Source organism: Fischerella sp. JS2 (assembly GCF_032393985.1).
Lineage (GTDB): Bacteria > Cyanobacteriota > Cyanobacteriia > Cyanobacteriales > Nostocaceae > Fischerella.
This window is the reverse complement of record NZ_CP135918.1, coordinates 5,882,500-6,343,872: the sequence shown is the minus strand read 5'-3', so window position 1 is coordinate 6,343,872 and position 461,373 is coordinate 5,882,500. Positions and strand designations below refer to the sequence as shown.

367 protein-coding genes, 6 tRNA genes and 13 pseudogenes (2 of these 386 cut by a window edge) are annotated in these 461,373 nt (G+C 40.8%); 191 read left to right on the top strand and 195 right to left on the bottom strand.

The window, feature by feature from the left end; genetic code table 11:
- The 6 genes from RS893_RS27185 to RS893_RS27160 all read right to left on the bottom strand — a co-directional run.
- Positions 1 to 2,502: the 5' portion of a sigma 54-interacting transcriptional regulator gene (locus RS893_RS27185; RefSeq protein ID WP_315788701.1), read on the bottom strand. Its footprint begins 75 nt before the window's first position; only the first 2,502 of its 2,577 coding nucleotides appear in the window; the start codon lies at positions 2,500 to 2,502; the stop codon falls past the left edge of the window.
- Positions 2,503 to 2,579: 77 nt separating this feature from the next.
- Positions 2,580 to 3,905 carry a sensor histidine kinase gene (locus tag RS893_RS27180; protein WP_315792116.1) on the bottom strand — a complete coding sequence of 442 codons (1,326 nt, stop codon included), beginning with the start codon at positions 3,903 to 3,905 and terminating at the stop codon, positions 2,580 to 2,582.
- Positions 3,906 to 4,111: 206 nt separating this feature from the next.
- Positions 4,112 to 4,345 carry a PAS domain-containing protein gene (locus tag RS893_RS27175; protein WP_315788700.1) on the bottom strand — a complete coding sequence of 78 codons (234 nt, stop codon included), beginning with the start codon at positions 4,343 to 4,345 and terminating at the stop codon, positions 4,112 to 4,114.
- A gap of 23 nt (positions 4,346 to 4,368) precedes the next feature.
- Positions 4,369 to 4,800, bottom strand: coding sequence for an arsenate reductase ArsC (locus tag RS893_RS27170; protein WP_315788699.1), 432 nt, complete (start codon positions 4,798 to 4,800; stop codon positions 4,369 to 4,371).
- 230 nt (positions 4,801 to 5,030) lie between these two features.
- Positions 5,031 to 6,122, bottom strand: a complete 1,092-nt coding sequence (locus RS893_RS27165) for a glycosyltransferase family 4 protein (protein ID WP_315788698.1) — start codon at positions 6,120 to 6,122, stop codon at positions 5,031 to 5,033.
- Positions 6,123 to 6,726: 604 nt separating this feature from the next.
- Positions 6,727 to 7,542, bottom strand: a complete 816-nt coding sequence (locus RS893_RS27160; protein ID WP_315788697.1) for an SPOR domain-containing protein — start codon at positions 7,540 to 7,542, stop codon at positions 6,727 to 6,729.
- 195 nt (positions 7,543 to 7,737) lie between these two features.
- Between RS893_RS27160 and mnmA the strand changes: the two genes are divergently transcribed.
- Positions 7,738 to 8,799 carry a tRNA 2-thiouridine(34) synthase MnmA gene (gene mnmA, locus RS893_RS27155; protein WP_315788696.1) on the top strand — a complete coding sequence of 354 codons (1,062 nt, stop codon included), beginning with the start codon at positions 7,738 to 7,740 and terminating at the stop codon, positions 8,797 to 8,799.
- A gap of 269 nt (positions 8,800 to 9,068) precedes the next feature.
- On the opposite strand, the gene RS893_RS27150 is transcribed toward mnmA, so the two are convergent.
- The 8 genes from RS893_RS27150 to folK form a co-directional block, all read right to left on the bottom strand.
- A complete protein-coding gene (locus RS893_RS27150; protein WP_315792115.1) occupies positions 9,069 to 9,770 on the bottom strand; it encodes a J domain-containing protein in 702 nt (233 codons plus the stop codon).
- A gap of 110 nt (positions 9,771 to 9,880) precedes the next feature.
- Complete coding sequence (gene cysK / locus RS893_RS27145; RefSeq protein ID WP_315792114.1) at positions 9,881 to 10,840, bottom strand: cysteine synthase A; 960 nt, start codon at positions 10,838 to 10,840, stop codon at positions 9,881 to 9,883.
- A 106-nt stretch (positions 10,841 to 10,946) separates the two neighbouring features.
- Positions 10,947 to 11,384, bottom strand: coding sequence for an RrF2 family transcriptional regulator (locus RS893_RS27140; RefSeq protein WP_102207358.1), 438 nt, complete (start codon positions 11,382 to 11,384; stop codon positions 10,947 to 10,949).
- Positions 11,385 to 11,570: 186 nt separating this feature from the next.
- Positions 11,571 to 13,397, bottom strand: a complete 1,827-nt coding sequence (locus tag RS893_RS27135; RefSeq protein WP_315788695.1) for an iron uptake porin — start codon at positions 13,395 to 13,397, stop codon at positions 11,571 to 11,573.
- A gap of 416 nt (positions 13,398 to 13,813) precedes the next feature.
- Entirely contained in the window at positions 13,814 to 14,095 is a 282-nt protein-coding gene (locus RS893_RS27130; RefSeq protein ID WP_315788694.1) for a 4a-hydroxytetrahydrobiopterin dehydratase, read from the bottom strand.
- A 1,291-nt stretch (positions 14,096 to 15,386) separates the two neighbouring features.
- A complete protein-coding gene (locus RS893_RS27125; RefSeq protein ID WP_315788693.1) occupies positions 15,387 to 16,151 on the bottom strand; it encodes an ADP-ribosylglycohydrolase family protein in 765 nt (254 codons plus the stop codon).
- 192 nt (positions 16,152 to 16,343) lie between these two features.
- The gene (locus tag RS893_RS27120; protein WP_315788692.1) at positions 16,344 to 16,910 is read right to left on the bottom strand and encodes an NUDIX hydrolase; all 567 of its coding nucleotides are present in this window, start codon (positions 16,908 to 16,910) and stop codon (positions 16,344 to 16,346) included.
- 133 nt (positions 16,911 to 17,043) lie between these two features.
- On the bottom strand, positions 17,044 to 17,592 hold the full coding sequence (gene folK / locus RS893_RS27115; RefSeq protein ID WP_315788691.1) for a 2-amino-4-hydroxy-6-hydroxymethyldihydropteridine diphosphokinase: 549 nt from the start codon (positions 17,590 to 17,592) through the stop codon (positions 17,044 to 17,046).
- 201 nt (positions 17,593 to 17,793) lie between these two features.
- Here folK and RS893_RS27110 point away from each other — a divergent pair, with 201 nt between their 5' ends.
- Both RS893_RS27110 and psb35 read left to right on the top strand, forming a co-directional pair.
- Positions 17,794 to 20,283, top strand: a complete 2,490-nt coding sequence (locus tag RS893_RS27110) for a penicillin-binding protein 1A (RefSeq protein ID WP_315788690.1) — start codon at positions 17,794 to 17,796, stop codon at positions 20,281 to 20,283.
- A gap of 261 nt (positions 20,284 to 20,544) precedes the next feature.
- The gene (gene psb35, locus RS893_RS27105; RefSeq protein ID WP_102149758.1) at positions 20,545 to 20,766 is read left to right on the top strand and encodes a photosystem II assembly protein Psb35; all 222 of its coding nucleotides are present in this window, start codon (positions 20,545 to 20,547) and stop codon (positions 20,764 to 20,766) included.
- Between the two features lie 84 nt (positions 20,767 to 20,850).
- Here the strand turns inward: psb35 and RS893_RS27100 are convergent, their stop codons facing one another.
- Together RS893_RS27100 and RS893_RS27095 are read right to left on the bottom strand one after the other, a co-directional pair.
- Positions 20,851 to 21,276, bottom strand: coding sequence for a TerB family tellurite resistance protein (locus RS893_RS27100; RefSeq protein WP_315788689.1), 426 nt, complete (start codon positions 21,274 to 21,276; stop codon positions 20,851 to 20,853).
- A 59-nt stretch (positions 21,277 to 21,335) separates the two neighbouring features.
- Positions 21,336 to 22,847, bottom strand: a complete 1,512-nt coding sequence (locus RS893_RS27095; RefSeq protein WP_315788688.1) for a 16S rRNA (cytosine(967)-C(5))-methyltransferase — start codon at positions 22,845 to 22,847, stop codon at positions 21,336 to 21,338.
- Positions 22,848 to 23,467: 620 nt separating this feature from the next.
- Here RS893_RS27095 and RS893_RS27090 point away from each other — a divergent pair.
- The gene (locus RS893_RS27090) at positions 23,468 to 26,062 is read left to right on the top strand and encodes a M1 family metallopeptidase (RefSeq protein WP_315788687.1); all 2,595 of its coding nucleotides are present in this window, start codon (positions 23,468 to 23,470) and stop codon (positions 26,060 to 26,062) included.
- Positions 26,063 to 26,110: 48 nt separating this feature from the next.
- Here the strand turns inward: RS893_RS27090 and RS893_RS27085 are convergent, their stop codons facing one another.
- Positions 26,111 to 27,175, bottom strand: a complete 1,065-nt coding sequence (locus RS893_RS27085) for a mannose-1-phosphate guanylyltransferase (RefSeq protein WP_315788686.1) — start codon at positions 27,173 to 27,175, stop codon at positions 26,111 to 26,113.
- A 118-nt stretch (positions 27,176 to 27,293) separates the two neighbouring features.
- Between RS893_RS27085 and RS893_RS27080 the strand changes: the two genes are divergently transcribed.
- From RS893_RS27080 to murJ, 3 genes are all read left to right on the top strand, one after another.
- On the top strand, positions 27,294 to 28,733 hold the full coding sequence (locus RS893_RS27080; RefSeq protein ID WP_315788685.1) for an LCP family protein: 1,440 nt from the start codon (positions 27,294 to 27,296) through the stop codon (positions 28,731 to 28,733).
- 476 nt (positions 28,734 to 29,209) lie between these two features.
- The gene (locus tag RS893_RS27075; protein ID WP_315788684.1) at positions 29,210 to 29,584 is read left to right on the top strand and encodes a hypothetical protein; all 375 of its coding nucleotides are present in this window, start codon (positions 29,210 to 29,212) and stop codon (positions 29,582 to 29,584) included.
- 289 nt (positions 29,585 to 29,873) lie between these two features.
- Complete coding sequence (gene murJ / locus RS893_RS27070) at positions 29,874 to 31,493, top strand: murein biosynthesis integral membrane protein MurJ (RefSeq protein WP_315788683.1); 1,620 nt, start codon at positions 29,874 to 29,876, stop codon at positions 31,491 to 31,493.
- Positions 31,494 to 31,513: 20 nt separating this feature from the next.
- On the opposite strand, the gene RS893_RS27065 is transcribed toward murJ, so the two are convergent.
- Positions 31,514 to 31,681 carry a hypothetical protein gene (locus RS893_RS27065; RefSeq protein ID WP_315788682.1) on the bottom strand — a complete coding sequence of 56 codons (168 nt, stop codon included), beginning with the start codon at positions 31,679 to 31,681 and terminating at the stop codon, positions 31,514 to 31,516.
- Positions 31,682 to 32,012: 331 nt separating this feature from the next.
- Between RS893_RS27065 and RS893_RS27060 the strand changes: the two genes are divergently transcribed.
- The 4 genes from RS893_RS27060 to RS893_RS27045 all read left to right on the top strand — a co-directional run bounded on the left by RS893_RS27060 (position 32,013) and on the right by RS893_RS27045 (position 34,052).
- Complete coding sequence (locus RS893_RS27060; RefSeq protein WP_315788681.1) at positions 32,013 to 32,375, top strand: Lin0512 family protein; 363 nt, start codon at positions 32,013 to 32,015, stop codon at positions 32,373 to 32,375.
- A 26-nt stretch (positions 32,376 to 32,401) separates the two neighbouring features.
- Positions 32,402 to 33,163 carry a DUF3598 family protein gene (locus RS893_RS27055; protein WP_315788680.1) on the top strand — a complete coding sequence of 254 codons (762 nt, stop codon included), beginning with the start codon at positions 32,402 to 32,404 and terminating at the stop codon, positions 33,161 to 33,163.
- A 51-nt stretch (positions 33,164 to 33,214) separates the two neighbouring features.
- Entirely contained in the window at positions 33,215 to 33,604 is a 390-nt protein-coding gene (locus tag RS893_RS27050; protein ID WP_315788679.1) for a nuclear transport factor 2 family protein, read from the top strand.
- 109 nt (positions 33,605 to 33,713) lie between these two features.
- Positions 33,714 to 34,052, top strand: a complete 339-nt coding sequence (locus RS893_RS27045; RefSeq protein ID WP_315788678.1) for a hypothetical protein — start codon at positions 33,714 to 33,716, stop codon at positions 34,050 to 34,052.
- 570 nt (positions 34,053 to 34,622) lie between these two features.
- Here RS893_RS27045 and RS893_RS27040 read toward each other — a convergent pair.
- Positions 34,623 to 34,695: transfer RNA gene (locus RS893_RS27040), tRNA-His, on the bottom strand.
- A gap of 111 nt (positions 34,696 to 34,806) precedes the next feature.
- On the opposite strand from RS893_RS27040, the gene RS893_RS27035 reads away from it, so the two are divergent.
- The 4 genes from RS893_RS27035 to cobA all read left to right on the top strand — a co-directional run bounded on the left by RS893_RS27035 (position 34,807) and on the right by cobA (position 38,204).
- Positions 34,807 to 35,223 (top strand): DUF4359 domain-containing protein, encoded by a 417-nt coding sequence (locus RS893_RS27035; RefSeq protein ID WP_315788677.1) that lies wholly within the window; start codon positions 34,807 to 34,809, stop codon positions 35,221 to 35,223.
- A gap of 521 nt (positions 35,224 to 35,744) precedes the next feature.
- Complete coding sequence (locus RS893_RS27030) at positions 35,745 to 36,434, top strand: manganese catalase family protein (protein ID WP_315788676.1); 690 nt, start codon at positions 35,745 to 35,747, stop codon at positions 36,432 to 36,434.
- Positions 36,435 to 36,693: 259 nt separating this feature from the next.
- Positions 36,694 to 37,413: a sirohydrochlorin chelatase gene (locus RS893_RS27025; protein ID WP_315788675.1), complete on the top strand. Its 720-nt coding sequence runs from the start codon at positions 36,694 to 36,696 to the stop codon at positions 37,411 to 37,413.
- A complete protein-coding gene (gene cobA, locus RS893_RS27020; protein WP_315788674.1) occupies positions 37,410 to 38,204 on the top strand; it encodes a uroporphyrinogen-III C-methyltransferase in 795 nt (264 codons plus the stop codon). Before RS893_RS27025 ends, cobA begins: the two co-directional genes overlap by 4 nt.
- A 142-nt stretch (positions 38,205 to 38,346) precedes the next feature.
- Here the strand turns inward: cobA and RS893_RS27015 are convergent, their stop codons facing one another.
- The 3 genes from RS893_RS27015 to RS893_RS27005 all read right to left on the bottom strand — a co-directional run bounded on the left by RS893_RS27015 (position 38,347) and on the right by RS893_RS27005 (position 45,342).
- The gene (locus RS893_RS27015; protein WP_315788673.1) at positions 38,347 to 40,119 is read right to left on the bottom strand and encodes a chemotaxis protein CheW; all 1,773 of its coding nucleotides are present in this window, start codon (positions 40,117 to 40,119) and stop codon (positions 38,347 to 38,349) included.
- Positions 40,120 to 40,514: 395 nt separating this feature from the next.
- Positions 40,515 to 43,778 carry a GAF domain-containing protein gene (locus RS893_RS27010; RefSeq protein WP_315788672.1) on the bottom strand — a complete coding sequence of 1,088 codons (3,264 nt, stop codon included), beginning with the start codon at positions 43,776 to 43,778 and terminating at the stop codon, positions 40,515 to 40,517.
- A 358-nt stretch (positions 43,779 to 44,136) separates the two neighbouring features.
- A complete protein-coding gene (locus RS893_RS27005; RefSeq protein ID WP_315788671.1) occupies positions 44,137 to 45,342 on the bottom strand; it encodes a response regulator in 1,206 nt (401 codons plus the stop codon).
- A 1,908-nt stretch (positions 45,343 to 47,250) separates the two neighbouring features.
- Here RS893_RS27005 and RS893_RS27000 point away from each other — a divergent pair.
- From RS893_RS27000 to RS893_RS26925, 16 genes are all read left to right on the top strand, one after another.
- Positions 47,251 to 48,198 (top strand): RluA family pseudouridine synthase, encoded by a 948-nt coding sequence (locus RS893_RS27000; RefSeq protein ID WP_315788670.1) that lies wholly within the window; start codon positions 47,251 to 47,253, stop codon positions 48,196 to 48,198.
- Between the two features lie 660 nt (positions 48,199 to 48,858).
- On the top strand, positions 48,859 to 49,377 hold the full coding sequence (locus RS893_RS26995; RefSeq protein WP_315788669.1) for a phycocyanin/phycoerythrocyanin subunit beta: 519 nt from the start codon (positions 48,859 to 48,861) through the stop codon (positions 49,375 to 49,377).
- Positions 49,378 to 49,550: 173 nt separating this feature from the next.
- Entirely contained in the window at positions 49,551 to 50,042 is a 492-nt protein-coding gene (locus RS893_RS26990; RefSeq protein WP_315792113.1) for a phycocyanin subunit alpha, read from the top strand.
- A 258-nt stretch (positions 50,043 to 50,300) separates the two neighbouring features.
- Positions 50,301 to 51,140: a phycobilisome linker polypeptide gene (locus tag RS893_RS26985; protein ID WP_016866777.1), complete on the top strand. Its 840-nt coding sequence runs from the start codon at positions 50,301 to 50,303 to the stop codon at positions 51,138 to 51,140.
- Positions 51,141 to 51,225: 85 nt separating this feature from the next.
- Positions 51,226 to 51,996: a HEAT repeat domain-containing protein gene (locus RS893_RS26980; protein ID WP_315788668.1), complete on the top strand. Its 771-nt coding sequence runs from the start codon at positions 51,226 to 51,228 to the stop codon at positions 51,994 to 51,996.
- Positions 51,997 to 52,095: 99 nt separating this feature from the next.
- On the top strand, positions 52,096 to 52,725 hold the full coding sequence (locus RS893_RS26975; RefSeq protein ID WP_315788667.1) for a HEAT repeat domain-containing protein: 630 nt from the start codon (positions 52,096 to 52,098) through the stop codon (positions 52,723 to 52,725).
- 690 nt (positions 52,726 to 53,415) lie between these two features.
- Positions 53,416 to 53,934 carry a phycocyanin subunit beta gene (locus tag RS893_RS26970; protein WP_315788666.1) on the top strand — a complete coding sequence of 173 codons (519 nt, stop codon included), beginning with the start codon at positions 53,416 to 53,418 and terminating at the stop codon, positions 53,932 to 53,934.
- A gap of 78 nt (positions 53,935 to 54,012) precedes the next feature.
- The gene (cpcA, locus tag RS893_RS26965) at positions 54,013 to 54,504 is read left to right on the top strand and encodes a phycocyanin subunit alpha (protein WP_315792112.1); all 492 of its coding nucleotides are present in this window, start codon (positions 54,013 to 54,015) and stop codon (positions 54,502 to 54,504) included.
- Positions 54,505 to 54,649: 145 nt separating this feature from the next.
- A complete protein-coding gene (locus tag RS893_RS26960; protein WP_315788665.1) occupies positions 54,650 to 55,516 on the top strand; it encodes a phycobilisome linker polypeptide in 867 nt (288 codons plus the stop codon).
- Between the two features lie 276 nt (positions 55,517 to 55,792).
- On the top strand, positions 55,793 to 56,038 hold the full coding sequence (locus RS893_RS26955) for a phycobilisome linker polypeptide (protein ID WP_315788664.1): 246 nt from the start codon (positions 55,793 to 55,795) through the stop codon (positions 56,036 to 56,038).
- A gap of 10 nt (positions 56,039 to 56,048) precedes the next feature.
- Positions 56,049 to 56,879 carry a HEAT repeat domain-containing protein gene (locus RS893_RS26950; RefSeq protein ID WP_315788663.1) on the top strand — a complete coding sequence of 277 codons (831 nt, stop codon included), beginning with the start codon at positions 56,049 to 56,051 and terminating at the stop codon, positions 56,877 to 56,879.
- A 77-nt stretch (positions 56,880 to 56,956) separates the two neighbouring features.
- Positions 56,957 to 57,580, top strand: coding sequence for a HEAT repeat domain-containing protein (locus tag RS893_RS26945; RefSeq protein WP_315788662.1), 624 nt, complete (start codon positions 56,957 to 56,959; stop codon positions 57,578 to 57,580).
- 91 nt (positions 57,581 to 57,671) lie between these two features.
- Positions 57,672 to 58,511 carry a phycobilisome rod-core linker polypeptide gene (locus RS893_RS26940; protein ID WP_315788661.1) on the top strand — a complete coding sequence of 280 codons (840 nt, stop codon included), beginning with the start codon at positions 57,672 to 57,674 and terminating at the stop codon, positions 58,509 to 58,511.
- A gap of 108 nt (positions 58,512 to 58,619) precedes the next feature.
- Positions 58,620 to 59,363: a phycobilisome rod-core linker polypeptide gene (locus RS893_RS26935; RefSeq protein WP_315788660.1), complete on the top strand. Its 744-nt coding sequence runs from the start codon at positions 58,620 to 58,622 to the stop codon at positions 59,361 to 59,363.
- Between the two features lie 220 nt (positions 59,364 to 59,583).
- Positions 59,584 to 60,318: a phycobilisome rod-core linker polypeptide gene (locus RS893_RS26930; protein WP_315788659.1), complete on the top strand. Its 735-nt coding sequence runs from the start codon at positions 59,584 to 59,586 to the stop codon at positions 60,316 to 60,318.
- A 118-nt stretch (positions 60,319 to 60,436) separates the two neighbouring features.
- Positions 60,437 to 61,198: a phycobilisome rod-core linker polypeptide gene (locus RS893_RS26925; protein ID WP_315788658.1), complete on the top strand. Its 762-nt coding sequence runs from the start codon at positions 60,437 to 60,439 to the stop codon at positions 61,196 to 61,198.
- 337 nt (positions 61,199 to 61,535) lie between these two features.
- On the opposite strand, the gene psbA is transcribed toward RS893_RS26925, so the two are convergent.
- Together psbA and RS893_RS26915 are read right to left on the bottom strand one after the other, a co-directional pair.
- A complete protein-coding gene (psbA, locus tag RS893_RS26920; RefSeq protein ID WP_315788657.1) occupies positions 61,536 to 62,618 on the bottom strand; it encodes a photosystem II q(b) protein in 1,083 nt (360 codons plus the stop codon).
- A gap of 180 nt (positions 62,619 to 62,798) precedes the next feature.
- On the bottom strand, positions 62,799 to 63,830 hold the full coding sequence (locus RS893_RS26915; RefSeq protein ID WP_315788656.1) for a hypothetical protein: 1,032 nt from the start codon (positions 63,828 to 63,830) through the stop codon (positions 62,799 to 62,801).
- A gap of 350 nt (positions 63,831 to 64,180) precedes the next feature.
- Here RS893_RS26915 and RS893_RS26910 point away from each other — a divergent pair, with 350 nt between their 5' ends.
- The 4 genes from RS893_RS26910 to RS893_RS26895 all read left to right on the top strand — a co-directional run bounded on the left by RS893_RS26910 (position 64,181) and on the right by RS893_RS26895 (position 67,013).
- Positions 64,181 to 64,801, top strand: coding sequence for a helix-turn-helix transcriptional regulator (locus RS893_RS26910; protein ID WP_315788655.1), 621 nt, complete (start codon positions 64,181 to 64,183; stop codon positions 64,799 to 64,801).
- A 161-nt stretch (positions 64,802 to 64,962) separates the two neighbouring features.
- The gene (cofG, locus tag RS893_RS26905; RefSeq protein WP_315788654.1) at positions 64,963 to 65,928 is read left to right on the top strand and encodes a 7,8-didemethyl-8-hydroxy-5-deazariboflavin synthase subunit CofG; all 966 of its coding nucleotides are present in this window, start codon (positions 64,963 to 64,965) and stop codon (positions 65,926 to 65,928) included.
- 633 nt (positions 65,929 to 66,561) lie between these two features.
- A complete protein-coding gene (locus RS893_RS26900; RefSeq protein ID WP_315788653.1) occupies positions 66,562 to 66,813 on the top strand; it encodes a TPR end-of-group domain-containing protein in 252 nt (83 codons plus the stop codon).
- Positions 66,814 to 66,821: 8 nt separating this feature from the next.
- Positions 66,822 to 67,013: a DUF2281 domain-containing protein gene (locus RS893_RS26895; protein ID WP_315788652.1), complete on the top strand. Its 192-nt coding sequence runs from the start codon at positions 66,822 to 66,824 to the stop codon at positions 67,011 to 67,013.
- A gap of 310 nt (positions 67,014 to 67,323) precedes the next feature.
- Here the strand turns inward: RS893_RS26895 and RS893_RS26890 are convergent, their stop codons facing one another.
- A complete protein-coding gene (locus tag RS893_RS26890) occupies positions 67,324 to 69,396 on the bottom strand; it encodes a di-heme oxidoredictase family protein (protein ID WP_315788651.1) in 2,073 nt (690 codons plus the stop codon).
- Positions 69,397 to 70,029: 633 nt separating this feature from the next.
- On the opposite strand from RS893_RS26890, the gene RS893_RS26885 reads away from it, so the two are divergent.
- Both RS893_RS26885 and RS893_RS26880 read left to right on the top strand, forming a co-directional pair.
- Positions 70,030 to 70,422: a response regulator gene (locus RS893_RS26885; RefSeq protein WP_315788650.1), complete on the top strand. Its 393-nt coding sequence runs from the start codon at positions 70,030 to 70,032 to the stop codon at positions 70,420 to 70,422.
- 67 nt (positions 70,423 to 70,489) lie between these two features.
- The gene (locus RS893_RS26880) at positions 70,490 to 71,101 is read left to right on the top strand and encodes a class I SAM-dependent methyltransferase (protein WP_315788649.1); all 612 of its coding nucleotides are present in this window, start codon (positions 70,490 to 70,492) and stop codon (positions 71,099 to 71,101) included.
- Between the two features lie 232 nt (positions 71,102 to 71,333).
- Here RS893_RS26880 and RS893_RS26875 read toward each other — a convergent pair whose 3' ends face one another.
- From RS893_RS26875 to psaA, 4 genes are all read right to left on the bottom strand, one after another.
- A complete protein-coding gene (locus RS893_RS26875) occupies positions 71,334 to 72,239 on the bottom strand; it encodes a site-specific DNA-methyltransferase (protein WP_315788648.1) in 906 nt (301 codons plus the stop codon).
- Between the two features lie 94 nt (positions 72,240 to 72,333).
- Positions 72,334 to 72,774 (bottom strand): cyanase, encoded by a 441-nt coding sequence (gene cynS / locus RS893_RS26870; protein WP_315788647.1) that lies wholly within the window; start codon positions 72,772 to 72,774, stop codon positions 72,334 to 72,336.
- Between the two features lie 477 nt (positions 72,775 to 73,251).
- Complete coding sequence (gene psaB / locus RS893_RS26865; RefSeq protein ID WP_315788646.1) at positions 73,252 to 75,477, bottom strand: photosystem I core protein PsaB; 2,226 nt, start codon at positions 75,475 to 75,477, stop codon at positions 73,252 to 73,254.
- A 167-nt stretch (positions 75,478 to 75,644) separates the two neighbouring features.
- Complete coding sequence (gene psaA / locus RS893_RS26860; RefSeq protein ID WP_315788645.1) at positions 75,645 to 77,903, bottom strand: photosystem I core protein PsaA; 2,259 nt, start codon at positions 77,901 to 77,903, stop codon at positions 75,645 to 75,647.
- Between the two features lie 573 nt (positions 77,904 to 78,476).
- Between psaA and RS893_RS26855 the strand changes: the two genes are divergently transcribed.
- Complete coding sequence (locus RS893_RS26855) at positions 78,477 to 80,078, top strand: hypothetical protein (protein WP_315792111.1); 1,602 nt, start codon at positions 78,477 to 78,479, stop codon at positions 80,076 to 80,078.
- 127 nt (positions 80,079 to 80,205) lie between these two features.
- On the opposite strand, the gene RS893_RS26850 is transcribed toward RS893_RS26855, so the two are convergent.
- Positions 80,206 to 81,120 carry a glutaminase gene (locus RS893_RS26850; protein WP_315788644.1) on the bottom strand — a complete coding sequence of 305 codons (915 nt, stop codon included), beginning with the start codon at positions 81,118 to 81,120 and terminating at the stop codon, positions 80,206 to 80,208.
- 386 nt (positions 81,121 to 81,506) lie between these two features.
- Between RS893_RS26850 and RS893_RS26845 the strand changes: the two genes are divergently transcribed.
- Both RS893_RS26845 and RS893_RS26840 read left to right on the top strand, forming a co-directional pair.
- Entirely contained in the window at positions 81,507 to 81,806 is a 300-nt protein-coding gene (locus RS893_RS26845) for an RNA-binding protein (RefSeq protein ID WP_315788643.1), read from the top strand.
- A 996-nt stretch (positions 81,807 to 82,802) separates the two neighbouring features.
- Positions 82,803 to 83,120 (top strand): hypothetical protein, encoded by a 318-nt coding sequence (locus RS893_RS26840; RefSeq protein WP_016867252.1) that lies wholly within the window; start codon positions 82,803 to 82,805, stop codon positions 83,118 to 83,120.
- 261 nt (positions 83,121 to 83,381) lie between these two features.
- Here the strand turns inward: RS893_RS26840 and RS893_RS26835 are convergent.
- From RS893_RS26835 to RS893_RS30420, 5 genes and pseudogenes are all read right to left on the bottom strand, one after another.
- Positions 83,382 to 83,498, bottom strand: a pseudogene (locus RS893_RS26835) (DUF2993 domain-containing protein); the annotation flags it as partial.
- Positions 83,499 to 83,613: 115 nt separating this feature from the next.
- The gene (gene psb34 / locus RS893_RS26830) at positions 83,614 to 83,727 is read right to left on the bottom strand and encodes a photosystem II assembly protein Psb34 (RefSeq protein WP_315788642.1); all 114 of its coding nucleotides are present in this window, start codon (positions 83,725 to 83,727) and stop codon (positions 83,614 to 83,616) included.
- Positions 83,700 to 83,972: a hypothetical protein gene (locus RS893_RS26825; protein WP_315792152.1), complete on the bottom strand. Its 273-nt coding sequence runs from the start codon at positions 83,970 to 83,972 to the stop codon at positions 83,700 to 83,702. Before RS893_RS26825 ends, psb34 begins: the two co-directional genes overlap by 28 nt.
- Positions 83,973 to 84,095: 123 nt before the next feature.
- Positions 84,096 to 84,611: pseudogene (locus tag RS893_RS26820) on the bottom strand (orange carotenoid protein N-terminal domain-containing protein).
- Between the two features lie 266 nt (positions 84,612 to 84,877).
- A pseudogene (locus RS893_RS30420) lies at positions 84,878 to 84,961 on the bottom strand (pentapeptide repeat-containing protein); the annotation flags it as partial.
- A 543-nt stretch (positions 84,962 to 85,504) separates the two neighbouring features.
- Here RS893_RS30420 and RS893_RS26815 point away from each other — a divergent pair.
- On the top strand, positions 85,505 to 85,921 hold the full coding sequence (locus RS893_RS26815) for a KGK domain-containing protein (RefSeq protein ID WP_315788641.1): 417 nt from the start codon (positions 85,505 to 85,507) through the stop codon (positions 85,919 to 85,921).
- Here RS893_RS26815 and RS893_RS26810 read toward each other — a convergent pair.
- The gene (locus RS893_RS26810) at positions 85,905 to 86,126 is read right to left on the bottom strand and encodes a hypothetical protein (protein ID WP_315788640.1); all 222 of its coding nucleotides are present in this window, start codon (positions 86,124 to 86,126) and stop codon (positions 85,905 to 85,907) included. The two genes, RS893_RS26815 and RS893_RS26810, sit on opposite strands and share 17 nt — an antisense overlap.
- 92 nt (positions 86,127 to 86,218) lie before the next feature.
- Between RS893_RS26810 and RS893_RS26805 the strand changes: the two genes are divergently transcribed.
- Positions 86,219 to 87,061: a carbohydrate ABC transporter permease gene (locus tag RS893_RS26805; RefSeq protein ID WP_396336476.1), complete on the top strand. Its 843-nt coding sequence runs from the start codon at positions 86,219 to 86,221 to the stop codon at positions 87,059 to 87,061.
- Positions 87,062 to 87,255: 194 nt separating this feature from the next.
- Here RS893_RS26805 and RS893_RS26800 read toward each other — a convergent pair whose 3' ends face one another.
- Together RS893_RS26800 and RS893_RS26795 are read right to left on the bottom strand one after the other, a co-directional pair.
- Entirely contained in the window at positions 87,256 to 89,073 is a 1,818-nt protein-coding gene (locus RS893_RS26800; protein WP_315788638.1) for an autotransporter domain-containing protein, read from the bottom strand.
- A gap of 173 nt (positions 89,074 to 89,246) precedes the next feature.
- On the bottom strand, positions 89,247 to 90,074 hold the full coding sequence (locus RS893_RS26795) for an ABC transporter permease (protein ID WP_315788637.1): 828 nt from the start codon (positions 90,072 to 90,074) through the stop codon (positions 89,247 to 89,249).
- 438 nt (positions 90,075 to 90,512) lie between these two features.
- On the opposite strand from RS893_RS26795, the gene RS893_RS26790 reads away from it, so the two are divergent.
- On the top strand, positions 90,513 to 91,049 hold the full coding sequence (locus tag RS893_RS26790) for a DUF3172 domain-containing protein (protein ID WP_315788636.1): 537 nt from the start codon (positions 90,513 to 90,515) through the stop codon (positions 91,047 to 91,049).
- Here the strand turns inward: RS893_RS26790 and RS893_RS26785 are convergent, their stop codons facing one another.
- The 6 genes from RS893_RS26785 to RS893_RS26760 form a co-directional block, all read right to left on the bottom strand.
- On the bottom strand, positions 91,050 to 91,946 hold the full coding sequence (locus tag RS893_RS26785; RefSeq protein ID WP_315788635.1) for an AMIN domain-containing protein: 897 nt from the start codon (positions 91,944 to 91,946) through the stop codon (positions 91,050 to 91,052).
- A 212-nt stretch (positions 91,947 to 92,158) separates the two neighbouring features.
- On the bottom strand, positions 92,159 to 92,740 hold the full coding sequence (locus tag RS893_RS26780) for a hypothetical protein (protein WP_315788634.1): 582 nt from the start codon (positions 92,738 to 92,740) through the stop codon (positions 92,159 to 92,161).
- Positions 92,712 to 93,287 (bottom strand): IS630 family transposase, encoded by a 576-nt coding sequence (locus RS893_RS26775; RefSeq protein ID WP_315785248.1) that lies wholly within the window; start codon positions 93,285 to 93,287, stop codon positions 92,712 to 92,714. Before RS893_RS26775 ends, RS893_RS26780 begins: the two co-directional genes overlap by 29 nt.
- Positions 93,278 to 93,784, bottom strand: a complete 507-nt coding sequence (locus RS893_RS26770) for a helix-turn-helix domain-containing protein (RefSeq protein WP_315785251.1) — start codon at positions 93,782 to 93,784, stop codon at positions 93,278 to 93,280. The genes RS893_RS26775 and RS893_RS26770 overlap by 10 nt, the downstream gene beginning before the upstream one ends.
- A 252-nt stretch (positions 93,785 to 94,036) precedes the next feature.
- Positions 94,037 to 96,208: a cation:proton antiporter gene (locus RS893_RS26765; protein WP_315788633.1), complete on the bottom strand. Its 2,172-nt coding sequence runs from the start codon at positions 96,206 to 96,208 to the stop codon at positions 94,037 to 94,039.
- Positions 96,209 to 96,463: 255 nt separating this feature from the next.
- Positions 96,464 to 97,771 carry a cation:proton antiporter gene (locus RS893_RS26760; protein ID WP_315788632.1) on the bottom strand — a complete coding sequence of 436 codons (1,308 nt, stop codon included), beginning with the start codon at positions 97,769 to 97,771 and terminating at the stop codon, positions 96,464 to 96,466.
- Positions 97,772 to 98,341: 570 nt separating this feature from the next.
- Between RS893_RS26760 and RS893_RS26755 the strand changes: the two genes are divergently transcribed.
- From RS893_RS26755 to RS893_RS26745, 3 genes are all read left to right on the top strand, one after another.
- Complete coding sequence (locus tag RS893_RS26755) at positions 98,342 to 100,948, top strand: PAS domain-containing protein (protein WP_315788631.1); 2,607 nt, start codon at positions 98,342 to 98,344, stop codon at positions 100,946 to 100,948.
- 23 nt (positions 100,949 to 100,971) lie between these two features.
- On the top strand, positions 100,972 to 101,397 hold the full coding sequence (locus tag RS893_RS26750; RefSeq protein WP_315792110.1) for a response regulator: 426 nt from the start codon (positions 100,972 to 100,974) through the stop codon (positions 101,395 to 101,397).
- 189 nt (positions 101,398 to 101,586) lie between these two features.
- Positions 101,587 to 103,851 carry a hybrid sensor histidine kinase/response regulator gene (locus RS893_RS26745; protein WP_315788630.1) on the top strand — a complete coding sequence of 755 codons (2,265 nt, stop codon included), beginning with the start codon at positions 101,587 to 101,589 and terminating at the stop codon, positions 103,849 to 103,851.
- 60 nt (positions 103,852 to 103,911) lie between these two features.
- On the opposite strand, the gene RS893_RS26740 is transcribed toward RS893_RS26745, so the two are convergent.
- The 4 genes from RS893_RS26740 to RS893_RS26725 all read right to left on the bottom strand — a co-directional run bounded on the left by RS893_RS26740 (position 103,912) and on the right by RS893_RS26725 (position 108,850).
- Complete coding sequence (locus RS893_RS26740) at positions 103,912 to 106,161, bottom strand: TolC family protein (protein ID WP_315788629.1); 2,250 nt, start codon at positions 106,159 to 106,161, stop codon at positions 103,912 to 103,914.
- A 65-nt stretch (positions 106,162 to 106,226) separates the two neighbouring features.
- A complete protein-coding gene (gene kaiC, locus RS893_RS26735) occupies positions 106,227 to 107,795 on the bottom strand; it encodes a circadian clock protein KaiC (protein WP_315788628.1) in 1,569 nt (522 codons plus the stop codon).
- Positions 107,796 to 107,878: 83 nt separating this feature from the next.
- Positions 107,879 to 108,199 carry a circadian clock protein KaiB gene (gene kaiB / locus RS893_RS26730; protein ID WP_026086155.1) on the bottom strand — a complete coding sequence of 107 codons (321 nt, stop codon included), beginning with the start codon at positions 108,197 to 108,199 and terminating at the stop codon, positions 107,879 to 107,881.
- 300 nt (positions 108,200 to 108,499) lie between these two features.
- Positions 108,500 to 108,850, bottom strand: coding sequence for a circadian clock protein KaiA (locus RS893_RS26725; protein WP_315788627.1), 351 nt, complete (start codon positions 108,848 to 108,850; stop codon positions 108,500 to 108,502).
- 1,589 nt (positions 108,851 to 110,439) lie between these two features.
- On the opposite strand from RS893_RS26725, the gene RS893_RS26720 reads away from it, so the two are divergent.
- On the top strand, positions 110,440 to 113,829 hold the full coding sequence (locus RS893_RS26720; RefSeq protein ID WP_315788626.1) for an ATP-binding response regulator: 3,390 nt from the start codon (positions 110,440 to 110,442) through the stop codon (positions 113,827 to 113,829).
- A 1-nt stretch (position 113,830) separates the two neighbouring features.
- On the opposite strand, the gene RS893_RS26715 is transcribed toward RS893_RS26720, so the two are convergent.
- Positions 113,831 to 114,736: a glycerate kinase gene (locus tag RS893_RS26715; protein ID WP_315788625.1), complete on the bottom strand. Its 906-nt coding sequence runs from the start codon at positions 114,734 to 114,736 to the stop codon at positions 113,831 to 113,833.
- A 259-nt stretch (positions 114,737 to 114,995) separates the two neighbouring features.
- Positions 114,996 to 115,328, bottom strand: a complete 333-nt coding sequence (locus tag RS893_RS26710; protein ID WP_315788624.1) for a DUF565 domain-containing protein — start codon at positions 115,326 to 115,328, stop codon at positions 114,996 to 114,998.
- Positions 115,329 to 115,834: 506 nt separating this feature from the next.
- On the opposite strand from RS893_RS26710, the gene RS893_RS26705 reads away from it, so the two are divergent.
- Together RS893_RS26705 and RS893_RS26700 are read left to right on the top strand one after the other, a co-directional pair.
- Entirely contained in the window at positions 115,835 to 116,389 is a 555-nt protein-coding gene (locus tag RS893_RS26705; protein WP_315788623.1) for a hypothetical protein, read from the top strand.
- Between the two features lie 242 nt (positions 116,390 to 116,631).
- On the top strand, positions 116,632 to 118,587 hold the full coding sequence (locus RS893_RS26700) for a glycosyltransferase family 39 protein (protein ID WP_315788622.1): 1,956 nt from the start codon (positions 116,632 to 116,634) through the stop codon (positions 118,585 to 118,587).
- A 201-nt stretch (positions 118,588 to 118,788) separates the two neighbouring features.
- On the opposite strand, the gene RS893_RS26695 is transcribed toward RS893_RS26700, so the two are convergent.
- Positions 118,789 to 119,352 carry a hypothetical protein gene (locus RS893_RS26695; RefSeq protein WP_315788621.1) on the bottom strand — a complete coding sequence of 188 codons (564 nt, stop codon included), beginning with the start codon at positions 119,350 to 119,352 and terminating at the stop codon, positions 118,789 to 118,791.
- Between the two features lie 442 nt (positions 119,353 to 119,794).
- Between RS893_RS26695 and RS893_RS26690 the strand changes: the two genes are divergently transcribed.
- The 4 genes from RS893_RS26690 (at position 119,795) to RS893_RS26675 (ending at position 123,608) form a co-directional block, all read left to right on the top strand.
- Positions 119,795 to 120,691 (top strand): sensor histidine kinase, encoded by an 897-nt coding sequence (locus tag RS893_RS26690; protein WP_315788620.1) that lies wholly within the window; start codon positions 119,795 to 119,797, stop codon positions 120,689 to 120,691.
- A complete protein-coding gene (locus tag RS893_RS26685) occupies positions 120,688 to 121,323 on the top strand; it encodes a response regulator transcription factor (protein ID WP_315788619.1) in 636 nt (211 codons plus the stop codon). The genes RS893_RS26690 and RS893_RS26685 overlap by 4 nt, the downstream gene beginning before the upstream one ends.
- A gap of 77 nt (positions 121,324 to 121,400) precedes the next feature.
- On the top strand, positions 121,401 to 122,519 hold the full coding sequence (locus tag RS893_RS26680) for an alpha-hydroxy acid oxidase (protein WP_315788618.1): 1,119 nt from the start codon (positions 121,401 to 121,403) through the stop codon (positions 122,517 to 122,519).
- 228 nt (positions 122,520 to 122,747) lie between these two features.
- The gene (locus tag RS893_RS26675; protein WP_315788617.1) at positions 122,748 to 123,608 is read left to right on the top strand and encodes a hypothetical protein; all 861 of its coding nucleotides are present in this window, start codon (positions 122,748 to 122,750) and stop codon (positions 123,606 to 123,608) included.
- 252 nt (positions 123,609 to 123,860) lie between these two features.
- On the opposite strand, the gene RS893_RS26670 is transcribed toward RS893_RS26675, so the two are convergent.
- The 6 genes from RS893_RS26670 to RS893_RS26645 form a co-directional block, all read right to left on the bottom strand.
- Positions 123,861 to 124,085, bottom strand: a complete 225-nt coding sequence (locus RS893_RS26670; RefSeq protein WP_315788616.1) for a DUF433 domain-containing protein — start codon at positions 124,083 to 124,085, stop codon at positions 123,861 to 123,863.
- A gap of 80 nt (positions 124,086 to 124,165) precedes the next feature.
- Positions 124,166 to 125,140 (bottom strand): quinolinate synthase NadA, encoded by a 975-nt coding sequence (gene nadA / locus RS893_RS26665; protein WP_315788615.1) that lies wholly within the window; start codon positions 125,138 to 125,140, stop codon positions 124,166 to 124,168.
- Between the two features lie 235 nt (positions 125,141 to 125,375).
- Positions 125,376 to 126,677: a dihydroorotase gene (locus tag RS893_RS26660; protein ID WP_315788614.1), complete on the bottom strand. Its 1,302-nt coding sequence runs from the start codon at positions 126,675 to 126,677 to the stop codon at positions 125,376 to 125,378.
- A 10-nt stretch (positions 126,678 to 126,687) separates the two neighbouring features.
- Positions 126,688 to 128,043: a histidine phosphatase family protein gene (locus tag RS893_RS26655; protein ID WP_315788613.1), complete on the bottom strand. Its 1,356-nt coding sequence runs from the start codon at positions 128,041 to 128,043 to the stop codon at positions 126,688 to 126,690.
- 278 nt (positions 128,044 to 128,321) lie between these two features.
- Positions 128,322 to 128,885 carry a GNAT family protein gene (locus RS893_RS26650; RefSeq protein ID WP_315788612.1) on the bottom strand — a complete coding sequence of 188 codons (564 nt, stop codon included), beginning with the start codon at positions 128,883 to 128,885 and terminating at the stop codon, positions 128,322 to 128,324.
- Positions 128,886 to 128,980: 95 nt separating this feature from the next.
- Positions 128,981 to 129,586 (bottom strand): class I SAM-dependent methyltransferase, encoded by a 606-nt coding sequence (locus tag RS893_RS26645; RefSeq protein WP_315788611.1) that lies wholly within the window; start codon positions 129,584 to 129,586, stop codon positions 128,981 to 128,983.
- A 324-nt stretch (positions 129,587 to 129,910) separates the two neighbouring features.
- Between RS893_RS26645 and der the strand changes: the two genes are divergently transcribed.
- The 3 genes from der (at position 129,911) to hppD (ending at position 133,765) form a co-directional block, all read left to right on the top strand.
- A complete protein-coding gene (der, locus tag RS893_RS26640; RefSeq protein WP_315788610.1) occupies positions 129,911 to 131,272 on the top strand; it encodes a ribosome biogenesis GTPase Der in 1,362 nt (453 codons plus the stop codon).
- Positions 131,273 to 131,391: 119 nt separating this feature from the next.
- The gene (locus RS893_RS26635; protein WP_315788609.1) at positions 131,392 to 132,333 is read left to right on the top strand and encodes an energy-coupling factor transporter transmembrane protein EcfT; all 942 of its coding nucleotides are present in this window, start codon (positions 131,392 to 131,394) and stop codon (positions 132,331 to 132,333) included.
- 334 nt (positions 132,334 to 132,667) lie between these two features.
- The gene (gene hppD / locus RS893_RS26630) at positions 132,668 to 133,765 is read left to right on the top strand and encodes a 4-hydroxyphenylpyruvate dioxygenase (RefSeq protein WP_315788608.1); all 1,098 of its coding nucleotides are present in this window, start codon (positions 132,668 to 132,670) and stop codon (positions 133,763 to 133,765) included.
- 597 nt (positions 133,766 to 134,362) lie between these two features.
- Here hppD and RS893_RS26625 read toward each other — a convergent pair.
- On the bottom strand, positions 134,363 to 134,521 hold the full coding sequence (locus RS893_RS26625; RefSeq protein WP_315788607.1) for a hypothetical protein: 159 nt from the start codon (positions 134,519 to 134,521) through the stop codon (positions 134,363 to 134,365).
- A gap of 227 nt (positions 134,522 to 134,748) precedes the next feature.
- Between RS893_RS26625 and RS893_RS26620 the strand changes: the two genes are divergently transcribed.
- Complete coding sequence (locus RS893_RS26620) at positions 134,749 to 135,453, top strand: HAD family hydrolase (protein ID WP_315788606.1); 705 nt, start codon at positions 134,749 to 134,751, stop codon at positions 135,451 to 135,453.
- A gap of 132 nt (positions 135,454 to 135,585) precedes the next feature.
- Here the strand turns inward: RS893_RS26620 and RS893_RS26615 are convergent, their stop codons facing one another.
- A complete protein-coding gene (locus tag RS893_RS26615) occupies positions 135,586 to 136,215 on the bottom strand; it encodes a CPP1-like family protein (RefSeq protein ID WP_315788605.1) in 630 nt (209 codons plus the stop codon).
- Positions 136,216 to 136,903: 688 nt separating this feature from the next.
- Between RS893_RS26615 and RS893_RS26610 the strand changes: the two genes are divergently transcribed.
- Entirely contained in the window at positions 136,904 to 137,623 is a 720-nt protein-coding gene (locus tag RS893_RS26610) for a response regulator transcription factor (protein WP_039990638.1), read from the top strand.
- A gap of 471 nt (positions 137,624 to 138,094) precedes the next feature.
- Here the strand turns inward: RS893_RS26610 and RS893_RS26605 are convergent, their stop codons facing one another.
- The 3 genes from RS893_RS26605 to RS893_RS26595 form a co-directional block, all read right to left on the bottom strand.
- Complete coding sequence (locus RS893_RS26605) at positions 138,095 to 138,292, bottom strand: DUF2811 domain-containing protein (RefSeq protein WP_009454132.1); 198 nt, start codon at positions 138,290 to 138,292, stop codon at positions 138,095 to 138,097.
- 629 nt (positions 138,293 to 138,921) lie between these two features.
- On the bottom strand, positions 138,922 to 139,572 hold the full coding sequence (gene hisIE / locus RS893_RS26600) for a bifunctional phosphoribosyl-AMP cyclohydrolase/phosphoribosyl-ATP diphosphatase HisIE (RefSeq protein WP_315788603.1): 651 nt from the start codon (positions 139,570 to 139,572) through the stop codon (positions 138,922 to 138,924).
- 101 nt (positions 139,573 to 139,673) lie between these two features.
- Entirely contained in the window at positions 139,674 to 139,862 is a 189-nt protein-coding gene (locus RS893_RS26595) for a ChaB family protein (protein WP_016865537.1), read from the bottom strand.
- A 108-nt stretch (positions 139,863 to 139,970) separates the two neighbouring features.
- Here RS893_RS26595 and hemL point away from each other — a divergent pair, with 108 nt between their 5' ends.
- Complete coding sequence (hemL, locus tag RS893_RS26590; protein WP_315788602.1) at positions 139,971 to 141,269, top strand: glutamate-1-semialdehyde 2,1-aminomutase; 1,299 nt, start codon at positions 139,971 to 139,973, stop codon at positions 141,267 to 141,269.
- Between the two features lie 65 nt (positions 141,270 to 141,334).
- Here hemL and RS893_RS26585 read toward each other — a convergent pair whose 3' ends face one another.
- Positions 141,335 to 141,496: a metallothionein gene (locus RS893_RS26585; protein ID WP_315788601.1), complete on the bottom strand. Its 162-nt coding sequence runs from the start codon at positions 141,494 to 141,496 to the stop codon at positions 141,335 to 141,337.
- Between the two features lie 367 nt (positions 141,497 to 141,863).
- Between RS893_RS26585 and RS893_RS26580 the strand changes: the two genes are divergently transcribed.
- The gene (locus tag RS893_RS26580; RefSeq protein ID WP_315788600.1) at positions 141,864 to 143,480 is read left to right on the top strand and encodes a serine/threonine-protein kinase; all 1,617 of its coding nucleotides are present in this window, start codon (positions 141,864 to 141,866) and stop codon (positions 143,478 to 143,480) included.
- A 607-nt stretch (positions 143,481 to 144,087) separates the two neighbouring features.
- The gene (locus tag RS893_RS26575; protein WP_315788599.1) at positions 144,088 to 144,831 is read left to right on the top strand and encodes an FHA domain-containing protein; all 744 of its coding nucleotides are present in this window, start codon (positions 144,088 to 144,090) and stop codon (positions 144,829 to 144,831) included.
- 195 nt (positions 144,832 to 145,026) lie between these two features.
- On the opposite strand, the gene recA is transcribed toward RS893_RS26575, so the two are convergent.
- Positions 145,027 to 146,106 carry a recombinase RecA gene (gene recA / locus RS893_RS26570; protein WP_315788598.1) on the bottom strand — a complete coding sequence of 360 codons (1,080 nt, stop codon included), beginning with the start codon at positions 146,104 to 146,106 and terminating at the stop codon, positions 145,027 to 145,029.
- 396 nt (positions 146,107 to 146,502) lie between these two features.
- On the opposite strand from recA, the gene xseA reads away from it, so the two are divergent.
- Both xseA and xseB read left to right on the top strand, forming a co-directional pair.
- Entirely contained in the window at positions 146,503 to 147,735 is a 1,233-nt protein-coding gene (gene xseA, locus RS893_RS26565; protein WP_315788597.1) for an exodeoxyribonuclease VII large subunit, read from the top strand.
- A 40-nt stretch (positions 147,736 to 147,775) separates the two neighbouring features.
- Entirely contained in the window at positions 147,776 to 148,015 is a 240-nt protein-coding gene (gene xseB / locus RS893_RS26560; protein WP_315788596.1) for an exodeoxyribonuclease VII small subunit, read from the top strand.
- A 13-nt stretch (positions 148,016 to 148,028) separates the two neighbouring features.
- On the opposite strand, the gene RS893_RS26555 is transcribed toward xseB, so the two are convergent.
- From RS893_RS26555 to RS893_RS26525, 7 genes are all read right to left on the bottom strand, one after another.
- Positions 148,029 to 148,211 (bottom strand): hypothetical protein, encoded by a 183-nt coding sequence (locus RS893_RS26555; RefSeq protein ID WP_315788595.1) that lies wholly within the window; start codon positions 148,209 to 148,211, stop codon positions 148,029 to 148,031.
- Between the two features lie 63 nt (positions 148,212 to 148,274).
- Positions 148,275 to 149,276, bottom strand: coding sequence for a glycosyltransferase family 2 protein (locus tag RS893_RS26550; protein ID WP_315788594.1), 1,002 nt, complete (start codon positions 149,274 to 149,276; stop codon positions 148,275 to 148,277).
- Positions 149,277 to 149,760: 484 nt separating this feature from the next.
- Entirely contained in the window at positions 149,761 to 151,038 is a 1,278-nt protein-coding gene (locus RS893_RS26545) for an ABC transporter ATP-binding protein (RefSeq protein ID WP_315792109.1), read from the bottom strand.
- Between the two features lie 87 nt (positions 151,039 to 151,125).
- Positions 151,126 to 151,986: an ABC transporter permease gene (locus RS893_RS26540; protein WP_315788593.1), complete on the bottom strand. Its 861-nt coding sequence runs from the start codon at positions 151,984 to 151,986 to the stop codon at positions 151,126 to 151,128.
- Positions 151,987 to 152,135: 149 nt separating this feature from the next.
- Positions 152,136 to 153,626 (bottom strand): hypothetical protein, encoded by a 1,491-nt coding sequence (locus RS893_RS26535; protein ID WP_315788592.1) that lies wholly within the window; start codon positions 153,624 to 153,626, stop codon positions 152,136 to 152,138.
- A 36-nt stretch (positions 153,627 to 153,662) separates the two neighbouring features.
- Entirely contained in the window at positions 153,663 to 154,736 is a 1,074-nt protein-coding gene (locus tag RS893_RS26530; protein ID WP_315788591.1) for a glycosyltransferase family 2 protein, read from the bottom strand.
- Positions 154,737 to 154,817: 81 nt separating this feature from the next.
- Positions 154,818 to 156,107: a glycosyltransferase gene (locus tag RS893_RS26525; RefSeq protein WP_315788590.1), complete on the bottom strand. Its 1,290-nt coding sequence runs from the start codon at positions 156,105 to 156,107 to the stop codon at positions 154,818 to 154,820.
- A gap of 331 nt (positions 156,108 to 156,438) precedes the next feature.
- On the opposite strand from RS893_RS26525, the gene RS893_RS26520 reads away from it, so the two are divergent.
- Positions 156,439 to 157,983 (top strand): FAD-dependent oxidoreductase, encoded by a 1,545-nt coding sequence (locus RS893_RS26520; RefSeq protein ID WP_315788589.1) that lies wholly within the window; start codon positions 156,439 to 156,441, stop codon positions 157,981 to 157,983.
- Here the strand turns inward: RS893_RS26520 and RS893_RS26515 are convergent.
- The 3 genes from RS893_RS26515 to RS893_RS26505 all read right to left on the bottom strand — a co-directional run bounded on the left by RS893_RS26515 (position 157,968) and on the right by RS893_RS26505 (position 161,486).
- The gene (locus RS893_RS26515; RefSeq protein ID WP_315788588.1) at positions 157,968 to 158,714 is read right to left on the bottom strand and encodes a phytochelatin synthase family protein; all 747 of its coding nucleotides are present in this window, start codon (positions 158,712 to 158,714) and stop codon (positions 157,968 to 157,970) included. The two genes, RS893_RS26520 and RS893_RS26515, sit on opposite strands and share 16 nt — an antisense overlap.
- A 238-nt stretch (positions 158,715 to 158,952) precedes the next feature.
- A complete protein-coding gene (locus RS893_RS26510) occupies positions 158,953 to 159,849 on the bottom strand; it encodes a glycine betaine ABC transporter substrate-binding protein (protein WP_315788587.1) in 897 nt (298 codons plus the stop codon).
- A 350-nt stretch (positions 159,850 to 160,199) separates the two neighbouring features.
- The gene (locus tag RS893_RS26505; RefSeq protein WP_315788586.1) at positions 160,200 to 161,486 is read right to left on the bottom strand and encodes an aspartate aminotransferase family protein; all 1,287 of its coding nucleotides are present in this window, start codon (positions 161,484 to 161,486) and stop codon (positions 160,200 to 160,202) included.
- Between the two features lie 141 nt (positions 161,487 to 161,627).
- Between RS893_RS26505 and RS893_RS26500 the strand changes: the two genes are divergently transcribed.
- The 4 genes from RS893_RS26500 (at position 161,628) to RS893_RS26485 (ending at position 167,062) form a co-directional block, all read left to right on the top strand.
- A complete protein-coding gene (locus RS893_RS26500) occupies positions 161,628 to 162,692 on the top strand; it encodes a potassium channel protein (protein ID WP_315788585.1) in 1,065 nt (354 codons plus the stop codon).
- Between the two features lie 702 nt (positions 162,693 to 163,394).
- Complete coding sequence (locus RS893_RS26495) at positions 163,395 to 164,612, top strand: transaldolase (RefSeq protein WP_315788584.1); 1,218 nt, start codon at positions 163,395 to 163,397, stop codon at positions 164,610 to 164,612.
- A gap of 21 nt (positions 164,613 to 164,633) precedes the next feature.
- Positions 164,634 to 165,272 (top strand): histidine phosphatase family protein, encoded by a 639-nt coding sequence (locus RS893_RS26490; RefSeq protein ID WP_315788583.1) that lies wholly within the window; start codon positions 164,634 to 164,636, stop codon positions 165,270 to 165,272.
- Between the two features lie 554 nt (positions 165,273 to 165,826).
- A complete protein-coding gene (locus tag RS893_RS26485) occupies positions 165,827 to 167,062 on the top strand; it encodes an acetate kinase (RefSeq protein WP_315788582.1) in 1,236 nt (411 codons plus the stop codon).
- 1,640 nt (positions 167,063 to 168,702) lie between these two features.
- Here RS893_RS26485 and RS893_RS26480 read toward each other — a convergent pair.
- Entirely contained in the window at positions 168,703 to 169,587 is an 885-nt protein-coding gene (locus tag RS893_RS26480; RefSeq protein ID WP_315788581.1) for a YihY/virulence factor BrkB family protein, read from the bottom strand.
- 164 nt (positions 169,588 to 169,751) lie between these two features.
- Here RS893_RS26480 and RS893_RS26475 point away from each other — a divergent pair, with 164 nt between their 5' ends.
- Complete coding sequence (locus tag RS893_RS26475; RefSeq protein WP_315788580.1) at positions 169,752 to 171,668, top strand: transketolase C-terminal domain-containing protein; 1,917 nt, start codon at positions 169,752 to 169,754, stop codon at positions 171,666 to 171,668.
- 399 nt (positions 171,669 to 172,067) lie between these two features.
- Positions 172,068 to 173,387, top strand: coding sequence for a serine/threonine-protein kinase (locus tag RS893_RS26470; RefSeq protein WP_315788579.1), 1,320 nt, complete (start codon positions 172,068 to 172,070; stop codon positions 173,385 to 173,387).
- 101 nt (positions 173,388 to 173,488) lie between these two features.
- Here RS893_RS26470 and RS893_RS26465 read toward each other — a convergent pair whose 3' ends face one another.
- Positions 173,489 to 175,138, bottom strand: a complete 1,650-nt coding sequence (locus tag RS893_RS26465; protein WP_315788578.1) for a Ppx/GppA phosphatase family protein — start codon at positions 175,136 to 175,138, stop codon at positions 173,489 to 173,491.
- A gap of 366 nt (positions 175,139 to 175,504) precedes the next feature.
- Between RS893_RS26465 and RS893_RS26460 the strand changes: the two genes are divergently transcribed.
- The 16 genes and pseudogenes from RS893_RS26460 (at position 175,505) to RS893_RS26390 (ending at position 196,190) form a co-directional block, all read left to right on the top strand.
- Positions 175,505 to 176,386 (top strand): 4-hydroxybenzoate solanesyltransferase, encoded by an 882-nt coding sequence (locus tag RS893_RS26460; RefSeq protein ID WP_315788577.1) that lies wholly within the window; start codon positions 175,505 to 175,507, stop codon positions 176,384 to 176,386.
- A 207-nt stretch (positions 176,387 to 176,593) separates the two neighbouring features.
- Complete coding sequence (locus RS893_RS26455) at positions 176,594 to 177,205, top strand: hypothetical protein (RefSeq protein WP_315788576.1); 612 nt, start codon at positions 176,594 to 176,596, stop codon at positions 177,203 to 177,205.
- A 1,707-nt stretch (positions 177,206 to 178,912) separates the two neighbouring features.
- Positions 178,913 to 180,076 carry an endo-1,4-beta-xylanase gene (locus RS893_RS26450; RefSeq protein ID WP_315788575.1) on the top strand — a complete coding sequence of 388 codons (1,164 nt, stop codon included), beginning with the start codon at positions 178,913 to 178,915 and terminating at the stop codon, positions 180,074 to 180,076.
- A gap of 80 nt (positions 180,077 to 180,156) precedes the next feature.
- The gene (locus RS893_RS26445) at positions 180,157 to 180,915 is read left to right on the top strand and encodes a WecB/TagA/CpsF family glycosyltransferase (protein ID WP_315788574.1); all 759 of its coding nucleotides are present in this window, start codon (positions 180,157 to 180,159) and stop codon (positions 180,913 to 180,915) included.
- Positions 180,916 to 180,988: 73 nt separating this feature from the next.
- Positions 180,989 to 182,416, top strand: coding sequence for a sugar transferase (locus tag RS893_RS26440; protein ID WP_315788573.1), 1,428 nt, complete (start codon positions 180,989 to 180,991; stop codon positions 182,414 to 182,416).
- A gap of 425 nt (positions 182,417 to 182,841) precedes the next feature.
- Positions 182,842 to 184,122: pseudogene (locus tag RS893_RS30415) on the top strand (GumC family protein); the annotation flags it as partial.
- A gap of 252 nt (positions 184,123 to 184,374) precedes the next feature.
- Positions 184,375 to 185,028, top strand: coding sequence for a CpsD/CapB family tyrosine-protein kinase (locus tag RS893_RS30410; RefSeq protein WP_396336475.1), 654 nt, complete (start codon positions 184,375 to 184,377; stop codon positions 185,026 to 185,028).
- Positions 185,029 to 185,113: 85 nt separating this feature from the next.
- Entirely contained in the window at positions 185,114 to 186,070 is a 957-nt protein-coding gene (locus RS893_RS26430) for a class I SAM-dependent methyltransferase (protein WP_315788571.1), read from the top strand.
- 31 nt (positions 186,071 to 186,101) lie between these two features.
- Positions 186,102 to 186,659 carry a serine O-acetyltransferase gene (locus tag RS893_RS26425; RefSeq protein ID WP_315788570.1) on the top strand — a complete coding sequence of 186 codons (558 nt, stop codon included), beginning with the start codon at positions 186,102 to 186,104 and terminating at the stop codon, positions 186,657 to 186,659.
- A gap of 218 nt (positions 186,660 to 186,877) precedes the next feature.
- A complete protein-coding gene (locus RS893_RS26420) occupies positions 186,878 to 188,092 on the top strand; it encodes a glycosyltransferase family 2 protein (protein ID WP_315788569.1) in 1,215 nt (404 codons plus the stop codon).
- A 323-nt stretch (positions 188,093 to 188,415) separates the two neighbouring features.
- A complete protein-coding gene (locus RS893_RS26415) occupies positions 188,416 to 189,720 on the top strand; it encodes an O-antigen ligase family protein (protein ID WP_396336390.1) in 1,305 nt (434 codons plus the stop codon).
- 122 nt (positions 189,721 to 189,842) lie between these two features.
- Positions 189,843 to 190,838 carry a glycosyltransferase family A protein gene (locus RS893_RS26410; RefSeq protein ID WP_315792107.1) on the top strand — a complete coding sequence of 332 codons (996 nt, stop codon included), beginning with the start codon at positions 189,843 to 189,845 and terminating at the stop codon, positions 190,836 to 190,838.
- Positions 190,838 to 192,064: a Gfo/Idh/MocA family oxidoreductase gene (locus tag RS893_RS26405; RefSeq protein WP_315788568.1), complete on the top strand. Its 1,227-nt coding sequence runs from the start codon at positions 190,838 to 190,840 to the stop codon at positions 192,062 to 192,064. The genes RS893_RS26410 and RS893_RS26405 overlap by 1 nt, the downstream gene beginning before the upstream one ends.
- 341 nt (positions 192,065 to 192,405) lie before the next feature.
- The gene (locus RS893_RS26400) at positions 192,406 to 193,419 is read left to right on the top strand and encodes an NAD(P)-dependent oxidoreductase (protein WP_315788567.1); all 1,014 of its coding nucleotides are present in this window, start codon (positions 192,406 to 192,408) and stop codon (positions 193,417 to 193,419) included.
- 84 nt (positions 193,420 to 193,503) lie between these two features.
- The gene (locus RS893_RS26395; protein ID WP_315788566.1) at positions 193,504 to 194,769 is read left to right on the top strand and encodes a glycosyltransferase; all 1,266 of its coding nucleotides are present in this window, start codon (positions 193,504 to 193,506) and stop codon (positions 194,767 to 194,769) included.
- 80 nt (positions 194,770 to 194,849) lie between these two features.
- Positions 194,850 to 196,190, top strand: a complete 1,341-nt coding sequence (locus tag RS893_RS26390; protein WP_315788565.1) for an oligosaccharide flippase family protein — start codon at positions 194,850 to 194,852, stop codon at positions 196,188 to 196,190.
- A 96-nt stretch (positions 196,191 to 196,286) separates the two neighbouring features.
- Here the strand turns inward: RS893_RS26390 and RS893_RS26385 are convergent, their stop codons facing one another.
- On the bottom strand, positions 196,287 to 197,729 hold the full coding sequence (locus tag RS893_RS26385) for a deoxyribodipyrimidine photo-lyase, 8-HDF type (RefSeq protein WP_315788564.1): 1,443 nt from the start codon (positions 197,727 to 197,729) through the stop codon (positions 196,287 to 196,289).
- A gap of 171 nt (positions 197,730 to 197,900) precedes the next feature.
- On the opposite strand from RS893_RS26385, the gene RS893_RS26380 reads away from it, so the two are divergent.
- Together RS893_RS26380 and RS893_RS26375 are read left to right on the top strand one after the other, a co-directional pair.
- On the top strand, positions 197,901 to 198,389 hold the full coding sequence (locus RS893_RS26380) for a YbjN domain-containing protein (RefSeq protein ID WP_315788563.1): 489 nt from the start codon (positions 197,901 to 197,903) through the stop codon (positions 198,387 to 198,389).
- A gap of 27 nt (positions 198,390 to 198,416) precedes the next feature.
- Positions 198,417 to 199,160 (top strand): biotin/lipoate A/B protein ligase family protein, encoded by a 744-nt coding sequence (locus RS893_RS26375; RefSeq protein ID WP_315788562.1) that lies wholly within the window; start codon positions 198,417 to 198,419, stop codon positions 199,158 to 199,160.
- A 178-nt stretch (positions 199,161 to 199,338) separates the two neighbouring features.
- Here the strand turns inward: RS893_RS26375 and RS893_RS26370 are convergent, their stop codons facing one another.
- The 4 genes from RS893_RS26370 to RS893_RS26355 all read right to left on the bottom strand — a co-directional run bounded on the left by RS893_RS26370 (position 199,339) and on the right by RS893_RS26355 (position 203,156).
- Positions 199,339 to 200,346, bottom strand: a complete 1,008-nt coding sequence (locus RS893_RS26370) for an aldo/keto reductase (RefSeq protein WP_315788561.1) — start codon at positions 200,344 to 200,346, stop codon at positions 199,339 to 199,341.
- A 347-nt stretch (positions 200,347 to 200,693) separates the two neighbouring features.
- Positions 200,694 to 201,731: a zinc-dependent alcohol dehydrogenase family protein gene (locus tag RS893_RS26365; RefSeq protein ID WP_315788560.1), complete on the bottom strand. Its 1,038-nt coding sequence runs from the start codon at positions 201,729 to 201,731 to the stop codon at positions 200,694 to 200,696.
- Positions 201,732 to 201,879: 148 nt separating this feature from the next.
- The gene (locus RS893_RS26360; RefSeq protein ID WP_315788559.1) at positions 201,880 to 202,650 is read right to left on the bottom strand and encodes an SDR family oxidoreductase; all 771 of its coding nucleotides are present in this window, start codon (positions 202,648 to 202,650) and stop codon (positions 201,880 to 201,882) included.
- A gap of 110 nt (positions 202,651 to 202,760) precedes the next feature.
- Complete coding sequence (locus tag RS893_RS26355; RefSeq protein ID WP_315788558.1) at positions 202,761 to 203,156, bottom strand: (R)-mandelonitrile lyase; 396 nt, start codon at positions 203,154 to 203,156, stop codon at positions 202,761 to 202,763.
- A 302-nt stretch (positions 203,157 to 203,458) separates the two neighbouring features.
- Here RS893_RS26355 and RS893_RS26350 point away from each other — a divergent pair, with 302 nt between their 5' ends.
- Entirely contained in the window at positions 203,459 to 204,442 is a 984-nt protein-coding gene (locus tag RS893_RS26350) for an AraC family transcriptional regulator (RefSeq protein ID WP_315788557.1), read from the top strand.
- 142 nt (positions 204,443 to 204,584) lie between these two features.
- On the opposite strand, the gene RS893_RS26345 is transcribed toward RS893_RS26350, so the two are convergent.
- From RS893_RS26345 to kdpA, 5 genes are all read right to left on the bottom strand, one after another.
- On the bottom strand, positions 204,585 to 204,926 hold the full coding sequence (locus RS893_RS26345) for a hypothetical protein (protein ID WP_315788556.1): 342 nt from the start codon (positions 204,924 to 204,926) through the stop codon (positions 204,585 to 204,587).
- A 103-nt stretch (positions 204,927 to 205,029) separates the two neighbouring features.
- Positions 205,030 to 205,674 carry a K(+)-transporting ATPase subunit C gene (gene kdpC, locus RS893_RS26340; RefSeq protein ID WP_315788555.1) on the bottom strand — a complete coding sequence of 215 codons (645 nt, stop codon included), beginning with the start codon at positions 205,672 to 205,674 and terminating at the stop codon, positions 205,030 to 205,032.
- On the bottom strand, positions 205,674 to 205,937 hold the full coding sequence (locus RS893_RS26335; RefSeq protein ID WP_315788554.1) for a potassium-transporting ATPase subunit F: 264 nt from the start codon (positions 205,935 to 205,937) through the stop codon (positions 205,674 to 205,676). The genes kdpC and RS893_RS26335 overlap by 1 nt, the downstream gene beginning before the upstream one ends.
- A gap of 509 nt (positions 205,938 to 206,446) precedes the next feature.
- Positions 206,447 to 208,597, bottom strand: a complete 2,151-nt coding sequence (kdpB, locus tag RS893_RS26330; RefSeq protein WP_315788553.1) for a potassium-transporting ATPase subunit KdpB — start codon at positions 208,595 to 208,597, stop codon at positions 206,447 to 206,449.
- A gap of 150 nt (positions 208,598 to 208,747) precedes the next feature.
- The gene (kdpA, locus tag RS893_RS26325) at positions 208,748 to 210,487 is read right to left on the bottom strand and encodes a potassium-transporting ATPase subunit KdpA (protein WP_315788552.1); all 1,740 of its coding nucleotides are present in this window, start codon (positions 210,485 to 210,487) and stop codon (positions 208,748 to 208,750) included.
- A gap of 564 nt (positions 210,488 to 211,051) precedes the next feature.
- Between kdpA and RS893_RS26320 the strand changes: the two genes are divergently transcribed.
- The 3 genes from RS893_RS26320 (at position 211,052) to RS893_RS26310 (ending at position 214,232) form a co-directional block, all read left to right on the top strand.
- Positions 211,052 to 212,197 (top strand): HAMP domain-containing sensor histidine kinase, encoded by a 1,146-nt coding sequence (locus RS893_RS26320; RefSeq protein WP_315788551.1) that lies wholly within the window; start codon positions 211,052 to 211,054, stop codon positions 212,195 to 212,197.
- A 13-nt stretch (positions 212,198 to 212,210) separates the two neighbouring features.
- A complete protein-coding gene (locus RS893_RS26315; RefSeq protein ID WP_315788550.1) occupies positions 212,211 to 212,876 on the top strand; it encodes a response regulator transcription factor in 666 nt (221 codons plus the stop codon).
- A 267-nt stretch (positions 212,877 to 213,143) separates the two neighbouring features.
- On the top strand, positions 213,144 to 214,232 hold the full coding sequence (locus tag RS893_RS26310; protein ID WP_315788549.1) for a DMT family transporter: 1,089 nt from the start codon (positions 213,144 to 213,146) through the stop codon (positions 214,230 to 214,232).
- Between the two features lie 100 nt (positions 214,233 to 214,332).
- Here RS893_RS26310 and patD read toward each other — a convergent pair whose 3' ends face one another.
- Together patD and RS893_RS26300 are read right to left on the bottom strand one after the other, a co-directional pair.
- Positions 214,333 to 214,683, bottom strand: a complete 351-nt coding sequence (gene patD, locus RS893_RS26305; RefSeq protein WP_315788548.1) for a heterocyst frequency control protein PatD — start codon at positions 214,681 to 214,683, stop codon at positions 214,333 to 214,335.
- Positions 214,684 to 214,758: 75 nt separating this feature from the next.
- Entirely contained in the window at positions 214,759 to 214,950 is a 192-nt protein-coding gene (locus RS893_RS26300) for a hypothetical protein (protein ID WP_315788547.1), read from the bottom strand.
- Positions 214,951 to 214,997: 47 nt separating this feature from the next.
- Here RS893_RS26300 and RS893_RS26295 point away from each other — a divergent pair, with 47 nt between their 5' ends.
- Entirely contained in the window at positions 214,998 to 217,274 is a 2,277-nt protein-coding gene (locus tag RS893_RS26295; protein ID WP_315792106.1) for a bifunctional (p)ppGpp synthetase/guanosine-3',5'-bis(diphosphate) 3'-pyrophosphohydrolase, read from the top strand.
- Between the two features lie 329 nt (positions 217,275 to 217,603).
- On the opposite strand, the gene RS893_RS26290 is transcribed toward RS893_RS26295, so the two are convergent.
- Positions 217,604 to 217,930 carry a hypothetical protein gene (locus tag RS893_RS26290; RefSeq protein ID WP_315788546.1) on the bottom strand — a complete coding sequence of 109 codons (327 nt, stop codon included), beginning with the start codon at positions 217,928 to 217,930 and terminating at the stop codon, positions 217,604 to 217,606.
- Positions 217,931 to 217,939: 9 nt separating this feature from the next.
- Positions 217,940 to 219,370: a radical SAM protein gene (locus RS893_RS26285; RefSeq protein ID WP_315788545.1), complete on the bottom strand. Its 1,431-nt coding sequence runs from the start codon at positions 219,368 to 219,370 to the stop codon at positions 217,940 to 217,942.
- A gap of 167 nt (positions 219,371 to 219,537) precedes the next feature.
- Here RS893_RS26285 and RS893_RS26280 point away from each other — a divergent pair.
- Positions 219,538 to 220,229 (top strand): IS1 family transposase gene (locus tag RS893_RS26280; RefSeq protein ID WP_315784082.1). Its coding sequence is split into 2 segments (ribosomal slippage): positions 219,538 to 219,862 and positions 219,862 to 220,229, totalling 693 coding nucleotides; the frame shifts between segments, so codons are not numbered across the junction.
- A gap of 50 nt (positions 220,230 to 220,279) precedes the next feature.
- Here the strand turns inward: RS893_RS26280 and RS893_RS26275 are convergent.
- The 5 genes from RS893_RS26275 to RS893_RS26255 form a co-directional block, all read right to left on the bottom strand.
- Positions 220,280 to 221,497 carry an aminotransferase class V-fold PLP-dependent enzyme gene (locus RS893_RS26275; RefSeq protein ID WP_315788544.1) on the bottom strand — a complete coding sequence of 406 codons (1,218 nt, stop codon included), beginning with the start codon at positions 221,495 to 221,497 and terminating at the stop codon, positions 220,280 to 220,282.
- 27 nt (positions 221,498 to 221,524) lie between these two features.
- Positions 221,525 to 221,596 (bottom strand) — tRNA-Asn (locus tag RS893_RS26270).
- Between the two features lie 179 nt (positions 221,597 to 221,775).
- The gene (locus RS893_RS26265) at positions 221,776 to 222,327 is read right to left on the bottom strand and encodes an NYN domain-containing protein (protein WP_315788543.1); all 552 of its coding nucleotides are present in this window, start codon (positions 222,325 to 222,327) and stop codon (positions 221,776 to 221,778) included.
- A 381-nt stretch (positions 222,328 to 222,708) separates the two neighbouring features.
- Positions 222,709 to 223,380, bottom strand: a complete 672-nt coding sequence (locus tag RS893_RS26260; RefSeq protein WP_315788542.1) for an energy-coupling factor ABC transporter ATP-binding protein — start codon at positions 223,378 to 223,380, stop codon at positions 222,709 to 222,711.
- A gap of 16 nt (positions 223,381 to 223,396) precedes the next feature.
- Entirely contained in the window at positions 223,397 to 223,669 is a 273-nt protein-coding gene (locus RS893_RS26255; RefSeq protein WP_315788541.1) for a hypothetical protein, read from the bottom strand.
- A 469-nt stretch (positions 223,670 to 224,138) separates the two neighbouring features.
- Here RS893_RS26255 and psbD point away from each other — a divergent pair, with 469 nt between their 5' ends.
- Positions 224,139 to 225,194, top strand: a complete 1,056-nt coding sequence (psbD, locus tag RS893_RS26250; RefSeq protein ID WP_009458955.1) for a photosystem II D2 protein (photosystem q(a) protein) — start codon at positions 224,139 to 224,141, stop codon at positions 225,192 to 225,194.
- Positions 225,195 to 225,283: 89 nt separating this feature from the next.
- Here psbD and RS893_RS26245 read toward each other — a convergent pair whose 3' ends face one another.
- Positions 225,284 to 225,859, bottom strand: coding sequence for an IS630 family transposase (locus tag RS893_RS26245; protein ID WP_315785248.1), 576 nt, complete (start codon positions 225,857 to 225,859; stop codon positions 225,284 to 225,286).
- On the bottom strand, positions 225,850 to 226,356 hold the full coding sequence (locus RS893_RS26240) for a helix-turn-helix domain-containing protein (RefSeq protein WP_315785251.1): 507 nt from the start codon (positions 226,354 to 226,356) through the stop codon (positions 225,850 to 225,852). Before RS893_RS26240 ends, RS893_RS26245 begins: the two co-directional genes overlap by 10 nt.
- Positions 226,357 to 226,922: 566 nt before the next feature.
- Between RS893_RS26240 and crtO the strand changes: the two genes are divergently transcribed.
- Both crtO and RS893_RS26230 read left to right on the top strand, forming a co-directional pair.
- Positions 226,923 to 228,641, top strand: a complete 1,719-nt coding sequence (crtO, locus tag RS893_RS26235; RefSeq protein ID WP_315792105.1) for a beta-carotene ketolase CrtO — start codon at positions 226,923 to 226,925, stop codon at positions 228,639 to 228,641.
- 285 nt (positions 228,642 to 228,926) lie between these two features.
- A complete protein-coding gene (locus RS893_RS26230) occupies positions 228,927 to 230,018 on the top strand; it encodes a saccharopine dehydrogenase family protein (RefSeq protein WP_315788540.1) in 1,092 nt (363 codons plus the stop codon).
- A gap of 4 nt (positions 230,019 to 230,022) precedes the next feature.
- Here the strand turns inward: RS893_RS26230 and RS893_RS26225 are convergent, their stop codons facing one another.
- Together RS893_RS26225 and bcp are read right to left on the bottom strand one after the other, a co-directional pair.
- Entirely contained in the window at positions 230,023 to 230,325 is a 303-nt protein-coding gene (locus RS893_RS26225) for a hypothetical protein (protein WP_315788539.1), read from the bottom strand.
- 60 nt (positions 230,326 to 230,385) lie between these two features.
- A complete protein-coding gene (gene bcp / locus RS893_RS26220) occupies positions 230,386 to 230,874 on the bottom strand; it encodes a thioredoxin-dependent thiol peroxidase (RefSeq protein ID WP_315788538.1) in 489 nt (162 codons plus the stop codon).
- Between the two features lie 6 nt (positions 230,875 to 230,880).
- On the opposite strand from bcp, the gene RS893_RS26215 reads away from it, so the two are divergent.
- Positions 230,881 to 232,284, top strand: coding sequence for a monooxygenase (locus RS893_RS26215; protein WP_315788537.1), 1,404 nt, complete (start codon positions 230,881 to 230,883; stop codon positions 232,282 to 232,284).
- Between the two features lie 112 nt (positions 232,285 to 232,396).
- Positions 232,397 to 234,814 carry a hypothetical protein gene (locus RS893_RS26210; RefSeq protein WP_315788536.1) on the top strand — a complete coding sequence of 806 codons (2,418 nt, stop codon included), beginning with the start codon at positions 232,397 to 232,399 and terminating at the stop codon, positions 234,812 to 234,814.
- Here the strand turns inward: RS893_RS26210 and RS893_RS26205 are convergent.
- Complete coding sequence (locus RS893_RS26205) at positions 234,811 to 235,239, bottom strand: Fur family transcriptional regulator (protein WP_315788535.1); 429 nt, start codon at positions 235,237 to 235,239, stop codon at positions 234,811 to 234,813. The genes RS893_RS26210 and RS893_RS26205 overlap by 4 nt on opposite strands.
- 377 nt (positions 235,240 to 235,616) lie before the next feature.
- Here RS893_RS26205 and RS893_RS26200 point away from each other — a divergent pair, with 377 nt between their 5' ends.
- From RS893_RS26200 to RS893_RS26190, 3 genes are all read left to right on the top strand, one after another.
- Entirely contained in the window at positions 235,617 to 236,294 is a 678-nt protein-coding gene (locus RS893_RS26200) for a Dps family protein (protein ID WP_315788534.1), read from the top strand.
- Between the two features lie 124 nt (positions 236,295 to 236,418).
- Positions 236,419 to 236,796 carry a Rieske (2Fe-2S) protein gene (locus tag RS893_RS26195; protein ID WP_315788533.1) on the top strand — a complete coding sequence of 126 codons (378 nt, stop codon included), beginning with the start codon at positions 236,419 to 236,421 and terminating at the stop codon, positions 236,794 to 236,796.
- Between the two features lie 144 nt (positions 236,797 to 236,940).
- Complete coding sequence (locus RS893_RS26190; protein WP_315788532.1) at positions 236,941 to 237,885, top strand: pentapeptide repeat-containing protein; 945 nt, start codon at positions 236,941 to 236,943, stop codon at positions 237,883 to 237,885.
- Positions 237,886 to 238,091: 206 nt separating this feature from the next.
- Here RS893_RS26190 and RS893_RS26185 read toward each other — a convergent pair.
- A pseudogene (locus RS893_RS26185) lies at positions 238,092 to 238,437 on the bottom strand (ketopantoate reductase C-terminal domain-containing protein); the annotation flags it as partial.
- Between the two features lie 95 nt (positions 238,438 to 238,532).
- On the opposite strand from RS893_RS26185, the gene RS893_RS26180 reads away from it, so the two are divergent.
- Together RS893_RS26180 and RS893_RS26175 are read left to right on the top strand one after the other, a co-directional pair.
- Positions 238,533 to 238,934 carry a fasciclin domain-containing protein gene (locus RS893_RS26180; RefSeq protein WP_315788531.1) on the top strand — a complete coding sequence of 134 codons (402 nt, stop codon included), beginning with the start codon at positions 238,533 to 238,535 and terminating at the stop codon, positions 238,932 to 238,934.
- A gap of 257 nt (positions 238,935 to 239,191) precedes the next feature.
- The gene (locus tag RS893_RS26175; protein ID WP_315788530.1) at positions 239,192 to 240,352 is read left to right on the top strand and encodes an acyltransferase family protein; all 1,161 of its coding nucleotides are present in this window, start codon (positions 239,192 to 239,194) and stop codon (positions 240,350 to 240,352) included.
- Between the two features lie 23 nt (positions 240,353 to 240,375).
- On the opposite strand, the gene RS893_RS26170 is transcribed toward RS893_RS26175, so the two are convergent.
- Positions 240,376 to 241,119 carry a tetratricopeptide repeat protein gene (locus RS893_RS26170; protein WP_315788529.1) on the bottom strand — a complete coding sequence of 248 codons (744 nt, stop codon included), beginning with the start codon at positions 241,117 to 241,119 and terminating at the stop codon, positions 240,376 to 240,378.
- 744 nt (positions 241,120 to 241,863) lie between these two features.
- Here RS893_RS26170 and RS893_RS26165 point away from each other — a divergent pair.
- On the top strand, positions 241,864 to 243,213 hold the full coding sequence (locus tag RS893_RS26165) for a pentapeptide repeat-containing protein (protein ID WP_315788528.1): 1,350 nt from the start codon (positions 241,864 to 241,866) through the stop codon (positions 243,211 to 243,213).
- A 73-nt stretch (positions 243,214 to 243,286) separates the two neighbouring features.
- Here RS893_RS26165 and RS893_RS26160 read toward each other — a convergent pair whose 3' ends face one another.
- Complete coding sequence (locus RS893_RS26160; protein ID WP_315788527.1) at positions 243,287 to 244,117, bottom strand: acyl-CoA desaturase; 831 nt, start codon at positions 244,115 to 244,117, stop codon at positions 243,287 to 243,289.
- Positions 244,118 to 244,299: 182 nt separating this feature from the next.
- Here RS893_RS26160 and RS893_RS26155 point away from each other — a divergent pair, with 182 nt between their 5' ends.
- Positions 244,300 to 245,511 carry a TetR family transcriptional regulator gene (locus RS893_RS26155; protein ID WP_315788526.1) on the top strand — a complete coding sequence of 404 codons (1,212 nt, stop codon included), beginning with the start codon at positions 244,300 to 244,302 and terminating at the stop codon, positions 245,509 to 245,511.
- A 211-nt stretch (positions 245,512 to 245,722) separates the two neighbouring features.
- Here the strand turns inward: RS893_RS26155 and RS893_RS26150 are convergent, their stop codons facing one another.
- From RS893_RS26150 to RS893_RS26105, 10 genes are all read right to left on the bottom strand, one after another.
- A complete protein-coding gene (locus RS893_RS26150) occupies positions 245,723 to 246,841 on the bottom strand; it encodes an amidohydrolase family protein (RefSeq protein ID WP_315788525.1) in 1,119 nt (372 codons plus the stop codon).
- Positions 246,842 to 246,873: 32 nt separating this feature from the next.
- Entirely contained in the window at positions 246,874 to 247,476 is a 603-nt protein-coding gene (locus tag RS893_RS26145; RefSeq protein WP_315788524.1) for a hypothetical protein, read from the bottom strand.
- Positions 247,477 to 248,120: 644 nt separating this feature from the next.
- Positions 248,121 to 248,885, bottom strand: coding sequence for an SDR family NAD(P)-dependent oxidoreductase (locus tag RS893_RS26140; protein WP_315788523.1), 765 nt, complete (start codon positions 248,883 to 248,885; stop codon positions 248,121 to 248,123).
- Between the two features lie 130 nt (positions 248,886 to 249,015).
- Complete coding sequence (locus tag RS893_RS26135; RefSeq protein WP_315788522.1) at positions 249,016 to 250,215, bottom strand: Coenzyme F420 hydrogenase/dehydrogenase, beta subunit C-terminal domain; 1,200 nt, start codon at positions 250,213 to 250,215, stop codon at positions 249,016 to 249,018.
- 265 nt (positions 250,216 to 250,480) lie between these two features.
- Complete coding sequence (locus RS893_RS26130; RefSeq protein WP_315788521.1) at positions 250,481 to 251,584, bottom strand: WD40 repeat domain-containing protein; 1,104 nt, start codon at positions 251,582 to 251,584, stop codon at positions 250,481 to 250,483.
- Between the two features lie 257 nt (positions 251,585 to 251,841).
- Positions 251,842 to 252,663, bottom strand: a complete 822-nt coding sequence (locus tag RS893_RS26125) for a uroporphyrinogen-III synthase (RefSeq protein WP_315792104.1) — start codon at positions 252,661 to 252,663, stop codon at positions 251,842 to 251,844.
- A 695-nt stretch (positions 252,664 to 253,358) separates the two neighbouring features.
- Positions 253,359 to 254,147, bottom strand: coding sequence for a phosphonate ABC transporter, permease protein PhnE (gene phnE, locus RS893_RS26120; protein WP_315788520.1), 789 nt, complete (start codon positions 254,145 to 254,147; stop codon positions 253,359 to 253,361).
- 167 nt (positions 254,148 to 254,314) lie between these two features.
- Positions 254,315 to 255,046 (bottom strand): phosphonate ABC transporter ATP-binding protein, encoded by a 732-nt coding sequence (locus RS893_RS26115; RefSeq protein WP_315788519.1) that lies wholly within the window; start codon positions 255,044 to 255,046, stop codon positions 254,315 to 254,317.
- A 114-nt stretch (positions 255,047 to 255,160) separates the two neighbouring features.
- Positions 255,161 to 256,135, bottom strand: a complete 975-nt coding sequence (locus tag RS893_RS26110; protein WP_315788518.1) for a phosphate/phosphite/phosphonate ABC transporter substrate-binding protein — start codon at positions 256,133 to 256,135, stop codon at positions 255,161 to 255,163.
- 320 nt (positions 256,136 to 256,455) lie between these two features.
- Positions 256,456 to 256,529, bottom strand: a tRNA-Val gene (locus tag RS893_RS26105).
- A 202-nt stretch (positions 256,530 to 256,731) separates the two neighbouring features.
- Here RS893_RS26105 and yqeK point away from each other — a divergent pair.
- From yqeK to RS893_RS26080, 5 genes are all read left to right on the top strand, one after another.
- The gene (gene yqeK / locus RS893_RS26100) at positions 256,732 to 257,328 is read left to right on the top strand and encodes a bis(5'-nucleosyl)-tetraphosphatase (symmetrical) YqeK (protein ID WP_315788517.1); all 597 of its coding nucleotides are present in this window, start codon (positions 256,732 to 256,734) and stop codon (positions 257,326 to 257,328) included.
- 114 nt (positions 257,329 to 257,442) lie between these two features.
- Positions 257,443 to 257,904: a ribosome silencing factor gene (rsfS, locus tag RS893_RS26095; RefSeq protein ID WP_315788516.1), complete on the top strand. Its 462-nt coding sequence runs from the start codon at positions 257,443 to 257,445 to the stop codon at positions 257,902 to 257,904.
- A complete protein-coding gene (locus RS893_RS26090; protein ID WP_315788515.1) occupies positions 257,901 to 258,401 on the top strand; it encodes a CGLD27 family protein in 501 nt (166 codons plus the stop codon). Before rsfS ends, RS893_RS26090 begins: the two co-directional genes overlap by 4 nt.
- A 106-nt stretch (positions 258,402 to 258,507) precedes the next feature.
- A complete protein-coding gene (locus RS893_RS26085; protein WP_315792103.1) occupies positions 258,508 to 259,461 on the top strand; it encodes an asparaginase in 954 nt (317 codons plus the stop codon).
- A gap of 46 nt (positions 259,462 to 259,507) precedes the next feature.
- Positions 259,508 to 259,584, top strand: a tRNA-Met gene (locus tag RS893_RS26080).
- Positions 259,585 to 259,698: 114 nt separating this feature from the next.
- Here the strand turns inward: RS893_RS26080 and ccmS are convergent.
- Complete coding sequence (gene ccmS, locus RS893_RS26075; RefSeq protein WP_315788514.1) at positions 259,699 to 260,136, bottom strand: beta-carboxysome assembly chaperone CcmS; 438 nt, start codon at positions 260,134 to 260,136, stop codon at positions 259,699 to 259,701.
- A gap of 176 nt (positions 260,137 to 260,312) precedes the next feature.
- Positions 260,313 to 262,121, bottom strand: coding sequence for an ABC transporter ATP-binding protein (locus tag RS893_RS26070; RefSeq protein ID WP_315788513.1), 1,809 nt, complete (start codon positions 262,119 to 262,121; stop codon positions 260,313 to 260,315).
- Positions 262,122 to 262,225: 104 nt separating this feature from the next.
- Here RS893_RS26070 and RS893_RS26065 point away from each other — a divergent pair, with 104 nt between their 5' ends.
- The 4 genes from RS893_RS26065 to RS893_RS26050 all read left to right on the top strand — a co-directional run bounded on the left by RS893_RS26065 (position 262,226) and on the right by RS893_RS26050 (position 266,260).
- The gene (locus RS893_RS26065; RefSeq protein WP_315788512.1) at positions 262,226 to 263,068 is read left to right on the top strand and encodes a prohibitin family protein; all 843 of its coding nucleotides are present in this window, start codon (positions 262,226 to 262,228) and stop codon (positions 263,066 to 263,068) included.
- Between the two features lie 74 nt (positions 263,069 to 263,142).
- Complete coding sequence (locus tag RS893_RS26060; protein ID WP_315788511.1) at positions 263,143 to 263,559, top strand: DUF1824 family protein; 417 nt, start codon at positions 263,143 to 263,145, stop codon at positions 263,557 to 263,559.
- A gap of 423 nt (positions 263,560 to 263,982) precedes the next feature.
- Positions 263,983 to 265,932: an ABC-F family ATP-binding cassette domain-containing protein gene (locus RS893_RS26055; RefSeq protein ID WP_315788510.1), complete on the top strand. Its 1,950-nt coding sequence runs from the start codon at positions 263,983 to 263,985 to the stop codon at positions 265,930 to 265,932.
- A gap of 118 nt (positions 265,933 to 266,050) precedes the next feature.
- Positions 266,051 to 266,260 (top strand): hypothetical protein, encoded by a 210-nt coding sequence (locus RS893_RS26050; protein ID WP_315788509.1) that lies wholly within the window; start codon positions 266,051 to 266,053, stop codon positions 266,258 to 266,260.
- A gap of 6 nt (positions 266,261 to 266,266) precedes the next feature.
- Here RS893_RS26050 and RS893_RS26045 read toward each other — a convergent pair whose 3' ends face one another.
- Positions 266,267 to 267,145, bottom strand: coding sequence for a hypothetical protein (locus RS893_RS26045; protein ID WP_315788508.1), 879 nt, complete (start codon positions 267,143 to 267,145; stop codon positions 266,267 to 266,269).
- 391 nt (positions 267,146 to 267,536) lie between these two features.
- Between RS893_RS26045 and RS893_RS26040 the strand changes: the two genes are divergently transcribed.
- The gene (locus tag RS893_RS26040) at positions 267,537 to 268,160 is read left to right on the top strand and encodes a TenA family transcriptional regulator (protein ID WP_315788507.1); all 624 of its coding nucleotides are present in this window, start codon (positions 267,537 to 267,539) and stop codon (positions 268,158 to 268,160) included.
- A gap of 174 nt (positions 268,161 to 268,334) precedes the next feature.
- On the opposite strand, the gene RS893_RS26035 is transcribed toward RS893_RS26040, so the two are convergent.
- Positions 268,335 to 269,087 (bottom strand): class I SAM-dependent methyltransferase, encoded by a 753-nt coding sequence (locus tag RS893_RS26035; RefSeq protein ID WP_315788506.1) that lies wholly within the window; start codon positions 269,085 to 269,087, stop codon positions 268,335 to 268,337.
- 785 nt (positions 269,088 to 269,872) lie between these two features.
- On the opposite strand from RS893_RS26035, the gene RS893_RS26030 reads away from it, so the two are divergent.
- The gene (locus RS893_RS26030) at positions 269,873 to 271,447 is read left to right on the top strand and encodes a mechanosensitive ion channel family protein (RefSeq protein WP_315788505.1); all 1,575 of its coding nucleotides are present in this window, start codon (positions 269,873 to 269,875) and stop codon (positions 271,445 to 271,447) included.
- A 90-nt stretch (positions 271,448 to 271,537) separates the two neighbouring features.
- Here RS893_RS26030 and RS893_RS26025 read toward each other — a convergent pair whose 3' ends face one another.
- Both RS893_RS26025 and RS893_RS26020 read right to left on the bottom strand, forming a co-directional pair.
- A complete protein-coding gene (locus RS893_RS26025) occupies positions 271,538 to 275,104 on the bottom strand; it encodes an AAA-like domain-containing protein (RefSeq protein WP_315788504.1) in 3,567 nt (1,188 codons plus the stop codon).
- Between the two features lie 23 nt (positions 275,105 to 275,127).
- On the bottom strand, positions 275,128 to 276,537 hold the full coding sequence (locus RS893_RS26020; RefSeq protein WP_315788503.1) for an AAA-like domain-containing protein: 1,410 nt from the start codon (positions 276,535 to 276,537) through the stop codon (positions 275,128 to 275,130).
- A 1,043-nt stretch (positions 276,538 to 277,580) separates the two neighbouring features.
- On the opposite strand from RS893_RS26020, the gene RS893_RS26015 reads away from it, so the two are divergent.
- Positions 277,581 to 278,747: an RICIN domain-containing protein gene (locus tag RS893_RS26015; RefSeq protein WP_315788502.1), complete on the top strand. Its 1,167-nt coding sequence runs from the start codon at positions 277,581 to 277,583 to the stop codon at positions 278,745 to 278,747.
- 182 nt (positions 278,748 to 278,929) lie between these two features.
- Positions 278,930 to 279,622 (top strand): hypothetical protein, encoded by a 693-nt coding sequence (locus RS893_RS26010; protein ID WP_315788501.1) that lies wholly within the window; start codon positions 278,930 to 278,932, stop codon positions 279,620 to 279,622.
- Positions 279,623 to 279,814: 192 nt separating this feature from the next.
- Here RS893_RS26010 and RS893_RS26005 read toward each other — a convergent pair whose 3' ends face one another.
- The 4 genes from RS893_RS26005 to RS893_RS25990 all read right to left on the bottom strand — a co-directional run bounded on the left by RS893_RS26005 (position 279,815) and on the right by RS893_RS25990 (position 285,866).
- The gene (locus RS893_RS26005; RefSeq protein ID WP_315788500.1) at positions 279,815 to 281,386 is read right to left on the bottom strand and encodes a metallophosphoesterase; all 1,572 of its coding nucleotides are present in this window, start codon (positions 281,384 to 281,386) and stop codon (positions 279,815 to 279,817) included.
- Positions 281,387 to 281,572: 186 nt separating this feature from the next.
- Positions 281,573 to 282,529 (bottom strand): hypothetical protein, encoded by a 957-nt coding sequence (locus RS893_RS26000; protein WP_315788499.1) that lies wholly within the window; start codon positions 282,527 to 282,529, stop codon positions 281,573 to 281,575.
- 590 nt (positions 282,530 to 283,119) lie between these two features.
- On the bottom strand, positions 283,120 to 284,952 hold the full coding sequence (locus RS893_RS25995) for an ABC transporter ATP-binding protein (protein WP_315788498.1): 1,833 nt from the start codon (positions 284,950 to 284,952) through the stop codon (positions 283,120 to 283,122).
- Between the two features lie 179 nt (positions 284,953 to 285,131).
- Positions 285,132 to 285,866, bottom strand: a complete 735-nt coding sequence (locus RS893_RS25990) for a class I SAM-dependent methyltransferase (protein WP_315788497.1) — start codon at positions 285,864 to 285,866, stop codon at positions 285,132 to 285,134.
- Positions 285,867 to 286,347: 481 nt separating this feature from the next.
- Here RS893_RS25990 and RS893_RS25985 point away from each other — a divergent pair, with 481 nt between their 5' ends.
- From RS893_RS25985 to RS893_RS25970, 4 genes are all read left to right on the top strand, one after another.
- Positions 286,348 to 287,568, top strand: coding sequence for a TPM domain-containing protein (locus tag RS893_RS25985; RefSeq protein WP_315788496.1), 1,221 nt, complete (start codon positions 286,348 to 286,350; stop codon positions 287,566 to 287,568).
- 90 nt (positions 287,569 to 287,658) lie between these two features.
- Entirely contained in the window at positions 287,659 to 288,432 is a 774-nt protein-coding gene (locus RS893_RS25980; RefSeq protein WP_315788495.1) for a LemA family protein, read from the top strand.
- A gap of 291 nt (positions 288,433 to 288,723) precedes the next feature.
- Positions 288,724 to 289,218: a hypothetical protein gene (locus RS893_RS25975; RefSeq protein WP_315788494.1), complete on the top strand. Its 495-nt coding sequence runs from the start codon at positions 288,724 to 288,726 to the stop codon at positions 289,216 to 289,218.
- 15 nt (positions 289,219 to 289,233) lie between these two features.
- Positions 289,234 to 289,623 carry a translation initiation factor gene (locus RS893_RS25970; RefSeq protein WP_315788493.1) on the top strand — a complete coding sequence of 130 codons (390 nt, stop codon included), beginning with the start codon at positions 289,234 to 289,236 and terminating at the stop codon, positions 289,621 to 289,623.
- A 254-nt stretch (positions 289,624 to 289,877) separates the two neighbouring features.
- On the opposite strand, the gene mdh is transcribed toward RS893_RS25970, so the two are convergent.
- The 5 genes from mdh to RS893_RS25945 all read right to left on the bottom strand — a co-directional run bounded on the left by mdh (position 289,878) and on the right by RS893_RS25945 (position 293,574).
- Entirely contained in the window at positions 289,878 to 290,867 is a 990-nt protein-coding gene (gene mdh, locus RS893_RS25965) for a malate dehydrogenase (protein ID WP_315788492.1), read from the bottom strand.
- 18 nt (positions 290,868 to 290,885) lie between these two features.
- On the bottom strand, positions 290,886 to 291,101 hold the full coding sequence (locus tag RS893_RS25960) for an NAD(P)H-quinone oxidoreductase subunit O (protein ID WP_009455621.1): 216 nt from the start codon (positions 291,099 to 291,101) through the stop codon (positions 290,886 to 290,888).
- A gap of 116 nt (positions 291,102 to 291,217) precedes the next feature.
- Positions 291,218 to 292,183, bottom strand: a complete 966-nt coding sequence (locus tag RS893_RS25955; protein ID WP_315788491.1) for a DNA-formamidopyrimidine glycosylase — start codon at positions 292,181 to 292,183, stop codon at positions 291,218 to 291,220.
- Between the two features lie 171 nt (positions 292,184 to 292,354).
- Complete coding sequence (locus RS893_RS25950) at positions 292,355 to 292,573, bottom strand: photosystem I reaction center subunit IV (RefSeq protein ID WP_026733112.1); 219 nt, start codon at positions 292,571 to 292,573, stop codon at positions 292,355 to 292,357.
- A 416-nt stretch (positions 292,574 to 292,989) separates the two neighbouring features.
- Complete coding sequence (locus RS893_RS25945; RefSeq protein WP_315788490.1) at positions 292,990 to 293,574, bottom strand: PAP/fibrillin family protein; 585 nt, start codon at positions 293,572 to 293,574, stop codon at positions 292,990 to 292,992.
- A 370-nt stretch (positions 293,575 to 293,944) separates the two neighbouring features.
- Here RS893_RS25945 and RS893_RS25940 point away from each other — a divergent pair, with 370 nt between their 5' ends.
- The 3 genes from RS893_RS25940 (at position 293,945) to RS893_RS25930 (ending at position 296,159) form a co-directional block, all read left to right on the top strand.
- Positions 293,945 to 294,187, top strand: coding sequence for a DUF3134 domain-containing protein (locus tag RS893_RS25940; RefSeq protein WP_315788489.1), 243 nt, complete (start codon positions 293,945 to 293,947; stop codon positions 294,185 to 294,187).
- A gap of 82 nt (positions 294,188 to 294,269) precedes the next feature.
- Entirely contained in the window at positions 294,270 to 295,370 is a 1,101-nt protein-coding gene (gene mraY, locus RS893_RS25935; RefSeq protein WP_315788488.1) for a phospho-N-acetylmuramoyl-pentapeptide-transferase, read from the top strand.
- A 97-nt stretch (positions 295,371 to 295,467) separates the two neighbouring features.
- A protein-coding gene (locus RS893_RS25930) for an IS1 family transposase (RefSeq protein WP_315784082.1) occupies positions 295,468 to 296,159 on the top strand; the annotation gives its coding sequence in 2 pieces (ribosomal slippage) (positions 295,468 to 295,792 and positions 295,792 to 296,159; 693 coding nt in all).
- A gap of 264 nt (positions 296,160 to 296,423) precedes the next feature.
- Here the strand turns inward: RS893_RS25930 and RS893_RS25925 are convergent.
- The gene (locus tag RS893_RS25925) at positions 296,424 to 297,713 is read right to left on the bottom strand and encodes a serine hydrolase (protein ID WP_315788487.1); all 1,290 of its coding nucleotides are present in this window, start codon (positions 297,711 to 297,713) and stop codon (positions 296,424 to 296,426) included.
- Positions 297,714 to 298,509: 796 nt separating this feature from the next.
- Here RS893_RS25925 and remA point away from each other — a divergent pair.
- Positions 298,510 to 298,776 (top strand): extracellular matrix/biofilm regulator RemA, encoded by a 267-nt coding sequence (gene remA, locus RS893_RS25920; protein WP_009459091.1) that lies wholly within the window; start codon positions 298,510 to 298,512, stop codon positions 298,774 to 298,776.
- A gap of 208 nt (positions 298,777 to 298,984) precedes the next feature.
- Positions 298,985 to 299,584 (top strand): guanylate kinase, encoded by a 600-nt coding sequence (gene gmk / locus RS893_RS25915; protein ID WP_315788486.1) that lies wholly within the window; start codon positions 298,985 to 298,987, stop codon positions 299,582 to 299,584.
- Positions 299,585 to 299,792: 208 nt separating this feature from the next.
- Here gmk and RS893_RS25910 read toward each other — a convergent pair whose 3' ends face one another.
- The 3 genes from RS893_RS25910 to RS893_RS25900 form a co-directional block, all read right to left on the bottom strand.
- Positions 299,793 to 300,311 carry a photosystem I reaction center protein subunit XI gene (locus RS893_RS25910; protein WP_315788485.1) on the bottom strand — a complete coding sequence of 173 codons (519 nt, stop codon included), beginning with the start codon at positions 300,309 to 300,311 and terminating at the stop codon, positions 299,793 to 299,795.
- A 444-nt stretch (positions 300,312 to 300,755) separates the two neighbouring features.
- On the bottom strand, positions 300,756 to 300,893 hold the full coding sequence (gene psaJ / locus RS893_RS25905; RefSeq protein WP_315788484.1) for a photosystem I reaction center subunit IX: 138 nt from the start codon (positions 300,891 to 300,893) through the stop codon (positions 300,756 to 300,758).
- 37 nt (positions 300,894 to 300,930) lie between these two features.
- Complete coding sequence (locus RS893_RS25900; protein WP_009459081.1) at positions 300,931 to 301,428, bottom strand: photosystem I reaction center protein PsaF subunit III; 498 nt, start codon at positions 301,426 to 301,428, stop codon at positions 300,931 to 300,933.
- 489 nt (positions 301,429 to 301,917) lie between these two features.
- On the opposite strand from RS893_RS25900, the gene tsaD reads away from it, so the two are divergent.
- Positions 301,918 to 302,961, top strand: a complete 1,044-nt coding sequence (tsaD, locus tag RS893_RS25895) for a tRNA (adenosine(37)-N6)-threonylcarbamoyltransferase complex transferase subunit TsaD (protein ID WP_315788483.1) — start codon at positions 301,918 to 301,920, stop codon at positions 302,959 to 302,961.
- A gap of 121 nt (positions 302,962 to 303,082) precedes the next feature.
- Here tsaD and RS893_RS25890 read toward each other — a convergent pair whose 3' ends face one another.
- Together RS893_RS25890 and RS893_RS25885 are read right to left on the bottom strand one after the other, a co-directional pair.
- Positions 303,083 to 304,015, bottom strand: coding sequence for an alpha/beta hydrolase (locus RS893_RS25890; protein WP_315788482.1), 933 nt, complete (start codon positions 304,013 to 304,015; stop codon positions 303,083 to 303,085).
- 241 nt (positions 304,016 to 304,256) lie between these two features.
- Complete coding sequence (locus RS893_RS25885; RefSeq protein WP_315788481.1) at positions 304,257 to 304,976, bottom strand: hypothetical protein; 720 nt, start codon at positions 304,974 to 304,976, stop codon at positions 304,257 to 304,259.
- 296 nt (positions 304,977 to 305,272) lie between these two features.
- Here RS893_RS25885 and RS893_RS25880 point away from each other — a divergent pair, with 296 nt between their 5' ends.
- From RS893_RS25880 to RS893_RS25855, 6 genes are all read left to right on the top strand, one after another.
- Positions 305,273 to 305,818 (top strand): GNAT family N-acetyltransferase, encoded by a 546-nt coding sequence (locus RS893_RS25880; RefSeq protein WP_315788480.1) that lies wholly within the window; start codon positions 305,273 to 305,275, stop codon positions 305,816 to 305,818.
- Positions 305,819 to 306,096: 278 nt separating this feature from the next.
- Positions 306,097 to 306,170 (top strand) — tRNA-Pro (locus tag RS893_RS25875).
- A 1,052-nt stretch (positions 306,171 to 307,222) separates the two neighbouring features.
- A complete protein-coding gene (locus RS893_RS25870) occupies positions 307,223 to 308,050 on the top strand; it encodes a Tic22 family protein (protein ID WP_315788479.1) in 828 nt (275 codons plus the stop codon).
- Positions 308,051 to 308,202: 152 nt separating this feature from the next.
- Positions 308,203 to 309,114: a peptide chain release factor N(5)-glutamine methyltransferase gene (gene prmC / locus RS893_RS25865; RefSeq protein ID WP_315788478.1), complete on the top strand. Its 912-nt coding sequence runs from the start codon at positions 308,203 to 308,205 to the stop codon at positions 309,112 to 309,114.
- A gap of 369 nt (positions 309,115 to 309,483) precedes the next feature.
- On the top strand, positions 309,484 to 310,071 hold the full coding sequence (locus RS893_RS25860) for an L-threonylcarbamoyladenylate synthase (RefSeq protein ID WP_315788477.1): 588 nt from the start codon (positions 309,484 to 309,486) through the stop codon (positions 310,069 to 310,071).
- 90 nt (positions 310,072 to 310,161) lie between these two features.
- Positions 310,162 to 311,058 (top strand): HAMP domain-containing sensor histidine kinase, encoded by an 897-nt coding sequence (locus RS893_RS25855; RefSeq protein WP_315788476.1) that lies wholly within the window; start codon positions 310,162 to 310,164, stop codon positions 311,056 to 311,058.
- A 6-nt stretch (positions 311,059 to 311,064) separates the two neighbouring features.
- On the opposite strand, the gene RS893_RS25850 is transcribed toward RS893_RS25855, so the two are convergent.
- From RS893_RS25850 to RS893_RS25825, 6 genes are all read right to left on the bottom strand, one after another.
- Positions 311,065 to 311,523 carry a GNAT family N-acetyltransferase gene (locus tag RS893_RS25850; RefSeq protein WP_315792102.1) on the bottom strand — a complete coding sequence of 153 codons (459 nt, stop codon included), beginning with the start codon at positions 311,521 to 311,523 and terminating at the stop codon, positions 311,065 to 311,067.
- A gap of 102 nt (positions 311,524 to 311,625) precedes the next feature.
- The gene (locus RS893_RS25845) at positions 311,626 to 312,027 is read right to left on the bottom strand and encodes a hypothetical protein (protein WP_315788475.1); all 402 of its coding nucleotides are present in this window, start codon (positions 312,025 to 312,027) and stop codon (positions 311,626 to 311,628) included.
- A gap of 97 nt (positions 312,028 to 312,124) precedes the next feature.
- The gene (gene secF / locus RS893_RS25840) at positions 312,125 to 313,093 is read right to left on the bottom strand and encodes a protein translocase subunit SecF (protein WP_315788474.1); all 969 of its coding nucleotides are present in this window, start codon (positions 313,091 to 313,093) and stop codon (positions 312,125 to 312,127) included.
- Positions 313,090 to 314,502: a protein translocase subunit SecD gene (gene secD, locus RS893_RS25835; protein WP_315788473.1), complete on the bottom strand. Its 1,413-nt coding sequence runs from the start codon at positions 314,500 to 314,502 to the stop codon at positions 313,090 to 313,092. The genes secF and secD overlap by 4 nt, the downstream gene beginning before the upstream one ends.
- Before the next feature lie 129 nt (positions 314,503 to 314,631).
- Complete coding sequence (locus RS893_RS25830) at positions 314,632 to 315,615, bottom strand: alpha-ketoacid dehydrogenase subunit beta (RefSeq protein ID WP_315788472.1); 984 nt, start codon at positions 315,613 to 315,615, stop codon at positions 314,632 to 314,634.
- Between the two features lie 730 nt (positions 315,616 to 316,345).
- Entirely contained in the window at positions 316,346 to 316,654 is a 309-nt protein-coding gene (locus tag RS893_RS25825) for a helix-turn-helix transcriptional regulator (RefSeq protein WP_315788471.1), read from the bottom strand.
- Between the two features lie 435 nt (positions 316,655 to 317,089).
- On the opposite strand from RS893_RS25825, the gene RS893_RS25820 reads away from it, so the two are divergent.
- Positions 317,090 to 319,090, top strand: a complete 2,001-nt coding sequence (locus tag RS893_RS25820; RefSeq protein ID WP_315788470.1) for a cation:proton antiporter — start codon at positions 317,090 to 317,092, stop codon at positions 319,088 to 319,090.
- Positions 319,091 to 319,257: 167 nt separating this feature from the next.
- Here RS893_RS25820 and RS893_RS25815 read toward each other — a convergent pair whose 3' ends face one another.
- On the bottom strand, positions 319,258 to 319,578 hold the full coding sequence (locus RS893_RS25815; protein WP_315788469.1) for a hypothetical protein: 321 nt from the start codon (positions 319,576 to 319,578) through the stop codon (positions 319,258 to 319,260).
- Positions 319,579 to 319,621: 43 nt separating this feature from the next.
- Positions 319,622 to 320,050: a thioesterase family protein gene (locus tag RS893_RS25810; RefSeq protein WP_315788468.1), complete on the bottom strand. Its 429-nt coding sequence runs from the start codon at positions 320,048 to 320,050 to the stop codon at positions 319,622 to 319,624.
- A gap of 102 nt (positions 320,051 to 320,152) precedes the next feature.
- On the opposite strand from RS893_RS25810, the gene RS893_RS25805 reads away from it, so the two are divergent.
- Positions 320,153 to 320,767, top strand: a complete 615-nt coding sequence (locus RS893_RS25805) for a helix-turn-helix domain-containing protein (RefSeq protein ID WP_315788467.1) — start codon at positions 320,153 to 320,155, stop codon at positions 320,765 to 320,767.
- A 149-nt stretch (positions 320,768 to 320,916) separates the two neighbouring features.
- Here the strand turns inward: RS893_RS25805 and hemB are convergent, their stop codons facing one another.
- Both hemB and RS893_RS25795 read right to left on the bottom strand, forming a co-directional pair.
- The gene (gene hemB / locus RS893_RS25800) at positions 320,917 to 321,897 is read right to left on the bottom strand and encodes a porphobilinogen synthase (RefSeq protein WP_315788466.1); all 981 of its coding nucleotides are present in this window, start codon (positions 321,895 to 321,897) and stop codon (positions 320,917 to 320,919) included.
- Between the two features lie 482 nt (positions 321,898 to 322,379).
- Positions 322,380 to 322,721, bottom strand: a complete 342-nt coding sequence (locus RS893_RS25795; RefSeq protein ID WP_315788465.1) for a DUF4870 domain-containing protein — start codon at positions 322,719 to 322,721, stop codon at positions 322,380 to 322,382.
- A 265-nt stretch (positions 322,722 to 322,986) separates the two neighbouring features.
- Between RS893_RS25795 and prfC the strand changes: the two genes are divergently transcribed.
- From prfC to RS893_RS25780, 3 genes are all read left to right on the top strand, one after another.
- Positions 322,987 to 324,618: a peptide chain release factor 3 gene (prfC, locus tag RS893_RS25790; protein ID WP_315788464.1), complete on the top strand. Its 1,632-nt coding sequence runs from the start codon at positions 322,987 to 322,989 to the stop codon at positions 324,616 to 324,618.
- Between the two features lie 135 nt (positions 324,619 to 324,753).
- Complete coding sequence (locus RS893_RS25785; RefSeq protein ID WP_315788463.1) at positions 324,754 to 327,063, top strand: zinc metalloprotease HtpX; 2,310 nt, start codon at positions 324,754 to 324,756, stop codon at positions 327,061 to 327,063.
- A gap of 677 nt (positions 327,064 to 327,740) precedes the next feature.
- A complete protein-coding gene (locus RS893_RS25780) occupies positions 327,741 to 328,226 on the top strand; it encodes an RNA-binding protein (RefSeq protein WP_315788462.1) in 486 nt (161 codons plus the stop codon).
- A gap of 126 nt (positions 328,227 to 328,352) precedes the next feature.
- Here RS893_RS25780 and RS893_RS25775 read toward each other — a convergent pair whose 3' ends face one another.
- Positions 328,353 to 328,742, bottom strand: coding sequence for a hypothetical protein (locus tag RS893_RS25775; protein WP_315788461.1), 390 nt, complete (start codon positions 328,740 to 328,742; stop codon positions 328,353 to 328,355).
- 932 nt (positions 328,743 to 329,674) lie between these two features.
- Between RS893_RS25775 and RS893_RS25770 the strand changes: the two genes are divergently transcribed.
- From RS893_RS25770 to RS893_RS25750, 5 genes are all read left to right on the top strand, one after another.
- A complete protein-coding gene (locus RS893_RS25770) occupies positions 329,675 to 330,949 on the top strand; it encodes a glycosyltransferase family 1 protein (RefSeq protein ID WP_315788460.1) in 1,275 nt (424 codons plus the stop codon).
- A 682-nt stretch (positions 330,950 to 331,631) separates the two neighbouring features.
- On the top strand, positions 331,632 to 332,441 hold the full coding sequence (locus RS893_RS25765; protein ID WP_315788459.1) for a choice-of-anchor W domain-containing protein: 810 nt from the start codon (positions 331,632 to 331,634) through the stop codon (positions 332,439 to 332,441).
- A gap of 244 nt (positions 332,442 to 332,685) precedes the next feature.
- The gene (locus RS893_RS25760; protein ID WP_315788458.1) at positions 332,686 to 334,404 is read left to right on the top strand and encodes an NFACT family protein; all 1,719 of its coding nucleotides are present in this window, start codon (positions 332,686 to 332,688) and stop codon (positions 334,402 to 334,404) included.
- Positions 334,405 to 334,431: 27 nt separating this feature from the next.
- Positions 334,432 to 334,647, top strand: coding sequence for a hypothetical protein (locus RS893_RS25755; RefSeq protein ID WP_315788457.1), 216 nt, complete (start codon positions 334,432 to 334,434; stop codon positions 334,645 to 334,647).
- A 544-nt stretch (positions 334,648 to 335,191) separates the two neighbouring features.
- Entirely contained in the window at positions 335,192 to 335,911 is a 720-nt protein-coding gene (locus tag RS893_RS25750) for a PEP-CTERM sorting domain-containing protein (RefSeq protein ID WP_315788456.1), read from the top strand.
- A gap of 301 nt (positions 335,912 to 336,212) precedes the next feature.
- On the opposite strand, the gene RS893_RS25745 is transcribed toward RS893_RS25750, so the two are convergent.
- On the bottom strand, positions 336,213 to 337,868 hold the full coding sequence (locus RS893_RS25745) for an iron uptake porin (protein ID WP_315788455.1): 1,656 nt from the start codon (positions 337,866 to 337,868) through the stop codon (positions 336,213 to 336,215).
- A 383-nt stretch (positions 337,869 to 338,251) separates the two neighbouring features.
- Between RS893_RS25745 and RS893_RS25740 the strand changes: the two genes are divergently transcribed.
- A complete protein-coding gene (locus RS893_RS25740) occupies positions 338,252 to 339,256 on the top strand; it encodes a metal ABC transporter solute-binding protein, Zn/Mn family (protein ID WP_315788454.1) in 1,005 nt (334 codons plus the stop codon).
- Positions 339,257 to 339,347: 91 nt separating this feature from the next.
- A complete protein-coding gene (locus RS893_RS25735; protein ID WP_315788453.1) occupies positions 339,348 to 340,124 on the top strand; it encodes a metal ABC transporter ATP-binding protein in 777 nt (258 codons plus the stop codon).
- A gap of 89 nt (positions 340,125 to 340,213) precedes the next feature.
- Here the strand turns inward: RS893_RS25735 and RS893_RS25730 are convergent, their stop codons facing one another.
- Complete coding sequence (locus tag RS893_RS25730; RefSeq protein WP_315788452.1) at positions 340,214 to 340,546, bottom strand: metalloregulator ArsR/SmtB family transcription factor; 333 nt, start codon at positions 340,544 to 340,546, stop codon at positions 340,214 to 340,216.
- Between the two features lie 86 nt (positions 340,547 to 340,632).
- On the opposite strand from RS893_RS25730, the gene RS893_RS25725 reads away from it, so the two are divergent.
- The 4 genes from RS893_RS25725 to RS893_RS25710 all read left to right on the top strand — a co-directional run bounded on the left by RS893_RS25725 (position 340,633) and on the right by RS893_RS25710 (position 343,028).
- Positions 340,633 to 341,502, top strand: coding sequence for a metal ABC transporter permease (locus RS893_RS25725; RefSeq protein WP_315788451.1), 870 nt, complete (start codon positions 340,633 to 340,635; stop codon positions 341,500 to 341,502).
- Positions 341,503 to 341,574: 72 nt separating this feature from the next.
- Positions 341,575 to 341,647, top strand: a tRNA-Phe gene (locus RS893_RS25720).
- Positions 341,648 to 341,847: 200 nt separating this feature from the next.
- Positions 341,848 to 342,384 (top strand): Arm DNA-binding domain-containing protein, encoded by a 537-nt coding sequence (locus RS893_RS25715; protein WP_315788450.1) that lies wholly within the window; start codon positions 341,848 to 341,850, stop codon positions 342,382 to 342,384.
- A gap of 23 nt (positions 342,385 to 342,407) precedes the next feature.
- Entirely contained in the window at positions 342,408 to 343,028 is a 621-nt protein-coding gene (locus tag RS893_RS25710; protein WP_315788449.1) for a site-specific integrase, read from the top strand.
- A gap of 172 nt (positions 343,029 to 343,200) precedes the next feature.
- Here the strand turns inward: RS893_RS25710 and RS893_RS25705 are convergent, their stop codons facing one another.
- Both RS893_RS25705 and RS893_RS25700 read right to left on the bottom strand, forming a co-directional pair.
- On the bottom strand, positions 343,201 to 344,574 hold the full coding sequence (locus RS893_RS25705) for a cytochrome P450 (RefSeq protein WP_315788448.1): 1,374 nt from the start codon (positions 344,572 to 344,574) through the stop codon (positions 343,201 to 343,203).
- Positions 344,575 to 344,636: 62 nt separating this feature from the next.
- The gene (locus tag RS893_RS25700) at positions 344,637 to 345,590 is read right to left on the bottom strand and encodes a cytochrome P450 (protein WP_315788447.1); all 954 of its coding nucleotides are present in this window, start codon (positions 345,588 to 345,590) and stop codon (positions 344,637 to 344,639) included.
- Positions 345,591 to 345,685: 95 nt separating this feature from the next.
- On the opposite strand from RS893_RS25700, the gene RS893_RS25695 reads away from it, so the two are divergent.
- Both RS893_RS25695 and RS893_RS25690 read left to right on the top strand, forming a co-directional pair.
- Positions 345,686 to 346,192: a helix-turn-helix domain-containing protein gene (locus RS893_RS25695; RefSeq protein WP_315785251.1), complete on the top strand. Its 507-nt coding sequence runs from the start codon at positions 345,686 to 345,688 to the stop codon at positions 346,190 to 346,192.
- Positions 346,183 to 346,758: an IS630 family transposase gene (locus tag RS893_RS25690; RefSeq protein WP_315785248.1), complete on the top strand. Its 576-nt coding sequence runs from the start codon at positions 346,183 to 346,185 to the stop codon at positions 346,756 to 346,758. The genes RS893_RS25695 and RS893_RS25690 overlap by 10 nt, the downstream gene beginning before the upstream one ends.
- Here the strand turns inward: RS893_RS25690 and RS893_RS25685 are convergent.
- The 3 genes and pseudogenes from RS893_RS25685 to RS893_RS25675 form a co-directional block, all read right to left on the bottom strand.
- Complete coding sequence (locus RS893_RS25685) at positions 346,727 to 347,161, bottom strand: cytochrome P450 (protein WP_315788446.1); 435 nt, start codon at positions 347,159 to 347,161, stop codon at positions 346,727 to 346,729. The two genes, RS893_RS25690 and RS893_RS25685, sit on opposite strands and share 32 nt — an antisense overlap.
- A 29-nt stretch (positions 347,162 to 347,190) precedes the next feature.
- Positions 347,191 to 351,468: a condensation domain-containing protein gene (locus tag RS893_RS25680; RefSeq protein WP_315788445.1), complete on the bottom strand. Its 4,278-nt coding sequence runs from the start codon at positions 351,466 to 351,468 to the stop codon at positions 347,191 to 347,193.
- A gap of 143 nt (positions 351,469 to 351,611) precedes the next feature.
- Positions 351,612 to 353,579, bottom strand: a pseudogene (locus RS893_RS25675) (acyltransferase domain-containing protein); the annotation flags it as partial.
- 37 nt (positions 353,580 to 353,616) lie between these two features.
- On the opposite strand from RS893_RS25675, the gene RS893_RS25670 reads away from it, so the two are divergent.
- Positions 353,617 to 354,308, top strand: a protein-coding gene (locus tag RS893_RS25670) for an IS1 family transposase (RefSeq protein WP_315784082.1) whose coding sequence is annotated in 2 segments (ribosomal slippage) — positions 353,617 to 353,941 and positions 353,941 to 354,308 — 693 coding nt in all. Because the reading frame shifts where the segments join, the coding sequence is not laid out codon by codon here.
- 26 nt (positions 354,309 to 354,334) lie between these two features.
- Here RS893_RS25670 and RS893_RS25665 read toward each other — a convergent pair.
- From RS893_RS25665 to RS893_RS25615, 10 genes and pseudogenes are all read right to left on the bottom strand, one after another.
- Positions 354,335 to 355,483 (bottom strand): annotated as a pseudogene (locus RS893_RS25665) (beta-ketoacyl synthase N-terminal-like domain-containing protein); the annotation flags it as partial.
- A 232-nt stretch (positions 355,484 to 355,715) separates the two neighbouring features.
- Positions 355,716 to 357,359: a pyridoxal-dependent aspartate 1-decarboxylase PanP gene (gene panP, locus RS893_RS25660; RefSeq protein ID WP_315788443.1), complete on the bottom strand. Its 1,644-nt coding sequence runs from the start codon at positions 357,357 to 357,359 to the stop codon at positions 355,716 to 355,718.
- A 178-nt stretch (positions 357,360 to 357,537) separates the two neighbouring features.
- Positions 357,538 to 364,221: pseudogene (locus RS893_RS30585) on the bottom strand (amino acid adenylation domain-containing protein); the annotation flags it as partial.
- A gap of 60 nt (positions 364,222 to 364,281) precedes the next feature.
- Positions 364,282 to 364,434: pseudogene (locus RS893_RS30580) on the bottom strand (hypothetical protein); the annotation flags it as partial.
- On the bottom strand, positions 364,431 to 365,123 hold the full coding sequence (locus tag RS893_RS25640) for a phosphopantetheine-binding protein (RefSeq protein ID WP_315788441.1): 693 nt from the start codon (positions 365,121 to 365,123) through the stop codon (positions 364,431 to 364,433). The pseudogene RS893_RS30580 and the gene RS893_RS25640, both read right to left, overlap by 4 nt.
- A 12-nt stretch (positions 365,124 to 365,135) precedes the next feature.
- Entirely contained in the window at positions 365,136 to 369,041 is a 3,906-nt protein-coding gene (locus tag RS893_RS25635; RefSeq protein ID WP_315788440.1) for an amino acid adenylation domain-containing protein, read from the bottom strand.
- Complete coding sequence (locus tag RS893_RS25630) at positions 369,038 to 373,078, bottom strand: beta-ketoacyl synthase N-terminal-like domain-containing protein (protein ID WP_315788439.1); 4,041 nt, start codon at positions 373,076 to 373,078, stop codon at positions 369,038 to 369,040. Before RS893_RS25630 ends, RS893_RS25635 begins: the two co-directional genes overlap by 4 nt.
- A 1-nt stretch (position 373,079) precedes the next feature.
- Positions 373,080 to 377,810, bottom strand: coding sequence for a type I polyketide synthase (locus RS893_RS25625; protein ID WP_315788438.1), 4,731 nt, complete (start codon positions 377,808 to 377,810; stop codon positions 373,080 to 373,082).
- 232 nt (positions 377,811 to 378,042) lie between these two features.
- Positions 378,043 to 379,089, bottom strand: coding sequence for a methyltransferase (locus RS893_RS25620; RefSeq protein WP_315788437.1), 1,047 nt, complete (start codon positions 379,087 to 379,089; stop codon positions 378,043 to 378,045).
- Between the two features lie 14 nt (positions 379,090 to 379,103).
- Positions 379,104 to 380,465, bottom strand: a complete 1,362-nt coding sequence (locus RS893_RS25615; protein WP_315788436.1) for an acyltransferase domain-containing protein — start codon at positions 380,463 to 380,465, stop codon at positions 379,104 to 379,106.
- 59 nt (positions 380,466 to 380,524) lie between these two features.
- Between RS893_RS25615 and RS893_RS25610 the strand changes: the two genes are divergently transcribed.
- Positions 380,525 to 381,216 (top strand): IS1 family transposase gene (locus RS893_RS25610; RefSeq protein ID WP_315784082.1). Its coding sequence is split into 2 segments (ribosomal slippage): positions 380,525 to 380,849 and positions 380,849 to 381,216, totalling 693 coding nucleotides; the frame shifts between segments, so codons are not numbered across the junction.
- Positions 381,217 to 381,229: 13 nt separating this feature from the next.
- Here the strand turns inward: RS893_RS25610 and RS893_RS25605 are convergent.
- Positions 381,230 to 384,301: a type I polyketide synthase gene (locus RS893_RS25605; RefSeq protein ID WP_315788435.1), complete on the bottom strand. Its 3,072-nt coding sequence runs from the start codon at positions 384,299 to 384,301 to the stop codon at positions 381,230 to 381,232.
- Between the two features lie 1,227 nt (positions 384,302 to 385,528).
- Between RS893_RS25605 and RS893_RS25600 the strand changes: the two genes are divergently transcribed.
- The 4 genes and pseudogenes from RS893_RS25600 (at position 385,529) to RS893_RS25585 (ending at position 391,739) form a co-directional block, all read left to right on the top strand.
- The gene (locus tag RS893_RS25600; protein ID WP_315788434.1) at positions 385,529 to 386,467 is read left to right on the top strand and encodes an AMIN domain-containing protein; all 939 of its coding nucleotides are present in this window, start codon (positions 385,529 to 385,531) and stop codon (positions 386,465 to 386,467) included.
- Between the two features lie 12 nt (positions 386,468 to 386,479).
- A pseudogene (locus RS893_RS25595) lies at positions 386,480 to 388,336 on the top strand (TonB-dependent siderophore receptor); the annotation flags it as partial.
- Positions 388,337 to 388,391: 55 nt separating this feature from the next.
- Positions 388,392 to 389,708 carry an MFS transporter gene (locus RS893_RS25590; RefSeq protein WP_315788433.1) on the top strand — a complete coding sequence of 439 codons (1,317 nt, stop codon included), beginning with the start codon at positions 388,392 to 388,394 and terminating at the stop codon, positions 389,706 to 389,708.
- A gap of 201 nt (positions 389,709 to 389,909) precedes the next feature.
- The gene (locus RS893_RS25585; RefSeq protein ID WP_315788432.1) at positions 389,910 to 391,739 is read left to right on the top strand and encodes an ABC transporter ATP-binding protein; all 1,830 of its coding nucleotides are present in this window, start codon (positions 389,910 to 389,912) and stop codon (positions 391,737 to 391,739) included.
- Between the two features lie 424 nt (positions 391,740 to 392,163).
- Here the strand turns inward: RS893_RS25585 and RS893_RS25580 are convergent.
- A pseudogene (locus RS893_RS25580) lies at positions 392,164 to 392,340 on the bottom strand (c-type cytochrome); the annotation flags it as partial.
- Positions 392,341 to 392,342: 2 nt separating this feature from the next.
- Between RS893_RS25580 and RS893_RS25575 the strand changes: the two are divergent.
- Together RS893_RS25575 and RS893_RS25570 are read left to right on the top strand one after the other, a co-directional pair.
- Positions 392,343 to 392,554: pseudogene (locus RS893_RS25575) on the top strand (thioredoxin family protein); the annotation flags it as partial.
- Complete coding sequence (locus RS893_RS25570; RefSeq protein ID WP_315792100.1) at positions 392,537 to 392,908, top strand: NAD-dependent epimerase/dehydratase family protein; 372 nt, start codon at positions 392,537 to 392,539, stop codon at positions 392,906 to 392,908. The pseudogene RS893_RS25575 and the gene RS893_RS25570, both read left to right, overlap by 18 nt.
- On the opposite strand, the gene RS893_RS25565 is transcribed toward RS893_RS25570, so the two are convergent.
- The 3 genes from RS893_RS25565 to RS893_RS25555 all read right to left on the bottom strand — a co-directional run bounded on the left by RS893_RS25565 (position 392,905) and on the right by RS893_RS25555 (position 394,156).
- On the bottom strand, positions 392,905 to 393,456 hold the full coding sequence (locus RS893_RS25565; RefSeq protein ID WP_315788431.1) for an RNA-guided endonuclease TnpB family protein: 552 nt from the start codon (positions 393,454 to 393,456) through the stop codon (positions 392,905 to 392,907). The two genes, RS893_RS25570 and RS893_RS25565, sit on opposite strands and share 4 nt — an antisense overlap.
- Positions 393,410 to 393,604 (bottom strand): transposase, encoded by a 195-nt coding sequence (locus RS893_RS25560; RefSeq protein WP_315788430.1) that lies wholly within the window; start codon positions 393,602 to 393,604, stop codon positions 393,410 to 393,412. Before RS893_RS25560 ends, RS893_RS25565 begins: the two co-directional genes overlap by 47 nt.
- A 228-nt stretch (positions 393,605 to 393,832) precedes the next feature.
- Positions 393,833 to 394,156 carry a helix-turn-helix domain-containing protein gene (locus RS893_RS25555; protein WP_315788429.1) on the bottom strand — a complete coding sequence of 108 codons (324 nt, stop codon included), beginning with the start codon at positions 394,154 to 394,156 and terminating at the stop codon, positions 393,833 to 393,835.
- A gap of 29 nt (positions 394,157 to 394,185) precedes the next feature.
- Between RS893_RS25555 and tnpA the strand changes: the two genes are divergently transcribed.
- Together tnpA and RS893_RS25545 are read left to right on the top strand one after the other, a co-directional pair.
- Positions 394,186 to 394,608, top strand: coding sequence for an IS200/IS605 family transposase (gene tnpA, locus RS893_RS25550; RefSeq protein WP_315792099.1), 423 nt, complete (start codon positions 394,186 to 394,188; stop codon positions 394,606 to 394,608).
- The gene (locus RS893_RS25545) at positions 394,595 to 394,942 is read left to right on the top strand and encodes a hypothetical protein (RefSeq protein WP_315788428.1); all 348 of its coding nucleotides are present in this window, start codon (positions 394,595 to 394,597) and stop codon (positions 394,940 to 394,942) included. Before tnpA ends, RS893_RS25545 begins: the two co-directional genes overlap by 14 nt.
- Before the next feature lie 44 nt (positions 394,943 to 394,986).
- Here RS893_RS25545 and RS893_RS25540 read toward each other — a convergent pair whose 3' ends face one another.
- From RS893_RS25540 to RS893_RS25515, 6 genes are all read right to left on the bottom strand, one after another.
- The gene (locus tag RS893_RS25540; protein WP_315788427.1) at positions 394,987 to 396,177 is read right to left on the bottom strand and encodes a pyridoxal phosphate-dependent aminotransferase; all 1,191 of its coding nucleotides are present in this window, start codon (positions 396,175 to 396,177) and stop codon (positions 394,987 to 394,989) included.
- A gap of 189 nt (positions 396,178 to 396,366) precedes the next feature.
- Positions 396,367 to 397,638 carry an MFS transporter gene (locus tag RS893_RS25535; protein ID WP_315788426.1) on the bottom strand — a complete coding sequence of 424 codons (1,272 nt, stop codon included), beginning with the start codon at positions 397,636 to 397,638 and terminating at the stop codon, positions 396,367 to 396,369.
- Positions 397,601 to 398,062: a MarR family transcriptional regulator gene (locus RS893_RS25530; RefSeq protein ID WP_315788425.1), complete on the bottom strand. Its 462-nt coding sequence runs from the start codon at positions 398,060 to 398,062 to the stop codon at positions 397,601 to 397,603. Before RS893_RS25530 ends, RS893_RS25535 begins: the two co-directional genes overlap by 38 nt.
- A 19-nt stretch (positions 398,063 to 398,081) precedes the next feature.
- Positions 398,082 to 398,936 carry an ABC transporter permease gene (locus RS893_RS25525; protein ID WP_315788424.1) on the bottom strand — a complete coding sequence of 285 codons (855 nt, stop codon included), beginning with the start codon at positions 398,934 to 398,936 and terminating at the stop codon, positions 398,082 to 398,084.
- Positions 398,893 to 399,744 carry an ABC transporter ATP-binding protein gene (locus RS893_RS25520; RefSeq protein WP_315788423.1) on the bottom strand — a complete coding sequence of 284 codons (852 nt, stop codon included), beginning with the start codon at positions 399,742 to 399,744 and terminating at the stop codon, positions 398,893 to 398,895. The genes RS893_RS25525 and RS893_RS25520 overlap by 44 nt, the downstream gene beginning before the upstream one ends.
- Positions 399,745 to 400,066: 322 nt before the next feature.
- On the bottom strand, positions 400,067 to 400,579 hold the full coding sequence (locus tag RS893_RS25515) for a GNAT family N-acetyltransferase (protein WP_315788422.1): 513 nt from the start codon (positions 400,577 to 400,579) through the stop codon (positions 400,067 to 400,069).
- Between the two features lie 565 nt (positions 400,580 to 401,144).
- On the opposite strand from RS893_RS25515, the gene cysE reads away from it, so the two are divergent.
- From cysE to RS893_RS25480, 7 genes are all read left to right on the top strand, one after another.
- A complete protein-coding gene (gene cysE / locus RS893_RS25510; protein ID WP_315788421.1) occupies positions 401,145 to 401,870 on the top strand; it encodes a serine O-acetyltransferase in 726 nt (241 codons plus the stop codon).
- 95 nt (positions 401,871 to 401,965) lie between these two features.
- Positions 401,966 to 402,217: an Asr1405/Asl0597 family protein gene (locus RS893_RS25505; RefSeq protein ID WP_315788420.1), complete on the top strand. Its 252-nt coding sequence runs from the start codon at positions 401,966 to 401,968 to the stop codon at positions 402,215 to 402,217.
- Positions 402,218 to 402,264: 47 nt separating this feature from the next.
- A complete protein-coding gene (locus RS893_RS25500; protein WP_315792098.1) occupies positions 402,265 to 402,465 on the top strand; it encodes a DUF2949 domain-containing protein in 201 nt (66 codons plus the stop codon).
- Between the two features lie 439 nt (positions 402,466 to 402,904).
- A complete protein-coding gene (gene nifV, locus RS893_RS25495) occupies positions 402,905 to 404,038 on the top strand; it encodes a homocitrate synthase (RefSeq protein ID WP_315788419.1) in 1,134 nt (377 codons plus the stop codon).
- On the top strand, positions 404,025 to 404,303 hold the full coding sequence (locus RS893_RS25490; protein ID WP_009456969.1) for a nitrogen fixation protein NifZ: 279 nt from the start codon (positions 404,025 to 404,027) through the stop codon (positions 404,301 to 404,303). Before nifV ends, RS893_RS25490 begins: the two co-directional genes overlap by 14 nt.
- A 12-nt stretch (positions 404,304 to 404,315) precedes the next feature.
- Positions 404,316 to 404,519: a putative nitrogen fixation protein NifT gene (gene nifT / locus RS893_RS25485; RefSeq protein ID WP_009456970.1), complete on the top strand. Its 204-nt coding sequence runs from the start codon at positions 404,316 to 404,318 to the stop codon at positions 404,517 to 404,519.
- A 133-nt stretch (positions 404,520 to 404,652) separates the two neighbouring features.
- Positions 404,653 to 405,189: a (2Fe-2S) ferredoxin domain-containing protein gene (locus tag RS893_RS25480; RefSeq protein WP_315788418.1), complete on the top strand. Its 537-nt coding sequence runs from the start codon at positions 404,653 to 404,655 to the stop codon at positions 405,187 to 405,189.
- 21 nt (positions 405,190 to 405,210) lie between these two features.
- On the opposite strand, the gene RS893_RS25475 is transcribed toward RS893_RS25480, so the two are convergent.
- Positions 405,211 to 406,248 carry an aldo/keto reductase gene (locus RS893_RS25475; RefSeq protein ID WP_315788417.1) on the bottom strand — a complete coding sequence of 346 codons (1,038 nt, stop codon included), beginning with the start codon at positions 406,246 to 406,248 and terminating at the stop codon, positions 405,211 to 405,213.
- A 321-nt stretch (positions 406,249 to 406,569) separates the two neighbouring features.
- Here RS893_RS25475 and RS893_RS25470 point away from each other — a divergent pair.
- The 4 genes from RS893_RS25470 to RS893_RS25455 all read left to right on the top strand — a co-directional run bounded on the left by RS893_RS25470 (position 406,570) and on the right by RS893_RS25455 (position 411,895).
- A protein-coding gene (locus RS893_RS25470; protein ID WP_315784082.1) for an IS1 family transposase occupies positions 406,570 to 407,261 on the top strand; the annotation gives its coding sequence in 2 pieces (ribosomal slippage) (positions 406,570 to 406,894 and positions 406,894 to 407,261; 693 coding nt in all).
- A gap of 433 nt (positions 407,262 to 407,694) precedes the next feature.
- Positions 407,695 to 408,438, top strand: a complete 744-nt coding sequence (locus RS893_RS25465) for a hypothetical protein (protein ID WP_315788416.1) — start codon at positions 407,695 to 407,697, stop codon at positions 408,436 to 408,438.
- Between the two features lie 1,137 nt (positions 408,439 to 409,575).
- Positions 409,576 to 410,364, top strand: coding sequence for a DUF1350 family protein (locus RS893_RS25460; protein WP_315788415.1), 789 nt, complete (start codon positions 409,576 to 409,578; stop codon positions 410,362 to 410,364).
- Positions 410,365 to 410,758: 394 nt separating this feature from the next.
- Complete coding sequence (locus tag RS893_RS25455) at positions 410,759 to 411,895, top strand: PP2C family protein-serine/threonine phosphatase (RefSeq protein ID WP_315788414.1); 1,137 nt, start codon at positions 410,759 to 410,761, stop codon at positions 411,893 to 411,895.
- Positions 411,896 to 411,979: 84 nt separating this feature from the next.
- Here the strand turns inward: RS893_RS25455 and RS893_RS25450 are convergent, their stop codons facing one another.
- The 4 genes from RS893_RS25450 to RS893_RS25435 all read right to left on the bottom strand — a co-directional run bounded on the left by RS893_RS25450 (position 411,980) and on the right by RS893_RS25435 (position 414,299).
- Entirely contained in the window at positions 411,980 to 412,333 is a 354-nt protein-coding gene (locus RS893_RS25450; protein WP_315792097.1) for an STAS domain-containing protein, read from the bottom strand.
- Positions 412,334 to 412,708: 375 nt separating this feature from the next.
- Positions 412,709 to 413,362 (bottom strand): nucleotide exchange factor GrpE, encoded by a 654-nt coding sequence (gene grpE, locus RS893_RS25445; protein WP_315788413.1) that lies wholly within the window; start codon positions 413,360 to 413,362, stop codon positions 412,709 to 412,711.
- Positions 413,363 to 413,470: 108 nt separating this feature from the next.
- Positions 413,471 to 413,950 (bottom strand): Dps family protein, encoded by a 480-nt coding sequence (locus RS893_RS25440; protein ID WP_062245724.1) that lies wholly within the window; start codon positions 413,948 to 413,950, stop codon positions 413,471 to 413,473.
- 85 nt (positions 413,951 to 414,035) lie between these two features.
- Positions 414,036 to 414,299, bottom strand: a complete 264-nt coding sequence (locus RS893_RS25435) for a sulfiredoxin (protein ID WP_315792096.1) — start codon at positions 414,297 to 414,299, stop codon at positions 414,036 to 414,038.
- A 182-nt stretch (positions 414,300 to 414,481) separates the two neighbouring features.
- Here RS893_RS25435 and RS893_RS25430 point away from each other — a divergent pair, with 182 nt between their 5' ends.
- A complete protein-coding gene (locus RS893_RS25430) occupies positions 414,482 to 416,113 on the top strand; it encodes a SpoIID/LytB domain-containing protein (protein ID WP_315788412.1) in 1,632 nt (543 codons plus the stop codon).
- Positions 416,114 to 416,139: 26 nt separating this feature from the next.
- Here RS893_RS25430 and RS893_RS25425 read toward each other — a convergent pair whose 3' ends face one another.
- Positions 416,140 to 416,304 carry an amidohydrolase family protein gene (locus tag RS893_RS25425; protein WP_315788411.1) on the bottom strand — a complete coding sequence of 55 codons (165 nt, stop codon included), beginning with the start codon at positions 416,302 to 416,304 and terminating at the stop codon, positions 416,140 to 416,142.
- A 6-nt stretch (positions 416,305 to 416,310) separates the two neighbouring features.
- Here RS893_RS25425 and RS893_RS25420 point away from each other — a divergent pair, with 6 nt between their 5' ends.
- Positions 416,311 to 416,490 carry a hypothetical protein gene (locus RS893_RS25420; RefSeq protein WP_315788410.1) on the top strand — a complete coding sequence of 60 codons (180 nt, stop codon included), beginning with the start codon at positions 416,311 to 416,313 and terminating at the stop codon, positions 416,488 to 416,490.
- A gap of 284 nt (positions 416,491 to 416,774) precedes the next feature.
- On the opposite strand, the gene RS893_RS25415 is transcribed toward RS893_RS25420, so the two are convergent.
- Complete coding sequence (locus RS893_RS25415; protein ID WP_315788409.1) at positions 416,775 to 417,077, bottom strand: ferredoxin; 303 nt, start codon at positions 417,075 to 417,077, stop codon at positions 416,775 to 416,777.
- 420 nt (positions 417,078 to 417,497) lie between these two features.
- Between RS893_RS25415 and RS893_RS25410 the strand changes: the two genes are divergently transcribed.
- The gene (locus tag RS893_RS25410; RefSeq protein ID WP_315788408.1) at positions 417,498 to 418,478 is read left to right on the top strand and encodes a Gfo/Idh/MocA family oxidoreductase; all 981 of its coding nucleotides are present in this window, start codon (positions 417,498 to 417,500) and stop codon (positions 418,476 to 418,478) included.
- A gap of 16 nt (positions 418,479 to 418,494) precedes the next feature.
- Positions 418,495 to 419,256: a type I methionyl aminopeptidase gene (gene map, locus RS893_RS25405; RefSeq protein WP_315788407.1), complete on the top strand. Its 762-nt coding sequence runs from the start codon at positions 418,495 to 418,497 to the stop codon at positions 419,254 to 419,256.
- Between the two features lie 155 nt (positions 419,257 to 419,411).
- Here the strand turns inward: map and RS893_RS25400 are convergent, their stop codons facing one another.
- From RS893_RS25400 to RS893_RS25385, 4 genes are all read right to left on the bottom strand, one after another.
- Complete coding sequence (locus RS893_RS25400) at positions 419,412 to 421,769, bottom strand: glycoside hydrolase family 31 protein (RefSeq protein WP_315792095.1); 2,358 nt, start codon at positions 421,767 to 421,769, stop codon at positions 419,412 to 419,414.
- 142 nt (positions 421,770 to 421,911) lie between these two features.
- Entirely contained in the window at positions 421,912 to 423,474 is a 1,563-nt protein-coding gene (locus RS893_RS25395) for a Na+/H+ antiporter (protein WP_315788406.1), read from the bottom strand.
- A gap of 370 nt (positions 423,475 to 423,844) precedes the next feature.
- Entirely contained in the window at positions 423,845 to 426,058 is a 2,214-nt protein-coding gene (locus RS893_RS25390) for a phosphoketolase (RefSeq protein ID WP_315788405.1), read from the bottom strand.
- A 441-nt stretch (positions 426,059 to 426,499) separates the two neighbouring features.
- The gene (locus tag RS893_RS25385) at positions 426,500 to 427,033 is read right to left on the bottom strand and encodes a YdcF family protein (RefSeq protein WP_315792094.1); all 534 of its coding nucleotides are present in this window, start codon (positions 427,031 to 427,033) and stop codon (positions 426,500 to 426,502) included.
- 636 nt (positions 427,034 to 427,669) lie between these two features.
- Between RS893_RS25385 and RS893_RS30400 the strand changes: the two genes are divergently transcribed.
- Entirely contained in the window at positions 427,670 to 427,921 is a 252-nt protein-coding gene (locus tag RS893_RS30400) for an HNH endonuclease (protein ID WP_396336389.1), read from the top strand.
- A gap of 161 nt (positions 427,922 to 428,082) precedes the next feature.
- Here RS893_RS30400 and RS893_RS25380 read toward each other — a convergent pair whose 3' ends face one another.
- Positions 428,083 to 429,255, bottom strand: coding sequence for a tocopherol cyclase family protein (locus RS893_RS25380; RefSeq protein ID WP_315788404.1), 1,173 nt, complete (start codon positions 429,253 to 429,255; stop codon positions 428,083 to 428,085).
- A 255-nt stretch (positions 429,256 to 429,510) separates the two neighbouring features.
- Between RS893_RS25380 and RS893_RS25375 the strand changes: the two genes are divergently transcribed.
- Positions 429,511 to 431,595, top strand: a complete 2,085-nt coding sequence (locus RS893_RS25375) for a hypothetical protein (protein WP_315788403.1) — start codon at positions 429,511 to 429,513, stop codon at positions 431,593 to 431,595.
- A gap of 127 nt (positions 431,596 to 431,722) precedes the next feature.
- Here the strand turns inward: RS893_RS25375 and RS893_RS25370 are convergent, their stop codons facing one another.
- From RS893_RS25370 to RS893_RS25355, 4 genes are all read right to left on the bottom strand, one after another.
- The gene (locus RS893_RS25370; protein WP_315788402.1) at positions 431,723 to 432,025 is read right to left on the bottom strand and encodes a DUF2288 domain-containing protein; all 303 of its coding nucleotides are present in this window, start codon (positions 432,023 to 432,025) and stop codon (positions 431,723 to 431,725) included.
- 139 nt (positions 432,026 to 432,164) lie between these two features.
- Positions 432,165 to 433,202 (bottom strand): AI-2E family transporter, encoded by a 1,038-nt coding sequence (locus RS893_RS25365; RefSeq protein ID WP_315788401.1) that lies wholly within the window; start codon positions 433,200 to 433,202, stop codon positions 432,165 to 432,167.
- A 476-nt stretch (positions 433,203 to 433,678) separates the two neighbouring features.
- Complete coding sequence (gene polA / locus RS893_RS25360) at positions 433,679 to 436,645, bottom strand: DNA polymerase I (RefSeq protein WP_315788400.1); 2,967 nt, start codon at positions 436,643 to 436,645, stop codon at positions 433,679 to 433,681.
- 49 nt (positions 436,646 to 436,694) lie between these two features.
- Positions 436,695 to 437,531 (bottom strand): DUF4114 domain-containing protein, encoded by an 837-nt coding sequence (locus RS893_RS25355; RefSeq protein ID WP_315788399.1) that lies wholly within the window; start codon positions 437,529 to 437,531, stop codon positions 436,695 to 436,697.
- A gap of 699 nt (positions 437,532 to 438,230) precedes the next feature.
- Between RS893_RS25355 and RS893_RS25350 the strand changes: the two genes are divergently transcribed.
- Complete coding sequence (locus tag RS893_RS25350; protein ID WP_315792093.1) at positions 438,231 to 439,109, top strand: Cof-type HAD-IIB family hydrolase; 879 nt, start codon at positions 438,231 to 438,233, stop codon at positions 439,107 to 439,109.
- Between the two features lie 230 nt (positions 439,110 to 439,339).
- Here RS893_RS25350 and RS893_RS25345 read toward each other — a convergent pair whose 3' ends face one another.
- The gene (locus RS893_RS25345; protein WP_315788398.1) at positions 439,340 to 440,257 is read right to left on the bottom strand and encodes a DALR anticodon-binding domain-containing protein; all 918 of its coding nucleotides are present in this window, start codon (positions 440,255 to 440,257) and stop codon (positions 439,340 to 439,342) included.
- Between the two features lie 265 nt (positions 440,258 to 440,522).
- Between RS893_RS25345 and RS893_RS25340 the strand changes: the two genes are divergently transcribed.
- Positions 440,523 to 441,281, top strand: a complete 759-nt coding sequence (locus tag RS893_RS25340; protein WP_009455792.1) for a Crp/Fnr family transcriptional regulator — start codon at positions 440,523 to 440,525, stop codon at positions 441,279 to 441,281.
- 187 nt (positions 441,282 to 441,468) lie between these two features.
- Here the strand turns inward: RS893_RS25340 and RS893_RS25335 are convergent, their stop codons facing one another.
- From RS893_RS25335 to RS893_RS25315, 5 genes are all read right to left on the bottom strand, one after another.
- On the bottom strand, positions 441,469 to 442,524 hold the full coding sequence (locus RS893_RS25335; RefSeq protein ID WP_315788397.1) for a PstS family phosphate ABC transporter substrate-binding protein: 1,056 nt from the start codon (positions 442,522 to 442,524) through the stop codon (positions 441,469 to 441,471).
- A gap of 162 nt (positions 442,525 to 442,686) precedes the next feature.
- Complete coding sequence (locus RS893_RS25330; protein ID WP_315788396.1) at positions 442,687 to 443,721, bottom strand: PstS family phosphate ABC transporter substrate-binding protein; 1,035 nt, start codon at positions 443,719 to 443,721, stop codon at positions 442,687 to 442,689.
- A gap of 219 nt (positions 443,722 to 443,940) precedes the next feature.
- Positions 443,941 to 445,356, bottom strand: coding sequence for an ABC transporter substrate-binding protein (locus RS893_RS25325; RefSeq protein WP_315788395.1), 1,416 nt, complete (start codon positions 445,354 to 445,356; stop codon positions 443,941 to 443,943).
- Between the two features lie 107 nt (positions 445,357 to 445,463).
- Positions 445,464 to 446,909 carry a serine/threonine-protein kinase gene (locus RS893_RS25320; protein ID WP_315788394.1) on the bottom strand — a complete coding sequence of 482 codons (1,446 nt, stop codon included), beginning with the start codon at positions 446,907 to 446,909 and terminating at the stop codon, positions 445,464 to 445,466.
- Positions 446,910 to 447,020: 111 nt separating this feature from the next.
- Positions 447,021 to 448,040 (bottom strand): LysR family transcriptional regulator, encoded by a 1,020-nt coding sequence (locus tag RS893_RS25315; RefSeq protein WP_315788393.1) that lies wholly within the window; start codon positions 448,038 to 448,040, stop codon positions 447,021 to 447,023.
- Positions 448,041 to 448,252: 212 nt separating this feature from the next.
- Between RS893_RS25315 and RS893_RS25310 the strand changes: the two genes are divergently transcribed.
- From RS893_RS25310 to RS893_RS25270, 9 genes and pseudogenes are all read left to right on the top strand, one after another.
- On the top strand, positions 448,253 to 448,969 hold the full coding sequence (locus tag RS893_RS25310; RefSeq protein WP_315788392.1) for an NnrU family protein: 717 nt from the start codon (positions 448,253 to 448,255) through the stop codon (positions 448,967 to 448,969).
- A 632-nt stretch (positions 448,970 to 449,601) separates the two neighbouring features.
- Positions 449,602 to 449,988 (top strand): thioredoxin family protein, encoded by a 387-nt coding sequence (locus RS893_RS25305; protein ID WP_315788391.1) that lies wholly within the window; start codon positions 449,602 to 449,604, stop codon positions 449,986 to 449,988.
- Positions 449,989 to 450,489: 501 nt separating this feature from the next.
- Positions 450,490 to 452,586 carry an NAD(P)H-quinone oxidoreductase subunit 5 gene (locus tag RS893_RS25300; RefSeq protein WP_315788390.1) on the top strand — a complete coding sequence of 699 codons (2,097 nt, stop codon included), beginning with the start codon at positions 450,490 to 450,492 and terminating at the stop codon, positions 452,584 to 452,586.
- A 251-nt stretch (positions 452,587 to 452,837) separates the two neighbouring features.
- Entirely contained in the window at positions 452,838 to 454,406 is a 1,569-nt protein-coding gene (gene ndhD1, locus RS893_RS25295; RefSeq protein ID WP_315788389.1) for a photosynthetic/respiratory NAD(P)H-quinone oxidoreductase subunit D1, read from the top strand.
- 550 nt (positions 454,407 to 454,956) lie between these two features.
- Positions 454,957 to 455,645, top strand: a pseudogene (locus RS893_RS25290) (Uma2 family endonuclease).
- Positions 455,646 to 456,184: 539 nt separating this feature from the next.
- Positions 456,185 to 457,231 carry a permease gene (locus RS893_RS25285; protein ID WP_315788388.1) on the top strand — a complete coding sequence of 349 codons (1,047 nt, stop codon included), beginning with the start codon at positions 456,185 to 456,187 and terminating at the stop codon, positions 457,229 to 457,231.
- Positions 457,232 to 457,283: 52 nt separating this feature from the next.
- Positions 457,284 to 458,057 (top strand): TIGR03943 family putative permease subunit, encoded by a 774-nt coding sequence (locus RS893_RS25280; protein ID WP_315788387.1) that lies wholly within the window; start codon positions 457,284 to 457,286, stop codon positions 458,055 to 458,057.
- Between the two features lie 59 nt (positions 458,058 to 458,116).
- On the top strand, positions 458,117 to 459,670 hold the full coding sequence (locus tag RS893_RS25275; protein WP_315788386.1) for a hypothetical protein: 1,554 nt from the start codon (positions 458,117 to 458,119) through the stop codon (positions 459,668 to 459,670).
- A 284-nt stretch (positions 459,671 to 459,954) separates the two neighbouring features.
- On the top strand, positions 459,955 to 461,373 hold the 5' portion of the coding sequence (locus tag RS893_RS25270; RefSeq protein ID WP_315788385.1) for a hypothetical protein. Its footprint extends 111 nt past the window's final position; only the first 1,419 of its 1,530 coding nucleotides appear in the window; the start codon lies at positions 459,955 to 459,957; its stop codon lies beyond the right edge, outside the window.

Here is a 461,373-nt window from a genome sequence, read left to right as displayed (position 1 = left end):
TAATGGTTGCCGAGCAATTTTTTGTGTAAGTATTATCGATAACAGTACTGAAAAAATGAGAGTTGTTCCCTGTAAAAAGGCTATTACAGCTGGATGTGCAACCACAACTGGCAATTGTCCGCCATCCAAACCAAAAGTTGCAAAAAAGACTGGTAAAATTCGTCCTCCTTCACCCAAGCCTAAGCGCAGATAATGAGCTAAGTTACCTCCTAATACCAACGGTAAATAGCCATAGGCAAGTTCTGTAAATGATCGCACCTTAATTCGGTTGGGGATTTTAACCGCAGAGGACGCAGAGGAGATATAGTTATTCAACCAGCAATAAATTTTGATTAACCTGTATGCTACGAAGATGACGGCTGCTGGAATCAGCAAAGCTAGTAGGGATAAGCCTAAGTGGGGAAAAAATTGATTTAAATCTATTTGCAATCCTAGCCAGGATTGCAACTCCGGTAGGCGATGCAAATATACTCCACCCAAAAGTAAACACAATAAGGCGACTTCATATTTACGGGGTACATGAGTTGTCCACAATTCAATTCCAGGGGGACGCAAATTAAACTCAACTGAACGATGAGGACAGGCTTTCAGACAAGTCATGCATAGTACACAATCTCTGTTGTCTTCTAGTTGGGCGGGGTGAGAGTATAAAGGACAACCGTTAGTTTCCATTCCTTCGCCTTTTTGTGGCCCGCCTTTGTAGCATTGATAGGTAGTGCAAGTAGCAGAACAAATCCCCTGTTGGGCACGGAGTTCTGTCATTGAAAGTTTGGCGAATAAACCATTCATCCCACCGATGGGACAAAGATAGCGACACCAAAACCGCCTCTCAAAAATGGCGGAAAAAATCATCGCGCCAGCAGTAATTAGTAGAAGTAAACAGGCACAGAGGTAAGCAGTATTTTCCAAGTGCCAAAGTTCTTCCCACAGGAAAATTAGGGTAAATAAGCCAAACAAAAACCAACCGCCCCATTTCTCGGCTTCTTCTCGTGGCCAGCGCTTAAGTTGTTTAGGAAACAAGTGAGTTGAAATTTTCTGGGTAATTTCACCGTAAATCATAAACGGACAAACAGCGCACCAAATCCGCCCAAGAAAGGGAAATAAGAAAAGAAAGACAGGCCACCACCAAGCCCAGAATAGATTTAAAGCAAAATTGCGATCGCGTGTCTGTGGCCCGACAAATAATACTGCAACGATGAACGCAAAAGCAGCAACGGTAAAGCCATAATTAATCCGATCTGGCCACCACGGACTGCGAAGAAACTTCCGCAAATGGGGATAAGCATTCAACAGATTTAGCCGAAATCGCTTTTTCTTAGTTTCTGCTGACCAGAAAATCTCTTCTGTTAACTCCCTTGCTTCTCCTGCTTGCACAATTGCTCGTTCTACCAAGTTTTGTAACTCTTTTAAATTGCCAGGGAAGTCATAGGACTGCAAGCGGCGTAAAGCTTCTGGTGTAATATGCGGTTTAGGAATTCCTCTAGCACGAGTGTAGAGACTGATATAGTATTCGATCTGGGCATTAATATCAGCTTTGCGTACCCGTAGGGGTGGGATTTTGATAATGCGACCAACACAGCGTTCGATTTGTGACTGAGTTTTTTCCGCAACTATCATAATCCGGGCTTGATTAGTCCGGGATTCGGCCTCTGGTTCTCCAACTCGGCTTATGGGAATATACGTATTGTCTTGTAGTAATTGTTTAATTTTTGGGAGTAACTCTGGTGGAGTTTCTTGAATATTGTTGAGGATGAGAGTACCTTCTCCCAGCCATTCTAATAGTCCGGGTTTACCACCAGCACGCCCAAATAATTCTGCACCACTAGTTTGCAGGATACCACAGTTAACTTTGATAATCGGTTCGCGGCGATACTTAGAACCAAAATGAATTAAGGCTGCAACATTATCTTTTTCTAACCCTGGTTCACCGAAAATCAATACAGATTTGCGATCGCTTGCAGCTTGGCGAATTTCTTCTCGTAGACGCACGGCATAGCGGCTCGTCCCCACAATACCACGTCGGGCTTTGGTAACTAAATATGGGCGTAATGCTAAAGAGCGTTCCTGTTCGTAGTTGAAAGCAGATGCTAACTGTGCTACTTCTTGAGCCAGCATTCGGGAGACAACCTGAGCGATCTCCGGGTATTTGCCAATTATTTCTTTAAATACTGTCGCAGATACAACCCAAAAATGACATTCTGTAACAGTAGTGATGGTGCGCTGGGCTAGCTCATCTAAAAGTATTTCTTGTAAATGAATGATCGATCCAGGTAGAAAACCAACTGTTAAACTCGGGTTATTTTTGTTACTACTCTCACTTTCGAGCTTACCTTCCAAGAGAATATAAAGCGCTTCTGGAGAAGTCGCTTCGGTAGCTATTTGATGGTTCGCTGGAAAAACTTTTTCTTCGAGGACTTGCGCGATCGCACTCAAGGATTCAGGTGATAGAATTCCTAAAGCTGTGCGTTCTCGTAGCCAGATCACTGTTTCTGGTGATGTCATAGTGGCTGTTCCCCTCTCAGCACTGCTCTGTTAAAGGAATTATCCCTGAAAACTGGCTCAAGCAACTCAGCTAAAAGCTATGTTTTTTGTCGCTGGGGAATAGAAATTAAAAATTCTGTACCTTCTCCAAGAATTGAGTGGCATTCTAGTTTACCTTGATGCTTCTCAACTACTATTTGGTAACTTATTGACAATCCTAAACCTGTACCTTTACCAACAGGCTTTGTAGTAAAGAAGGGATCAAATAGGCGATCTTTTATTTCCTCACTAATACCAGTACCATTATCTCTGATACGAATCACAATTGATGGGATAACGGCAGGTGTTTCCCTATGATCTATTTCTGTATAAATAGTGATGGTGCTGGGGTGACTTTTGCAGTCTGAAAAAGAACGCTTGTGATCCCGTTCCTCCAAGACATCAATAGCATTAACAATAATATTCATAAATACTTGGTTAAGCTGTCCAGGAAAGCACTCTACTAGTGGAAGATTGCCGTATTTTTTGATGACCTTAATCTCTGAAGCATTAGGCTTGGCTCTGAGGCGATTTTGTAAAATCATTAGGGTGCTATCAATACCATCATGGATATTAACCTCTTTCACTTCCGCTTCATCCAAGCGAGAAAAATTACGCAAAGATAAAACAATTTCACGCATTCTTTTAGTACCAACCTGCATCGAAGATAGTAACTTTGGTAAGTCTTCTATAATAAAGTCGAGTTCCGCAGCCTCAAATTTTTCTTGTAGTTCCAAAGAGGAATTTGGGTATTCTTGTTGATAGAATTGCAGTAGATGTAGCAATGTGTTTACATACTCGACAACATGAGAGAGGTTGCCGTGAATGAAGTTTACAGGGTTATTGATTTCATGGGCAATACCTGCAACAAGTTGACCGAGACTAGACATTTTTTCACTCTGAATTAGTTGCGTTTGAGTTTTCTGCAATTTGTGCAAAGTTTGTTCTAGTTTTTCTTTCTCTTGACTCAAAGCAATAGTGCGTTGTTCTACCCTCGTTTCTAGTTCTTGATTAACTTGTTCTAGCCTTTTTAAGGCTGCTTGCAAAGAAATTTCTGCTTGTTTGCGATCGCTAATATCTATGAAAAAACCAAGTAATTTTGTAACTTCGCCTTGATGTCGCACAACTGTTACAATATCTTTTACCCAGAGCCATTTTCCCTCAGCTGTCAAAAACCGATACTCAGCTATGTAATTATCTTGTTCTAGTTGAATAGTTTGCTCATAATTATGAACCTGTAATACATCTTCTGGATAAATGTGTTCTTGCCAAAAGTTTAATTCATAACACTGCTCAGGCTCATAACCAAATAAATCTTTTACCTGTGGTCCTACATAGGTAAACTGGCGATTCACAGCTTCAGCTTCCCAAGGTACTAACTTAATATTTTCTACAAGTCGTTTCAGTCTTTGTCGAGTTTGCTCTAAATTTTGTTCTGTCTTCTTCCGTAAAGTAATGTCAGTTGCGATTACGGCATATTTAATAGCTATACCTTCTTCATCGTAAATAGGTTGTCCATCTATTAATAACCAACGCTCATCATTCTGGTGATGTAAAATGTAGGAAAGCTCAAACTTAAAACTTTCTCCTTTTAGTAGTTGTTCTCGGATATAAGTTTGTTGAATATGCAGCTTATAATCACGTCCAAATACAAAAAAAACTTTTTGCCAACTAACTGCTCAGTTGTTAAAGATATATGTTTGGCAAATGCTTGATTTACCCACTCAATACGTCCTGTTCTATCTGTTAATACCATTAATAAATCTGTACGAGTTGTTAAGGCAACAACCATTGTTAAAGGCAAACTGACTGAGTCAGCTAACATGCCCGTCACTCCTGTAAAAACCTTTAGAGAGCATCTCGTCTCCCAGCTATGTACGCCAAAAATAGCTTACCTATATCATCACGAACTTGACGGAATACTTGCAATTTTTCTGTTTCTGTTCCCATTGCTTCGGCTGGATCAGGAAAGCTGAAGTGATGGCGTTTAATAGCTTTGGGCAAAGCTGGACAACTTTGGTCAGCATTATCACATACTGTGATGACCGTATCAATTTTATGATCAAGGAACAAATGAATGTGTTTGCAATTATTTTTAGAGATATCTATACCTATTTCTTTCATTACTTTTACAGCTAAAGGATGGACTTCCTTAGCTGGATTCATCCCTGCACTCTCTACTAATAAAAAATCATCAGCTAGTTCCTTAATGAATCCTTCAGCCATTTGACTACGACAGGAATTACCAGTACAAAGAATTAAAATTAGTGGTTGTTCCATATTTCGTAGTTAGTCATACAATACATTTAAATGGTAACTACAATTAAATCATGATTGGCTTCAGTACAATTACAGAAAATTCTCTTCGCGCAACAGGTTTATTACTTTCCAATAAAAAGTAAAAGCTCCCTTGATGTAGGAGCTTTGTTTTTATAAAACCATGTTTTGAATGAATATTCTCAAAACAGCCAACCATTTACAGCATATTTCAGCTTAATGAAGCATCAACATCAGCGAGCCCTAGATGTAATTGATTCTAAAGAGTTTCTCAGGATAGTATTGAACCAATTTCTGAAATTACGTTCTCCAACGATTTTTTCGTAGACTGCTTCATAACCATCGACCATTTGAGCGACGCTAAATTTATTTTCTACGTGTTCTCGGCATTTTTGACGATTTAGTTCCAAAGCTTTGGGTATCATCGTCGCCATTTCTTCGTAGCTTTGGCAGACATAACCAGTCTCGCCATGAGCAATTACTTCGGGTACAGAACCCATATTCATGGCAATTACTGGTGTACCAGTCGCCATAGATTCAGCCATCACCAAACCAAAAGGTTCACACCAAGTAATTGGGAAGAGAGTAATCGCCGCATTCCCTAATAATTCAGCTTTTTGAGCGTGATTGACTTCACCCAAAAATTCGATTTGCTTACCATCAATCTGGGGAGCAATTTCTTGTTCAAAGAATTTCTGGTCTACAACATCTACCTTACCAGCCATCTTTAAGCGCCAACCCGTTTGTTTGGCGATCGCAATGGCGTGTTGTGGCCCCTTTTCTGGTGATAAGCGCCCTAAAAATGCCAGGTAGGGTGGTTCTTGGGGTTGAGCAAAAAACGGAAACTTTTCAATGCTGATACCGTTATAAACTGTGGCAACGTAGTTAATGTTTAACAGTCGTTGTGCGTCACTAATGCTGATGTATGGTTGCGTATGGTGTTGCCTAAATACTTTATTGTTATCGCGAGTAAAGATACCATGTAGAGTATGCACCGTTGGTGTTGACACCATACTAGCCAAAGGCAGTGCCCAAGCTCCAACGTGGGAGTGGATAATATCAAACTCCGCAGCATGTTGATAAACTTCGCTAACATGCATGAGTTCGTACATTACGGGTTCTTTAATGCTTTTATCCAAGCGCAATGCACGCGCACTACCCGCTTCTAAACGAGCAAGAGTTTGGGAATCACCGGAAGCGAATAATGTGACTTCGTGACCTCTGCGTACCAATTCATCGGTCAAACGACTCACAACCAATTCAGTTCCACCGTAGGTAATAGGTGGAACTTGTTCCCATAATGGAGCTATTTGTGCGATTTTCATAATATTTAGAGTTCAGTTGTCAGAAGCCTTGTCACTGAGACTTCATTTTGAGATATCCAACGTAGATAATTTCCCCTGATATCTGCAATTGACTTCACGTCATTGGCTGCAAATTATGCAACTTTGGCGAACTGAACTGAAAACTCATCTCCAGTGAGTGTGTAGATGGATTTACATTTTTTACGGTAAAAGTAAAATCACATAGCTGACATCTATCTAAAGATAGGTATTTATATCTATAGATAGGCATATTCATATATTAGAGTTAAGCGATTTGGGAGCTTAAACTCACAAATCAGCTTTTAACTTGGCTGTTGAAGTGTCAAAATAGGAAGACTTTCGTTTGAATTGAGAAGTTCCAATCTTGAGACGAATTCCCCTGCTTGTCTGGTAGCCAAATGTGTAAGACTTATAGTGAAACGGTATAAACCCTATCACCTATCCCTTTGGTGGTGTAATATATTTTTTTTAGTGTCATAGTGTCTTTGTGGTGAAAAAAATAACTTTTGAACCACCAAGGCTCTAAGACACAAATGTGAAAAGAGCAAAATCGCGGAAATTTTTGAGGATTTTTACCCACCCTGAAAGGACTGCGCCTATCAGCCTATCTTGCATAGTAAACTCTGGCATTTTTAAATCCGAGCGATCGCAGATAATTATTCCATTGTTCTGCTTGTGACCTTTCGGCAAATGGCCCAACTGCTACGTATGAACCTCGTGGCTGATTTTTTATACTGACACCTATTTGTTGTTCAATATTAGTTCTAATTTGGTTAGCAATTGTGTTAATTTCTGTGGTTTTGGCAGGGACAGCTACATAGTAAGGTCTAGATATTTCTAAGTGAGAATTTCGCTGAGGATAGTAAGTATTATTATTGTTGAAATTTTGAGAGTAAGTCGGGATTTGTTGTCCGTTAGTAAAGCTAATAATTTGCGCCCCGTAAATTCCATAGGCTGCTAGTTGTTGGATGCGCTGTTGGGCATTAGCTGGTTTACTAAAGATTCCGGCTTGAATGACAGAACGTCCTTGAAATTGTCTGATGTAAGCTGTGGGTTCAATTAAACGTACTTGTTGAAGGATTTGGGAATTGTTACTATCAACATAAACTAGGTAACGTTTAAAGTTTTGGTTATTTTGATTCAAAGGTGTGGCTTGATATTGAATTGCATCCTGATTGTGAAGATACTGTTGAGGAGTTTTATTTACCTGAGGAATTGTAAATTCTTGATTATTGGTTGGTACGGGTGGTAGGAGATTGTTGTCACTGGGCGGAATTGGTAGGGGTATTTGTACTAAAAGACTGTTGTTGCTAGTATTGATTTGTGCTGGTGTGGGAGTGGAGTGACAAATCAAAATTAAGCATCCTCCCAATAGACCACGTAAAATAAAAGATGGTTGGGTAAAGTGCTGAAATATCATAAGTAAAATTGACCATGCAATCGACTATGGTAACAAAAGAAAATTAAAATAATATTTTCTACGGAAACTAAATTTTTACAGAAGAAAGGCAGAGGGCAGAGGGCAGCTATACTGAAGGAAAGATAGGTAACTGTAGAAAATCGCTATAATTTTTGAAAGGTTTAGAAAGAACAACCTAGCAATATATTTACGGATATGAAAAAAGTCGTAGTAGGACTTTCTGGCGGTGTTGATAGTTCTACCGCCGCCGCCATTTTGCACAATCAGGGCTATGAAGTAATTGGTTTAACCCTTTGGCTGATGAAAGGAAAGGGTCAATGTTGCTCTGAAGGTATGATTGATGCGGCTTCTATCTGTGAACAGCTGGGTGTTCCCCATCACGTTGTTGATATTCGGGACGTTTTTCAGACAAACATTGTCGATTATCTTGTAGCTGGTTACAGTAGCGGTATCACACCTCTGCCTTGTTCTCAGTGCAATAAAACAGTGAAATTCGGCCCGATGTTGCAGTATGCTCGCGAAAATTTGGGGTGCGATCGCATTGCCACAGGTCATTATGCCCGGATCGATTATAACGAAGCAACTGGACGTTACGAACTCCTACGGGCGATTGATCGCAACAAAGATCAAAGTTATTTTCTCTATGACTTGTCTCAAGATTTACTAGCAGGTACAGTATTTCCTCTAGGTGAAATGCAAAAGAGCGATACGCGCCGGATTGCCAATGAGTATAATCTCAAAACAGCTGACAAACCGGAAAGCCAGGATTTATGCTTGGTAGAAGCCAACGGTTCTATGCGGGCATTCTTAGATAAGTATCTTGCCCCCAAACAAGGCGACATTGTTGATATAGATGGCAAGGTACTAGGTCAGCATGATGGTGTCCATCATTACACGATTGGGCAACGCAAAGGCTTGAGGATCGCTGCTGCTGAACCATTATATGTGATTGCTTTAGATGCAGTTAACAATAAAGTGATTGTAGGCGATCGCACTAAGGCAACTCAACCAGAATGTACCGTGACTCGAGTAAATTGGGTTTCCATCGCCGAACCTGCAAGTCCCATTCGTGCAGAAGTGCAAATCCGCTATCGTTCTCACCCCGTACCAGTCACGGTCATTCCCTTGGAAAACTCCCGTGTACGGATTGTCTTCGATGAACCCCAATTCAGTATTACGCCTGGACAAGCGGCGGTTTGGTACGAAGGAGAAAAAGTTTTGGGTGGGGGAATAATTGAGCAGTTTAGTGATTCTTGAGTTGGGTGTCTACTTTTAGTGGACTAAATCTCTCGCAAAAATCTGGATAGTTCTTTATTACGAACACAGATGCACACAGATGAACACAGATTTTTTGATCGATGTTTACCTGTGTTCATCTGCGAAAAGTTTGTAGACACGGAGTGGCTTCCCGCTTGGGTGCGGAGGTTTCCTCCGATCAAAGCTTTTCAAGAGAGTGTTCGTTTTTTGAAATAGACTTTTGCAAGAAGTCTACTGAATGCCACATATGAATCCACGGGGTTTTCAATCTATCCCTTATAATCTGCGACCGACTCTTGGGCCTCACGGTACAATCCCTTGGCAATACGAAACATTTCTTGACCTGTATGCAAATAACTTTCGTCGTAATTCAAGGGAAAATATTCCAATTCATCTAGTCCATCACTAATTTGGTTGAGGCAGTAATAAAGATGAGCCGCTACTCTTGCTAAACTAGGGGGATTAGGTAGGGAACTAAAAGAAGTTTGTGCCTGTTTTAGGTCTTCTCGGCAATTTTCTAAGTATTTCTGAAAATCTTCTAAAAGGTTATCATCAAAGGGATCTGCTGCTAGTTTTTCAATTTGTGTTTTCAAAGAATAAAGAATAACATAAGCTAAGCGACTAACCGGTTGATAAACTTGACGTAGCCATTCTTCAATCTGCTCATCAATATCTCGTCCTGTTTGTCTTTTTGTTTGGTATTGCTGCCCAGCAGCAGTGCTACGCTGTTGTCTGCTGCTAGATTTTTGCTTTAGTTTGTGATAAATTCGTCGGTCATAACTTTTGCGATTCTCAGCATCACCCAAGACTTCATACGCTGCATTAATACGGATAATTTGCTCACTATCTGCCGTTTGTTGATTACTATCAGGATGATATTGTTTGACCAAACGGCGATAGGCTTGCTTAATCTCTGCTTGGCTAGCGTCCGGATTTACTTTAAGAGTTTCGTAGTGGTTATTACTTACCATTGTAGAGAACATCCTCAAACCCCCGTCACTAGACAGCGCAGGGATGAAAGGTAGGTGAAAACTTGAGTTTACCTGCCTTCAAAATTTTAACAGTTTGAGCAAGTTCTCATTTAACTGTTGCCGACTCTGGCGTCTACCAAGTCTTGAAACAAGGGTGTACTTAGATACCTTTCCCCAAAACTGGGCTGAATCATCACAATTAAGCGTCCCTCATTTTCCGGACGCTGGGCGACACGAATTGCAGCACACAAAGCAGCCCCACTGGAAATGCCACAGAGTAATCCTTCTTCTCTTGCCAAACGCCGACCATAGGCGATCGCTTCATCATCGCTAACAGTGATGATTTCGTCAATTAATTTTACCTTCAGTACTTGAGGAATAAACCCTGCCCCAATTCCCTGAATTTTGTGTGGACCGGGTTTTCCTCCCGATAAAACTGGACTGTTGGCTGGTTCGACTGCGATCGCCTTCATACTTGGTTTGCGTGCTTTTATGACCTCCGCCACACCCGTAATAGTACCACCAGTACCTATACCTGCTACAACTATGTCTACTTTACCTTCAGTATCTTCCCAGATTTCTTCTGCTGTTGTTTCCCGGTGAATTTGCGGGTTAGCAGGGTTACGAAATTGTTGCAACATATAAGCATTGGGTAGTTTATCAACAATCTCTTGGGCCTGCCGAATCGCGCCACTCATACCTTCAATTCCTGGTGTGAGTTCAAGTTCTGCACCGTAAGCCCGCAACATCGCCCGTCGTTCAGCACTCATTGTTTCTGGCATTGTTAAAATCAATCGATAACCTTTAGCTGCTGCCACCATTGCTAAGGCTATCCCTGTATTGCCAGAAGTAGGTTCTACTAATACAGTTTTGCCCGGGGTAATCAATCCCTCCTCCTCAGCAGCATTAATCATGCTGATCCCAATGCGATCTTTGACTGATGCTGCTGGATTCATACTTTCCAACTTCACGACAATCTCAGCTACACAGCCTTCTGCTTGGGGAATACGGTTGAGCTGTACTAAGGGTGTACGCCCAATGAGTTCTGTAATGTTACGAGCAATTCGCATTCTTTTGTCCTTGGTCAATTGTCAATTGTCAATTGTCAAGCGTCAAGCGTCAATGGTCAATTGTGAAAAAACTCTTGACTTTAAACACTTGACTCTGGACACTTGACTAAATGTAGTACATGATATCTAACTGCCGTCGGGAATCTCGTTTTTCACAAAGTTCAGCAAGTGTGTATTTTTGTAAAACTGAGTTTGCTGCTTGACGTGCTTCTTGCCAAATTTCTTCTACAACAGCACCATCGACAGTTTTAGGCTGATCTTCTTCAGACGTCTGCACCCTATCTAAGCCTTCCACACATCCCAAAACTTCAAAAAGCGTGATTTTCCAAGGTTCTCGTGCCAACAAGTAACCACCTTTTGATCCTCGTTGACTCTTGATTAGACCCCCACGCCGCAAGATTGCTAGTAGTTGTTCTAGATAGCGGTCAGGTATATTTTGTTGTGCTGCAATTTGACGAATTTGCAGAGGTTCTCCACTTTGGTAGTGGACTGCCAATTCTAACATGGCTAAAATTGCGTATTCCGATTTACACGATAGTTCCACGGCCGAGAATGGGAAAGAAATGATTCTTTTACTTTTTTAGTATACTCCGGTTCTCCACTGGGGTTTGTTATTTTTACGATTAAAAACATAAAAAACCCCGCTTTGAGGCGGGGAAAAGATTTTTGCTGTTGTTAGTTGTTTATTGAGTATTGGAAAAAACTACCAATTAACTACCAACTAACCAAATTAGAATGTAAAGGTTGTTCTGAGTGTGCCGATGATGGCATCGTCGTTATTGCTACTTTGACCAGGAGCAGTTAACCAAATTACGCCAGGAGTAATAGAGATATTGTCGCTGACTTGATATTTGTAGAAGCCTTCAAAGTGGTATGGTACATCACCATCATCTACACCTACGAATCTGTTGCGAGAATAGGGTTCAGCACCAGCGAAAATACCCAATACGTTACCTTGTTTCCCGAAGTTAGGCAAAGCAACTCCTAAACCGTAGCTCCAAGCTTGAAAGTCATCACCAGAGCCGAAGCCGGTGACATCATGGTAAGAAACGAAGCCACTTACAGATAAATTATCGCTGGGTCTAAAAGCAGCCGATATACCGTAGGAATTACTAGAAGATGCGTCTGTAACACTCAGATTATTGGATTGAGCAGTACCTACTACAGAGTTATCCACAGTACCTGCGTCAAATAGAGAACTGCCTGCACCATGATAACCGTGAACATAAGTTGCTGCTAATGCTAAGCGATCGCTTAAATTAAAGTTCAGTTGTCCTAGAGCAGCATAGTTACCGTTGAATATACCTGAACCTATACCAGGATTATTCGGTTCAGACCCCAAGTAACCCACTGTGATTGAACTTGGTAGAAGGAAACTACGTCTTTCGCCAAAGCCGAAGTTAACTGCTGCACCAGCGCCACCACCAATACGGAAGATGGGGTTTTCAGAGGCAAAGGTAGACAAAGCACCATTACCACCGTCGTAATCTTCAAAGTAAGGGTTAACGGTAGCAGCAACGTCGCTCCAAATACCACCAGTAGCAGCAACATAAACTCTGGCATTATCACCCAACGGGAAGTAGTATGCCAACCAGTCTATAAATACATTGTTGCTGTTATCAGGATCACCAGTAATGTTAAAAGTTTGCAGACCTTCAGCACTACCGTCAGCACCAATGTCTAATCTCTGGGCATTCCCAGTTGCAAGACGGGTGTGTAAAAGATCTCTACCTGTAAAGCTAGTTTGCAAATCTAGACGAACCCTGTCTTGGAAAACAGTATTGTTGTCAGCATTATCTTCATTACCAAAAGTATCAGTGAGAGCAAAGATAGCTTCACCAACTAGTTTTGTGGTAGTTGAGAACTGGTTAGCTTCCAACTCAGCTGTCCGTGCTTCTAAGGCATCTACACGACCACGTAAGGTTGCTAGTTCTGCGGAAAATTCTTCTTGTAATCGCTGCAAAGTCGCCAAATCTTCTTTGGTGACTAATTCAGCTGTGGCTGTAGCAATTAATTCATTGACCCGATCCAAACAAGCATTCAAACCTGCGGCAAATTCATAACGGGTCAAAGGACGATTACCACGATAAGTGCCGTTGGGATAACCTGCAATACAGCCATAGCGCTCAACTAAAGACTGAAGTGCTTGGAATGCCCAGTCAGTTGGTTGTACGTCGGAGAACTGAGAAACCGATGTCACTTGCGCTTGGGAATTAGTAGTTTTCCCTTCGCTGCCATATTGGTTAACTTGCTCTAGGACGTTAACTTCTGTTTGCTGTTGTACTTGTGGTTGCTGTACTTGAGCTAGCTGTTGTACCTGTGTTTGCTGTTGTAACTGAGCCAGGATATCTGACTGCTGTGGTATTTCTGTTGCGCCAACAGAAGCTGTAAATCCTGTTTGTGTGGAATCACTTTGTTGCTGGCTTGTTGATAAATCTGCTTTGATGACTTCAGGGGTGGCGCCATTAGGAGCTGCGATCGCAGTTGCTGAAACCAACAGTGTGGCTCCTAAAACTGCTGGACTGACCACCAATGATTTCCACAAGATATTAGACATCGTTCCTGTTCTCCTCACACCTCGTTCTATACATTATGGTTTGCTGCAACTATTGCCGAATCTGCGACTTCTTGTTGAAACCTGTGGATGAGGCATATTGCCCTTAAAGACAATTTTAGTTTTTGCCAAGCTAAACAGTAAATTAAATTCTACAAAGTTAAGCTTTATGTGATTAACTTACGCAAAAACATACCCTTATAGCTTGTCATTATAAAACATCTGAGTCAGATGGCAACACGTGAGAGTTCGCATATACAACTGTCACATTTCCCTTGGTTAATCATGAAATTTCAAGCATAGTTAGTGATTTAAATCATAAGAGTGATCACCTCTTAAAAAATCATACCCACTCTTTACTTGTTAAAACTTAGACAGGTAAGTTGTAATTTTTGATTTCAGCTACTAAGAGTTATTACTTAACTGATCTGAGAAATCTTCTTGGCTAACTCAAAATCTTTCTGGGTTAAACCACCTGCATCATGGGTTGTCAGTGTAATTCTAACTTTGTTATAAGAAATCTCTATATCTGGATGATGTCCTGCTGATTCTGCGGGTTCAACAAGTTTATTTACAAACTCCATTGCCTGTAAAAAATCTTTAAACTTACGCTGACAGGACAATTTTGATCCCTCTACTGTCCAGCCTGAGAGGTTGTTTACTAAATCCTGAATTTCTATTTCTGTAAGTAACTGTGCCATATCATCAACTCCTAATTTAATTAGTTAGCAAGATTTTGTATCTGAGGAGGTTGATAATGGAAATCACTACTCTATATTTTCTGCTTTTATCTAGCCCGAAAGACTCATATTATGTCCGTTTAAATACTTATACTGTCTATCTGTGTCGGTAATAAGTAATTGGAGCATTACCTAATAGTTGTGAGCGCAGTGGGAATATAGAGTAGTAATGTGGGTTTGTAAATTATTTATGATGAACTGGCAAAATAAAAAATAGTGGATTTTACCTAAAATGAATTTTTGACTTTTTTGTTACCTCTGCTGAAAGTAGGATTTTTTGACTTTTCCGTTGAACTATATAGCTTTATTTACCCTATGCCAAGACGCAGTTTATTACATAAGGTTCCCATAATTTGATATATAATTTAGAGTTTTTTTATAATTTTTTTAAACTTCAATCAAGCAATAGTTATGCCCATCGAGGAATAGATTGACCATTGAAGAAGGCAGGAGCCAGAAGGATATCAGACAAATAGATCCAGTAACGCTTTTAAAGACGCAAAAGGGAGAGTATTTCATCTTAATTTATCTATCCCCATGTCTATCTTCTTCGTTCGCTGAACTATAAAATATCTATCTATAGATATAACTATCCGCTCTTACTTTAGATCAGGTGATCTAGGTAAGAGCGGTCTAGTTGGGTCTTCAGGTTGCAACCTAACTGCCGGAAGGAACTCCTTATCAGCTTAGCTGCTTGAGGTAACTTAGTCTCTCAATAAGACTAAAGCTGACTTTTAGAGAACAGCCCCGGCACACAGCCGGCTTACTGCAACCTGATGACCCATGCATTTACTACTATCTGTCATGGGCATCACCTCCTTGTTACCTAAGCGGTCGTAGTCTCAAAAAGGCAGAGTTGATTAGCTCTGGGTTGTTTACAACAACAAATACAATATAGCACAAGGTTTAATGATTGCTGCAATTATCATTATTTAAGAAGGCAGAAGGCAGAAGGCAGAAAGAGAATACCCATAAATAAATTTAGGGGATTTAACAAGAATAGCTAATTCTAAAGCACTATGTGTCTCGAGAAAAATCTTTTTACTTTGGTTCATAAATAAATTTAGAGGCACAAGACCCTTTTGGCAGAGGGAGAAACCAATTCTTTCCTTCTGCTTCTAACTTGAAAGTAACCTCACCCCCAACCCCCTCTCCGCGGGTTCAAAGAGGGGTATGCGATAGGACGAGGTGAGGTTTTTTCATGCTTGATGGTGAAATTTTTTCATTGGGACTGCCCTCTGCGTTTCTTCGGTCATGGAATTAGTTGCAATAATTGCTTGTCTAACTCAATTAGATAATCCCTACCATAGGAACCATTTTCTAAATCTAGAATCAAATGATCTGGCAAGTCTTGCTTAATTTCCTGGCTACAGGAACCAGCAGCGAGAGCGATCGCGGCTACAGTATCTACATCGCCTGTGAAGGAGATACAATCTTTAAGCAGCGCACTCATTGAATCATTTCGTAGGAGTGCAGTAATTGCTGCGCTCACACTCATCCATCCTTTTGATTTGACTTTTCCTTGCCAAGGCTTTGTCCATTCACCCGGTACGTAGCCTTCAATAAACTGCCCTAATTTGCTTTTTGCTCCAAGCTGATAAATAAAGTAGTGAGACATCAAGGCAGCTGCGATGGCAGCATTGATTCCTGCTGCTGTATTGTGGGTAATCTGAGCTTGAATTGTTGCTGCCTCAATGACTTTTTCTGGTGTCGCTAAAATACCAATGGGTGCTGCACGCATTGCTGCACCACTTTTATCACTCATGGGACGAATTTTTGTTAAAAATTCCTCACCATTTTGAATTTCTATCAAGAAATGGTAGAAATTGCCAGAGTAACCTTCTCTAGGATCTCGTTTAAAGGCTGTAACAAAACTATTGGCTAGAACTTCTGGTGTCCACGGTTGGTTAGCTACGAGAGTCTCTGCGATCGCTATGCTCATTTGTGTGTCGTCAGTATAGCAACCTGGCTGAATATTATGGCGCGGATGCTTGAGATATCTACTTAAACATTGCAAGCGCTCATTTCATTCGCATACTCAAAGCCTGCACCATAAGCATCACCGACCGCTAATTCTAACAACATATATTCCACAATACACTACATTTGTAGTATATTGTGGAATTTTAGAAATGCAAAGGTTGTGTAATCAACATACTTCTTATGGGAAGAGGTAAGCTTTTACCCTTTACCCTACAAGATGCATTGCTCAAATATCTTTTTTGTCTCCTAAAAGAAAATTGCGAACTAGGAAAAAGCTAGAAATCGATTTAGCATCTATAGGTTCACCTTGTAGAATTGCTTTCTCCAAATCTTGTGGAGTCAGTAAAACTGTTTCTATATCCTCGTCTTCTTCTTGTGCTGGTGGTGTTTCGAGCTTTTCTAAATCTTGAGCCAAAAAAGCATAAATAATTTCATCAGAATATCCAGGGGCAATAAAAAATTCTCCCAAGGTTTGCCACTTATGAGCGCGATAACCAGTTTCCTCTTCTATTTCCCGCTTCACTGTATCCAAGGGATCTTCATTTGCTTCCACAGTTCCTGCGGGAAACTCTAATAACCTTCCCCCAACTGCAAAACGATACTGACGTACGAGAACGAGTTTACCTTCTGGCGTTATCGGTACAGCTAAAGCACCTCCAGGGTGACGAATGCACTCCCATTCTCCTTCTGATTTGTTAGGCAAACGTAAGCGGTTGACCTCAAAATCAAACTTACGTCCTCTGTAGAATAGACGTTGTTTTAGTAGCTGGGGTAATTCTCTACCTAATGGCATAGTTAAGTTTTTTAGTCTAAAAAGTCGCAAGAAAAAAGGTGGATGGGTTTAAGGGTGTTAGGGAAATCTTCAACTTAATTACTACACCTATATACCCTAATTCCCTTACACGCCTAATTGTATTGCTGTAAAATCATATATTCGTTAACAAATGCACTTCAGAACAGTCTACAACTTTGGCTAGTTCTTGAATTGAGCGTCCTGTGACTGGCTCTACCCAATTTGGGGCTATTTCTGCTAACGGCACTAAGACAAAAGCACGTTCTTGCATTCTCGGATGGGGAATTTGCAAGTTTGGCGTATGTAAAATTAAGTCATCATATAACAACAAATCTAAATCTAATGTGCGAGGACCCCAACGCTCTTTCCGGACGCGCCCAAATTTTTTTTCTATTTCTAGCAAGCTTGCCAATAATAAATTTGGTGTCATATTGACTTGCATAATTACACAACCATTCAAATAATCTGGTTGTGCTGGGCCTACAGCTTTAGTTTTGTACCAATTGGATCTCGCTTCTAAGATAATACCTGGTATTTGAGCCAGATTTTTGATAGCTGTCTCTAAAATTGTATAGGAATCTCCTATATTACTACCTAAAGCTACTGCAACAGGCTTCCACTCATCTTTGCTGGCATCGTTTGTTGTCTGTAGCTGGAGTTTGCTGTTTGCAAATATTTTCAATTATTTTCTGACTCCAAAATATTACTCAAGAACAGGTATAAATCTCGTAAATATCTTTAAGACTAATCTTAAGAAATCTTATTTGTTATATAGTGAATTAAGTGAATAATTTATTAGGATACTGTACAAACACAAACGTTGTGTACCAATCTGAAAATTTCATGGTGGTTAGGTTGGAACTACTGAAAGTGAGGAGCTGACGTGGGGAAGTTTACCTCCTGGTTTAAAGAAAGAACTACAAAATCGAGTGATTCTCAAACAGAAAAATTGGGGTCGGCAATAGGTGATACCCAAGCAAAAGAGGAATCCACAAATGAACAAAACCATGATGAGAACCGGCCACCAACAAAACTGAAGCAAGCTAAGCAGATAGTAACTCAGGTAGTTGCCAAGCTTCCTGGCAGTCATAAACCACTATACCGTCGTTATTGGTTTTGGGCAGGCTTGGGTGTAAGCGGCGGTGTCGCTGCTGTTTGTTATGGAGTTTGGTCTATTGACCAAACATTACCAAATAAAACTGAACTCAGTGCTGTTGTTAGAGAGCAAACATTAACCATCAAAGCTGCCGATGGGACGATTTTGCAACAGCAGGGAGAAGCAACTAGAGAACAGTTGAAATTAGAGGAAATACCAGAGAAATTCAAAAAAGCTTTTATTGCCTCAGAAGACAGAAGATTTTACAAACACGATGGTGTTGATGCCCAAGGAATTGTGAGAGCAGTTTTAAATAATTTGCGATCGCAAAACGTCGTCGAAGGTGGTAGCACCATCACGCAACAGCTAGCACGAATTCTCTTTCTCAAACAAGAGCGGACAATTTGGCGTAAGCTCAAAGAAGCTCGTCTAGCACAGAAAATCGAAGACCAATTGTCTAAAGACCAGATTTTAGAGCGTTATCTCAATTTAGTGTATTTGGGTTCAGGAGCCTACGGAATTGCAGATGCGGCATGGGTGTATTTTAGTAAACCAGTCCATGAACTCACCTTGGGGGAAATGGCAGCGATCGCAGCCTTACCTCCAGCCCCCAACCGTTTTTCACCGCAAGTGAATCTAGAATCTGCCCAACAACGGCGGAATTTAGTTTTGCAACGGATGTATGAAGACGGATACATCACCAAAATTGAGAGAGACATCGCAGTTAGCGAAAAATTAGCCGTTAGGCCTAGTCAACCCAAACGCTGGCAAGTTGAAGCTCCTTACTTTATCAGTTATGTCCAGAAAGAATTGCCTAAATATGTTTCCCCAGAGGTTTTGAATGCAGGCGGTTTAACGGTGGAAACCTCCTTAAACTTGTCTTGGCAGAAGATGGCAGAAGAAGCAGTGGATAAAACTTTACGTAATCAGGGTCGCTGGGAAAACTTTAAGCAAGGAGCTTTGGTGGCGATTGATCCCCGGACTGGTGCGATCAAAGCAATGGTTGGGGGAAAAGACTTTAGCAAAAACCAATTTAATCGTGTTACCCAGGCACAACGACAGCCAGGGTCGACTTTTAAAGGATTTGTGTATGCAACAGCGATCGCTACTGGTAAAAATCCCTATGATGGTTATGAAGATGCACCCCTGATTGTGGATGGTTACGAGCCGAAAAACTTCAGCGAGAATTTCTACGGCTGGATGAATATGAGAGATGCTCTCACCAAGTCAATAAATATTATTGCGGTGAAAGTGTTGATGGATATAGGATTTGAGCCAACAATTAAGCTTGCTCATGATATGGGAATTAGATCGGAACTCAAACCGATGTATTCTTTAGCTCTCGGCTCAAATGAAGTGAATTTGCTGGAGTTAACAAGTGCTTATGGTTCCTTTGCCACTCAAGGATTACACGTAGAACCCCACGGCATCACCCGCATTCTCAACCGCCAAGGTCAGGTAATTTGGAGAGATAATTTTCAGCCAAAGCGCGCTTTAGATACAGAAAGTGCCGCGATTATGACCTGGATGTTGCGTAATGTGGTAAATGCAGGTACAGGCGGTGCTGCTAACTTGAATGATAGACCTGTTGCAGGTAAGACTGGTACTACCGATGAGGCTCGAGATTTGTGGTTTATTGGCTTCATACCCCAGTTAGTAACAGGCGTATGGCTAGGTAACGACGACAACAAACCAACTGCGGGTAGTAGCAGTACTGCTGCTTATACCTGGCACGAATTCATGGAAAAAGCAACAGAAGGAATGCCAGTCGAGAAGTTTCCGGAACGACCGAAGCTAGAAGGTCGTAAAGGTACTATTAAAGCACAACGCATCAAAGCTAAACGAATTGTTAATCCTCCTGCTCCTTCTAATAACGAGAATTCTGATGGACAAAATCAACAGGTAGATTCTAATAATAGCCAAGGGCGATCGTCTCGCAGAAGAAGATACAGAAGAACTAATTATCAACAGCAAGAACAACAGCAAGAACAAACCCCAAGGCGGCGACGCAGACGCCGCTATCGAGAACAGCAAGCAGCTGACGACTCTAGTTCCCAAAGAAGCTATCGGCGTCGATATCGTAATGACGAATCGGCTTCTAATAGTGATTATTCGTCATCTCCATCACGACGAAGATATAGACAATATTCAAATTCTTCTACACCTATAATTCCTCGAGTCAGGTATACACCGTCTGCTAGCTCTAGTAGTGGTTCTTCTAGTTCCGCATCCACACCCTCTTGGCGAGAGAGACTGAAGCCAAGTTCTTCACAGTGAAATGGGGAGGTGGGGTGTAGACGCGCTCATAGGCTTAAGGCAGGGTGGGGGGAGTGTGTGGAGTGGGCGTTGGGCATTGGAAATAACCAACAACTAACCACTAACCACTATTGTACAGACGCGATTAATCGCGTCTGTACTAACCACCTACTAACTACTGTACTAATTTCCTCCCCTTCCCTCTGACTTGTGGGGGATGTAGGTGGTATGCTCTTTTTATAAGTTTTTAAGTAGTGTTACTTATTTTAGGAGATTATACTCATGAATTTATTAATGCAAGCAGCAGCACAAGCAGCTAATGAACCTCATTTTCCTTTCGCTTTTACTGCGGTTTATGTAATTGGCTTTATTGCTGCTGTCACAATTGGTTCAATTGCTTGGTACAATTCCAAGCGTCCCGTAGGTTGGGAAGATAAAGAACGCCCCGACTTTGTCCCCAAAGTTGACAAAGATGAAACACCTGGTGTAGGTGAACCTAAATAGTCAATGGTCAATGGTCAATGGTCAATGGTCAATAGTAAAAAAACTTTTGACAATGGACACTTGACAATGGATTTTTGACAATGATTAATTTTGAATTTCAACCCAACGACGGTAAAGCTTTTGAATTTGTTTGAGAAGGGCATTTAATCCGGCTTGGGTTGATTGCTCTTGGGTAGATAATTGTTGTAACTTCATCAGCAGTTTTGCTTCTTCTACTGCTACTTCATCATCACTGTAAATTAAACCACTGATGGCTTGAATTAGATTTTGGTAATCTTCCATACTCGGATGCTCACCTAAATATTCCTTGACCCAGTCATAGCATTCGATTGGCTTCACGGGAACTAGTTCGTATAATAAAGGCTTAATATCTGGATCGCTAGCTATCCCTTTCTCTTGAGCTATTTGACGCAGATACTGCCTTTCTTCTGCTTGGATTGTGCCATCTATCCAAGCTGCTCCAATCAGAATTTTAACTAAGTTTTTGACGTTACTGGAGTTTACTGACATCACAGCCTCCTATAGTTTGACTCTGCCCTCCTTGAAATCTTACAACTGCTACACAGTATTCACCCTGAATTATTGGTTTTTCTTAAACGAACCATAAAAAAGCCATCCATGTCATGTTGATGGGGTAAAACTTTTAGGCAGCCTAGTGACGTGGAATACTTATGAAAAGCTACATTTTGAAAAGAAGTCTCTATTTTCCAATCACAGTTTTCTGTGATAAATGATTCTATGACGCTTTCATTTTCAGTTGGATGCAACGTACAGGTAGCATAAACTAGTAACCCTCCTTGTTTTACAAAAGTGCTTGTATGTGATATTAATTCTTTTTGCAGGATGGAAAGTTCTTTGACTGAGTCTGGTGTTTGTCGCCAGCGCGCATCAGCATGGCGATGTAACGTCCCTAAACCAGAACAAGGTGCATCCAGTAAGACACGGTCAGCAGAGTTACGAAATTGGGATAAATTCCGAGTGTCATCAATGCAAATTTTTATAGATTTCAGATCAAGCCGTTGGATATTTTCTTGAAGTTTCCGCATCCGAGAAGCAGTGCGATCGCACGCCCAAATTTTCCCCGTATCCTGCATTAACTCAGCCATGTGAGTGGTTTTACCACCGGGTGCAGCACAGGCATCAATCACTACTTCTTTTGGTTGGGGATCAAGGAAATGACCAACTAGTTGGGCACTACTATCTTGGATACTCCACCAACCCTGACTAAAACCAGGCAGATTTTGAATTTGACCTGGGTGAGTCAGTAATCGTAAAGCTTGCGGGAGGTGGGGAAGACGTTGACAGGAAATACCAGCCGCCTGCAATGCTGCTTCTACTGTTTCTAAATCAGCGCGAAGTGGATTTACCCGTAGATCAATTGCTGGGGTTTGGTTCATCCAGATACATAGTTTTTCTGTCTCGATTACACCAAATTGGTCTATCCAAACTTGAATTATCCAGTCAGGAAAACTGTGTAGAATACCCAAACGTTCAACTTGGTTTTCTGGTAGCTGTAAGAAAGATGTGAGGAAAAAAAGACGCGGTGACACACAGAGTATTTCATCTATATTCCCCGTGTTCCTCCCTTGTTCCCCTTGTCTGGTTTGTCCCCCATCTCCACCATCTCCCCACCTCCCCATCTCTTCCATGAGGCGAAGAAACTGCCGCAATAAACCATTCACAAAACCAGCCAATCCAGCAAAACCATTTTCCTTGGATAATTGTACGGTGGTATTCACAGCCGCACTAGGAGGAATTCGTTCTTGATATAGCAACTGGTAGAAGCCTAAATGCAGGATCGTGCGGAGGTCTTTGGGTTGCTGATGGGATTGCTTTTTGGCAAGTTGATCAATAATAGCGTCGAGAGTACGCTGTCTTCTGGTGCAGCCATAAACTAATTCTGTGACTAAACGGCGATCGCTGAGCATCTTTGCACCAACTTCACCATCTGCTATGTCTGCTTTTGCTAACACTCGGTCTAGTGCCACATCAGCATAAGCTCCCTTGTGGACTTCTCGCAAGGCAATAAAAGCTAGTTGCCGGGATGAAATATTTTGATTTCTGGATTTTTGATGTTGCAATGTATTTCTGAGTTCTTTTATACCAATTCTAAGATTTTTAAATGATTAAATAATCTTTAAATTAAGTCTTTTTTACACTCTAACACCCATATACCCTTATACTCATCAATTTCTACTACAATTGCGGCTATGAATTTATCACGAATTCAAAACATCATGTTTTTGTTTTAGGTATTTTTATTCTATTATTGTATTTTTATAAATTTGTCATCAAGACAAAGATTTTGTTTTGGGTGCTTAGTCTTATTGCTTTTATCTACTCTCTTAGTTGAATTTACTGATTAACCAGTAAATAAACAAACTTAAATTGTCAATAAATCTGAATCTCCCACACAAGTATGAAGATAAAATTTAAGAAATTTTCTGTTATTCATCGAAAAAAAATTAATATTAACAATAGCAACAAGCTATCCTAAAGCTATGTAAATGCTTTGGAGTATTTTTACTCAATGAAAACCGAATAGAGCGTAGGACACTCTCGACTAAATGACAACGGGGAGCATCAAGAGTCGATTTGGGAAAAGTGTACTATGTAGCAATTTTTCATTCTTTTACTTCGTTTTCTTTTTGTTAACTAAATCCATTTAGAGTTATCAGGATTAAAAGGTCAGTAGGCATCAATGTCTTATTATTTTTTTGATACAGAAAATTACCGTTACAAATCTTTTGAGTTGCCAGGGGCAAAACCACACTATAACCCTGACCGCCCCGGACAGGTTGAACATATTTTTCTAGATCTCGATTTAGATATTCCCAACCAGAGCGTTCAAGGAAAGTGCAATATTACTTTATTGCCCATCCGTAATGGTATTGACCGTTTAAGCTTGGATGCTGTTAATTTGAACATTGAATCTGTCTTTGTGGATGAAGTACAGCAGAAGTTTGATTACGACGGTGAAAAACTCTCGATCCAACTACATTCACCCACCCTTGTTAATCAACGACTTGCGATCGCGATCGCCTACTCTGTCCAAAAGCCCCAACGGGGGATCTACTTCATCCAACCCAATAAACATTATCCCCACAAACCCACTCAAGTTTGGACACAGGGTGAAGATGAAGACTCACGCTTCTGGTTTCCTTGTTTTGACTACCCGGGACAGTTGTCTACTTCCGAAATTCGTGTCCGTGTTCCCAAACCACTGATTGCCATATCTAATGGTGAACTAATTGCTACAGAAGCAGACGGTGAGGACAAAATTTATCACTGGTTGCAGCAGCAAATTCATCCTACCTATTTAATGACACTGGCGGTAGGTGACTTTGCAGAAATTCGCGATGATTGGAACGGAAAACCTGTTACATACTATGTGGAAAAAGGACGGGAAGCAGATGCCAAACGTAGTATGGGCAAAACTCCCCGAATGATGGAGTTTCTCAGCGAAAAATATGGCTATGTTTATCCCTATCCAAAGTATGCCCAAGTCTGCGTTGATGATTTCATCTTTGGTGGCATGGAAAACACTTCCACCACACTGTTAACAGATAGATGTTTGCTGGATGCTAAAGCAGCATTAGATAACCGCAATACAGAAAGTTTAGTAGTCCACGAACTGGCACACCAATGGTTTGGTGATTTAGTTGTCATCAAACACTGGTCACATGCTTGGGTAAAAGAAGGCATGGCTTCTTATTCTGAAGTAATGTGGACAGAGCATGAGTACGGTGCAGATGAAGCAGCCTATTATCGCTTAGGAGAAGCCCGCAGCTATCTAGCAGAAGATAGCAGTCGCTACCGCCGTCCGATGGTGACACACGTCTATCGAGAAGCGATCGAACTCTATGATCGCCACATCTATGAAAAAGGGTCTTGTGTATATCACATGATCCGTACGGAGTTGGGCGACGAAATGTTTTGGCAAGCAATGCAGACATTTGTCCAGGATAATGCCCATAAAACCGTAGAAACAATAGATTTACTTCGGGCGATCGAAAAGGCAACTGGACGTAATCTATTATTTCTGTTTGACCAGTATGTATTTCGAGGGGGGCATCCAGATTTCAAAGTCGCATACTCTTGGGATGGCGATGCTAACTTAGCTAAGGTGACGGTAACTCAAACCCAAGCATCATCTGATAAAAATGGCAGTAACAGTGATTTATTTGACCTACGAATTCCCATTGGTTTTGGTTATGCTAAAAATGGTGCTACTGCGGAATTAAAAATTTTCAAGGTACGGGTTCACGAACGTGAACAAACTTTCTATTTCCCACTAGAAGAGAAACCACTGTTTGTCAGCTTTGATGTGGGGAATAATTTCTTGAAAACTGTTTCCTTGGAGTACTCAGTACCAGAGTTAAAAGCACAGTTAGAATTTGATCCCAATCCAATTTCGCGTATTTACGCAGCTGAAGCCTTAGCGAAAAAAGGAGGACTAGAAGTCCTTAAAGCACTATTGTCAGCACTGCAAAAAGATCCTTTTTGGGGTGTGCGTGCAGAAGTAGCTGCCCAAATAGCAGAAATCAAGTTAGACCAAAGCTTTGATGCTTTAGTGCTAGGGTTAAAAGATGATAATCCCAATGTACGTCGAGCTGTAGTAGAAGCACTGGCAACAATCAAAACCTACGCTAGTTATAAGGCTATCAAAGAAGTAGTTGAGAATGGAGATGCCAGCTACTATGTAGAAGCAGCCGCAGCCCGCGCAGTTGGTACAATTGCAGCTGCCAGTTTGGAAGAAAAACCCAAAGAAGAAAAAGTTTTGAAACTGCTAAAAACAGTTTTAGAAGCAAAAGCAGGTTGGAATGAAGTAGTACGCAGTGGGGCGATCGCTGGTTTAGCCAAACTTAAAACTTCCGAAGCAGCCTTAAATCTGATTTTGGAATACACCAAAATAGGCATTCCCCAGCCTTTGCGCTTGACAGCAATTCGGGCATTGGGTATAGTCTCTGTCGGTCAAACTCCTGCCAATGTAGAGCGAATCTTAGATCATTTGGCAGAACTTGCTAAAGAAAGATTCTTCTTAACTCAAGTCGCAGTAGTGACAGCCTTGGGAAATATGGAAACTCCCAAAGCCATCAGTATCTTGCAATCCCTTGGCGATCAAACAGCAGATGGACGGGTACGCCGCTATGCAGAAGAAGAGATTGCCAAAGTGCAAAAGAATATTGGTACAGACAGTGCAGTTAAACTACTGCGCGAGGAACTTGATCAACTCAAACAACAAAATCAGGAACTGAGAAGTCGTTTGGAAAACTTAGAAGCGAAGGCGAAGTAGTTGGTAGTTAGTAGTTGATTGTTGATTCTTAACCACTAACTACTAACTTCACAACAATTCCGTAAATCGGGGATCACTTTGTAAAGTTTTCAAAATTTGCTTGATTTCTTGAGTACGGTCTTTTTTGACAACAAGAGTCACATTGCGATCGCGCACAATTACGACATCTTCTAGACCAATGGTGACAACAACCTCATCAGGATTGTTAGTGTAAACAATAGCACCCTGTGTATCTAACCCTACATGAGTACCTAGTTCTACATTTGGGGAATCTTCTTTTTTTAATAAACGTTCGATCGCATTCCAATCACCTAAGTCATCCCAGCCAAAATCCACTGGTAAGACATGTGTCAAATTCGTTTTTTCCATGAGCGCATAGTCTATACTCTTCTTAGGTAACTGGGGATAGATATCAGGGCCGTGCTGTATCAACGGTTCAATAATTTCTGGGGCGTGGATATGCAGTTCCTTGAGAACAACACCCGCCCGGAAAATAAACATCCCGCTATTCCAGCTAAAACGTCCCGTCGCCAGAAAATTTTCTGCCGTTTGACGGTCGGGCTTTTCAGTAAAGCGGTTGACATGATAAGCTGGCAAGTCATCAAAGCAACCAATCTTTTCGCCTTGTTCTATGTAACCGTAGCCAGTTGATGGAAAGGTGGGCTTGATCCCCAGTGTGACAATTGCTGCTGTGTTTGCTGCTAGTTCAATTGCTGCATTTATTGTGTGTGCAAAAACATCTTGGTTAGCAATCCAATGATCAGCAGGGAAAAAGCCGATAATAGCGTCATCTCCGTGACGCTTTTTGATTTCCAAGCTTGTCCAAGCAACTGCTGCGGCTGTGTCCCTTCCTTGAGACTCGACTAGCAAGTTATTCGATGGTAGTTCGGGCAGTTGTTCCTTAACTCCTTGGGCTATCTGACTAGAAGTAATCACCAACAAGCGATCCCAACCGTCTGCTAATGGTAGCAGTCGATCAGCCGTTGCTTGTAGAAGACTTCTAGAGCTACCATCTAGGTTTAAAAATTGTTTGGGTCGATTTTGGCGACTTAAGGGCCAAAAGCGTTCACCTTTACCACCAGCAAGAATTACAGGGAACAATGCTCTAGTCATGTTGTCATAGAAACTTACTCAAGAACACTACTAAGTGTACTGTGGTCTTCATCACTGGCAAGATTGGTTGCTTAGATTAACATTAGGTTTAGGGAGTGGATGAGTGGGGAGATAGTTTGTGGTTAAACAAGTAGCACAGATCAAAAATCAGGGTAAATCTCAACAAGCGCAAAAATCTACTGATGAGGCAAACCCACAACAACAAGCGAATGTATCATCTCAGTTTGTAGAGTCTGTAGGTTCTATACCCAGCCAACTTTATCAAAGGTTGGGTTTGGCAATGCCTCGGTGGCTATTTTGGCTGTTGACAATAGTTGTAGGGATCACACTTTCAGGGTTATTAGTATCGACTTTAGCGCTTTGGACTCCCCTCTGGAGCGATATAGATCGAACAGATGAAGAGTTGGGTATGGGTGGCCCAGACGCAGAAAAAACGCCATTACCAGGGGAGATTTGGAGCAATATTTCTCAATATAAGCTCACACGCCCAATGAATGTTCTGATCATGGGCATCGAACCAGTCCGTGGTAGCGTTGATGGTTCTCCAGAAAGTTATGCTGGTAAGAGCGATACGATGTTGTTGGTAAGACTAAACCCAGAAAATCATACCATACGCGTGCTTTCGATTCCCAGGGATACTATGATTGCGATCCCAGAATCAAAGGGATTAACTAAAGTATCCCAAGCTAACGCCCAAGGGGGTCCGGTGTTGGCAGCGCGGGTTGTGAGTCGGACTTTGAGTAATGCACCCATTGATCGCTACATCCGTATTTCTACTAGCGGCTTACGGCAGTTAGTAGATCAGTTGGGTGGCGTAGAAGTGTTTGTTCCCAAACCGATGGAATACAAAGACTCGGCTGGTAAGTTTTCAATTAATTTAGTCAGTGGTTGGCAAACTCTTAACGGTGAACAGGCTGAACAGTTTGTGCGTTACCGTGAAGCTAACACAGGGGATCTTCCAAGAGTACAGCGACAGCAAGCATTGCTGATGGGGTTACGCGAACGCTTGTTTAGTCCCACTGTTTTACCCAGGTTGCCACAGCTAGTCCACATTATGGGCAAGTACTTTGACACAAACCTGAAAGTTGAAGAGATGATGGCACTAGTCAACTTCTCTTTGAACATGGAGCGGGATAATTTTCAAATGACCTTGCTACCAGGTATTTTTAGTCGTTTAAGTGCAGATCCTGATAGTTATTGGTTGAATCTAACTGGAAAAGTTGACTTGCTCAATAATTATACTGGAGTTAGTATAGGTGGTCTGAAACCAGATAGGCGATCGCTACCTAGTCTCAAAATTGCTATTCAAAATGCCTCCAATCAACCCCAGCTAACTGCCAAGGTAATCAACTCTCTCAAAAGCAAAGGCTTTAAAAAAGTCTATGCTATTTCAGATTGGCCCGATGGGCGTAGTGAAACTAAGATTATTGCCCAAAAAGGCAACCGCCAAGCCGCAGAACAACTGCAAAAAATCTTGGGTTTGGGAACTATTGAAGTCTCAGCAATGGGTGACTTAGAATCTGATCTCACTATTAGAATTGGGAAAGATTGGAAGTAGTCATTTGTTAGTAGTTAGTAGTTGGTGGTTGTTTGGAATCACCACCAATCAACAAATAACACTGCTATTATGTCAAAAATTCTGCTGCGCTTGTTAGGCATAATTTTTATTTTGGCTCTTGCCTTTTTATGGGTAATGCTAAATGCTAAACCCGCTATTCTTTTAAGAAGAAGTGAAACAAAGGTAAATAATTAATATTATTTGCTGATGGTGAAAAGTACGTTTTAAGTCTCACTTCTTCACTTTTTATTTTTTCTGAGAATTAGGCACAAGTTAAGACATTTATTCAGGTGATTTTATTTGTTATGTTCCTGATATTGTTCTTACTGGCCTTCGTTGGTTTTTTTGCCAGCCTGATACGGCATATTAAAGTAATATTTTGTATTTTTTCTGAAGCTGAAGTTGAGCAGATCACAACCCTAAATTTTCCCAGATGGTCACTAGTATTACATTTCGGATTAATGCTGGGAAATGGCTTGCTTTTTATTTGGGAACAGTTATGGAATGCAGCCCACTTTGTTGAATTTTTTCGGGATTTTTACAAATTCTTACCAGTATGGACAAAATTAGCGATCGCATTTTTTCTTATCTACTCGCTGATCATTGCGCTGTTGCAAATAAATGAGTTTCGTCCTCAGCCTGGTAAACGGCGGATTTATAAACAAAATGGCAAATACTGGATTCAACAAGTTTACTTTACAGAAATGCTAGAGGAAATAAACCTCCCACCTGTAGAGATTACCAGAACTCAATATGTGTCTCGATTTACTTCAGGCGAAATTTTCTTTAATATTCTTTGGATGTTGAATTACCTCATTCTGGCATTATACTTTTGGTACAAGACCTGGTAATAGTAAGTAAAATGCGATCAAGGCATTAAGCTTTTTAGAGACAACTGATGTAAGTGATTTCCACAATTAAGTGTAATTGATATTCTTACAGTCATATGGGAGAATTCTTGGCGAGGAAGACGAGGAAGAAAAGCTTTACATTACCACTCTTCTTGTAGATATTATGAGTGATGCTTGAGGAGCATCAAGTCAAATTTACTCCCTTTAATCAAAAATACCCTGACAAAGTACCGAATTTTCGGTTAAATGTTTTCAAGTATGGGCCATTTTTGCTTATTGGGTACTGTTTGTGACAGAAGAACAAAAGGTTTCTCGTTCCCTTGCTGGAATTGCTGGTATTATTGCCGCCGCTACTTTAATCAGTAAAGTATTTGGTTTAGTCCGGCAGCAAGTTATTGCTGCCGCTTTTGGTTTGGGACCCGCTGCTGATGCTTTTAATTATGCCTACACGATTCCTGGTTTTCTGCTGATTTTGCTAGGAGGAATTAATGGGCCCTTTTACAGCGCTGTTGTCAGTGTTTTAGCTAAGCGTAAGAAAGAAGAAGCCGCCCCTTTGGTAGAAACTATTACAACGCTAGTGGGTGGGATACTGTTATTAGTATCGATTTTTTTGGTGATTTTTGCACCTACTTTCATAGATATGTTTGCACCTGGTTTAAAAGTGCCAGGAAAAGAATTAGTGAGAGCGATCGCCATCAACCAACTCCAAATTATGGCCCCGATGGCAGTCTTGGCAGGTTTGATAGGGATTGGTTTTGGCGTTCTTAATGCTGCCAATCAATTTTGGTTGCCCTCAATTAGTCCTTTATTTTCCAGTGTTACTGTTATTATTGGTCTTGGTGTCCTGGCTTTGCAACTTGGTAGTAAAATTAGCACACCTGACTATGCCATATTAGGTGGAAAGGTGTTAGCAGGAAGTGTTTTGCTAGGTGCATTTTTACAGTGGTTAGTACAGGTGATCGCCCAAGCAAAAGCAGGTATGGGTAAATTCCGGCTACGCTTTGATTTTCATCAGCCTGGAGTCGGCGATGTGATGAAAATCATGCTACCAGCGACCTTTTCCTCAGGAATGTTGCAAATTAACCTTTACACAGATTTGTTTTTTGCTTCTTTGATTCCCTTTACAGGGGTTGCTGCTGCTTTGTCTAATGCCGGCTTACTTGTGCAGACACCTTTGGGTATTATTTCCAACGTAATTTTGGTTCCCCTGTTACCCATTTTTGCCCGCCTTGCCGCTCCTGAACATTGGCATGAGTTAAAATTACGCATTCGTCAAGGACTATTACTTTCTGCTTTGACAATGCTGCCCTTGGGGGCATTAATGATAACTTTAGCCGTACCAATTGTACGAGTGGTATACGAACGCGGTGCTTTTAAAGGCACAGACTCAGAACTGGTAGCCTCTTTGTTGATTGCGAATGGGATCGGAATGTTTGTCTATTTAGGGCGTGACGTTCTGGTACGGGTGTTTTATGCTTTGGGTGACGGTGCAACACCCTTTCGGATCAGCGTGATTAATATTTTTCTCAACGCTTTGTTAGATTTCCTTTTAATTAAATCTTTTGGTGCTGCCGGTTTGGTATTAGCAACAGTGGGAGTAAATTGCTGTTCTGTGTTGATGCTGTTGTTTTTGCTAAATCGCAGGTTAAATGGCTTGCCCTTAGGACAATGGAGTTTACCTATTTTCGGTTTAACAGCTAGTAGCATTGTCGCTGGTGTAGCTAGTTTTGCTACTCTTCAAATTTTGCAGCAATTTTTGGGTGGAAATGGTTTGCTAATTCAACTGTTGCAATTAGTTATATGTGGCTTAGTTGGTTTGGTTGTTTTTGGTGCGATCGTTGCTGCTATGAAATTACAAGAGGTGAATATTTTTGTTTTTCGTCTACGTCAACGGTTTTTGAAGAGATAATATTATGTCCACTTGAACAGTTATATTATCCGTTGGGGTCGGTAATGGGTAATTGGTAATAAAGATACTGACTCATCATTTTGCCATGCCCAATGCCCAACTAATACCAATTCAATTAATGATTGCAACACATCCTTGGATAAAGACGCGATGAATCGCGTCTCTACAAGATGGCCTATCTGTCGCATTCTTTTGGCGAATTGGTATAACTTATTTGTTCCTTCTGGCCTCTTGCCCTCTGCTTTTTGCTCCCTGCCTTTTTATAAACAAAAAGCCTCGGTACAAAACACCGAGGCGACCATGAGGAATCCAAATGTCGATGGGAGATATTAATATTTAAAAAAATTAACTTATGTAAATAAATATAAAGTTTTTTGTTGCAAAAGGTCAACTAGACTTGACAAAGAATAATCAATAGCCTGTATAAGCTTTTCTTATGATTTGTAGATTTGTGGGCTAGCATCTTTCCCACTCAGTTGGATGAGCTTCTGTAATTCAAAAACAGTATCAGAGGTAACTATGGCACGTAAACGGTTAATTATCGAAATGGGAATGGGGATAGATCAGCATGGACAAGATCCAACAATAGCAGCAGCCAGGGCTGTGAGAAATGCGATCGCCAACAATGCTTTACCTGGTGTTTGGGAGGTAGCGGGCTTGAGTCACCCCAATGAAATGATTGTAGAAGTGCAAGTTGCAGTACCCTACCCCTCACAAGTTCGTCAACAAGAGGTACTAGCTGTACTACCTTTTGGTCGCAAATCCTTAACAGTTGAACTGGGGGGAATGGTTGTGCAAGGTAGAGCCATCCCTGAACTCAATGATAAAAATGACGAAATGTTGATAGCTGTGGCTGCGGTTACAGTCCTAGTTGAAAATTAGTAACTAAAGTACTCAAAACAAAATTGATGAATACAGATAATACAGCAGCACAACTACAAAATTGGGATAATTTTTGTCGATATCATGCCAATAGAGATTGGTATGGCACTTGGACGAGATACTCTGCTGACGGAGAAATAATCGAAAGTTTTAATTGTATTAGAAGTTTTAAAATCAGTGCCGATGGTAGTGAAATATATCACCAAAATCACTATACATATGCTGATGGCACAAAGGAGACAAAGATCTTTGGACCTTATCAAAAACCAATTACCAGGGCTTTATTTTTAGATAATAGTTTTTCTTGGGGTTCTCAAAAAATTGAACTAGGTACAAATTTTGGTTTTGAAACAGGTTTGAGCTACGAAGATAGACGCGCTAGCGTTGTCATCATGTATGATGAGTCTGGCAACTTAGAAAGAATTGTAGTTATTCCTGAAAATTTAACTTCATTTCCAGAAACACCTACTCCTCCCTCAACCAAAAAGTCTATAGAGTTTCATCAGAACTGGAAAGGAACAGCTAAAACTATCACACCCGATTGGATAGTGTCATCGCCTGTAGATATTTCTTGCAATCAATTAGAAAACTTAGGCGATAATTTCATAACTTTACATTTGTGTGATGGTATTTCTGTTACTTTTCCTCCAAAAATAGTAACTGCACAAGAGTTTTGTGCAGTACTTGAGTGGCAGGTTAATCCCAATTTATTGATACGTGCTAGTCGTAATTATAACAGTCATATTTTTACTAATCTTACACTACAAACATTTATTACTCAAAGCTAAAAGGCATTAGTAATATTTAGTAAAATTTTGAACTAAAAATATATAAAAAATATGTTAACAAAAGAAGAAATCACAAATTTAATTGCTAACTATTTTAGCAATATTGCCGCTATGAATGCTGAAGATTGGATTGAAAATTTCACAGAAGATGCTATCAGTTATAACCCAGTTGGAGAACCACCCACAAAAATTCATGAAAATTTTCGTGCATTTATCAACCAGTTAAAAACAGTATTTAATAAATTAGAAGCAACAACAGAGCATATTTTTATTGCAGGTAATGAAGCAGCTGTTAAATGGACTATGCAGGGAATTAGTAAAACTGATAAATCAGTGACATTTGAAGGAATAACAGTGTTTGAAATTAACAATTTTGGCAAGATTCAAACAACACGTGCTTATTGGAATCCGGCGCTAATGCTTGCACAGTTGCGTTCTTAGAGATGAGCAATGCTCACATTTGCTGCTATGCGCTAAACTAGAGGCATCGGGGTGGGAGTCTCACTAAAGTAAATCCAACAGATAATTACTATTCACCACTCTAGTTACGATGTCTCCCGAAAATAACGAATCAATTGAAATTCAAGCAATCAACAAACTCAAGCCAGTACACTTTGCGGACTTAATTAGAGCTGCACAATTAATTTTTGATCCTGCTAGAGGTGTGTCTGGAATATATAGAAAAGTTGATTGGCAAGAATTTGGTATCCCTGATGATGTTACAGAAAATCTCCAAGCCCTTGGTAAAGAATATCAATATGCATCTCCTCATATCTCCCCTGAAATTATTTGGAGTAAATTAACTCCAGCAACTCGGACTTGGTTTTTTGAAAATAGAAATGAGTTGTGGCAATTTGAGGAATATTTCCCTGCTCTTGATGAGGATTAAAAGTAAGCAAGTCGGTACAAATAAAGCTAACTCGTTAGAGTCGTCATTTGTCCTTTGTCATTGGGAAACAGTGCGTTGCGGTAGTTCCCCTCGTTGTAGCACTACCATTCATTGGTAATGCTTTTAGACATGTTTACTTTTCGGAACTCGCTTTATGTTTATTCCTACCGACTTACTTAAATGCTTCATACTATTTTACTTTTTGGATGATACAAATACATCATTCCTACAAGAAATCCAATCTGTAGAACGGTATCACCCGTATATCGCAAGCTTCATCAGAATATTGCCAAAAATTGTCTCTTCACTCTGTAGATTCAACAATTATCTTTTGAGGTAAATGATCACTAATGCTAGAACGTGGATCAGGTAGAATCAATTCGGCTAAGAGTAGTAAATTAAATGATTTTGGCTCTTCATTATGCCTTATAGTTAGAAAACTTTGATTTGGAGACAATTACACACAGACGCCTAGAGGGCAACCATAAATATCTGATAACTGAGATAATTTTTGCTAGCAAACCATAAAGATTTGCCATCACTGGGCATATACTTTAGTTGAAAACTGAGGGCGAACGATGGGACTCGAACCCACGAATGGAGGAACCACAATCCTCTGCCTTAACCACTTGGCTACGCTCGCCATTGCGTTTCTCATTATAGCACTTCCCTGGGAAATTGATCCAAATTTTTTCCAAGGAACGGACTCAGCTAATCTGGAGTCTAGAAACTACAGCAAATCACTGTTCAGATAATGAAAGCCTTAAATATTATGGCATATGTGGGAGTCTTAGGTCTAGCTGCTTTGGGAGTGGCTATGACTAAGACAAATCCCAGTCAGGTTGAATATGAAAACTACGCAGCACAACGGTTAACAGAATATCTGAATACAAATGTCTGCAAAAAAACCCCTAAATTTTTAGAAAATATTATACAGTTTAATTGCAGGCAAGTTGTAGATTCTGCCCAGCCGCAACTACGAGAGATCATTGCTGACAGTACCGTACGTCAAGATTTTATTGTTTTTAGTATTTACCATACAGACTTAAATGTAAATTCGTTGATACCTGCACTCAGAGTTGATTCTATTTTGCCTTCTACACCTGGTTATCAATTTGAGACAATAGGAGCTTTTAACCAGTTTTACACTTATAAGGCTGAACAGCAATAGATATATCTCCCTTTGTCTGTGGCTTTTTCACGAGATTAGCTGTGAGCGATCGCACTTTACTATCTATTTTAACTGGAGGATAAGAATCTAATTTTAGTTAAATCTTTCTGATAAGCAAATAAAGCTTTGGTTAGAAATAATCAAACAGTAAGTCTTTCTTTAGGTGAAGGTAAAGATTTGCTGTTATGTTTAGCATTTTTAAATAGAGTAACCTCAATTTATATCTTGCACCACCTGCAACAGCCAGGAGTCTCAGCCTCCAAATCCTTGTTCCCAGGTTGAATCTGATAACAAGAAATAAAGCCTCTAGCTCTTGTTGCTCTTGGTGTAAGGTATCAGATCAACAAACATCATTTTTTCTGGTGACTACAGTTAGTTGTGAAACTTTAACAACTAACAATTATCTAGTGCTTAGAGAAAAGTATTGTCAAAAAAATTTCCAGAGATATGAAATTTTGAACAATGCTTTATCCTTAATAGTTTGTGACCAAAGTAGATATCTTAAGAGAGGAAAATAACTGATGTTCTTTCACAAAAAAGAGACTATTCATGTCGTTGATGTTAAAGAAGCTAACCCACGCTTTGCTCAATTACTTTTAGAGCAGTTTGGTGGTGCAACAGGTGAATTAACAGCAGCTTTGCAATACTGGACTCAATCATTTCACTGTGAGAATCCTGGAATTCGAGATATGCTGCAAGATATTGCCATTGAAGAGTTTGGTCATTTAGAAATGGTGGGTAAACTCATCGAAGCGCATACCAAAAATGTTGATCAAACTGAAGCTTATAAAAGTACTTTGTTCGCTGTACGTGGTATGGGACCACACTTACTAGATAGCCAAGGTGTTGCTTGGAATGCTAATTACGTAAATGAAGGTGGTGATGTCGTACGCGATTTAAGAGCAGATATTGCTGCTGAAGCTGGCGCACGTCAAACTTACGAAGCATTAATTAAATTAGCACCAGATGAAGGTACTAAAAATACTCTTGTTCATCTTTTGACAAGAGAAATATCCCACACCCAAATGTTTATGAAAGCATTAGATTCTTTGGGTAAATTAACAGATCCGTTCTTTGGTAATATCCAACCTGATAGCACTGTTGATATTTACTACAACTTGTCCACAGATGGCAAAGATGAACGTGGACCTTGGAATTCAGAGCCAACTTTCCGTTACATTGCTGATCCTTTAGCAGAAAAGCAATCATAATTAGTTAGTTGGTCTTAAATGTTAGTTGTTGGTTGGTTGGAAAAACAATTTTTCTACCAACAATCAACTATGAGTGTCCTATTTCATTAGTTCTAAAGGGTTGCGAGAGATGAGAACCCTGACTTTTTAAAAAAGTCGGGGTTCTCGCTGCCCATGATAATTAATGCGATCAATGAAATACAACTGTGTCAAAGTAATAAAAATAATATTAAAAATTTGCTAAGATTATTGACTATATATTTTAAATTTTCCCTTGCTAATGGTGTCTGCATGTTTACTAGTATCCCACGGTAGCCGAGATCCACGTCCAGAAGTTGCCATGCAGGAGTTGGCAAAGCTTGTAATTGAGCAAGCGCGAAGTCTTGAAGTTGGAATTAGAGTTGGTACAGCGTGTTTAGAACTTAAGCCAGAACCTTTACATAAGCAAATCATCAAGTTCGTCAGAAATTCTGTTGGTTGGCAGAAGGTTTATCTCAAAGTTGTGCCACTGTTTTTGCTATCAGGGGTACATGTGATGGATGATATTCCTAATGAAGTCAGGCTGGCAAGAGCGGCTCTTGGTGAAGATATTTTAATAGAATTACAACCACATTTGGGTAGTCACTCTGGGTTAGAGAACTTTTTAGCCAAGCAATTCACTGCGACAAAAGCGACGGCGAGGATTCTTGTAGCGCATGGTAGCCGTCGTCCGGGTTCACAAATACGAGTAGAAGCAATAGCGAAAAATTTAGATGCAGTGACTGCTTACTGGTCTGTACCTCCTAGTTTAGAAGTGCAAGTCAAAGAGTTGATTGATGTTGGCCACAGGCAAATTGCAATTCTGCCATACTTTTTATTCGCAGGTGGAATAACTGATGCGATCGCTCAGGTAACAGAAAAGTTACAATTACAGTTTCCTGGGGTGGATTTGCAGTTGGCAGAACCTTTAGGAGCAAGTGCACAGTTAGCTGATTTAGTTTGGGATTTAATTCAAGAATGAACCGCGAAGACGCTAAGGACGCGAAGGAAGAGGGGAAGAATAGTTTGGGAAAGGTTTATTTGGTGGGTGCTGGGCCAGGAGATCCGGGGTTGATGACACTCAAGGGTAAAGGGTTGTTGGAGTGTGCAGACGTTGTGATTTATGATGCTTTGGTAAGTCCAGCAATTCTAGAAATGATTAATCATCAAGCGGAAAAAATTAATGCTGGGAAGCGGCGGGGACGTCATTCACTAGTGCAGGAAGAAACAACCCAGTTAATGATTGAGAAAGCGCAAGAACACGCGGTTGTCGTCCGGTTGAAGGGGGGTGATCCGTTTATTTTTGGTCGCGGTGGCGAAGAGATGGAAGAATTATTGCAAGCGGGAGTAGCTGTGGAGGTTGTGCCGGGCATTACATCGGGGATAGCGGCTCCAGCCTACGCGGATATTCCTTTGACACATCGATTGTATAGTTCCTCAGTAACATTTGTTACAGGTCATGAGGCGGCAGGTAAGTATCGACCGACTGTGAATTGGAGTGCGATCGCTCACGGTTCCGAAACTATAGTGATATATATGGGAATTCACAATTTGCCTTATATTGTCGAGGAGTTAATGAAGGCGGGGTTGAGTCTGGAAACTCCTATTGCTTTGGTACGTTGGGGTACAAGACCAGATCAGGAAGAGTTGATTGGTGAGTTAGGAACAATTGTAGAGCAGGTTGAGCAAACTGGATTTGAAGCACCTGCAATTGTGGTGATTGGTGCGGTGGTAAATATGCACAAAATTTTATCTAGTTGTCGTCCATTATGAGCAACCTTATAAGTTATGAGGGATCAGATCCCCGACTTTTTTAAAAAGTTGGGGGATCTCACAGGCGATGAAAATTCATGCGATCGCTAATGGGTAAATCAAAGCTAGGGTAGGTAATTCCCATCTAAAATTCATATGTATATCAAGTAGCTGTTGAGAATTGACTAGTAGTAATCCAATTCAGCAAATCACTAGTACTCAGCACAGGCACTATTTGCTCATCATTTACAATTGTATAGTTACTAATGCCAGTAGGTAGAGTTGTGTTAGCTTCAACTTGATGAAGAGAAACTTCTATTTCACCCCAACAACGATCTATTTGTACTGCAACTTGTTGATTGTTATCTCTAATGATTAATACATTCGCAGTATCGATTTGTGGCAGAGTATCTGAAGATGATATTGCGGGATGTAAGTTATAAAATTGTAAGTATTGCTCAAGCCTAATTAAGCGAATTGTTGAACCTTGCCAGTGCAAAAACTCACTATCAAGTTGTTCTAACAAACATGTTTCTACAATTATATTTGTTGGTAATGCCACGAGCATACCATGACATTCTACTAGCATGACTCGCTGTCTAGAGTGAAGCAATGGTGTTTGTACAAAAGATTCTCTAAGATTTTGAGCTGTTTTTTCTAAAAGGAAATTAACTTGATTGGCATCAGTTATATTGCTCTCAATATCTTTTGTGATTGCTTGAATTTTAGCAATGGTTTCGATGACTGTTTGTGACAGATAATTTAATTCTTGACTGTTGTCTGTGAGATGATGAGCGGCAACAATGTGATATGGATTTTCATTTTGTGCATGTATTTTCGTCAATGTACATACATTAGTAGATAATTTATTATAAGCAAGATGTAGTTCATAATTTTTTAATTCCAGCTTTTTGACGCGAAGGCTAAGATTGTGAATGAGCTTGTGTAATCTATCTATATGCATTTTTAGGTTTTGTTGCTGGATAGTAACTTCCTGAAATAAAAAATTGATTTTCTCGTTTTTATTGACAGGAATTCGTACTGTTATTTCTTGACATTCTCTCTGGTAATTAGAAAACAGTACATCTGGTAACAGTTCTATACATGTGAATTCTTGCTCTGGAAAATTTTGAATAAATTTACCTTTTATATCCCAGTTCACACCAATTTCAGTCGGCAATTTTGCAAGTTGCTTTGTCAGTATCAATGTTTGCGATCGCTGCCATGTCAATAATGCTAATTTAGCAATATCTATGACATCTGTATTAGATACAGCTACTTCTAAATGTTGTATAACTGACTGACAAAGCTGGGTAAAAGCCTTTAAATAAAGTAGCTCACCTAAATCACCCAACTGAGTAGCTATCATGATGACTTCTGATTTTAAAGCAGACTTATCCGTTTGAGCTAATAAAGATTTTAGGTGTTGTAAATATTCTTCTACTTCAGTTTTGAAAATTAATAAGATGATGTCTTCCAGTTCTTGAGGTGGTGAGTACTGCGTTGGGTTATTTGCCCAAATTTGCTGAGTCAAACGCTTTTTTAGCTCTTCAAATACTGGAAAACAAAAACTTGTTAACCATTGCTCATCTATGACATAGCCAACAGAAAGTAATTTCACTATCTGTCGTAACCATTCAATGCTAGATAAGAGCAAACTGTGTAACTCGGTGTCAATTTCTAAAAAGTTTGTCTGTTTTTTGAAATCTTGTAGCGCATCTGCTAGACGGTGAGCAAAATCACTCAGTAAAGGAAAACCTACAATATCTGCACCAGCTTTGATCGAATGAATCACTTTGAGAGCCATATCAATATTTTGTAAATAGCTTTGATGGTTAGATTTGAGTTCCAAGAATATAGATTCTAGGGTATTCAAATTACCGTTGGCTTCTTCCAGAAAGTTTATCTGGTTCTCTAGTTCCCTATCTTTTAACATAGTTGGAATTATTTTTGATACCAAATAAAAGGGAATAAGTAGCCCAACATAGATATTTGTCGTTGGGTTATGGTAGAAAGCAGAAAGAAGAGGCTTTTGAGTCCTTAATATCCTTAATATAAGTTCAGATACTTCTGTTTTTCTAATCAGAAATTATTCAATTATAAATTAGTAATCAGCAATGAAACTGTCAAATAATTTGCAAAATTCATTATTTATATAATTTATTTTTCTTAATTAAAAGTTTATCTAATTTATTTAATTAGTAAAATAAAATTGAATACCAAAAAAAATATTATAGTTAGTTGCTCTAGTGCTTGCAATTGGACTTTTGAGCGACTAGAGCCATTAACTACAATCTTTGATGGTAAAAATATATCCTCTTAGCTATTTACTTAAACTTTGAAACTACCAACACTTGCTTGTAAATGCTGGTAAATCTCTAATGTTCTTTGGAGAGATGCGGATACTTTACGATAGGAACCACCAGTCATTTCAGATACTTTCGCAATCTCTCTCATTAAATTAATGACTTCTTTAGAAGTTTGCACTTGAGATACTGAAGCGAGAGAAATTGATTGTACTAATTCGTCAATTTGGCAACAAACATTCAGCATTTGATTTAAGATGTGTTTGCTATCTTCAATCAGACGAGTGACTTCTATTAGCTGGGCGTTTCCTAATTCTATTGTCTTGACTACTTCGCTAACTTCCAAGTTAATATTGGTGGCGATTCCTTCGATTTCACCTGTGACTGTGGCACTTTCGGTAGCCAGTGCGGCTACTTCTTCAGAGAAAGAGATTAAACTGTCACTATCTCCACCCATACGTGCTGTTTCGATACCAGCGTTGATCGCTAATAAGTTAGTTTGTAAGGAGATTTGTTTAATTAAGGAAGCCAGACGAGTAATATGTTGCGAGTAATCCCCTAGACGCTTGATTTTTATTGCTGTTTCTCCCATCGACTCCCGCAGGCTAAAGATATTTTCGACGGTGAGATCCATCGCTGTGTCACCAATTTCAGCGGTAGGGGAGGCTGTACGAACAACTGCTGTAGCTAATCTGGCATTTTTGGCTACGCCTTTGATGGAAAGCCGAATTTGATCAACAACATCAAGGGAACGATCTATTTCCTGTGTTTGTTTGAATGTGTCAATAGCTAGTTGGCTGATGATTCCAGAATTTTCAGCGATCGCTATATTTAATTGGGTAGCGGCTGCTTTCACTTGTACGACAACCTCCCGCAAGCTTTCGATAATGAAGTTGCAAAAGTCTGCGATCGCTCCGATTTCGCCTTTGTTAACTTCGATGTGTACTGTTAAATCGCCTCTTTTAACTCCTACTACATCATCTAAGAGTCTGTTTAGCTGTTGCTGTAGTTGTTCTGCTTGTTGACGTTGCTGTTCGGAAGCTTTTTCACTTTGTTCTAGCAGATTAGCTCTTTCTAAAGCTAGTCCCACCAATCTAGCAAATTGCTCGAATAACTCAATCTCTGCTTGTTGCCAGACACGAGTTCTGGTACATTGATGAGCAATTAACAAGCCTAGTAGATTACTCCCCAACAAAATTGGTGCTTGGAGGTGAGCTTTTACAGCAAAAGATTCTAGCTGTTTGACGTAGACTTCTGAAAAACCTGCTTGATAAATATTGTTAGCAGCCAGTACACCACCTTGGCGATACTTTTCTACGTAATCTTGCACAACAGCTTCATGAAATCTTGTTTCTACACCAGGTAAACCCTCAACTACCGACTCAGCTAAAATACTACCTTGTGATTTCTCATCAAATTTACAGATGACAACACGCTCCACCTTTAAGGCTTTACGGATATCTTGAACTGCCAAGTTGTAGATTTCCTGAGAATTAAGAGTTCCAGATAAGTGAATCGCAAAGTCCTTGAGTACCTGGCTGACTTCCAGCAAATGGACTCGTTCTAAAGCCAATCCGACTTGAACTGCTAACTGTCGCAAGAAATTAATTTCAAAAGGTTGCCAAACATGGGGCGCCCAGCAATAATGAGCAATTAAAAAGCCAAAAATCTGATTATCTTTGAGAATCGGTGTCGCTAATATTGCTTTGACTTGCAGTCTTTCCATCAATCTCAGATGTTCGGGAACCAAGTCTGTCTCAAAGACGTTATTGGCGATGAGAATGCCATTGGTTGTGTAGGTTTCTACTAATTGCCTAGCAATGGAAGTGTCTTCAATTGTGTCGCCCAAAGTTACGGGTAATTCAGGCGCGACAGACTCGGCGATGACTTGTCCCCTACCGTGAGCATTAAAGTGATAGACAACTACTCGATGGGCTCCTAGTGCTTGTCTAGCTTCGGCAACTGTAGTGTTAAATAAATCCTCACAATTAAGTGATTGCCGAATCGCCGTTAAAATGTTTGTAAACATCTTGAGGCGTTCAGCCTCAATTTTTTGTTTATTGAGTAAGTCTTGCAGTTGGTCAGCCATACGGTTTATACTGGCTCCCAAAGTAGCAAATTCATCTTCCCCTTTAACAGTAATACGTGTGTCAAAATTACCTCTAGCCAGTTTTTTCACTACCATCGTGGCAGTTTGAATGGGTAGAGTAAGACGATTGGCTAAAATAGCAGCGATCGCACCCACCAATAACGCTGTCACAATCGTTCCAATTGCCAATGTCAATAATAATTGTCTTTGTGTACCCAAGGCGATCGCTTTGTCTGTACTCAAAACTAATTGCCAATTTAAATCCGGTAAACCTGCTGTTTTTTCCCAAGGAACAAAGGTAGTTAAATCTTCAGCTTTACCTTTTCGATCTCGCAGTATACGTGTTACTACTTGTTTTGATGTTTGTAATTCTTGCCATTTAGGAATAATTTTTTGAGCATCTCTACCCAGGTGATTCTGATCTGTTGCCAAAAAAATCTTGCCCCCAGAATCTATTAACTGGTACTCATCCTTGATTCCGGAGAGCTTATTAAGTGTTTGTGCTAAGGATTGTATAGGTATAACTGCTTGGATAATATAAATAGTTTTATTCGTTACACTATCTTTAACTGGTGCAGCCAAGTAAATTTTCGACTGTTCTAAATTTACACTTACCAATGGCTGACTAATATATGGTTGATTTGTTTTCAGAACTGCTTGAAAATATTTCTGATTTTTTTGGTTAGGAATTGCTTCGCCTGGAGTTTGTAAAACAACTTTACCATTAAGATCCACAACAGCAATACTTTCATAGACTTGATAAATATCCTGCCAATTATTGAGCCGTGCTGTTTGATCTTGAGCATTTAAACTATCTCGCAGTGTGGACTCAGTGAGAAATTTTTGGTTGGCGAATAGCTGAACTTCTTTATATCGTTTCAGCATAAAACGCTCAACATTGTCTGCTAAATTGCGAGCGCTGGCTTGTTTAATATTACTAATCTCTTTAGTGAGAGACTGATTTACTAAGTAATATGTCATAGCTCCCACTCCCAATGTTGGTAATGTGGAAATAGCAATAGCAAAAGCGATCGCTTTGGTGCGGAAACTAATTTGTTTTGCCCATGCTATAACACTATTGATCGGAGAATAGAGAGAATAAGTTCTGCGCTGAAGTACAGTTTCGGTTTCGGAAGTAACTCTAAATGTGCGCCGATGATAATTATTATTTTTCGGTTCTGAATTAATTCTGTTAACCATTAAGTTATCTCTATACTCAGAGGGTGAAGCGATTTTGGATTTTGGATTTTAGATTTTGGATGACTTCTACAGATAAACTTGAGGGCTTAAAAATCAATTGTGAGAGTTACTAGTCGTAGCGAATTCTATGTAGAAAAACTCAGCGTCCCTCCGCGCTGACTCTGCGTTCCTCCGCGTTTAAAAACATTACCATTTCACGCAAAGCTGTATCAGTAGAGTATGGCAAAAAGCAACGACACAGGCATAATTTATTTTCTTATGCCTCCTATCTCCTTATAATCACTATATTTATGTTGCAGAAAATAGAAGATGACACAAGAGTCTGTGCATCTACAATTAAAACTTAAAATTTTTACAGCTACTTAATGTGTTGAAATACTTCTTTAAGTAAATCTGCCTGTGTAAAAGGTTTACTCAAATAGCCTGATGCCCTCACAAGTTTGGCTCTAGCTTTATCGATAAAACCTGTTCTACCTGTAATCATGATTATGGGTGTATCTTTAAAATGAGAATGTTTCCGTACCAATGAACACAATTCATAACCATCTAAGTTTGGCATTTCAATATCTAATAAAATCAAATCTGGTTTGAGGCGAATAATTTGCATTAAAGCCTTGAGTGGATCGTTGATGCCCACAACAGAAAACATTTGATCATCCAAAAATTTACTGATGGCATTTACGACAGCAGGACTGTCATCAATACAAAAAACCGTGTAGAGTTTTTTATCAACGTTTGGTTGAGAAATTTGTGGACGATTACTGTTATTAGTATTAACAGGATGAGGTAAGACATTATTCAATCTTGGTTTAGGCAAGGGTTGCTGGCTTGGGGGAACAACATGGAGATGCTGTTGCTGTCCAGAATTTGGTGTGCTTTTCCCCTTAGATGTCCTCTGGGGAGTTTGTTGTGGGGAGGTAGCTGCAATTTCCGAAGCTGACTGATGATTGAGATGTCGTCTTTCCAAGGAAGCTGGCTGCGGTGGCGCTACATCAGCAGTGGAATTTTCTGATTTACTACTGGGGCTGGATGCATAGCCAGGCGATCGCTTTTGGCAACGTTCGACTAGCAAACGCACATCTAAATGGCAGAACTTTGGCATCTCATCCAAAAAGCTTTCAGGAGTAAATTCGTAACTTCCCTCTTTTAACAATAAAAACGACTCTAAAACTTCTAATGCCAATTGTTCCACCAATATTCCAGCTTGAGCTGGAGTGATATATTTCTGATTAACTAACCAGCAAATAGCTAGATAGTCTGGATTGGGTATTGCTTGATTCTCAATCCCAGTTTCAAAAATTGCCCGCAATTGCTCTTTGATGCCATTGTGGAGAGTAGGTATTTTTTGGCTTAAACGCTGCAAGTGCTTGTAAAGCAACTCAAACATTTTTTCTGTACAGCACGCATAAACTAATTTACCCTCCTCCACATAGATTGACCAAGAACCAGAAGCGGTAAAAACTTGTAAACAACCAGTAGTAGATTTACTAGTTATTTTCTTCAGTAGAAATAACGGTTGTAACGATTGATAAAACCTGTATCTATTAATAGGGAGTATCTTCATGGCTACGGCTCTCAAATAAACTCAAAATTGACAAATGCAAATGGCTCTACTTGTTGCCATGAAACAGCGCCTGTATATTGCACTTACTTAACATTAGCTTATGGCGTGGGTGCATATACCCATATAAAAAGATAAAAAATGCGGAAAGTAGATAATTCGTCTCAAAAAGCAATAGCAAAACTCACTAACAGAGCCATCTTAAGGAGATTTAGTGCTTTGTACAAACTCTGTTGTTGGTTTTTAGAGCAAAATGGAATAGCAGGTAGCCTACAAGCAGGCTGTTAAAGATTTAATCCATAAATTTGATAAGTAATGTGACTTAGTAATTGACTAACCCAAAATTGATCATTTTTGAGTAGGATGTGGGGCATTTTGTCAATACTGAGATTTCATTGTCATTAATTTTGCGATCGCATTAATCAGAAATGGGTAAAGGCTATAGATGACAGGGATAAGGTAAAAATTTATGCCTTTCACCCTGTCCTTGAAACACCAGTTGTACTGAATAAGGAAACCTTTAAGGGTACACTGACTTACCTTTTCCCCAGATTTTGCATGAATTTTAATGGTGGAGTAAAAGATGCAGCAGTGGTTGGCTCCCAAGAAGGCAATTTATTTCTGCATTTGTTATGAAAACACCCTCTCAAGTATTGTCTTAAAGAATTAGAAGTTTGCCCTGATGATCTCGATGAGTAGCTACCGTAGTGAATTACAACTATTAAATCGATGATTTTGGTGTAACTCGAACAATTTACTCCATACTTAAAAACAAAATTATCTCCTTACTTTTAGATTACTCTAATTTCACGAAAATAAATAAAAGAAGCATGAAATATCCTATTAAGAAGTAAAGATATTGTGAAATAGAATTTATTGTCATAATTTACAACAAATTTATCTATAAAGTTTCTTGTTGCAAGTATTGATACTTAAGTGTACAAAAATGTACAACTTAATGTTAGAGTCTCTATTTATTTAATTCATAATTTTAGTAGCTTTTTAGCAACTAATCCTTTATCATTTTGTTTTTACTGATACATTTCTATATTTAGAAAATTCGTTCTGAGCAGCAATTACAACTAAATAAATACTCTTGATAATTCATGTTGATAAATAGAGAAATACTAGAGTAATTGTAATTATGTATGCATTATAAACCTAGTGATAGGATTTTATTTAGCCAAAATGGCATTATCTTGACTATGTCAATTTTAATTTTTTGCACCACTTGTTAGTCCTTACAAAGCTAAGGCTGAAGTTAGTGTGTTCACAAGCATCTGTAGTAAATAAAGAACAAATCACAAACTCAAGCTTCCTAATCAAGTCATCAAATCTACAGAGAAAACTTGGATAGTTGATTTAGCTAGCTTTGATACAAATAGAAGGTTTGTTTGAAATCAACAAAGATAAAACTCAGAACTATTACGTAAATTTGAAAATTAAAGTTTATCCGGATAGCATCATAAAAATAGTGTATTTTTAATAGCAAGTTTTTTGACTGTCCATATAGTAATAGTGCAGCGCAGTCAAAATAACGACGCAGCAAATCAAGAGCTAAATCAGCTCAAATATGGACATGAAATATTTTGCCTTTTGAGAAGCAGTTTCTTATACAAAAGAGAGCCAAGAAATATGTAAGATGTGAAACTCAGTCATTCGACATTATTCACATCCAAAATAACTGCATATATTTTCTCTTGTCCAACAAGAATAAACTTGAAATTAGAGTATGGCAATGGGTGCAAAACCAGCATTGCTGTCACCCCCCACTATGAAAATCGAGCAAAGTGTAAAGCGTAAGGGAGACAAGAAGAATGATAAAGTTACCGATTAACCACCTCACAAAACTTTCTGCTATTCTCCAGAAAAGCTAAACTACAAAAACTGGATCTGAGACTAAATACAACTGTGACCGAAATTAGTTTACAAGTAGAAGAACAGGGAGAACGTCTAGACCGCTACCTTACTGAACAATTAACAGACCTATCTCGTTCCCGCATCCAGCAGTTAATTGAACAGGGTCAGGTTCAACTCAACGGTAAAGTTTGCACATCTAAAAAGACTACCGTGAAACTAGGCGATCGCATTTCCTTAGAAATTCCCCCAGCAGAACCTCTCGAACTCACAGCAGAAGATATCCCCATAGACATCCTCTACGAAGATAATCAACTATTAATTCTCAATAAACCTGCGGGGTTAGTTGTCCATCCTGCACCCGGCCATCCTGATGGCACATTGGTTAACGCCATTTTAGCTCATTGTCCCAACTTACCCGGCATCGGTGGTGTGCAGCGTCCGGGAATTGTACATCGATTAGATAAAGATACAACAGGGGCGATCGCAATTGCTAAAACTGAATTTGCTCACCAACATCTCCAAGCACAACTCAAGGCTAAAACCGCACAACGAGAATATCTAGGTGTTGTCTACGGTGTACCAAAAACTGAAAACGGTACAGTTGACTTACCCATCGGTCGTCATCCAGTAGATCGAAAAAAAATGGCTGTTGTCTCACTAGAAAAAGGTGGTAGATCTGCAACTACGCATTGGCGAATACTTGAACGTCTGGGCAACTATACATTAATACACTTTCAATTGGAAACCGGACGTACCCATCAAATTCGTGTCCATAGCAGCCACATAGGTCATCCTATTGTTGGCGATCCTGTTTATAGTTCTGGCCGTTCAGTAGGTGTCAATTTACCGGGTCAAGCACTCCACGCTTGGCGACTCAGGTTACAACATCCGGTTTCTGAACAATGGATCGAAGTCACTGCACCTATTCCTCAAACGTTCAAGACTCTCCTAGAAGTATTGAGAAGACGAGTTGCCACTTCCGATAAAAATAACAAATGAGAAATCTTTACGAATCTTCTTTACCCATCTTTACAGAAATTTACACATTTATCATTTATCAAAGCTTCAGTAAATTTGCGAGATGTTTACTTTTAGCCACAATTTTTTGAAAAAATTTCAGATTTGGATTTTAAGTATTTTGGCTGAAGTCAAAAATCCATAAAACCGTTAATTACAATACAGTTTTTTTAATTGCATCTTCTTCAAGAAGGATAGGAAAACTTTATTTTTTTCAGAGCAAAATAACATTCAATGTAACTTTTACTACTGTTAATCTTATAGGACAGAAAGTATGAAGTTAGATTAACAAAGGTTTCATAATGTAAAACAAAGATTTAAGTAATAAGTAAATAAGCCTGACGATTCATAGGTTTCACTCATTCATCCAGAGTTTTACACTTGTTAAATAAAGTTTATAAAAAAAGGCTGCAAGCCAAATATAAAATACGAACTAGGTCAAAAAGCAATTTCACAATATCAAGACAATAAAGGTTTTTTCGGGCTAAATATTTGCACGTATCAATTATATTGATTTGATTTTTTGTGTGCAATATTTGCTAAATTTATAATTGCCTATTTGTCTTACTCATGTGATTGCTTATACCAAAAAAAGCTGAATTAATGGCTTGAATTTGCTGCTGTGAATACTAGGAGAAAAAAATGCTTGATGCTTTTTCCAGAGTAGTTGAACAGGCTGATAAGAAAGGTGCTTATTTAAGCGGTGATGAAATCAACGCTCTGCAAGGAATGGTTGCTGATAGCAACAAGCGCTTAGATGTTGTTAATAGACTCACCAGCAATGCTTCCTCTATTGTTGCTAATGCTTATCGTGCTTTGGTAGCAGAACGTCCCCAAGTCTTCAATCCTGGTGGTGCTTGCTTCCACCATCGTAATCAGGCTGCATGTATCCGCGATTTAGGATTTATTCTGCGCTATGTTACCTACTCTGTACTAGCAGGTGATTCCAGCGTTATGGATGATCGCTGCTTGAATGGTTTACGTGAAACTTATCAAGCTCTTGGTACTCCTGGTGATGCTGTAGCTTCTGGAATTCAAAAAATGAAAGAAGCTGCCATCAATATTGCTAACGATCCTAATGGAATTACCAGAGGTGATTGCAGTCAGTTAATGTCTGAAGTTGCCAGCTATTTTGACCGCGCTGCTTCGGCGGTTGCTTAAAAATTTTTCTGGTTGTAGATTGCACTTTTTGTAAGTATCCTTTGTCATTATGCCTGGGTCATTTGTAATTGCAAAGGATATGGATATAAAAGTTGCAAGTACAACTTGTTTTCATAAATTTTTGGCAAGACTTTTTTGAGTTTTTTAGTTAGCAATTTTTGGAGATTAATTAAATCATGAAAACCCCATTAACTGAAGCGATCGCCGCTGCTGATGTTCGCGGTTCTTACTTAAGCAACACTGAAATCCAAGCAGTATTTGGTCGTTTTAACCGCGCTCGTGCTGGCTTAGAAGCAGCTAAAGCATTTGCTAACAATGGCCAAAGATGGGCGGAAGCAGCAGCCAATCACGTTTATCAAAAATTCCCCTACACCACCCAAATGCAAGGGCCCCAGTATGCTTCTACCCCAGAAGGTAAATCTAAGTGCGTACGTGATATTGACCATTACTTACGTACTATCAGCTATTGCTGCGTAGTTGGTGGTACTGGCCCCTTGGATGAATACGTAGTTGCAGGCTTAAAAGAATTCAACAGCGCTCTTGGCTTGTCTCCCAGTTGGTATGTAGCGGCTCTAGAATTTGTCCGTGACAATCATGGTTTGACTGGTGATGTTGCTGGTGAAGCCAACACCTATATCAACTATGCAATTAATGCATTGAGCTAAGTTTACACAGCAAGTGTCCTTTGTCCCTCTTTGATGGCTAATGGCTAATCGAGACTGGTTAGTAGTTAGTAGTTAGTGGTTAGTGGTTAGTAGTTAATGGTTAGTGGTTGGTCAGAAAAAATCAACAACTATTTATTAACAGCTAACTACTAAAAATCAACAACTAACAGCTAGCACTAGTGCAATTAGCAATTAGCCATTCGTTGTATTTGAGAAAAGAAACAATAAAAAATTCGCAAATATGGAGCGATTGTCAAGATGACTACTTCAGTCGCAGAACGTCTAGCAATTAGAGATGAGATCGGCAAAAAAATAGAGCTACGCCAAAATTGGACTGAAGATGAATTGCAGCTAGTATTTCGCGCTGCTTACGAGCAAATTTTTGGTCGCCAAGGTGTGTATGCTAGCCAAAGATTTACTAGCGCTGAAGCAATGCTACGTAACGGCAAAATCAGCGTTAAACAATTTGTGGAAATTCTCGCAAAATCTGAATTTTATAGAGAATGTTTCTTTTACAAAAACTCCCAAGTGCGGTTCATTGAATTGAACTATAAGCATTTGTTGGGACGCGCACCCTACGATCAATCAGAAATTGCATATCACACTGATCTGTATGCTTCTAGTGGTTACGACGCTGAAATAGAATCGTACATTTACAGTTCCGAATATGACAATGCCTTTGGTAACTATGTTGTTCCTTATTACCGGGGATTTCAGTCGATTCCTGGTATGAAGACGGTAGGATACAACCGTATCTTCGAGCTTTACCGTGGCAGAGGTAACAGCGACAACGCTCAATTTGGTGGTAAAAGTTCGCGCTTACGCTCGAAAATTGCGATGAACATGTCCAACATGATTTCGCCACCATCATCTCCAGGCCTTGGCTTTACATCAATTGCACCAACTTTGATTAGTTCTCCTGTATTGGGAGATAATCGCATGTTCATCATCGAAGCGATCGCTGGTGGAGTGAACACCAAAGTTGCAGTGCGTCGTAGCAGACAAGTTTACACCGTACCCTATGAGCGGTTGTCAGCTACCTACCAAGAAATTCACAAGCGTGGGGGTAAGATAGTCAAGATTACGCCAGCCTCATAGAACAAGATGGGAGATGGGGGGATAAATATATTCTCCCTACCTCCCTACCTCCCCACATCTCTCACTTTTAACTTTTGACTTACTTATGACTGCTGCATATTCTGCCGAACCAATTCTTTCAAAAGAAGCAGCGATCGCAGCACTAAAGGGCGAAGATAACCAAATTCGTTATTACGCTGCTTGGTGGTTGGGAAAACATCAAGTACAATCTGCTTGTACAGCGTTGTGTGAAGCCCTATTTGATGAACGCTATCGCATTCCATCAGGAGGCTATCCCCTACGTCGTCAAGCTGCACGTGCTTTAGGACAATTAAAGAATCCACAAGCAGTACCAGCGTTAATTGCTGCACTTGCATGTGATGATCTGCACCTACGGGAAGCAGTTATTCAAGCTTTAGCAGCTATTGGCGACCAGCAGGCTGTTGAGCCTTTGCTGAAACTGTTGCAATCTCACCAACAGCAACCATTAGAAGCCTTGATAGAAGCCCTAGCGACTTTACAAGTATGGTCTGCTCGTCCCCAAATAGAACCCTTTCTCAATCACACTTCCGAGCGAGTACAATGTGCTGCGGCACGATATTTGTTTCTTTTAACCCAAGAACCCCAGTACATTGAACGTATTATTAATAATTTGAATCATGACAATATGTATTTGCGCTGGGCAGCCATATTTGATTTAGGAGCTGTTGGTCATCGTCAAGCAATAAATGCGATTTTAGCTGCTCGGGTTCCTAACAGTTTAAAGTTATTAAATTTGAAACGCATTTTGGAAGCCTTGTTAGATAACGAACGAACTGATCAGGAAACAACTGAGTTAATTTTTCAGGCAATTGATGATTTGTTAATTCAGCTTTGAGATTGGGATTGTTAGTAGTTATTAGTTAGTAATTAGTAGTTAGTTTTTTACCACTAACCACTAACCCGGTCTTTTTTATGTCTGCAATCTTTAACAATCATGAATATACAGAATGTAAATACCGAGCAACTAATTTTACAATTAAGTAATGCCCGGCTACCAACTGATGCGATATCTGCAATTGCTACTCTATCTGCTAGGGAAACTACGGAAACTAAGGCGATTTCAGCTTTAATTCAAGCTTTTAGCCATCATCACCTTTCTGTAGGCAAAGCGGCAGTTGAAGCTTTAGTAAAGCTAGCACCTGCAAGCGTAGAACCACTGATTTTTGCTTTCCGTAATTCTTCTGATCAGGGCGTGCAGGCTTATATTATTCAAGCTTTAGCACTAATTGGGGACAAGCGAGCAGTTGATTTGTTGGCAGAAGTTGTTGGTACAGAAGTAGCTAACCACTGTCAAGGAAATGTCCGTCGGATTGCCGCACGGGGACTAGGAAAAATAGGGAGGACTACTGAGCAACCAGAAGTAATCCGCTATGCTGTCGAAAAACTAACTTGGGCTTTACTGACTCCAGAAGATTGGGGGCTACGTTACGCTGCTGCGGTTGCTCTACAAGAAATTGCCACACCAGCAGCTCATGCTGCCTTACAGGCTTCACTAAATCAAGAAGCAGACAAAGTGGTGCGATCGCGTATTACAATGGCTGCAACAAAAAATCTGCCAGATTAACTACAAACTGGAAATATATAAATCAGCAGGATGAGAGGAATTTATTTTTCTAGCCACCCCTTCCTCTCCTCCTGTTTGTTCTGCTTTCAAAGCTCAGTCAATCCTAGGGCTTCGAGTTCCCTATCTCCATCTGTTGTGACAAATTTCTGCAACTAATAGCAACATTTGGAATTTTTTTGTTAAAAATTCTTAACATAGATGGGTATGTCTATAAAAGTCATGTAGAACTCGAATAGATTGTACTGTATGAGTATTGAACAAAAATTAAGAAAATCTAAGCAAAGAAAAGTTGCGTCTTATCTTACCCTTTTGTAAAGTAATGTTAAGAAAAAAAGCACTAATTCTCAGTTAAAGTCCTTGCATGTAAAGGTTTTGAGGCTTTTCTTATTGGTCGAAATCATTTATTCATAATTTGTAACAAATAATGCCCCTGTAGCGTTGTATAAACATAAGCTGGAGGGGTTAATTAACAGGCAAAAGTTAAAGATGGCAATCAATTTGTAAAGTTTGCCAGTTTCTCATAAAATCACCCCAGTTTCTCATTTTTCTGATTCTGTTCGCAGAACACAAAAGTGAAGATCAAAAGAGAAACACTCTTGTTTAACGTCTGTTATAGACCAATCCAAATTGATAAAACAATTCCAGTTTTAATCAACACAGCACTCAACTAAGGAATTAGGAGAATCTTCCATGTTAGACGCATTTGCCAAGGTGGTTTCTCAAGCTGACTCCAGAGGCGAATTTCTCAGCAGCGAACAACTTGATGGTCTGAGCAACTTAGTTAAGGACGGCAACAAGCGCCTGGATGTAGTCAACCGCATCACCAGCAATGCTTCCACCATCGTTACCAACGCTGCTCGTGCTTTGTTTGAAGAGCAACCTCAATTGATTTCTCCTGGTGGAAACGCTTACACCAACCGTCGCATGGCTGCTTGCCTCCGCGATATGGAAATCATCTTGCGTTATGTTACCTACGCTATCCTCGCAGGTGACGCTAGCGTTCTTGATGATCGTTGCTTAAATGGCTTGCGCGAAACCTACCAAGCTCTGGGAACTCCCGGTTCTTCTGTAGCAACTGGTGTTCAGAAAATGAAAGAAGCTGCGGTCAACATTGCTAACGACCCCAATGGTATCACTAAGGGTGATTGCAGTCAGTTGATGTCTGAAGTAGCTAGCTACTTTGATCGCGCTGCTGCTGCTGTTGCGTAATAAACATAAAAAAGAAAGCCCAGAACCAAAAAGCTTGGTATCCAGGCAAAAAATTACGAAACGTTAAGGAGATTTAACATCATGAAAACACCCATTACCGAAGCAATCGCAGCTGCTGATACCCAAGGACGTTTTCTGAGCAACACCGAACTGCAAGCTGTTCGTGGTCGTTTAGAGCGTGCTACCGCTAGCATGGAAGCTGCTCGTGCTTTGACCTCTAACGCTCAGCGCTTGATTGATGGTGCAGCTCAAGCTGTATATCAGAAGTTCCCCTACACCACCCAAATGAGCGGTCCTCAGTACGCTGCTGATTCCCGTGGTAAATCAAAGTGCGCTCGTGACATCGGCCACTACCTGCGGATGGTAACCTACTGCCTAGTTGCTGGTGGTACTGGTCCAATGGATGAATACCTAATTGCTGGTTTGGATGAAATCAACAGCGCTTTTGAATTGTCTCCCAGCTGGTATGTAGAAGCTCTCAAGTACATCAAAGGCAACCACGGTTTGAGTGGTCAAGCTGCTAACGAAGCCAACACCTACATTGATTACGCAATCAACGCTCTTAGCTAGATAGCGTAATGCCCGGAGAGGGATGCAGCTGTATGGAATCACCAAGCAGTTGGATCTAGCTCCGGGCATAGTTTTATCTGGGGATTGATAAAAATATTTATTCAGACACGCAAAAGTTAAGCGTGTAAATAAATAGGGGGAAAAAATGCCGATTACAGCAGCAGCATCCAGGCTAGGAACAGAAGCCTTTAGTAGCACAAGCGCAGCTAAAGTTGAGTTACGCCCCAATGCAAGCAGAGATGATGTAGAAGCAGTAATTAGAGCCGTATATCGGCAAATCTTGGGTAATGACTACATCATGGCATCAGAACGCTTGAAGAGTGCAGAATCACTCCTGCGGGATGGGAACCTGACAGTGCGGGAGTTTGTGCGTAGCGTTGCCAAGTCAGAACTCTACAAGAAGAAATTTTTCTACAACAGCTTCCAAACTCGGTTTATCGAACTCAACTACAAGCATTTATTGGGTCGCGCTCCCTACGATGAGTCTGAGGTGATTTTCCACTTAGACTTGTACCAAAACCAAGGGTACGATACTGAAATCGACTCCTACATAGATTCAATTGAATATCTGAATAACTTCGGCGACAACATTGTCCCCTACTATCGCGGTTTTGAGATTCAAACAGGACAAAAAACCGCTGGCTTTACCCGGATGTTCCGTTTATATCGGGGTTATGCTAATAGCGATCGCGCCCAAGTAGAAGGCACTAAAACTCGTCTTGCTCGTGAACTAGCAACCAATAGCACTTCCTCAATTGTTGGGCCTTCTGGTAGTAATGCTAGCTGGAGTTATCGTGCAAGCACGGATGTGACTCCCAGAAAAAATATGGGAAATGCTGTTGGACAGAGCGATCGCGTTTATCGCATCGAAGTTACCGGACAGCGCAATCCCGGGTTCCCGAGCGTACGTCGTAGCAGTTATGCCGTGGTTGTACCTTACGAGCGTCTTTCGGACAAAATTCAGCAAATTGTACGTCAAGGCGGCAAAATCGTTAGTGTCACCCCAGCGTAATAGCAAGAGCGAAGCATTTGGGTGGTAATTTATCGATTTAGCAAGTACTTCTGTTTCAACGCCATTTCTCTCAAGGGAAAGGCTGCGCGAACACCCGTATAAAAGTTAGTAGTGAGGAGCTATGGGTTAAGAATTATGAGTCATGAGTTACGAGTTATGGGTTGAAGAAAATATAAACTTCAAAACTCCTAATTCTTAACTCCTAATTCTTAACTCCTAGCTCCTAACTCCTTAACAATTGCCCAAAAGCTAATTTTACAGGAGAGGTTAACAAAAATGTTCGGTCAAACCACAGTTGGTGCTAATGGCATTTCTAGTGCAAACAGCCGGATGTTTCGTTATGAAGTCGTAGGCTTGCGGCAAAACGAAGAAAACGACAAAAATAACTACGACATCCGCAATAGCGGCAGCGTATTCATGACTGTGCCATACAACCGTATGAATGAAGAAATGCAGAGGATCACTCGTATGGGCGGTAAAATCGTTAAAATCGAGCCTTTAACTACAGCAGAAGCAAACTAACGCTTTGGCAATGATTGAACCAAGTGCAGAAGAATATTCTGCCGAAAACGCTCCGCCCTTAACAAAAGAGCAAGCGATCGCTAACCTGCAATCTCCAGATTTAAGTCTCCGCTATTATGCTGCTTGGTGGCTAGGTAAAAACCGCGTCCGGGATCAAGCTGTTGTAGATGCTCTGGTCGTGGCATTAGAGGATGAAGCCGACAGAACAGAAATGGGAGGCTATCCTCTACGCCGTAATGCTGCAAGAGCATTAGGAAAGTTGGGCGACATGCGAGCCGTACCAAGCTTAATTAAGTGCTTGGAATGCTCTGATTTTTATGTGCGCGAAGCCGCTGCCCAATCCTTAGCACAACTAAAAGGCATAGCTGCTGCCCCAGCACTGATGCAATTGCTCAATGGTGGAGTAGCAGCAGCAGTGCCAGTACCAGGACGCCCCCACTTGATCCAGCCCTATGAAGCAGTATTAGAAGCCTTGGGAGCTATTAGTGCAACTGAGGCTATTTCCCTAATAGAACCTTTCCTTGAGCATCCATTACCACGAGTGCAGTGTGCAGCAGCAAGAGCAATGTACCAGCTGACCCAAGACGCCAAATATGGAGAGCGTTTAGTGCAAGTTTTGGACAGCAACGACTTAAAATTGCGCCGCGTTGCCTTAGGGGATTTGGGTGCCATAGGTTATTTACCAGCAGCAGATGCGATCGCGAATGCCAAAGTCGAAAATAGCTTCAAACTGATAGCCCTCAAAGGTTTACTGGAACATCAACTTCAAAAGGAGTTAGATGTTTCCTCTCTTTGTGAGGATGCTATTCGGGTAATGAACTTGATGGATTCACTTTTGTAGTGATTAGTTAGTGGTTAGTGGTTGTTGGTCAAAGAACCACTACTAACTACTAACTACTAACTACTAACTCTTGACCAATGACTAACACCCAACAATTAATTCGTGCCGTAGCAGAGGCAGACTCGCCAGCGCGAATGATAGCGACAGTACAAAAATTAGCAGCAGCGCAAGATGAAGCGGCAATTCCCACATTAATTGCCGTGTTTGGTTATAACAATCCAACCGCAGCAGTAGCAGCAGTGAGTGGATTAACTCAGTTAGGAGAAGTAGCAGTACCACAATTACTACAGCAAATTGACGACTACAACTATGGCGCACGGGCTTATTCAATTCGTGCTTTAGCAGCGATCGCAGATCCCCGCGCCCTGGATGTGTTATTAGCATCAGCTGCTACCGATTTTGCTCCTAGCGTTCGTCGCGCCGCAGCCAAAGGATTGGGAAACTTGCGTTTTCACAAGCTGGACAACCCAGAACGCCAACAAGCGCAAGTAAAAGCATTAGAAACCCTAATGTTTATTTCTCAAGACCCTGACTGGTCAATTCGTTATGCCGCTGTTGTTGGTTTGCAAAATTTAGCAAAAATACCCGAATTGCAACAGCAAATTCTCGCAAAATTTGCAGAAATCTTAGCTAATGATAGCGAACACTCACTTAGAGCCCGCGTGCAGTTAGCTCAAAAACAAGTATTGGTTAGTAGTTAGTAGTTAGTAGTAGTTTTTTGACCACTAACCAATAACCACTAACCATTAATCAGTCTCTGTGAAACCCTAAAACAAGGTCACAATCTCAAAAATGCCGATACCATTACTTGAATTTACTCCAACAACCCAAAATCAGCGTGTTGAAGGCTACGAAGTAGCTGGCGAAGACACACCTACTATGTATCGGTTAGCAAACGCTACCTCCGATGCTGATCTTGATGCCATCATCTGGGCAGCCTATCGGCAAATATTTAGCGAACACTTAATATTAGAAAAATATCGTCAACCCTTCCTAGAATCGCAGTTAAGAAATCGGGCTATTAACGTCCGAGATTTTATTCGGGGATTGGGTAAATCCGATGTTTATCGTGATGAAGTAGCAGAAACCAATTCTAATTATCGTTTAGTAGACATCAGCTTCAAGCGGTTTTTGGGACGGGCTACCTACGGTAAAGATGAGCAAATTTCTTGGTCAATTGTGATTGCGACCAAAGGATTGCATGGTTTTATCGACGCCATTGTAGATTCTGAAGAGTATCGTCAAAACTTTGGTGATGACATCGTACCCTTCCAACGCCGCCGCTTCAAAGACAGACCCTTTAACTTAGTAAACCCTCGCTACACCGATTACTGGCGCGGTCGCTTGGTCGAGCAGTATATCGGTGGACGTTCCTTCTATCAAGTCGTTCGCTCAGGACAAGCTGTGCAACGAGGAGTTCGTCAAGCCATTCCAGCCAACTTCCTGTCAATGGCTGCTAGTGTTACACCAGGTGGGGCAGAATATCAACGCTCAAGCGATCGCGCGAGAAATATTGCCTCTAGTGTACAGATTCCTGACACCAGCCGCGAATCTACTACCCCACCTCCAACCGTAAAACCCACACAAGTTGCTTTACCTTATCGTTACATTCCTGGTAACAAAACAACTTAATTAGTTCATAGTTAGTGGTTAGTTGTTAGTGGTTTGCAATACTTTTTGACAACCAACAACCAACAACCAACAACCAACAACTAACATAACAAAGGACAAATATTAACAATGTCAATACCACTACTCCAATACAAACCTAGTTCTCAAAACCAGCGTGTTCCTGGTTACGAAGTACCAAACGAAGATACTCCCAGAACTTATCGTTTAGAAGATTCTCCCACTGAAAGCGAAATCAAAGAATTAATTTGGGCTGGGTATCGACAAATATTTAGCGAACACGAAAATCTCCAGTTTCACCGCCAAAAAAATTTAGAATCCCAGTTGAAAAATCGGGCAATTACTGTGCGTGACTTCATCCGGGGTTTGGCAAAATCAGAAGCTTACCGTCGTCTAGTAGTAGAGACAAACTCTAATTACCGCGTTGTAGAAATTACTCTCAAACGTATTTTAGGTCGTGCGCCTTACAATAAAGACGAAGAAATAGCTTGGTCAATTAAAATTGCCACCAAAGGTTTTAGCGGTTTTGTTGATGCTTTAGTAGATTCTGAAGAGTATCAAATCAATTTTGGTGATAACACTGTTCCTTACCAACGCCGTCGTTTTAAAGACAGACCATTTAATTTGGTAACACCTCGCTACGGCAATTACTGGCGTGATAAACAAGAAACTGAGCGCTATAAATGGGGTGATATTAATAACTTCTTGGATATGGCGAAGTCTATTGAGATCAAAACAGTTTCTTACACACCAGTTAGCACCGACAACATTCAAATTCCTGATACAACAAAGAAGGAAAAACCGCAAGGTATCCCTATTTCTATCAGTCCTAGTGCCAGTTTTCCTGTGCGTTAAGCTAAAGTAAATAGTTAGTAGTTCATGGTTAGTAGATAGTGGTTAACAACTAACAACTAACAATAAACAACTAACAACAAAAAATAAAGAGTGGGTCTGCTAAATCCAGTCATTGTTTCACACAGTTTAGAAGGTTGCAAGATTTGCTTTTGGGAATTTTCTAAAGTGTAAATCTCACAACCTTCTAATGTGGCAAGTTATGTAAAAGGTGAATGGAAAGATGGCACTACCTATACATACCTACAAACCCACTACTCAAAATCAACGAGTTTGTAGTTTTGGAACGGCAGATTTAAATGAAGATAGTCCTTATATCTACCGTCTTGAAGATACAAATTCTAGTGGTGAAATTGCAGAACTGATTTGGGCAGCCTATCGTCAAGTCTTTAACGAACAGGAAATCCTACAATTTAATCGTCAGATTGCTTTAGAAACACAACTAAAAAATCGCTCAATTACGGTACGTGATTTTATTCGTGGTTTGGCAAAATCTGGACGATTTTATCAGCTAGTAGTCGCAGCTAATAATAACTATCGGCTGGTAGAAATCTGTTTAAAGCGATTGTTGGGTCGCGCTCCCTACAATCAAGAAGAAGAAATTGCTTGGTCTATTCAAATCGCTACTTGCGGTTGGTCAGGATTCGTAGATGCCTTAATTGATAGTGAAGAGTACACCGAGGCTTTTGGTGATTATAGCGTACCCTATCAACGCAAACGAATGTCAACAGATAGACCATTCAGCTTTACCCCGCGTTACGGAGAAGATTATCGCGATCGCGCGGGTATTGTTCAGACCAGTTGGATACATCATACTGAATGGTATGGGTTTTTGGCTTCATCGCCATACCCCAAGCAAGTGGATTGGAGGACAATATCAGCCGTCATTATCGGCCTGTCTGGAATAATCGCTTTCTTGCTCATACTAAACTGGTTTGTAAACAGTTCTGCTTTTTAACAAAATGCAGAAACTTAACTAAACAATGAAAGAGGATTGATTAAATCAATCAAACCTCATTCAGTTTTCAACAGCAAGCTCTGTTTAATCTCTTAATAATTAAAGGGGAAAATTGCAAATGGCACTGCCATTACTTGAATACAAACCCAGCAGCCAAAATCATCGAGTCAAAAGCTTTGGAAAGGCTGACCTAAACGAAGATACACCGTATATTTACCGCCTAGAAGATGTCAGTTCTTTTTCTGACATGCAAGACATCATTTGGGCAGCTTATCGCCAAGTTTTCAGCGAACACGAGATTCTTAAGTTCAACCGCCAAAAGCACATCGAATCTCAACTGAAAAACGGCTCATTGACTGTACGCGACTTCATTCGTGGTTTGGCGAAGTCTGAAGCTTTCTACCGCTTAGTTGTTTCAGTTAACAATAACTACCGTCTTGTAGACATTTGCCTCAAGCGCTTTTTAGGTCGTTCTGCTTACAACAAAGAAGAAGAAATTGCTTGGTCTATTGTGATCGCAACTAAAGGTTTTGGCGGTTTCATTGATGCCTTATTAGATAGCGATGAGTACACCGAAGCATTTGGTGATAATACCGTACCCTACCAACGTAAGCGTTTGGTAGATCGTCCCTACAACTTGGTAACACCTCGCTACGGCGAAGATTTCCAAGAAAGTGCTGGTACTGTTTCCACAGATTGGCGCTTTACCCTAGAGAAATTCTACAGCCGCAAGTTCCAAGAACGGCGACTGGCAGAAGGTGATCCACGGAAGTACGCCGATATGGCAGCCTCAATTAATGCTAAGGGCAACTACGCTCAAAATATTCGTGCGGCTGAGCTTGATTACATGAGCTTAGTACCAAATCGTAGTAGACGCTAAAATCCCTACTGCGATCGCTTAGAGTAATACATCAACTTTATACTGGGTCTTGTTTCCCTGTTAATGTAGTGCCTGAGCATTGCGTAAGATGGAAATAAGACCCAGTAATTTTATATCTGGGTTGAAGTGGTGACAAAATAATTTTTTTATAAATCGAACACAGATGAACACAGATAAACACCGATGCACACGGAGATAGAGCGTTTCATCAATTAATAGCGAATTCTCTGTAGAAAAACTCCGCGTTTGCGTTTACTCTGTGTCCCTCTGCGTTTAAAACAAAAGCCCCCTCCAAAGTGGAGGGAGATTTTTTATCTATCTGAAAGACTACTTGATATTAACCGTTGATCGCAGGAGCGGTTAGAGCGACAGGAGCAGATTCAGCAGCAGCCAAGTCGAGGGGGAAGTTGTGAGCGTTACGCTCGTGCATAACTTCCATACCCAGGTTAGCGCGGTTGATGATGTCTGCCCAGGTGTTAATGACGCGACCTTGAGAGTCAATCACTGACTGGTTGAAGTTGAAACCATTCAGATTGAACGCCATTGTGCTGATACCCAGCGCAGTGAACCAGATTCCGACTACAGGCCAAGCAGCCAAGAAGAAGTGCAAGCTGCGAGAGTTGTTGAAGGAAGCGTATTGGAAGATAAGCCTTCCGAAGTAACCGTGAGCAGCTACGATGTTGTAGGTTTCTTCCTCTTGACCGAACTTGTAACCGTAGTTTTGAGATTCGGTTTCGGTTGTTTCACGAACTAAGGAAGATGTAACCAGAGAACCGTGCATTGCACTGAACAAACTTCCACCGAATACACCTGCTACACCTAACTGGTGGAAGGGGTGCATTAAGATGTTGTGTTCGGCTTGGAACACCAACATGAAGTTGAAGGTTCCCGAGATACCCAAGGGCATACCGTCAGAGAAGGAACCTTGACCCAAGGGGTAGATCAAGAAGACTGCGCTTGCTGCTGCTACAGGTGCAGAGTATGCTACGGCAATCCAAGGACGCATCCCTAAGCGGTAGGACAATTCCCACTCACGACCCATGTAGCAGAATACGCCGATTAAGAAGTGGAAAATTACCAACTGGTAAGGACCACCGTTGTACAACCACTCATCTAAGGATGCTGCTTCCCAAATTGGGTAGAAGTGTAAACCGATGGCGTTAGAAGAAGGTACTACTGCACCAGAGATGATGTTGTTGCCGTATAGTAACGAACCTGCTACTGGCTCACGGATTCCATCGATGTCTACAGGAGGTGCGGCGATGAAGGCGATGATGAAGCAGGTGGTTGCGGCTAGCAGCGTCGGGATCATCAATACCCCGAACCAACCGATGTATAGACGGTTGTTGGTGCTGGTGATCCAGTTGCAGAACCGCTCCCATACGTTAGCGCTTTGGGCGCGTTGTAAAGTTGCTGTCATTGTTCTTATGATTGCGAAGATGTTACTTATGATGTTCAGGTAGTTTTTCTACCCTTGTTACATATCTTAAAGTGTGTATTGCGGTTTGTAAAGACTTTTCAGAAATATCTACTTCTGGTATGATATTTACCCCTAATTCATATCCAGATTTATGCGTGGAACCAATCCAAAATCCAAAATCTAAAATCTAAAATCGAATGACACTGCTTGTTCAATATCAAGAGCCAAGAATTTATCTAATGCTAGATACATCCAGTAGAGAGATAATTGTGGATCTGGACTTGTTTTGCGAAAGCCCACTATTGTTGCTAAGTTTTCTGAAGTTGGATGGATGGCGAGTGTATACATGTCGCAAAGATTTGGAAAATCCGCTTGCATCTGGATCAGAGTTTTTTGGACATCTTTTAATAATTGACACAAAAGATGATGTTGCTGGTGGGACAAATCTAGTTGGAAGCTACGGATAAACACAGAAGTACAATCCTTATCCCCTGGTGTTGCCATTTTGATGGGATCGGTTTCTGTAGCAGCACTGAGATGAAGACTTCTGCTAGGGGGGAGAAAGAATTTTTCTTCAGATTCTTTAGCTGTAGGATATACAACATAAAAACCAACTGGATCTTGAGTTTCGCAGCAACGTAATACTCTCATAGATGTTGGATATTGGGCTGCCCAACCACGCAGTATTCTAGCTATTCTCTGGGGGACAGCTGTAGTTTTTTTGTTCATCCAGTTGTAATTCTGAGCCAAAAAACTGGCAACGGGGATGGCATCGGTGCGGGGATTGAAGTTATCAGGTACAAAATCTATTGATTTTTGAGTATTTTCAGAATTGTAAAGATTAGGCGATAAGTACTTAATACGAATACAAGTAGTGTTACCGTCAAACTCTTTCTCAATTAATCCCAAGGCTACGAGTTTATCAATCATCATACCCGCCGCGCGATCGCTTCCTCGTTCTTGCTGACTATAAAAGAGTTCATGGGCTTCGCGATGAGTACAAGCAACAAAGTCTTCTGGTAAAGATAATTCAGTTAAAGGTAGCTGTAACTGCTTACCTAATTCTTGCTGCTGTTTTAGGAATAAGTAAGCCCATAATTTAACGAAGCACTCTGCCCGACGACGCGTTATCCCTACTCGCCCTTTTACCTGCGATACATATTTGCGCTGTTGTTCAATCGGGAACCACTCGTCGATGTTGGCAGGATTCATATAACAAAACTCTTTAGCAAACTTCTCTCAAGCTTGGCAACACAACTAACTACAAAACATCAGAACTCGTGGCTAATGCTTCTCAAAAAGCTAACTAGACACAGCTATCCTTATTATTTCGCGGTTAATGGGCTACACACGTTAGTTTTAGAAAAACTTCACCCTACTTCAGTTTGATTCCGTTAACTAGTAGCTACAAAGTTTCCTTACATCCCTTTTGGGGTGCTTACAACTCAGTCATTGCAGATACATCATCTCCCCCATCAAAATTCAGCTAAGCATCGGAATTGTTTGTTTACAGTTGAATTTTTTGTTTTTGGGCTGAGCCTACAGGGAGATTGATTATGTTTATGAGTAGTAATGAACAAAATCATAACATTGCATCTAGTAAATTCCAGTATATTAAAGTAGACAATTCTTCCATAGATAAATTCCAACCAGCCTTACAAATTTATTTAATGCAAGCTGTTCTTGATAGTTTTGTCGATGGAGTTTTAATACTTACAACTCAACGCCAATTAATTTATGCTAATGAATACGCTCTTGATATTTGTCACCAGTTGAGACAAAACACCCAAAATAAAAATATTATTCCAGATGAAATTTGGTGTTTTTGTGAGTCTATGATTGAAGGTCGCAAATTATTTCCAAAGGGGAATGTATCTATAGAAATAGATGCTAAGAATCAAGTAAAATTACGTGTTAGAGCTAGATGGTTAGACTGGAATAGAAGCAATCAGAGGTTTTTGTTATTAACTTTGGAAGATTGTCAGCAAACTAGCCACAGTATAGCGATCGCTGATGCGAAAAAGTATGGTCTAACTGAACGTGAAGCACAGGTTTGGATGTTACGCCGAGCTAATTTTACTTACAGAGAAATAGCAGATAGGCTGTATATTACTATCAATACTGTTAAAAAGCATCTGAAAAATATATATGCGAAGCAACAGGAAATGATGTATTTGGTATAGTGTGGGAAATTATGAGTTATATCTAATGTGAATTGAAACTGTGACAAAATTTATGTTTTAAATTCGACCACCGATGCACACAGATGCACACAGATAGATACAGTCAGTAAATCTTAAGTAGGGTGCGTTATGGCTTTGCTATCACGCACTGCCAAATACATATGAACATAATTACCTACAGTCCTGCTTACACTATTGTTCCTACTTATGAATGTTTTAATCGCTGTGCCTATTGTAATTTTCGTACAGACCCGGGTAAAAGTCCTTGGCTAAGGATAGCAGCGGCAGCAAATATTTTGCAACAACTTCAAACTCAAAATGTCTGTGAAATTCTCATACTTAGTGGCGAAGTTCACCCCCAATCCTCACGACGTTTAGAATGGTTTGAACACATTTATGATTTGTGTGAATTAGCCTTGACAATGGGTTTTTTGCCGCATACAAATGCTGGGCCGTTGAGTTTTGCGGAAATGCAAAAACTCAAGCAGGTAAACGTTTCTATGGGGTTGATGTTAGAACAGTTAACCCCAGAATTACTGAAAACTGTACATAAACATGCACCGAGTAAATTACCAGCTCTCAGGCTGCAACAATTAGAATGGGCTGGAGAATTAAAAATTCCGTTTACAACAGGTTTATTGTTGGGAATTGGAGAAACGGAAAATGATTGGTGGGAAACTTTGGAAGCAATAGCCAATTTGCATCAGCGTTATCATCACATTCAAGAAGTGATTCTGCAACCCCACAGTCCTGGAAATCAGCAAAGCTTTGATGCGCCACCCTTTGACCCGAATCAGCTACCAGAAGTCATTTTTAAAGCACGTCAAATTTTACCGTCAGATATTACTATTCAAATTCCACCGAATTTAGTTAAAGATGAGAAGTGGTTACTCACATGTTTAGCAGCTGGCGCGAGAGATTTAGGTGGAATTGGCCCTGTAGATGAAGTTAATCCTGATTATCCTCATATGCAAGAGCAGGAGCTAAGAGAAATTTTACAGCCTGTGGGGTGGGAGTTAGTGCCGAGGTTGCCAGTTTATCCGCAGTTTGATAGTTGGTTGTCACAGGAGTTGCAAGTAGCAGTGAAGCGGTGGCGGAACCTCACCCCCAGCCCCTCTCCTTGGTAAGGAGAGGGGAGTAGAAATTAGATATTTTGCAACAGAGTCTCCAAAGCCTCGTTACCAGGTTCAACTTGCTAACGAGAATTAGAGCCTCTGGCTCTTAATTTATCAGTAAACGAGTATCACAACTGCGTCGATGAGTCTTGGAAACAGATGAACGAGTATTAGAACTGCGTCGGCGAGTCTTTGAACTAGAATGAACGAGTATCACAACTGCGTCGATGAGTCTTGGAAACAGATGAACGAGTATTAGAACTGCGTCGGCGAGTCTTTGAACTCAATAAATGAGTAATATAACTCCGTCATTGAGTCTTTGAAATAAATAAACGAGTATTAAAACTTCATTCGCGAGTATTAAAGCTTCGTTGAACACGAATTAAAATTCTTGCTGGGTTAGCTTTACCCAGTAGTTGTCAAGATTTAATTCAGGGTTTGTATTTAGTGCTGAAAAAATAAGGACTAAAGTCCTTACTACAAACTTTCTTCGCCAGCATTTAACCCTTTATAATCTCGAAGGAGATATTTACGAGCCAGGATTGCAAAAATTTAAAGAAGTGATTTACAAGCGAATTCGACAAATCACACCGGAATTATCAATAGAAAACGAAATTTTTGATAGTCAACAAACTTTAGATAAACTTGCTGTATTCAGCAAAAGAATACGAAGATGCGATCGCATCCTACAACAAAGCCGTTGCAATTAAAGTTGACGACCACGAAGCTTGGTACAACAAAGCTTGTTGTTATGCACTACAAAGAAATATTGAACAAGCAATTGCAAACTTGCAAAAAGCAATTATTCTTAATCCCGAATGTCGAGAAATGGCAAAAACCGACTCTGATTTTGATGCTATTCGAGAAAATGAGAGATTTCAGACGTTAATACAATAGGAGGAAGTATGAATATTGAACAAGCAGTATTAGATAATCTGCGGATACTCCCTTATGAAAAACAACAGGAAGTACTAGATTTTGTAGAATTTCTCGTGCAAAAATCACGACAGCTAAAGCAAGTAACCAACAAAGCATCAGATGCTACTGTTTCATCAATAAATCCAAGAAAAACAATTATCTTTGCAAGAAATTGCTAGGCTTCCTGTCGAGGAAAGGCATAAATTACTAGCACCTTATATAGACTCAACAGTTGAAGATTTTTTCAAACATCCAGAATTAACAGAGTTTTCTGTTCTAGATGGGGAAGAACCGCAAAGGACACAAAGAACACAAAGGAAAGACGTTTATAAAGAGTTTTTGTCACAATCCTATATATTTTGGCAAAATTGAGATGCTCATCAGATCGCTCAGATCCGCGACTTTTTAGAAAAGTCGCGGATCTTGTTTTTCACAAATGATGTATGTAGGATGGCTATAGTTGCAATGTCCGGTGCAAACCACCCCAACCTAAAATCGACTAGGGTCATCATCCAGTGCTAACAAGAAGTTAATCAAGTCAGTTTGCTTCTCACGACCCACATAAAATTCATGACCAGTACCATCAAGATTACTCCTCACCAAAGCAGGGTTAGCTTGGTTGGCTGCTATAACTTGGGTGCGGAGTTCCTCATCTAGCAAGGCGCGCAAGCTGCTAGCAGGATCGGCGGGTATGCTTTGACTGAGAGTACCAGTTAATCCCAAGCCTGTGGGGTCAACTACATTAAAGTTGCCATCTGAGTTAACTTGCAAACTTCCAACCCTGACTGCTGCACCACCATCGTGCAAATATGGGGCGCTGAAGTAAAGACCCCGTAAGGAAGTAGTTTTATAACCTCCCTCTGGCAATATACCTGTAGGTAAAGTTGTCGGGTTAACAGAAATGCCTTCTGTTGGTACATCCAGAACTGTAGCATTGGCAGGTACAGGCACAGGTGTATCGAAGCTGTATATTTTTGGTGGCACTAACAAATCATTGAGTTTCAGGCGAGATTTACCACGTTCAGGGTTAGTACCAATTTCACTAACTGGATGAATTTTGTTATCGGTAAAGAAAGGTGGAATGTGACAAGTTGCACATCCGGCTTCCTGAAATATTTTTGCCCCCCGCACAACAGAACCGCTTTTTAGTGCTTGCCAATTTTCGCGAGTGCGGTTAGCAGGTGGCAATAAATTATTTTGGAAAGCTGACATCGCATTGCTGGCAAATAAGAAATTACCACTGGCGATATCATCTGACTTATTAGTGTCGGGACTGAAAACCAAACCGTTGTATGTAAACAAACTAGGACTTAAGTTGGGATAAGTACCTGTTCCAGGTGCAGGGATTTGATCTTCTAACTCTGCTTGGATAACATCTGGTGCAACCTGTCGCAGCCACTCTGAAGGTTTCACTGGTTGTCCTGGTGGTAAACGCAGACGTGGGTCAGCAGCATTCTGGAGAAATGTGCCAATGTAGACTTCTGAGTCAATACCAAGAGTTTTTTGACTTAGTTGGGCAGCTGCTAACAGGTTAATTTCTGAAGAGTGGACTGCATTGTTAATAGCGCTGAGTCCAGCAAACGGCCCAACAGCAAACTGTCCATCAGCTAAATAAGGATGTGTCTGAAAAGTGAAGACACTGGGAATTTGGGTAGTATTGTCGATGCCATCTGGGGAACTCTCGAAGTGACCAAAAGGCACATCTAATACAGCATCGTCGAAGGCTTGTTCAAATTTATCAGGGTCGGGTAATGTAACCAAATTACCTTGACTATCAATAATAGTTTTACCTTTACCTTGGTACTGTGGGTCTAGAGGATTAAAGTTTAACCTGGCAAATCCGGCGGCTGAATTTGGTGCTAAAGCAACTAATAGAGGTATCGCAAGTTCACCATTGGGTACTCCAGCTAAGCGTTTACCTTGACCAGAAACAACTGCGTGGCAGGCTGCACAGCTAATATCGCCGTTTTGTTTGATTCCCAAAGGAAAAAGTGTTCCTCTTTCCACTTTTAAACCTGTGTTGATCACAGTTCCTTGAGGAAATGTCCGACTACCCAGTGTTATGTCTTTTTGCAGGGTAATTTGTAAGTTGTTTGTCGCCTGTCCGCCTAATTGAGCGATCGCTGTAGTTAATTCTGGCAAAATGCGAATTAAGCCCCTTCTAAAACCAAACACATCTTGCAAACCAAAGTCATCGCCTATTTTCCTGTTAAAAAATATATCTTCGCCTTTGTCAATTAATTCTTGTGTAATTTCGACTGCGCCTATTTTTTGATAAGAAATAGGGTCACTCGGATCAAGTTGCTTTTCTTGTACTAACTTTGCCGCATCTTGGGGACTCAGGAGTTTACCGAAGTAGTCGTAATAGCCAAGCGGCTGAGTGGGTGCAGCTTGTAAAAGACTAATTCTGGCTAAGGTTGGCTGACTTGCCAGCAACCAATTTGATAGCAGAATGCCAAAAAAACTAATAATGAAAACGAAGACTAAAAAGAAAATTCGGGTTCTAAATGCAAACAGTCCCCTAAATACACTTTTTTTAGGGATTGTTTTTCTATTTTTCATAGTGATGGGCTTTTGATTTATGTAGTTAGGTAAAGTGTGCAAATACGTATATGCACACAAACTTGAGGTTTTGTATGACGGAATATTATACTTGTGTAATTCAGTATTTGCTGAGCAATCAACAGATTTTGCAACTCAAATTAATATTGTGAAAATACTTGAAATATTCGCTGCTATCTTTACTAGGGAAAATATGTAGAGACCTTCACACTACTAGGATGCCCGTATCAAACTCAAATACCTCTATTCTAACTATTACACAAAATTAGTCAGGTTCCACCTGTAGTAAAAGTTAGTAGAAAATTGCTATAAGTTACACTAGGATACCCAGGCGATCGCATTTTTTCAGTTTTTAGATTTCTCCAATAACAGTTAATTTGTACTACAAATCAAAAGTAATTTAACTTACATCAATAACCTCTACCTCAACTAAGTAGAGTTTTCTATTAATCATGTATTATTTTTCTTATTATTTTTAATATTTCTTTAGATATTTTTATATTATGCCTACAGTAAGAGGCAGATAACACCAAAGTAAGAGGAAATATAGAATAAAAACCGTTTTCTTTTGGAAGAGCCTAATTTTTGGAGTCTCTTCTTATAAAATGACACATTTAATAAATCTCTTGTTGTATGAGTTGTTTGGTTACGGAAGAAAATTTGAATAAAAAGCAAATTCTTGTTGTTGATGATGTCATCGATAATTCTTTGCTACTAGCAACAATACTAGAGTCTGAAGGCTATCAAGTTGACATTGCTTCTTGTGGATATACAGCAATTGCTAAAATTGAAGCCAATCCACCAAGCTTAGTATTGTTGGATTTAATGATGCCTGAATTAGATGGTTACGAGGTAGCGAAATGGATTCGACAAAACCAGCCTTCTGTTGCAATCATGATAGTGACCGCCTATGACGAATTACCAACATTCGATCAGCAGCAACTACGTGTAGATGGATTTCTTCACAAACCCATCAATATTGATGAATTATTGATGCAAGTGGAGGCTATTCTAGAAAAAAAATGAAGGAAAAAACTACAATAGAAACTATCTTACTAAAAGTAGTCAGATAGTTTCTGACTTAAGTTAAATAATGACTAATAATTATCTCATTAACAAAAAGCTATTTTTTGATATTTGGGCGCTAAGTTACGACTGGTTATTTCCTTCAGTATTTTACCAAGCTATCCATAAACGACTACTAGATTACGTTAACTTACCACCTCATTCAAATATACTTGACCTTGGCTGTGGTACTGGACGCTTGCTTGACCGTCTAGCAAATCAGTTTCTTGATATGTCTGCTACTGGATTGGATTTATCGCCTCAGATGCTACGAGTAGCAAGACAAAACAATCGTCATCATCCTCGTCTAATATATGTTGAAGGCAAAGCCGAATCTCTTGCGTTTGCAGATAGCCAATTTGATGCCGTTTTCAATACTTTTAGTTTTTTACATTATTTACAACCTGAAAAAGTTTTGACAGAAGTTGCAAGAGTACTGAAAAAAGGTGGATACTTTTACTTAGTTGATAGTACTGTTAAAATTCAGACAAAATCTCAGGTGATACCTCTAACTCCTGGTGGAGTGAGATTTTATAACCAAAAGCAGCGTGAAAAACTTGGTCACAATGTTGGTCTGGAATGTGTCAGTCATCACTATTTATTTGGTCCAGTTTTGTTGACAATTTTCGTGAAAAAATAGGGATTGAATCAGTGAACAGTTATCAGGTATATGGTGAGGTATTTAAACGCAGTAATGAAACTGATAACTGTTAAAAGATAGGTCAAACATTAGACCTTTTACATTAATTATAAAAACCCCTCAATTCCCCCGTGAACTGGGGAAGAAAAGGAAAAACTTTTACTTTTAATATCGGAGGGTAGGGGAGGAGTCTAATATTATTCATGTGTTGCATTGTTTTTTCAAATTGGTATTACTCCTCAAACCGATAACGACTCCCGATAATATAATCTTCACTCATTTCAAACGAAATCCATCGCCTCTGCCAACTCTCTGCCACAAAACCCGTTGTATTAGAACCTGCAAAAGGATCTAAAACTAAATCGCCTTGATCTGTTAAAAATTTGATAAAAAACTCTGCGAAACCTTGGGGAAAACGTGCGGGATGGGGTTGTATGCTTGCTGCTTTGCAGCGACGCAGGTATCCACTGTTGGATTCTGTATTGGCAATTTCTAGTAAGTTAGGTGGTATTGCACCTTGATTATCTTTTTGGAAACGATCAGAAATATCATGTCCACTAGGACGCATTTTCGCTTTATAACCATTTTTAAGTAACTGCTTCATACTCTCGCTGTATGGCTTTAAAACTTTTCTATTATCTGCTTTTGGGTGAGGTGTTTTCGATAACCACCAAACTACATTTACTGAATCTTTCACACGAATTCGTCTAATTGTTACCCACTCAGCTGGGGTAGGCAATCGCGCTGGATTATAGTGATAAAATTCTTGGGCAAGAAAAAAGCCGACTTCTTTGCAAAGCCTGATTAATAATTCATATTGGTAGATACTGCGTACTGGATTACCAGGTAGGTAAGCACCGCCTAAATCCAATATAAATGAGCCATCATCTGCAAGTACCCGTTTAAATTCGTAGGCGAAAGGTAGAAACCACTCGATATATTTTTCAGCACTTTGATTGCCGTATTCTTTTTGACGGGTAAGTGCAAATGGTGGTGAAGTCAAGATTAAATTTATGCTGTTATCTTGAATAGATTTAATTAGTTCTTGGCTATCACCTAAATATGCTGAGCCGTATTTTTGAGTATAGTAAGGGGTTAAATTTATTGTTATTTGTGGTGTTATTTGTTCTTGGGTCAAGAGGATTTATATTTATAACTTGTGGTCAATTCTTATTGAATTCCCCTCTTGACAAAGAGGGGTACTTATCAGGAAAATCCAGCAGAAATTAAACCTACCACTTTTTATAGGGAAGAAATTTCCCAGACATAATTACTTTGACGCGATCGCCTTTGGGGTCTTCTTCTTTTTCAATATCCAAAGTAAAATCAATTGCGCTCATGATTCCATCGCCAAACTTTTCGTGAATCACCGCTTTCATTGGCATTCCATACACCTGCATAATTTCGTAGAAACGGTAAATCAGAGGATCTGTTGGTACAACAGGGCCTAATCCTTTTACAGGACATTGTGTTAATTCTTTCACATAACTTTCATCAAGTCCTAATGCTTCAACTAATTGTTTTGCCTCTTCCTCGGAAGCACTAGCTTGACGATAGATTACAGCCGCAATCCAGACTTCATCACGTCCCAAAATCTTTTCTAAATCTGTAAAGCTTAGTCCCTTGTCTTTTTTCGCCGCCAACAGTTTTTGAGTTATTTCGGGAATAGACACTTTTAGACTCCTTGTGCTAAGCAACTGCTGGTCTCAGATTATATATTGCGATCGCTTGTTTATTAATCTCAAAATTAGATTAGCGTTCAATTTATGAGCTTATATATTTTTGGTTTTTCAAAATGTTTTTATCGCATTATTGCTCTTTTCATAATACAGGCAATCTCACCATATCCAGGCTGTCCCGTTAGTCCTTATCCAAAAATTATTACCTATCACTTATAGCCCTTTCTCCTACCCCACTCAAGCCAAGCTTTAGTCATCTGTTTTGTGTTTCCTTTATACTGTGGAGGTACAGGATCTTCTCTGCTAATAGATTTTAGTGCCCAGAACCATTGTCCAGATTTTTTTTCAAGCTCTCTTAGTAGTAGTGGTATCGCTTTGTAAGCAAGCAATAGTTAATTTGATTATTCAAACAAAATCCCCCACCTTGCGGCAGGGGACTTTACTAATTATCTATCAAAACTAGCAGCCAGGTTAACCGAACTTACCAGCTGTCGAGGCAATGAGGAATGCTGCGTAGGTGAGGACGTAGCCCACAGCGAAGTGAGTTAAACCAACCAAACGAGCTTGAACGATAGACAAAGCAACGGGCTTGTCTTTCCAGCGAACCAGGTTCGCAATTGGAGTACGTTCGTGGGCCCAAACAAGAGTTTCGATCAACTCTTGCCAGTAACCTCTCCAGGAGATAAGGAACATGAAGCCGGTTGCCCAAACTAGGTGTCCGAAGAGGAACATCCAAGCCCAAACAGACAGGTTGTTCATGCCGTAGGGGTTGTAACCATTGATCAACTGAGCGGAGTTAGCCCACAGATAATCACGGAACCAGCCCATTAAGTAAGTAGAAGATTCGTTGAACTGAGCAACGTTACCTTGCCAAATACCTAGATGCTTCCAGTGCCAGTAGAAAGTTACCCAACCTACTGTGTTCAATGCCCAGAAGGTAGCGAGGTAGAAGGAGTCCCAACCGGAGATATCGCAAGTACCGCCACGACCAGGACCGTCACAAGGGAAGGCATAGCCGAAGTCCTTTTTATCGGGCATCAGCTTAGAACCACGAGCATCCAAAGCACCTTTAACTAATACCAAGGTGGTGGTGTGGATAGCTAGCGCGAAGGCATGGTGTACTAGGAAGTCACCAGGGCCAATAGTTAAGAAGAGGGAGTTAGTACCAGAGTTGATAGCATCCAACCAACCAGACAACCAAACGTTGCCGTAGTTGGGATAAGCTGTGTAAGCAACGCTATCTGGGTTGGACAACAGAACGTTGAGTCCGTACAGCACTTTACCGTGAGAAGCTTGGATAAATTGAGCAAACACAGGCTCAATCAAAATTTGCTTTTCTGGTGTGCCAAAAGCAACTACTACGTCGTTGTGAACATACAAACCCAAGGTGTGGAAGCCCAAGAAGAGGGATACCCAGCTGAGGTGAGAGATGATCGCTTCTTTGTGCTTCAGCACGCGCTCAAGTACGTTGCCCTTGTTTTGTTCGGGATCGTAGTCACGTACCCAGAAGATGGCACCGTGAGCGAAAGCACCGAGCATCAAGAATATAGCAATGTACTGGTGGTGAGTGTACAGCGCTGCCTGAGTTGTGTAGTCCTTAGCAATAAATGCGTAAGGAGGCAGAGAGTACATGTGCTGCGCTACCAAGGAGGTGATTACACCCAAGCAAGCTAGGTGCCAACCCAACTGGAAGTGCAAAGAGTTGTTGTAGGTTTCATAAATGCCTTGGTGAGGCATGTTGAAGGGGCCTTCAACGGGCTTACCGAAGAAGGTTTTGGCATCCATCATTTCTTTGATGCTGTGACCGATGCCAAAGTTGGTGCGGTACATGTGACCAGCAACGATAAACAGAACTGCGATCGCTAAGTGGTGGTGAGCCATATCAGTCAACCACAGCGATTCAGTCTGGGGATGGAAACCACCCAAGAAGGTGAGAATCGCAGTACCAGCACCTTGGGAAGTACCAAACACGTGGCTAGCAGTGTCTGGGTTTTCTGCATAAACACCCCAGTTACCAGTGAAGAAGGGCTGTAAGCCAGCCGGGTGGGGTAAGGTGCTGAGGAAGTTATCCCAGCCTACGTGCTGTCCGCGAGATTCTGGGATTGCAACGTGAACCAAGTGACCAGTCCAAGCCAATGAACTTACACCAAACAGACCTGCCAAATGGTGGTTAAGACGAGACTCAGCCATCTTGAACCAAGCCAGGCTAGGACGGAACTTGGGTTGTAAGTGCAGCCAACCTGCAAACAGGAACAAGGATGCCAACACTAGGAGGAAGATGGAACCCATATAGAGGTCGCCATTTGTCCGCATACCGATGGTGTACCACCAATGGTAGATACCAGAGTATGTAATGTTGACTGGGTTGCTAGCACCACCTTGAGTAAAAGCTTCTATTGCGGGTTTACCAAAGTGAGGGTCCCAAATCGCGTGAGCAATAGGACGGATATGAAGGGGATCTTTAATCCACTGTTCAAAGTTACCTTGCCAGGCTACATGGAAGAGAAGGCTGGAAGCCCACAGGAAAATGATTGCCAGGTGACCGAAGTGAGTAGCGAAAATCTTTTGGTAAAGATTTTCTTCAGTCATGCCATCATGGCTTTCAAAATCATTTCCCATAGCCATCGCATACCAGATCCGACGTGTAGTCGGGTCTTGTGCGAGATCCTGGCTAAATTTTGGAAATTTTGTTGCCATAGGTTTCGATAAGTCCTCTGACTTTTAGCCATCACGTATCAGCTTTGTTAGTTGTTAGTTGTTAGTTGTTAGTTGTTAGTTGCTTGTTGTTTGTTGTTTAACGATACAACCACCAACAAAATCCTACTAACCACCAACTACTAACTACTAACTCTTCTGGCTGATTGCTAGCCTATTGAAAGGATGTGTGCGTGGAAGAATGCCCAGGTTGTGGCAATTCCTCCTAATAGGTAGTGAGCTACACCTACAGCCCGACCTTGAATAATACTCAGAGCGCGGGGCTGAATTGAGGGTGCTACTTTCAGTTTATTATGCGCCCAAACAATGGACTCAATCAGTTCTTGCCAGTAACCACGACCACTGAACAGGAACATTAAGCTGAATGCCCAAACGAAGTGTGCGCCCAAGAACATCAATCCATAAGCTGACAGTGCGCTGCCATAGGAATTGATGACTTGTGTAGCTTGTGCCCATAAGAAATCACGCAACCAGCCATTAATGGTGATGGCACTCTGGGCAAAGTTACCACCAGTGACATGAGACACGTTACCAGCTGCGTCTACTGTTCCCCAGACGTCAGATTGCATTTTCCAGCTGAAGTGGAAAATAGCGATCGAAATGGTGTTGTACATCCAGAACAGTCCGAGGAATACATGGTCCCAACCAGATACTTGGCAGGTGCCGCCACGACCAGGACCATCGCAGGGGAAGCGGAAGCCCAGGTTTGCTTTGTCTGGAATCAGACGAGAACTACGAGCAAACAGGAATCCTTTTAAAAGAATGAGCGTGGTGACATGAATTTGGAATGCGTGAATATGGTGGATCATGAAGTCCGCCGTACCCAACGCGATCGGCATCATTGCCACTTTGCCACCTACAGCGAGGATACCACCGCCGAAGGCATAACTGACAGGTTCAAGTGCATTAGGTGCGGTTGCACCAGGAGCTAGGGTGTGGAGGTTTTGTACCCACTGAGCAAATACTGGCTGCAACTGAATTGCTGTGTCAGAGAACATGTCTTGGGGACGGCCCAAGGCACGCATTGTATCGTTGTGAACGTATAGTCCAAAGCTATGGAAGCCAAGGAATATACATACCCAGTTCAGGTGAGAGATGATTGCATCTCGGTGGCGAATTACGCGATCCAAAACGTTGTTTTGGTTCACTACTGGGTCGTAATCGCGCACCATAAAGATGGCAGCGTGGGCTGCACCACCAACAATTAAGAAGCCGCCAATCCACATGTGATGAGTGAAAATACACAGTTGGGTGGCGTAGTCTGTTGCCAAGTACGGATACGGAGGCATCGCGTACATGTGGTGTGCCACGATAATGGTCAATGAACCCAGCATGGCAAGGTTAGTGCCTAACTGCGCGTGCCAGGATGTGGTCATATTTTCATAGAGACCCTTGTGACCATCACCAGTGAAGGGACCTTTGTGGTTTTCGAGGATCTCTTTGATGCTGTGACCGATACCCCAGTTGGTACGGTATTGGTGACCAGCAATGATAAACAATACCGCGATCGCCAAGTGGTGATGAGCAATGTCTGTCATCCACAAGCCGCCTGTAACTGGGTTAAGACCTCCCTTGAAGGTGAGGAAGTCTGAATATACACCCCAGTTCAGGGTGAAAAATGGTGCTAGACCCTTGGCAAAGCTGGGATACAGATCGATTAAATTCGCTGAGTTCAAGATGAACTCGTGGGGCAAGGGGATATCCTTGACAGCGACTCCTGCATCCAAGAGCTTGTTAGTTGGCGCGGATACGTGGATGATGTGACCAGCCCAGCCCAAGGAACCACAACCTAGCAGCACTTGCAAGTGGTGATTCAGCATGGACTCAGCGTTCTGGAACCATTCCAACTTGGGAGCGCGCTTATGGTAGTGGAACCAGCCAGCAAACAAGAGCAAGCCTGCTAATACTAGACCACCGATCGCAGTGCAATAAAGTTGGAACGAATTGGTAATACCCCAACCACGCCAAACTTGGAACAAGCCAGAAGTAATTTGAATACCGTGGAAGCCGCCACCGACATCCCCATTCAAAATATCTTGACCAACGATTGGCCAAACGACTTGAGCACTAGGTCTAACGTTGAGAGGGTCGCTTAACCAAGCTTCGTAATTGGAAAAACGAGCGCCGTGGAAAATCATCCCGCTCAGCCACAGAGTCACTACGGCTAAGTGACCGAAGTGTGCTGCAAATATCTTGCGGGAAATGTCTTCTAAATCGCTTGTATGTGTATCAAAATCGTGGGCGAGTGCGTGCAGGTTCCAAATCCACGTGGTGGTTTTGGGGCCTTTGGCTAGAGTTCTGTCGAAGTGTCCTGGCTTAGCCCACCGCTCAAATGAAGTGGGAACCGGGTCGTTATCGACGATCACTCTTGCCTTTTTTTCCTCTCGCTCCGGAGGACTTATTGTCATTCGACCTCCTCTCTTAAAAAGGACTGAGGAATTATGGTTACCACAGGACGTCTTCTTTAGGCTTTTGTAAAGCTTAGTCGCCTTCTCCATTAATTTTTTGGAGCTGCGATGAAGACCTTGTGTGGAGAGTGGTTTCTGTTGAATTATAAAGTCTTCTCTCGCACATTGTTGGAGACATTTTAACAATAATTCAAAATCCTTGGAGTAACTGCGTAATCTGCTTTTTGAGTTCAAAGCACTTGTCAAAAAGTCAATAGTTTCTCCATATATTTTACAAAGGTAAACAATTCGCAAACTTTATAGTTCAATTTGAAGCAACTTACTCTATCTTTTAGTTACAACCTTATTGCCAGATTGGGATATTTCTGTTATGAGGGCTACTAAAATATCGTTAAATTACTATTAAGAAAAATAGTTATTTTTATTACATAAGATTAATTTATGCTGTCATCAGTAAATTAAAATTCAGATTTTCTACTAGGGGTAAGGGAGATTTCACCTTTTAGCTCATGTTTTTGAGTAGGTACTTTGAGCCAAAATAATCTGTCAGTTGTTAATGAGTAAATGAAAAACATGAACTCGCGGCGGACGACAGCTGTAACTCTCCTAAAGTCACTAATCGCTTTAGTACTGGTATTTAGTCTGACAAGTTGTGGTGAAAAAGCTGTTAGTCAAGAACCATCTGCTAGCTTCCAGCAAAACCCCGAAATTTCCACAAAGCAATTCTCAGAAGTTGCCCCACCTATTGCGATCCAAGAACTACGACAAACTACGGATTTATACAGACCACAAGTATTAATTATTTCCCCAAAACCCGATGAAATCCTCCAAGATAACATAGTCACAGTCCGTTTTCAGGTCAAGGATCTTCCTATTTATAAAGACTCGAAATTGAACTTAGGCCCCCATCTCCAGGTCATTCTGGATAATCAACCCGCCATAGCAGTTTATGACCTGAATCAACCCTTAGTTTTATCTGACTTATCTCCAGGTACTCATACTCTACGTGTTTTTGCCTCTCGTCCTTGGCACGAAAGCTATAAGAATGAAGGTGCTTACGCCCAAACAACATTTCACGTTTTCACTAAGAGTGATAGTAATAACCCTGATCCAGCATTGCCTTTATTAACCTACAACCGTCCTGATGGTAACTATGGGGCAGAACCGATTTTACTGGACTTTTATTTAACCAATGCGCCGTTACATCTGCTAGCCAAAGACAATCCTGATAATCCGTTCGCAGATTGGCGCATTCGCTGCACAATTAATGGTGAAAGCTTTGTACTTGATCGTTGGCAAGCAGTTTACCTTAAAGGTTTTAAACCAGGTAAAAACTGGGTAAAACTGGAATTTCTCGACAACCAGGGTAATCCTGTCAAAAATGAATTTAACAGTACGGTTCGGCTACTAACCTACGAACCCAAGGGTAAAGACACCCTTTCTAAGATAGTTAGAGGAGAACTCTCAGCAGATCAAGTTCGCACAATCGTAGATCCAAACTACACAACTAAGCTACCAACTGTTGAACCTACACCCGTCCCTACCGCAACACCGACTGTTGAACCTATACCAGAAATACAGCCCAAGGAAGAAAAACAACCTGTTCCTGAAATAGAACCCAAACCCATCCCTACCGCAACACCAACGGTTGAACCTATACCAGAAATACAGCCCAAGGAAGAAAAACAACCTGTTCCTGAAATAGAACCCACACCCATCCCCACCGTAATACCGACGGTTGAACCTACCTTAGAACCACAACCTCAGGAAGAAAAACAGGCTGTTCCTGAAACAGAACCTCAACCAGTACCGCAAACTCAGCCAAAAAAATCAAGATTTGGCGGATTTTTTAATCGCCGGGCAGGCAAGAAGCCCACACCACAACCAACAGTGGAAGCATCGCCTAGCTTACCTCCCACTCTACCGGAGATGATTGAGACTCCAGCGTCAGAAAAAACAGAAGAACCACAGCTAGATATTTTGCCAGAAGCCGATCCACAATTATTACCTCAAAAAGTTGCTCCCCAACCAGAACACCCAGAGTTAGGACGATATTTCAATCGTCGCCAGTACCCTAATGCTGCACCATCTCCAAGTTTGCCGTATGCTCAACCAAAGATGATTCAACCTTCTGTACCAGAACAACCAAGCAGCGAAACCCAAAATCAATCGTGACTGTAGTTGTTGAATTGGTACAAGCAGAGTAGAGTATCTACTCTGCCATTTTTTTACAGATCAAGTAGCTAAATTTTTTACCAAGACTCCACGTTACTTTCAATATGCTCTACCGTGTATGAATTTTTTATATACAAATACTCAACTGCAAATGTTGGGATAGTACTTCAACAAAAGCGATCGCTCCCATAGGATTACCTACACGATCTAATGGAGGGCTGTAACAAGCGATCGCACCTGCACCTGGCACTATCGCCACAAGTGTACCACTAATACCTGATTTCATCGGCAGACCGATCTTTACAGCATATTGAAAAGAAGCTTCGTACAGCCCACAAGTTAACATCAAAGCATTGACAATCTGACGATGTTTTGATGAAACTAATTCACTTGCAAAAGCGAGAATTTTTCCTAGATAGGCTAAGTCTGTGACTGTCCCAGATAAACAGCATATTTGTTCATAGGTGTCAAGAGCTATTTCTAAGTTATTTACATAACCAGCCTCGGCTAAATAGCGGGTAAGATTTCGGTTAGTTTGAGAACCAGCTGAACGTACCGAAGCGAGTGTAAATTCATCTAACTTAAGTTGAGAACCTGCAATTTGATTCAGCCATTGACAGAATTTTTGAGTGCGATCGCTAGCGTTGTTTCCTGGTAGTTTATCAGCAATGGTAATTGCTCCACTGTTGATCATCGGGTTACGAGGATATCCACCATCCGCAACTAGTTGTTCTATGGAATTAAAGGTATCAAGGGAAGGTTCAACCCCAACCCAGCTAAACACTGTTTCTACTCCTAAACATTCCAATAGATACAGTAGTGAAAACGGCTTAATAGCACTCATGAAGGGAAAAAAACAAGCCGTATCGCCTACACCGACACTTTCTCCTGATGCACAACACATTTGCACAGCAAACCAACAGGAATTAGCTACAGCCAAACTAGGAATACGTTCAGCAACTTGTCCTTGAGATGCTTGGACTTTGGCTTGTTGTATCCAAGTTAGTAACTCGCTGGTAGTGAGTGTTTCTAGTTTTCTCAAAGCTACCTAGTTTTTGATCTGAAAGATGTACCTTAAAGAATAAGCGATCGCGCCAAGTGCTGTTTCATCTGTTGGCTGTTGTCTTCATACTCCCATCGCAAGTGTGGCAGTTTGGAAACACTGACTTATCATTTTTGTGAGTTAGACTTGTATGCACCTGCGTATTCTCTCGTACTTCTGTTCAAAATTCACATGCTTTACATAACTTTATATAAAGATTTTTAAAACTATTCTGTAATAATAGCTGGCTATGTCATACTATATAGGTGAGAGTTAATTCGGCGACCGCGTTTGTTTTTAGTATTGATAGGCTTTTTCCTTTTGGTATTTACAGACTTTTCTCCGAAACTTAAATCTCTACACCCTTATGATTTCGGAGAAAATCTATGTCAGTTTATGTAGGCAATCTTTCTTATGAAGTTACAGAAGATAGTCTGAATGCTGTTTTTGCAGAATATGGTTCTGTGAAGCGGGTTCAGCTACCTACTGACCGTGAAACAGGTCGTGTGCGCGGTTTTGGTTTTGTGGAAATGGGTACAGATGCAGAAGAAACCGCTGCAATTGAAGCACTTGATGGTGCTGAGTGGATGGGACGTGACCTTAAAGTTAATAAGGCTAAACCCAAAGAAAATAGAGGTTCATTTGCTGGTGGTCGCCGAAGCTACGGCGGACGTAACGGCTACTAAGCTTTATCCATTTAGCTTTTGAAGCTGACTCAATATGTAGCACATTAATTGTATTCAGTACCGGCTTAGGCAGAAATGCTTGAGCCTTTTTAATACAGAAGCTGGACTGGGCAGCGAAAAGTTTAAGCTTTCTCAGCCAAACCCTAATCTCTGGAGTTCTCCATATCAGACTCAGGCACTCCCCTAGAACCTGCTGTTTTAATCACCATCATTGGTGAAACGGTGCTTAAAGACCGTATTGTTAAGCTGCTAAAAAGCTATACAGATCAACTGGCAATCATATTTGCGAACTTAGCCCGAAGAGCTAGAAATATAATAATGGGTAATAATGCCAGGATACGCTTATTAGAGATCTCACCAACTCAATTTAAGTTTTGATATTTTGGTCAATGCGATCGCAGAATTTACATTCCAAAAATTTAGGGCTATCTAACAGTTATTGACCTATAGTGTCATGTCTATTTGGGTCTTTTTTCTCCTTTTTTTCTGAGGATCTTTTTTGTTTTTTTTGGCTTCTCTATTGCCATTTTTTTTCTTTGACATTATTACTCTCAAATATTGGTGCTTAATTAGTGGGATGAAATAAACGTACTAATTAAACTTTCAGTTTATGTAGTTCTTTGATGCTGACGAGTACAAAAAATAATTCACTTGTTGGTTAAGCTACGGATTGTTATCATCATTCCTCCGATTTATTTTAGTTAGACTGATTCTGAGCAAATCTGCCTACCTAAAATTGTGAGGCATAGACAGCGTAAGAAAAATTTCCACAAATAAGTCCAAGCGTCTACACCATCTATCTATTTTTAGAACTACTCCAGAAGCAGATTAGAAATTGCAACATTAAGTAGGTTGGCACAGATCCCTCACACCACCACTGTGGGCGGAGGTTAAAAAATTTAATCTGTACATATAGACACTAATTAATATTGAGGATATAAGTACAAAAATCTATAAAAATTTATATACAATTTGACACTTAACCCAGGAAAATTCATGTTAGATTTCAACACCTTAATGGCATTCTCAAGCACTTATTGCATTGGCATTTGTGCCTTTCTCATTCCAGCCAATTTAGTTGCTACCTCATCAACAATAATTTTTACACTGTTGGGTCGTCCGGCTATTCATATCTGGCTAACTGCTCTTATTGCGAGTTTCTTTGCTCTATTGATGATACTGCACGTATTTGCTTGGTTTATGATGGGAGTAGTTATGGCTCCCACATACATTTTATTAGGACTAGGAAGCATTTGTTGGTTGGCCAATTTAATAGCAATTCTCCCACACAGACGCTTTGTTTTTCGCACATAAATAAATTTCGTATGCGATTGCCATCTATAACGTATTAGAGCGCAATCCATCCTCCTAGCCGACTTTGACTTATGTCTCGGCTGTTACGAAACAGCGCACCAAACGCTGAATGCCGGAGTTGAGGAAGCACAAAGGAGAGCTTGACAGCACAATAATTTATAGTATGAGCGCTTAAAATCCAACAGTTCTATTTTTTGCCTTTAAACTATTAGTAACTATATCAAAGCCTGATTGCTGCGTTGATTAAAGACATATTTTTGGTTAGTAAATCGCTGTTCTAGTAGGGATGCGATCAATCTGGGGGTAGCCACTGAAAATCAACTTTTTACCTCGGGTTTCTAATCGGTTGAGCCGCATCATAATGCCATCAAGATCAAAATGCTTAGAAAATAAGGACTAAAGTCCTTACTACGAACTTTCTCATCCCTCAATTCAAACTTGACAGAGTACTAGATATCTTGGTTTGATCCTCAATATCTAGCTATTGTTACGCTTAGCTGACAGTAAATGCAGTCATCAGTGTTAGGGTAACGAACAGGATAGCTATTGCCCCCTGGAAGATATAACGCTGTTGCTGTTCTAGTGAGGGATACTCTGCCAACGACATACCAGGCTCAATTGCGAGTTATTCATGATTCCCTTATCATCTACTACGTAGCCAAGTACGAGAGGTAGATTAAGTAATTGACTACCCTGCCTGTGTGTAGGCGCTTCGACCTCAGCGGGGATCAACTTACTACCATCACTACGAAGATGTGCTATTGCTTTGTTCAATTTCTTTCCTGCTTTTAGCTCTCCTTGTTGGTTGAAATGCATCTCCAATGGTTCACAGATATATACCTCTGCCTCCATAAAGAAACTGTCGGCATTCTTACATTCATCTAGATTGAGGGTTGTTCCTTTTTTATTGGTGTAGCGCATGGGTGTCACCTTGTGTGAAATTATTCGCGTAGAAATTAATGTCGCTTCGTTCTATTAGTCAGCTAACGGGTCAACTCCCATATCGACAACAGCATTTCGCAGCACCGTTATTTGTTGACCAAATTCAAGCTGCTTGATGGCTTCTAGTACTTGCACTACATCGCGGGATGGCTGGTAACTTGGGGGCATTGGAACTACTAAACCTTTGACCATCAATTCCGATAATTCATATCAGAAAGCTAACTTAGTGTTAGCGCTCCAAATCCCATAAGAACGGCTAATCTGGGTGTTTCTGTTGGCAGCTAGGTCTCGCATTACTTCTAACTGTTGAGTATGAGGCATTTGCTTGATTTGATTGAGTATAGCTTCAGCTAATTGCAAACGAGCTGCTACAGGAGCAGCTGGCGTGATAGAACGACCCATCTCAGTGTAGACGTACCAAAGCATTGCTAGTTAGTCATCCACACTAAGGTGCTTGAATAAAGCGGTGGTAGTAAGTACACCATTAACCAGATGGTTGCTGGAATCAAAAGCGAATAGGTTGGAAGTCGACTCTGTTGTAAAGCTCATATTTTTACCAAAGATGTTTGATGACTGTTCATGCAACTACTCAATACCTTGTCGTCTCGACCTCCAGTAAAAAATAATGACTAGGCTTGGTTGGTATTGATTTTTGCAAAGTTATTGATTTGGCGCTTATCGGTGCAAAAAAAGAATCCATTTTTCGTCTACTCTATGGATTCTTGTCAACTGTTCACCAAATTAATTGGCAGACTTCAAATAGTAGTTGCACCTTCTCTCATTAAACTTTTTTGCCCTCTCAGCTTGGATTAACTTTAGAATGTCTTGCTTAGAACTGAGTCACTCAAGTTTAATTTGCTCAAATTTGCCCTAATAAAATGTATTTCCCTCAAATTGCTTGAGTTAAGCTTATTCCTCTCAAATCACCAGCCTAAAATTTATTTCCCCGGCTATATATTGCTTCAAAACCTTGTTGGCATCCATATTGTCTGCCTCGCAACGATTAGTGTTGCCGCTTGTTACATCTTCTTAAGTAGAGTTCACAATTTTCAGATTTTACGAAATTGCAAATAATAAATCTCAAATAATTCTTTACAACTATACTATTTTTGGTCTATCGAAGTGTTACTTTGTTGACAGGGAGACAAAAATAGATAAAAGCTGATAACCAATGGGATTTTTTAAATCTGTTAGCGTACAGTTTTCCCAATTTGGGTGCGACACGATGATCTCTAGTTCAATTAATTTTATTTCTAATAATAACATTATAATAACAACAACTCACTGATTGTTCACAATTCAAATAGAATTGCTATAAAAGACTCATTTGTAGATATTTTAACCAAATTGATGTCAAATAATTAGCAGAATATCCTGTGGATTTAATTTAACGTATGGTGTGGTTATTGCCCACTATACCTTGAATTTATCTAATTATTGATATGAACGACAAAATTATACCTTTAGATTGTGATGATGTTATACTTTTAGGAAGAGATACATTTAAAGTCAGTAGATTAAAAGAATTAGTAGAGAAATTAATTAGACATAGATTACAGCGACGTGTATATGAGTCCAATAGTCTGGAACCTGGTGTTTCCATGCTGGAGTTATTTAATTTAATATCTTTAGGTGAACATCACATCAAGCTGAGTGAAATTCAATTTAATTATGTTATTAATTGCCAGGTACTAAGAATTGGCAGCGAGGGTTGGCGGAAAGGCAAGCTTAATATTGAAGTATGTATATTATCTCTTAATCCAAATCTCAATCAAATTTACTTAGAATTTCATCCAGAAGAGTTTATTGAATATGACTCACTTTTAGATGAAATTTGTAAAATCATCGCAGAAAACTAATTACATCCATCTGTAATTTTTTTAAGATTCGCTTTTTATTCACCTTCGTATCTTCGCGTCTTTGCGGTTCAAAAATAATTATTAAACCACGAAGACGTAAAGAACGCGAAGAAGGAAATATTAATATAGTCTTACCCTGCACTACACTCAAAGTAGTAGTATAGATAATTATGCACCAGCGATCGCTACATTTAACTAGGTGCAAGATTTGGTGGAGGTTTTCTCGTGTTGCAAACCAGAAAGCGGCGGCGTAAAACCAGAGGGAAAATTGCAGAAGACTTAGCTGGGTATCTATTTATGATGCCTGCTATTTTAGTTTTAATCACTTTTGTCATCTTGCCAATTGTTTGGGCTATTTTTCTATCGCTGCAAAAAGTCCAACTTCTTGGTGGTATTAAGTACGAGTTCATCGGTTTTCGGAACTTTGCGCGCCTAGTAGAAGATGAACGAGTTTGGATTGCCCTTAAAAATACAGTGGAATATGTTGCCATAGTCGTGCCAATACAAACTATTTTGGCATTAGTTTTGGCTGTGACTCTCAATTCTGGCATTCGCGGGAAAAACTGGTGGCGTATCCTTTACTTTTTACCCACAGTTACTTCTTCTGCTGTGTTGACGCTAATCTTCATGTGGATTTACAACACTAATGGATTACTCAATGATTTCCTTGCTTTTGTGGGACTACCCACCTATAACTGGTTAGGTGATCCAGCAGTAGCACTCAAAGGCATTATGATCATGAATATCTGGTCAACAGCACCTTTTTACATGGTGATTTATTTAGCGGCGTTGCAGGATATCCCCCAATCACTCTACGAAGCGGCGGAGTTGGATGGTGCTAATGACTGGCAAAAGCTTATCCACGTAACAATTCCCATGCTTAAACCTGTTACCTTCTTTGTAGTGGCGATGGGGATCATTGGGACATTCCAGCTTTTTGATCAATCTTATATATTCTCAAATGGTAATGGTGGCCCCAACAATGCTACTTTGACCGTAGTATTACTGATATATCAGGCTGTATTTCGTAACTTACAAATGGGGTATGGAGCTGCGATCGCTTTTTTGCTAGCAATGGTAATTATTATAATGACGTTGGTACAGAGGCGGATTTTTGGTGGTAATGAGATGGGAAGATAGGGTGATGATGGGGAGACAAGGAGGACAAGGAAGACAAGGGAGAATAAATTGTATTTGGATAATTTATTTTTTAGACTTCACTAAGTTTAAATTGTGGAAGATTGAATTATTCATCTGTGTTTATCGGTGTGCATCGGTGTTCGTTTATTCTAAATAACTTTTTGCCACCGCTTTAATTCATATCAAATCTTAATCTAAAATTGATAGCGAATTTCTCCCTTAATTACATTGTTGCTAACATCTTCTCTCCCGATCATCATTTCGTAGTTGATTGCACCTGCAAAATTTTGAGAAAACAGTATCTGTGTTCCCGCACTCAATTTAAAATAATCACGATCAGGTTCGCTGGTTTGGGTACGCATGGGTATACCTGGTTGAGTCACAAGTTGTGTAGTAATGGTGCGGTGTGTTGGTGCAAATTGATATTCGTAACTTGCGTGGATATTTGGTATGACTGAACCAAAACTGGTTTTCAATTCCACAGCAGCTTGCGTGCCTACACTCACAATAAATGATTCTGCTTGTTGATCATCTACTTTTATATTTAGACTACCTGCACCTGTTTCGGCGTAGCCATGAATGTTGATGCGATCGTATTTCAAACCCAAGATAGGACCATAGGAAATATTACCCGATCTAGCAATGTAACCACTGTTTAGGTTTATGGAAAACTGTGTTCCATCAGTTTTAGCTGTAGCTGTGCGGTGATCAAAATCAATTTGACGTTGGATATCAAAGTCATTATTACCATAGCTGATTACAGCATTGCTGTAGAAGTTGTTCTGGACATAGTTGCTATAGACTGAAACAGCATAGCCATCAATTTCGATGTCACCTTGATTTTGATGCAACTCAGTTTTATTGTTCACAACACCTAATGCTACTCCCACAGCCAGTTTATCGGTGACGCTATAATCAACGCCTACAGTAGCACCACCTGTTTTATAGTCATAATCTGGATGATGTTCACTATCATCTTGACTACCAAAATTTACATCGCCATTAACAAATACACCCCATTTTTCTTTTGATTGCGTTTGTGAAGTATTTTGCAGCGCTGACAAACGATCATCGATTAGCTGCACTTGTCTTTGGGCTAGATGCAAAGCAATTTCTGCTTGTGGGACGATCGCAACTGGAGCATCCAATACAGCTTCGGTGTATTCTGCAATAAACTGGTGTCCGCGATCTGTAGGATGAACGTTATCCCAAAATAAAAACTCATCAGGATTAGGACAAATTGTACCTGCTTGTTGATTAAAGCAAGGGTCATTTATATTTGTTAAACCATATCGATCAGGCTGGTCAATAACTTCGTTAAATAAAGCATGAATATCGAGAGGAATAATATTAACGTTACGGTTTTTGGCTATTTCTTGCAGGGCAGAATTTAAGTTAGAATTGTGACTTTTAATTGCAGCAGTGGTGCTGTCGGCTGTCTCTAGCGATCGCTCTTGCGGAGTTTTGCCTAAATCTGGTAGGTTAGGCACAATAATATTACGCGCGCCTTTATTAATCAGTGTAGTGATTGCCTGAGAGAGATTATTAACTACTACTTGTGTATTTGTTGCTCTTTTTTCTATTGGCTGAATTAGGTAATCATTAGCACCAGCCCATAAAATAAATAGGGCATTTGAATTAGGTGTTACTGGTGCAGAAGCAAAATTATTGATTTGAGATGACAAAGATGGCAGGGATATTATTAGTGATTCACTCAGGACGTTAGTATTTCCAGATGTGGAACCACCAACAGCGTAGTTAGTAGTTTCATTGGCATCAATATTTAAGTAAGAACCCAGTACTTCCACCCAAACTGGTCCATTAGAAAATCGTCCTTGAAAGTAAGGTGGACTGAGGGGAATTGTACCTCCTGTAATTCGATACAAGTTGCCATTGTCAGATAAACTGTCACCAAAAATAAAAAGTTGATCGTAATCCCCTGCTAAAGCTTTGAAAGGCAATAAGTTAGATACAACAGAAAAGGCGATCGCTACTTGGATTTGCTTGCTCACACCATTTTTTGATCAAAATATTTGGCAAATTCTACTAAATTTTCCAGCAGTAGCGCTCTAGTAAATGCTTAAATTTTATTTGAAGTAATGCAAAGATTAAGTATTAGTTATTAGTTGTGAGTTGTTCAGTGTTAGTGGTTGATAGTTTTAAGCAACAACCAACCATCAACTATTTAATCCTGTTGACGAGAAAATAAATTAGCACCCCACAAAGAAAGAGCGATCGCGATGACTAGTAAAATTGGCACACTATACCAAGGAAACTGTGACAAGGGTAAATAAGCAGCTGCACGTAGTCCGATACTGGCGTAAGTAAGGGGCAAGAGGTAAACTACAACTTTGAGAATTCCTGGTAATGTAGCTGGATCAAAAAATGTCGCCCCTAAGAAAGACATAGGAATAATAATAAAGTTATTGTAGAGTCCTACTGCTTCAAGTGATCGCACCGTCAAACCCACAATTACACCCAACCCTGCAAAAACGGCACAATTAAGTATTAGTAACAACAAAAACAGAGGATGAAGAAACCTCCAATTTCCAGTAAACAGTAAAGCAACCAAAATTACAGAACTAGAAGTCATCAATCCTCGCACAACTCCCGCTAGCATTTTACCTATGTGCAACGCTAGGGGATGTACGGGAACTAGTAACAATTCCTCAAAGTTTTTGGTAAACAGTCTGTCTCCACAAATAGAAAATGTTGTTCCACCAAAACTAATTGTCATTGAAGACAAAGCCACCATACCCGGCAAAATAAATTCTAGGTAGTTACCATAGCTACCGCTAATTCCTGAACCTGACCGGATAGAACTTCCCAAACCCAAACCAAATGCCAAAATATATATCAGTGGAGATATTAACCCTGATGCGGCTACTTGGGCAATTCTGACACGTAACTCTAACCAATCTCCCCAAAAGATAGTGAGAATATCTGCCAAAAGAGTTTGAAATTGCGAAGTTTTAAAGCCCTTATGTGAAAATAGCGATCGCTGGTAAATCACTTTCTTGCTGTCATGTATAAAGATATTCTTAATTAATTATTTAACATTTGTTGATATTCTTCCGCCAGAAGTAGCAAATGTGGCGTGATGGGGGGTGAGGAGATGGGGAGTGTGAGGAGTGTGTAGACGAGGCAGTGCGGTGGACTCTTTCCCCGGCATAAAGGAACCAGTGCGGTGGTGAAGCAACGCGGTCTTGGGGGCTCGGGGTCCCCTTTGGGGTTGGGGGAGGGACCCCCTGCGTAAGAGTCGCTGACTCACCACTAACTACTAATGTACAGACGCGATGTTCCTCGCGTCTCTACCCACTAACTACTAAACTATTGACCAAAAAACTAAAGTTACAGACAACTATAGGCAAGAATCGGCATACTGATATATATAAGGAGAGGAACTCAAGCCACTCCCGACCGTCCAAAATGTAAAGAGAATAAAGCGAAAATGAGACGTAAATCTGTTGGTAGAACCACTACACCTCCTAAACCCTCTCTTTTCCAATCCCCATTGTTTAATTTCACCACCATAGCGATATTGGGAGGGGTGTTTGTTTTGGGTATAGGAATTGGTATCGCTTTTAGTTCTACAGCGACATTTACCCCAAGTAACGTGGCTTCCCGTGAATTCATTGATACTAAAGCACCAAACCCTGAGTTGTGTGTGCAGTATGGAGCCAGTGCTATGGTCATGGATACTAGGCTATTTGTGACACTCAACCCCTTTAATGTTTATGTTTCTCAACCGAGTATGCGTCCTGGATGCGTTCTACGTACCAATAACTGGGCAATTTTAGAACAGCGTAAACTGGTAACAAACGAACAGGTTCGAGATTGTAAAAACCGTCTAAATACCTTTGGCTATACAGGTGATTTGGGTGAAAAACCTGATATTAGTTGTATTTACCAAAATGAAGCAGCGAAAAACTTCTTTGTTACCGAACCAGGAGCAGTTGCACCACCTATAGAAACAGACAGGTTTTAGTTATTTGTCATTATTAATAGGTAGAGGTTGACCAAACTCAATTGCTTCTGAATTGGGATTGCTATGTTGATTATTAGAGGAGTTTGGGAGTGGGTAATTTGGTAAGTTTGGTGTGGGGAAAAAAGGCATACTGTTGAGATTACTAGATTGGTTTTGGTTAGGAAAAATAGCCGGAGGAAGAGTAGAATTTGGCGGTTGAGAAGGGTTATTAGGAAGTAGGGGGGGTACAGTGACCAAAGGTTGTTGGTTGTTGATTGTGGTTGGTAATTGTTGATTATTAATTGTTGATTGTTGATTGTTGATTGTTGGTTGTTGATTGTAGTAAGTTGTGGCTGGTGATTGTTGATTGTAGTATGTTGTAGCAGGGAAAGGCTGATTTTGAGAAGGTGGAGGTGGGTTGTATAAACCTGGATTTGGTGTCTGTTGATATGAGGGAAAAATGTTTGTGGGTGTTGAATCTGTATTGTTACCAACCGTAACAGGACGTAGAACCCAATGTGTAGGATTTTGAGGAGAAATAGGTTGTAGTTGTACCTGGTTAGGGTTTATAAAAGTACCTGGCATCAAGTCCATAACAATACGAGTTACATCTGCATTTAATTGCGAGACACGAATGCTTTTGATCGCCCCAGAGAAATTTTGTTGAGTGGAAACATAACCCAATTTAGTACTTGGTAAATCTACAACAATGCGAGAAGGTTGCGAGAGAAAGAAGTAGTGTGGTTGTGAGGGTGCAGATAGAGTAATTTCTAGCTGTAATGCTTCTGGGTCAAAACGCCAATCTTCTAATTTTGATACTGGTACAGCATTACTGATACCAGCTTCAAGAGCAAATGCTGTATATAAGCTAAATAAGCTAATTTTAAATAACACCTTGTTTTTGAATTTTGCTTTCATTGTTTTATCCCAAAAATTTAAAGAAATACTATAGTGAGGGTGACTACAGTTTAAAATATTTTATTCCTTCTACCTTCTGCCTTAAAAGTAATCTCACCCCGTCAAGAGAGGACACCCCTCTCCTTATCAAGGAGAGGGGAAGGGGGGTGAGGTTTTTTCATGCTTAGTGGTGAAATTTGTTTCATAAGGATTGCCTTCTTCTTAGTAAAATTTTAATGATGATTTGATTTGATTGAAGAGTTTTGTTCTTGTTCTGGTATTGCACTAAATTTAATTAATTTGTTCATACCAATTACTGTCATTTGACCGCTTAAATTATCTTGCTTTTCTGCTTGCATTTGTAGATTGACTGTTTTATAACCCTTTTGATTTTCTGAATTACCATTACTGCAAAGGACAGAGTTAGGAACTTGTCCTGATAGAGTAATATTTTTGTTTTTGTACTTACCACTGAGAGTAGGGTGTTGTTCTTCAATAGATGTTTGTTGAGAATTAATATTTGTGGGTACTAAAAATCCATTTAAGTAAACTCCTGATTGATTAATATTCAAGATTATTTTGTCTGGTTGATTACAGTCAGGCAATTTTTCTCCAAATATCAAACGATAGCTTTTCTTTAGAGGGAGAGGGGCATTTAATTTATTTTCTCCATAATTTGTTACGATTTTAAACAATAGTAAGACTGAACATATCATTACACCATAAAAAGATAGGGATTTAAAATTAAAATGTTTCATACAAATAATAATGTGGGGTAATACCAATTCAAAAAATGTTTGCGACAGATAAGGCATTGAGGATGAAGTCATAACCAGTCAAAGAAGCAGCAATTTGAGGAGTGAGGAGAGCTAGGAGTTGAGCAACCTTGGTTTGCAGATGCTCCAGGTGATCAAATAGCTCCCATTTCAAGTCTTGCTTGAGATATTCCCAAACGCGCTCTATGGGATTCAGTTCAGGAGAATGAGCAGGCTGGAACAAAAGAACAATATTCTCTGGAATTTGTAAACGTTTAGCTTTATGAAATAAGCCGTTATCAACTTGGAGAATGTTAAGTGATTTGGGATAACAGGCAGCGAACTCGTTCAAAAATTGTTGGTAGCATTCGGTATCAACATGAGAAAACTGCCAAAATAAACTTTCCCCAGTAAGTGGTTCAACTGCTCCATATAGCCAGAACGCTTTAAATTGCCACTGCCAATCACCAATAGGCTTAACTCCGGGAAGAGTAATTTTACGTCCTTCAATGGTTTTGAGTCCAAATCGACTCTCATCTTGTACAAAATAACGAATATTTTCGTACTGGGGCAAGATAATGGCACTGTATTGAGCAATTAATTGCAAGTCATCACCGAGTTTTTTTTAAAAGACTCTAGTTTTTCTTCGTCCTGTTTTCGGTTACGCGGACGTGGGACTTTCAGCTTGGCTTTGAGCCTGTAACGTGCCAGATGATGTACAGTTGCGTACTCAGCTTGCACACCCAAGGTTTTTTCTAACCAATGTTGTATTTGTGTGTACCGTTGAAACCCACCTTCTGGTTGTTCGAGTTGTTTTTTCAAACTCGATACAGCCCAATCTGGTATTGCTCTTTTTCGACCTGAACTCGTTCCAAATTCAACAACCGCCTCAATTCCTCCTTCTCGATAATCTGCCAACCATCGATGTACTGTAGCTCGATGTTTTCCCAAGATTTTAGCAATCTCACTTACACTCATTTCTTGCCCTTTAATCAGATATAGGGCTTGTATACGTTCTTTGCTCCGAGACTGTTTTTGATGTCTGAGCAACTTCTCTAGTTCCTCGACACTATCAACTATCTCGATCTGTGTTACCCCTACCATCACATACCCTGAATGCTACTTCTGTCTATTTTTACCATCTGTCGCATTCTTTTTTCAAATTGGTATAAGTTATGAATTATGAATTATGAAAAGCTTCATAATTTATCATTCATTATTAGACTTCTTGCAAAAGTCGAATTATCTCCCCTCAATCCCCCCAAAGCGGGGGGAAGAAAACTTAACTCCCTCCCCGTTTCATTTAGGGTTGGGAAGGGGTTCTTTTTATTTTTGTAAGAGGTCTATTCATTATTTCTAAGTTGTAACTTCTGACTTAACCTCAGCAAGGACAGAGGTGAGATGAGAAATAACTTTACTGTAACGACGGGTAATGAGTAGCGAAGAACGACACTTGATCGCGAGTTCATCTGTGTATCTTCCCAATGTTTGGCGTTCTATCCCCCAGGTACGGCTTGCGCCTACAATTGTGAGGTCAACGCCTTGGGAGGCTGTAACTACGGCTTGGATAGGTTCTGCGACTGAGATTGTGTTGATGGTAACGCGATCGCTCACACTAGAAGGCAATTGTTCCATTAAAGTTTGCAGTTCATAACTTAATTCGTCTTTGACCTGATGAGCTGATAGCACCTGTAACACTTGCAAATAGCAAGTGTCACGATTTACCAGTAGTCTCAAAGCCAGGATGAGTGCCAAATCATCATGGATATTACCAGAATAGGGTACTAACAAACTTTCTAAGCGTTCTTCACCTCGATCAATAAATACTGCAACATCAACGGTCGCAGTTGTGAGAATTTGACCAACTCGCCCACCCAAGCGATTATTACTAAAAGCTGGACGATGCCATCCGACAATTACTAAATCAGCTTGTTCGAGTGTAGCTATCTGTATAGTTTCTCGTGCAACATTATTGGAGACACGAACTATCGGATGAACATAAGAACGCGCTGCTGGTGGTTCTAAACGTTGAATCAATTCATCTAAGAGTTGACGTCGCTCTTTAATTAACCTATTTGCCTCAACTGGTGTACTCTCATAGGCATAGTCTTCTTGTAATTCAATGAGGCTGAGGGGATTAACAACAGCAGGTTGTTGGTAATTAACTGCGATCGCTACTGCTAATTGTACTAAACCTTTTTGGGTATCTGGGTTTGCTACTGGTACTAAAACTCTGTAAGGACGACCAGGAATTTCACCACCAATAACTGTTTCGCTTTCTGGTTCTGATTCTACTACATTTAACTTGATGAGTTTTTTCGGGTAAGTCCACTCTAATAGTGGTGAGGTCATAAATGTAGTCACTAAGGCCATGATCACCAACATGGTAAAGAGCAAAGGTGAAATTACTCCCAACTCTAAACCAATATTGAGTACTATTAGCTCGGTTAAACCACGAGTGTTCATTAACCAACCAAGTGCGGAAGCTTCTCGCTTGTTAATGCCGCTAACTCTAGCTGCTACATATGTACCTAGATATTTACCTGCGATCGCAACTATTAACACCAGTACACATAATAACCATAACTCCGGACTGTTGAGCAGACCAATTTGCGTCCTCAAACCACTGTAGGCAAAAAACACTGGCAAGAGAAAAATCAAGACAAAATCTTCTGTTTTCAGCGCTAATTCTCTGACCAAACCCGCATTCTTAGGCATAATTGTCCCTAGTAAAAATGCCCCAAATATCAAGTGAATGCCAATTAATTCGGTAATCAGTGCGGAAGCAACTACTCCAGCATAAATTAACGCTAAAACTAATTGATTGAGGCGTCCAGTACGGCGATAGTAGGTAGCAAGGCGAGAGAGAAAATTTCGCCCTAATGTCACCATTACGCCTATATAAATCAAGCTTTCAATGATCGTAGGAAAAGCACTAGCAATGCTACCTGTGCGTGCTACTGCGATCGCTACTGCTAACACGCACCAGGCCGTCACATCATCTACAGCAGCACAAGTCAATGCCAGTGTTCCCAAGCGTGTTCCTTGGAGGTTATTTTCTGTAATAATCCGCGCCAGTACCGGAAAAGCAGTAATTGACATTGCTGCTCCTAAAAATAAGGCAAAGGCGGTAAAAGAAACACTAGCGTTAGAAATCAATGGATAAAGGAGTAACGCTAACAGGGTTCCTAAGGAAAACGGTACTAAAATACTGACATGTGAGGTCAAAACCGCGATTTCCAAATTACCACTGAGATATTTGGGATTTAACTCCAGCCCGATGAGAAACATGAAAAATATTAAGCCGACCTGAGACAGAACATTTAAAAAAGGAACTGTTTCAGGAGGAAACAAGGTAGCTGATAGCCCTGGAGCAACCAAACCAAATAGAGAAGGGCCGAGCATAATTCCTCCGACAATCTCTCCGATTACTAATGGTTGGTTAATCCACCGGAATGCCAATCCTACTAGCCGAGACAGTCCAATTACAATCAGCACCTCAATTAAAACGAGAACTACTGTGTGCATAGTTTCCTCACAAGCTACTATCCGGTGTCCCTTAGATGATTCTTTAAATCGCTTGAAGATGTCAACCTTTATAGATCACACAACTGCAATGATTATTCAGTTTTGATGTTAATTGTTATTACAACGAAAGGCAGAGGGCAGACAGCAGAAGGAATATATTTCTTTTTACAAAGAAACGTGAAAGTGTTGTTTGTTAGTAATTGTTTGTTAATTCTGCCAAACAACAAACAACAACCAACAAACAACAATATTTAGTTATACATTTGGTACTTGTTGAGGTGACGATTGTTCGTATACTGTACCTTGCAACAACATGTTGACTAATGGTGATGCCATCAAGGTAGTAATGATCGCCATAATGACCATGATAGTAAATAAAGTTGGAGTAATAATACCTTGTTCTAAACCAATATTGAGAATAATTAACTCCATTAGACCACGCGCATTCATCAAAGCGCCGATTGTTGCAGACTCACGCCAAGTTTCCCCTGCCAACTTAGCTGCAAGCATACAGGCAATCCCTTTACCAAAAATAGCGATCGCCACAATTAAACTTGTAATTAGCCATAAATATGGTGTATTTACCAATCCAATTTGAGTGTTTAATCCAGAAAACACAAAGAAGATAGGTAATAAAAACGCAGTGGTCAAATATTCTAAGCGATCGCGAAGTTGTTCGGCAAATTCACCTCTTGGCATTGCTGTACCCAATATAAACGCACCAAAAACTGCATATAGCTTGATTGCATCTGTTAACCAAGCACAAAACATCAAAACTATCAACACTAAGATCAAGGTTTGGATCGTCAAGCCACCATCACGCCTTGTCATCCGGGTGAATATTTTCAGTGTAGGTCGCCCAATAAAAATAGTAAGTAATACATAAGCTAAACCACCACCAATGGCAAAAGCTGCAATACTCGCATTAGCTTGCAAACTTGCCAGTACAATGGCTAACAAGCACCATGCGGTCGCATCATCAATTGAACCTGCTGCCAGTGCTAATGTCCCAAAGCGGGTTTTAGCGATACCACGTTCATACAACATCCGCGCTAACATCGGAAAAGCGGTGATAGACATAGAAGCGCCTAAATATAAGGCTGCTGCCCAAGGTGTCACCCCTTCTTTAAAAAGTTCAGGTTGACCGTATAAAAAGAAAGCTGCTATTGCACCTAAGCCAAAGGGTACAAGTATGCCTGCCCCAGAAACTAAACCTGCACTTTTGATACGTTGCTTAATCAGATCAGTGTTGAATTCTACACCAATCAGGAACATATATAGCACTAGCCCAATTTGACTAACAGCAAAGAGAATTGACATTGAAGGGTTGGGAATCTTCTCTCCGGTTGCTAGTATCAGTGGTGCATTAGGAAACAGCCATTGCTGTAATTCAGGTGCGATCACCCCAAATAGTGATGGCCCTAACATTACACCTGCAATCATTTCGCATACTACATCTGTTTGTCCTAGAAAGCGCTTTCCCAGAATAGTGACGATGCGACAAGTAGCTAAAATGACTGTTAATTGCAGCAGTAGCTTCAAAACGAGTTCAAAATTCGACATCGGATTCCTTTGTGGAGGAGTAGCTTATTTATCTACAAGCCAAATTTGGCAAAATCCATACACAAGCCAATAAATCAGCTATTTTTCTTTTGATAAATACATTTGTATACTTGGAGACAAGTTAATGTATAGTAGGTAGAAGATAATTTTTTTTACACATTGTTAACATGAGTTTGATAAGTATTATCAAACTAAGCAATTAGTTCGCTCGCAAGTAAACTGCGCTAAATACTCTTGCGAACTTAAGTTGTTCAATTTCCTCTAAAACTTTCAGTTCTCACAAATTATGGGCTTTACATAATGCGTGATTAGCACAAAAACCCTGGCTCATGCATGAACACTACTATAGTTCTTCCCTGATTGGAATTATCCTTACAATCCTACCTGGGCAGAGACCAAAAATCTTAAAAAACTCCTGTGAAAAATGAGTTTTACAGAAAAAATTTACTATTTTAAAAATTAATAAATTTATAGTGCATTTAATTTGCAAATATTAAGTAGTCAAGATATTTACTAATTTTGGGTTTTACGATTCTGAAGCTGGAATAATAATTTGCTTCACCCATATTCATGAAAGCTCTACCAAATATTCAGGAAAGGGCAAGATTAGCAGCCCTGCATCACTACCAAACACTTGATACTGTCAGCGAAACTGCTTTTGATCATCTTGTGCAGTTAGCAGTCCTTATTTGTGGTACGCCGATCGCCTGTATCAATTTTGTTGATGAGAATCGGCAGTGGATCAAAGCAAAAGTAGGTTGGGAAATCACTGAACTACCATACGATGTCGGGATGTGTCCTATCTGCATTCAGCAAAGAAATGTTTTCCTTGTTTCTGATAGCTTGGCAGATCAAGTATGGGCAGAAAACCCAATTACAACAGCGCCTTACCATGTGAGATTTTATGCTGGTATACCCTTGGTGACACCGGAAGGATATGCGATCGCCACCCTATGCGTGATGGATCGTCAACCCCGACAACTTAACACCGAACAGGTAAAGGCTTTGGAAATTTTGGCCCAGCAAGCAATGCTTTTACTGCACAAGCAATTTACCAACACAATAATAAGGGATTGCCAACATGTAGAAGCAGCACTACGGGAAAATGAACAACGCCTCAAGCTGGCATTACAAGCTGGGAAACTAGGTTCTTGGCAAGTGGATTTAAAAACTGGGGAGTTGTTTACATCTAATCAGTGCAAAGCCAACTTTGGTTTAACCCCCAAAATAGATTTTTCCTATAAAATGCTGTTTGACTGTATCCACCCAGATGATCGCGACTATGTGCGAGATTCTGTCAAGCAATCTCTAGAACAGCAAATTGATTATGAAGCAGAGTACCGATGTATTTGGCCAGATCGCAGTGTCCATTGGATATTAGCGCGGGGGCGTGGCATCTATGAAACTGATGGTACACCGATGCGGATGATTGGTGTCACCTTGGACATCACCGAACGTAAGCAAGCAGAAGAAGCCTTGCGCCAAAGTGAAGAACGATTACAGTTGGTGATCGATGCGACTAATGATGCAATTTGGGATTGGGATATTATCCACAACACATGCTTTTGGTCAAAGCGATTCTATGAATTCTTGGGTTTAGCAAACACAGACAAAAGACACTTCTATGAATCGCTTTATCAATTAGTACACCCCGAAGATCGAGAGCAATTTGCTGAGTTACTCTACCAACATCTAGAACTCAACCAGCCTTACCAAATAGAATTGCGATTGCGTCGCGTGGATGGTAGCTACAACTGGTTTTTAATCAGAGGTAAAGTCATTCGAGATCACAATGGTCGTTCGCTGCGGATGGTAGGAGTACTCAGTGATATCTCGGAACGTAAACGCACAGAAGAAGAATTAAAACAACAACATCAGCGATCGCAACTTTTAGCTGAAATTGCCCTGAAAATTCGCCAACCTCTACAAACAGAAGAAATTCTGCAAACCACTGTTACAGAAATCCAAAAACTATTACACACTGACCGAGTCATTATCTTTCGATTGTGGAATGATGGTTCCGGAACAGTGGTGCAAGAAGCACTAATCAATAGTTGTAGCTCGATTTTAGGGAGAAAACTTTTTGATCCGTGTTTTCAGCAAAATTACCAAGAAGCTTATCGCCAAGGCAGGATTAATATCATCCCTGATGTCAAAACAGAAAGTATCCATCCTTGCCACCGAGAATTTCTAGAAAATATAGGTGTTAAAGGTCACATACTTGTACCAATTATAGTCAGAGATACACTTTGGGGCTTACTAATTGCTCAGCAATGTATCCGTCCTAGAAATTGGAGTAGTTGGGAAATCGAACTATTACAACAGCTGGCAACTCAGATTGGTATTGCCTTAGCCAAAGCGCAATTATTGGAACAAGAAAGACACCGACGTGAAGAATTAGCTCGTTCCAACGCGGAATTAGAACAGTTTGCCTATGTTGCTTCCCATGATTTACAAGAACCATTGCGAATGGTAACAAGTTATTTGCAACTTTTAGAGAAAAAGTATAAAAGCAAACTTGACAGCAAAGCTGATGAATTTATTACCTACGCCGTCGACGGTGCTAGACGGATGCAAACCTTAATTAATGATTTGTTGAGTTTCTCTCGTGTCAGCACCCGTGGACAGCCTTTTGGCGTGGTTGATTGTCATACTGTTTTGCAACAGGCGCTTGCCAATCTCAAAGTTGCTATTGCCGAAACCCATGCAGTTATTACCCACGACAAACCTCTACCCCAACTCATCGCCGATAGTACCCAACTGGTACAAGTATTCCAGAACCTGATTAGTAATGCCATCAAATTCCGCAGTGAACAGCCGCCACAGATTCATATTGGCGTAGCGAAGGGACAAGGAGGACATGAGGGACGACAAGGAAGCAATTTTTCTCCCTTGTCTGTTCAGTCTTCCCAGTCTCCCTATTCCCCTACAGAAAATGAATGGCTCTTCTGGGTGCGTGATAATGGAATTGGTATCGAAGCTCAGTACTGCGATCGCATTTTTATCATCTTTCAACGTTTGCACACGCGTGGCAAGTATCCTGGTACTGGTATCGGTTTGGCAATTTGTAAAAAAATTGTGGAACGCCACGGTGGACGTATCTGGGTTGAATCACAGCTAGGTCAAGGCAGCACCTTTTACTTTACAATTCCAGATAGGATAGGTGGAGCATCGTGAATGTAAATACTTTAATAGATGTTATGCCTATTGAGATTTTGTTAATAGAAGACAATCCCGGTGATGTAGAGTTGACCAAAATTGCCTTAGAAGACAGCAAAATCTCTGTAAACTTAAATATAGTTGAAGATGGGGTAGAAGCGATCACGTTTCTACGTAGAGAAGGCAAATATGCCAATGTTCCCCACCCAGATATTGTTTTACTAGATTTAAATTTACCGAAAAAAGATGGCAGAGAAGTACTAGCAGAAATTAAAGCAGATGAAAAACTGAAGCGAATTCCTGTAGTTGTGCTAACAACTTCTCAAGCAGAAGAAGACATTCTTAAAGTCTATAATCTCTCTGCCAATTGCTATATTACCAAGCCAGTTGACTTCGACCAATTTGTCAAAATTGTACAATCTATAGAAAACTTCTGGTTTACCATTGTCAAGTTGCCGCCGGAGTAGGGGGAGGTGGGGTGATGGGGAGATAGGTGTGAGGAGTGTGAGAGGTGTGTAGACACGCAAGTGGCTTCCCGTAGGGTGGAGTAAGTATTAAACAAATAACAACCAACCACTAACTACTCACCACTAACCACTAACCACTAACCACCAACAACTAACAATCAACAAACAACCAATGACAAATGACTAAGAATGCCAGAACAACCAATCAAAGTTTTGTTGGTAGAAGACAATCCCGGTGATGTCCGTCTATTACAAGAATTCTTGTGGGATGTCACTACTGCACAGTTTCAATTAATACCTGTTGAGCGATTAGACCAGACACTGAAATTGCTCAACCAAGAGAGCTTTGATGTAATTTTACTAGATCTTTCTTTGCCAGATAGTCAGGGTTTGGAAACTTTTATTACTTTACACCACCAAGCACCAGCTATTCCGATCATTGTGCTGACTGGTTTAGATGATGAAAATTTGGCTCTGCGAGCTATGCAGGAGGGAGCGCAGGATTATCTGGTTAAAGGACAGGTGAGTGGTGATTTGTTAGTGCGCTGTATGCGCTACGCTATCGAAAGACAAAGAATTGAAGAAGCATTGCGTCAAAGTGAGGAAAGATTTCGAGTCGCGCTCAAAAACTCTCCCATTGTTGTTTTCAACCAAGATAAAGAGTTACGTTATACCTGGGTTTACAATACTTCTGCGGGTTTTATTAACGAAGAAATTTTAGGCAAACAAGATTTAGATCTGATTGCTGCTGCTGATGCCCAACTACTTTTTGATATTAAACAATGTGTCCTGTCAACGGGAATAGGAATAAGAAAAGAAGTATCAATAACTACTGCACAGGGAATACGATATTTTGATTTGACAGTAGAACCATTGCGAAATGAAGCGCAAGAAGTAGTAGGGGTGACATGTGCCAGTATTGACATTAGCGATCGCAAACTTGCTGAAGAAAAAATCCGCGAACAAGCTGCACTGTTGGATGTCACTACAGATGCAATTTTTGTCCGAGATTTAGACAATCGCGTTATTTTTTGGAACAAAGGCGCAGAAAATCTTTACGGCTGGCAAATACAGGAAGCTTACGGCAAAAAAGTTGTGGAACTTTTATATGATGATGAACCCGCAGAGGAACTAGAAATAGCACTTTTGACAGTGATTAATCAAGGTAAGTGGCAAGGGGAACTACCTAGAATTACCAAAAGTGGTAAGAAGGTTTTAGTTTCTAGTCGTTGGAGTTTAGTTTGTCAAGAAGACGGTACACCAAAATCTATTCTCACTGTTGATACAGACATTACTGAGAAAAAACAGCTAGAAACGCAATTATTTCGCGCCCAACGTCTAGAAAGTATCGGTACTTTAGCCAGTGGCATTGCCCACGACCTCAACAATATTCTCACACCGATTCTGGCTGTATCTCAACTATTACCACTGAAATTCCCTGAGATTGATTCTGGACATGAACATCTGCTAGAAATACTCGAAGATAGTGCTAGACGTGGTGCTGATTTAGTCAAGCAAGTTTTGTCTTTTGCCCGAGGTGTGGAAGGCAAGCGTATGACTTTGCAAGTCAAGCACTTAATCCGAGAAGTTGTCAAGATTGTCAAACAAACTTTCCCCAGATCTATTGAAGTGTGTATAGATGTAGCGCTAGATTTGTGGACAGTTTATGGAGACAGCACACAACTACATCAAGTGCTGATGAATCTGTGTGTCAACGCTCGTGATGCTATGCCAGATGGTGGGAGTTTGACGATTTCAGCAGACAATCTCTTGATTGATGAAAACTATGCTCGTATGAACTTGGAAGCCAAAGTCGGCCCTTACACTGTGATTACTGTAGCAGACGCTGGTGTTGGTATTCCCAGAGAAATCGTCGAGAGAATTTTTGAACCATTCTTCACTACCAAAGAATTAGGCAAAGGTACTGGTTTAGGACTTTCTACAGTTATTGGTATTGTCAAAAGCCACGGTGGTTTTGTCAATGTCTATAGTGAAGTAGGGCATGGTACTCAATTTAAGGTTTACTTGCCAGCAGCACAGGGAATAGAAATAGAGTCAACACCACACTTAGAACCGCTAGCAGGTAAAGGAGAATTGATTTTAGTAGTAGATGATGAACCTGCTATTCAAGAGATTACAAGAGCATCGCTAGAAACTCATAACTACAAAACCCTAGTGGCTAGTGATGGTATTGAAGCGATCGTATTATATGCCCAGAATCGGGACAAAATTAGTGCTGTCCTCATGGATATCATGCTACCGTCTCTAGACGGTTTAACAGCTATTCGTACTTTGCAAAAAATCAATCCAGCAGTCAAAATTGTTGCCACTAGCGGACTAGCCTCCAGCAGCAAGTTAGCGGAAGCATCAACTACCAATATCAGTGGTTTTCTGTCAAAACCTTACACTGTCAAAGAATTATTACTGGCTTTACAGAAGGTTCTGAATGGTTAGTGTTGATGGTTGATGGGTGGTTGGTGCTGTTCCAACCAACAACCAACCAACAAACCTTGACTACTGAGCAACCCTACTTAACCCTCTGGCAGTTACAGATCTTTGCAAACTAGCCAGAGCGCGATTGTAAGACAAAATCGCGCTGACAACGTTGCCTTCTGCTTCTGTTAGATCATCCTCAGCAGCAATTACATCTGTTTGAGTTCCCACACCTGCTTGGAATCGCAAACGCGCCAAGCGCAAAGATTCTCTGGCTTGTTCTAAAGCAATATTAGCGGTGTTGACTCGGTCTAAATTGGCTCTTAATTCGGAATAGGCTTGCTCTACCTGGAAGCGGATTTGATTGCGTGTATCGTTAAACTGAGTTTCAGCAATCCTAATATTAGCTCTTTGCTGATCCGCTCTGGCTCTGGCTGCTCCCCCATCAAATAAATTGAGACTGGCTTGCACTCCTAAGGAATAACCATCGGTAACGCTAATATTATCATCAAACTGATCTAATAGGTTATAACTAGCAACTAAGCTGATTTGTGGGCCCAAATCTGCCAGTGCTAAACGTCTTTGCTGTTCGCTAATATTGCGTTGTGCTAACTGTTGTTGCAGTTCCGGGCGATTTTGATAGGCTAGTACAATAGTATCTTCCAGTGGTAAATTCCAAAGACCCGCCAATCTTACAGGGTCTGCGGCATTGACACTCAGTGCATCTGGAATGTTTAATGTAGTGGCTAACTGACTGCGGGCGATTCTTTGTTGAGACAATGCCTGACTCAGTTGTTGTTGAGCATTTGCTAAAGTTACCTGCGCTCGCAGTACGTCGAATTGAGTACCCACACCCGCCCTTTCTAGAGCTTGAGCATCGCGCAAAGTCACCTCAGCGTTTCTCACAGCCGATTGTCTAATGCGGACATTTTCATCTGCTTCTTGGAGATTGTAGTAATTTTGGGCAACGTTGAGGCGAATTTCTTCAGATTGACGGGCAACATCCAATTCTTGAAAGCGTAACTGCTCCTCAGCAGCGCCGATGTTGGCTGAGCGTCTGCCTGATGTATAAATATTATAAATAAGTTGTGCCTGACCACTGAAGGATGTGCTCGGTTCATCACCGGTGGATTGACTACGAAGTTCTGGTGGTAAACCCTCTTCTTGCCGTTGTCGTACTTCTGAGGAGAGTTGGCTTTGAGCAGATTGGCTGCGGGTAATACCAGCACTCAAGTCAACAGTGGGAAATAAAGCTGCTTGAGCCTCTCGTAAAGCGGCTCTAGCTCTTTCTAATTCCAATAAAGCTATTTGTAGTTGGGTATTGTTGCGCTGTGCTAGTTCTACAGCTTGTTCTAAGGTAATTGGCTGGGTTCCCCTTTGTCTGACTTCATCTGGTCTGGTAGGAAAGAGCAAGGGGTTGCTTTTGTCAGGGTTGAGGTAATTAGGTGGAGGAGTTGTTGGCTGAGAAATAGGTGAAACAACAGGAACTTGGGGAGTTTTTGGTTGTTGGTTGTTGATGGTTGGTGCTGTAGGAGCCGGAGAAACTGCTTGCGATACTAGTTGTGGAGGGAAAGTTTGTGGAGAACAACTGATCGTATCTGGTGAGCAATTCTCGATTTCCAATAGCTTTGCAGAACCTGAACCTCTAGCGACATTTTTTAAATAAGCTGAGGCTTGGACATCGGGATTTTGTTTTAATGGTACTGGTGTGACTGAAGATTTAGGTGATTGCTGAGTCGCGATCGCATCACCTACCTCTATTGGCAATGTTTCCAGAGTAGAGTTTCTGCTAATCATGACTTCCCGCAGCTTTTGTCTGACTTGAGACGATGATGTGGTCTGCTGCACAGAGTTTTTCTCTGATCCAGCTTCAATCTCAGTAGGACTTTGCCACCCGTGCTGAGTGCCATGTTCAAAGGGAGCGATTTGCATAATTTCCGGCTGCAAGTTCGCATCAAAGATCGCAGAGGCAAGTTGATTGCTATCTATTGGCTGGGTTTGGTATGGAGTTGCTGCTAAGCTGAAAACACTTGGTACACCCTGAAAAGAAATTTCTCCTATTGGTACACCAACTGTTTTAGTAGCTATTTTGCCAACATCTTGAGTTCCAAACCGTTGCATGTTAATTGTCTTCGGTTCCCCTGGTTCTACTGATTTGATTGTGGTTGGCAAACTAGTTGCAAAACTAGTATTTTCTGCTACTAAATCTCCACCCTCTACAGGAGTAGAAATACTGGGGTTAACAACCTGCTGCGCCCAAGTTGGTTGAGTGGTTAATACTGCTGCTGTTACACCAGGTAAGAAACTATAGAATATAATCTGTCCTTTCACCGCATCCCCTCACACAAAAATAAGGCGGCTTCATACCGTTTTTTCACACAGAATATAACACGAGGCTAACTGGAAGCATCACTGCTGTCTTTGTCTTGAAAACTCTTGACAATGCGAGACAGTTCAGCTTTTTCATCGATACTAACGCGAGTCGGCGCTCCGCTGACAATTCTTTCATAATTGCGGAAAGAATCTTTAATTTCCGGGCCATCTGCTGTGATATTGTATTCGCGAATACCCTTGTCGTGCCAAGAGCCGCGCATTTTAAATACATTGATTGCCCGTGCCATTTCTCCACGAATTTCTACATACTGCAACATCAAAATGGTGTCAGTAATTGTGGAGATATGGGAGTCGGTAATCGAATGCGAACCCATAAATTGATCGGTTGTATTAGTAAAAAAGCCTGTGATTTCTTCTTGTTTGGCGTAACCCGTGACACCAATTACAAATTGTCGGAATGCATTATTACTCACACCTCGTGCTAACGCCGAGAGCGAATCAATGGCAATTCGAGAAGGTTTAAAATCAGCAATTTCTGACTTAATAATTTGTAAGTGGTCTTCTAAGCCAGTTGATTCCGGATAGGTACAAATTATTTTCAGCAATCCTTGACGTTCTAAATCCTCAAACTCTATCCCCCAAGATGAGGCGTTACGTGAGAGTTGAGCGCGCGATTCTTCGTAGGCAAATAGTATTGCCCGTTCGCCGTTTTGGCAGCCATTTTGCAAAAATTTACTGACTAATAATGTCTTACCTGTTCCTGTAGCTCCTGTTGTCAAAATGATTGAATCTTTAAAGAAACCACCACCACACATATCATCTAAGGTTTTAACTCCAGAAGATACACGTATGTTGGAAGACCTTTGAGTTAAGCGCATTGCCCCAAGTGGGAAAATATTGACTCCTTCATTTGTAATTGTGAAAGGATATTCGCCTTTCATGTGTGTTGTGCCACGCAATTTCAAAATTTCGGCGGTACGACGACGACGCTCCCCTTCCAAGACGTTGCGGACAATTACTACGTTGTCGGAAACAAATTCTTCTACCCCAAAACAAGCAACTGGGCCATACTCCTCGGTACGTTCTGTGGTGATGATAGTTGTAACATTAAGTTGTTTGAGTCGGGCTACCAAACGGAAAATTTCGCGTCGTACTACTCCAATAGCCTCGTATTGCTGAAATACGGCTGTGATGGAGTCGATCGCTACTCTTTTAGCTTTATATTTGCGAATGGCATATTGCAAACGTTCGATTAAGGCTGAGAGGTCAAAGTTACCAACAATATCTTGTCCTTCTGGGTCAGGAGAAGCATCCAAGATAAATAATTTCCCATCGTTGATTAGACCTTGCAAATCCCAACCAAAAATATACGCGTTTTTTATGATGTCATAGGGCGATTCTTCAAAAGTGACGAACACCCCTGGTTCTTCAAAATAGCTAATACCGTTGAAAAGAAACTGGAGAGAAAATAAAGTTTTGCCAGTTCCAGAGGTACCACTGACCAGAGTAGTTCTACCTACAGGTAATCCACCATGACTAATGTCGTCAAACCCCTCTATCATCGTACGAATTTTTTCTACACCACCAAATAGAGGTGCATTGTTTTTCTCTTGTTGGTCTTTTTCTCTCATCTTTTTTATACTTAACAAATGGGAATTCAACCCAGTTATTATATTAATAAATGTTGAGACTTAGTTTTATCTATTTATATAATCTATTCTGCTTGGAATTGTTCGTCTTCTGTTAACTCTTCATAAAGTAAGTCTAAACCAATCAATACTCTTTCTCTGTCTGATAAATCACCAATAATTTTCCGAACTGGTGGAGGCAATATTTTAGATAATGTTGGTGTGGCTAATATTTTATCTTCTTCTGCCAATTGTGGATTTTTGAGTACGTCTATGACTTTGAGAGTATAAACTCCTTTAAATTCTTGTTCTAATATGTTTTTAAGTGTTCTTAGTGCCATGACTGAATTGGCAGTATTCCCTGCTACGTACAACTTGAGAACATAAGTCTTTTTTATTTTCTTCATAAAGCTAGAGTTAGGGATAATAAAGTAAAGACAGCAGCTTTCGGTGCTAGCTGCTCACGACGGCAAACCTACGGCTTAAAGACAAAAAGCTTAACTTTGACTTAATTTAGGCTTCGTGCCTTCTGCTTCCCTATACTAGTACAACGCGACGGAGATCGAGATCTCACCCCAAACTTCGTTAGAAACACACCAAACTTGGTTGTTTAAATTTTTTACTTTTAATTCTGTGTAGCGATACTGGTCGAGTGTGCGCTTCAACTCTTTTATGTCAACCATCTGCAAGTCTTGATCAATCTGAATTTACTTCGGAAGCGATCGCCGATAAAGTTCACACAAGTGAGCAAGGATATCAATCAAGGTCAAGCGATAGTCTAGTAACGTTTCGTCGCTCCGTCCTTCTAATTTTAGCTGTTTGGAAAATTCATCAATTAGTTCCATATGAATTTCTATAATTTGCGGCACAGGAATATTAGCACAAAATACTGCATTGATAAATTTATCAATTTTTTCCTTCAGTGTTTTGTCTGTGGTAAAGTAATCTATAAGAATCTGGCGGTAATCTGATTTGAGTTCCTGTAAAAATGCCTGTTGTTCGGCTTTTGTCATTTGGTGAAAAAAACTCTGCTGTTCTGGCTGCTGACATCTATTCACATGTGAAATATTCGCTTGGGTTTTGATTTTTTTCTTCAGTCAAAGATGATATTTTTCAATATTGTATTAGTGGTAGTTGCTGAATAACAATCTTTCTTATTTGTCAAGTCAAACAATTTTAAATTTTGAATTGGTTCCACATATAAATCTAGGAGCTTGTACCATTGAGGAATCATTGGTCACTAGTGTTGCATATTTTCACTTAAATAATAGTGAGTTATAGTTTATTTGAGTTGTTTTACCCAAATTTTTCTGGTGGATTAAAGCATAAATTGACCTTACAACTAAATTTCTAGTTCAAAAATATAGATTATAGATATGTTTTTTACCTTGATCTAATGTTTAACTTTCCTCATAGCGTTACTAGCATCTGATTCAAGAAAATTCCGAGCAATAAACAGCATAATCAGTTTCCTATATATACACCTCCTAAACTTACCGAATTAAGAACAGTAAATAAGGATGATTGGTAATTTAGCGAACAATCTTACAGTCGCATCAGCTGCATGGTTATTTTGTAAAGTTACCTAAAGTTTGGTTCTTAACAAATTGTACAGTCTTATTAACAACTGTTACAAATGCTATTTCAAGCAAGCAGTTGAACTGTATTTTGAGGAGGGGATTAGTGCAGAGGAAATGTTAAGTCATTAATGCTTGCGATTAAACATTTCTATTTATAGACGCAGCAGATATAAAATTGACACAGATTTAGTCTCATGCTAAATCGACTGGCTTTTGCCCTTGTCCTTCATCTCTAACCAAATACAGATTCTCTAGTTTTACTCCTTAGATAAGATACTTAAACTAAGTTAAATGTTTGTCGCGTTCTAAATCATTATAATTCCTAAAGGTTTATTAGCGAATCTTTGGAGCCATAATTGTTTTAGTTGTTGCTATCTAAAGAGGCTTTTTAACACCAGCAGCACAACTGGCAACAGGAGGCTAAATTCTGAGCAGTGGTTATCGCTCATACAAACTGCTTAGCAGCAAAAGTGGAGATATGGGGTCGGTAGCTAGGCTAAAAGAAATAACACTAATGCCAGAAGCTTTTGTATTATTTCTTTCCACGCTGCACACACAGTTCCCCAAATTCCTTTGTTGGTAGGCAAAAAGTCAAGCGTCTAGGAAAAAATTTTATGATTTACCTTTTCCTAACACAAAGAACTAAATAGCCATCTTGCAACTGCATAAACCAGAACGAATGAAAAAACTTTCTTTTCTTCTGCCTACTGCATAGCTGCCTTTCTCTCAGGTTTAGGGAACTACGAAGAAACAAAACTCGGATTACGACCCCTGTAAATGTACTTAAGCTTACTGATTAGTAGGCTAGGTTAGTATCAAACCGAAAAAGAGCAAAGTTAAACGCCATCGCTCACGTAAACACTTGGAAGGTTGAATTTCTGGTTTCCAAAGCTCTTTGAGAAGCAGGTGTAAGGGTGAGTTTTTCAACCCACTTGTAACCTGAATCGCCTAATAACCGCGAATGGCAAAGTGAGGATATGGCTGGGAGCGCAAACAGCACCAGGTTAGCTACTTGGTGATGTTAGATGTTTCCGCACCGAGAGAATTATACTCGAAAGCTTATGTCAATGTTAAAGTACCCGCTCTACGAATTTATCAGTACTGTGCCCATCTGCTCAAAAACAGCAACTCTCAAGGTTGTGTTGGAAAGTTTTGAGACAGAGCAGTGCGATCGCTTGGTAGTTTTGAATGAGCAGCAAAACCCTGTCGGGGTGATTTACTCTGCCCATTTGCTACCAGAAATTTTGGCAGCAAATCAAGCAAATAGTAATAAAGCAGGGTCTTTTGATTTAGAACAAACATTGACAAGCTGGGGAGCAAGTTTGATACAACCAATACAAAATTTGCCCTCAGACTGGGGTGTTGAGGAATTTAGTTATTTGTTGCGATCGCAACAGATCAAAAATAATAATAACCGAGATTGGGCATTAATTGACTCTGAAGGTAAATTTTTAGGGTTAATAGATAGTTTACGGTTACTGCAATTTGTGGCTCGGCAAAGAACACAAATTCAACCACAAATCGAAAATACTACCAACAAAGCCAAAACCCGTCGCCGCAAAACACCCGTGGTTGCTAAGCCTACCAAGGAAGAAAAACAGGCAACGCTCGGATCTTCACCATTGCCGAATCATCCTTTAATTCAACTCTTAGAGAGACTACCCTGGCCTTTAATGCTGCAAACTAACACAGGCAAGGTTGTAACTCAAAACCCAGCATGGTGGCAGCAATTAGGAGTTTTAAAAGATCCAGAAGGAGTTAGACAGCAAGTAGAAGCAATGCTGACTCCCGCAACTCTCAAAAGCCTAGAAGATAATACTCACAAAAGGTCAGTTGATAACAGCACTACTAATCAGACCCATCATTATCAAGCTCAGCCCGTAGCCGCGAAAACTCTAATTCGAGACGATATGTCAACTAGCAGTGAAGTACTGCTACCAACAGCTACAAGCCAGTATTTAGAATTACCTACATCATTAGAACAACCGACACAATTATCTTCTAAGGTCAATCGCTGCTTTTTAGATAGCCAACATGGAACTTGTACCTGCGTTGTAGAAGTACAAAATGGTCAAGAAAGAGTCTGGCAATTTGCCAAAATTCCTTTAGACAGTCCAGAACTAAAAGTTAAAAATCCCGATTCAGACACAGCTGTTAACCCCGACTTGTGGTTAATGTTAGCCACAGATGTCACCGAACAGCAGCAGCTTTGTAAAGAACTAGCAGCAAAAAATGCTGATTTGATGCAACTAAATCGGTTAAAAGATGAATTTTTAGCCTGTATTAGTCATGAGTTAAAAACTCCTCTAACTGCGGTTTTGGGATTATCGCGGTTGTTAGTAGATCAACAATTAGGAGAACTCAACGAGCGGCAAGCCCGTTATGCTGGACTAATTCATCAAAGTGGACGGCATTTGATGAGTGTGGTCAATAACATTTTGGATTTGACCCGTATGGAAACCGGGCAAATGGAACTGATGTTAGCAATTGTTAATATTCGTACAGTGTGCGATCGCGCTGTCGGTGAGGCAAAAGCTATCCATGCCCAAAGTCGCAAAACCATCGTCTCTTCTCATCCTGAAACTGGTGGAGAAGAACACAAATTCAGTCTTTTTATAGAACCAGGTTTAGAAGAAATTGTCGCAGATGAGTTTCGCCTGCGGCAAATGCTAGTACACCTGCTATCCAATGCCTTCAAATTCACCGAAACAGGAGGAGAAATCGGGCTGCGAGTCAGTCGCTGGGAAGGTTGGATTACATTTACTGTATGGGACACAGGTATCGGTATCCCTGAACATCAACAGTATCTGATATTTCAAAAATTCCAACAATTAGAACATCCCCTGACCCGCCAGTTTGAAGGTACAGGACTGGGGTTAGTCTTAACTAGGGCCCTTGCTCGTCTCCACGGTGGTGATGTTAGCTTTTTATCTGGTGAAGGTAAAGGCAGTCAGTTTACTTTGTTATTACCGCCGAGTCCTCCGAAAGAAGTGGGAAGATTACCAGACGAGGAGATGGGAAGCAAGACGATGGGAAAATGGGAGATGGGAAGAAAGATTTCACCCCACCCCACCACCCCACCACCTCACTACAACCTCACCCCAAGCTTGCGGGAACAACAGAGGCGAAGACAGACATCCACAGTCCATCACTCTAGTTCTTCTCAACAACTAGTATTGGTTGTAGAAGCAGTTGCCCGGTATATTGAAGATTTAACCGAACAACTCACAGGTTTGGGTTATCGAGTAGTAATTGCGCGTTCAGGATGTGAAGCTGTAGAAAAAGCCCGTCGTTTGCAACCCAAAGCTGTATTTCTTAATCCCTTATTACCTCTGCTTTCCGGTTGGGATGTGCTAACTTTACTCAAATCTGATGCTACAACTCGTCACATTCCTGTAATTGTGACAGCAACGGCAGCTGAGAAAGAACAAGCATTTGCTAATCGTGCTGATGGTTTTTTGAGTTTACCTGTGGAACCTCAATTTTTAGCACCGCTATTAGAAAGTTTGTATACAATTTCCCAAAAAAAGCAGCACAACAAAGAAGCTAAAGCAACTCTACTTCATACCCCACTGCGAATTCTCAGATTAGTTCATCCTGAAAGAGACACTCTTGATTTATATCCCCTACTACTACAACATCGGATCATCGAAGTAGATGATATTGAACAGGCAGAATTGCTAGCGAGAGTCTGGCAGTTTGATGTGGTTTTATTAGATGCAGAAGTACCAGCAGCAGCAGCTTATCTACAAAAACTAAGTAAGTTTCCTCGCTTGGCAACTCTACCGTTGGTTACTTGTGATGTGAAAACCACACAGATAGCTTCTCAAATAGCTGGTTTGTCCGTGTTTCCTTGTTTAATGCGATCGCCCACAAACAACAGCGATAATAATAAAAAAATAGATGCTTTATTATCAGTGTTGCAAATCGCAGTTGGTATTTCTTGTCCTCCCAGTATCTTAGTAGTAGAATTGGCAGCACTGCCAGATTTGCCAGATGCCAAACGCAAGCACTCTAGTAGGAAAACGGAAAAAGACTTTCAAGCCACAGATTTTCCCCAGCAAGGCTTTAAACCTCTGACTATCTCTCGTGGTTCCGAGTGGTTCCAAGCATTAATTCAGTATTTGCATACAGCCGGACTGAAAGCGACGATAGGTCGGTCTTGGGAAGAATTGCTCCAACAACTCCGCCACGAAAGTGTTGATTTGTTGCTAATTTGTTTAGAAGAATCTAGGTTGAAAAAAGAAGTATACTCAGCCCTGAAAGTACTAGGAGAGTTACCTGTAAAATTGCCACCCGTTTTGGTGCTAGATCAACAATTAAATCCTGATCTTGCTCAGGAACAGTCCTTAGAAAATGCTGTGGGTGCGATCGCAACCCAAGTTTTGCCTCGCTCAATATCAATGGAAAATTTGCTCAGTCATATTAATCAAGCTTTGGCAAGTAATGAATTATGAATTATGAATTGTTTGGTGTATAGATATTACCAAAACTATGATCGGAGTTGATTTCAATTACTAAATCAACTAGTGTTGGAGATTCAACTAAGGGTTTGATAAATAATTCTGGGTGAAGAGAACACCAAAAATACTTGACAAATTTCTCAATTTCTGTATCTGTCATACCTGGCTTACCAAGAGCAATCATTTGCTGTTCGGCTTGTTGGCGCCACTTTAGAGAAAGTCGGTAATCTTTGGGATACAGCACAATTAAGCTATCTAATCTTTCCCACAGTGGCAGATAATCACGCAGTTTATGATTGATATCACGGGCAAAAGCTTGATCTTCGGGAGTCAGAATCGGCGACGGTGGGTGATCAAATGCACTGGGAGCAATTGGGCGTACACCAACAAACCAACCTTCAAATAATACAATGTCTGCATTTGTCACAATTTCTGGGGTAGTTCTATCACCTGCACCGTTGTATGCTGACTTATCAAAGCGAGGCACTGACACTGGCAGTTCACAGCTACGAATTTTGTCTAGTACAGTTAAGCCTAACTCAACATCATGAGTTCCTGGTGGACCACGCCAAATTAAGCGGGGATCATACTGTTTGAGAATTTGGCGATCGCGATAGGTTTTGTAGAGGTCATCCAAAGACAAACTCAGGCTATCATATCCCAACTGTTCAAGAATCAAAGCTAATACCCGACACAAAGTAGTCTTACCTGTTCCTTGTCCTCCCAAAATACCTTGAATCAGTGGACGATTTAGTTGCTGTCGATGGGATACTAACTTTGTAGCCAAAGGTAGCCACACATTACGCAACACCTCGGATACAACTTGGGGCTGCATCTGAAGATGAGTTTGGCAAAATTCCAGCACATCAGGATAGACAGATTTGAATAAGTCATTTGTCATTTGTTAGTGGTTAGTAGTTAGTAGTTAGTAGGTACAGAGGCGAGGAACATCGCGTCTGTACAATAGTAGTTAGTTGTTCTTTTACATGACTTACTCCCCACACTCCCCCCACTCCACCCTTACCTTAAGCCGCTACGCGTCTACACACTCCCCCCACTCCACCTTGCGGGAAGACGCTTGCGCGTCTACACACTCCCCACAGCCCCTAATCCCCTCCAGGAGACCCCGAGTTCCCCATCACCCCATCTCTCCACACTCCTCACGATCCCAGCTTAAATGCTTCCAAAAATAAACTGTAGGTGAGACCAACTTTCAGGTAGTTAAGTGCTTGCGACCAGAAGACTTGTCGTGCCAAGACGCTACGATGGTAAAATATCCTACTGGCAATTTCTGTTGCTAACACTAAAGTTCCAGCCACTACAATATCCCATTCTGCTGTTTGTCCAGCTGTAGTTGCTACTGCGCTTCCAAGAAAAAAACCGAATAAGAAACTGATTATTAATATAGATATGCGTCGCCAAGGATTGAGAACCCATTGTGCTAACTGCCTAGTAAGTACATTGAATAAGTTGTTGAGACGAGTATTTTGCATGATAGAGATACTACTTAAAACAGTAGAAATGTCAGTGTTTAAGAGGATAGGTATGTAAAAAAGTGTTTTTCCTCAATATTTACACTGCTATACTCTTATACTCCCATACCCAGCCTGAGAAGGACTTTGAGCAAAATTTGATCAGATATTCCCATCTTAAAGATATTAGGTTTAGCATAAAGTTATGTGGATATGATTTGAAGTTGTTTTGGATTTAGGGTGAACACAAAAATTAATGCATAATATCATCATTTTGAGCTAAAGCGAAGAAATGAAGCGTCAAGGAATTTTTTCCTAACTTCCTTCGATATTGATGCTTATGATGACACAGATTATACATATTGCCCTTAATTCTCAAAAAGCTAGTATCGGCAATTAAACCAGTTACTAGTTATTTGTGATTGGTGACATAGTTTTAATGTTCACTGAATCAATGATCGCTGTAGACAGTGGGCTAGTATCTTGAACGAGCCTAGAAAAAATACTTATTTGTAATAATTATCAATATGAAATTGCCAATCTACCGTCATGCTGTTCTCGCAGCTGCCTGCTTGGGATTGCTATTGCTGTCTGTAGGGTGCTATGAAGTTAAAGTATCCTTTGAGGCGGATCAACCCTCTGAATCTCCTACAAACACTCACTCAGAAACTGCGATCGCTTCTACTTTAAATTCTTCTGTACCGACACCGTCAAAATCTTTATTTACATATCATCAAGGCTCAACGGTCAAAGCAACAGGCCAGGGAATTTTACGCATGAGTAATCAAACCGAACAGCCAGTCCGCCTTGCTTTACTAGCACGGAAAGCGGGAGTTAAAAGTAATTCTAAACAAAGCTATGCAGTTCCAGCACATTGGGATTTTGCCCCAGGAGAAGGTAGTGAAAAGGGTCTGATTTTATCGCTACCTAACAGTAGCATCAAAATTGAAAAGGGAGATATTTTAGTTGCCTTTGCACAGGATGGTTCCCGTCGCTACTGGGGACCTTACGTGGTTGGCGAAACTCCTGCCCCTGTGTGGAACCCACAAAAGCAAGAATGGGAGTTGATTCTCAGTCAATAGTTGATGGGTATGACTTGAAAGTAACCTCACTCCGTCCTGTCGGAACCCCTCTCCTTACCAAGGAGAGGGGGAAGAGGTGAGGTTTTTCATTAATTTTGATGTACCCAGTTCATGACGGCTACTTATTTAGCATTTTTAGCATTGCTTCTGAAAACAAAGAACAAAAAATTACAGTTAAACGACTATTGACTAGTGACCCTTGACCATTGACTATTGACTATTGACTATTGACTTGTGACTCAATGACAATTCGCGCTCTTGACCAGTTGTTAACTAGGATTGGCAAACGTCCAGCCTTTGCGATCGCACTTTCAGCTTTATGGTTGATTTTAGTTGGTGGGATCGCATTTTTTTGGCATTTGGGCAGTATTGGGCTAATAGATGAAACCGAACCTTTGTTTGCCGAAGCTTCCCGCCAGATGTATGTAACAGGCGATTGGATCACGCCGTTTTTCAATGGTAAAACTCGCTTTGATAAGCCTGCTTTGATTTACTGGTGTCAGGCGATCGCATACAGTATTTTTGGTGTAAATGAGTGGGCTGTACGTCTACCAAGTGCGATCGCGGCAATGGCTGTAATTAGCTTGGCTTTTTACACTGTGCAATGGCAACTGGCAAAACAAGATGCCTTAGAACAAGTTTTTCGTCCTTCCAGGCGCTGGTTAACTGCTGGCATAGTAGCAGCTGTAATGGCACTTAATCCCGAAATGATTGTTTGGGGAAGAACAGGTGTCTCGGATATGCTGCTCACTGGCTGCATAGGATCAGCATTGTTGTGCTTTTTTTTGGGATATGCCAGTCAGGAGGAATCGGGGATCGGGGACAGGGGACAAGGAGGACACGGAGAATATCACACTCCTCACACTCCTTACACTCCCCATACTCCCCCCACTGCCCCTAATCCCCACCTCCCCAATAAATGGTATCTAGCTTGTTACGTACTAATTGCTGGTGCAATTTTGACTAAAGGCCCGGTGGGCATTGTTTTGCCAGGGCTGATTATCGGCGCGTTTTTGCTTTATCTAGGCAAATTACGAGAGGTTGTGCAACAAATGCGCCTTTTGCTAGGTATGGTGATTATTTTGGGCTTATCACTGCCTTGGTACGTGCTAGTGATTTGGCGCAATGGCTGGAATTACATTAACTCGTTTTTTGGCTATCACAATATTGAACGCTTTACAGAAGTAGTCAATGGTCATAGAGCTCCCTGGTATTTTTATTTTTTGGTAGTATTACTGGGTTTTGCTCCATACTCAGTGTACTTGCCGTTATCAATGGCAAGGTTGAAATTTTGGCAGCGCAAGTATTGGTGTTCTCAAGAGCGATCGCAACAACTTGGTTTATTTGCCTTTTTCTGGTTTGTAAGCATTTTCGGCTTTTTTACCATTGCCGTCACCAAACTTCCTAGCTACGTCTTACCCTTAATGCCAGCAGCAGCCATCCTAGTAGGACTTTTGTGGAGTGATTTGCTCAAAGATAACAGAATAAAAGAACAAACAGATGTCTTTACTTCCCCCACTCCACCCTTACGGGAAGCCGCTACGCGTCTACACACTCCCCCCACCCCTCCCCCTCCCTCACCCTCCCCCTCCTCCTTCCTCTGGACTGGCTGGGTCAATGTAGTATTTGTATCAGCGATCGCAGTAGCACTGTTCTACGTACCCCGGTTAATAGGTGCTGATCCGGCTGCACCACAATTTCGCCAAATGCTGCAACAGTCAGGTTTGACAACATTGGGAGGCGTAATCTGGTTAGCGTGTGCAGTGGTATTGGCAGTGGTAATACTGCGTTGCCGTTGGCGTCATTTGATTGGTGTGAATTTGTTGGCGTTTGCGCTGTCTTTAATTTTTGTCCTGACTCCAGCTTTGTTTTTGATAGATCAACAGCGTCAGTTACCTTTAAGAGAATTAGCAGCGATCGCAGTCCAAGCCGAAAAACCAGGTGAAGAATTAGTCATGGTTGGCTTTCAAAAACCCACCGTTGTTTTTTACAGCCAACGTCCTGTAAATTACATCAAAATGAGTGCAGCCGCAGGAGATTATGTGAAAAATCAGGCTGGGAATAAAACACAATCTGATTCAATTTTAGTTTTAGCTCAACCGAAAAAGTTTCCAGAAATGGGTTTGCAACCAAACAGTTATCAAAGTTTAGGAAAAAGTGGCGCATATCAATTAATTAGAGTACCTTTCAATCGATAAATTATTGATAATTGATTGTGTTGATTATTGTTTGGAATTGAAATTGCAAAAATTGAGATATTCAGATCCCCAATTTCTTAAAGAAATAGGGGATCTAATTGTTAACTCATGATTTAGGAATACTATATATCAAGATGTGTTGAATAACATCTCAATATATATTGTAAACTACACAGATTTTATGTTTTACTAATCGCTGCATCATTGTTCACTAGTAATCGCAGGTTCATTTACCATTGAAATAGCCATATCTATCATCTGCTGCTGAGACACATCCCGAGTTGAACCTCCTCCCAATCCTACTACGTATTCCAGTCCTTCTTGTTTCCAAAAAACGTATTGGCTGATGCTATTTCCTTGACCTCTGGTAATATAAAAGCCACTAATACCATGTCCCAAATCTACTGGAGTGATACTGTCTCCTTTAGGAGGCCAATTTTTAGATACCTCTGGAGTGAAAACGCCAAACCCTCCAGCAGTACAAGCAGAAGGGTTGTTGGAAGCAGAACAATCTGGTGTATTTGCCAGGCGAACTTCAAAGACTTTATTATCAGAAGCAATGTAGGGATAAAGCTTGACCTTGGAGGCTGCGGGAGGCAGAGAGTCAGGCAAACGCATTTTCAATCCCTTTGGTAACTGAGTGCGAATATCATTAATTAAAGGTCTAAAGACAGATGCTGGTTCAGCTCCAGATTTAGAAGAAATAACTAAACTAGTTACAAGAACTGATATAGCAAAAGAGTTGAAAATAATCTTGCGCTTCATTTGCTTTTTCCTAAGAAACGATCATCTCCCCATCAGAGTATCGAAGTAAACTTCGCGATCGCTTTATCGAAAGTCATCTAAAATTCATGACGAAAGTCATGTTTTAAATTCAACAGAATCTTGCATGATGTGAACCGTGAAGATATTTCGCTGCCTCTAGTTCAATGAAGCTGTTCGCAAACCGTGTTTTCTCTTTTTGTTGGATATTGCGATGGGTAGAATGGGTGATCTTGCTAGCAAATCTCTTTTCTGGCTTGATCAGCAATTATTTTCAAGAACACCCGCATTCACTGCCCTTATTTATTGCTTTTAATATTGCGTTCTTTTTCCTCAGTTTGATTTTTCCGCTTCAGCGTCCACTTTGGCAAAGAAGAGCTTTCATTGCTGTAGAAATAATATTAATTGTCTCTGCTGTCTGGCTGCGTTTTTGGTTTACAATCTTATGTATTTTGTTCTTGCCAAGAGTTGCTTTTTTCTCAGCCGCAGAGATGTCATCCTGACAGTGATTTTTACGGGAATTGGCTACTTGTCTGGTGAAGCTTGGTATCTTCCACAACGCATAACAGAAACTGTTGCTCAACTTCAATCTCATGGCTCAGAGCATGTATATGACGCTAAGGCGATTTTGTTGACTAGTTTGCTAGATTACATAGGAGCTAGCCTGTTTGTAATTTTACTGGGCTTTGTGATTGTTGCGGAGCGCAAAAGCCGACACAGAGCAGAAATTTTAGCCAAGGAAGTGGAAACTTTAGCAGCAGACTTAGAACGTACTCGTATAGCTCGTGAAATACATGATTCTCTTGGTCATACCCTCACTACTCTTGATGTTCAGCTAGAACTAGCCCAGAAATTACACCAACGTAATTCTGCTCAAACTCTACAAATACTGGACACTGCCAAACATCTTTCTAGTCAATGCCTTCAAGATGTGCGTCGCGCTGTACAAACAATGCGCCGCTCAGATTTTGATCTCAATCAAGCACTCAGGAACCTAGTCAAGCAAATCCAGCAAAACCAATCCTTAATAGTGCAGGCGGATATAAATTTACCACCATTACCTCTGCAAACTAGTCATCAACTTTACTGCATTATTCAGGAAGGGCTGACCAATATTCAAAAACACGCTCATGCCTCTAGTGTCATTCTCCGAGGACAGTCTACTATCAATGCCATCATTCTGGAGTTAGAAGACGACGGACAAGGCTTTGATCCTGATTTCCCCCATTCTGGTTTTGGACTACGGGGAATGCAAGAGCGGGTACAAATACTGGATGGTAAGCTGAATATTAAAAGTGTCCCTGGTCAAGGTACTCATATTTTGATCACAGTCCCTCGATGATTCGGCTTTTGCTTGTAGATGATCAACATTTATTTCGGCAAGGATTAGCATCCTTGTTGTCACTAGAAGAAGATTTAGAAATTGTCGGTGAAGCCAATGATGGTAATGAAGCGATCGCCCTAACTGAAAAACTCCAGCCAGATGTGATTTTGATGGATGTACGGATGGCTGTTTGTGATGGGGTAGTTGCCACTCGTGAAATTCACCAACGCTATCCCTGGATCAGAATTTTGGTACTAACAACCTTTGATGAAGATGAATACATTTGGCAGTCACTACAAGCAGGTGCTTTGGGTTATCTACTCAAGAGTACTCCCTCTGGGCAACTAGCAGCAGCAATCCGTACCCTAAATCAGGGATATAGCCAACTAGGCCCAACCATCGCCCCTAAAGTCTTTGCTCAAATCAACCCTCCTGCGCCCAAACCAACAAGCTACCAACACTTATTCAGTGAACGTGAATTAGAAGTGTTAATGTTGTTGGGTCAAGGGAAAAACAATCGAGAAATAGCTCAGACACTCTATCTCACTGAAGGTACGGTAAAAAACTACATCACTCAAATTCTTTGCCAGCTTGGAGTACAAAATCGCACTCAAGCAGCATTATGGGCGCAACAGTATTTGAGATATTGATTTGTGCCTGTTCTGTTCCTTCTCTTCACAAAAGAATTTAATTTTGTCCAATTACTTAATTTGATCCTGGAGTTGTAGTGGAAGAATCAGAAAAGTACTTCACCAAACCACTGAACTTATTCGAGTATGAACAGCAAGCCCAGAAGTGCTTGTCTCCTATGGCTTGGGACTACTATGCTAGTGGGGCTTGGGATGAAATCACATTGCGCGATAATCACGCTGCTTTCGACAGAATCAAACTTCGTCCCCGTGTGCTAGTCGATGTGAGTAGCCGCAACTGCACAACCAAGATTTTAGATCAACCTCTGCAAATGCCTCTGTTAATTGCACCGATGGCATTTCAATGTCTTGCTGATCCTGATGGAGAATTAGCAACAGCCAAAGCTGCATCGAGTGCAGGTGTGGGTATGGTGTTGAGTACGATGTCTACCAAAACTCTTGAAGAAGTCGCCCAAGTTTATCATTCGCAAACTCCAGATGCACCTTTGTGGTTTCAGTTATATATCCATCGCGATCGCAATCTCACCCGTACTTTAGTAGAACGTGCTGATGCAGCAGGTTATCAAGCGCTGTGCGTCACTGTCGATGCACCTGTGCTTGGGAGACGGGAGAGAGATACACGTAATCAATTCACCCTACCACCAGGTTTGCAACTCGCGAATCTTACCACCCTTTCCGGACTCAACATCCCTGATCAACAGGGAGAATCTGGGTTATTTACTTATTTTGCCCAGCAACTCGATCCTTCAGTCACTTGGCGGGATTTAGAATGGTTACAATCTATATCTCCCTTGCCCTTGGCAATTAAAGGAATTTTACGCGGTGATGATGCTGTGCGTGCTGTTGAATGTGGCGCGAAGGTGATCATTGTTTCTAATCATGGTGGACGACAACTAGATGGTGCGATCGCTTCCTTGGATGCTTTAGCTGAAGTAGTCAAAGCTGTAGATGGACGTGCTGAAGTGATTGTAGACGGTGGTATCCGCAGAGGTACTGATATTCTTAAAGCTCTAGCCTTGGGGGCAAAAGCTGTACTTGTCGGGCGTCCTGTGTTGTGGGGATTAGCTGTAGACAGACAAGCTGGCGTGGATCACGTTCTCGAAATTTTACGCAATGAACTTGATTTGGCAATGGCATTAAGCGGTTGCACCAAGTTGGAAGATATTGATTCTAGTTTGTTGGTGGTTAGTAGGTAGAGACGCGATGTTCCTCGCGTCTGTACATTGGTTAGTTGTTTTACTTCTCACACCCCTCACACCCCTACACCCTTACTCCCCACACCCATTTTCAAGCTACATTTGGCAAGCTAGTGTTTTTACTTATACAATCGAGTACAGGCTTTGTTGTATCCAACACAAGTCTAAATATATTCCACTGATTTTTCGATTAATAATTAGGCTGAAAAGCGATCGTACTTTCCACACATGACGGTAAACAGAACCAATGATATCGCTTGGCAAGCACGTCAGGGTAGCGTTGCTGCGATTATTCAAGTGTTAAATGAAAGACTAGCAAATTCTGGTGTTAGAACCAGAGCCATTTATCATGATGGTATATTACAAATTTTATGCGAGGCTTCCACTCTAGATAAACTAGAGCAATCAACTTTAGTGAAGCAAATTCAGCAAATACTGGAGTTAATCAAACCCCGTAACATTCGTAAAGTCAATATCAACAGTCGCATAGTCCAGGAACAGCAATTGTTATGGTTAGAAGAAATTATGCGTGATCCAGAAAACCAATTGCTGTGGTCGGAAGAAATCATATTAGAACAGCCTAGCATTTTCCAACAATTAATTAAGAATTACCAAGAGCAAAAATCGGAATCAGGAAAAATATATTTAAGTAAAACTCAATTATCTCAACCAATACCAATTAATAATAAATCCAAGAATTCTGCTTGGGGCTGGAGATTCTTTTATTTAAGTTTAAGCTTACTGTTAGTCTTATTAAGCTCGGTTATTTATGCCGTGTTAAATGGTAAGTTACAAAATCCCTTAATACCAGAAACCGCAAGTTCTCTAGTCACAACAAAAAAATCTTCAAACTCAGAAGATTCATTTACAATTGCAGTACGAATTGCTAACCAAGCTTCCGATACAGGAAAAACAGCTAAAACCTCAACCCAATGGTTAGAAATAGCAGCTAACTGGCAAAGAGCTTCTGATTTAATGGGTAATGTCCCACCTAGTCACAGTCGTTATCAAGAAGCACAAATTCGGACTAAATTGTATAAGAAATATAGTGAAGCGGCGCAGAAAGAAGCCGAGAAAAGTAAATTTTAAATTATTTTTGATTATTAGGTTATTTCCCAGATTTATCTTATTATTAAACGCAAAGGTTCGCAGAGGTTGACGCAAAGAAACGCAGAGTGTTAATCAGAGCTATTTCGTTGTGTATTTTGAAAAATTTGGGATGCTCCCCTTTGTCTATAGATTACAATGAATTGCATTTCTGACGCTACTTTCAAAAAGCATTTACCCCAAGTAATCAACATTTAAAGTTGGTAAATCAGCTAGAGCAAAGCAAAACCAAGTTTATCTTATTTGGAAAACCTGTTCACGTGCTAACCATGCAGCATACATTAATGATTCCTGAATATCTTCTGCTTCTAAATAGGGATAGTCTTCTAAAATTTCTGCTACAGTTTTTCCATTCGCCACTAAATTCAAAATTAATGAAATAGGGAATTGCATTCCGCGTATGCAAGCCTGTCCAGCCATAATATGCGGGTCAAATGTAATTCGCTCAAAACCTAACATGATTTTACTCTTTTAACCTAAATTGATAAAAATGTGTAGAGACGCGACAAAATCGCATCTCCACTACTAATTAAATTTACCTAAACACTCATCTCCAACATCCGTTGAATTGGACGCAACGCCGCTAGGCGTATCTCTTCAGACATGGTGATTTCTGGCGCACGATTTTTCATTGCCAAATACAATTTTTCCAAAGTATTTAACCGCATAAACGGACATTCATTACAGTTGCAATTATTAATTGGTGGCGCAGGAATAAAATGCTTGGATGGTGCAGCTTTCTGCATCTGGTGAATAATTCCTGGTTCCGTAGCCACAATAAATTCTTGAGTCGGACTTTGTTGACAATATTTCAATAAAGCAGCTGTAGAACCGATGAAACTAGCGTGACGCAAAACAGCAGGTTCACATTCTGGATGTGCGATCGCTTCTGCTTCTGGATGTGCTATTTTCAGCTGGACGATTTTCTTTTCCGAAAAAGTCTCATGGACGATACAGCTACCTTGCCATAACACCATATCTCGCCCAGTCTGTTCCATCACATACCGTCCCAAATTCCGATCAGGGGCAAAAATGATCGGTTGATCTTTGGGTAACTGCTGCACAATTTTGACAGCGTTGGAACTGGTACAAATAATATCGCTCATTGCCTTAATTTCAGCAGAGCAATTGATGTAAGAAACTACTAAATGTCCGGGATGCGCTGCTTTAAATTCTGCAAACTCTTTTGGTGGACAGGTATCTGCTAAAGAACAACCAGCATTCACATCTGGTAACAGCACCATTTTATCGGGATTGAGAATCTTGGCTGTTTCAGCCATGAAGTGAACGCCAGCAAAGACGATTACATCAGCATTAGTATCAGCTGCTGCTTTAGAAAGTTGTAGAGAATCGCCAATAAAGTCTGCAATATCTTGAATATCTGGCTCTTGATAATAATGAGCCAGGATAACCGCATTCAATTCTTTTTTTAAACTCTCGATCGCCGCAAATAAATCTAGTGGTAATGCACCCGGTTGGGTTTGATCTCGTTGAATAAGTGCAGTTGTAAACACAGTTAGGCGTAGCTTGATTTTACGAATTTTTGTCTTGTCTAAGTAATTATAGTAGTTTTTACCAAAAATGGAAGGAGGATAACCGCCGCTACCCTCCAATGAAAAAGGTAGTGTTTACTAGTTACAACATCACCAAAATTCGCCACTAATAAAACTTAAAAACGCTCTGCGCTCCTCTGCGCTACCTTTGCGCTCCTCTGCGTTTCAAAACACATGATTTTATGCCAAGCTACAACTAAGGTATCCAAATTTTCACTACCCTACCTGTCAACTGTTGTCCTAACCAAGGTGTATTCTGTGAGAGGGTACAAAGATTTTGTCTGTCAACTTTCCAGCTTTGCTGCGGATCAAATAATGTTAATTCTGCCTTTTGTCCAGGAGCGATCGCACTCAAATTCTGTTTTAAACACTCTGCTGGACGGCTACTCAATGCTTGCCACAATTGTAGGGCGCTAAATTCCCCAGTTTCTACCAAATGTTGCCATAACAAAGGTAGCGCTAACTCTAAACCTATTGCCCCCGGTGGTGCTTCGGCAAATGCAACAGTTTTTTCTTCGTAGGTATAGGGGGCGTGGTCAATGGCGATCGCATCTACAATACCTGTACGTACTGCTTGCCGCAATGCTAACAAATCACTGGGATTACCCAAGGGCGGCTCTAAATGCAAGTTTGGATTATAGCTCTTAAGTGATTCTGTGTCAAGTAAAACATGCATCCAAGTCGTGCTAGCGGTGATTGGTAAGCCTTGGTTTTTTGCCGATGCGATTAATTCGACGCTACGGGCAGTAGAAACGCGCATAATGTGTACTGGTGTCCCCGTCGCAGCTACCAATTCTATCAAAGCAGCGATTGCCGAGGTTTCAGAAGCAGCAGGATTTCCTGGCAAACCAAAGCGCAGAGAGTCTGGACCTTCGCGCATGACTCCATTAGACCTGAGTTGGCGATCGCAACACCAAAGTGCCACAGGCTTTCCCAAGGGCTGGAGATACTCTAACACTCGCCGTACCAGTGCCGTATTTTCCAAAGGCTGACCATCGGCAAAACCGACTACCCCCGCCGCCGCTAAATCTGCTAACTCCGTCATTTGCTTACCAGCAACATCAAGAGTGATCGCACCCCAGATGTTGAGATAGGGTTTTTGTGATGGGGTGGTGGGGTGACGGGGTGGTGGGGTGCTTTTTTCTCCCCATCTCCCCAATTCCAACAACTGCGCTACCACTGCCGGGTTATCTATAGCCGGGGATGTGTCGGGTAAGATGCTAATTCTTGTGAAGCCACCAGCCGTCGCTGCTTGTAGTAGAGAACAAAGGGTTTCCCGTTCTTCCAATCCCGGTTCTCCAGAATGGCTATACAAATCTATCAACCCTGTTCCTAAGACTAACCCATGACAGTCTTGGACGTAAGTGTCTTCTGGCACATTAGAAATACTATTTGCTACTGACTGGATATAACCATTATCAATCAGCACATTAGCTACTTGGTCAGTGCCAGAAACCGGGTCAATAATCCGTACTTGTTGTAATAATTCACTTGTCATAGCATAACTCTTACAACGCCCCTGCTGCGGTCTGATCTAGCACCCCTCCACCCAAATGAGTGGTAATATTCATTGCTTGCAACACTGGTAAACCATTTAATCCTGAAGGGTAGTCTATAACACTGACTGCACCATTACCCTGACGGAAATTCCAGAAATTATCTGGTGATAAACCTAGAATATGGCAAAGCAGGGTTTTGTTAGTAGCATCATGAGCAACGACTATCCCGGTTTGGAGTTGGTTTGCCAATGCTGCTTCTACAACTGATTGCCAAGTTGCGACGCTGCGTTGCCATACCTGTTGCAAATTTTCCCCTGCGGGCATTTGTACTTGGGCTGGTGTTGTTCGCCAGCGCTGCAACTCCCCTGGAAATTCTTGTTCAATTTCTGATTCTAATTTTCCTTCCCAAAGTCCGTGGCTAATTTCTCTAAAACCATTTTGCAATTCTAACTTGATACTGTTGTGGTTCTGTAAGATGATTTGGGCGGTTTCTTTCGGACGTAACATCGGGCTGCTGATGGCAAAATCAAGTTCCACATCTTTGAGAAATGTGGCGGCTTTTTGTGCCTGTAGCCTACCATTGTCATTGAGAGGAACATCAATTTGACCTTGAAACTTACCTTGGCGATTCCACTCAGTTTCGCCGTGGCGGATCAGCAATAAACGCACACCTTGATGGTTTGGTCGCAAAGAGGGGAGAATATCTCCCAAGTGTTGCGTTTGGTTCATAGATTCTAGCTGCACTGTATCTCCTAAATCACCTGCAAAATTCAGGACGCTAACGCCGCAGTTAGATTGCTGGATGGAATGGTAGCGAGATGGAGAAATTGCTAGTGCTGTGCTGATTAAAGCTCGATTAATGCCGTTATGCCCTACTATTAAGATAGTTTGCCCTTGATGACGGGACAGAATTTCTTGCCAAAATTGCTGTGCTTGTTCGTATAAAGCTAAAACAGGATAATGTTCTCGGCTATTTCCCTCACTGTCTGGAACAAGCATCTGTAGTTGATGGGGTGATTCCTTCCAGATGCGGTAATCTTCCGCAAACTTCTGTTTAACTTCCGCTACCAGCATTTTCTCCCACAAAGGCAAGTCAATTTCTAGCAGCAGATTGGAAGTTTGAGGAACAACAGACTGCCCAGAGTTATTTTCTAAAGCTTGCCAGATGATATCTGCTGTTTGTTTGGCTCGCTGTAGGGGACTACTATAAATAGCATTGAATGAAATATTACTGAGGGCTTTGCCAACTAAGCTGGCATCGTTACAACCTTTTTCAGTTAATTTAGACGCATCGGTGCGCCCTTGAATACGCTTTTCAGTGTTATATGTGCTTTGACCGTGGCGCACGATGATGACCCGAGTCACTTTTTGCCCTCCTCTCTCTAAAGGTCTCATTCTACTGCAAAGTGTTCCAGAATATTCTCTTTGAGAGATTTTGGCAGTTATGGTTACTTCAAAGCGATCGCACTTTTATACATTTCAGTCAAGATAGAAACTATCGGCAGAAAAAAATTACTATGACCTTACCTACCAAAGAAATTGTATCAGCGCCAGGAGAGGGAAATCACCTTTGATCCTTGGAGAAAAGCACGTCCCTTTGGTAAAATTAAGGGCGATCGCATCACTTTGACTCCAAGTTTAGGTTAACCTATATTACTCTCAACTTTGATTAGTATAAACCGCTCCAAGTCATGATACTGCCCCTTCCAAAATCCGTGCTGAAACAGCACACCCTGACTTTGAAATCCTAACTTTTCCAACAGTTTCTTAGAAGCAATGTTATTCAACATGACTTCGGCAACAACAAACTGCAAGCCCATCTCCTCAAACCCAAATTGCAGAATAGCTTGTAAAGCCTCTGTCATAATGCCTTGTCTCCAATAGATGCTAGCAAGTTCATAACCTATATCAGCACCACATGCTTGTTTATCCCAAGTAAAACCACAGGAACCAATTAAGGTGTTGTCTTGCTTAAGCGTAATTCCCCACCGTATTCCACACCCAATTTCCAATCGTTTTGCCCGTCGCTTAATAAGACCGAATGCCTCCTCAATTTCCCAGAAGGTGGCAAGGTTATGAAATTGAGTTACTTTTGGGTCAGAAAACACTGCAAATACAGCTTCAGCATCTGCTAAGTTTTCTTGACGCAAAAGGAGGCGTTTAGTCTCCAGTATGGGGAAAGAAGTCAATGAGAAATTTGTATTCATTATAGATTTTGCTCTCTTTGCTTTTAGCTTCAAGGATACCGCCCTACCAATTAAACAAAAACGTAATTTTCCTTGTACAGCAAGCATTGAGAGATTTAAATTTTTTGCAAAATACTAAATAACGCCTTGGGCAATGGGTCGAGAGTACCTTGATAAACCGTTTCATGAATAGATCTTACATGGAAGCGATCGCCAAAAATTTGCTTGATTTCTTCCGGTGTAAATCGATAAGGGCCTCCTTCCCTTGTTTCCAAATGGCTAAAGCATTTCAGAAACAAATAACCTTTGGGCTTAATCAAACTGTGCACAATCCGAACATAATCCTGTCTTAAATCAGGATGAAATACATGAAAACAGCCCCGATCAAACACAAAATCAAACTCTTGATTCAAATGACTATTAAAAATATCATCCTGTATAAAACTAACATCTAAACCTTCTTCTTTAGCCTTACTATTAGCCTGAGTGATCGCAGCTTCAGAAATATCACTCCCAGTCACCCGAAAACCTTTTTTCGCTAATGCGATCGCCTGTGTACCCGGCCCAGTTCCGAGATCCAATACTATTCCAGAAACAATCTTGAACTCAATTAAAGCTTGCTCCAGATCAGCATCTATATCTGGATTATACCAAGGCATAGTTTCCACTTGCCGTTCTTGATACAAATTATTCCAATCAGGAAATTCCCGTTGTTGAGTCATCTTTCTTAATAGGAAGAAAAACTTTTTTAGCAGTTGGTATTGAATTAAAAATGAGGAAGTATAAATTAGGAAACCTTTAACTGATGAACAATTAATTATTAAAAATATAATTTAAGTCGAATGTAAATTGAAAAGCAAAATTAGATTTTTAGCAATTGTCCAATTATTTTTGGTTAACATAGATATCCCCAAGGGGGCTTCCCAGAGGGTACACAGATATATTATCGCTTTGCAGACTGTTATTTCTACTAATTAAATAGTAAACAGACAAAAAGCTCAGCTCTAATCGCTACAATAAAGATTTGCAGTATTCTGCATCAGCTTATGAGACTTCCTATCGTAGCTATTATTGGTCGCCCAAATGTGGGCAAATCTACTCTTGTCAATCGTTTGGCAGGGGAGCAATCTGCTATTGTTTATGACCAACCAGGAGTAACACGCGATCGCACATATTTAAACGCCTTTTGGCGCGATCGTGAATTTATGGTTGTCGATACTGGTGGTTTAGTCTTTAATGATGATACTGAATTTTTACCACTAATTCGCCAACAGGCTATGGCCGCCCTTGGAGAAGCTAGTGCGGCTATTTTTGTAGTTGACGGCTTGACTGGCCCGACAGCCGCTGACGAAGAAATCGCTACATGGTTACGACAACAACCTGTACCCGTACTGTTGGCTGTGAATAAATGTGAATCTCCAGAACAAGGTTTAATCCAAGCTGCCGAATTTTGGAATTTAGGGTTAGGTGAACCTTTTCCTGTCTCTGCTATTCATGGTAGTGGTACGGGAGATTTACTAGATGCACTGGTAAATTATTTACAGCCAGTCCAGGATCTTCCAGATATAGATGAAATCAAAATCGCAATTGTCGGACGTCCAAATGTAGGCAAATCAAGCTTGTTGAATGCTTTGGTTGGTGAAGAAAGAGCGATTGTGAGCCCAATTTCCGGTACAACTCGTGATGCAATTGATACTGAAATTGAACGTAATGGACAAACCTATCGTTTGATTGACACCGCCGGAATTCGCAAAAAGAAAAACGTAGAATACGGCCCGGAATTTTTTAGTATCAATCGCGCTTTTAAAGCAATTCGTCGCGCTGATGTCGTTTTATTGGTAATCGATGCTATTGATGGTGTCACAGAACAAGACCAAAAGTTAGCCGGACGGGTAATCGAAGAAGGACGGGCCTGTGTTGTTGTGGTGAATAAGTGGGATGCGGTAGACAAAGACTCTTACACCATCTACGATTACGAAAAACATTTACAAGAAAGGTTGCATTTTACTGAGTGGTCAGAAACCATCTTTGTCAGCGCTTTGACTGGACAAAGGGTAGAGAAGATTTTGGAATTGGTAAATCAGGCAGCTGCGGAACACAAGCGCCGCGTCAGCACCTCAGTAATCAACGAAGTTCTCGAAGAAGCTGTTCGCTGGCATTCCCCACCAGTCAGTCGCAGTGGCAAACAGGGCAAAATTTATTACGGTACGCAAGTTAGCACTCAGCCACCTACAATAGCATTGTTTGTCAATGATGCTAAACGTTTTAATGATAACTACCGTCGCTATATCGAGCGACAATTCCGGCAACAACTAGGATTCAAGGGTACTCCAATCCGATTGATCTGGCGGAGTAAAAAAGCTCGAGATGTGGAAAATGCTAATAATAACAGAGCTGCCCGCGTCTAGAATTTTGGATTTTGGATTTTGGATTTTAGATTGGGTAAACCTGTCTAAAATCATAAATCTTGGAAATTACAAGTAGTTCAATAATCCAAAATCTAAAATCTAAAATCTAAAATTGAGAAATGGATTTACTGCGATCGCTACCAATAGGTCTTTATTTAGAACAACCACAAACTTGGTTACACAAACTCGATCCGCGTATCAAGTTTATCTGGTTGATGAGCTTTCTGACTACTTACATTTTTGCTAACAACTTATGGCGGGTATTACTGGTTATATTGTTGATTCTTGCTACCTTAATCGCTAGAATTCCCAAGCGAGTTTGGCAGCAGCAGATGGGTTGGTTATTAATGCTATGCTTTTTTGTGTTAGTGATTGCTGCTATTAGCCCTGATGGTTTGGGTATAAGCTATCAACCCCGCCTGCCAGAAAACGATTTTATCCTAACCGAGCAATCAAATCTTACTACTTCTACTACTCCTGCTCCAACTATTGAAACTTTACCCACTCACAATCAGCAAAAATATAGTTACGTACTATTTGAAAAAGGGGTAATAAAAGTAACTCGTCGTTCTTTAGATTTAGCAATCAGCCTGAGTACTATTTTATTTACTGTGATTTATAGTACTAATTTATACTTGTTGACCACTGCTCCAGAAGAAATCACAGCTGCGCTCGAAAGCTTAATGCAACCACTACAAAGGTTTAATATACCTGTGACTGAAATCACCTTAATGTTGACTTTGTCATTACGTTTTATACCTTTGGTTTTAGAAGAAGTACAGAATTTAGTTCGCTCGATCATGACAAGAGCAATCAATTGGAAAAAATTAGGATTAAAAGGAGCAGTTAAAGTTTGGATGCTTGTAGCAGAAAGACTTTTGCAGAACCTGCTACTGAGAGCAGAACAAATGGCAAACGCCATGATGGTCAGAGGTTTTACCAGTCCTAATGAACATCGGGTTCAATGGCACGACTTACGCCTCAAAAAACGCGACTGGCTAGCGATCGCAACTTTAATTCTGTTTTGGGGAGTGCGGTTGGCAATAGGTACTGAAGTTTAGTGGAAGTAGTGGAGATGGGGTGGTGGGGTGATGGGGAGTGTGAGGAGTGTGTAGACGAGGCAGTGCGGTGGACTCTTCTCCCGGCATAAAGCACGTGGCGTCATCTGCCATGCGCTCATAGGCTTAAGGTAAGGGTGGAGTGTGTAGACACGCTCATAGGCTTCCCGTAGGGTGGAGTGGGGAATAACTACTAACTACTAACCACTAACCAATGACAATTGAGAATTGACAATTGACTAATAACAAATAATCTTGCTTAGGAATGACCAGAAAATCCAGCAAAAAAGGCAAAATAACGAGACAGATAGGCTGTCGTGCTGGATTCTCCTAGCTTATGAAAATTAATTGGGTTCACTTTTACGTGGAAGATGCCAAAGCTTGGCGTGATTGGTTTGTCAGTCATCTTGGTTTTCAGGCGGTTGAAAGTTCGACACTTTTAACCCCCTTTATATATACAAACAACGAGAGTTGTTTTCACACTTGTACAGAAGCAATTAAAAGTGGTTCTGTTTGCTTTTTGTTGTCTTCACCACTTTCACCTACAAGTCCAGTCGCAGATTTTCTGCGCCAGCATCCCCCCGGTGTGGCAGATGTTGCTTTTGTCATTGAAGATGTAGAAGCAGCGATCGCTCGCGCTCAAGCATACGGTGCTAAAGTCTTACAACCCATCCAACACTATCAATATGGAGACAGATACATTAAGTGGAGCAAAATAGCTGCTTGGGGTTCTCTGACACATACGTTGATAGAAAAAAGGGAAGATAAGAAGATTTCACCCCACCACCCCACCACCCGATCACCCCACCACTCGATCACCGCCATAGATCACATTGTCCTCAATGTTGCAGTGGGTGATCTAAAACGTGCAGTGACTTGGTATGAAAAAATCCTTGATTTTCAACCCCAGCAGACATTTCAAATTCAAACCGATTACTCGTCTTTGTACAGCCAAGTGATGGTTTCTCGCTACGGCGATGTCCAATTGCCAATTAATGAACCCGCTTCAGCTAATTCTCAAATTCAGGAATTTCTAAATGTTAATCAAGGTCCAGGAATTCAACATATTGCTTTACAAACTGCGAACATTGTAAGTGCGATCGCTAAATTTCGTGCTTGTGGTTTATCCTTGCTCCCAGTTCCCCAAAGCTATTATTTGCAGCTCAAAGAACGTCCAGAATTTCCCCTTTCTAGTGCAGAACTAGAAGCGATCACTCAACAAGAAATTTTGGTGGACTGGAACCAAAAGACTCCCCATGCTTTGCTACTGCAAATTTTCACCCAGCCTATTTTTGGACAGCCCACTTTTTTCTTTGAATTTATAGAACGCCGTTGCCAAGCTCAAGGTTTCGGTGAAGGCAATTTTCAAGCTTTATTTGAAGCGATCGAACGAGAACAAATTAAACGCGGTAGCTTGTTAGAGATTAGGGAGTAGAGGGTAGTAGGTGGTGATTTTACTTTGGTACTAGGTATCTTTATGGGTTAATAAATACTTTAATAGAGGCAAGAAACCGGAATTGGGGCTATGTTTGATACAAGCCCCAAAAAAGGCACTACACATGATTCTAAGCAGCTGGTGAATTTAAATTCTCAGTTTCACTATGTTTTTCCGTTGCAGAATCTTTAGATTTCGCTGATTTATTTTTATCCTTAGTACGCTTTCTCTTAAAACCTGTAACTCTTTCTCGAATTGCTTCTAAATCTTCTGGCTTCGCCCATTCACGGCTGTGATTTATTCTCTTTACGCTTTTCCTGAATTAAAAAACCTGCTTCGCAAAGAAACTTCAGTGCGTACTGGGCTTTACGAACACTCATCTGGCAAATTTCTGCTGTTACGGATATCTAAGAGGTAAACGGGGTCTTTATGTTTATGCAGAGTTAGGAGAGGAGAAAGAATACATTCCATCACCAAATGACGAGAAAATGACGGAATACAGAATTTTTATAGGTTGTAATGTTTACTTTGCTAGAACTAAAGACCAACTTGCTAATGGAGAGTTTGAAGCAGAATATTTGCCTAACGTAACAGTAATTATTTATTGCTAGTAAAAGTTGTAGCACTGTTGGTTAGAGGTCTACGCAGTTTCTTACGCCGAGTTTCAATATGCTTCTGATTTTCGTATAGATAATCTTCTAATTCTTCTAGGTTGACTTCTACAGTTTCTCCACCTTTTAAATAAACAGTAGGCATAGTATATCTCCAATCCCCTTTTCCCTATTATTCTATTCATCTTTTGGTGTTGCCGCAAGAAAGTACTTAACTGCGGTAACGCTTGTAGTTAGTCTGTAGCTCACAATATTGATCGCAAACTCATATCTGATTAGTAATTCTAAACACATTCATCAAATATTTAAAACTCAGACACCACTACATCTGGGCTAGTCTAAAGATAAATTTTAATGTTATTTTTCAAAAAAATGTTAAGACTTATTACAGACTTTGATGGCCCAATTATCGATGTCTCAGAACGATATTATCGCGTATATCAGTTCTGCTTAGAGGAAATCCGCCGTCCTGGGCAAAAAGTGCAAGAACTTTCTAAAGCAGAATTTTGGCAAATGAAGCGCGAACGCGTGCCAGAAACACAAATTGGTATGGTTTCTGGTTTGGATGAGTTACAAGCAAAAGACTTTTCTAGCCTGCGCCGTAAAACAGTACATACGGAACCTTATTTCCAGCATGATCGCCTAGCAGTTGGTGCAGTGGATGCGTTGTTAAAAATTCAACAGGCTGGTGTTGATTTAGCGGTTATGACTATGCGCCGAGTCTGGGAGCTAGATTATGCTTTCAAACAGTATGATTTAGGTAAATTTTTCCCTAAAAATCGCTGTTATTGTCTGAGTAATGATTATGTAAAAACCCGTGACATTGATGATAAACCCTTATTAATGGCACGAGCATTAAAAGAACTACCAATCGCTACAGATACATGGATGGTAGGAGACACAGAAGCAGATATTACTGCTGCTAAAAAGCACGGTATAAAAGCAATTGCTGTGGAAAGTGGTATTCGCGATCGCGCACAATTAAAACTTTATCAGCCAGATCTTATTGTCAAGGATTTCGGTGTAGCTGTTGATTTAGTTTTAGAGCGAGCGTTACAACTAACTGGAACTTGGTAATTGGGTCATTCATTACTATTGCCTATTACCAAAAGGCGGCTCTTAAGAGCCACCTTTGTGTGAAGGCGTAAGGGTATTTATTCTTTCCCTTGCCCTTTTTTCCATTAACCGAGAAGTATTACCTATTACCTATTACTTAAAGAAACTACTAATCAACCACAACAAGACAAAAGTCAATACCGTAGAAAACTGATTTGGTGTCAGAGTAACAAACTGCTGTATTTGTGGGATTACCCAACTAGCAATCATTCCTCCGGCAATTAAACCTGTAATTAAACCAAATAGGATAAATAAAACTGCTCGACCAAACTTACCTTGCTTACGATTAATGAAGTAAATACTAATACCTACACCAACCACTAACGCCATCGATAAAATTTGATCGCCACCACCTGGATAAAATACGCTTATAGCACTTAAACCTAGATACCAAATACTAGGTAAAAGCACATCTGCTAGTGTTGGTTTATCTATAAACTTTTGCAGCCAGGCAGGTGACTGTTCGCGAGGGACGGGAGTTTCTTTAGGTGGTGCTTGTACAAGGCGTTCTGGAAATCGGATACGTTCAGGTACTTTAATCTTTCCTTCTTGGCGCATCCGCAAGCGATCCATCAAAATCGCATCGTAAGCTGCTTCGATGACTTCTACACGCTTGCTATCGCCGCTATATTGCTGCAAGAGGCGATTACGAACATCTTGAATTTCATCGAAGCTAGCTTCTTCAGATACCCCAAGTTTTTCGTAGGGACTTTGCTCGCTCATGGTGAGTTTATTACTTTAGCCTTACTCGGCAGCAGTCTTTAAATTTGCAGAAAAAATAACTCGAGATTTTGTGTCAGTCGAAACCAATGTTTCGGTCGATTTATATATCATACCTGGATAGTAGCATGGGTAAGCAGAATCGACCTGGTAGTTTTAACTATAGACACTTTAACATATTGCCATAACTCCGTGTATCCCCTCATGTCGTTCATAATTTCAAGCTCTACTCTAGAATTTGAGTTAAAAATACCTAAAAGCCTTTCTTTTATGAAAGAAATACCTTTTATATTTCAAATTTGGTTATTGACTGTACCTTGATTCAGTTTTAATTAGGAAGTCTTACATTCCCTTGTGCCATAAAGTCGCATATAGATTTAAAATTGATAGCGTTGAAAATACTAAGTAAGTAAGATACAAAAGTATTTTACTTGACTTAGCTTTGCGGCTGAAGTGAGAGCATCTACTTACTATAAACCAAGGTTAACAACTATTACCCTAAAACACTTTAGGGTAGCATTATGATAATATTCGCACTCTAGTTGTCGAAAATCCTGATTAAACTAATATTTGGATTATCAGGAAATTTATGCCTTAACCTTGTAGATTTTATTTTCTCCTAAGCAGGTAATGCGTTTTTAACGCAACCTGTATGTTTATCCTAATTAAATTTTTGTGCAAAGTGATGGTCATGGCTCCCGCCAAGATTCTTGTAGTTGATGACGACCCTGCGGTTCGGAATTTAATCCAACGCTTTTTGATGAAGCAGAACTATCAGGTGGAGGCTGCTGAAGATGGTAAAACTGCTCTAGCTCTGTTTGAGCAATTTAATCCAGATTTGGTCATTTTGGATGTTAATTTACCAGACGTAATCGGCTTTAACCTCTGCCAAGAAATGCAAAGCCGCAATGGTGTTTTTGTTCTGATGTTAACTAGCCGTGCAGATGAAGCTGACAAGATTCGCGGCTTTTCTAAAGGTGCTGATGACTATCTCACCAAGCCATTTGGTCTGGGAGAACTGGAAGTCAGAGTTGCAGCTATTTTGCGGCGTCAGCGGGTTGTAACCACAGCAGAACAAAAACGCCTTATCTTTGAAAAGTTGATGATTGACCCGGTGCGGCGAGAGGTAACGCTCAATCATGAACCAGTACCTTTAACTGCCTTAGAATTTGACTTGTTGCATTTTTTAGCTAGCCATCCAGGCCGAGTTTGGCGAAGAGCTGAACTAATCCAGGAAGTTTGGGATTATGAATACGTCGGCGACCAACGGGTTGTGGATGTACACATAGGTCAAATTCGCAAGAAAATAGAAGCTGATGCTAGCCAGCCAGCATTAATTCAGACTGTACGTGGTGTTGGCTACAAATTTGAATGTCCTCCTCAATCTCAACAGCCTGACAAACCACAATAGTCAATCGTCGTTAGTTGGTAGTTGGTAGTTGGTAGTTGTTTGTCAACATAACCAACAATCAACAAACAACAATTAACAAAGTATAAACTGGGAGCGGCGGAAGCCGCCGCTCAATTATCAAATTTGTCTTTTTGGTGGATAGCTACATCTAAGCAATCTTGACGACATTTTGGTGATTGGCACTTGAATTTTACGGATATTTACACAGGTGCAATTAAAGAGTCAGTAGTTTTGCTACCTAAAGCAAGTACTTAAAATTTTACACAGCTTTGCTTGACTTTTTGGTTTTGATGCTTATCCTAAACCAATGGCCGCTTCTATTCACGAAAACTTGGCTCTTTTAGGATACTAAGTTTTAAATGTTACCTAAAGAGCATTATCTATACTATAGCACTACTTAATTGAAGCACCTATGACCAAGCTGTCTCCTAAATTAGCTTCTAGGCATAATTTAGTCAAAAATATTTATACTTAGCAGTGATGGAATAAAGTTTCCAAGTATACACGAGCAGCACGGCGATCGCTATCCCCATTTTGGAGTAAAAACAACGACAGCGCAGCTGTTAAAACTCGATTTTGATCCCAATCAGGATGCTTTTCTAAGTAAATTTTGAGAGATTCGTGTAGTGTTTCAGGAATTTCTGTAAAAATGCTGACAGTTGTATTCATGAGGTTTTTCTCCTTGGCAGTATCCATTGACTAGGAAATCTTGCTTTGAGTTAGAGCCACAGCATGAGAGTGTGTAGTCCTTTGCCTATCCAATATATTCTGTAGTCAGGTCAATCGATTTTGGATTTAAGATATGCGATTTTAGATTGAGTAATCCAAAATCCAAAATCTAAAATTGGCACGGTCAATGGTCATTTCACACAGACATCAGAGCAGACTAAAAAGGTAAGCCGCATCATTTTGCGGCAAAAGGGGGTAGGGTTGTCAATGCTGCGAAATGTTAATAACAAGTTTATGAAAAATATATACTTACGAAAGTATAAGGCTTTTACGTATTTTTTTTTAAACTTCTTAACATAAACTCAGTCTAATATATCTTCAGCAGTTGTGAATAAACAATCCCCAGCCAAGAGTTAGGAAGCCGACACCATCGTCAAGTCTCTGTGGAAAAATAGGAAAAAGCCTGTGGAAACTCTGTGGAATCAATGAGGAAAATTTCACAGAATAATAAGAATTACAAAAAGATTAGATTTATTTATTTAGGTGATTAGTTTTTAGTAATTGTTCTCTGACAAAACGTGAACCACGCAATCAGTAATCAGTTCTCAGTATCTGTTATTGTTCACTGATTAGCGACGACGCTCCTGTAACTTGCGATACACTGATTTCAAGTCCACCTGATGGTGAGCAAGAGCAACCAGGGTATGGTAAAACAAATCTGCAACCTCTGCTGCGATCGCATCGTCATCATTATCCTTAAACGCCATGACGACCTCTGCGCTTTCCTCGCCAATTTTTTTTAAAATCTTGTTATCACCACCTGCCAATAGTTTGCAAGTGTATGAACTTTCCTGAGGATGATCACGGCGATCGCAAATCACAGCAAATAATTGTGACAAAATATCAGCAGGTGGTGGAGTGATTTTCCCTTCTACCTGATGAAAACAACTGCGTTCACCAGTATGGCAGGCAATATCTCCCACCTGCTCAACTCCTATTAGCAGTGCATCACTGTCACAGTCGTAACGAAGACTTTGCACCTTCTGAATATGTCCAGAAGTTTCTCCCTTGTGCCATAACTCCTGACGGGAACGACTCCAAAACCAAGTTTCTCCTGTTTCTAAGGTCTTTTGTAATGACTCCCGATTCATCCACGCCATCATCAAAACAGTACCATCTAGATAGTCTTGGACAATTGCCGGGACAAGACCGCGCGAATCGTAGCGAATTTGATCAACAGGGATAACTTGGTGTTGGGGATTGCTCGCAGAAAAAAACATACCAGCTGCTTGAAAAAAAGCGAGAATGATTCATGGGTTCACGATACCATTCTAAAGAGAGCAACTGGCATTTTTCGCCTGAAAATATTTTCTAGTCAGCCTTAGACAACATAACTTTTATGCATAGCAGACTGCATTTTAACAGCACTTAAAGCTACTTGATGAGCCTTTGTAGCTTCACCATACCAATGAATAGCCGAGTTATAAGCCGCCCGGTAAATATCCTGGTATGCCTCGGATAAGCGAGTGCGAATCTCCACAGGCAAGTCTTGATTGGACTTATATAACATATTGTTATTTTCTTGGTTCGGGTAATTTTATACGATATAAGTTCTGAGAATACTTGACCCCTATCCCAAGACAGACCTTTATTATTTCCCACCGTTTAGGAGAGAACCTTGGTAAATACAACAATTAAAACAACAAAATCACAAGAAATCTTCGCTGCTGCTCAAAACCTTATGCCAGGAGGGGTAAACTCTCCAGTTCGCGCCTTCAAATCTGTGGGAGGACAACCAATTGTCTTTGATCATGTTAAAGGCGCATACATTTGGGATGTAGATGGCAATCAATACATCGACTATGTAGGTACTTGGGGACCAGCTATTTGTGGTCATGCCCATCCGGAAGTGATTGCAGCGCTGCATGAAGCCCTAGAAAAAGGCACTAGTTTTGGTGCGCCTTGCGTGCTGGAAAACGTCTTAGCAGAAATGGTGATTGATGCTGTTCCTAGCATTGAAATGGTAAGATTTGTTAACTCCGGCACTGAGGCTTGTATGGCCGTACTGCGATTAATGCGGGCTTTCACCGGACGTGAAAAAGTCATTAAATTTGAGGGTTGCTACCACGGTCATGCTGATATGTTTCTGGTAAAAGCAGGTTCCGGTGTTGCTACCCTGGGTTTACCAGACTCTCCCGGCGTTCCCAAATCAGTAACAAGTAATACTCTAACTGCGCCTTTCAATGATTTGGAAGCCGTCAAAGCTTTGTTTGAAGAAAACCGTGACCAAATCGCTGGAATAATTCTAGAACCAGTAGTAGGTAATGCTGGGTTCATTCCTCCTGACGCTGGATTTTTAGAAGGGTTACGGGAACTTACTCAGGAACACGGTGCTTTATTGGTATTTGACGAGGTAATGACGGGCTTCCGTATCGCCTACGGTGGCGCTCAAGAAAAGTTTGGTATTACCCCTGATCTGACTACCTTAGGTAAAGTTATCGGTGGTGGTTTACCTGTAGGAGCCTATGGTGGTCGTCGGGATATCATGTCAATGGTGGCTCCTGCTGGCCCGATGTATCAAGCTGGGACTCTTTCTGGTAATCCCCTAGCCATGACTGCGGGTATTAAGACCTTGGAATTACTACAAAAATCTGGGACTTACGAGTACTTAGATAAAATCACCAAGAAGTTGGCAAACGGTTTGTTGCAAATTGCTCAAGAAACTGGTCATGCAGCTTGCGGCGGTGCTATCAGTGCTATGTTTGGTTTATTCTTTACTGCTGGCCCTGTTCATAACTACGAAGATGCTAAGAAATCAGATTTGGCTAAGTTTGCTCGTTTTCATCGCGGTATGTTAGAGCATGGTATTTACTTGGCACCATCGCAATTTGAAGCTGGATTTACTTCTTTTGCTCACACAGAGGAAGATATTGATAGAACGCTAGAAGCAGCTAGGGATGTAATGTCTCAACTGTAAAAAATAGCAACCCCGCCCATTAGTTAGCGGGGTTGAAAGTTTATATAGGTAGGAATAACAGTTAACTAACAGCTACAACCAGTGTGACCACAGCCTTTCGTGGTTTTATGACCTTCAGCGCAGGCTTCAGAACAGTAGTATTTATCATCTTTTTGAATCGCATCTCCAATAGAAACAATGCATAGGCAAGATTCACAGGCACATTTCATTTGGGTTACGGTAGTCATTGCTTTCTCCTTTATGTCCTCTCGTCAATTATAGTACGATTATTGAACAAATATTCATATATTGACTGAATACAAAGTTTAATTGGTTACATAATCTATCTGGAGTAATAGGCAAATTACCCATTACTAATTACCAAAGCGGCGGGACAGTTTTCCTACCCACCTACGAGGGGATAGTGTTTACTGCCGCTCTTAATAAAATTACGTAAGTCTACTATTGCTTCACGTCAGCTTAGCCTGGCTTTAGCAACTCTTCAAAGGATTTCCAGCAAAAATTACCTGGTAAAAGTAGCTTTTGATCTAAATAATTGAGATCGGAGTGAGTGTAACACTCCCCGTGAATCTTCGTGCAGCGAGTTGACAGTGCATGAGCTACTGCGTAAATCCTAACTGTCCCAATCCAGAAAACTTGGCGTATTGCCAGAGGTGTCAGTCTTGTGGCTCGCGATTGCTGTTGCGCTCGCGCTACCGGGTAGTGAAAGCTTTAGGTCAAGGTGGTTTTGGAGCAACCTTTTTAGCCAATGATGAAGCCTTGCCAGGCGAACCGAGTTGCGTAATCAAGCAATTACGTCCATCAGGAACTGCACCCCACGTTCTACAAATGGCACGGGAGTTGTTTGAAAGAGAAGCTATGACTTTAGGCAAGATTGGCAATCATCCGCAAGTACCACGCCTGTTAGACTACTTTGAAGAGCGCGAACAATTCTATTTGGTTCAGGAATACATTAGCGGCTCCACCATACAGCAAGAGGTTAAACATACAGGAGTATTCACTGAAGCAGGAGTGAAGCAATTTTTGAGCGAGATCCTGCCATTACTGGAATATATACACGAACGTAAGGTAATACATCGTGATATCAAACCTGCCAATATAATTCGTCGCGCTCAAGATAGTAGATTAGTCCTTATAGACTTTGGTGCTGTTACCAATCAAGTCAGACAAGCTGTGATGAACCACTCAGAACACACAGCATTAACTGCATATGCAATTGGCACTCCTGGTTTTGCACCTCCCGAGCAAATGGCAATGCGTCCAGTCTACGCTAGTGATATCTATGCTTTGGGAATTACATGCATTTATCTACTAACCAGCAAATCTCCTAAAGATTTGGAATATAAACCCACAACAGGCGAAATGATATGGGAACATCACGTACATGTGAGTGATCATCTAGCAGACGTGTTGCGGAAAATGCTGGAAGTCTCTGTACGTAATCGCTACCAAACAGCTGAAGAAGTACTCAGAGCATTAGAACTAGAACCGTATTTAGAGAGTTTGTCGAAAAGTTTGGTTTCTCAACCAAGCGGCGGTGTTAAAGAACGAACAGTTCACCATTTAGAAGATTCTGGTATTTATAGCAGCAATCCTTCCGGTGTCTCTGGTATGAGTGTGGCGCAGGTAGCAGCAGCAATTCGAGCAAGACGGGCTAAAATCACAGAAGGTGCTGGTGTTACCCATGCAGGGGGAACACGACAACGAACGCTAACCACAAAATCAACAACTTTGGCTAGCAGTTGTAGTAGTTCTCAAGGTCAAAAAGCTCAGGCTATGCGCCAATTAGATAGCCAAAATTTGATTGCAGCTTATCTGAAAGGGAGACGGGATTTTGCCCTACACAATTTAAATCTGCTCAACTTGCAAGGTGCCAATTTATCAGAAACAAATTTTCATTCTTCTCAACTGCAAAGAGTTAACTTCCAAGGAGCTAATCTCCAAAGTAGTGACTTTGGCAGAGCTAGTCTGAATCGAGCGAATCTTAGAGATAGTAATTTAACCAAAGCTTACCTGAATAATGCTGATTTAGAGGGAGCAGACTTACGAGGTGCGGATCTCAGCTATGCTTATCTGCAAAACGCCAACCTACGGGGAGCTAATTTGTGTGGTGCTAATTTGACTGGTGCAAAAATTTCTGAAGAACAACTAGCACTAGCCAAAACGAATTGGATGACGGTACGTCCCAATGGTAGACGAGGGTTGTTGTAAAGACTAAACAATTGAATCATCCGCAAGTAAACTGCTTCAATCAGTTATCAGTTAACAGTGATCAGTAATCAATAACTGATCACTGAATCACTGTGAAAATGGGTTTTTGCCTCACGCCCCAATTTATTTGAGGGCAGGATGTTAGGCTAATAAAATTCATCTAACTTATATAATTTTTACGTCTGTTTTCAACGCTAGAGACGCACAACTATATGTCCCTATAAAGGGTTGCATATTAAAGGGTAAAACAGCCCCAAGCAAGCCGATTACCCTCATTACTAGGTTGAACTTGGTAACAAGTTGGAAATTGCTTTGTGTAAGTTCAATTGTTTGATCAATATTGTTTCAATAAACAGTTATATATTATTGTTAAGCTAACTAAAGCAATTATTCTAAATCTTTTCTCAATATTAAGTAGTATTGCGGTTACTTTAAACTGAAGAGAAACTTTAATCTGGGAAAGGGAAAACTTCATGATGTCTATTGCTTGATGCTCAAAGTCACAGCATCAAGTACACCAGAAACTGTTCCAGATTATAAGCTTGAGAATAATTGTTCACAACTGGCTTCAAAAATAGATATTTGTTAGCAATATAAAGGCTAAGCTATGATTGCTGAATTTTCAGAAAAGGAATTAGAAAAGCGGCTAAGTTTATATCAAGTATTTCTTAAGTTGTATGAACATCATAGTAGTTTTTTAGATGAAATCCTTCAATTAGAAAATTTACCTCAGCCGTTGTCTACTATAGTGCAAGGGTGTTATCTACAAGGCGTAATCGATGGTTCTGCTGTTTATGTCACTACCAATTTATGTGAGGGTAAGACGCAAACATTATTACAACCACAGTATATTTGGACTATAGGGCGCGATCGCACTTGTGGTATTTGTGTTTGTGACAGACGCGTGTCTCGCCGACATGCATCTATTCAGTATATTGAAAATGCTGAGTATTCAGGCTTTTACCTAGTTGACTTTAGTAGTACCAATGGTTCTTTTGTGAATGGTGAACCTGTTTATCGTCCAATCAAACTACAAGATGGCGATCATATTCGGCTAGGTAGCATGACTTTTTCTTTTTACATGAATTTGACACCACCCCAAGTATTGCCTAGAGTTGCAGTTGAGTTATTGATGCAACTAGTTACACGCAAAAGTAGTGATGAGGCACAAATAAATAGTTGCCCTTTTGGTAGAAAAATATCTCTGGAGAACTTAGATCATACTTTAGAAGCTTTTAGAAAGGTTCCAATACTCAGTAGTGAAGAAATTGCAGCATCGCTAAGTCAAAAACAGCAATCAGATATTTTAGATAATTTCTTTAGCAAGCAAATACCTAGTAATTCTATTTAATAGCTGTTTTTACAGATTTGATGAGTATTTTATTAACCTTGATTTGTGAAAATTGCAAGACACAAACCCCGACTTCTTAAAGAAGTTGGGGTTTGTGTTTTCCTCATAGAAAACGGTTAGCAGTTAGCAGTTATCGAATTTTATTACTCACTGTTCACTGATTTTTAACTACTAAGCACTAATCACTAACCGATACTATTCTTCTTCAGAAGCATCATCCATATCTTCGTCTTCGTCTTCGTTTGTCTTCCTAACAGAGGTAGCGGAAACAACAGCTCCTTTTTCTAATTTTTCTCTTACTAGTTGCTTAATTTGTTCAGCAAATTCCGATTTTTCTTCTAAGTACTTAATGGCGTTATCTCGACCTTGGGAAATATTGTCGCCATTGTAACTATACCATGCTCCCTTACGGTTGAGTACGCCAGTTTCTTCTGCTAAATCTACAAGACAACCCAAGGTAGAAATACCTCTACCAAAAATAATGTCAAATTCTGCAACTCTAAAAGGTGGCGCGACTTTATTTTTAGCAACTTTGACTTTGACGCGATTACCAAATTCCTCGGTTCCTTTTTTCAGGGTTTGAATCCGGCGGATATCCAAGCGTACCGAAGCGTAATATTTGAGAGCATTACCACCAGTTGTAGTCTCTGGATTACCGTAGCTGATACCAATTTTTTGTCGTAACTGGTTGAGGAAGATTACTGTGCAGCCAGATTTACCAATGTTACCAGTTATTTTACGCAGAGCTTGGCTCATCAATCTTGCCTGAAGACCAACGTGGGCATCGCCCATATCACCTTCAATTTCCGCACGGGGGACTAGGGCTGCTACCGAGTCAATAACAACTATATCTACTGCTGCTGAACGAACGAGTTGATCGACAATTTCTAATGCTGCTTCTCCTGTATCTGGTTGAGAAACCAATAAGTTCTCTGTATCTACGCCTAAAGCCGCAGCATAGGTGGGGTCGAGGGCGTGTTCTGCATCAACATAGGCAGCAATACCGCCATTTTTTTGTACTTCTGCAACGGCGTGTAGTGCTAAAGTCGTCTTACCAGAACTTTCTGGGCCATAAATCTCTATCACCCGACCTTTAGGTAAACCACCGCCTAACGCCAAATCCAATGTCAGCGCCCCACTGGAGATGGTTTCTACCCGCATCCGGGTAGCGTCGCCCAAGCGCATGATTGTTCCTTTGCCAAAAGTACGCTCAATTTGGTTGAGTACCATGTTGAGCGCTTTTTGCTTGCCAGCATTATCAGTATTAACAGCCATTCCTACCTCTATATATATGGATTTAGGGAGTGTTGCTTGGGAAGATTTAATAGAACAGATATACTATTTTGACATTTTCCTGCGGCTAATCGCTACATAGTTTAACGCGGGCTGCTCAATAATTGCTAGGACTGGGAATTATACCATTTTAGATTTTGGATGGGGACACCTTATCTGGGTATAGGTTCTGTAAATCTATCTGTTGCAATCATTTTGAAAATTGGTATTTGGTATTAAATTTTGTATTGTCTATCTTGGTTATTATGCAACATGTAGTAGCTATATGCCTGCTCAAGTGCTACTACAAGCATATTTTTACTTTTATTTACAGAACTCTGTTGACAATAATTTATCCCAGGATACAAGTCCCGGAACCAATCTAAAATCCAAAATCGAATGACTGCTGATTTTACTGACTTTTTAATTCCTGATACAGCTGTTAGCGTCGCTGGTTTGACTGACTATATCCGCTTGTTACTAGAACAAGATGAACAATTGCGACAAATTTGGGTAATTGGAGAAGTTTCTAGTGCTAACAACCACCGCAGTGGCTTATTTTTTACATTGCAAGACCCCGATAGTCCAGCAGCAATTAAATGTGTGGTATGGAATGGGCAATTAACACAACTGATGCAAAGACCAACTGTAGGGGAGCAGTTGATTGTGTTAGGCAGTATAAGATTATACTCAGCACGGAGTGAATATCAACTTTCTGTTTGGCAAGCTTTACCTGCTGGTGTGGGTTTGCAGGCGCTACGTTACCAACAACTGCGAAACCGTCTAGAAGCAGAAGGATTATTTGATCCACAAAGGAAGCGATCGCTTCCTTCTCATCCCCAAACGATTGCTGTTGTCACTTCACCTACTGCTGCTGCTTGGGGGGATATCCAAAAGACTCTCAAACAAAGATACCCTGGTTTACGTGTTTTATTTTCTCCTGCTACAGTTCAGGGTGAGCAAGCACCAGAGTCTATTGTGAAGGCAATTCAAAGGGTAGAAAGAGATAGACGGGCCGAGGTGATAATTTTATCGCGGGGAGGAGGTGCGGTTGAGGAATTAGCTTGTTTTAATGATGAGCGGGTAGTGCGAGCTGTGGCTAATTGTACAATTCCTATCATTACTGGAATTGGGCATCAAAGGGATGAGTCTTTGGTAGATTTAGCTGCAGATGAGAATGTGCATACTCCCACTGCGGCGGCAGAACGAGTTGTTCCGGCACTGGCGGATCTATATAATCAGCATCAACAGAGAGTTGTGAGTTTGCAGCAAGTTGTGCAACGGGAGTTAGAAACTGCTGATGATCAGCTGCAAGGACTACGAGAACGTTTGCAGCGTTTACGCTTGGATAAGCAGGTACAGCAACAAATGCAGGCGCTGATTTGGCAACGTCAGAAATTGGTGCAAATCACGTCTGGTAAATTACAACAAGCAACTCAGCATTTGGAGATGTTACGACAGAAGTTAACAACTCTTGACCCCAGAGCTGTGTTACAACGTGGTTATGCGGTGGTTAGGCAAGAAGATGGGATAATTGTTCGCAGTGCGACTGAGTTAGCTATGGGGCAAGAACTGGTGATACAGTTGGGGCAGGGTGAGGTGAAAGTCAGGGTTACGGGTAAAAAAGAGTAAGAAGTTTAAACTACACAGACGCAGAGGACGCAGAGGTTTGATGGCTAGACGTGTTAATTCTTCTAATTCTAAGTCTGTAGAGGTCGAGGTCTGGAATTATGAGGCGAAGGTTGCTGAGATAGAAGGTATGATTGATCGAATTGAGGGGGGTGAGTTGGAGTTGGCTGATGTGTTTGAGCAATTTGCTCAAGCTGTTGAGTATTTGCGTGAGTGTGAAAGTTTTTTACGTCAGCGACAACAGCAGGTAGATTTGTTGATTGAAACTTTGGATGATCAGTAGTTGGGGATTAAGTTTAAGAAATTAGTATGTTTGTCGAAGAAGGCGTAACTATTGATACTGGCTGTTCCATTTCACTGATAGGAGCAGGTTTCATTTCTCCACGAAAGTCTAATATTTGCACAAGCAGCAGGTAGGCGATCGCTAAAATCAAAGAAAAAACACCTGTAATAATTGCGACAATTTTTGAACGATTCATTTGTATTTCCTATATGAAAGTTAGAACTAGAGAGTAACCTCATTGTGTTGTGTTTTCTACTCACTATGATATTACACTTAATTTTCCTTTTGTGTTGAGCAAGTATTGATTAAGGGAATTGATAATTTTTTTGAGAAACAACATCATAAAAAATATTCTTTCTGTATGTCTAAATCCAAAAATATTTTGAATTAAATTATATGCTGTTCGTTGACTGTTGTGCTTAAAATCAGGAGATAATATTAAAGTTTTTTCTAGGAATTGCAGGTACATTCCATAGTCAATTTTTAATGATTCTCGTGCTAGTTCAAAGTAAGATAACGCTAAGGCACAACGATACTTAACGGTCAATTTGTTTGATTGGATTAGCTTGTTTTGTGCTTTTTGTAATACTAAACTTTGGCACTCTATCCAACGAGATTTGCTATAAGTCGAAACTGTTACATTGCCGTATCTTCTATACACTGAATAGCAACCTGGTTGATATACTACTTTGGCACCATTCATGACTACTGTTAAGAAAAAATCTCGATCTTGTGCAGCTGACAAGTTTTCATCCCATCCACCACTATTTTCGATGGTGCTTCTTCTGTAGAGTAAAGAAGCAACCGCAGTCCACCAATTTGCTAGTAATGACTCAAGAATATCAGCTTGTGTTTCAGCAATTTCTATGCGACCTAAAAAACTTGTTCCATCTGAATTGTGATATCGATGTCTCCAATCGCCATAAACAACATCTGCTCCTGTCGCTTCTAAAAAACTTACTTGTCTGGCAATTTTTTCAGGTAAAATATAATCGTCTGCATCTAGGTACTGGATATACTCTCCTTTTGATATCTTAAAACCATAGTTTCTGACATGATTCCCACCTTGATGTGGCAAAGATTTCCAAGTAATCTTATCACCATAACTTTTAATAATTTCTAGGGAATTATCATTTGAGCCATCATCAATAACAATAATTTCAATATGGGAATATGTCTGCTGTAAGCAACTATCAATTGCTTCCTGCAACCATTTTTCTGCATTAAAACAAGGAATGATTATTGAGACAAGTTTTGACATTTGTATTTGAGTGGATATGTTGGAATATATTCATCAATAATTAGAACCACAGAAATAATATGGTTTTGAGATTATACAAAATACAGTTAATATTTTGAATATAGCAATGGTTCAACTAAGAAATATAAATTTATCCTTAAAATATTTTTAGACTGCAATATTTAATGGAAATCATATTAATATAATTGCTTATGTCCAGAGTTAGTTTTTCATGAAAAGTTGTTCGCGGACAGACCTAATATCAAGTTCGCATGATTACTGATAATTTCCGTTAAACCTCACCTCGCCTTCGATACCTTTCTCCTTGGTAAGGAGAGGGGCTATTCTTGTGAGGTTTTTTGTTATAAGCGATTAACCGAACTCGATATAATATTATGTTTGCTTGAATGCTTATACTGTCTCATAAGCTGGTAATAGGTAATGAGAAAAATCAATGACCAACAATAAAGCATGATTTTGACAAAAGTTTTGGTTACAGTAGTATTTAGTTCATGACTTTCCATTCTCGAGGTTGATAAAACAAAGATTGACTAGTAATCTTATTTGATTTCACTGTAAATCTAAAAGATTCAACAGCATCGAAAGAGTAAGCACCTTCTTTAATAAAAACTTTGGCATTGTAGACACCAGGATTCAAGCAACAAAAAGGCATATACATTTGTAATTCATTTTTGCCTGGTAAGACATTTAAATATTTATTATCACTAGCAGCAGTTAGATATAAAATTCGTCCATTTTCTCCACCAATATCTGTAATGGTGACACATAGATTAGCTTTAGTTACTCTCCGATGTGCTTTGCATTCTACGCACAAAGAAACAGAGTCACCACTTATAGGTGTTGTGACAATATTTCCTTGTGTATCTTTAAAATATACAGAAGTAATATCTATACCTGTGCTTTCACTCTTAGATTTCTCTGGCAAAACCAAATAACCTGGAGATTTTTCTGTACCAGCTAGACACAAATCTTCTTCATATTTACGCACTACAGTATCTATATCGCCGATAGTAATTAATTTTCCTTTTGATATGTACACTGCTGAAGTACAAACATTTAAAATTGCTGGCGGATTATGAGAAACTAAGATAAAGGCAGTGCCGTTATCTCGAAGTTTAGCTAGTCTGCGATGGCATTTCATTCTAAACTTAATATCCCCAACTGCTAAGACTTCATCAATAAGTAAAATGTCTGGTTCGATATGGACGGCACAAGCAAATCCTAGTCGTGCTGCCATGCCAGAACTATAGGTTTGTACAGGTGCATCAATCGCATCGGCAATTTCAGCGAAATCTATAACATCCTGAAATCTTTCTGCAATTTCTCTTGTAGATAGACCCAAAATTGACATATTGGCATAAATATTTTCTCGTCCTGTCAAAATTGGATTAAATCCTGCTCCTAAGGCAATTAATGGTGCTATTCTACCTCTGACTCTGACTCTGCCAGTATCAGGCTTAATCAAGCCACTAATAATGCGTAGTATGGTACTTTTACCAGCGCCATTTGAGCCTATTAACGCTAGTGCTTCTCCACGTCTGAGTTGAAAGCTAATATCTTTCAACGCCCAAAATTCTTTTGGTCTTAAGACATTACTTTTTCTATTGATGCCTAATAACTCTGTGGTGATATCTTGCACACCATATAATAAAGATTGTTTTAAATTTCTACAAAATTTTTTAGAAACATTCTCTACTGAAATTACTACCTCAGGATCGTCTTGAGGCTGAATAGAAAATTTTTTTTCGATTAAATCAGTCATGCGATTTTGGATTTTAGATTTTGGATTGACACCACGGTCTATACTGATTTCTTGTATCATCAAGAAATTATTGGTCATAAATTATGATTAAGAACTTACTCTTTCAACTACGAAAGGCATGGCAAGACGAAATGCGATCCAAGTCAGTATTAAACCGATAATAGTAATTCCACTGACTACCCAAAATCCTAAAGGTTCTGATACTACTCCTGTGGTTGCTAATTCTCGAGTTGTGACTAATAGAGGAGTTACAGGATTAAGCTTCACTAAATATCCAAATGTTCCTTCGTTAGGAACTGCATAGACTACTGGAGTTAAAAATAGCCAAAATCCTGTGATTAAACTTAGCCCTTTGGATATATCTTGATATAAAACTCCAAAAGGGGCTAATAAAATACCGATGAATGTTCCTAGTAAAACCAAGTGAATTAATGCTACTGGCACTAGAATCACCGTCCAACTGACAGAAACACGAAAGAATATAAATAGTGCCACTATCAATATTGTTTTAATGCCAAAGTTAAAAAACACTTCGCCTAGCTTGGCTAAAATTAGTGCTTCTCGGGGGAAATTAACTCTGGCTAACATCGGCTTGGCGACTGTCACTGCTTGCACTGGGCCGTTTAATGCTTCTACAAATGTTTGCCACAGAGCAGTGCTGAACATGACGTAAGCTGGGTAGGGTATATCTGTCACCCCGACATTAATAACTTGGGCACCCTTGGCAAGGGTAAAGCTAGCTGCCATGACAATCGGGGGTAAGAAGGCCCAGACTATTCCTAAAAATGATTGACGGTACTGGGCACTAATATCACGTACCATTAGTCGCCAGGCGAGTTCACGAGAAGCGAGTAAGTCTCGCCACATTTGTTGGAGTAATCGGAGGGGATGTTTCAGGCTACTTTCTGGTGTATGAATTACCTCAGGTAGCTGATGTTTTGAATGCATGTTTGGCTTCAAAGTTTTTCACCCTACTACACTGTATTAATTGCCAATCACAGGTGGGTGTTATCCACTTTTCTATTGACTGAGATTATGCTCAATTTAGACTGTGATATGGCAAGATTTGGATTTTTATTTATTGACAATAAAAAAGACTACCGCGATCGCAGTTTTCTGGCAACGCTTCGAGGTAGATATAAAGGGTCGTATGAAGATTTGATGATGATTGCCCGTAGTTTGCCAAAATATTTGTCACTGGGATTGCAAGGGTAACAAGATAGTTGAGGGACAGCTTGAGAAATCAAATCAAGCTGATACTTGGCATTGAGGCGGTGATTTTCGGCAATGCTAAGCATTAAGGCATAGGTGCGAGCAGCGTTTACAATGGGGATTCTCTGGATATTACTGAGGTCATACAATTGTTCTTTGGAACTTTGCCAGCCGGCTAGGCGTTGCTCGATGTAAAATCTATCTCGCCAGTCCATGTGTGCTTGGGGAGTTTGCTTCACCCATTCTAACCACTGACGTATACCTGCGATCGCGCTTGAGTTTAATGCTTCCCCATAGGTTCGGGCAATTTGTTGAACACAGATTTCGGTGTCGTCTATAGTATGAGGTAGGGAATTACGCCACAGCGCTTTACCCACTTCCATGCACCAACCACCAACAGAAATTCCCTCTAGAGAATCTCGTACACTTTGCAGAAAAGGCAAGGCGTCGCCCTCTGAGACATGACCTGCGCTATGTTCAGTAACGAGATGCTGACGGTTGGCTTGACTATTGCGTCCATGCAAAAAGATGTGCTTGTATCCAAGTTTGTCTGCTAGGGTAGCTGGGAGAATGCGATCAGCTACTGACATTCTGGCAGCAATGCGGGTAAAGGGTGTGATGTTGACACCGCCACGGTATGCCATTGCTAGTACTAATCGTGAGTCAACACCCGCCGAAAGTCCTAGCCACACTTGGCTCTGTTTTTGATAAAGCCGCCGAAGTGCTGTGATCATACTTTGGCTCAACAATTCCAAAGCCTCTTTATAGTCAAGATCAGGATTGATTGGCGGTAGCAAAGGTCGGGGTTGAATGCTACCGTCTTTAAGTTCAATAACTTGACTCGGTAAAAGCCGACTTATTTCTCCAAAGCGCGAAAGTGGTGGTGTAAACCATGACAGCCCCCTTTGGTAATATAACTGTCGAGAATCAGCCTTGGGTGAAAGTATATCAGCAAGTAAAGCTGGACTACTTGATACCCACACTTGACCGTCGCGTGTTGTTCCATAAAAGCAACCGAGAAGTCCAGAGGCATCGATGTGTATCTGCCCATTACCGATCAACACCCAACGACCTGCCCAACTGGCGTAGAGGTTAGGTACATCGGCGCTGGCTGTCTGAGCAATCTTTGCTAGTGGTTCCGAACGGGACTCTAGCGTTTCCACAGCCACTCCCAAAATTACCCAAGTAGTTCCGTCAGCGTCAGTTGTCCAGCTAGCACGGAGTTCGGGACAATAGGAAATCCATGTGGAAGCGTCAAACTGGCGATAGTGCCAATCTTCGTACACACGATAAATTTCTGGTCCAATCACAAACTGGCGACGGTGAGGCCGCATCATTAATGGGGAATTAGTAGTAAGCACAGATTCTTTTTGCATGGAGGTTGTGTCCTTGGTTTGGCAGGCACACCCTGATTAATTCTGGGATGAGGCTGTCATCGTAGATGTTGGCGGCTGTTGTGGAGGGATTTGATTTGGCAGTCCTTGCAAGTATTTTTTTGCATAGCGAGAGGTAAGATAATGGTTTAACGCCTTATCCATTTGTCGGAGAACTTTCCCTACTACGCGAGAGCCAAATTTGCCAAGGGGAAATTTACGGACGAGGGGATTGACAATTGTCATATCTCGCCGCCATCCTAAGCGTTTGTACTTGTTTTGGAAGTACTCATCTTCGCTTAGATTCCACTTATCACGTAAACGTTTCAAGCTTGCTAGTTCCCAAGCATCACTCCACCGCAGCATATAAAAGTGTAGGTCTGTCCATTTTAAGGGCGGGCCTGGTACATAAGTTACTAAAGATTCAGGTTCCAAGTAGACTGTACCACCAGCCTCGTTAACCATAATACACAAATCTACGTGTTCTTTCGTATTTAATAATCCTTCATCTAAAAGACCAATCTTATCAAATATTTCTGTGCGTACTATCATGCAGTGAAACTCTGCTAACCCGGTTTGTTGCCGTTGCAGTTGGGGATGTACATTTGCTACTTGCTGTCCTTGTTTATAGATTTTTTCAATTATTCGCCGTCTGGTAGTCTCGCCTTTGGTTTCTACTTTCACACCAGATTCTCCACCTGCACAATGCACTTCTGTATGTAGTGGCAGGTATTGACAGATGAGGGGACTAACTATAGTGGCTCCAGTTGCTTCAGCACAATCTACCAATGGTTGCAACCAACCAGGCGTAACTACAACATCGTTATCCATAAAGACAACATATTTACTGTTGACTTGACGTAAACCGATGTTTCTAGCGTGATTGGGAGAAAGGTAGTGGTCAGTGCGAATTAGTTGAAATTGCTTCTCAACTGCTTGAGTTGCGAGGTAATTTTTGATGTGAGTAGGTGAACCACCATCGACGTAGATTAACTTGAAGGGATAACTTGTATTTTCGTAAATACTTTCCAAGGATTCACGAGTGTAGCTAAAACGCTCACGAGGAACAACGACAATAGTCACTTCTGGTTCGAGAAATTCAGATTTATTCATGGTTTAATCCCTTTTGAAATATGCAGAAAAAAAGTTAAGTGAACTGTTATGAAGAATTTTGACTAGCCTCTATCTCCTTTTTTAAGTGTATTTAGGACTAGCAATAGAATCTATACTTTGCTCTGAGCATGGTTGTAAATTATCTATGATTACTTGCTGATAAATTTTTACTAGTTCATCATTGAGGCGCTCTGTATCATAATGTTTTTCTACATAAGCACGGCCAGCTTTACCCATTTGTTCCCATAATTCTGGATGCTCAATTAAATAAGTTAGTTGCAGAGCGATCGCATCTGCATCTCGCTCTGGAACTAATAAACCAGAAATACCATCTTGAACAAGCTCCGGAATACCACCGTGCCGAGTAGCAATGACTGGTAAACCCATAGCCATTGCTTCTTTGAGGGTATTCACAGGAGCATCTTGATTACCATCTTTAGCTGTGACACTGGCAGCAATAAAAATGTGAGTATTATCGATAATTTGAATAATCTCTTCTTGATTTTTCCAACCTAAGAGTTTGATTTTATCTGCCACACCCAGTTCTGTAATTACTTGCTGTAAATGTGCTTTTAAGTGTCCATCACCGATGATATTACATTCTAGATTGGGATAGGTTTTTAAAACTTTGGCAACGGCACGAATGGCATACTCTATTCCTTTCTTTTCAATTAAACGACCAATTGTAGCAATATAGATTTTGCCATCTACTAGAGGCTTGCGTACCCGAAAATTAAACCGACTACAATCTATGCCAGAACCGTGAACAGTTATCTTCTTTTGATCACAACCTAATTGAATTGCTCTCTGACGAAAAAACTCACAATTTGCTAGAAAAAAATCTCCTTTAATAAACAACTGATTGTAAACTCTCTCTCCATACTCTTTGACATACCAGCTGATATCATATCCCCGAAAAGAAGTCACTAACTTACCTTTGATTGCACCAATGTCACGATAAATTATTCCCTCGTTGCCCAGGATGCCAAATTGACAGTGAATTATATCGTATGGTTCTGCACCTAACAAAGGAATAATTGAGTATAAAATTCTCAGAGCTGGTGCATCTTTGTCGGACTGTAAAAATTTGAGCGATCGCAATATTACTAGTGGGGCTTTATAAAAATTGGTAATAACTAACCATAGTGCTTTGAGCAGCCGCAAAAGTTTATTATGAGGCATCTGAGGAGCATAAAAAGTGCGTTTTAGCAAGTCATATTTTTCTACATCTGGATGAAATTTCACAGTATCGTCAGGTCTATAACCGTAAATATGAACTTCATGCCCTCGGCAAATTAAGCCTGTAATCTGGTTCAAAATAAATGTTTCTGATATGACTGGAAATTTATTAACTATGAAAGCTATTTTCATTTGTTGATGTCACCACTCACTAGCTATTTATCATCAACTAAACAATGTAATTGCGCTATAATTACATGTACTTTTAAAACTAATTCTTTTTTGCTATTTAGAAATACTATTAGAGACATCTTCATTATTTTTTTACAAAAAAGCAGAATAATTAATTTTTTTTGAAATGATAAAAATCATGCTGATAAAATACCGAGATGTGATAACTGCAATGCTCAAAATCGATATTTTTTAACCGCGAAGATACGAAGTTCACGAAGGTAATAGTCACCATCCTATGCTTGTGGAGTCGCTACGATAAAGATTAGTGACTTTGCTGGAATTAAGTTCTATGTCTTTAACTGAGGAAATTCTTTCGCAATTAGCAGGGGATATTTTAGGGGGATTGCGTCGTAGCGATCGCACCTTATCATCCATTAGAGAAGGTAAACTACCAGTACCAACAGTAGTCAGAGAAAATCAACAACTGTTGGGTGCTGTCGATTGGGATGTTTTAATTTGCGGTGGCACTTTGGGGATTTTAATCGGCTGTGCCTTAGCAGTGCAAGGATTACGGGTAGCATTGATAGAACGGGGTAGATTACGCGGCAGAGATCAAGAATGGAATATTTCTCGTAAAGAATTGCAAGTCTTCTTAGAATTATCTTTATTAACAGATGCAGAATTAGAAAAAGCGATCGCTACAGAATACAACCCAGCCAGAGTCGGCTTTGATAACGGTGTCGAAATGTGGGTAGAGAATGTATTAAATATTGGTATAGATCCAGTGTATTTACTGGAAACTTTAAAACAAAAATTTCTGGCAGCTGGTGGTAAATTATTTGAAAACACACCTTTTGGAGAAGCGGTAGTTCACCCAGATGGAGTGATAGTCAACAATCAATACAAAGCTAGGTTGTTAATTGATGCGATGGGACACTTTTCTCCCATTACCCAACAAGCGCGACAAGGACAAAAACCAGATGCGGTGTGTTTGGTAGTTGGTAGTTGTGCCCAAGGATTTCCAGAAAATCACACTGGTGATTTAATTTTATCTTTTACACCGATTCAAAAGCAGTGCCAATACTTTTGGGAAGCTTTTCCTGCTAGGGATGGCAGAACTACTTACATGTTTACCTATATGGATGCAAACCCACAACATATAGGATTAGAAGCTTTGTTTGAAGAATATCTGCGCTTAATGCCAAAATATCAAAGTGTGGAATTGTCACAATTAACATTCCAACGGGCGCTATTTGGCTTCTTTCCCTCCTATCGTCAAAATCCACTGCACACACCTTGGAGTCGTATTCTCTTCATAGGAGATAGTAGTGGGAATCAATCTCCTTTAAGTTTTGGTGGTTTTGGCGCAATGGTGCGTCACTTGCACAGACTAACTCAAGGTATTTATGAAGCGCTGCAAACCGATCAACTATCTGCTAATGCCCTAACACTACTGCAACCATACCAACCTAGCTTGAGTGTAACTTGGCTATTTCAAAAAGCTATGAGTGTTGGTGTCGATCAAAAAATTGCCCCAGAACAAATTAACGAGTTGCTATCAGCAGTATTTCGACAAATGCAACAGTCGGGTGACATGGTTTTAAAACCATTTTTACAAGATGTGGTACAGTTTCCTGCCCTAACACAAACCCTATTAAAAACAAGTGTTGCCCATCCAGGTATTGTTGCTAAAGTCATTCCCCAAGTAGGTTTACTTTCCTTATTAGATTGGATGGTACATTACGGAAATTTAGGCAAATATTCGGTGTTATTTTGGCTAAGCCAAAGATTAGAACCCTGGGAAAAATATTTACCCAGCACTTCTAAATACTATTGGCATCGCTGGGTTGATGCTTGGAAGTATGGTTCTGGTGGTGATTATTTGGATGAGTAACCTTTACTAACAAATACAAATCCCCGTGTTTTACCTGAAACTGTATCAACAGTATTCATTGCCTTCCACAAATCTGTTGTCTTTACCCAAACAGGCGGATATTTGTAACGGGATACATCCATAATTAAAAATCTATCTGTTTGTTCATTGTAAGCAGCTAAGGGGGAAATATGTCCACCTTTTTCTTGTCCAATTTCTTTACGTAAATAGTTCACTAAAATAAAATTTCCAGGTTGTTTTAAATTTTCTGCTGCTTGTTTACGAAACTGTTCTAAACTAGTATCAGCAGCGTGATAGACTTGTGCTTTCACGCCGTAACTTGCTAGTAGTTGCCCCATTTGATCTAACGTCATTCCCATACGAGCAACAACTTCAGGACTAATAACTTTTCGTGTTGCTTCGTTGTTAAAAAAGTTTGTCTGAGTAAATACATGATATGGTTTATATTCGGGTGCTTCCGGCGCAGAAACTCCCAAACTATTCAACACCATAACAATACTGGCAACTCCACAGTAAGCTTGATTATTTTGAGTAACAAATTGTGTGCTGAGAGGAAAGAAATCTTGGCGAGAACGACTATTAATTAATAATTTTTCACCTTCAGGTGTAGTAAAGCCAATTAAATTTGGTGTCAAAGTAAGAGTTTGGGCAATAGCACTGCCACTAGTAGCGTATATTCCGAAAATTAAAGCGTTTATGGTTGTTGGAAGAATATGGAGTTTAGAAAACATAAATTAAGCTTGCTGTAAATAGTATGATTTTGAGTCTCATGTAAGCTAGTGGTGTGGAAGAAAATAATTTTAAATATCGTAGACGCGCCTAAGCGCGGCTTCCCGTAGGGTACATAGATGCACACGGATAAACACAGATAGTTTATCCGTGTGCATCTGTGTTCATCTGTGTTCGTTTCTTCAAAGATACTTTGTCATCGCTGTGAAGTCACATTAGACGTATTTCAGTTAAAAATCATCATAATCCTTTCGATTTTCGAAACTCACTCACAACTTCTTGAATATCACGCAATTCTCCTTCGACTAAATAATTCATTTGCTGCATTTCGTCAGCTGAAATCTTACCAGCAAGTTGGGATATAGCAGTTCTTAACTTAGGATACTTTTGTAAAGTTTGTTGACGTGCGATCGCTACTGCTTGGTAAGGCGGAAAATACTGTTTATCATCCTTTAGCACAACCAACCCTAAACGAGATATTTGACCATCAGTAGAATTACCATTAATCATATCAACTTGTTTTTGCAATAGCGCCCGATATATTAATCCTAAATCCATAATCCGGGGAGATTGAGCAAAACGTAAATCATAGGTTTTGGCTAAACCTGGAAAACCATCTTCTCTTTCCATAAATTCATAACCAAAACCACCCCGCCATTTAGGTGTATACTCAGCAGCTTCCGAGAGAGTTTTTAGATTATAGCGCTTTGCATCTTCGCCACGTATCACCATTGCAAAAGTATTTTCAAAACCCAAAGGTGGCATCACTGCCAATTTAAATTTCTGGGCGTAGGCTTGTTTTAACTTTTCATAAACAAGTTTTGGATCTTTAATATCTTTTTGTTTTAATATCGTCACAAATGCTGTACCTGTATACTCTACATAAGCATCAACTTTGCCAGCAACCAAAGCATTATGAGTCACCAAAGCACTAGTAAAACGACGTTGCTCAACTTTTAAATTAGTTGTAGCTGCTATTTGTTGTGCTAAAAGTTCGCTTAAAATATCTTGTTCAGTAAAACCTTTAGAAGCAACAACAATATCCCCTCCGCCACTACTTATTTTCCCTGTTTGGCAACTAGCTAGCGTAACTATTAAAGCAAAACTTAAAAAGCATAACGTTAAAAATCTTTTCATACATCTGTGTTCATCTGTGTGTATCGGTGGTCGATATTTTAAAATCTAATTTTTTTTCAAAGCATCATGAAGTAATTACACCAGAACACATGGAAATAATTTTATTTACTTTTACCTGGAAAAAAGCTGTAGGGGTGTAAGAATGTAGAGTATTCCTGTCAATGTCTAGCTTCTTGAAGAAAATTTTCTTGGTGTCTTAGTGTCTTTGTGTTTCAAAATTAATTCTTTTCACCACCAAGATACTAAAACACTAAGAAGAAAACTTTTTGTAGTAAGCGCTACTCTGCGAGAAGCCGCTGAGTCGCAAAGCGAAACGCTGCGCCAACGCGTCTACAGCGCCTACTACGAATTTATAAAGCAGTTACACTCGCCATTACCCGATCAACAATCTGTAACGCCGTCTCTACTTCTTTTTCACTGACAATTAAGGGTGGCACAAATCGGATGACTTTAGGTCCGGCTGGTACAAGTAACAAACCTTCGTTAATAGCTGCTTTGACGACATCGCCTGCGGTCAATTCAATGTCTGCTTTTAATTCCATACCACTGATTAAACCCCAACCGCGTACATCAACGATGTGATTTGGATATTTGCTAGCCAGCACTTTTAAACCAGTTCGCAGTTGTTCACCCCGTTGTTGGACATTCTGTAAAATATTCTCTGTTTCTAATGTTTGGCAGACAGTCAAAGCCACACCACAGGCTAAAGAATTGCCACCAAAGGTGCTAGCATGTTCTCCTGGTTGGAAGACATCGCAGAATTTTTTGCTTATCATTGCCCCAATAGGAACACCGCCACCCAAACCTTTGGCACTGGTAAAGATATCTGGTTCTACGCCAAGATATTCATAACCCCATAACTTACCACTACGTCCCATCCCGACTTGTACTTCATCAAAAATCAGTAAGACGCCCGTTACATCGCAAATTTGCCGCAATTTCTGGAAGTAGTCCACATCTCCCGGACGAACTCCGCCTTCTCCTTGTAATGGTTCAATCAGAATCGCAGCAACACGGTAATCACCTTCATCCAATTCGCTAATTGCTGCTTCTACTGCTGCAATATCGTTGTAAGGTACATAGTGGAATCCCGGTACTAGGGGATCAAAATTCTTTTGATACTTCGGCTGTCCTGTGGCAGTAATAGTTGCTAGTGTTCGTCCGTGGAAGCTGGAGTGAGTGGTGAGAATAATGGGACGTTCTATTTGCAACACGCTATGTGCGTATTTCCGCGCCAGTTTAATTGCAGCTTCGTTAGCTTCTGCCCCTGAATTGCAGAAAAACACGCGATCGCCACAGGAATGCTCAACTATCCATTTTGCCAATTCTCCCTGTTCGGGGATGTAGTATAAGTTAGAAACGTGATGCAATTTTTGCATCTGCCGTGTTACCGCTTCTACCATCGCTGGATGAGCATGTCCCAAGGTACAAGTAGCGATTCCTGCAACAAAATCAAGATATTCCCGTCCTTGGGTATCCCAAACGCGGCAGCCTGCACCCCGTGCCAAAGCGAGGGGAAACCGCCCATAGGTAGACATAACAACTGCATCAAAACTATCAGCATCAAAGGTGCTAGATAATGCAGAACCTGACTCTGAAGTAATGGGGTGTTGTTGAACAAGAGTTTCTAGGCTCACCTGCTTAGCTCCCTAAATTCTTTATTGTAGGGTGATTCACTTGTCTGGTAGAAATCTGTCAAAATTTCTTATCCTTACCTAATACTTCATCTTAAGCTGTCACTCAGTTATCCTCAAAACGAGTGGCGATGGTGAATAATTATGTACTCAACTCTGGAACAGAAATATCAACGCATCCAAAAAGATTTAATGGCAGGGGCAATTGCTCTTGGTGGTGTCTTTCTGATTGGTACTATATGGTACGCCCTAGTAGAGGGTTGGTCATGGCAAGATGCAGCATATATGACAATCATCACCCTAGCTACTGTCGGCTACAGTGAAACAAGACCACTAGGCGATCGAGGACGACTATTTACCATCGCCCTCATTTTAATGGGGGTAGTCACTATCGGTTACATCGTCAACCGATTTACAGAAGCAGTCATTCAAGGCTACTTTCAAGAAGGAATTCGACTTCGACAAGTGCGACGGGCAATGGAATCTTTATCAGGGCATTACATCATTTGTGGATTTAGTCGGACTGGTCGACAAATTGCCACAGAATTTCAAGCAGAAGGCGTCTCTTTTGTGGTTATTGACTCTGATGTTGAATCTGTACGGAAAGCACAGGATCAGGGTTATACTATATACCAAGGTGATGCCACATTAGATGAAACCCTCCTTAGAGTAGGCATTGAAAGAGCAACTTGTATAGTTGCAGCCCTTCCTTCTGACGCAGAAAATTTATACATAGTTCTTTCCGCAAAATATCTGAACCCAGGCATTCGAGCGATCGCCCGCGCTAGTACAGAAGAAGCTTTGCAAAAGTTGCAACGCGCTGGTGCAGATGCTGTTATTTCTCCTTATATCACCGGTGGAAAGCGCATGGCGGCGGCGGCTCTCAGACCCCAAGTTATGGACTTTGTGGATGGAATTATCTCAGGTACAGACCGACAGTTATACATGGAAGAATTTTTGCTTGACCCAAAAGTTTGTCCGGTGGTAGGGATGACTTTAGGACAAGCCAGGTTACGAGGGCAAACAGGTGCATTGATACTTGCTGTGCGACGCAACGATGGCACTCTCATCGGCGGTCCTACTCCTGATACAGTATTTATGCCCGCAGATGTGTTAATTGCGATGGGTACACCAGAACAGCTGCGCGCCCTCAATCAACTTCTAGGGCCAATTGGTTCTAAGCAGTTACGGAGACCAAAAAAGATTTAGGTTGCTAGAGGGTAATACCAATTTTGGATTTTAGATTTTGGATTAAAACTATTGATTAATAGGCTTTCTAGATTTTGATGAAACTAGACTCAGGGCAATTTAGTATAGTTGTGAAGGTTAGTTATTGATAAAGTTTCATCTTGAGATGTTGATATTCAATAGCAGATAAGTCAGTTAACTCAATTAAGGAAAAATCATTAAATCTTTACATTATGAAAATATTTTACCATACTACCTTAGTAGTTACTAACTAATCGCATTGATTTTATTCTGATGCCAAATAAACTAAATTTATTTAGAAATAATTATTTATTGGTTTATTCTCAAAGCTCCGAATTTCATAATCATTAACTTTTTATTTATCTTTGAACGATAAAAAGTAAATTGCTTAAGTGGCTTATCTGTTCTTGCATCCAGTTTCAGTATCAATCAAAAATTACAATATCCATCAAATAGATGATTATCAAAAATCAGCAATGCTAGTAGGCTGTTTGATAACAGTCACGCAAGCTTGTAAGTTTAGTTTTTTAACATTCGTCTACTAGATATTTATTCCTAACCTACTATATTAATATCTTATGACAACTATAAATATATTCAACGAATAATTAGTGAAAAGCTCAAAATAAAAGGATTTCTAACTTTTGTAGAGATGCAATAAGTTGCGTTTCTACAAACTTTTGACTTTAGGATATAGAAAGTATGTCTCAAACTTGGCTAGAGCAACTACAGCAAATAACCATTGTGGTTGCAGATGCGGGGGATATCAGAGCAATTGAAAATTTGAAACCACAAGATGCCATAACAAGTCCGGCTTTGATAACTGCTGCTGCTCAAATGCCTGAATACGAAGATATATTTCATCAAACTTTATTGCAAGCAAAGCAAGATGCAGGTGCAGGAGGAACAATAGATCAGATTGTGTCTTTGGCACTAGATCGTTTGCTTGTGTGGTTTGGACAGAAAATTCTCCAAACAATCACAGGTCGAGTATCAATAGAAATTGATGCACGGTTATGCTACGATACCGAAGCAATCATTGCCAAAGCACGTTCTCTTATTTCTCTGTACGAAGCAAATAATATTTCCAGAGAACGAATTTTAATGAAAATTGCCTCTACTTGGGAGGGTATCCGTGCAGCTGAAGTTTTAGAAAAACAAGGAATTCATTGTCATTTAAACTTACTATTTGGTATTCATCAAGCGATCGCCTGTGCGGAAGCTGGTGTGACTCTAGTTTCTACTTTGGTAGGGCGAATTGGAGATTGGTTCAAAAAAGAATCAGGACGTGAGTTTTATCCAGCCGCAAGAGATCCGGGAGTCTTATTAGTCAGTCAATTCTATAACTACTATAAAAAATTTGGCTATCCAACCCAAATTATGGTGGCTTGCTTTCGTAACATTGACCAAATTGGAGAGTTAGCAGGTTGTGACTTACTAGCAATTTCACCTGTGCTGCTGAAAAAATTGCAATCTACAACAGGTGAATTGCCGCGTCAACTTGTTCCGGCTCATGCTGCCGAAGCTCATTTCAGAAAAATACATGTTGATAAATACACTTTTTACAATATGCATGAAGCCGATCGCATGGCATACCAAAAACTAGAAGAAGGAATTGTTGGTATGTCAAAAACACTGGTTGCTCTAGAAAAACTTTTAGCACAATGGTTGGAATGTTTAGAAAACAAGTATATAAATAGCTGTAGCTGTCTAAGTTTAGGAAACATCTTTCGAGTCTACGACTTCGACGGTGATGGCTTCATCAGTCGTGAAGAGTGGACAGGAATCGATGCAGTATTTGATGCTCTAGATGTAAACCATGATGGGATCATCACTCCTGAAGAAATGGCAAGTGGATTAGGAGTAGCCTTTCACTTGTCATTCAATTCACTTCAGGTCTCCGACAAAAGTGTGAGATAAAAAATTTATAGAGGAGATTCTGTGGCTTTAAAACTATATTTGCTGCGGCACGGCGAAACAATTTACAGCCAGACCGGGGGATACTGTGGAGAGTTAGACCCAGAGTTAACACCAGAAGGAACACTCATGGCTAAAGCATTCGCCGAAGCATACAGTTGTATACCTTGGACAGCAGTTTATGCCAGTCCCAAAAAGCGTACCGTTGCTACAGCCAAACCATTGTGTGATGCCATAGGGATGAAAATGGAACTGCGGGATGGGCTAAAAGAAATTAATTATGGCAAATGGGAAGGTCAAAATGTCGATTTTGTCAAGCAGTACTACCTAGATGATTACCTGCGTTGGTTAGCCGAACCAGCTTGGAACCCACCTACAGGAGGAGAAACAGCAGTACAGATTGCTAGTCGTGCTTCCCTTGTGATTGCAGAAATTCAGGAAAAATATCCAGAAGGTAATGTTTTAGTAGTTTCTCATAAAGCAACTATCCGAATTGTACTTTGCAACTTATTAGGTATTGATTTAGGACGCTATCGCGATCGCATCGATATGCCAGCTACCTCGGTCAGCATCGTTAAATTTGATATTCATGGCCCGATGCTGCAAGTATTAGGCGATCGTAATTACATGCCAGAAGAATTGCGCTTACGACCAGGAACTTAGGAGATGGGGAGGTGGGGCAGTGGGGAGGTGGGGGGAGTGGGAGGAGTGTGTAGACGCGCTCATAGGCTTCCCGTAAGGGTGGAGTGTGAGAAGTAAGTAGTTTAAAGAACAAGTAACTACTAACCACTAATCACTATTGTACAGACGCGATGTTCCTCGCGTCTCTACTAACCACTAACTACTAACCCTACTCTTTTGAGAAGACGCTTGCGCGTCTACGGGTTCGTAGTCGCTCATGGGGGACTCACCGGCCCCCACTCCCCCAAGGGAGGAGCCAGTGCGGTGGTGAGGCAACGACGGGAACGCAGGGGTTTTCCCCATGAGCGATTGCCGTAGACGCGCTTTACTCGGCTTCTGTAAAGTAAGGGTCCCCCGGCATAAAGGAGCCAGTGCGGTGGACGGGTTTCCCGGCATAAAGCACCTGGCGTCACCTGGCGTTGGGGATTGGGGGAGGGACCCCCTGCGTAAGAGTCGCTGACTCACCACTAACTAATAACTACTAATGTACAGACGCGAGGAACATCGCTTCTCTACCCACTAACAAATGACTAATTATGAAAATTTTAGTACTCAATTCTGGGTCAAGTAGCCAGAAAAGTTGTTTATATGAAATAGTTGGGGATCAGTTACCAGGGCATCCACCAAAACCTGTTTGGCAAGCTATTGTAGACTGGACTCATCATCAAGGATTTGCTGAACTCGAAGTTAAAACTGCTGAGAACGCAGTTTTCAAAGAAAAAATTCAGGCTGATTCCTATGCATCCGCAACTGAACGTGTGTTGGCAACTCTGCTTGAGGGTGAAACACAGGTAATCAAAGAAGCTAAGGAAATTGATGCTGTTGGTCATCGGGTAGTACATGGTGGTCAAGAATATAATCAGGCAACTTTAGTGACAGAAGAAGTCAAAGCAGCCATCAGACGTTTAGCAAGTTTTGCCCCACTTCACAATCCAACCAATTTGGAGGGAATAGAAGCAACTGAGAAGGTATTTCCTGAGGCTGCTCAAGTGGCAGTATTTGATACAAGCTTTCACAGCTACATTCCTTTAAGCGCGGCTGTTTACCCCGGTCCCTATGCATGGTATGAAAAAGAAGGTATCCGTCGTTACGGTTTTCACGGTATTAGTCACCAGTACTGTTCCCAACGGGCAGCACAATTATTAGGCAAAGACTTAAATTCTTTACGCCTGATTACATGTCATTTAGGCAATGGTTGCTCTTTGACAGCAATTAAAGATGGCAAGAGTATCGATACAACAATGGGATTTACTCCCTTAGATGGGTTGATGATGGGGACTCGCTGTGGTTCTCTCGATCCTGGTATTTTAATTTACCTTCTACGCCACCAAGGGATAGATGCTGACAAATTAGATGATATTCTCAATCACGACTCTGGGTTGAAAGGTATTTCAGGTATATCTGGTGATATGCGTGCTATCCAAACTGCTATTAGTGAAGGTAATACCCGCGCCCAGTTAGCTTTTGACATGTACATTCATAGATTGCGATCGCACATTGGTTCGATGTTGGCTGTACTGGGAGGATTAGACGCAATTGTGTTTACTGGTGGAATCGGGGAAAATCATTCCTTAACGCGATCAGCTGCCTGTGAAGCCTTTGCCTTTTTAGGGCTAAAACTTGATGAAACTAAAAATCAAGCTGCACCCAAAGATCAAGATATTGCAGCAGTAGATTCTAATATTCGCGTTTTAGTCATCCAAACTCAAGAAGATTGGGCGATCGCTCAGGAATGCTGGCATTTATTGCATTTGTCAAAAGTTAATGGTTAGTAATTAGTGGTTAGGTGTTAGTTATTAACTACACAACGAGGAAATGAAAATTTAGCTCCTCCTACACCCTTATACCTTTACCAAACAAAGCAAAAGTTAAGAGGCAAAAGAAAAATACTTTCTTTTTACTTTTTACTTGGTTATTTTGATTTATTAATCTCCCACACCCATTTTCAAGACAGATATGAATTATGAAAGCATACAAGGTGCGATCGCTCATTTCGCAAATCGATAATAGGTAGTCTGAATTTTTGCCACAATAGAGCTAAATAGAAAAAAACGCAGATTTACTGCGCTCTGGTAAAAAATGATTCAATTCACTCAGTCGTTGGAAAGTTTTGCTCAAAAACGTATACTTACTGTCATTGATAGTGATCACAAAACTCACATAATATTCGCATGTTTCTATAATTTTTCCAGAGCAGATAAGCCAGTTAACTTAGACAGTTAAGCCAGATATAGGACTACTATTTGATTTTTGAAAAGATACGTAGGGTGCGTTAGCCCTTGGCGTAACGCACCATTCTATGTTTTTGGTGCGTTACGCTAGGCGATAACACACCTTACGTGTACTTAGATTTTTTCAATAATCAAACCGGATTCCTATAGTTCTTATACTATATTTTCTATAGCAATCCTATTTAATTTGTAAACAATTACATCGCCCAGCTCCCCAACTTTTCTCAAAAGTTGGGGAGCTTGTTTTAGGATTGCTATAAAGTTATACCAATTTGGAAAAAGAATGCAACACACCAATAGTATCAGACCCCTCCCCAACCTTAAGCGATATCGCTTAGGGTGTCGTTAGGTGGGTGGGGTTATCTACCCTTAAACATTTTTTGAATTGGTACTAAAACTTTTCTCTTCCCCTCTGGCTTGCCCGAAGGACAAATAAATACTATCTAACGCATTTTCTTTTCATACAATTTGAAAAATGTCTACGATAGATAAATAACAAAACGCAAGTAGAGTAAAAAGATTACAGTCTCAATATAAAAACAAATCCTAAATACGGTCACTGCTGTGGCAGAGAACAATACATACGAAATGTTTCGCGTCTTAAAACAATACATGAGGTTTCGGAGCTATATCCATAAGTATCATTATTAGTAGCTTTATTCTTGATTAATGCTGTGGTTGAAATAGCAGCACATGCTAACAAAAAAGTCCCAATCAATACTGTTTTTGGAGTAAGGTTTGGATTTATTTTTCTCTTGTAATTCGATACTTTCGATTGACAACAAACTTGTTGTGGAGACCAAAAATGGTTGTCAAAGTCGTAGTAACTCATCTATTTAATTAGCTCCTTAGCTATCTACAAGTAAGAATTCAGTAGTCATCTTGCCAAGAGTTATGAATTATTTTAGATGTTGGCGTTCAGTCAATGATATACCATCTCACTAAAAAGTATTTATCTAAATATTAAGTAATTATTAGTTTTTGTCATAAAATTTTTCTATGAATAATCAATATATAAGTTATAAAAATTTATAATTTTTTCTTATTTAAATAGAGAAAGAAATTTTCTTGCTTATATAGAAAAATGTACAGATAAACTTAGCTAATTGATTCAATCTGAAGATTTTATTCGATAAACAGTCGAAATAATCACAATTCCACTATTTCTGCAATTCACTAGCTTAAACATTCTTGTGATTATTAGCTCTCATTACTTTCCCCACCGTGACATTTAACTGTGCCCCAATTAGTAGAACCAAAGAACTGAGATTAAGCCACAACAGCAACACAATTCCTGCACTCAAAGCTCCATAGGTCAAATTATAGTTTCCGAAATTGCTGACATAGACTCGAAATAATTTAGAAACACCTGCCCACAGCAAAGCTCCAATAATTGCTCCAGGCATAATAGGAGTACCGTTGAACCATTTACTTGGACCATGACGATAAATAATACTAAACGCATAAGCGATAATCATCAAGGTTAAAAGCCAACGGAACCAAGACCAAGCAGATAAAAATATTGCTCCAAATATTTGTGTACTATCTAACACAAATTGCACAATTAGGTCACTGATAAATACTAACAAAGAAGCAGTTAAAACTAAACCAATGGTAGCAATTGTTAGGAGCAAAGAAATTAACTTCGCTTTCCAAAAAGGTTGTTTGAGATTTGGTGGAATCTGATAAATTTCATCCATCGCATTCATTGCCGCACTAATTGCTCCAGAAGCAAGCCAGAGGGCAACGAGAAAGCTAATATAAACTACTTCTCTACTTTGAGGTAGTTTTATCTGTCTAGTAAATTCTTTCAGTAGGAGTGGAACTTGTTCTGGAGCAAAATTAAGTACTTGGTGAGCTAAAGTATCAACTTGATATTGAGAAATATTCAACATTCCAATCGTTGTGAGAACAGCCGCTAAGGTTGGAAATAAAGCTAGCAAGTTGTTATAAGCCATTTCCGCAGCTAAACCAGGTAATCTGTGTTCGCCACTTTCTTTGACAACTTGTTGAAGAACCTGAAAGTTGAGATGGCGAAAGAAACGGATAAAGCGAGTGGAGAACATAGGATGGGGTGATGGGGTGATGGGGTGATGGGGTGATGGGGTGATGGGGAGAAAACATAAAATATATTTCTTCAGACTTCAGACTTCATCCTTCATCCTTCAGACTTCACCCTTCATCCTTTACAAATGTATGATGGCAATGAGTGAATCAAGGAAAATCAGTCATGACTAATGTTGTAGAACGTAGCTTTCCGATTGATTTAGGAGCCTACAAGCCCCTGGCATTAGACCCAAGCAATCCTACCCTCACCGATGAGCAGCGCCAAACCCTCAAAGCTAATATTCAGCTATGCCGTGATGCAATTGTTTTCTTCACAGCAACGGGAGCAGCTAGGGGTGTTGGTGGGCATACTGGTGGCCCTTACGACACAGTGCCAGAGGTGGTCATTCTGGATGCACTATTTAGAGGCGCACCAGATAAATTTGTACCGATTTTCTTTGATGAAGCAGGACACCGAGTTGCTACCCAGTATCTCATGGCTGCCCTGCATGGTGATCTACCTTTTGAGCAACTTGCTCACTATCGTGAAGCCCATTCTCAATTACCTGGACACCCGGAGTTGGGATTGACGCCAGGCGTCAAATTTAGTTCTGGGCGTTTGGGACATGTGTGGCCCTATATTAATGGGGTGGCAATGGCTAATCCAGACAAAGTGGTGATTTGCCTTGGTTCTGATGGTTCACAGCAAGAAGGCAATGATGCGGAAGCAGCACGCTTGGCAGTTGCGAAGAATCTTAATGTCAAGATCATAATTGATGACAACGATGTCACCATTGCTGGACATCCCTCTGAGTATCTACCAGGTTTTAGTGTTGCTAAAACCCTCACAGGTCACGGAGTTAATGTTAGTGTAGGAGATCCGGAAGATATAGATGATTTATACCGTCGTATTTGCGAAGCAGTAACCACCGATGGCCCAATTGCTGTAGTGAACAAGCGCAAAATGGCTGTAGGGATCGATGGTATTGAAGGATCAACCCACGGTCATGATGTGATTCCAGTGGATAAAGCGATCGCCTACTTAGAAAAGCACGGACAAACCGCAGCTGTCGAATACCTCAAAAACATCCAAAAACCTAAACTACCCTACACTTTTCTGGGTGTAAGTGAAAAATGGGATTCTAACCGCAATGTCTTCGGTGATGCTGTGGTATCTGTCCTCAGCCGCATGAGTCCTGAGGAACGCAAAGAAAAGATCATGTGTATCGATAGTGACCTCGAAGGTTCCTGCGGTTTGAAGAAAATTCATGATGCCTATCCAGATATTTTTGTCGCTTCTGGCATTATGGAACGGGGTAACTTCTCCGCCGCCGCCGGCTTCGGTATGGAAAAAGGCAAGCAAGGCATCTTTGGTACTTTTAGCGCCTTCTTGGAAATGTGTATTTCCGAAATCACTATGGCGCGGTTGAACTACTCCAACGTCCTGTGTCACTTTTCTCACTGCGGTGTAGACGATATGGCAGACAACACCTGCCATTTTGGTCTCAATAATATGTTTGCTGACAATGGGTTAGACGACGGTTACGAAACGCGGTTGTACTTCCCAGCTGATGCTGGTCAAATGAAAGCCTGCGTGGAAGCAGTATTTTTTGACCCTGGGTTAAGATTTATCTACTCCACCCGCTCAAAAGTTCCCCAGATTTTGGATGAAAATGGTAACAACTTCTATGGCGAAGGTTATACCTTTGTTCCTGGCAAAGATGAAGTTGTGCGGGAAGGAACTGCTGGTTATATTATCAGCTTTGGTGATGGTTTGTATCGCGCCCTCGATGCTGTCGAAAAACTCAAACAGCAAGGAATTGACGTTGGTTTAATCAATAAGCCGACACTCAACGTTATTGATGAACAGATGCTAACTAAAGTTGGTAAAGCACCTTTTGTTTTGGTTGTGGAAGCACTCAACCGTCGCACAGGGTTAGGTAGCCGCTTTGGTTCTTGGTTACTAGAACGCAGACTGACACCAAAATTTGCTCACCTGGGCATTCATAAAGAAGGTTGTGGTGGATTGTGGGAACAGTTCCCCTATCAGGGACTAGATCCTGAAAGCATTATCAAGAAAGTCAAGGAACTAGTTAGCTAGTCTATAGATGAGGAATTAGAGGGATTGAATTCAATCCCTCTTTCAATAATTTAATTAGTTATTAATATCTGCAAAAATACTTTCTTAAAAGCGCCCCAAGGTCGGCGTACCGCCCGTTATGAATGAAAGAAACTGTTTTGAATAAACTGATTAACAGATAAATTTATAAGTGTCCTGGATATCAAACTGGTAAATGCTTACCATTGGAAAACAGTGGCAGGACGCAAAAGGCTCCATCCTCTCAACTCTTACTAAATAAACTTTACGCAAAGTGTTTCTTCAGAGATGAAACAGGGAGTGATGGTGGTTCTCACTCGCTTAGTTATTCAGTGAATTTACCATTTATTTTCTAAAAACTTGTTACATTGATATTAAATAGCTTGACTGGAGTATTTATCCATGCTTGAGGCGGGGCAAGTATTGCGTGACCGCTACCAACTCAAACAAAAGTTGGGACAAAATGCAGGTCGTCAAACCTGGTTAGCTGAAGATCTCGCAACTCAACCAGCAGAATCAGTGATAGTCAAGTTCTTGGGGTTTGGTGATCAGGTACAGTGGGATGATCTGAAACTGTTTGAGCGGGAAGCTGATGTACTCAAACAACTAAGTCATCCCCAGATTCCCAAGTATCGCGATTATTTTTCTATTGATGATCGTATTCTCTGGTTTGCTTTAGTTCAACAATATATTCCTGGTTTATCTCTTAAAGAATTACTTAATCAAAGACAGAAGTTTTCTGAAGAACAAGTCCAAAAAATAGCCTCTGATGTCCTAAAAATTTTGATTTATTTACACTCTTTAATTCCCCATGTTTTACATCGTGATATCAAACCAAGTAATTTAATTTTGGGTGAAGATCAACAAGTATATTTGGTTGATTTTGGTGCGGTACAAGACCGAGCTACAGCCCAAGGAGCTACTTTTACAGTAGTAGGTACTTATGGATATGCACCTATCGAGCAATTTGGTGGTCGAGCAGTTCCTGCTTCTGATCTTTATGCCTTGGGAGGAACATTAATTCATTTAGTCACAGGTATTTCTCCCGCAGATTTACCCCAGCGAAATATGCGGATTCAATTTAGCGATCGCACTAATTTAAGCCCTCATTTTACACGGTGGCTAGAAACTCTTACGCAACCAGATGTAGAACAAAGATTTCAAACAGCGCATCAAGCTTTAGAACTTCTCAACAATCGCCTAACTACTCACTCTTGTGGGATAGTTTCTCAACCTCATGGTAGCCGGATTCATCTCAAAAAAACGGCTAGTTATCTAGCAATTAAAATTCCAGCACGAGGGATACAATCTTCTGATAGTTTTTTATTATTTTTTGTGAGTCTATGGTACGGAATTCTTCTTTTGTTCACAAGAGGCGTTTTCCATCCTTTTCTCTTAATTCATTGGATGGCTGGTTTATTACCACTGAGTATGTTGTTATTTCCTGCTTTTGGAGAAGTATATATTCGTTTTGATCATAGATATTTTTTCATGGAGTGGGAATTATTTGGTCAATGCTATCGTAGAAAGCGAGGAAATACTTCAGCTATTCACGATGTTTGTGTCAGCCGTGAAACAATTTCTGTAAATAATAAACCCTTGATGGCGGTTAGTATTGAAGCTGGAGTTCAAAAATACAAATTTGGTGCATTTAGTCCGGAAATAGCTGATGTAGAACAGCAATGGTTGGTGAAAGAAATCAAAGATTGGTTAGGACTGTAATCAATATGACTTCTTGCAGAAGTTGGGCAAACATGAAAGGGTGTTCACCACGTGAGAAGGTGAGGAGAATATATAACTAGGATCACCCCGTCACCCAAAGGCTAACCAACTACAACAGCAGACTCTTCCAAATTTACTACTACTTTCACACCGAATTCTGACTCAAATACTCCTTTTTTGTAATCCAAACTCCAGAGTTCTAAGGAGCATTCATCGTCAGGGCGAGATGGGAAAATTTGCATTTTTAATTCTCGTGTAGCTGGAATAAACTCACATTGCAATTGTTGAATGGCTCCTATGTGTCGCCTATCTAAAGCAACTGCTAATCTGAGCATTGCACTCAACTGGCTAACTATTTGTCGATGTTCTTTATGTACCAAATTGCGAAAATTTTCATGCTTTTTCTTAGGTGGAGATTTGCGATGATAACGGGCTATATTGGCGATGATTTCCATCTCAGTTTCGGTATAGCCGAGTAATTCACCATTACGAATTAAATAGTATGAATGTTTGTGGTGAGAATCATGGCTGACAAAATGTCCACAATTGTGTAAGATCGCCGCAGCCCACAGAAGTTGTCTTTCTTCGGTTCCCCAATTATGGAGTATACCTTGGGTTTGATCAAATATACTTAGGGCAAAGATAGCGACGCGATCGCTATGTTCTAAGTTGACATGATATTTCTTTGCAGTTTTTAGAACACTGCGCTCACGCACCGAACTTTGGTAGCGCAGGCGATCTTCAATTAATCCGTGGGTGAGCATCCAGTCTACAATCACGCCTTCACGCAGGGCGCGTTCACAGACTGTAATCGACTCTAGCCCTAATAGATTCATGGCTTCCTGTAAGATTATGGCCCCAGCCAGTATCACTTCTGAGCGCTTCTCTGGCATTCCGGGAATTGTCGCCCTTTCAACGTTACTCATTTTCCGCAAGCGATTTACCCATTCCCGTAAGTCTTTCAGGCTGAACTGATATCCATTCAGCGTCGAGGGAACAAAACCCAATTTTTCACGGGCGTTGATCATTCCCAGAGTTTCAATAGTACCGGAAGTTCCTACTAAGCGGGGGTGTTCACCAAACTCTAGATTTGCCAGTACCTCTTCAACGGAACGTTCTAACATCCCTCGTGCATAAGCTTGCAGGTATTGAAACTCAGCGTTGCTAATCGGATCAGTGTTAATTAATTCATTGGTGAGGCGAACTGCACCTATTTTGGTACTGGTAAGAGTTCGTGCTTGGTGAGTGTCTCCCAAAATAATTTCTGTGGAACCGCCACCAATATCAACAATTACGTGGGGCTGGTTATTAAATTCCATCCCCGACAGTACACCCAGATAAATCCGTCGTGCTTCTTCTTGGCCGGAAATTAAATCAATGCTCAAACCCAATTCAGCTTCTACCTTGTGTAGAAACTCCTTACCATTCGGAGCTTCTCGTACGGCGCTAGTTGCTACAGCAATGATTGTTTCGGCGTTGAGAGTTTTAGCAACTTCTTGGAAACGTCGCAAGCAAGTGATCGCTCTTTCTATCACTTCTGCTTTTAAGCATCCTGTGACTAAATCGCGATCGCCCAATCTCACGGTTTCCTTTTCTCTACCAATAATGCTGAATGCTGGTAGTGTTGTTTCAATCCGCACAATCACCATGTGCAGAGAATTGGTTCCTAAATCGATTGCAGCGATGATTCGCTGTTGCTTGTCTGTTTGAGTTAGTGTACTCCCCCAGCTAGCAGAAACCAAATTGACCATTTAGCGTTCTCTCAGTAAATGAAGTAAAAGAAGGTAAAAGCTGACTTGCGGACGTTAACAAAGTAGTTTCTGTTCACCAATTAATTTTCAGATTGACTCTGAGGCTTGAGTTGAGTTTTGAACTCACTCTGTAAGGTCAACAAAATTGACTATTCCTCTTGAGTCAAAGTTGCCACTTTAGCAGTTGCTTCTATAAATATCAAATAAAGTTATTCTATATATGTGAAGATGTGTGAATTAGTTGATGGTTAGTTGTTGGTGGTTAGTGGTTATTTCCCCACTCCACCCTTACCTTAAGCCTATGAGCGCGTCTACACACTCCCCCCACCCCTCACACTTCCTCCGATTCTTTATCCCCCATCCTCTATGCTCAGTACACCAGAACGCAACCAGGAACCTACTTGGCTTGTGATCATCCGATTACTGCGGTGGCATAAACCAGAAGGACGACTTATTTTGATGATTCCTGCCCTGTGGGCTGTATTTTTAGCAGCTGGTGGAAAGCCGCCTTTACCATTGGTTGGCGTAATCATTTTGGGAACGCTTGCCACAAGCGCTGCTGGCTGTGTTGTCAATGATTTGTGGGATAGAGATATAGACCCAGAAGTAGAAAGAACGCGCGATCGCCCCCTCGCTTCCCGTGCGCTTTCTGTAAAAGTTGGTATTGCGATCGCAATAGTGGCTTTTTTCTGTGCAGCGGTTCTTGCTTTTTATCTTAACCCTATTTCCTTTTGGCTGTCTGTGGCAGCAGTTCCAGTGATTTTGCTATATCCAGCCGCCAAACGAGTGTTTCCCGTTCCGCAATTAGTGCTGTCAATTGCCTGGGGTTTTGCAGTGTTAATTAGCTGGAGTGCTGTAACACAGAATCTTTCTCAAGCGACTTGGCTACTTTGGGGAGCGACTGTACTTTGGACACTAGGATTTGATACTGTTTACGCTATGAGCGATCGCTCTGACGACAAGCGTATTGGTATAAATTCCAGTGCTTTATTTTTTGGTGATTATGCACCAATTGCTATTGGAATTTTCTTTGCTGGCACTATATTGTGTCTTGCTTGGTTGGGAATCGTTATTCAGCTTCACCTAGCCTTCTGGCTCAGTCTTGTAGTTGCCACTGTTAGCTGGGTTTGGCAGTCTGTTCGCATAAATCAAAATGATATACCTAATTCTGCATACGGTGAAATGTTTCGGCAAAATGTTTGGATTGGTTTTATCCTGCTGGCTGGAATGATTTTTGGTAGCTTTTAGGAAGGCAGAAGGCAGAACACAGGAGGCAGAAGGATTAAAATTAATACTTCATACTTCATCCTTCTCGTTTCCCTCTTATTTGCCGTGTTCTTACAGTGCTATAGTAAACTTTCTGTAAATTTTGCGTAAATGCACTTAGAATCTATTCCGAAATTCTACGAATTTCGATAAAAGTTGGGTATACAACCATAGTTAACACCCAACGCAATGAAACGAAGTTTGCCAACAAGACGCTATGCGTCTGCACAACTTGTACAAATTGCCATTATTGCTTTCATTTCCCTTGGCAGTGTTGGTATTGTTGGGGTAGGTTTCGTTTTCAGACAAGCTTTTAACAGTAACAATCAAGTTAAAACCATACAAAATGCCTCACGTTACCAAGAAATTCGCCATAAACTTTGGTTAAATCAAAATCAAGTCAAACATTTTCCTAATTATATTCCGCCTAATAGCTCGGAAGTTCGTCTTGCTTACTCTCGTGGTTTTTTACAAGGACAAAAAAATAATTTTTTTCAACTTAGGTTGAAACTTCCAGCACAACAAGTAAAGGAATTAAATAATCAATACAAAGCTATAGCTAAGCATAGGTATATAGGTGGTAACACTAATGAACACGCCAACCTACCTAACGGTGTGCCTACAACTTTTTTTTATACTAGTAACTCTCAAGAAGATTCTTTTCCTAACTCCTATGAAATATTAGTACTGGGTGCAAACGATAGAAGTGGTTCTAATTTTAAGTGGAATCATGGTGATAGTTATGGTGTCGCTATAGATCTATCGGCTTCAGAGATTATCTATTGGGCTGAAGAATGGTAAGTCAGCACAAATAAAGCTAACTCGTTAGGCTCGTCATTTGTCCAAAGTCATTGATCATTGGTAAGGGTTCTAGGTGTATTTACTTTTCGTAATATAGTTATGTTTATTCCCACCGACTTACTTAATAAAATTAACAATACTTTCCTAAATCATTCATGAACAACAAGATACCCAATTTCTTTAAAAAGAAGTCAGGTATCTTGTTCTCTTCATTTTCATCAATCAGATAGGATTGTGATTTACAGTCAGTATGGTGGATAGTCATGAGATTGCACACCAATAAACCCAGTTTGACGAGAAGCGATCGCTTCACAAAGTAGTCAATAGACCTGCCTCTATTTTCAAGGCAGGTTTAATCTTAAATCTGTCTTTCTTAATTAGCCAATTATTGACTGCATAAAACCTGCTTCTAAAGGCAAAAAATATTTAAGACATCCTGTAATAATCATTATTTTTTTACGTGAAACCTCAGAGTTTTGTGTAACAGGAGCATTGCACTATCAACTAACAAATATAAATATAACTGCTGAATATTATAGGGAGCTTTTGTGTAATGACTGCAATGAACTAGGGATAAAGAGGGAAGAAAGCTTGGAAAGAAGCTTTAGTAAGCAAATTATCTAACTCATTGGCTCCTGTAGGTTATATTTTCCAGATAAACTTTAATTTTTAGCATATATTGTTGATAGTTAGTTTGAATTGTGTTTGTCTATATTTATTCATATGCAGACATTGATGAAAGCTACTTAAATTACTTCTCGTTGTTGATTATTTTTAATCTTTTTATTATCAAACTTATACTTGATGCATGTATCAATATTTATCTTGATAATACTTTTAATGGTTTATAGTAAATATAATTCGCAAAGTAAAAATTATTCAATGGAATCATCATTATCAGCAACATTTAATCAATCAAAGCAAATTTTCGCTAGTTATGATGAAAAATGACTACTTGAAATAAATAAGAACATTACTGTAATATTGTTGCATGATATGGATAGCTTTTAGAAAACCCTCGGAAAAGCAAAAATGCTTTGTAGCAGCAACTAAATCACAGCATTTTTGGCTTTGAAAGCTAGTCAATAACTAAGTTTTAGTTTTACCTTATTGTGACAACTGCAAATTCAAGATAGGTTCCAAATATCTCATCTATGAAGCACAAAATCATACAGTATTTGCTTGGATAGCTGATAGCAAACTTGATTAGTTCGCTAATCTATCGATAGATACATTGATGCATTTATAGTGTAATACACTATAACAATCATTCCTTTTTACTTTTAAGGATATAGTTCACAGTGACTTAATTATTTGTATAGTCTGAAAATGGTCATATCAGAAATGAAGTGCCATATTGATTACCTAATTTTACATTAATTACAAATTCATAAATATGTGGCAATAGCAATTGATTTGGACTTAGACGGTCTTATTGATCTCAGTTCAGTCAACATAACCTACTTATTAGCTATTTACTAATAAGTAGATTGCTTCATAAAATAAAAATATTTAATTATAAAACACAATATTAATGAGTATCTATCTAAAGTTTAATTGACTCCATTAGAAGAATTTTTAATATTGAAGAAGCTAGAAAGAAACTGCGAAATTAAACTCATGGAAATATATTAGGCATGTTAACTGATTATATGGATTGCCTAAATTAATGCATTTTTCTATAAAAGCCCTTTGTCTAGTCTATATATGTTCAAAAAAACTTCATTAGGCAGACGTTCTTTTTTGTACGCTAGTCTATCCATTTTGACAGGAGCAAGCGCAGTTAGTATAGGAGAAAATAGAAATTTCTTGTACAGTCAAGCGCTTGATAATTCAAGCAAGGACTTTAAAGTAGCTGGAAAAAATTCTTTGAAAGCTCGTGCCGCAGCAAAGGGATTAATTTATGGAGCTGCTGCTGTCAAAGATTATTTGTTGTCAAATACAATTTTAAAGACCAGCTTTATTAGAGAGTGCAATATGCTGGTTCCAGATTATCAACTTAAGTGGGATAGTATACGACCTCATCCCAAAAAATTTGATTTTACTAAATCAGATTGGTTAGCTCAGTTTGCACGGTGTCATGGCATGTTTTTCCGTGGACATACTTTAGTTTGGCATCAAGCTTTACCTGTGTGGTTTAAGGAAGTAGTTAACCGCAAAAATGCAGAAAGTTTGTTGTTGGAACATATTAAAACTGTGACCAAACATTATGGAGAACAAATACATTCTTGGGATGTGGTGAACGAAGCAATAGAAATAGATGATGGACGAACTGACGGGTTACGAAAAACGCCTTGGCTAGAGTTTTTAGGTACAGATTACATTGAGCTTGCTTTTCGAACGGCGGCAGCTTGTGACCCTAAAGCCATGTTAGTCTATAACGACTATGGACTAGAGTATGACAGTTACCAAGATGGAGCCAAAAGAACTGCTGTTCTCAAACTGCTAGAACGATTGAAATCTAGAGGAACACCAATTCATGCATTGGGTATGCAATCTCATTTGATGGGTCATATACCAAGCTTTAATGCTAAAAAATTGCGGAGTTTTCTTGCAGATGTAGCTAGTCTTGGTCTCAAAATTCTGATTACTGAACTAGATGTGGTAGATCAGAAATTAACTTCAGATCTGATCGCACGCGATCGCATTATCGCAGGTCTTTATGAAGACTATTTGAACATTGTCTTAGATGAGCGAGCAGTTATTGCAGTTTTAACTTGGGGATTGAGCGATAAATACACTTGGGTATCAAGTTTTTATCCCCGTTCAGATCAATCACCAGTCCGTCCTTTACCTTTGGACTCAAACATGAAATACAAACTGGCTTGGAATGCTATAGCTAGAGCATTTGATCACGCTCCAAAACGATAGCCAATCTGTAATTCCAAAACCTAATTCCCATCTACGCAAGTATGCTTTGCATACTTGACAATCTTAATCCAGGGTGAACCATGAAGATCAATATTTGTGGCGTAGAAATTGACCAACTTTGTTTTAATGAAGTTGTTGAAAAGATAATCGAACATGTACTAGTAGGCAAAGAACCAAAATATGTTGTCACCCCTAACGCACAACATGTTGTACTACTACAAAATAATTCTCGTTTTCGTGAATACTATCGTCAAGCTTTTTTGGTAGTACCAGATGGGGTTTCCCTCTTATGGGCAGCGAAATTTTTAAAATCATCACTCAAGGGTCGAGTGAATGGCACAGATTTATTTGAGAAATTATGTGCGATCGCAGCTCAAAAACAGTTAAAAATCTTCTTATTAGGAGGACGTCCTGGTGCATCTATCAAAGCAAAAGAAGTTCTAGAAAAAAAATATCCAAATTTACAAATAGTCGGTACATATTGTCCACCCTATGGATTTGAATCAAAACCAAAAGAACTAGCAGTTATTAACTCTAAAATTAGAGAAGCAAAACCAGATATTCTTTTTGTTGGTTTAGGTTCTCCTAAGCAGGAATATTGGATTTATAACAATTACAAGACTTTAAATATACCAATTTCAATTGGTATTGGAGTTAGTTTTGAACTAGTCAGTAGTATGGTGAAACGAGCGCCGTTATGGATGCAAAAATCTGGCTTAGAATGGTTCTTCCGCTTACTCGTCGAACCTAGACGCTTATGGAAACGCTATATCCTGGGTAATCCTTTGTTTGTTTGGTTAGTACTAAAACAACGCATAGGAGTTTCAAAATTTGAATAAAGTTTTAACGTGGCATGGCTCTGTTTTAGTTAGGAATTTCTAAAGTTACCAAAACATCGAGGTTGTCAAATTTATGACTACTAATACTCTCACAGTTACAACTTTTAAACCGGATTTGAGGTCAGCTAAAGGTACTACCATACAACGAGGATTAAAAATTAGGATACTGCGAGTAATGACCTTAATTTTGTTAGATGTCATTGCTTTGACTTCGGCATGGACATTAGCAGCATATTACGGAACAAGTCTAGAATCTCTGTGGGCAGAACAAATATCTTTACTCATGTTCATGTTATTAACTGCAATCAGTGTCATAGCAGTTAAAGGACTTTATAAACCTGGAAAAGAGCGCCGTAATTATTTTGGTTTAATTCAAGCAGTATCATTAGCAGATATTTTACTATTATTTATAGCCTTTCTTTACGAACCAGATAGTTATGTTTCACGCTCTACTTTTTTAATATTTTGGTTTTGTTCTGTGGTGTTTGTTTGTTGCGATCGCTTCATGTTTGATGTTGCTACAAAACAACTTCGTTGTCAGGGAGCAATTCGTCATTCAGTTTTTCTCATTACTGACAGCCAAGACCAAAAAAATCATATTAAGTTAATTGAAAAAGAAAATTGCTATACAGTGCAGGGAATTGCTGATCCTAGCTGTCTAGATTTAGTTAACCGAGAAGCAACTTTTGAGTATCTTCGCAAACAGGGTATAACTGAAGCCTTTGTTTCTTGGAATGCCATCAAAAATCGTTTATATGTTTGTTGGCACTTCCAGACTGCTGGCATTATTTTAAGAATCCTACCAATGGAAACTGATGTTTGCTGTCCTAAATCAGTATTTTGGATGCTGGGTGAAGTACCTTGTATGACCATTCCAGCACCAATTATCGCTGGTAGTGATTTTTGGCTCAAAAGGTGTTTTGACCTTATTTGTTCAATCTCACTGTTATTATTGTTATCTCCTGTCTACCTGGCAATAGCCATACTAATTAAATTAGACTCCCCAGGGCCAGTGTTCTTCCGCCAAAATCGAGTGGGATTGCACGGAAAGAACTTTAAAATTTGGAAATTCCGGACAATGGTTAATAATGCAGAAAAACTGCAAGCATCTCTTGAAACCAACAATGAAATCAAAGACGGTGTTCTCTTTAAGATCAAAAATGATCCTCGGATTACACAGATAGGTAAGTTTTTGCGGCTTTACAGTTTAGATGAACTGCCGCAATTATTAAATGTTTTAGTTGGGGAAATGAGCTTGGTTGGCCCTCGTCCTCTTCCTAGTAGGGATGTCGAAAGGTTTAAAACAAAGCACTTTATTCGCCAAGAAGTTTTGCCTGGTATCACCGGATTATGGCAAGTTTCTGGTCGATCAGATATTGATAACTTTGAAGATGGGGTGAAATTAGATATCACTTACATTGAGAATTGGTCACTCTGGCTTGATTTGAAAATTTTGCTAGAAACTGTTAGAGTCGTACTGCGAAAAACGGGTGCTTATTAAAGAAGAAAGGCAAAGAGCAGAAGGCAGAGGGCAGAAGATTTCAAAAATTGATACTAATAATTAATCCTCTGCTTTCTGTTACTTACTTTCAAGAATATCATCAAATATTCTTTTAATTTCCTACTTGAAATAAATATCAAATAAAGATAAACTCTAATTTAATATTGTGCAATCTCAAATATTATTTATTGGTAGCAAATAACTTGATAATTAAATGGAATTGCCAACAATATTATTTAATAAGTTTTTCTTAGTTTTTGGCTGTCAATCATGTAATTAATCAAAAAAACGCCCAGCCAAATACTAGAATGAATGATAATTTTTTGGTTTTGAAACCCAGTTAGATGATGGTATGTAAATAACCCAATAATACCAATCTTCAACTTTCCGCATGTGTATACAACCACCACAAGGAAACTTGTTGTATGGAGACCAATAGCTACACACAAGCAACAGAAATTCAACAATACTTGCTTATTCTCAAACGCCGTTGGCGATTGATAGCAGCAATCATTCTTGCTTCCATTGGCTTATCAGGTTCAGCTTTATTCATGCAAAAACCTGAATATCAAGCAGATGGTATATTACTTTTCAAATCAGACCGTACATCATCACTCACCAAAGTAGGAGAAAAAATAGGGGATTTAGAAGCTTTGATGCGCGAGGGTAATCCTCTAGAAACTCAAGCCGTAATTGTAAATTCCCATCCAATGTTGCAAGAGGTTATTACTGCTTTACAGTTAAAAGATGACCAAGGAAAATTAATTGATCCGGAATTACTCAAAGTCAACGTCAAACCAATTGTAGGCACAGATGTTCTTAGAGTTTCTTACGCCTCAAATGATCCTGATTTAGCAGCAGCAGTAGTCAATCAGTTAATGAAGTCTTATGTAGAGAACAACATTCAAACTAACCGTGCCCAAGTTTCTGCTGCTGGTGAATTTATTAAAGAGCAACTACCTGCTTCTCGCCAAGAATTAGAACGGGCAGCTGAAGCATTACGTCAGTTTAAAATCCAAAACAAAGTGATTCAGCTTGCAGAAGAATCAACCGCAGCTATTGATATTATTTCCAAGCTTGATCAAGAAATTAATCAAGTTAAAGCTGCCTTAGCCGATGTGAGTGCCCAAGAAGCACAGATAGCCAGTCAACTAAATGTAAGTGAAAATCAAGCAGTAGCAGTTACTTCCTTAAGTCAAATACCTGGTGTTCAAGAAGTTTTGACTGAGTTGCAAAAAGTTCAAACCCAGTTAGCAAATGCACGAGCAATTTATACTGAGGTACATCCAACGATTACTGACTTAAAAAATCAACAAGCAACTCTCAATTCTCTATTACAACAACGGACTCAGGAATATTCAGGAATCCCAATAGTTTCTCCAGGTAAATTACAAATAGGTAAAATTCGGGAAGAACTGACTGATAAATATGTGGAATTCAAGGCAGAACGACAGGGATTAGAGAAAAAAATCCGAACCTTGTCTAATATCCGAGCAAATTATCAACAACAATTGGCTATGATGCCAAGTTTAGAGAAAAAGCAACAAGCTTTAGAGCGTAGATTAGAAGCTGCGAAAACTGGCTATGAAAATCTTGTTACCAGACTACAGGAAATTCAGGTAGCAGAAAAGCAGACTATTGGGAATGCTAGAATTGTCCAACCGGCACAGATTCCGAAAAAGCCAGTTATCTCCAAAACGAAAATACTCTTAGCAGGTGGCAGTATATTTGCGGGTGTATTACTTAGTATTGCTGCTGCGTTTTTTGTAGACTTAATCGATAGGTCATTGAAAACAGTCAAGGAAACCGAAACATTTTTTGGTTACATTTTGTTGGGTTTAATTCCCAAATATAAACCGAATAATTCTGTTAGTGGTGTCCAAGAGATAGAAGATGGTGTTTATCCCCAAGTTATCGCCACTACTTCACCTCGTACAGTAGTTCATGAAGCTTACCAAATGCTTCAGGCAAACCTGAAATTTATTAGCCATCGGAAAGTTCGCAAAATTGTAGTTACAAGTTCTGTAACTGCCGAAGGGAAATCAGAAGTTTCTGCCAATTTAGCTGCGGTTATCGCTCAATCAGGTAAGCGAGTTCTACTAGTTGATGCAGATATGCGTAAACCAACGCAACATCATCTATGGGGTTTAATCAACTCAGTGGGTTTAAGCCATCTCCTTGTTGGTCAAGGAATCTTTTCCCAGGCTGTGCAAAAAGTTACAGAGTTTTTAGCTGTGCTGACTGCTGGAGTTGTACCCCCTAATCCCCTGGCTCTAATTGACTCTGAAGGCATGACCTCTTTAGTAGATATTTTTTCCGAAAACTATGATTACGTTATATTTGATACTCCTCCGCTTGCAGGGATTGCGGATGCCGCAGTTTTAGGAAAAATGGCAGATGGGATTTTGCTGGTAACTCGCCCTGGTGTTTTAGATGCACCTAGTGCTGCTGCTGCTAAGTTTCTGCTAGAACGTTCTGAGGCAAATGTTTTGGGAATAGTTGCTAATGCTGTTAACGCCAAGCAGGAACCTAGCAGTTACTTTTATTATTCCAACCTTCGGGATAGAAATAGTACCGCAGATTTAGAGAGAGTACCGCAAAAACTGAAATAGGAATTTGATTGGAGATAAAAAGACTAGACAAAGGGTGGCTTCCGAGAGAAACAAACTATATTTTTCAAATCGGAACTTTATTGACATGACCACAAACAAGAACCGTTTAGAACAATTCTCTAACGAAAAGCTTGTATTTAGGGAGCGATCGCATTGTATCAGCTGTGGTTCCTCTAATCTTCATCCCTTGTGGCAAGGAAAATTTACTGATGAACCTACTCGTTCTTTTCTTAACAGATGTCACTACAGTAAAGATGTAGTGTCGTTGCTGGCAGAGGAAACCTTTTCTTTAGTGCGTTGTGAAACCTGTGGCATGATTTTCCATCAACGGATTCTCACACCACAAGGATTAAACAAGCTGTATGACGAGTGGATTAATGATGCCCAAATTGAACATATGGAAGCACACTATCAAACAGGTAACAAGCGAGATACTCTGTTTGAACGTGGACGGCAATGTATCAAGCATCTGTTGCGTGTCAAGAAACTGGTAGAACCACACACCACTGAACAATTTCGCATTCTAGATTATGGTTGTGGTGATGGATACTTCCTTTGTTTAGCAAGGTTTTTTGGTTTTGATGTCTATGGAATAGATTTCAGTAGAAAGCGTAGCGAACGAGCAGCAAAAATGGGTATCTCTGTTTTCAACAATTTGGAAGCTCTAGAATCTGCTCAGGTCGACAAAGTACATGCTGTGGCACTGTTTCAAGTATTAGAACATCTCGAAGACCCACTGGCAACCTTACGCAAAATAGCAACCACAATTGCTGACAAAGGAATTTTAATCGTTGAAGTTCCTGACTGTCGAGGAATTAGTCAACCTCAAAATTTTGCACAATTTCATGCTGTTCACCCACTTGAACATATCAATGCTTTTACCCCTGTGACATTAAAAAAAATGTGTGAACAAGCTGGATTTATTGCTACGCAACGTATCCCCGCTCATGTCACAACTAGTTTCTTACATATCCTCCGCACAGAAATTAGTCGCTTTATACAGCCCAATCGAACAGCCCTCTATTTTCAACTTCCAGATTGAGAACATTTACCAATTAACAATTACCGAAACCATGAGTGTTCAAGTAGACTGGATAGCCAATAAACAACCAGCAGAAGACACGAGTTTAAGTCTCTGGCAACAAATCAAAGAAGACTGGATAGCCCACGGGCGTGATTGGACTCTACCTGGGTTCCGCAGTGTTGCTGTTCACCGCTTTGGAGTTTGGCGTAAGAAAATCAAACCCAAACTCTTACAAATACCTTTTAGCATTCTCTATCTAATGCTATATCGCAGAATTCGCAATCACTACGGAATTGAACTACTTTACACAGTAAAGCTTGGTCGTCGTGTTGTTATTCACCATCAAGGAACAATCATCATCAACGCCTACGCCTCTATTGATGATGACTGCCAAATTTGTCAAGGAGTTACTCTAGGAAGTCGTTACCCAGATCGTCCCTATGATGCGCCTAGATTGGGTAAAGGAGTTGAAGTTGGCGCTGGTGCGAAAATATTAGGCAATGTTACCATTGGTGACTATGCCAGAATTGGTGCTAATGCCGTGGTTTTATGCGATGTCCCAGCAGGAGCAACGGCAGTTGGTATTCCGGCAAAGATTATTAAGTAGAAGGCAGAGAGGGCAGAAGGGAAAAGGGTAAAGGGTAAAGGATTTTTTAATTCCTTTAATCCTGATTTGAGGCTTACTGACATTGGTGCAAGACCTCCACGGGCAATTATGCCCACAACGAAGGAATGAAAATTTGACTCGTCCTACACCCCCACACCCTTACATTCCTATACCCATTTTCAAGACAGATATCACTCACTCATAGAGGTAGCAGTGTCATGTCAATTAGTCAGCTTTTGGCTGTGTCTAGTAGTGTTGTTCTGTTAATCAGCACTTCAATTTTATTGATTATCTGCCTATTTTTTCTAGTTGAATGTACTGCTGCTTTGTTACCAATCGCTTCTTGGCATCGCACCCATCAATGGCAAGATACTCAAGTTACTGTGTTAGTGCCAGCACATAATGAAGAAGTTGTGATTCGTTCGACGCTGGAAAAACTCATGCCTGCGTTAAAAGCACAAGACCGTTTGATTGTGATTGCCGACAATTGTAGTGATGCGACAGCTGAGATTGCGCGTAGTCTAGGTGCTACAGTGATTGAACGCCATGACTCCATCTGTAAAGGTAAAGGATACGCTCTAGACTACGGCTTACGGTTTATAGAGTTTGAACCACCAGACGTAGTTGTGATTATCGATGCCGATTGTACAGTGTATCCGGGTGCGATCGCTCAACTGAGTGAATGTGCGATCGCCACAAACCGACCAGTGCAAGCTACTTATTTAATGCTGAGACAGAAAAACTCTCACTCATCAAAAGACCTTGTTTCTCAATTTTCGATCATCATCAAAAACTTAGTTCGTCCTTTAGGTTCAACTCGCTTAGGAATGCCTTGCTTGTTGTATGGTACAGGCATGGCTTTCCCCTGGTCAGTCATTTGCTCAGTCAATCTCGCAAGCGGTCACATTGTCGAAGACTTAAAACTAGGCTTGGATTTGACGATTGCAGGACACAAACCACTATTTTGTCTAGAAGCAAAAGTTACTGGCTATTTACCACAGCAGTTACAAGCTGCCAAGACCCAAAAGACTCGCTGGGAACACGGTCATTTGCAAATTATGCAGACTTACGTTCCCCTGTTGCTGAAAGAAGCAATCTCTCAAAAAAGGCTGGATTTGTTGGTCAGCGCTCTAGATTTATGCATACCACCTCTATCTTTGTTAGTAATGATTTGGTCAGTATTGATGAACTTTTCTCTACTTTATGGAGTACTAGCAGGAACATGGATACCAGTAATCATAATTATCTTCTCTGGATTGTGTTTCTTGATATCAATCTTTATAGCTTGGAGTAAGTTCGCCTATCAAGACTTACCTTTACACGAGCTTTTAACAATTCCTTTCTATATTTTTTGGAAGCTTCCTGTGTATTTTAATTTTCTAGTTCAGCCTCAACGCCTATGGATTCGTACCGAAAGAGACAAAATATCATAATTAAGTTTAAAAAAACCTCACCCCCTACCCCTCTCCTTAGTAAGGAGAGGGGTGCCGAAGGCGGGGTGAGGTTAAACAGGAATTAAAATTAATCATACGAACTCAATGTTGTAAATATACATATAACCAAATTTATCTTTCTTTAGATAAAACTAAATGATATCAAGTCCGGCTAATTGCCTACTAGATAAAGCTTGGGCATTAGGCATTGGAAAATTATTAGTATCTTAATTACCCATTACCAATTACCAATTACCAATTACCAATTACCCATTATCAATTACCGATCTCGACGAATAATACCAGTTTTCAAGCAAAATGATATGAATCATCAAAAAATTATCGAAAAATATCTAAAAGTTGCTGAGAAAGGGTTGTTTATTTTAGGCTTAAGTTTTTTCTCAGGAATATTTAGCCCTGAATCAATGGGTACAGTTCTACCTGAAATCTTTGTCACATTTATCAGATTCTCACTTTGGGGAATATTTACCTTTCTTGTTTTTCTGGTTTGGCAAGATGCGATCGCGATCATTAATCGTAACAAAATACTTTTTATATTATCGGTATTAGCTTATTTTTCATTTATCTGGTCAGAGTTTCCAGACTATACCTTACTTAATGCTAGAGATATCTGGATGATGACCACTTTTAGTTTATATTTTGCTATCAGATTTAGCTTTAAAGAGCAAATTAAAATTATTACCTATACTCTATTAATAGGTATGTTTCTGAGCTTCATTTTTGTATACGCATTTCCTGGTATTGGTAGGCATTGGGTAGATCACCCAGGAGCTTGGAAAGGTGTATATGGACATAAAAATTATCTTGGTAGCTTGATGGTTTTAAGTTCATTAGCTTTTTTATCTTTATCAAAAGATAGCTTAATGATATACAGATGGGGTGGTTTTGCTTTATCATTAATTTTTATATTATTGTCAACTTCTAGAACTTCTTTAGTTCTCTCTTTCCTACTCTTATTAATCATTAGTTTCTATAAAAATTTTCGTTGGCGAGGAAAAGTCAGTGTTATTTTCCTCGATATTACAATTCTATTTGTAGGATGCATTTCTTTACTCATTTTTACTTATTGGGTAGAACTAATTACAGGTTTAGGCAGAGATCCAACTATCACAGGCAGGACAATTATTTGGGAAATAGCATTAAATCGATTAATGGAAAGACCATTCTTAGGCTATGGACGTGGTGCATTTTGGGCTCCTAAAAGTAATTACGCATTTGAAGTAACTCAAGCAATTGGTACTGGCTGGGTTCCACCTCATGCTCATAATGGCTTTATTGATACCGCACTTGATGTCGGGTTAGTTGGTTTGTTGTTATTTTTTATTTGTTATTTCATGACTTTTGCTAAAGCTTTAAAATTCGGATATGCTAGTAATAAACCTGAAGAGATTTGGCCTTTAGCATATCTAATATTTTTGATTATCAATAATATTACAGAAAGTTGTTTATTGTATCAACCTAATATTTATTGGGTTTTGTTTATTACGATCGCTTTTACTCTTAGTAAAAAAACTCAGTATGACATATTAGTGTTTCACCCTCCGCAATCGGCTTTATTGAAACAGCCACAAAAGAAACGAACATTTGGCAGCTTCCAAAATATTTGATTAAACGCAGAGGTTTGCAGAGGTTTCCGCATTAGGCACTTCGGCTTCCCGCAGGGTAGGAACGCAGAGTGTGTGTTTTGACTCTTGGCGTCTTGGTGGTTCATGAAATAGGAGATACAAATTTGCACTTAATTGGAGTTGTTGTCATTGGACGTAACGAAGGAAAACGTCTTCACCAATGCTTGCTATCAGCGATTGGAAAAGGAATAACTGTTGTCTATGTTGATTCTGGATCAACAGATACAAGTGTAGCGTTGGCTCGTTTTCTTGGCGTTCATGTTGTGGAACTCGATTTATCTATTCCCTTTACCGCAGGTCGTGCTAGAAATGCTGGATTTGAGTATCTATTGCAAGTCAAGCCAGAAGTTGAATATGTGCAGTTTGTAGATGGAGACTGTTGGATTGTCGAGGGATGGTTAGAAAGAGCAGCATCTGAATTAGATACTTCTCCTGAAGTTGTGGTAGTCTGTGGTCGTCGTCGGGAGGAATTTGCAGAAGACTCTATCTACAACTGCCTGTTAGATATTGAATGGAATACTCCTGTAGGTGAGGCTAAAGCCTGCGGAGGTGATTCCATGATCAGGGTAGAAGCTTTTAAAAATGTAGGAGGTTTCAACTCATCATTGATTGCAGGCGAGGAACCAGAACTGTGTGTGCGCCTACGCCAAGCTGGTGGCAAGATTCTACGTGTTGATGCAGACATGACATGGCATGATGGGCAAATGACTCGTTTTGGTCAGTGGTGGAAACGCTCAGTTCGCAGTGGTTATGGTTATGCAGAAGGTGCTTGGCTACACGGTCGAAGTCCCGAACGACATTGGCTAAAAGAAAGTTTGCGAATTTGGGTATGGAGTTTGGTTTTGCCTTTGTTGGCGATCGCTACTTTCTTCCCAACTCATGGATTAAGCATACTGTTGCTACTAGTAGCTTATCTTTTTTCTGGCTACCGAGCCTACAAGTATACAAGGTGTAGAGGTTTTGCTCCAAAAGATGCGATCGCCTACGGCTTATTTTGTATTTTAGGTAAGTACCCTCAATTAGTTGGTCAGAGCCAATTTTACTTACTCAAGCTATTAAAACGACAGTCAAAAATTGTGGAATACAAAGGAGCATTTTAATGTTGGTTAAGACTTTGACCAAAGCTGCTAATTTTGTCAGCAAACCGAGGGAAGCCAAGCTCAAATCCAACTCTATGAGTGTTGATGGGCAATATAGAAAATCCATTGCGATTGTTGGCTGTGGCTATGTAGCAGATTACTACCTGAAAACACTTTCACTGCATCCACAATTACAGATAGTAGGGGTAATGGATCGAATCAGCGAGCGTGCATACAAGTTGGCTGCATATTATGCTATTCCTCGTGTATACAGTTCCCTCACAGAACTTCTGGATGATGAAGAAGTTGATATTGTCTTAAATTTAACTAATCCTAGCAGTCACTACTGTGTTTCTCAAGCTTGTTTAGCAGCTGGTAAACATGTTTATTCAGAGAAACCTCTAGCAATGCAGATGTGGCAAGCTGAGGAATTAGTCAAATTAGCCCAACAGCAGGGTTTATATCTTTCCTCAGCACCATGCAGTTTGTTAAGTGAAACAGCTCAGACAATTTGGAAAGCACTGCGAGAAAATCAGATTGGTACAGTTCGACTTGTCTATGCTGAAATGGACGACGGACTAGTCCACCTTATGCCTTACAAAAAATGGGTGAGTGAATCTGGTACTCCTTGGCCTTATAAAGATGAGTTTGAAGTTGGCTGTACTTTAGAACATGCTGGCTACTATGTGACATGGCTGACTGCATTCTTTGGGCCTGCACAATTAGTTAGTGCTTTTTCATCCTGTCTGATTCCAGATAAACAAACTGATATACCATTAGATGTGAAAGCTCCAGACTTTTCTGTAGCTTGCATTCAGTTCGCCTCTGGTGTAGTTGCCAGACTAACTTGCAGTATTGTTGCACCCCATGACCACTCTTTAAGAATTATTGGTGATACAGGTATACTCGGCATTCATGATTCTTGGTATTATGGAGCGCCAGTATATATCCGACGCAGTATTAATATTCGCCGCAAGAGACTAGAAGGCGTTTGGAAGCAAAATTATCCCTTAGTCAAGCCTGCTCCCTACCTTGGGCATAAAGGCGCTCAGCGTATGGATTTTTGTCGAGGTGTGGCAGATATGGCAGCTGCAATGGTTGAAAAGCGACCTTGCCGATTATCGCCTGAGTTTTGTTTGCACAACAATGAAATTGTACTAGCAATTCAAAATTCCCTAGATACAGGCTCTCCTTATAAATTAACTACTACATTTGAGTCTATTGAACCAATGCCTTGGGCAAAATAAGTTTTTAAGTATCTGATGTGAATTAGAACTGCGCTAAAGTTTACGTTTTAGAAATCGACCACCAATGAACACAGATACACACCGATAATCTATCTGTGTTCATCTGCGAAAAGTTTGTAGACACGGAGTGGCTTAAGGCTAGGGTGCGGAGGTTTCCTCCGTACTCTTACGAGAAGTCGCTTACGCGCCTACGCGCAGCGTCCCGGAGGGAACCTCAAAGCTTTTCAAGACAGTGTTCGCTAATCAAAATCAAACTTTGGACAATTGCCAAAAAACCCTTATATTGCTTCTTCAATTCACATTAAACATAAGTTTGTAAATAGTACTGAGACTATGTGTATATGAAACTACTGATAACAGGGGCATCTGGTTTCCTTGGGCAGTATACTGTTGCTGAGGCACTGCGACGTGGGTTGCAGGTGCGCGCTGTCGTAAGACAAACAAGTAATAAAAATCTGCCCTGGTGCAATCATCCAGGATTGGAATTAGTGCGTATAGATTTACAGGAACAAAAGTTAGATCACCTAGTTAATGCATTGCAGGGTGTAGATGTGGTATTACACATAGCGGGAGCTACAAAGGGCGACTTTGCTACTCAGTATGCCAGTAATGTGGTGGTGACAGAGAAATTACTGAAGGCAATGGTTGTATCAGGGGTGTTGCGACTAGTAGCTGTTAGTTCCTTTTCAGTATTTGATTACCTGCGAATAAAGTCTGGTGCAACCATCACTGAAGATTCGCCGATTGAGTGCGAACCTCTAGTACGGGATGTCTACGCCCAAACGAAGCTGATGCAAGAACAGATTGTGCGTGACTTTGAGGCTAAACATGGCGCAAAGGTGACAATTCTCCGCCCTGGGATGATTTACGGGCGAGGACATTTGTGGAATGCCCTTGTTGGTGCTAAAGTCAGCGATCGCTTTTGGATTCGCATCGGTGCTAACGCCGAAATGCCTCTGGTTTATGTAGAAAACTGTGCAGAAGCGATTGTTACAGCTGCCCAATGTGATGAAGCGATTGGTCAAACTCTGAATATTGTTGATGACGATTTGCCAACACAGAGTATATATGCAGAAAAGTTAGTAAAATTTATGTCATATGCACCTAGTACTATTACCATTAACTGGACGGTAATGCGTGCGCTGGCTCATTCAATTTGGCTGTGTAATCAATTACTTTTAGTCGGTAAGATGCAGCTACCTCACATTCTTATACCAGCAAGATTACACGCCCGCTTCAAGCCTTTACACTATAGCAACACTCGCGCCCAGCAAGTATTGCACTGGAAACCAAAGTATTCATTTGTTAGTGCTTTAGAACGTAGTTGTAGCGATGCCGATCTGTTGCATGTCTAATACCCATTAGAAACATGATTTAAATATAGGGTTTCCTTTCCCCTTTACCCTTTCCCTATCTTCCTTTATCATGAGGTCGATTTTATGCGTATTGCTTACTTAACTGGAGAATATCCTAGAGCAACAGATACATATATCCAGAGAGAAGTTATAACCCTGCGAGAAATGGGTGTGGATGTACACACATTCTCCGTTCGCCGCACACATGATAGACATATGGTTGGGCCAGAACAGAAACAAGAACGCGATCGCACTTTCTACATTCTCCCCCCAAACCCCATTTATTTGCTTTTGGCACATCTGAGTTTACTGCTGGCTTCCCCCAAAAGATATCTCAAGGCAATCAAACTTGCATTCACAACCAGTCAGCCAGGGTTTCGGGGTGGCTTATATCAATTTTTCTACTTCTTAGAAGCAGGTACTCTGGCTCAAGAAATTAAAAAAAGACAAATTAATCATCTACATAACCACATTGCCGAAGCGAGTGGTACTGTTGCCATGTTGGCTGCCCAAATAGGTGGTTTTACGTACAGTTTTACACTTCATGGGCCGTATATTTTCTTGCGTGCCTATCAATGGCGGTTGGACGAAAAAATCAAGCGATCGCTATTTGTATGTTGCATAAGTTACTATGCTCGTAGTCAAGGAATGATTTTTGCACCTATTGAAAAGTGGAAGCAAATGCATATCATTCATTGTGGTATAGACCCAGCATTGTTTGATGTGGTTTCTCACAACGAATCAGGAAAACACCTACTGTTTGTGGGGCGGTTGGCGGAGGCGAAAGGATTACCAATATTACTGGAAAGCTTAACTTTATTAAAACAAACTCATGCAAATATCATTTTAACAATCGTCGGCGATGGCCCAGACCGTCAAAAGTTAGAACAATTGACCGTCGAGTTGGGATTAACTCCAAACGTCAATTTTGTTGGTTATAAATCTCAGGCTGAGGTACGCACCTATTTCCAGCAAACAGATATTTTTGTAATGTCTAGCTTTGCTGAAGGAATACCAGTAGTATTAATGGAAGCAATGGCAGCTGGTGTGCCTGTGGTGGCTACCCAGATAGCAGGCATCAGTGAATTAGTAGAAAATGGCGTAAATGGCTACCTTGTTCCACCTGGTGAACCCAATATACTAGCGGAGCGGATAGGGAAATTACTGAGTAATCATCTGCTTCGAGCAAAATTTAGCACAGCAGGTAGAGCTAAAGTAGAGACAGATTTTAACATCCACAATGAAGTTGCACGATTGCATCGCCTCATGACAAGTGCTTTGAAAGGACATGTAGAACCAATTCGCCCCAATCTTCCAGAAAATCAAGTTTCCTTGATGGCATCTGTTTAATCTCTGGACGTACGCACAGCAGTTTCTCCTAGAGTAGGGCTTTTACAGATATTCCAACTTGTGTATTTCCTTTTGAAAATATGACCTCTATAAAAAAACTTGCCATTCGTGGAGCAATCTGGACTATTATTGGTTTCGGAAGTATTCAAATTCTACGATTTGGCAATAATCTAATTTTGACTCGCCTGCTACAACCAGAATTTTTTGGTTTGATGGCTTTAGTAAATACCCTAAGGATGGGTTTAGAACTTTTTTCAGATATAGGTGTTGCACAAAATATAGTTAATAGCAAAAGAGGTGATGATCCTACTTTTTTAAATACTATTTGGACTCTGCAAGTAATTCGTGGTGCAGTCATTTGGTTTTTTGGTCTAATTCTTGCGTTTCCAATAGCCCATTTTTACAACGACCAACGTTTACTATGGTTAATTCCGATTGTTGTATTTACTTCATTTATTGAAGGCTTTAACTCTACCAGTTTACATACTCTGCATCGTCAGATGAAACTGGGTAAACTTTCTATTTATGAGCTTCTTTTTCAGGCATGTTATTTCTCTACGCTTATAGGCTTAGTTTGGTTATATCCAACTGTCTGGTCTTTGGGAATTGCAATAGTAATTTCAGGAATATATAAATTGATTAGTAGCTATTGGTTAATTCCGAATTATTCTAATCGTTTTGCATGGGAACCAAAAGCAGTTAAAGAAATTCTTTCTTTTAGTAAGTGGATGTTTATCGCATCAACATTAATGTTTGCTGCTGAACAAACTGACCGCCTTGTTTTGGCTAAGTTATTATCATTTGAAATCTTAGGTATATACACAGTAGCGTATACTCTAGCCAGTATTCCTCGAGATGTAATCAGACAACTTAGCTTTAGAGTTATTTTTCCTGCAATCTCCCAACAATCTCACTTACCAAGGGCTACTTTGCGGCAAAAAATTCTGCCTCAACGGCGATTAATTCTATTAGGGTCTGCAATTATATTGGCAACGTTAATAACTATTGGAGATTTAGTAGTTGCATTTTTATATGACCGAAGATACGCAACAGCTACTTGGATGATGCCTGTTTTATGTAGTGGCATTTGGTTTTCTTTACTATTTTATACTAGTAGTCCTGCTTTGTTAGCTATTGGGAAGCCCCTGTATTCAGCCCAGAGTAATTTTGCGAGATTCGGCATCATAGCTTTGGGTGTACCTTTAGCATATCAAAGCTTCAGCGTATTAGGAGCAATTATTGTTATTGCATTTAGTGATTTACCTTTATATGTAGTTAATCTATATGGACTCTGGCGGGAAAAACTTTCTTGTTTTATTCAAGATATGCAAACTACTGCTTTTTTTCTCGGTGTACTAGCTTTATTTTTAATAATTAGGAATTCTTGGGGATTTGGTCTGCCAATTCAATCATTATTCTAAATAAGAATTCTGATGCGATCGCCTGCAAGCCCAAATTTATTTGGTTACATGCCCGCAGTTTACTAGCGGGCAGTGATTAGTTTAGTCTAACAATATTTATCCTAAAGGCTGAACTTTTTGCTGTTGGTAACGTTCTTTAAACATCTTTTGCTGTAGTTTATGATCCACAATTGGAACAGGATAATCAACAGCCTGACGTTCTAAAGGCGTAATTTTACCAGTAACTAAATACTCGGTATCAAACGAACGCAACTCAGGAACCCATTGCCGAATGTATTCACCTTCTGGATCAAACTTTTGTGCTTGACTAGCCGGGTTAAAAATACGTACTGGCTTAGGGTCCATGCCACTAGAAGCACTCCATTGCCAACCGCCATTATTTGCAGATAAATCACCATCAATTAGTTTCTGCATGAAGTATTTTTCCCCCATTTGGGGATTAATGAGCAAATCTTTAGTCAAGAAATTGGCAACAATCATCCGACAACGGTTGTGCATCCAGCCAATTTCATTCATCTGACGCATCGCTGCATCAACGATAGGATAACCAGTTCTACCCTCACACCAAGCTTGGAAATATTCTTGGTTAATCTCCCAAGGAAAATTTTTGAAGGCTTCGCGGTAAGCACCTTCTGCTAATTCGGGAAAATTATACATAGCGTGTTGATAAAATTCCCGCCATGCTAATTCCTGTTGCCAAGCGCGGATATTGGTTTGTGTTTCTTCGCTGCGACTGTTTTGGCAAGCTTCTTGTGTAGCTTGCCAAACTTTGCGAATGCCGATCGCACCAAATTTTAATGCTGCACTCAAGCGAGATGTACCGTCAACTGCTGGGAAATTTCGCTGTTCTTGATATTCGTTAATAGCGCGATCACAAAATTCTTCTAAGCGTTCTTGTGCTGCTTCTTCTCCTGGGGCAATAATCAATTCTCCATCCCAGACGAATCCTAAATCTTTAGCTGAGGGTAGTGCAATAGCTCCAACACTTTTGGCAATTTCTGTTTCTTTTTCTGTTAAACCCTCAGCATTTTCTAGAGTTTCTAGTGGTTCTGCCTTTGGTTTGCTAATCCAATTTTTCCAAAAAGGTGTGTAAACAGTGTAGGGTTGATTGGAACCAGTACGAATATCTTCTGGTGCGTGCAAAATCTGATCCCAGTTGTTTTCCAGGAACTCAATACCTTTTTCTTTGAGTGCAGATATTATGGTGCGATCGCGTTCTTGAGAGTAGGGTTCCACATCCCAATTCCAGAACACAGCCTTTGCATCTAATGCTGCTGCTAGCGCTGGAATTGCTTGTGTCGGATCAGCGTGGAGTATCAATAACTGGCTACCAGCTTGTGCATATCGTTGTTGTAGTGCTTGCAAACAACCAACCATGTAAGTCACTCGCACAGGTGCGACATCATCCCGTTCTAGAATATTTGGATCAAGGCAAAATACACCGACAACTTTTGCACTACGTTGTCGTGCGGTGGCAAGTCCAGTATTATCAGAAATGCGTAAATCGCGACGATGCCAAAACAAAATTAAGTCAGACATTCACTCATCTAAATAGTTCGCTTGTACTAGATTAGACCTAATAGTGCTAATTAGCATCAGTCTGCGGAAAAGTTCTGCTGTTTAGGGAAGGGTGGGGTAAATTTTCTATCCTCTGTGCTGCCAAGGTATAAAGTAGGGGTGGGTGAGTCATAAACTTGAGGAGAAAACTGTATGGCAACTTACCAACCAAAACCGGAAGCGATCGCTACTGAAGAACTGATCAATGAACTGGTGACAGATACCGCAACTATCAACCATGTAGAAGTGATTGAAAACGTGATTGATTCTCTGGAACAAAATGACAGTGCTATGGTTAGCCAGTCTCCAGAGGGTAATTACCTCTGGAAATTTACTTATGGCAGTGTAGAAGTTTTTGTCCAGCTTACAGGCACAACAGATGAAGATACGATCACAGTGTGGTCTCCAGTACTAAAGTTACCTGCTAAAGATGAACCTAAACTAATGCGACAATTATTAGAGATGAACTGCTCTAGCACTTTTGAATCTCGTTTTGGCATTATTGAAAATCAAGTAGTTGTACTAGCTACGCGCACCTTAGCAGAGTTGTCTGCTAGCGAAGTCTCACGCCTGATAACAGTTGTGGCAACAATCGCCGATAATAACGACGAAACTTTACACTCAGAATTTGGTATAGCATAAGTAATTTTGTGGGGATTTGCTGTATAAATGCATAGCAACCAGATTTGGCGACTAATTCCTTTACTAGAAGCTTCTGGCAATATCCAGATGGCTATAGATCATTGGTTATTAGAACAGCACTTATCGGGACAGCATCCCCCTTCTTTGCGATTTTACACTTGGTCGCCAGTCACTATTTCCCTTGGCTATCATCAACACAAATATCCTCAACACTGGCAGAATTTAACTTGGCAAGGTCAAAAAGTAGACTTGGTACGGCGTTCCACTGGGGGACGGGCAGTTTTGCACCAAGGTGATTTAACTTACGCCGTCGTCACATCTGGACTCAGTGGTAGTCGCATAGAGGCGTACCAAAAAATCTGTGAGTTTTTAATTCAAGGATGGCGGCAGCTTGGCATAGATTTACACTATGGTAGCGCTGGTCGGGGTTACATTCACAACCCAGACTGTTTCAGTACTGCTACTAGTGCAGATCTAATTACACAAGATGGTTATAAACTCATCGGTAGCGCCCAGTTGCGACGTGGTGGGGCAATCTTGCAACATGGTTCAATGCGTTTGCAACCAGATATAGATTTATTTACCAAAGTATTTGGCGCTAAGTCATTTAGTTCAGTGCAAATTCTGCACAATTTGAGCATAGACAAGATTATTGCAGTTTTACTTGCTACTGCTAGTGATTGCTTTGATATCCAGTTTGCTGTGCAACCATTCTCTGAAGATGAGTGGCAAGCAATTTTGGCATTAAATACTAAACTGTATAGTCCATAATAACTTTAACTTGCTTAGCAATAATGATATTCATTATGAAGGGGCTAGCCCCTTCAGCTTCCTTGCTGGCCTTTTCCATGCAGTCGGCGGTATTGTATTGCCGCAGCAGTCGTTTGTCTTGTGTATGTACTCTGCTACGGCGACCAAAATGTAAACGAGAGAATATATTTTTTGCTGCTTAGCGATCGGTCATTTGCTCCAGTTTTTCAGGATACCGAGCGCCTTGTACCGTTATCCTTGAGGCCGCATCATCAATGTCACGCAGATCGTCGGGCGTGAGTTCGACTGAGACTGCCCCGATATTTTCGTCCAAGCGATGCTGTTTCGTGGTACCCGGAATCGGCACGATCCACGGCTTTTGGGCAAGCAGCCAGGCAAGCGCGATCTGAGCGGGTGTCGCCTGCTTCCGTTGGGCGATGCTGCCGAGCAGATTAATCAGGGCTTGATTCGCCTTGAGCGCCTCCTTAGTGAAGCGAGGCAAGGTGCTACGGAAGTCGGAGCTATCGAAGTTCGCGTTTTCGTCGATCTTGCCCGTGAGAAAGCCCCTACCCAACGGGCTGTAGGGGACAAAGCCGATGCCAAGTTCCTCAAGGGTCGGTATCACTTCCGCTTCAGGCTTTCTCCACCACAGTGAGTATTCGCTCTGGAGTGCCGTTACGGGTTGAACGGCATGTGCGCGGCGAATCGTTTGCACGCCTGCTTCAGAAAGCCCGAAATGCTTCACCTTACCTTCCTGAATTAACTCCTTGACTGCTCCCGCCACATCTTCAATTGGTGCGTTCGGGTCAACTCGGTGCTGATAGAGCAGGTCGATCACCTCCACCTTAAGTCGCTTGAGTGAACCCTCCACGGCTTCCCTAATATGCTCCGGTCGGCTATTCAGTCCGGGTGAACCCTTCATACCACGAGGATCGGATTTTGGACTGATGTCGAACCCAAATTTGGTGGCGATGACCACTTGCCCACGGAAAGGAGCGAGGGCTTTGCCAACAAGTTCTTCGTTGGTGAATGGACCGTAGACCTCAGCAGTGTCAAAGAATGTAATGCCACGATCAACAGCGGCTCCCAGAAGAGCGGTCATCTCCTGCGTGTCTTTGGGTGGGCCATAAGAAAAGCTCATTCCCATGCAGCCAAGTCCAATCGCCGAGACTTCTAAGTTGCTTTTTCCAAGTTTACGTTTTTGCATTGTTACTCCTTCAAGGTTTTACCTAGGTTTATTCAGATTTAAGTGATGCTATATTGATACAGAAGCGGTACTTCACATCGGACTTGAGCAGTCGCTCGTAGGCTTCGTTGACCTTCTGGATGGGGATGACTTCGACATCGGCAGTGATGTTGTGCTTGCCGCAAAAGTCGAGCATCTCCTGGGTTTCGGCGATGTCACCGATATTTGAGCCACAGAGACTTATGATGTCTCAATAAACTTCTGCTGCGTGGTGTGTAAAAATGCCTGCTCAAAAGATCTTGGGCTGATGGCGATTGCCTCAGTCTTCGTCATTACTTTCTCCTGCCGGAGTTGGTGAGTCAGCTTCTTTAAGGGCGTACCATGACTTTGATTGCTTCCCGACTATCCATTGCAGCGTACCCTCTGGGAACACCATCGAGATCGACGGTTAAATCGAGGACAGCAGAGGCGTTGAGTTTGCCTGCCACTGTATCGGCTAACAATTGTGGAATGTAAGCACGGACGGGTGCAACACCGCCTCGCAAGGTGATGTTATTCATAAATAAACGGTTCAGATTGAAATTCTGGCCGCTGCCGTGCGGCACACCGACATACCCGATCGCTCCACCGGGACGCGCAATGCCGATCGCTGTTGCCATTGCAGACTGGTTGCCCACACACTCCAGTACCGACTCTGCACCACCTTGGGTCATCTCTTTCACCGCCGCGATCGCTTCTTCCCCTCGACTGCTGACAACATCCGTTGCACCAAACCGTCGTGCAATCTCCAGCCGCGATGTGTGCCGCCCCAGGATAATGATGCGTTCAGCACCGAGACGTTTGGCAGCAAGCACGCCACACAAACCTACTGCCCCATCACCAACGACTGCAACCGTTCTGCCTGTGCGGACTCCTGCTGAGACAGCAGCATGATGACCGGTAGACATCACATCGGTAAGCGGTAGAATGGCGGTGAGGAGGTCATCATCATTCTCAACATCCTTGGGAATGACGACTAATGTGCCATCGGCCAAGGGCGAACGGATGGCTTCTGCTTGTCCACCATCGTTTGTGGTTCCCCAAAAACCACCATGTACGCAAGAAGTTTGAATTCCTTTGTGGCAGAATTCACAGGTGCCATCGGAAAACGCAAAGGGAGCGAGGACGCGATCGCCTTTTTTCAGAGTGCGAACAAGAGAACCAACCTCTTCCACAATTCCCATCCATTCGTGTCCTGTTCGCCAACCGGGTTGCCACTCTTCCTCACCCCGATAGAACCACAGGTCAGATCCGCAGATGCAGGCGTGAGTAATCCGGACAATGGCATCTGTGGGCTGTTGAATTGTGGGATCGGGAACATTTTCAACCCGGACATCACCAGGGGCATAGTAAACGGTTGCTTTCATTGAACAATCTCCGAAGTAAAAAACTAATGCTTACTTTTGTTCGTCAATTACGAGTCTTTAAGGCACTTGGCTCGTGGGTCGGAACAGAATCTCGTTCACATCCACATCCTCCGGCTGGCTCATGGCGAAGGCGACTGCCCCGAACACACTACACCGTTTGACCGCCATCGACGACCAGGGCGTGTCCGACGACGAAGGCAGCCGCGTCCGAACACAGCCAGACAACGGCATTGGCTATTTCTTCGGGCTGGCCCATCCGTCCGATCGGCTCCTGTGCGATTACCTGTTCGCGTCCTTCAGCAGTGCCGCCAGTGAAGCGATCCATCATCGGTGTGTCAATGTAACCGGGGGCAACGGCGTTGACGCGGATGTTCTGCGAGGCGTAGTCGAGAGCCGCCGACTTGGTGAGTCCGATCACGCCGTGTTTTGCGGCGGTATATGCGGCTCCGCCCTTGATGCCTATGACGCCGGCACCCGATGATGTGTTCACGATTGCGCCGCTGCCTTGCTTGAGCATCAGGGGGATTTCATACTTCATGCACAGAAAAACGCCGCGCAGGTCGGTGTCTACGATCCGATCCCACTCTTCCTCTTCGATTTCCGCTGTTACTGCCTTCTTCTGCTCCACACCAGCGTTGTTGAATGCAAAGTCCAGCCGCCCGAAGGTCTCGATAGTCTTGTCCAGAGCCGCCTTCACGTTCTCGGCCCGCGTCACGTCGCACCTAACGACGAGCGCCCGCCCGCCGAGTTCCTCGATCATATGGGCCGTTTCTTGATTGCCCTGTTCTAAAATGTCAGCGACCACCACATTAGCGCCTTCACGTGCAAACGCCAGCGCTGTAGCTCGACCGATGCCGTTCGCTGCTCCGGTCACAAACGCAACCTTTTCTGTATAATTTCCCTTCTCGTTCATTGCCATTTTTTACTCCTTGCGTTGCTTATTCGGGAAGCCTTGATTTCTACAATTTATTGCCGTGTAATTGAGCTAAGGATGTGCATCTCGACTCCCAAAAATTTCAGATACGCAGATCACTGGCGATATTGGTCGTCGCTGACCTTTTCCAGCCAGTCCACGGGCTTGCCGTCGAGTGCCTCCTGAATGGCAATGTGCGTCATGGCCGTAGTTGCTGTAGCGCCGTGCCAATGCTTCTCACCGGGCGAGAACCAGATCACGTCCCCCGGCCGAATTTGCTCGATCGCACCACCCCAGCGTTGTGCAAGACCGCAGCCAGCAGTCACGATTAGGGTCTGGCCCAACGGGTGGGTGTGCCATGCTGTCCGAGCGCCCGGCTCGAATGTAACACTGGCTCCAGACGTGCGTGCTGGATCGGGTGCCTCGAACAGAGGGTCAATGCGAACGGTGCCGGTAAAATACTCAGCCGATCCTTTGGTGGAAGGCTGTGAGCCACTTCTTTTGATGTCCATTTTTTTAATTCCTTCACTTGATGCCCTGCATAATTGCTAGCCCAATCTCTGCGATTGGACACTGATCGCCTATAGGTAGAGATGGAAATTTTTTAAGCAGCAAGGTTAGCCTTGATACCGTTTTGGTTGTCAGTAGGCGAGTCTCTTGCCTGTCAAAACTGAGTTTTTTCTTGAATAAAAGTCCAGACGCTTATCAGAAGCCGGAATCGTTTTTCATTGCTTTAGTTTTATTCTAGGAATCCTAGAGGGCAAGCAATAGAACAATCGTCTAAGATAGTTGTACAATCCTGCAAAACTTAGAAATGAACGCTGCAAAAACGAGTGAAACGTCTGATAGGGATTTGATGAACGACCAGCAGGCAAAGCGCCAGGCAGACAGAGCGCAAGCCAACAGAGACGAACTGAAAGAGCGGATTGCACGGGCTATCCGTGATGATGGGACGATTGAGCCGCTCAAAGGATTGCACTTCAACCGCACCTCCTCGCCTGCGGAATGCCTTCATAGTGTCTCTGTCCCTGCCTTTTGTGTGATTGCTCAAGGCAGCAAAGAAGTGCTTCTGGGCAGCGATCGCTATCAGTATGACCCTTTGCATTATCTGCTTGCTACGGTCGAACTGCCGATTGTCAGTCAAATTCTCCAAGCGTCCAAGGCGCAACCGTTCCTTAGCCTTCGCCTCGATCTTGACCCCACCCTGGTCGGTTCAGTCATGATCGAGGCAGGGTATCCCTCATCACGTAACCGTGCTGATGTGAAAGCGATTGACGTAAGTTCGTTGGATGCAAATCTATTGGATGCTGTGGTGCGGCTCGTCAGGCTTCTAGATTCCCCTGCTGAAGCTCATGTTCTCGCACCACTGATTAAGCGGGAAATCATTTACCGACTCCTGATCGGAGAGCAAGGAAGTCGGCTCCGTCAGATTGCAGTTCTAGGTGGCTACACTCACCACATTGCTCTTGCCGTCGAGCGACTTCGTAAAGACTTTAACCAACCGCTTCGCATTGAAAGCATCGCCCGAGAGCTTGGAATGAGTGTCTCGGGCTTCCACCATCACTTCAAGTCTGTTACTGCAATGAGTCCCTTGCAATTCCAGAAGCAACTGCGCCTCCAAGAGGCCCGCCGTCTAATGCTGGGGGAAAACCTTGACGCTACTAGTGCTGCCTATCGAGTGGGGTACGACGATGCCTCGCACTTCAACCGGGAGTACAAGCGGCTGTTTGGTGCGCCACCGATGCGCGATGTGGAGCGGCTACGAGAAACTGCTAGGCAGACTGCTAGTTCAACATGAGGACTAACTAAGAGCGATCGTTACAGAAGTAAAAAGGCGTATAAAGGGAATCATAAAAAGATTTAAATTCAATAATTAAATTTTACTCTTCCATATCCTCTCTAAGATTTTAATTTGCTTTTCATTTAAATAAAAATCTATTCTAAGGCTTGATTTTCCATATCCTCTCTAACATTTCAATTTTCTTTCTCCTTTCAAGACTCATCTGTTCCTCAGTATTAGATATTATCTTTTGTTGATGTTTCAAGTTTTCAAATTCTTTGAGGATCTGAGCCATTTGCTTGTCACGCTGCTTTTTGTATCTATTAGACTGATATTTTCCCAAAATAAAGCCAATTATCAAAGAAGTAATGAAAACTAATGTAAACAAGCCGATATGATCATTTCTTTGCCCTGTCGAATTTGGTTGACTGGGCTGAACTGTTTGAGAAGGGAGTGCAACAGAAACAGTTTGCATATTCTTAGCGGTTTTTGCAATCAGCATAATCACTTTCAGTTATCAGTTGTCAGTAAACAGTTATCAGTTATCAGTTTTCAAATTTTATTACTTACTGTTAACTGTTAACTGTCTTACTCACCTCTTAATTTTAGATTGTAGGCTTCAATGCGTCTAAAGTCAGATTCAACTTCAAGACATTAACTCCTGGTTCACCAAAAATACTCAAAAAACGACCATCAATATTTTGGTTTATCAAAGTTTCCAACTGCTGGGGCTGCACTCCTCGCGCCTTGGCGACTCGTGCAATTTGCGCTTTAGCAGCCTCCGGAGTAATGTGGGGATCAAGACTGGAACCAGAGGTGTATACTAAATCGGCTGTAGGCTGCACACCTGCATTCTTGAGACGATTAAAATCTCCTTCAACCCGTTTACTGGGGTCTGGATCATTGTTACCTTTAATACGTTCTAACAAAGCTGGATTACTAGGAGCCAAGTTGCTAGCACCGGAAACTCCAGTTTTTAATACCCCGGCTTCATCCTTGTTCGGGTCAGCAGTACTATAGCTAGTGGTACTGGGGCGACTGTTAAAATAGCGATCGCTTGTGAAAGGTTGACCAACAAGAGCAGAACCAACTATTTCACCTTGGGTATTTCTGATTAGACTACCATTCACCTGAGTTGGAAACACAACTTGTCCAAACCCAATCATTACGAAAGGATAAATAATAGCTGTAATGATCCAAAGTACTAAAGTAGAACGAATTGCTCTACTTGCTTCGCGTGTAAAACTCATTAGAATTTCTCCGGTATAAACATCACAAAAAATAAATATATAGAAAGAGCAACCGTGACTATTCCTAATAGTCCCAACGCCCAAGCTTGAGTGCGAGAAAACTGTTGATCAGCAGCTAACACCAAAGGTGCAACCACCAAGTTCAAGCACATGGCTATGAACAAGTACAATGGCAGCTTTTGTTTTTTGCTAGCAGACCAAATTTCAGTCAGAGTTTCTAATAGTTGGTCAGATAAAATCGGGTAGCGTTGAATAGGTTTCATAAATAAATAGTTGGTAGTTGGTGGTTGATAGTTGATTGTTAGTTGTTAACTAATCTCCAATTCTGGAATTTCAAGTTTTGCACTAAAACATTGAAATTGTGGACACACCAATAACCTATCTGTGTCTATCGGTGTGCATCCGTGTGCATCGGTGTTCGATTTATAAAATACGATTTTGGTCACAGCTTTAACTCTTAAAAGGCAGCTATGCTGAGGGCAGAAGGGAAGAGGATTTGACTGAATTTCACACTTAAAACCAGAACATTCAGGTTTAAAACTCCAAATTTCACACTTCAAACAGGAACATTCAAGTTTAAAACTCCAAATTTCACACTTAAAACCAGAACATTCAGGTTTAAAACTCCAAATTTCACACTTAAAACCAGAACATTCAGGTTTAAAACTCCAAATTTCACACTTAAAACCAGAACATTCAGGTTTAAAACTCGAAACTTCACGCTTTGAACTAAAACACTGAGGTTTTGATGCCCAATCCCCAACCCCCATTTTCAAGACAACGGCAAAATAACATCAATCAACTTGATAGCAATAAAAGGTGCAATGATACCGCCAACACCATATATAAAGATGTTGCGGCGTAGCAGTTGATCTGCTGTCAAAGGGCGAAACTTTACACCTTTGAGTGCCAAAGGAATAAGAACTGGGATAATTAGGGCATTGTAAATCAAAGCTGAAATAATGGCAGATTGAGCGCTTTTTAGCCCCATGATATTCAATGCGCCAATACCAGCTGCTGCAAAGATAGTAGGAATAATAGCGAAATACTTGGCAATATCATTAGCAATAGAAAACGTCGTCAACGCCCCACGGGTAATTAATAATTGTTTACCGATAGTCACCAAGTCAATGAGCTTTGTAGGGTCAGAGTCCAAGTCCACCATATTGGCGGCTTCTTTGGCAGCTTGTGTACCAGAGTTCATTGCTAAACCCACGTTTGCTTGAGCCAATGCTGGTGCATCGTTAGTACCGTCTCCGGTCATGGCTACTAACTTACCTTGAGACTGTTCGGAACGAATTACTTCTATTTTGTCTTCTGGAGTCGCTTCAGCAATAAAATCATCAACCCCTGCTTCTTGGGCAATTACCGAGGCTGTGATCCGATTGTCACCTGTGAGCATAATAGTACGCACACCCATACGGCGGAGTTGGTCAAATCGTTCTTTTATACCAGGCTTGACGATATCTTTAAGGTAAATCACACCAAAAATCTCATCGTTTTGGCAAACTGCTAGGGGAGTACCACCTAAATGGGAAACTCGCTCAAACGCTGCATCCAGTTCAGAAGTACTATTTCCCCCACGAGAACGCACAAACCCCTTGATTGCATCTACTGCCCCTTTACGGATTTGTTTACCATCAGGTAAGTTAGTACCACTCATGCGGGTTTTGGCAGAAAACTCAACGCCTTCAGCTATGCTAGTATCAAAATCCGCCTTTGCACCCAAGTTTTGGGCAAGTTTGACAATTGACCTACCCTCTGGCGTATTGTCAAATACGCTAGCAACTAAGGATACTTGGGCAATGTCTTCTACAGAGTGGCCGTTTACGGGGATAAATTCATCGGCCATACGATTGCCAAAGGTGATTGTACCTGTTTTATCTAATACCAAACTGTTAATATCACCACAGGCTTCTACGGCTCGACCAGAGGTAGCAATGACGTTAAATTGGGCAACTCTATCCATCCCAGCAATACCGATCGCACTCAGCAAACCGCCAATTGTAGTCGGAATTAATGCTACTAATAGTGAAATCAAAATAGCAATGCTAGCACCAGCACGCAGATTGTTCCCTGCCTCTACTCCGTACAATGTACTGACAAAGTTAGCAACATAAGCAGCAAAGGGAGGAATTGTTGCCACGACAATTAGGAAAACCTGGGTCAGGACTGCTAAAAGTACTGTTAAGGCGATTTCGTTAGGAGTTTTGCTACGTTCCGCCCCTTCTACTAAAGAAATCATGCGGTCAATAAACCCTTGACCAGGGTCAGCGGTGATCCGGATCTTCAATTCATCAGATAGTAGCCGCGTACCACCAGTAACAGAACTAGCAATATCTGTACCTGGTTGCTTGAGTACAGGGGCAGATTCCCCGGTAATCGCAGACTCATCCACCGAGCCAATACCTTCGATTACTTCCCCATCGGCGGGTATCATGTCATTGGCAATGATTTTTACTAAATCACCCCGCCGCAGTTCTGTAGAATTCACTTCTTGGATAGAACCATCGGGCAGAATTTTACGAGCAATTGTATCTGATCGCGTCGCCCTCAAAGTATCTGCTTGTGCCTTTCCCCGCCCTTCAGCCACAGCTTCGGCAAAGTTAGCAAACAAAACTGTGAAAAATAAAATCAGAGTAATCAACCCGTTTAACAAACGTTGCTGGTTTACAGGAAGTTGTATAGTTCCAAATAAATTCGGGTCAAGGGTGACGAGAAAAGTGACAATGGTTCCTACCCAGACAATAAACATAACTGGATTTTTCACAGCTATGCGTGGATTGAGTTTCACAAATGACTCTTTAATTGCCCTTTGATATAGTCCCCGCATATCTGCTTTAGGAGTGTACTTGCGCGAATCACGAGTTCCCTGCGGCACACGGGGCAGACGAGGAGGGAATGAATTGGTCTTTGTTCCCATATATTTTAGTTATTGAAGTGAGGGAGTGGGGTGGTGGAGAGGTGGGGGGCTAGGGGTCCCCACTTTGTGGGGTTGGGGGGAGATGGGGGAGTGTGAGGAGTGTAGAATTTACTCCTCCTTGTCTTGTCTCCCTTGTCCCCTAATCCTCGATTACCCATTACGAATTTGAAAAAACTCACCAATTGGGCCAAATGCCAGTACGGGAAAGAAGGTGAGTGCACCTAAGATCAAAATTACGCCTGCGGTTACGCCCGTAAATAATCTAGTATCGGTTCGCAGTGTACCAGTTGTTAAAGGCACTGGCTGCTTGCGGGAAATACTATCTGCGAGTAAGAGCAAACCGACAATTGGAATATAACGTCCTGCTAGGAGACTAAAACAAGTACTAAGGTTCCACCACAGGGCGGTTGTAGTTGGTGCTGTACCTGTGGCGATCGCTAATGGAGAGGGTTGAGAATCAGCTAAGCCTTCAAATCCGGAACCGTTGTTGGCAGCAGCTGAAGCGTATTCGTAAACGACTTGGGCAAAGCCGTGAAAACCAGGATTACTAGTTCCCGCCAGTTGATCAGGAAATGCCAAAGCAATAGCTGCTGGGATCATAATGGCGATAGGATGAACCAGCAAAATTAGGAAACTGGCTAGCACTACTTCTCGCTTTTCAATTTTGCGTCCCAAGAATTCTGGTGTGCGTCCCACCATCAAGCCTGTAGCAAATACTGCCAAGATTAAATAAGCAAATAAATAAGCTGTTCCTGTACCTTGTCCACCAAATACAATTTGCAGAAACATGTTGGCAAGGGTGACGAAACCACCACTAGGCATATACGAATCATGCATGCTATTGACAGCACCACACATTGTGGCTGTGGTGATGGCTGCATATAAAGCAGATTGCGCCCAGCCAAATCTGACTTCTTTACCTTCAAGGTTTGGTTGGTTGCTACCCAACAAAGTATTCACAGCCGGATTTCCGTTGTATTCGCCAATGGCTGTAATGATGATGAAACCAATAAGGATTGCCAAGGGAATACAATAAACTAACCAGGCTTGTTTGATGTTGTTGGCGAAGATACCATAGGTGTAAATCAGCGAGGTTGGGATCGAAAGAATTGCTACCAACTGAATCAAATTAGTAAACCCATTGGGATTTTCAAATGGATGAGCAGAGTTGATAGCAAAAAAACCACCACCGTTTTCGCCTAGTTCTTTGATAATTTCATAGTGAGCCACAGGGCCACGAGCGATCGCTTGACTAATATTAGGATCTTCTAAAGTAGGAACAATTACAGGACCTGCTAATGTTTCCGGAACGCCAGCAGCCATAAAAGCGATCGCACCGACAATACTAATTGGCAGTAATACCCGCGTAATTGAGCGAATTAAATCTACATAGAAATTACCCAGTGGTCTACCTGTTAATCCGCGAATAAAGGCGATCGCTACTGCTATTCCTGTCGCTGCTGAGGTAAACATGTGATATCCTAGTCCCCACATTTGACTAGCGTAACTCATGTAAGTTTCACCAGAATAATGCTGCTGGTTGGTGTTAGTAATAAAGGAAATTGTGGTATGCAGTGCTGTGTCCCAAGTCGGCGCGCCAATTTTCGTTGGGTTTAGGGGTAGCCATTCCTGATTCATTATGATGAAAAAAATTAGCAACCCCATCACTATATTGCTGTAGATAATGGCTCGTGCATATTGCCAGCCTGTCATATTGTCTTTAGCCTTAACACCAATTAGAGAGTAAAGCACTTGCTCAATTGGGTTCACAATTGGGTCGAGAAAAGTCCGTTGTTCTTGGAAAACAAGCGCCATATAGCGCCCAAAAAAGGGCGTGATTACTACTACAATTAGTAGCGTTAATGCTATTTGTATCCATTCTTGTAGCATAAGCTAGGTAAACTCCAATATAAATAAAATCAGACTTTTCTTGATTTTCAAATCTTTTTTTAGAAAATCACAAGTCTGAAAAGTCTTTTTACTAATCACCAATTCACTAAGGACCAAAGCAAATTTTTAGGAGATAAAAAGAGATTTTTAACGCTTACTTTACGAACTATTTTTATCAACTTACATCATCGGATGTTTTACATAGTAAAACAAGAATTAGGGGTAATAAAAATATGTTTATTTTTTGATATCTAGTATTTATCAATAGATATATATATAAATTGAATTTGTTTAGATAATTAGTAAACACTAGATATATACAGAACTAAACACAAAATTAAACACACAATTAAAAGTCTCTAATTATAATAGAATTTACTCTGAATATTCTTTCTTTCATATAGTCGATCCTTGCATTAATCCCAAAATCCCCCCTTTCACAGGGGGAAGATTTAGTTTCCTAAGCGAATTCGCTTAGAGTTAGGGTGGGATCAAAAAATATTTGTGCAAGAAGTCTAGTTACATATATTTTTAATAAAAATGAGTGGCAGGATAATTTTGTGAATGGCATCTTTAAAAACGAAATTGCAGTCTCAGAACTGGCGCTTGGGTAAAACTTTTCTGATATTGGGAGTATTTCTTATTATTGGAACTCTTGAATATACCACCCCAACTGACTATGTGTTTGGATATCTCTACAGTGGGGCGATTTTGTTGGTAAATTCTTGGTTTGGTGAAAGAGCAACTTTGCGGGCAACGTTTCTTGCTATTTGCTTGACTATGCTAAATTTATGGATACCAGGACGGGAAGCAATCACAACTTCTACAGTTGCAAGTCGAGTGATTGCCTCGATGGCTTTGATGGTGACGGGTTTTTTGAGTATACGCCTGCGACGTTCGCAACAAGCAATTGCCTTGACCCAAGCTAAGTTAGAATCACAGGAACAATTGGTACGACTGCGAGAAGATTTTGCTTCCACTCTGACCCATGATCTCAAAACACCGTTGTTGGGAGCGATCGAAACTATCAAAGCATTTCAGCAAGAAAAATTTGGTGTTGTTTCGCCAATTCAACAGAAAGTTCTGGCTACAATGATCCGTAGTCATCAGACTTCTCTACAATTCGTAGAAACTTTGTTGGATGTTTATCGTAATGATACTGAGGGTCTAAAACTAAATTTAGCACCAGTAGATTTAGTTGCGATCGCAGAAGATGTTGCTAGTAACCTTGCAGCTTTAGCTTCTAACCGTCGCATTTATATAACTTTTGACTATGGTGACTCAGATTTACGGCAATCTTTATGGGTGTTAGGTGATACACTGCAACTAGAACGAGTCTTTACTAATCTTTTGGTAAATGCCATTAACCACTCCCGGCGCGGAGGTCATGTAGAAGTGGTGCTAGAATCGCAGGCATCCCACCAAATTGTCAAAATACTAGACACAGGTGCAGGTATTTTGCCTAATGAATTTTCCCACCTATTTGAAAGATTTTACCAAGGTCATAGCGATCGCCAAGCAAAAGGTTCTGGGCTAGGACTTTATCTGTCTCGCCAAATTATTGAAGCGCACGGTGGTACAATTTGGGCAGAGAATCGGGTTTGTGCTAAATATACTTTATCATCTGATACCATCACAACTGGAGCTATCTTTGGTTTTAGACTTCCAGTTTATCCTCATTCAGTCAACAGTTACAAAACTGATAACTGATCATTGTTTAGTAATGGCTTCTACTGCACTTAAAATTCTCCTAGTTGAAGATGATGAACTGTTCCGCTTGGGATTGCACGTGAGATTGCAACAAGAACCAGGGTTAGAAATTATTGCTGAGACGGAAGATGGTGAAACTGCGGTTGAATTAGTCAAGGAACATTCTCTTGATATTGTACTTTTGGATGTGGGATTGCCAGGTATTGGAGGCATTGAGACGTGTCGGCGAATTAAGCAACTACACCCCCAATTACCAGTATTAGTTTTGACTTCTCATTCTCAAGCATCCTTGATTGCACGGTTAATAGCAGCAGGCGCACAAGGCTACTGCTTAAAAGGAATTGCAGCCGAAAAATTGGTACTGGCGTTGCGTTCTGTGGCTGCGGGTGCGTCTTGGTGGGATGAAACTGCAACCCAAGAAATTCGTTCTAAATTCGAGTTTAATTATACCGAAGATTACACCAAAAATCTATCTATAACCGTAAATTCACTGACGCAACGAGAACAAGAAATTCTCTCACTCATAGCACAAGGCAAAACAAATCAAGAAATAGCTGAAGTACTATATATTACCACAGGTACAGTCAGAGTTCATGTCCATACCATTTTACATAAACTAGAAGTCCGCGATCGCACTCAAGCAGTCATCGTCGCTATGCAAGCAGGTTTGATCAAGTGACCCTTTTGGCAAAGGGAAGAATTATTGTCTATAACCCTCTGCCTTCTGCCTTGAAAGTAACCTCACCCCGTCAAGCAGAGGACACCCCTCTCCTTAGTAAGGAGAGGGGCTAGGGGTGAGGTTTTTTCATGCTTGGCGGTGAAACTTGTTTCATTAGGACTGCCTTTCTTGGGTCAGTAAGTATTCTTTCCTTCACAAAAAGTCATAATTCGGTAAAATTAGGTAAAGCAATTTATGCAGTTGTAAAGCAAAGGCGTCAGCAATCTCATGCAGCTGAAATTCAGTGCATCTCGGTTTCCCCTAACTCCCCTACTCCTAATCGCACCCTTTTTTCTCTGGGGTACGGCGATGGTGGCGATGAAAGGAGTGATTTCCCACACCACACCATTGTTTATGTCCGGGGTGCGGATAATCCCAGCCGGGTTGCTGATTTTAATCGCAGCTGCTTTCATGGGTAGACCCCAGCCTAAGGGTTGGGCTGCTTGGCTGTGGATTGCTTTATTTGCCTTGGTAGATGGGGCATTATTTCAAGGCTTTTTAGCTGAGGGATTAGTGAGAACTGGTGCTGGGTTGGGATCAGTGATGATTGACTCCCAACCTTTGGCGGTGGCTTTGATGTCTTCTTGGTTGTTTCAAGAAATAATTGGTTTGTGGGGATGGTTAGGACTTTTGTTGGGTGTGACGGGGATCAGTTTAATTGGCTTACCTGATGAGTTGATCTTAGGTCTTTTGTCTGACAACACTCCCGAAATTTTGCTTTCTCCCACTCTCCCATTCCTCAATTCTCTGTTTGCTAGTGGCGAATGGCTAATGCTGTTAGCAGCTTTGAGTATGGCGGTGGGAACTGTAATGATCCGCTTTGTCAGCCGTCATGCTGATCCCGTTACAGCTACGGGATGGCATATGGTTATCGGTGGTTTACCCTTGTGGGGGATTTCATCGGTTGTTGAATCCCAACAATGGCAGAATCTCGTACCATCTGACTGGGCAGCTTTGGGGTATGCTACGGTCTTTGGCAGCGCAATTTCCTACGCCTTGTTTTTCTATTTTGCTTCTAGCGAAAATTTGACTAGTCTGAGTTCTCTGACTTTTCTCACGCCTGTATTTGCCTTACTATTCGGCAATTTGTTGCTGCAAGAAGTTCTCAGCCCTTTACAGTGGATAGGAGTTGGTTTGACTTTAATTAGTATTTACCTGATTAATCAACGCGATGTTTTAGCTGGTCGGGGATCGGGGACAAGGGAAGAGGGACGACTTGGGGGACAAGGGGGACAAACAGGACAAGAGGAATTCTTAACGACCAACCAGCAACCAACAACCAGCAACCAGCAATCACTAATGTACAGACGCGATTAATCATGATGTACAGACGCGAGGAACATCGCGTCTCTACCTACTAACAACCAACAACTACTAACCACTAACTTTGACAATTGACGATTGACCATTGACCACATCACTTTTCTGGTGCTTCTGATTGCAGAATGGTTTGACAGTATTCGATGATAATTGTCAGGCGATCGCTAATTGTTTTAAGTCGATTAACAGCAGTTGCGGCTTGTCGCGCGCCTTGAAGAAACATTAGGTCGATTTCCAACAGTTGCAGTTGCTTACTCATCTCTGTCCGATAGGATAGTTCCCGTGTTTTTTCCTCTGCTAAAGGTAAAATATGCTGCCGAAAAAATTCTTGTAAAGACAAAAGATGCTGTCGCAGTTGCTGTGCATCTGTTTGGTGAGTTGCTGCTTGCAAGCGGAGTTGCTCTAATAGTATTACGAAGGTGTGATATCTCTCTTGATTGACAGACATTCAGTGCTAATTGAGATACTATTAATGTCAAGTAATTTTTCTTATACAATATTCTTTTCTAACCTTTTGTTAAGGTTATGGACTCCAAAATCTTAAATTTGGGGTCTGATTTGCCATCATTAGATTCTGATAACTATTATGCTTGACACCCAGTACAGGATAATTTGCCCAAGCTTTTTGTTCAAGCAATGATCCTGCGATCGCTTTTTCCTCCCTCGTGTCGGCAGCAAATAGTTTTTCGACGACATTCTCGTCAAGTGTGTTCACTCCTCCCTCTAACCACCAAATCATCTCCAGCCCCGCTATATTTTATGATGAGCAGCACAATTGTCAACCACCCTATTGATATAACTCTTCCAGAATGGCTAGAAAGTTGCTTACGTACACCGCCTACAGACGGTACTGCAACGGAAGAAGATCAGAAATATTATGATATAAGTTTGATTTGTCGAGCCTTTGAGTTTGCTTATCAGCTGCATCAGGGTCAGTACCGCAAATCAGGAGAACCATACATCTGTCATCCGATTGCTGTAGCTGGAATGCTGCGTGATTTAGGTGGTAGTGCAGCTATGATAGCAGCTGGATTTCTTCATGATGTAGTGGAAGATACAGATGTTACAATTGAAGAAATAGAACAGCGTTTTGGTGCAGAAGTTAGATGCTTAGTTGAAGGCGTCACCAAGTTATCTAAAATCAATTTCAAAAGCAAAACTGAAAGTCAAGCCGAAAATTTTCGACGGATGTTTTTGGCTATGGCGCAAGACATCCGCGTGATTGTAGTGAAGTTAGCAGATCGCTTACACAACATGCGGACATTAGAATATATGCCAGACGAAAAACGCCGTCGTACCGCTACAGAAACACGAGAAATTTTTGCTCCCCTAGCAAATCGCTTGGGGATTTGGCGTTTTAAATGGGAATTGGAAGACTTAGCATTTAAGTATTTGGAACCAGAAGCTTTTCGGCAAATTCAACAGCTGATTTCGGAAAAACGCACAGCGCGAGAAGAGAGATTGACAAAAATCTCAGAAACATTGAGAACTCGACTTGCAGAAGCAGGAATTCGCTGTCTTGATATTAGTGGACGTCCCAAGCATCTTTATAGCATCTACCAAAAGATGCAACGGCAAAATAAAGAATTTCATGAAATTTATGATTTAGCAGCACTGCGAATTATTGTACAAACCAACGAGGAATGCTATCGCGCATTGGCGGTTGTTCACGATGTCTTCCGTCCGATTCCTGGTAGATTTAAAGATTATATTGGATTGCCTAAGCCCAACCGTTACCAATCATTACATACTGGAGTAATAGGGCCTTGGGGACGACCTTTAGAAGTGCAAATTCGGACAATGGAAATGCACCATGTGGCAGAATATGGTATCGCTGCTCATTGGAAGTATAAAGAAACTGGCGGTTCTAACGCTACTTTAACTGCGGCGGATGAAAAATTTACTTGGTTGCGGCAGTTATTAGAATGGCAAAGTGATTTAAAAGATGCTCAAGAATATTTGGAAAGCATCAAAGATAATCTATTTGAAGAAGACATTTATGTCTTTACTCCCAAAGGGGATTTAGTTGCTTTAAAACCTGGTTCTACAACAGTGGATTTTGCCTATCGCATTCACACAGAAGTAGGGAATCGCTGTGCGGGAGTGCGGGTAAATGGTAGGATGGTACCACTTTCGACGCGCTTGCAAAACGGCGATATAGTCGAGATTATTACTCAAAAAAATGGTCATCCTAGTCTGGATTGGTTGAACTTTGTTCGGACTAGTGCAGCAAAAAACCGGATTAAGCAATGGTACAAGCGATCGCGCCGGGAAGAAAATATTGCGCGTGGACGCGAATTATTAGAAAAAGAACTTGGGAGAACAGGTTTTGATAATGTGCTGAAGTCAGAAGCAATGCAGGCGGTAGCAGAAAGATGTAATTACCACTCCACAGAAGATTTACTCGCAGCTTTGGGTTACGGGGAAATTACACTCAACTTAGTGCTGAACCGTTGGCGAGAAATCGTAAAAGCACAGCAGCCTGCTACTAACGAGCCGGATAATACCACACACCTACCCACTACAGCTAAGGCAGCGGCCTTATTACGAGAAGCAACTCCCACAACTTCCCGCACTAGTGACTCGCCTATCGTCGGTGTAGAAGGGTTGTTGTATCACTTAGCTGGGTGTTGTACCCCTATTCCTGGCGAAGCAATTATTGGTGTGGTGACACGGGGCAAAGGAATTTCTATTCATCGTCAAGGGTGTCATAATCTGGAAAAAGTAGAATGCGATCGCCTTGTTCCGGTGAGTTGGAACCAAGCAGTAGAACACAGTGGTCGTCCTGTAACTTACGCGGTGAATTTACAAATTGAAGCACTAGACCGAGTAGGAGTATTAAAAGATATTTTGTCACGGCTAAGCGACCAAGGGATCAACGTCCGCCATGCAAATGTAAAAACATCCTTTGGTCAACCAGCATTGATCGATTTGGGAGTTGAAATTCGTGATCGCCCTCAATTAGAACAGATATTTACTCAAATTAAGAAAATGAGTGATATTCTTAATATCCGTCGCCTTGGTCAAATTGACGAATAAAATCATGTTTGATTGGATATCTTAGTCATGGGAAATAGGTAATAACAACGCGGTTTACCTATTTCCCATGATTAATTATTAATTGCTGATAGTACTAAGTGCAGCTTGGCATTATATCGTAGTATATTTAAACGCAAAGGAACGCGGAGTCAGCGCAAAGGAACGCAAAGTATTTTTATAAAGAATTCACTACGAATTAATAAAATCTTCTATTAAAAATTAATCACCTAAACGCCCACCCATAATCCATCTGTGTGTATCTGTGTGCATCTGTGTTCGTTTTATAAAAAATATATTCCTCCTTACCAAAATCCCAATCAAACATAAACTTATGATGTTAAATTTATAAACCCAATCCAGCAACGACCATTTAGTAAAGCAGTGAAAATCGCACTAATTATAATCCCCTTCATCAAGGCAAACTTTTCTTGCTTTCTTAGTCTCAAAAGGACAGGTATGATATATACAAATTGTGTTATCCCAATCCCAAAAAAATAGACTACAAAAATTAACTGAAAAAATCTGATGTTATATTGAGAGGCAATTATTAATTCTATATAAGCAAGAATGCCCAAAATCAAAGTTGCGATGATATGCATTCCCATGACTAGAAAAATTCCGCCGATTATATAATAAAATTCGTTTCTTCTTGACATGCAACATCCTTAATTAGCAAAATTTAATCTTTGATTATTAACCAAATCGTACCCTGTACTACCCTCGCGATAAAACATATTGAAAGTATCAAAGGGAATGATTCTGCCATCTGGGTGGACGATATGAATACATGATCGCTTCACCGAACGCACATCAAAATTAAACGGATCAAGAAACTGGACAATCATCACTCGAAAAATATTGGCATAGGTAATTCCTTCGGGAACGGGAAGCATTGGTAAACAACACAAAAGCTGCCTTAATGATGTAGCCACAGAACTAGGTGAATGACTGGTAGAAAATAACTCAAAAATGTGGCGTTTGAGTTCTGGGTTTTGTTCGTAAAGTACACTGTTGGGCATAATTTCCACAAACTTTTCAGGATTGATTAACCCAGTTAGGGGTATGACTTTACCATTTAGTTTGAGTGCATAAGCCATTGCCAAACAGTCGGGATGACAAGGAACAGGTAGAATATCTTCTGGTTGAAAGTAAGGACTTTGTTGTAAAATTGACCTACGGACTTCGGTAAGGGTGTACCTATCACGTTTGGGATCAAAGCCTTGTAAACGTCCAGCCGCTTGGATTGGTTGAAACGTCACGCCGCGTACACAAGGCTGTTGCAAAGCATACTCAATTATTTTGCCGATTTCGTGGTCATTCAGTCCTTTTTTGAGGGTGACAACTAAAGTTGTAGAGATATTATACTCATTAAGGTGAGCGATCGCTATTTCCCTGATACTACGCAAATCTGCGCCTCGCAAGTCTTTTAGCGCTTCTGCTTCAAAGCTATCAAATTGCAGATATACTTCTATACCAGGCATGTATTGACTCAGGCGACTGCAAAAAGTTTTATCTTTCGCAATTCTTACGCCATTGGTGTTAATCATTAAATGTTTAATTGGCTTGCTTTTGGCAAGATCCATAATTGCAAAAAACTCTGGGTGAAGCGTTGGTTCACCACCACTCAACTGCACAATTTGCGGTTCTCCTTCATTCGCCACCACCGCATCAATCATCTTAGCAATTTCTGCTAAACTGCGGTGTCGTCTGGGTTGATGAGAAATATCAGAAAATTCTTCCGCACCGGAATCAGCATAGCAAATTGGACAAGACAGATTGCATCTGTCTGTGACTTCTATTAAAGTTAAACAACTATGCTGTTCATGATCTGGGCATAGTCCACAATCATAAGGACAACCATATTTGATTGGTGTATTAAACTTGAGTGGCATATCTCCTGGTTTGATAAACTCCAGGGATTTTTTGTAATATTCAACATCGTCAGCGATTAAAACTTCTTCTCGTCCGTGAGTAGGACAATGTTTAATTAAGTAAACGTGATCATCTTGAAATATAATTTTTGCTTCGACTTTGGTGAGACACTTGGAACAAACACTATTTGTCAAAGCATAAAATAGGTAATTGCGAGTAGGCATGGTGCAGAAGTTTGTTTTTAATCTTACACCAGTAAACAATAGCAAGCACTATTTAGAATAGTGTTGGTGCTTTACTGATTGCAGTTATAGCAATTCCCCATGAAGATGACTTAATATAAAAAAATGTGGCGTTGCATAATAGCGGTATGAATTGAGGTCAATTAATCATGGAATGTCCACGCTGTGGATCTTGTCATAACCGTAAGAATGGAAAGAAAAGAGGTAAACAGAATCACATTTGCTGTGATTGTGGTCGTCAATTCATTGATGTCTATAAACCACCCAGGGGCTACTCGGATGAAATCAAACAAGAATGCCTAAAAATGTACGTCAATGGTATGGGATTTCGTGGAATTGAAAGGGTGAAAAACGTTCATCATACTACCATTATTCATTGGGTTAAACGAGTGGGTACACAATTGGCGGATACACCAAATTCAAAGGAAATTCCGCAGGTGGGAGAACTAGATGAATTAGAAACATTTATTGGTTCAAAAAAAATAAAATCTGGTTGTGGACGGCGGTAAATCACTTTACTCAAGGTATTCTTGCTTGGGTTTTAGGTGATCGTAGTTCGACTACTTTCCAACAGTTATGGAACATTGTCCAGTGTTGGCAGAGTTATTTTTACGTCACAGATGGATACCCTGTTTACCCTTGTTTTGTTCCTGATGGTGACCAAATTGTGAGTAAGACCTACATGACACGAGTCGAAAATGAAAACACAAGGCTTAGACATTATTTGGCTCGTCTTCATCGTAAAACTTTATGTTATTCCAAAACCGAGGAAATGCTGAGATACTCTGTTCGATTGTTATTGCACTACCTCAAATATCGTTCTGTTCCCTTACCTGCCTAAAACATACCTTTATTCAGCAACGCCAAAAATGTAGACATATCCTAATGGTGCTAACCACCACTTTCAGCAATCAATTCTCTCAGCGTTTTCCCTAAATACTCATACTCCTCTATCGTGTTGTAAATTTGTGCGGAAATCCTCAGTAGTAATTTCGGTGTCTCCTGCCAAGGAAGCACTTGCACCTGAATAGAAAACCGATCAAATAACTCATCACGTATAGATAAAAAATTGCGGTTTTCTAAAGCGATAGGCATTGGTACAATAGCCATTGAACCAATCATCTCTTCTGGGCAGGGTGGCAAAACTTCCAGTGTTTCACAAAGTAGCTGTCTGGCTTGTAATGCTAATTGGTGATTGCGCTGTCTCAATTCATCCCAACCACCAGGTAACAGCGAACCCAAAAATGCGATCGCTTCTGGTACGCACATATACGCGGTGGGATCATCTGTCCCCATCCAATCAAACTCCAATTGAAAGCGACTTTTATCAGTGCGTGGGGAGTTCGCACCGTGGCTAATTGTCAAGGGACGAATTTCTGGTTGTTTATCCCGTTGCACATATAAAAAGGCTGCTCCTTTGGGCGCACACAGCCATTTGTGGCAATTTCCTGTGTAATAAGTTGCGCCAATTTCTCGCAAATTTAAGGGTATCATTCCTGGCGCATGAGCGCCATCTACAAGTGTGTCCACACCCCTGGTTTGCAATTGTTGCACCAACTCCTGTAGAGGAAAGATTAATGCTGTTTGACTTGTGACATGATCTAGCAGTGCTAATTGTGTTTTGGATGAAACTCGCTCTATTACTGCTTCTACAACTTGCTGAGGCGAATCGAGGGGAAAAGGAATCTGAGCAACTACCACCTTTGCCCCTGTACGACTGGCGATAAAATCAAGTGCATTACGACAGGCGTTGTATTCGTGGTTGGTTGTGAGTATTTCATCTCCAGGATGAAAAATTAGGGAACGCAATACGGAATTTATACCAGTAGTTGCATTGGGGACAAATACCACATCTTCTACATCAGTACCGACAAATGCCGCTAATTTGCTTTTAGCTCCATCTAACAGTGGTTCCCACTCCCTGGTGAAAAATCGTAATGGTTCCTGTTCGAGTTGCGATCGCAACTGTTGCTGAAATGATAAAACTGCGATCGGACAAGCACCAAAGGAGCCATGATTGAGAAAAGTTACTTTTGGATCAAACGACCATAAATCTTTGAAGCATGAAGTACTAAAGCTGAAGTATGAAACTCTCTCTTTATCCTTCATCCTTTAACTTTTATCCTTTATTTTTAACTCCCCAGGCAGGATTCGAACCTGCGACCAATCGGTTAACAGCCGACCGCTCTACCACTGAGCTACTGAGGAACGTCACGATTAATAATAGTAATACCAAGTTATAAGAATTGGCAAGTACTTTCGGAAAAATTTTTCCAAAAATTTTGTGAGTGTGTTTAATGGCAACTTGAATTTAAATTTTTGCCAACACTCAATCAACTCAGACTCCCAGCCAGAGAAAAGGTTAAGATTTGATTTGTGTGAACAATCTACTTTAATCCCATTCGCAGTTCAGCTAGGCGCTGTCTTGCTTTGGCATCAATAGAATTAGCTAAAAATCTACTATTGGATTTTTTGCGTGGTTGATACCTTTGCCGCACCCGACAAACTGTGGCTTGCACTTCGTAACATAACTGCTGTGCTGATAACCATTCTGCCCCGTACCCCTGTACCATCAGTTGCTGGGCGCGGTCTGAGGTGGCAACAATCATGCGAGAAATTAAAGATTGAGCTATGGCAGGACGCAAAGATGCACAGGCTTTTTCAATATACGTGTCTGCTGTTTGACCGAAATCAGTATAATAGACAGATACAAGTTCTGTAATAACTTCTTTGTTACTACTAGCATTTTGATACTGAGCATCAAACACTATTTGTGTCTCATAGCCTTGAAATGCGCTGTAATCGGTCAAAGCTTCTATCAATTCCCAGCGCGCCGCTTCTAGTCCGGCTTGGTCACGGGTTCTTTTTAGACAAGACCAAGTGCCTATAATGTTGTAGCCGTCTACTAAGAAAACGGCTTGGGGTAAGGAACGGGACATGGTTTTTAATCACAATTATCTAGAGTTAACAAAATTCATTCATAACTTTTATAGTAATTCAATGATCCCTTGTAACACTATGTTACAAAATTAAAAAACGCAATAGCTTCACAAAAATTGCCTATATCAGGGCATAGGAACAAGAGGCAAGGAGCTAAAGTTAACTTAAAAGTCAAATTAACAACTAAACGAAGAGAAATTTCTACTTTTGTCTTTTAACCTTTATTCCTATTTCCCTATCCCTAGCAATACTTCTCGGTTAAAGGGCAAAGGGAAAAGGGCAAGGGGTGAAATGAACACCCCTTACCCCTTCACCTTTTACCTTTTCCAGACACAGATGAAAGTAAAATATATGTATCCGAGAAGTACTGCTCCCTATCCCTAATCTGTGTGTAACTGCATCAGACGCTGTTTGAGACGTTGAACTTCTCCCTTGTCTATCAAGGAACCTCTTTCTAGCAAAAAAGCGCCGTCACAGTAATTTAATTCATCTAAGCGATGAGTAACCCATAAGGCTGTAATACCCCGAGTTTTAACCAGTTTGCGGACACTAGCCACCAATTCTAGTTGACTATCTGGATCAAGTAAGGCAGTGGGTTCATCTAGTAGTAAAACTGCACAGTGACGAGCTAAAGCACCTGCGATCGCCACTCGCTGTTTTTGTCCTCCACTCAAAGCATAGATCGGACGTCTTTGCAGTCCTAATAAATTTACTGCTGCTAATGCTTCCTCAACCCTAGCTCTGATAGCAGGTAGTGTTAATTTTTCTTCCACTAGCCCAAAAGCAATATCAGCACCGACAGTAGGCATTACCAATTGATGGTCAGGATTTTGGAAAACAAAGCCCACCGGATGCAAAACCCCAATCTCACCAGATTGGGGTGCTAACAACCCTGCTAAAAGTCTCAGCAGTGTTGATTTTCCGCTACCATTTGTACCCAAAAGCATCCAAAATTCTCCTTTGGGTACTTCGATAGAGCAAGATTTAATTACTTTCTCTCCAGAAGGCCAGCTGAAGTTTAAGTCTTTTACCTTAATACCTAGTTCCGCCATTGTTTAAATCATCTCTTTATTCAGAGGTAAGGGCAAAGAAACCAGGTGGTCTACCACTAGCAGTAGTTGCACTGTCTTTCTGTGTTACCTGCACTCCGGAGATTTCACTAGCACGAACGGCGATTTTTCTCTCTGTTTTACCTTCACATTTGAGTTCTACGATCTCAGGCTTACCAGAAGACATTGCTGCCAAAATTAACTGATAAACAGCCTCTGCGTCTTCAGCTGTCTTACGCTGTACCGAAATGGGGAAGGGAGTATTTCTTACGGTTAAATCGATGGTAAACATTTAGCTTTAATTTATTTAACTGTAGGTCTAATTCTAGCTTGAAGAAGGTGGGGGATTGAGGAGTGTGGGGAACTCACCGGCCCCCACTCCCCCAAGGGAGTGGGGATTAGGGGCAGTGGGGAGTGTGGGGAGATGGGGAGATAGGGGGAGTAGGCATTGGAAATTACTAACAACTCACTACTAACTATTAACTACTAACTAAACAATACAAAATAGAGATTAATCAATATTTAAAATTTAAATTAATTTATATTTTTATTTTAGTAAATTAGTTAGCAAAGATTAAGTTCAGTTAAAAAACCCCTGGAAAAATTAGCGAAGAACACATAATATGATTAGAGAGAGTAAAAATTTGTAAACTAGATTGACAACCTAGTTTACATTCTGTTTTATAGTCAGCCAAAAATTTGGCAGTCTATAATACAGAGGTTAAAAACCTGTACTTATAAAGTTTTGGAGATTTGATCTAATGACCATCGCAATTGGACGTAGTACTACCAGAGGGTGGTTTGACGTTCTCGACGACTGGTTGAAGCGCGATCGCTTCGTATTCGTAGGATGGTCTGGTTTATTGCTATTCCCTTGTGCGTACCTAGCACTGGGGGGATGGCTGACCGGTACAACCTTCGTCACCAGTTGGTACACCCACGGCTTAGCATCTTCTTACTTAGAAGGCTGTAACTTCTTAACAGTAGCAGTATCAACACCAGCAGACGCAATGGGACACTCATTGCTGCTGTTGTGGGGTCCAGAAGCGCAAGGAGACTTCACGCGTTGGTGTCAATTGGGTGGATTGTGGACATTCGTAGCGCTGCACGGAGCATTTGGATTGATAGGCTTTATGCTGCGTCAATTTGAAATTGCTCGGTTAGTGGGAATTCGTCCTTACAACGCCATAGCCTTTTCTGCTCCCATCGCGGTATTCGTATCTGTATTCTTGATGTACCCATTGGGACAGTCGAGTTGGTTCTTTGCACCCAGCTTTGGAGTCGCAGCAATCTTCCGTTTCTTACTGTTCTTACAAGGATTCCACAACTGGACACTCAACCCGTTCCACATGATGGGAGTAGCGGGTGTATTGGGTGGTGCGCTGTTGTGTGCAATTCACGGTGCAACAGTAGAAAACACGCTGTTTGAAGATGGTGAAGGGGCAAACACCTTCCGTGCTTTCAACCCCACCCAAGCAGAAGAAACCTACTCAATGGTGACAGCAAACCGTTTCTGGTCTCAGATTTTCGGGATTGCTTTCTCCAACAAGCGCTGGTTACACTTCTTCATGTTGTTTGTGCCAGTGACTGGTTTATGGATGAGTGCGATCGGCATCGTTGGCTTGGCGTTGAACCTGCGGGCTTACGACTTCGTTTCTCAAGAACTACGGGCTGCTGAAGACCCCGAATTTGAAACCTTCTATACCAAAAACATTTTGCTGAACGAGGGTATCCGTGCTTGGATGGCTCCTCAAGATCAGCCACACGAGAAATTTGTGTTCCCTGAGGAGGTATTACCTCGTGGTAACGCTCTGTAATCGACGTGTGTTTTTCAATCTTTCATAACTAAAAGTATCTCCCCACCTTAAAGGTGGGGTTTTATTTTGAGTGAGATTATTATACCAATTCAAAAAATGTTTGCGACAGATAAGGCATTGAGGATGAAGTCATAACCAGTCAAAGAAGCAGCAATTTGAGGAGTGAGGAGAGCTAGGAGTTGAGCAACCTTGGTTTGCAGATGCTCCAGGTGATCAAATAGCTCCCATTTCAAGTCTTGCTTGAGATATTCCCAAACGCGCTCTATGGGATTCAGTTCAGGAGAATGAGCAGGCTGGAACAAAAGAACAATATTCTCTGGAATTTGTAAACGTTTAGCTTTATGAAATAAGCCGTTATCAACTTGGAGAATGTTAAGTGATTTGGGATAACAGGCAGCGAACTCGTTCAAAAATTGTTGGTAGCATTCGGTATCAACATGAGAAAACTGCCAAAATAAACTTTCCCCAGTAAGTGGTTCAACTGCTCCATATAGCCAGAACGCTTTAAATTGCCACTGCCAATCACCAATAGGCTTAACTCCGGGAAGAGTAATTTTACGTCCTTCAATGGTTTTGAGTCCAAATCGACTCTCATCTTGTACAAAATAACGAATATTTTCGTACTGGGGCAAGATAATGGCACTGTATTGAGCAATTAATTGCAAGTCATCACCGAGTTTTTTTTAAAAGACTCTAGTTTTTCTTCGTCCTGTTTTCGGTTACGCGGACGTGGGACTTTCAGCTTGGCTTTGAGCCTGTAACGTGCCAGATGATGTACAGTTGCGTACTCAGCTTGCACACCCAAGGTTTTTTCTAACCAATGTTGTATTTGTGTGTACCGTTGAAACCCACCTTCTGGTTGTTCGAGTTGTTTTTTCAAACTCGATACAGCCCAATCTGGTATTGCTCTTTTTCGACCTGAACTCGTTCCAAATTCAACAACCGCCTCAATTCCTCCTTCTCGATAATCTGCCAACCATCGATGTACTGTAGCTCGATGTTTTCCCAAGATTTTAGCAATCTCACTTACACTCATTTCTTGCCCTTTAATCAGATATAGGGCTTGTATACGTTCTTTGCTCCGAGACTGTTTTTGATGTCTGAGCAACTTCTCTAGTTCCTCGACACTATCAACTATCTCGATCTGTGTTACCCCTACCATCACATACCCTGAATGCTACTTCTGTCTATTTTTACCATCTGTCGCATTCTTTTTTCAAATTGGTATTAGTAGAGGCTTTAACCCTTTAAACTAGAATTTTGATTTTTGATATTAGACCTCTTGCACAAATATTTTTACCCACCCTAACCCCAAGTGCTAACAGGGGGACTAAGGGGGGTTTTATAATTCATGCAAGAGGTCTACTAGCTAAATAATTGCGATGGTCAAAGATTTTTTGTTTAGAGCATCGCAGTAGAAATATAAAGTGATTATCCGAACTTGATATTACACATAATCAAAAATAATTGTTTGTGCGTTGAAAAAGTATTTAATTATCTAATGTTTATGGATAATATATATCGAAAAATTAATTATTATAGACTGTTATCAGCTTCTCTAGAGAACACAAAGAACTGAAATTAGGTTTTGAAGCTAAAAAAAGTAATCATTATTTTTTTATCACTATCAAAAATCATCTGTCTAAAGATTTTTAATCAACTCTGAATTTTTATAACTGTTGAGTGATGTAAGATTTGTAACGTGTTTCTAACATTGAAAAGATATTCATATCTAAAACTCTCACTATGCAAGAGTACGATGTTGTAATTATTGGTGCAGGACACAATGGACTAGTTTGTGCTGCCTATTTATTGAAAGCAGGGTATAGTGTTCTATTACTAGAAAAACGCTCTGTTCCAGGAGGCGCAGCAACTACAGAAGAATGCTTACCACAAGAAGCACCAGGATTTAAATTTAACCTATGTGCGATTGACCACGAGTTTATTCATCTTGGACCAGTAGTTGAAGAACTAGAACTAGAAAAATATGGTTTGGAGTACCTTAAATGTGATCCAGTCGTATTTTGTCCTCATCCAGATGGTAAATATTTTTTAGGTCATAGGTCTTTGGATAAGACTTGTGCAGAAATCGCCCGTTACAACGAACGTGACGCTAAAAAGTACAGAGAATTTACAGAGTATTGGCAACGGGCATTAGGTGCAATGATTCCGATGTTTAACGCACCACCCAAGTCGATTTTAGATATTCTTGGTAACTACGACGTCACCAAAATCAAAGATTTATTCTCAGTAATTGGTTCTCCTAATAAAACGCTAGATTTTATTCGCAACATGTTAACCAGCGCTGAGGATCTGCTTAATGAGTGGTTTGATGAGGAATTTCTCAAAGCACCCTTAGCTAGACTTGCTTCTGAACTGGGTGCGCCACCTTCGCAAAAAACCATTGCAATTGGGGCAATTATGATGGCAATGCGTCATGATCCCGGCATGGCCAGACCTCGTGGTGGTACAGGTGCTTTGGTACAAGCTTTGGTAAACTTAGTCAGAAGCTTAGGTGGTGTAATTCTAACCGATCAGCATGTTAATAAAGTGTTGATTGATGACGGTCGTGCTGTAGGTGTGGAAGTAGCAAATGGGACAGTGTATCGCGCTAAACACGGGGTAATTTCTAACATTGATGCCAAAAGACTATTTTTACAATTGATGGATGAAAGTGATGTAGATGCTGCTGATGCGGATTTACGAGAAAGATTAGAACGGCGCATAGTTAACAATAACGAAACCATCCTCAAGATTGACTTGGCATTAAACGAACCACTGCGCTTTGAACACCACGAACATAAAGACAAATATCTAATTGGTTCTGTATTAATTGCAGATTCAGTTTCTCACGTGGAACAAGCCCACAGTAAATGTACCTTGGGAGAAATTCCCGACTCTGATCCATCAATGTACTTAGTAGTGCCAACAATGTTAGATCCATCAATGGCACCACCAGGTAAACATACTGCATGGATTGAGTTTTTTGCCCCCTATCAAATCGCTGGTGCAGAAGGTACAGGTTTAAATGGCACAGGTTGGACAGATGAATTGAAAAACAAAGTTGCTGATCGGGTAATAGATAAATTGGCAGACTATGCACCGAATGTGAAAAATGCCACTATTGCCCGTCGTGTGGAAAGCCCAGCAGAATTGGGTGAAAGATTGGGTGCATATAAAGGAAATTATTACCATGTTGATATGACACTTGATCAAATGGTATTTTTCCGTCCTTTACCGGAAATAGCAAACTATAAAACACCAATCGAAAATTTATTCTTGACTGGTGCGGGAACTCACCCTGGTGGTTCTATTTCAGGAATGCCTGGACGCAACTGTGCACGGGTATTCTTGCAGACTAAGCATCCGATCGCTCAAACTGTCAAAGATAGCTGGGGTTCGATTAAGTCTACAGTTGGATCAGTGTTTGGGATTAATACTAAGTAATCGATAAATTGATTATTACTTCCCCTCAAATTTTTTCAAAGTGAGGGGATTTTTCTCTGATTCGACTTGGTGTCTTTGTGTCTTTGTGATGAAAAAATAAATTTCATTGAACCACGAACACACCAAGATACAAAGAAAACTTATTGTTTAGGATTGCACCACCAAAGGGCTTATTAAAATTTCACAAAAATTCTACCTTTTAGATCATCATTTTCATACTTGCTAATGATGACAATCATAACTAAAAATTGATGTAATAAAGCTGCTGTTGCCAATATTGGAGCAATGACAGATCGGGTTTTAATTCTTGGCGGAAGAGGACGAATCGGTGGTAGTGTTGCCCAGGATCTACTCACCCACACACAGGCAGAAATTATCATCACTGGGCGCACACCTGCACAGATGCAAGATAATACGTCTTTGCAATATATGGTGTTGGACTTGGCAGAGGTAGAAAAATTGCGGCAGGCGATCGCTTCTGTAAATGTGGTAGTTCATTGTGCAGGCCCGTTTCACTATCGAGATGCCAATGTTTTGCAAATATGTATTGAACAGGGTGTTAATTATGTAGATGTCAGTGACCACCGTTCTTTTACTAGTAAGGCTTTACAATATCATGAAACAGCTATTGCTGCGGGTGTAACAGCAGTAATTAATACTGGTATTTTTCCAGGTATTTCTAATAGTATGGTGCGTCATGACATCGAACAATTTGATCTTCCAGAAAAAATACATTTGAGTTATTTAGTATCTGGTTCTGGTGGTGCTGGCATTACTGTAATGCGAACCACATTTCTAGGTTTACAAAATCCTTTTGCAGCTTGGATAAATGGTAGATGGCAAACAGTTAAACCTTATAGTGAAAGAGAAGTTATTGAGTTTCCATCTCCTTACAAACGCAGTGGAGTTTACTGGTTTGATATGCCAGAAACTTTTACTCTACCCCATGCTTTTCCATCAGTCAAAACTGTAATTACTAAATTTGGTTCTGTTCCCGATTTTTATAATCATTTAACTTGGATAGCAGCCCATGTTTTTCCGAAATCATGGATAAAGAACCCTAAGGGTGTAGAATTTCTATCTCATGTTAGCCATGCAATGACAGATTTTACTGACCAGTTTACTGGTATTGGAGTGGCGGTTCGTTCGGAAATAACAGGGCAAAAAAACAATCAACAAGCTGTTTATTGCTCTACTTTAACTCATGCAAATACAGCTGCTGCTGCTGGTTGTGGTACGGGTAGTATTGCTCAATTTTTGTTAGATGGAACACTCAAAAAACCAGGGGTTTGGCCTGTAGAAGAAGCATTGCCTACTGATTTATTTACCAAAGCAATGCAAAGCCGAGGAATAATAATTCAAGCTAATTGGCAATAAAAAATCATTTGTATGCATCGGTGTTCGATGTACTAAAAATATAGTAGTTGACGAACAAATTGAGTAGAGGAAAAAACGAACACAGATTAACACAGATAAACACCGATAATGCCACACCACTAAACCACCAACGCACAATCCATCGGTGTCCATCGGTGTGCATCGGTGTTCGATTAATATAAATATCGCGGTTGACGAATAAATTGAGTAGAGGAAAAAACGAACACAGATTAACACAGATAAACACCGATAATGCCAAACCACTAAACCACCAACGCACAATCCATCGGTGTCCATCGGTGTGCATCGGTGTTCGATTTTAAAATTAACTTGTGTGCGCCGTTTTAACTCATAACCAACTACAACTTTAAACAACTAACAATTCTTGTAACTTAGCAAGTACAGCTGCAACATGACCTTTCACTTTCACATTCGACCAAACATAAGCTAATTTACCATCAGGAGCAATCAAAAAAGTTGAGCGCACTACACCCATATATTCCTTACCCATAAATTTTTTTAGCTGCCACACACCATAAACTTCACATACTTGATGTTCGGGGTCACTTAATAATTGAATTGACAAATTATGTTTTTGAATAAATTTGCCATGAGATTTTTCAGTATCAGGACTGATGCCAACAATTTTAGCTCCCAAGGCACTAAATTCTTGAGAGAAATCAGTAAATTCTTTGGCTTCAGTTGTACAACCGGGCGTATCATCTTTGGGATAAAAGTACAAAATTAGCCAGTGTGATTGAAAATCATTCAGACTAACTAAATTACCATCTTGATTCAAAGCAGTGAAATTAGGTGCTTTTTCTCCTGCTTGGGGAAGATTTTTCAGTGAAGTCATTAAATTATGTTAAGTTCAGCAGAGACAATAGTATCATCTGCGGAACTAAATGCGATCGCTGTTATGAAGTTAGACAAAACTGTTGTTATTGGTGGTAGTATCGCGGGTTTGCTAGCGGCACGTGTACTTGCAGAATACTGTGATTCGGTCACAATTGTGGAAAGGGATAAACTACCTTTGCAGCCTCACAAACGCAAAGGTGTGCCGCAATCAGTGCAACCTCATGTTTTATTAGTACGAGGATACAGAATTTTAGAGGAACTATTTCCCGGTATTGGTTCACAGCTAAGTGCAGCTGGTGCGCTAACGATTGATTGGTTACGAGAATTTTATTTGTTTGCCCAAGGGCAATGGAGTAATAATGCTGTTGCACCTTCTGAGATAATTTCCTTTACCTGTTCTCGTCCTTTACTGGAATGGACTATTCGTAAAAGACTGGCAGAGTTTTCCCAAATCAAGTTTATTGAACAACATCGAGCGATCGCTATACTGACAAATTCCCATAAATACCAAGTTACCGGAGTCAAGCTGCAATCTCTCACAAATGATAGTACACAAGAGTTACCAGCTAGCTTGGTAGTTGATGCAACTGGACGTGGTTCTCATGCACCCGAGTGGTTAAAAGATATAGGAATGACACCACCACCAGAAACTATAGTCAATCCGTTTTTAGGATATGCTACTAGGCGTTATAAACCACCAGAAGATTTTACAGCAGACTGGAAAGTAATGCTAATTTCCCAGGAACCTCCGCAAAATACCCGATTAGGATATTTAGCAAAAATTGAAGGTGGAGAATTAATCGCTACTGTTGGCGGTTACGGGCGTGACTTTCCACCATTAGATGAACAGGGCTTTTTAGCATTTGCCCGCAGTCTTTCTAGTTCGTGCTTTTATGAAATAATTAAGGATGCAGAACCAGTCTCGCCAATTTATGCCCATAGGGCTACTGCCAATCGGTTACGTCATTATGAGCAAATTCAAATGCCTACAGGATTTGTAGCATTAGGCGATGCAGTTTGTGCCTTGTGTCCAGTTTATGGTCAAGGAATGACAGTCAGTGCTTTATCAGCAATGGTTCTTAAAGAATGGCTGAACAATAGTCAACTTGTAACTTCTCGCTTTCAAAAGAACTTAGCAAAAAACAATTCACTGCATTGGATACTAGCAACAGGACAAGATTCTCGTTTTCCCACAACAGTAGGTAGAAAACAGCCCAACAAGCTTAACAAACTCTTGGCTGGATATAATCAACAGTTAATGCAAATTAGCAATGTAGATACTGAGTTGCGAACCCTGTTTGTAGAGGTCAGTCACTTTCTCAAATCACCTTTAGCTTTTTATCATCCTCAAATCATATTACGTGTAATTAGAAGTAGTAAACAGAAGATAAAAGAAATAAAAAACTAAAAATAAATTTTTTTGATAAAATTAGTATCTTGTCATAGAAAATGTTTTATAAATACTATCATAATTTACTGAATAAATACACTTTAAGTGTAATGTTAATGGTACGAATTACATGGCATGGACATCTTTAAGAGAACGAATTACTCAATTACCTCTCGTTCTCGCAGGCCCAATTTTAAGACATACTGCACCAAATTCCGTAACTGTGTGGATAGCTTTGAAAGAAAGCCGCATTGTTACTCTCGAAATATTTGATACAAATAAAAATTTATTACTAATAGGTAGTAAAATAACTATTAAATTAGGTATTAATTTATATATAGTTGCTGTCACTGCTCAAGCAACTGAAAATATACTTCTGTATAGTGAAGATTATCTTTATAATTTAGAATTTGGTAACGAAGAAAAATTAAGTAGTCCTGGGATATTAAATACAGAAGGGTCAATTACAGAAATTACATATCCTCCCTATGATTTGCCTAGTTTTGGACTTGTACCTCATGACTTAAAAAATTTACGCCTGGTTCATGGTTCTTGTCGCAAGCCACATGGCGAAAGCTTGGATGCATTTACAGCTTTAGACAAGATGATTAAAGAAGCGTTAATACAAGATCCGAAAAAACGACCACATCAACTCTTTCTTACAGGTGATCAAATTTATGCAGATGATGTAGCTGATGCCTTGCTTTTCATGTTAATAGATGCTGGCGAAACATTATTAGGATGGTCAGAAAAACTACCAGATGTCAGCAATAATGAAGAATTACAAGCAGGTCAACGCAATAATTTAGCAACCTACACTGCTGGCTTAACAGCAAGTATCACTAAACTGAATAAAATTTCCAACATAGCAAAAAGTCATTTATTCACATTCAGCGATTTTTGTACAATGTATTTATTCGCTTGGTGTGATGTTTTATGGCCCGAGCCTGAGGATTTACCCACATTTACTGATGTGAATCGAAATTTACCCCCGCTTAGCAGTAGCGAAGATTTATTTTTAGAAGAACTTGAGGATTTAAAAAACTTTCAGACTACACTCAAACAAGTTAGACGGGCCTTAGCTAATATTCCCACTTATATGATTTTTGATGACCATGAAATTACCGATGATTGGTATTTAAACATGGCATGGTGCGATCGCGTCCTGAGTAAACCCTTGGGTAGACGTATCCTCCAAAATGGTCTACTCGCCTACGCAATTTGTCAAGCTTGGGGCAATACACCAGCAGAGTTTACAGACGATAAGCCAGGAGAAGCATTATTAAAAGCTGCTGTTGGCTGGTTTGCTTCCCAAGGGCAAAACCCCAAATACGAACAGGAAATAACTCGGCGGGTTGGTTTACCATTCCTTACAGATATTAGAAATAGTAACCCTAGACAGTTACCCCACACAGATGCTTCTCTAAAATGGCATTACACTGTTGTCGGGCCAGAATATGAAGTTATAGTACTTGATACTCGCACTTGGCGAGCATTCCCAGGAAAAGATTTTGATTTTCCAGCACTTTTGAGTCAAGAAGCTTGTAATCAGCAAATTACAAATCTAGCTCATTCTCAAAATGCTAAAGTTACCTTTGTCATCTCACCAGGGCCTGTAGTTGGTGTACCATTTTTAGAAACAATTCAAAAGACAGCTAAAGCTTTCGCAGAAAAATTTAATAGTGCTGCTTGGGGTTTTGATCCTGAAGCTTGGGGTTTAGAAACAATAGCATTTGAAAGACTAATAGCTTATTTAGCATTACGAGCATTACCAGCAACACAAAGTCGTGTCATTATCTTATCTGGTGATGTTCACTATAGTTTTGCAGCTCGCCTAAAATATGCAGCTATCCGTCCTTTTCAATATTCTGAAAATATCAAAACTGAACTACTTGCTATTCAATTTACTAGCAGTTCTTTTAAAAATGAAGTTAGTGGTACAGGTGGCAGCCATTCATTACATAAAAAAGGTTTTCTTCCGATTGAGCCAATAAACTATTTACCTAAAGCAGAGATTTTAGGATGGGAAAATCAAGAGGAGAAAGAATTAGAAATTGGTGTGATGCATGTGTATGTTGATCATGTGCCACAATGTATTCCTTGGGTTCTGAAAACGAATCCCGCCATCATTGATTTAGTGCAAGAACGCAGTTGGCATAGAGGATTACAAGTTATTAAGCAACCCGAATGGTGTTATAAAATTAATTTCTTATTAGGTAAAGATGAAAAAGTAAAGGAACCAGAAGAGATCAATTCTCTCCAACCCCAATCTTTAACTGCTCCCCTACCAGGACAAAATCGCAAGCTACCTTTAGAAAAATATTTAGCGATGGCTAAAAACCATCGTGATTATCGCGGAAAATGGGGTGCTGGTAAAGCAGTTGTGGGAGTCAATAATATTGGTGAAATCACTTTTGAAGTAGTTGATGGTAAACAAACAGCTGTACAAACTCTCTGGTGGCGATTGCAAAGTTGGGAGAAAGGTGAATTATTAGAACCTTTCCCTCTCACTCGCTATGAAGTACCGTTGGAGTTTGACGAAGATTAAATCCCTGCTTGTGGCTTATGTGCAAAAAATTCAATCCGATAATCCTTCACCTCAAGACCGATTTGCGCTTCTACAGCAGCGATCATCTCTTGAGGAAGCGTTACCATCACATCAATAACTTGTCCATTATCCAAACAATGCACATGACAGTGGCAAAAACTAGGATGGCTATAAAGACAACCTTCTGCCTTTTCAATACGCTCAATCACCCCAGCCTTTACCAAAGTATCTAAATTTTGATATATCGATGTATAACCAATTTTTTTGCCTTGTTGACGCAGGCGATGGTAGATATCGCTTGCAGTTAGATGCTCATTAGTATCCCACAGTAATTTCAGGATGAACTGGCGCTGCTTACTTAAGCGCATTCCCCGTTCACGGCAAAACTCTAGAGCATCCTCGTAGGATTTAGGTTGAGGAGCCATGAGATTAAGCTCCTAGAATAATTTTCTAGGGATAGATACTATGTTACACAAAATTAGCCTACAATGCGTACCCGGTATGACTTGATGTTACAAATTAACAAACTGATAAAGCCATACTCATATCGACTATGAATAATTATAAAAACTAATGATACTTTCTACTAGATTCTTACAAAATTGAAGTAGGTAACATTGTGAAAAAAGTAATTTTTCACAATGTTGTAAAGCTAAAGTAGATGATTTCCACGTAACCTAAAGTTCACCAGTCTAAGAAGAACAGTGGGTGAAGAGGAGGGGTTACGGGAACGGTATTCACCAGCTAAGCGGTTTAATTAATTTCATTTAAAATATCGGCTTGGAAAAACAAGGAGGCCACCATGCCTAAAGTTGCAATGCAAATGGTGGAGCAGTCTGGAATTGATGTGAAGGAACTCGTGGACAAGTTAGTCCGAGCAGCAGCAGCAGAGTTCACAACATACTACTATTACACAATCCTGCGAGCCAATGCCATTGGTTTTGAAGGTGAGGGATTGAAGGAAATTATTGAGGATGCACGACTAGAAGACCGCAACCACTTTGAAGCTCTAGTTCCGCGTATCTATGAGTTAGGCGGTGAGTTGCCACGAGACATTCGCGACTTCTCCAATGTCGCCGCCTGTCCTGATGCTTACTTACCAGAACGTGGTCGCAGTAATGGAAGTACCTCAGCACGTGTTGGCTTTACCAGTGGCGGAACTGAAGAAGCCAAGGAAGCAGTCTCAGAGGTGAAGCAAGGAATTGAACAAGGTGATCTTAGACCAATGCTACAGGTATTGGTAGAAGCTGAGCGTTGCGCTATCCGTGTCTACACTGACATCTGTAATATGACCTTTGGCAAAGATCATCGTACCTACGAGCTGTCCCTGGCTATTTTGAATGAAGAAATAGAACACGAAGCCTGGTTTAGTGAGTTTCTGGGTGAAGGGCCTTCAGGCCACTTCCGTCGAGGTGCGCCAGGTGAATCACCCTATACCTCTCGGTTCTTGGTAGTGCCTCATAGCCATAATGGTAAATAGTACCATGTAACTTATAACTTGCACCATTTTCAGCAAGAGCCAGAGACTCTAGTTCTTGTTATCAGGTTCAACCTGGTAACAAGGAATTTGGTGTGAGGAAGCAATCATATTGGAGTAAGAGGCAGTGGGATATGTAACAGTGGCAAGGGTAGAGGAGATTCCACCAGGACATACACAAATGGTGCAAGTGGGGTCATGCCTGATTTTACTTGTGAATGACCAAGGAGAATTCTATGCTTTACAGGGTTTGTGCGGACACCAGAACTTGCCACTAGCCGGAGGTAAGGTCTGGCAAGGAGTACTAGATTGTCCTTGGCATCATTTTCAGTATGATATTCGCACTGGGGAAAATCTTTACCCTAAGCGTATTTACCCACTAAATGCTCTTCCGAAACTACGTGAGCAAATCTCTCCCTTACGTACCTATCCTGTACAAGTAGTCGAAGAACAAGTACAAGTGGGAGTGCCACAAAGCTGTGAGTCATCCGATTGTAGATTTTAGATTTTGGATTTTGGATTGGTTCCATACATAAATCTGAGGGCTTGTACCGTTGAGGAATCATTGGTCAGGGTAGAGATAAGCAATACAGTGTGTAAGGTGGCACTCTACAAGCCTAGAGGTGAGTGACATTGAGAGGCAAATCATATGAATGCCGAAGACCTCCTGAGGCGTTATGCAGGAGGAGAAAGGAATTTTCATACTACAGATCTATGTGGAGCGAACCTGCGAGAAGTAGATCTAAGTGGGATAATTCTGAAAAAAGCAATCTTGTCTGAAGTAGACCTAAGTGGGGCAAACTTAGTTGGCGCAGACCTGAATGGGGTAGTTCTGAAGCAAGCTAATCTAGATGGAACACGTTTAAATGGATCACATTTGATTGGGGCAGACTTATATGCAGCTAACCTAACCAATGCAGATCTAAGTGGAGTAATTTTATGGAGAGCAGGTCTGAAGAAAGCTATTTTGTATCAGGCTGACCTTGGTAGGGCAAACCTGGATGAAGCTAATATTACTGAAGCAAACTTAAGTAGAGCAAACTTAAGGGGAGCAAAGCTGAGTAAAGCCAACCTGAGTCAGACTAATCTCACTGAGGCAAATCTTTCTAGGGCAACTCTGCTGGAGACAAAACTGATTTTAGCAGACCTGCGTGGAGCAAATCTGGAGTTGGCAGAGTTAATTAAAGCAAATCTCACAGAAGCAGACTTAAGTCGAGCAAACCTAGAGGGGGCAAACTTCAGCGAAGCAAACCTTACTAGGGTAAACCTGAGTGGGGCGAATTTGACTGGAGTCAACTTGCATAGAGCAAATTTAATTGAAGCAAAATTGATTTTAGCTGGTCTGCGGGGGGCAAACTTGGAACAATCAGAGCTGATTAAGGCAAACTTAACTGAGGCAGACCTAAGTTGGGCACGTTTGTATAATGCAAATTTGAGTGGAGCCTACTTACGCCGAGCAATTCTCACTGATGTAGATTTGGATTCAGCTGTTCTACGTGGTACAGATTTAGTAGAGGCAAAACTCAATCAAGTAAAGATGAATAACGTAGACTTGAATTGGGTAACAATGCCTGATGGAACAGTCCACTTTTGATTGCAAACGAGGTTATTATATCAAGTTCGCATGATTACCTACAATTCTCGTTTAACCTCACCCCCCTTCCCCTTCACCCCTAATCCCCATTAGTGGGGCCCCCGAGTTCCCCAGAGGGGACCCCCCCTTCCCCTCTCCTTGCTAAGGAGAGGGGTGCCGAAGGCGGGGTGAGGTTTTTTATTCTAAGTGATTAACCGAACTTGATATTAATGGGTGATGTTGTGAGATTTTCTATTTCTGGCATCCAAAAATTTCAGTTGATGGTACAAACAACTAATCAAAGGTAAAGTAACCTCGGCAGTAAAGGCCTTTTTTAAAGGATTCCCCAAAATTGCTTCAACTCCCAATGGGCGAGGTTCATCATAGTCTATCTTCATGCTGGTATGGTAAGGCTTCATGTTATCGGTGTAATCTAACATTTATTACACAAAGCGATCGCTAATTATCCGTTCTGAACTTTTTGCCCCTGCTATGACTTCATACATCAACTGTTCTACCAAATTACGGCTCGTGAATATCTGCCATTAACTCGGTTGTTGCATTCAGAATTACAAACACAGCATATCTACTGATAGACATCATTACTTAATCTAAATGAATAATAATTTACTCTCATTTAAAATCTTTTTAGAGTAATGGTGAAATAAATGGCTGATATAGTTGATATTGCTGTTAGTGCAGGTTCTTTTACAACTTTGGTAACTGCTGTACAAGCCGCAGGATTAGTAGATGTATTAAAAAGTCCTGGGCCATTTACGGTATTTGCACCTAATGATGATGCTTTTGCCAAGTTACCACCGGGAACTATACAAACTTTAGTGCAAAATATTCCCCAGCTAACGCGGATTTTAAAGTATCATGTTGTGCCTGGAAAGCTTAAGCAAGCTGATTTAGCTCAACTTGGGACTGTGACTTCTGTAGAAGGTTCAACAATTAAAATTGACTGTTCTGATGGCTTTGAAGTCAAAAATGCTACAGTGTTAGCAGCAGATATCGAAGCCGATAATGGTGTTATTCACGTTATCGATACAGTAATTTTAATGGGTTAGTTTAGAAGTTCCGGCGGTAGGCTGGAGAACTGATTACGAATAACTACTTACTGCATAATCCACAGTTACTACCACCCAAATAAGATTAGACAACATTAACACATCCAAAATGCTGATGAGCATACAGCCCGCCCGTCAGCATTTTTTTACTACTCTATGTTTAAAAATAACTTAGCAACTATAGCTGTTCTCGTTTGGATAGTTGATTAAATTCATTAAGAGAAGTAATTTAATAGGTCACATCAAAAAAAATATCTATGCGCCTAACTTCTCTTGATGTTTTTCGTGGGATAACCATTGCTGGCATGATCCTTGTTAACATGGCCAGTATTGCTGAACCTAATGTCTATCCACCATTACTTCATGCCGAATGGCATGGATGCACACCAACTGATTTAGTATTTCCCTCTTTTCTGTTCATTGTCGGTGTGGCAATGAGTTTTTCTCTTTCTAAGTACACCGATAGCAAATTGGACGGGGAGAATGAGAAAGTCTTCGTGTCCCCGCCTTCTCCTTATTGGCGTATCATTCGCCGCGCTGCGATTCTGTTTGCTTTGGGTTTACTTCTCAATGGCTTTTGGAATCAAGGTGTTTGGACTTTTGATTTCAATAGCATCCGCATTATGGGAGTATTGCAACGCATCAGCTTCACTTACTTGTTAGCTAGCCTCGTAGTTCTCAATTTACCGCGTAAAGGTCAATGGATATTAGCGGGAGTTTTACTTATTGGTTACTGGTTAGCAATGATGTATGTACCTGTGCCTAGTTATGGTGCTGGTGTGCTAACACGAGATGGTAATTTAGGCGCTTACATCGACCGTTTAATTATTCCGAAGGCACATCTATATAAAGGTGATAATTACAACTTTATGGGAGATCCGGAAGGACTCTTCAGTACTATTCCTGCTATTGTTAATGTCCTGGCTGGGTACTTTGCTGGACAATGGATACGTAGCCAAAAACAGATTAATTCTAAAACCAGTATGGATTTAGTTTTGTTTGGTTTAAGTTGCTTGGTGATTGGCGGAGTTTGGGATTTGGTATTTCCGATTAATAAAAAGTTGTGGACAAGTTCTTACGTAGTTTTTACTACTGGATGGGCATTATTATTACTAGCTTTTTGTTATGAATTAATTGATGTTAGAAGAGTGCGGCGTTGGGGAAAACCTTTTGAAATCATGGGATATAACCCAATATTTCTTTTTACTGCTTCTGTATTGCTAATTAAGATACTAGTAAAAACTACTGTCGGCACACGAGAAAATGCTCCTAGTACCTATAATTGGATCTACCAAAATTTATTTGTACCTTGGGCAGGTGCATATAATGGTTCACTATTTTTTGCGATCGCAACAGTTTTATTATGGTTGGTAGTTGCCTATAGCATGTATCGACGACGGTGGTTGATTAAAGTCTGAAGGTGAAGCTTGGGTGAGTTAGTCTACTGTAATAATTCTTGAAAGCGGCTATCAGCACGCACTTTATTAAAATCAGAGTCAGTTTTTGCTAACTCCTCATATTTCCCAGGAACAAGCTTCATAGCCTTTTTTAAGTTTTCAGCAGCTAGTTCTACCTTGTTCTGTAGAGCGTAAGTACACGCTTTATTGTAATAAGCTAAATCTTTGTCAGGTTTAATGGCGATTACTCGATCATAAGATGCTATTGCTTCTTGATAGCGTCGCAATTTTGTCAGGGCAATACCTCTGTTAATCCAAGCCTCATATTTATCTGATTTAATTGCGATCGCTCGATCATAGGATGCTAGTGCTTCTTGATAGCGTTGCAGTGTATTGAGGGTATTACCTTTGTTGTACCATGCCTCATCTCTATTAGGTTGAATAGCGATCGCCTGATTATATGATGCTAATGCTTCCTGATAACGCTGTAATTTTGTTAAGGCATTGCCTCGATTAATCCAAGCTTCAGCAAACTGATATTTAATAGCAATAGCTTGATCAAAAGCTGCGATCGCATCCTTGTATCGTTGGGAATTTAAGAAAGAATTGCCTTGCTGAAAAAATTTTTCTGCTTTTTGCGTCGTTTCTGCTTCCGAAAATAATCGGTTAACATTAGTTTCTTGGACAAGTTGTCTACTATTTTTCCCTGCTGAATTTGCCCAATCGCTACAACCTAATGTCAATAAAATTATGAAGCCAGAGGCTACAAAGCAACGCCAACAAACCATCTTTAACAAAACTCGCTATTTCGATTAATAAACAGTTTTTTCTTTCAAGATTGGGAAGGCTGTGTAAATTATCATCACCTAATTTAGGTGGATTTGCCTGATAACCACTGTTTAAGAGCTATTTTTTTGATGATCACAAATATAACATACCATCGATTTTTTCTGATATTTTTTGAGCTAATTTTCAGTCCAAAATATTATTTCTGTTTTTTGTGATCTTATTGGCTTGATTTATGCTTGACGATTTTTTCCGTAAAAGATTAGCTAGTTTATCTATTTATGATTAACTAAATAAATAATCAATTTAGTAATTAAGGAATGAAGGAAATTGTTGTCAAAAATATAAAAAATCGGATTTATATTTCAGTGTAAGAATGTCACTTCATGAGCCCAAACTTAAAATATAGTGTTGGCAAATTACTGAAAAACTGAAATATTTAGGTTTAGGCAAAGCTCTAGTAAGTGCTGATGATAATATTTAGTTTTCAGTGTGTTTTGTTACAATTCACTTAAAAACTTAAGTATATTCACAAATTGTTAAATCGGGATGTCAAACAAAGCGATCGCAACACGGGTAGGGATTCTCCTGCATCCAACACTTCAGTTGTTCCACGACTTCAAGCAGATGGGTTTTCTGCTGTTATTGTTTTAATGGATAAATAAGCGAAAATTCATACTGCCATACTGCAACAGCTACCATAGGACAACTGTTGATCTGAGAATGCTGGTGCCAAAATATAATCTATGTCGATTGATTCCAACTCATCCCAAACCCCAAATCCAGAATCCATAACAAACCAAAACTTGCAACCAGACGATTTTGAAAATTCATCTAACGGTGATTTGACTTCAGATGAACTGACTAGGCAGCAAGCCTTAGCTGCTATTGCCTCACTACAGTCTCCTCAAAACACTTCTGCTTTACTACAAGCACGTTACGCAGTCAAACCAGTTTCTAGTAAGGCTATTGGCGTTAAACCAAGGGCTTTATTGCTAATAGTAGTGGCGATCGCCACTACTATCATCGGACTTGCCATCAATAACTGGATTGTTGGCCTTATGGGAACCGTTGTCACTTTGTTATTATCTGTAGCTATAGTTTGGCCTTGGTTGGAAGAACTACAAAAAGAGTGGTTTTCAGCACAAGAGCAAGCCTTAGTAGTTGGCTTATTGGGGATGATAGTAGCGATCGCTGGCTTGGTCAAATATAGCGGTCTCACTAATTTCCTAGTTTCTGTAGGACGCAAAATCAACTGGGAAGCATCTGGAACACTAGCGGAATGGTTTGGTGCTTTAGGACAAATTCTCATAGCCATCATCGCCGTTTACATTGCTTGGCGACAGTACATTATTTCTAAAGACCTAACTATTCAGCAAAACTTACTCACCGTCCAACAAAATCTTATTACCCAGCAGCAGACAATAGATTCCTATTTTCAAGGTATTTCTGATCTAGTACTAGATGAAGAAGGATTATTAGAAGATTGGCCTCAAGAAAGGTTACTCGCAGAAGGACGGACTGCGGCTATTCTCAGCAGTGTAGATGGTAGTGGGAAAGCAAAAATTTTGCGGTTTCTATCTCGTTCTAAATTGCTTTCACCCTTAAAACGTGACAGTCGACTTGGTCGAGCTATTCTTGATGGTACAGGAGGTTACTGTGAAGATCGGCTTCATGGTGTACGCGTGATTGATTTAGGCGTAATGCTTGCAGGTGCAGACCTCTGTGGCACTGATCTGCGGTGGACTGACTTAAGTGAAGCCAATCTTGTCCGCACCAATCTTAGTCAATGTGACTTAGTTAAAGCTAACCTCAGCCGTAGCATTTTATATGAAGCTAATCTTAGTGGTGCTGATTTGAATGGGGTTCGTTTGTTCTATGGTTCAGTAGAAAATGCAACTCCTCGCAGTCGTACCCATCCACCAAACTATAAAACTGGTGAATACACAGGCGCTGTCGTGGAAAATGCAGACTTTAGTGACGTCCAACGCCTGTCTGAAGCCAACCGATACTACTGCTGTACTTGGGGTGGAGAAAAAACCAGAGGTACAATTCCTGGTGGTTGCGAAGGTGTTCCCAATAAATTGGGAAGGTAGTTAGTAGGTAATTGGTAATTGTTATTAGCCATCAACCACTAACCACTAACCATTAACCATTAACCATTAACCATTAACCATTAACATTTACTTTCTTGGCTAATCCTAGAGTCTGTAAAACTTTAATTGCCCACCAAGTTATATCTATTTCCCACCAAAACAATCCTGCTTTGGCTAAATTTGGGTAAGCATGGTGATTGTTATGCCAGCCTTCTCCGTAAGTTAGAAGTGCTGCCCACCAAAGATTACGAGAGTTATCATTCACTGGAAAATAACGATAACCACGCAGATGGCTTGCAGAGTTAATTAGCCAAGTGCTATGCCAAAGCAATACTGCTCGTAGAAACACACCATAGACAACAAAAGACCATCCTCCCAAAGTATACAAGAGGACAGCAACAGGAATTTGTAATAGCAAAAAGTAGTGATTTAGCCAACGATAGAATGGATCACGATCTAAATCAGAAGCAAATTTTTTGTACATTTCATAGTTAAAAAACTCTCGACGCGGGTAAAAAATCCATAGCATATGGCTCCACCAAAAACCACGTTGGGCAGAGTAAGGATCTTTGTCTTTGTCCTCGGTATGAAGATGATGTAGTCGATGTCCAGCCACCCAAAAGATTGGCCCTCCTTGTAAAGCAAGAGCGCCCAAAGTTGCGATCGCATATTCTAACCACTTCGGCACATGCAAACTTCGGTGAGTCAAAAGTCGGTGATACCCTAAACAAATACCAATGCTGCCAAACAACCAATGCAGGAATATGGTTATTCCCAAAGCAGACCAAGAAAAATACCAAGGAGCAAGTAGTGCTAGGGCGTGGAATGTGCCAAAAAATGCCACGTTAGTCCAACTCAGAGTCAACGGTTGTTTGTCAACAGCCGCTGTAGAGTGTGCAGTCATAAATTTTTCCTTTGACGTGAATACTGTAAATTAACCAGTGCCAGGCATGTACTGGTTATTACATCCCCTGTGTCAGTTGACAAAGACAGCTAAACTAAGAATAGAGGATGCAAGTGCTACTTACATGCCTAAGTTTAGCAAGGATAAAATTTAATTGCAAGTGTTACTTGCATTTTTAGCTTATGCCCAATCAAGTCATTTCTACTCGAGAGCGATTAATTAATGCAGCAAGATCATTATTTGCAACGCAGGGAGTCACCGAAACTACAACAAAGCAAGTTGCAGAATTAGCACAAGTTAATGAAGTGACACTGTTCCGACATTTTGGCAATAAGCACGGGTTACTCTTAGCAGTAATTTCGGAATCATCAGTATTTCAAGAACTCGATAAGTCTTTAAAAATTCAAGCTAGCCAACCAGCTAGTGTTCACCAAGCTCTAAAAAACTATTGTGAAGATTGCCTACAGGCTCTAGAAAAAGTCCCCGATCTGGTGCGTTCTGTAGTTGGTGAAGCCGGAAATTATCCTTTAGAAAACCGTCAGGCATTAGGACGCAGCTTAACTCAAGCTAATCACTTTGTTGCCGAATATTTAGCAACAGTCATGGAACGCGAGCAATTACACACCCATTTACCAGCCAATAAGTTAGCAAGCTTACTCAACAGTATGTTGGTGGGGTACGCTGTGATTGAATTTACCAGTGAATTTCACCAACTTTGGGTTGACACAGACGAGTTTTTAGAAAATTTGGTGGCACTGTTTTTAAAAGGAGCAACGAACTCTACAAATTTAGCAGAAGCTATTTCTCCAGAAAAGGTGATAGATTTACCAGCAAATTTAGTTCACCTGATTTTGCAAAGAGCCAAAAAATCAGGACTGCGAGATTATGCCTTAATATATGTCTTGTTTGCAGCAGGTTTATCGGCCGCAGAAATTGTGAATTTAGAGCGATCGCATCAAATCAACGATGCCAATCAGCACTTATTACAAATTACTCAAGCTACTCCTCGACAAGTGCCTGTCAATCAGTGGATTATGAGTAAGCGCTATGGCTCCTATACTCGCAATCCATTAACTCAATGGCTCAAAAGCCGTAAAGATGAACATGCAGCGTTATTTCTCAACAATGAAGGAATGCCAATATCTGAGGAAGAAATACACAGAATCTGGCAGATATTAACTGAAGGATTGCTGACACCAGAAGGACAACAGCCAGTCATTGAGCAAGCTCAACAAACGTGGTGTGTAGAAATGCTGATGAAGGGAATGAATTTAGAGCAGATGAGTCTGATTACTGGTTGGAATTTAAGTAAGTTACAACCCTATGCTCATAGATCGAAAGAAAAATTGGCTCTAGAACAAGCTATTCGTCTCGATCATAAATTGAACGTGTAGTTGTGCTGTGCGATCGCTATTGTCATCACCTCTGATAAACGCATCCGGCAAGTGCTGCGGACGCTCTCCAGTCATTGATGGTAGCTGTGGTGCTTGCTGCTACTGCTTTTTCCATGTTGAATAGAAATCGTCTACCTCACAAAAAGTCTGGGTTACGTCCAGGCGAGATCCAATAGTGGACATTGCACCAGACACCTTGTTCGCTTAATTCTTATGCATTTCCATAAAGGGAAATAGCGTTTTCCCGCAAAACAGCAGCAGCAATATCATCCACTTCACTAACGGTAAGATCGCCATCTCGAATTGCTTCCTCTAGTACTTCTGCCAGAATTTGACGCCCCCACTTTGCCCCCAAATAATACAACTCCGGAATGAAATGAGCATCGGAGGAATACATCACTTTAGTAGTAGGAGTCAACTCCAATAATTGCCTAACCACTTTACGCATCCCCGCTACACTCAAAAAAGGTACTACTAAACCAAAATCTAAATAGACTTGAGGATAGACAGAAGCCAAATATCCAGCTTCCTGCATATATGGATAAGATGCATGAAGTAGGACGATGGGAGTATGGCGGTACTGGGGTGACTCTAAGAGATCACGTAAGTAAAGAGGATTTGCAAATCGCAAATCTAAATCAGGATCGCCATAGCCAGTATGAAATTGCACTGGTAACTGATATTTGTCTGCAATTACGAGTGCTTGATGCAGTAGAAAATCAATTAAATGTTTGTTCGCAAGACGTAGAGGTTGATGCTCAAATTGTTGTTTAATATCGTAAAAACTGCAAGCTGCTGCTGCTAAAGCCACGGGTTTGATATCTAAACCTGTGCGATAACAAGTAATGCTCTTGAAGGCAACAACCCCAGCAGGGGGTGGATCAATTTCCCGAATAAAATTTTCTAAAAATGTTTCAAAATCGTCTGCTTTCGGTATTAGTTGTTCTGCTAAAACTTCTAATCGTAAAATCCTTTTAACAGTGAGAAATTTTTCATGCCATGCAAGCGGTAGGATGGCATCTGGTTGCAATCCATCGTCTAAGAAAATTGCTTCTAAATTGGCATTTCTAAAATAGAGTTTTGTTAATTCTTCTAATCCCAACTCTTGGCGACGTGCCAGTATTACTTCTTCCTGTGCCTCACAATTTAGAAAATTAGCTATATCTCGTAAACTGCGTCGATAAAATAAAGTATGTCGAGCATGATAGTTAACTATTTCTGGAGCATAGCCTTCGGTAAACGCAGCAGCATAAGGATAACGGGCAGCTACTTCTGGTCGTAGCAGGTTATGGGCATGTTGATCTATGACAGGAATGTCCCAGAGATTCATCTCAAATCCTCGCTGAAGCTCCCCGCTATTTACTACTTCTGTGTAGCTGTGCTAGCCTCTTGTATGGTAACTGGCTGTAATTGTTCTACATTTTGTAGTGGCGATCGTCCTGGTGTCAGGTTATGACTCAGCCACATTAAACTCCCAATAAATATAGTCACCACTCCAATTAAAACACTGGTCAGTAATTTTACCTGAGAACGCAAAAATTTCACTTCTCTAGTTTGCTCATCCAATTCTGAAATATCATCGGCTGGAGGAAGTTTTTGCTCAATAATCATTTCTGCATTTTGTACAACTTGATTACTGAAAGTAACTTGTTGGTGCAACCAGTTAGTAATCAATAGAGGACAGTTTTTTCTTACCCAGTGCCAAGCAAAGATTCTGAATGCTGGTTTGGACATTCTCGCTATAAATCTTAATACTTTCTTGACAGGTCGAGAGCGAAACTTTTTATTAATTAAATGAACTGAACCTACATCATAAAGACGATCAAAAATGAGCTTAACAGTAGATTCTTCTTTATTGGTCAAATATTCAATAATCAGAAAAACTTCTTGCATCAGTTCTTCTTCTTTATTGTTTTCTGCCAAAACTTCTGTTAAATTATTTGATGTTTTGACTGTGTTATTCATAAATTTTGCTCTGGCAGCGTATCTTTAAATCTTTAAGTAAAAAGATATTTTAATTATTCAAAAAAGCCAATATGTCAACAAGCTTGTTTAGAAAAAATTTAATATTCACATTACAAACTACTACATAAACGATGAAGCACTTTATTTCGTGGTATCAGAAGACTGTACGTAATCGATAAAGATAAAAAGTTTACACCTCAAAACGAAAAGTTACAAGCTGTTTTTTAATTGTTTGGAAATATAAGATTATCTTAAAGGTTATCGTTGCCAAAAAAAATTACCTCTAGAGAGATTTGTTGAATTAATTAATGGTTAGTTGATGGTTGTTAGTTGGTTGTTGGTGGTTAGTGGGTAGAGACGCGATGTTCCTCGTGTCTGTCCATTAGTAGTTAGTGGTTATTCTCACACTCCCCACACTCCACCCTGCCTTAAGCCGCGCAGGGCGCACGGCAGGTGACGCCTCTTTCTTTATGCCGGGAGACCCTTACTTTACAGAAGCCGAGTAAAGCGCGTCTACGGCAATCGCTCATGGGGGACTCACCGGCCCCCTTTGGGGTTGGGGGAGGAACCCCCTGTGTAAGAGCCGTTGCCTCACCACCGCACTGCCTCGTCTACACACCCCTCACACCCCCATCTCTTCACATCTACCAAGGTAAACGACTACCATCCCACGAAAAGAACTGACCGCTATCCTCTATCTGTAGCTTGTCGATCACAGCCAGCAATTGGTTGACAGTACGTTCTACAGAGAAGAGTTTTTCTGTGGGTACGTTTTTTTGAAAAGGTTTAGAAAGACGAGTATCAGTTGTACCAGGATGCAATGTTACAACTATAGTTTTTGGGCTGATTCTGCCACACTCTATTGCTACGTTTCGCATCAACATATTTAGCGCCGCTTTAGAAGCGCGATAGCCATACCACCCACCAAGTTGATTATCCCCTATACTCCCGATTTTGGCAGAAATACTCGCAAAAACACTGCGATCGCTATGACGAAATAACGGTAACAAATGTTTAGCAAGCAATACCGCACCAATACTGTTCACTTGAAAGTAGTGCATTAAATTCTCAGAGTTAATCTGTTTGAGGCTCTTTTCTGGTTGCAGCGTCCCTTCATGCAGAACCCCAACACAGTTAACAACTAAATGTAGTTTATCTATCTCTGTCTGCAGGAGTTGTACAGCTTCAGAAATTTGTGCCTCATCTGTAATATCCATCGCCAGACAAGTTAGTCTCTGAGGATATTGATCTGACAACGCTATTAACTCAACAGCTGATTCTGGTTGACGATAGGTACCATATACTTTATTAATACCCTGCAATTGTAGTAATTTTTTTACAAATCCTAAACCAATACCTTGACTAGCACCCACAATCAAGGCATTACATAAGTCGGTATGAGTAAACATGTTTTATGTGATATTTGTTAGTAGTTACTGGTTAGTGGTTAGTGGTAAAGGTAAACAACTACTAACTACTATCTACTAATGTACAGACGCGAGGAACATCGCGTCTGTACTAACTACTAACTACTATCCATTATTCCGGCAATTTATACTGCCCTATGATACGCTTGGCGTATTCTGGTACGTGTTCCTCTAATTTCTCAGGATGATTCCGTTTTACATAAAGGTAATTGCGGGTGAAGTGGGAATCTATCGAGAAACGGGCGTATTCCAAACCTTTGGGGCCAATTTTTTCAATTACTACACCCATAAGTTTTGCTGCCCACATCGGTAGGGTAACACCTTTATCGTAAGCTGGTATACTTTGTTGCACTGCTGCTGTGCGATCGCCTTTGGACATAACTGGCTGAGTTTCCAGCTGGTCTTTCACCAATTCCAGCATTTCCCGACCGCGTTCATTTCTAACTACGATCCATTGCCAGCCAAAAGGTGCGCCCATATACCCAACTACCAAATCAGCTAGGGAATTTACGTAGTCAAAACAACTCATACACGAAGGGGCAAACACATCCTTCAGTTGGTTGGTTTTCAAACCAAAGAAAGGCACTGTTTCTGTTGATCCATCTTCATGCTTAAAGTGAACCCGGAAGTCCTGCATAAACTCGTAATGTACAACTGTGTCAGGCGATTTACTTGTGGTTTCTAAGAATTTTTGCAGTCCAGCACGAGTCACATTATCTACACAGGGTGTACCTAATACATAAAGCTTTTCCAGACCCAATTGCTTTTCCACAGCCCGCAAAGCTTGGATTTGACAACCAACACCAATTACTAACAAGCGCTTCATCCCTGATTTTTCTATCTGTTCCAAAACCGAGAGATTTGGTGAAAGAGTTGGTTTATTTACCCGCGCTGCTAGTATTTCTTCTGGGGTACGGGCAATCACAGGCATAGGCCCGAAGCGGTCTTCTTTGGTATTTTGCACACAAACCACGCCTTCTACCATGCCCCGATTCAACATTTCAATAGCGATCGCACTGACAATTCCTGTCCATTGCGCGCCGGGAATCGGCTGTTGTTTCCGCGCCGCCATCATATCCTGATGAACACCAAAATAAAGTTCATCAGCATTATCTAAATCGCGAGAACGAGTGTGTGTCTGTACTTCAAGTTCGTCTATTTGCTGATTAATAAAAGCACAAGCTTCCTTGACATAATGAATATAGTATGTATCACACAACCCACATTCGCTGCATAGTTCCTTGGCAGGGCGACGGCTACCGGGTTTGAGGGCTTTGGCTTTTTTGTGTTTGGGAAAATCTACTGAGGTCATTAAAATTTCTTCTTTAAAAACTCAGATCATTTATTTCACACTATCTCAGAGATTAGTACCAAACGAGTCGACAGGAACATCAAATTTACCTTTTCCCGACATTTCCAAACAATCTATTGGTCTGTCAACCTTACTTTGAGGAGTAAAGGAACGAACCGCGAAGGCGTGTAGACACGTAGACGGGTAGCGGTTTCCCGAAGTCTTTCTTTGCGTACTTTGCGCTCTTTGTAGTTCGTTTTTTAACCCCTCAAAACTTTTGCGATCACTATTCACACAGCCAAATCCTGATAGTTCCGTCAGCACTACCACTAGCAAGAATCTGTCCATCTGGACTAAAAGCTAGAGAATAAACTTCATTCACATGTCCAGTAAGAGTACAAATTTCCTCTTTTGTTTTGAGATTCCACAGTTTAACAGTTTCGTCAGCACTACCACTAGCAAGAATCTGTCCATCTGGACTAAAAGCTAGAGAATAAACTTCATTCACATGTCCAGTGAGAGTACAAATTTCCTCTTTTGTTTTGAGATTCCACAGTTTAATAGTTTCGTCGGCGCTACCACTAGCAATAATTTGTCCATCTGGGCTAAAGGCTACCGCATAAACTAGGGATAAATGTCCTTTGAGAGTAGCAATTGCTTCTTTAGTTTGGAGACTCCACAGTTTGATAGTTTTGTCGTGACTTCCACTGGCTATAGTTCCTCCTAGTTCCCCTTGGCTAATGGCTACAGAATTAACCCAATCTCCATGTTCCATAATTGGGATATTTCCAGAGGAAGTGCGAACTGCTTTTCCTGTTTTGAGATTCCATAGTTGAACACACCTACCGCGATCGCCACTGACAAGAATTTGTCCATCTGGACTAAAGCTAAGAGAATTAACACCGTAGGATTTGCCAGTGAATTGGCGAATTATTTTTCCTGTTGCTAGATCCCACAATTCAATAGTCTGACTTAGGCCACAACAGGCAAGGGTTTTGCGATCAGGGCTGAAAGCAAGAGATTTGAGGATACCTGTATTTCCCTTTAAGGTGCAAATTACTCGTCCCGTTTCCAAATTCCACAGTTTAATAAACGAACTACCGCTTGCTAGGAGTTTGCCATTTGGGCTAAGGGTAATGGCTTGGGAATTCCCTGTGAAGGTATGTATACACCTCCATTTTTCAGATTTGAGCAATGAAGCACTTTTGAATACAGCACTAGTATCTGTTAATGCTTCCACATCGTAAGAATTTTGTTCCAGAGGCGGCAATAACGCAGAAGCACCAGAACTTGCGAACGCACTTATCTTTTCAGGTTGGTATCCCAAGCTAGAACCAGCATTTTTGGGCAAGCCAGAAAAGACATTTGGTAGATGTGAGAGTGAAGACATGGTTCTTTTAAAGAAAGATGTGACAGCAAAAGTATGTTTTTAAACACAAATTTCCTAGCTAAAGCAAATGCTCAAGCCGGAATATTAATTATTAAGAGACAATAATGTTTACTGAACCAACTCTAATTTGGAAATTTTGTAAAAATTGTTGCCCTTGTATTGTGGTTTTCTAGGAAAAGATATCAATTCTAGTAACACACAAGTGAGTATTGTTTCTCCGTTTTATCCTGCTAATAGTAACATTGTCACTAGTGTTATTACGTACGATATCCAAAGAGCATGAAGTTAGCGATCGCTTCTGCAAAACCCACAAATGAACTGTAGTTTTCGGCAACAATAGAGACATTTATACCTAGTTTTTTGGCATTGGCTGCTGTGTAGGGGCCAAAACAAGCAATTACACAGTGCTGATAATCTGCTTTTGCAGTGATCATTTGCAAGAAGCCAGATATTTCCGCAGTGCTACTAAAAGCAATTACATCTATCTTGCCTTGACGAATTAAATTTAACTCCACCTCATATAAACTTTTGTCTAAGCACCGTGTCATATAGGTTGGTACACGGGTAACACTCATACCCAAATTTTTTAAACCAGCCACAAAATCAGGAATAACACTCGGTTCTGCAATTCCAACTACCTCTGGAACTGGCACAAGTACAGTTTGTTTATTGATATCTGGAACTTTAGCCAGTTCAGCAATTATTCCTTTGGGACTCGATTCTTGGGGAATTAAATCTACTTTGACACCAAAATTCGCTAATCTTTCCGCATCTTTGCCGATCGCAGACACTCGACAATTTTTCAGCACCGAAACGCTTATTCCCATAGCTTCTAAACGTTGAAAAAATCCATCAATGCCATTTCTACTGGTAAAAGCAATCCAATCAAATGTATCTATTTGTGTCAGTGCAGCATCTAATTCTGTAAAATCTGCTAATGCACAAGTTTCTATAGTTGGCATTAGCACAGGTAAAGCACCTTGATTGATCAGTTGTGATGATAATCTAGCGGCATAATTGCGGGGTGCTGTGACAAGAATACGCTTACCGTATAAGGGTAGTTGCACAGATGAAATCAGCAAATGGATCTACCTAATTACAAACAGTAATTTGATTTTGGCATTTCCTGCAAATTACATTTGATGTGAATTAGTTGGGGCAAAAAACATCCACAATCCATCTGTGTCCATCTGTGTGTATCGGTGGTCGATTTTCAAAACTAGAGTTAACGGAGGAATAAGAATTGAAGAGGTGTTTTGCGTAAGTCTTGTATTTTTAGGTAAACGAACACAGATGCACACTGATAAACACCGATAAATTACTCGTGTTCATTTGTGTCTACTCCTCTGTGTTCCCCCGAAACAGTTTATTTAGTATGTATCGGCAGTTGATTTCTAAAACACGATTTTTGTACTCAACCCTGACTTATGGAGTTGGGAATGAGAAAAGCATCTTGAAAAAACTAAAACCCCGACTTAGTAGCCGGGGCGACTTTTACTACACCTCTTGCACAATCAAAAAAATATCAGTATTGAGAAGCTGTGACTTGCCAAATTGCCGAATTGAGAATTGGAGAGTGAGGAGGTAGGGAGTGTGAGGGGTGTGAGGAGTGAGGGACGCGGGGATTATTGGCTCATAGCAAAACAAGATCCTCGAAAAAGATCCCCGACTTTTTCAAAAAGTCGGGGATTTGTAGTTTGCGACGCACTCCTAAAACTCAAAAAATCCTGAACTGATAATTGTACAGACGCGATTCATCGCGTCTCTAACTGATTTACATAGAATCAAGGCGTTTTCGTAACTGACTACTCAAAAAATCTATAACAGTAACAACTATCAACAACACCAACATCATCGTTGTTGCTTTATTGTATTCAAAGCCATCTATATAACTTTTCAACTGAAAACCAATACCCCCTGCTCCCACAACACCCAACACAGAAGCAGCGCGGATATTATACTCAAACATCCACAATGTATATCCTAAACCTAAGGGCAAAACTTGGGGTAAAATGCCGTATTGTGCTATTTGTAATCTTGATGCTCCCGTAACTTGTAGATATTCTATAGAACGAGAGTCCACCGCTTCGATCGCTTGTTGATAAAACTTTGCCAGGTAGCCAATTGTATAGATACTTAAAGCCAAAGTCCCAGCAGGTGCGCCCAATCCGGTTGCTGCGACAAAAATTAAACCCAAAATAATCGAAGGAACCGAACGCACTATATTTTGGAGGAAATTAGCCAACCATTGCAACCAAACAGGGGCGACATTACGGGCGCTAGTGATCGCAATTGGTAAAGAAACAATAGCCCCTAAAGTAGTTCCCCACAAAGACATCTGTATTGTCTCAATCAGCGCTTGAATAGCAACATCTAATACAGCTGGATCTGGTGGGAATAATCTGGAAATAAAATCAGTAATATAAGGCCAGCTATTTTTGAAGAGTTCAAAATCTACCTTCAGACCCTGCAATGCCCAAGCGTAAATTGCTACCACTAGGCAAAAGATCAGTAGACGACTCACCCAAGCAAAACGCTTCCAGAGAATTGCAAAGTGCTTCATTTTCAGTAGACAGCGTAAAAAACAAAACTTTGTGTGATGATTGTTAGTGGTTAGTAGTTAGTAGTTGTAGAGACGTGCCATGGCACGTCTCTACATTGGTTAGTGGTTACTGGTTTACTACTCCCCATACTCCCCACACTCCCCCCACCTCCCCACCTCCCCATTCCTTACCCTCTCATCACAGAAAACTGCGCTTGCAGATTCTCACAACCACCGTCATAAACAACACGTCCAGCATCCAAGACGATCGCTCGTTGGGCATATTCTGCTGCTATGCCCAAATCATGCAAAACTGTGACAATAGTTATGCCTTGCTGGAAATTTAATTGAGATAAAGTATCCATTACCTGTTTACAGCCCATGACATCTAAACCTGTAATTGGTTCATCAGCTAGGAGGATCTGGGGAGATTGAATTAAAGCCCGAGCGATCGCTACCCGTTGTTGTTGTCCACCGCTAAGCTGACTAGTTTTTTGATAGGCTTGCGCTCTTAAACCCAACTGTTCTAATATCTCTAAGGCTTGGCGACGATCATGTTTAGGAAAGCCAAACAGTGTTTGCCAAGTTGTGCGTGTACCAAGCTTGCCACACAATACATTATCAATAGCCGGGAGTTGACGAATTAGCCCCCCACCTTGAAACAACATCCCGATGTCCCCTCGGATTTGCAGTAGAGTGCGGGGATTAACTGGCACACCATTGATACTGATGCTTCCTCGTTCTAATGGTACTAGTCCAACAAGCGATCGCAGCAATGTAGACTTACCCGCACCATTTAGTCCTAGCAAAGCTACAAACTCACCATGATGAATCTGACAACTAATCCCATTCAGAATAGGACGCTGCAAAGATGGTGAATATGCTGTTTTTAGGTTGTGACACTCAATGACGGCAGACATGTTGGAGGAGGTGGGGGAATGGGGAGGTGTGAGGGGTGTGGGGAGATGGGGAGTAATAAACCACTAACTACTAATGTACAGACGCGATGAATTGCGTCTGTACCCACTAACTCTCTATGGTTGAATTCCTGCTAGTTGCAGGGCATTACGCAGAGGTGCTAGGTGTTGGTTATGGTTAACCTTGACCAACTCTGTGGAGTTATATAAGTTACGCAGTAATTGGTTGTTTTGTGGCTGATTCAACAACAGCATCGCATTAATGATTTTCTCGCGGGTAGCGGCGGGTACATCGTCATCAATAGCGACGCCGTGAGCAGGAACACCGGAGATTTTGTGCAGAATTCGCAGTTGATTCTTTTCTGCTTCCGTAATATACGGGGGGTTAAGAGCATATTCTGAGACAGCAGCTACATCCGCTTGACCACGTAATACAGCTTGGATTGCTTTGCTGTAGTTACCACCGTAGGCAACTTGTCCAAAGAAATTATTCAAGCGATCGCGGTTTGGTACAAGTCCCTGTTTCACAAGTTCACCAGTGGGGAAAATAAACCCAGAACCAGAAGTGGGGGAAGTGAAAGCCATTCTTTTGCCGCGCAATTGTGCCAAAGTGGCTTTAGCTGTGGACTGGGTTTTCAGGGGGCTATTTTTGGGAACAACAAATACAGAGTTATAAGTATATTTGCCTGAATATGTGGGGCGGACTTCAGCTAAATACAAACGAGCATTTGCCAATTGTTCCGCTTTCAGTGCTGGACGGCTACTCAAAAAAGCTATATCAGCACGGTTGGCTCTTAAAGCTTCTACTGCGGCGGTGTCATCACCGATCTGTGCTTTCACTGGAACTCCAAGTTGTTGAGATAAAAACGCTGCTACGGCATTAGCTTTATTTTGCAAATCTGTAGAGTCAGAACGACTGGGAAAGACAACCACTAATTCCTTTGTTTTTCCTTGGGCAAGTAGGGTTTGCTCTTTTTGGTTGGGAATTAGATTAGCGATCGCCGATTTCTCTCCAAATGTACTGGCAAACATACCCGTAAGGGCAACAGATGCGACACTTAAACCCAACACACCCTTGTGAATCAGTTTCATTATCTTTCTCCACTAGGAATTATTATCAGTATTTATGCGAATTTATTGCAATTGTTTTTGTTAAAACTTTAGAGTTTTCAAGAATTAAAGTCAAGATGAATTGTGTAAAAACTTGAGATCTAGGTAATGAGGACAATATCTCTGAGTGCTTGGAAGAGTCACAAATGCGTAGTGGCGTGGCAAGGCTAAATATAGTGCAAGAAATCTCTCCTTCTATCTGTGTTTGTTCTCTCTTGCCTTATTGATTTGTATAACAATAATTATTCTCTGATGGCAAAAATCTGCCATTCATAACAAATAATTTGTCACTGTACAACAAATGGACGTAACTGGATTCGAACCAGTGACCTCTACGATGTCAACGTAGCGCTCTAACCAACTGAGCTATACGTCCGCATTTTTACGATTATAACACAAATTTTCTGGTGTAAGCAAGTTTTGCAGATCATTGATTTTTGTCTATTTTTATAGCGTGTCTGCTTTGTCTTATTGGTGCTGAAAGTAGAGGCTGGCGTGATTCGTTACAATAGGAATATCTATATGCTCACAAGTCTTCGTCCTGATTGCCACAATTCTTATTTGGATGTTAAGTAATTATGCGCCAAAAAGTCTTAGCCTGGTTAGCTGAGAACGTTCCGAGTTCACGGATTAATCACATTCTGAGAGTAGAACAGATGGCGGTGGAATTAGCTCAACATTATCAATTAGATAGAGAAAAAGCTGCCACGGCTGGGCTAATGCATGATTTGGCAAAATATTTTCAATCCAAAAAACTTTTGCAGATGGCAGAGGTGGCTGGTTTGGAAATAGACGAGGTGATGGTAGCATCACCCCATCTGTTACATGCAGATGTTAGCGCCATCATCGCCAAAGAGACTTTTGGTGTACAAGATGAAGAAGTATTACAAGCGATCGCCAATCACACTTTGGGTAGACCAGGTATGAGTCCACTCTCTTGTATCGTATTTTTAGCAGATACTCTCGAACCAGGGCGGGGTGAGTCTGCTCAATTACAAGCTTTAAGAAAAACAAGTTTTGAAAATCTCGAACGGGCTGTTTGGTTAACCTGCGATTACACGTTCAAATTCTTGCTAGAAAGCCCTAGTCTGATTCATCCACGCGCGATCGCCACTCGCAATTGGTTTTTACAAAAGTCGAAAACTAAACAGCCAATTCTGGCAATAACTGTATAGACTGCTGTTTTTCTGTTAGTATTCAAAAAAACCAGCTCATACAGTTGCAGTTCAATGCTCATTTGTCAGTAATTGTAAAAACTTGTCAATAAACAAAGAAGCAGCTGAGGTTTAATGTCTGATTATTTCCAAGCCAACTTTCCATTACAATCACTCACTGTCCAAAAAAGTGCGCTCACAAGCCCACAAATTGATACCAATGACACTAGCGAAAATGTAGTCGCAACCATTGCTGAAGCAGCATCAGATCGGAAAGCAGGTGATATTTTAATACTGAGAGTGGCAGATGTATCTTATCTAGCAGACTATTTTGCATTCATGACCGGCTATTCCAGGGTGCAAGTAAGAGCGATTGCCGAGGCAGTAGAAGATCAAGTAGAACAAGAGTGGCAAAAGCGTCCCTTACGAGTAGAAGGAAAAGCTGAAGGGACTTGGGTAGTGCTAGATTACGGCGATGTTATCGTCCACATCATGATGCCAAAAGAGCGTGAGTTTTACAATTTAGAAGCCTTTTGGGGTCATGCAGAACGTGTCGAGTTTCCAACATCCGACGATGGTGGGGGTAAATCAACATGATCAAGTCTTCAGTCTCAAACTGCCCGGTTCCTACTGAACAACAACCACTCAATGAATACGAAGAGTTAAAATCTTCTTGGTTATTTAGTGATTGCACCTTAAACTGGCGTGACTACATCACAAAAATAGCTTGGATTTGGGGTTTATCTTGCGTACTTGCAGCACCAGTAGCAGCAGCAAGCTTTACTCCACACAAGTACACACTCCAGTTTGTTCTCTCCGGTGCTGCCGGAGGAAGTATCGGTGTCGTACTGATACTGTTACGGTTATATTTGGGCTGGTCTTACGTGCGCGATCGCCTTGCCAGCCCTATTATATTTTATGAAGAATCGGGCTGGTACGACGGTCAAACATGGACAAAACCGTTAGAAGTACTCAATCGCGATCGCTTAATTGTTACCTATGAAATTAAACCAATCATCAAACGGTTACAAATTACCTTTGCTGGCTTGGCTGTGTCCTTCGTTGTTGGTACGATAGTTTGGCACTTAGTTTAAATAGTCATTGGTCATTAGTCATTAGTCATTGGTAATTTACTTTGGACAAATGACAAAGGACAAATGACTAATGACAAATAACAAAATCACCATAGATAAACTACCCATGACAATGGGAAAACGAACCCAAGCCGCCACATTAGAAGTTAGATTACTGCGCGAAGGCATTATAGAATCAAAGCATATAGTCCAAGCAGTCGTATGCGACGAACGGGGACGGGTGCTGTCGGTTGCTGGCAATGCTGAAACCGCTACCTTTGTCCGTTCTGCCCTCAAGCCATTTCAGGCTCTGGCTGTCACTACCACAGGAACACTAGAACGCTATGATTTGAGCGATCGCGACTTAGCAATCATCACTAGTTCCCATAAAGGCACGATTCAGCAAGTTCGACAAGTATTTAATATTCTCTGGCGGGCTGATATTGACCCCTCAGCATTGCAATGTCCAACTCCTGAAGGCAAGCGTAGCCCCCTAGAATATAACTGCTCAGGGAAACATGCTGGAATGTTAGCCGTATGCCAACAGTGTAATTGGTCTTTAAACAACTACTTGCAGCGTAAACACCCTGTACAGCAGCTGATTATTACCAAAATAGCAGAATTGCTAAAAATGCCAGCTGAAGAATTTATCAGCGCTCATGATGACTGTGGCGCACCCACATATCTCATGCAACTGGCGCAAATGGGGTATTTGTATGCTCTACTAGCTTCTCGCAGCAATTTGGATATGGAGCGGATAGTCCGAGCCATGACTCACCATCCCACGATGGTAGCAGGAGATGGAGAATTTGACACCGAATTGATGCGTTTAACTCCAGGAGAACTGGTAAGTAAAGCTGGTGCTGAAGGAGTGCAGTGTATTGGCAGACTCGGTGAAGGTATGGGACTGGCAATAAAAGTCATAGATGGAGCCAAGCGGGCAAAATATGCTGCTGCCATTCACTTGCTTCAACAGATGGGTTGGATTAGTCCTAGCGTTGCCCAAGCTCTATCAGAAAAGTTCATGAACCTCGGTAAATACAAGCGTTTAGAAGTTGTTGGAGAATTATCACTTTTATAGTTGCCAATTTTTATTCTTTGCTGTTATAGTAGAGAAGACGAATCGACGCGGGATAGAGCAGCCTGGTAGCTCGTCGGGCTCATAACCCGAAGGTCAGTGGTTCAAATCCACTTCCCGCCACCAAATATAAATAAACCCCTGCAATCTTTATGAATGTGGGGGTTTGTTTTTGATTGTTCACACTCCTCACACTCCACCCTACCTTAAGCCGAAGAAGGCGCGTCTACACACTCCCCATCACCTCATCACCCCTTGCAATTCTTCACCTAAACCCTGTTCCAACATATCCAATAAACTATCCACATCTTTTCCAACTTCAGCAAAACATTCTGGTGGTGCTGGTTGTGGCTCATAATGGATCAGCTTGATTTGATCTTTAGCAATACCAACCATGACAACTTCAACTTCTGGTTGATAATGCTCTATAATTCCCAAAATTTCCTGAAGTCTATTTTCAACATTCTCATTTAATTTTTTGATCGCATCTTTGGGACAATACACAAAACGCGGTTGAGGCTGTAAATCAATACCGATAGTACCCTGAGTGTCACCATTTTCTAACCACAAACCCCAAGCTAGTGCTGCTAATTCTTGCTGATGTGCTTTGACAAATTGATCTAGTTGGCGACGCCATTGGTTGTTGGGTGATTCTGGTTGGGTAGTACCGAACATCATGTCAATTTTAGATTTTGGATTTTAGATTTTAGATTTTGGATTAAGTAAGCCGCCGGGAATAAACATAACTATGTTACGAAAAGTCAACACCATTAAAACCCTTACCAATGACGAATGACGAATGACAAATGACAAATGACGACCCTAACTAGTTAGCTTTATTTGTACCGACTTACTTACTTCAAACCCGATTGTACACGCCAGAGACTAGCATACACTCCATTTTGTTCTAGCAATTCTTCATGGGTTCCAGACTCAATAAATTGTCCGTATTCCATGACGTAGATGCGATCAGCATTACGGATAGTGGAAAGACGGTGAGCGATCGCAATTGTTGTTCTGTTAACGGTAATTCGTTCTAGTGACCTTTGAATTGCTGCTTCTGTTTCATTATCTACTGCCGAGGTGGCTTCGTCTAATATAAGAATCGGTGGATTTTTGAGAATAGCACGAGCGATCGCAATCCGTTGGCGTTGTCCACCAGATAACTTTTGCCCTCGTTCTCCGACAATTGTTTCATAACCGTGGGGTAAACGTATAATAAAATCGTGAGCTTCAGCTACTTTCGCTGCCGTGATAATTTCTGCTTCTGTAGCGTTAAAAGTCCCGTAGGCAATATTTTCGGCTACGGTACCGTGAAATAAAAAGACATCCTGACTTACCAAACCGATGCAACGGCGTAAGTCTCGTAATTGCAGCTTTTGGATATCAATGCCATCAAGGGTAATTGTTCCAGATTGCACTTCGTAGAAGCGTAGTAATAATTTTACTAGAGTGCTTTTACCAGAACCAGTCGAACCAACAATCGCAATTGTTTTACCAGCGGGAATGGTCAATGATAAATTTTTAATAACTGCTTGCCTATCTTGATAGTTAAAAGTGACATTTTTAAATGTCACTTCCCCACGTACTTTTTCTACAGGTAAAGCTACATCTCCTGGATGGATCGCAATCGGCGTATCCAACAAATCCATGACTCGATTTGTAGAAGCCATCGCCCGTTGATATTGGTCAAAAGTATCGCCTAATCTAGTTAAAGGCCATAACAATCGCTGAATTAAAAATACTAAAACACTATAAGTTCCGACAGAAATTAGGCCATTAACTGCTGCTAAGCCACCAAAGTAAAGCAAGGCTGTAAATCCCACTAAAATTAACATCCGAATCAGGGGAACATAAGCAGCAGAAAGCTGAATTGCTTTAGTATTACTGCGGCGATAGGCTTCGCTTTCTATAGCTAAACGTGAGATTTCATAATCCTCAGCCGTGAAACTTTTAATAGTAGTAATACCGCTTAAATTATTTGCCAAACGAGAATTTAGTAAACCGACTTTTTCTCGCACATTAGCATAGCGGGGTGCAAGTACATCTTGATAAGCAAATGTTCCCCAAAGAATAAAAGGAATAGGTAACATTGCCATCCAAGCCACACTCGGAGCCAAAATAAAGAAAGCACCACCGATAATTATGACAGTTACCGCAACTTGAATAATGTCATTTGCACCAACATCCAAAAAGCGTTCCAGTTGGTTAATATCATCACTGAGGATAGACATTAAACCACCAGTGCTGCGTTCTTCAAAATATTCTAGTTCCAAATTTTGTAAATTTTTGTAAGCATCTAAACGCAAATCATGCTGAATATTCTGTGCTAGATTGCGCCAAAGTCTAGCAAAAGAGTACTCAAAAATCGATTCTAAAATCCAAATAATCACAGTTAGGGCAGATAGAATGAAAAATTGTCCAAAAATATCCTTGACTCCCAACCGTGCAATGATAGAATCTTGCTGCTTGACTACCACATCTACTGCAATACCAATTAACGCTGGTGGTGCTAAGTCAAACAGCTTATTAAGAATAGAACAAATACTAGCCAGCCAAATTTGTTGGCGATACTGCTCTGCGTATTTTAGCAGGCGTTTGAGGGGATGTGCTGAACCCCTGCGTCTTTTAGGCACTTGATGAGATTTCAATACTGTAGTCACAACCCTGTGCAATTGCGTGCAGTAACCGATATTATCACGTTTGCCAGAATAGAGGCTTCACCACTCAGCCATACATACCTGACATAGACAAAAGGAGAGGGAAATTGAAAAATCAGCAATTTGGTAGTTGGCAAAATATAGTAGTAGGGGTTGCAATAGCAATACTGGTGATCCTGGCCCTGAATTCCTTTATCATTATTAATCCAGGTGAGGCAGGAGTCCTAAGTATATTGGGGAAAGCCAGAGATGGAGCCTTGCTTGAAGGTATTCATCTCAAACCACCATTCATATCTAGAGTAGATGTATACGATGTGACGGTGCAAAAATATGAAATTCCTGCTCAAAGTGCCACCAAAGATTTGCAAGAACTATCAGCTAAATTTGCGATCAATTTCCGTATTGATCCCCAACAAGTAGTTGAAATTAGAAGAAAACAGGGAAGCTTAGAAAATATTGTCGCCAAAATCATTGCTCCTCAAACTCAAGAATCATTCAAAATCGCAGCTGCGAGGAGAACAGTAGAAGAGTCTATCACCAGAAGAAATGAACTTAAGGATGATTTTGACACTGCATTAGGTCAACGCTTAGAAAAATATGGAATAATAGTCTTGGATACTAGCGTAATTGACTTGACTTTTTCTCCAGAATTTGCCAGAGCAGTAGAGGAAAAACAAATTGCTGAACAAAGAGCGCAAAGAGCTGTTTACATAGCACAAGAAGCCGAACAAGAAGCACAGGCAGAAATTAATCGCGCTAAAGGGAAATCAGAAGCTCAAAGACTTTTGGCGGAAACTTTAAAAGCTCCAGGAGGGCAATTAGTTTTGCAAAAAGAAGCAATTGAAGCTTGGAAGAACGGCGGCGCTCAAATGCCAAAAGTTCTGTTAATTGGTAAAGACTCACAAAGTAGTGTTCCCTTCCTTTTCAATGTGAGTAACATACAAGATTAAGCCCAATCTTGTCTTGAAAAAGAGGGCAATTCTTAGAAATAAAGCGCACATCAACACAGATAATAAACGGATATATGTCAAGCAGAAATCAAACTAATTTAACTGTTGCCGAAGCCAAAAAAGTTCTCAATAAATTTAACTGTGTAGACATAGCACCACAAGTCAAACCATCCGAAAAATCATTAATTCGTGAGGCTTTACTTTTCATTGCTAAATTATCTGATTATCAAATTTTAGGGATTTGTGCTGAAACTGAAGAAGAAGGAATGCTAGCAATGAAAACTTATTCCCTCGCTTTAGGATATGAACCACCAAGTAATCTACCTCATATTGATGGGCCTGTTTATATCAAATTGAATGGCAAAAATGGCGTATGCCATATTGATTCTTATTTTGGACATCATCGCGGGGTATTGGTATCTTGTCAATCTTATTCTTCAGAGGGAATTAATGAGATGTACGGTCATTTACCCTTGGATTTATTTGTTTAACTATTAGCATATTACAGTAGGCACGCCTTTTCAAAATGCGAGCATTATAGCAGTTCTCGTTTAGATGAAGTACAACTTTATCGGTGTGTATCTGTGTACCCTGCGGGAAGCCGCTTGCGCGTCTACATCTGTGTTCGTTTTTTCTCTCAGGACTATTGAACCGCCCTACTCTACGAGAAGCCGCTTGCGCGTCTACGTGACGGAGACTGCCAAGACGGCAAGTGGACTCACCAAGACGCCAAGAACGCCAAGGATTCGTAGAGTGTGGTAAGTCCTATCTCTGTACTGCACTCAACTGCAAACCGCTATAAATATCGAGATTTTCTTTGCGCTCTTTGCGTCTTCGTGGTTAAAATTTTCTTGAACCGCGAAGAAACGAAGGACGCGAAGTTTAAATGAGTAATAACTAATGACTAAATTAATATGAGTATTATTACACTACAATCAGTTCAAAAAGATTTTGGTATTAAAGAAATTCTTAGAGATGCCAGTTTTAGTTTAGATGCTAATGATAAAGTCGGATTAATTGGCACTAATGGTTCTGGTAAATCAACTCTATTAAAAATGATTGCCGGATTAGAATCGATTGATGCAGGTGAAATTTTAGTTAATTCTGGTACAAAGATTATTTATTTACCCCAACAGCCAGATTTAGATGAAAATCACACTGTTTTAGAGCAAGTTTTTGCTGATAGTGGTGAAAATATGGCTTTGGTGCGTGAGTATGAAGAAATATCTGATAAGTTGGCTCACTATCCAGAAGATAATCAGCTAATGTCCCGGCTTTCGGCGGTGATGCAGCGTATGGATGCGACTGGTGCTTGGGAGTTGGAAACCAACGCTAAAATTATTCTTTCTAAGTTAGGAATTACGGATTTTAATGCTACTGTTGGGACTTTATCTGGAGGCTATCGTAAGCGTATTGCTTTAGCAACTGCTTTGCTATCAGAACCAGATTTGTTATTGATGGATGAACCAACAAACCATCTAGATGCAAATTCGGTGGAGTGGTTACAAAGTTATTTGCAGCGTTATCGTGGCGCGCTTTTATTGATAACTCACGATCGCTATTTTTTGGATCGCGTCACGAACCGGATTATTGAGATAGATAGAGGTGATATTTACACCTATGCTGGCAACTATTCATACTACCTGGAAAAGAAAGCCGAGGCTGAAGAAAGCGCTGTCAGTAGTCAGCGTAAGTTTCAAGGAGTATTGCGACGGGAGTTGGAATGGTTGAAAAGGGGACCAAAAGCTAGAAGTACGAAGCAAAAAGCCAGAATAGATCGCATTCGTAATATGCAAGCAACGGAGTTTAAACAAGCTCAAGGTAAAGTTGATATTGCTACAGCCAGCCGTCGCATTGGTAAAAAAGTGATTGAACTAAATAATATCTCTAAAGGATATGGCGATGCCTTCGGCAACCCCTTCGATGTACGCACTTTGATTAAAGATTTTACCTACGAATTTAGTCCTGAAGATCGGATTGGCATTATTGGTGGTAACGGTTCGGGTAAATCTACCTTAATGGATATGATCACTGGGCGGGTAGAGCCAGATGCAGGTAGCGTAGATATTGGTGCAACGATTCACATTGGCTATTTTGACCAGCATTCTGAAGAATTGCTGACTGCTTTGAACGAAAATCAGCGCGTGATTGATTATATCAAGGAAGAAGGGGAACACCTCAAAATAGCCGATGGTACTAAAATCACAGCTTCCCAAATGTTGGAGAGATTTCTATTTCCGGGGAATCAGCAGTACGCACCTATTCATAAACTTTCTGGTGGGGAAAAACGGCGGTTGTTCTTATTGCGTGTGTTGATCAGTGCGCCGAATGTTTTGATTTTAGATGAACCGACTAATGATTTAGATGTCCAGACTTTGGCGGTACTAGAAGAATATCTAGAAGATTTTAACGGTTGTGTAATTGTGGTATCTCATGATCGCTATTTTCTGGATCGCACTGTCGATACAATTTTTGCTTTGGAAGAAGGGGGAGTGATTCGCCAGTATCCTGGTAATTACTCAGTCTACCTCGATTACAAAAAAGCCGAAGAAGAAAAGCAACAAGCAACTGTCAATACCAAGGAAAAGCCAAAAAATCAACAGACACAGGCAACAGAGACTCAACCTAAAGAACCAGCCAAGAAAAAGCGTTTATCAACTTGGGAAAGGCGGGAGTTTGAGCAGTTGGAAGATAAAATTGCTCAATTAGAAGCCGAGAAAGCAGAAGCAGAAAAGGCTATGGTGAATGTTCCCGCAGGGAATTATACGCAGGTGCAAAAGTTGTATGAACAGGTGGAAGCACTGAAGCAAGCGATTGATCAGGCGACAGAACGGTGGTTAGAATTAGCGGAGATAGAGTCTTAGTAGAGGTTTGGGTAAGATTATAACTTTTTAAACGCAGAGGAACGCAAAGGAGAGCGCAAAGGGACGCAGAGTTTTTTCAATGAGAATTGGGTTTTTTGGAAGTTGATGCATTAACAATATGAGGCGATACATTCGCAATGTAAGCCGATGCATTCGTAATGACAAACCTATTTCACAGCATCCGGGACGGAGTGAAGTAAGAGTTAGAAAGCGCCGTCCTAAAGCTTATCCTTATTGTGCAGCAGCCTCGTTTTACTTTACGTCAGCAGATGGCGATCGCTTGTCAAATGGGAATGCAGCGGCTTCACTAAGTGCCATTCCGCTATAGTTACTTTTAGCTATTTAAATTATGACAAAGTTTCCACTCATTATTCTCCTTAATTAATCGCAGCCAATCACGTCCAAATCTCCTGTATGGGACTAATAGATTTTGACCATTGGGTGATTTGACGATGACGTTTCCTGTGATTGCTACAACAGCTCTTCCTAATTTTGCATCATAATACTTGGTTTCATAGTAAAGCTGAGACATATCTATAGAATATATGCTAGAGGAAATCCGCAAATAAGCATTGAGAAGAGCCATGTTCTGACCATCTGCATCGAGACGGCTATTGATTTTTTGCGCTGCAATCTTTTCTATTGAGCAATAATACTTATCAAGTGAATTGAAACCACGATTTTGAATAGCTTGATGAAACTTGGCAACTGTACTTTCAGGACCATCAAGCTGACGATCACGATTCGCTTGAGAGGTATTCTGATTAGAGGGTTTTGGTTGCGGAGGATTCTGGGTATCAACTTTAACGACCTCAAACGTTGAACAACCAGGAGATGCCACTTTGCCAGTAATGCTACGTTTAGAAGAGGAAACTTTACCGCGAAGATCAACAGTTGAGTAACCGCGAGGCTGATTAATCCATGTTGTAGCTTTCAAATCCAATAAGCCAGATACATCTGGTGAATTAAATACCTTGAAGTTACCTTGCATTCTGAAACGACCAGATGGGGTACCTGGATTATTAGGGTGTTCAGAAAACAAAAAAACTGCATTAATATCTGTCGTATTCTTCGCTTCAATATTTAACCTCAGTTTAGCGAGTCCTTGCCTACAACTATAACTTCCCTCCCAGACACCATTTAAGAATAAAACCTGTGAAGAAACTGATTGTGCTTGTGCTATTTTACTAAACGGCACTATCGAGATTGCCATTGATCCGAATAAAATGCAGCTAGTGAGCCAAGCAAAAGAAACTTTACTGATTCGCACCTCTTCACACCTTCAGTTCTACAAGTTGACAAATTCTGTGAAATCACTATAGCAGAGCTATAGCTTTGCTAACTAGCAGACTTATCCGAATCAGAAATATCATTGACATCCTCTGGTTCGTTTTCTCTAGGATGAGTGCAACAAACTCTCATCAATTAAACTTGAGGGTGATTCTTGCTACATCAAATATGATAATGACAAAAATTTTAGTTGTAAAAAAGATACTTGACTTCTCCAAGAAGTTGGGTATCTGGACTTTCAAACTTTATATTTTTCACAGCAGACACAATATTTCAATTAACATTGATTGTGTAGTGATTAAACAAAATTTAAAATGACAATCACTTGCACCAAACTATTACTAACTCATTCTCAAATTTGGCACGCTGCTACTATACATCCTTTCCTACAACAATGTAAATTAGGCACAATTAAAACCCAGCAATTTAACACATGGCTAGTGCAAGATTACCTGTTTGTTGTTGAGTTTACGCGCATGTTAGCAAAAGTATTAGCCAGCGCACCACCACATCATTTTGAACTCATACTAGGTGGATTAGCAGCATTGCAAGACGAACTGAGTTGGTTTAAAAAAAAAGCAGCAGAAAGACAACTGAATCTTAATACAAAAAAACAACCAATCTGTACAAAATACTGTGAATACATGCATAGCCTTGGAACCAAACCTTACCCAGTACAAGCAACTGCACTTTGGGCAATAGAATTAGCCTATAATCAAGGTTGGCAACTGCCTGGTGAAATGCCAGCACCCTACAATGAATTTGCAAACAGATGGGTAAATCCTGGTTTTACAGAATATGTAAAACTTTTAGAACAACAAGCTGATGAAGTATTAGAAACTGCCACAAATGATATTCAACAACAAGCCGAAGAAGCTTTCGTCAAAGTAGCCAAATTTGAACAAGATTTTTGGCAAATGGCCTTTAACGCAACCTAACTAACTTTTCCAAACTAATTCTCCAACCTCAAAAGCACACAAAAAATCTATCTGTGTTCATCTGTGTTCATCTGTGTTCATCTGTGTTCGTTAAAAAAAATATATTCATCTTCTCCAACCTAAAAGGCACACAAAAAATCTATCTGTGTTCATCTGTGTTCGATAAAAAATATATCATCCCTTCCCAAACACCATCAAATGCTGTTGCGGTAACAAATTTTTAGTCTCCCGCCACACCAAACCAACAGCTTGCATTTCTTTTTTCACCTGCTTTTGAGTCATTTTATGCAAGCCTTTAATCATAATAAAAGGATTTTCACCCCGGTATTCAACTAACACCACCCTACCACCAGGTTTCAACGCTTTCACAATAGCTTGCATCACTTCCTGTGGATATTCAAATTCGTGATACGCATCTACCATCAAAGCTAAATCAACACTTGCGGGTGGTAAGTTGGGATTTGTAGAAGTTGCTAATACTGGTTCAATATTGGTCACATTTAGCTCTTGCTTAAAAAAGTTAATAATATCCAACATCTCTGGCTGAATATCTACAGCTAGCACTTTTCCCTGTGGTACTTTAGGAGCAATGCGAAAACTCAAGTAACCTGTACCCGCGCCAATATCGGCAACTACATCAGTATATTTCAGGTTGAGAGCGTCTACTATTTTACTCGGCTTTTCTTCTGTCTCACGACTAGGACGTTCTAACCAAGCCGCACCTGTATGTCTCATGACTTTAGCGATTTCCCTACCCATGTAGTACTTACCGATACCATCTGGATGATGTAATTGCCGTTGTTCGTAAACAGAAGAAGATGTTGTTGTTGCGATCGCTAGATTTATAGGCTGAAATAAGCAACTCCAAAATATTACTAAAGCCAGGAGTATAAAAAATAAAAAACTATACTTTCTTTGATGATGCATATGTTATGAATACGGCTATGTCCAAATTCAATAATCATGACGAACTCCGATGAACACTGATGTAGACGCCCCTAAGGGCGGCTTCCCTTAGGGTACACTGATAAATCATCTGTGTGCATCTGTGTACTAAACTATTTTTATCATTTATTTTTTAAAATTCAATATTTCTAGATAGATAATATTTTTCTAAAAGTAATTTAATTGCCTCAGAGACTATTTATAAAGTAATTTTTTAATAGGGAAGGCAAAAAGCGGCGCGGATGTTTCTCCCGCTTTATTTTCGTTATGTTATGGCTTTAGTCTAACGTACCACCTAGCCTATAATTAATTAATATGGTGCATTAAGCGCTCAAATTATATTTTTCATGAAAAATGAGATTTAAATATGCACCTAACACAACGCGCTTGTGCTAAAACGGAACAGACTTCCTTAGCCGGAGAAAATCTCCAAGGTCGCACTGGTTCCCCTACAGTGATTTTATTTTTACTTGATAAATAACCTCTTAACAGATATTCTAATTCTTAAATAATCTCAGAATTTAACTACATTTTTATGATATTTATCTCGCTGCGCGAGGAAGGCAGAGGGCAGAGGGCAGGAGGCATCTATGTTGAGTTGTCGGTTGAGCAGCCCTATTGCCGTCCGAGCTTTTGGGTTTAAGACCCCCGCTAAAACGAAGTTTAGCGGATACGAATTGCTGGTGGGTATGAATCCCCTAGGAACATCGCTCCTTGTGCCCTCTGCCTCCTGCATAGCTGCCTTCTGCCTTCTTCAAAATCAAAATATGAATATACTTATTATTCTAGGCGAAGTACTATTTTTAATAGTTATTTTCTTACTATTTAATTGGTTGATAGGCATAATTTTTCAGCAAGTTGCTAAAGTATCTTGGCTACAAGGAAGAACTGCAAATATCACCTTCCTGCGCCGGAGTATCAGCAGAATTTTAATTCTGACTTCTGTAGTGCTATGTCTGGCGTTGGTTGGTATAAATGGGATGGTAATTTATCGAGGTGGAAACATTCAGGAATTTCAACTTAATCTTATTCGCAGTCTTCCTACTCAGTTTTGGGTCAATCTCTTCACAGCGAGTTTGAAAACTGTGAGTTTGCTAATGCTAGTTAAACTTAGCATACCAGTCTTACATAGAGGTATAGATCAGGTTTGCAACTATGCTAAGAAGATTGATCAAATCAAGGCTAATGATGAGAGCATCGAGGCTTTTTTTAGAGTCTTAAAAAGAATTATTTCTCATACTTTATGGATATCTTCTGCTATTCTATGTGCTAAATTTCTCTATTTACCAGAAATTATTCCAAAATACATTTACATTCTTTTAAAAATATATATTACTATCTCAGTTGGATTACTTATTGTCAAAGCTGTTGCTACTATTGTTGATACGCTCGATGCCCTAAGCCTTAAATACTCTAGTTCTAATAATCTACTGAGTTTATACGAACATTTACGCCACTTAATTCCATTGTTCAAAAAATGTTTAGAATACGTCCTCTATGTTGGGATCGTAAACCTTGTTGTTCCAGAAATAGAACCTATTGCTTGGATAAGTTCTTATACCCCTATAATTGTGCAGATTATTGGGGTTTTCTTTATTAGCAACGTTTTAGTTGAAGTCGTTTACTTCATTCTTGATGAGTTCTACTTAAAAACTACAGATGTTAATGACTCACAGCAACAGAAACGGCTGACACTGATTCCCTTAATGCGGAGTTTTGCCAAATATTTTGTTTACTTTACTGCTGGAGTAACTATACTCAAGCTGATTGGCATTGATCCTGCACCTATCTTAGCAGGTGCAGGAATTGTGGGTATAGCGGTTGGTCTTGGGGCACAAAACCTGATTAATGATGTCGTTTGCGGATTTCTGATTTTGTTTGAAAACTATTACTTAGTAGGTGATTATATTGAAGTTGGGAAATTAGAAGAGAGAAGTATTGAGGGGATTGTAGAGGCGATCGAACTACGAACCACTCACGTCCGCCATCCTGATGGACAATTGCAGATTATTCGTAATGGAGATATTGGATCAATTATCAACTACTCCAAGCAGTATATATATGCAAGGGTGGAACTTAGCGTTTCCTACGACTCCAATTTAGATCATGTGTACAGGGTAGTTGAAAAGGTAGGACAACAGTTAAAGGCGGACGAACAGGATGTTTTAGAACCCACGCGAGTAGCTGGAATAGAGCATTTTGGGGAAAATAATCTATTGCTGCTGACACTGACAAAAGTCAAGCCTGGAAAACACCTTCATATTCAGCGTCTTCTCCGCAAGATATTGAAGGATGCTTTTAACCAAGAAGAAATTGAAATTTGCGGTTTTTCCAAAAATTGATACTGACTCTTTGATAACGTTGCTAAATTCAAAGATGAATTATGCAATGCTTTTGACCGTCAGCAGGAGTATGAAAATTAATCTATTTTCTCAAATTTGCTTGCAAAGATGGCGATCGCTCTGTTTCACTGTTCTATTAGTCTGCAAATAATTCTGTGCTAAAGCACAACCATAAGCCAGTACATCTTGCTTGAGAATTCGCTGTAAATTCCACAGGATAAGTGTGTTGTCATCACCAATTGAAGCTAGAATTTTGCCGTCACGACTGATAGCAACTCCCCTAATTGCAGCAGTATGTCCTGTTAGGGTTGTGAGTTCTGTACCATCAACTTGCCAAAGCTTTATAGTCGTATCCACACTTGCAGTAGCTACTATTTTACTGTCGGGACTAAACGCTACTCCCCAAATTGCTGCTGTATGACCTTGAAGAGTTCTCAGCAATTTGCCATCTAGTGTCCACAACTTGACGGTGTTGTCTCCACTTCCAGAGGCTATTATTTTACCATCAGGGCTGAAGGCAACTCTCCACACAGCCGCCGTATGACCTTGAAGAGTTTTTAGTAATTTACCATCCAACGTCCATAACTTCACGGTTCCATCGCCACTGGCTGAAGCTAAAAGCCGACTGTCTGGACTAAATACGACTTGCCAAATTTCTGCTTCATGTCCCTTCAGGATCTTTGATGAAAGGCGAAAATCTTGCACAGGTGCTTGGCGATCGCGCCACCAAAGCCTAATAGTTTTATCTACATTTACCATCGCTATTGTTTGAGCGTTGGGACTCATTGCACCTGTAAACAGCTCACTACTAGTAGGATATTTATAGGTAGCAACCAAAGTGCCGTCCGCTTGCCAAAGTTTCACTGTATCATCTTCCGAAGCTAGAGCAATTAACTTGCCATCACGACTGAATGAAACTCCGAAGACCGGACTGCCATTAGAAAAAATTTTAAGCAATTTGCCTTGGTTACTCCAAAGTTTAGCTATGTTTTCATGACCTGCGGTTGCGATCGCCCCAGTTTTAGGACTGATAGCAATTGACCAAATTCCGGCACTATGGGCAATAATACTTTTCTGGAATGCATTCTCAGTCTGCCATAATCTGACAACATTTTCTGCACCCGCCGAAGCAATAAAACTGGCGTCACGGCTAAACTTCACACTCCATACCGACGCACTATGTCCTCTTAGCGTCCTCAGTTCTGTGCCATCAATGTTCCAAAGTTTAATTGTTTTGTCGAGGCTGGCGGAAGCAATAGCTTGACCATCTGGACTAAAGACAACTTGCCAAATTCCTGCACTATGTCCTTTAAGAGTTTTCCAGAAACGATAGTTGCCATTTGTGTTATCTTTTCGCCACAGTTTGACGGTTGTGTCTTCGCTGGAAGAAGCAATAGTTTGGCCATCCGGACTAAAAGCAACTGCGGCAACCCAACCTGTGTGATCTGAGAGAGTTTGGAGTAAGTTGGCTTTATCCCAACTCGTGCCATCTTGTTTCCACAATTTGACAGCCTTGTATAGAGTCGCAGCAGCTAAAACTCGACCATCAGGACTAAATGCTACTCCCGAAAAAGCAGCATTATCACCTGCAAAAGTGTTGAGCAAGGAGCCATCACGCTTCCACAATTTCACTTTTTTGTCAAGACTTGCCGAAGCAATAGTTTCACCATCAGGACTCAAGGCAAGTCCCCAGATAGCCGCAGTGTGAGCTGTAAAACTACTAGAAATGCGATATGTGCCGCTTTGATTTCGCTGCCATACTTTAATGACTCCATCGTCACTGGCTGAGACAAAGATTTGACCGTCAAAGCTAAACTCTAATATCCTTACTGCTGCTTGATGATCTGTGAATATCGCTACTGCTGTGCCATCACGTCGCCACAGCCTAATCGTTTTATCCATACCTGCTGAGGCAATTAAGGAACTATCAGGACTAACAGCTACTGTCATCACAGCTGCTGTATGTCCTGAAAAACGATTGTATTCATCTGATCCATAAACTGCTTGTCGTAAGACATTTTTCACCTGAGGCTCAACATTGGTGTTAGGCTGCTTCAGCTTTTGGAGTCTTTGTGTCGCTTTGATTGCTTCTACTAATGCATCCAATTTTTGATTTGAAGCAAATAACCCCTCAGAAGAAGACACCAGCGCCGCAACTTCACTTAGCCTTGCTTGGTATTCGCTGTTGACTGCTTGGCGGTACATAATGAAAGTTCCGATCCCCAATCCGGTAGAAACGAGTAACGCGATCGCAACTGTTACTAATAAAAACCTCTGCAATCTAGCTGTTTTTTTCTCTTGTGCTAGTCGTGCTTCTACTTCTTTAGCTCGTGCGGCTTCTAATGCCATTTGTACTTCTCGTCGTTCTTCTTGCTGACTAGCAGCTAAAAACTGATAGTCGACATCGCCCAGACTTTTGCCTTGCGCCCATTTTTGAGCATCCTGCAAAGCTCGTCCCCGCAACAAACGCGATTGATCTTCGTAGTTCGACATTACCCACGCATTCAATGCTTGGGAGTAGGGACGCAGAGTATCTAACTGCTGTGTCACCCATTGAGCATTGAAGACACTCCGGTAGATCGGATTTTTGATTTTTAAATAACCGTCACGCTTCTCAACTAATCCTGATAACAACAGTTCTGTTTGTTCGCGACTGTCATCTGTTAGTATAGGTGGTGCTTGGTTCTCTTCGGCTTGCAATACCCGTTGATAAAGTCCTAGCAACCGTCCTGCTTGTTCTTCTTTAAATAATAAGCGATCGCGAATTGTGCGCAGGTGTTCGGGTTCGTCTTGAGATTCCCAATGTTCAATTAGGCGCGATCGCACTAATTGTTCTACCCACAACGCTTCAGTTCTCGGAGGTAGGGTAATCATTTTAGTAGAACTTTCTAAGGCAATTTGGACGACTAAACGACAAAGTTTTTGGGTCAAAAATGGTTGTCCTTGTGTCCAGTAGATAATCTCCCGCAGTACTATTTCTGGTTGATTGATTACTGCTTCTAACCCTTTTACTAATGGCTTGGCTTCATACAATTGAAAGCCGTATAACTCAATTGCCTTACCAATATTAAAGGGCGTTCGCTGTTTGTCTGAAATCAGATCCGATGGAGTAGCTACACCAAATATCGCAAATCCCAGGCGCTGAAATTGCCAGTTGTGCGATCGCAAATTATAGCAATGACGAATCCAAACAAAAAAGTCATTGACAGGGAAACTCAAACTCAGTAGGCTATCAATCTCATCGATAAAAATGAAAATACGCTGCTGTTGCACCTTTGGCAGCAACACCTCTTCCACAAATTGATGCAGTCGTTGTATCAGGGAAAGTTCTGCTTGTTGTTGCCACCAATCTTCAAAGTTAATCTGCTGTGCCAAATCGAAGCTGTGAAGCAAGCTAACAATGATGCCTTTGTACCATTGCCCAGGTGTTGTTTCTTCACTACCCAATCGGGAAACATCCAGATAAACACACACATAGCCTTCTTGTTCCAGACGATGGCTAGTTCGCTGTAGTAGAGATGACTTGCCCATTTGTCGGGAATTTAAGACATAACAAAAATCACCTGTTTTTAGTTCTGTATAAAGTTGTTCGTCTGCTTGACGAATCACGTAGGTGGGATCATCACCTCGGAGACTACCACCAACCTGGTATCTCATGTAATATCCTATGAATTAATTGCTTAAACTCGAGTTGTAGATAGCTGTTTTTCAAAGTAACTACGATAAAGTTGGCATCGCGGTTTGATGTGATCGCGTTCATAGCTGATCACTCCTAAACTGTCGAGTTTGTAAGTCTCTATGGGATTAAGAAAAATACTTTGTTTGCCTGCCAAAACTTTAGAATATGTTTCTATTAGACCAGGTTTTTCTTGTAGACTTGCCCAGTGCCGCCATAAATGATAGCGGTAAATACCACCGTTAGCGATCGCTTCTTTAATTAGCTGTTCTAAACTAATTTCTTGACAGCAAAGATAATATAGAGTCAGCCGAATTAAGGCTGGATGTCCCCCCACGAGGGACATCACTCGAGCAGCCTCGTCACCAAATTCCCAATTTAAACCATGTCTTTTGGCTAAATCTTTTACCTGTTGCTCAGTAAACTCTGGTAAACGCAAAGGTAATCCAATATTAAATGGAGAGCGGTTGATATTTAAAGAGACATACACTTCTGTTGAGTAAACTACGACTAGTCTCAATTTCTGCCAAATGCTATCTCTTCGTGCTTCCTCGTACCACGAACGCAACAAAGGAAAAAACTCTTGGGCAAGTTGTGGATGTTCAAAAAAGTGATCTGCTTGCTCTAAAACAAGAACTACAGGACGTTTGATTTGTTTGAGTAAGTAGTTCTTAAAGTAAAAACTACAACTCAATTTTCTGCCCATTTCTTCATCCCAGCAAGTATCTAGATTCGGCTCAATATCTAATTCTTTTGCTACTCGCCAGCAAAAACAACGGAAAAAATGGTTTAAGTCACTCAAACACAGCGAATCAATTTCCTGGCAATCTATTTTGACTGTATGATATTCTTGCTTTTGGGCAAAGGCTAACAGCCGCAGCACTAGAGAGCTTTTACCCATATCTCTGGGAGATCTAATCCTGATTACACACCCTGGTTGAGTTATTTCCTGATAAGCTATTTTTTCAATTGGTGGACGTTCAATATAGAAGGGAGAATCTAGGGGAACTGGGCCATCCGGATAGGAACAAATATGTTCAGACTCGTGATGTAGTTCTTTTATAGATGGGAATTCTAACGCATATATGTCTTTGTTCTCTAAATTTGGCAAGGGTGCTGGAAAAGTTTCAGTGTGATCCGGTTCACTCAATATAGTGTAATCTGATGGACGTAATTCTAAGTTAAAGGCACTAAAGCAGAGTTTTAGCGTTTTACGATCTACACTTGCGTCCAATGACCACAATCGAGTCAATGTTTTGGTAGAAACTTGAATGCGATCGCTTAATTCTTCTAAGCTAAAACGATTACCATTGTTCTGAGTAATTTCCACAGCTAAGATCGCTGCTTGCAGCCGCTTCATTCCAGCGGAGGTCAGCACAACACCCCGTCTGCGTTTGGCTCTAGATTTTTCCATACGCTAACTAGACTACCCTGTGATTATTAATTTGGAGCAAAAATAATCTCTAGCCTTTGTTTTTAAGTCTTGATGTCAAAACAGGGAATTTAAATAAAAAAGAAAATTTTTAATGGTACAAAGTCTAAGTATACAGACTATTGTATGATATCAAGCTCGCATGATTACTTACAATTCTCGTTTAATCTCACCCCCTGCCCCTTATCCCCAGAGGAAACCCCCCTCCCCCTCTCCTTAGTAAGGAGAGGGGTGCCGAAGGCGGGGTGAGGTTTTTATTTTAAGTGATTAATCGAACTTGATCTAAACTCGCCTATACAAGTCTAATGTGTGTGACTACACTCACAACAACGCTAATTTACTTTGCTATTGTACGACAGAAATGCCCAGCCCATGTGTTGTGCGATCGCACTATAGATAGATGATTTTGCTGACATTTTAAGATTTTTATCATTTTCTTTTATTTAGAGAATAAAAAATCACATGCATTTTATTATAACTGTCTTAGCTGTCTATTTGCTGCTTAAATTCCTTTAAATTTAATATTCTCAAGCGTAAATTTGCTGGAGCAGAAGTTTGTTTAATCAGAATGACTATATAAATTTATACTATTTTTCTCTAGCTACCTTTAACTTCAATTAATTATTATTACCTCTAGCATATACTGTAGTTATAATCTGATTGATATAGGCTGGCTATTCTTGATTAAGTAAATTTTAGTAATTTTTTGACATAAATATTACTTAGAAATTATTTTTCTTATTTGTATATTAATTGTGCAGTTAACTGTCTAGTTAACTCTCTTATTTTTCCTTGAATTTTCCTTGCAATAACAAGAGTATGTTTATACAGATATAGAGCAATTGCAACACAGAAATTTGTCAAATCTAACATCATAACCCAGCGAATAAACATGCTGTGTTTACAATATTCTGTCTCGAACTCAAGTCTTGCAGTCAGATATTGTACTGGGGTTTTTGTACCTTGACAAAGAACAAATACGACCTACTCATTTTCAAATCTTAGTAATATCAAGGAATCAAAGCATGGTAACTACACCCTTACCAAGTCCAACAACCAGTAACAGCACACAAGTCACAACCGTTGTTACCACAGTTGCCAAAATCGCATCAGGTAGAACCAAACCAGGTGCAACAAATTGGCAGGTAAACGCTAATGGTGTTTTTGTAGACGTTGACACTAGTGCTGCTGGATTTAGCAAAACACCGATCTACGTTACCTCAATTGCTGGCGATGGTAATCATTGGGGAACCACTGGAGCTAGTTCTGTTTACCAAGCCACAGAAAAAGGCTTTCGCGTATATATCCGTTGGGAGCAAGACTATAAGAACACAGCCATTACCCCAGCAGAAGCCAATGGTTATAAATGGCATATCAATTGGATTGCTATTGAGCCTTGGTTAGAAGAAGGACAATTAACCAACACTCAAACATCTTCCACGGGTACTACAACAAATTCATTACCAAATGTCGGTTGTCAGAATGAAAGCCAACTTCGTTCAATAAATGCCGACGTTGCCACTCAGATCAATTTCGTCAACAAAACCAACTCTGTTGTAAAAATTTTCTGGATTAACTATCAAGGTCAGCGCCAATTCATCCAAGATCTACAACCAGGACAATCCGTCAACAAATCGACCTATGTCACTCATCCTTGGGTAGTTACAGATGCACAAGGCACATGCTTAGGTGTGTTCCAGCCAGAACGCGATCGCAAGGATGCCATTATTGAAGGTAGCACAACTCAATCGCCTAAAGTTCCTATTGTAGGGCAATACTACTATCTCATTGCCAAACACAGCAACAAAGCTTTAGCTGTCACAGGTGCTAACACTGCTGATGGAGGTAATGTCTTACAATGGCAAAACCAAAAAGTCGATCACTTTAAATGGCAATTACAAGATGCAGGTGATGGCTATTACTACCTGATCGCCAAACATAGCGGCAAAGCTTTAGCTGTCACAGGTGCTAGCAAGGATGATGGAGCCAATGTTTTACAATGGCAAAACCAAGGACTCGATCACTTCAAATGGCGGTTGGAAGATGCAGGTGATGGCTATTTCTACCTGGTTGCCAAACATAGTGGCAAAGTTTTAAATGTCTATGGTGCTGGCACTACCGACGGAACTAATGTCATTCAGTATACAAAATCAAATAGTGACAACTCCAAATGGAAATTTGAGCCTGTGTAGTTAAGCCCTTAATAAGGCATTAACAGTAGGATGATGAAATGCCATGTTCGCTAAATGTTTACTCCTCCACATTTGTTAAGTCTAGACATTAGCGACAGGCAACATCATCCTGGAAATTTAGCTACAAGTCTTTGCAGCATAGGTTTAATCGTATTCAAAGACATTTCCAAAACTAAGATATCTTGCATAAAGCAAAGGAAATTATGGATTTACAGAGTTATCAAAACTTCGAGCAACGTGTTGGAATTATTGATACTTCAGCCGCACATTTCCAGAGCAACACTTGGCATCAGGTGAATTTTAATGTGCCTTTTACTGAGGACAAGAAAGTGGTGGTTGTACCAACCATCCAAAACTACAACGGTTATGAGACATGCAATATAAAGATCCGCAACGTGACTCGTTTTGGATTTGAAATCCTTATAGACGAACTCATTAATACTCAAAATAATTTATCTGATGGATCTTATGTGTCTAAAGTTATCGGCTGGGTTGCCTATGGATTTGTTCCCACAACAGAACCAGCAATTACCTCAGTACATACACGATCTCTAGAAGCAGCCTACACCCCTGCACCAGAAGCAGCCTACACTCCTGCACCAGAAGCAGCCTACACTCCTGCACCGGAAGCAGCCTACACTCCTGCACCAGAAGCAGCCTACACTCCTGCACCGGAAGCAGCCTATACTCCTGCACCGGAAGCAGCCTACACTCCTGCACCAGAAGCAGCCTACACTCCTGCACCGGAAGCAGCCTATACTCCTGCACCGGAAGAAACATATACTGCTAGTATCTGGGAAACAGCATCTACTCCAACATCGGAACCAACATATACTGCTAGCGTCTGGGGAACAGCATATACTCCAGCTACTTAAGCAAAAGAGTGAAAATAGCAATCTTTACAGTTTTAGATTTTCCTCCAGACAGAAACAGCACTGTGTGCAAATTCAATAATAATAACGAACACAGATGCACACAGATGCACACAGATGAATTATCGGTGTGCATCTGTGTTTATCGGTGTTCGTTTTTCCAAACTTACGCTAATATCAGGTGTAGAAAGTAATTCAAATCTCAAACGCTTCCATTTCTTTGTTAAACCACTGCCCTTGAAACCGTTCGGCAACCAGTGGTTTAACAATAAACTTGGGTGGAGTGCCACCTCTAACGTCAATTCGCACACATGAGTATGGCAACCGCTTAAAAATATCGTACCCATTGCGACCAATAAACAATAGTGAATCCGCAATTTTACGAGTAGGACTTCCTTCTAAATACTCAAAAGTCTCCATTAACTCTGTCCCTTCCTCTCGCTGACGACGGGGACGACGACCACTACCACCGCAAACTATACAATTAAGGTGAGAGTCGGCATAGCCAGTGTTGGTGGTGCGGAGATATTCTAAGCAGTGAGCATGACCATTTAAAATTAAATCAACAATCGGACGTCCCTGAGTTGCGGAACCAAGAGTTTGTGCCACGCTATCAAATACCCATCGTAAACGCCGACGTACTGCTATAGTTTGGGCTTGATGCCATTTACTCGCTTCGGTAACATAGGGGGGATGGTGGAAATACACTACTCGCCCCCGTACCTCTTGGCTGTGCCAAGATGCAATTAGCCTTTGCTTAAACCATTCCAATTGTTCAAAATCGATGGCTGGTTCGTGGTGGGATGTGAGTTGTTTTTCAATATCTATTTTGACTTCATCAATTTGGTATAACTTGGCTTTGAGGGCGTCGAGTCTTTCCGCTTCTTCAGGATTATCTGGGTTGAGGCGATCGCACGCTTCTAAAATTTGCATTTCTTCGTCTGCAATCTCGTGGCGGCGCTTCTCTAATTGACGGCGACTGCTTTCTCCTTCTTTAGTTGCGGGTAGCGGTGATGGGGCGTTAAAAGTATTCGAGTCGAGGGCAAAAAAGTCAATCCCGCCGTAACGAAACGTGTAATAACGGTTGGGTAGATGGGTGAAACGTCCAGGTTCGTAACGCAAACAACGTCCGGTATCTGTTTTAGCGGTGTAGTATTCGTCGAGATGAAATTCTAACTGTTCCTTAGAATGGAAAGCCTTGAGATAATCCAAAAATGCCCGTGCGTAGGCATCTCCTTGATAGGAACCATGCCAACCAATTTCGATATCTTTGTAGCGGAACAGGCGGCGTAGTGGTAGTGTGCTTCCTGCCAACAGTCGATACATCAACGGTACATCATAGTAATCGTGATTACCCAAGACTGGCAGAATCGGGGTTTTAAAAACCATGCGATCATAGGGAATACGCTTGTAGTTTTCTCCACCCTTAATGAACTCGCGGTAAGGTTCGATAAAATTTCGGGGATAATACTCATGCGAACCAACAATGTAAATTACATCACCTGTATGCAAGATAAAACTAGATTCCTCTTGGTGCGACAGCATCAGTTCAGCTACTTGACGCTGGGGATGGTGTTTGTAATATGATTTAGTTCCACTATCGCCAATAACCATAAACGAAAATTGTGGATTATCCAAGTTGCGATCGTCGATCACCATGCAAGTTTGGTCAATTCCGCGCTGGACAATACTTGCATTACCCCAGCGCACCCGTTCTTTCATCTTTTGAATTTTTACAGGTATCGACGGTTCGGAAATAAATTTCATTGACGATCGCTCCCAGAATGCAGAACTTTCTTAATTCTGCTTGCATTCCGATTGTATCTATAATCAGTGTAGACGCGTAGCGGCTTGCCGCAGGCTACAGTTAACAGTTAACAGTGAATGATAGAATTTGATAACTGATAACTGAATTACACTCCCATCTCTTTAACCCAGAGGGCGATCGCACAATTATTTATCTTCTTGGCTACTCAATAGTTTTAAATTATCAGCAGGTTCTATACTCGAACCATATAGTTCAACGAATCTTCTAAACAGCCACATGGTTTGGTGATTGGAAATCTTATTTAAGCTGATTAAACGGTCTATATTTCTTTTCGCAAGTGTGCGTAGATAGGGTAAATCTTCGTACAGTGTTAGACAAGAGGCAAAATGTAAGATAATTTGCATTACTGGCTTAGGCCACTCTAGATCACTATAAATATCTACAAAGAATTTATGGGCCTTACTGCTTAAAGGAAGAGCGTTGAATATAACAATTATTCTTTTATTATTATAAACTGGAATGCTCAATTCCACAGTAAAAGGAGTGTGCAATATTAAATCTACTTCGACTATTGGTTGTCTCCAAATTCTTAAAATATTGATACCTGACACAGCTAAGACGGTTTGAAACTTTAGCACACCACCATTGTTTGTAGCTTGAACATAATTAACATCAATAACCTTTAAATTATTCAAGCTGAAGCTGTGAACTGTTTCCAAATGTTTTAAGTTTAACAGATGATAGATTTGACATACATAAGGAAAAGGTAGAGTATACGCCTGACTGATCATATGTTGCTTTTGCAACTGAAGCATTCTATCTCTAACTGTAGATAATGCTTCATAACGATAATGACTTGAGTCAGTTTGCTGACTTGAAGAAACGCCCTCATCATCATTCAAGCTTTCATCTGGCTTCAAAAACAACCAACTCAAGAATAAGAAAGAGATTGCACATATTTGTAGAATCTCTATCGGAGATAAATAACCATCAGCAAACGCAGCAACACCTCTATCGGTGACTCCAAACATCCAAGAAAAAATACCCCAAAACCAAATATTATTTTTGAGGTTTGCGAGTAACAGAGAAATTTCTACAGTTGGAAGGTTTCTAGTAGATTCACAGACATTGTTGGATGACATATTACTAGTCATAGCAGTTAAAAAATTAGAGCTTTACTTTATTAGGCGGCACTAAAACATTAACAATATTGAAGTTACTGTTATGACTTAAGCTTGCTCATTTTATACTCGAAAAGGCATCTTTCTTAAGAAGCAATTCTAAATTTATTTAGCTGCTTCATTGGGTATAATGATTTCTGTTTTGAGAAAAAAATAGCAAATACAACTAGTCTTCTTATACTTCTTAAGTAGTAATTAATGATTATCTTGACAAACGTTTAGTACAATCTACCAGCAACTCAGTTAAAGTTATGTTCATTGTGAGCAGTAACAGCAAATGATCAACTACGTCAATGTATAGACTACTATTTGATTATCTGAACCGTATTGGGTGAAAAGTATTGAGGTACTAGGGACTTGGTGGGCGATCGCATCGATGTTACAGTTAGCAGGGATTCATAGGTATCGATTATCTCAATTTGTGATACAAATCTAGTGCAAACAAGCTGATAGAAGAAATTAAATCTACCCTAATTATCACTTCTACACACTCCTCACACCCTCTTCCAAATGCGTGAATTTTGAATTGTTTTCTCCCCATCTCCCCATCCCTACTGATACCCCGCCGCTTGCAAATAAAAGAGCCTAGCGTACCTGCCTCCAACCTGCAACAATTCCTCGTGATTTCCCTCTTCTACCACTTCTCCTGCTTCAATCACCAGAATTTTGTCAGCCATCCGCACTGTCGAAAAACGGTGAGAGATTAAAAACACCATTTGATTTTTGGTGAGGGCGCGAAAATGATTGAAAATATCGTACTCAGCTTGGGCATCCATTGCTGATGTTGGTTCATCCAACACTACTATATCTGCGTTAGTTCGCATAAAAGCACGGGCAAGGGCAATTTTCTGCCATTGTCCTCCAGAAAGTTCTTGTCCTCCACTAAACCATTTACCTAATTGAGTGCTAAATGTGGCGGGCAATTTCTCAATAAAAGGTAGCGCCATCCCCTTTTCGGCAGCAATTTCCCACAGTTCTCTATCTTCCATCCGTGCCACGTCACCGACACCAATATTTTCCCCTACCGTAAATTGGTAACGGACAAAGTTTTGGAAAATTACACCTATGCGTCGTCGCAACACATCCACATCCCACTCTTGCAAATCCAAGCCATCTAGTAAAATCCTGCCAGAGCTAGGGTTGTAGAGTCGAGTCAGTAGTTTAATTAAAGTAGTCTTGCCAGAACCGTTTTCACCAACAATAGCTAATTTTTCTCCTGGTTTGACGTGAAAAGAAATATTTTTCAACGCAGGTTGGATACTTTCTGGATAGGTAAAGGTGACGTTTTCAAACCGAATACCATCCCCAGGTTTGATACCTTTAGTAGCTTTACCTTTTTGTTGTGGTACTTCCTCCTCTAGGAATTCGTAGAGATTGGAAAGGTATAAATTGTCTTCATACATTCCCCCGATAGAAGTCAACGCACCAGAAAAAGTTGTCTGTCCTTGGCGAAATACGGTGAGATACATCGTCATATCGCCTAAAGAAATTCTGCCTGCGACAGTTTCTAAAACTATCCAAGCGTATGCGACATAAAAAGCAATGGTACTTAACAAACTCAGCAAATATCCCCATAGCGATCGCCGGATGGTTAACTTTCGGTCTTCATCGTAGAGTTGATAGAAGATATTGCGGTAACGTTCCAGCAACATCTCTCCCAATTGGTAGAGTTTGACTTCCTTGGCGAAATCTTCTCTAGCTGCCAAGGTTTCTAAATAATGCTGCTGACGAGTTTCCGGCGCACGCCAACGAAACAAGCGAAAGGCTTCCCCCGCAAACTTAGTTTCGGCAATGAATGCAGGCATTGCTGCTAGGATCAGTACAACCGCTGCCCAAATTGAGAAGTTGATTAACAAAGCCCCATAGGTTAACAGTGAAAGGGCGCTTTGTACCAAGCCAAAGGTGCGGTTCACAAGTGAAAGGGGACGAATAGAAGCTTCTCGCCGTGCGTTAGTGAGTTTGTCATAAAATTCTGAGTCTTCAAATTGTGTCAATTCTAGAGTCAGGGCTTTTTCTAAGATTAGTTCATTCACCCGTTGACCGAGTAATACCCGCAACAACGACTGACAAATCGTCAACCCCCTCTGGCTAAAAGCAAGTAAGGCTACAGCAATAGCTTCAATTCCTACATACATTAGAGGATGATAGCTATTGACAATATTGTTAGTTTGTGTATTTTGAAATGCAAAAACTACCGCATCGACGATTAACTTACCGATGTAAGCTATAGCTGCTGGTAAAAGACCAGCCACCAGAGTTAAAGTCGCCAGAATAATTGTGAGAGAACGGCTAGTATTCCATACTAAAGCGATCGCTCGTCCACTATAGCGAAATACCGCCAGTGATTGGCGTAGGGCGTTACGTTTTTTACGAAGAGTCCTCATTATTATTTGTATAACGCAAATTGCCCGTAATTGCCGAATGGTTCAAAAAACACGTAATGCAGAATTGAGAATTTAAAATATTCTGACTCCTGACTACTGTTGTGTGAGTAGAGATGCGAGATATTGCGTCTCTACACCACTTCACCAGTTCTTCTTGTTAAAATTTTTGTGGTAGAAAATTATAGACATTCAATAGCAACGATAGGCATAGATTCAACAAAGTCCTGCCAAAAATCTTCACCAAATTCCTCTACTCCTTCAGGGGAAACGATTAGTTTTTGCCAGCGAACCTCTTTGAAACCTACACTTCGGAATGCCCATTCATGGGTGGCTGTACTGAGGTAATAGTTATCAAAGCTGAATTTCTCCTCATCAGCATAAACTGTGTATTTTATGGGCGTGCCTTCCTGAAGCGGTTCGTCTATGTTTTTGATAAATCCATACTTTTCAGTTGAGAGATAGGATGCAGGGGGTTGTTCACTATGATTATTGATAGTTATAAAACGACCTCCCGGCTTCAGGTTAGCGAATATATTTTGGCAAACTTTGAGCAGTTGTTCTTTTGTTTGGCAATAATTCAGCAGATAGGAAGCTACTACTAAATCAAAGCTACCAATCTTACCAAGTTCAAGTACATCACCAAGGATATATTCAATGTCTTGTGGTTCTCTGGCTTCTTGCTGTGTTGCTAGTTCAATCATTTTTTCAGAAATTTCCACCCCAACTACCCGTGCAGCACCCTTTTGTTTGAATTGTCTAGTGTAGAATCCTTCTTTGCAAGCCAAGTCTAGGAGGGACTTTCCAGTTAAATCACCAAGCAAATTAAAATATGTATATGCCTCAATATGTAAGCGAAACGGGAATTCTTTGGATTTTTTATACTGCTGGGCTATGGTGTCATAATGGGCTGCCATGTTTTACCCCGCTTAAATTAAGCCTAAACTTATTAGACAATTAGCTTATACCATTTTGGATTTTAAATTTTGGATTGGAAATTGCCTTCTGTATCTGGTTTACGTGAATACATTTGTTACAATCATTTTTGAAATTGGTATTATACTTGGAGTAAGGCGATCGCATTGACCGATTGCAAAAAATTATACCCAAAAGTAAATATTTATCTCTCCTTGTTCTTGCCTATTTTGAATGCTGTCAAATTAGTCTCTCGTACTTTTTCTTTGCTTAATTTTTTATACATTAGTTATTTTTGCTTACCATTTATCATTCCAAATTGGAAAATAGAAGTAGAGGTGTATTGAGACAACCTCTTTGATTTCTGATTCAGATACTAATGAATTATTCAGTATATAAAAAAGCTGTAAGAGAACAAACACACAACAGGCGTTGATTGTACTCAAATACACTCCAGAAAGTTGTTTGCTGAAGACGAAAGCAATGAAATTAAATTTACGAAAATATAAGCATGTTTTTTGGCTGAGTTTATTTTCCTCTGCCATACTTCTTTCGCCTGTTTCTAGTTTGGCTGTGACTGTCCAAGAAGTCCCTAATCCCCGACAGCAAAATGGTAGTTGGGTGAGTGATACGGCAGGAATTCTAAGCAATAAGACAGAAGCTCAAATTAATCAGATAATTTCTCAGTTAGAGGCAAAAAATGGTACAGAAATGGCGGTGGTAACTGTGCCAGAAACTTCGCCTGCTGGTTCTCCCAAAAAATTTGCCACGGAACTGTTTAATAATTGGGGAATTGGTAAGAAAGGACAAGACAACGGCGTCTTGTTTTTGATTTCAGTAGGCGATCGCCGCGTGGAAATTGAGACAGGTTACGGTGTGGAGGAAATTTTACCTGATGCCAAAGTCGGCAATATTATTGACACCCAAATCATCCCACGATTTAAAAAAGGAGATTTTGAAGGTGGGACGCTAGCGGGAACGAAAGCGTTAGTAATCGTCCTAGAGGGTGATAAGTCATCTTCTGGGCAAAAGGTGATAACTCCTAACCAACAACCAATTCCCAATCAGGAAACTACTTCGGATGATACTGTTCCTTGGGGAGTGCTGATCGGAGGCGGAACAGCTGTATTGGCGGGGGTGAGTGCTGTTTTTTTGATACGTCGTCCTCGTAAAGTTGTGATTGCACCAGAAGGACATACGCGTAAAAGTAAAGGTAATTACATTTTTTTGTGTGCTGATTGTCAACAGCCAATGGAAAAAGTTGATGAAACTACAGTTAATTCATATCTAAGTAAACCAGAAAAAACAGCACAAAATTTGGGTAGTGTCAAATTTGAGGGTTGGAGATGTCCCAATTGCAGCCACAAGCTTAGTGGTAATGGCTTCCACATTGTTGCCCAAGAATCCCATTCATCTCGATTTCATGAATGTCCTCACTGTCAAGAATTGACTATCACCCGTACTAACAAGATTGTTCGGCCAGCTACACAATTCAATTCTGGCATACGAATAATTACTGATGACTGCCATAGTTGTGCTTATCATCACCAGAAAAAGGAAATAATTCCTCGCTTACCTCCCCCTCCTCCTCCCCCTCCTCCTACTTCCCACGGTGGCGGTTTCAGTGGTGGCGGTTACAGTGGCGGTGGCGGCAGCTTTGGCGGTGGCAGTAGCGGTGGTGGTGGTGCTGGTGGTAGTTGGTAAGTAGAAGGCAGAGGGCAGAGGGCATAAGCATTTTATGTTTAATTACGCCCACCTGCTTAATGGCTTGAAATTTGGTAAGTTATAAATGCTATGAACAATACAGAAAAGAGAATTCCCGAAGAGATTGCCCCAGAGGTGTTAGAGTTAGCCTCGCGCTATTATGCCAATCACACCCAGAGTTACTCTGCTTCTGAGTTGGTAGCAGCTGGAAAGGAAGCTGATATTCCTGCCGAGTTTATTCAGCAAGCTATCCAAGATGTGCAAGCAAAGCACAAGCAACAGCAAGAAGAACAAAAGCGGTTAGTGCATCTGCGCCAAAGACTACTGCTAGTTGGTGCAGGTATAGTAGCTGCATTCACCGTATGGTGTGGCTGGACTTACAACTCTCTGCAAAGCAGTAGCACTAGAGTTGAAGCGGCTTGGGCACAAGTAGAAAATCAACTCCAAAGACGCGCTGATTTGATTCCCAACCTTGTAAATGTGACACAAGCCTATGCCAAACAGGAAAAAGAATTAGTCTCTTTATTAGTGCGATCGCGCCAGGCTTATTTACAAGCAACTACTCCCAATCAAAAAGCCGCCGCTACGGTACAAATTAATCAAGCGATCGACCGTTTCCGTGATTATGCAGCCACCAATCCCCAATTGCAATCTAGCCAATTGTTTACCAATCTTCAGTACGAGTTAACAGGTACTGAAAATCGCCTTGCTGTAGAACGAATGCGCTACAACCAAGCGGTGCAAGCATATAATCAAAAAGTTCAGAGTTTTCCTAATTCGCTGATAGCTAATACTTTTGGGTTTGAGAAGCAGGAATTTTTTCAAGCCACAAATACTGAAGTTCCCAAGGTTTTTAGGGAGTGAATCGCACAGGAAATAAAAGCGATCGCTCCGCATCCCAAATGACACGGAACAGCGATCGCCACATCTTCTAAGTAATACCGCTTCGTAGATATATTTAATAAAGGCTGGTAACTTATTTAACCGCATATTCCCTTGGTCTGAATGCAGATTCATTCAAAGGCTAGAGGGAAGAATTCAAAGCTTCCATCACCATTGCATTAATAATCTTGCACTGCACTGAGATAGTGCAGTTTTGTAATATGGCTTGTAAAAAAGGGCATTTAACAAACGCAGGGTGATGAGGAATTGAGGATGAACACAATATTTCAAGAACGTAAAATTGTTTCGCGTCTGCTAGGGGTTTTTCTTTCAGCATTGCTAATAGTTCCAATACTTACTAGCTGTAGTGGAGGTTCCCAAACTAGTGCGCCGCCGCCTCCTGTTGACGATACAACTGGTAGAAATGTGAATTATCCTACTCCCGCAAATCAACCCCAAGCGAAGAAAGGATTGAGTACAGGGCAGAAGGTGGCAATTTTGGTAGGCGCTGCCGCACTTTACTACATCTATAATCAGCGAAAAAATGCCCAAGGTACAGGGCCACAAGGCAAGTACTACCTTTCCAAGAATGGACGTGTTTACTACCGCGACGAACAAGGCCGCGCTCATTGGGTGACACCACCACCAGAAGGAATTCGAGTACCAGAGTCGGAAGCACAACAATATCGAGATTTCCAAGGTTACAACAGACGTCCCACAGGGCGTGATTTAACTGACATTACTGCCCAACCAGCTCCAGCATTATAAATTTGGTAATAAATTATGGTTGATGATTTTTTGCGAAAGGCAAGAGATTTTTTCACAGGGTCTAATAACGACCAATATGAGCAAGATAGGGAATATGGCGATCGCCAAGTCAGACCTGCTAGTGAAGACCCCTACGGTGACCCTGCCGACCAAGGCTATTACAATAACACCATTCCCGCTAGCCAAGACCCCTACGGCGACCCTGCCGACCAAGGCTATTACGGCAATGTCCGTCCTGCAAGCGAAGACCCCTACGGCGATCCTGCTGACCAAGGCTATTACAATAACACCATTCCCGCTAGCCAAGATCCTTACGGCGACCCTGCCGACCAAGGCTATTACGGCAATGTCCGTCCTGCTAGTGAAGACCCCTACGGTGATCCAGCAGATGAAGATTACCGCTAGCTAATCCATCTGTGTTCAATTTGCAACCACAACAAGAATTCAGGAGTCAAAAACCAACCTTTTCCAAGGTGGGTAACAATCCTCAAACATTTTGCCGAATTTTGGTCTTTTCACGTTTGTGTCTTATGTGTCTTAGAGCCTTGGTGGTTCAAAACTCCATTTTTTCACCACAAAGACACTAAGCCACAAAGAAAAATGCATTACACCACTAAAGGGCTAGAGTCAGGAACTTATCTATTTCGGTTCCTGACTTTCTATTCTGTATTGCCTGTTGAAACCATTAAAATTTCCTGCGCCCGAGTAATATTCTGCTGCACCGACTCTGCCGAAACATACAGTGCTGCCATCTCCTCGTCGCTGAGATCCAATTCCAATACATTGACAATTCCACCGCATCCCAACCGACAGGGAACACCGATCGCCACATCTTCTAAACCGTATTCTCCCGTAAGAGCCACTGTTACAGGTAACAAACGCGACTGATTTAATAAAATCGATTCCACCATCATGCAAGCAGCAGAAGCAGGAGCAAAAAAGGCACCACCTGTCTGCATTAATTCCACAATTTCTGCACCGCCGTGACGGGTGCGTTCTACCAAACGTTCAATTGTAGCTTGATCTAGCAATTCTGTAAGCGGAATGCCGTTGACAGTAGCAAAACGTGGCAAGGGAACCATCAAATCGCCGTGGCTACCCAATACCATCGTCTTGACATCACCCGGCAATACTCCTAGTTCCATCGCAATGAAAGTTTCAAACCTGGCTGAGTCTAACACACCCGCCATACCCATAATGCGATCGCGTGATAATCCTGTTGCTTGCCATGCTAAATATGTCATTACGTCTAAAGGATTGGTGACAACAATAAATATGGCATCAGGAGAGTGAGCGATCGCTTGCTTGGCTGCTTCCACAACAATCTTGGCATTTGTCCGTAAGAGATCATCGCGACTCATACCTGGTTTGCGGGGAAAACCTGCCGTAATCACCACAATCTCCGAACCAGTAGTATCGGCATAGTCATTAGTACCGATAATCTGACGGTTATGCATTTCAATTCCCCTCGCCTCCATCAAATCCAGTGCTAATCCTTGGGGCATTCCCTGAAGAATATCCAGTAACACGACATCTGCAAGATTTTTTTCAGCAATGCGTTGGGCAAGGGTACTGCCAACTCTACCAGCACCAATAATGGTGACACGGGGTGAATAACACAGAATCGGGGAGGAAGGGGAAGTATACATAAATTTTTACTGATAATTCTACTTAAACTCTTCAAGTTGATCTAAACGCAACCAAATATTAGGCGTAGGTACTTTGCCAAACTTGACAAAGGCATAATCACCTTTGATATCTACAATTTCGCCTTTACTGTCAAATATATAATCAGGAAAGCGAGTATCGCTGGCTTTTGCTTCTACACTGTTTTCTAATTTCTCGCGAATCACGCGAACCATATCTCCACGTTTTACAGGCATAGATTCCCCTCTTGAGTGTATCGATTGCTATACAGAATTCTATCTTGGCAAGTGGTGTTAGTTGTTAGTTGTTAGTTGTTTGGAATCATCAACCACTAACCACTAACCACTAACAATTACCGTTGACACTGCAAACAAAAATGACTAGATCTACCAGCTAATCTTGTCTGTTGAATCTCAGTCCCGCAAACACGACAGGGTTCGCCAGTACGGTTGTAAACCCATGCTACACCACCGTAGTTACCGTTAATGCCCTTGACGTTGAGGAAATTACTAAAAGTCGTTCCACCAGCTTCGATACTGGTTTCTAATACTTTAATTATCTGCGATCGCAACTTTTCGATTTGCTCTCGCTGCAAATCTATACACATTGTTTCTGGTAGTATGCCACTCATGAACAACGCTTCATCGGCATATATATTGCCTAATCCTGCCACCACAGATTGATCTAATAAGGCTGTTTTGATTGGACGACGTTTGTTTTTGAGTTTCTCGGCTAGATAATCAACTGTAAATTCTCGTGAAAAGGGGTCTACTGCTAGTTTTGCTAAACCAGTGATAATGTTTTCTGGTGCTTGATTTGCTGACACCCACCACATTTGACCAAAGGTACGCTGATCAACAAAGCGCAATTCCCACCCATCTTGAAAGAATAATCTGACTCGCGTGTGCTTGTGTAATGGTTCTTCTCGTCGTAACCACAGTAGTTGACCGGTCATACGTAGGTGAACGCCCAAGTAACTCGTGAGGGGAGTGTGAGGAGTCAGGGGAGTGTGTAGACGCGCAAGCGACTTCCCGCAGGGTGGAGTGGGGGAAGACAAGGAAGCAATTTCTCCCCCTTGTCCTCCTTGTCCTCCCTGTCCCTTATCTATTAAAGGAAGAGTAAGTTCGGCGAGAAGATATTTGCCGCGTCGATGCCAAGTAGTGATCGCACTTCCCTTGATACCAGTAACAAAATCATCTGCTGAAAACGGATAAGCGATCGTCCGATGCAGCAGTACGTCCCCACCCGTGATTTCTTGGTTGAGGGTCAATTGATTTAGACCCTGCCGGACTGTTTCAACTTCAGGCAACTCAGGCATCTAAGCTAATTATTGACAACAAGCTTATTGTGCCAAGTACTGTGGCTTTTTGGCAGACATTAAAATTGGGAGTAGTCAACAATGAGTATTGAATCAAAGCTTTGACTCTCTACCCTCTGCTGCTTACTCCCGAAAATCACCCCATTAAGTTTTTTTGGAGGTTTCTAACCCTTAGGCTTTTTTAGCTTTTGCCTTTGGTGCTTCAACCTCTACTAACTCGTCTTGAGCAAAGTTATTTGTGTTCACGCCAGCATAATTCACTTTCTCAAAGCGGACAATCACTGGGTATCTGCTAGTACCACCTTGCTCGATAGATGCAACAGTTCCTACATCCTGAAACCAGTAGGATTCTGGACGGAGAATGCGTACTTTAGAACCACGTTGAACCATGAGTTTGTTCCCTTTTTATTATCAATTGCCAACGTATTAAGGCTAATTGATTTCACTGTACAATCACAGCGCCTCCGGCAGAAGCTTTGTTAAGTTATTTGTCAATGGTCAATAGTCAATGGTCAATTGTTGGTGGGTAGAGACGCGATGTTCCTCGCGTCTCTACATTAGTAGTTAGTGGTGAGTCAGCGACGGGAACGCAGGGGGTCTCCCCCATGAGCGACTGACGAACCCAAAGGTTTAGTGGTTATTCCCACACTCCACCCTTACCTTAAGCCGCTACGCGTCTACATACCCCTCACACTCCCCCCATCTCCCCATTTCCCTATCTCGTAACAAATAGGGTGTCACACCCTCCTTGACAATACCCAAATCATGGAATATCCTTCAGTCGCAAACAAAAATTTTTTGTCATCCTATGCTTTGGCTAAAACAAATACACTACCCTCGTTACCCCTGCCAATTCGTAAGTTGTTATCTAGATAAGTAATATCCAACCAGCCTTGTTGTTCGTTGCTGTTGAGAGAAAAATCAATCGCAGTCAATTTCTGACCAGCTTCTATTTGTTGGATATATTTGTCAGGAGACTTGTAGTCAATTAAACGTTGGAAGCCGAGTATTGATCGCTCAAATTTAACTTGGACACGGCGGCCTGAAATTGGTTCAAACTTAGCAGCGACGCTGACTAAACCTTCAAGTAACGGTAAACCATAAATTTCGGCTATGTTGTAAACGCTATTAGTGTTAACGCGAATACACTGATAAATTTCTCCAAGTTTACATAAAGGCAAGCGATCAAGATTCAAAAGAGCCTTGCTGGTGGTATAAAGAAGTCGCCAATTGCCATCAAGTAAATCGCCTGCTTCCACCGGACGTGGTGTAGGGTTAAGGTCTTCTAAGTTAGCAATCGCAACTAAAATAGCTTGCTTATCCTGTTCGCTTGCTAAAAGACCACGATTTTTACCAGCAATTGTTTCTAATAAAGTCGCTTTTGGGAACATCACCTACTACCTAAAACAGTATTAGTCTCAATCAAGAACAACAAGAAGTTAAGACCTTTGTGTATTGCGTTGTATCAATAAGCTTTTTGCAGAAGTCAGGAAAAGAGAAAAGCGAAACAATTAAAGGTATTAATTTTTTCTTTACCCTTTCTCTTTAACTTTTACCCAAAATTACTTATTGTAATTGTTACTTTTGCAAGATGCCCAATCACAAAGTTACTATCACTATTTACTTAGATTGATAGTAAAAACAAAAAATTTTGTCTGATTTTGGAAGTAACTCGTTGAATAATCAACTAAAATCTTCCGTATCAAGTGATAGACTCTTAATGTCAAGCTATAATGGCACTCCTTGTATCCTAAGTCTGATATGCTAAATTCCCCATTACGCGAAGAACCTCGCAATCAACGTGCTGCTGTAATACCATTAAAGCAAGAGTCCTCCATTCTGGATTGGTTGCAAACTAGTGGTCGTCTCATAGCGCGTGATACCCAAGAGCCTGATTTTAGTGAAGATAACGAAGAAGAAATTTCGGAATTTTTGGGTGGTGATGACGGTATAGCCGATTATGACTTTGATGACGATGATGATATCGTTCCAGACGAAGAGTAGTCAGTAAAGACTAAAGAGTCAACATTTTAACGAGTCCCTATTGTTCATCTGTCGTACAAGTGTGGAGTGAGGGGAAACAACCGTGGACGCTAAATTATCTCCTGACCAGGGGTTGAATATTTCTGGCATAGGTTTAGTTTCTGTTTTAGGTGTAGGGTTAAGTGTCGCAGCGCTAGTTTTGGATGGCATGGCAAATAGATTGCCGTGGGCTAACACTTCCCTCACCTTGCCATTTCTATTATGCGCTGTCATTTCAGCAGCCGTGGGCTTTTTTGTTGTGCCAATGCTGCAAGCACTCAAAACAGGGCAAATTATTCGCGAAGACGGCCCCCAAGCCCACTTGAAAAAAGCAGGTACGCCGACAATGGGTGGTATCTTTTTTGTTCCTGCTGGAGTAATAGCTGCTTGTATATTAGCCAATTTTAATACAAATGTATTGGCAGTTTCAGGATTGACGCTAGGTTACGGATTGATTGGCTGGCTCGACGATTGGCAAATTTTGCGCCGTAAATCCAACAAGGGTATTTCCCCTCGAATGAAGCTTGCCCTACAGATCGGTTTTGCAGTTCTTTTCTGTTTGTGGCTGCTTTTTAATCAACCTGCTAATATCACAAATTTAGCTTTACCTTTCGGCTTCTCTTTACCTTTAGGCTTGCTGTTCTGGCCTTTGGCAGGCTTTGTATTAGTAGCAGAAAGTAATGCTACTAACTTAACAGATGGTATTGATGGATTGGCAGCAGGAACAGTAGCGATCGCATTACTAGCCTTAGGTGCGCTGATTGGTTCCACTTCACCGGAACTGATGATTTTCTGCGCTGCTTTGAGTGGTGCTTGCTTAGGCTTTTTGGCACACAACCGCAACCCAGCCTGCGTTTTCATGGGAGATACTGGTTCTCTCGCCCTGGGAGGAGCATTAGCGGCTGTAGGATTGCTTACTAACACTCTAGTAACACTATTCATCTTAAGCGGGATTTTCTTTGTAGAGACCCTATCTGTAATGGCACAAGTTAGCTACTACAAAGCTACAAAAGGCCCTGATGGCAAAGGCAAACGTTTGTTGAAAATGGCTCCACTACACCATCACCTTGAACTTTCAGGTTGGTCAGAATTACAAGTAGTAGCCGTTTTCTACATCATCAGTGCTATTTTGGCTGTTATGTGTTTGGCGATCAGTAAGTTCTGAGATTTAGACACAAATCATCACAGCAAATAACCTCCTCTATATGAGGGAGGTTATTTTGGCGTTGCATAATAGCGGTATGAATTGAGGTCAATTAATCATGGAATGTCCACGCTGTGGATCTTGTCATAACCGTAAGAATGGAAAGAAAAGAGGTAAACAGAATCACATTTGCTGTGATTGTGGTCGTCAATTCATTGATGTCTATAAACCACCCAGGGGCTACTCGGATGAAATCAAACAAGAATGCCTAAAAATGTACGTCAATGGTATGGGATTTCGTGGAATTGAAAGGGTGAAAAACGTTCATCATACTACCATTATTCATTGGGTTAAACGAGTGGGTACACAATTGGCGGATACACCAAATTCAAAGGAAATTCCGCAGGTGGGAGAACTAGATGAATTAGAAACATTTATTGGTTCAAAAAAAATAAAATCTGGTTGTGGACGGCGGTAAATCACTTTACTCAAGGTATTCTTGCTTGGGTTTTAGGTGATCGTAGTTCGACTACTTTCCAACAGTTATGGAACATTGTCCAGTGTTGGCAGAGTTATTTTTACGTCACAGATGGATACCCTGTTTACCCTTGTTTTGTTCCTGATGGTGACCAAATTGTGAGTAAGACCTACATGACACGAGTCGAAAATGAAAACACAAGGCTTAGACATTATTTGGCTCGTCTTCATCGTAAAACTTTATGTTATTCCAAAACCGAGGAAATGCTGAGATACTCTGTTCGATTGTTATTGCACTACCTCAAATATCGTTCTGTTCCCTTACCTGCCTAAAACATACCTTTATTCAGCAACGCCGTTATTTTAATTTAAACCTTCTGCCCTTTGGCTTGAAAGTCACCTCACCCCGTCCTGTCGGACACCCCTCTGGTGAACTCGCAACAGAGGGGATGGGGGGCCCCCTCTGGGGAACTCGGGGGCCCCACTCCCCTAAGGGAGTGGGGATTAGGGGTGAAGGGGCTGTTCTTGTGAGGTTTTTCATGCTTGGTGGTGAAATCTTTTCATCGAACTGTTCTGCGCCTTTGTTCGCTCAAGACTTTAGTTCACACCATGTGTATTGGAAAGTGCTACAGGCTTAGATTCTGGTTTAGTATCACGAGCAGTCATACGCTTGTAGACAAGACGAGAAATTTGCGGAAAAATATCTACGCTATTGGAGTATGCAGGACTGTGTCCAAAAATGGCTAAAACATAGGTTGCTTTTTCATCTCCTGTGGAAACCATTGCCATTTCTGCACGGGAGCGAGAAGTCCAACCAGCCTTAGAATGAAAACTAACGTTAGTCTTAGATAAAGACTGACCTAAAAAACCTCGCACAGGATTGAAAGCATACAAATCCGGAGCTTGCCAAGCTTTCGGATTTAAATCCCTTTCTAGCCAGTCACACATTTTTTGACTAGCTGCTTGAGAAACAGCTGTTTTCAGGTAACAAATCTCGTACATCAGTCTGGCTGCTTGTCTGGTTGTAATCCGATTCGGATTCCAAGCAGGTCTACTTAACATTTGTGATTCACTACCTTTGGGTTCTGGAAGATTGAGGTAATAAAGCGGAAAAGTTTTTTGGCTCACATTAATCCGTTTATAGCCAGCTTCGCGGAAAAACCTATTTACTTGTTCACGTCTATTTTTCCAACTCTTAAATTTTTCGCTCTTGAGTTTGGGTTGAGAACGTGTAGCAGTAATTTGATCAACAATGTAGCTAGCAGCTTCATTATCAGACTCCTTAATCATCTTGGCGATGTAAGGAGTAAAATCTTCTTCATTTTTCCAAATCCCACTCTCGATTTGGGAATATAAAACCGTCAGCCAGAAGGTCTTTACTACACTAGCAGGATATCTAGGTACGTCTTGCTGGTATCCTGCTGTCTCGCCTGTTTTCGCATCTATCAATGTAATTGATAAAGGTTTTTTCGGCAGACCTTTAGCAGCAGTTAGCTTCACAACTTCATTAACAATTTTTTGCAACTGTTGGCTGTATTTAAAATCTGGAGGTGTATCGAGATTATAGGCAACTTCTGTATTTTCTTTTCCTGGAAGACGAGAAGGAATAGGCATTCCTTTAGCGATCGCCCAACTAGGACGTGGTAGTGGAGTAGTATGTAATTTTAATTTTTTTTGAGTAGATGATGTCGCAGGAAGTAGTACAGAGTCTGGTACATTTGTACGTAATTTTAATGTTTTTTGAGTAGATGATTTAGCAGCAAGCAAAATACCGCCTGATGCAGCAGCATTCAGTGAATTTAATGGTTGTGCAGCAGATGTTCTTGCAGACTGTGTAGTCACGTACTTAGCCATCAAAGCAGCTGCCAGCACAAATGGAATAGTCATTCTCACGGTTACAGTATTGAATCTGGCAATGAAGCTAAGCGCTGAGATTTGCTGAGATGAAACCTTAGATTGAGGCGATTTCTGCATATTTATTTTTGGCTTGTGTATGGATATAGTTTGCAACTTTTAGTTGCAACAACAAGCGTAATTATATTACCAAAAATATGCAGTATAAAACAATTCAGATTCACTTGTCTTTAACAGTAAATTGCATGAAATTACAATAGCTGATTCATATTGATTACAAATTTTAATAACGTGCTATCTTATCCAAAAATAGGGTTAAGAGACTAGAATGGTCGCAGGATAAGGAAGAGAAGTTTTCACGCTTAATTTACGAGATCAAATCTGATGGATAAATGTTTATAAAACTCTGCTTTGATTAATTGTTGTTAGTGACCGCATTTATGATAGTCTTGTATCAAACAGGCAAATTTATCTTTTTCATTCCTTAGTATTGAGTAGAGGATCGCGAAAACAAAGATACTATCTAAAATCAGCTAAAAAAACCAAAAGACAGGCTTTTTTGAGTTTGAGTTTTTAATTTTGTGTAGCGCTATTAACATCTTGTTTTTAATTCCTAGATACAGATACAGCTACTACCTGTATTTTGATAATTGTGCCTATATCTTGAGGCAGATATTTAGTTATTTGATATAAAAAATTACTAAAAAAGCATTTCTTATTAAAAAACACCGCTTGGGGTGAAATAAAGCGTTGTAACTGCTATTTTTTGGGGATAACATGGGAAATAGTTCTAATTAGGCTTCTCACACCACATTTGGTGTTAGTTTTTATGGACATTCAGTTAATCAACATCGGTTTCGGCAATATTGTGTCCGCCAACCGAGTAGTTGCCATTGTCAGTCCAGAGTCTGCCCCTATTAAGCGAATCATTACGGATGCACGCGATCGAGGTCAACTTATTGATGCAACCTATGGTCGTCGTACCAGGGCTGTAATTATTACAGATTCCAGCCATGTTATCCTCTCGGCGATTCAACCGGAAACGGTTGCAAATCGTTTTGTGGTTTCCCGTGAACATCAGGCGGTAGATAACTAAATCAGGAGTTGATGAAAATTCTTACTCCTATTTGCGCCATATCAGCAGTAACATGTGAAATAGACAAATTTTCTGTCACTCATACTACAAAATTCTGTTAGTCACAGAAAGTTGGCGGCAAGGGGGATGGGTAATAGGTGTTCTTACCAATTACCAATTACCAACTACCAATAAATAATGTCTATTAATTGATTCACAGGTTGAGCGGATGATGCAAGTCTTATCCATCCAGAGTGGTGCTACTACCAAAGATTGTCCATCTTCTGGCAAGCTAATTGTCTTAACCGGACCTAGTGGTGTCGGCAAAGGCACTTTAATGCGATCGCTTCTGGCGCGTCATCCAGAGCTTTACTATTCTGTATCTGCAACTACTCGTTCTCCTCGTCCAGGAGAAATCGACGGCAAAGATTATTACTTTATTAGCCGTAGTAAATTTGAACAATTGATGGCAGCAGGTGAATTCTTAGAGTGGGCAGAATTTGCTGGCAACTATTACGGTACTCCCCGTGAACCAGTCATCAACCAAATTTGTTCTGGCAAATTGGTAGTACTGGAAATAGAGTTAGAAGGAGCTAGACAAATCCGCCGTTCCTTTCCTGAAGCACTCAGTATTTTTATCTTGCCGCCTTCATTCAGCGAGTTAGAGAAACGGATACGTACTCGCGGACAAGACTCGGAAGAAGCGATCGCTCGTCGTCTACGCCGCGCCCAAGATGAGATTAATGCTGCTGATGAATTTGATATTCAAATCGTTAATGACGATTTTGAAACAACTCTCAAATCTATAGAAGCAACTTTGTTTGGATAGTTCACCACCCTTAAAAAACCCTATTCTTTGCCCAAAAAAGCGACAAAGGACACAAAGCAAGACTTACTAAGCCCTTTGCCTGTGTCCTTTGTATTTTGTTAGTAGTTAATAGTTAGTAGATAGTAGTTAGTAGGTAATAGGTAATTGTTATTAGCTATCAACCACTAACCACTAACCACTAACCACTAACCACTAACAAACGTCTATCTTAACCAAAGAAACCTTGAATCAATCCGATATTGACAGTTAAGAAGTAGGCTGTTACAGCACCACCAATACCACCAATCAAGAAAGCACTGCCGAAGTTGCTCCAACCTTCTTTAGTATGGAAAGCATCAGAAGGATGAGGTGCAGTTACACTCGCAACTGGTTCGGGAGGATTACTATTTGCGTACAAAGATAGGGCAATAGTCAAAATCACAATTAAGCCAATAGCTGATAACAAACCAGCTAAGTCAGCATTCACAGCATTCCGCAGGGGACCTAATTTGGCAAAGGGGCCAAAAATCCAGTAACCATGAGCCATGCCAACTTCCAGTCCTCTTCTAAAAGGAGTAATACCTGGACGATATGCAGGCAAATTGTTAATGAACCACTTGGTTAAGGCAGAAGAATTAATTGGTGTTTCTAGGTTGCCAATTTGCGGATCACGTTTTGCTGGAAAAACTACTTCCCGATTTCTAGGATCGCTAGGAAGATTTTTGGATGCATCTACTGCTTGCGCCATATTTTAATTTCGCCTCTCAACAGTAAGGTGGCAATATTTTATATTAATAATAATTGTCTTTCGATGTCATTTTTGAAAACTAAAGTTTAGAAAAATTAATTTCCTTCCTTACCTTCTAAATATACTCCTTTGTTGAACTTTGAGCTTGCTTTTGAAGATTTATATTTATCAACCACAAAGGACGCAAAGGACACAAAAAAGTTAACAGGTATTTTTAATTTTTGAGAACACAAAAAATCATGTTGGTAACAACATAAAAAGTTAAAATACTCTTTTTAATATTTAGCAGCGAGTAGTTACTAGTTATTTATTATTTACTCAAGTTAACCACTATATGGGCGAAGCATCTGTACAATAAAATTTTCGCTTTAGCGAGAAATATAAATAATACAAATGCTTCGCCCCTGCTAACCAAACCCTTCAAAAACTAAAACCCGTTATTTCTTATGGCAACGGGTGGAAAAGTAAATCGGGGAAAAAGCGGTTAAATTCAATCAAAATGCCTGCTGTAATGAACAGCCATATCGTAGTGATTACAGGTGCTGTAGTAAGAAACTTAAACAAAGGGCTTTGATTATCCATGAATTAATCTCCGAAGTAGTCAATGAATCAAGCAATACTAGCGTGGTGAAATGGGAATTTCTTCATCCTTGGCTGTTAATTCACCAGAAAGCAATTCTTTGATTGCTGCTGCTGGCCAAGCAAAGCCGGATAGCATGATTGGCAGTGCCAAAGGAACATCGATTTGAATTTCCTTCTGTTCTACGTCGCCTCCTTGCTTTTTGATTGTTTGCAGGTAAGCACGACCAACCCAGCCAATCCAACCAGCAATATACAAAAAGAGGATGCTGGGAATTAAAAAGTCACCAGCGCGGTCTAAACGACCATCCACAATTAAGTGAGGTAAACCCTCAGGACCACAGTATGCCTGAGAATAACGCTCAAATCGCTTTTGCCCAGACTGGGGATCAGCAGTGGTGTTGCGAGCAACTTGTGCACGCTGAGCAAAGGCAGAAGATTCACTACAAGGTACAAGATCTGCTCCCAGCGCATTAGCGGCAGGAGCAAAGTTAAACCAAAGACAAATCGCTAAAATCAAAGCAAACAAGCGTCGCATGGAATTGTTTCCTTTCATTACGAAACAAAATCTTAATATTGTACAAAACGAAGCGGCTTGTACAATTTTGATTTGCACAACATATTACGTCAATATAGTTTCATAGAATAAAGGTGAATAATGAAATTACCTTTATTTTATGTTTTTGGGAATAACACCCAATGGCTGAACTAAAACAGCCTTTGTCGAAAAAGGATATGATCCATTTTCGACTACTTTATGTAGAAGCATGTTCACTTTTGATGACCAGCAGAAATTTAATATTTCTTATTTGGTCTTGTGTGAAATTGTGGAGTTGAAATCCACAATCAAAGCCAGGATAAACAAAACTTTTGACAGATATTAATCTGACAAAATTTCTGATTTTTCCTGTTATTTTAGTGGGTTTTGAGTCTATGGCAATCATACTCTTGCCTGTGAACCGAGTAAAGTTGAAGTAAATAAAAGTTAAAGTTTCTCAAACTAGTCTTTATTAAGCATAACCCAGTGATGGCAAGCGTTTTAGCGATAGAAACCAGCTGTGATGAAACTGCTGTAGCAATTGTTAACAATCGTCAAGTAATAAGTAATATTGTGACCTCGCAAATTCCTGTCCACAGCCAATACGGCGGCGTAGTGCCAGAAGTGGCATCAAGACAGCACTTAGAAGTCATTAATATAGCGATCGCTCAAGCTCTAGAACAAGCCCAGCTAGATTGGCAAGGGATAGATGGGATCGCCGCCTCCTGTGCGCCTGGGCTAGTAGGAGCACTGCTAGTTGGGTTAACTGCTGCCAAAACCCTGGCGATGGTACACAACAAACCTTTTTTGGGTGTTCATCACCTAGAAGGTCACATTTACGCTAATTACCTCAGCGAACCTAGCCTCCAGCCTCCTTTTTTAAGCTTACTAGTTTCCGGCGGACATACAAGCTTAATCTACGTCAAAGATTGTGGTGTATACGAAACTCTGGGCGAAACTCGTGATGATGCTGCTGGTGAAGCCTTTGATAAAGTCGCCCGTCTTTTACAGTTAGGTTATCCTGGTGGGCCAATTATAGATAAGTTAGCGCAACAAGGAAATTCCCAAGCCTTTAGTCTACCAGAAGGAAGAGTTTCTTTACCGAATGGTGGCTATCATCCCTACGATGCGAGTTTTAGTGGCTTAAAAACAGCCGTGCTACGTCTGGTGCAGCAATTTCAGAAACAAAAGCAACCAGTACCAGTGACAGATGTTGCAGCTAGTTTTCAGGATACCGTCGCGCGATCGCTCACTAAAAGGGCAATAGCTTGTGCGAGCGACTATGGTCTACATACAATTGCCGTGGGTGGTGGTGTCGCAGCTAACAGTGGCTTGAGAAAGCAATTACAAGCCGCAGCCATAGAGTATAACCTCAGAGTTTTATTTCCTCCCCTCAAATATTGCACTGACAACGCCGCGATGATTGGTTGTGCTGCCTCTGATCATTTGAGTCGGGGTCATACCTCACCTTTAACTCTCGGCGTTCACTCTCGCCTGGGATTGACGCAGGTGATGGAGTTGTATAGGGGATAAGGGATCGGGGATCGGGATTGGGAATTGGGCATTGGTGTTTATTTTATCCCGTGTCCCTCGTGTCCCCCGTGTCCCCCTTGTTTCCCTTGTCCCCCTATCCCTGATCCCCAATCCCATGCCCTTAGTCCCTAACCTTGATTTCCGAGTGTTTAAAAACAATTGAGCGGATATGATCAGCGACTGCCTCTGGTTGCTCTAACATAGATAGATGCCCACAGCCAGGAATTTCGATCACATTGTTTCCACTGTATTGGAACAACGGATGAAAACTTGCTAAATGACGCACATACTTAGGTTCCATGACCTTATCTTGAGCGCCTGCAATGAAATAAATTGGCTGTTTCAGTTGCGCTACTAACTGTGGTAAGCGGTTAATTTCATCCTCGGTAGTAGAATCTAGCAATGTTCCTAAAGCTGCTTCTGGATCGGCGCTAATGAAATCAATGATCCGCTGACGTGCCCAGTAGCGTTCTAGGGGACGCACCACACTCGCTCTACTAAATAGCAAATCAATTAAAGGTACTTGACTAAGCCATCGAGGACGAATTTGTAAAAATCGTTGACCTGCCAGGCGAAACTGCTCAAAGGCTTCTTTGAGATAAATACCGCCACCAGAGTTGATACAGATCACTCCCCGAATGCGCTCAGGCTTCTGAGCAGTTCCCCACAGAGCGATCGTACCTCCTAAGGAATGACCAACAAGCCAGGCACTAGTAATATTTAGCTGTTCCAACAGAGCAATTAAATCCTTTGCGTAGGCAGCGGGTGTGTAAAGAGACTCAAATGGATTGGCAAAATCACTGCGGTGGATAGAACTTAGGTCAAAAGAAACTCCCTGATGAATAAAATCAGTATATTTATTGGACTGGGATTGGCCAAAACCCCTTAAATCATAAGACAGACATTGAAAATCACCAGACAAGCGAGAAATCACAGGTTGCCAATAGCCACGACTATTGAGCCAACCGTGAATAAATACCAAAGTATGGGGATAGGATGTGGGAGCTGTAAGTTCGTATGCGTGTGGAACGCCCAAGATTTCGATGGTAGCCATACTTCTATCGTACTGCGAACAGTGGGTACGACAGCACAAGAATAAAGGATGAAGACAAACTCAGAAGACACAAGTATAAATACAAATACTTCACCCTTCACCCTACTCTACGAGAAGCCTATGAGCGCACGGCAGATGACGCCACGTGCTTTATGCCGGGAGAAGAGTCCACCGCAGTGGCTCCTTTATGCCGGGAAAGGAGTCCACCGCACTGCCTCGTCTACACCCTTCATCCTTCATTTCATTTGCCCAACAACCTCTGTCGCACCCCTTCAGCAATTTTGTGACCTAAATATTCTGGAATTATACTTTCATTTGGCCCTAGCAAATAGAGAATCAAGCGTGTACGTCCACGCCATACTAGCAAGTTGGCATTTACTACCAAAAGGTCTTCTTGCCAAATGGCATACATCACTTTATAAAATAATCCCGGTTGGTTATCAGCCTCTACGACTAAAGCAGGAAGATGAAAGACTGGATCGACGTAAAATTCAGTTTGTACCTGCTCTAGACCAGCATCAAGATTGAATTCTACTGCCAGCATTTCTTCTACTTCAAACCGTCCTGCTAAAGCTTCGCGAATAGCGCGACAGACATTTTCAGAAGTTTTCTCGCTCAAAGCTTTACTACCACGGTAAACCAGTAGTTTGATAAATACCAGCATTGGTGGTCGAATCTGACCGTATAAACTTAAACCGTGAATCGTTAACCCGTAAGCCGCTAGTACACCAAATATATCGCTGAGCAGAAAAGATTGGTTGCGGTAAGCAAAATGCAAAGCACTTTTGCTACCTTCTGGCTTGAGCTCAATAACTGCGCGCCTACTTTTATAGAGGCGGTAGGCCAAGCGTAAATTTTGCAGTTGAATTTCACTGCTAACAAATTGCTCATAAAACTGAGGAAATGCGCGATTAAAGCGCTTTAGGAGTTCCAGTGTTGAAGATTTTAAACCAGAAGCCATTGTTGGAGGTAAGCCTTGCTTGCTGTGATCACATCTAAAGCTTTCATATTTTTTGTGTGCTATTTAGTTTTTAGTTGTCGTCCTTTTGGTCAATTTTTCCTAGCCTTACTACAAAATGCTAAAGTTGAAAATGATTGATGTGAAGTAAACGATTACTGAGAAGTGTCATTGGAACTCTCGACAACGTCAAAAAATACGGATGTGAGAGATACCTAGACATAACTGGCTCAGATAAGCGTTAATAAACACTCTTTCATTAGAAACCAATTCAGTTATACTACCCGAACCACGCTGGCATGGGTTTTTGGAAAACTTGGTTTAGTGCTTCTGAACCGATCGCAACAACTAAAACTACTTCCTTTGAAGAGCATACAGTGGACAGCGCTGGTAATTCCAGTGGTGTTAGCGAAGCTTCTACCCAGGAGGTTCGCATTGTTTTTAGTACAGAAAGAGATATTGATTTATATGAACTTGAAGAACTATGTGATGCGGTTGGTTGGTCGCGTCGCCCTTTAAGAAAAGTCAAAAAAGCTATTGAGCATAGTTTTCTCGTTGCTTCAATGTGGCAAGTGCGAGGTAATAAAAGGCGACTCATTGGTTTTGCCCGTGCTACCTCAGATCATGCTTTTAATGCCACAATTTGGGATGTGGTAGTCCATCCAGACTTTCAAGGTAAAGGGCTGGGTAAAGCACTGATGAAATACGTTCTCAAGAAACTGAGAAGTGAAGAAATCAGTAATGTGACTCTTTTCGCTGATCCCCATGTTGTAGACTTCTACCAAAGCTTGGGTTTTATGTCCGATCCAGAAGGCATTAAAGGTATGTTCTGGTATCCTCAATAATCAGCAAATGTATTTAAATTAGCTCAATTAATAAACATATATTCTTACTAGAAGATATGGTTATAGTAGTATAGGCGATCAAAACAGTTTAATTTTTAACCTAGCTGCTTTCTTTCCCTATACCCCTATTTCTTGACATATAAACGGCTTCCTTGTAAAGTGGTCTTTGTTTGCATAAACGTCAATACCCATAGTTGTAAGCTGTAAAAGAAAAAATCTAAAATCTTATTTATCGTTTTATGTAAATGCTCTCATCTGTGATAAGATATTAAAGTTAACGGGATGTAGCGCAGCTTGGTAGCGCGCCTGCTTTGGGAGCAGGATGCCGCAGGTTCAAATCCTGTCATCCCGACTTAGAAAATTCAGTTATGTAACCCTAGATAATGAAATTATCTAGGGTTTTTTATTCTCGAACTTCCAGTCACAGGCCATACACTCCAGTGCTAAACCTCTTGCAAAAATAAAAAACCCCTCCCCCACTCCAGACTGGCAAGTGTAGTTTTATACAACCCAATAAATATTTGAATTCCTACCAACTTTTTCAACTCTTTGTGTTCTTTGTGTCCTTTGTAGTAGCCCGCAGCAAGCTGCTTCGTGTCTACGTTACATAAATATTTCTGGGTGAAAAGGGAGTAATTAAAAGGGAACTTTTAACAGGCAACTCGTCAATAATCAGATAGCAGTTAGCTGATGAGGACACAACCTCTAAACAGAAATTCAATAAGAATGCAACTGTTCACTATTATGCATAAGAGAAATATACGCAAACTTATAGTAATTATTGATTCAATTTGATATTTATACCAACTGGACAGTGCGATCGCAATTCACAATCTATCTGTCATCTATCACCCTTAACTTCAGTTGGTTAAATAATTATTGCTTCAACTTTAAACCAAATTATGTAGGGCTTTTTATTTTCTCATAAATAAATAAAAATTGACTATATTTTAATCTTAGATATTTTCCAAAAAATTTTGGTAATTATATTTGCACTTTAATTACTGATTATTGCGGAAAAATAAAACTTTGCAATTTTGCTGCCAGCTTAGATTTGAGGTATAAAAGACAGATTCAATTTATTGAAGGATATGTGTAGATTAAGGCAATCTTATTATGGGGTAGATGGAACGAATGACTGGCATATGGCGTCAACTATGGCATAGTAAAGGCAATAAAATGGCATTTGTCGCCTTCACAAGCGGGAGAGTTTTCACCGTCTGAAAGCAACATAATAGCAGGCATCTATCTACATTACTTTGCTGTCAATTTCTAGGCGAAATTGACGAACAAACAACAGCACAGTCCACTAGCGAAACAAATAACATCACAGAAACTAGTCAGTTCTGTGCGAATATAACAATTCGTTTGACTTGATAAAAATTTTTGATGCTAGGAGAAGTCATGAAATCATTGGTTCGCTGGGGTACAACATTAGGTTTAGTGGGGAGTACTCTGCTGGCAACAGTTTTTAGCGGAAATGCCCCAGTACTAGCATTACCCGAACAACAAATAGCAGAAAAACTGAATGAAGTACCTGTTTTTCTCATCACTAACCCCCAAGGTGTACCCCTAACTCGTACTCTGCCTCCTGCCCAAAACGGGCAAAAAAGTACTACGGTGGCAGATGTTTTTATGAATGGACAAGAAGCCCAGGCCTTTTTGGAAGAACTACGGAAACAAAAAGACCCGAAACTTGTAGAAATGGTGAAAACCCTGCAAGTAAAACCTGTGCCAATGGGAGTCGTTTATAAAAAGCTCAGAGAAGATAGAAATAAACCAGATCGTGTCTTGTTTGCCCTTCAACCCGGACAGCAAGATCTCCAAGGAGCAGTCACACTACTACGCCAAAAAGGTCAAGAGGTCAAAGGCTTAATTGTACCCGTGTTTATTGTTCAATCGGCAGACAAGGGCTACGTTTCAGTCAAACGGAAGTCTAACAATCAGGAAATTGTGCCTTTGTTTTTGAGTCAAAAGGACGCCCAAGGTTTGTTAAACCAGGTCAAGAAAGATATTCCGAAAGCGGAAATTCAGGTAGTTGATATTGAAGGCGTCATCCAAACCTTGCAGAAAAAAAATGATGAGTGGTTAAAGCAAGTTACCTTAGTACCTTCTTCAGAAAGCTTAGAATATATCAGCAAACAGCCAAGGACTAATGCACCTAACACAGCTGCGACACCAAATCTCAAGCCCAATAATGCTGTCACACCACCCACTAAACCGAAAAAATAACTAGACGCTATCAGTTATCAGTAAACAGTGAACAGTTATCAGACTGATATCTCCCCACACATTTCATGTGTGGGATTCCTTGTTTACTCTTCAACGATTTAGTCATTGAAATTAACTGATAACTGATAACTGCTAACTGATAACTATTAATCATGGCGGATCAACAGCCCAAAGAAATTTCTGGTTTGCAACTCTGGCAATGGCGTCAAGCAGCGATCCATGCAGCGATCGCTGCTGATGTATCATCGGCTGAGATAGACTGGCTATTACAAGAAATAGCTGGCTTAGATCGTTTGGCGCTACGTTTGGAATCGTTTAAAGACTGGCCACAAATCCAGTTGCAGCTGCCTTTAGAAGAATTAGATTTGCTATGGCAAAAACGATTAAAGGAACGCTTGCCAGTACAGTACATTGCCGGAGTTACACCTTGGCGACAGTTTAAAATCACAGTTTCTCCTGCGGTTTTAATTCCTAGACCAGAAACTGAGTTGTTGATTGATATTGTAGTAGCAGTTGCCAACAGTAGGGAGGAACAGCGCCTACAACAAGGACACTGGGCAGATTTAGGAACTGGTAGCGGAGCAATTGCTATTGGACTGGCAGATGCCCTACCAGAGGCAATAATTCACGCGGTTGATTATTCAAACGCAGCAGTTGCGATCGCTCAAATTAATGCCCAAAATGCCAAGCTGAGCGATCGCATCAAATTTTATCAAGGCTATTGGTGGGAACCCCTAGAGTCTTTCAAGGGACAATTCAGTGGTATGGTGTCAAACCCACCCTATATCCCTACCAGTACCGTGCAAAGACTGCAACCAGAAGTTGCCAACCATGAGCCACATTTGGCACTTGATGGTGGTAACGATGGTCTAGACTGTATCCGTTATTTGATCGAAACTTCCCCGACCTATTTAAAACCAGGTGGGGTATGGCTTGTAGAGATGATGGCAGGACAGGCGGATGTAGTGCGGGAGATGTTACAGAATCAAGGTAGCTACTGCAATATTAAAATTTATACTGATTTAGCTGGTATAGAACGCTTTGCCCTTGCCCAAAGATGGTGAACTATAAACTTTCATTGAAGAAGGCAGCTATGCAGGAGGCAGAGGGCACAAGGAGCGATGTTCCTAGGGGATTCTACCCACCAGCAATTCGTACCCGCTAAACTTCGTTTTAGCGGGGGTCTTAAACCCAAAAGCTCGGACGGCAATAGGGCTGCTCAACCGACAACTCAACATAGATGCCTCCTGCCCTCTGCCTTCCTCGCGCAGCGAGATAATTCACGCCTAATGTGAATTAAAACTATGGCAAAATCATGTTTTTAACATCAAACACAGATGCACACCGATAATTTATCTGTGTTCATCGGTGTGCATCTGTGTTCGTCAATCAAAATTAATTGGGCAATTGCATTTATAATTCATAATTTTAAAATGGCACAAGTATCCTTTGATACGCTCGTAGCTGGCGCACGGGCAGGTAAATTAATCAGTTTTCCCACAGACACTGTTCCAGCTTTGGCAAGTTTACCAGAGCAGGCAACCTTGATTTTTCAAGCTAAACAACGCACTCAAGATAAACCATTAATTTTAATGGCAGCTAATCCAGAAGCACTCTGGGCTTTTGTTAAGGGTAGTAAACAAGAGTATCAAATTTGGCAAGAAGTTGCTCAGAAATATTGGCCAGGGGCGTTGACTTTAGTTTTACCAGCTTCTGCACGAGTGCCAATAGCGATGAATCCTATAGATCCAACGACCATTGGTATCCGTGTTCCTGATTGTGCGATCGCTCAAAAGATATTAGCGCAAACAGGGCCCCTTGCTACCACTAGTGCCAATTTGTCAGGTCAACCACCTTTACAAACAATGGCAGAAATAACAGCTCAGTTCCCCGAAGTTCTGGTATTGGCTAGCACAGAGTACGAAAGTAAAATACCGACAAATGGAATACCCTCTACCGTTGCCAAATGGACTGGGATGAATTGGCAGATTTTACGGCAAGGAGGAGTTAAGCTAAATTAAATCAGTTATCAGTTGTCAGTGAACAGTTATCAAGCTTGTTTACTAATAACTGATAACTGTTCACTGATAATATTTATATTTGCCAAATGTATGGATTGGAGTAACTGGGTATATCTAGGAGCAGGACTATTATTAGGATTGGGTTTTAGTGGATTATTGGCACATAAAAATAGGCCATCTAGTTCATCCCCAGTACTACCAACAGAACAACAGGATGTGGTGAAACTCCAGCAACAGATCAAACAAACACAATTGGCATATGAAATGGCACGCGAAATGAGCCAGTTTAAAGCTGGGTATTTGGCACGAACTACTCACGTATTGCGATCGCCAATTAATGGTTTAATTGGTTTACAACAGCTAATTTTGGCAAATTTGTGTGAAAACCCAGAAGAAGAACGAGAATTTATCAAACAAGCTCATGACCGGACACTCAAGCTACTGAAATTAATTGATGAAATTCTTGCTGTTGCTAGATTAGAACATGGTACAAATAAACTAGACTTGCAACCGCGATCACTCAAAGATTTGTTGCAGGAAGTTTATGATTTAACTTATATGCTGGCAGAAAATCGCAATTTCCCCTTCAAAGTCTTACTGCCAGAATCAGAATTGAAAGTGGTAGTAGATTCTCGTTGGTTAAAACAAGTATTAATCAGTTTAATCGAAACTGCGATCGCTCAGATGGAGGAAGGCGGTATTTATATATCTACCCAAGCCTCACCTAAAGATAAATTCGTTTATGTTTGGCTGGATGTGCCTAAACAAAATGTTTTACAGTCCGAACCAATAGATTTAATTTCATCTACCAATAAACTTGCTGAAACTGAGGAAGATAATATTACTTTTGACCCAGGAATGAAGTTCTTGTTTAATCAAACTCTACTAGAAGTGATGGGGGGCAAATTAGAAATTGTTCCTCTAACAACACAGCAGACTGAAGACATGACTCGGTTGCAAGTCACTATCCCTCAATCTATCAGTTAATAGCGATCAGTAATCAGTGATCAAACAATTCTGCTCAGTGATCACTGATAACTGATCACTGTAAAGCACCATTGTAGTGGTGGAATTTTTTTGAAAGCCAATTTTTTCATAGAACTGCTGCTGGCTAGTAGTCATCAAGTAGACACGTTCTACCCGTTGAAGGCGAGGATGACTCAGAACTGTTTCCACTAATTTACTACCCAGTCCGTTACCACGATAGTCTGGATGAATAACAACGTCCCAAATTGTGGCACGATAAATACAGTCGGAAGTTGCCCTAGCAAAACCAATTAGTTGTTGCCCATTCCAAATGCTAACCACAGGGTCACTGTTGGCAATGGCTACTCCTAAATCTTCGATACTCCGTCCTTTTGCCCAGAAAGCTGAAATATTTAACAGTTGCTGGAGTTGGTAAAGGTCTATTTTTGATTTGCGATCGCTAAATTGAATTTGAGAATAATTCATCATCGCACCAATTTAGGCAGTACCTTTGCTGAGTTTCGCTGTGCAAAAGATACAGCCTTTATGGTTTGATCGCAACTATTTTTTTAATAAATAATTCAAGATTTACTGACAAATCCACTTCCACAGGGGATGGCTTGGCCCTTGTTGACGTATCCGAAATACCTGTTTTTCGAGACGTTCCTTGTCTTGCTGCGGTAGTCCAAATAGGATATTGCGACTTTGCCAAACCAAAACAGCAACCGTCATGCCAATGCAGAAAGCTAAACCAAGGGTAGCAAATGGATGGAAATAAAGCCCGTATCTGACAGCTACCCAAGTAAAATATTGTCTCCACAAAGCAATCTCTTCACGTAGACCCCACAAGCACCAAGGCGCAATAGTCAGCCAGAGAAAACCAACAAATAGCCATCTTCCATATACTGTGAGTCGATGTAACTTTTGTACTTGTTTTACAAATTTCATATCAGGATTATCACTGGGATATAAAGTTTCCGGTTCATCCATAGGCGAGGGAGGTGGGGAGTGTGGGGAGATGGGGAATAAGTAGTTTAAAGAACAAGTAACTACTAACCACTAACTACTAACAACCAACAACCAACAACTAACTATTCATGGATTCTGAAGTTGAGGAAACAACAGGTTGGCCTTTGCGTTCTCGCCATAAAGCTAACAGAGTACTAGCTATAAAAATACTGGAATAAGCACCCATCGTAAAACCAATAATTAAGGCGAGGGAAAAGTTCTTCAGGGTTGCTCCACCAAATAGGAAGATCGCAAATAATGTTAGTAGGGTTGTTAAGGTTGTGTTGATGGAACGTGTGAGAGTTTGGTTGACTGCATCATCGACAATCTCAGCGATCGGATGATTAGGGTTGATTTTCAGTGTCTCCCGAATCCGGTCATAAATTACCACGGTGTCATTTACAGAGAAGCCTGTAATTGTCAATAAGGCGACAATAAATAGACTATCTACCTCTATACCTGCTACTAAGCCAAGAATCGAGAAAATCCCTGCTGTTATCAAGATATCGTGGAATAGAGCAATGATCGCGAAGACAGCGTAGTCCAACTGAAACCGAAAACTTAAGTAAACAATAATACCAATAAAAGAGACTACAAGCGCAATTACACCAGTCCTAAATAGTTCTCGTCCAATTGTCGGTCCAACAGTATCTATTTGGGTTTTTTGCGGGTCAAAAGTGCCAATTTTTTCACTGAGGGCGTTTTGTAACTTGGTACGTTGCTCTACATCCAGGGTTTTTGTGCGGATTAATACACCGTTGTCTTTGCCTGTATCCTTGTCGGCGATAATCTGGATACTGCTGTCACCAAGTCCTTGGGCGTTAGCTACTTCCCGAACTTCGTTGATATCAATGGCTTTATTACAGTTATCTGGGTTTGTACAATCCCGTTCAAACTGCAAACGTGTACCACCAACAAAATCTAGACTAGGGCGCAGAGGTGCGCCTATTTGTTGCCAGGAAATCACCATTGAGATGATTCCAGCAAGAATAATGATCGAGGATATACCCCACCATAGCGATCGCGATTTGTTAATACTCAGTTTCATCGCGCCACCTCCGTCTTGTTTGAGGCTGACACACCAGGACAGTATAGTTCTGGTTTCTTTAAGGAAGGAATAGAAATTGCCAAGAACATGAACGTCCGACTACAGGTAATGGCTGTGAACATACTTACCGCTACACCTAAAGCAAGGGTGAGGGCAAACCCTTTAACTAAACCAGATCCCAACCAAAATAGGGCAGCACATGCAATCCAGGTAGTGACGTTACTGTCCAAAATACTAGAAAAGGCGCGGTAAAAGCCTGATTCTACTGAACGATATAAAGTTTTGCCTGCTCGCAATTCTTCCCGTGTACGCTCAAATATAAGTACGTTGGCATCAACTGCCATACCAATACTGAGGATAAAACCTGCAATTCCCGGTAGGGTGAGTGTAACCCCTAACAAAGCAAAACTAGCCCAAGTCAAGAGTGCGTAAATTACTAGTGCTATGTCAGCAATTACTCCTGGTAGTCTGTAGTAAATCACCATAAATATGAGAACTAAGATCAGACCACCAACACCTGCCCAGATGCTGCTTTGGATACTATCTTTACCTAGAGTTGCGCCTACTGTACGAATCTCACCAATTTCTACTGGTACTGGTAAAGAACCACCCTTGAGTTGTACACCTAATTCGTTTGCTTGTTGGGGTGTAAAGTTACCAGTAATAACAGCACCACCGCCAGTAATACCTGTGGCTGCAAATTCCGGTCCGACTACGGGAGAACTAATCAGTTCATTATCCAGAAAAATCCCAATACTGCGACCTGTACCAGCGAGATTTTTGGTAAGTTGGGCAAAAAGTTCGCCACCTTTTTGATCAAAGCGAATGGCAACTTCCCAATTATTACCTGAGGTTGGTTCGCCACGGGCATCTTTGAGGTATTGACCAGTGAGTGGCGGGTTGGTACTTTCAAATAGTTCAGCGATCGCTTTGCTATTATTTTGCAGCGCTTCTCTATTTTTGGCGATCGCTGCGGTATCGTTAGAGTTTTTTAATTGTTGCTGTTGTAGTTTAAGTTCTTGTTGGGAAGTTCGTAAAGCAAACAACTGAGTTTCTGTATTTGGTTTTTGTTGGCGAAATTCTAACTGTGCTGTACCGCCTAGTACTCTTTCTGCTTCCTCTGGATCGTTCACTCCGGGTAGCTGCACTAAAATCTTGTCTTCTCCAACTGTTTGAATTACAGGTTCAGAGACACCAAGACCATTTACACGGCCTTCCACGACACTTTTGACAGCTTCTAATTCTCGTTCAGTAATTCGTGGAATTTCTGGCGTTGGCTTCACCTGAATTGTCAGTTGTGAACCTCCCCGCAAGTCCAGTCCTAGCGGTATAGAAATTGTGGCAATTACCGCAATGGCGGCAATTACCATCACTAAAATTAGGGCTAATAGCGATCGCTGTCTTTGCATACCATCACTCGCTTCGACAAACGCTATAATAGCGCTCTTTGATCAGTTATGAGTGAAGAGTTAAGTTTTTAAATGTTGGTTGTTGATTGTTCCCAACAACTATGAACTACCAACAACCAACAAGTTGTTCTAGACTCGCAAAGCCATCATTTTTTCTACAGCTTCGACAATTTGTTCCGGTTGAACAATTGTCAATCTCTCCAACATTCCGTTGTAAGGTGTAGGAATATCTTGGGAAGAAAGCCGTAGTACAGGTGCATCTAATTCATCAAAAAAGCGCTCGTTAATTGAGGCAATTAATTCTGCGGCAATACCTCCTGTTCTCATACATTCTTCGACGATAATGACTCGATGAGTTTTGCGTATGGACGCCCCAATCGTTTCCATGTCTAAGGGTTTAAGAGATATTAAATCAATGACTTCTGGGTCATAACCTTTTTTTTCCAAACTTTTCAAAGCTTGTGTGACATGATGACGCATCCGTGAATAAGTGAGGATTGTCACGTCTTGACCACGACGCACAATTTCTGCTTTATCTAGGGGTAATAGGTATTCTTCTTCTGGTAGGTTTTCTTTTAAGTTGTAAAGCAGGACGTGTTCAAAAAATAGGACTGGGTTGTCATCGCGAATAGCAGATTTCAGCAACCCTTTGGCATTGTAAGGTGTGGAACAGGCAACAATCTTTAAGCCAGGTACAGCCTGAAAGTAAGCTTCTAAACGTTGAGAATGTTCAGCACCAAGTTGACGCCCTACACCCCCAGGGCCACGAATTACCATCGGAATTTTAAAGTTTCCGCCGGAGGTATAGCGTAGCATTCCGGCATTGTTGGCGATTTGGTTAAAGGCAAGGAGCAAAAAACCCATATTCATGCCTTCGATAATCGGTCTTAACCCGGTCATTGCTGATCCTACTGCTAAGCCGGTGAAGCTGTTTTCGGCGATCGGGGTATCTAAAACTCGCAGTTCACCGTATTTTTGATACAAATCCTTTGTCACTTTGTAGGAACCACCGTAATGTCCTACGTCTTCACCAAGTACAAATACCGTGGAGTCACGCGCCATTTCTTCATCAATAGCTTCCCGTAAGGCGTTGAAGAGTAGTGTTTCTGCCATTCGACCTCTTATGCATTATTGTTCTAGAATCTTATCGTGCTTCTGCTGTAAATACGGTCAGCGATGCTGCTGTTCTCAAATATGTGTAAACACATCAATTTCTTGGCTAACTTCAGGTATATCTCAAACTAATGCTCTTGGAGTGACATACAAATTGCTATGCAACATGGTAAATTGCTGCCACAGCGATATTGTAAGTCTATTGCTAATACTTAGCTCAACACAAAGTTTTGTGTACCAGCTTTAACAGTTATCAGTTATCAGTAAACAAGCTGGATAACTGTTTACTGATCTCTGATAAATGATTTAATTCTGGGACAACCTGACAAAAGACGTCTACAACACCCTGTTATATCCTGTCCGCTTGAATACTTGTAATGTCGCGTGGGCTAGTAATTAGTAATGGATAATTGGGGTAATTGGTGAGCCAGCGACTCTTACGCAGGAGGTTCCTCCCCAATCCCCACCAGGGAACCGGTGAGTCCCCCATGAGCGACTGGCGTAGACGCCCGCTTTCTCGGCTTCAAGTTCAAGGAAGAGTACCCGTAAGGATAATCGGTAATTAAGATACTGATGATTTTCCCATGCCCAGTGCCCAATGCCCAAAAACGAAGCATAATATCGTAAGTAATTAGCCGAACTAGATATAACTATGGAGTATAAATTTTATCAGTTAATTACATTATTTTCCCATAAATCTTGAGATATTAATATCTATGATCATCGTAAGCTATAACCGTATTTCAGCAGCAGGTGCATCAGGCATAGGAGTTACCTGATTTAATTGATTGTTAGGAAATCTCCTTGGTCTTCCTGGTTTGCGTTTATGTCGCTGGTTGATAGATTTTTCGCTTGCTGCTGCTAATTCTTCTGGTGTGCATTTGAATAGTCGCAACGCTTCTAAGTATTTTTTAGGCGTCATTGTGGGTTCTGTACGCCCTGCTTCCCAGTTGCGAACGCTAGTTTCACTGATTGCAAGCCTGAAGGCAACCTCTGCACGGCTAAGCCCCGCGCGTTCTCTCAGGACTTGCATATCCATACCTAAATGCTCCCTTTGATAACTATATGAATACATTTATTAAATCAATTGACGTAAAAAAGCCAACTAAGAACTATATTATTAACTATATTATTTTATAGGTAATCGCTGTACCTGCTGACAAGCAGACAAACCAACTTAATAGAAGTAATACTGACGCTAAAACAATAAAACTTAGTGGTTCATCGCCTTAGTTTTGAGGAGTTCGTAGCGAGCGATTCAAGTACTTTGGGGTTTAGGACTAAAGTCCTTACTACGAACTTATACAGCCATTATGATTAGCGATCGCCAGTGAGCAATCATTCTTCCCAGGGTACAAGAAAGCAGATTGATCCCACGGATAAATCCAAAATCTAAAATCCAAAATAGTCTGACCTTCGCTAGCCATGATTTAAAAACGATACCCTGTAGAAAATATTGAAGGGAAGAGAGTAAATGGCTGGAGAGTTAACACTGATTGTCGAAATGGTAACAGTGTTGGGGGTTGCGGTGAGCGGAGGGTATCTGGTAAGTCGTTTGCATCAGCCCGTGTTACTTGGATATTTGCTGGGAGGTATAGTTGTCGGGCCTGCGGGGTTAAAGCTTGTTACACTTGAGGGGGATATTCAAGTGCTATCCGAAGTTGGGGTAGCCTTATTATTGTTTGCTTTGGGTGTTGAGTTTTCTCTCAAAGACTTATTGCGCTTAAGGGTAATTGCCCTTGGTGGTGGATCGCTGCAAATCATACTCACGATTCTACTTGCAGGAGGACTCGCCTATCTGACAGGTTGGGTCGAGACAGTTCCAAAGGCGATTTTCCTGGGTGCAGTTCTTTCCCTGTCCTCAACAGCAGTCGTACTCAAAAGTTTAATTGAGCGGAATGAAGTCCAAACCGTGCATGGGCAGGTTATGCTGGCAATTCTGATTGTCCAAGACCTTGGCTTGGGATTGATGTTAGCAGTCTTGCCTGCGTTAACTCAACCGACCAATATTATTGGTATTGCCTTATTGACTGCACTGCTCAAAGTACTACTTTTTCTCAGTGGAGCAATTTTAGTCGGAAGATGGGTTATTCCGTTCCTAATTAGATTAATTGCTCAAAGTGGATCTCAAGAGTTATTTCTGCTCGGAATTTTAGTGCTTTGCTTGGGAATTGCTCTATTTACCTACGCCATCGGTTTGGGTATCGCTATGGGTGCATTTGTGGCAGGGCTAATGATTTCCAACGTGGAGTATGCTGATCATGCCCTTGATCGGGTTCTGCCGATGCGAGATGTGTTTGCGACTCTGTTTTTTGTTTCAATTGGAATATTGATTGATCCTGGTTTCCTGCTGGCAAACGGCTGGATATTAATCGGGTTAATAGCGATCACTATGATCGGTAAAGCAGCGATCGTTGCATTGATTGTCAGGGGGTTCGGCTATTCCTTAAAAACGGCACTTACGGTTGGTATTGGTATTAACCAAATTGGGGAATTCTCCTTTGTGTTAGCAGGTGTTGCTCAAACCCAAGGACTTTTTTCCTCCAGACTTTATGGATTGACTGTAGGAACAACAGCTATCACATTATTGCTCGCGCCTTTTATGCTAAAGGCAACGCCGTATCTGCTTCAGTGGTTGGAACGGCTTCCCGCCCTGAGTCCATTTTTGCAGTTAAACCATTCCCCTCGCTTAGTTGGGTTGGAGGAAGAACTTGCCAACCATGTGGTGGTAGTGGGATATGGTCGGGTGGGGCAAACTCTCGTGAGGATGCTATATTTTCAGGGACATAAAATTCTTGTTATTGATAATAATGAAGCAGCTCTTCAAACCTTGCGGGAGCGAAGGATTCCCTATCTTTTTGGCGATGCTTCCAGTACGTTGGTGTTGGAAAAAGCCAATCTTACTCAAGCCAAAGCAATGGCGATCGCTCTACCAGATCCGATGGCAACTCGATTAACTTTAAAGCGTGCCTTGAGTTTAGCACCAGATCTGGATATTATCGTCCGTGCCCATGTGAATGAAGAAATTGATTCGCTTTACCAGTTGGGCGCTCAAGAGGTGGTGCAACCAGAGTTTGAAGCTTCTCTGGAAATGGGCGCACATATGCTTTTGAAGTTGGGCGATTCTACCTATGCAGTGCAGCAAGTTGTGAATCGTTATCGTCGTGGACGGTATCGGGACATTTTGCCAGAACGTTCAGAGTACTGGGGTGCAGCTGATCTGGATGTGGCGATCGCAGGACTACAACGCCACTGGTATACCCTACATTCAGATTCTCCTTTAGTGGGGCTGAGCCTGGCTCAAACTAACGCGCGCCGTTTAACTGGAGCCACTGTGATGGCAATTGAACGCAACAAAAAACTCTACCGCTATCCCACAGGTGAATTCACCCTTGCATCAGGCGATCGCCTACTGGTAGTCGCCAATCCCCAAGAGCATGTGGCGTTTACAAAACTCCTGAAAGGCAATAAATAATATCTCACACTTGAGCTGAGCGATCGCCTAATTCGGATCAGGGCGTTTGTTTAACTATTGCGATCACTTTTATCAAACAATAGTCTGAGATTCTTTTAACTGTTCTCTAAGAATTAATCCTGACCAAAGTGTGAATCCCAAAATTGCTAAACCTATTAACCCGTCCATCACAATAAATGCATCTTGATTGAGAATTCAGACATACTTCCATAAAAGTAATGCCCTAAGCTATCTAGACCAGAAAATGAGTAGATAACTAAACACAGGTATGCAAACCAAAATCTTCTACTTTTGTATAACCAATAACCAGTAATACCAATTACTGTCCAAACTATCCATGCAATATAAATTGAGGGTGGAGTGATCCAATCAGGCTGGGGATATTGCTCAATGTAGAAATAATTATCTGTAAAATGAATAGCTGTGGAAACCATACAGGCAATAAGCAGAATTTTCAGCAAAAGTTGATGTTTTATTTCAGGATTCATGGGTTCTTAAACTCTCTCATTATGAATAAATTAAATTAATAGATTAAGCTTCAGTTTCAGTGCTTGCATCTAAGTATGGAACAAATAAAGCGCGTTCCTCTGGGTAAAGTCGCCTTGGACGCATAGTTTGCTTATCAACGAACAATCCTTTTTGTAGCCCCTCAGCCGCCAGCACTTGTTGACTGTTATGGAAACGAAACTGCATGATAGCAGAAGCATTTCGCAGTTCAGACAGCCAGAGTTCTATTTTCACGCGATCCCCTAGATACAATGGCGATTTATAGGTAATACTGGTATGAACTAAAACTGGTACAAAACCCTGCTGAAAAATTTCATGGGTCGCCATTCCCACAGTTTCTAATAGCTTAGTTCGTCCTATTTCCATCCACTGGATATAAACAGCATTGTTTACGTGTCCAATGAAATCAATTTGATAAGAATAAACATCCAAGTCAAAAGCAATTTTCTGCATGTCTACTTTTCATAAGGAAGCACTAAGTAGGGTAAAAGTCACTTATCAGTGACAAGTTATCATAGTCACCAATAACTGACAAGTAGATCAGAACAATTCATAATGCGTGATAAAGAGGAAACTAAAGCTCGAATTTTAGCGGCGGTGGGTAAACTGTTGGCAGAATCGGGATTTCAGCAATTGGGCGTGAATGCGATCGCTCGTGAGGCTGGTGTTGATAAAGTATTAATTTACCGATATTTTGATAATTTGCCATCTCTACTGCAAAAGTTTGGCCAAGAGGGAGACTATTGGATCACTGCTGAAGCACTGATTGGCGATGAAACAACTGCTGATGCGGAGTCTCTAGCAGATTGGATGATCTACTTGTTACTAAGATTGCTAGATGACTTAAAAGAACGACCAATTACACAAGAGATAATGCGTTGGGAATTACTAGAAGGCAATGAATTAACTCGTGAACTAGCCAATGTGCGCGATTCTATGGCCTTAGATAGTCTTAATTTTCTCAAACACAAGTGTTCGTTCCCTCAAGATCAAGATATTCCTGCAATCAGTGCTGTTTTGGTAGCAGGAATCGTCTATCTAGCGCTACGTACTAAAGTTAGCAAAACATTTATGGGCTTGGATTTCAGTTCACCTACAGGTTGGAAGCGAGTTGAGGCGGCGATCGCATCGCTGATTCAATCCACTGTAGCTAATCAAAAAAGTCTCTAGTTGAGGATGAGGAGGGCGATCACACTGACAATAATCTCACGCCCAGACACCAAGATACATAAGATTTACTCTGCACCTTTGCGCCTCTGCGTGAGATTAAAAGCCAATTAACCAGATGAAATTTTGTCGCCCGATGGCCAAACCACCGCTTACCCCAGCCAACGCGCTGCGTCTTTAGCGTGGTAGGTTAAAATTAAATCTGCACCAGCCCGCTTAAAGCCGGTTAAAGTTTCCATAACTACGCGCTGTTCGTCAATCCAACCGTTAAGGGCTGCGGCTTTGACCATAGAATATTCACCGGAAACGTTGTAAGCAGCCACAGGTAAGTTACTTGCTTGTTTCACCTGCCAAATGATATCCATGTAAGCTAAAGCTGGCTTTACCATCAGCATGTCAGCGCCTTCGGCGATATCCAACTCAATTTCTTTGATGGCTTCGCGGGAATTACCGGGGTCCATTTGATAAGTGTGGCGATCGCCAAACTGGGGTGCTGAATCTGCTGCATCCCGGAATGGGCCGTAGTAAGCGGAAGCATACTTGGCTGCATAGGATAAAATTGGTGTGTCTTGGAAACCAGCTTCATCCAAACCAGCGCGAATTGCTTGCACAAATCCATCCATCATCCCCGAAGGCGCAATGATATCAGCGCCTGCTTTGGCTTGGGAAACGGCGGTTTTCTTGAGTAGTTCCAGGGTGGGGTCATTTAAAACCCGTCCGGTCAAGTCACCAACTTGCAGATAGCCGCAGTGACCATGACTGGTATACTCACACAAACAAGTGTCAGCAATGATGATCAAATCTGGTACTGCTTGTTTCACCGCAGTTGCAGCTTTCTGGACAATACCGCAATCATGCCATGCACCTGTGGCATCGACATCTTTATCGGCTGGAATACCAAACAGAATAATTGCGGGAATTCCTAAGTCGTAAACTTCTTTTGCCTCTTCGACAATTTTGTCTATCGAAAGCTGATAGACGCCAGGCATGGATTTGACTTCGTTGGCGATCGCTTCACCTGGAACAGCAAATAGAGGATAAATCAAATCGCTGGTGGTAAGAACAGTTTCACGTACCATCCGGCGGAGTTGGGGATGGGTACGTAGACGGCGGGGTCGATGAGTTGGAAACATAAATTTTTATGAAGAAAAAATACAAATGGACAAAAAACAAAGCGTCACAAACTTAGGGCTAAATCCCGTTTCAGAAGGACACACTACAAACAGCGCTTAACTGTCCTCTGCCCCACAGCCTTATCGGCAGTAGGGCAATTTTGTATTTTACAACTTGCTTGTCATTTATCTTCTAAAAAAGACAAGAAAGTATACGAAAGTCGTCATCAAAATATTTATAGATGAACCTGATGGAAAATTAGTGATGAGATAGGTGTGAGGCGCAATGGTAATTGGTCAGACAATTTTGGATTTTAGATTTAGAATTGATCCCAATTAGGGGATTTGGAAGCTTGTACCATCTAGTAAATTTTGGTCATCAAAACACAGCCTATAACCCATTATCGGTCAGTGATGACTAGGTATTGGCAAGCCAAGCCACCTATTTATTTTAGATATTCATTGCTGACTTCGATGCAACCGGATAAAAATCAATATTTCTGCTAAAAAATTCGGAAAATGAAGGGATAACGAAAAGGTTTTTCAGTATCACTTAAAACATGAAAAAGTGCCCAAATTGTTAATCCCCAGTGAACTAAAAACCATAGACCTGCCAGAGGTATCAGCAAACCTAAAGTTACCCAAATCAACACGCCAATAATAGCTCCATAAAACCAGACATTAAAGTGAAAATTAATGGCTTCTTTGGCATTTTCTTTCACTACAGGATCGTTAGTTGCAAAGAGGATGAAAATTGGTATACCAATCGAGACTAATGTTGTACTCAAAAAGATAGCTGCATGAGAAATTGCTGATAAAAGCTTGCGCTTCTCTGTGTCGTACATTTCTCTGTTCCTTTGACTCTAATAAAGTATGAAGGATGAAGTGGGAAGTGTGAAGGATGAACTATGAAGTATGAAGTGGGAAGTGTGAAGGATGAACTATGAAGTATAAATGACTATTTTGAAATATCAGCCTTGATCTTTCATCCTTCAGCCTTCTGCCTTTCCTACATAAAGACCCTATCATGAGCATCGTTGTTCTAAGATGAAAAGACTCGCTAAAGTTGGAAAAAGCTAAGTTAAATTTAATTTACAAGTAGATACAGTTATGTCAACTGACCTTGAGTTAGAACTTCATAATGCAGTTGAACTTCGTCGCAATTTTGCGATTATTTCTCACCCTGATGCCGGTAAAACTACACTGACAGAAAAACTACTTTTATACGGAGGTGCTATTCACGAAGCTGGTGCAGTCAAAGCACGACGGGCACAGCGTAAGGCTACTTCTGACTGGATGGCAATGGAACAACAACGGGGTATTTCAATTACTTCGACTGTGTTGCAATTTACATATCAGAACTGCCAGATCAATTTATTGGATACTCCTGGTCACCAGGACTTCAGTGAAGATACGTATCGGACTCTGGCGGCAGCAGATAACGCAGTGATGCTGATTGATGCTGCCAAGGGTTTAGAACCCCAAACACGCAAACTGTTTGAAGTCTGTAAAATGCGGGGTATTCCCATTTTTACTTTTGTGAACAAGCTTGACCGTCCGGGACGGGAACCCCTAGAACTGCTAGATGAAATTGAGCAAGAATTGGGATTGCAGACCTATGCAGTCAACTGGCCCATCGGTATGGGCGATCGCTTTAAAGGTGTCTTCGACCGCCACAAACAACAAATTCACCTGTTTGAACGCAGCGCCCACGGTAGTAAAGAAGCGGTAGATACAGTTGTTGATTTGGGTAATGCCCAAATTGAAGAACTTTTAGAACAAGACCTTTACTATCAGCTCAAAAACGACTTAGAACTGTTAGAAGGGGTAGGACCAGACCTAGATTTAGATTTGGTACACCAAGGCAAAATGACGCCTGTTTTCTTTGGTAGTGCCATGACTAACTTTGGGGTTGAATTATTCCTCAAGTATTTTCTAGAATACGCCCTCAAACCAGGTCCACATCACAGTAGTGTGGGTGAAGTTTACCCCGACTATCCAGAATTTTCTGGGTTTGTGTTCAAACTCCAAGCCAATATGGACCCTAAACATCGCGATCGCGTCGCATTTGTGCGTGTGTGTACAGGCAAGTTTGAAAAAGATATGACGGTCAATCACGCCCGTACAGGCAAAGTTGTCCGTTTATCTCGTCCGCAAAAACTCTTTGCCCAGGAACGAGAATCTATTGATGTCGCCTATCCAGGTGATGTGATCGGTTTGAATAATCCTGGTGTTTTTGCAATCGGGGATACAATTTACACTGGACAAAAGTTAGAGTATGAGGGCATTCCTTACTTCTCTCCAGAGTTGTTTGCCACTCTGCGCAACCCCAACCCATCCAAATTTAAGCAATTCCAAAAAGGTGTTTCAGAGTTGCGTGAAGAAGGGGCTGTACAAATTATGTACTCCGTGGATGAAGCCAAACGCGATCCGATTTTAGCTGCGGTAGGTCAGTTGCAATTCGAGGTGGTGCAATTCCGCTTAATAAATGAATATGGAGTAGAAACCATACTAGATTTGTTGCCCTACAGCGTTGCCCGTTGGGTAGAAGGTGGTTGGGAAGCATTGACCAAGATCGGACGCTTGTTCAATACAACCACAGTCAAAGACAGTATGGGTCGCCCTGTTTTACTATTTCGTAATGAGTGGAATTGCCACCAATTACAAGAAGATCATCCGGATTTGAAATTAAGTGCGATCGCCCCGGTGTTTTCTAGTCAACAACCACTAGTTAACAGTTAGTGATTAGTGGATAGTGGTTAGTGGATAGTGGTTGATGGTTAATAACAATTACCAATTACCCATTACCAATTACCTACTAACTACTAACTACTAACTACTAACTACTAACAATATTTAGTTATTGGAGTGCAGACTATGCCTTCACATTCTGAACCATCTTTGAAGGCTGGTTTAACCGCCCTTAAACAAGGAGATTACCAAATAGCAAAAGCTATATTAGAAGCTATAGCAGGTAGCGAAAGCGACCGCACGGCAGTTGTTCAAGCTGAAATCGGCTTGGTTGTGGTTTATGCGCGTATTGGTGAAGTTGCAGCAGCGATTGCATTATGCGAGACTTTAGTTCAAAGCGAACGTCCGCAAGTTAAAGAATGGGCAGAACGTTCTTTAAAACAAATTAGAAAACGTTATCAAACCGAGGATACTTCTACAACTGATGCCACTGGATTTATCCCCTTGGAGGAAAATTCAACAGTAACAAGATCCCAGATGGAGTCTCAAAAGTTGGTGAGTAGGGAAGATGAAAATGAAGAAACATCTCTTTCCCAAACACCAGCCCGTAGCCTGCGAGTACCTACAATTCACGGAAATCAGACACGTGGTTGGCTGGCTTCAGCATCTTCCACACCCCGTACCTCTGTACCAAAAACTTCGTCTTTGCCAGTTCCTCCACCGCCCAACTCCCACACTGCTGTTAACCAGGAAAAAGTCAAACCACCCACAATATACTGGCGACAAGCTAAACGCGCAAAAGTGTGGCAGCCCTTGTCAAAGCGAGGCTTAAAGCTATTATGTTTACTCGAAGTTGGAACGTGTATAGCGCTGTTTTGGGTCATCAAAACGCTGCTGGTGTTGGTAATGAGATTTATCAACGATGCTTTTGTGAAACTGCCTTTTTTAGAGCCACTCCAGCTTTTATATAGAGATCCTACACCTGTGTTGCTGGTTGTGATTTTTGTCCTGTTTTGTTTATCTCCTTGGTTGTTGGATCGATTACTGACAAAGTTTTACGGTCAACGACAATTAGAAAAAGATATTTTGCAACGGCACAGTAAAGAGACAGTACGGGTTTTACAACGCCATTGCAAACAACAGGACTGGCAGACACCAAAACTATTTCTCCTACCAATCACAGCACCGATTGCTTTCTGCTATGGGAATTTACCTCGTACAGCCAGAATTGTAGTCAGTCAAGGGTTATTAGAGCAACTAACAGATGATGAAATCGCCACAATCTATGCTAGTCAATTGGGACATATTGCTCACTGGAATTGTGCAATTATGTCTTTGTTACTACTACTAACAATTCCGATTTACCAGCTATATCAGTTATTAGGGCAGTGGGGAGATGCAAAAACACAACCTGTGTGGCGTGGGATTTTTGCTGTGCTAACAAGTCTGGTTTACGGTTTGTGGTGCTTGCTGACAGGAACTGGTTTATGGTTGTCCCAGCTGCGACAATATTTTTGCGATCGCGTGGCGGCGGAAGTGACTGGTAATCCCAATGGGCTTGTTCGTGCTTTACTCAAAATCGCTATTGGTATTGCTGGTGATGTCCAAAAACAGGAACATACCAGTTGGCAGTTAGAAAGCTTAAATATAGTTATACCTGTAGGCTATAAACAAAGTCTGTGTTTGGGCAGTATTGCAGGTCACACTACTTTTGAATCTTTTTTGATGTGGGATTGTCTCAATCCTTACCGTTGGTGGTTTGTAATTAATAGTACTCATCCTTTGATTGGCGATCGCGTCAAACGCTTGTGTAAATTCGCTCGTCTTTGGCATGTAGAACCAGAATTATATCTTGAAAGCCCACAGCCTTTAAGAATTAAACGTCAATCTTTTTTATTACAAATTGCCCCTTGGTTGGGAATTCCCTTAGGTATTGCCTTTGGGGGTCTAATCTGGTTAATTTGGCAAACTCTATTCGCGCTTAAACTTTTAAATTTGAAATGGATTTACGACAACTGGAATTTCATCAAGGGCTGTATGCTTATTGGCTTTAGTATCGGCATCTTGTTACGAATAAATTCTTTCTTTCCTAATATTAAGCTTGCCACTGTCCAAACGGATGACCAACTGCCTGAGTTGTTAACTAACCCAGCTGCTCTTCCTATTGATAGCATCGGTGTACGTGTCGTCGGTAAGTTATTAGGCCGTCGGGGTACTAACAACTGTTTGGCACAAGATCTAGTCTTGCAATCTCGCACAGGTTTAGTGAGACTACATCATATTTCTTGGTTGGGGCAGCATGTCAACCCACAGGAATTGATCGGTCGTCAAATTACTGTCACTGGCTGGTTTCGACGAGGGGCAATACCTTGGATTGATGTTCAAACTCTACAAACTCAAAGCGGAAAAGTCGTCAATAGTCCTCACCCCATCTGGTCTATTGTCTTGGCAGTGGCGGCAGAGGTTTGGGGGGCATATATTCTTTTAAGAGGTTAGTAGTTAGTAGTTGGTAGGTAATGGGTAACTGGTAATCGGTAATGAGTAATCGGACATTGGAAATAATCAACCACTAACCACCAACAACCAACAACTAATAACCAGAAATGTAAACAAACATTGCAAAAAAAATCCGATTCTGTTACATTTATTTACATAAACTAGAGCAGCCAAGTTTTATTAGCAAGCCTGGTAATGAAACTTGCCTGCGAACCCTAATCCATCCCCTTTTCTCCTTCTAACACAGCAGCAAATTAACCAGCCTATGGCTGGTTTTTGTTTCCAAAAAGTCAAACTTAAAAAAAAATGTATTTTATGCTACGATGCTCTCATGCAATAGTCGGAAATGTCCGTCCTAAGCTAGCTACGTAGAAAATACCGTGATAATGTAAGAAATGGTGTTTAATTCTTTGGAACAAGGGCGTTGAAGTCATTTCCTGTCGTCAGCAGTAAGTTGTAAGATTCATAAATTCTTAGAATAAAGGTATTGTTAGCGCAGTGTACGCTTTTGTATTCAATAGGCTTAATTTTGGGAAAAAACAGTATTGTAATAGGTTAATAGTTTGGAGTAAGAAAGTAGGTTTGTGGCATTGTTATTCAATAGCATCTATCAAAAGCCGAAACCAAATTACTGTTTTTTGCCTAGTAGTTTTTCAATTAACTCTGGAGGTTAGTCCATGTCCGTTCGCCTATATATAGGCAATTTGCCTAAAGAAGAAATAGATCGTCAAGAACTGCAAGCAGTTTTTGCAGAAGAAGGTGATGCTGTCACTACTAAACTAATTAAAGACCGCAAAACAGGCAAATGTCGTGGCTTTGGTTTTCTCACGGTAAATAATGACGAACAAGCAGACCAGATTATTGAAAAATATAATGGTCAATTGTTCAAAGACTCTCCCATTAAATTAGAAAAGGCATTACCTCGTACTAAGGGAGAGGATAATGAAGAACAATCAGTTCCCAAAGCTGCTAATCAAGCTGGTGGTAACGCTAGTGCTAGCACACCGAGAGAAAACAAAAAATCTAAAAAGCCTCGCCGTGGTGGTAGTTCCAAAGAAAGCGCCCCAACTGGTGGCGATACAGAAGCTATTCGTCCAGATCCGCGTTGGGCTTCTGAGTTGGAAAAACTCAAACAAATGTTGGCTGCACAAACTACAACTTAATCTACCAGTAGAAGTCATTAAAAATTAAAAATTCAAATTTGCTTTGAATTTTTAATTTTTAATCATCTACCCCTAAGCTATCTGAAAAATAGGAGCTAGGGGCTGGTTGCTGTTTGAGACATTTACTTATTCAAGAGGAATATGCAGCCATCGTTGTAAGTATGATCGCAAATTTTGGGTGAATTGTGAACGTTGTTCGTGTTTTTCTGTGCGAATTGGCTTGCGTTGTTGATCTAACATCCAGCCATAATCGCTACTCAAGCGTAGTTTATCCTGCCAATCCGAAATAGAGACAATCAGACTAGGTGCAGGAGTGTTATCTGCGCCTTGAACTCTGAACACGTAATTAAATGTGTTTTGTTTACCAGGAGCAACAGTCGAGGGTTGGCCACATTCTGCCAAAAGTCGCGATCGCACTTGTTCCACCAAACCAGGTTTATCTATTTCTTCCAATGTGCGAACTGCTAGAGTCAGAGCAAAGTAAAACTCTTCAACGGGAATAAATTCTAATTCCATAAGGTTAATTTACTAGACGGGTAGTCTGTATCTTTTACGATTACTTTTTAATTTTGCTACAGCAACTATTCGTTAGTATTGACTATGACAATAGGTAATAGAAAAATAATATGTGTAATTAATTGTGTCTGACTACTTATTTCTCTGATTGAGCATAGGAAGAATCTATAGTTACAGGTAGATATATTAGGTATATTAATGATTGCGTAATATTTGAAGAAGGCAGGAGGCTCAGTTGGCAGAAGGTTCAATGTTCTTGGGGGATTCTGACCCCCAGTAATTGTAGACCACCAAATCGCAGATTTGGTGGGGGTCTTAAACCCAATTTGGTCAAGGTAAAAGGCATACCTTCAAACTTTTCTTCCCAACTGAGCCTCCTGCCTTCTGCCTTGCCCGAAGGGCAGATAAATAATTTTTATCATTTACTCAATTTTCATAATTCAGTTCTTGCGTTTAGCCCTAATGGTTTGAAATAGGGGCTATTTCAACTAAGTCTGCCGCTATGTAAGAAACCAAAGTCAAGATTTTTAGCGCACTGAGGTGGGTTTTGTATATATTTTGGCATTATATAACTTAAGTAAAAATACTTAAGTTATTAATATTTTAAATAACGATTATTCTAATTTCTTATAAAAAAGACTAAAAATTATCTTAATTATCTTCTACAAATGCAATGCAATCTTAGCAACGCTCAGTAAAAAACTTAACTTTGCTTATAGATACCATCAAATAAAAATATTACCAATTACGTATAAACAAAATGAATGAAAATATGTAATTTAGCAGATTACTTCTGGCAGAAGATGTATAAAAATCTTAGTCATATTAAATTAAAATAAAGATTACTTAAACTTTCCACATGATTGAGGTACAAAGGCAGGCGAAATCTCAAACTTGCCTCACACCTCGTTCAATTCAAAAACCAACAAACTATGAACTCTAGAACTGAACAACGCATTGCCTTAATTTCAGTACATGGCGACCCAGCAATTGAAATAGGCAAAGAAGAAGCTGGAGGGCAAAATGTTTATGTGCGCCAGGTGGGTGAAGCACTAGCCCAGCTAGGGTGGCAAGTTGATATGTTTACTCGCAAAATAAGCACAGAGCAAGACACTATTGTTCAACATCGTCATAATTGTCGAACAATACGATTAGAAGCGGGTGCTGTGGAATTTGTCCCTAGAGACAATTTATTTGGAAATTTGCCAGAATTTGTGGATAATTTTCTCAAATTCCAAAGAGAAAATGGAATTACATATCCATTAATTCACACAAACTACTGGCTCTCTAGCTGGGTAGGAATGCAGTTAAAGAAAATTCAAGGCAGTAAGCAGGTTCATACATACCACTCATTAGGAGCAGTCAAGTACAACACTGTCAAGACTGTTCCTCTAATTGCCAGTACAAGGTTAGCAGTGGAAAAAGAGGTATTGGAAACAGCAGAACGGATTGTGGCAACAAGTCCACAGGAGAAAGAACATATGCGATCGCTTGTTTCCACAAAAGGTAACATTGATATCATTCCCTGCGGTACTGATATTGAGCAGTTTGGTTGTATTAGTCGGCAAGCAGCAAGAGTTCAGTTAGGGCTTAACCCCGAAGACAAAGTTGTTATGTATGTGGGGCGTTTTGACCCCCGTAAAGGTATAGAAACCTTAGTGCGTGCTGTTGGAAAGTCTCAATTCCGTGGTGATAAGCATCTCAAGCTCATCATTGGCGGTGGAAGTCGTCCAGGGCAAAGCGATGGAATGGAACGTGAACGAATTGAAGGTATTGTTCACGAATTGGGAATGAGCAACTTTACCATTTTTACTGGACGTCTGAGTCAGGAAATTCTACCTTCTTACTATGCTGCTGCTGATGTTTGCGTTGTCCCCAGTCACTATGAACCATTTGGACTAGTAGCAATAGAAGCAATGGCTAGCAATACACCAGTAGTAGCCAGTGATGTTGGTGGACTTCAGTTTACTGTCGTATCTGAAGAAACTGGTTTGCTAGCACCACCACAAGATGAAGATGCTTTTGCTGTGGCAATTGACCGAATTCTTGCCAATAGCGAATGGCGAGATCACTTAGGTAAAGCTGCCAGAAAGAGAGTTGAAAACAAGTTTAGTTGGAAAGGTGTGGCGACTCAACTTAGCGAATTATACACCCAGTTACTGCAAGCAAAAGTTGAAGAAGAAGAACCAGTATTGCTGAGTTCATAATTTTTTAGTCATTAATAATGGGTAATTAGTAATGGCAAAGAAGTACTTTTTGTTCTTTCTATTTACCTATTAGTATAAACTTGTGCTGTCTTTCATCCCGATGCAAAATATTGGGATGAAAGATATATTGTTAAATATTGAAAGCTAGAGAAAACTACGGTTTGCTTCAATTATAGTTAACGAATTACAGAGAATACAGCAGAGTGCAGAAGTATAAAATTGAATCGCTCGCAAGTCAATCAGCAAACAGTGAACAATAACTGATAACTGTAAAAGTGGGATACTGCGCTAACTAAATCTATCGTAATCAAGTAAAATCAAGTATTTTTACATAAAAGCTAAAAAAATAATTGCAAGAGAAATATCTAAAAGTTTGAAGATTTTCAGTATTTTCACCAACTATCGAAAAGATTTTATTAATTTCCAAAGTTTCTGTAAACTGAAATACTTTTCCTCGACATTTAAGAAAACTAGATTATAAGTTGTAATAACTACAAAGAATATTTTGCATAAAGCAAAAGATGCAGAAATCTACAAAAATCTGCATTACTTGTTTTTGTGTGTGTTGAGACAAAATTTTCTTTGCTTGTTTGATTAGGCATAAGCTATATCAATAAACAACATCAGAGTGTAAATCTACCTATATACAGCTAGAGAAAAATCGTAAATTTCAGGAGATAGTATGCGCTATTTAAATAAATATATAAATCACAGCAAATCTGTATTCGTTTTGGGAATAGCAACCTTGGGCTTACTGGTTGCAGCTAACCCAGCCAAAGCTTTTACACTTACTTCTTTGGTATCTCAAGATGCAGATACAGATTTTGATGATTACGATTTTAATGCCATGCTTGACAGCAACCAGTTTAAAGAACTTTTTGTTGCTGAAGGACGAATTGGTAACAACAGTACAAACACCGCAGAGCGTGAATTAGGTATTAATAGAGATGTAAGAGATCCTGACCCTAATTTAGCTGGTAAACCTGTGGCTCAAGATCAGTTTGTCTGGGGAAATGGTACGCTGTACGATTTAGTTCTGGAGTATACAGGTTCTCGTGTTAATTACATTGTTGGAGGTAAAACTCTCACTAGCACAGCTTTTAGTGGTTCTGTAACAGATATTTTCTTCCGTACTCGTGCTGCTAATAACAGCACTATGACCCTAAGCAACTTCGCCATCCAAAGCTTAGATCAGAATGGAAATCTGCTAGGAAATATATTTAATATTGGGAGTTTATCTTCTATTGGTCAAGGTAGTAGTGATATAGACTATTTGCAACTCAGCAATATATCTACTCCTTTCCGACTCACTGGTAAAGTCTCAATGAGTTGGACTGGTGCAGCACCTAGTCGTTCTAATTTGGCATATCAAATCAAAGTTGGCACTTCTCCCAAGAGGGTACCAGAACCTGCCACAGTTGGTGCTATTTTCTTAGCTGGGATTGCAGGTGTGGGGTGCAGTAAAAGAAACAAACAGACTCAACAGGTTTAATACCGTTTTACTTTAAGCTGATACATTCGACAACCAGCAGACAAGAAAGACAAGGGGGAAGATTGATATCCAGCATTTTGTGAAATGGTATTAAGAGGATTATGATGTTAAATTAACGTTTTCCTAAAACTCAATTGCCGTTAACATAAAAGATGCATACCGATAGAGATATATTTATTCGGTGTGCATCTCTTGTTTTCAAGAGCTATGTAAACCATCGAAGTTACTTGAGCGAAAAATTGTTGTGCAAACATTCGACTTTACCACTCTCACTGCTGTTTGTAGCGACATCCGTGCTCACTGGTTGCCATCGCGCTTGGAACAAGTTTATCAGCGCGATCGCTATACTATTTCTATAGCGCTACGTACTCTCAAACAGCGCGGTTGGCTAGAGATTTCCTGGCATCCTCAAGCAGCGCGTCTGCACATAGGTGATCCACCACCGCGCTTACCAGATACATTTACCTTTAGTCAGCAACTAGTTCATCAGTTGGGTAATTTAGCATTAGTGGCAGTTGAGGCGATCGCACCCTGGGAACGCGTTATTGATTTGCAATTTGCTCGTCGTCCAGGAGAAGAACCTTTGTATCACCTGTATGTAGAAATTATGGGTAAATACAGTAACGTTATTCTCACTGATGCGAATAACATGATCATCACTGCGGCTCACCAAGTTAACCAACAAAAATCAAGCGTTCGTCCTATCCTCACTGGACAGCCTTATGAAACACCACCCAGTCTAACTAATGCTACACCTAGTTTGAGCGAATCTCAACAACGCTGGCAAGAACGAATTAGTTTGATACCAACAGCAATCAAGCGGCAGTTGTTAAAAAACTATCGTGGTGTTTCTCCAGCATTAGTACAGTCAATGCTTTTGGCAGCAAATATAGATCCAGAAACAAACACTGATACCCTAACACCCCAAGATTGGCAGAGACTTTTTGCACGTTGGCAAGAATGGTTGCAAGCTTTAGCAGAGGAAAAATTTCAACCAGCTTGGACAACTGAAGGATACACAGTTCTTGGCTGGGGTGGAATTGAACCAACAACAGATATTCAAGAACTACTCAACCGCTACTACACAGATCAACTCAATCAACAAACTTTCTCTCAATTACGGCATCAACTGACTCAGAAAGTCAGTAATCTTTTAGAAAAATTGTGGTTGAAGGCACAAACTTTTGAGCAACGCTTGCACCAATCTGATCAAGCCGATGAATACCGCACTCAGGCTGATTTGTTGATGACATACCTGCAAAAGTGGAAACCGGGTATGAAGGAAATTACCCTTCCTGACTTTGAAACTGGTAAACCAGTAAAAATTGCCTTAGAACCAGATAAAACTGCTGTACAAAACGCTCAATATCTCTATAAACAGCACCAAAAACTCAAACGCGCTCGCGCTGCTGTAGAACCACTATTGGCAGAAGTAAATGCTGAAATCGAATATTTAGAACAAGTCGAAGCAGCGATCGCTCAAATAGAGAATTACACAACAACAGATTTGCAAGCCTTGGAAGAAATTCGTGAAGAGTTAATTCAACAGCAGTATTTAGAAGATCAAGAATACCGCAGTCGTAGTCATAGCGAGACTACTGATAATTTTCATCATTACCGTACCCCTAGCGGTTTTGAAGTCTTGATTGGTCGTAATAATCGGCAGAATGACCAATTAACTTTCCGTATCGCTAACGATTATGACCTGTGGTTCCACACTCAAGAAATTCCAGGTAGCCATGTATTACTAAGACTAGAACCCGGTGCTGTTCCAGACGAAGCAGATTTACAATTTACTGCTAATCTGAGTGCTTATTACAGTCGCGCTCGTCAAAGTGACCAAGTACCAGTAGTTTACACTCAACCAAAGTATGTCTATAAACCCAAAGGAGCGAAACCGGGAATTGCTATTTACAAGCAAGAACAAGTTATTTGGGGACAACCACAATTAGTTAGTGGTTAGTAGTTAGTGGTTAGTAGTTAATAGTTAATGGCTTACTACCCCACCCTTACCTTAAGCCGCTTGCGCGTCTACACACTCCCCACACTCCACCCTGCCTTAAGCCGCGCAAAGCGCACGGCAGATGACGCCTCTTTCTTTATGCCGGGAGAAAAGTCCACCGCACTGCCTCGTCTACACACTCCTCACCTCCCCATCCCCGATCCCTATACAATTTATCTAAATTCTTTTTTTGACAAAAATTAACTAAAAATCTGTACTGACTGTTACAATCTTGTTATCAAAGTTTGCCCGTTGCATTTTGGAAACGCGATGTTTGGGTTTTGCTCTACATGAGAAGAGAAAATAAAGGATAGCCTTGTTAACAGACCAGCCTCATACGGCTGGTTTTTTTATATGCAGCTGTTAAGCTTGACAAACTTAATTTAATGAAAATGACGAGTCAAAAGTTTTTCAGTAACTCCTACATTCACTTTCTGACCACTCCGTTATATTCACTATATATTTTCTTACTATTAGTTGTGACAAGGCTTTAAAATTTTGGTTTTTAAGTATATTTTCTCTAAAGCTTTTATTAAATCATACAATGTTTATAAATTTATTTAAGTATTTTTTCTTAAAAAACAATGAATTTAGTTTCATAAAATCCTTTGAAATAGATAGTTTTATTGGCTCTTTAAAGAAGATTCTGAAAATATATTTTTTCAAAAAACTTAGCTAAAAAAGCTACGCATTCTTTGTGTCTATATGCCAGGGTATGGATGATGAAAAACAACAGAAGGAGAAATCTATGTCTAAATTTATTAAAAGCTTTTTAGCAGGAACATTACTCACAGTTGGATTGGCAATAGCCGATGCAGTTCAAGCTTCGGCTGCTGTAGTTCAATCTTCTGCTACTACAATGTCAGCAACTCTCACAGCAGACAACCATTACGGACTCTTTACTGGTAATGGAGATGGTAGTGTATTAAATTTTGTTGGTCGCAATGAAAAGGGTCCAGGTGGTAGTCCTGGGACATACAACTGGTCGCAAGCTGAAACTTGGACATTTGATATTAATCCTGGGGAGTATATTTACACTGTCATTTGGGATGATGCAGCTGTTGCAGAATCTTGGATTGGTGAATTTACGCTACCAGATGGAACAAAATTGCTTTCCGACCCCAGCAGTTGGGAATATATTGTTGCTCATGGTAGTAACCCAGGTGATTGGGGTGATGTTCCATCTAACTCAGAACTAAATACAGAAATAGCTAATGCTCAGTGGATAGGCGCTCAAGCAGTAGGGCTAAATGGTAGTGGTCCTTGGGGAACAATTGCTGGAATTTCTTCTAATGCCAGTTTCTTGAACGTTTCCAATCCTGGTAGTCAGCATTACACAATTTTTAGAACTAAATATGCGCCTATTGCAGCTGCAGCTGTACCTGAATCAGGTTCTACACTTGGTTTAGTAGCAGTTGGTGCTGTGAGTGTAGGGTCATTGGTGAGACGGAAATCTAAGATAGCTTAATACTGATATCTTGAAACACTTGAAAAAATTTCATATAAATCTTTAGGAAATTAAAACTCAGTATAAATATTGAGTTTTAATTTTTTAATTATACCAATTTGAAAAAAGAATACAACACATGGATTATATAAGACCCCACCCCAACCCTCCCCTTAGCAAGGGGAGAGTGCCGTTAGGCGGGTGGGGTTATCTCTCGCAAACATTATTTGAATTGGTATTACAATTGCCGAAAAATCATAAAAATCGCTCTAAAGCAACCGCCTTAGAACGATTATCTAGATATTTTACCTGTCTAAAAAAGTTAGAAACTAAAGGTAGTTCTGAGTGCGCCAATGATCACATCATCATTGTCACTATTATGGTCCGGCGCAGTTAGCCAAATCACACCTGGGGTTATGCTAATATTTTCGCTCACCTGATATTGGTAGAAAGCCTCGAAGTGATATGAGGTATCTTCGTCCTCGTCGATTTGATTGATGCTAGAACTTGTAACTTTCGGTTCCATGCCGACAATGATACCCGCTAAGCTGCCTTGGCTACCAAGGTCAGGAAATCCTAGAGTTACTGCCCAGTTCCAAATATCGAGCTTACCACGATCAATTGTTCCTCCTTCTGTAGATAAGTTTCGAGCGTTGGTGTAACCAACCCAACCACCCAAAACAAAATTATCACTAAGTTTATAGGATGCTTGTAGACCGTAGGAGTTACTGGAAAAAGGTACACTCACCGGTTCTGGTTCTCCAGGAACATCAGGGGGAGGAGTCAGCTGAGATTCAAGGAAAGAGATAGGATTGGCACGTGTGCTACCAGCACCTAGTTCCTGATTATAGGCATTGATGTAGGTTAAGCCAACAGTAAGGCGATCGCTCGGCTGAAAGGTTAGCTGTGCTAGTGCGCCGTAAGGTCCGTTGAATATACCGTTACCAGCAGACGGATCATTGGGCGAACTCCCCAAATACGCTAAGCTGAGTGCTAATGCATCACCGAAGTTTTGAGTAATACCCAAACCCGCACCATCCATTTGGTAATAAATTGGGTTACGTGTACCAAAGGTTGATAAAGCACCAAAAGCACCGTCTCCATCAAACAGGTTAACTGTATTTGTGACGTCGTCGGCTGCACCTGCATTGGCAATAGCAATTACCTCAGTACTATCACTTAGTGAAAATTTGTAAAACAATGCATCTATAAAAGCATCAGTTGTCCCATCCTCACCAGCAAAAAACAGACTACCTTCTGATGTGCCAATATCTGGGTTGAGAATGTTATTTGCTTGAATTCTGGCAAATAGAGTATCTGACCCTGTAAAGCTAGTATTAAATTCTACACGCGCCCGCGCCCCAAGGGTTGTATTGTTATCTTTAGCATCCACACCATTGACATTATCTCCTCCCAGAACATCGGTAATTGCCATTACCACTTGTCCAGTTAATTTGGTGGTGGTAGAAAATTGATTTGCTTCCAATTCTGCGGTGTGTGCTTCTAGTGTATCTACACGACCCCGCAAAGTCGCCAACTCTGCGGAAAATTCTTCTTGCAATCTTTGTAATGTGGCTAAATCTTCTTTTGTTACCAACTCTGATGTGGCGGTAGCGATGATTTCGTTGACGCGGTCTAAACATGCATTTAAACCTGCGGCAAATTCATAACGCGTCATCGGCCGATTACCGCGATAAGTACCGTTTGGATATCCAGCTATACAACCGTAGCGTTCTACTAGTGATTGTAAAGCTTGAAATGCCCAGTCTGTTGGTTGTACATCGGACAATTGAGAAACCGAAGTTACTTGAGATTGAATATTGTTGTTTTCAACTTTTTGCTTAGGAGTGACTACCAACTGTGGTTGGGTGTTTTCTGAAGTATTGATCGTTTCTCCAGCTAATGCAGTCGCATCAACAAGTAGGATTGCACCGAGAATCGCTGGACTAACCAGCAAAGATTTCCAGAATTTTTGCATTTTTCCTCACACTAAACTTAAAAAGCCATGCAGAAAAGAAACTACTAGCACCCTAGCCAGAATACTCATCAGCGCTAAAGCGCTAATTACAAACCATTGGTATTTTTTTGACAGGTTACATATCCGCTTGCTGACAGCAGATTTATTAAAAAGTATTCTCAAATAATTTATCAGTTGTTAGCAAATTTTTTCACAAAAAGTTTAGGAATCATAACTATATGGCTATTTTGGCAACAGATTAACGATAGAGATTGTTGGCAAAACCTATCGTTAAGTTTACATTTTTAAACAAATTCTCATGAGAATGAAAATTATTTTTCTTGAGATTAGAGGTAGAATAAGACTCATTGTCAAGACTTAATCTTTGGGGAAGTGACAAGAAAGTGACTGACAGAGTAAGTAAAACAAAGAAATTTCTAAATAATATCGTATTTTTTATAACCTTGTTTCTACTGACAACTGCTTGTAATCAAGCAGATACAAAACGATCAATCAATGCAGAAAAATCTCCCCAAGCACAGGAAGCAGCATCCACACCAACAGCAGAATCCAAAAAAATTAAAGTAGTGGCGACCTTTTTACCAATGTATTGGTTTACTCAAGCAGTAACAGGAGATGCAGCAGACGTAGCAATTTTAGTACCTCCAGGAACAGAAGTACATGAGTATCAAGCTACACCAGAAAATGTGAAAGCGATCGCTACAGCAAATCTATTAGTAAAAAATGGCTTGGGTTTAGAAGAATTTTTAGAAGCAACAGTCAAAAATGCTCAAAATCCGAAGTTAACACAAATAGATGCCAGTAAAGACATTCAACCCATAGAAAAAATATCACCCGTTGTAGAAGCAGGAAATAAAGAAGAACACGATCATGAACATGCTGGAGGAAATCCGCATGTATGGTTAGATCCTGTTTTGGCAAAACAACAAGTTATCAATATCCGGAATGGATTAATTGCGGCTGATCCTACAAATAAAGCCACATACGAAGCAAATGCAACAGCTTATATAAAACAATTAGAAGATTTAAATAATCAATATCAGCAGACTCTACAAAAGAATCCTAACTGCACATTTATCACATTCCATGATGCCTATCCATACCTAGCAAAACGTTACAACCTCAAGCAAGTAGCAGTAGTAGAAATTCCTGAAGATCAATTAACACCAACTGATGTACAAAAAGCAGTCAATGCAGTGAAACAGTACAAAGTCAAGGCTTTATTTGGTGAACCAGGAATAGATAACAAATTATTGACAAGTCTTTCTAAAGACTTGAATTTAACTTTATATGAACTCGATTCTTTGGAAACAGGCCCAACAGACTCACAACATTATTTTCAAGCAATGAAAAATAATTTAAAAACTTTAGAAACAGCTTGTAAATAAATATCATTTGTCATTTGTTTCTTGTCATTTGTATAAGTGCCAATAACAGATGACCCATGACTAATGACTAATAACCCATGACCAATGACCAATGACGATTGAAATTCCTATCCTGAAAGTAGAAAGATTAAGTGTAAATAAGGGTAATTATTTAGCTATTCGGGACGTTTCTTTTGATTTGTTACCCGGGACAAATACTGCTATATTTGGCCCTAATGGTGCAGGTAAAAGTACTTTAGTACAAGCAGTTTTAGATTTAATTCCTCGCACTGCTGGCAAGATAGAAATATTTGGTCATCCAGTAACAAGATTAGGATATTTGTGTCATCAGTTGGGGTATGTGCCACAGCATTTTATTTTTGACCGCAGTTTTCCAATTTCTGTAAGTGAGTTGGTAAGCTTGGGATGGGTTAAGGAAGGGAAAAGGGAAAATTCGCTTTTTCAAACCCTATGGCAAGGAAACCAGGAAAAAGCAGCAGCTGTAACTTCGGCTTTACGGCGAACAGATGCTTATCATCTGCGAAACCAAGCAATTGGTACTCTCAGTGGTGGTCAACTAAAGCGAGTATTACTTGCTTATTGCTTGGTAATGCCTAGAAGATTATTAGTACTAGATGAAGCTTTTGCGGGGGTGGATATGCAAGGTGCGGCAGATTTTTATATCTTGCTAAATGAACTGAAACGAGAAGAAGGTTGGACAGTTTTACAAGTTTCCCACGATATTGATATGGTTAGTCGTTATTGCGATCGCGTGATTTGTCTCAATCAAACCATCGTTTGCACCGGAGTACCAGAAATTGCACTTTCACCACAAAATCTGTTAGCAACCTACGGTCCAGGATTCAGCCACTACCAACACCAACATTAAAAAGGGTAAAGGATGAAGGATGAAGTGTTAAGGGTGAAGTATAAATTTTACTATTACTCCTTCTGCCTTCTGCCTTCTGCCTTCTGCCTTCATCCTTCATCTTTTTCATCTAGGTGTTCGGCAACAGCCTGATAAAGATGCAAAACATGGTTATCGTGGAGGCGATAAAATACGCGACGACCTTGCTTACGATAATTAACTAAGCGCACGACTCGTAAATTTCGTAACTGATGAGATACAGCAGATTCACTCATGTCTAATGTCGCTGCTAAATCACTTACACAAAATTCTTTTTCAGCTAAAAGAGATAGAATTCGCAGACGATTAGCATCCCCTAAGAAACTAAAAAATTCTGCCATTCTTTGGGCTTTTTCACTGCTAAGAACTTGAATTGATAGGGGTTGCAACTCTTTTGTAAACATCTCGCTTTTCTGGTATTTAATTAGTGAATGAAAACTGAACTTATATACTTAAGACATTCAATGGATTTTGTGTAAATTAATGTTGCATGAATTTTTTAAATGATAATCATTTCAATTTGTTAGCGATCATCACAGTTAGTGATCTATTAACTTTGTTACAGTTTCCCTTTATGCAGCGAGCTATGGTTGGTGCTGTCTTAATGGGAATACTTGGTGGTTTACTTGGCTGTTTTGTCACCCTGCGCCAGTTATCTTTTTTCAGCCATGCTGTCGGTCATGCGGCATTAGTAGGCGTAGCATTGGGCGTATTGCTACAGTTAAATCCTACTTGGATGTTGCTACCTTTCACATTAGTATTTGGAGTAGTGGTAATTTACTTTATCGACAAAACCGATTTAGCTAGCGATAGCGTACTTAGTATAGTCTTATCAGGAGCATTAGCGATTGGCATAATTTTAAGTAGCCTCATCCAAGGATATCGCGGCAACTTGATGGGAGTCCTGTTTGGCGATATTCTGGCGATCAATCTTACAGACCTGATTTTAACCATGCTGGTGCTTGTGGGTGGGAGCATATTTCTATTATCAACCCTGCGCCAGCAAATTTTGTTAACCCTTAATCTTAGTGTGGCAAAAGTCCAAGGGATTCCGGTACAAATTTATCGATATGGATTTGTAGTTTTGCTGTCATTAGCTGTTGCTGTCGCAATTAAGGCTGTCGGCGTTTTACTGGTGAATGCTTTTCTTGTTATTCCCGCCTCCACAGCTAAATTGATCAGCCATCACTTTAGCCGTTTTTTGCTGCTGTCAGTGATAGTTGGTTCTACCACCAGCATAGCTGGCATCATCGTATCAGGTCTTTTTAATCTTGCTTCTGGCCCAAGTATTGTACTTGTACAATTCTTGGTGTTTGTGGCTGTTTTCGGCTGGGTCAAGTTTATGAGCAAAGGCGCATAGTTTTTTTGATTGACCTATTGCAATTTCATAAAAAGTTTGCTACATTGGTTAATCGTTGAAAACAAAGGTTTCGCCGGGATAGCTCAGTCGGTAGAGCAGAGGACTGAAAATCCTCGTGTCACCGGTTCAAGTCCGGTTCCTGGCATTTAAAATAAAACCCCTGTAAACCAAGCGTTTACGGGGGTTTAAAGTTTATAAGAAACCCCATTTCAGCCGTTTTTGGTGGTATAAATCTGGTCTAATTTTATGCCACGCTGGACATTTTTGGACGGGGTTAGTTAAATTTTGGGGGTAAATTGGGGGTAAATCAAGGCGCGCTGATTGACCTAATTTCAGGAGTTGCCTATGAACTCTCAACCCTCTGGAGGTAAATCTTCTAAAGGTACTGTTCAGATTAAAAACTCGAACGAACGCCTGCAACTCGTTTTTAGCTATACCGGAAAACGTCATTATCTTTCGACAGGTTTTACAGATACGCCAGCTAATCGCAAGTTGGCGGAAATGAAGGCTAGGCAAATTGAGTTGGATATTCTCTCTGGTAATTTTGACACAACTCTAGCCAAGTATAAACCAGAGTTGTTGCTGAGTACCGTTACCCCAACTTTTACCCCAAAAATTACACCAGTTGTTGAAGCCGAACCATCTCTGGTGGAGTTGTGGGAGAAGTACACCGACTTTAAGCGCCCTGGTTTATCGCCCAGTACTCTAGCGAAAGATTTTACAAAAGTCTTTCGCTGCATCAATTTTCATCTGCCAATCAAAACCTTGGATAGTGCAGTAGCAATTCGAGACTGGTTAATTGCAAATAAAACCCCGAATACAGCCAAACGAATTCTGACACAACTTTCAGCTTGTTGTGATTGGGCGGTAAATCTCAGTTAATTAAAGAAAATCCATATGAGAATATGGCAACTGACATAAAAATTCCCAAGGGAGATAAGGAAGACAGTGATATAAATCCCTTCAGCCAGGATGAACGTGACAGAATAATTGAAGCATTCAAAAATAACCGCTACTACAGACACTATGCCCCATTCATTGAATTTCTTTTCATGACAGGCTGTAGACCATCTGAAGCTGTTGGTTTGCAATGGAAACACATTTCTAAAGACTTCAGTTCTATCCGGTTTGAACAAGCTGTAGTGATTTCTGAATCTGGACTAACCTGCAAGAAAGGCTTGAAAACTCAGAAGAAACGAACCTTTCCCATCAATATTCGTCTGGCTACACTACTAAAATCGATCAAAGCCAATACTGTCTGTGTTGATGCAAAGATATTTCCTTCACCCGAAGGAGGATGGATTGATATTCACAATTTGACTAACCGAGGTTGGAAATCGATTCTAGCAAAGCTTAATGGGATTGAATATTGCAAGCTTTATCAAACGCGACATACCTTTATTACGCTGGCGTTGGACAATAAGATGGATGTGAAAGACGTAGCTAAGTTAGTGGGTAATTCGTCGGAAGTTATTTATCGACACTATGCAGGACAAAGTAGAGAGATTGTTGTGCCAGATTTTTGAGAAAGCTGTTTGATTAGAAGTTTCTGATTGCTCATTAAGCTGGTATAAATACATGAATTGCCAATAGATGAGCGATCGCCTTTATTCTTCACATTCCCTATCGGCTTACATCTTTAAAATAAGAAAATTTTGAAATCAAAGCACAAAAACGTCGAAACCACGTTCAATTGAGTTAGCAATTAACTGTTTGTTGTTGCTGTCCCTGATGTTGAATAGTCCCCATCATCATCATCTTCAAACCACTAGCGGGAGGAAAATTAGCACCTCGCGCCTGAGGCCGCTCTGGTTGTTTCTTGCTAAGTGCTAACTGATATCGTGAAAGGATAGTTGTCAATACTAGTTTCATTTCAAATAGAGCTAAAGCTTCGCCAGGGCAACGACGAGCACCACCACCAAAGGGTAGAAATTCATAGGGAGAGTATTGTCGTTTCAAAAAACGCTCTGGCAAAAATTGCTGTGGTTGCGGATATAAATCTTTATGCTGATGCGCTAAATAAATACAGCCAATGATGATTGTTCCTGGACTTAATTCATAGCCCATCACCTCTACGGGTGATTCTACCATCCTGGGAAAGGTTACCACTTGAGTTGGATAAATCCGTAAAACTTCATTACAAAGAGCATTGAGGTAAGGGAGTTCGACAATCCTCATTGGATTTGTTGAGCCACCAAGGCTGGCGATTTCTTCTAGCAAGTGATCGCGAACTGCTGGAAGACGATGAATCCAATACAATGACCAAGTAATTGCAGTAGCTGAAGCATCTCTACCACCAAATAATAATGAAGGAAACAAATCTCGTATTTCTTCATTTGTCATCAACTCGCCTGTTTCATTACGGGCAAATATTAACTCGGAGAGAACATCGATACCAGACGAATTTGGTTGTTGGCGGCGATCGCTAATTTCGGCGTAAAGCAGCTCGTCAAATTGTTGCCAGAGGTAAAGAAAGTAACCCCACGGACTCCATCTACCTAAATCTTTTTGCAAAAATGGAAAAGATAAGGATATGCCAACAAAAGCAGACCTGGCATAATTCATTAAAGTAGAAAGTACTTGTCTGAGTTTTTCGTAACGCTCTCCCTCACGTAAGCCAAATAAAGTGTCTAAGATTACCTCTAGAGTAATCTTTTGCATAGTTGGGTAAGCCAAGAAAGGTTTGCCAACTGGCAACTGCCCCATGACTTTTTCTGTTAGCTCACAAATTCGCTCTCCGTAGGTTCGTATCTGAGTACCGTGAAAAGCAGGCATCAGTAGTTTGCGCCGATGTCTGTGGCGTAAACCATCCAACAGAAGTAATCCGTTGTTTCCCACCAATGGAGCCGCATCTTGGTTCAATTCTCCAGAGGCTATAATCTCCGTTGTACTGGTAAAAATCTGCTTCATTCCCTGCGGACTGCTAACATATACTATCAGTGTAGAATCCGCCATAATCGTGAAAATGTCACCATAGCGCTTGTGAAAATTATCCATACAACCAAGGGGATCGGCTGCAAATTGCATTCTCAGCAACCAGCTAGGAATCTTTGGGCTTTGGGGTAGTTTCATCGTATTTATATTGAGTAGTTCTTTATACTAATTTTTGATTTGAGAGCCGTTGTATGATTTTCCTAAACAGAGCCAGAAACAAAATGTTGCGGCTGACTTTGGCGTTGATTTATTTCACGCATCACCATCTTGATGCTACTGGCTGGGTAGCACATTAGACCGTCAAAATTTGCTTGCTCTGATCGTCTGTTGACTAGCGCTAACTGATAGCGTGAAAGAATAGTTGTCAATACTAGTTTCATTTCAAATACAGCCAACGCCGCTCCGATACAGCTACGAGTGCCACCACCAAAGGGCATAAATTCATAGGCAGAGTATTGCCGCTCCAGAAAACGCTCTGGTTTAAATTGCTGTGGTTGTACGTATAAATCCTTGTTTTGGTGGAGTAGATAAATACAGCCCATGAGTATTGTCCCCGGACTCAACTCATAGCCCATTACCTCAGTTGATGATTCTACTCTCCGGGGAAATGTGAATAATTGAGTTGGATAAATCCGCAAAGCTTCATTACAAACAGCATTGAGGTAGGGGAGTTGAACTACGTTCGTCGGATTGGGGGACTCACCAAGACTGTCAAGTTCTCTTAGCAATTGTTCGCAGACTTCTGGTAAACTATGAGTCCAGTACAACAACCAAGCGATCGCCACAGCTGAAGCATCCTGAGCAGCTAACAGTGGGGAAAGCAACAAATCGCGCACTTCTTCATCTGCCATGAGTTCGCCTGTTTCATCGCGGGCAAATATGAGTTCGGATAGAATATCAGTGCGAGAAGAGTCTGCTTGTTCGCGGCGTTCTTGAACTTCGGCGTAAAGCAGTTGGTAAATTTCCTGTTTTAGCTGTAGAAGGTATCCCCACGGACTCCAAAGCCCTAAGTCTCGTAACACAAACGGAACAGCAAAGCCAACTTGCATCATTGGCGATCGCATATGCTGAAATATGGCAGGAAGTAATTGCTTGAGTCGTTCGTAACGCTCTCCCTCGCGTAAACCCAACACAACTTCTATGCTTATCTGCAATGTAATAGCTTCGATCGTTGGATAAGCTAATACCAATTTGAAAAAAGAATGCGACAGATGGTAAAAATAGACAGAAGTAGCATTCAGGGTATGTGATGGTAGGGGTAACACAGATCGAGATAGTTGATAGTGTCGAGGAACTAGAGAAGTTGCTCAGACATCAAAAACAGTCTCGGAGCAAAGAACGTATACAAGCCCTATATCTGATTAAAGGGCAAGAAATGAGTGTAAGTGAGATTGCTAAAATCTTGGGAAAACATCGAGCTACAGTACATCGATGGTTGGCAGATTATCGAGAAGGAGGAATTGAGGCGGTTGTTGAATTTGGAACGAGTTCAGGTCGAAAAAGAGCAATACCAGATTGGGCTGTATCGAGTTTGAAAAAACAACTCGAACAACCAGAAGGTGGGTTTCAACGGTACACACAAATACAACATTGGTTAGAAAAAACCTTGGGTGTGCAAGCTGAGTACGCAACTGTACATCATCTGGCACGTTACAGGCTCAAAGCCAAGCTGAAAGTCCCACGTCCGCGTAACCGAAAACAGGACGAAGAAAAACTAGAGTCTTTTAAAAAAAACTCGGTGATGACTTGCAATTAATTGCTCAATACAGTGCCATTATCTTGCCCCAGTACGAAAATATTCGTTATTTTGTACAAGATGAGAGTCGATTTGGACTCAAAACCATTGAAGGACGTAAAATTACTCTTCCCGGAGTTAAGCCTATTGGTGATTGGCAGTGGCAATTTAAAGCGTTCTGGCTATATGGAGCAGTTGAACCACTTACTGGGGAAAGTTTATTTTGGCAGTTTTCTCATGTTGATACCGAATGCTACCAACAATTTTTGAACGAGTTCGCTGCCTGTTATCCCAAATCACTTAACATTCTCCAAGTTGATAACGGCTTATTTCATAAAGCTAAACGTTTACAAATTCCAGAGAATATTGTTCTTTTGTTCCAGCCTGCTCATTCTCCTGAACTGAATCCCATAGAGCGCGTTTGGGAATATCTCAAGCAAGACTTGAAATGGGAGCTATTTGATCACCTGGAGCATCTGCAAACCAAGGTTGCTCAACTCCTAGCTCTCCTCACTCCTCAAATTGCTGCTTCTTTGACTGGTTATGACTTCATCCTCAATGCCTTATCTGTCGCAAACATTTTTTGAATTGGTATAAGAAGGGTTGACCAATAGCAAGCTGATTCATGACTTTCTCAGTCATCTCACAAATCTGCTGTCCGTATGCTTGCATCCTAGCACCGTGAAAAGCTGGCACGATCAGCTTGCGTCGATGTTTGTGGCGCGCTCCATCAAGTTGAAGTAATCCTTGCTTTCCGGTGATCAAAGCCATATCTTGGTTCAGTTCGCCAGGAGCTGTAATATCTTTTGTATTGCTAAAAATCTGCTTAATTCCCTGTGGGTTGCTAACGAAGACAATAGGTGTAGAACCAAAAAATATGGTAAAAATGTCCCCATAGTTTTTAGCTATTTTATCAAGATAATTAAGAGGATCTTTTGTGATTTTATAGTCAGACCAAAGAGGAATTTTCTTGAGTTCAGGTATTTTCATTATTTGTACTAACCTAATTAAGAATTTATTTACATTAAAACTTTTTGAGCATGAGCAAGACAAATCTTTAATTTATTTGCTAGCTCTTGGACATGGGGATCGACAAACATAGAGAAATGATTGCCTGGAACTTCAATTATTTTGATGGGTTGGCTAGAACATTTACCCCAACCTAATAGTGGGTCATTAGTAGAAAATTCTGAACTTTCAAAATCGTGAGTGATTATTTCGCTAGCTCTAAATAAAGTAATCTCGTGAGGATAAACTTGCGGAATATAGTTTCGCATAGCTTGAATGTGAGCTTTAAAAAGTTTAAAGCCACGCAAATATTGTTCCATTTCTGTATCACTCAATTCGAGATTTGCTTTTTTAAATAACAGATGAAATTGCTCATCTACTGGCAAATTTCTCAATTCTTCGTAAGAAACAGAAAAATCAACATTAAACCAGCTTTTCACAGACTCAGCAAGACGAAGTAAGAATTTAGCATCATCGTCTTTTGTCGGTTGAATAACTATTTCTGGTAATATAGCGTCAATGACCACAAGCAAATCAACAGTTTCACCTTGCTTTTGTAGTTGTTGTGCTATTTCAAAGGCAATTACACCACCGTAACACCAACCTCCTAAAAGATACGGACCTTCTGGCTGAACATTACGAATTTCTTTGAGGTAGTTAGTTGCTGTAGCTTCTACTGAAATAACTGCAAAATCCAGTTGTTCGGGAGTCTGTTCTAAAGCATAAAATGGTTGTTCTTTACCCAGTTTTTTTGCCAATATGGGGTAATTATTGACATCTCCTCCGGCTGCATGGACGCAGAAGAAAGGACGTAAAAAGCCAGAAGACTGAATTGCTACTAAAGGGGAACCCGAACCAAAACTAACTGGCTGACTAACAATCTTGGCTAATTTTTCAATTGTTGTATTTTCAAAAAGAGTAGATAAGGGTAGGTTGTGTCCAAAACGCTCATAAATTTTAGCCATTAAGCGCACAGCTAAAAAAGAATGACCGCCTAAATCAAAAAAGTTATCGGTTACTCCTATGGGACTAATATTGAGGAGATTTGTCCAAATTTTCTCCAAGGCTAATTCTGTGAAATTCCGAGGAGCAATGAAGGACTTAGTAGAATTGGAACGAATGATATCATCAGTTGGTAGCGAGTTTTTGTCTACTTTTCCATTCGGTGTTAGCTGTATTGCATCTATTACCATAAAAGCAGACGGAATCATAAAAATCGGCAACTTTTGTTGCAAGTTTTGCAGTATTTGTGGAATTACATTTTCTTGCTTAGTGACTATATAAGCAACCAAATATTGCTCGTCTTGAGCATCTTTACGAGATATGACAACAGCATCTTGCACAGATGGGTGTTGAGTAATCGCCAGTGTAATTTCTCCCAACTCTACTCGAAAACCACGAATTTTAATTTGGTCATCGTAGCGACCTAAATATTCTAACTGACCATTATTGAGATAGCGCACTAAGTCGCCAGTTTTGTAAAGCTTAGTTCCTGGAACAAAAGGGTTATCAATAAACCGTTTGCTAGTTAGTTCTGGACGATGCAAATAACCCTTTGCCAATCCATCTCCACCAATATACAATTCTCCAACTACGCCAATGGAAACAAGTTGCCAATAACGATCTAAGACATATACTTGTGTATTATCTATGGGATAACCAATGGGAACGGTTGTAGATTGTTCAGTTAATAAATTTGTATCGTAAAAAGTTACGTTAGCAGAAACTTCAGAGGAACCGTAAAGGTTAATTAGTTTTGCATTTGGTAGCAACTTTTGAAAATTTTGCACTAAATTAACAGCAAGGGCTTCTCCACTGGAAATCCAAAGTCGGAGATGGGACAAATTTTGAGTGAGATGACTATAAGAATCTAAGAGTATCCGCAGCAACGAGGGAACAAGTACCAAGCGCGAAACTTTGTGACGATAGAGAGTTTCTAAGAAAAGTTGAGGATCTTTAGCGATCGCATCAGGAATAATAAAGGTAGGAATCCCCTGTAATAAAGGGGCAAAAATTTCCCATACCGAGTCTATAAAACTAATAGCAGTTTTTTGACAACAAATTTCGTCGCTTGCAAAAGGATAGGTTTTCCACAACCAATGTAAGCCATTAACTGTACCTCGATGCGTACCGAGAACACCTTTAGGAGTTCCGGTGGAACCAGAGGTGTAAATGACATAAGCAATATCGTTCCCACAAGATTTGCTGACGGGATTTTCTTGACTCTCTTTGTGAATAGTATCCCACTCAGTATCAAGGGCGATCACTGTTATCGGGAAAGGCAGAGGGCAGGAGGCAGAAGGCAGAAGGGAATTCTGGTTCCTTTCCTCTGCCCATGACCGTAGCGAACTTGGGTTTAAGACCCTCACTGAACTCTTGTTCAGTGGCTCCAATTCAGGAGGGGTCTGAATCCCATTCTGACTTGTTTCTTCTGCCCTCTGCCCTCTGCCTTCTGCCTTCTTCAATTGTTCTAAACGATTAATTAATGATGTATTACTGATTACCAATGAAACTTGGGAATCAGCAAGCATGAACTGAAGACGTTCAAACGGATAATTAGGATCGAGAGGTAGGTAAGCACCGCCAGCTTTGAAAATAGCTAGAATCGCCACTACCATCTCAATCGAGCGTTCTAGACAAATACCGACAATTTCAGTCGTAATTCCTAAATTTATTAAATAATGGGCAAGCTGATTTACCTTTTGATTGAGTTGTTGATAAGTTAGCTGTTCTGACTGATCAATTAATGCCAAAGCATTGGGCGATCGCTCGACTTGCTGCTCAAATAACTGGTGCAAAGATGCATCATCAGGATAAGCCGCACGGGTATGATTCCACTTTTTTAATAATTGTTTTTGCTCTTGAGCGGTTAGTAGTGGTAATTCAGAAATACTTTGATTGGGATTATTAACAATGCTTTCTAGTAAAGTCTGGAAGTTATCAATAAATCTTTTAATTGTTAATGAATCAAACAAATCTGTATTGTATTCCCAAAATCCAGTTAATTCCTGTTGAACTTCGGAAATCGACACAGAAATGTCAAACTCAGATGTACCATGATCCATTTCTAAGGCACGTAAGTTTAAACCGGAAACTTCTTTAACAGGCGTTGGTGCATTTTGTAGAATAAACATTACCTGAAACAAGGGATTACGGCTTAAGTCGCGTTCCGGTTGCAATGCTTCTACTAACTTCTCGAAGGGCAAATCTTGATGTGCATAAGCATCAAGAGTTACCTCCCGTACTCGACTTAAAAGTTCTCGAAAGCTGGGATTACCACTAAGATTGTTACGCAGTACCAAATTATTGACGAACAAACCAAGTAACCCTTCTAATTCAGCTCGATTACGATTTGCAATTGAAGAACCTACCAGGATATCTTCTTGGTCTGTGTAGCGGTAAAGTAATGTATTAAACGCTGCCAGCAGAGTCATAAATAAGGTGCATCCTTCTTGCTGGCTGAACTCATTAAGTGCTTGAGTCAATTGTTTGGAGAACGTAAAATATTGTTTTGCACCTTTAAAAGTGGCAACAGCAGGACGCGGACGATCCGTAGGCAACTGTAATACTGGTAGCTTACCTGCTAATTGTTGCTTCCAGTAATTAAGTTGAGTTTCGAGTAGTTTTCCTTGCAGGCGATCGCGCTGCCAAATAGCAAAGTCTGCATACTGGATGGGAAGTTCGGATAGAGGGGAAGGTTTACCCGCATAGAAAGCAGCGTACAACTTTGCCAACTCTTGTGCAAATACACCCATAGACCAACCATCACAAACAATGTGATGTATGGTCAAAAGCAAGACGTGTTCTTCTTCGTTCAAGCGTAGCAAAGTTGCTCCTACTAACGAATCTTTAGCTAAATCAAAGGTTTTTTTAGCTTCCTCATTCGCTATTTTTGTAACTTCTACTTCCCAATCTGTTCCAAATAAATGTTCAATATTAAGAATATTTAAATTGCCATGACCTAGTGACGATATTACCTGTAGTGGTTGTTCATCTACTGCGATAAAGTTTGTTCGCCAAGCTTCGTGACGGCGAATAATTTCGTTGAAACTTTGCTGAAGTGCTGTGACATTTAAAAATCCTTTTAAATGTAAAGCGCTAGAAATATTGTAAAAAGAACTACCATGATAAAGTTGGTCAATAAACCAAAGTCTTTGCTGAGAAAAAGACAAAGGTACAGGTTCTGAGTTTTGGCATTGAGGAATAGACTCAGCTTTAAATTTTCCTCCCTTCAATTTTTCTAAAAGGGCTTTTTTCATAGGTGATAAATTAGAATATTGCGTGTCCATAATTAAAAATGTATTAGTAAGTAAATCAAGAGTCAGAATTTAGGTATCAAACAATATTTTTTTGTTTTGAAACTCCAATTATCCTCAAAAAAACTCTGCGTACCTTTGCGCCAACCTCCGCGAACCTTTGCGTTTAAAAACAATTAACCGTGAACAGTATTCAAAAACGCTTCCACTTCTTCCTCAGATAACTCAGCAATTTTCTCAATCATAAATGCTTCAATCATTTCTGCTTGCTTGGCAACAGTCAAAGCTTGTAGTAAAAGATCGCGCAGTGGTAATTCCACAGGAAAATTTACTTGTAAGCGAGAAGCTAATTGAGTAGCAATCAGAGAATCTCCTCCTAAGTCAAAGAAATTGTCATAAATACCGACTTGCTCAATTCCTAAAACTTCTTGCCAAATCTGAGCAATTTGCTGTTCCAATTCGTCAGTTGCAGCAATATAAGAATTACCGAGAATTGGTCTGGAGTACTGTGAGTATAAGTCTTTTATCTCTATTTCTTTGGAATCAAAAATTGGATTTATTTCATCTGATAATAATAGCGATTTAGCTTCAATCCAATAACGCTGACGTTCAAAAGGATAAGTAGGCAAAGGAACACGGTAACACTGTTCATCGCTATAAAATTCAGACCAATCTATTTCTATGCCTGCGAGCCAAAGGCGACCTAATGTATTTAACAAAAAAGTAATATCTGATTGTTGTTCTTGAGGATGGCGTAAGGAAGTGAGTACTAATTGGTTTGTATCCGGCGCTAAATGTTGTTTAGTTAATGTACTTAATGTTCGTCCCGGCCCAATTTCTAAAAAAATTCCTTGTGGCTGTTTCAATAACTCAAATATCCCATCGGAAAATCTGACACAAGAACGTAGATGCTGACTCCAATAATTTGGATTTGTAGCTTCATCATTTCTAATCCAAGTGCCAGTAAGGTTAGAGATAAAAGGAATTTGAGGCGATTTTAAGCGAACTTTTTTGACTTGCTCTTGGAACGATGCTAAGACAGGTTCCATCATCTGAGAATGAAAGGCATGAGATGTATGCAAAAGGCGAGAATCTATACCTTTAGAGCCTAAGTAGGTTTGTAACGCTTCTATAGCCTCTGTTCTTCCCGACACTACGCAGGTGGATGGACTGTTAATTGCAGCAACGGAGAGTTCCTTGTCCAAAAAGGGTTGTACATCTTTTTCAGGTAGTGGCACGGCAAGCATACTTCCAAGGGGCAGTAATTGCATCATTTCACCCCTGGCTGTGACTAAAGCTAAAGCATCTTCCAAAGAGAAAACGCCCGCTAAAGTTGCAGCTACATATTCACCAATGCTGTGACCGATCATGGCAGTGGGGCGTACTCCCCATTGCATGCATAACTTGGCGATCGCATACTCAATAACAAATAGTGCAGGTTGAGCGATCGCTGTTTGTTGCAGTTGCATTGAAGCTGTTGCTATTTGTTGTTCGCTAGGATAAATTAGCTGACGTAAATCAAGCCCCAAGTGAGGTTTAAGAATATCTGCACATATATCCACCTGTTGGCGAAATATTGGTTCAACCTCATAGATTTCCCGCGCCATATTTACATATTGCGCGCCTTGTCCAGAAAACATAAAGATAACTGGACGCTTGCTAGATTTTTGGTAGTAATTAAAAACTCGTTGCGGATCTAAGCTAATCAAAGCCTTTAACGCATCATCAACGTCACGGCAAACCACCATCCGGCGATACTCAAAAGTCCGACGACCAACATTGAGCGTATACGCAACATCAGCCAAGTTAAGTTCGCGATGCTCTTTTAAATGGTTTACAAGATTAGCTGTTACCTGCTCAAGAGCATTCTCAGTCTTAGCCGATATACACAACAACTGATATCCTCTCTCCTGTACCTCTGCACCCACGATCCTCTGCTCTCTTACAAATGGTGCTTCTTGCAGAATCACATGGGCGTTAGTTCCTCCTATACCAAAGGAACTGACTCCTGCGCGGCGAGGGATACCGTGAGTCTTCCATTCTGATAGCGTGGTATTCACGTAAAACGGACTGTTGGCAAAATCTATTTGGGCATTGGGGCGATCAAAGTTTAAGCTGGGGGGTATTTGTTTGTATTTCAGGGCGTTGCATAATAGCGGTATGAATTGAGGTCAATTAATCATGGAATGTCCACGCTGTGGATCTTGTCATAACCGTAAGAATGGAAAGAAAAGAGGTAAACAGAATCACATTTGCTGTGATTGTGGTCGTCAATTCATTGATGTCTATAAACCACCCAGGGGCTACTCGGATGAAATCAAACAAGAATGCCTAAAAATGTACGTCAATGGTATGGGATTTCGTGGAATTGAAAGGGTGAAAAACGTTCATCATACTACCATTATTCATTGGGTTAAACGAGTGGGTACACAATTGGCGGATACACCAAATTCAAAGGAAATTCCGCAGGTGGGAGAACTAGATGAATTAGAAACATTTATTGGTTCAAAAAAAATAAAATCTGGTTGTGGACGGCGGTAAATCACTTTACTCAAGGTATTCTTGCTTGGGTTTTAGGTGATCGTAGTTCGACTACTTTCCAACAGTTATGGAACATTGTCCAGTGTTGGCAGAGTTATTTTTACGTCACAGATGGATACCCTGTTTACCCTTGTTTTGTTCCTGATGGTGACCAAATTGTGAGTAAGACCTACATGACACGAGTCGAAAATGAAAACACAAGGCTTAGACATTATTTGGCTCGTCTTCATCGTAAAACTTTATGTTATTCCAAAACCGAGGAAATGCTGAGATACTCTGTTCGATTGTTATTGCACTACCTCAAATATCGTTCTGTTCCCTTACCTGCCTAAAACATACCTTTATTCAGCAACGCCTATTTCAGAGCTTGAACAGTTTTGATTAAGCCAGTCACACCTGCTGCTGTATTTAAGTGACCAACATTAGTTTTTACAGAACCAATTGCACAGAAATTCTTTTTATCGGTGCTGGAACCAAAAGCTTGTGTCAGAGCCGCAATTTCAATTGGATCTCCTAAGGAAGTGCCAGTACCATGAGTTTCGACATAAGAAATAGTTTCGGGATCGACACCAGCTAAAGCCATTGCTTCCGAAATCACTGCTGTTTGTCCATCTATACTTGGAGCTGTATAACCAACTTTCAAAGAGCCATCATTATTAATTGCCGAACCTTTAATAACTGCATGAATATAATCGCGATCGCTGATAGCATCCTCTAATCGCTTCAGTACTACCACACCCAAACCATTGCCGAAAACAGTTCCCCCAGCGTTTGCATCAAAGGCTCGACAGTGCCCATCTGGTGAAACAATTCCCCCTTGTTCATAGTAATAACCAGTTATTTGTGGCACTGTAATTGAAACACCACCTGCCAAAGCAATATCACTTTCGCCACTCAGTAAACTCTGACATGCAAAATGAACAGCAACTAAAGATGTAGAACAAGTTGTTTGGACATTAACACTTGGCCCTCTCAAGTTTAATTTATAAGAAATTTGAGTTGGCAAGTGGTCTTTATCATTGCCAATAAAAATTTTGAATGTTTCTGCTGGTTTCAATAAATCCCGATGAGCATAGAAATTAGAAAATATATTTGTCAGTAAGTAAGAACTAAGAGCAACACCAGCAAAAAGACCTATTTGACCGGGATAAATCTCGGAATTATACCCGGCATTTTCTAAGGCTTCCCAAACGCACTCTAGAAAAAGGCGATGCTGGGGATCTGTGATTTCCGCTTCTTGAGGAGTAAAACCAAAAAAAGCAGCATCAAATAATTCTATATCTTTCAATACACCGCCAGATTTAACATAACTAGGGTCGTTTAATACAGTCGGATTTATTCCTGCTGCCACCAATTCTTCATCAGTAAAAAAAGAAATTGACTCTACCCCATTTTGCAGATTGTGCCAAAAACTATCAACATCTTTTGCACCAGGAAAATGGCAGGCCATGCCAATGACAGCTATTTCATCCTGTCCAGACGAGCTATTTAAGTCATGCAAATTCATAAACCTATACCTTAACTTGCAAATTTATTAGAAGGCAGGAGGCAGAGGGCAGAGGGCAGAAGGAAAGAAAGTATTTTATCTGTCAAACGCCGAAACTTTCTTAATTACGAATTACGATTACGAATTACCAATTGATATAAGTTCCCACCTGTAAGGGTAGTCTTCAATCAGGAAAGGCTAAGAGAGTTAAAAACAATAACTTGTGCCCTCTGCCTCCTGCCTCCTGCCTTCTTCAAGATATAGAAATTTCTGATGCAATCTGTATTTGGTCGTTCAAAACTGCATCAATATCATTTTCAGTTGTCAACGGGTTAGCGAGAACTGCACGCAAAGCAATAATCGGAATTTCTTTACTCATGCAGTTGGTTGTTTTTGTTGTTCGGGAAATAAAAGTACGACCAGCTTGACGCTGTAATTTTTGCAGAGTTTGGTTAAATTCACTAATCAATAAATTATCAATTTCTGTCAACTTTTTTTGAGAAACGATTTCTCGAAATTGCTCCGGTATATAGCGATATATAACTAGGTTAGTATCAGGTTCTGCTAGCAATTCAAACTCAGGCATTGCACAAATACGATTAGCCAGATACTGAGTTTTTCTAATTCCTTCATCAATCAAAAATTCATATCCCTTAGTTCCTATTAGATTTAGTCCCGCATGTAAGAATAAAGCCATACCTGGCCGAGAACCTTCCAAAGCACGTTTGCCCAAATCGAACGATCCCTTACGCATGGTATAGCTAGCTTGTTTTTCAATTGCCTTTGCTGTATGCGGTTCGCGCATAAAAACCATACCAATACCCATTGGCAGATAAAGTTGTTTGTGTCCGTCAATGGTGACTGAATCAGCCAGTTCGATACCTGCAAGCTTATGGCGATGTTGTTTGGAAAAAACCAACGGCCCACCCCAAGCAGCATCTACATGAAAATGAACATTAGCTTCATGTGCTATTTCTGCAATATCTAAGAGCGAATCTACCCCACCAGAATCTGTGGTGCCAGCAATGCCAGCGATCGCAATAATACACAAATTCTGGTCTTGACACTCTGCAACAGCCTGACGTAGCGATCGCAAATTGACTCGATTGTTACTGTCAGTCGGAACTTTAATTAAACTACGAAGACCTATACCTAATAAGTCTGCGGCTTTATCAAAAGAGTAATGCATCAATTCTGAGCCAATGATTACGGCTCCTTTGTAGCCGTAAAAATTGAGCGCTGCTGTTAAACCTTCCTTTTCTACACCAGAAAAACCATCCTTAGCTCCCAAAGCTGCATTGCGAGCGCACCAAAGCACTGCAATATTTGCTGTAGTACCACCAGATACCAATATTCCCAGCGTACTTTGACTGTTTTGAATATGTTGCTCGTAAAAGCGATCGGAAAAATTGTAAATTTGACGATGCATCATCGCTAGAGCCTGACGTTCATAAAAGCTGAGAGCTTTAGCAGTCTCGATTTTAACGGCGTTTTGATTCATCGCCGTCATAAGTTTGGCAATAGGTCTAACAAAATAGGGGAGCGCCGAGGTCATGTGACCAATAAATCTTGGCGAAGATGTATGTATTGAATGATCGATAACATTATTACTTAAATATTCAAGATATTTTTCAAAATCAGCTGGTTTTTCAGGTATTTCACTATCATAAAACTGATTTTTTAATGAGTTTAAATCAATATCAGTATTAGCATTATTTTCACTTAAAAAATAATCACATAAATTATCAACCAACTCATTCATATTTTTTTCTACAGATGTTGATTGACTAGGTGTATTAAATAATTGCATTATCTTTTGCTCAATACCATAATGCAATATTTGCTCGCTCTCAACAAAGTAATTTGGCTGGGAAATTTCTTGTTGGCTTAATGTCATGTTATTTTCATCCAAAATATTTTTGCTTTCTTCTGTGGTCTTAAAAATTCACTTTTAGTTATTAAATAAAATTTCTATATTAAATACTCTCCCCTTTTTGTTTAGCTGTTCTGTGCTTTTGTCTAACTTCTTTACGGCGCTGCATTGATACAGTTCTGGTTTCAAATTGGCGAAGATTTTGTCCCAAAGATATTTGTGGGTTTGCTTCTGGATTGAAAACTTTTCTTAAGTGACTAATAGTTGGATATCGAAACATTTCAACTAAAGAAAAATCTTGTTGAAATCTTTGTTGTAACTTGTGATGAACTTGAATCAATAGTAGTGAGTGACCACCAAGTTCAAAGAAATTATCATGTATACCTATTTCTTGAATATGAAGCACCTCACGCCAAATCTCAGCAATGGCTTGTTCTATCTCAGTTTGAGGAAGCTGTAATTCTTGGTCTAGTTCGGGACGTACACCCTCTAGTATGGGAAGTGCATGATAGTTTACCTTGCCGTTAGGCAGTAATGGCAAAGCTTTTAACATTACAAAAGCTGTTGGCATCATGTATTCGGGAAGCTTCTCTTTTAGCAGGCGATGCAATTCAGTAATAGTTATTATCTGCTCTGCTTGAGGAACAACATAAGCCACTAATTGTTGTTGACTGTGTTCATCTGTTTTAGCCACGACTACAGTTTCCTGCACTCCTTGGTGTTGACTTAACACCGCTTCAATCTCTCCCAATTCAATGCGGAACCCACGTAGCTTAACTTGATGGTCAACTCGCCCCAAGAATTCTAAGTTACCATCAGCTCGATAGCGTACTAAGTCTCCTGTTTTGTACAAACGCTTTATTTTATCCTCCAGAATTGGAAGAGTGCTGACTAAGGAGTTAGAAGTTAATAATTCTCCCCCTGCTTCCCCCGATCCTTCTGCCTCCTGCCTCCTGCCTTCTGCCTTCTCAAACAGACTTGAGATAAATCGCTGTGCTGTCAAATCAGGTTGATTGAGATAGCCTCTTGCCAATCCTGCACCGCTAACATACAGATCGCCAAGTACGCCAACAGGAACAAGCTGTAGGTTTCTATCCATTACGTAGACTTGCATATTGTTAATAGGACGACCGATCGCAACACGCAAAGTCTCATCTTCAGTACCCATCTCATAGCAAGTAACGTCAGCAGATACTTCTGAAGAACCATAAAGATTTAACAGGATACTGTTAGGCATAATCTGCCGAAACTTCTGCGAAAGTTCTAAAGAAAGAGCTTCTCCACTAGTTACCCAAAACTTCAATTTGGGTAGTCGCTTTTGCAAGTCGCTGTCAATATCTAACAGTACGCGCAGCAATGAAGGAACAAGTACCAACCTTGTAACATGATTACTGGCAAGTGCTTCCACAAACTGTTGTGGATTCTTAACAACATCATCGGATACAATTACCGTTTGCACTCCTTGCAGTAGAGGGCCAAAAATTTCCCAAACTGAGTCCACAAAGTTTAAGGATGTTTTCTGACAACAAACTTCTTCCTGTGTAAACGGATAAGTCTGCCACATCCAATAAAAACGATTGACAGCGCCTCGATGAAGTCCGAGAACTCCTTTAGGTTTGCCAGTAGAACCAGAGGTGTAGATGACATAAGCGAGATTGTCGGCTGTTATATTACTAAAGGGATTCTCTATGCTTTCTTGGGCAATAGTATCCCAGTCAGTATCTAGGCAAACTACCCGTGCTTGATGTTCGGGAAGTCTTTTGATTAACTGCTGCCGAGTTAATACCACTGGAACAGCTGCATCAGATAACATGAAAGCTAACCGTTGCTGTGGATAAGCAGGGTCAAGTGGCAAATATGCAGCACCAGCCTTGAGAATTCCTAACAGCCCCACTATCATCTCAAAGAAAGGCTCCACATAGATACCTATAGGCATTTCTGGCTTCACATCCAGCTTTTGCAAATAATGCGCCAGTTGATTGGCACGCTGATTCAACTGTGCATAGGTCAACTTTTGGTCTGCAAACACCACAGCTACTGCATCGGGTGTGCGTTCTACCTGGGCTGAAAATAACTGATGAATGCAACTGTTTGGATACTCTACTTCTGTGTTATTCCATTCCAAGAACTGCACCTTCTCAGCCTCAGTGAGCAGTGGTAACTGCCAAAGCTGCTGCTGGGGATTAGCAACTATTCCAGACAACAGTGTCTGCAAATGCCCTGCCATCCGCTCAATAGTATCCACCTCAAACAAGTCAGTGTTGTACTCAAAAGTCGCTTTGAGTCCACAATTTACCTCTTCGACAAACAAAGTCAAATCAAACTTAGCTGTACTGCTGTCGCTTTCTAGAACGCTCCAGTTCAAACCTGGTAATTCTAGCTGTGAGTGTGGTGCATTTTGCAGCACAAACATCACCTGAAATAGAGGTGTGTGACTTAAAGAGCGCTCTAGCTGCAATTTTTCCACCAGCAACTCAAAAGGTAAATCTTGGTGTGCGTATGCTTCTAAAGCAACCTCACGTACTTGAGTTAAGAACTCCTCAAAAGTCAAATTGCTTTCGAGCTTGGTTCGCAGTACTAAGGTATTGACAAAAAAGCCAATTAACTCTTCTATTTGTGCATGGTTGCGGTTAGCAATTGGCGAACCAACAACAATATCTTCACTGCCACTGTAGCGATGAAGCAGGGTTTTAAAAGCTGCAAGCAAAGTCATGAACAAGGTGCAGTCTCGTTGCTGACTGAAGTTTTGCAGTGCAACACTCAGTTGTGGAGATATCTGGAAACTATAGTTAGCACCCCGGAAAGTTTGGACTGCCAGTCTTGGGTAGTCGGTGGCTAACTCTAGGACTGCTGGTGCTCCAGCTAGCTGTTTTTGCCAGTAAGCAAGCTGAGAATTGAGTACATCTGCTGTCAGCCACTGTCTTTGCCAAGCTGCAAAGTCTGCATACTGAATTGGTAGTTCAGCCAAAGGTGAAACTTGCCGATTGCAAAAGGCTTGATAAAGTGCAGACAATTCAGATACAAATACACCGATTGACCAACCATCACAGGCTATGTGGTGGAATGTGATCAACAGTACATGTTGGTGTTGGTTCAGGCGTAGTAACTTTGCCCGAATCATCAACTCAGTTTCCAGATTAAATGGCTGTTGGGCTTCTGTTTGTGCTAGTTGTCTAACTTGAGCTTGTTGTTGTTCGCCAGCTAATTGACTCAGGTCAACGACCGGAAATGATACAGTTGTGACTGATGAGATGACTTGTATTGGTTGTCCTGCAACTGTCTTAAAATTTGTTCGCAAGACTTCGTGACGACGCAGTATTTCGTTGAGGCTTTCGTGTAGTGCCTGGTGGTTAAGTTCACCCTGCAAACGAATTGCGGCAGGTATGTTGTAGAAGGGATTGCCTGGTTCTAACTGAGCTATGAACCATAGCCGATGTTGGGCAAAAGAGAGTTGACAGGTATCTACTTTTTTTCTAGGAATTACTTGGGTTTTTTGAGAGTTTATACCCTTTTTATTGAGTAGCAGTTTAAAAAACTCTTGTTTCTCGGATGAAAAATTACCTGCATCTGTAGACATACTCATTTTTGAAAGTTACTGACAGTTCTTAGATTGAGGTGAGTTCAGTTTTTATACTTAGTTGATTTGTGTTGAAAGTATTGTTTCTACCTCCTCCATAGAGATTTTTTCCACTTCCTGCCAAGTTTGTGCAATTTCTTCAACAACTTGACGATCGCCCCAAATTTTTGCGATCGCATCAATCAAACCTGCTACTGTAGGTGATTCAAATAAGTTACGTATAGGTAACTCTACTTGGAAGACTTGACGCAATCGCGAAGTTACTTGAGTTACCATCAGCGAATGCCCACTTAACTCAAAGAAGTTATCGTGGATACCTATCTCATTTAAACCAAGAACCTGTCCCCAAATTCGTGCAATCACTTCCTCTGCCGCAGTCTGAGGTGCTACAAAAGTTCCTTCTAATTTGGATTGTTCCAAATTCGGTGCTGGCAAAGCTTGCCTGTTCAGCTTACCGTTAGGCATCAACGGCAACGCCTCCAGCATCACAAAAACTGCTGGCACCATGTAGTTAGGTAGCTTCGACTCTAAGAACTGGCGCAGTTGAGCAATTGTTGGTGTCTTATTTTTGTGTGGAACAACATAAGCAACCAAACGCGACCAACCAACCTCATCCTCACTGGCGACAACTACAACTTCCCGCACATGTGGATATTGAGCTAAAACCGCCTCAACTTCTCCCAACTCAATACGCAAACCCCGAATCTTCACCTGAAAATCAATTCGCCCCAAATACTCAATCGTCCCATCAGCAGCATAGCGCGCTCTATCCCCAGTTTTGTAAAGGCGATCGCTACTAGTTGCAATCTCATCTTTAAAAGGATTAACAATAAACTTCTCGGCAGTCAAATCTTCTCGATGCAAATAACCCTTTGCCAGTCCCACTCCACCAATGTGCAACTCACCCGGCACGCCAATTGGCACTGGTTGGAGATCTTTATCTAAGATATGGATTTGCGTATTGGCGATCGCTCTACCAATCGGCACAATCCGTTGCTTACTATTTGGCTGACAATGCCACCAAGTCACATCAATCGCTGCTTCCGTCGGTCCGTAAAGATTGTATAACTGTGCATCAACACGAGCAAAAAATCTTTGCTGAAGTTCAAACGATAAAGCTTCACCACTACAAATCACTCGCTTGAGGCTGTGACAGTTTTCTAATTTCGGTTCGCTCAAAAACACTTGCAGCATTGAAGGTACAAAGTGAACTGTGGTAATTTGCTCAGCAGCTATCAGTTCTACCAAGTAGGCACTATCGCGATGACCGTTGGGTTTGGCGAAAACTAAACTTGCTCCTGTCAGTAACGGCCAGAAAAATTCCCAAACTGAGACATCAAAGCTAAAGGGTGTTTTTTGCAAAACTCGGTCTTTTGATGTCAGTTGCAAAGCATCTTGCATCCACAACAAGCGATTGCATACGGCTTGATGAGTGTTGATTGCTCCTTTGGGTTTGCCTGTGGAGCCGGAGGTGTAAATGACATAAACTAAATCATCTGGGGTAACGTTGATGTTGGGGTTTTGTGGGCTTTCTAGTTTTATTTGCTGGGAGTCGCTGTCTAGGCAAATGATTTGTGTTTGATGTTGGCTGAGTTTTTCGACTAGATGCTGTTGTGTTAACAAGATTGGGGAATCGATTTCCTCTATCATCAAAGCCAGTCGTTGTTGGGGGTAGTCTGGGTCGAGTGGTACGTAAGCGCATCCGGCTTTGAGGATGCCCAATATTCCAACTATCATTAAAAGCGAGCGTTCTGCACAGATGCCTATTAGTGTTTGTGGTTTGACTCCTTGTTTTTGCAAGTAGTGGGCTAGTTGATTGGCACGCTGATTCAACTGTGCATAGGTCAACTTTTGGTCTGCAAACACCACAGCTACTGCATCGGGTGTGCGTTCTACCTGGGCTGAAAATAACTGATGAATGCAGCTTTTTGGGTACTCTACTTCTGTGTTATTCCATTCCACCAATAATTGATGCCGTTCAGCCGCACTTAGCAGGGGTAATTCTCCCAAACGTTGCTCTTGATTTGTGGCGATCGCAAACAGCAAATTCTCAAAATGTGCTGCCATACGACTAATAGTAGCAGCATCAAATAAATCAGTATTGTATTCAAATTTTGCCAACAATCCTTGCTCAGTTTCTCTCATTGATAAGGTTAAATCAAACTTAGCTGTTGCTGTTGGCATTTCTAAAAAGCTAAGAGTTATTCCTGGAATTTTTACTTCTTCTGCTGGTGCATTTTCTAATACAAACATCGACTGGAACAGAGGTGTATGACATAAATCCCGCTTTGGCTGTAATTGTGCTACTAAAAGTTCAAAAGGCAAATCTTGATGATTAAATGCTTCCCAAGCGACATCTCGCACTCGTCCTAACAACTCTCGAAAAGACGGATTACCCGATAAGTCGGTACGCATGACAAGAGTGTTGAGAAAACAACCAATAAGTGATTCCAAATCGCGGTTATGGCGATTGGCAATGGTAGTACCAACACAAATGTCTTCTTGGTTAGTGTAGCGGTAAAGAAGTGTTTTAAAAGCCGCTAGCAGGGTCATGAATAAAGTGGCTTTTTCCTGCTGACTGAGCTTTTTCAACTTTTGAGTGACATCTACCCCAATTTTGATGGTAGTAGTGGCTCCTCGAAAAGATTGAACGGTTGGGCGTGGGCGATCGCTTGGTAATTGTAAGATGGGGAGAGTACCACTTAGTTTTTGCTGCCAATAGTTCAGTTGTGTTTGAAAACCTGACTTGTGCAACTTTTGTTGCTGCCAATTAGCGAAGTCAGCATACTAAATAGGTAACTCTGGCAAAGGCGACGGCCGACCTGCACAAAAGGCTTCGTAGAGTGCGGCAAGTTCTCGCATAACGATCGCACTCGACCAAGCATCTGCGATCGCGTGATGGATTGTAAATAGCAATAAGTTATCTTCTAAAGCGAATTTAAGCAACGTGACTCGCAGTAATATTCCCTGTGCTAAGTTGAAAGGCTGCTGAGATTCGGCTACAGATAACTCCTGGGCTTCTTGCCATTGCTTGGTTTTAGTCAAGTGCTGCCAATCTACTACTGATAGTTGTAAATTCAGTTGAGGAGCGATCGCACAGAAGGCTTGCCCATCTACACTATTAAATCTAGTGCGGAGAATTTCGTGACGCTGTACTATTTCGTTTAGGGCTTGCTCCAAAACAGTTACATTCAGCAATCCTTTAATTTGTATAGCAAATATTTGATTGTAAGCAGCACTACCGCCTTCCAATTGGTCGATAAACCAGAGTCCTTGTTGCCCAAAAGACAAGGGTAGATTTGTGTCCCGTGGAACTGTTTGAATCGCTTCTACAGTTGAACTAGCAGCAGAATTAACTTGCTTGAGAAACTGGATAATTTCAGCTTTGCGTTCGGCTATTTGTGCTTGCAGGACGGGTGTCAGTACTTCTTGAGGGGCGTTACACCGCAAGCGATCGCCATCTAACCAAAGTCTGATGTCTAGATTACTAATATAAGATAAAAACTCTTGAATAGATTTCATAACTCAATTTCCACTCGATTAGTTAATGCTTTGTCGATGGGAGCTTGGATTTGAGCTGTTATATTAATCTCGTCAATGGACTTTGCCAAACTAGCGAGAGTTGGTGTTTGCAGCAAACTTTGCATGGGTACGTTGAGTTGGAATTTTTCATGTACCCGCGAGACAACTTGGGTAACTTGTAGAGAATCTCCCCCCAGTTCAAAAAAATTATCGTTAATACCGACTTTCTCTATTTGCAAAACTTCTTGCCAAATATTAGCAATGATTTTTTCTGTTTCTGTTTGAGGCATTACATAAGCTGCTTTCACTTGCGTAGACGCATAGCGGCTTGTCGTCAGACATCGCAAACCTTGTAACCCAGGTAAAGCACGACGATCTACTTTGCCATTAGCTGTTAGTGGTAAAGCATCTAAAAGGACAAATTCAGCAGGCAGCATATACTCAGGCAGTTTTTCCCCAAGGAAATCGCGTAACTGTTTAGGTTTAAAACGTTGCACGGTTGCTGGTGCTTGAGCAACGAAAACATCAAACCCAATTAAATCGGCAACCGAACCAGGCTGATTCATAAAAACGCTGTCTGTAAATTCCAAAGAAGCTAATATTTTCCGCCATTGTTCTTTTGATAGCACTGGATGTTCTGATCGGAGTTCTCGATCCTCAAAGCGTTCAAACCCTTGCTGTAGAACCATGTTCAAATCAAACTAGGGATGAAATTGAGTTTTTTCAATTCCCAAAAGTAAACCATTTGGAGCTAACAAGGAGCGAATATTTTTCAGTGTTTGTTCTACATATTGAGTGTTATGAATAACAGTTGCAGCAATAACTAAATCGAAGGAATGTAGCTCAAAACCTTGCTCGACAGGATTTTTCTCCAGGTCTAAAATATCATAATTCACAAAAGGATAGTTGGCAAATTTTTCTTGAACTTGCTGAAGAAAGAATTGAGAAATATCGGTAAAAACGTAGGTAGTTTGTGATAGTAATAGTGGCAGCAAATGTTCTGTAGTCGAACCATAACCACCTCCGACTTCTAGAATTCGCAGTTGTTTTCCTGGCTCTAGATTTTGTACTATTGTGGCAATGATTACGCTTGCGATCGCATTGCAATCAGCAAACATAATTTTATATATCTCCTGAGTTTTTTCGGAGACATAAATTTCTGCTGAATGGATTCTTTCGGTAATAATGTCTGCTAAGTCCTCAAAAGGAGCATCAGGAATCAAATCCATCCAGGTTTTAGTAAACCTATGATTTATCTGAATATATTTTGAAAGCTTTTGAGATACAACAATTGGTAATTCAACAACACTGGTAAAAACTTCTCCCTGCTGCTGCAACCAGCCTTCTTTAACCAGCACTTGCAACGCTCGATTTAACCATTTTTTGTAGCGGGGAGCAATTTGACATCGAGAGATTAAAGTATCTATGTCATACTTCTCTTTTGGTGAGTTATAAACACCAAGCTTTCTTAGTGCCCGACACACTGAAATAGTGTATAGATAATTTTGGTGTTCCCATATTTCAGCGAAAGTGGGAACATCTGCATCCCAAAAACTATTTTGGGCTTGTTGCAGTCCTGCTTGTACCAGCGATCGCCAAATTAGCTGAGATATGTAAGAGTCTGCACTTTCCGTTTCCAAGAAGCTTAATGCTTTATCTTGCTTGGGAACCACATAAGCTACCAAATGCTGATTTTGCTGTGACTCACCTACAGCAGTGACTATTGCATCTTTGATATCTGGGTGCTGTTTTAAAGCTGCCTCAATTTCTCCTGTTTCAATGCGATATCCCCGGAGTTTGATTTGAAAATCTACACGTCCCAAAAATTCAATATTGCCATCGGGTAAATAACGACCGAGGTCGCCTGTACGGTAAATGCGTTCTTTTGTGCGGGGATGAATAATGAAATTAGCAGCAGTTTTTTCTTCATCCTGCCAATAACCCTTAGCAACTTGGACACCAGCACAGTACATTTGACCGGGAACCCAAACAGGGCAATCTTCCAAGGCTTCATTCAAAATATAATATTTTGTATTTGCCATCGGTTTTCCATAAGGAATACTCTTCCAATCTGGGTTAACCTCTGTAATCAAATAACCAATATTCCAAATAGTTGTTTCTGTTGGGCCGCCAATACTGAGTATTTCTACACCTGGTATTAAAGTTTGGAGACGGGTAGGTAAGGAAACCGGAAGCCAATCTCCGCCTAGAATTGCCAAACGCAAGCTTGTTGGTAATGTTACAGATTGGTTTTCTGCGTATTCCACCAACATCTTCATCATTGCGGGTACTGAGTTCCACAGCGTCACTTTTTCCCGCACCATCAACTCAGCCCAGGAAGCTGGATCTTTGACAGCACAAGCATCGGGTATCACAATCGCACCACCAGCACTCAGCAAACCGAATATGTCATAAACAGACAAATCATGATTGAGAGCCGTTACAGCCAAGATGCGGTCTTGAGAAGTAATATTAAACCGCTGGTTCGTGTGGACAACCACGTTAACGACGTTGCGATGAGTAATCATCACTCCTTTGGGTAAACCAGTGGAACCAGAGGTGTAAATTACATAAGCTAAATCATCATGCGTTTGTACTGGTTGGAGTGGTTCGCTGTTTTCGTTAGCGAATGTTTCTGTATCTATGCACAAAAGCTGTATCCCCAACGGCCATTGCAACTTTTTATGCAAACATGATTGAGTTAGAACAATTTTGACCTGACTATTTTCTAGAAGATATTCCCTGCGTTGTTGTGGCAATCCGGGATCGATGGGAACATAAGCAGCACCAGCAGCCAAAATTCCCATGACAGCCACAATTTGCTCCCATCCTTTCTCCATAACCACGGCTATTAGTTGGTTAGGAACAACCCCTAGTTGCCGCAATCTATGACCGACTTGATTTGCAAGTGTGTATAGCTCTTGATAAGTCAGGGTACGCTCGGATGAAATAACGGCGGGTTCTCCTCCTTGCTTTTGGACTTGTGTTGCAAACAAAGTATGCAGCAGTTCGTCGGGAGTTGGTGCGGTAGTTGCATTAATAACTTGCCGTTGCGCTAATTGGGCAGGAGGAATTAATCGTCGATTCTTCTCAGTCCAAGCTAATTCAGAAGTGGCTAGTTGTTTGAGGAAACGACAATAAGCCTCAAACATATCGACAATCAATCCTTCCGGGAAAAGTTCTTCAACCACATCCCAATTGAACGTCAACGCTCCTTTATCTTCCCAAACCTGAATATCCATCCAAGCTTGGGAAGCTTGACTGATACCATAGACTAACTCGCCAAAACGACTGAAGGTCAACGTTTCTTGTCCAAGAGAGCTAAAGCCCAGAGTGCTAGTGAATACAACTGGCATGGCGCTGGGAGCTTTACCCCGCCTGCGAGCCAACTCCCGCGTGACGCGCACTCCACTGATATAACGATGTTCTAAATCTTGCCACAGTTGTTGTTGCAGGCGGCGAGAGCGATCGCTAAATGACTCTGGAGTACAATTGTCTACAGCTAATAAGGTTACGGAGGTAAAGTCTCCTAGAATATCGTTAACCTGGGGGTGCAATGGCAGACGATTAAACAAGGCAAGATTAATCGTAAATCGCGGACTACTCCAAACAGTCAAGATTTCGGCAAAAGCAGCCAGCAAAACTCCAGAGGGAGTTAAACCAGCATTAGCAGCTCGCTGCTTTAATTGTTGCCAATCAGCTAGCTCTAATCGTCCTTCATAACGCTGATTTTGGTGTTCTTTGATTTCTTTCGGGTTTTTAGCCAGAGGTAAGTCTGGGGCTGGAGGTAATTCGTCTAAACGATTGAACCAATACTCTTGCGATCGCTTGTATAATTCTGTATCTTGCAGTTTTTGCTCTGCTAAGACATAATCCCGAAATGAAAGTTCTAAAGGTGGCAATACCACATGAGGATTTTGGTAAATTTGATACCACTCGTCAAAAAAACGAAACATACTCCAGGCATCAAATGTCTGCAAATCGTAGCTGAAATGCAGACGGATGCGCTGCCCATCTAAACGTGTGGCTCGAAACTCAAATACTGGCCATTGGTCAGCACTCAGCACCTGATGAGACATGCGCTGACGAATATTCTCAATTACAGAGGTGACAACTTCATCGTCTTGTTCTCTCAAGTCTAAAACTTCAATTTGATAAAAAGGCACTTGTTCGAGAATCACTTGCTGGCCGCTGGGTAACACTATGGCCCGCAACATATCGTGACGCTCAATTAATGCTTGCAAAGCTTGATTCAATCGTTCCAAGTCTAAATCAACACATTCAATTTCGTAATAACCATGATTGGCGACATTGCCTAACTCTAAGATGCCGCTACGACCCACCCAAAAGGCATATTGCATATCGGTGAGAGGAAAAGGTTCGTGGCGCTGTTCTAGACATGGTACAACTACTGGTAAATCGGTATTATCAGCTACTATATTGGTCTGTTGCAATAACAATAGAAGTTCAGCTTTAGACTCAGCCAGTGAGTTACGCAGTTCTGGTGTCAGTGCTTGCTGAGGAGCGCGAATGCGTAGTTGGTCGCCCTCAGCCCACAAATTCACCCCTCGCTCAGAGAGTTCGGATAAAAGTTTATATAAAGTCATAGTGAGATTTCCTCCATATTGGCACTGCTATCGGTGGATGAGGGGTTTGATAGGATGAGGTTCGCCAGTGTTATTTGCTCAAGTAATAATCCAGCTAGATGAGCGATCGTGTTTTCTCCAAAGAACTTTTCTATTGGCACTCGCACCTGTAAATCGGACTCGATTCGCCTTTTAAGTTCAAAAATTATTAGAGAATCAACCAGTGAGGCGAGTGGCTGTTGCGGATTGAGTTTAGCTAACGGCAGTTGTAGCGAACTGGCCAGCCCTTCTAGAAGATACATCTCCAGCATCTGTTGGCGTTTCTCTAGTTCAGCAGCAAGGAGTTTTTCTCTAGAAAGACTGCCCTTTTTCATTTGGCGAGGTGTGCCTTTACCTAGTTCAGCAGCACGTTGTAGGGTTTGATGACTCACAGGCTTTAATTGTGCATTCACAACTTCTGCAACTAGCTGTCCAGTTTCATCAAATAGGTAAAGGTCTGCGGCAACTGTTTCGTTATAATCTGTTTGGCGATCGCCAAGCCGAACAATAGCTTCACACCACAATCGACTTCCAGAATAACCATAGAATTGGAAGCCTTCACAGCCTGAAAGCAGGTAATTATGAGAGTCGGCAGTCAAAAAGCAAGGAGCGACAATCTGAAATAAGGCATCAATACTTGCTAGCGGCAGCTCGTACAAGTTATTCAATCGTGCTGTTTCGGGAAGTTGTATTTGAGCCAGCGCCCGTCCATTCCCCACCCAGATTCGCTCCAAGGTTTGGCAACTGGGGCCTAAAAAGACTCCCTGTTGTGCCATCATTTGATAGAACTCGGCTGTAGGAATTTCTCTTTCGTATTGAGCCTGAACTTTTTCTAAAGAAACGTGAGTTCGACCAGAGGTGGCAATCTCTGTTTTAGCGATCGCAACTTTTCCGGCAGCGTGTAGTGTCCAGGCTGTCTGTTCGTTTGCTTCACTAGGCGCGAGGCTAAAAATTTGGAAGGAAATGCCAGAATCTTCGGATAAAATCAACTGTACGGTACGAGCTTGTTTTTCAGGTAACAGCAGAGCCTGAAAAATAAATATATCTTCCAAAACGCCAGTCGTACCAAAGGCTTCCATTACCCCAGCAAAAACCATCTCCAGATAAATTGCAAAATTAACCAGTGGTATCCCATAGACTTGATGATCGCGTACAAGAGGCAGCGAATTAATACTGAACTGAGACTCAAACTGAATTTGCTGGAGTGGAGAGTGCAAGCGTTTGCCCAAAAAAGGATGAGCTATTTCTGGAAAAAATGCGATCAATTCTTGAGGCTGGCGTTTAACAGCTTTAGTCCAGTATCGTTGTCGCTCAAAGGGATAGGTAGGGAGCGACAGCCGATAACGTTGATAGTCGCGATCAAATCCCACCCAGTCAACCTCTTGACCTTGGGCGTACAGCGTCCCTAAGCTTTGCAATAACACTTGCCAGTCTTGTTGTCCTTTCTTTAAAGAAGGCAACCAAATGCCGACACCTTGGGGTAGACACTGCTTACCCATACCGATTAGTGTGGGGTTTGGCCCAATCTCTACAAATATTTCGCAGTCCTGTTCGTGTAGAGTCTGCACACTGGCTGAAAACTTAACAGATTGGCGGATATGACGACACCAGTAGTCAGCGCCAGCAACAATTTCTCCTTCAGCTAGTTGTCCAGTGACATTGGAAATTAAACCAATCTTTGGGTGTGAGTATGTAATCTCAGCTGCTATCCGTTCAAAATCATCCAGCATCGGCTCCATTAAACAAGAGTGAAAAGCGTGAGATACCTTTAACTGACGAGTCTCAACCCCTGAAGCTTCGAGTTTAGAGACTACGGCTCGAACAGCTGCACTCTCCCCTGAAATTACTACATTCCCAGGAGCGTTAACAGCAGCAATGGCAATCTGTTGGCCGGGTTCTACTGCTGCTGTTACTTGCTCTTCACTGGCAAACACAGCCACCATTTCACCCCCCGACGGCAAGGCTTGCATCAACCGTCCGCGTTCGGCAATCAGCTTTAGCCCATCTTCTAAACTAAATACTCCAGCAATACAAGCAGCAACATACTCTCCGACACTATGACCCATGACTATTGTTGGCTGTATTCCCCAAGATTGCCACAACCTAGCCAGGGCATACTCTAAAGCAAACAATGCAGGCTGAGTGTAAGCTGTTTCATCAAGTTTAGAATTTGTAGTTTCACTGGAATAAAGAACTTCAAGTAATGATGTTTCTAAGTAAGGGCACAGAATTTGGTCGCACTTATCTATACAAGCGCGGAATGTTGGTTGAGTCTCATACAGTTCCCGTCCCATGTTGGTGTACTGGGAACCTTGTCCTGTGAAGAGAAAAGCTATTTTTGTGTTGCGTGGATTATCGCTGTTTATTGAGGATTGATCAACAGTTGATACTTCTAAGTGTTGGCGTAAAGACAATAGAGAATCAGCAACTATAGCTAAACGATGGTCAAAATGCGATCGCCCTGTATTTGCTGTAAAACAGATATCTGCTACTGACTCTGAGGGATTGGCTGTTAAGTAATTTGTTATGCGAGTTGTTAGTTCTTTTAATGCTGTTTCACTCTTAGCTGATAGCGCTAATAGATGGATTGGTCGTTCAACTAGCGATCGTTCTAACTGTCTTACTGGTGCTTCCTCAACTATTACATGGGCATTAGTTCCACTCATGCCAAAGGCACTCACCCCAGCTAGGCGACGTTGTCCTGCTGCTACAGACCAAGGAGTTTGTTTGGTAGGAATTTTTAAACAAGTCCCTTCTAGAGAAATGTGAGGATTCAGCTTTTTGAAATGCAGATGTGCTGGAATTTCTTGATGCTGCATTGCCAACACAACTTTAATTAAACCAGCTATCCCGGCTGCTGGTTCTAGATGACCAATGTTCGTCTTTACCGAACCGATCATCAGAGGTTGTGCTTCTGTGCGTCCCTTACCAAACACAGCTTTTAACGTCTGAATCTCAATCGGATCGCCCAAAGCTGTGCCTGTACCGTGGACTTCTAGATAGCTAATTTCAGTCGGCTCTATTTTTGCGTTTTTGAGAGCGGCACGAATGACTTTTTGCTGAGAGAGTCCATTGGGAACCGTCAATCCACTGCTTTTGCCATCATGGTTGATAGCGGTTCCTGGAATCAGGGCAAGGATGCGATCGCCATCTGCGACTGCATCGCTAAGGCGTTTGAGAACTATCATCCCACATCCCTCTCCTCGCCCGTAACCGTCGGCGGCGGCATCAAAAGTCTTGCAACGACCATCGACAGCTAAAGCATTGACCTTAGACATGGCAATGGTGGCTATAGGTGACAGCATCAAGTTCACTCCCCCAGCCAAAGCTAAATGACACTCTCCCGAACGCAGACTTTGACAGGCTAAATGAACAGTCACAAGGGATGACGAGCAAGATGTATCGATAGTTAAGGTTGGCCCGTGTAACCCTAGAATATACGACAAGCGCCCCGCCCCAATACTAAGAACAATGCTGCCTGTGGCGGTGTAAACATCAATGTTATTCGGGTCGTAGAGGGCATCTAGTTGCAGGTAATCATTATTACACATCCCCACAAAGACCCCAGTCGAGCTACCGTTGAGCTTTTCTGGTGCTTGAGCCGCGTTTTCGAGTGCTTCCCAACTGACTTCTAGCAGTAATCGTTGCTGGGGATCTAGGCTCATTGCTTCTCTAGGGGAGATGCCGAAAAACTGAGCATCGAACTCTTCCACGCGATCAACAAAGCCGCCCCGTCGTACATACATCTTGCCTGGAGTTTCACGATTTGGGTCGTAGTAAGCATCTGCATCCCACCTTGAGGACGGCACTTCTGTTGTGGCATCTACTCCATCGCGTAACAGTTGCCAAAACGACTCTAAGTCATTAGCACCAGGGAATCGGCAACTCATACCCACAATTGCGATCAGCTCACTCTGCGATTGTTCGATGGCATCAAGTTTAGAGCGCATTTCCTTGAGAGCGAAAGCCGCACGTTGCAGTGGAGATAGTTGGTTAATACTTTCTGAAGTACTGCTCACGTTAATTTCCTATAACTAATGTTTCTAATTCTTTATCAACTAATGCTGCTAATTCTTCTTCAGATAATTCTTGGATTTGTGCCAAGATTTTTGCCTGTTCTTCGGTGTCTTTATCAGATTTTTGCTGAGAATCAGGAAGCGATTCAACCAAAATAATTTCTTTGAGTAAATAGTCAGCTAAAGCCTCAATATTTGGGTATTCAAAAGTCAAGGTCGATCCTAAATTTTGCCCTAAATTCTTTTGCAGAATATTCTTTAAATCAATGGACATCAAAGAATCCATACCCATTTCAAAAAATCCAATATGCGGCTTAATTAACTGGACAGACTCAAGTCCTAAAACAGCAGCAACTTTATTTTGAATATAAGAAATTAAAACATTTTTCTGTTGGTTTGGAGGAGTCTTGTGTAAGCTTTGTAAAATTTCTGGCTGTTGAGAGTGTGTTGTTAATTGAGTTTCGCCAGCTATCTCAGACAGGAATGAAGATTCAAAATTACTAGGAAATAGCTTTAAGTATTTCGACCAATCTACCGCCAGTACGCCAATTTGAGGAAGTTTTTGTCTAACTAGTTGTCCTAGCGCTTGCAAACCTTGCTGTACGGCAATAAAACTCACACCTGCTGCTGTCCATCGCTGTTGGTCGCGACTAGCCATCGTTGCTGCCATTCCGACTTCATCCCAGGAACTCCAGTTGATGCTTAAGGCTGGTAATCCTTGTAATTGTCGGTAGTGAGCCAGAGTATCTAAAAAAGCGTTAGCTGCGGCGTAAGAACCTTGACCCAGCGAACCGTGTAATGAAGCTGCTGAAGAAAAATTAATCAAAAAGTCTAAAGGCATATCTTGGGTTTGGGTATGCAGGTTCCACGCTCCTGCTACCTTTGGAGCCATGACTTTCATAAAACGGTTCCAATCTTGCTTTAGCAGTACGCCATCGTCAAGAACCCCTGCCATGTGAATAATGCCTGCTAGAGAGGGTAATTTGCTAATGTCTGCAAAAACTCTTTCTACCTCAACCTTTTTAGAGATATCTGCTTGAGCTACTAGGACTTGAGCTCCAAGCTTTTGGAGTGAGTGCAACTGCGTTTGGATGTTGGCAGAAGCAGCACTACGTCCTACTAATACCAAGTAACGAGCGCCTTGGTCTACCAACCACTGAGCTACTTTCAACCCTAATCCGCCAAGACCACCAGTAATTAAGTAAGTGCGATCGCTCTCGATGCTTAAAGGCTTTGTTTGCACTTTCTTACCTTGGCTGGGGACTAGACGAGCCACAAACCGCTGTGTATTGCGGAGTGCTACTTGTATCTCGACCTCTGGGTTCACCAGTTCCTCGAATAGCATCTGAGCTGCTTCTAGGGAAGAACTATTTCCTAAATCTACTAGCCCTGCGAACATTTCGGGATGTTCTAAGGCTATAACTCTACCGAGTCCCCAAATTGGCGCTTGCGCTACTGCTAATGAGTCTATCTCTATAGGTTGAGTATTTTGAGTTACTAACCATAGACGAGGCAACTGGGGAACCTTCACTGAGGAAAGAGCTTGCACTAGATGAAGAATGCTGCCACAGTTGCGGTCTTGGTCTGTCTCTAAGGAATCTATTGTCGTTGCTTCGGTTGCTGTACTATCTAGGCTCCACAGATGCACTACTCCCCGGCAGGATGGGCGATCGCTTGCTAGTACTTCCTGCAACAACCGCTGAAAATCATCCGGCTGCCTTGGTTCAATCTGCCTGTGTCCTGGCTGGGAAGTTTTATCGGCTTCGCTAGCAAAGACAATGAAACAGGTTTCCCCTTGCTTCTCCAACAAAGATGCTAGAGCGAAACCTACACCACCCCGGTCGGCGAAAATTAGCCAACTGCCTGGTTGTTCTGGCTGAATTCTCTGCCAAGCTGACCCTAATGCCACGCGAGTTTTTGCCTGCCACTGTACTTCGTACAGCCAATCTTTATAGGGAGCAAGTGTTGCTGTCCGTGCAGACTTAGCCGATTCAATCCAATAGCGCGATCGCTGGAATGGATAGGTTGGTAATTGCAGGCGATGGCGGCGATAGTCTTTATCAAATCCCCACCAGTCCAGTTCAACGCCATGCAAATACAAGGCTCTCACACTACTGAGTACAGTCTGCCAATCGGAATGTCCTTTGCGTAACGAAGGTAGCCAAACTCTGTTATTCTCTGATAAACACTGGCGACCCATACCCAGCAGTATGGGACTGGGGCCAATTTCGACAAATATCTCATAGCCTTGCTCGTACAAAGTCTGGATACTGGCTGAAAATTTCACCGTCTCTCGGATATGCCGACTCCAATATTCAGGTTCAGCCATCTCTTTGGTCATCAGCTTGCCGGTGAGGTTGGAAATCAGAGCAATCTTTGGAGACGAATATTTAACTTGGGCTGCAATTTGCTCAAAAGTATTTAGTATTGGCTCCATCAAGGGAGAGTGAAAAGCGTGCGATACTTTTAACCGTCGGGTTTCGATTCCTTTTGCTTTTAGTTCAGACAGTACTGCTTGGACTACCTCACACCTACCCGAAATTACAATGTTCTCCGGGCCATTAATCGCAGCGATGGAGATTTTTGTACCATAAGGTGCTACTGCTGCTGTTACTTGCTCTTCACTGGCAAACACAGCCACCATTTCACCCCCCGACGGCAAGGCTGGCATCAACCGTCCGCGTTCGGCAATCAGCTTTAGCCCATCTTCTAAACTAAATACTCCAGCAATACAAGCAGCAACATACTCTCCGACACTATGACCCATGACTATTGTTGGCTGTATTCCCCAAGATTGCCACAACCTAGCCAGGGCATACTCTAAAGCAAACAATGCAGGCTGAGTGTAAGCTGTCTGATCTAATTGGGAATTTGCAGTTTCCGATTTGGGGTAAAGAACTTCTAATAATGATGTTTCTAAGTAAGGGCACAGAATTTGGTCGCACTTATCTATACAAGCGCGGAATGTTGGTTGAGTCTCATACAGTTCCCGTCCCATGTTGGTGTACTGGGAACCTTGTCCTGTGAATAGAAAAGCTATTTTTGTGTTGCGTGGATTATCGCTGTTTATTGAGGATTGATCAACAGTTGACACTTCTAAGTGTTGGCGTAAAGATGACAGCGAATCACTCACAAAGGCTAAACGATGGTCAAAATGCGATCGCCCTGTATTTGCTGTAAAACAGATATCTGCTACTAACTCTGAGGGATTAGCTGTTAAGTGATGGAAGTAGCGTTTAGCTAATTCCTGCAAAGCGATTTCATTCTTAGCAGACAAGGTAAGAATATGCAACGGACGCTCAAAAGGCTCAGTCGCCATACGATGCTGATTCTCCAGTTCTCCTGCTTCTTCTAACACCACATGGGCGTTGGTTCCACTCATCCCGAATGAACTCACTCCCGCAAAGCGCCGTTGTCCATCTACTGAAGACCAGGGGGTTAACTCGGTTGGAATCACAATGGGAAGTTCTTCCCAGGCGATGGCAGGATTCAGCTTTTTCAAATGCAAATGAGGGGGGATTTCCTGATGTTGCATTGCTAGTACGACTTTGATTAGACCGGCTACCCCGGCTGCTGCTTCTAAATGACCAATGTTAGTCTTTACAGAACCTAATATTAGGGGGTGATTTGGCGATCGCTTTTTGCCTAAGACATTTGCTAAAGCTTCAACTTCTATGGGATCTCCCAATGCTGTGCCTGTGCCGTGGACTTCTACATAACTGACTTGTGCAGGTTCTACCCGACCATTAGCAAGGGCAGCGTTAATCAGTTTTTGCTGAGCTAATCCATTGGGAACTGTCAGTCCGCTACTCTTGCCATCATGGTTAATTGCCGTTCCGCGAATTACAGCTAGGATTTTGTCATTATCTGCTATGGCATCGGTAAGACGTTTAAGGACTACTACCCCACAACCTTCTCCCCGTCCATAACCATTGGCTTCAGCATCAAAAGTTTTACAGTAACCATCAGGGGACAAAGCTTGCATTCTACATAGAACAATATTTAAATGCTCTGATAGTATCAGGTTTACCCCACCAGCTAAGGCAAGGCGGCACTCTCCTGTACGCAAGCTTTGACAGGCTAGGTGGACTGCTACTAAGGATGACGAACAAGCTGTATCTATAGCCAAGGTAGGCCCCTGCAAACCCAGAAAGTAAGATAAGCGACCCGCTGCGACGCTGGCAGTGTTGCCTGTAAAAGTATAAGCGTTCAAGTTCATAGCATCGCCAGACATCAGCTGAAGTTGTTTGTAGTCATCGCTATTTATCCCTACAAACACACCACTACTGCTGTTATGTAGTTTGTCTGGTGCTTGAGCTGCATTCTCCAGAGCTTCCCAACTCACCTCTAGTAACAGCCGTTGCTGAGGATCTAAACTGACAACTTCACGGGGGGCAATTCCAAAAAAGGAAGCATCGAACTCATCTACCTGTTCCAAAAATCCACCTCGACGGGTATAAATCTTACCCGCAGTTTCAGGATTTGGATCGTAATGGATATTTAAATCCCACCTGTTTGATGGTACTTCTTTAACAGCATCTACTCCTTCTTTGCATAGTTGCCAGAAAGATTCTAAATTAGCTCCTCCAGGAAATCGGCACGCCATGCCGATGATGGCAATTGGCTCAGTTTGCTTTTGCTCCATCGCCTCAAGCTTAGATTGCATTTCTTCTAATTTGAGAAATGCTTGTTTGAGTGGAGATAAATTTGGGAAGCGTTCTGAAATCTGATTCATCTTAAGTTTGCTTCTAATTAATTATCCAGAAAGGCAGAGGCAGGAGGCAGAAGGAATACTGCTCTGGAGTTCTCTGCTGCAACCACACAAAGCAAGGGTTTAAGACCGCCGCGCTTATTTTCTATTTAGCGGTCCACAATTGTTTCTGTGGTTTGAATCCCCCACTAATTGATTCTGACTTGGAGAATTCTTCATTAATACCAATTGCCACTGGAGTATTTTTCACTACTAATCAATTAGTTTCTGAAGGCTTAAGACCAGTGACAATACTCCAGTAACCAACGGTTGGTTTCACCTCAACATCGGTAAAACCAGTCGAGATCAGCATCGTTGACAACTCATGACCAGAAGACTGCTGACCCTCTTGCCAATAGTACATAACCATGTTGTTGGCTGCGACACCTACAGGTCCCGTTTTTTGGTCGTTGTAGAGCATTTCATGGATAACGATCCGCCCTCCCGGCTCTAAACTTTCAAAGCTTTTTTGAGTTAGGAAACGGCCTGTCTGTGGTGGCCAATCATGATAAATATTGCTGTAAAAGTGGATATCCGCAAGTGGTAAAGGTTCGCTAAACATATTTCTCGCGTCTGTCTCGATTCGATTCTGCAAACCGTACTGAGCAATATACTCTCGTGCTATGTCACATACACTTGCTAAATCGATCACAAGTGCCTGTAAGTTTGACCATTTTAATGTTGCACTAATAGCGTGAGCGCCCGATCCGCCACCAATGTCAAGCAAGAGTTTATTTCTTGATAAGTCAATGAGTTCTGGCCAAACCATTGCGGCTGCCATGCTATGACCATGCATTGCATGGGTAAAAGCACGTGCAAGGGTAGGGTGCAATGCATGGGACTGAAACATTTTTTCGCCAGCGTATACCGATGAAGGTTTGGTAAGTAAAGCTTTTTTGAGATTCTGAAGCGAGAACTCTTGTTCAGCTGCGATCGCTACATCTAAGAAACCGCCAAAATAAGTTGGGCTGCTTTTGAGCAGATAATCTTCAGCGATTGAAGTCAGTGAATAAAACCCATCTTCAACTTGTAAAAGCCTCACACACACTAGCATCATTAAGAGAGTTTCAGCACCACGGGAGTTAATTTGAAGTAATTGAGAAACTTCAGCTAGCGTTAGAGCTTTTTTAGCTAAAAGAGTAAAAAGTTTGAGGTTATGGGCAACGAGTAATGTTTTATATGCAAATTTTCCACTATAAATATCCCAAAGTTGCTTATCATCTGTTCTGGGTTTTTTAATCTTTAGAGAAATATCTTGATTCATAAAATTTTCTACTTTTAAATAGACTGCAATTTTTGAAGTAATAATGCTTCCATTTCGGCTTCGGAAAAGTTTTCTAGCATGGTCGCAGTTACGTCTAAATTATTATTGTTGAGAATTAAAAAGTTATCAGCTTCTTCTGAAACAGAAAATATTTCTTTGGCTAAATAACCAGCCAGAGCCTCAATATTTGGATAATTAAAAGTCACAGTGGCAGAAAGAGAATGTCCAAAGCTGGTTTTTAATTGATCTCTTAATTGCACAACCATTAAAGAATCCATACCCATTGCAAAAAAGCCGATTTTTGTATCTGGTAGCTGTCCAGAACTTAAACCCAAAATTTTAGCGACTTCTGTTTGAATATGGGCAATTAAAAAATTCAAGCGATCGCTTTTTGAAATTAGCTGCAATTGTTGTAGTTCAGAATTTTGTTGCTGTTGGGGAACGATTTCTTGTACTGTGGGCAGAGGATGTGTTTCCTCAAACCAGTATCGTTGTTCTTGCCAAGGGTATGAGGGTGGACGAATATACCGTCCTGGAGTTGGATAGAGTTGGAACCAGTTAACTGGTAGTCCTAGTGTGTAAAGTTGTCCGAGAGATTTCAGCATTACTTTGCGATCGCTTCGGTTAGAACGCAGGGAGGGAAGCGCGATCGCTTTTTTCTCTGGGACGCACTGAATAATAGATTGAGAAAGAACTGGATGAGGTGCAATCTCAACAAAGATGTCATAACCCTCGTTGGTGATCGCGCCGATTGCTTGTGCAAAAAGCACTGGCTCTTTGATATTCATACTCCAGTAGCTGGCATCAAAGTCGCCAATCTTGTATGCACTTCCTGTTACTGTTGAAAAGATGGGAATTGATGGCTCTTGTGGTTTAATTCCTTGGAGAACAAAGATTAGTTCCTCTTGAGGGGCTGTTTTCCCCCGAACTATTGCTTCTTGCATCAGTTGGCTGCGATGAAAAACTATCTGCACGGCATCTGCAAGAGAAAGAATATCAGCGACATAAGCTGCGGCTACTTCTCCCAAACTATAACCTACGACTGCTTTGGGAATAATTCCCCAAGAACGCCATAGGGCGGCTAAAGCCACTTGAATGGTAAAAATTGCTGGTTGTGCATATGCCGTTTCGCCTAAACGAGACTCAGCCTCTGGTTTTTGTATCTCCTCCAATACAGACCAATTGAAATAGCGACGGAACTCGCGATCGCATTCTTGACAGGCAGCTTGGAACACACTTTCAGCAAGCAACTCCCGTCCCATAGTCGGCCATTGAGAACCTTGACCGGAAAACACAAAAACTACAGATGCATCTTGCCGCCGATGATTTTCCCAAATAAAGTCACTAGTCTCATCTAAATTTTCTTGTGCAAACAAATTCAGGTATTGTTTTAACGGCGTTGCATAATAGCGGTATGAATTGAGGTCAATTAATCATGGAATGTCCACGCTGTGGATCTTGTCATAACCGTAAGAATGGAAAGAAAAGAGGTAAACAGAATCACATTTGCTGTGATTGTGGTCGTCAATTCATTGATGTCTATAAACCACCCAGGGGCTACTCGGATGAAATCAAACAAGAATGCCTAAAAATGTACGTCAATGGTATGGGATTTCGTGGAATTGAAAGGGTGAAAAACGTTCATCATACTACCATTATTCATTGGGTTAAACGAGTGGGTACACAATTGGCGGATACACCAAATTCAAAGGAAATTCCGCAGGTGGGAGAACTAGATGAATTAGAAACATTTATTGGTTCAAAAAAAATAAAATCTGGTTGTGGACGGCGGTAAATCACTTTACTCAAGGTATTCTTGCTTGGGTTTTAGGTGATCGTAGTTCGACTACTTTCCAACAGTTATGGAACATTGTCCAGTGTTGGCAGAGTTATTTTTACGTCACAGATGGATACCCTGTTTACCCTTGTTTTGTTCCTGATGGTGACCAAATTGTGAGTAAGACCTACATGACACGAGTCGAAAATGAAAACACAAGGCTTAGACATTATTTGGCTCGTCTTCATCGTAAAACTTTATGTTATTCCAAAACTGAGGAAATGCTGAGATACTCTGTTCGATTGTTATTGCACTACCTCAAATATCGTTCTGTTCCCTTACCTGCCTAAAACATACCTTTATTCAGCAACGCCGTTTTAACTCCTCGATTGACTCAATGCCTATAGCTAATCTGTAGTTAAGATGGCTCCAACGGCGGCTGGTACTGTAACAAAGGTCGTTAAGAGATATCTGATGTTCAGTTAATTGAATATATAGCTTTTTACTTAATTCTTTAAGTGCTGCTGGAGTTTGAGCTGAGAGGGGAAAAAGTTGAACTTGAGGCTGGCTTGTGAGTACAGAATTGTGAAAACCTCTTATCTGTGTCTCAAAATGTTGATTGTAAACATTATGCCAACGAATAGATTTTCCTAGAGTATATAACTGGCCTAGAGACTGTAATATTACGTGTCGGTCGTCTTTTGACCTGCGTAAAGACTCCAGCACCGTGCCTTCTTGACTGTAATGTTGCAAGGTTTGTTTAATTGCTGGCGCTAGAATCGGATGCGGAGTTACCTCTAAAAAAGTATTAAAGCCTTTTGCTAACAAATAAGCTATGGCTTGAGAAAACAGTACTGGTTTTTTTAGCAAACCTGACCAGTAAGATGCATCAAATTGCTGTCCATCCAATGGCGCACCAGTCAATGTTGAAATCATTAAAATAGCAGCTGGCTGAGGTTTGATATCCTGAAGAACTTCCAACAATGGAACTTCCAGAGATTCCATTTGTGGAGTATGAACGGCAATATTAGTCTTGACTAGCTGACCAAAAATATTATCGCGTCGCAGTTGAGCTAATAATGTTTCTAGTGCTGCTTGGTTGCCTGAAACTACAGTTGAAATAGGACTGTTGTAAATAGCTGGGTAAACACTGCCTTCGTAAGCCAAGGTGGCTGCTTTCGCTTTTTCCCAAGGAAGTCCTACAAGCGCCATTGCTCCAGAACCGCTCTGAGTGGTGGCGTTGTGGCTGAGATGATAAACAATCTGCACTGCATCAGACAAGTTGAGAATACCAGCCACATGAGCGGCTGCAACTTCTCCTATACTATGACCGACAACAACATCAGGTTCAATACCCCAGTGTTTCCATAAAGATGCTAAAGCAACTTCAATGGCAAACAGAATCGGCCACATCACATCAATTTCATTGAGCCGAGATTTTTCCTCAAACCAGACGGTGAGTTCTTCTAGCAAAGACCAATCTACATATTGCTGCATTAGGCGATCGCACTGTTCTAGAGTCGCCCGAAATACAGGTTCGCTCTCTAGTAACTGCTTGCCCATGCCGAACCATTGAGATCCTTGTCCCGAAAACACAAACACAATCGGGCGATCGTGAATTTCAGTACTTTTGTACAATCCCGTACAATTTCTTCCTTGAAGAAAATTCTCTAGATATTCTGCGGCTGTGATGTGGGAATCAACAACCATAGCTAGTTTGTGACTTTCATTAAGTAGATGACCAGCTATGAGTTCCTTTAATCCCAATTCAGAAGTTTGTAATTTAACTTTTAATTCCTGGCACAGAGACTGAAGTCTTTCTTCACTATTTGCCGCTAGAGGAACTAGTAAGGGAAAACGAGAATGTGGCGATGAGACATTGAGCAATTCTTGAACTACAACATGGCAGTTAGTTCCGCCAAAACCAAAGGAACTTACTCCTGCCAAAGCTGGCTCCTCAGGATAAGGCCAGCTAGTTAAAGAGGTTTGTACTTGTAGATGTAGTTCGTCAAAAGGAATTTCTGGATTGGGTTGGTGAAAATGAAGGTTAGATGGAATTTGGCGGTGTTTAATGGCTAGAACAACTTTGATGAGTCCAGCTATACCGGCGGCGGCTTCGAGGTGTCCAATGTTGGTTTTGACGGAACCCAGACTTAACGGGCGATCTGTGGGGCGATCGCTGCTCAAAACTGCGCCCAGCGCTTTAGCTTCTATGGGATCTCCTAGTTTTGTCCCAGTACCGTGGGCTTCAATATAATGTACCTGATTGGGGTTAATACCAGCTTGCTCGTATGCATCTTGCAATAAAGCTTCTTGAGCTTTGGGATTGGGAGCAGTCAAACCATTACTGAAACCATCGTTGTTGACTGCACTACCCCTAATCACACAATAAATGCGATCGCCCGCAGTTAATGCCAAGGAAAGAGGTTTTAAGACAACTATCCCTGCACCTTCACCTCTAACGTAACCATCGGCATTAGCGTCAAAAGTTTGACAGCGACCTTTAGCAGATAAACCCCCAAACTTGGACATGACTGCGGTACTATCAGGGTCAATCGTTAAGTTGACACCCCCACCCAGTGCAAGGGTAGATTCTCCTGAGCGTAGACTTTGACAAGCTAAGTGAACAGCTACTAAGGAGGATGAACAAGCTGTATTTACCGTTAGACTTGCTCCTTGGAAACCAAAAATATAAGAAATGCGATTGGCAATGATACCTAAATCTTGACCAGTGGTTGTATGTTGAGCAATTAACCCTGTTTGTCTGATGAGATTTGCATAGTCAGCCCACATTGCTCCTACAAAAACACTGGTACGACTTCCTCTGTGGGTTTCAACTGGCAGGCCCGCATCTGCTAATGCTTCCCAAGATAGTTTCAACATCAAACGCTGTTGAGGATCGATCTGAATAGCTTCTCTTGGAGAAATGCCAAAGAAATCGGGATCGAATTTGTCGATTTCGTCTAGAAAGCCACCCCAACGGGTACTCTCGTCATTGGAGAAACCATCTTTGCGCCAACGGTCGGCAGGCACCTTGCTGATGGTATCTACTTCATCTTTGAGCAATTGCCAAAAGGCGGCGGTGTTTTGAACGCGGGGAAAGCGGCAGGCAATACCAATAATTGCAATTGGTTCAGTGGCTAATTTCTGAGATTTGCGGGTATTGTTATTGCTAACTAGCTGGCGATTTGGAGTTCCTGCAAGATAATTAGCCAAGGTTCTAATATTGGGGTACTCCCAGATGAGAGTAGGAGATAACTGACACCCTAACTTAGTAGCTAAGTTTTCAATCAGATTAGTTGCTCTAACTGAATCAAGTCCATAGTCACTAAAGCGACTCTCAAGGTCGATATTTTGGGGAGTAGTTTCCAGTAGAGATGCCAGCTGCGAAACTAACCAACCTTGAATGAATTGTACACTTTTCTCAAACATCATTTTATAGCTTTAGAATCAAAAGACGCTTGAGAAATGCTGCTTTCAACTGCTTGTCAGTGAAAATGCTTTCTTCACGCTTTCGATTTATTTAAATTAGTGAATTCTTCACCCAGTTGCTGAAGTTATAGCAGGAGGCAGGAGGCAGGAGGTAAAAGTATTACTATTCCTAACATTCACGCTTTCAAAATGTCCTAACCTATGTGACTACGGCTATAGTTCCAATATTTATTTTCAGCCAATGCTGACTATGCAAATACCGAAAGCTAGAAGCGAACTACAAGTTTAGGCTCTGGCGATCGCATCGTTCAACAAATCCAGCTTCTTCCTCGCAGTTCTATACTTACATAACATAGTTGCACTCTCTGATTTTGATGTGGCTGTGATCGCTCAAAACTCTACGATCTAATAGGCGATCGTCAACTTGACTGCATTGCAGATTTGAATCAGCAATATATCCTGATGAGTTTCTAGCTTCATCTTGATTCCCAACTGGCGTTTTGATAGAAGAACAGTTATGGGATTTTTTATGAGCGCTCTCTGTTTGTTGACACATATTACGGCTCAAGCTTTAAGATACACTCTGGGAAGACACTCTATAAACTTTCGATAGCGGCTGCCTGTGATACATTCGACTCTTCATAAGGTATCAATGATTTGTTAATGCCTCAATTGAAAGAAGTCTTAGTATTGCCTGATACCAAGCAATTACAAGCTTAGAAAGACAAATTTATACACTTATATTGCAAGTTATTTTCAATTAACCTTCACCTAACTTTAATAGGAAATAGTTGTATTTAGCAATAGAGTATTTATAAAAAATCAATATAAGATTATTTCTAGTGTATTTTTTTACTTATAGTATAAAATTTGGTGTCTAAAATATAACCGTTTTATAATATTTGCTTTGACTGACATAATAGAAAAGCAAAGTGTTCAAAAAATTTAAGTACAAAACTCTTAAAGTACTGATTTAAAGGATCTTTTACTAACTTTAATTTATTTAAGTATTAAAAATAACTTATTTTGTAGACATTAATACTGAAATACTTACTTGTCAATGAACTTATGACAGAAAATAAATAAGTATTCTCAATAAATCTGGCTTGTTTATAAAACTTATTTGCAATAAAATTATTTAACTTGCAAAGTTAACGCTAATAAATTTCAATTATTTGAAGTCGTGTCATTAACCAAACGCGAATGATGCGATGGAGTATGAGGAAAGAAATGAAACCAGAGCAATTCGTTCACAGCTTTTTGTTCACAGTCTCAGTTGTCATGTTAATTGCAACTCCTGCCCAAGGAGAGCAGATAACAGATAAAGATAAAGATGTAAAATCCTCTTTTTCACATACTGAAACTGGTGAGAGTTCCAATCAAGCATTACCGCTACTTTCTAAAAACCAGGCTGTAGAACCGATTAGAAAAATTCGGCAACTGAGTGAGATAATCCAACCTCTGACCAATGCCCAAATGTTGGTGCAGCCGTCTACACTTAGTCAAGCAGGTTCATCAGAAGTTATACAAATAACTGGTGTCCGGGTTAATCCTACTGATAAAGGTGTAGAGATAACTTTAGAAACTTCTTCAGGAGATAAGTTACAAGTATCGCCGAAAAGCGAAGGTAATACATATATTGCTGACATTCCCAATGCTCAACTAAGGTTAGCTAAGGGTGATGCATTCCGTCAGGAAAATCCAGTTGCAGGAATTACTGAAATCACGGTTAGTAACCAAGATGCGAATACTATCCGGGTGGTGGTAATAGGTGAGGTGGGTTTGCCACAAGTCGAATTATTTGACAGTGACGAGGGTTTAATTTTTGGCTTTGTAACAGCACCAGCTTCTACTGCTTCTCCACAGGAACCAGGAACAGCACAAACACCTGAAGCACAGCCACAACAAGAGCCAGAAACAGCACAAACGCCTCCGTCTCAAGAACCATCAGAAGGTGAAACACCACCGCTAGAGGGTGAAACTCAACCAGAACAACCAGCCGCTGAGACAGATCAGCCAATTGAACTAGTGGTGACGGGCGAGGAAGATGGATATAACGCACCCAACGCTACCACTGGTACTAGAACCGATACTCGCATCTTCGATATTCCTCAATCAGTTCAAGTTGTGCCTAAAAAGGTGATTGAGGATCAACAAGTGATTCGTTGAGATGAGGCATTAAACAACGTCAGCAATGTTATTTCTGGCGGTTTTGATACTGGCTCGGAAGCAAGATACACTATCCGGGGTTTTGATAATGCTCCTGTCTTGATTGATGGCTTCAGGCAATACAATTATCAAGAGGTTCCAGAAACAGCAAATATAGAGCGTATTGAAGTTCTCAAAGGCCCGGCTTCAGTTCTGTATGGAGAAATTCAGCCGGGTGGGATAATCAATGTTGTTACCAAAAAGCCGTTGTCAGAACCTTTTTATGAGGCTGAGTTACAGTTTGGCAACTATAATTTGATTCGACCCCGGATTGATATTTCTGGGCCGTTGAGTCCAAATGGAAAAGAGTTTTATCGGCTGAATCTGGCGTATCTAAATAGTGATGGTTTTCGAGATTTTGACCAGAATTTCGAGCAATTCTTTCTTGCACCTGCTTTAACTTGGAAGTTCAGCGATCGCACAAATCTAACCGTTGATTTGCAGTATTCATACCGCAGACGACCACAAGATACTGGTTTAGTTGCCGTTGGCGACGAAGTAATCGATCTGCCTCGCGATCGCGTTCTCAATGAACCAGACGATTATATTGAACGTAATTTCGTCAATACCGGATATAGTTTAGAACATCGTTTTAACGATAACTGGACAATACGCAATGCATTTCGATATGCAACAAGTAGTGTTTTTAGCGAGAGATTGACGATTCCAATTGCCTTTGATGAGGCTACTGGCGATCTCACTCGTGTCTACGCTTATGATGATTTTAATTCGGATGACTATTCCCTACAAACAAATGTAGTTGGTAAATTTACTACAGGTTCGGTGAAGCATACTCTGTTGTTTGGTGTTGATTTAAACCGAAACAACTCTACTAGTTATGCGAGAGCGAATTTCTCTAACCCAGTGTCAATTAATGTCTTCGATCCGGTTTACGACAGTTCTCCAAGACCCGATCTAAACGATTTACTCTTCGATAGTAAATCTACAACAAATAGGTTTGGCATTTATTTCCAAGATGAGATTGCCTTTTTCGACAATTTCAAATTACTAGCGGGTTTGCGCTATGAAACCGTAAATCAAAAAGTACAAAATGAGCCAGCATTTTTTAATTCTGGTGATGACACCAGTCAATTCAATGATGCTTTGACTCCGCGCATTGGAATTGTTTATCAACCGATTAAAGAAGTTTCCCTTTACGCTAGCTATTCCCAATCATTTAATCCTAACGTTGATAATTTCAGTGTTGATGGGGGGCTACTCGAACCGGAACGAGGTAGAGGTTATGAAATCGGAATTAAAACTGAATTACTAGAAGGTAGAATTTTTGCCAGCTTGGCATATTTTGACATTACCAAAACGAATGTTGCTACAGAAGACCCGAATTTTCCTGGGTTAGGTTTTTCAGTGGCAACAGGCGAACAGCGAAGTAGAGGATTTGAATTCGATATTAGCGGGCAAATTTTACCAGGATGGAATATTATTGCCTCCTATGCATACACAGATGCTGAAGTTACAGATGACACCGATCAATCTATTGTTGGCAATACACTTACAGGTGTTCCCAGAAATAGCGCTAGTTTGTGGACGACCTATGAGTTACAAAGTGGTAGTTTGCAAGGTTTAGGCTTTGGGGTGGGATTTAATTTTGTCGGCGAACGTAAAGGAGATTTGCAAAACACTTTTAACCTAGACAGTTACTTTCTCACCAATGCAGCTATCTTTTACCGTCGAGACAATTGGCGGTTTGCTCTCAACTTGAAGAATATTTTTGATGTCAATCACATCACTGGTGTGCCTTTCAGCAAAATCAGCGGTATTTATCCAGGGGAGCCTTTTACTGTGATTGGTTCAATTTCAGTGCAGTTTTAGCCAGAACTTTCCCCCAACAAAAAGTTGCACTCAACATTACAGGACTTTGTCTGTTGTGATTAGCATTAAAAGTCTAAACAAACTTGTGTTGCTCGGTAGTTTGTATCTATCACAGTTCATGCCATTTTGGTTTTTGTACCAGGCTCTACCTGTGTTCATGCGTCAAAAGGGGCTTTCTCTGGAAGCGATTAGTTTACTGCCATTGCTTTCTCTTCCCATCACGTTGAAATTTCTTTGGTCGCCCTTGATTGACCGCTATGGATTTACGCGCTGGGGACACTATCGCTTCTGGATTATTTGTTTTCAACTGCTGATTGCTTGTATCACAGCCGTTAGTGCTTGGCTGGATGTTGAACGCAACTTTAATGCATTGCTGGTCTGTATGACAATCATATGTCTATCTAGTGCCAGTCAAGATATTGCTACCGATGCCCTTGCTGTGGGGTTACTAGAGCCTCAGGAACGAGGTTTGGGGAATGCAGTGCAAAGTGCAGGTGGATCTCTTGGTGCAGCTATCGGTGGAGGAGGAATGCTAATTTTGTTGAATTATTGGGGGTGGACTGCCAGTCTACAAATTTTGGCAGTGATGATGTTTGTCGCACTGATACCACTTTTTTGGCATCAAGAGCAGGTAAAGAACAAACAGGTTGCATTAGATAGTGTCACAAATGAGCGATACACGAATCTCATAGATCTGGTATCTACTTCATCTACATCTGCTACAAAGTCTATTACCAACCGTGGTACCAACTTTCTACTCCCTATTTCTTACTTGAAGACATTCATCAACTTTTGCACTAGCCCAGGTATAGGAAACTGGTTGCTACTGTTACTGTTGTATTCAGCAAGCAGCAGTATGGCAGCTACTATGTTTCGTCCTCTGCTAGTAGATATTGGACTTTCCCTAGCAGATATTGGTTGGCTGATGGGAATTGTAAATACTGTTGCTGCGATACTTGGCGGGATTACCGCAGGTTTTTTGATTGCCCCTTGGGGACGAAAGCGATCGCTAACTATATTTAGTTTACTGTGGGCAATGAGTATGGCTGCTTATCTACTTCCTGCATTTGGCATGACTAGTTTATTTGCTCTTTATCTTGTGGTAATCTGCACAGAGTTTACTGGTGGAATGATTGGCACAACTACATTCACCATGATGATGGATAAAGCCACCTCAGAATCGCCCGGTACTGATTATACTATCCAAACATCAGTCGGTGTCTTTGGTAGTATTGCTGGAGCTGCGCTCAGTGGTGTTCTTGCCCAAGCAACTGGTTATCGGGGAGTCTTTGCGATCAGTTTGGCGATCGCGATAATTAGCGTTTTAATGATTTCCAAAGTCTTTAACTTCACAAGGCAACCAAGAGTTTAAAGTCGTTTTTTATAACAGCCATAGTCTTTAAACTAGGCTAATAAAATGCCTTATTTATTGCAAATATAGGACTCATATTTGATTTTTGAAATATACGTAGGGTGCGTTAGCCAGAGGCATAACACACCGTCCAAAGGCTTTGGTGCGGTACTCTCGTTCTAAATATTGCATCAATTACCTCACAATACATAACAAACAATCATGACAATAACAACAAAATTTCTGAGATTAGCTAACAAGCCTAAAAATTCAACTTATCCTTTACAACGCTTGCTCAATTATGCAAGACGGTATCACCAACAAATTTGGCAAGCAACATCCTTTTCAATCATTAATACAATTTTAGACTTAGCACCACCGTGGTTGATTGGTACTGCGGTAGATATTCTCGTCAAGCAGCAAGATTCCATAATTGGCAAGTTGGGAATTAAAAATATAGTTTCGCAATTTTTGCTGCTCTCATTTCTTACGGTGATTATCTGGATATTTGAATCGCTTTCTCAGTATGCCTATGATCGAATATGGCGTAATTTAGCCCAGAATATTCAACATGATCTTCGTTTGGATACATACAATCATGTCCAAGAATTAGATTCAGCTTACTTTGAAGAAAGTAGCACTGGTGGCTTGATGTCAATTCTCAATGATGATATTAACCAGTTAGAATATTTTTTGAATTTTGGAGCAAATGTACTCATTCAGATTAGCACCTCAATCATCATTTTAACAGTTGGTGCTTTCTGGATTTTACCTACCTCCATTACTGTAGCTGTATTATTGCCAATGCCATTTATTGTTTGGGGGTCTTTTGCTTATCAAAAACGTCTAGAAACTCGTTATGCTGATGTGCGGGAAAAGGTAAGTTTTCTGAACGCACGACTAGCAAATAATCTCAGTGGAATTAATACAATTAAAAGTTTTACTGCTGAAGAATATGAAAGTGCGAGATTGGCAGGCGAAAGTGAAGCATATAGAAAAAGTAACTCTAAAGCAATTAAACTGTCGGCTGCTTTTATTCCCTTAATCAGAATGCTAGTTTTAGTAGGGTTCACAGCCTTATTATTTTGGGGAGGTATGGTAACATATGCAGGTAAGATATCTATTGGCAATTACAGCGTTTTACTCGTTTTAGTACAGAGATTATTGTGGCCTTTAGTAAACTTGGGAGAAATATTTGATAAATATCAAAGGTCAATGGCTTCTGTCAATCGTGTGATGAATTTGTTAGATGCTCCTATTAACATTACTAGGGGAGATATATCTTTACATATTGCTCAAGTACGTGGTGAAATTGACTTCAAGCAAGTTACCTTCACCTATTACAATCGAAAACCAGTAATTAAAAAACTATCCTTACATATTCCTTCAGGTAAAACTATTGCGATCATTGGTTCTACAGGTTCCGGGAAAAGCACTTTAGTGAAACTATTATTGCGATTTTATGATATTTCTTCTGGAACGATTACTATTGATGGTATTGATATCCAAAAATTAAATTTATATGATTTGCGTCGCAGTATCGGGTTAGTCAGTCAGGATTTATTTTTATTTCATGGTACTGTTGCTGAAAATATCGCTTACGGGACTTGTGATGCTAATGACGAACAAATAATTAAAGCTGCCAAAATCGCCGAAGCTCATGAATTTATTATGCAGTTACCCCAAGGTTATGAAACGATAGTCGGAGAACGGGGTCAAAAATTATCGGGTGGACAACGGCAAAGAATTGCGATCGCCAGGGCTGTTTTAAAAAATCCGCCAATATTAGTTTTAGATGAAGCTACATCGGCGGTGGACAATGAAACTGAAGCGGCAATTCAGCGTTCCTTGGAAAGAATTACTGCCAACAGGACGACGATAGCTATAGCCCATCGTCTTTCTACGATTCGTAATGCCGATCGCATTTATGTGATGGAACATGGAGAATTGGTTGAGTCGGGAACCCATGAGGAATTGTTAGACCGAAATGGGATTTATGCTAATTTGTGGCGAGTGCAGTCAGGGGTGAAATCAAGAAGCCAAAATATATAATCAGGGGAAGAGCTGGCAAAGCTGTCACTAAGTGCAAACTATATTGTTTAGTTTAAATAGCAGTCTGGAAATAAAGGGAGAGTCGCTGAGGACGATAGTCAGGTAAAGGAGACATTATTTTGTATTAAATAAAAGTGCAGAGGTATCAGGATAAAAATAGGTTGTCTCTATCACTAAATCGAGATTAATCAGCAAAGTACATTAACAGGTTTAGAATTAACATTTGTTGTGATTTTAGGACTGGGAATTAGTAAAGAATGTGCGGGTGAACAGATAAAAAAACAGGCGAGTGCAATGGCAATGCCAAAATCGAGAATCAATCGAAACAAGCGATTCATAGATATATCTCGCACTACTCGCAGAACAAATACAGCAGGTAAGGTATATGCCCTACCTAGCTATTAAAATCAGCCTTGTTGTGGCTTTAATTCCAGCTTTTATCGGCTTGTCCGAGGACATATGCTGCTACATCTTCAATTTGCTCTGGTTTTAAACGAGCTTTGAAGGCAGGCATAGCATTTTTACCATTCGTAACTTGGGCAATTATTGCCTCTGCTGAGTTCATCCCATTTTTTTCCAAATCACTCTTATTCAAGCTTTTAAGAGTTGGATTTATCTTATCCTTTGCTTTTTGACGAAACGCAGAAAACGGCAAAGAACTTTTTTGCTGCTTGTACTCCAGACTTTTTTTATTTGATGCTGGCCGAAAGCTGGTCTATCGCGGACAACTAGACGACAGCCATCCTAATAACGGTATACCTGTAACTGGAGGTGATTTACGAGCAGCTATTGAAGATGTGTTGAGCGATCGCGCGGCTGGTGAATATAGTTCCAGCATTTTTCATGAAGATATTCCACGTCCTATTCGTTTTGAAAAAATTGGACGAGTGGCGATTGATACTCATGTGATTATAGGTGTTACTCGGGAAGTATATTCTGTAGTTTTATGTCCCTGCTTAATCTATGGTCATGGGACAGGTTTACATACCGAAAGCATTCAAGTCCCTCGGATGATTGCAGTTGCAAAGAAATATCGGGCAGCTAGATACATTGGTAAAGGAGAAAATGTTTGGTCAACCGTCCATATTGACGATCTTGTGAATGCCTACTTGCTTGCACTTGAAAAAGCTTCTGCTGGATCATTCTTTTTCTTGACACTCCCCCGCTAATTGCTTCGCAATGTAGCGGGAGATTCTTGCTTCTCAGAAACACGCACGGCAGTTACTCTACTTGGGGAAACCCCAAGACCGCACTGCCTCTTTTTGGCACAAGTGCCAACGAGTCTTACTGCTTCTCCACAAGCTTGAACTTCTGTGTGTCCCACAGTATTTGCTGACAATATTCTTATCCGTTGTGTCCTCAAGTTTCGTGAAGCATTTTCATCCCTGTCATGGGGTGTTTGGCAACTCGGACAAATCCACTCACGGATACTTAAATTCAGAAAATCATTTTTATGACCGCAACATGAACAAAGCTTTGAACAGGGAAAGAATCTGTCAAGTTGAACAAATTTACTCCCTTGTCTGTTTAGTTTGTAGCTGATGAAATTAAGCAGCATACCAAAACCAGCATCATGTATTGATTTGGCGAATTTGGTACGAGCTAATCCCTTAACACAAAGCTTCTCAGCTACTATGACTTGGTTTTCATCACATAAGTTTCGTGAGAGTTTATGGAGAAAATCTTGTATTAGATATTTTTTCGTGAACCCTAGCAACTACTTTAACTGCTTTACGCCTATTGTTAGACCCTTTAACTTTACGAGACAGAGATTTCTGTCTAATTCGTAGTCGTTTGGCATATTTTCTCGTGGGTTTGATTGGGTCAACCTTATAACAGGTTTCACCATCAAACACAGTTATCAAACTGGTCAACCCAAGGTCAATTCCCGATATCTTACCTTGTTTATTGGTTGTTAAATCTTTTGTCTCAAATAAGATTGCAGCAAAATATTTATCTGTGCTTGTCTTAGAAACAGTTACAGATTTAATCTTGCCATTAATATTTTTTGAAAGACTAGCTTTAACAATGCCAAGCTTAGGTAGCTTTAATCCACCATCTTTAATTGAACAACTTTCAGGAAATCGGATTGATTACTTAGAGTGCTTGTTCTTGAATTTTGGAAATCCAGTACTTTTAGAGAAAAAGTTTTTAAACGCAGATTCCAAATTCTTGAGTGACTGTTGTAGAACAGCAGCAGTTGGTTCTTGTAGCCATTTATAATTAGTTAGTTTCTTCAATTGGGTAAGGTCTTTAGCCATCTGGCAGTAAGTCATACCTTTACCCGTTTCTTCGTATTGAGTATTGGTTTTATTGAGGTAGAAATTCCAAACAAAGCGAGAACATCCAAAGCTTTTAGCTAAAGATATTTCTTGCTCTTTGTTGGGATAAATTCTGACCTTCAGTACGTCTAACATCAATATAATTTTGAGAAACTTATGGTAAGATACTGCTTACCGCTATCTCTCGTCAATATATTTACAATTATGGTTTTAGGTCTGTTTACAGACTTAACGCTCATATCGTCTTAGTTGTAAAGTACCGCAGAAAAGCTATTAATGCAGAAATACTAAACAGACTAAAAGAAATAATCACAGATACCCTAAAAAAATGGGACTGTGAGTTGTTAGAGTTCAATGGTGAAGCAGACCATGTACATTTATTAATTGACTACAAACCAGACAAACCACTCTCAACACTGATTGGAAATATTAAAACAGTGAGCAGTAGATTAATTCGTAAAGAGTTTCCTTGGTTGGCTAAAAAATACTTCTATAATAAGCCTTACTTTTGGACTGGTGCGTATTTTGTAGCTAGTTGTGGAGGTGTCACGGTTGAACAATTAAAAAATTACGTTGAGAACCTTTGAACTTCCACGCACATTGATTCGCTGCGCTCAATTTTATATTGGTCGCAATTCATCTCCCGTTAAGTCCGGCGACTGTAACGGGAGTCAAGAATGCTCCATTAAGATAGAAAACGGCGAAGCTAGCTTTAAAGATATTGCTGAGGCAATCCATCGTGAACTAGGCTTTGACGGTGCAGTGCAAACATGGACAATCGAGGAAGCAGTTCAAGAATGGGGACAACAAGCGGCTCACTTTGCTTTTGGTTCTAATAGCCGTATTCGTTCCGATAAAGCTAGAAACGTTCTTGGATGGATACCTAGCTATTCATCAGTGCTTGATTGGCTAAGAACATAATTGCGACTATCGCCAACTTTAGCGAAGCAAGTGGGGATTTCCACTTAATTGGCAGCTTGTAAAACTGAGTGCAACTTCAACAATCGCTCTTTTGCCTTTGCCAAAGTTTCTGGCTTCTTACTAAAACAGAACCTGATAAACTTTCTACCCGCCTCTGATTGTGAGAAAAAGCTAGAACCGGGAACCACAGCCACACCAATCTCTTTAATTAAATATTCAGTAAATTCCATAGCATTGTTGTAACCAAAACGCGAGATATCCGCAAACACATAGTAGGCTCCTTTGGGTACAAAACAAGGAATTCCCACCACATCCAAAATTTGCAAGATATTGTCTCGCTTTTGCTGATAAAGCTTTGCTAGTTCTTCATAATAATTCACAGGAAGTTGCATGGCTGCTACTCCTGCTCTTTGCAAAGGTGCAGGTGCGCCAACGGTGAGAAAGTCATGAACCTTACGAATTGCTCCTGTTAATTCTGGGTTTGCCAGAATATAACCAACTCGCCAACCAGTCACACTGTAAGTCTTGGAAAGACCATTAATAGTAACAGTTCGCTCAGACATGCCTGGCAAAGTTGCCATTGCAATATGCTGCGTTCCGTCATAGAGAATGTGTTCATAGATTTCGTCTGTAAATACCAACACATCCCACTGCTGACAAAGTTCAGCGATTAAAGTTAGTTCTGCACAAGAAAATACTTTCCCGGTTGGGTTATGGGGTGTATTAATGATAATGGCTTTGGTGCGTTCATTAAATGCGCGACGCAGTTGTGCTTGATCAAATGTCCAGTCGGGTGGATGCAGCGAGACGTAACGAGGAGTTGCACTGGCTAAAATCGTATCAGGCCCGTAGTTTTCATAATACGGTTCAAACACAATCACTTCGTCACCTGGATTTAGAGTTGCCAGCATGACAGCTGCCATTGCTTCTGTTGAACCACAGGTGACGGTAATTTGTCGTTCCGGATCAATATCTAAGCCCAAGTACCAATGGAGTTTTTCTGCAATCGCATGACGAAAGGCTTTATCGCCCCAGGTAATTGCGTACTGATTAATGTCTTCCTGAATTGCTTCGCAAGCTGCCTGTTTTAACTGGGGTGGACAAGGAAAATCAGGAAATCCCTGTGCCAAATTCACAGCATCGTATTGCAATGCCATTCTAGTCATTTCGCGAATGACTGACTCTGTGAACTGGTTTGCTCTATCTGAAATTTTCTGCTTTCCTGTTGGAGTCACGTTTATGTTTATTCCTCTATATAATATAGAAATAACTTTAACTCGATAAGTTTACCGTATATTTTACCAATAACTAGTATTATGTTGTTTTGCGATCGCATGATTGCTGCCCAGGTGGGAGAGGGATGATCTCGATACCATACTTAGAGGCAGTGGTAAGAATTTTGTCCAGGTCTTCAAACTCATTTTTTATTCATACTCATGCAACGCCCCTAACTTCCGAATTTCTGGCCAAATCATAGCTGTTGCAATTACCACGATAATTGTACCAATTCCCCCACCAACCACAGAGATTACTGGGCCGAATAATGCAGCAGTTAAACCTGACTCAAAACCTCCCAACTCATTTGAGGCACTGATAAATACGCTGTTAATGGCAGCAACTCGACCGCGTAAATGATTAGGTGTGCGAATCTGCACTAAAGTATGGCGAATTACAACGCTGATACTATCCAAAGCCCCACTTAATGCCAGCATCAGCAGTGATAGCCAAAACCAACGAGATAGCCCAAAGATTATCGTGACGATACCAAAACCAACCACCGACCACAGTAAAGCTGGCCCAGGTTTGCGTAACGGTGGTAAGTGTGCCAAAGCCACTGCCATAATTAATGCACCTATAGATGGAGCTGCTTGTAGATATCCCAACTCGACTGGGCCTACCTGCAAAATATCTTTAGCAAAAATGGGTAATAGTGCAACTGCACCCCCTAGCAAGACAGCAAACAGATCCAAGGTGATTGCTGCTAAAATAACCTGGTTCTGCCAGACAAACTTTGCACCAGCAGATAAAGCTTTTAGGGATATTGGTTCTTTGGTAAAAGTAGTTTTTTGGTCTTTAATTGCTACTGTTAAAGCAAAACACAAAAATGATGCGATCGCCGCTAACACATATACCCTTGTGGCACTTCCCAAAATAGCGATCGCAAATCCTCCTAAGGCCGGCCCAATTACTGTTGCTAGCTGAAAGCTTATACTATTCCAAGTGGCAGCATTAGTAAAAATACTTTTTGGTATCAATTGCCACATCAAAGCATCACTGGCAGGTTTCAAGAACGCTCTAGCAATGCCTGTTAACAGTAAGAAGGTATAAACCAGAACAACTGAACCCTGATAGTAGGAAATAACAGCCAAAGCCAGCGAGCAAAGCACTAGCAACATGATGGAAAGTAACATGGTGTGTTTGCGATCGCTCTTGTCGGCGACATGTCCGGCAATCAAAGTCAGAGCAATCATCGGCAGAACTTGCGCCAGCCCCACCCCACCTAACACCATAGCTGAGTTGGTACGTTCATACAGTTCCCAACCAATCGCTATAGTCTGCATTTGTGAACCTGTAAACAGGAGTACACGCCCAATTGTAAATAGTCGATAATCTCGATATCTTAGGGCTGCAAAGGGATCTTGTTGTGCAACTTCTGTTTTAAGGAGCTTTGGGAACTTCTGTTTGCTCGAAGACATTTTTGAGTAGAGCCAAACCTTCTTCAATTTGTGATACTTGTTCTGGTGTCAAATCTTTTAAAATTTCAGCAATATGAGCGCGAGTTTTTTGTTGAGATTGCTCAAGAAGTTGCTTACCTTCTTCAGTTAAATTGAGAACAACTCGTCGCCGTTCTTGGGGATGATCGGTGCGTTGTACCAGATGGCGTTGTACTAGTCGTTCTATTGTTGTTGATGCGGTAGCACAAGTGACGCCGAGATGTTCTGCTACCTCAGATAATGAAGCGCCAGGATTGCGCTTGAGAAATGCTAGCGATCGCAGCTGAGGTATAGACAAAGAGTCAGCACTGTGAGTCCGCATATCAGCTCGGATAAACCGCATTAATAGTGGAATTGTTTCCATTACTCTAGCGGCACATTCTTGAGAAGTTTTACCGAGCTTCATGAGACTGTGATTCTCCTGATTACATCGCCACCCGTGGATAAAGTTTTCCACAGATGATTGTTAAGCCTATCAATGTTAGCAAGAGAATTATACAATCTAGACCAAACCCATATAGACTAGAGCCATTTGCTAGCATCGTACCGCGTAGAGCATCAACTTGGTAAGTCAAGGGGTTGACATGGGAAATGAACTGCAACCAGTTTGGCATGAGTGATATGGGATAGATGGCATTGCTAGCGAAAAATAATGGCATAGTCAACAATTGCCCAATTCCGGTAAATCGTTCTCGGGTTTTTACTAGACAGCCAATGATCAGCGAGAAAATGCAAAAACAACCAGCACCTAACAGCACAATTACTAATACTTGAAGTAAAGCTAAGGGACTGAGATTTAACTTGACACCTAACAGCAGTGCCAATCCATAAATGATTACTATCTGTGATAAGCATCGTACACCACAACCTAGAGCTTTACCCAACACCATCGCGGCACGAGGTGTAGGACTAGCGAGGAATTTATGCACAATTCCCAAATCTCGCTCCCAAATCAGCGTCATACCACCAGTGAAAATTGCCATAAACAGCACACTTTGAGCGAGAATACCAGGAGCCATAAACTCCAAATAAGATAAGTTCCCTGTCTCAATAGCACGAGTGCGGGTGAAGACTTGTCCAAAGACTAATAGCCATAATGCAGGCTGTACACCTCGTATTAGTAAATCGTAAGGATCGTGGCGGAGTTTACGTACTTCTAGTTCAGCGACAACAAGAGTTTTCCTGATTAGTTGAGCGATCGCACAGATAATATTGTTTTGATGAGCTGGTCTTTTGTCAACCCAACCGTTGAGCATTACGTCTGGTTCTTGCGGTGTCATGGTAACTAACTCCCAATGCTAATTCATCCCCTGTGTAGTAAATAAACACATCATCTAAGGTTGCGTTTGGTTTAGCGATCGCAGCTTTTAATTCTTGAGGTGTGCCAGTGACAACTTCCTTACTCTGGTTCATAATTGTCACGCGGTTACACAAACTATCAGCTTCTTCTAAAAAGTGGGTAGTTAAAAATATAGTTGTGCCATAGTTAGCATGGAGTTCTTGCACAAGTTGCCAAACCTGAGTACGAGCAACTGGATCAAGTCCTACTGTTGGCTCATCTAAAAACAAAATCTGCGGTCGATGTAAGATAGATTGGGCTATTTCTAGCTTGCGAATCATGCCGCCAGAGTAAGTTCTGACCAAACGATGGGCTACTGAGTGCAAACCCATGAACTCCAGCACATCATGGATGCGCTGTTGGCGTCGCTTCGATGAAACATCATACAACTTGGCAAAAATTAAAAGATTCTCGTAGCCTGTAAGGCTGCCATCAGCAGAAAGAGCTTGGGGTACATAACCGATGACTCTTCTAACTGCATCAGATTGATGAGTCATATCATAGCCAGCTAGAGTTGCCTGACCAGCGCTTGGTAGTAACAGGGTTGTCAACATCTTAATTACTGTACTTTTGCCGGCTCCATTGGGTCCTAGCAAGCCAAATACTTCTCCAGGTGCTACGGAAATATTTAAGTTATCAACTGCTGTGAACTTGTCAAAGCGGCGCGTGAGTCCCCGAGTTGACAATATAGACGAGTTTGGAGTGTTTACGGACGTTGACCAATCAGTTTTTCCCGTCAGTTTAGTCACGAGTAGAATGCACTTCTTTTGTAAATTTATTTAGATAATCTAACTATTAGCTTCTCATATTTTTTCTGGAAGTCAAGAGTTCATAGAACCTAACCAACGCCCTGAAATCGTAGTGAATGCTGATTTCCTTTCTGATTTCAAGATGCAGAAGTAATAGTGTGGATACAAAAATTTATCGCTACAGATAAAACGCAGCAGTTGGAATAGACCTTTTGCATGAATCCTCAAAATTCCACCCTAACCCTCCCCTTACTAAGGGGAGGGAGTTAATATATTGCTTCCCCCTTGACAAGGGGGACTAATCAACAACTCTATGATTTTGTCATTCAACTGTTAAGCGGTATAAAAAATGGGGTAAACTTGCGTGAATAATCTCACGTTCGTATTTAAATCCTAACTTTTCCATAACCCTTTGTGAAGCTTTGTTAGTCGTGAGAGTAAAGCAAACTATCTCATGCAACTTTAGTAGTTCAAAACCAATTTTCAAGATTTTCTCACCCATTTCTGTTGCTAATCCTTTACCCCAAAATTTAGCCATAAGAGCGTATGCTAACTCAACTTCATTGATACCTTCTACATTAGTATTGCGAAGACCAGCACGACCGACAAACTGATTATTAACTTTGTCTCGAAATACCCATAATCCGAATCCATACTGCTGCCAATGATGCAAGTTATTTAAAATAAAAAGCCTTGTTTCTTCATCAGAACGAATACCGCCTAAAGTTGCCATAACTTGCGAGTCTTGGTGCATACGGTCAAGTTCATTCAAGTGTTGAAATTGTAAACGCTCAGCCAGTAGACGATGAGTAGTAAATGTTTCTATTAACTGCATATTTTTTACTAAATTATTGACATAGCAAATTTTTTCGTCAAACAAGTGAGCTTCTTGGCATTGAATATTGGAACCTCACATAACATCCTTATATCCAGCTAGAAAAGGCCACTGTTCAATTTGCTGCATTTAAGGATTAGTGATCCAGTAGTAATTGCTATCTTGTTTTTTCACCAACAAAATAATAAAATTTTAATAGTATTTCCATATACAGAAATTCTACTCTTAATATTATTGATCACAGATTTTTGGGCGGGTGAGTACACGTTAAGTTATGCAAAAATATGTTGCTTAAATCTTTGCAAAGTCTTACAAGCAAAGAGCTAGAGATTGAGTACCAAAATGCCTAGCCCCTAGCCCAAAAATACTAGAACCCCTAGTCTAAAAATACTAGCACCCCTACCCCCAGAAGAATTTTAAATTTCCATTAAATGGGGGATGAGCGTGCTTGAGTACAACCTTAATCAATCCAATAAATCCAATCGTCATCGGCTCCACTGTCCCCTAACCAAGTGTCTGGTATAAGCAGAAAAATAGCACACTGCTTTTAATCAGAGCATTACCGATGCAACAGACACTAAATCCTATTCGGAATTCAAATACTGCCAAAACACCGGATAGTGCAAATGGCATTTTTGAACCTTTGTGGAGTGATTTTCGCATTATCTTTGAGCGTGATCCAGCAGCACGCAATTGGTTAGAGGTGCTGTTTTGCTATCCCGGATTCCATGCACTCTGTTTGCATCGCCTCGCCCACTGGTTATATCGTCGCAAGATAGCTTTTTTTCCTCGCTTGCTTTCTCATGTAGGACGATTTTTGACAGGAATTGAAATTCATCCAGGTGCAGAAATTGGTAAGGGAGTATTTATCGATCATGGCATGGGTGTTGTGATTGGTGAGACTGCTATTGTCGGAAACTACAGCTTGATTTATCAAGGTGTTACTCTCGGCGGAACCGGTAAAGAAACGGGTAAACGTCATCCTACTTTGGGTGAAAACGTTGTCGTGGGAGCAGGTGCAAAAGTTTTGGGCAATATTTCCATTGGCGCAGGGGCCCGCATTGGCGCAGGTTCAGTGGTGTTACGAGATGTCCCTAGTGATTGCACTGTCGTAGGTATTCCTGGACGCAATATTTCCCACAAACAGAATAAACGTCTCTCTCCTCTAGAACACGGCAAACTTCCGGATGTGGAAGCAACTGTGATTCGCTCTTTGCTTGAACGCATAGAACAGCTCGAACAACAAGTGCAAATTTTGAAAAATCAACAGTCAAAGGTCAATAGTCAATAGTCAATTGTTGTTTGTTGTCTGTTGTTTGTTGCAACCAACAACCAACCACTAACCACTAACCACTAACCACTAACCACTAACAATCAACCAAATCAATGCTACCACCTTACACTTCTCCTACCTTAGGCGATCACTATTATATTGTGCAGATTCCTTTAAGCGATCGCTGGCAAGTTTATCGCCGCTTGCAAGAGTTAATGATTCCTTGTTTGTGTCATCCTGATGGTTCTTTACGGGTGCAGATAGATAATTTTCTCACAGTAATTCTTGTTCACAGTATCGTTAAGCAATTTTCGGTTTCTCGTCAAGAATTAATTGATTGGCTAGAACGATGCTGGCAGTTGTAATGATTTTATCAAGTATTTTACACTTCACGGTTTTTGTTAAAGCTTCTATGATAGCTAACTGTCAAAGTGATATAAAATTTATTAATTTTTTGCAGAATGAACTTGAACTTTCAAGTGGAGATATTGATGTAGCTCTGCGAAAACGTGAATTAGAAAATGGACCGTTACCAATGCTGCTTTGGCAGTATGGTTTAGTTGATATAGAGCAGTTGGAGCGGATTTTTGATTGGTTAGAAGAGCAAGCTTAAGAGAATCAGATTAATTATTACAAATTCAAAAGAAGTAAATACTTCTTTCAATTTTTAGTTTTGAAATTTTCACTACTGAGGATAACACCATGATTGCTACTTTAATTGCTGGATTTAGTTTGTTAATTGTATCAGGAATAGCAAAGACTTACATGAGTTATATGCTATTTACTGAAATCCCTAATCATCCTGAAGAAAAAAATCCTTAATTTATACCAATTCCTGGTTTGATGTCATACAGAATGCAAAATGATAGTTGAGCAAGAATGATGATAGAAGATGAAGGATGAGAACTCAAGAATGAAGAATAAAGGATGAAAAATCAAAGATGAAGAATAAAGGATGAAAGATGAAAATAATAATTTAGATTTTATAGTTGATATTTCACACTTCATCCTTCATCCTTCATACTTCACACTTCATTAGAGGTATTTTTCCAATGAATAAAGTTCTGATTAATGACACGACTCTACGTGACGGCGAACAAGCGGCGGGCGTTGCCTTTAATTTACAAGAAAAAGTAGCGATCGCCAAATTTCTTGATGCTATCGGTGTTCACGAAATTGAAGTCGGGATTCCGGCGATGGGTGAGTCAGAAATGCGAGCGATCGCAGCAATTTCTAACTTAGGTTTGTCTGCTAAATTGCTAGGCTGGAATCGGGCTGTGATTTCAGACATTCAGGCGTCTATGGCCTGTGGTTTGACAAGAATGCACATTTCCATTCCCGTCTCTGGAATTCAAATAGCCGCTAAGTTTCATGGCCAGTGGCGCATAACTTTGCAACAACTCAAAGACAGTATCAGCTTTGCTGTCGATCAAGGTCTTTGGGTTGCTGTTGGCGGAGAAGATTCTTCTCGTGCTGATGAAAACTTCCTCTTTGATGTTGCCCATTATGCCCAAGAGTGGGGCGCATCACGATTTCGTTTCTGCGATACAGTTGGAGTTCTTGACCCCTTCAGCACCTACACAAAAGTGAATCGGTTAGTTGCGGCTTTACTGATTCCTGTGGAAATCCATACGCACAATGATTTCGGTTTAGCGACTGCAAATGCCTTGGCAGGTATCAAAGCTGGAGCTTTATCAGTAAATACCACTGTCAATGGATTAGGCGAAAGAGCCGGAAACGCAGCTTTAGAAGAAGTTGTTATGGCTCTCAAACGTATTCATGGTATCAATGTTGGCATTGAAACACCACGTCTATTAGAACTGTCTCGACTAGTAGCAGCAGCATCGGGTTGCAGTGTCCCGCCTTGGAAAGCAATTGTTGGTGACAATACCTTTGCTCATGAATCTGGTATTCATGCTCACGGGGTACTGCAAAATCCTACTACATACGAACCATTTGCACCCGAAGAAGTCGGTTGGGAGCGGCGTTTAGTAGTAGGTAAGCATTCTGGCAGACATTTACTATCTAATGTGCTACAGCAATACGGCATTATTCTCAACACAGAAGAAACTCAATCTGTATTAGATGCAGTTAGACAACAGTCTATTCAGAAAAAACGCAGTCTCACCACCCAAGAAGTTTTGCATTTAGTTTACGAACAGAGGGTTTCCCATGCAATCAGATGATGAAGTTGAATTATACGATCCGCCTGCTTTTGACATCGGTGATAAAGTCCGACTCCGCAAACAAATAAAAAATGATGGAACTTTTCCTGGTCAAGAAATCGGGACTATTCTCGGTAAAAAAGGAGATATTGGTTACGTTGTTAGTATAGGCTCATTTTTACAAAGATCCTATATTTATGCAGTACATTTTCTTCAGACAGGTTTTATTGTTGGTTGCCGCAAAAAAGAACTGGAACTAGTAGAAAAATCAAAAGATTTAGAATAGGGAAGTAGAATTATGAAAGTGATGCTACGTAGAAATAACGCTGGTAATTTAGTTGTTTACGTTGCTAAAAAAGACCTCGAAGAAGAAGTTGTAAAAGAAACAGAAGGTTCTGAAGGAAAAATTTTTACTTTGGCGAATGGTTGGGAATTAGCCTTTCCTAATTTACCAGATCCATTAGTATTACCTCAAACCTTTGAGGCAAAACGTCTCGCATAAACTTTGTTTAGAGTTGTTTGTTGTTTGTTGTTTGGAACTATAAATTATCATCTACAAACAACCAACTATCATCTACTAACAACCAACTCCTAACATTCAATTACTACCCTCTAAGCACCAACAAAATTTTAAAATGAGCGACAAATATTTAACAATAACAGAATTTAATCTAGAAGGACAATTCCTTGGTTTTTTGAGTGATTCATCACGAGAATATAAATATTTGCGTTTAGCGATCGCATCTGGGGAAGTACAGCTAAAAATTCCCAAACAACTGCGCGCATACCTGGGTGTAAACTTGCAACCCGGCGAACTTTTGCACGTATTTGGTCTGAGCAAGTTAAACACCCATACTGGTAAACTCAAATTTAAAGTTTATGGAGTGAAACCATTAGGAGTTTGTCCCAATCAAAAAAATCCCCAACAAACTAAAGCCAAAATTTTAGTATGTCAAAAATCTGGTTGCCGCAAAAGGGGCGGTAAAGGTTTATTGTCAGAATTAGAAAAGATTTTATGTGAGCGTGGATTGCAAGATAAAGTGACTATTGAGCAAACAGGCTGTTTAAAATGCTGCAATAGCGCACCTAACTGTATTTTGCAACTTGGTCAAAAAGAATTTAAAAAAGTGCATCCCGAAGCGATCGCATCTTTGTTGGAAAATCACTTATAATCCAAAATCCAACATAGTATTTTATCCCAACCACTCAGGATTCTTAGCCGTACTATCGAATTGACTACTAGTTTTAAATAGTTCATACTGACCCTTAGCAGCAGCCTCACGAGTGCGCTTGAGTAGTGCTTTGACTTGTTCCTGGCTCATTGGCTTAAATGTGCGTACTGCTTCAAAGGCTTGATTCAAGATTTCCATACTTTCAATACCTGTAATTACTGTTGAAGTTGGCAAATTCATTGCGTAATGCAGGCATTCGATGGGTTTGACAGTGTTACTCTTGAGAATGTTTTGGTCGCCCATTGATTTCATTCCTAGCACACCAATGTTATTGTCAACTAATTTCGGTAGAACTTGGCGTTCAAAACTCCGAAAATGGGCATCCATGACATTTAACGGCATTTGCACGGTATCAAAACGAAAGTTGTTTTGATTAGCAACTTCTAGCATTCTCAAGTGAACTACAGGATCTTTATGACCAGTGAAGCCAATGTAGCGAATTTTACCTGCTTTTTGTGCCTCTACAACTGCTTCCATTGCACCACCAGGAGCAAAAATGCGGTCTGGATCTTCCATACGAATCACTTCATGATGCTGTAACAAATCTATGTGCTCAGTTTGTAAACGTCTCAGTGATTCGTCAATTTGTTGAGCAGCAGCTTGTTTGGTACGACCGTCAATTTTGGTCATTAGAAAGACTTTTTGACGATAACCATCCCGCAGGGCTTTACCCATCCTAATTTCACTACCTCCATTATGGTAGTCCCAGCTATTGTCCATAAAATTAATACCCCCATCAATAGCTGTACGGATAAGACGAATTCCCTCTGGCTCGTCTTTTGGTCTGCCGATATGATGACCTCCTAGACCGATTACAGATACTTGTTCTCCTGTGCGTCCTAGTTGTCTGTAGATCATTTCGCCTTTTTTTATCTGTGTGGGAGTTGGTTGACTTTGGGCTAAAAGTTTTCTAAAGTATCCTTCTGATTCTGCTAGCCCTATTGCAATCAAACCTGAAGTCGAAGCAACCCTCAGTAAATATCGCCTGCTGATGTCCACAAATGTGTCTTCCGAAAAACTATTAGAACTTAAGCTTATAGTTTTGCACTACGCACAATAGGCTGCATCTAACTGGTGAGATAGAGAAAGAGGAGATTTTATCTCATATTCGCTTGAACACTTACACTATTCGCTAGTGTCGGTAATTGGTAATTGGTAACTGAGTATTACTATTTTTAACTTGGAGAACAATGTTTAATTGACCTGACTATGAGCCTTAAGTAAAGGGTATTGATATATAATCAATCATCAGTATGATCTTTGTATATCTTCATTTTTTTGGCGTTGCATAATAGCGGTATGAATTGAGGTCAATTAATCATGGAATGTCCACGCTGTGGATCTTGTCATAACCGTAAGAATGGAAAGAAAAGAGGTAAACAGAATCACATTTGCTGTGATTGTGGTCGTCAATTCATTGATGTCTATAAACCACCCAGGGGCTACTCGGATGAAATCAAACAAGAATGCCTAAAAATGTACGTCAATGGTATGGGATTTCGTGGAATTGAAAGGGTGAAAAACGTTCATCATACTACCATTATTCATTGGGTTAAACGAGTGGGTACACAATTGGCGGATACACCAAATTCAAAGGAAATTCCGCAGGTGGGAGAACTAGATGAATTAGAAACATTTATTGGTTCAAAAAAAATAAAATCTGGTTGTGGACGGCGGTAAATCACTTTACTCAAGGTATTCTTGCTTGGGTTTTAGGTGATCGTAGTTCGACTACTTTCCAACAGTTATGGAACATTGTCCAGTGTTGGCAGAGTTATTTTTACGTCACAGATGGATACCCTGTTTACCCTTGTTTTGTTCCTGATGGTGACCAAATTGTGAGTAAGACCTACATGACACGAGTCGAAAATGAAAACACAAGGCTTAGACATTATTTGGCTCGTCTTCATCGTAAAACTTTATGTTATTCCAAAACCGAGGAAATGCTGAGATACTCTGTTCGATTGTTATTGCACTACCTCAAATATCGTTCTGTTCCCTTACCTGCCTAAAACATACCTTTATTCAGCAACGCCTCTTCATTTTTTTTAACTGAATTTTTCCGGTTTTTACTTCGGAATCCATGAACCCAGCACTGCTGGGTGATTTTTTTGGAGAGTGATTACTATGGTTATGCGATCGCTTTCTATACTTATGCTAGTAGCTGCATGTTGGAATCGAGTCCTTTATAAGTTCCGCCTTGAGAAGATTTTCCAGTTACTTATTGCTTTTGAGCGGTCGCTTCTCCAATCACATAACGTTTTTGTAGATTTACTATAGCAGTTTACTATTGAGTGGAATACACTCAAATTATGCGATCGCATCAGACATGTTAGTAGCTTTCAGCTTTCTTAGAATATCTAAGAAGGATAAACTTCATTTTCGCCAAATTGCCATTTACTAAAGATGTCATAAGTTTGATTGCCATATAATTTTAGTAAAACTATGTTGAACAAGGATTTAATAACTGTGCGTAATGATTTAAAAGATTTAGACATAAGTCTAAGTGAGCTACAATATTTAACGAATTTACCTGTTAATGATGAACTAGTTATTATTATTAATCCTATCAAGAAAACACTCCAAAGTTTTATAAAAAAAGCAAGAGGTCCAGAAGGAGCCACTACAATTTTTCTCGGAATTACTATATTATTCGTGAGTTATCTTGCATTTGATCTACTTGCTAAAAGTATTATCGTTAGTACATTTATTCCATCTTGGATTTTATTGATCGGATTTTTTGGTGTCGCTGCTGCTATTACACAGTTAATATTGTATCTAATTTGGAAACAGAAAAATAAGCTAGTCAAAACTAACATTACACCTTCTCTAGAAATGCTATTAATGGATGTTGATAGATATAATGCTGTCATTAAAGCAATAGATATCAATGATCAAATAGAAGCAGCTGGTAATTTAGGAGTAACCATCAAAGAAAGAAGTAAGGTTATCGAAGCATTACAGCTTACAAAAGCTGATCTGATCCGTGCTTTAAAGACAGAGAGAATTCTGAGAGAAAATCGAAAATTTATTATTAGTAACTCGGAACTATTTATGAATAACTTAGCAACGTTAACAGCAATGCAAGTACCAGAACAAGCTAGTGAGCATGGAAAATTATTAAATGAAGCTTTACAGATTGCCTTGGATGTTCAACATGAAATGAGACGTTTACAGAACCAGCATTAAATTTGATACAGCTAGACAAATTGCTTCGTAGTTAACGCTACATAACCAAGTATTAAGTGTTAAATATACTGCCGACTAATTTCTGAGGTTCGTGTTAAATTTTTCCATCTATTTCTGAGAAAAAGCAATATCCTTGTTATGAAAGATAGTAAAGCTAATTTATGCTTTTGCGCCAGATTTTTTTCGGAATTAACTCTCCTATTTTCCTGTTTGCTTTATTGTTCTCTGTAGATGGAAATGAAGAACCTTGGATCGTTAGGGAGCATCTATGAAAAATAATGAAGGCGATCGCGGCAGTGGTAGATTTGATTGCTAACCAGCTAAACCATACTCCATCTAGGCATCCATGATGGTAAAGGCTAATCTTTGGGAAGCAACAGGATTTTATTTTGGCATTTTGGCAACAATTCGGATTGGATAAAAAGTACAGTAAGTGAGCAATCCGTTCTTGCACAAAATTAGCGCGAATTCTCAAAAATTCCTCCCCTGCTTAGCCACAGGGGTCTTTTATTGGCAATCAATTGAAATAAGAATTACATTCTTGGATTAATGCCTGAAATCTGATCAACTTCTTTTGCTTTTGTTAGAAAATATTTAAGTAACAAATGAAATTTATTACACAAATCCTAAGTTATTTTTGGCATTTTGGCAGATATATACATTTAAAAACGGATATTGTAGAGAAATCATAAATCAAGTGCAAGAGTGTCAAACTACAGGATTCCCGGAATCATCTCCGGGAATTTTTATCTTTATTAACCAAAAAACCCAGCAGATTTTCAAAAGTGTGAAACTTAGCACCTTCACCGATCTCAGGGAGAACTAGGGAGGGGTGTATCTCCATCTACATGCAAAGCGCTGTAATAAAGCTATTATCAGTATATAAGTACTAATTTTGTTTAATAGCTAGGGATTACATCTGTTTCCCTTGTCTTCTTTGTCTTCCAGTTGCCAAGTGTGTCAGACTTATAGTGAAACGGTATAAAGCGATCGCATGATCGTCTAGACGATGCTACCGAGTAATCATACATATAGCTCTACACTTTATTTACCCAGCGTATGGGATCTTCTCAACGATTTAAAATAAAAAAGTGTTAACTAAATTTATATAGAATTAACTAGGGATCGCCTATCAGCATGGAATGGAAAGAAATCTCTGGTAACTGGGTATTGATTCCTGGAAAGCCTACAGGTATAATTCATTTCCTCGGTGGTGCATTTGTTGCCACTGCACCCCATATTACATACCGTTTGTTATTAGAAAACATAGCAGAAAAAGGTTTTGTTATTGTAGCCACACCTTTTATAAATACTCTAGACCATACAGCGATCGCCCAACAGACCCTACTCAATTTTGAACGTACTTTACTACGTTTAGAAGACAGAGGAATGTTAGGCAAAAAATACCTTCCTATTTATGGAATCGGACACAGCATGGGATGCAAGTTGCATCTACTGATTGGTAGTCTTTTCCCGGTAGAACGTGCAGGTAATATCCTCATTTCTTTTAACAATTATGCTGCACGAGATGCAATTCCTTTGATAGAACAGTTTAACTCTACATTTCAGTCTAATTCCAGCTTTGCTGTTGAGTTTACCCCTTCGCCCTTGGAAACCAAACAACTCATCCAGGAACAGTATAGTGTTCGTCGTAACTTATTAATTAAATTTAACAATGATACGATTGACCAATCAGCACCTCTGGCTGAACTGTTGCAAAATCGCTTTCCAGAAATGGTGACAACACAAATACTCCCAGGAAATCACCTCACGCCTTTAGGACAAGATGTGAAATGGCAAACAGGTAAAGATTTTAATCCCTTGGATGCGATCGGACAATGGTTCAAACAAGAAGTGTATCGTGACCTACAGCAGCTAAAACGCACCATACTTTTTTGGCTTAATCCCCTGTCGTCACCGCTATAATTAGCTATTTGAAGTTTACTAATTGCCAACTACCCCGTACACATGCTGGAGAGGGGAGTCGGAGGGGTGTGAGGAGTAGGAGGAGTGGGAGAGGTGAGAAGTGTGAAGGGTGGGAGAAGTGGAAGAAGTATGAGGGGTGTGAGGAGTGGGAGAGGTTTGAGGAGTCATAAGATAGTTACTCGCGCTCCTTGTAAGCTGTACTTTAATTCTCTATTCCCTGCCTTCTGTCTTACTCTGCGAGAAGCCGCTTGCACGTCTACGCAGTCGTTCATGGGGGACTCAGGGTCGCCACTACCCCAGGAAAGTGGGGATTGGGGACTCGGGGTTCCCTTTAGGGTTGGGGGAGGAACCCCCAAGATCGCGCTGTCTCACCTTCTGCCTTCTATTTGAGCCTATGTTTCAAATTCTAGTAATTGACGATGATCCAGCAGTACGGATATTGCTGAAAAGAATGCTGGAAAGACAGGGTTATGAGGTAGTTGCTGTGAGCAACGGTGAGGAAGGAATTAAACAGGCATGTACTGGCAATCCAGCGTTGATTATTTGTGATTGGATTATGCCAGGAATGAGTGGACTAGAAGTTTGCCAACGTATCAAAGCAGATCCAAAATTATCCACTACATTTTTCATTCTTTTAACATCTCTCGATTCAGTTGCGGATCGCGTTAAAGGTTTAGATGCTGGCGCTGATGATTTTATTACCAAACCGATCGAGCATAATGAATTACAAGCACGGGTAAGAGCAGGATTGCGTCTGCATCAGTTAAGTCGAGATTTGCAAAATCAAAAGCTGATTTTAGAAGCAGAATTGGCAGAAGCAGCCGAATATGTGCGTTCGCTGTTACCTCCTCCTATGACCGAACCGTTTAGTATTGATTTTTGCTTTATTCCCTCACGGCAACTAGGCGGTGATTGTTTGGATTTTTACTGGCTTGACCCTGATTATCTGGCAATTTACTTATTAGATACTGCCGGACATGGGCTTAGAGCAACTCTACCTTCAATTTCTGTACTTAATTTACTGCGATCGCGCGCTCTCAAAAGTCTTAATTATTATCAACCCAGTGAGGTATTAAAGGCATTAAATGATACTTTTCAGATGAACTACCAAAATGATAAATACTTTACAATTTGGTACGGTGTTTATAACCGTGTGCAGCGTCAATTAATTTATTCCAGCGCTGGTCATCCACCTGCAATTTTATTATCTTCTAAATCAATGAATTCTGCTGATGTTAAACTTTTGAGAACCCCTGGTATGCCAGTCGGAATGTTTCCACAAGTCAAATATGTTGATGGTTTTTGCAGTATTGAAGAAAATAGCACTCTTTATATTTTTAGTGACGGGGTTTACGAAATCACTAAATCCGATGGCACACTTTGGGGTTTGGATGCTTTTATCAAAATGTTGGTTGGGTTACAGCATGCTCACAATTGCCAACTTAACCAAATAGTCAAGCAATTAATGGCTGTCAATCCCCAAGAAGTTTTCGATGATGATTTATCTATACTACAAATGAAATTTGATTAGATTTTTAAATTCAAAAATATTAACTAATTTTCATTATCAATTAGATTAAATAAAAATAGTAGATAAAAATTTAATTTTATTCTCCTAAAACTCATTGCTAAATTGATTCACCTCATCTTGGTTATTAATAGATCTGTGAAATTCATCTTGATTGGTGAAAATCTCAATAACCTTATCAATGCCTGTTAATTGAAATACGATTCTGACTTGTTCATTAATAGAACATATGGCAAGTCTGGTATTAGCTGCTCGCAAAGCTTTAAATGCTAAGACTAAAGCACCCAGACCAGAACTATCCATAAATGTTACTTCTTGAAAGTCAACTAAGACAGTCTTGACACCGCTTTCTAGCTCTGCGGTAATTTTATCGCGAAACTCTTGTGATTTAGTAGAATCCAGAATTCCGTCGATTTGAATAACTTTGACTGAATTATTCATCATTTCCTACTATTGAAATATTATCCTAAATTTAGCATGACATCTCCAAGTATAATTGCTAATACCATTTGCTGCCATATTCAAAATATTTAGACTATAATTTGTATTTAATTAAATGGTATTGTATAAAATGGGGATGAATAATGAATCGCCAAGATGCCAATAATGGCAAGAATTAAGTTTTTCAATTAAAAGAGAAAATAAAATCATCCTGCAAATATGCAACACCAATTAAATGTAGTTTACTTTGCTGCATCATATACATAACATCTGATTCACATTTATTTTAGTATTCCCAAAAATTTTCATATCTTAACAGTGGGTATTTTTTCTTCGTTAGTATAAACAAAGAACTAACTCTTAATAAACAACTCTTCATAAGGGACTGACTTTGGCTCGATAAAGTAACTTATCCCCTTGGCGATAACCTGTGTAGCGTACCCTAACAATATCTCCTGGTTGTGCAATGCCATCCATTAATTGATGCAACAGGGGATCATAGGATAGTTCTGCTCCTACAGATGCGATCGCTTCTATTCCCCACTCCTGCAAAAGTCTTTCTAGGGGTTTCTCTACCAAGGGAATAATGTTGACAGCACTTAAGTGGGGATTTTCTCGCGCTTTATGGGCTGCTGTGGGAAATTGCAATAACAAAGATTCCAGCAGTTGTAAACTTGAGTGCTGGAACTCTTGCTGCAAACTCAAACGCTGCTGCTGTAGTTGTAATTGTAGGCGGTCGTACTCTGTTTTTAAATCTGTGATTTGTTGCAATAATTCTTGAGGTGGTGTGGCTTTATTTGGTAATAATTCTTGTCCAGAAAAATTTGCCACTAATTCCTGTAATGATATTTGCAGTGCCTGCGACAGCTTGAGCAGCACATCTACACGCATCTGCTCAACTCCAAGCCGCCGCAGCCGCAAAATTTGTCGTTCGGAAACGCCAGCAGTACGACTGAGTGTTTTATAACTCAAAATGCCCACTCGTTGCATTAAATCTCGTAACGTTTGGGTTAAATCAGTTTGGGGCATTCTTACATACTAGTTTAGTGGTTAGTAGAGACGCGAGGAACATCGCGTCTGTACATTAGTAGATAGTAGTTGGCTATTAACCACTATTAATTAACTACTAACTATTAACTATTCTTCCAGTAAACTTCTCAACATCCAAGCAGTTTTTTCATGCACTTGCATCCGTTGAGTTAATAAGTCGGCTGTGGGTTCGTCGTTTACTTCTTCTACTATGGGGAAAATAGATCGTGCAGTCCGTACCACGGCTTCTTGTCCTTCCACTAGTAAGCGAATCATATCCGTAGCTTTAGGTACTCCAGATGTTTCTGGTATTGAACTGAGTTGAGCAAATTCACTATAGGTTCCTGGCGCTGGATAACCAAGCGCTCTAATACGTTCAGCAATCAAATCAACTGCCATAGCTAATTCTGTATATTGCTGTTCAAACATTAAGTGTAATGTTTGGAACATGGGCCCAGTAACGTTCCAATGAAAATTATGGGTTTTCAGATACAAAGTGTACGTATCAGCTAGTAAACGAGATAACCCTTCAGCTATTTTTGCTCTGTTAGTTTCGTCAATACCAATGTTTACTGGTAGAGATTGCATAGTTTTCTCCTGGTTATAGTTAATGGTTGTTTGTCATTGGTCATTTGTTGATGCCAATGACTAATGACTAAGGACAAATGACTTATTATGCCAAATGCTTCATTAGCACACTCTTAGGTGCTTTACGGACTCGGGCTAAAATTGTTTCTTTGCCTAGACGTTGACAAGCTTCATAACGATGGCAGCCAGAAAAGCCATAGTATTGTCCATCTACTTCTATCACGTCTATCGGTTCTTGCTGTCCAATTTCAGCAATTGATTTCATTAAGGCTTGCACTTTGTTGGGATCATTCTGGCGCGGCAAGGGTCGCCTAATCTGATTTAAAGGTATTTCTTGGACTCTTACCATAATAGCTATTTCCCAGTCATCTATATAAATCATAGTCGTTATGAGTTTAAGTTGCAAGTAAAATGTTAAAAGAGTTTAAAATATAACGAACATTAATAGCTAAATAACCTTATAAAGCTACTAAACTACAAAAGAAATTCGTCGTCTAAATTTAAGATGACACTGGCTGCGGATCTACTTATATGAAAATATCGCTTTGGCGTTGTTCGTATACTGTACTGACAACATTTTGTTTATTGGGCTTGACGGCTGCATCGCGTCCTGAGGGATTGGCAAATGACATAGAACTGAGGATTGGGATTGTACAGCGATTTGGAGATGATCCGAAAGAGCAGTTGCTACTTGAACCCACAGAGGGCGATCGCTTGCGGCTAAATTTTCAAAAAGGTAATAATCAGCAGCAAACTCTGGTTACAAACAAACCGATTAAGTTGGAAGTGACAATGCAACGGTTAGCACAACCAGTAGTTGAGGAACGGGTGGTGCTGGGAACCTACCGTACTTATGAAACAGCTGAAGATAGCGCGAGAAATTGGCGTGCCAAGGGTATAGAAGTAGAAATAACTCAGCCAGAACGTTGGCAAGTATGGGCAAAACGGGATGTTTATAGCACTCCTCTGCTACGTCGCCTACTATTAGAAAGCTTGCAGGCTGCTGGCAAGAAAAAAGTATTTATTTCTACAAGAGTCTTCCAACAAGTACCACAAGTTAGCTGGGTAATAGATGGCAAGCGTTACAGTCGTAACTATGTAGAAATTAACAGCGATAAAAATTTAATTAAGGTAAACGAAGGCAAGAAACCACAGAATGCTCGACTTTATACCGGGAGTCTACAGTTACAGTCAAATGCTTACGGTACTTACACCTTAGTAAATGAAGTACCTTTAGAAACATACCTACGTGGAGTAGTACCCTATGAAATTGGTACGCAAGCTCCAAAAGCATCAATGGAAGCACAAGCAATTATTGCTCGTACTTATGCTTTACGAAATATACGTAGATTTGAAGCAGATGGGTATCACTTGTGTGCTGACACTCACTGTCAAGTTTATTATGGATTGAAGGGAGCCACTGCCGTTACAGATCAGGCGATCGCTACTACACGGGGTATGGTACTAACTTACAATGATGAGTTGGTAGACGCTCTTTATTCTTCTACTACTGGCGGTGTAACAGCCGCTTTTAGCGACGTTTGGAATGGAGATGATCGTCCTTATCTGCAACCCATTATCGATTCTCCCAGTAATATTTGGAACTTACCTGGGCAGAATCTCGCGGATGAAAATAATTTTCAAAGATTTATCAGCCTGAAAAAAGGTTTTAATGAAAGCGAGTGGGATCTTTTCCGATGGCGTAGAGAAACCAAACTAGAAGACATTACTAAAGGTTTACAGAAATTTCTGAAAGTAAAAAATAGTCCCTATGCTAAATTTAAAACCATCAAGGGGATGCAAGTAGTAGAACGTAGTAGAAGCGGACGTATTCTCAAACTCGCAGTTAATACTGATATTGGTACGTTTTACTTATATAAAGATGAAGTCCGCAGTGCTTTTGCTGCCCCCGTTAGTACACTATTTTACTTGCAACCCCTTAATAAAGGTCAACCAGGGCTGTGGGGATATGCTTTTGTTGGCGGTGGACTAGGCCACGGAGTTGGTTTGAGTCAAACAGGTGCGCAAAGCTTAGCTAAACGAGGCTGGTCGAAAGCAAAAATACTTGAGTTTTACTATCCTGGTACTCAAATTCAAGTCCTTAACAACACCATGAAATTAACAAATTTAAACTCTGTACATAAAACAGCAAGTTTCAAATGAACCGCGTTGTAGGGGCAATAGAATAGCTAGCTGTACTTCCTCACATCTAAAGATATTGTAGGAATCATGAGCCACACTAGAAGCGATCGCACAGTTGATATGAGCATAGAACTTTCGGTATGAACGTGGGCATCAATAAAACCAGGAAGAATATATTGGTTATAGTGTTGCCCATTTTCATGTGCGATCACTTGAATGTGTCCGTTGTTGATCAAGACTGTTCCCGGAAATATGCTTTATCGCAACTGTCTGTCGTGCAGCAGGCGATCGCTAAATTTGAGGAGATCATAGTTGCCCCTGCTTTCACCTGTGTGGGAGAAGTCCCCAAGTTGCACTACGCTACACATGGGGACTTCCCGCATGATTTGTTAAACTAGTGAAAGAAGGCAGTTATCATTTAGGTAAAAAGCTTGTTGCTATACAAGCTTTTTGTCTACTATGTTGCTAGCTGCACTAACTACCAAATCAATAAGGCAGGAACGCACGTAAATGCATTGCCTGCCGTCTTGCTAAGATACAACTTGAATTTTTGCCAAATTAGGTTTTCAGGGCAGACACAACAGAAGAAAACTTATTTTCTGTTTGTGCTGCTTTTTTGTTTCCCTATTTTTAGGACATTGATAAACTCTTGCAAGAGATTTAGGTGTGAGGCGCCTAATTTTTAGTAGAGGTCTTCTTCTTTGTGGGTTTCGATGGTGCAGTCTCCGGTTGGGTAAGCTACACAAGTCAGAATATACCCAGCTTCCATTTGATCGTCATCTAAGAATGATTGGTCAGATTGGTCTGGAGCAGGTCCAGATAGAAGTTTACCAGCGCAGGTGGAACAAGCACCAGCACGACAAGAATAGGGTAAGTCTAGACCAGCTTCTTCAGCAGCGTCTAGAATATAGGTATCGTCGTCACAATCAATAGTTGTATTTAGCCCTTCAGCTTCGTTAACGAGTGTAACTTTGTAAGTTGCCATGCAGTAATCCTCTCTTTTGCAAGCGGCAGTATAAGTTATCTTGAAGCAAACAGTCCGGCTACTCCTATAGGATTAGCCGTTTGTTATATTTTGCTTCACTTCTGATACTACGAGAAAAAGAAAGGGATGTAACCGGAATTTCAAGCCGATTAGTAATGAAATTTAGTTACTTGATAACAATAAGTTTTACTTATAAAATAAGACAACGAATAGCTAAACTATTAGATAAATTTATAATCTGGAAAAAAATTTTGCATGTGTAAATACATCGTTTAATTTACCGATAGCATCTCATGATACTAATATCTAATTAAACTGCAAACCCACTTGGCTAACACAAGAAGGATGAAGTATTAATTTTAATCCTTTTGCCTTCTGCCTTCTGACTTGATTAATTTGCTTTGCCCAAAAATAGTAACAATGGATAAAACAAAAGTGCGTATTGGTTTGGTTGGTACTGGATATGCGGCAAAGCTACGCGCAGAGACATTAAGTTGTGATCAGCGATCGCACCTTGTTGCTGTTGCTGGAAACAGACCCATAAAAACAGTAGCTTTTGCTGAAGAATTTCAGTGTCAAGCCATGAATTCTTGGGTAGAACTAGTAGCTAGAGATGATGTGGACTTGGTAATCGTTTGTACTGTGAATCGAGAACATAGTGCGATCGCAGCATCAGCACTATCTAGTGGAAAGCACGTAATTGTTGAATATCCCCTAGCTTTAAATTTGACAGAAGCCAAGGAACTTATTGCCCTAGCAAAAATCCATAATAAACTCTTACATGTAGAACACATCGAACTTTTGGGTGGTGTGCATCAAGCCCTAAAGCAAAATTTACCACAAGTGGGGCAAGTATTTTATGTGCGCTACAACACTATTAAACCTGAACATCCTGCACCTCAAAAATGGACTTATAGCCATGAACTTTTTGGTTTTCCCTTAATGGGTGCGCTTTCAAGATTACATCGCTTGACTGATTTATTTGGTCAAGTTCTCACAGTCAATTGTCACAATCGTTTTTGGGCAAGGGAAACAGAATATTATCAAAGTTGTTTCTGTGTCGCTCAGTTGAGCTTTAGCAGTGGACTGCTAGCACAAGTAATCTATGCTAAAGGCGAAACTATGTGGCAACCAGAACGCAGGTTTGAGGTTCATGGTGAAAAAGGAGGACTAATTTTCGATGGTAATACTGGAGTTTTAGTTAAAGCAGACGAAACCACACCTATAGAAGTTGGTAGTCGCCGAGGATTATTTGCTAAAGATACAAATATGGTGTTAGACCATCTTTTTGATGGCACTCCGTTGTATGTTACCCCAGAGGAAAGCTTGTATACTCTTAAGGTTGCGGATGCTGCGAGGCGTTCTGCTGAAACGGGGCTAACCGCAATTGTTGATGATTAATGATAATTAAAAATATATGAAAAATCAAACTATTGTCATTCTATCCCAAAGAGAACTAGAGAAAATGCGTAAGGCTGGTCGCTTAGCAGCCGAACTTTTACACCATTTGGAACCAATGGTAAAACCAGGAGTTAGCACTTTGGAAATCAACGATGAAGCAGAACGGTGGACACAAGCACATGGGGCTAAAAGTGCGCCTCTTGGTTACAAAGGCTATCCTAAGTCAATTTGTACCAGTGTCAATGAGGTGGTTTGTCATGGTATTCCTAATGCCAAGCAGATTCTTAAGGATGGTGACATTATCAATATTGACGTCACACTGATTGTGGATGGTTATCACGGTGACACATCCAAGACATTCTTTGTTGGTACACCCTCACCTACTGCTAAAAAGTTAGTTGAGGTGACAGAGGAATGTCGCACAAGGGGTATTGCTGAGGTGAAACCAGGCGCACGCATTGGAGACATTGGTGCTGCGATTCAGGAATATGCTGAGTCACAGGGTTTTTCTGTAGTGCGAGACTTTGTTGGACACGGAATTAGCAATATTTTTCATACTGCACCAGATATTCCCCACTACGGCACACGAGGTAAAGGTAGAGCCCTTAGACCTGGTATGGTATTTACTATTGAGCCGATGATTAATGAAGGTACTTGGGAAGTTGAAGTTTTAAGTGATGGCTGGACTGCTTTAACACGCGATCGCAAACTCTCGGCACAATTTGAGCATACAATTGCTGTCACAGAAGATGGTGTGGAAATTTTAACCCTTCCCTGAGTACACCTGGAACTTTAGTTCCAGGCTAATAGCCAAACTCAGTTAAAACGGAGTAATAAATTACCTTAAGTAAGCTAAAGCTTACTTCAGCTTTAAGTCAAGAAATTTATTTCTTGGCAAGCATGCCGTTTTTTAGTTCGTCGAACTCACGTTAATCAAGAAAAAATTAGGCGACGTGCAGAACCATCATCGACAAATTCTTGTTCTCCTTTACCTACTACCTCAACAATGATGTTGCGTGGGTGGGGAGTCCACTGTCCTTGTCTCGCTTGGATTTCTACTACTACCTGTGTATCTTCTAAATACACTCGATAGGTTGTGGTTGACCAAGCGCCATCACGGTAGGCAAAAGAATCTCCGTCATCTTCATACAGTGTCCATTCGCCTCTACCTGGGGTGACTCGCAACCGTAGTTGATTGAGGAGTGACTCGCCTACATACTGTATTACTGGGCCAAGGGGAATGATTGAGCCAGCACGGATGTAGATGGGCATCTTTTCTATCGGTGCATCGGCAAGAATATAGGTTGCACCTTGGTAAGATTCTCCCGTCCACCAGTCGTACCAAATTCCTGTTGGTAGGTAAACCAGGCGTTGTTCTACCCCTGGTCGGTAAACGGGTGCTGCCATGAGGGATGAGCCTAAAAGTACTTGGTCGTATAATTCGTAGGTTTTGGCATCATCTGGATAATGATAAACCAGAGGTCGCAAAACTGGTGCGCCTGTGGTCGCTGCTTCCCAGAACAGAGTGTATATATAAGGTAGTAATCGGTAGCGCAATTCAATATATTGACGGCAGATTGCTTCTACTTGCGGCCCAAATTCCCAAGGTTCATGACGCTTAGTGTTAATCATTGAGTGGGCGCGCATAAACGGATACAACATTCCTGTCTGCATCCAACGGGCGAATAATTCTGGCGTGGCATCACCCGCAAATCCCCCAATATCTGCCCCAACAAATGCTACACCAGATAAACCTAAATTACAGAGCATCGGTAGGGACATTTCTAGATATTCCCAAAGAGAATGATTATCTCCTGTCCATACTGCCGACCATTTCTGCACACCTGCGTAACCAGAACGGGTCAATACAAAAGTACGCGATCGCTCTCGCAATTTTTCCACTGCTTCGCGACATGCACGAGCCATCATAAAGCCGTAGAGGTTGTGAGTTTCGGCATAAGTTGTACGCTCATCCTCAGAACCACTTGGTGCATCCATTGGGAAAAATATTTTTTGTCCCCCCTCATCTCCAAAGGGGCGATCGTTCATGGCTGGCTCATTCATATCATTCCAAATCCCAGCCACACCAACATCAGTAAGATTACGGTGCAAATCTCCCCACCACTGACGCACCTCTGGGCGCAAAAATTCTGGGAAAACAGCCCGACCAGGCCAGACATAGGCATGAAAAACTTTACCGTCAGCCCTGCGGATAAAATAATCCTGTTCTAAACCTTGATCATAGACGGCGTAATCTGCTTGGGGTTCAAATTTCACTCCCGGATCGATGATAGTAACAACTTTGATGCCATCCTCTGCTAAGTCAGTAAGTAATTTCTGGGGATCTGGAAATCGTCGGGTATTCCACGTAAATACTCGGTAGCCAAACATGTAGTCAATATCTAAATGAATGACATCGCAGGGAATACGGCGCTGACGCAATTGCTGTACCAATTGTCGGACTTCTAATTCAGAGTCGTAACTCCAACGGCATTGATGATAACCCAAAGCCCATTTTGGCGGTAGCGACATTCGCCCTGTTAATTGGGTGTAAGTCTGAACTATTTCTGCGGGTTCGGGACTGTAAATAATGTAATAGTCCAGTTCTCCACCAACGGTTTCCAATCGCAAAATATCTGGTTGGTCAACCCCTACATCAAAGCGGCTCCAAAAGGTAGTGTTAAAAAATAAACCATAGCTTACTCCCTGACGCAGCGCCATAAAAAACGGAATGGCTTGATACATTGCGTCTGTCAGCGTAGTGTAATCTAAGCTATCCGTTGTCCAATTAGTAAAACGCTTACCTTTTTGATTCAGTAATCCTACCCGTTCTCCAAAGCCATAATAATTTTCTTCTGTCTCGATTTGCTTCCAACAAGCAACTTGAGATTTATTTGTTCCCAGTGGTCGCCAACCTATCCCCAAACCTGTATCTTGGGCAAAAGGACGACCTGCTTTGTCAAAAAACTGAACCCGACAAGGATGACGCTGAACGCATACCCGAATTTTTTCGGTTTCTATGATTACCTCGTTTCCTGTTTCTTGGATATCAAAAGCTACAACAGGCCACTCCTCATCTTTCAGCGTAACAGCCCAGGAACGCCTGGGTCTAAATTTTCCCGTAGGTGAAAAGCGTACACGTATAAGGTTGGGAGCAACTATGTAGAGAGACAGGCGAGCAACACCACAGTTAAAATCTATACTCCGATCTTGGCGTTGGATCTGCTCAACAGATGCGATCGCATTCCACGCTGGTTCACTAATAGGTAATTCTCCGGCAAATTCTGGCATATTTAATTCATTTGGCTGTAGATGCGGGCAAGTGTAATTATTGGCGTTAGCCACAGTTTAATTACCTTAAATAAAGGTAGGTAAATTTTGCATCAACCACGGGAAGTATAAAAATACTTTCCCCATCCTTTACCGATTTTTCCTAATGTCCTTCTTCTAGAACATCCTCAAGCAAAGGCGCAAGTTCTTGATTTAACCGACCTGATCGCACAAATTCTGCGTAAGTGTCTGCTTCTACCGAAAGTAATTCCATTCGCAACTGTTCGGCAGTGAAGTCTCGCAGATTAGGATATTCATTGTGTAATTTATCAATTTGTTCTTCTAAACGTTCAAGTTCGCCTTTAATTAAAGTTTCTTGATAGCGGTAAAACTCCGGCTCTAATCCTGGACGTTCTTCTACTTGTCCCAAATATTTTAAGACACGTTTGAGCGCAGTTTGACGAGCAATAGATTCTAAATATTGCTGTCGCAGAGGCTGATCACCTAGAAGTTTGAGTTTTTCTAGCAAAGGCTTGGTAGTCAATCCCTGCACTAATAAAGTAAATAAAACAACACCGAATACTGTGTTGATCAGGTCTTCTCGTTCACTTAAGATACTCGGTACACTTAACGCTAGGGCAATAGAGACAGATCCTCGTAGACCTCCCCACCAGAGTATAGTTTGTTCTGATAAGGGAATATTAGAATTAGCAAGGCGATTACTAAGAAACCCTAAACCGTAGATTGCGATCGCCCGTGCTAAAACCATTCCCGCAATAGTCACAGCAATAATTGTCAGATTTTCTGCCAAGTCAACGAATTTAACTTGATCACCAATCAACAAAAACACTATTGAATTCACAAAAAAAGCTAAAAATTCCCAAAATTCACTGACTATTATCCGTGTTCGTGGGTTCATGCCAATTCGGGAACCAAAGTTACCCAAAATCAAGCCAATAGTCACAACTGCTATTACACCCGACCCACCCAAATCTTCGGCAATGATATAAGTTCCGTAAGCAGAAACAAGAGTCAAAGATTGTTCCACCAATGGTAAATCAAATCTTTGGGTGAGATAGGAAATACCAAACCCAATCAAACCACCTACAGCTAAACCAATGCCAACAACCGTAAATAGTTGTACCACTACAGGTTGAATTCCCAGTTGTGCTGTTCCCAAAGGCAATGCAACTAAAAAACTGAAGGCAACAACTGCCATACCATCATTAAATAAACTCTCGCCTTCCATCAATGTTGTCAAGCGTTTATCTACCCCTAGTTCTCTAAATAAAGCTGTAACCGAAACAGGATCAGTAGCCGATAAACTTGCTCCCACTAACAGTGCTGTTGTTACGGGTATTCCTGCCACAAGATTCAAACCCAGTGCTACACCCGCAATAGAAATTAATACTCCTATGACTGCATACAGACAGATAGGAATAAAATCTTGCTTCAAGTTAGACCACTTTAAGTTCCAGGCGGCTTCAAATAATAAAGGTGGCAGAAAAATCGCCAAAATTAACTCTGGAGAAAGATTAACTAATCGTACATCTACTAGGGCTAACCCCAACCCAGCAATCACTAAAAGTAATGTGTAGGGAATATGGCGAAACCAGCTAAATACTTGCGGTAAAGTCGCCACAGTTAGGGAAACCGAGAGTACCAGGAGAAATTGCTTTAAATTTTGTTCGATTGCGACTTCACCAACAGCAGATTCCAGTGCCATGTCAATATTTCTATTTAGGTTAAGATTTTTTCTTACTCTACACAAAGGATAAGTTTACTGAAGTAGACTTCAGCTATCAGACCCGAATTTATTTAAGGAAAAGATGTTGTGCGTTTTTAAGATTACTGCAATATGTTCAGTTTCAACTCATGTAACAAAAAAATTTTGCTTTCCTAGCATACAGCCCACGTTCCGCAGGTGGGCAAAAATATTATCTTTTTTGCTAACCAAGGAGCGGAATGGGAACTTTAACACAATTAAAATTAAAACAAAAGCCGCAGTTATACATAACCAACAGCGACTATATCAGCGCTATTATTTGTAAAACTGCGGTTACACTTGAGAATTTTATATTTAGAAATCTCTTGTCTTAATGCACTAATTCAATTGCCCTTTTCGTCAACGCCTCCGCAGTCAAACCATTAAACGCCATCAACTCACCTGCACTTGCTGTTGTTTCTCCACGTCGCCACGCAAAGGTATCACGCTTGCTTGTACTCCGCAGCATGACGGGTTCTAACATCGCCGCCGCACCTCCAGTTACACCAATTAGTGCATCACCTGCAAATAGTTCGGCGAATTTTTCATCATCAATAAAACCACCATCAGGTTCAGTGCAGGTATCCCAACTTATGTCATGAGGACGATACAAACGGCGGGGGTTAATAACAGAAACTATCTTCACACCGATACCTTCTGTTTCTAAGAAAGCTGCTGCTTCAAACACCGGAATTAATGTCATGTCGCCAATCACAGCAAACACTACTTGCTTATCTCCAGCAACTTCTTGCAATACGACTGCACCATCTTGTAACCCATGACGAGTCATATTAAAAGTAGTGCGAATTGGCAATGGCGACTTACTTGCAGTAATGACAATTCCCTTATTTTTGGTCGTCAATGCCCAGTCATAACAAACTTGAATACTGTTAGCATCGGGGGGAAACAATGGGAAGACATTACCATTTCGCATCATCGCAGCGAAGTAAGCTTCAATTTCTGGACGTTGATGAGTCCAACCGTTGCGTCCTTGTTCTAATGCGCCGGCGGTGAATAATGTAATTGTCGAGGGAGTGGGACGTCGCAATTCTGCCATTGCTTGGGTGACAGTTTGCCAAATTGGTAAACCGTTAATAGCAAAAGATTCGTAGGAACACCACAAACTTCTAGCGCCCATCAACGACAAACCCGCAGCTAACCCAGCACAAGCATCTTCACTCAGAGGTTCGTAAACTTGTCCGCTTGGTGCTTGGTTGTATAAGTCGTCAGTGGTGGGGTGGATAATTTTTAAGGCTTGGTTAATGTTACCAATACCTGATGCTTCGTTACCGTCAGCGTTGGTGACAAGGAAGTTTTCATCGATTTGTCCAACTTTTGCAACTAAACGTCCCATTGCAGTTGTGGAAACTTTCGGATCGCCGCTTACAGCATACTCTTCTAAAGGCAATTCACCCAAGTCTGGTAAGGGATACTCAAATTCGGTAACTACTGTTTTCGCTGCTGGGCCTCCACCTGCACGTTCACAGTTTGTCCGTACGATTTGCCAAGCTTCCAGAGGTAAGGCGCGTTCTTTCAAGGCGTTTACAATATGGGGTGCATCCAGCGTGTCTTTGGGATAAAGGTTATGAGACTTTGCACCCCGGGCATGAACGCCTGCGCCTTTGAGTTGTTTAATGATGAATACAGTTAGCTTACCACTCAAAGCCGATCGCGCAGCTTCGTCTATACCTAAAAGCACTGCTTGGGTGAAAGCAAGGCGTTGGGCAAAAGAAAAAGCGGTACTATCTACGTAATCTCCCGGTTGGTCTTTGTCATCAAAATCTTTGGCATCCACTAACACTACTTCTTCAAAACCATTACCGTGCCAGTATGTCATCATCTGTTTGTTGGTTTTGATGGATACCATACTATGGTGTTCCTGGCTGTAACCATTCCACACCAACACTGGTAAAAAGTTTGTCACACCAGGATAAGCGGTGTGGAAGTGCGCTATCGAACTCATGACATAAGGTTCACCCAGTCCTCCATCGCCAACTGTGAAGGGAAATAGCTTGTCTTTATTTAACAAAGCAGCAGCCATCGCGAAGTGTTGCCCTTGTCCTAAGGGACCTGCTGGTGCGAGAATACCGGGAATGTAGCCAGACAGGTGTCCCAAAAGTCCATGTTTTTCTCGAAAGCGATCGCGCAGTTGTTGTACTGTATAAATGCCCATGTCTTCTAAAGAGCGATCTAAGAACATGGCACTATAAAATCCAGGGGCATGGTGTCCCACTTCCGTAATAATATTTTTGTAACCGAGCATGACCAAAGCAGCATAAGCTTCCGCTTGCGAAGCGAAACCACCAGGGTGTCCAGAGGCTTTACTTCCGGTAATTTGTAGTGTCAGGTAACGCAAAGCATCGGCAGCTAGCAAGGTTTGGTATACTGCTGCTGGTTGTTCTGGGTTGGCGATCGCTTCTTTTCCTGACTCTATGACTGGAGTTGCACCATATGTTTCAAATTCCGGTAACGCTTCACCAAAATATTGAATTCCTTCGTAAAAATTGGGAAGCGCTGAAGTTGCCTTGGAAGTAGTTGCCGTCATGCTAAGTACCTTACTAAGCCTATGGAGAAACTATCAAATTAATATAGATGTTCGCCAATTTAACAAAAATTTTACAACTTCTCGACGGTCACTATTAATTGCTATTCAGCATCATCAAGATAAATAGCTTCTATTTTGCAGCAATCTCAATTAGCTCAAAATCTGCTGGCGATTCTAAGATACTGACTGTTGGCGAATTAATACAGTTTTTGGCGTTGCATAAATTAGGGATGTAGACACGTATACGCGAAGCGGGGTATCCTTTGGTAGCGGCTTCTCCTAGAGTAGAATGAACCACCAAGTCACCAAGAAACTAAGAAGCCAAACCTAGTACTTTGGACGAAGGGACGGTGAGGATTATGTAATGGGATGATAGGGGGAAATTCTCTCCCCATCTCCCCATCTCTTTATTTTCTGCATAAATTGTGAAATTCAACTACTTTAATTTTTATCTGGCAAATCATCTCCACCTGTGTAACCAGTTGCTACCCAAACTAAGGATCTCACACCATCGCGGATAGATTTGCCAATCGGTTCTGGTTGGGAACTACCAGAAGGAACTGACACTGGTTTAAAAGTAATTCCTCGACTACCCAAAACAATCTCACCGATGACTTTAGCGCGTCTCATGTGATAGTCAGAAGTAATTAAATAGACACTTTTAATATTATTTTTTTCTAATTCATCTACTAGAGTTGTAAAGTTCTCTACTGTATTATTGGCTCGATAATCTAAGTGTAAGCGTTGATGATGAATTCCTGCTTTTGTAAATACTTTTCTTGTCACTGCTGGTGGACTACCTCCAGAAATCCAAATAGGTAGGTTAGGATGCCTACGGGCAAAATCTGCCGTAAATTTTTCTCGTTCTAATTCTTTTGTAGAACCACCTAAGACTAAAATCGCTTGTGGTTGTCTAAATTGGCCTTGGATTTCCTTATAACCCCACAACGTTATTAGTGGTAGGGTGAGAATCATCAACCGAGAAGAAAGATTTTTGAATAGTGGCTTTTTCAAGGTTCTATCAGTTCGTCAGCTGCAACAATTTTTCTTGAAAAAGAATAATTAACACCGCAAAGTTAGGAGAAATTTTCCCAAGAGTATTTTTTGGGTAATTCCCTTGTTTTGCAAGCAATCAAGTAAGCCTAGCAACAATAGATAGTTGCTGACTCGATGCTAGATTTTAGCCGCTATTGAGGCAGATGCAAAGTGTTCGTGCAACTTTATATAAAAGTTTTTAGACAACGGGACTGGCCAGACTCGAACCGGCGACCTAGCGCTTCAGATTTGTGTGAGTTTCCCCACTCTCTGGACTATACCTTCACCATAGACTGTAAGTCTTTAGGTGGTGGCTATCTAGTCTCTACACCTTCCTGAGAAAACTTACAGCTATATACTGTATAGTTTTAATACTCAGGCTTGGCTCGGTATTCCCATGAAATGTAAAAACTGTGGTCTAGCAACTACCAATCCTATGTTTTGCTCTCACTCTTGTGCCGCTTCTTACAATAAGCAGAAACATCCTAAAAAAACAAGAAACTGAGATTTTGCAAACACTATGGGCTTGAAATCATCGGTAGAATAACTACTTGTGATTTTTGTAACCCGTTTTACGTGGATTGGTCAAGTCTTACTCTTGCTGACATTAAGGCTAAGGCGTTGTACCAGCATTCAGCTAGAGTGCGTCAAATTGCCAGAAACATATACTGTCAATCAGATAAACCTAAACAGTGCGCTGTGTGCGGATATGACAAGCACTATAAAATGTGCCACATCAAGCCTATTAAAGACTTCGCTCACAATACGCTTATTTCTCAGATTAACGATATCGACAATTTGGTAGCTCTTTGCCCTAATCATCACTAGGAGTTTGACAACGGTTTACTCATTTTTTAGGGTTCACCGAATTTAACCACATTCACTCATAGAGTTTCCTCTATGGTGCCCGATAGTTCAGGAGGCGCTCGCTCTATCCAACTGAGCTACAGCCCCAAAATATATGGATATCACTTTCCATGATACCACTTTTAATGAGACTGCCAAGCATCATTCCAAGGCCCGCCGCCTATTTCTAATCCACAAGCTGAACTGTGTGCTTTCAGGATAATTTCTTGGTGATTATTCTTTTTTTCTCGCAGTTCTATATTCAATTGCCCTTGCAAAGTGTCACGACAACAAAATATCAAACCATTCTCTGTCGGCGCACGTAAGGGAGTTCCTAGCAAATCCGTAGTTCCTGTTAATTCAACTTCGTAGTGAGAATTTTGGGCTTGCATTTGCCATTTACCCCAAGGCTGAATATTCCAGTTAACTTGTGAGTTCCAAGGCACAAATTCGTAAAACTTGCCTTGGTAGTGTATGCCAATCATCGCTACAGATTCCATCCACCACAACACCCCTCGTCTACCACCGCCAGCAGTTAAGGCTAAGTCAGGAGTGCCTGAGAAACTATTGCAGTTTGCCCAAAACCATTTTTGAGGAAAAGCACCCCCCCAATTTTTTTCACCGTAAGCAGGGGCGTTGGTAAATTCGTAGCGTTTGCCATTCCAGTCTATCCAACCGCTAGCTAACCCATGCGCCATTAAGATTTGCCAACCAGGTTCAAAAATCTGCAAAAATGATAACCAGCCTGCGGTTGATTGCTGTAGGCTGCGTTGATTTCCCCAGCCATACACGGGTTGAATTTCATATTGCCAACGACAATATCGACCAGTACCAGGATCACTGATTATTCCCTGATTTAAGGTCGCTGTGGCTTGATAGCCTTGCTGAATGTAGCGTTCAAATTCTTCTGGTTCTAAGTAGCAAGGTTGAGTAGATAGCACAGTTTGGCTCAAAAGCTTGTGAAAAAAACTTTCTTCCCTTCTGCCCTCTGCCCTCTGCCCTCTGCCTTCTAGATTAGTTTGACCCCAATGACCCAAAGCTAGCACATCCGGCTTTGCCCAAAAATTCTTAACTTCTGGGAAGGTACGACATAAATACTCATCATTCGGTCCCAAAATTTGGGCTGCACCGCCGCTATGGAGTTTGCCACCGATAGGGTCTTCGATAGAGTACATAAAGGCGAAGGATTGATCTTCATCAGGCAAAGTAACGCGGTAGTACCAACCTTCAAAGAAGCGACGGCTACTATGATCCCAGTGATAACCACTGTGAGGAGTTTGGGTGGTGTCAAAAGGATTGCTAAGAAAACCAAGCATGATTTCTGTTGACAGAGATTTAGGAGTGTAAAAGGAGAAGGGTGTCAGGAAACCTCATTCAAATTAACCTTACACCCTTCTTTAGTATGGGCGATCGCATTTACTTCTTGGCAGTTTTCATCAAACAAGTTTCACCGCTACACCCTTACACCCCTACAAACTAATCCATTCTTCTGCCTAAGGCAGCATCTTTATTTATCTCCCGTGGGTAATGAGGATTTCTGGGCACAGATTGGAGAAGTTTCTTAGCAGAAGATGAAGATAACTCCTAAAACTACGTTGCATGTTCTAGCTGTTTTACCTCCCAGCCGCAAGTACAGCAGTCCACCAAATATGACCAAACTCCACTGGCTAGAAATTACTGAATACGTTTCCTTATATGCCTCCGCAATTGGAACCTTGGCAGCTACAGCTACTCAACAAGTTGTCTACGCAGCATTTCCTTTAACTGTAGCCCTTGGTTTAAACCTCACGAATCGGGAACGATTGAAGCGTTTAAACGAACAATATCGACAAAATGCGATCGCCCAATTCGATCAATTGGTTGATCCCTTTAGACAGCGCTTAGAAAACTTTGATGACTTTACACAAAGATTAAGTCAAACAACTCAACAACAAATAGACGAATTACGACAAAATCAAAAGGAGCAAAATACTGACTCTAATCAACAACGTTTAGCGCAATTTAATACATTTAGGCAGCAGTTGATGAAAGCGACTGAGCTACAAATAGAACCTCTTAAACAACATCTTACCCAACTCAACACCTACACTCAACAGTTATATACAAGTGTCCAACAAATAGAACCTCTTAAACAAAATCTTACCCAACTCAACAATTTTACTCAACAGCTAAATGCCAGTACTCAAAAGCAATTTGAACTCTTAAGACAACAAGTAGGAGAAATTGATGCTGAAACAAAAAAAATCACTACAAATTTCCAACAGCCAATAACAAAACTTGATGCTATTCATCAACGTGTGGAACAACTTGAGAATTTGACAAAACAGATAAATACAAATACTCAACAACAAATTCAACCCTTGAGGCAATATGTCACTCAACTAAATGCTTATACACAAGGCTTTAATAAAAATACCGAAAAACAATTAGAAGAATTTAAATACGCGATCGCTTTACTGCAAACTGAAATCCAGAACTTAGCAGAGTCTTTGACTCAAACAGAACAACGTCTCAGTCAAGAAGTAGCAGCAAAAATTAAACAACCCCAAGTAAAAATTACAATTCCAACATCAGTAAAGCCTCAACCACAAAACAGAATTTTACATCTTCAATCATCAGAAGCAGAAAAAACCGAAGCAACAAAAGCTTTACCGCCAGTCGAGATACCATCTCCAACACCAGCGACAACGCAAATACAAAAGAGCAAATCTCTTCCTAGCTTGCAAGGACATACCGAACGAGTCGTTTCTGTTGCTTTTCATCCCAATTCTGTTGATCCAACAAAGAGGATTTTAGCCAGTGGTAGTCACGATAAAACCATCAAAATCTGGCGATTAGATACTCAGGAAAACCGTACTCTTACAGTTTCTGGAAAAGTTAATTCAATTGCTTTTAGCCCTGATGGTAAAATTTTAGCTTGTGGTCATGACGATAAAACAGTTAAATTATGGGATGTAAATACAGAAAGGGAAATTTATAATTTTATTGGGCATAAAGAGAAAGTTTATGCTGTTGCTTTCAGTCCCAATGGTAAAATTATTGCTAGTGGTAGTCAAGATAAAACTATTAAACTTTGGTCTTTAGATGAACAAAAAGAAGTATATACACTGACAGGACATATAGATGAAATTTTATGTGTTGCTTTTAGCCCTAATAATAGATTAGTTGCTAGTGGTGGAGGTGAACGTGACCAAACTATTAAAATTTGGCATCTAACTCAAGATAAATTTCTGACTCTCAAAGGTAAATCTGGTACACTAGGGAGAATTTATTCTATTTGTTTTAGCCCTGATGGTACAACTTTAGCTAGTGGACATCAAGATAAAATTATTAGATTCTGGGATGTAGAAACTGGTAGAGAAATTAGTAATATCATAGGACATAATGATGAAGTTTATGCTGTCGCTTTTAGCCCCGATGGCAGAAATTTAGCTAGTGGGAGTTACGACGGCAATCTTAAAATCTGGCAAGTAGATACGGGTGAAGAACTTAATCACGTTGCAGTTGGCGAAGGTGCAATTTATTGCGTTGCGTATAGCCCAGATGGCAAAATAATAGCAACCGCCAATGGAGATAAAACTGTAGCGTTAGTAAATCTTGAATCTAGAACAGCACAGGGACGTAAAGACATAGAATTAGAGAAAGGGTTTGATTAACTTAGATAAATCTTCAGTTAGCCTAAAATACCGCCCTCAAATAAATTGCGGGCGCGGGGCAAAAACCCACTTTCACAGTGATCAGTTATCAGTTATTGATCACTGTTCACTGTTAACTGATAACTGTTTAAGCAGCTAATTTTTCTTGCACTAATACAAATGGTTGGACTATTAAAGTATGAAACCGCTTAGCGCGATCACTATTCCATTGACCCAATTGATCTAAAGATGGTTTAGTAATTAATGCTTCATCAATCCAGTTTTGGACTTCTAAAACATTATCACTAGCAATAGCTACACCTACATCCAATATATCTAATCCTACTGCTACCACAATTACTGCATCTCTTTGCGCGTGGGGAATTAGCCACTCCCACTCCGCCTCATCTAAGTTTTCTGTTAGTTCTGCTCTTAAATTTGTATTAGTCATTAGTCATTAGTTAAAGGAAAAGGATCTTTTTACTATATTAGATAAAACTTACACAAAATTATATATCTTACATTAGTTTCTCATCTAAGTTTTAGCAATGTAAATGTTAAAAGCTAAATGTGTTACTACTCGTTACAAACTAAATCTCGGATTTCATTTCATCAATTTCAAATATAGAAACGATCACTCCAGCAATAGGAATTGCAATAAAAATTCCCAATAAACCGGCTACTCTTGCGCCTACTAGTAAAGCAAAAAATACCACTACAGGATTAAGATTTAGCGCACCTTGCATAATCCGAGGTGCAATAAGATTATCTTGTATTTGCTGAAGTATAATGCAAACTACCAATACCTTGAGAGCTAACCAAACACCTTGAGATAATACAATTAAAGTAATTGTACCAACTCCCAAGGTTGCACCTATACCAGGAATAATGTCTAGTAAACCGACTATTACTGACAATATTAAAGCAAAGGGAACTTTTAATAACAAGAACACAATAAAAGTAGAGCTAGTCAGAAATAAAGTTAATATAAATTGACCTTGAAAGAATCCTAAAAAATTGCGTTTAACTATATTATTAAATCTACTACGGCGTTGCTTCGGTACTATTTTGAGAATTAAATACCAAAGCTTCTCTCCATCTAGGAGCATAAAAAAAGCAATAACTGCTATTAATATAAAAGTCACAAAATTAGTTAAAAATGTTTGTAAAATAGTCAAGCTAGCTACAAGTCTAGATATAGCTTGATTCCGTAGTTGACCTTCAATAACAGTTAAATCTAGCTGAATATTGCGTGAGCGAAAAAATGATTCTATGCGCTCTAATAAAGGTACTAATGAATTGAGAAAACTTGTAAGGCTATCAATTAATTGTTGTCCTTGGGAAACAATAGTTAAGCCAACAGTAATTGTTAAACTACCAATAATCACAATACTCAGCAAAAAAATTAAAATTACTGCTAAACTATGGGGCAAAAAACGTTTGAGCCATTTGACAGGATAACTTAGCAAAAAAGCTAATATAGCAGCAAAAGTAAAAATTACAATCACTGGTTCAAAATAAGCTAAAAGCTGCACAATTGCCCAGCCAGAAGCAACCAAAAGTAGAAATCTAACTAAAACAAAATTGTTTAATTTAGACCAAAAATTATTATTTTCAAAGCTACTCATGAATTATTAAAGGTAAGTATATTAAAGGTTAATAGCACTAAGTACAAAATTTCTTTAATTCCTAGCAAATTCTTTCTAAAAAGACTCTGCGTCCCTCTGCGGTTACTTCGCGCTCCTTTGCGTTTAAAAATGCTACATTTAACGCAAAGCAACACAGCTAATAAAATGTGTCAATCCTATTAACCAATGACATTTACCTTATAGTTTTTAGGTACTAATATCCACCTTCGCAAAGCATATTTTTCTGGTTTTCTAGGTAATAATTTCAACTCCCCAAGAAAGAACTATTTTGATAAGACAACTATCTAAGGGTATGTCTTTTTTGACTTAAGTGCGTTTCAACGTACTTAAGGTATTAGCCAGCAATAAATTGCTGGGCGGGATAATGCAGCAAAATCAAGAGTTTTATATCAATGGGGGTTTCCCGTAGAGTACATTCCCCGTTAAGAGTTCCCTATTTTCTAGACAGCCCCTCATCACTTCGTTTCCATCCAATTTTCACCAGCACGTACATCTACTACTAAGGGAACACTTAACTGCACTGCATTTTCCATTGTCGACTTAATTTGGATTTGTAATTCTTCCCATTCTTGCGGAGGAACTTCAAATACTAATTCGTCGTGAACTTGTAGTAATAATCGTGCTTGATAATTTTGCAAAATTTCATGCAGCCTCACCATCGCAATTTTGATAATATCAGCGCTAGAACCTTGAATTGGGGCATTGGCAGCAGAACGTAATAAACCAGTATCGTAGTTACCTAAATTCTTAAGTTTACCTAAATCAATATCTTCCGGCTTACTGCCTTTTAACTGACGTAGGCTATTGGTGGTAAACTCAAAATAGCGACGCCTACCGAGAATTGTTTCTACATAACCTTGAGCGATCGCTTGTTTTTTCAATCCTTCTAAATATGCAAATATTTTCGGATAACGTTTGTTAAATCGCTTAATAAATTCGTTCGCCAGGTTTCGATCTACACCCGTTGAACGGGAAAATTTCAGCGAACCCATACCATAAATCACACCAAAGTTAATTGTTTTCGCGACCCGCCTTTCATCTGATGTAATATCTTGTTTTTCAAACATCAGTCTCGCGGTCACGGTGTGAATATCTTCGTTGTTTTGATAAGCTTCTACTAGTACTGGTTCTTGACTTAAATGAGTGAGAATTCTTAACTCTATTTGAGAGTAATCAGCTGCAACCATTAACCAACCACATTCTGGTAAAAACGCCTTACGAATTTGCCTACTAAAGGCAGTGCGAATTGGAATATTTTGCAAATTTGGATTAGAAGAAGATAGCCTTCCTGTTGATGTCGCTGTTTGATTAAAATCAGTATGAACTCGCTTTGTATCTGCACGTACCAAGGCTGGTAAAGCATCTACATAAGTAGATTTTAATTTTGCTAATGTCCGATATTCAATGATAGTATCAATGATGCCTGTTGTGTCTACCTCTCGTAATCTTTCTAAAGTAGCTGCGTCTGTAGAATATCCTGTTTGAATTTTGCGAGAATATTTAGTACTTAACCCTAATTTTTCAAATAAGATTTGACTTAATTGTTTGGGAGAACCTAAACTAAACTTTTCTCCAGCTATCTTGTAGGCTTGCTGTTCCAGTTTTGCTAAATCTGTTTCTAATTGTTGTGAAAGTTCTTTCAAATAAGCTGTATCGATGTGAATACCGTTGTATTCCATATCCGCTAAAACAGCTTCTAGAGGTTGTTCCACCTCCACTAATAGCTGATATAAAGCTGGTATTTTCTCCAGTTCCGTACGCAATTTTGTCACTAATTGGAATGTAGCCCAAACTTGCAAACCACAGTACTCGGCTACTTGAGGAATTCCAATATCAGCGATAGTTTTCCCTTTAGGAACTAAATCTACATAATTTTGAATTATCAACCCCAAATGTTTTTGAGCTAAGTCACTCAAATTATGACTACTATCAGGATTGAGGACATAACTTGCTAACATAGGGTCAAAGACTACCCCTGTTAAATTAATTCCTTGGCACTTGAAAACTAAGCGATCAAATTTAGCATTTTGAAAAGTCTTAGGATAACTAGCACTTTCTAATATTGGGCGTAAGGTTTTTAGTGCAATTTCTTTGTTTAAATTTTCCCCAGTTTGATGATTCAAGGGAATGTAAGCTATTTCATCAGGGTTTACTCCCCAGCAACAACCAATTCCAACTAACTCAGCATCTCGTGGTTCTAAGTCGTTGGTTTCAGTATCCCAAGCTACGGGGAAATTAGGGTTAGTAAATTCTTGTAAAAACTTCACCAACTCAGTGAGTTTGGCTTCTGTATCAATAATGCGGGGTTGAATTGTAGAAGTATTTTGTTGCTGTTGTTGTTCTGTATCCGCAGCACTGAAAAACCACAAATCTTCATCTTCCCTACCAGGTAGGGGTGCATAACTCGCCCCTACTTCTTCTGTGTCTGTAGCTGAAGTTTCTGCTACAGTACCACCAAACTTTTGCTGGAGTTGGTTAATTTTGCCTAAAAAAGATTTAAATTCTAATTTTTCTAAAATAGGTACTAGAACGCTACTATCAAAGCCTTTTAATTTGCAATCTTCTAAATCAATATCGAGGGGAACATCAAGGACGATCGCTGCTAAGTATCGAGATTTTTCTGCGTCTTCTTTGCCAGCTTCTAATTTTTTCTGAGTCGCGCCTTTGATTTCACTTAATGATGCATAAATTTGCTCGAGAGAACCATAGGTATTTAGCAACTGGACTGCCGTTTTTTCACCGATTCCCTTGACACCAGGAATATTATCTGACTTATCACCACAAAGAGCTTTAAAATCAATCACTTGTGATGGTAAAATCCCTAGTTTTTCTTTTACTTCTTCCTGTCCAAATTCGCTGATCCCATTTGTAGATGTAGAACGTTTCAGCGCATCTGGACTAAAATACAAAACGCTAATTTCTTTTTCAGGGTCGATCAGTTGATATAGATCGCGATCGCCTGTGAGAATCTTGACTTGATACCCCGCCACCGTTGCCTTTTGTGCTAAGGTTCCCAGTACATCATCCGCTTCGTAACCAGGGGCAGTGAGAATTTTGAGGTTGAATGCGTCTAGCAACTCATGTAAGTTTTTCAAATCCGGAACAAAATCCTCTGGTGTACCTGGGCGATCAGCTTTATAAGTATCATCTGCTTCGTGGCGAAATGTGGGCAAACCTAAATCAAAAGCCACTGCAATTGCTTGTGGCTGTTGCAGTGTCATAACTTCTAGCAGACACTTTAAAAAGCCAAAACAGACACTAGTAGGAATTCCTGTTTTGGTTCGCAGTCCCCCGTCTCTTCCTCTAGCAAAGGCGAAGTAAGAACGAAATGCCAAGGAGTGTCCATCGATGAGGATAAATGTAGGACGTGTCGTGTTTGAAAAATCGGAAGCCAACTGATTTAAAGGTGTTGTTTGGGACATAGCCTTATTGTAGCCAGTTGCTTCCGTTTAGATTACAGGTGATTCTAAATTAAGTAGATTCTTTTACCTGCTTTTGACGACGACGTAGTTTCAGCATACCTAATGCTCCCACACCCAATAATGATAAAGTTGCACTTGGTTCTGGAACAGAAGTTGAAGTTAATGCTTTAACATTTTTCTCACCTATTTTCAGCACCATCACAACATCATTAAAGTCGCGATCTGAACTTTCGTTGTACTTCCCAGTATTTGGATCTATTCCTGAAGCACCCAAATCACCATACAAATCCTCAAAACCTAATAAGATATAATCACCAACAGCATAGGCAACAACGTGCTGTAGGCCATCCTGATTTGAGGAAGTTTGAGTACCAAAAATATTTGCAGAATTACCACGATTCAAACCATCAGCTCTCAACCAAAAATCTAATTGCGTACCTGCTGCAAAGTTGCCAAGATTTACTCCATCACCTAGCTTGAGTGTATTACCACCCCAATCACCAACACACCCAGAACCACTACAAGCAATATCATTGAATACTAAACCAGATTTATTTGTAGCCCCAGTTGCCTGATAAGCCAACTGGTTTCTATAACCAGCTCCTTCGTTGATGAAATAAACACTGACATCATTGCTATATTTCAAAAATAACTTACTAGGATCTAATAGAAATTGTTGGCTATTTGGTATGGCCATTCTTTCTATTTGCACAAATTGCTGGAAAATAGTGTCATCAAAACCAGTTGTTTCTTTACTTTGTATTTCGGGTTGTACCCATGAATCATCCCAAGTAAAATCAGTTGCAGATGCAGAGCCTACTTGAGAAAATAATCCAGTCAATGCAGCAGCAGCAAAAATTATTCCGGTTAAACCTTTTTTAATCATGGAAATCCTTCTGTTTTTGTATAACTTAAGAGCAATTATCTGTTCTGCGCAAAGGAAAAAAGCAGAGGGAAGCTATACAGAATAAAGTTTTTAAGTATGCTGGATAGCTTTACCCAAAAGAGGTTTAAAATCCTATGTCCATCACAGATTTGGTAGTTGTCAGTTGTTGATCTATAGATGCGATCTGCTTGGTGCAGAGATCCCCCACTAATTGTCTTTTGCCTCTTTGAAGTTGAGAGCAAAAAAAGCCTCAGCTGTGACTTCTCTTTGCTTTCTTCTATCAACCTAAGATGCACTTTCTAATGAAGTGAATGTTTGATTAATCAATTGATAACTTAGTATGTTCCTACCTGTCTATAGTTCAAACTAGTTTTTACTAATTATTTATAGGAATTTGATTGAGGAGATAACCAACTAAGAAAATCTTGGCTTTTTTGTGATCTATGTCTAGCTCAATAGCAAAAAATACTGAAGATTTTTCTCAATTGAGAAAAAAACAAATAGAAATTAATTAAATATCTAAAATATATTTACGTATTAGGTAATTACTATCGCAAATTTACGTAGAGTAATAATGGAATTTAAATATGAATTGTATTATTCAGCTAGATTACTTTCAAGAAGATCTACTGCCATATTCTGCCCTAGCCTGATAATCTCTTAACTGAGACTTTCTTTATGAAATTGATAACCAAATTTATGCACAAAGCATCTGCTACTCAAATAAAATCAGCTGCTGTTGCGGGTATGGCTACAAAAGAAATTAAACTGCTGGTTCTAGATATAGATGGAACTATCGCCGGCGAATCTAACAATATCAGCAAACCTGTCAAAGAAGCAATCACTGTGGCAAAAGCACAAGGAATTAAGGTCGCGATCGCCACTGGTAGGATGTTCCGTTCTGCTTTGCGCTTCCATCAAGATATTGGCTCTACTTTACCCTTAATAGCTTATCAAGGAGCTTGGATACAAGACCCAACCTCTGAACAAATGTACCAACATTTACCTGTTTCCAGAGAAATGGCTCAGCAGCTATTAGACTATTTTGAACAACCACAATTGCGATCGCTTTTATCTGTTCATTTTTACATCAACGATCAACTCTACGTCCGTGAAATCACAACCGAAACTCAACTTTATGCAGAACGTTCTGGGATTAACCCTATTGCAGTCGGTGACTTACGTCAAGTTTTAAACACTTATGAACCCACAAAAATACTAGCTTTGTGCGATGACACAGACATTATTGATAACTTACTCGGTTCTTTAAGCCGTCAATACACACCTGCTGAGTTGTATTTGACAAAATCCGTGGCCACATTTTTTGAAGCGACTAATCCTTTTGCTAATAAAGGTGTGGCAGTACGTTACCTTGCTGAAGAACTGCTAGGGCTACAACCTAGTAATGTCATGACTATTGGCGATAACTTTAATGATTTAGAAATGCTGGAGTATGCTGGGATTGGTGTTGCTATGGGCAATGCTCCATCACAAGTCCAAGCGATCGCTAACTGGATAGCCCCCAGTGTTGAGCAAGATGGAGCAGCAGTGGCCATAGAAAAGCTGTTGCTATCGTAGTAGTTGTTTGTTGTTCGTTATTTGTAACAACCACTAACCACTAATAAAATACTAAAAAATCAGAAAGGGTGCCGACGACTGGCCGTGTTTCGTCTCGGCACCCTTGCTGGTTCGCTCCTCACACACCTGTTAATATATCTTGGGTCATTAAAGCAGTCAATACTTGTTACAAAAGTTTTGATACCTTTCATTAAACTCTCATATTTCTACCTTTTTAAATAAAGATTTCCTCATAATTCCAACAGAGCCAAAATACCAAGCTTTTTTTCCAACAGTATTCTTAAAACTGATTGAGTAGCCATAATCAATCCCAGCCTGGCTTGAGCTAGTTCTGGTGAGTTGACTTTTACCTCACCCCAAATTTGACAGTCACGCCAGAGGTTGTCAAACATTTGAGTTAAACAAAGCGCTGGCTTTTCCCATTTCACCGAATCACTAGAGTCAGAACACTCTAATTCATCAACTACTTGTACTAACTCACTTAACAAATACAGCTCACTTGGGTGATGAAAACGTAGTTCTTGCTGTTTGTTAAGCCAAGGTATAGCGCCCTCAGAAGAAATTAATCCCTCTTGTTCACCTAGCCGCACAAGGGAGGAACAGCGTGCATGGGCATATTGAGTTAGGAATAGGTGGTTAGGGATCGGGGATCGGGGAGATGGGGAGTGTGAGGAGTGTGAAGGGTGTGGGGAGAATAATATAGTAACCAATTCCTCCTTGTCCCCCTTGTACTCCTTGTCCTCCAAGTCGTCCCCCTTGTCCCTTGTGTCCCCGTCTCCTTTTGCTACAGTCTTCACCCGTCCTTCAACCAGCCTCTGCAACCAGCTAGCCAAAACAGAGTCAGCCAATTTTAAATGAATCCAACCAGGTGGAACTATTTGAATACTGAAAACTCCAGCCGAGTTTGCCGATAAATGAGAAGCGATCGCCTCAGCAATCTCCATCGCTGAAATTTTCTCATATTTTGACAGCTGTAATGCTAATCCTGTGATGTAAAAAACTTGATTACTATTTCTACCTTTAGATAGAGGAATTTTTTTATTTGCTAGGCTTTCAATTTTGGTGTAGCGCGTATAAATACTTAAAGTAGATATTAAATAACTGTGTACTAACTGTTTGATTGCTGTGTATTTACTTACTAGTAGCATTTTATGCACATGCTTTACTGATGAAAGGCTCTTCTATTAAAACTATTGATTTTATGTCATCTGTCTTAAGACAGAACTTTAATCTAAGCAAAGAAAAATTAGAATTATGCAAATTTTTTTTGAAACTGAGTAAATTTTACTACCATCATTGTACAGTAGGTAGTATAACAAAAGAGTAGGAACTCAAATTCCTCTCTTTGCATGGCTGGCACTGTTAGGTGTTAAGCCTAACCTGCCAACAAGAAGACACTCCTTGCACCTTGTTATGACGTCTTTGTCTTCAGCCGAACGCTCTTTGTTACCTATGCAATCTCCATCCTCCTTTTCTGAGGCATCACGGCCTTTCTTAACTTGGCAACGAATTCTTGATTGGGCTCAAGAACACTACCGCTGCCGCACCTTTAGCAAAGATGAGCGCATTCCAGCCCGTCCTGGATTGCTGTATTTGGTGCAAAGGGGTGCTATCCGCATGGTAGGAACCGCCCAAGTGAGTGCAACAGCAAATCAGCTAACGTCTCGACGCATTAACAGAACCCCAGAAGAAGCCTTCTTAGGATTTGTTGGTGCGGGAAACCCGTTTGAAATTGTTGCCCAGTCACCATTCACACTCCAGGCTTATGCTCACGTTGACCAAACAGCAGTGTTGTGGATGTATTGGCACGATTTAGATAATTGGCCTCACTTCCGCCGCGAAATCATGGATCTGTTTAGATATCAGCATCAGCGCAAACTGCTGTGGCTGAGTGCCTTAGGACAACGCCGCACCATTGACCGACTCTTAGGATTCCTCACATTGTTGATTGAGGAATATGGAGAGCCGGCAACGAGCGAAACAGATCCTGAAGTGATTCGTGGCTATTGCCTACCTTTCCCTCTCACTCATGCCCAAATTGGCAGTGCTATTGGTTCGACTCGTGTTACCGTCACCCGTTTGATGGGTAAGTTGCGTCAGCGCGGCTTAATCCTCACTCAGGGAGATAATTTGATTTGCTTGCCAGCAGAGTCGATTAACAGAGCCGGCTAAAGCACATTAGCCAAGTTCTTGACGAGAAGTCGCCTACCATCAGGAATAGCGCCCACCACCGCTATCCTTACGGGAAGGCGTAAATCTGTTAAGAGAATATCACCCAATCATTTCTTGCACGTTTGTAGAGGGTTCTAGGGGTGTCTATTGGCAATCTCGCCACCTTCTAGTCTGCTTATGACAAGAGTCAGCGAATTTTGACAAACCCTGCTTGGGAAATCAATTCCTGTCCCTGCTCACTCAGCAGCAAGTTGGCATAAGCGACACCTGCTTGCTGCTCAATTTGATTATTCTGTTTGACCACCACAAACAGATTTCGGGTAATTGGGTACTTTCCAGATTGGAAAGCCTCAATGTTCAATTTGTTTCGTTTACCAGGACACTCAGAAGGGAGGACAAGTGAATCTTGGTAAGGAGCAATATACTGCCCTTGCGTTCGCCCCAAAGGCAAGGGTTTAATTGAACATTGGGGAACAACTTCTGGGGCAGAAGCGTAGTATATGCCACCAAGACTACCAGCCACTTTTTGTAGGGCTTGGGTGGTTGTGGAAACAAACTCCACATTAGAGCTAAAAGCTTGACCACTCAAGATGTCTTGAACAAATAGTTCTACAGTCCCACCATCACTGATGCGACGTGAGTATGGCTTTATAGGGATACTAGGACCACCCACTTGATTCCAATTCGTGATTTCACCTGTGTAAATAGACCGTAATTGGTCTAGTGTTAGTCCTGGGATATTAATATTAGGATTTACCGCTACTGCTAAGCCATCAATTGCTACAGCAATTTGTTGCAGAGTAAAGCCACGCTCTTTGGCACGCTTTAATTCTTCGTCCAGAATTGGCCGAGACGACTGAGCAAATGCTAATTGACCATCAATTAATGCTTGGATACCTGTACTGGAACCGGGAGTACCACTGATTGGTTCTACATAACGCAGACGAAACTCTGGTCGTGCTGCTTGAATTGCTGGATCAACAGCGAGTCGAACTGGTGCCCAAGAAGTACTGCCTCCGTAGTTAAATAATCCTGTGGGGATACTTTGAATAGAGGCAAAATTGTTACCACTTGATTCTGGCTTAGTAATATTAGGACTAGTGGAATTAATCGGTTGAGGTTTGGTAACTTGATTAAAGTTAAAACTAGTTTTTCTGGCAAACCACCAAAAGCCTCCACCAATTAACCCAATAGTTATTAATAAAGATAATATTAAAATTGGCGTTTCATTTTTTTGTGACATAGTAATTTACCTATTGTTAGTAGTTAGTTATTGATTGTTTCCAACAACAACCAACAACCAACAAATTAAAAGTTTAGCTGTTGATAGTTAGTAGTTGTTTATTAGTAGAAGAGTGAATTTAGCCCAACACCAACCAAGAATCAACAATCAACAAATAATAAATTATCTAATCCTGACAAATCCAGCTTTAGAAATTAATTCTTGACCTTGGTTTGTAAGCAGTAGATTGGCATAGGTTTCTCCCGCTTGCTGATCGCTTTGATTATTTTGTTTCACAATCACAAACAACCGCCTGGTAATTGGATATTCACCACTCAAAAAAGTAGATGCATTGAGTTGGTTACGCTGTTGTGGACACTGTTGCAGAGGAATAAATGGTTCTTTGTAAGATGGAATAAATTTATCTGCTGTTTTTCCTAGTGGTAAGGGTTTAACAGTACATTGACCGACTACTTCTGGTGCAGAAGCGTAATACATACCTCCTGGATTTTTTGCGACTTCTTTTAAAGCTTCTGTGGTAGTGGGAATGAATTGAACATTCGCACCAAATTTTTCTCCTTCTAAAACGTTTTCATCAAAAAATTCGACCGTACCTCCTTCTTCCAAACGGCGAGAGTAAGGTGTAATCGCTAAATTTGGCCCTCCTACTTGTTGCCAGTTGGTGATCTTGCCAGTGTATATATCTTTAAGTTGGGCAACAGTTAAACCAGGTACTTTGAGATTGGGATTTACTGCAACTGCAATGCCATCAATCGCCACTGGAATTTCTTTTAAAGTAAAGCCGCGCTGCTGTGCTTTTTGGTATTCTTCGTCTTTAATTGGACGTGAGGACTGGGAAAAAGCTAGCTGATTGTCTAAAAGCATCTTAATCCCACTTCCAGAACCTGGGGCCCCTATCGTTGGATCTGTGTAGCGTAGTTGAAATTGCGGAAATACAGTTTGAATCGCTGTATCAACATTTTTACGAATTGGCGCCCAAGTAGTGCTACCACCATAATTAAACAAGCCAGAGGGAACATTCGGTAATCGTGCAAAAGTCTCAGCAGTGGGCGGTTGAATCGGTTCAGATAAATTATTTTTAGCGTTGAAGAATCTAATTCCAGAACTATTAGCTAACCATAAAAAAACACCACCTACTAGCCCTAGCGTAATTACTAGAGTCAAAAGCAAAACTGTGGTTTCATTTTTTTGAGACATAATAAATTTATAACTTTTTAGTTATTGCTCTTAAAGCAATTTTTCACTTTTATGAATCGGTATGGGTTAAGAATTGGTTAATTGTTTTATTTTTAAGTGGATGATACAAATAAATTTAACTAAGTAGATAGGTAAAAATAAAGCTAACTAGTTAGGGTTGTCATTCGTCATTTGTCATTTGTAATAAGTAGTGACTATAAACCAATTACCTATTACCATTTAATTACGTGATGTAGAAACTGGTACAAAATCAAACCCAGTACCAGAACGAGAAGGATTTTTGCTGACGATTTGCACCAACTGTACAGGGGCGTTGCGATCGCCTGATGATAAAAACCGAATTGTACCAGAAGCGCCTGTAGTAGAAAATTTAGGTGATGAAAGAGTTTGTTGGATACCTATACGGCTAGGATTACGTTCTAATGCTGCAATGAAAGCACGGGTAGCGTCGTATGCTAAAGCAGTACGCCAGTTCACATCACCTCCCCATAACTGCCGTGACTTTTGCGGAAAATCGGTGCTGAGATTGCTATCAATATGCCAAGGAACAGCCAGCACCATTCCCACTGTTTGTTGCTGTCCAATTTCTAAAGTTTTGGGCGTGTAGATATCATCTCCGCCAAGCAAACTTAACCGTTTTTGGTTTACTTGCACTACTTGCAGTGCTTTATCTAAAGCATCTGTACTAGCTGCTAACATCAAAACTTCTGCACCTTGTTTAATTGCTTGTTCTACACTTTTAGCGGCACTAAAATCGGCTTTAGATAAGTCAAATTCGCTTGACACCTGTCCACCTTCTAGGGAAACAGACGAGACAAATTCAGACTTTAAAGACTGACTATAGTTACTTTGAGAATTGAAGAAAACAGCCGCATTTTTTTTCTGTAAGTTTTCTACCATATACTTAGCTAAGGCCCTGGCTGCCATAAAATCGCTAGGAACCGTGCGAAAAATATAGCGGCTAAAGTTGGATATTTTCACAGAAGTGCTAATTGGGGAAATAGCCACAAGTTGTCCGGGGGTATAAACAGTGCCTGCGGCTAAAGTGACGTCACTAGCATAAGGCCCAACTACACCCAGTACTTCCTGATTTTTCACCAACACGTTAGCAATTTGTTGGGCAACTTCTGGATTATTATCGTCGTTTGCTATCCCTACTTTTAGTGGTACTCCCTTAATGCCTCCCGCAGCATTAATTTCATTTTGAGCTTGGGCAATACCGCGTAAAATTTCTAAAGAACCATTGGGGTCGGTTCCCAGTGGTACACTGGCAACAATCGTATAATTTTTAGCAGATTCTATGCGAGCATTGTTCAAAAAGATTAATGTCTCTGGATCATTTTTATTAAACTTCAGGGCTGCTTCTAAGTTAGAAATTGCTTTGCTGTAGTTGCCAGAAGCTAGTGCTGTGATACCTTCTTTTTTTGTGGGAGAAGCTTCTATTGAAGATAATGTTTTTTCACCAAAGCTAATCCTATCTGTAATTAGCTTGTTATTAGGTTGTAGTGAATTGCCACCATCCTGAGAGTTTTGTGGCCAGATGTTATCTTTTAGCAACCATGCCCCACCACCTACCAATCCCACAGTAATTAATAAAGCTAGGAAAAGAACAGCAGTTTCGTTTTTTTGGGACATAGAAAATTAAAAGTTAAAAATTTATAATTTTCAAGAAAATTATATCGGTAAAAATTACAGCCATAAATATTTATGTAAATAAAATTTGCATCAGTTCTGATGTATAGTTAATTGGAAAAAAATAGAGTTAATAATTTATAAATCAGACGGAATAAAGCTGTAACAGCGATCGCGACTAAAGCCGCAGCAACAGATAAAATAATTACTTGCTTAATACTTAAACCAGCCCGTAACACAGGGAAAAAAAATATCACTCCCCATGTGACTCCTGCTAGGACTAACATCTCGGTTTTTTCAATCCAGCGTTGCTTTTGCCCAAAAATTAATATTGCCAGGATCACAGCACAAGCAAGCAAAGTAATATTTAGAGAACGAAGCACACCATACACAGCGATCGCCATCAATCCGCCTTCAAAACCACTGAATCCAGCCGCCATCAATAACTCTAAAGTAGACAATGGTGCAACACGTGATGTTAACGATAATCGCCTTTGCTGTGCAGGTTGAGTGGGCATAGGCTGTGGTTGCGACTTGATTGACGACGGTAATTGGGTAGGTTGGCGGGGATTAATTTGTGTTGATATTATAGGCTGAACAGTTAAGTTGAGAGCGTCTAAGACTTCTTGTGCTGACTGAAAGCGTTGATTAGCAGCAGGTAAAAGCATTCTATCGAGAGTATTAGCCACTACAGGACTGACAGAAACACGCTTGTGCCATTTCCATTGATTACTATAAACATCAAATAGCTTGGTTACATCCTTTTCACCCGTTAATAGCATCACCGCTGTCACAGCCAACGCATATAAGTCTGTGGATGGAAAGACTGGTCCACCAGACATTTGTTCAGGTGGTGCAAAACCCAGAGAAAAAATGCCAGTTGAAGAACTTACTCCTCCAGGGGGTGCGTTTGCTACCTGCTTAACAGCGCCAAAATCTAATAGGTAAAGCTTACCGTTACGATGACGCATAATGTTAGAGGGTTTAATATCTCTGTGAATGATGCCTTTGTTATGGACAAACTGCAAGATTTTGAGAACATTTTGCAGCAAATTTAATACTTCTTGTTCAGAGAATTGACCTTTGTGATTTAATTCTTCTTCTAGGTTCTGTCCATCTATATGTTCTTGAACAAGATAAAAAAATTGTTCTTGTTGTCCTGGTTGAGAAAAGCTAGAAACTATGACTGGGAAATAAGCGAATAAATCAGGAATTTGGTCATGTTGAGAGCCTATTTCTTCTAAGACAATGGCTTCTCTCTCAAATAAATCTTGTGCTAATTTTAGTTGAGTTGCACTGAGATTACCTGCTGGTTGGAATTGCTTAACCACACACTGGCGCATTCCTGGAGTATAGCGATCGCAGGCTAAAAACGCTGCTCCAAAACCGCCTCGTCCCAGTAATTTTGTCGGCAAGTAGCGCCCAACCAGAATTAGAGGCATTCCACAAGCTGTACAGTATTTTTGCTGCACGGTTCTTAAAATGGAATGGTCATCTAAATCTGAAAAGTAGTTGCGTGGTCGAGGACAACCGGGACGAGTGCAATAAATTTCCATTTTTGTCAATAGTCAATGGTCAATAGTCATTGGTCACTGGTCATCAGTCATTAGCTTCTTCACAAATGACAAATGACAAAGGACAAATGACTAATGACAGATGACTAAATCTTAACTTTCATCTGAGTGGGATGTATCTAATTCCAATGTGGTATTGATAGCTAAGCTCCGATGATTTTGTGAAGATTTTAACACATCGATATTCCATCCAGGCGCAGCAAACTGGGGTAGAATTTCCCGGCTGAAAGCTTCTGCAGCCTTGGATCTATAGCGATTAGGATTAAAAATCAGCCACAGTGTCCGCTTGACGACAACACCCTCAATGGGGGCGCAATGTAACACGTCCATTTGCAATTCTTTGGCAATGGCGGAAGTAGAAACAAAAGCAGCTCCCAAACCAGATTGCACAGCATTTTTGATTGCTTCAATCGAATTGAGTTCCATTTCTACTTTTAAACGCCGTGTATCAATATCATGACGTGCTAACACTTGGTCTATGACCTTACGGATTGTTGATTGAGAATCAAGGGCAATGAATTGTAATTTATATAGGTCTTCTTTTTGGATGGTTTCCAGTTTGCTAAAAGGATGTAACACAGGTAAAATCAGCGCCAATTCATCCTCTGAGTAAGGAATAATTTCTAAAGATTCCGCCAATTCCGCAGGAATTTCACCACCAATAATTGCCAAATCAACTTGTCCGTTCACTACACTCCAAGCAGTGCGGCGGGTAGAGTGGACATGTAATTGCACTGCCACATCAGGATATTTTTGTCGGAATAACCCAATCATCCGGGGCAAAAGATAAGTGCCGGTGGTTTGAGAAGCACCAACAATTAATGTACCGCCTTGGAGATTTTGTAAATCCTCAATAGCGCGACAGGTTTCCTGACACAGACTGAGGATTTTTTCTCCGTAATTGAGGAGTAAATGTCCTGCTTCGGTTAATTGAGCACGACGTCCTCCACGGTCAAATAAGGGAACATCTAATTGCCGTTCTAAGTTTTGCACTTGCAAACTTACGGCAGGTTGGGAAACATAGAGACTATCAGCGGCGCGCTTGAAGCTCCCTTCTTGTGCGATCGCTTTCAGAATCCGTAACTGATCTAGTGTGAATGGAAGGTCAGACATAAGGCTCAACCCACAGACAAGAAAGGAGCAGCATTAGTAAAAAACCAGCGAATCATAGTATTCTGGCTGGACATAATTTGTTGCATATTAAAATCGGAGGCTTTATCCGAAAAAGACATTAACACAACATCTTGACTTAAGTCCCCCTTTGAATACTTTGTGGTATTGATTGTACTGAATTAAGTTTTCTTTAAATTACTTCACCTGTGTATATGATGCTGCCACCGTGGTTGACCCCCAGTCATTTTATAATGTTGGGATTACAATTTGGTTTTGCAATTGCTCATAGCGGCGGAGCCGCCTTGCGACCTTGGGCAGAAAAATATATTGGCCCACGAGTTTACCGGATTATCTTTGCCTTAGTTAGTTTACCTTTGGCAGTAATTTTGATTATTTACTTTTTTAACCATCGTTATGATGGTTTACAGCTTTGGCAAGTCCAAAGTTTACCTTGGGTAAAACCATTTGTTTGGGTACTGTCAGCAATTTCTTTTTTATTTTTGTATCCTGCTACTTTCAATCTACTAGAAGTTGCTGCCATTCAAAAGCCCCAAGTCCACCTCTATGAAACAGGAATTATTCGTATTACTCGTCATCCGCAAATGGTTGGACAGATAATTTGGTGTATTGCTCATACTCTGTGGTTGGGTACAACTTTTACTTTAGTTACTTCTTTGGGTTTGATTTTACATCACGCCTTTGGGGTCTGGCATGGCGATCGCCGTCTTAGTTGGCGCTATGGCGAGGCTTTTATGGCAGTGAAACAGCGCACGAGCATTATTCCCTTTGCAGCCATTTTAGATGGACGTCAATCTCTACGGTGGCAGGAATTCCTTCGTCCTGCTTATATTGGAGTTGCTATATTTGTGCTGCTATTGTGGTGGTCGCATCCACTTTTATTGGTGGCGACTAGTAGGGTAAGATGGTAGTCTGAACTCAAACCCTATTTACAACAGCACAAGATAGACAACCGATGAGGATTTAGGCTCATCTGTTACTACCAAATCAATGTAGGATGAATGAAAATAGCTGTTCAGTGGAGGGGGTGGGTTAAATCAATTTGAGATTTTGTCCTTGTTGTTGCTGGTCAATAATCATCATTGAAAGTAAGTGATATCGAGCAGAGCCAGTGCGTTAGAGGTTTCCCTACGGACAGGTCGCAAAAGCGGGAAAACCCCCTACGCGTACTCTTATCCTTACGGAAATGCCCTACTGTGTAAGAGAAGCAGGAGTGGTGAACCCCCAAACTAGCACTGTTCATGGTATACTATTATCTTCCCCAAGCCCACTACCGTGGGAATCCCAAAGCAAAGCGTTGTAGCTTTTGGTCTACTAACTTTCCCTCCCCAGCAGAGGACGCGTTGGAGTTCAAGACCCTCAAATGCCACTGTGAATGCTACATTAGCTTATTTGCCAGTAGCAAACTCACCAAAATCAAGGCTGGAAAGATTGCATACCTTCTGTTATGCCTACCAGGGCATCTATCGGCAGTTACTAAGCTTACGCTACCCTTGTGCTGATAGCAAGTTAGATATAAAAACCCTATAGTATTAGAGGCATCATGGTGTTGTCGGTTAGTGAGCGGACATTTACTCAAGAAGTTTTAGAATCCCCTATTCCTGTTTTAGTAAATTTTGAAGCTCCTTGGTGTGGTTTGTGCCGCATCATACACCCATTACTGTTGCAATTCAAAGCCCAATGCAACGAGAAAATCAAATTAGTTGATATAAACGCCGACGACAATTTTAAATTGTCAACCAAATATCGGCTTAAGTCACTACCAACTTTACTTTTGATCGAAAACGGTATTGTCAGACGACGTTTGGAAGGTTTTCGCGGTCGCGAAGATTTGCTGCAAGCATTAGAAGAAATCAAACTCAGCTATGACAAGTCTTCTCATCCTTACAATACCCCCACAACGGCAGATTTAGGATGCCGTTCAGCATAATGGTCATTCGTCATTAGTCATTGGAGAAAGGGTGATTAGAAAAAAGCTCATTAGTAATTGACCAATAGTCATTGGTCGAATGAAAAATGACCAATGACAAAGGACAAATGACCAATGACAAATGACAAAATCTAAAACCATATTTAAATTACCCCACCTAATCAGTATCAGGTGGGGTATTTTATCCTAAAGGGTGTGTGTCACAATTATTAACAGATCCGACAAGTTAGTCAACTAAAGGTTGAAGTTATGTAGACGTCCATTAGGGCGGCTTTCCGCAGGATAGGTTGAAGTATGAAAAAATGTTTGGTTGCTTGCTTATGTAGAGACTTGTACTGTTCCCAAAAGACCAGACTTAGCCATAATAACATAAGGCGTGAAAGTTCCTCTTTGTTGGCACTCTCAACAGCCATTTGCAACTAGTGCATTCTTTCATCCTTTATCCTTGAGCTTTTAGCCTTCATCCTTTCTCATGAAGAATTCTATAAGTAGGCGTCAGTGATGGAAGTAATCTATCAATATGCCTGGCTAATTCCGGTATTGCCCCTCGTCGGGGCAACGCTGGTAGGGCTGGGATTAATCTCTTTGAATCAGGTAACGAACCGCCTACGACAGCTGAATGCCGCGTTGATTATTTCCTTGATGGGAGCGGCTATGGGGCTGTCGTTTGCCATATTGTGGAGCCAACTGCAAGGACACGCACCTTACACTCGCACCCTAGAATGGGCAGCGGCTGGCAATTTTCACTTGAGCATGGGCTACACAATTGATCACTTGACAGCTTTAATGCTAGTGATTGTGACGACGGTAGCCTTCCTGGTCATGGTTTACACTGATGGCTACATGGCTCACGACCCTGGCTATGTCAGGTTTTATGCCTATCTCAGCTTATTTGGCTCGTCAATGTTGGGTCTGGTAGTCAGCCCGAACTTGGTGCAGATTTATATCTTCTGGGAGCTGGTAGGAATGTGTTCCTACTTGCTGGTCGGCTTCTGGTACGATCGCAAATCCGCAGCAGACGCAGCCCAAAAAGCCTTTGTTACTAATCGTGTTGGTGACTTTGGTTTGTTATTGGGAATTCTGGGGCTATTCTGGGCAACAGGCAGCTTTGATTTTCAGATCATGGGCGATCGCCTTGGTGAACTCGTCCACACGGGTTCTCTCAGCAATATACTGGCAGCCCTGTTTGCAATTTTAGTCTTCTTGGGTCCCGTAGCCAAATCCGCCCAGTTTCCCCTGCATGTCTGGCTACCAGATGCGATGGAAGGCCCCACACCCATTTCTGCCTTAATCCATGCAGCAACAATGGTGGCAGCAGGCGTTTTCCTAATTGCCCGGATGTACCCCGTATTTGAACACGTCCCGGCGGCAATGAATACAATCGCCTATACTGGGGCATTCACTGCCTTTTTAGGGGCAACCATTGCGATTACCCAAAACGACATCAAAAAGGGCTTGGCTTATTCCACCATTTCCCAACTCGGTTACATGGTGATGGCTATGGGAGTGGGCGCATACAGTGCTGGTCTTTTCCACCTGATGACCCACGCCTACTTTAAAGCGATGCTGTTTTTAGGTTCTGGTTCGGTAATTCACGGCATGGAAGCAGTTGTCGGTCACGACCCCGACTTAGCACAGGATATGCGCTTAATGGGTGGACTGCGGAAATATATGCCGATTACAGCCATTACCTTTTTCATTGGTTGTGTAGCAATTTCCGGTATCCCACCCTTTGCTGGTTTCTGGTCAAAAGACGAAATCCTCAGTGCGGCGTTTGCATCTAATCCCCTGCTGTGGGGTGTTGGCTGGCTAACAGCTGGAATTACCGCCTTTTATATGTTCCGGATGTATTTCACCACCTTTGAAGGTAACTTCCGGGGCAACAAAACCCAGTTGTGGAAAAAACTCAAGTCTCCCATTGGTATGGCCATTGTGACGGGCTTTGAAAGAACTCCAGCTTTTGGCCCTGGTGCAATGACCAAAGGAGAACTAGAAGCCCACGCCGGACAGCACAACGACCACAGTCATAGTCACGGCCACAGTGAGTATCCCCATGAGTCACCCTGGACAATGACGCTACCTTTGGTGTTATTGGCAGTTCCTTCGATGCTAATTGGTTTGGTGGGGACACCCTTTGCTAACTACTTTGAGGAGTTTATTTACTCTCCTAATGAAACCCTCGAAGAAGTTTTGGTAAAAGCAGCTGAATTTAATCCGCAGGAATTTTACATTATGGCGGGTGGTTCGGTAGGAATTTCCCTTATGGGCATTACTGTTGCTTCCTTGATGTACTTGTGGGGTAAAATCAATCCGGTGGCGATCGCTGCCAAAATTAAGCCACTTTATGAGCTATCCCTCAACAAGTGGTATTTTGATGACATTTACCACCAAGTGTTTGTTCTTGGCTTGCGTCGCTTAGCTAGACAAGTCATGGAAGTTGACTTCCGCGTCGTTGATGGTGCTGTTAACCTCACAGGCTTTTTCACCCTAGTTAGTGGTGAAGGTTTGAAATACCTAGAAAACGGTCGTGCCCAGTTCTACGCTTTGATTGTGTTTGCTGCCGTACTGGGTTTGGTGATTGTCTTTGGTGTCACTTAAATTCAGTGAACAGTGAACAGTTATCAGTAAACAGCCTCATGTTGGCAAATTAGATCCACAACCATTGCCTGCAATGCAAACCAATAACTGATAACTGATAACTGAAATTTAGATGAAGGCAGGGCAATCGGTTCACCTGCCTTCATATTTTTTGATTTTTGTTAAATCAACCTAACAAATAACAACCAGATCATGAAAAAACTGCTAGTTAATAGCTAGTAGCAGATAGCCGAACCTTGAGAGCAACTTCAATGAATACAGCTAATTTTCCCTGGCTGACTACAATCATCCTGTTACCGATAGCAGCATCGCTGCTAATTCCCGTCTTGCCGGATAAAGATGGTAAAACGGTGCGTTGGTATGCCCTCATCGTTGGGCTGATAGATTTTGCACTAATTGTTACTGCTTTTTACCTTGGGTATGACTTCTCTAATCCCAATTTGCAATTATTTGAGAGTTACCCTTGGGTTCCACAACTGGATTTGAATTGGTCAGTAGGGGCGGATGGTTTGTCTATGCCCCTAATTATTTTGACTGGATTCATTACCACACTGGCGACTTTAGCGGCTTGGCCTGTGACACTGAAGCCGAGGCTATTTTACTTTTTAATCCTGGCGATGTACGGCGGACAGATTGCTGTGTTCGCTGTCCAGGATATGTTGTTGTTTTTCCTAGTGTGGGAACTGGAATTGATTCCAGTGTACTTGCTGTTAGCGATTTGGGGAGGTAAAAAACGTCAATACGCAGCCACCAAATTTATTTTGTACACTGCGGGGGGTTCACTATTTATTTTGGTAGCTGCCCTAGCAATGGCATTTTACGGCGATACAGTCACCTTTGATATGCGATCGCTCGCAGCGAAAAACTTCGCTTTGAATTTACAATTATGGCTGTATGCTGCTTTCTTGATTGCTTATGCTGTCAAGTTACCCATCTTTCCACTCCATACCTGGCTACCAGATGCCCACGGTGAAGCTACAGCCCCTGTGCATATGTTGCTGGCTGGCATTCTGTTAAAAATGGGTGGTTACGCCTTAATTCGTATGAATGCCCAGATGCTTCCTGATGCCCATGCTTATTTTGCGCCTGTATTGGTAATTTTGGGGGTAGTTAATATTATCTACGCTGCTTTGACATCCTTTGCCCAGCGTAATCTCAAGCGCAAAATTGCCTACTCTTCAATTTCTCACATGGGCTTTGTCACCATTGGTATTGCTTCCTTCACAGATTTGGGTTTGAATGGTGCAATGCTGCAAATGGTGTCCCACGGGTTGATTGGGGCGAGTTTATTCTTTTTAGTGGGAGCAACTTACGACCGCACACACACTCTGATGTTGGATGAGATGGGCGGTGTCGGTAAGAAAATGGGTAAGATTTTCGCTATGTGGACGACTTGTTCCTTGGCGTCTTTGGCATTACCAGGAATGAGTGGTTTTGTGGCAGAATTGATGGTCTTTGTGGGTTTTGCCACTAGCGATGCCTATAGTTCCACTTTCAAAATTATCGTAGTCTTCTTGATGGCAGTTGGCGTGATTTTAACGCCGATTTATCTGCTGTCTATGCTGCGGGAAATTTTCTATGGTCAAGAAAACCAAGAATTGGTGTCTCACCAAAAACTTATTGATGCCGAACCCCGTGAAATCTTTATTATCGCCTGTTTGTTAGTGCCAATTATTGGCATTGGTTTGTATCCCAAGATTTTGACTCAGGTTTACGATGCCACAACTGTACAGCTAACAGAAAGGTTGCGTGATGCAGTACCGACATTGGCACAGCAAATAACACCGGAAGTATCGTTAAGTGCGCCGGAAATTGAGTAAGGTAAAACAAATAAAATTTTTTACCTTTAGTGATAGTTAAAGGGGTGGGTTCGATGCCTGCCCTTTTTTATGTGCTAATTCACGAATAAAAACGATTTGGAAAATAATTTTAAACGCAAAGGCTCGCAAAGGTAAGCGCAGAGGAACGCAGAGTTTAAGGATGAACGTGCAGAAAACTTTCGTGCTTTATTTTCTGTTGGTGATAGTGCGATCGCATCTGGTAATAATGAGCAATTAGCCCTTGCTTTAAATTCAATCACAGAAATAGCTAAATCCAGCCCATTCAAAGACCTTGCCAATTTAACATCTGTTCGTGCTGCATTGAACGATCCAAATCACGAATGGACTTTTTGATTGTCTGCTGATTGGTACAGATGACTTTTACGATATTTATTTCTCAGTACGCGTAGTATTGCCCCACTTTATCTAGGTGTGGGTATTTTTTTGAAAGCCTACTTCATTCATCGACACTGTGCGATCGCTACTCATATCAAATCATTGAAATCCTTCTCTACAATCTATAGTAGAATCTTAATTCTGCAAATCTCCCATGTTAGAGTACAACCCCCTAAACTGCTTACCCTCTTCTGAGGAATTACCCGATTCTGACGACACACCTGTGGATAACGAACTACAAGATTTAGTTCCTAGCTTATTAAAAGCAATATTGGCTTTGCTGTGGTCAGATCGTTGGTTGGGGTTGATATGGGTATTTATTATGACCCTGACCAACCTGCTATTGTCCCTGATGGGTTTCTCAGCTTGGGAGTTCAGCGCTTCATTGATGAAGATTTGCGTTTAAGTTATGTGCTGTGGGAAGAGAAAAAACTACCCATTTTAGTGTTGGAAGTTGTTTCTCACAAGTATCGGGACGAGTACACTACTAAAAAAGAACTCTACGCAGAATTAGGGATTTCATACTATGTAGTATACAATCCCCGTCGTCGTAAGAAACCACCTCTAGAGGTGTATCGCTTAGAGAATGGTGAATATATTTTGCAGCCAGGAAATCCAGTTTGGCTAAGCGAAATTGGTTTAGGAATTGGCAGAGAACGGGGAACTTATCAAGGTATTACACGGGAGTGGTTGTACTGGTATGACGAGCAAGGCCAAAGATTGCTCACACCAGAAGAACGCATTCAAAAAGCAGAACAACGCCGCCTAGAAGCAGAACTACGGGCGCAAATACTAGCGGAACAGCTAAAAGCGTTGGGTATAGATCCAGAAAGTTTAACTTAAGATTTGCTAAGACTCTTAGTTACAGAAGCTTTTTTGTTTATTTATATCTACCTAAGTTAATTTGTTCCTTATTGGTCTTGCAATTTTAAAATTTTTATAGTAGAAAATCAAATCACATGTTGATATAAACATCCTCTTGTCTAAATAGTTAACATCTAAGGGCGACCCTCGTATGTGAAACAAACTATGAATACTTGATAAAAAAGCATAAAATACAGCATCATATTAAGCAAACTTAATGTAATTATAAAAAAATGTAATCAAAAATTGGGCTAGGAAGTAATTAAGTTCTAGAATTGGAACTATTTTTGTAGTTTAGCTATCTAGGAATAAGACTCATTACCTGTAGACAAACCAAATCGAAAAAATTATTCATCACCAGTAATGGTTTGCAAGCTTTCAAATCAAATTATACACACTAATTATGAATTGAAGGTTTGATGAATGCTTATATAGTCTTTATCTGTTTTTGATCCCCATTTCGTTAAAATGACTTGGCAGAACCTCATAACTAAAAACCGCTTTTGACAGCGACGCCCATGAATAAATTTAACAATGGTTTTACTCTATTTCTGAGTCTGCTAGTCGAGGCGATGCCTTTTTTGCTGTTGGGAGTATTATTCTCCAGCTTGCTGCTATTTTTTGTAGATGAGCGCAAATTGGTAGAAAAAATGCCCAAAAATCCCCTACTAGGGGCTTTAGTTGGTAGTATGATAGGGTTTTTGTTTCCGGTCTGTGAGTGTGGTAACGTGCCAGTAGCACGACGCTTATTGATGCAGGGAGTGCCTACCTCAGTAGCAATTGGTTTTTTGCTTGCAGCACCAACAATTAATCCAATTGTGATTTGGGCGACTTGGACAGCATTTCGCGATCAGCCAGAAATAGTAGTATTACGAGTAGTGTTTTCCCTATTAATCGCAACTATTATTGGCTTTGTCTTTAGTTTTCAAAAAGACCTGACTCCCATAGTTCAACCAGCGCTTGCTCGTTACTTGAAATTTAACCCACCTCCCACTGTACAAACAAAACGCCGTCCGAAATTTTCCCAAGCACAGCAGCAAGCAAGTATACCGACTTTACTACAGTCTGGAACGTTTTTGTTAGGAGCAGGGCAAACTACGCGCTTAGAAACTGCTGCGGAAGCCACAACTGCAAATTATACACAGAGTAAACCCCTGGGAGCTAAACTCCAATTAGTGTTAGAAAATACCGTGCAGGAACTGCGGGAATTGGGAGCAGTACTAGTGATTGGCAGTGCGATCGCAGCTGCTATTCAAGTTCTTGCTCCTCGCGAATTAATTCTTAGCTTAGGTTCAGGTCCCATTAGTTCAATTGCTGCCATGTTGGTATTGGCGGCAGTAGTGTCAATTTGTTCTACAGTTGATTCTTTTTTTGCTCTGTCTTTTGCCTCTGTTTTTACCAGTGGTTCCTTATTAGCATTTTTGGTATTTGGACCAATGGTTGACCTTAAAGGTGTGGGGTTGATGTTAACAATTTTTAAACCCAGAGCGATCTTTTACCTGTTTGGTTTAGCAGCACTATTAACTTTTTTGTTCACTCTGATCCTGAATTTGCACTTTATTTAAAAAACTTGCCTAAAGATCAATTGTGAATGCATAAACTTTTGACTCTGGAGCAATGACAACAATCCCGAATCGCAAATCTAAACTTAAAAACTTGTTACTTTCGTGGCTTGATATCCTAGCAATTACTGCTTGGGGTATTTTGTTATTAAAGTACTGGCTAACTAACAAACTGAATTTGTTAATTCATCCCAATTATTTTGGATTAGTAGTTACAGCCGGATTCGGCTTACTAATTATCAGTTTTTTCAAAATCAAACAAGCTTGGCAGCGACGTCGCTATGAAGTAACTGCCAACTTTCAACACATAAATTTATTTCCGCCTGGATGGGGTAGTGCATTGCTGTTAGTGGCAGCAGTGCTGGGATTTATCATTACACCACAAGTATTTGCCAGTGATAAAGCAGCGCAACGAGATTTCAGTGAATTATTGGGTTCCACACGCGTCAAACCACAAGCGTTCCGCGCTTCTATTGCTCCTGAACAGCGATCGCTCGTAGACTGGGTACGTATGCTTAACGTCTATCCAGAACCCGATAGATATCAAGGCAGTAAAGTCAAGGTACAGGGATTTGTCATTCACCCACCAGATCTAGGAAAAGAATATCTCTTTTTAGCACGATTTGTTCTGACTTGCTGTGCCGCTGATGCTTATCCGGTAGGATTACCAGTCAAATTAAAAGAAATTCGCGACCAGTATCCACCTGATACCTGGCTAGAAGTAGAGGGAGAAATGACCACAGAAACAATAGCAGACAAACGTCAGCTTACCATTGTTGCCAGTTCCCTGAAAAAAATTCCCCAACCCAAAAATCCCTATAGTTATTAGTTATTAGTTAATTGTCATTTGTGAGTGACTAATGACTAATGACCAATGACTAATGACTAATGACCATGAAAAAAACATATTTCCAACCCTTAGATCGCGTTGCGATCGCATTAATGTTACTGCTGATTTTGGTAATTGGGCTAATCATATCCCAAGGTGATGTAGTCAGAGTTCGTGTCCGTGAATTCACTTGGAAGCACTTACAAAGTGAAGAAAAAGATATATCTGTGACTAATTTCGCCACCCAAAACCAAAAAATTGGCTCAGAATACAAAGCCTTTATCCTCACCTTTAGCCGTCCTATGGATACGAAAAGCGTAGAGGAAAATTTGAAAATAGAGCCTCCCTTAGCAGGTACATTCAGTTGGGCGGGGCGACGCATGGGTTATAGCTTCATCACGCCCGCACCCTATGGAACAACTTATAAAGTGCAGTTAGAAGGGGCAAAAGACAAATTTGCCACCCAAGAAAAAACTAATAAAACTATACAACCATTTCAAACAACATTTAGCACGCGCGATCGCGTGATTCTTTATATCGGAGCTAGCGATGAAGACAAAGGAAGGTTAGTTCTTTACAACTTAACCCAAGAACAAAAAAATATACTTACCCCCAAAGATTTAATCGTTACCGACTTTAAGCCATTTCCAGATGGACAGAGAATATTATTTTCTGCTCGTCCGGCCGATAGTCAAGACTTACTATCAGCGCAGTTGTACACAGTTACAACCGGCTTTAGTGCGCCCCATCAAATCAAAACAGAACCAGCAGCTAAAGTAGACTTACTTTTAGACAATAAAGAGTATCAAAACTTGAAATTTGATATATCACCTGATGGACAAACGGTTGTTGTCCAAAGGGGGAAGAAAGACAACCCTGGTGACTTTGGGTTATGGTTTATGCCAGTTACCAATAACAGTTCTGAGCAAAAACCGACTCCTCAACGCTTGCAAAGTCAACCAGGGGGGGACTTTATGATTACACCGGATAGTAAAGCTGTAGCACTTGCCCAAGGTCAGGGAACAGCTATTCTACCTCTACAAAAAGATGGCACTAAACCGTTAGATTATTTCCCACAATTTGGATTGGTAGAAGCCTTCTCCGAGGATGGTTCCCAAGCAGCAATGGTTAAGTTTAATACAGACTATACACGAGATTTGTTTTTAGTCCCCACCCAGGGTAAGGAGAAAAAACTCTTATCCACCACAGGTTCAATAGTTAATTGTCAATTTGATACTGCCTCCCCCACACTCTATTGCTTGCTCACACAGCTACTACCAGGAGAATATTATCAAGAACAACCATATTTAATTGCAATTGATACCAAAACGGGAGAAAAGAAACCATTATTGGTGCTGCCTCCTGACCAACGAAACGTCCAAATGAGTTTATCTCCTGATGGCTTAGGTTTATTATTTGACCAGATTCAGACCCAGACAAACCCAACTACAACGCCAAGTTTACCTTTTTTGACAACTGATGATGGAGAGACAATTGCCACTAGCAGCCTGTGGTTAATGCCATTATTACCAATAGCCGATGACCAGTCCACCGCAGACCTGAAACCAGAACAACTGCCCTTAACAGGGTTTTATCCTCGTTGGTTGCCTTGATGGGGAGTATGAGAGGTATGAGGAGTGTGTAGACATGCAAGTGGCTTAAGGTAAGGGTGGAGTGTGAAGAGTGTGAGGGGTGTGAGGAGAAAAATTTTTGCTCGTTGATGTTTGGTAACCTTCCCATTCTTGGGCAGGGAAAAGTTATAACAAAATAATCACAAATGACTCTCCCTAGGGAGGTGACAAACTTGCCTGATGGAGTAGATTTTGATAATACAGCATTGATATTTAATGCTACCGCAGTCACCAATCAATAAGTTTAAGCTGGTGGGTGAAAAGTCATGAATGAAGCAGACACCCCAAATAATGGGGCTTTTATTGAACCCCTACATCCTGCTAATGCGTCGCAACCGCAACAAGCAAGTTGTCCTTTCTATTCTGTTTTGCCTGTTGAAAACAGAACAATTTCGCAATTGCCGTTGTTAGCACCAGCAGAGGATAAGCAGTGTCAGGAAGATGCATCTTGTCAAGAGTCAATGACCGAAACGAACAAACCAGTAGAGGTAATTAGTAATTCTCAATGCGTATTAGAGTTGAATCAGCAGCAGCTAGAAGAGTTAAAACCTGAGCTAGATTGGGTTGCGGAGCCTGAAAAAGAAAAAGAAGCACTGATTGACTCTGAATTTAAACAACTGTTGGCATTAAATGAAGAATTGCATTCTGCCAACAATAATTTATATGAACAAGTAGAAGGTTTAAAAACAGCTCTGTCTGAGTCAGAAGCAGCTTTGCAATGGCAGAAAAAGCGTTCTGCTGTCGCAGAGGCTATGCTTAACCAACAAACTCAAGAACTGAGTGCTGCTCAAGAACAAATACAATCCCTATTTCAACAATTGGAAACTGCACTCCAAACAGTTCAAAATCAAGAAACTGCCATAGAGAACTATAAAGCACAGCTAGAAATCAACCAACAACGTCTTGCCTTGTTGGAGAGAGAATGTACCTTAATTCAAACTAAATATAACGAACAATCCCACCAGCTATTACAATCAGAAAATTCTTGTCGAGAATTGCGTACTCGCTTAATGCGGCAACAACGCCAGACATTACAATTTAAAGCAGCTCTAGAAAAATGTCTGGAAACACCACCAATTCCTAGTTCTGATTCTACAGATACTCATGCTTATGTTAACGATGTAGACAACAGACAAGTTAGAAATTATGGGCGGACTCATTCTTTAGTTCCTAACCAGCAACCAATTCAACCTTGGTCAGCAGAACTAGATGCTTCTGGTGAAGATACAGGTAGTTTCTGGGTAGAATCTTCTTCATCAACCCCGCCTACATGGGATAACCTTACCTCCGCTAAATTATCTACTGCTGACACTCCATCTCTAGAAAGCATATCAACATCAGAGCAATCAACTACCAAGCCAGAAATTGATGATGCAACTGAACCAGAAACAGTTTCATCTTCAGATTCCTTTAGTTTGGATGAGCAAGTCGAAAACTTAATTCAGTTGTTTTTTGCAGCTCAAACTACATCTGCATCACCAGCCTCTGTTGCAAAAAATACAGAAGATATGGAAGATGCAAAAAGTGATAATGAAGTTGTGACACCCATTTGGGAAACGGTTGCTACCCCCGTTGAGGATACAAAAGAACCAATTATTGTCATTTCACCTAGTGCTGATACAGATTCTGAGGAAAATGAGGATTTCTGGTTAGACGTGTCACCATTACCCCTCTCATTGTCAGAG

Bases quoted from the DNA above. Each gene is read 5' to 3' on its own strand.
- RS893_RS27175 (WP_315788700.1), bottom strand. From the start codon at position 4,345: ATGTTAGCTGACTCAGTCAGTTTGCCTTTAACAATGGTTGTTGCCTTA.
- RS893_RS27170 (WP_315788699.1), bottom strand. From the start codon at position 4,800: ATGGAACAACCACTAATTTTAATTCTTTGTACTGGTAATTCCTGTCGT.
- RS893_RS27165 (WP_315788698.1), bottom strand. From the start codon at position 6,122: ATGAAAATCGCACAAATAGCTCCATTATGGGAACAAGTTCCACCTATT.
- RS893_RS27160 (WP_315788697.1), bottom strand. From the start codon at position 7,542: ATGATATTTCAGCACTTTACCCAACCATCTTTTATTTTACGTGGTCTA.
- mnmA (WP_315788696.1), top strand. From the start codon at position 7,738: ATGAAAAAAGTCGTAGTAGGACTTTCTGGCGGTGTTGATAGTTCTACC.
- RS893_RS27150 (WP_315792115.1), bottom strand. From the start codon at position 9,770: ATGGTAAGTAATAACCACTACGAAACTCTTAAAGTAAATCCGGACGCT.
- cysK (WP_315792114.1), bottom strand. From the start codon at position 10,840: ATGCGAATTGCTCGTAACATTACAGAACTCATTGGGCGTACACCCTTA.
- RS893_RS27135 (WP_315788695.1), bottom strand. From the start codon at position 13,397: ATGTCTAATATCTTGTGGAAATCATTGGTGGTCAGTCCAGCAGTTTTA.
- RS893_RS27130 (WP_315788694.1), bottom strand. From the start codon at position 14,095: ATGGCACAGTTACTTACAGAAATAGAAATTCAGGATTTAGTAAACAAC.
- RS893_RS27120 (WP_315788692.1), bottom strand. From the start codon at position 16,910: ATGCCATTAGGTAGAGAATTACCCCAGCTACTAAAACAACGTCTATTC.
- psb35 (WP_102149758.1), top strand. From the start codon at position 20,545: ATGAATTTATTAATGCAAGCAGCAGCACAAGCAGCTAATGAACCTCAT.
- RS893_RS27100 (WP_315788689.1), bottom strand. From the start codon at position 21,276: ATGTCAGTAAACTCCAGTAACGTCAAAAACTTAGTTAAAATTCTGATT.
- RS893_RS27090 (WP_315788687.1), top strand. From the start codon at position 23,468: ATGTCTTATTATTTTTTTGATACAGAAAATTACCGTTACAAATCTTTT.
- RS893_RS27085 (WP_315788686.1), bottom strand. From the start codon at position 27,175: ATGACTAGAGCATTGTTCCCTGTAATTCTTGCTGGTGGTAAAGGTGAA.
- RS893_RS27065 (WP_315788682.1), bottom strand. From the start codon at position 31,681: ATGCGACAGATAGGCCATCTTGTAGAGACGCGATTCATCGCGTCTTTA.
- RS893_RS27060 (WP_315788681.1), top strand. From the start codon at position 32,013: ATGGCACGTAAACGGTTAATTATCGAAATGGGAATGGGGATAGATCAG.
- RS893_RS27055 (WP_315788680.1), top strand. From the start codon at position 32,402: ATGAATACAGATAATACAGCAGCACAACTACAAAATTGGGATAATTTT.
- RS893_RS27050 (WP_315788679.1), top strand. From the start codon at position 33,215: ATGTTAACAAAAGAAGAAATCACAAATTTAATTGCTAACTATTTTAGC.
- RS893_RS27045 (WP_315788678.1), top strand. From the start codon at position 33,714: ATGTCTCCCGAAAATAACGAATCAATTGAAATTCAAGCAATCAACAAA.
- RS893_RS27035 (WP_315788677.1), top strand. From the start codon at position 34,807: ATGAAAGCCTTAAATATTATGGCATATGTGGGAGTCTTAGGTCTAGCT.
- RS893_RS27030 (WP_315788676.1), top strand. From the start codon at position 35,745: ATGTTCTTTCACAAAAAAGAGACTATTCATGTCGTTGATGTTAAAGAA.
- RS893_RS27025 (WP_315788675.1), top strand. From the start codon at position 36,694: ATGGTGTCTGCATGTTTACTAGTATCCCACGGTAGCCGAGATCCACGT.
- cobA (WP_315788674.1), top strand. From the start codon at position 37,410: ATGAACCGCGAAGACGCTAAGGACGCGAAGGAAGAGGGGAAGAATAGT.
- RS893_RS27015 (WP_315788673.1), bottom strand. From the start codon at position 40,119: ATGTTAAAAGATAGGGAACTAGAGAACCAGATAAACTTTCTGGAAGAA.
- RS893_RS27010 (WP_315788672.1), bottom strand. From the start codon at position 43,778: ATGGTTAACAGAATTAATTCAGAACCGAAAAATAATAATTATCATCGG.
- RS893_RS27005 (WP_315788671.1), bottom strand. From the start codon at position 45,342: ATGAAGATACTCCCTATTAATAGATACAGGTTTTATCAATCGTTACAA.
- RS893_RS26995 (WP_315788669.1), top strand. From the start codon at position 48,859: ATGCTTGATGCTTTTTCCAGAGTAGTTGAACAGGCTGATAAGAAAGGT.
- RS893_RS26985 (WP_016866777.1), top strand. From the start codon at position 50,301: ATGACTACTTCAGTCGCAGAACGTCTAGCAATTAGAGATGAGATCGGC.
- RS893_RS26980 (WP_315788668.1), top strand. From the start codon at position 51,226: ATGACTGCTGCATATTCTGCCGAACCAATTCTTTCAAAAGAAGCAGCG.
- RS893_RS26975 (WP_315788667.1), top strand. From the start codon at position 52,096: ATGAATATACAGAATGTAAATACCGAGCAACTAATTTTACAATTAAGT.
- RS893_RS26970 (WP_315788666.1), top strand. From the start codon at position 53,416: ATGTTAGACGCATTTGCCAAGGTGGTTTCTCAAGCTGACTCCAGAGGC.
- RS893_RS26960 (WP_315788665.1), top strand. From the start codon at position 54,650: ATGCCGATTACAGCAGCAGCATCCAGGCTAGGAACAGAAGCCTTTAGT.
- RS893_RS26955 (WP_315788664.1), top strand. From the start codon at position 55,793: ATGTTCGGTCAAACCACAGTTGGTGCTAATGGCATTTCTAGTGCAAAC.
- RS893_RS26950 (WP_315788663.1), top strand. From the start codon at position 56,049: ATGATTGAACCAAGTGCAGAAGAATATTCTGCCGAAAACGCTCCGCCC.
- RS893_RS26945 (WP_315788662.1), top strand. From the start codon at position 56,957: ATGACTAACACCCAACAATTAATTCGTGCCGTAGCAGAGGCAGACTCG.
- RS893_RS26940 (WP_315788661.1), top strand. From the start codon at position 57,672: ATGCCGATACCATTACTTGAATTTACTCCAACAACCCAAAATCAGCGT.
- RS893_RS26935 (WP_315788660.1), top strand. From the start codon at position 58,620: ATGTCAATACCACTACTCCAATACAAACCTAGTTCTCAAAACCAGCGT.
- RS893_RS26930 (WP_315788659.1), top strand. From the start codon at position 59,584: ATGGCACTACCTATACATACCTACAAACCCACTACTCAAAATCAACGA.
- RS893_RS26925 (WP_315788658.1), top strand. From the start codon at position 60,437: ATGGCACTGCCATTACTTGAATACAAACCCAGCAGCCAAAATCATCGA.
- psbA (WP_315788657.1), bottom strand. From the start codon at position 62,618: ATGACAGCAACTTTACAACGCGCCCAAAGCGCTAACGTATGGGAGCGG.
- RS893_RS26915 (WP_315788656.1), bottom strand. From the start codon at position 63,830: ATGAATCCTGCCAACATCGACGAGTGGTTCCCGATTGAACAACAGCGC.
- RS893_RS26910 (WP_315788655.1), top strand. From the start codon at position 64,181: ATGAGTAGTAATGAACAAAATCATAACATTGCATCTAGTAAATTCCAG.
- cofG (WP_315788654.1), top strand. From the start codon at position 64,963: ATGAACATAATTACCTACAGTCCTGCTTACACTATTGTTCCTACTTAT.
- RS893_RS26895 (WP_315788652.1), top strand. From the start codon at position 66,822: ATGAATATTGAACAAGCAGTATTAGATAATCTGCGGATACTCCCTTAT.
- RS893_RS26890 (WP_315788651.1), bottom strand. From the start codon at position 69,396: ATGAAAAATAGAAAAACAATCCCTAAAAAAAGTGTATTTAGGGGACTG.
- RS893_RS26885 (WP_315788650.1), top strand. From the start codon at position 70,030: ATGAGTTGTTTGGTTACGGAAGAAAATTTGAATAAAAAGCAAATTCTT.
- RS893_RS26880 (WP_315788649.1), top strand. From the start codon at position 70,490: ATGACTAATAATTATCTCATTAACAAAAAGCTATTTTTTGATATTTGG.
- psaB (WP_315788646.1), bottom strand. From the start codon at position 75,477: ATGGCAACAAAATTTCCAAAATTTAGCCAGGATCTCGCACAAGACCCG.
- psaA (WP_315788645.1), bottom strand. From the start codon at position 77,903: ATGACAATAAGTCCTCCGGAGCGAGAGGAAAAAAAGGCAAGAGTGATC.
- RS893_RS26855 (WP_315792111.1), top strand. From the start codon at position 78,477: ATGAACTCGCGGCGGACGACAGCTGTAACTCTCCTAAAGTCACTAATC.
- RS893_RS26845 (WP_315788643.1), top strand. From the start codon at position 81,507: ATGTCAGTTTATGTAGGCAATCTTTCTTATGAAGTTACAGAAGATAGT.
- RS893_RS26840 (WP_016867252.1), top strand. From the start codon at position 82,803: ATGTTAGATTTCAACACCTTAATGGCATTCTCAAGCACTTATTGCATT.
- psb34 (WP_315788642.1), bottom strand. From the start codon at position 83,727: ATGTCGTTGGCAGAGTATCCCTCACTAGAACAGCAACAGCGTTATATC.
- RS893_RS26825 (WP_315792152.1), bottom strand. From the start codon at position 83,972: ATGGAGGCAGAGGTATATATCTGTGAACCATTGGAGATGCATTTCAAC.
- RS893_RS26815 (WP_315788641.1), top strand. From the start codon at position 85,505: ATGAACGACAAAATTATACCTTTAGATTGTGATGATGTTATACTTTTA.
- RS893_RS26805 (WP_396336476.1), top strand. From the start codon at position 86,219: ATGATGCCTGCTATTTTAGTTTTAATCACTTTTGTCATCTTGCCAATT.
- RS893_RS26790 (WP_315788636.1), top strand. From the start codon at position 90,513: ATGAGACGTAAATCTGTTGGTAGAACCACTACACCTCCTAAACCCTCT.
- RS893_RS26785 (WP_315788635.1), bottom strand. From the start codon at position 91,946: ATGAAAGCAAAATTCAAAAACAAGGTGTTATTTAAAATTAGCTTATTT.
- RS893_RS26780 (WP_315788634.1), bottom strand. From the start codon at position 92,740: ATGCCTTATCTGTCGCAAACATTTTTTGAATTGGTATTACCCCACATT.
- RS893_RS26770 (WP_315785251.1), bottom strand. From the start codon at position 93,784: ATGGTAGGGGTAACACAGATCGAGATAGTTGATAGTGTCGAGGAACTA.
- RS893_RS26765 (WP_315788633.1), bottom strand. From the start codon at position 96,208: ATGCACACAGTAGTTCTCGTTTTAATTGAGGTGCTGATTGTAATTGGA.
- RS893_RS26760 (WP_315788632.1), bottom strand. From the start codon at position 97,771: ATGTCGAATTTTGAACTCGTTTTGAAGCTACTGCTGCAATTAACAGTC.
- RS893_RS26755 (WP_315788631.1), top strand. From the start codon at position 98,342: ATGAAAGCTCTACCAAATATTCAGGAAAGGGCAAGATTAGCAGCCCTG.
- RS893_RS26750 (WP_315792110.1), top strand. From the start codon at position 100,972: ATGCCTATTGAGATTTTGTTAATAGAAGACAATCCCGGTGATGTAGAG.
- RS893_RS26745 (WP_315788630.1), top strand. From the start codon at position 101,587: ATGCCAGAACAACCAATCAAAGTTTTGTTGGTAGAAGACAATCCCGGT.
- kaiC (WP_315788628.1), bottom strand. From the start codon at position 107,795: ATGAGAGAAAAAGACCAACAAGAGAAAAACAATGCACCTCTATTTGGT.
- kaiB (WP_026086155.1), bottom strand. From the start codon at position 108,199: ATGAAGAAAATAAAAAAGACTTATGTTCTCAAGTTGTACGTAGCAGGG.
- RS893_RS26720 (WP_315788626.1), top strand. From the start codon at position 110,440: ATGTTAAAGTACCCGCTCTACGAATTTATCAGTACTGTGCCCATCTGC.
- RS893_RS26715 (WP_315788625.1), bottom strand. From the start codon at position 114,736: ATGACAAATGACTTATTCAAATCTGTCTATCCTGATGTGCTGGAATTT.
- RS893_RS26710 (WP_315788624.1), bottom strand. From the start codon at position 115,328: ATGCAAAATACTCGTCTCAACAACTTATTCAATGTACTTACTAGGCAG.
- RS893_RS26705 (WP_315788623.1), top strand. From the start codon at position 115,835: ATGAAATTGCCAATCTACCGTCATGCTGTTCTCGCAGCTGCCTGCTTG.
- RS893_RS26700 (WP_315788622.1), top strand. From the start codon at position 116,632: ATGACAATTCGCGCTCTTGACCAGTTGTTAACTAGGATTGGCAAACGT.
- RS893_RS26695 (WP_315788621.1), bottom strand. From the start codon at position 119,352: ATGAAGCGCAAGATTATTTTCAACTCTTTTGCTATATCAGTTCTTGTA.
- RS893_RS26690 (WP_315788620.1), top strand. From the start codon at position 119,795: ATGTATTTTGTTCTTGCCAAGAGTTGCTTTTTTCTCAGCCGCAGAGAT.
- RS893_RS26685 (WP_315788619.1), top strand. From the start codon at position 120,688: ATGATTCGGCTTTTGCTTGTAGATGATCAACATTTATTTCGGCAAGGA.
- RS893_RS26675 (WP_315788617.1), top strand. From the start codon at position 122,748: ATGACGGTAAACAGAACCAATGATATCGCTTGGCAAGCACGTCAGGGT.
- RS893_RS26670 (WP_315788616.1), bottom strand. From the start codon at position 124,085: ATGTTAGGTTTTGAGCGAATTACATTTGACCCGCATATTATGGCTGGA.
- RS893_RS26660 (WP_315788614.1), bottom strand. From the start codon at position 126,677: ATGACAAGTGAATTATTACAACAAGTACGGATTATTGACCCGGTTTCT.
- RS893_RS26650 (WP_315788612.1), bottom strand. From the start codon at position 128,885: ATGAATACAAATTTCTCATTGACTTCTTTCCCCATACTGGAGACTAAA.
- RS893_RS26645 (WP_315788611.1), bottom strand. From the start codon at position 129,586: ATGACTCAACAACGGGAATTTCCTGATTGGAATAATTTGTATCAAGAA.
- der (WP_315788610.1), top strand. From the start codon at position 129,911: ATGAGACTTCCTATCGTAGCTATTATTGGTCGCCCAAATGTGGGCAAA.
- RS893_RS26635 (WP_315788609.1), top strand. From the start codon at position 131,392: ATGGATTTACTGCGATCGCTACCAATAGGTCTTTATTTAGAACAACCA.
- hppD (WP_315788608.1), top strand. From the start codon at position 132,668: ATGAAAATTAATTGGGTTCACTTTTACGTGGAAGATGCCAAAGCTTGG.
- RS893_RS26625 (WP_315788607.1), bottom strand. From the start codon at position 134,521: ATGCCTACTGTTTATTTAAAAGGTGGAGAAACTGTAGAAGTCAACCTA.
- RS893_RS26620 (WP_315788606.1), top strand. From the start codon at position 134,749: ATGTTAAGACTTATTACAGACTTTGATGGCCCAATTATCGATGTCTCA.
- RS893_RS26615 (WP_315788605.1), bottom strand. From the start codon at position 136,215: ATGAGCGAGCAAAGTCCCTACGAAAAACTTGGGGTATCTGAAGAAGCT.
- RS893_RS26610 (WP_039990638.1), top strand. From the start codon at position 136,904: ATGGCTCCCGCCAAGATTCTTGTAGTTGATGACGACCCTGCGGTTCGG.
- RS893_RS26605 (WP_009454132.1), bottom strand. From the start codon at position 138,292: ATGAATACAACTGTCAGCATTTTTACAGAAATTCCTGAAACACTACAC.
- hisIE (WP_315788603.1), bottom strand. From the start codon at position 139,572: ATGTTTTTTTCTGCGAGCAATCCCCAACACCAAGTTATCCCTGTTGAT.
- RS893_RS26595 (WP_016865537.1), bottom strand. From the start codon at position 139,862: ATGTTATATAAGTCCAATCAAGACTTGCCTGTGGAGATTCGCACTCGC.
- RS893_RS26585 (WP_315788601.1), bottom strand. From the start codon at position 141,496: ATGACTACCGTAACCCAAATGAAATGTGCCTGTGAATCTTGCCTATGC.
- RS893_RS26580 (WP_315788600.1), top strand. From the start codon at position 141,864: ATGAGCTACTGCGTAAATCCTAACTGTCCCAATCCAGAAAACTTGGCG.
- RS893_RS26575 (WP_315788599.1), top strand. From the start codon at position 144,088: ATGATTGCTGAATTTTCAGAAAAGGAATTAGAAAAGCGGCTAAGTTTA.
- recA (WP_315788598.1), bottom strand. From the start codon at position 146,106: ATGGCTGTTAATACTGATAATGCTGGCAAGCAAAAAGCGCTCAACATG.
- xseA (WP_315788597.1), top strand. From the start codon at position 146,503: ATGACTGCTGATTTTACTGACTTTTTAATTCCTGATACAGCTGTTAGC.
- xseB (WP_315788596.1), top strand. From the start codon at position 147,776: ATGGCTAGACGTGTTAATTCTTCTAATTCTAAGTCTGTAGAGGTCGAG.
- RS893_RS26555 (WP_315788595.1), bottom strand. From the start codon at position 148,211: ATGAATCGTTCAAAAATTGTCGCAATTATTACAGGTGTTTTTTCTTTG.
- RS893_RS26550 (WP_315788594.1), bottom strand. From the start codon at position 149,276: ATGTCAAAACTTGTCTCAATAATCATTCCTTGTTTTAATGCAGAAAAA.
- RS893_RS26545 (WP_315792109.1), bottom strand. From the start codon at position 151,038: ATGACTGATTTAATCGAAAAAAAATTTTCTATTCAGCCTCAAGACGAT.
- RS893_RS26540 (WP_315788593.1), bottom strand. From the start codon at position 151,986: ATGCATTCAAAACATCAGCTACCTGAGGTAATTCATACACCAGAAAGT.
- RS893_RS26535 (WP_315788592.1), bottom strand. From the start codon at position 153,626: ATGCAAAAAGAATCTGTGCTTACTACTAATTCCCCATTAATGATGCGG.
- RS893_RS26530 (WP_315788591.1), bottom strand. From the start codon at position 154,736: ATGAATAAATCTGAATTTCTCGAACCAGAAGTGACTATTGTCGTTGTT.
- RS893_RS26525 (WP_315788590.1), bottom strand. From the start codon at position 156,107: ATGAAAATAGCTTTCATAGTTAATAAATTTCCAGTCATATCAGAAACA.
- RS893_RS26520 (WP_315788589.1), top strand. From the start codon at position 156,439: ATGTCTTTAACTGAGGAAATTCTTTCGCAATTAGCAGGGGATATTTTA.
- RS893_RS26515 (WP_315788588.1), bottom strand. From the start codon at position 158,714: ATGTTTTCTAAACTCCATATTCTTCCAACAACCATAAACGCTTTAATT.
- RS893_RS26510 (WP_315788587.1), bottom strand. From the start codon at position 159,849: ATGAAAAGATTTTTAACGTTATGCTTTTTAAGTTTTGCTTTAATAGTT.
- RS893_RS26500 (WP_315788585.1), top strand. From the start codon at position 161,628: ATGTACTCAACTCTGGAACAGAAATATCAACGCATCCAAAAAGATTTA.
- RS893_RS26495 (WP_315788584.1), top strand. From the start codon at position 163,395: ATGTCTCAAACTTGGCTAGAGCAACTACAGCAAATAACCATTGTGGTT.
- RS893_RS26485 (WP_315788582.1), top strand. From the start codon at position 165,827: ATGAAAATTTTAGTACTCAATTCTGGGTCAAGTAGCCAGAAAAGTTGT.
- RS893_RS26480 (WP_315788581.1), bottom strand. From the start codon at position 169,587: ATGTTCTCCACTCGCTTTATCCGTTTCTTTCGCCATCTCAACTTTCAG.
- RS893_RS26475 (WP_315788580.1), top strand. From the start codon at position 169,752: ATGACTAATGTTGTAGAACGTAGCTTTCCGATTGATTTAGGAGCCTAC.
- RS893_RS26470 (WP_315788579.1), top strand. From the start codon at position 172,068: ATGCTTGAGGCGGGGCAAGTATTGCGTGACCGCTACCAACTCAAACAA.
- RS893_RS26465 (WP_315788578.1), bottom strand. From the start codon at position 175,138: ATGGTCAATTTGGTTTCTGCTAGCTGGGGGAGTACACTAACTCAAACA.
- RS893_RS26460 (WP_315788577.1), top strand. From the start codon at position 175,505: ATGCTCAGTACACCAGAACGCAACCAGGAACCTACTTGGCTTGTGATC.
- RS893_RS26455 (WP_315788576.1), top strand. From the start codon at position 176,594: ATGAAACGAAGTTTGCCAACAAGACGCTATGCGTCTGCACAACTTGTA.
- RS893_RS26450 (WP_315788575.1), top strand. From the start codon at position 178,913: ATGTTCAAAAAAACTTCATTAGGCAGACGTTCTTTTTTGTACGCTAGT.
- RS893_RS26445 (WP_315788574.1), top strand. From the start codon at position 180,157: ATGAAGATCAATATTTGTGGCGTAGAAATTGACCAACTTTGTTTTAAT.
- RS893_RS26440 (WP_315788573.1), top strand. From the start codon at position 180,989: ATGACTACTAATACTCTCACAGTTACAACTTTTAAACCGGATTTGAGG.
- RS893_RS30410 (WP_396336475.1), top strand. From the start codon at position 184,375: ATGCTTCAGGCAAACCTGAAATTTATTAGCCATCGGAAAGTTCGCAAA.
- RS893_RS26430 (WP_315788571.1), top strand. From the start codon at position 185,114: ATGACCACAAACAAGAACCGTTTAGAACAATTCTCTAACGAAAAGCTT.
- RS893_RS26425 (WP_315788570.1), top strand. From the start codon at position 186,102: ATGAGTGTTCAAGTAGACTGGATAGCCAATAAACAACCAGCAGAAGAC.
- RS893_RS26420 (WP_315788569.1), top strand. From the start codon at position 186,878: ATGTCAATTAGTCAGCTTTTGGCTGTGTCTAGTAGTGTTGTTCTGTTA.
- RS893_RS26415 (WP_396336390.1), top strand. From the start codon at position 188,416: ATGAATCATCAAAAAATTATCGAAAAATATCTAAAAGTTGCTGAGAAA.
- RS893_RS26405 (WP_315788568.1), top strand. From the start codon at position 190,838: ATGTTGGTTAAGACTTTGACCAAAGCTGCTAATTTTGTCAGCAAACCG.
- RS893_RS26400 (WP_315788567.1), top strand. From the start codon at position 192,406: ATGAAACTACTGATAACAGGGGCATCTGGTTTCCTTGGGCAGTATACT.
- RS893_RS26395 (WP_315788566.1), top strand. From the start codon at position 193,504: ATGCGTATTGCTTACTTAACTGGAGAATATCCTAGAGCAACAGATACA.
- RS893_RS26390 (WP_315788565.1), top strand. From the start codon at position 194,850: ATGACCTCTATAAAAAAACTTGCCATTCGTGGAGCAATCTGGACTATT.
- RS893_RS26385 (WP_315788564.1), bottom strand. From the start codon at position 197,729: ATGTCTGACTTAATTTTGTTTTGGCATCGTCGCGATTTACGCATTTCT.
- RS893_RS26380 (WP_315788563.1), top strand. From the start codon at position 197,901: ATGGCAACTTACCAACCAAAACCGGAAGCGATCGCTACTGAAGAACTG.
- RS893_RS26375 (WP_315788562.1), top strand. From the start codon at position 198,417: ATGCATAGCAACCAGATTTGGCGACTAATTCCTTTACTAGAAGCTTCT.
- RS893_RS26370 (WP_315788561.1), bottom strand. From the start codon at position 200,346: ATGCAAAAACGTAAACTTGGAAAAAGCAACTTAGAAGTCTCGGCGATT.
- RS893_RS26365 (WP_315788560.1), bottom strand. From the start codon at position 201,731: ATGAAAGCAACCGTTTACTATGCCCCTGGTGATGTCCGGGTTGAAAAT.
- RS893_RS26360 (WP_315788559.1), bottom strand. From the start codon at position 202,650: ATGGCAATGAACGAGAAGGGAAATTATACAGAAAAGGTTGCGTTTGTG.
- RS893_RS26355 (WP_315788558.1), bottom strand. From the start codon at position 203,156: ATGGACATCAAAAGAAGTGGCTCACAGCCTTCCACCAAAGGATCGGCT.
- RS893_RS26350 (WP_315788557.1), top strand. From the start codon at position 203,459: ATGAACGCTGCAAAAACGAGTGAAACGTCTGATAGGGATTTGATGAAC.
- RS893_RS26345 (WP_315788556.1), bottom strand. From the start codon at position 204,926: ATGCTGATTGCAAAAACCGCTAAGAATATGCAAACTGTTTCTGTTGCA.
- kdpC (WP_315788555.1), bottom strand. From the start codon at position 205,674: ATGAGTTTTACACGCGAAGCAAGTAGAGCAATTCGTTCTACTTTAGTA.
- RS893_RS26335 (WP_315788554.1), bottom strand. From the start codon at position 205,937: ATGAAACCTATTCAACGCTACCCGATTTTATCTGACCAACTATTAGAA.
- kdpB (WP_315788553.1), bottom strand. From the start codon at position 208,597: ATGGGAACAAAGACCAATTCATTCCCTCCTCGTCTGCCCCGTGTGCCG.
- kdpA (WP_315788552.1), bottom strand. From the start codon at position 210,487: ATGCTACAAGAATGGATACAAATAGCATTAACGCTACTAATTGTAGTA.
- RS893_RS26320 (WP_315788551.1), top strand. From the start codon at position 211,052: ATGGCATCTTTAAAAACGAAATTGCAGTCTCAGAACTGGCGCTTGGGT.
- RS893_RS26315 (WP_315788550.1), top strand. From the start codon at position 212,211: ATGGCTTCTACTGCACTTAAAATTCTCCTAGTTGAAGATGATGAACTG.
- RS893_RS26310 (WP_315788549.1), top strand. From the start codon at position 213,144: ATGCAGCTGAAATTCAGTGCATCTCGGTTTCCCCTAACTCCCCTACTC.
- patD (WP_315788548.1), bottom strand. From the start codon at position 214,683: ATGTCTGTCAATCAAGAGAGATATCACACCTTCGTAATACTATTAGAG.
- RS893_RS26295 (WP_315792106.1), top strand. From the start codon at position 214,998: ATGAGCAGCACAATTGTCAACCACCCTATTGATATAACTCTTCCAGAA.
- RS893_RS26290 (WP_315788546.1), bottom strand. From the start codon at position 217,930: ATGTCAAGAAGAAACGAATTTTATTATATAATCGGCGGAATTTTTCTA.
- RS893_RS26285 (WP_315788545.1), bottom strand. From the start codon at position 219,370: ATGCCTACTCGCAATTACCTATTTTATGCTTTGACAAATAGTGTTTGT.
- RS893_RS26275 (WP_315788544.1), bottom strand. From the start codon at position 221,497: ATGAAGGATAAAGAGAGAGTTTCATACTTCAGCTTTAGTACTTCATGC.
- RS893_RS26265 (WP_315788543.1), bottom strand. From the start codon at position 222,327: ATGTCCCGTTCCTTACCCCAAGCCGTTTTCTTAGTAGACGGCTACAAC.
- RS893_RS26260 (WP_315788542.1), bottom strand. From the start codon at position 223,380: ATGGCGGAACTAGGTATTAAGGTAAAAGACTTAAACTTCAGCTGGCCT.
- RS893_RS26255 (WP_315788541.1), bottom strand. From the start codon at position 223,669: ATGTTTACCATCGATTTAACCGTAAGAAATACTCCCTTCCCCATTTCG.
- psbD (WP_009458955.1), top strand. From the start codon at position 224,139: ATGACCATCGCAATTGGACGTAGTACTACCAGAGGGTGGTTTGACGTT.
- RS893_RS26240 (WP_315785251.1), bottom strand. From the start codon at position 226,356: ATGGTAGGGGTAACACAGATCGAGATAGTTGATAGTGTCGAGGAACTA.
- RS893_RS26230 (WP_315788540.1), top strand. From the start codon at position 228,927: ATGACAGATCGGGTTTTAATTCTTGGCGGAAGAGGACGAATCGGTGGT.
- RS893_RS26225 (WP_315788539.1), bottom strand. From the start codon at position 230,325: ATGCACACCGATGGACACCGATGGATTGTGCGTTGGTGGTTTAGTGGT.
- bcp (WP_315788538.1), bottom strand. From the start codon at position 230,874: ATGACTTCACTGAAAAATCTTCCCCAAGCAGGAGAAAAAGCACCTAAT.
- RS893_RS26215 (WP_315788537.1), top strand. From the start codon at position 230,881: ATGTTAAGTTCAGCAGAGACAATAGTATCATCTGCGGAACTAAATGCG.
- RS893_RS26210 (WP_315788536.1), top strand. From the start codon at position 232,397: ATGGCATGGACATCTTTAAGAGAACGAATTACTCAATTACCTCTCGTT.
- RS893_RS26205 (WP_315788535.1), bottom strand. From the start codon at position 235,239: ATGGCTCCTCAACCTAAATCCTACGAGGATGCTCTAGAGTTTTGCCGT.
- RS893_RS26200 (WP_315788534.1), top strand. From the start codon at position 235,617: ATGCCTAAAGTTGCAATGCAAATGGTGGAGCAGTCTGGAATTGATGTG.
- RS893_RS26190 (WP_315788532.1), top strand. From the start codon at position 236,941: ATGAATGCCGAAGACCTCCTGAGGCGTTATGCAGGAGGAGAAAGGAAT.
- RS893_RS26180 (WP_315788531.1), top strand. From the start codon at position 238,533: ATGGCTGATATAGTTGATATTGCTGTTAGTGCAGGTTCTTTTACAACT.
- RS893_RS26175 (WP_315788530.1), top strand. From the start codon at position 239,192: ATGCGCCTAACTTCTCTTGATGTTTTTCGTGGGATAACCATTGCTGGC.
- RS893_RS26170 (WP_315788529.1), bottom strand. From the start codon at position 241,119: ATGGTTTGTTGGCGTTGCTTTGTAGCCTCTGGCTTCATAATTTTATTG.
- RS893_RS26165 (WP_315788528.1), top strand. From the start codon at position 241,864: ATGTCGATTGATTCCAACTCATCCCAAACCCCAAATCCAGAATCCATA.
- RS893_RS26160 (WP_315788527.1), bottom strand. From the start codon at position 244,117: ATGACTGCACACTCTACAGCGGCTGTTGACAAACAACCGTTGACTCTG.
- RS893_RS26155 (WP_315788526.1), top strand. From the start codon at position 244,300: ATGCCCAATCAAGTCATTTCTACTCGAGAGCGATTAATTAATGCAGCA.
- RS893_RS26150 (WP_315788525.1), bottom strand. From the start codon at position 246,841: ATGAATCTCTGGGACATTCCTGTCATAGATCAACATGCCCATAACCTG.
- RS893_RS26145 (WP_315788524.1), bottom strand. From the start codon at position 247,476: ATGAATAACACAGTCAAAACATCAAATAATTTAACAGAAGTTTTGGCA.
- RS893_RS26140 (WP_315788523.1), bottom strand. From the start codon at position 248,885: ATGTTTACTCATACCGACTTATGTAATGCCTTGATTGTGGGTGCTAGT.
- RS893_RS26135 (WP_315788522.1), bottom strand. From the start codon at position 250,215: ATGACCTCAGTAGATTTTCCCAAACACAAAAAAGCCAAAGCCCTCAAA.
- RS893_RS26130 (WP_315788521.1), bottom strand. From the start codon at position 251,584: ATGTCTTCACTCTCACATCTACCAAATGTCTTTTCTGGCTTGCCCAAA.
- phnE (WP_315788520.1), bottom strand. From the start codon at position 254,147: ATGAAGCACTTTGCAATTCTCTGGAAGCGTTTTGCTTGGGTGAGTCGT.
- RS893_RS26115 (WP_315788519.1), bottom strand. From the start codon at position 255,046: ATGTCTGCCGTCATTGAGTGTCACAACCTAAAAACAGCATATTCACCA.
- RS893_RS26110 (WP_315788518.1), bottom strand. From the start codon at position 256,135: ATGAAACTGATTCACAAGGGTGTGTTGGGTTTAAGTGTCGCATCTGTT.
- yqeK (WP_315788517.1), top strand. From the start codon at position 256,732: ATGCGCCAAAAAGTCTTAGCCTGGTTAGCTGAGAACGTTCCGAGTTCA.
- rsfS (WP_315788516.1), top strand. From the start codon at position 257,443: ATGTCTGATTATTTCCAAGCCAACTTTCCATTACAATCACTCACTGTC.
- RS893_RS26090 (WP_315788515.1), top strand. From the start codon at position 257,901: ATGATCAAGTCTTCAGTCTCAAACTGCCCGGTTCCTACTGAACAACAA.
- RS893_RS26085 (WP_315792103.1), top strand. From the start codon at position 258,508: ATGACAATGGGAAAACGAACCCAAGCCGCCACATTAGAAGTTAGATTA.
- ccmS (WP_315788514.1), bottom strand. From the start codon at position 260,136: ATGATGTTCGGTACTACCCAACCAGAATCACCCAACAACCAATGGCGT.
- RS893_RS26060 (WP_315788511.1), top strand. From the start codon at position 263,143: ATGTCAAGCAGAAATCAAACTAATTTAACTGTTGCCGAAGCCAAAAAA.
- RS893_RS26055 (WP_315788510.1), top strand. From the start codon at position 263,983: ATGAGTATTATTACACTACAATCAGTTCAAAAAGATTTTGGTATTAAA.
- RS893_RS26050 (WP_315788509.1), top strand. From the start codon at position 266,051: ATGAGGCGATACATTCGCAATGTAAGCCGATGCATTCGTAATGACAAA.
- RS893_RS26045 (WP_315788508.1), bottom strand. From the start codon at position 267,145: ATGGCAATCTCGATAGTGCCGTTTAGTAAAATAGCACAAGCACAATCA.
- RS893_RS26040 (WP_315788507.1), top strand. From the start codon at position 267,537: ATGACAATCACTTGCACCAAACTATTACTAACTCATTCTCAAATTTGG.
- RS893_RS26035 (WP_315788506.1), bottom strand. From the start codon at position 269,087: ATGCATCATCAAAGAAAGTATAGTTTTTTATTTTTTATACTCCTGGCT.
- RS893_RS26030 (WP_315788505.1), top strand. From the start codon at position 269,873: ATGAATATACTTATTATTCTAGGCGAAGTACTATTTTTAATAGTTATT.
- RS893_RS26025 (WP_315788504.1), bottom strand. From the start codon at position 275,104: ATGAGATACCAGGTTGGTGGTAGTCTCCGAGGTGATGATCCCACCTAC.
- RS893_RS26020 (WP_315788503.1), bottom strand. From the start codon at position 276,537: ATGGAAAAATCTAGAGCCAAACGCAGACGGGGTGTTGTGCTGACCTCC.
- RS893_RS26015 (WP_315788502.1), top strand. From the start codon at position 277,581: ATGGTAACTACACCCTTACCAAGTCCAACAACCAGTAACAGCACACAA.
- RS893_RS26005 (WP_315788500.1), bottom strand. From the start codon at position 281,386: ATGAAATTTATTTCCGAACCGTCGATACCTGTAAAAATTCAAAAGATG.
- RS893_RS26000 (WP_315788499.1), bottom strand. From the start codon at position 282,529: ATGTCATCCAACAATGTCTGTGAATCTACTAGAAACCTTCCAACTGTA.
- RS893_RS25995 (WP_315788498.1), bottom strand. From the start codon at position 284,952: ATGAGGACTCTTCGTAAAAAACGTAACGCCCTACGCCAATCACTGGCG.
- RS893_RS25990 (WP_315788497.1), bottom strand. From the start codon at position 285,866: ATGGCAGCCCATTATGACACCATAGCCCAGCAGTATAAAAAATCCAAA.
- RS893_RS25985 (WP_315788496.1), top strand. From the start codon at position 286,348: ATGAAATTAAATTTACGAAAATATAAGCATGTTTTTTGGCTGAGTTTA.
- RS893_RS25980 (WP_315788495.1), top strand. From the start codon at position 287,659: ATGAACAATACAGAAAAGAGAATTCCCGAAGAGATTGCCCCAGAGGTG.
- RS893_RS25975 (WP_315788494.1), top strand. From the start codon at position 288,724: ATGAACACAATATTTCAAGAACGTAAAATTGTTTCGCGTCTGCTAGGG.
- RS893_RS25970 (WP_315788493.1), top strand. From the start codon at position 289,234: ATGGTTGATGATTTTTTGCGAAAGGCAAGAGATTTTTTCACAGGGTCT.
- mdh (WP_315788492.1), bottom strand. From the start codon at position 290,867: ATGTATACTTCCCCTTCCTCCCCGATTCTGTGTTATTCACCCCGTGTC.
- RS893_RS25960 (WP_009455621.1), bottom strand. From the start codon at position 291,101: ATGCCTGTAAAACGTGGAGATATGGTTCGCGTGATTCGCGAGAAATTA.
- RS893_RS25955 (WP_315788491.1), bottom strand. From the start codon at position 292,183: ATGCCTGAGTTGCCTGAAGTTGAAACAGTCCGGCAGGGTCTAAATCAA.
- RS893_RS25950 (WP_026733112.1), bottom strand. From the start codon at position 292,573: ATGGTTCAACGTGGTTCTAAAGTACGCATTCTCCGTCCAGAATCCTAC.
- RS893_RS25945 (WP_315788490.1), bottom strand. From the start codon at position 293,574: ATGTTCCCAAAAGCGACTTTATTAGAAACAATTGCTGGTAAAAATCGT.
- RS893_RS25940 (WP_315788489.1), top strand. From the start codon at position 293,945: ATGCTAAATTCCCCATTACGCGAAGAACCTCGCAATCAACGTGCTGCT.
- RS893_RS25925 (WP_315788487.1), bottom strand. From the start codon at position 297,713: ATGACTATTCCATTTGTGCTGGCAGCTGCTTTGATGGCTAAGTACGTG.
- remA (WP_009459091.1), top strand. From the start codon at position 298,510: ATGGACATTCAGTTAATCAACATCGGTTTCGGCAATATTGTGTCCGCC.
- gmk (WP_315788486.1), top strand. From the start codon at position 298,985: ATGATGCAAGTCTTATCCATCCAGAGTGGTGCTACTACCAAAGATTGT.
- RS893_RS25910 (WP_315788485.1), bottom strand. From the start codon at position 300,311: ATGGCGCAAGCAGTAGATGCATCCAAAAATCTTCCTAGCGATCCTAGA.
- psaJ (WP_315788484.1), bottom strand. From the start codon at position 300,893: ATGGATAATCAAAGCCCTTTGTTTAAGTTTCTTACTACAGCACCTGTA.
- RS893_RS25900 (WP_009459081.1), bottom strand. From the start codon at position 301,428: ATGCGACGCTTGTTTGCTTTGATTTTAGCGATTTGTCTTTGGTTTAAC.
- tsaD (WP_315788483.1), top strand. From the start codon at position 301,918: ATGGCAAGCGTTTTAGCGATAGAAACCAGCTGTGATGAAACTGCTGTA.
- RS893_RS25890 (WP_315788482.1), bottom strand. From the start codon at position 304,015: ATGGCTACCATCGAAATCTTGGGCGTTCCACACGCATACGAACTTACA.
- RS893_RS25885 (WP_315788481.1), bottom strand. From the start codon at position 304,976: ATGGCTTCTGGTTTAAAATCTTCAACACTGGAACTCCTAAAGCGCTTT.
- RS893_RS25880 (WP_315788480.1), top strand. From the start codon at position 305,273: ATGGGTTTTTGGAAAACTTGGTTTAGTGCTTCTGAACCGATCGCAACA.
- RS893_RS25870 (WP_315788479.1), top strand. From the start codon at position 307,223: ATGAAATCATTGGTTCGCTGGGGTACAACATTAGGTTTAGTGGGGAGT.
- prmC (WP_315788478.1), top strand. From the start codon at position 308,203: ATGGCGGATCAACAGCCCAAAGAAATTTCTGGTTTGCAACTCTGGCAA.
- RS893_RS25860 (WP_315788477.1), top strand. From the start codon at position 309,484: ATGGCACAAGTATCCTTTGATACGCTCGTAGCTGGCGCACGGGCAGGT.
- RS893_RS25855 (WP_315788476.1), top strand. From the start codon at position 310,162: ATGGATTGGAGTAACTGGGTATATCTAGGAGCAGGACTATTATTAGGA.
- RS893_RS25850 (WP_315792102.1), bottom strand. From the start codon at position 311,523: ATGAATTATTCTCAAATTCAATTTAGCGATCGCAAATCAAAAATAGAC.
- RS893_RS25845 (WP_315788475.1), bottom strand. From the start codon at position 312,027: ATGGATGAACCGGAAACTTTATATCCCAGTGATAATCCTGATATGAAA.
- secF (WP_315788474.1), bottom strand. From the start codon at position 313,093: ATGAAACTGAGTATTAACAAATCGCGATCGCTATGGTGGGGTATATCC.
- secD (WP_315788473.1), bottom strand. From the start codon at position 314,502: ATGCAAAGACAGCGATCGCTATTAGCCCTAATTTTAGTGATGGTAATT.
- RS893_RS25830 (WP_315788472.1), bottom strand. From the start codon at position 315,615: ATGGCAGAAACACTACTCTTCAACGCCTTACGGGAAGCTATTGATGAA.
- RS893_RS25825 (WP_315788471.1), bottom strand. From the start codon at position 316,654: ATGGATATGCAAGTCCTGAGAGAACGCGCGGGGCTTAGCCGTGCAGAG.
- RS893_RS25820 (WP_315788470.1), top strand. From the start codon at position 317,090: ATGGCTGGAGAGTTAACACTGATTGTCGAAATGGTAACAGTGTTGGGG.
- RS893_RS25815 (WP_315788469.1), bottom strand. From the start codon at position 319,578: ATGAATCCTGAAATAAAACATCAACTTTTGCTGAAAATTCTGCTTATT.
- RS893_RS25810 (WP_315788468.1), bottom strand. From the start codon at position 320,050: ATGCAGAAAATTGCTTTTGACTTGGATGTTTATTCTTATCAAATTGAT.
- RS893_RS25805 (WP_315788467.1), top strand. From the start codon at position 320,153: ATGCGTGATAAAGAGGAAACTAAAGCTCGAATTTTAGCGGCGGTGGGT.
- hemB (WP_315788466.1), bottom strand. From the start codon at position 321,897: ATGTTTCCAACTCATCGACCCCGCCGTCTACGTACCCATCCCCAACTC.
- RS893_RS25795 (WP_315788465.1), bottom strand. From the start codon at position 322,721: ATGTACGACACAGAGAAGCGCAAGCTTTTATCAGCAATTTCTCATGCA.
- prfC (WP_315788464.1), top strand. From the start codon at position 322,987: ATGTCAACTGACCTTGAGTTAGAACTTCATAATGCAGTTGAACTTCGT.
- RS893_RS25785 (WP_315788463.1), top strand. From the start codon at position 324,754: ATGCCTTCACATTCTGAACCATCTTTGAAGGCTGGTTTAACCGCCCTT.
- RS893_RS25780 (WP_315788462.1), top strand. From the start codon at position 327,741: ATGTCCGTTCGCCTATATATAGGCAATTTGCCTAAAGAAGAAATAGAT.
- RS893_RS25775 (WP_315788461.1), bottom strand. From the start codon at position 328,742: ATGGAATTAGAATTTATTCCCGTTGAAGAGTTTTACTTTGCTCTGACT.
- RS893_RS25770 (WP_315788460.1), top strand. From the start codon at position 329,675: ATGAACTCTAGAACTGAACAACGCATTGCCTTAATTTCAGTACATGGC.
- RS893_RS25765 (WP_315788459.1), top strand. From the start codon at position 331,632: ATGCGCTATTTAAATAAATATATAAATCACAGCAAATCTGTATTCGTT.
- RS893_RS25755 (WP_315788457.1), top strand. From the start codon at position 334,432: ATGGCTTACTACCCCACCCTTACCTTAAGCCGCTTGCGCGTCTACACA.
- RS893_RS25750 (WP_315788456.1), top strand. From the start codon at position 335,192: ATGTCTAAATTTATTAAAAGCTTTTTAGCAGGAACATTACTCACAGTT.
- RS893_RS25745 (WP_315788455.1), bottom strand. From the start codon at position 337,868: ATGCAAAAATTCTGGAAATCTTTGCTGGTTAGTCCAGCGATTCTCGGT.
- RS893_RS25735 (WP_315788453.1), top strand. From the start codon at position 339,348: ATGACGATTGAAATTCCTATCCTGAAAGTAGAAAGATTAAGTGTAAAT.
- RS893_RS25730 (WP_315788452.1), bottom strand. From the start codon at position 340,546: ATGTTTACAAAAGAGTTGCAACCCCTATCAATTCAAGTTCTTAGCAGT.
- RS893_RS25725 (WP_315788451.1), top strand. From the start codon at position 340,633: ATGAATTTTTTAAATGATAATCATTTCAATTTGTTAGCGATCATCACA.
- RS893_RS25715 (WP_315788450.1), top strand. From the start codon at position 341,848: ATGAACTCTCAACCCTCTGGAGGTAAATCTTCTAAAGGTACTGTTCAG.
- RS893_RS25710 (WP_315788449.1), top strand. From the start codon at position 342,408: ATGGCAACTGACATAAAAATTCCCAAGGGAGATAAGGAAGACAGTGAT.
- RS893_RS25705 (WP_315788448.1), bottom strand. From the start codon at position 344,574: ATGAAACTACCCCAAAGCCCAAAGATTCCTAGCTGGTTGCTGAGAATG.
- RS893_RS25695 (WP_315785251.1), top strand. From the start codon at position 345,686: ATGGTAGGGGTAACACAGATCGAGATAGTTGATAGTGTCGAGGAACTA.
- RS893_RS25685 (WP_315788446.1), bottom strand. From the start codon at position 347,161: ATGAAAATACCTGAACTCAAGAAAATTCCTCTTTGGTCTGACTATAAA.
- RS893_RS25680 (WP_315788445.1), bottom strand. From the start codon at position 351,468: ATGGACACGCAATATTCTAATTTATCACCTATGAAAAAAGCCCTTTTA.
- panP (WP_315788443.1), bottom strand. From the start codon at position 357,359: ATGACATTAAGCCAACAAGAAATTTCCCAGCCAAATTACTTTGTTGAG.
- RS893_RS25640 (WP_315788441.1), bottom strand. From the start codon at position 365,123: ATGGTTCTACAGCAAGGGTTTGAACGCTTTGAGGATCGAGAACTCCGA.
- RS893_RS25635 (WP_315788440.1), bottom strand. From the start codon at position 369,041: ATGACTTTATATAAACTTTTATCCGAACTCTCTGAGCGAGGGGTGAAT.
- RS893_RS25625 (WP_315788438.1), bottom strand. From the start codon at position 377,810: ATGAATCAGATTTCAGAACGCTTCCCAAATTTATCTCCACTCAAACAA.
- RS893_RS25620 (WP_315788437.1), bottom strand. From the start codon at position 379,089: ATGAATCAAGATATTTCTCTAAAGATTAAAAAACCCAGAACAGATGAT.
- RS893_RS25605 (WP_315788435.1), bottom strand. From the start codon at position 384,301: ATGATGTTTGAGAAAAGTGTACAATTCATTCAAGGTTGGTTAGTTTCG.
- RS893_RS25600 (WP_315788434.1), top strand. From the start codon at position 385,529: ATGAAACCAGAGCAATTCGTTCACAGCTTTTTGTTCACAGTCTCAGTT.
- RS893_RS25585 (WP_315788432.1), top strand. From the start codon at position 389,910: ATGACAATAACAACAAAATTTCTGAGATTAGCTAACAAGCCTAAAAAT.
- RS893_RS25555 (WP_315788429.1), bottom strand. From the start codon at position 394,156: ATGTTAGACGTACTGAAGGTCAGAATTTATCCCAACAAAGAGCAAGAA.
- RS893_RS25535 (WP_315788426.1), bottom strand. From the start codon at position 397,638: ATGTCTTCGAGCAAACAGAAGTTCCCAAAGCTCCTTAAAACAGAAGTT.
- RS893_RS25530 (WP_315788425.1), bottom strand. From the start codon at position 398,062: ATGAAGCTCGGTAAAACTTCTCAAGAATGTGCCGCTAGAGTAATGGAA.
- RS893_RS25525 (WP_315788424.1), bottom strand. From the start codon at position 398,936: ATGACACCGCAAGAACCAGACGTAATGCTCAACGGTTGGGTTGACAAA.
- RS893_RS25515 (WP_315788422.1), bottom strand. From the start codon at position 400,579: ATGCAGTTAATAGAAACATTTACTACTCATCGTCTACTGGCTGAGCGT.
- cysE (WP_315788421.1), top strand. From the start codon at position 401,145: ATGCAACAGACACTAAATCCTATTCGGAATTCAAATACTGCCAAAACA.
- RS893_RS25505 (WP_315788420.1), top strand. From the start codon at position 401,966: ATGCTACCACCTTACACTTCTCCTACCTTAGGCGATCACTATTATATT.
- RS893_RS25500 (WP_315792098.1), top strand. From the start codon at position 402,265: ATGATAGCTAACTGTCAAAGTGATATAAAATTTATTAATTTTTTGCAG.
- nifV (WP_315788419.1), top strand. From the start codon at position 402,905: ATGAATAAAGTTCTGATTAATGACACGACTCTACGTGACGGCGAACAA.
- RS893_RS25490 (WP_009456969.1), top strand. From the start codon at position 404,025: ATGCAATCAGATGATGAAGTTGAATTATACGATCCGCCTGCTTTTGAC.
- nifT (WP_009456970.1), top strand. From the start codon at position 404,316: ATGAAAGTGATGCTACGTAGAAATAACGCTGGTAATTTAGTTGTTTAC.
- RS893_RS25480 (WP_315788418.1), top strand. From the start codon at position 404,653: ATGAGCGACAAATATTTAACAATAACAGAATTTAATCTAGAAGGACAA.
- RS893_RS25465 (WP_315788416.1), top strand. From the start codon at position 407,695: ATGTTGAACAAGGATTTAATAACTGTGCGTAATGATTTAAAAGATTTA.
- RS893_RS25460 (WP_315788415.1), top strand. From the start codon at position 409,576: ATGGAATGGAAAGAAATCTCTGGTAACTGGGTATTGATTCCTGGAAAG.
- RS893_RS25455 (WP_315788414.1), top strand. From the start codon at position 410,759: ATGTTTCAAATTCTAGTAATTGACGATGATCCAGCAGTACGGATATTG.
- RS893_RS25450 (WP_315792097.1), bottom strand. From the start codon at position 412,333: ATGAATAATTCAGTCAAAGTTATTCAAATCGACGGAATTCTGGATTCT.
- grpE (WP_315788413.1), bottom strand. From the start codon at position 413,362: ATGCCCCAAACTGATTTAACCCAAACGTTACGAGATTTAATGCAACGA.
- RS893_RS25440 (WP_062245724.1), bottom strand. From the start codon at position 413,950: ATGCAATCTCTACCAGTAAACATTGGTATTGACGAAACTAACAGAGCA.
- RS893_RS25435 (WP_315792096.1), bottom strand. From the start codon at position 414,299: ATGGTAAGAGTCCAAGAAATACCTTTAAATCAGATTAGGCGACCCTTG.
- RS893_RS25430 (WP_315788412.1), top strand. From the start codon at position 414,482: ATGAAAATATCGCTTTGGCGTTGTTCGTATACTGTACTGACAACATTT.
- RS893_RS25415 (WP_315788409.1), bottom strand. From the start codon at position 417,077: ATGGCAACTTACAAAGTTACACTCGTTAACGAAGCTGAAGGGCTAAAT.
- RS893_RS25410 (WP_315788408.1), top strand. From the start codon at position 417,498: ATGGATAAAACAAAAGTGCGTATTGGTTTGGTTGGTACTGGATATGCG.
- map (WP_315788407.1), top strand. From the start codon at position 418,495: ATGAAAAATCAAACTATTGTCATTCTATCCCAAAGAGAACTAGAGAAA.
- RS893_RS25400 (WP_315792095.1), bottom strand. From the start codon at position 421,769: ATGCCAGAATTTGCCGGAGAATTACCTATTAGTGAACCAGCGTGGAAT.
- RS893_RS25395 (WP_315788406.1), bottom strand. From the start codon at position 423,474: ATGGCACTGGAATCTGCTGTTGGTGAAGTCGCAATCGAACAAAATTTA.
- RS893_RS25390 (WP_315788405.1), bottom strand. From the start codon at position 426,058: ATGACGGCAACTACTTCCAAGGCAACTTCAGCGCTTCCCAATTTTTAC.
- RS893_RS25385 (WP_315792094.1), bottom strand. From the start codon at position 427,033: ATGATTCTCACCCTACCACTAATAACGTTGTGGGGTTATAAGGAAATC.
- RS893_RS25380 (WP_315788404.1), bottom strand. From the start codon at position 429,255: ATGCTTGGTTTTCTTAGCAATCCTTTTGACACCACCCAAACTCCTCAC.
- RS893_RS25375 (WP_315788403.1), top strand. From the start codon at position 429,511: ATGAAGATAACTCCTAAAACTACGTTGCATGTTCTAGCTGTTTTACCT.
- RS893_RS25370 (WP_315788402.1), bottom strand. From the start codon at position 432,025: ATGACTAATACAAATTTAAGAGCAGAACTAACAGAAAACTTAGATGAG.
- RS893_RS25365 (WP_315788401.1), bottom strand. From the start codon at position 433,202: ATGAGTAGCTTTGAAAATAATAATTTTTGGTCTAAATTAAACAATTTT.
- polA (WP_315788400.1), bottom strand. From the start codon at position 436,645: ATGTCCCAAACAACACCTTTAAATCAGTTGGCTTCCGATTTTTCAAAC.
- RS893_RS25355 (WP_315788399.1), bottom strand. From the start codon at position 437,531: ATGATTAAAAAAGGTTTAACCGGAATAATTTTTGCTGCTGCTGCATTG.
- RS893_RS25350 (WP_315792093.1), top strand. From the start codon at position 438,231: ATGCACAAAGCATCTGCTACTCAAATAAAATCAGCTGCTGTTGCGGGT.
- RS893_RS25345 (WP_315788398.1), bottom strand. From the start codon at position 440,257: ATGCTACTAGTAAGTAAATACACAGCAATCAAACAGTTAGTACACAGT.
- RS893_RS25340 (WP_009455792.1), top strand. From the start codon at position 440,523: ATGACGTCTTTGTCTTCAGCCGAACGCTCTTTGTTACCTATGCAATCT.
- RS893_RS25335 (WP_315788397.1), bottom strand. From the start codon at position 442,524: ATGTCACAAAAAAATGAAACGCCAATTTTAATATTATCTTTATTAATA.
- RS893_RS25330 (WP_315788396.1), bottom strand. From the start codon at position 443,721: ATGTCTCAAAAAAATGAAACCACAGTTTTGCTTTTGACTCTAGTAATT.
- RS893_RS25325 (WP_315788395.1), bottom strand. From the start codon at position 445,356: ATGTCCCAAAAAAACGAAACTGCTGTTCTTTTCCTAGCTTTATTAATT.
- RS893_RS25320 (WP_315788394.1), bottom strand. From the start codon at position 446,909: ATGGAAATTTATTGCACTCGTCCCGGTTGTCCTCGACCACGCAACTAC.
- RS893_RS25315 (WP_315788393.1), bottom strand. From the start codon at position 448,040: ATGTCTGACCTTCCATTCACACTAGATCAGTTACGGATTCTGAAAGCG.
- RS893_RS25310 (WP_315788392.1), top strand. From the start codon at position 448,253: ATGATGCTGCCACCGTGGTTGACCCCCAGTCATTTTATAATGTTGGGA.
- RS893_RS25305 (WP_315788391.1), top strand. From the start codon at position 449,602: ATGGTGTTGTCGGTTAGTGAGCGGACATTTACTCAAGAAGTTTTAGAA.
- RS893_RS25300 (WP_315788390.1), top strand. From the start codon at position 450,490: ATGGAAGTAATCTATCAATATGCCTGGCTAATTCCGGTATTGCCCCTC.
- ndhD1 (WP_315788389.1), top strand. From the start codon at position 452,838: ATGAATACAGCTAATTTTCCCTGGCTGACTACAATCATCCTGTTACCG.
- RS893_RS25285 (WP_315788388.1), top strand. From the start codon at position 456,185: ATGAATAAATTTAACAATGGTTTTACTCTATTTCTGAGTCTGCTAGTC.
- RS893_RS25280 (WP_315788387.1), top strand. From the start codon at position 457,284: ATGACAACAATCCCGAATCGCAAATCTAAACTTAAAAACTTGTTACTT.
- RS893_RS25275 (WP_315788386.1), top strand. From the start codon at position 458,117: ATGACCATGAAAAAAACATATTTCCAACCCTTAGATCGCGTTGCGATC.